Origin of the sequence: Lactobacillus sp. wkB8 (genome assembly GCF_000761135.1) — a bacterium.
GTDB lineage: Bacteria > Bacillota > Bacilli > Lactobacillales > Lactobacillaceae > Lactobacillus > Lactobacillus helsingborgensis.
Window position 1 is genome coordinate 833,529 of record NZ_CP009531.1, and the last position, 461,373, is coordinate 1,294,901.

Here is a 461,373-nt window from a genome sequence, read left to right on the forward strand (position 1 = left end):
TGCCAAAGTAAACAGCATTAAAGATAGCGCAATTAGTGCCATTAAGGCTGTTAAAAACACGGCAAATGCAGTAGATCAAGCAATTGTTGAAGAAGCTCGCAAAGACAGCTCTGCAAATATTAATGAAGCAGCTGAAACAGCTAAGAAGAGAGTTGAAGTAGCATATAGTAAGCTGACGGGAACTGAACAAGCAGTTGCCAAACAGGCTCATGATGACGCTCTTAGCGCAATTGCAAGTGCGCAAAAAGCTGCTAACGATGCAATTTCTTCATTAAATTCAAAAGCAGAAATTACTCAGGCAGCAAATGAGGGTATTAATAAGATTGATGCAGCAGCAAACGAAGCAGAAGTAGCTTTCGCCAAGGTAGCAGCTAAGGATGCAGTTCATGAAAAAGCCAAATCTGTCATAGATCAGTTAAATAAATCTGATGATAAGAAAAAAGTGCAGGAAATTTCTGATCAAGCAGATAAAGATATTGACGCAACTGGAGCAGATACTGTAGATAAGGTAAACAGCATTAGAGATAAAGCGATCAATGATATAAGTAATATAAAAGCAACTGCGGATGACAATGAACAGAAAGAACTGGAGCAAACTAAGGAAAATAATAAGGCTAGTGTTGATGATTTAGTTAAAGCTGCTAAAAAACGTGTTCAAGATGCTTATGACAAACTCGGAAAAGACGAAAAAGTTTTAGCTGCAAGTGATTATAATAAAGCCATGGCTGACATCACTCAAGCACAAACTACAGCTGATGATGCGATTAGTGCCGCTACAAATGCTGATGCGATTGTTAAAGCGGTCGGTACAGCATCTACTGCCTTTGATACGGCAGCTACAATAGCTGAAGTGGCATTTGCTAGAGTGACAGCTAAGACTGCAATCCAAGCTGAAGCTGATAAAGTCAAAAAAGGCTTGAAACAGGAAGTTGACCAAGCTAAAGTCGATAATATAGTGTTACGGGCTGAAAATGATCTTGCTGCAGCCGTAAGCGTAGATAATGTAAATACTATTGCAGCTCAAGCTATTAAAGACATTGATGCCGTTAAAGATACTGCTGAGGAAAATGAGCAGAAGGATTTAGCTAAAGTTAAGGATGATTCTAAGCAGAGTATCGATCAAGCTGCCACAGCCGCAAAGCAAAGAATTAAGGATGCATATAATACTCTTAGTGCAGATGAACAGGCTGCAACTAAGACAGATTATGACAAGGCAATCCAAGCCATTACCGATGCTCAAACAGCAGCTCAAGTTGCTATAGAAAAAGCAACGGACAAGGATGCCGTAAGTAAAGCTGTCGGAGACGCCGATCAGGCTTTCACCCAAGCAGAAACGGAAGCTAAATTAGCATTTGCTAAAGTAGCAGCTAAAGATACTGTTCATAAAGTGGCAGATACTGTTAAAGGTAATTTGAGTAAGGATGCTGATAAGAAACAAGTAGATGTAATTTCAACTCAAGCTGATACTGCTATTGATAAAGCTACCGATATCACAACTGTCAATCAATTAAGAGATAAGGCAATCAGCGACATCAATGCTGTTAAAGCAACCGCCGATGCAGTCGACAAAGCTACCTTGGAGCAAGCTAAGGAAAATGGTAATACCAATGTTAGTGGTGCTGCTGCTGATGCTAAAAAACGGGTAGAGAATGCTTATAATAATCTTAATTCTGACCAAAAGAATGATAATTATCAAGCATACCAAAATGCTCTTACTGCAATTGACAATGCCGCCGATACAGCAAATATCAAAATTGGTCAAGCCCAAACTGCTGACGAAATTAAAGGGGCAGTTGATGATGCTAAGACTAAGTTTAATGATATTGCAACCAAAGCTGAAGTAGCCTTTGCTAAAGTTATAGCTAAAGCTGCTGTTCAAAAGGAAGCAACAAAGGTTAAGAATGACCTGAAGTCTCAAGCTGATAAAAACAAGGTTGATAGTATTGTTAACCAAGCTAATATCCAGTTTAACGACAGCGCTACAGACACAGTGCAAGAGGTAAACAGTATTAGGGATAAAGCAATTGATGATATCGATGCTGTTAAAGACGCAGCTAATGGCAATGAACAAGCAAGCTTAGAAGAAACTAAGAATAATCAAAGGGGTAATGTGAACAGTGCAGCAGACGCAGCTAAGGCCCGAGTAGAAAAAGCTTATAATGATCTGGAAAAAGATCAACAACAAAAAACTAAGCAGGTTCATGATAATGCAATTACTGCAATTGAAAATGCACTTCAAAAAGCAAATGCCGATATTCAAAATGCTGAAACTAAAGATGCTGTGGTAGCCATAGCAGCAACAGCAGAGCAAAAATTTGATCAGGAAGCAACAAAAGCAGAGGTAGACTTCGCAAAAGTGGCAGCTAAAGATGCAGTTCACAAGGAAGCCGCTAACGCTCAAAGTCAGTTAAAGAACGCTGCTGATAAGCAAAAGGTTCAAAACATTTCTGATCAAGCAGATACCGATTTTGATGATGTTGCAACAGATACGGTAGACAAAGTAAACAGCATCAAAGAAAATGCTATTAGTGCAATTAATGCTGTTAAAAATACTGCATCAGCAGTAGATGAGGCTTTGCTAGAGCAGGCTCGTAAAGACAGCACTCAGAACATCACTAATGCCGCAGAAGCTGCTAAGAAACAAGTTGAAGATGCTTATGAAAAACTAAGTTCAAGTCAAAAGGCAGCAACAAAACTTGACCATGATAATGCGCTTACCGCAATTGAAAATGCCCAAACAGCAGCCATTGATGCAGTCAATGCAGCGACAAGCAAAGATGCTATCACTTCAGCAGCTAATGATGGAGTTAACAAGATTAACGCAGCAGCAACTACCGCAGAGGTAGCTTTTGCAAAAACAGCTGCTAAAGATGCGGTTCAAGCTGAAGCTGCAAATGTGATTAAGAATCTGAAAGACAAAAAAGATCAGGAAACAGTTCAGAATATCGCTGACACTGCAGTGGCAAATATTGACAGTGCTTCAACTGATACAGTGCAAAAGGTTAATGACTTCAGAGATCAAGCCATCAATGATATTGATAAGGTGAAGAATACTGTAGATACCGCTGAACAAGCTAAGTTAGAAGAAGCTAAAGACAACAGTCAGGCAAGTGTTGATGCAGCTGCTGCAGCCGCTACAAAACGCGTTGAAGATGCATATAATAAGCTTAGTTCGCAGCAACAAACCAAGACTAAAGCAGATCATGATGCAGCTATTGCTGCAATTAAAAATGCACAAAAAGCAGCAAATGATGCTATTGCGCAAGCAAAAGATAAGGGTGCAGTGGCTGAAGCTGTTTCAACTGCAAATACAGCCTTTGATCAAGCAGCCACTCAGGCTGAAGTAGCTTTTGCAAGGGCAGTTGCTAAAGAAGATATTAGAAATGAAGCAGATAAGATCGAAAATGGCTTGAGCCTTGAAAGTGATAAGGCTAAAGTTGAAGGGATTGTCAACGAAGCTAATACACAATTAAATACAGCTGATACAGTGCAAAAGATCAATGATATTAGAAATCAAGCCATCAGTGATATTGATACTGTCAAGACAAACGCAGATCAAACTGCTGCTACTAAGCTTGATAATGACAAGAAAGATGCAATTACTGCTTTAACTAACAAACAAACTGAAGTTAAAAATGGCATCGATTCCCTGAAAAATGTCAGTGCTGAAAACAAGACCGCTCTAAAAGATAAAGTAGATCGTTACTACGAAGATGCAGTTAACAAGATTAAAGATGCAGGTACAACTACTTCTGACCAAGTTAATAGTGCTAAACAAGAAGGCATCGATAACATGGGCAAAGTTCTTGAGGATGCAAAAGCTTTAGATACAGCTATTGCAAATGACCAAAAGAAATTAGATGATCATGCTTCTGCAGCAATTGACAAGATTAATAAGTCTGATTTATCTGACGCTGATAAAGGAAAGGCTATTGAATCAATCAATAAAGCTCGTGATGATGCTAAAGAGACTGTTGGTTCACAGCCAACTGTCGAAAAGGCAGACGCAGCTGAAAAAGCCGGAGAAAGTGCAATTGATACAGCTGAAAAAACTGCTACAGATACAGATTTAGGAAATTCTAAACTTACCGAAAAGACCAAAGTCGAGGCTGCGGCAGACAATGCTAAGAAACAACTTGATGATGATTATAATAAGCTGACTCTTGACCAGCAAAAGGAAGTTAAAGATAAGTATGACAAAGCTAAAGCAGATATTGATCAGGCTAAAGCTGATGCTGAAAAAGCAATAGATTCAGCTACTTCCAAGCAAGATGTCAATAATGCTTCTGATAAAGCTAAGACTGACATTGACAAAGCTAAAAATGACGCTGAATTAGCCTTTGCTCAAGCTGCAGCTAAAGACGCAGTTAAAGCAGTTGCTGAAGATATCAAGAGTGGCTTAAATAAACAAGAGGATAAGAACAAGGTCGACGATCTTGTTACCCAAGCTAATAAAGACATTGACGCTGCAACTACAATTGATTCTGTAAATAGCATTCGTGACAAAGTGATTACTGCAATTAAGGGTATTAAGAATTCTGCAGATCAATCAGATAAAGATGACTTAGCTGCTATCAAGTCAAATAATAAAACAAATGTTGACCAGGCAGCAACTAAAGCTAAAAACCGTGTTGATGAAGCTTATAACAAGCTTAATGACACTCAAAAAGCAACTACTAAAGCTGATTATGACAATGCTTTAGCCGCTATTGAGGATGCTAAGAAAGCAGCCGAAACTAAGATAGACAGTGCTACTAATGCAGACGCGGTTGCAGCAGCAGTTGACAATGCTTCTAGACAATTTGATTCTGCGGCAGCAACAGCTGAACTAGCCTTCAGTAAAGTAGCTGCCAAAGATGAAGTCAATAAAGCAGCTTCTACAGCTAAGCCAAGCTTGAGTAAAGATAATCAGGATCGGGTAGATGAAATAGCAAAACAGGCAAGTGTTGATATTGATTCAGCTGAAACTGTTGCCAATGTTGCTAGAATTAAGCAAAACGCTATTGATAAAATTAATGCCTTAAAAGGTAATGATGAAAAAGACTTAGCTCAAGCTATCTCAAATGCCAAAGCAGAATTGAGCAAAAAGCATGATGATGCGGTAGCAAGACTGAAAGATAAGTTTGGTAGTGATGCAGATACCACTGAAGTAGATAAAGCATTCAACTCGAATAAGGACATCACTGGAGCATCGGTTGATGAAGTTAAAGAGCACGAATTAGCAGCCGAAAGGGAATTGGCTAAAGGCGAAGTTCAAGATACTGGCACAAATGCTAAGAAGAAAGTTGATGAATTAAAGCACAAAGATGGTACTGACTATACCCAAGCTGAAAAAGATGCTATCAAGAACCAAATTGACAAAGATGTTCATAACGCTATTGATAAGAATGGTACTATTGATCAAGCAAGCGATTCAGCTGGTGTGGATAAAGCTCGTAAGGATGCAATTGACAAGATAATTGGTGAAACAATTCCTGACAGTCAGGAAGTTAACAACATCATAAATCAAGATAAGGAAGTTCTCAGTCAAAGACTTGCTAAGATTCGTGAAGCTGCTACTACATATTTGAAGCAGAAGTTTGGTCCTGATACTGATGATAGTGCCATTCAGCAAAGTTATGAAGACGCGCTAGCAAAACTCAAAGACAAGCCTACAGACTTAGCAACCGAACTTGAAGGTGAAAAGCTGATTGCCAAGGGTGCTTTAGCAGATGCCCAAAAGGCTGCTAATAAGCGGGTTGATAGCGATAATAATTATGATTCTTCTGCTAAGACTCAGATTAAGCAAACTATTCAAAAAGATTACAACGATCTTCTAAATAGTATCGAAGCTAGTTCGGCAGTTAGTGAAATAATTACGGCAAAACGTAATCTCGGAATTGATCAACTATATCGTGATGCTACTGAAGCTAATGTTCATGTCACTAACATTGTAGAAAATGGCGGTGGTGCTCAAACTCCTGGAATATTACCAAATCAACCAAATAAGACTGATGATAAAGATAAGGATACTGATAAGAAGAATGAAGACTCTGAAAGAGTTGTCTTGATGCACAATGCTTACCTTTACGATAGCAATGGCAAACGTGCAAACGGCATTACTTTAGGAGCTGGTTCAATCCTTGATACATACGGTATTGAAGCAATTAACGGTGACCAATATTATGTCTTAATTGATAAAGGTGATAATGATAAGAAATACTATGTAGCAGTTGGCAACATTAAGAGCACAACCCAAAAGCTGAAGCACAATGCTTACATTTATGACCAATATGGCAAGCGAGTTAAGAAATCTGGTAAACTGAAGACCGGTAAAGCTATTGCTACTTATGGCAGCAGCGTCAAAATTCGCGGCAAGAAGTACTTCACTATTGCTAAGAATCGTTATATCAAAGCTGCTAATATTGCTAGTCAAGATGTATTGCTTAAGAGTGCAACAGCAAAACAAGGAGCTGCAGTTGCCAGCGGAGATCAATCACACATCCTGGTTAATAAGAAAGTTATGCATAACGCATACCTATATGATCAAAAAGGTATTCGTGCCAATGGCTTAATCATTAACGCAGGTTCAACGGTTGATGTGGTGACTCAAAAAGTTGTTAATAAGAAGATCTATTATGTTCTTGAAGATGGTTTGTATATTGCCGCAGGTAATATCGACTCTAAGAAACTTAAACTAAAGCGCAACGCATACATTTACAATCAGTATGGCAGTCGTGTTGGTAAGAAAGTGCTGAAGAAACATAAGTCCGTTAAGACGTATGGTAATCCAGTTAAGATTAAGGGTAAGAAATATTACACCGTAGCAAAGAACAAATTTGTTAAGAAAGCTAATATCAAAGGATAATCAATTTCTTAACTAAAATAAAAGTGTCACAATTGTTAGAAATAACAGTTGTGGCACTTTTTGAATTCGTTTATTTTTTCTTTAAACCATTTTTTTGTAATTCATGCAAGGTTTCGTACTGCTTTTTTAAGCCCTTTTCAATTTTAGAATTGCCCTTAGGCTGGAAATACTGTTTACCCACTAATTTATCTGGTAAATATTGTTGGGCTACCCAATCATTTGCAAAAGAGTGGGGGTAAATATAGCCCTTGCCATGACCTAAATTTTTGGCTCCGGAATAATGGGCATCCTTTAAGGTTGCTGGTATGCTGCCATAATCCTTATTTTTGACATCCTGCAAGGCAGCATCAATCGCACTAATTGCACTATTACTCTTAGGAGATATTGCTAACTCAATGACTGCGTTAGCTAGAGGTATTCTGGCTTCAGGAAATCCGAGATTCTTAGCAGCTTGAATAGCAACTTGAGTATGCTGAACAGCGGCTGGATTAGCCAGCCCAATATCTTCATAAGCTATCACGCTTAGACGTCGGCAAATTGCTACTAGATCACCTGATTCAATTAATCTCGCCAAATAATGCAAGGCTGCATCAGTATCAGAACCGCGAATTGACTTTTGAAAAGCAGATACTAAATCATAGTGGCCGTCACCTTTGGCATCAAAGTTTTGGCTACGCATCTGAATCGAATTTGCCATTTCGTCTTGGTTAATAGTCAGGCTTGCGGTTTCAGTTTTACCAGCTGCAATCAGCTCTTGCTTTGTTGAGCGCACAGCTAATTCAAGTCCGTTTAGAGTTGCACGTAAATCACCATTGCCTTTTTGCACTAAAAGATTTCTAGCATCATGTGTTAATTTTACTTGATATTTTCCCAGACCATTTTTATCATCGGTTAAAGCTCGGTCAATTGCTTTACTAATGTCTTCTGCAGCAAGAGGCTTAAGTTCGAAAATTTGGCACCGGGAACGAATAGCAGGAGAAATAGCAATATACGGATTTTCAGTTGTTGCACCAATTAAAATAATTTGTCCAGATTCTAGCAATGGTAAGAGAAAATCCTGTTTAGTTTTGTCTAAACGGTGAATTTCATCTAATAATAATATAACTGTGCCACTGAGTTTTCCTTCTGCTGCTACCTGTTCTAACTGCTTTTTACTATCTGTTGCCGCATTCAGCTGGCGAAAAGCATATTTGGTTGAACCGGCAATTGCACTGGCAATGCTGGTTTTGCCGATACCAGGGGGACCATAGAGTATCATAGATGACAGCATCCTGGCTTCAACCATTCGCCGAATAATTTTACCCGGACCAATTAAATGTTGTTGACCAACAACTTCGTCTAAATTTTGTGGTCTCATTCTGTAAGCTAATGGCTTCATTTAATTGTCTCCGTGAAAAAGCCGGTGCCAAAAGCCAGCCTTTTTTTGATTAGTATTGCTAAGCTGGGTTTTAGGCATTTCCGGCGGATATACCTGATCAATTTCAATCCGCATCTTGTTAATTGCGGTTGGTGCCACTACTAAAATGGCTGAGTCGTCTGGACCGGTTTTAGCAGTTTCGTTGTTAACAATAGTAAAAGCAATCTCGTATTTACTACAATAAGTTTCTACTTGATCCACAAAATTATCATGCAAATTGCCATTTATTAGTATGTTGTACCCTGTATAATCTTTAAAGTGTAATAAGAATAGTTTAGTTAATTTGGGATCTTGTACTTCTTTATTAGTCATTCTAACTAAAACTCGTTCGCGAAGGGAACCTAAAAATCTTCTTCGTTCATCAGGTCTTGTTTGCGGGGTAATCCCTTGAGCAGCGTTCGATACTCTGGTATTTAAATCTTCAGTCATCAGTAGCTCTCCTTTCGGGTAGCAAAAACCCCTCTCCAAGCAGGAAAGGGGTTTTGTAAAATGTGGAAATTAAAGTAACTTGTTGTAGTATTCAACAACTAAAGCTTCGTTAATTTCTGGTTCCATTTCATCACGTTCTGGGAGACGAACAAGTGAACCTTCCATTTTGTTATCATCAAATGAAACAAAAGATGGGCGGGATACAACTGCTTCAAGTGCATCCTTAACTTGTTGCAAGTTCTTTGACTTTTCCTTGAGGCTAATAGCTTGACCAACCTTAACTTCGTAAGATGGAATATCAACACGCTTGCCGTCAACAGTAATGTGACCGTGATTAACTAATTGTCTAGCTTGTTCTCTAGTAGTAGCAAAACCTAAACGGTAAACAAGACTGTCTAAGCGGCATTCAAGTAAAGCCATGAAGTTAGTACCGTGTTCACCTTCACGGATCTTGCCGGCACGTGTAAACAAAGTTCTAAATTGACGTTCGTTTAAACCGTACATCCAACGTAGCTTCTGCTTTTCGTGCAATTGCTCGCCGTATTCTGATAAACGACCACGTGAATTGGGACCATGTTGACCAGGAGCATAGTTACGACGACTAATTTCCTTGCCTGTACCTGAAAGTGAAATTCCTAATCTTCTAGAACGTTTCCAACTTGGACCTGTATATCTTGACATAAAATCCTCCAATAAAATCTGATAACAGTTTTTGGAGTAAAATAGTTACGTATAAGTTTAACATTCGTGCATCTTAATTTTCATTTTCGCCTATTGCAGCGTCGGTTACTCGTTCACTAAAACGTATTAAGATGTTGACGTTCTTGCCACTTATAGCTGCAAATATTTTACACGCTCTATATTATAGTTGTCTCAGTGTATTAAAGCAAGGAAAACATTGTTTACTTTATTTAATAGGAAGAAAAAAGAAAAACCAGTTTTAGTTAGCTCTCATACTAAACAATTTCCCTTTAAAACTAGAGTGTATTTATTAATAGTAACTAAATTTTCTCGGCAGAATTGGATTATTTTTGCCAGTAAAGAAAACTCATACCCACAATAATACAGAAATTTGTTATAATTGGGTTAGTTTTGGAGGAAAATTATGTCACCAGCTCAATCCATAGTTGTAATCATAGCAAGTTTAATCATTATTATAATTGTAGTACTTATGATAGTAGTCAATCGTCGTCAATTGCGGGAAATTTTGGAATTGGACGACCAGATCTCAGAAATAGAAAAAATGCATTTGGAAACAGATATCATTAATCTGGATAAAATGGATTTAGCAGGTGAGAGTCTGACTACTTTGACTACATGGCGCAAGAATTATAAGCAGGCAGCAACTGAAAAAATACCTGCAGCGCAGACTTTTCTCGAACAAGCAGCCGACCAAAATGCGCATTATCATTTATTTAAAGCGCACAAAAACATCAAACAAGCGCAGGAAATTATGACGCAAACTTATGATGATGCGAAAAATACTAAGGAAGTTTTCACTGAACTGCTCGAATCAAATAGAGAAAACCAAAAGCAATATGATGACTTATTTAATCAGTATAAAGACCTGCGCAAAAATGTACTTGCTGATTCTTTTGAGTATGGTTCTGCCCTTGATCAAATTGAAAACGAACTGACAACAATGGAAAATGACTTTTCCGAAGCTAAGAGTTTAACTGCTCAAGGCGATCAGGTAGAAGCAAAACGTATTCTTTCAAAAATTAAAGCTGCTTTGGCAAATGTAGGCTGTCTTTTACCCCAAGTCAGAGAGGCAAGGCATCAACTTGATCAGGTATTTCAAGATCAATTAGATGAATTATCTGATACATATAAAAAGATGATGTCTTCCAAGTTTTATATTACTGAGCTTGACGTTTTAGCCGAAATTAAAAAAGTCCGTGGTCAAGTTGCCGATGCTGGTAAGCTATTAACCGAATTAAAAATTTCTGCTTTAAATAAAGAAATTGCTAAAATCAAACAAGAAATATCGGCCCTGTACGACGTTTTGATTAAAGAATACAAGTCACGTCCATTTGTAGAGGAAAACCAGGAGAAAATCCAACGCTTATTGGCTCATGAACAAGTAGAGTCCAAGAATTTGGTCGCTAAATTACGCCATATTGATGAAAGTTATGAATTAACACATAATGAATTAGCTACCAGTAGGCAATTAGAACAAGAAGTTAATGATATGGAGCGGCAATATACGGTTGATACGCAGAATGTGGCTGATGGTAAAGGAGTATATTCTGCAATTAAATCGTCGTGGTTAAGTATGCTGGATCGTTTACGCGAAATTAGTGCGCAACAGAAAAAAATGGCGCAAGATGTTGACGGGTTATATGATTCTGAAAATGTGGCTAATGATTCAATCAACCGCTTCAAGCAGGAAGTTTCTCTGGTTTATCGGCGTTTGGAGCGTAAGAAGCTGCCGGGGAACCCCGATGCGTTTGTCCAGATGTATACGCTAGTCGTCAATGAAATTGGGCATGTGGCTAAAGAGTTAAGTCAAGTGCGATTAAATATGGAAAAAATTTCACAGGAATTAATTCAAATTTCTGATGACGTTGAAAGGTTAAAACGAGAGTCAGACGATATTATCAATTCTGCGGACTTGGTTCAGCTCACCTTACAATATTCAAATAAATATTCAAATAATGGGTCAATTAAAGCTGCTCAGAAAAAGGCAATGCAACTTTATGAAGAAGAATTCAATTATAAAGATGCTCTTGATACGATTGCGACAGCTATTGAAAAAGTCGAACCAGGTTCATATCAGCGTTTAGAAAACTTGTATTATTCAGATAAGAAAAACAATTGATTATATTTTAGTTACCAATTATAATTATCAAGCTTTAAGATTAGCAAATGATTTTAAAGCTTTTTTAGTGCAGCTGCATTAATAATTGAAGCTTTAGTTAATTTAAGTTACAATTTATAAGTTAATAGCTAATCATGTAGTGCTTTGGGGGAGAGAAACTTTTGATATACTTTGACAATAGTGCCACGACCAAGATTGACCCTTCTGTTTTAGCAACCTATGATCAAGTTGCGCAAACTATTTGGGGCAATCCCTCCAGTTTACATAAATTGGGTGACCGTGCTTTTCAACTTTTAGAAAGTTCACGTAAGCAAATTGCTGCACTTTTAAAGGTTAAACAGGTTGAAATATTTTTTACATCAGGTGGTACCGAAGCGAACAATTGGGCAATAAAAGGGACTGCTTTTCAAAAACGTGAATTTGGTAAACACCTCATTACTTCAAGTGTTGAACATGCCTCTGTCGCTAATGCTTTTAATGCTTTAGAATATCTGGGTTTTCGGGTAACTCACCTGCCAGTTGACAAAGAAGGGCGCGTTAACGTTAATGATTTGCGTAATGCACTGGATTCTGACACTACTTTGGTATCAATTATGGGTGTTAATAACGAGATCGGAACTATTCAGCCTATTGAAGAAATTAGTGATTTGTTAACTAATTATCCGACAGTCAGTTTTCATGTTGATAACGTCCAAGCTTTAGGTAAAAATATTTGGCAGCGTGTTTTTACTCCCCGCGTGGATTTTTCCAGTTTGTCTGCTCATAAATTTCATGCTCCAAGAGGTACGGGTATTCTTTACAAAAAAGAAGGAAAAATGCTCGCACCACTTCATGATGGCGGTGGTCAGGAAAAAGGGCTGCGGTCGGGTACCGAAAATTTGCCGGCAATTGCAGGAATGGCTAAAGCTATCCGCCTTCTGTTAGAAAATGAAGCGGCTAAAGCTCAAAAAGAGGCTGCTATTAAAGGCAAAATTGTAGCATACTTACAAGATAAACCGGGGATAACTATTTTTTCACCTGTTTCTGCTGACTTTGCACCGCATATTTTATGTTTTGCACTTGAAGGGATCAGAGGAGAAACACTGGTACATACACTGGAAGAACATGATATTTATACTTCAACGACTTCTGCCTGTGCCTCGACTAAAGTTGATGAGGCTAGCACATTAGTGGCGATGCATGTTGATAATAAAGTAGCAACCAGCGCTATTCGCCTTAGCTTTGATGAAACTAACACTCTTGCAGAAGCTGATGAATTTATTAAAGTCTTTGATCAGATTTACCGGCACTTTGCCACAATTAATCATTTAGGAGAATAAAATTAGATGAAATATACTGAGATAATGGTTCGTTACGGTGAACTTTCAACGAAAGGGAAAAACCGCAAAGATTTTATCGGTCGCTTAGCCGGTAATGTCACTAAAGTGTTGCGCGATTTTCCACAAGTTGAAATTCATCCGCGTCATGATCGGATGCACATAGTTTTAAACGATGCTCCTTTTAAGGAAGTAGATCAACGGCTGAAAAAGGTTTTCGGCATTCAGACTTATTCACCTACTATTAAAGTTGAAAAGACATTAGAAGCAATTGAAAAGACATCGCTTTCTTTAATGAACGAAACTTTCAAAAAGGGAATGACTTTTAAAGTTAATACCAGACGCAGCGACCACCAATTTTTATACGATACCAATGAATTAAATAAAATGATAGGTGACTACCTTTTTGCCAACATGAGTGATTTGAAGGTAGAAATGAAATATCCTGATCTGGTCCTCAGAATTGAGGTGCGTAAGGATGCCGTTTATATTTCTAATCAATTACTACATGGGGCTGGCGGTATGCCTGTTGGTACAGGCGGGCGCGCTGTCATGATGCTCTCAGGTGGTATTGACTCACCGGTTGCTTCATACTTAGCTTTAAAACGTGGCGTTGACATTGATATGGTTCACTTTTATAGTCCACCGTATACTACAGAAAAAGCGCTAAATAAGGCTAAAGAATTAACCGGTATCTTGGCTAATTATGCAGGGAAAATCAATTTCATTGCAGTACCTTTTGCGGAAATTCAAGAAACTATTAAAGAAAAAATCCCTGAAGGCTACTTAATGACTGTTCAAAGGAGGTTTATGCTGCAATTAGCTGATAAAATCAGAGCCAAAAGAAAAGGACTGGCTATTTTTAACGGTGAGTCCGTCGGACAAGTAGCTTCACAAACTTTAGAATCAATGGCCGCAATTAATGATGTCACAACAACGCCTGTTGTTAGGCCAGTTGCTACAATGGACAAGACAGAGATTATCCGTTTAGCTGAAAAAATTGGTACTTTTGGCCTGTCAATTCAGCCATTTGAAGATTGCTGCACTATCTTTGCGCCACCACGCCCAAAAACTAAACCTAGAATTGATAAGGCCCGTGAATTTGAAAATCGTTTGGATGTAGAAGGGTTAATAGAAAGAGCTTTAGCAGGTATTCAAGTTACAGCAATTTATCCTAATGACAAGTTTTTAGCAGATAAAGCGGCAGAAGATGCTGCACTGCTATAAAAAAAGTGTTATAATACCTGCAAAGCAATAATTGAGAGGTATTAACCTTATAGATAGAGAAAGGCTCATGGTTGGTGAAAAGCCGAATGAAGGTTAATTTGTAGCTTGATTGGACTGGTTGGCTGAACTTAAAGTAAGCTGGCCCGGTAAATATGCCGTTATCATTTTTAAGAGAAGCAGAAGTAGTTCTGCTTAATCTTAGGTGGTACCGCGGTTAATCATATCGTCCTAGACATTATGTCTAGGACTTTTTTATTGGGAGGAGAATTATGACAGATTTAGCGCCAAAATATGACCCACGTGAGGTCGAACAGGGTAGATATCAAAAATGGCTTGATCAAGATTTGTTTAAACCGTCTGGAGATAAAAAGGCACATCCATATTCAATTGTTATTCCACCACCAAACGTTACTGGTAAGCTTCATTTAGGACACGCTTGGGACACAGCGATTCAAGACACTTTAATCAGGTTTAAAAGAATGCAGGGCTATGACACTTTGTATTTACCAGGGATGGATCATGCCGGGATTGCAACTCAAGCTAAAGTTGAAGCAAAGTTGCGTAAACAAGGTAAAGATCGTCATGAAATGGGTCGTGAAGCCTTTGTTAAACAGGTTTGGGATTGGAAAGATGAATACGCCGCTATTATTAAAAGCCAGTGGGCTAAACTAGGGTTATCATTAGACTATTCGCGTGAACGTTTTACTTTAGACAAAGGATTATCTAAAGCTGTTCGGCGTGTTTTCGTCCAATTATATAATGAAGGTTTAATTTATCGCGGGGAATACATTATTAATTGGGACCCTGAATTGCAGACTGCTTTAAGTGATATTGAAGTTATTCACCAAGACGATAAGGGCGCCTTTTACCACATTAAATATCCGTTTGCGGATGGTTCGGGATTTGTCGAAATCGCAACTACTCGTCCTGAAACTATGTTCGGTGATACCGCGGTTGCTGTGGCACCTGGTGATGAGCGCTATAAAGACCTTGTCGGTAAAGAATTAATTTTGCCAATAGTTGGTCGTCATATCCCAATTATTGAAGATCAACATGTTGATCCAGAATTTGGTACCGGATTAGTTAAAATCACTCCTGCTCATGATCCTAACGACTTTTTGGTTGGCAATCGTCATCACTTAAAACGAATTAACGTCATGAATGACGACGGCACAATGAACGAAAATGCCGGTAAGTATGAGGGCATGGATCGTTTTGCATGTCGCAAAGCATTAGTTAAAGACCTGAAAGAACAGGGTTATTTGCTCAAAGTTAAGCCGATTGTGCACTCGGTTGGACATTCAGAGCGTTCTGGTGTTCAAGTTGAACCGCGTTTGTCAACACAATGGTTCGTTAAGATGAAACCACTTGCTGACAAAGTTTTAGAAAATCAGAAAACTGCTGGCAAGGTTAATTTTGTACCAAAAAGATTTGAACAAACCTTAGATCACTGGATGGAAGATGTCCATGACTGGGTAATTTCACGCCAGTTATGGTGGGGCCACAGAATTCCTGCTTGGTACAATAAAAAGACTGGTGAAATGTATGTTGGCGAAGATGCTCCCAAGGACATTGAAAACTGGAAACAAGATCCAGATGTTTTAGATACATGGTTCTCCAGTGCTTTGTGGCCATTCTCAACTTTAGGCTGGCCCGATGAAAATTCTGCTGATTTTAAGCGTTACTTTCCAACTAATGCCTTGGTTACCGGTTATGATATTATCTTTTTCTGGGTTTCACGAATGATTTTCCAGAGCTTGCATTTTACACATGAAAGACCATTTAATGACGTGGTTCTTCATGGTCTGATTCGTGATGAACAGGGACGTAAAATGAGTAAATCTCTGGGTAATGGAGTAGACCCAATGGATGTTATTGACCAGTACGGTGCTGATGCTTTACGCTGGTTCTTACTCAATGGTACAGCCCCAGGACAAGATACTCGCTATAATCCTAAGCAACTAGCATCTGCTTGGAACTTCATCAACAAGATTTGGAATGCCGCTAGATTTGTGATTATGAATTTACCAGAAGATGCACAAGCTGCTCACATGCCTGATACTAGTGAGTTTGATTTGTCTGACAGCTGGATATTCGATCGTTTAAATCACACTGTTAGCGAAGTAACTCGTTTATTTGATGATTATCAATTTGGTGAAGCTGGTCGAGAATTATACAACTTTATTTGGAATGACTTCTGTGACTGGTACATTGAAATGGCTAAAGTTGCTTTAAATGGTGATAATCAAGAATTAAAAACCAGAAAACAAGATAATTTGATTTGGATTCTTGATCAGATCTTACGCTTGCTTCATCCGATTATGCCATTCGTGACAGAAAAATTATGGTTGTCCATGCCACACGATGGTGAATCAATTATGGTTGCGAAATACCCTGAACCGCATGCTGAGTTTAAAAATGAACCAGCTCGTCGTGACATGGCTTTCTTAATCGAAATCATTAAAGCAGTACGTAATATTCGTATGGAAGTAAATGCTCCGTTGTCTTCTTCAATTGACATTATGATTCAATTAGAAGACGCAAAGAATGAAAGAATTTTAACTGACAATGAAGATTACGTTAAGAACTTCTTGCATCCAAAAGAATTAACCATTTCAACTCAAATTGCTGCACCAAAACTTGCTAAGACTGCCGTGATTTCAGGTGCACAGATCTTTGTTCCGTTAGCTGATTTAGTCAATATTGAAGACGAGATTAAGCGCATGACCAAAGAAGAAAAAGATCTGCAAGCTGAAGTTGAACGTTCAACTAAGAAACTAAGTAATCAAGGCTTTGTCGCACATGCTCCTGAAGCTGTGATAAATAAAGAAAAAGCGAAAAAAGCTGATTACGAAAATCAACTTCAAAGCGTTCAGGAAAGAATTCAAGAATTAAAGAAGAGTGAATAACGTGACTTTTACTAAAGCTCAAGATGTGATTAATTATTTATACTCACTTCCTAAACTGCACGATAAGGCAGATTTATCTTATATTAAAAGGGTTCTCGCCTTTTTGGGCAATCCGCAAGACCAAATAAAAACTATTCACGTTACGGGCACAAATGGTAAAGGCTCAACTTCTTATTATTTAAGTAGTCTACTGCAAAAGGCCGGTCAAAAGACTGGTCTTTTTGTTTCTCCGTACGTGTTTGAATTTAATGAACGTATTCAACTAAATGGTCAAAACATTAGTGATAACAAATTAGTGGAAGTCGCTAATACTGTAGAGGCAGCTTTAACAGCAATCCGCCAAATAGATAGTCAATTTTCTTTAGTTACTTTTGAATATGAAGTGGTAATGGCCTTTCTTTATTTTTCATTGGAAAAATGTGATTATGCGGTGATTGAAGTGGGAATTGGGGGAGAACATGATAAGACTAATGTAATTACACCTGAAATCAGTGTCATTACTACTGTCGGATTAGATCACGAAAAAATAATTGGTCCGACAATTGAAGATATTGCCCGTGAAAAGAGCGGGGTGATTAAGAAAAATCGTCCCGTTATTTTAGGTAATATTCCTCAAAAAGTGCTGCCTATCATAGAGCAGAAAGCTAAATCAGAACATGCAACTGTTAAATTGCTGGGACGAGATTTCACGGTTTCAGACGAAAAACAATTGCTTTATAAAGATCATTCTCAAAAAATATCATTTTTACCTAAACCGCTAGTTGAAGGTTATGATATCGGCGTTGCGGTTCAAGCATTTAGTTTGCTAGATCTAACTTTGTCTGCAAGTGACATTCAAGATGCTATTAATCACACTGTTGTTCCCGGGCGCTACCAAGTCCTGCAAAATAATCCGTTAATAATTTTGGATGGTGCTCATAATATTCAGGCTGTCCACAATTTGCTGGATTTTGCTCATCATGAACAAGAAAAAAGACACGGTCAAATTAGGATTTTGATCATGATGATGAAAGATAAAGATATTGCACAGGTTTTTGATTTATTTAAGTCGACGGATCAGGTCTATTTGACTACTATCAACTATCCACGAGCAGCCAAGCAAGATGATTTTCCCGCCTGGATTCAAGAAAGATACCCTTACTTTTCTGATTGGCAAACTTCCTATCTAAATCTAAAGCAAGCAAGTCAAACAAATGATATACTGCTAGTAACTGGTTCTTTTTATTTAGTGGGGGAAGTTTTGCAAAGGGAGAAACATAATGCGCGTTCACGGAATTGAAGAAGATATTAAAGGCATTCTTTTTGATATGGATGGCTTATTGGTAAACTCGGAAAATTTATATTGGCAGGCAAATATTCAGGCGGCAAAAGAGGCACATATAGGTACACCTGATGATATCTACCTTAAGCTTGTAGGTTCTACTAATACAGATATGAATGACTTTTACTTACAATATTTTGCGAATACCGAGCAGCGCGACCAATTCATTAAACGCACAGACGAACTGGTGTGGCAATGGACAGATGAGGGTAAGTTAAAATTAAGACCCGGCGTACAAAAAGCCCTTGATCTATTTCAACAAGCTGGCTTACCAATGGCAGTTGTAACTAGTAACACTGAAGATGTGGTTGAGCATAATTTGTGGGCAACTGGGGCACGCAATTATTTTCAATTTCACTTAAATTATGACGATGTGCAGAAAAACAAGGTCAAACCCAAACCAGCACCTGATATTTATCTTTTAGCTGCAAAAAGACTCAATGTGGCAAAAGAAAATATTTTGGCTTTTGAAGATTCAGCGCCAGGCTTATTGGCTGCTGTTAATGCCGGTATAAAGTGTGTAATGGTTCCCGACTTAATTCCTGCGTCTGCCAAAGATAAGCAAAAAGCGACCTTTGTTTGTCAGGATTTTTACGAGTTTTTGAAAAAAATTTACTAGATTTAAGCGTACTTAAATAGTGAAAGGATGGTTTTATGGAATTAATAAAATCTAAACACTATTTGGTGAAAACTGACTGGGAAATTTTAAATGATTTTGTCAATGAATTAAAAGAACTGGGAATAACAAAGTTTGATCAACTTGCTGTGAAGCTTAAAGAACTTAATATCAAAAACTTTGATGAATTGCTAAAATATATCTCTGGCAGCAAATGTAATGATGACTTAGCTATTTTAGCTGAAGGATTACTGGAACGGATACGAGCTGCAGTTCCTGACCGTGATTTGATCATGACTTCAAGTAACGAAGTGGGAACATACTTGACTGATAAATTAGCTGGACACAAACAAGAAGAACTGTGGGCACTATATATAGATAATAGTAATCATATTATTGCTGAAAAAAGATTATTTCAGGGAACTTTGGATAAGTCAATAGCTCATCCGCGGGATATATTCCGTTGGGCTGTGATATATGCGTGTGCAGGGATATTTATTGTTCATAATCATCCTAGTGGTAATTTGATTCCATCCAGTAGTGATATTGAATTAACTAAAATGCTGCAGGCAGCAGCAGACTTGTTTCATATTGATTTTTTGGACCATTTCATTGTAGGTAAGGGACAGTATTTAAGTCTGCGTGAGCGACAATTATTTTAAATTCATCTTAAAGTTACATTCCATTTTCTTTTTTAAGTTGCACTTTATGCTATAATTATTCAAGATTTAGAGACTGCAATAATAAGGAGAGATATTCGTGTTTGGATTAGGAGCAAAAAATATTGGCATTGATTTAGGGACTGCCAATACTCTTGTTTACATGGAAGGCAAAGGTATTGTCCTAAGAGAGCCTTCTGTAGTGGCAAAGAACACCCATACTGGGAAAGTAATCGCGGTTGGTTCAGAAGCAAGGGAAATGATTGGTAGAACGCCTGAAAGTATCGTAGCAATTAGACCAATGAAAGATGGTGTAATTGCTGATTATGATACCACAGCGTCAATGTTAAAATATTTCATCGAAAAGACAGTAGGTAATTCCAAACCATCAGCTATGATTTGTGTACCTTCAGGCGTCACAGAAGTTGAAAAAAGAGCAGTTATTGATGCTGCACGGGTTGCTGGCGCACGTGAGGCTTATGTGATTGAAGAACCATTTGCTGCAGCAATCGGTGCTGGTCTACCAGTAATGGATCCCACCGGCTCAATGGTAGTTGATATTGGTGGCGGTACTACTGATGTTGCAACTATTTCACTAGGTGGTATTGTTTCCTCTACTTCAATTCGTCAGGCTGGCGACAAATTCAATAATGCTATTGTAAATTATGTTCATTCTAACTTTAACCTTCTAATCGGTGAAAGAACTGCTGAAGATATTAAAATCCAGATTGGTTCGGCTTCAGTTGAAAAAGCTGAGGGTATTGAATCAGTTAATATTCGTGGCCGTGATTTAGTAACGGGCTTGCCAAAATCAGTTGATGTTAAAGCTGTTGATGTTTCCAAAGCTATTCAAGATGTTGTGCAAGATATTATTGTAGCAATCAGAGAAACTCTAGAGCAAACTTCTCCCGAAATTGCAGCTGATGTTATTGATCATGGTATTGTGCTAACTGGTGGTGGTGCTTTACTTAAGAATTTGCCTGATGTTATTTCAGAAGCTACTAAAGTTCCAGTTTTCATAGCACAAGATCCATTAGATTGTGTCGCAGTTGGTACCGGTGAGTCTCTGAAAAATATCGAAGTAATGCGTAAAAGTCGCAGATAAATAAACTAGTCGGCTATTAGTGCCGACTTTTCTTTAGGGACTGTTTCCATATGAAGAAATTTTTACAAAATAAGAAATTATTATCAGCATGTATAATAGTGGTCTTGATTTTTGCTATTCTAGGTGGCAGTGTTTCTATGCGTAACAAGCGAAATACTCCCATGATTATTCAAAGTTTTGGTAACGATGTAGTTGCTGTTGGTGCAAGGATAATTGATTTTCCTCTTAGTTTTGTTTCTGGCAGTTTAAATAATGTTCACGATCTTATGAATACTCAGAATGAAAACAACTATTTAAAGAGTAAAGTTACTGATTTGGAACAAACAAAAACTCGGAATGCCACCCTTGAAGCTGAGAATAAGCAACTTAAATCAGCCCTTAAATTAAAAGAAAGTTTGACAGATTATGAGAAAATTCAAGCTTCAGTTATTTCTCGTTCGCCAGACAGTTGGTCAGATCTTTTAATCATTAATAAAGGGACAACAGCAGGATTACGTAAAAATATGGCAGTAATGTCTGGAGGAGGCGTTATTGGTCGTGTTGTAGAGGTGAATGCTGCTTCGGCTAAAGTTGAATTAATTACTACCAGTGATAAATCAGCTAACCGTTTTGCAGTTGAAGCTCAAGCTGTAAATGGTAAAAAAGTGCATGGCATCATCACTGTAATTGGTAATAATACTTTAGCTTTTACGCAAGCAGCTGACGGTAAAAAGTTAAAGCGTGGCACAAAGATATACACCAGCGGTATGGGAGGTAATTCTCCTAAAGGTTTGCTAGTGGGTACCATTGCAACGACAACACATGATACATTTGGTCTATCTGACTTAGTTAAGATTACACCATCTGGGGAGTTAAATGACCCTTCTGTTGTTACAATTATCAAAAGAAAGGTGGATGACTAATGAGGTCCTTGCAAAAATTTAGTCTTGCTTTTGCCTTGTTTGTTACTCTAGCAGTAAATGGCAGTTTGTCATTTTATCTCCACCAGTTCTTTTCATTTGGTAATGCGTCAAATTTGTTGTTACCTGTAAGTATGATGCTAATTGCACTTTTTGATGATACGAATGCAAAAGAAATTTGGCTTGCTTTGGGTGCTGGCGTTGTTAGTGATATATATTCCTTTGGCATCATTGGTATTTATGCAGTTTGTTTGCCACTACTTTGCTGGCTTTTACAAAAGGTCGCACGTTTTTTACCCGAAGTTTTTTGGGCTCGGATTTTAGCAGTTTTAGTTGCAGCAATTTTAGTTGACTCTTTTACTTGGCTCGTTCTCAATGTAACCGGTCTGTCTAATATTGCTTTTACAAGCCTTTTACAAAGTATTTTTCCTACTTTAATTTGGTCTTTTATTTTTGCAGCAGCTACATATAGATTATGGTGGAATTTAGCACGCGACCATCCATTTATGATTAATTTAGAAAATTATCGCTAATAAAAAAACGTGAGAAATTATTCTCACGTTTTTTTATTGGAAAAAGCCAAGGGCGCCTACAGCTTGCATTACAACTGCTGCTAAAGTAATAATCGCCATTAACCAAGCCATTGCGATCGTCAGTTTTTCAAATTTAGATCTTTTTTTCTTATGTCTTCGCGTCATTGATAGACCTCCCTATTTGAACAATATTTTATGCTACTTAATTGTTTTTTTCAAACGACTAGTAGGATAAAATAGAAATTAATAAACGAGGTTATAATAAAAATGTTTTCAATTTTGATAATTCCATTAATAGGACTTGCATTGGCTTTTATTGTAAATAAAATTTTCCCAAAAGCTCAGTTTAGGGGCTATGACTTATTGCCCATATTTTTCATATATGGTTGTCATTTGATAACTAAACAGCAGCAAAAACCCGAATTTTTACCCTATGGCTTTTTTGTTTTTTTCTTTTTGGTAATCTTGCTTGCCGTTTCCGAAGCTGTTAAAAACAAAAACCTTTCCTTAGGCAAAACAATGCGTAAAATCTGGAACTATTTAACAGTGAATACAATTGTTTGGTATTTAGGCCTGTTATTTATGATGATATAGTCAAACTTAAAATAAAAAAATTAGCAAAAATACTAGTCGCAAACCCGAACAGGTTTGCGACTTTTGCTTTTTGTGTCATTAAAAAATAAATATTTAGCTTTTTTTGACTAAAAAGTGGTAGGAAGTGGTGAATTGTGGTAAATTATTCAGTGGAAGGGGGCTAAGCCATGTTCATGGGTGAATTTCATCACAATCTCGACAGCAAAGGACGTTTAATTATACCTGCCCGTTTGCGTAGTCAAATTGGTGACAAGATGATCTTTACCCGCGGAATGGAAGGCTGTATTTTTGGCTATACTACTGAAGCATGGCAAAAAATTGAAGCTAAATTAGCGCAACTTCCATTAACTAAGAGAAACGCTCGTAGTTTTACGCGTTTGTTTTACTCTGGTGCGATGGAATGTGAATTTGATAAACAAGGTCGTGTAAATCTGACCACAACGTTGAAGAAACACGCAGCCTTGGTTAAAGAATGTGTCATTGTAGGAGTTTCTGACCGAATAGAGATTTGGTCGAAAGAACGTTGGGAAAACTTCAGTGATGAAGCAAACGAAAACTATGATGATATCGCAGAAAATTTGGATGATATTGAACTATAACTATGGAATTCAAACACACCAGTGTACTCTTACACCAAACAATAGAAAATTTAAAACCAAAAAATGGTGGTCTTTATGTAGACGCGACATTTGGTGGTGGCGGACATGCAAAATATTTACTAGATCAACTTGCAAATGGCACTTTAATCGGCTTTGATCAAGATGAATATGCAATAAATTCGGCCAAGTTAAACTTTGCTGATTTACTCAAATCTGATGCAAAACCTAAATTACAACTAGTACACGACAATTTTAGTCATTTAAAAATTAACTTGGTTAAGCTGGGTTACCAGAATGGCATTGACGGTATTTATTATGATTTAGGCGTATCTTCACCTCAATTCGACCAAGCACAAAGAGGCTTTTCTTACCGCTTTGATGCTAGGCTGGACATGAGGATGGATCAAACTCAAAGTCTTGATGCATATCAACTTGTCAATAATGCAAGCCAAAAAGAGTTAGCTGATATTTTGTATCAATTTGGCGGTGAAAAATTTTCTCGTCAAATCGCCCATAAAATTGTTCTTAAAAGACAAAAACAGCCAATTGAAACAACCTTTGAACTAGTTGAGGTTATTAAGGAAGCAATTCCAGCGTATGCACGTCGAACTGGTGGACATCCCGCAAAGAAGACTTTTCAAGCTTTACGTGTCGCTGTAAATCACGAGCTTGAAGTTTTAAATAAATCGCTTGAGGAGGCTATTGCGCTCCTTAGGCCCGGTGGTCGGATTTGCGTGATTACATTTCAGTCTGATGAAGACAAGATCGTGAAAAATATTTTTAAGAAATATTCTGAGGTTGAAGTTCCAAGAGGGATGCCTGTGATACCAGATGATATGAAACCAACACTTCGTTTGGTTAACCGCAAACCAATTGTAGCTTCTGCTGCAGAGCTTAAAAATAATAACCGCTCACACAGTGCAAAGTTGCGGGTTGCAGAAAAATTATAAAGAGGAAAAGGCAATGGCTGATAATTTAGCAAGAAAAGTAGAGTTTAATCCTAGTGAACAAAAAGTTCTACAACAAAGACAACGTCAGGTTCTTAATCATCACAATGTGGCCTGGACTGGCTTTGAGAAGTTCTTGCTTGCAGTAGGAATGATGATTACAATTGGCTTAATGACAATGCTTGTTTCTTCCAGTATTTCTGCTACTTCAGCTCAACATGAACTTACAAATGTGCAACGTTCTGTTGCTAAGAGTCAGAGTCAAGTTGGAGATTTGCATCAAGAACTAGGAGAACTAACTTCGAGCTCGCGCATGAATAAGATTGCTCGCAGCAAGGGGTTGGCTTTGAATGAAAAAAATATTAGGACTTTACGCTAATGAAAAAACGCGTTAGTAATTCGAATACTGAACAATCCAAAGCTCACGGATACCGTTTTACAGTCGGGAGATTTCTCGAGGTAGCTGTTGCTTTGGTTTTTCTTGTATTTATAGGTAGATTTTTATATATTGGTATTTCAAATAAAGTTAATGGGCAGAATTTAACAGCCAAGACTGAGCAGTTATATATGCGTAACCAAGTGCTAAAGGCTAATCGCGGCACTATTTATGATCGTAATGGTTTGGCAGTGGCTCAAGATTCTCACTTGTACACTATTTATGCAATTCTTGACAAGTCTTCTATCAATTATAAAAATAAGCCGGAGTATGTAGTAGATAAAAATAAAACTGCCCAAAAATTGTCTCAGGTCTTACCCCTTAAAGCAGACAAAATTTTAAATTATCTTAACCCATCACATTCTGTTTTTCAGGTACAATTTGGTACTGCAGGTTCTAATTTGACCAAAAAGCAAAAGGTTCAAATTGAAAAAATGAAACTGCCTGGAATTAAATTTTTTGAAACCCAGTCGCGTTTATACCCCAATGGTAACTTTGCCTCTCATATAATTGGCATGGCTACACCCAAGTTTGATGAAAAGACCAGACAACAAAATTTAGAGGGGACAATGGGGCTGGAGGCATGGTATGATGATGTGCTTACTGGCAAAAACGGTTACCAGCTATCAGCTGTCGATGCTTCGAACTTTCAAACACCTAACAGTGCCCATACTTATAAGGCACCTGTAAATGGTAACAATATTTATTTGACTATTGACTCACAGCTGCAAGCATATCTTGAAAGTAGATTGTCGTATGTGCAAAATACTTTTAACCCTGTTTCTATGACTGCTGTTGTAGAAGATATTAAAACAGGTAAAATTTTAGCTGCTTCTCAAAGGCCAACTTTTAACCCGCAAACAAAAAAGGGCTTGAAAAAGTCCTACCGTAATATTTTGGTACAAGATACGTATGAACCAGGCTCTGTTTTTAAAGTATTAACACTTTCATCATCTGTTAATAGCGGAAATTACCATCCTAACCAATATTATAATTCTGGTTCTGTTACAGTTAATGGTTCCGTAATTCATGATTGGCAACCACGTGGGTGGGGCAGCATACCTTTTTCACAAGCTTTCCCCCGCTCAAGTAATACTGGTTTTGTTCATATTGAGCAGCAGATGGGAGCGAAAACGTGGAAGAAATACCTCAAAAGATTTCATATTGGTCAAAAAACGGGAGTTACACTACCTGGCGAACAGGCGGGAACCATCGCCTTTAATTCTCCAATTGATCAAGCTGTTACCAGTTTTGGTCAGGGCGTTGACGTAAATGTCATGCAAATGATGCAAGCTTTTAGCAGTTTAGCAAATAATGGTCAAATGGTGAAGCCGCAATTTGTTGAAAAGATTACTGATGCCAATAATCATACTATTACCGGCTATCAAATTAAAAATGTGGGTCAGCCAGTTTATACTAAGGAAACAGCGGAAGTTGTGCTTAAAAACATGCGCCGGGTTTTAAATAAACGAATTGGTACCGGTGCAGCTTATCAAATGAAAAATCAAAGTATTGCTGTTAAAACAGGTACTGCGCAAATAGCTAACCTTAAAGGTGGGGGCTATTTGAAAGGTAATAATAATTATATCTTTTCTGTTGTTGGGGTGACACCGGCGAAACACCCGCGCTATTGCATTTACATTACTGTTAAACAACCTCGCAGGATGAGTAAACCTGCAGAAGTCATTCTCTCATCAATTTTTAAACCAATGATGAACAGAGTGATCATGATGTCAAAAAATGACCTGAATAGCTCAACGGTAGTTAAAGTGCCGGATATGAAGGGTCTAAGCTATGAAGAAGCTGAAAAGGTCACACAGCGTGTCGGTTTGAAACTGTTAAAAATTGGGACAGGCACGAAAATAACAGAGCAGTCTTATCCTAAGGGACAAAAGCAGCAAGCTGGAAAAACTATTTTGGTGCGGACGAATGGCAAACTTATTTGTCCGAACATGAAGGGCTGGAATCTTGATGAATTACATCAATTTGCTGACTTAACAGGTGTCAAATTAAGCATCAAAGGCTCAGGCGTGGTTCATAAGCAGAGTATTTCTGCTCAAAAGCCTCTAAAAACAGGAACCAAAATCAAAATACAATTAAAGGAGTAGCATTTTATGCTGATTATTAGCATTATTGCATTAGTAAGTTCGTTGGCATTCACAGGAATTGTTTTACCTTGGATGATTATTTTTATGAGGTCACATCATGAAGGACAGGAAATTCGTGATGAAGGACCAAAATGGCATGAAAAAAAATCCGGTACACCAACTATGGGCGGAGTGGTTTTTGTTTTAGCAGCAACCATTTCTACTATTTGGGTTTCTGCATGGCAACATGAAGTATCTAAGATGATGTGGATATTGCTAATAAGCATGCTGGGTTACGGTATTATTGGCTTTTTAGATGATGGCATCAAGCTCTTTTACAAACGTAATTTAGGTTTACGTGCGTGGCAGAAATTTTCCTTGCAAATTTTAGTTGCTCTTATCATCGTGATGATAGCAACAACTGATCATTTTAAATTTAATCTTTATCTGCCGTTTTTAGGTATGGTCAGCAGTGTTGTCATTTTTACCTTATTCGTCGTTTTCTGGTTGGTAGGTTTTTCTAATGCTGTTAACTTGTCAGACGGTTTAGATGGCTTGGCTACCGGTCTATCACTTATTGCTTATGCTACTTATGCCTATATTGCATTCAAGCAAAAAAACTTTGCGGTATTAATTTTCTGCATGAGTATTATTGGCGGCTTAATATCATTTTTTATTTTTAATCATAAACCTGCTAAAATTTTCATGGGTGATGCCGGATCATTAGCCTTAGGAGGCGGACTGGCAGCTGTCAGTATCTTTTTGCATAGACCGTGGTCGCTCTTATTAATCGGGATTGTTTTCGTTTGTGAAACTGCGAGCGTGATTTTACAAGTAATTTCATTTCAAACAACGGGTAAACGTATTTTTAAGATGACACCGATCCATCATCATTTTGAAATGCTGGGTTACTCCGAGTGGAAAGTTGATATTATTTTTTGGTTAGTTGGCTTAATAGGTAGTATTTTATATTTAGTAATATGGGGTTAAAAAATAATCAATGAGGCAAGTTAAAACATATCAGGATAAAAAAATTTTAGTTTTAGGCCTCGGTAAAAGCGGTTTTGCAGTAAGTAAATTACTGCTTAAACTTGGTGCAAAGCTGACTTTGAACGATAAGGCTGATTTAAGTAAAAATCAAAATGCGCAAATACTTGAGAAAATGGGTGTGCGCGTTATTGGCGGTAAGCATCCAGTTGAATTATTGAGTCAGGAACATTTTGACTATCTTGTTAAAAATCCTGGAATACCGTATGAAAATCCAATGGTGCAAGAGGCACAAAAATTAAATCTGCCACTAATTACTGAACCAGAAATAGCTCTGAGTGTCAGTGAAGCACCATATATTTGTGTCACTGGTTCTAACGGTAAAACTACCACTGTTATGTTGACACAGCAGATACTCGACCGCTATTTAAGCCGAAAAGGTCACCATGCTTATGCTGTAGGCAATATTGGCGTTCCTATTTCTTCTGTCGTAGAAAAAGCTACCAAAGATGATATTTTAGTTTGTGAAACCTCAAGCTTTCAGCTTCTTGGTGTAACCGATATTGATCCTGTTATTGCAGTAATTATTGATATTTATAATAACGTGCATTTAGATTATCATAAAACGTTCACCAATTACGTTAATGCCAAACTAAATGTTACTAGAACGCAATCAAGTGGACATTATTTCTTAGCCAACTTTGATCAAAAGGATATTTTACAAAAGGAAAAGCAAGCGACGAATGCTCAGGTTTTAACTTTTTCTGAAAATGATCGCACGGCAGATTATTTTATTGCCGATGGTTATTTACAAAATCAGCACGGAAAAATCATGAAAACTGCGGCTATGAAGCTGCCTGGTATACATAATCAGCAGAATGCTCTGGTTGCAAGTGCAATTGCACAATTAATGGGTGCTGCTGATGAAGACATTAGGGCAGTTTTAGCTAGTTTTACTGGTGCGAAGCACCGTTTACAGTATGTCATGACCCTTAACGGTCGGAAAATTTATAACGACTCAAAGTCTACCAATATTGAAGCGGCCTCAGTAGCGATTCCCGCCTTTTCTGAACCTGAGGTTTGGATTGCAGGAGGACTAGATCGCGGCTTTACCTTTGATTCATTAGTGCCCCTTTTAAAAAAACACGTGAAGGCTGTAGTTTTATATGGCGAAACCCGTTATTTGCTTGCAGATGCAGCACGTAAAGCAGGTATTACTAAAATTGTAATTGAAAATACTTTGCAGGAAGCAGTGCCTAAGGCGTATGATTTAACAACTGCGGGTGATGTTTTACTGTTCTCACCGGCATGTGCGTCATGGGATCAATTTAGGACATTTGAAGAACGCGGCGATTATTTTGTTAACTTTGTGAAGGAATTAAAGACGAAATAAAATGAGAATAATATTTACTGGTGGGGGAACTGGTGGACATATATACCCCATTATGGCACTGATTGAACGATTAAAAGAACGTAATTTAGCAACTAATGATGAAATTTTATTTGTTGGAACTAAAACCGGTCTAGAAGCAAAAATTGTTCCGGCAGCAGGGGTCAATTTTAAAACTATTGAAATGCGTGGTTTTTCTCGTAAACATATATTGAGTAATTTTGCTACAATTAACCTATTCTTAAAAGCTACAAAAAAAGCAGAGAAAATCATTACTGATTTTAAGCCTGATCTGGTTATGGGAACCGGTGGCTATGTTAGCGGGGCAATGGTCTATCAAGCAGCAAAAATGAAAATTCCTACGATGATCCACGAATCAAATTCCGTTGTCGGAGTTGCTAATAAGTTTTTAGGTCATTATGTAGATAAAATTTGCTACACATTTGATGATGCGGCTAAGCAGTTTAGAGAAAAAAAGAAACTGGTCAAAACAGGCAACCCGCGTTCACAGCAGGTGCTCAATTTATCTGCAACCAAGGTTGATATGCAAGAAGAATGGGGTCTAAATCCGCAAATACCGACTGTTCTGGTATTTGGTGGTTCTCGGGGTGCTTTAGCTATCAATAGGATAATGCTGAAATCATTGACTCGACTTGAAAAGAAACCTTATCAAGTTATCTGGGTAACAGGAACATATTATTATAAGGAAATTGAGCAAAAATTGGCTGGTGTCGATTATGGCAACAGTATAAAGGTTTTGCAATACGTAAAAGATATGCCGGCTCTATTACCAAAAATGATTTGTGTAGTTTCTCGGTCGGGAGCTACCAGTATTGCTGAGTTTACTGCCTTGGGTGTTCCCGCAATTCTAATACCTAGTCCCAATGTAACTCATAATCATCAAATGAAAAATGCACTTGATCTTGAAAAAGCAGGAGCTGCAACGGTGATTGCGGAAGATGATCTTAATATTAATAACTTCATTTCTTCAATAGATCATATTGTGCTTGATCGCAAATACTATAATGAGATGAGTCAGGCATCCAAAAAACTGGGTGTTCCAGATGCTTCAGATCAAGTAATTAAAGTAATGCAAGAAATTTCCCAATAAAAAGGAGGTGGGGCAGTTGACTAAAAAGCGCGTAACCAAGATAGATCCAAAGGAAAAGTTGTCACCTTATTTGGACCATCAATCTAATCGACAAAAGAAAAAGACCAAAGCTAAAACAAAGATCTCTGCCTCGCTTTCCCAACTACGTAATGAAAGAAAGTCAGCGTTATTAAAGCGTTTAGGTCTCCTTGTTGGTATATCACTTTTTGCGATTTTAGTTTTAGGTTATTATATTTCTCCTCTTGCCAATGTTAAAAGTGTTCAAATAGAAGGAGAAACCGACCTGCCAGTAAAAGATGTAGTTACTGCTACCGGAATAAAAGCCAGTGATAAGGTCGTTGACTATCTTTTTAATAAGCAAGTTGTAAATAACAAATTATCCCAGAAATACTCTGAAATTAAAAATGTCAATTTTCGGGTGAAACATTTTAATAATTTAGTAATTAAAATTGATGAATATCACACTAAAGGATATATCAAAACAAATAAGGGTTATCGCAAGATACTTTCGCATGGCAAATTAGGTAGCCAATATATTCCTTGGTCAAAAGTTAGCTCAGATAAACCGGTTTTTGTCGGATACAATCACGAAATTTCCTTAAAGGAAACTTTAAATTTGTTCAACAGCTTACCGAGTGATTTTCAAGATCAAATCAAATTATTAAGTGGCAATACTCGCAGAAAATCCCAAGTAATATTTTTAATGAAAGATGGAAATGTAGTTATTGGCAACGTTTCTACCCTCAAAAGCAAATTAAAGTATTATAATAAAATAAAAACTAAAGTGGGAAAAAATACTTTGATTGATTTGGAAGTAGGTGCGTTTAGCAGGCCACTTACACCAAACGAAAAGCGAGCTTATGGTTTAACTTAGGCTGATTTTGAGCTCCTTTTATGGTAAAATTTTTTTAAAAGCAGCAACAGGGGGTAAATTTTGGACAATTCAAATTTATTAGTGGGCTTAGACATTGGTACCACAAGTGTGAAAGCGGTTGTAGCCGATTCAGGCAAGGTAATTGGAGCAGTTGCGGTTCCTAATCAAGGGATGCGGCATGGTAATATAGTTGATATTGATGAAACAGCATCTGCTATTAGTAAAGCATTAAAAGAAATAGCTAAAAAAACAAATGCTAATATTTATCGAGTTGTAACTGGTATACCTGTAGGAATGTTGCAGCTTGAAACTGCAAGCGATTTGGTTAATGTAGGCGATAATGGTCAAGAGGTTGGCAATCAGGATGTAATGCGTGTTGTACGTGCTGCAGTCAGATCTGCCGTTAAAAATGAACGAGAACCTATTGCCTTTTTGCCAAGCCGTTTTTTAATTGATGGCAGAACTGAAGTTGATGATCCCCGCAAAATGATTGCTCATTCGCTTTCCGTACAGGGTATCATGCTGACTGCCCCGGCTAGTCCTTTGCATAATATTAAAAAAGCTATTGAACGTGCTGGCTATCGTAACAACTTTTTTATTCCCACCCCACTTGCAATTGCCAGCGTAGCCTTAACTGAAAGTGAACGTCATTTTGGCTCAATTATCCTTGATTTAGGCGGGGGTGTTACTACTGCTACTGTAATTCACAATAATCAGATTAAATATGCCAATATCGATTTTGAAGGTGGCAGCGATATTAGTAGTGACATCTCAGTTGTTCTCAGCACCTCAAAAAGAGACGCTGAACAAATTAAATTAGATTATGGTTATGCCGATCCTAATTTAGCCTCAAGTAAAAATAAATTTGCAGTAAATAGCGTCGGTTCCAACGGCCAACAAATGATTGATGAGGAATATTTAAGTGAAATAATCAACGCTCGGGTTATGCAAACCATTGATAGAATTGAAAAAGGTTTAATTAAGCATGATGCCTTGAAATTACCGGGCGGCATTGTGATTACAGGTGGAAGCAGCCTTCTACAAGGTTTTGATAGCATAATTGCTAACACTTTAAACGTCAAAGCCAGAATTTATCAACCAGATCAGATTGGAATGCGCAACCCAATTTACTCAGCTGCTTTCGGTGTTGTGAACTATGCATATAAAATGTCGGATATTGATTTTTTAGTAATTAATGCTATATACGGTAGTAACTCGTTAGGACAAGAAGAAAATTCAGCTCCAAAAAGTACAAAAACTTCTAAAAGAGCGGCTGCTGTTAATGAAACAAAAAGAAAAGAAGAATATAATAGACATGAGTTACTAAAGCGAGAAAAAAGTTCGCAAAGTAAACCAAAAAATAATACGCAAAATAAAGATAAAAGCTTTAAGAGCTTTTTTAAAAAGTTCTTTGATTAAAGGTGGTTAATTAGATGGATTTCACGTTCGATTCAGACGACAATAAAAATGCTGTCATCAAAGTTATTGGTGTCGGTGGTGCTGGTGGTAATGCTGTTAATCGGATGATCGATGATGGTGTGCAAGGAGTATCTTTCGTTGCTGCTAACACTGATGTACAAGCATTAAATAGTAATAAGGCTGAAAATAAAATTCAACTTGGGCCTAAATTGACAAGAGGATTAGGTGCAGGTTCTCACCCAGAAGTTGGTCAAAAAGCTGCAGAAGAAAGTGAGCAGACTATTGAGGATGCATTAAAGGGTGCGGACATGATCTTCATCACTGCCGGTATGGGTGGCGGCACTGGTACTGGTGCTGCACCTATTGTAGCTAAAATTGCGCGGGAGACAGGCGCCTTGACTGTCGGTGTTGTCACTCGTCCTTTTACTTTTGAGGGTCCTAAGCGTTCGAAAAATGCTGCTGAGGGAATTGCGCAACTGAAACAGTATGTTGATACACTAGTTATTATTGCCAATAACCGTTTGCTGGAAATGGTTGATAAGAAAACTCCAATGATGGATGCCTTTAAGGAAGCCGATAATGTTTTAAAGCAAGGTGTACAAGGTATTTCTGATTTGATTACTTCCACTGATTACGTAAACCTTGATTTTGCGGATGTTAAAACAGTGATGGCTAACCAAGGAGCGGCTTTAATGGGAATTGGTCGTGCGAGTGGTGAAAACAGAACGGTAGAAGCTACTAAGTTGGCTATTTCGTCTCCCTTACTTGAAGTATCAATTGATGGGGCTAAACAAGTTTTGCTTAACATAACTGGTGGTCCTGATTTAACTTTATTTGAAGCTCAAGATGCGTCTGAGATAGTTTCTAAGGCTGCTGGAGATGACGTCAATATTATTTTTGGTACTTCCATTAATCCTAATTTAGGAGATGAAGTTGTGGTAACTGTGATTGCGACTGGGATAAATTCACAAGCAGAAGAAGAAGCTTCTAAGCAGTTACCAGGACACAGCCACCAGATTAAATCTCACCCTGAAAGTGTTAGTTCAAATAGTACTGCTGAAACAGCTAACAGAACAGTTTCTGAGCCAAAATCAGGCTTAAGCAGCGATTCCGGTTCAGCACAGCAAGCTCCTAAGCATAAACCTATGGTTGATCCGACAAGTGTCTGGGGCTTAGACAATGATAATGAAGGGAATCGTCGTACAAATCCAAGTGAGATAAGTTCGCAAGAAGAAACTTCAAGTTCATTTGATGATGATGATCAGAGCCGAATTTCACAAATCGAAACTAACGCTTTTGATGACGATGATACTGATGACATTCCATTTTTCAGGCATCGTGGTGAAAACTAATAGGAGGCAAAAGTAATGGCTTTTAGTAAAATAGGCAAGTTCTTCGGTGTTGCCAGCGATGATGACGAAATGTTGGAAGATGAATACGGTGAAGAACAGCAGATAGCTGATGAGGACAATCTTAATAACGGTGCAATTGATCGTGACAAGGTAGTTTCTATCAAGTCGGGTATCAGCGCGAATAAGAGTAAGATAGTTCTTTATGAGCCACGTGTATACTCAGATGCAAAAGATGTTGCCCAAAATTTGCTTAGTAATAAAGCAGTAATCATTAATTTTAGCCGAATGGAAGATGCTTCTGCTAGGAGAATTGTCGATTTTATCACGGGTACTGTTTACGCTTTAAATGGCGAAATTCAACGTATTGGGGATAAAATATTTTTGGCTACACCACCAAAGTTTGTTACTAATGGTAAAATTAGTGATTTAGTTGATAAGAAAGATACTTTGAGTTAATGGCAATCAGAATAATATACTACGGAATTTACATACTAAACTATGCCATTTGGATATATAGTATTGTTATGGTGATTGATGCGATTTTAAGTTGGGTTCCTTCAATGCGTGATTCAGCTGTTGGCAGAATAATTAATCGTATTATTGATCCCTACTTAAATCTCTTTCGTAAAGGTCCAATTGAACGGTTATCACAAACTAGCGGAATTGATATTTCTTTTTTAATCGGTTTATTATTGCTTTACTTTGTGCAGGATTATGCCATTAAATGGCTTGCGAATATTCTTTTCCGGATATTTGCTTAATTACAATTTAAAAATGAATAAAATAGCTGATAAAACTCGTTAAACAAAACTTAGCTTTATCAGTTATTTATTTACAAATTTACTTACCTGCCTTTACAAGTTTGTTCATGCTATAATTAATCAAAAAAGAAGTTTCATTCTCAGGTATTTGAGTGTTTTTAGGAGGAATTTTGTGAAAATAGAAAACGTTTATAAGCGTAGCCAATATGCTAAAAACGTTTTATTTAAAAATGATGTTGCTGCAGAAAAAACAGTAGATAAAATGACTGGTTTTATCAACGACGTTCTTTATAAGCACAACGTGGTATTGACAGATTTTTTAAATCCTGGAGAAAGGGATATTCTCAAAAGTGTAGCTGGTGACGATGTTAGCTTGTTTGAATTTGGCGGCTATAATTCTGCCGAAAAAAAGCGGGTGTTGTTAGATAATAGTAATTTAGAGTTCTCACCAGCAGCATTTCAAATCACTGTTTTTGACATTGAATATTCTCGAAAATTTGCCACCTTGACTCATAGTGCAATCTTGGGTTCTTTAGCTAATTCTGGTGTTGAAACATCAACTTTTGGCGATATTATTACCGATGGTGCTGGTCACTGGCAATTTTTTGCTAAAAGTGAATTGAGCGATTTTTTTACCAGTGAAATAAATTATATCGGTCACACGAAGGTGAGATTAAGACCTACCACTAAGCAAAAAGTTCTTATTGTAGAAGATGATAGCGCACAAGCGACTGCCATTGCTTCTTCTTTAAGACTAGATGCGTTAGTAGCTGCTATAACGAAAAAAAGCAGACAACAAACCAAAAATGATATAGCAAATAATTTGGTTAAATTGAATTGGCATAGTGCAACCAATTTTAATATAATGATTAAAGAAGATGATGTCCTAAGCATAAGACACTTTGGCAGAATAAAGATTTTAGACGTTAAAACAACTAGGAAAGGTAATTTTAAGGTGGTGTATAAACTGTGGCAGACGAAAAGGAAAAAGAGCAAAGACTAACTCCGATGGAAATTCACAATAAAGAATTTAAAAAGCGGGGCTTCAGTGGATACGATAGACGTGAAGTTGATAGTTTTTTAGATCAAATTATTAACGATTATGGCGATGCTCTCGATCAAACTGTTGATTTAAAAAATAAGGTTGTCAATTTACAAAATCAAGTTTCTGAATTACAGAAACAAGTTGACCAGTATCAACAAAACGAAAATGCAACTAAAGAGGCAGTTGGTAACGCTAAGATTAAAGCGGAAAGAATCATCAACGATGCAACTGTTCAAGCAAATAATGAGGCTGAACAGGCCAAGCTTGATACTGATTATCAGCGTCAACAGCTTGAATCAGTTAAATCAGATTATGATCGTGTTAAAAAAGAGGTTGCTGGTTACCGTAGTTACATTCAAGAGCTTTTACAAAAAGCTATTGAAAATCTTAATGATGAAAAATGGCAAAAAGCTCTTGATAAATACTTCGGTACAGAGCGTTTTTATCCTCCAGATGGTGCAGAACCAATCATGTTAACCGATGAAGAAGAAGAAGTTGACGTAGACGATGATGATGACGATGATGGCATCGAGGTTGACAACGATAGTGCCGATGAAGTAAACTTTGAACAAGACATTGACGAAGATAATGATAGTCCTCAGCCAATGACGGGTGATAGTCCCAGCATTGAAACTGTCAATAATCAAAGCAGTTCTTCCAATACCAATAGTTCAGGTCCTACTGTTATCTTTCCGAATGACTATAAAAATCATAAATAACAAACTGGCAGTAAAACCTAAGAGCAATTCAGCGAATTAGCGCCGGTGTGAGGCTAGTATCAGAGCTCAAAGGTTGATCAGCTGTTAATAATGGTTTGTTACGTAAGTTGTACGATACACAATCAATAAGTGGAGCTTAAAAGCTCAATTTAGGTGGTACCACGATAATTAACCTCGCCCTAATTTTAGGACGAGGCTTTTTTTACAGAAAGGAATAAAAATGCGAGTGAAAGATACTCTTAATTTGGGTAAGACCAAATTCAAAATGAGAGGAAATTTGCCTGTAAGAGAAGCGCAATGGCAAAAAGAATGGGAAGAAAACAAATTATATGAACAGAGATTAAAGTTAAACAAGGGTAAACCTCGTTTTGATTTGCATGACGGTCCTCCATTTGCTAATGGCAATATCCATATCGGTCACGCTATGAACAAGATCTCTAAAGATATTATTGTTCGTTTTAAAAATATGAACGGCTACTATGCTCCTTATGTGCCTGGCTGGGATACTCACGGCTTACCAATTGAACAGCAACTGACTAAGCAGGGTGTTGACCGCAAGAAGATGAATCTGGCAGATTATCGTCAGCTTTGTCAAGATTTTGCTCAAGAAGAAGTCAAAAAGCAAATGGCTGACTTCAAGCGCTTAGGTGTTATGGGTGATTGGGATCATCCGTACATTACTTTTCAGCCTGAATACGAAGCAGAGGAAATTCGCGTTTTCGGTAAAATGTTCGAAAAGGGCTATATCTATAAAGGTAAAAAACCTGTATATTGGTCACCTTCAAGTGAGTCAACTCTAGCTGAAGCCGAAGTTGAATACCATGATATCAAGTCACCATCAATTTATGTTTCTTTCCCTGTTAAAGATGGCAAAGGTCTTTTAGACCCACAAAACACTTATTTCTTGATTTGGACAACTACACCATGGACTATTCCTACTAACCAAGGAATTACTGTAAATCCGGGCTTTGATTATTCAGTAGTTCAAGTTGACGATAAGCGATACGTTGTTGGTACTGATCGATTAGAAGCAGTTGCTGAAGAATTGGGCTGGAATGACTATAAAGTTACCCAACACCTAAAGGGTAAAGATATGGATCGTATGGTAGCTAAACACCCACTATATGATCGTGATTCTTTAGTAATGAATGCTTTGCATGTCACTGCCAGTGATGGTACAGGTCTAGTTCATACAGCTTCCGGTTTTGGTGAAGATGACTATAATGTAGCGCAAAAATATGGCATTCCCGTTTATAGTCCAATGGACAATAAGGGTTGCTTTACGGAAGAAATTGAAGATCCTGATTTAGTAGGATTATTTTATAATGATGCAAACAAAGTTGTCAGCGAAAAATTAAAGAAGTCAGGCAATTTACTGAAACTAAGTTTCTTTACCCACTCATATCCACATGATTGGCGTACGAATAAGCCTGTGATTTATCGTGCTACTACCCAATGGTTTGCATCAATTGATAAGTGTCGCCAGCAAATTCTTGACCAAATTGATCAAGTTAATTTCACTCCTTCTTGGGGCAAGTTACGCTTGCATAACATGATTAAAGATCGTGGCGATTGGGTAATTTCAAGACAGCGGGCATGGGGCGTTCCTTTGCCAATCTTTTATGCAGAAGATGGCACTCCAATTGTTACGCCAGAAACTATCGAGCATATTGCACAGATTTTTGCTAAAGAGGGCTCTAATGCTTGGTATAAGAAGACTGCTAAGGAATTATTGCCTGAAGGCTTTACTTCTGAGCATTCTCCAAATGGTAAATTTACTAAAGAAACCGATATTTTGGACGTATGGTTTGATTCAGGGTCTTCCCATCAAGCTGTATTAGCCAAAAGACCTGATTTGCGCTTTCCATGTGATCTTTACCTTGAAGGCAGTGACCAATATCGGGGTTGGTTTAACTCCAGTTTGATTACTTCTGTAGCAGCAAAAGGAATTGCTCCATATCGTGGCATTTTATCTCAAGGATTTGTTCTGGATGAAAAAGGACATAAAATGTCCAAATCTTTAGGTAATGTAATTTCACCAAATGATGTCATCAAGCAAATGGGTGCAGAAATTATTCGTTTGTGGGTCGCATCTGTTGATACTACTTCTGATGTTGCAGTTTCACAAGATATATTGCGTCAGACTTCAGAGAGTTACCGTAAGATTAGAAATACATTCCGCTATATGTTGGCCAATACTTCAGATTTTGACCCACAAGTCAATCGTGTAGAATATCAAGATCTCAACTCAATTGACCAATACATGGAAGTACGTCTTAATGACTTAGTTAAAACTTGTCTTGACAGTTATGAACGTTATGACTTTAATAATGTTTATAAAAAAGTATTCGCATTTATTTCAAATGATCTGTCTGCCTTTTATTTAGACTTTGCTAAAGACGTGCTTTACATTGAAAGTCAAGACAGTCATGCAAGAAGATCAATGCAAACCGTTATCTATGATGCTGCCGTTAAATTGGCCAAAATTTTGACACCAATTTTGCCACACACAATGGAAGAAGTTTGGTCTTTCCTTAAAGAAAAGGAAGATTACGTTCAACTTGCAGAAATGCCTCAGGTTGAAACTTATTCAAACCATGATGAATTGACTGAAAATTGGCATAAATTCATGAACTTACGTGATGATGTCCTAAAAGTTCTTGAAGAAGCTCGTGATCAAAAATTAATTGGTAAATCATTTGAAGCTGCGGTTACAATTTATCCAACAGCTGAAATGCAAACAGTTTTAACTAAACTGAACGCAAACTTTAGACAAATTTTAATTGTTTCTAAATTAACTATTGCTTCAGGTGCAGCACCTGAAAATGCGCAAAAATTGCCAAATGGTGCTTTTATAGTTGAACATGCTGAAGGTGAAGTTTGTCCACGTTGCCGCATGATCAGAACAGACATTGGTGCAGATAATAAAATACCTATGCTATGCGGAAGATGTGCTAAGATAGTTGAAGAAGATTATCCCGAAGCAGTTCAAGAAGGCTTGGAAGAATAATGCGTTACGGTAAAGTAAAACAGTTTGACCGAAACAGCAGTTTTGGTTTTATCACTGATGATGAAAATCAGAAATCATATTTTGTTTTTTATACAGCTATTAAAGAAGAAGGTTATCGCCGCTTGCAAGTTGGTCAAAAAGTTAAATACCAACTCGCTCAAGGTAAAAATGGCTTACAATGTGTCAACGTATATTTAGCTGATTAACAGGAAAGTGAATAATGGATTTAACAGAAACTGAAATCTCTTCAAAACAAATTTTTACGGGTCGTATTGTCGATCTTTCTGTAAGAACGATTAAATTGCCCAATGGTGAAACTGCCTCGCGGGAAGTGGTAAAACATCAACCTGCTTCAGCTGCTATCGCAGTAAATGACAAGCAGGAAATGTTGCTGGTTGAACAATGGCGCGAACCGATTAAAGAACTGACTTTAGAAATTCCTGCTGGTTTAATTGATGATACTGATGCTAGTCCACTGGATGCGATGAAACGAGAGCTGAATGAAGAAGGCGGCTATCATGCAGATTACTGGGAGAAAATTACTGAATTTTATTCTTCACCAGGTTTTACTGACGAAAAGCTCTATTTATTTTATTGCGATACATTAACAAAACTGACTGATAAAAAGGCACTTGACCCAGACGAGTTTCTTACTAGTCATTGGTTTAATTTAGAAGAGTTGAAGCGTCTTTCAGCAGAAGGTAAAATTGTTGATGCCAAAACGTTGTATGCAATGAGTGTATGGGAAAATATGCTGCTGACGGGTGCTGATACTAAGGAGCAAAATGACTGAAAAACGATCTGATTACCGTAAAAAATTAAAACGGCAAAGGGGTAAGAAGGTTCTAAACTCCATCAAGTCTGCTTTTGATGATAGTGATGAAGAAGTTGATGTTAATCCTGAATTTACCCGTGATGCAGATGAAGTTGTGCACACAAACGAGCAGTTTAATGCAGAAACTGGCGAAAAGAAACGAAACTCTCCCAATAGAGAAGCTAAGTCACAGTCACCTACAAGTCAGGAAAAAGCTTTAAAATTAAAAGGCAAGCTCAACCGTGCTATTTTAATTGTGGCTGTTTTAATAATTTTGGTATTATTTGCGTTATTTCACTTATAAAATTGAACGAGGGTAAAAATGAAGATAGCAATTATTGTCCCAATGGAAATTGAGGCTGAATATTATCGTAAGTATTTTCACTCTGGTCACAAAGAAATGTTCGGATCTACTACATTCGAGCATTTTTGCGTTAATCAGAATGATGTGTATATAGGTTTGAGCGGAATAGGCAAAGTGCAAGCAGCTATGAATTTAGCTAGTTTACTAAGTCTGGTTGATATTGATTTAATTTTTATGACTGGTACTGCTGGGTCTTTACAAGATAGTGTTCATAAAGAAGATTTAATTTTGGCAAGTGCTTTTGCGTATCATGATGCCCATAACACTTTGGCTGGTGATTATGTTGAAGGACAAATACCGGGCGAACCGGCAGTATTCAACTTAGATTCAACTGCTAGAAGTAATTTTGCCCAATTTTTACAGAAAGAAAAGACTGGTTATCAAGAAGGATTAATTGTTACAGGCGATTCTTTTATTGGTTCTCAAGTGCAAAAAGATAAAATCAAGCAGAATTTTTCTACTGCTTTAGGAGTGGAGATGGAAGGAGCTGCTTTTGCTCAAGTAGCTTATCATTTTGAAAAGCCCTTGATTGGCTTACGTGCCATTTCAGATAATGGTAACCAAGATGCTAACGGCGATTTTGACCATTTTGCTCAAAAAGTTGGTGCAAAAGCCGCTAAAATAATTTGTTCATACATAGAGAAGATGGCTTAAACTAATGACAGAAGTTTATTTAGATAATGCTGCTACAACACCAATGTCAGATAATGTAATTAATGTTATTACGGCTGAAATGAAAAATGACTTTGGTAATGCTTCAAGTACATATGAACTAGGACGAAAGGCTCGTCATGTTGTCGACTTAGCCAGACAAAAAGCGGCACACGCGATAAATGCTTCAGAAAGTGAAATTATTTTTACCTCCGGAGGCTCAGAAAGCAATAATACTGCAATTTTTGGTACAGCACATAGTCGTCAAAATATCGGCAAGCGTATCATCACAACGAAAATTGAGCATCCGTCCGTTTTAAAACCAATGCAGCAGTTGCAACGAGAAGGCTATGATGTCGTTTATCTGGATGTTGATGAAAACGGGCGTATTTCTTTAGCAGATTTAAAAGAGGCACTTACTCCTCAAACTATTTTGGTTTCAATTATGGCTGTCAATAATGAAATGGGTACAATCAACCCTTTGGCGGAAATTGGAGCTATTGTAAAGCCAAGCAATGCTTATTTTCATGTTGACGCAGTCCAAGGCTTAGGTAACATTAACTTAGACGTAGAGAAAATGAATATTGACTTATTGTCAACTTCTGCTCATAAAATAAACGGACCCAAGTTTTTAGGCTTTTTATATGAAAGAAATGCAATTAACTTGCCGCCTTTAGTTTATGGTGGTGAACAAGAAACCAAACGCAGAGCTGGCACTGAGAATGTTCCCGGAATTGCCGGCTTTGGTGAGGCTATCAGTGAAATTGCTGCTATAGATAAGGAACAACTGCAAAAGAAATATCAAAAGCTGCAAGGTATAATTTTAAATCAACTTGAAGAAGCTCAATTAGACTTTCAAGTAAATGGCGGCATTAAAGAATATGATTCACATCATATCTTAAATTTATTTTTTAATGATGTTTCCACCACCCTTTTACAGACAAATTTGGATTTAGCAGGTTTTGCGGTTTCCGGTGGCTCTGCCTGCACTGCAGGATCAATTGAGCCTTCACATGTACTAGTTGCTTGTTTTGGTAAAAAATCGCCAAGAATTAATGAATCTATTCGGATCTCTTTTGGACGCTTCACTACGGAGAAAGAGGTGCGCGCTTTTGCAAACCAGTTGGTTAAAGTTGTGAGCAAGCTCCAAAACAAATAAAATAATTGCTTTTTAAAACAAATATGCTTATTATTAGTAAGTGAGGTAAAATTATGGCAAATACAGTTATTATTAATGGTGATACACGCAAGTTTACTCTTAGCCCAGATTTAAAACTCTATGCGTTAATCGATGCGGGCTTTGTTAAAACCGTTAAAGGTAATTTTAGTTATGAACATCCGCTTTATAATGAATCGCCATACGATGCCCCAACTAAGTTAAAAATGACCATTAATAAAGAAATGTCTCATTTAACAATGGTTGTGACTGATAAAAATGGTCTGCAAAAGGTTAATATTTTTAAGAATAAGCAATTAGCTCCTACAGTTGAACTTTTAGACTACATTTTGAAAGATTTAGAGGAGCGAAATATTATTGTTGCAGTGAAGGATTGATTAATTTGGCAAAAAGCAAAACAAGAGTTGTTGTTGGTATGAGTGGAGGAGTTGACTCCTCGGTTTCTGCCCTTCTTTTAAAAGAGCAGGGCTATGATGTTATCGGCGTCTTCATGAAAAATTGGGATGACACCGATGATTCAGGTGTTTGCACTGCGACTGACGATTATGAAGATGTTAAAAGGGTGGCCGATCAGATTGGCATTCCTTATTATTCTATCAACTTTGAAAAAGAATATTGGCACCGCGTTTTCGAATATTTTTTAAATGAATATAAAAAAGGGCGCACACCGAACCCTGATGTTATGTGTAATAGCCAAATTAAATTTAAATCATTCTTGGAATTCGCACTCAATCTTGACGCTGATTATATTGCAATGGGTCATTATGCCAAAACCTTTAAGGACAAGAACGGCGTTACCCATATGATGCGTCCTAAAGATGGTAATAAAGACCAAACTTACTTTTTAAGTCAGCTGAGCCAAGATCAAATTAGTCGTGTGATATTTCCATTAGCTAACCTGACTAAGCCGCAGGTGCGTGAGATTGCACTTAAAAGTGGTTTAGCCACTGCTAAGAAGAAAGACTCAACTGGAATTTGCTTTATTGGTGAAAGAAACTTCCGTAAGTTTTTGAGTGAGTTTTTACCTGCCCAAGCTGGAGATATGATCACCCCTGATGGCAACGTTGTTGGTCACCATGCCGGCTTAATGTACTATACTATTGGTCAAAGATCAGGTTTGGGACTTGGTTCAACTAAAGAATCAACAGCACCTTGGTTTGTAGTTGGTAAAGACTTGCAAAAGAATCAACTGATTGTTCATCAGGGCTATGACAGTAAATTGCTCTATGCGACGGAGCTAGAAGCTAGTGATATGTCATTCTTTACTGGCCAACCCGAGCATGATTTTGAGATCCATTGCACTGCTAAGTTCCGTTACCGTCAGCCTGATGTTGGTGTGACTGTATCGTATGATGCAGCCAATAACAAAGCAAAAGTCTACTTTGATGAGCCTGCTCGTGCTGTTACTCCAGGACAGGCATTGGTTCTTTATCAAGGCGAAGAATGCTTGGGTGGCGGCAATATTGATTGTGCTTACCAGAATGAGCAGCAATTACAATTAGTTTAATTTTAGCTATCAAAGGGAATGTCTTCGGCATTCCTTTTTTGCTTACTCCTACTCTTTTTCTTTTAAACAAATTAAATGATAAACTAGAAACTAATAGCAACAGAAAAGGATAATTATTTAATGCAGATTTATTTTGTGAGACATGGTAAAACAGAATGGAATTTACAAAAACGTTTTCAGGGGGCACACGGTGATTCACCACTTTTAACTCAAAGTCTAATTGATATCGGCAAACTGGCTGATTATTTACGAGGAACAAATTTTGCCGGCATTTATACTAGTCCCTTAAAAAGAGCGAAAACTACGGCAGAAAATTTTGCTGAAATTTCTGGTTATAAAGCCCAAATAAATGTAGATGAGCGTTTGCGCGAGTTTGATCTGGGAGCGATGGAAGGGCTCACTTTTTCTGAAGCAGAAAGTAAATATCCCAAACAAGTTGATGATATCTGGAATAAACCCGCAAAATATGATGGTCACAGTATTGGTGGAGAAAATTATCCTGAAGTAATTGCTCGGGGATTAAGTTTTGGCCAAGAAGTAGCTCACAAGTACCAAAATGATGATAAAGTGTTAGCAGTAAGCCATGGAGCAGCTCTAGGAGCAATTATGGGTGGTTTATTAGGTTATCCGCTAGCAGATATTAGGAAAAATGGCGGTTTAAGCAACACAAGCCTTACTATATTGGAAACAAAAGATAAAGGGCAGACCTTCAAAGTTTTGACTTGGAATAAAACAGACTTTTTAGATAGAAAAATGGTGGATTCTGATTCGTTATGACAACAGACAAAAAAGCTGCAGGAGACTCAACTCCTGTTAAAAAGAGAGTACATGAGTTAATCAAGAAAATTGATGCTCACCCGCATGATAGTGAAAACTACTTAAAACTTGCTACCTATTTAATTGAACAGGGTAGTAGCGATCAAGCAGCTGAATTGCTTGAAAAAGCTAAGAACTTAGTTGCTCATCCCCAGGATTTAGATTACGATCTGGCAGTATGTTATTATATGCAGGGTAAATTTGACCAAGCACTCAGTTTATTCAAGCAAATTCCTAATGATGATTTAGTCTTATATCAAAAAGCATTGGTGTTTTTTAAAATTGGGCAGAACCAAAAAGCTCTGGCCTATGCACTGACTATTAAAAATGTTGATGCTAAAGTCTTAGAGTTAATCGGCGATATTTGGTTAAGCTTAGGAAATTTGAAAGAAGCAGAAATGAGTTATAGCAAAATTCCTACCATAAAAAGAACAGCCAAAAGCAATTTTATGTTGGGCATCACCATTTTAACTAGAAGTCGCAAAGAAGCTGAAAAATACTTTGCTAGGTCAAAAGAGCAAGACCCCAAACTTTTTAGTAAAGAGCAAAAGCAGTATGCTTCAATCTTAAAATTAGTAAATGAAGCGAGAAAGAAAAATGACTGAATTTACTGGCAAAATTAATCGAATTGTTTTCGAAAACGACCAAGATCTTTATAAAATTCTTGACGTTTCGATTATAGGTCAATTGGAAAATTACGACCGGGATGACATTAAAGTCACCGGTAATTTTGGCGATGTTCAAATAGGAGCGACTTATAGTTTTACTGGTAAGTTGACAGTACATAATAAATTCGGTTTACAATTTCACTGCGAAAATTATAAATTGGCTTTGCCACATGAAAAAGGCAGTTTAATTAATTATTTAAGTTCAAATAAGTTTCCCGGAATAGGCAAAAAAGCAGCTGACACCATCGTATCTGATTTAGGGATGGATGCACTGAATGTATTAAAAGAAAAGCCGGGGAAAATTGCTACTCTTTCTCTAACTAAAAAGCAAAAGGACAGTTTGCTCAGCGGAATTAACTCAATGGATTCTTATTCGGAAACAGTTTTGCAACTAGCTCAATTTGGCTTAAATAAAAAAGTGGCGGGAAGACTTTATCAACTTTATCATGGCGAAACTTTAACTAAACTGGAAGAAGATCCATACGCCTCAATTGCCGAAGTGACAGGTTATGCTTTCAAAAGTGCCGACCGTATTGGTCAAAAGTTAGGAATTGCTGCTGCGGATCCCAAAAGAGTTAACGGTGCAATTTTTCAAATTTTACTTGATGAAGTAGGAAAAGAAGGCAATACTTACGTTAAGTTGGAAAAGCTTCTGACCGATGCTAAAAAACTATTACAGATTAACCAATTTAATGTCATTGTTGACTGCGTCAATAACTTGCAGCATCAGGGTAAAGTAGTTGTGTTGGGCAATCATGCAGCTCTGCAAGAAATATTTGAAACTGAAACAGATATTGCCAATACAATGAAAAACTTGGTTGAAAAGAGTCAAGAGACTGCAAAATATAGTGACAAGGAACTTAATCAGGCGATAACTAAGGCCGAAACCAAATTAAAAATTAAATATGATGCAACACAAAAAGCTGCTATTAAAAACGCTCTGACCCATCCTATTTCAATATTAACAGGTGGACCCGGAACTGGGAAAACAACTATTATCAATGGCATTCTATTAGCATTGCGTGATTTGGCTGAAATACCATCATCAGCTTTATATAGCTCGGACCCACCGTTTTTACTAGCTGCGCCCACTGGTCGTGCCGCAAAAAGAATGGAAGAAATAACTGGTATTACAGCTAAAACTATTCACCGGTTATTGGGTTTAGGAATTGGTGAAAATGATGCCACCGATTTGAACGAACTCAATGGGGAAATTTTAATTATTGATGAAATGTCAATGGTAGATATGTTTTTATTTAAACAGCTTGTTGCCAGTATTAATGAGACCAAACATATTGTTTTTGTTGGCGATAAAGACCAGTTGCCCTCTGTGGGAGCGGGAAATGTCTTTAGTGATTTAATTAAGTCGCATGCTTTTCCGACTACTGTTCTCAAACAAATTCATCGGCAAGGAGACGATTCAAGCATTATTACGCTTGCCCATGATATAAATCTTGGACAGAATAGTGCGGCCTTGTTTAAGAAAACCAAAAACTATTCTTTTATTTCCTGCCCGCCTCATGAAGTTTCTCATGTTGTCAGTCAAATAGTTGAGCGCGCCCTAGCAAAAGGGTTTAATCCGGATGATATTCAAGTTTTAGGAGCAATGTACCAAGGCGATGGCGGAGTAACTAATCTAAATAATGTAATTCAGGAAATAATTAATCCTGCAAAACCTACTAGCAAAATACTTGAAATTCATGATGAAAAGTTTCGCATTGGCGACCGCATTTTACAATTACAAAATAATCCTGAAAAAGATATATATAATGGTCAAATAGGTAAAATTTTAGCAATTGATAATGATAATGCCCAAAAGTGTATGGTTGCTGATTTTGATGGTAGAGAAATTACTTTTAGCAAAAAAGATCTTTTTGATGTAACTAGAGCTTATGCAATTACAATACATAAGGCACAAGGCTCGGAATTTCCGTTAGTAATTCTGAGCTTGACTATGCAAAATTACGTCATGCTTAAACGTAATTTGTTATATACCGCGGTAACTCGTGCTGAAAAAAATCTGGTTTTAATTGGTGATCCGCGTGCTTATGAGATGGCCTTGAATAACTCAGGTAATGACCGCCAAACCGGTTTAACTGCTAAATTGCAAACAGCGCTAAATGTGAAAGAGGACTCTCGCGCAGAGGAAAAGTCCGATAAAAATAGAGATAAGCAAGATATAGCTGAAACTAACACACTTGCAACTCCAAAACAAGATTATATTTTAACCCCAGAATTGATATATTCAGGTCAAATAGACCCGATGATTGGGATGCAAAATATTAAGTTAGAAACTAAAACGAGATAGGAATTTAAAAAATGGTGCATGAAAACGCTGATTATTCTAGTTTGAGCCTGCAAAAAGATATTACTAAATGGATAGCACAACATACTAAAGTTTTAGAATTTGGGCCAGATACTCTTGAAATCGAAACGATTTTAAAAGATTCTTTTGGTGAGACTGTCTACTGCTTTGTCGAAAAGAGTCAAAACGGTAGTTTCGATATTAATGATGACGGACGTGCATTATTTAAGTTGGATCCAAGTGCAAGTGATACCGAACTAATAGATGCAGCGGCAGATTTGGTCTTTAATGCAGGATTTTCTTTTAACGCTGAAAATGGTGTAATCAGTTGTGAAAGTGACCCGGAAAACTTAGTAAAAAATATCATGCAGTTAGCCCAAATAGAAGTAAATGTATCATATTTAAATTAAGAAAATGAATTTAAATAGTATTTTTTATTGCTATTTTAAAAAAATAATGATTAAATTATTGTTATATTTTTAATTATAGCCTAATAATTAAGGAGTAAAAATATGGCAATAATTTTCGAGCGGGTGAAGAAAAACTACGGCAAAAAGCCTGTCTTTTATGATCTTAACTTTAAAATTCCCTTGGAGCCCACAGTGATTGGTCTGGTAGGACCTAATGGGGTGGGAAAGTCAACCATGTTAAGGTTACTAGCCGGAGTATTGGAACCAACGGAAGGTATTATTAAAAATGATCAAACCGAGGAATCCTATGTTAAATGGGCTAGGTTGCATACTACTTTTGTGGCTTCCGGTGAAAGAGGCCTCATGTACAGACTGAATACTCTTGAAAATGGACTGTATTTTTCGTCACTTAAAGGAATTAGTGTCAAAAGAACCGAAAAAAATATTCGCGAAATGGCACAAGTCTTTAATTTTTCAAAGGAGCTTAATACTTTTTTTCAGGATTTGTCTACCGGCTTGAAGAAAAAGGCTGCTATTTTAGTGGGAGCCGCTTTGGAAACAGAAGTTTTGCTTTTGGATGAGCCTTCAAATGGTCTGGATATAGCCGCTCAGGAAGACTTAGCTGCCTTTATTCTTGATTTAAAAAATAAGTACGGCAATATTATTTTTATTTCGTCTCATGATACGCAAATGCTTTCAGGAGTTGTTGATCATTACTTGTTTTTAAGGGATGGTCAGATTGAAAAAAACATTGAACATAAAATGCAAGAAAATGACCTGATTACTGAATATGGTGAGATTTACAGGCGAAAGTAGGAAGCAAAATGAAAAAAATTAAAGAGCTATTCAATATTTTTTGCGTACAAGTCTATCTGCAGTTAAAACTGCAAACTCGCTATATTAATTCGGCTATTAGTTCACTGGTTTTATATGCTGGTGCATTTTTAATAGTTATTCTGTTCACCCAACCTGCACAATTGGGCCAGGCGTATGGTACAAAACAAGGAGTTTTGTTTACTATAGTTGGCTTTTTGTTTTGGAGTATTGGCATTTCTTCAATGGGTGAATGTAGCAATGGAGTAGAGGCTGATGAGCAAGCTGGTTTGCTTGAAAGTGAAAGTCAATCTGTCTTTCCCTTATGGGTCTTATACTTTATCCAAACTTTGGCAGGAAATTTGTTTGTATGGATCTATCTTTTTATTATAGGTTTTATTGCCTCGTTCTTTTCCATCTTTTCAGTACTTGAATTATTAAAGGCTTTACTGTTAACGTTTGTCTTCTCCTTAATTTCCAACTTAGGAATGTTTGGCATCGGGATGATTTTCGCCTCAGGCTCAATTAGATTTAAAAGAATGGGGCAGTGGGCTACTATTTTACAGGCGTTATTACTCATGTTGTCCAACGTCTACTTACCAGTCTATAATGTCTTTCAAGAAATCATTCCCTATGTAGGTGGTGTTGAAATAGTTCGGCAAATATTTCTTGGTCATGGAATTTCGATTTCAAAATTAATATTATTTATAGTGGTAAATTTAGTTTGGTTTCTGGTTGGTATTTTAGTTTTCAATTTTAGTATTAGAAAAGAACGTAAAAACGGATCATTTGACACTTTTTAAAGTTTAATCTTTCATAGTACATAAAACTATTGTTAATTGCTACTAGCTCAAATCAAAATGATGAAAAACTGTAGGCAAAACAAAAAAGCAGACACATTTTAATAAATGTCTGCTTTTTTAAATATATTAAATTAGCGCAATAAATTAAAACTAGATACGGAAAATTCAACATTAAAAGTATTGCGTTTAATTTCCTCACCATCTACTTGAGCATATTCTTTTTGCCTAGTTTTAACGGTAATTTTTTTAGCTTCAAAATAATGGAATTGGGGATCATAAACATGGGAACCATCTTTAAGCAGATTAATAAATAATTTGACTAATTTTCTCAAACCAAATTTTTCTACTACTACAGTGTCAATTTTGTGGCTGTCAATTTTTGCGCTAGGTAAAAGAGGCAAGCCACCACCTAAATAAGGATGGTTGGTTGTTGTAACCAAAAAGGCGTCATCAAAATGGACCTTACGCTTATTAGTTTCAATATCGACACTAAAAGTATCCTGTCTAGTAACACTTGCTAAAACGTTATAGCCGTAAATCAGTTTTCCTTCATTAAATCTGTTCAGTAATTTTTTTAATTTAGAGATATTGCTATTGTGGTTAACAAAAGCATCAAAACCAACACCGAAACTATTGGCAAAGTAGTATTTTTTATCTTTATTAATATCAGGAAAAATAAATGAACCACAATCAATTTGATCGGGCTTAACTCCGCCTTTTAAGCGATCAAGTAAAATTTTAGGATCAGCAGTTAAACTGGCTGCACGCCCGAAATCGTTTCCTGTACCAGCGGGCAAATAAGCGATAGGTGTGGCAGGATTACTTGAACGCTTAATGCCATTAAGCACTTCATTGAGTGAACCATCTCCACCGATTACTAATAAAATTTCATTTGAAGAATGTGGTCGATTACTATAGTCTTGAGCGATGCGAATTGCCTCACCAGCGTAATCGCTTTTTCTAGTATCAAAATTAATATTATCATTTATGAGTAATGCAGTAGTTTGCTCAAATACAGACTTAGCGTGACCATTGCCTGCAGTTTCATTTACTAAAAGGTGTATCTTTATTTTATTGTTCATATAATTTCATTCATTATACAAAAAAGCCCGTACAAAACAGGCTTTTTTTATTTTTTCTCAACTAACATAGGTAAGATCATTGGCCGTCTTTTTGTTTTAGAATACAGAAAGTCTGATAGGTTAGCGATTATCGCATTGCGAATTATGCTGTCTTTTGGGTGTTCCATTTTGTCCATCTCAGATTTTAGCACATGATAAATATGCTTCTGTGCTTGATTAATTAATTCTGTAGATTCTCTCATGTAGACAAAACCGCGACTTAAAACGTCGGGACCAGCCAGTACACGTTTATGCTTATAATCAACAGTTGCTACCACAACCACCAAACCATCTTCTGATAATACTTGTCTGTCATGGACAACAACATTGCCCACATCAGCAGTACCTGAAGTGTCAACATAAACATCGCCCGCAGGAATATGACCGGCTATTCTTGATCCTTCAGGACCAAAACAAACTACTTCGCCGTTTTCAAGGACAAAAGTATTTTCTGCTGGAACACCGGCTGCCTGTGCTAATTCAGTATGAATGACTTGCATCCGGTATTCGCCGTGAACAGGAATCATGTACTTGGGTTTGGTCAAACGAACCATCATTTTAAGTTCTTCCTGACCACCATGTCCAGATGTATGGACGTTATTTATTCTGCCATGAACGACATTGGCGCCGCCCTCCATTAATTTATTAATCAAATGATTGACGCTTAAGGTATTTCCAGGAATCGGGTTAGAGGAGAAAATTACTGTATCTCCTGGTTGCAGACTTATTTGCCTGTGAGTGCCGTTAGCTATTCGAGATAAAGCCGCCAGCGGTTCACCTTGGGAACCAGTACATAAAATCATGACTTCTTCTGCCGGGGTATGGTTAATTTCGTTAGCATCAACGATCAAACCATCAGGAACATTTAAGTAACCTAAGTCAATCCCATTTTGTACGCCATTTTCCATGCTCCGTCCAAAAATGGCAACTTTACGTCCAGTATCTTTGGCCGCCTGAATAGCGGTTGAAACACGGTAAAGATTAGAGGCAAAGGTGGCGAATATTATTCGACCATGAATTCCTGTAATAATGTCATGTAGCGATTTGGCTACAAAACGTTCGGACTTGGTAAATTGCGTTACTTCAGCGTTAGTCGAATCAGATAATAAAGCTAGAACACCTTCGTTACCTAATTTAGCCATTTTTTGAAAATCAGGGGCAGGTTGATTCATGACAGGTGTTAAATCAAATTTGAAATCACCAGTAAACACGACTGCACCCAGCGGAGTATGAACGGCTATACCCAGAGTATCAGGAATAGAGTGGGTAGTTCTAAAGAAAGTCACTGTTAATTTTTTGAATTTAAGGACAGTGTCTTCATGCTCCTCGTGCAATTCTGTTGTCCGCAGAATGCCGTGTTCTTCGAGTTTTCCTTTAATAAGTGCCAAAGCAAAAGGAGTGGCGTAAACCGGAATTTCTGGAATTTTTTCCAGTAAAAACGGAATACCGCCAATATGGTCTTCATGACCGTGACTCACAACAAGTGCTTTAATTTTTTTCCGGTTTTTAATTAAATACGAATAATCAGAAATTACATAATTAATGCCAAGAAGATCATCTTCAGGAAACTTAATACCACAATCCATGATAATAATCTCATCTTGGTATTGAACACAATACATATTTTTGCCTATTTCGTGCAACCCCCCGATTGCAACGACGGCAACTTCATTATTTTTAATGCGCACGAAAACTACTTCTTACTCTCAAAAGAGGTCAATTTAAAGTCGGCATGTTCTTTTTCGTAAGTTAGCGAATTTCCGGCCAATTCTTGGATGAGTTCAATATTATAGGGGGTATTCTCCTCAACCATAGTCCTTGCTGCCACCATATTATCGGCTTCAAGGTAAAGAGTCTGAGTTGTCTCCCGTCTAGGGTTGACAACCTTGTCTTTTTGATACAAAACTTTGTAGATCATATTTGTATTCTCCTTATTCAGTTTATAAAACGTTCATATTTTGGATAACAAAAAATACCCAATAGCTAATAAAATTCTACCATACATAAGAAATCAAGTATAGAATCAAGTTCTAATAGCTTTATTAAAAAAACCGTCAAATCAAAAAAGACGGCTTAAATATTTTTAAAACAATTAATAAATTATAACAGTATCATCATCCAGTTTGAATGGATCTTCCTTATTAATGCGATCATAAAACAGATGTCCCCGTAGATGCTCGATTTCATGGGATGCTACAATTGCAGGGTAATCTTTTAAGCGTACGGTTTTTTCTTCTCCGGAGACAGTGTAGTAATGGACCTTTAGCTTGTCCGGTCTAGGGACATACCCGTCAATTACCTTGTCAACGCTTAAGCAGCCTTCACCTTCACTGAGACATGCTTGCCTAACAGATTCAGACAATATTTCGGGATTAACAAAAGTTTCCTTAAAAATTATATCGCCCTTATCGTTAGGAACTAATAGTGAAGCCATTTGGACACTTTCACCTACCTGCGGAGCTGCTAAGCCTACACCTGCTCTTAGTTGGTGTTTTGCGGCAATTTTAGGATCTTGAGAATTAACAAGATACTCCATCATTTCTTTAGCTAAGTTTTGGTAGTGTTCACTTAAAGGAAAAGTTAATGGTTTAGCGACTTTACGTAACACAGGATTACCATCACGGGTAATATCTTTCATTAATATCAATTAAATTCACTCTTTCATAAAAGTTTATAGTTATATTTGTAACATAAAGTAAACTAATTTGTCTGCTTTTTATTCTATACTAAATTTTTAATTTGAAAAAGAGGGATAAACGTTGACCAGTATATAGTTAGGTGGTAAAATCAATGAGCGTAAATATACAGATATGAAACACTTCGATTAGCATGTTTTTGACGTGCCGCCGAAACTGTGACATGGTCACAGTTTTTTTATTGAGGAGTGGAGGAGGAATTACTTTTGTCAGAAAAAAGAAGAAACGATATTAGGAATATAGCTATCATAGCTCACGTTGACCATGGTAAAACTACTTTGGTTAACCAATTATTGAAGCAATCCGACACTCTCCCTGAACATATGGCTCTGGAAGATCGGGCAATGGACTCAAACGATATTGAGCGTGAACGTGGTATTACTATTTTATCTAAAAACACTGCGGTTAAGTATGGCGATACTACAATCAATATCTTGGATACTCCGGGACATGCCGATTTTGGTGGCGAAGTTGAACGTATTATGCATATGGTAGATGGTGCCTTACTTTTAGTAGATGCTTATGAAGGAACTATGCCGCAAACTCGTTTCGTACTTAAAAAGGCATTAGAAGCTGGAGTTAAGCCCATTGTAGTTATTAATAAAATTGACCGTCCAGGTGCTCGTCCAAAAGAAGTTCTCGATGAAGTTTTGGAATTATTCATTGAATTAGGGGCAAACGATGAACAATTAGATTTCCCAGTTGTTTATGCTTCTGCATTAAATGGTACGTCCTCATACGATCCAGATCCAGCTAAGCAGAAAGAGACTATGAACCCTATATTTGATACGATTATCAAATCTATTCCTGCACCAATTGATAATTCTGATGAGCCTCTGCAATTCCAAATTACAATGCTTGACTGGGACGATTATGTTGGCCGAATTGGTGTTGGTCGTGTATACCGTGGTCGGGTCAAAGTTGGTGACAATATCACAGTTATGAAACGTGACGGTTCTACTCAAAACTTTAGAGTTACCAAATTATTTGGTTTCTTCGGCTTGAAGCGTAATGAAATCACTGAGGCAAAAGCTGGCGATATAATTGCTATCAGCGGTATTAACGATATTTTTGTTGGTGAAACTATTGCATCAGCAGAGAATCCTGAGGCATTGCCAATTCTGAAAATTGATCCGCCAACCTTGCAAATGGATTTTGTTGCCAATGATTCTCCTTTCTCAGGACGTGAAGGTGACAAGGTTACTCCTAAGAAATTGGAAGACCGTTTAATCAAGCAAACTCGGACTGATGTCTCATTAAGAGTTGAGCCTACTGATCAATTAAATGCCTGGACTGTTTCTGGTCGTGGTGAACTGCACCTTTCGATTTTAGTCGAAGAAATGCGTCGTGAAGGTTTTGAATTGCAACTGTCAAGACCAAAGGTTATTTACCGTGAAATTGACGGCAAAATGTGCGAACCATTTGAAGCAGTGCAAGTTGATACACCTGATGAGTATGTTGGTTCCGTAATTGATTCACTTTCTCAAAGAAAAGGTGAAATGAAAAATATGGCTTCAACGGGTAATAATCAAACTCGCTTAGACTTTTTGGTTCCTTCCCGTGGCTTAATTGGTTATAACAATGAATTTATGTCCCAAACAGGTGGTTACGGCATTATGAACCACAGTTTTGATTCATATAAACCAGTTGTGAAAAACTGGGAGCCGGGCCGTCAAAACGGTGCACTTGTGTCAATTAGCCAAGGCAAATCAACTACTTACTCTTTACAGACAGTTGAACAACGTGGAGAACTATTCATTGGTGCCGGTGTCGAAGTATATGAGGGAATGATTGTCGGCCAATCATCACGTGATCGTGATATTGCTGTTAATGTCATTAAGGGTAAAAATTTGACTAATACTCGTGCTGCCGGTAAGGACCATGCCGCTGCGATTAGAACTCCTAAGACTTTAACTCTGGAAGAAGCCATCGAATTTTTAAATGATGATGAATACTGTGAAGTAACACCAGATTCCATCAGATTAAGAAAGAAAATCCTGAACACTTCTGAGCGGCAAAAAGCTGATAAGAAACGCAATAAAAATAAATAAATTATTTAAGAAGGGCACTCACTGATGAAGTGGTGCCCTTTTTGTTTTATAATGCTTTATAATGAACGTGTATTAATCACAGGGAAGAGGTCAACTTGTGCGACAAAAACTTCACCATTTAAATTATAATATTTTGGTGCCTTATATATTATTGGTTGTTTTTGGCATAGTAATGGTTTATTCGGCCAGTTCTGATATTTTATTGGTAAATGGCTTCAATCCAGCTATCTACGGTATTCGACAAGCAATATACGCGTTTTGCGCAATTTTTTTGGTTGGTGCTCTGTGCTTTTTTTTAAAATTAGACATTTTCAAAAGTCGCAGATTTGTTGCCGGCTTTTTAGCTATATGTCTTTTAATGTTGTTTTATCTAATCTGTTTAAAACTTTTTAAGGGGTCTGCAGCTGCTGTTAACGGCTCGGTTGGCTGGATAGATTTGAAAATTATCAAAATACAACCTCTTGAAATAGCCAAGCTGTCCCTAGTAATCTATTTAGCATATTTTTTAGACCGCCACGATGGGTCCTTTAAGAAGGGGCACATTATTCAAAACCTCTCTAGACCGGCTATCTTAGCAGCATTTATGATGTTTCTGGTTATTCTTGAACCTGACTTTGGAGGTACTGCAGTACTGGCAATGATTGTGATTGTGATGTTTTCTGTTTCAGGTGTCCCTGCTAAAAACGCGGTGCTTTGTCTGATTGGAATCGGCATTAGTGTCTTTTTGTTAATATTTCTGATAATCAAGTGGAATCCAGAATTCTTGCAGGAAAGTTACCAGTATCGGCGTTTTCTTTCCTTTCTCCATCCTTTTGAATTAGAACAAAAGGGCGGAGCACAATTAGTTAATTCATATTATGCTATTCATAATGGTGGTCTCCTTGGCGTTGGATTAGGAAATAGTATGCAAAAAAGGGGCTACCTTCCTGAACCATATACTGATTTTATTCTGGCTATTATTGCCGAAGAAATTGGGGTAATAGGAGCTTTACTGGTTTTGGGACTGATATTTTACCTGATATTTAGCATAATGGAAATTGGCAACAAGGCATCTTCTCAATTCAATGCGCTGGTTTGTTTTGGCATTGCCACTATTATTTTTACCCAAACATTTTTTAACGTAGGGGCTGTTTTAGGCTTATTGCCCATCACGGGTGTTACTCTACCTTTTATTTCTTATGGTGGCTCATCTTTGCTCGTCCTTTCAGCTGCAATTGGTATTGTGTTAAATATTTCTGCTAATGAACGAATTAAAAAAGAGAAAGAAGAACTTAAATGAGTATTGAAAAAGATTTGGAACATAAAAATATTAATCAAAGACAGAGTTTGATTGTTTATTTAAAGTCTGTTAACAATCAATACAAATTACGACGTTATGGGGATATAGTTTATTTCTCCAAAAAATGTGCTTACTGCATTTTATATGTTAATCAAAAGGATGCTGATGAAATTAGGGAAGAACTAAACGCGCTTGATTTTGTCGACCAAGTTACGAAATCAAGTTGGGATCAGATTGATCTTTCAAGTGATCATATTGAAAAACAAATAAGTGATTTGGCTGTCCAAGCTGAAAAGAAGTTACAAGAAACACAGGAAGATATGGAACAATTGTTATGAGAATTATTTCTGGTAAATACGCCAAGCGCAATTTATACACTCTTAAGAGTCAAAAAACCAGACCAACAAGTGATAAAGTTAAAGAATCACTTTTTAACGCACTAGGTCAGTTTTTTTCAGGGGGCAACGTCTTAGACCTTTACGGTGGAAGCGGAGCCTTAGGAATTGAAGCAGTTTCAAGGGGATGTCACCATGCTGTAATAGTTGATATTAATTATCAAGCCGTAGAAATAATTCGTAAAAATGTTGCTCTTACTAAAGAACCTGATCGCTTTTCTATCTATAAAATGCCAAGTAATGTTGCTCTAAAGAAGCTGGCCAGTGACGGGCAAAAATTCGATTTGGTTTTTTTAGATCCGCCTTATGCCAAGCAACACATTGTGTCTGACATGAAAAAAATGCTTAAATTAGCTTTATTAGGCCAAGATGCAATTGTGGTGGCTGAAACTGATGATGAAACTGAATTAGGTCAGGTTGAAGGCTTTAAGTTAATGCAGGAAAAACATTTAGGTAAGACAATTGTGCGCTTTTATCGAAAGGAAAATTAATGAGTACCGCTATTTTTCCAGGAAGTTTTGATCCATTGACAAATGGTCATGTTGATATTATTCAGCAAGCTGCCAAGATTTTTGATCAAATTTATGTTGTAATAATGACTAATACGGCCAAGAAATATCTTTTTACTGAAAAAGAGAGACAATCCTTGGCACAGGATGCTGTCAAAGAAGAAAAAAATGTGACGGTTCTGTTAAGGCCAAATAGTTTAACGGTTGATGTTGCTCATGATCTTCAAGCTAATGTTATTATTCGGGGCGTCAGAAACAACGCTGATTTTTTATATGAACAACAAATTGCGGAAATGAATAAAGAAATAGCACCGGACGTAACTACTGTTCTATTTTTTACCAAACCAGAGAATAGTTTTGTTGCGTCCAGCATTGTGAAAGAAATTGCTAATTTTAATGGTGATACCAATCCATTTTTACCTGCTAAAGCAGCTGCAGCAATTAGGAAAAAAATAGGCAAAGAAAAAGATGAATGAACCAAAAAAATCGACCAAAAAAAGGAGCAGACTAAATAAGTTCCTCCTGTTAATTCTAACAGTCGCTGTAATATTTATTGGCTTAAATTGGCCAACCAATTATTATATTGAAATGCCCGGTAGCGCAGTGTCTACAGGACAATTTATGCGTAGCAACTCAAAGGCACCTAATAACTTTTATTTGGTTACCGTAAGTGAAACTAGTCAGCCAGCTTCAGTATGGCAATACCTTTTTAGTTTTACCCAAAAACATGTTAGCCAGGTTCCCAAAGAAGAACTGTTAGGCAGCGCCACAAATAGCCAGTATCAAGAACTGCAAAATTGGTATATGGAAACCAGTCAGCAAAATGCTATTTATTGTGCTGCTAAGAAAGCTGGACTTAAACCTAAGTTGCATTATCAAGGCGTTTATGTAATGCAAGTACAAAAAGGTTCGAGTTTTAGAAAAAAATTGCAAATTGGTGATACTGTTTTGGGCGCTAACGGTCATAGATTCCGTTCTACTGCAGAAATGATCAATTACCTGCAAAAGAGAAAAATCGGCTCAAAAGTACAGATAACAGTTCTCAGAGAGCAGAAAAAAATTGCTTTTACCGGTAAAATCGTTAAAGTCAAGGGAACAGGTAAGCCAGGTATTGGTATTCAATTAGTTGAGCATACTAAAGTTGAAACCAAGCCCAAGTTAACTATCAATGCAGGTGATATTGGTGGACCGTCTGCGGGTTTGATGTTTACGCTGACTAGTTATGAAATCTTCTCGGGTGAACATTTAGCAAAAGGGCATAAAATTGCTGGCACAGGCACTATTACTCCTTCTGGAAAAGTCGGCATCATTGGTGGAGTAGATAAAAAAGTGGTTGCTGCAGATAAGGCAGGTGCTGAAGTATTCTTTGCCCCTACTGATACTGGTGGATTGAAAAAGAGCGCCAATAATTATGTCGTCGCCAAAAAGACAGCTAAACAGATCGGAACAAAAATGAAAATTGTTCCTGTTCGTACTTTTGATGATGCTCTCAATTATTTACGTAAAAATTTCAAATAAAGTATAAAAAGCTCAAAATTTTTTGAGCTTTTTTCGTACTTAAAATTGGGAGTTGAAAACAATGGATTGGGAAAAAGTTAAAAATTTTATTGCACAATACAAACTCTATTTTATCGTGGGACTTGTTTTGCTAGTTTTAACTATTGTCATTTGGACAAGAAAAGAGACGCAAAAAGATGAATTGATCGATTTTAATGAGGATAAAAGTGCTGCCTGTGCCAATAAAGAAAGCCTTGATAATGACGAGAATGATAAAGAACAGGTAGAAGCCGCCGCAAAAAAACAAGTAATTGATAAACCGCAAAATGTTACGTGTGATATTTCCGGTGCAGTCAAAAATCAAGGTGTTTATACGTTAAAAAAAGGAGCTCGCTTAAATGAGCTAATCACTGCTGCAGGCGGATTAAAAACCAATGCCCAAATCAAAAATGTTAATCGGGCACTAATTTTGAATGATCAGGATAAAATTCGTATTCCCTATAAAGGTGAAAAGATCACTAAAAAGGCGATTGTTGAAACCTATTCTTCGGACAGTGCTGAAACAAATTCAGCTGAAGTGGCGAGCGAAACAAGTGTAGCTAAAAATAATAAAGTCAATATTAACACAGCGGACGCAGCTCAATTACAAAAACTGAATGGCATAGGTGAAAAAAAGGCTCAGCAAATTATTAGTTACCGGCAAGAAAATGGCCAGTTTAAAGCAATTGACGAACTTAAACAAGTTTCTGGAATAGGGGACAAAACTTTTGCAGGACTTAAGGATCAACTGGAAATTTAGCATTCTCAGACCAGGCTTTTTCTTGTTATTAGGACTTTTATTAATTGGTTTAAGTTTTATTATTTTTCTAAAACAAACTGTAACGCAAAAATTGGTCTGTTATGCTTTGATTAGCTTTTTAACATTATTATTATTTTATAAATTTAGCAACTTAAAATGGTTTATTTTACTGTCAGTATTTTTGTTGGCAATTATTTTCCATGTCGATAACAAAGAAACGAAATTTATGCTGACGCCTCATGCCACTGTCGACGTTTATCCTGATCAGGTTAAAATTTCGGATGATTGGTTTTCCGCTGAGGCAAAAGCACCGGGCGGCAGAATTTTAATTTCGGGAAAATTAACTCCTAATCAGCTTAGAAAAATTGCTCAGGGTTATCAAATTACTTTTTCTCATTTGGCTGGTGAGGTAAGTCAAATTGAGCCTGCTTCTAATTACGGGCAATTTGATTTACGCTCTTTTTATCGCAGCAAGAACATTATTCAACAAGTCAAATTGACTAGTTGCAATCTTACAGTAGAAAAAAGAGGGTTTTGGAATTATTTACATTATTTACGCTATCGTTTAAAGACTTACTTGCATAAAATGCCACCTATACTTTCTTTCTTCAGTTATGAACTGCTCTTAGGGGAAAACCCCAGTCAAGATTTTCAACCGATCTTAAATAATTATCGCGATCTTGGTGTCATTCATATTTTGAGTATTTCAGGCTTACATGTTGGTATTTATACCCTCGTAATTAGTACGATTTGTTATTTTTTCAAGTTGACTGAAAATGAAGCCTTTTGCTTTTGTTTACTCATTTTGCTGGTAGGGATATTTCTTTGTAATGGTCAAGCAGGTTTTGTGAGAGCAAGTTTGACTTATATTATTGGCAAGATTTTAACTTTAAATAAACTGCAAATAAATAAACCAGATTTGTTAGGGCTGACGGCGATAATTCATTTGCTTATCAATCCGCGTTTAATGCTCGGTACTGGTGCATTATTAAGTTACATCTTGGCACTAGGATTAGAATTAACAAATAAAATGACGAACTTTAAGCAATCTGTTGCTTTAAACATGCTCCTTTTACCTTTATTATTGTTTTATTTCTTCCAGTTTAATTTTCTAACGGTTATCTTTAATCTGATTATTGTGCCTTATTTTAATTGGGTAGTGATGCCGATGACATTTTTAAATTTAGTGGTATTTAAAATAACGCCGCATTTGAGTTGGCTGTTAGAAGGAATATTAGGAAAGGGTGAGCAATTAATTGCGCAGTTTTCTAAAACTCAGATCGGATTATTTACTTTTGGTAAAATCAATTGGTGGCAGTGCTTATTTTTGCTCTTACTAACTTCTGCATTATTAGTGGCTATTAATGAACAAACTTTTAGCATTAAATTTAAAAAATATCTTTTGAAAGGCACCTTGTTCTTTTATTTAATAGTCTTTTTCAGCATCCATTTTCCGTTGCAAGGACAGGTAACATTTATTGATGTTGGTCAAGGTGACAGCATATTAATATCTACTCCCTTATTTAGACGCGTTTTTCTGATTGATGTTGGTGGGAAATTAAACTTTAACGGTAAAAAAGTAACTCCGCAAGTTAATAAAATTACAATTCCATTTTTAAAAGCACAGGGAATAAGCAAGATTGATGGTATATTTTTAAGTCATCAAGATGCAGATCATGTGGGAGACTTGGGACCATTGCTGGATCAAGTTAAGGTAAAAAAATTATACATGGCTCAAGGACTTCTAGACAATCCTTCCTTTCGTAAACGGATTGCCTCGCGCATTGGTAAAAAGCAGGTTGTGCAATTATTAGCTGGGCAAAATGTTAAATATCCAGATATTTCTTTTGCAATTGTTTACCCGTTTAAGCCGGGTATTGGCAAAAATGAAGATTCTTTGTCATTAACATTTAAGTTAGACCGTAAGCAGTGGTTGTTTACTGGCGATCTCGGTCAAGCAGGGGAAGCAGAAATCATGGCTAAGTACCATTTACACGCAGATTACTTTAAGTTAGGTCATCATGGCAGTCGGACAGCCTCCAATCCGGATTTTTTAAAAGCTTTACAGCCGGAAAGAGTTTTTGTATCTGCCGGACGTCATAATAGGTTTGGCCACCCACATGAAGAAACTATTGGAACGCTGCAAAACCAACATATCTCATGGGCTTCCACTCAGGACTGTGGTATGATAACTTGGAACTATGGTGGATTAATGAAACCAAAATTTAAACAATTTTTACCGGTGGCAAAAAAATGACGTTACTTTCTTTATTTAAGAATTCCCAGCAAAACATTCTAAATACGCTCATTAGTGGGTCTGATTTTTTTTTAAACGACTATCTTGCTAAATCCTATCTGCAGGAAGAACGATTTTCAGACTATGAAAGGGTAATGGTTGATTGTGAAACAGATGGATTAGATAATTTAATTGCAGCTCTCACTGAATCAAGCCTTTTTAGTCAAAAAAAAGTGGTGACTGTTAAGAACCCTTTTTTTCTGACCGCTAAAGTACCACAAAAATATCATAAACAAGTTGAGCAATTACAAAATATTTTTGAAATTAGTTCCCAACTGGATGATGTGATAATAATGGTAGCGTCATATGAAAAACTGGATCGGCGCAAGAAAATAACTAAAATTATTACACAGAATTTTAACGTCGTTGAAGCCCAAGTAAAGCCCTATGAACTGAAAAAAGTAGTCAGAGGACTGATTACAAGTGAAAAATACCAAATAACAGACGATGCCCTTAAATTGCTTTTGGAGCGTAGCGATCAAGTGCTGGATACGGTTTTGAGTAACTACAATAAACTGAAAATGGCGGCAATCGATCAGAAAATCACAACAGCATTAGTTGAAAAGAACACTGATTTGTCATTAGCACAAAATATATTCGCTATTTTAGAAGTTGCTTTAAGGAAAAATTATCAAGAAGCACTAACACGTTTAGATAATCAACTACATAATGGTAACAGTCCAGTGCAGCTTTTAGCTGTTTTTGAAAACCAAATAGAGTTTATTTTGGTGGTAAAGGTGTTGCAATCCAGAGGGAGAAGTGAGGCGGAAATTGTGCGTGAGTTAGGTGTACACCCATTTCGAGTTAAGGTGGCTCTCAGGAATAACATAGGTTTACAAAAATTAGAAAAATTATTACAAGAAGCCATTAAACTTGATTTTAATTATAAAAACGGACAATATCACAGTGAGAATTTTTTAAGACTTTTTATCCTGAGTGTTTGATATTTACAGCAAAAAAAGACAGAAATGATATTCATTTCTGTCTTTTTTGATTATCAATAATCAAGATCATTATTTTGCAAGTTTTGCTAAACGACTCTTATCACGGTTAGCTTTGTTTTTGTGAATAAGACCTTTGGAAGCGGCCTTATCTAATGCACGAGCTGCTTCTACATGTAATTCGGAGGCGTTCTCAGCACCAGCTGCTTGAGCAGTCTTGAACTTCTTAATAGCAGTTCTTAATTTGTTCATTTGAGCGGCATTGCGCTTTCTAGTAGCATCTTGAGTCTTAACACGCTTAATAGCTGATTTAATTTGTGGCATAAAAATTCACCTCCATCAATCGTAATTCTACTTTATAGATTATACTGAAAGATAAATGCAGATGCAAGATAAATTATACTTGCTTTTTAAAAAAATTGTCTGTATTATACTATTGTTGTGAACCGTTAACGCTGTTTGCGCGCTCACACCTGACGGTTAACGTTGTTAACGGCAATTATTCTAGTGAAAGGTGAAAAATAATGGCAATTTCAAAAGCAGAAAAAGATGAAATAATTAAAAATTTTGCGACTCACGAAGGTGACACTGGTTCAACTGAAGTTCAAGTTGCAATCTTGACTACAGATATTAACAATCTGACTGAGCACATGAGAAATCACTCACATGATCACCACTCTTATGTTGGTTTGTTAAAGAAAATTGGTCACCGTCGTAACTTGCTTCGTTATTTACAGAATAAGGATATTAATCGTTATCGTGAATTAATTAAGAAATTAGGTTTACGTCGTTAATTTCATTTGAAATGTCAAAAAGCTGGTTCAAAGTTTTGAACTGGCTTTTTTATTTTTGTCAAACTGCTATTTTATGCTAGAATAAAAAAAGATACTTTTTACGTTGTGATCACACGATCCCTAAATAACAACTGAATAGAAAATTAAAGAAAAGGAAATATAATGACTGATCAAGTTAAAATTATGATTCTGAGCGGTGTTCGTGAACAAGGAAAAGACATGTTCGCCGTTCAAGTTAATGATGAAATTTTTGTTCTTGATGCCGGTCTTAAATACCCTGATAGTACGTTGTTTGGAATTGATTTGGTTATTCCAGATCTGGACTTTTTTGAACAATACGGCGATCAGGTTGTCGGCATCTTTTTAACACACGGACATGCTGATTCTATCGGCGCTTTGCCTTATATCTTACGTCAGTACGACATACCCGTTTTTGGCTCACAACTAACAATTGAACTAGCCAAGATTACTGTTAAACGCGAAAATAAACGTTGCAAAAATAGTCTTTTTCATGTGATTGATGCAGATACTGAGATTGAATTTAAGAATGCTAATATCTCATTTTTCCCTACAACACACTCTATTCCTGACTCTTTGGGAATTGATGTGCATACCCCTGCAGGTGAAGTTGTTTACACGGGAGATTTCAAATTTGATCCTTCAGCAGCACCCAAATACCGCACGGATCTGGATCGTTTAGCGGAAATAGCACATAAAAAGGTATTGGCACTGTTAAGTGATTCTTCCAATGCTGAAGCATCACTTCCTAACGTTGCAGAACAAGATATTGGGGATTATGTAACGAATGTTTTTCGTAATGCCAAGGGCAGAGTAATTGTAGCGGCTAAAGCCTCCAATTTAATCAGAATTCAAGAAGTATTAAATGCCGCCCATAAAACTGGTAGACGTGTTCTATTGACTGGCAGAGACTTAGCTAAAATAGTGCGAACAGCTATGAGCTTGGGTTATCTAACAGTTCCTAAAGGTCTGTTAATGCGGGTTAAAAATTTAAAAGAAACTCCTGATGAAAAAACCGTCATTCTTGAAACGGGTCAAATGGGAGAACCTTTAAATTCCTTGCAAAAAATGGCTAAAAAGCGCCATAGCATGATCACAATTCATAAAGGTGATTTGGTTTTTATTGCTACAACACCGTCGCATTCTGTTGAAACTATTGTGGCGCAAACCAGCGATCTGGTTTATCGTGCTGGAGGCACTGTTATCCAGCTAGGTAAAGCTAAACACACTAGTGGTCACGCTACCGGCAGAGATCTCCAACTTCTAATTGGTATCTTAAAGCCCCAGTTTTTAATTCCTGTAATTGGTGAATACAGACTGCTTGAGGTTCATAAAGATTTAGCTATCAGAGCCGGAATAAAAAGAGAAAATATTTTTATCACGAAAAATGGTGATTGCTTAAGCTACGATTTTAACCAAGAACGACTTTACCTGACTGATCCGGTTCCAGGAGAAGATACAATGATTGACGGCTCCGGCATTGGCGATGTTGGTAACATCGTACTGCGCGATCGTGAAGTATTGTCAGATGATGGTATTTTTATTGCTGTAGTTACGATTGACCGGCGTAAGAAAAAAATTATAGCTCAACCACAGGTAACAAGCCGGGGATTTGTTTATATTAAAGCCAACCAGCAGTTAATGCGTGACAGCATTGAATTGATTAGAAAAACTATTAAAAACAATTTTGAACATAAAAAATTTGATTGGACTGAAATTAAACAAGATGTTCGTAACGATTTGGAAAAGTTTTTATATCGTAAAACAAATCGCAGACCAGTGGTTTTACCAGTAGTAATGGAAGTTAATCAGAATCGCCACCGTGCTATGCAAAAAAGAAATAACAAAAATGAGCAGGCGAAGGAAGAAACCCATCATCCAGTTGATGTTAATAAGACTGGCCAAAGGATTGTCAAGAAAGATAAATAATGACGTCGTTGAGTCAAAAAAATTTGCTTAATTTGGCAAATAAAGTTGCAGCAAATGGTGACTTTCCCCAAGCAGTTCAATATTTGGAAGAAGCTTTAAGAGATGGCTACAGTGATACAATTGTTCTCAATCTTTGTCAGATGTACATTAAGAATGGGCAGAATTATTCAGCCTATGAACTAATTAAAGAAGAAAAAGATTTATTTACTGATGCCCAAGTTTTCTCTGTTTATAGTAAAGTTTTACAGGCGAATAACTTTTTGATTGAAGCACTTGAAGTGAAAAATATTACCGGTTATGATTTGCCGGATAAAATCCAGCCTGTTCCTTTAAAAGAGCAGCAGCAAATAATGCTCAATTTTAAAGGAAAAAGCAAACCGACAAAATTTGACTATGAGCAACTTTTTAAACTTGATTTAATTAACTTCCAAAATTATGCTCAAAGCTTACTAATTGATCCTAGCTTGAATTTTGCTAGCCGCATAGTTTTATGTGAGGATTTATTTCGCTTAGGCATTAAGGAAAAGTTCAAGGTATTAGTGTTAGGGCAGACTGAGGAGTTTATCCCGCAAAAAATTAACTTGCTTGAAAAAGAGCCGATTTATCGTGAAGTTGTTTCTGGTATTGGATCGAGATATTATCATAAACCGAGCCAACTTCCAGCCGTTTTAGGCGAAGTAAATTTGATTTTAGGCAGTCTTTATCCTAAACTAAGTAAGTATGTTGATGATCCGGATAGTTTTGCCAGTGATATTGCTTCATATATTGAAAACCAGGATGGTAGGAGCAATCAAAAACTGTTTGAGAGAATCGATCATAATATATCCGAATAAAATTGGATAAATACCTTTACTTTTTCAAAGTATTTAGTATAATAGCAAAGGACGTTTTCATTAGGCATGGCTCTATGCATTAAAATACTAGGCATTTGCCAATGAAAGTAGTACAATATTCAACAGAGAACTATCCGTTACTTACTCAACGGACTTCTTGCAAATTTACAGGAGGGTCATTTTAATGGCAGAAAAAGAACATTACGTTAGAACAAAGCCACACGTAAACATTGGTACTATCGGTCACGTTGACCATGGTAAAACCACTTTAACAGCGGCTATTACTAAAGTTTTATCAGAAAAGGGCTTGGCTAAGGCTGAAGATTACTCAGAAATCGATGCTGCGCCAGAAGAAAAAGAACGTGGTATTACTATTAATACCGCTCACGTAGAGTACGAAACTGAAAATCGTCACTACGCCCACATGGATGCCCCAGGTCACGCTGACTACATCAAGAACATGATTACTGGTGCTGCTCAAATGGATGGAGCTATCTTAGTTGTTGCGGCAACTGATGGTCCTATGCCTCAAACTCGTGAACACATTTTGCTTGCTCGTCAAGTTGGTGTTAACTACATCGTTGTTTTCTTAAACAAGACTGACTTAGTTGACGACCCAGAATTGATCGACTTAGTTGAAATGGAAGTTCGTGACTTATTAACTGAATACGATTACCCTGGTGATGATATTCCAGTTATCCGTGGCTCAGCTTTGAAGGCATTACAAGGCGACAAGGAACAAGAAGAAGTTATTTTGAAGTTGATGGATACAGTTGATGAATATATCCCAACTCCAGAACGTCAAACTGACAAGCCTTTCTTAATGCCAGTTGAAGATGTCTTCACTATTACTGGTCGTGGTACTGTTGCTTCTGGTCGTATTGACCGTGGTACAGTTAAGATCGGTGATGAAGTTGAAATTGTTGGTTTAGTTGATAAAGTTCTTAAATCAGTTGTTACTGGTTTGGAAATGTTCCACAAGACTTTGGACTTAGGTGAAGCCGGAGATAATGTCGGTGTATTGCTTCGTGGTATTGACCGTGACCAAGTTGTTCGTGGACAAGTTCTAGCTGCACCTGGCTCAATTCAAACTCACCACGAGTTTAAGGGTCAAGTTTACGTACTGAAGAAGGAAGAAGGAGGACGTCATACTCCATTCTTCTCAGACTACCGTCCACAATTCTATTTCCACACTACTGATATTACAGGTGAAATTGAATTACCAGAAGGTACTGAAATGGTTATGCCTGGTGATAACACAGAGTTTACTGTTAACTTAATTAAACCAGCAGCCATTGAAAAGGGTACTAAGTTCACTATCCGTGAAGGTGGTCGTACTGTTGGTGCTGGTCAAGTTACTGAAATTCTTGACTAGTTCGTTAAAAGACAGTTTAAAAAGATGTACTTCTTCATAGAAGTACATCTTTTTTTGTCTAAATTTGTTTTTTACGAGCGTTTAATGTAAGATAATTTAGTATGTAACGATGCAATTTAACTTGACATTGGAGGTATTTAATTAATGTCTGTAAAATGGAATAAAACCGATAAAACTACCGGTGAACTTACTTTTGATATTCCCCAAGCTGAAGTGAAGCGTGGGCTAGATCAAGCATTTAAGAGAGTGAAAAATAGTCTGCGTGTCCCGGGCTTTAGAAAAGGACACGTTTCCCGTGTTATTTTTGATCAATATTACGGTGAAGAATCATTATATGAAGACGCATTAAACATCGTTTTACCAGCAGCATATTCTGCTGCTATCAAAGAAGCTGATGTTGCTGCTGTTGGTCAACCTCAAATTTTGCCTGTTTCAATGGAAAAGGGCAAGGATTGGCAAATGAAAGCCACAGTTACTGTTGAACCAGAAGTTAAATTAGGTGAATACAAGGGAATTGAAGTTCCTAAGCAAAATACTCGCGTTTATGCCAAAGATATCGATGCCAAGCTGAAGGAAGAACGCGAAAAGAATGCTGAATTAGTCTTGAAAAAGAGCGCTGCAGCTAAGGGCGATACCGTAACTATTGACTATAAAGGTACAATTGACGGCAAAGCTTTTGATGGTGGCTCTGCAGACGATTACTCACTTGAACTAGGTTCTAACACATTTATCCCTGGCTTTGAAGACCAATTGATTGGTCATAAAGCTGGAGATGATGTTGATGTTGTTGTAACTTTCCCTGAAGATTATGGTGCAAAAGATTTAGCTGGAAAAGAAGCTCACTTTGCAACTAAGATTCATGAAGTAAAATCAAAGCAATTACCTAAATTAGATGATGAATTTGCTAAAGATGTAGATGACTCGGTAGATACTCTTGATGACCTCAAAGAAAAGATCAAGAAGGACTTGAAAGCTCAAAAAGAAGATTCTGCAAAAGAAGAAATTGAGCAAGCAGCTATCGAAGGTGCAGTTAATAACGCTACCATTGATAAAATTCCAGATGCAATGATTCAAGAAGATATTAATACCCAAATGAATCAATATCTAGGAAATATGCAACGCCAAGGTATTAGTCCAGAAACTTACTACAAGATAACTAATACTACTGAAGCACAATTACGCTCACAATTTGCCAAGGATGCTGAAGAAAGAGTAAAAACTAACTTGGTTCTTGAAGCTATTGTCAAAAAAGAAGAAATTAAAGCTTCAAAAGAAGAAATTGACAAGGAAATTAAGAACTTAGCCAGTGAATACAACATGGACGAAAAGACTGTCCGTAATACTCTGACTGATGATATGCTTTCTCATGACATTAATGTGCGTAAAGCAATTGACATTGTTGCTGACAGCGCAAAGCAAGTTGCAAAATCCAAAATAAAAGAAGACGAAAAAAAGTCTGATAAAAAATAGGATTTATCTCTGAAATACTGAGGCAGTGTCATACTGCCTTTTTATTTTATCTCCGAGCAAAAAATTCATGTATAGCCTCTATTTTATGCTAACCTTAGAGTTGAAGATATGAGGAGGAATATGATGGCATCACAATTTACTGATCAACAAGAGGAAATTAAATGTTCCTTTTGTGATAAAACACAAGATCAAGTTAAAAAGATGATTGCTGGTAATGGTGTTTATATTTGTAATGAGTGTGTGGATTTATCAAAAAGAATTATTGATGATGAATTAAAATCTGACTCATTAAAAAAGGCACGTGATTTACCTAAGCCAATGGAAATAAAAAAGCAGCTTGATCAATATGTTATTGGGCAAGAACGTGCTAAAAAAATTCTTTCGGTTGCTGTATATAATCACTATAAACGTGTTACCCAAATGGACGTAGATTCTTCAACCGAATTACAAAAATCTAATATTGCTTTGATCGGACCAACTGGGTCAGGAAAAACTTATTTAGCCCAAACATTGGCTAAAATATTGGATGTGCCTTTTGCTATTGCAGATGCAACTACTTTAACTGAAGCTGGTTATGTCGGCGAAGACGTTGAAAACATTTTGCTTAAGTTATTGCAAAATGCCGATTATGATATTGAGCGTGCAGAACGCGGCATTGTTTATATAGATGAAATCGATAAAATTTCTAAAAAGTCTGAAAATGTCTCAATTACGCGTGACGTTTCTGGCGAAGGTGTACAACAATCTTTACTGAAAATTTTGGAAGGTACAATTGCTTCTGTGCCACCTCAAGGTGGTCGTAAGCATCCACAGCAAGAATTAATTCAGATTGACACTACGAATATCTTATTTATTGTCGGTGGTGCTTTTGACGGTATTGAGCAGATCGTTAAAAGTCGTCTGGGCAAAAAAATAATAGGTTTTAGTGCCGAAAATGAATTGAATAAAGTTCAGGATGATTCCTGGACAGAACATCTGACGACAGGTGACTTGGTTAAATTTGGCTTAATTCCGGAATTTATCGGAAGAATACCTATAATTGCTACTTTGGATAAACTTGACAGTGCTGATTTAGTAAGAATTTTGACTGAGCCAAAGAATGCTTTAGTCAAACAATATAAGAAACTATTGTCACTTGATCAAGTCAACTTAGAGTTCACTGAGGAAGCCTTAAATGCGATAGCTGATTTGGCAATCGAACGTAATATGGGCGCTCGTGGTTTACGTACTATAATAGAAAATGCGATGATGGGTATCATGTATAAAACGCCAAGTGAACCAGACATTGAAAAAGTAAAAGTTACTAAAGATGTAATTGAGAGTAACGCTGAGCCTGAAGTAACTCGCCGTGAAGATGATAATCCAGAAGATAATTTGGAAATAAAGGCTGCTAATGATCATTAAAAATAGTTCATACGCTATTAGTGCAGTCCGAGAGGAACAATATCCAACTGATAATTTACCGGAAATTGCGCTTTCAGGACGCTCAAATGTGGGTAAATCAAGCTTAATTAACACATTGTTAGGCCGTAAAAATTTAGCGCGGACGTCGGGTCAACCGGGTAAGACGCAAACACTAAATTTTTATCTAGTTAATGATGATTTTTACTTAGTTGATGTTCCTGGATATGGTTATGCCAGAGTTTCGCAAAAGAAAAGACAGCAGTTCGGCGAAATGATTCAAGATTATCTGGAAACCAGAGCAAACTTGCAAGGTTTAATCATTTTAATCGATGGTCGCCACGATCCTACAAAAGATGATATAGCCATGTATAATTATGCGCTTTATTTAAATCTACCGATTTTGGTGGTTTGCACAAAAATTGACAAGATTAAGAAAAATCAGCGAAATCAGGTCATCAGTGCATTAAGTCATAAGCTTGATCTAAAGCACGATAACGTGGAAGTCCTTACTTTTAGTTCAGTTCAAAAATTACATGTCAAAGAAGTGTGGCAATGGATTGAACAAAATCTGTAAATTTGTAAGAAAAAATGGTTCTCTTAGGAGAACCATTTTTATTTATCCTTTTGTTTGTCTTTTTCGTCTTTGTCTTTGGTGAACTTTTTCTTTTTATCTTTTGGCACTGTCGCAAATTTATCGAATAGTTTTTCTAGTTCATCTTGTTTTTTGAATGTTAAACCCATAATTAAATTCCTTCCTGATTTCATTATAATAAAAATAATATTAAGTAGCTAGCTAGATTTTTGATCTAAGTTTAAATAATATTATTTATGTAAAGTAAACAGATAATGATTATAATAATTTAAGTAATAGCATAAAGTGTTTAATGAGCAAAAGCAAATTTCAAACGGTAAATTATATGTTAAAATAATATAGCTGATTTTGGAGGGAGTGATTTTTTGGCATCGCAATTAATTGAAAATAAATTAAAACTATTACCGGCTAAACCAGGCTGTTACTTGATGAAGGATGTTAACGGTAAAGTAATTTATGTCGGCAAGTCAAAAAATCTGAAAAGTCGTGTACGTTCTTATTTTAAAAGTACTCAGGTTGGAAGACGTGCTGAATTAGTTGAAAATATTAGTGACTACGATATCATCACGGTTTCGACAGATAAGGAAGCATTTTTACTTGAAGTAACATTAATTAAGAAGTATCAGCCATACTATAATGTACAATTAAAGCAAGGTACAGGTTATCCTTATATTGAGATTACTAACGAGCGAGATCCTCAAACAAAATTAACTAGTATTATTAGAAAAGATGGGGGCTATTATTTTGGTCCTTACCCGAATGTTTACGCTGCTCAGGCTACACTCAAATTCATCCAGAAAGTTTTTCCGTTAAGGCGTTGTCATGGTAAACAAGGTAGACCTTGTTTATATTATCATATGGGTCAATGCCTGGGCGCCTGCTTTAAAAATGTACCCAAATCAGTTTATGCCGCTCAAATCAAAAAGATCAAAAGTTTTCTGAACGGTGATATTGGTTGGGTCAAAAAAGACCTTAATCAAAGGATGGAAACTGCATCTCAAAACCTGGAATTTGAGCGCGCAGCTGAAATTCGCGATCAACTTAATTACATTGAAGAAACCGTTGAAAAGCAAAAAATAATTTCTAATGACAATACACAACGTGACATTTTTAACTTTTACGTTGATAAATCTTGGATTGCCATTCAAATTTTCTTTTTAAGACAAGCTAAGCTGCTCAGAAGCGAAACTAGGATGTATCCGTTAACTGATACTAATGATCCTGAAGACACATTTTCCTCGTTTATTGTGCAATTTTACGGGCAAAGAAATAGAATACTGCCTAAAGAAGTTCTTGTACCTGCCAAAATTGATAACGAAGCTCTAAGCGAGGTTTTACACGTACCGGTGAGAACGCCAAAAAGAGGGCAAAAGCGTTCCTTATTAAATATGGCAAAAGACAATGCCAAACTCAAACTGGACGAAAAATTTCGCTTGCTGGAATTAGGCAATAGAAAAACTAAGGGAGCACAGAAAGAAATTTTTGATTCCTTGGGGTTGCCTTATGGTCATGTCATTGAGAGTTTCGACCATTCACATATTCAAGGAGCTGACCCAGTTTCGGCTTTGGTAGTTTTTAGAGACGGCGAACCGGACAAAAATTCATACCGGAAATATAAATTAAAGGGCGAAGTCGAGCATCAAAATGGTGGTGATGAAGTGCGCAATACCCGTGAGGTTGTCCGCAGGCGATACAGCAGATTACTTAAAGAGCATAAACCAATGCCGGATTTAATTTTAATGGACGGTGGTCAAATTCAGGTTGATGCGTGTGAAGATATTTTAAGAAATGAGCTAGACCTTAACATTCCAGTAGCTGGCATGGTTAAAGATAATAAGCACCGCACAAATCATCTTTTGTATGGAGATCCTATTAATGGTGTACCCTTAAAGTTAATTCCGTTAGATCCTAAATCACAGGGCTTTTATTTGATGACTAGAATTCAGGATGAAGTACACCGCTTTGCAATTACCTTTCATAGAAAAACACATGCCAAAAATGCACTGTCAAGTAAACTTGATTCTATTAAAGGGATTGGTCCTAAAAGCAGGAATAAGCTATTAAGACATTTTGGCTCCTTGAGAAAAATCAAGGAAGCTTCAATTGATGAATTGCGCTCTGTCGGTTTGACGTTACCGCAGGCTCAAACTGTTAAATTAACGTTGTAATTATTGATTTAAACCCAAATTCCACTAAGCTTTTGTGGTATAGTAATAAGGTTAAGAAAGACGGAAGGAGAATCTTTATGCCAACATTTGTCGACCAAACTAAGATAGAAGTCCAAGCCGGAAAAGGTGGCGACGGTATGGTTGCTTTCCGCCATGAAAAATATGTCCCTAATGGCGGACCAGCTGGCGGCGACGGAGGTCGTGGCGGCAGCATTATTTTTGTTGCTGACAGCGGTTTAAGAACATTAATGGACTTTCGTTATCGCCGTAAATTTAAAGCTGAAAATGGCGAAAACGGTCGCATTAAATCACAATATGGTCGAGGAGCAAGCGACTTATATTTAAAAGTACCTGTTGGTACTACTGTTTATGATTTTGAGACTAACGAAGAAATTGGTGACCTTACTAAAAATAAACAAGAATTGGTAGTTGCACGCGGTGGCCGCGGAGGTCGCGGCAATATTCATTTTGCCACCAGTGTTAATACCGCTCCTGAAATTGCTGAAAATGGGGAACCAGGAGAAGACCGGGTTTTACGTTTAGAACTAAAGGTTTTGGCAGATGTTGGTCTTGTGGGCTTTCCTTCTGTAGGTAAATCAACTTTATTATCTGTTGTAACTAAAGCTAAACCTAAAATTGCCGCTTATTCTTTTACGACTTTGACTCCTAATTTAGGCATGGTAATTTTACCTGATGGACGTGATTTCTCTATGGCAGACTTGCCCGGCTTAATTGAGGGGGCAAGTAATGGTGTAGGATTGGGAATCCAGTTTTTACGTCATATTGAAAGAACTAAAGTAATTTTGCACTTAGTAGCAATGGATCCTGCTAATGGGCGTGAAGCAATCAAAGATTATCAGACTATTCGTCATGAACTGCTGCAATATGATCAGAGCCTTGAAAATAGACGTGAAATTATTGTTGCAACTCAAATGGATATCCCGGGTGCAGAGGAAAAATTAAGTCAATTTAAAAAGGACTTAAAGTCTCAGCAAATTAACAAACCAGTTTATGCTATTTCTAGTGTCACTCACATGGGTATTGACCAATTGATGCAGGATACGGCTAGTTTGATAGAACAAGCTGAAAAAGAACAAGTTGCAAAGACCACTGAAAACGTTCAAAATGTTAAAGAATACAAATATGAACAAAAGCAAAAACAAGAATTCGAAATTATTAGATTAGAAGAACATGTTTTTGAAATCAAAGGTGAAGGTATTGAGAGGTTGGTTGAACGGACTAATCTTGACTACCATGACGGAGTTATGAGACTCGCACGCAAGCTGAAAAACTTAGGTGTTGATGATGCATTACGTAAAAAAGGAGCCGTTGACGGCGATGATGTAATCATTGGTTCATTCAATTTTGAATTTGTCCAATAAAATAATAGAAAAGTTTTGAAAGATATGACAAAAAATCGGTTTATTACAGGATATTCTGGACTTAGAGCTTTGGCGGTAATCGGAGTGATTTTATATCACTTTGACCCTAATACTTTTGTGGGCGGGTATCTTGGTGTACCGATTTTCTTTGTTTTGTCTGGATATCTTGTTACGTGTCAGATACTAAAGTCTTATGAAGAAAAAGGCTTTTATGATAGTAAAAAGTTTTATTTAAGCAGGCTGAAAAAAATTTATCCGCCACTGATTGCGGTACTATGGTTTTCAGCTGCTTATATAATTTTATTTCAACGCAATTTACTGGCTAAACTAAGTCAGATTGTGGTGGCTAATCTGCTTAACGTTTATAATTTCTGGCAAATTCTCAACGGGCAAAGCTACTTTGAGCGCTTTGCAGTCAATGAATCGCCATTTGTCCACCTATGGACTATGTCAATTAACGGTCAATTTTACCTGTTGTGGCCAGTAGTTATTTTCTTACTGGTAAAGTATGGTAAAAAAAGAAAATATATTTTTAGTATTATTTGCACTTTGTCCATTCTTTCAGCTTGTGAAATGGCACTAATGTATAAATCGGGTGTTGATATTAACCGAATATATTATGGCACAGATACCAGGTTCTTTGCACTGGGCTTGGGAGCAGCTTTAGCGGTAATTTGGCCACTAAACAAACTAAAAAGCAACATTAAAACTAGTGATACTATTACTTTAGACCTGATAGGCTTAACTAGTCTCATTGGTATTTTAATTTTGTTTTTCAATCCAGCCATGAATCCGGAAAGTGCTTTTCCTTATTACGGCGGTATGCTGTTATTTACCATATTTGTTACTCTGCTTGTCGGTGTCACAGCTCATCCTGGCTGCCACTGGGATAGCTGGTTGACTAATCCCATATTCAATTGGCTTGGCTCACGCAGCTATGAAATTTATCTCTACCAATTTCCAGTGATGATTTTCTTTGAAGATAAAGTTTCTAACATGGCAGATCATGTTCAACTTTATCATTTGCTAGAGTTAATTTTAATTCTTATTTTCAGTGAATTATCATACAGGTTGGTAGAAAAACCTCTGGGCAAAATTTCTTGGCTGAAACTGAAACAATTTTGGCGGCAGGTTTTTGCTAAAAATACCCGTAATTATCTGCTTCGGGCCCAAGCTATTTTGGCAAGCTTAATTTTTCTAATTGGAAGTATCGCAATTCTTGTTTCCCCAACAGTTAAAGCCCAAAATTTCAATCAGACGCAACTTGCGCGGAGAATTAGAGCTAATTGCAAAGAGCAAGAGAAAAATAATAAGGCACTAATTGCTAAGCGCCAAAATGTTAGCCCCAAAGAACAAAAAAAGGCTAAACTATTGAAGGAAGCTGAACTTGCTGCTAAAAAGCATCCTGTTAATAAATCATTCATGAAATATGGTATCTCACAAACTGAGTTGCAATTGGCGCGTAAAGTTGAACTCACAGCAATTGGTGATTCAGTTATGGCGGGGTCCAGCGATGATTTAAACCGTTTAATGCCTAAGGCCGTGATAGATGCGGCAATTTCGCGGCAGCTAAGTGTTTCTTTTAGCTTGCTTAAGCATTATAGAAGTAAAAATGCACTGGGTAAAAATATTTTGATTGGTTTAGGCACTAACGGTCCGTTTAAAATGGCAGATCTAAATGAGCTCATGAATCAAATAGGAAAAAAGAAACAAGTATTTTGGATTAATACTTATGTACCAAATAAACCGTGGCAGAATGAAGTTAATAGTTTATTAAATGAAGCAGCAAAAAAATACCCTAATTTTACTGTTATTGACTGGTATTCAAATGCCAGTCAGCATCCAAATTGGTTCTATGAAGATAAAACGCACCCAACGCCACTGGGATCAAAGCACTATAGTGCTCTAATTGTTAAACAAATCGTTGAAAAAGCTAAGTATTAGAATGGGAAGAGTATGGAGTTACAATTTTTAGGAACTGGAGCAGGACAACCATCTAAAAAACGCAACGTATCAAGTATTGCGTTAAAAATGCTCGATGAAATTAATGAGATTTGGTTATTTGATGTTGGTGAAGCTACCCAACATCAAATTTTGCGTACGAATATCAGACTACGCAAAGTAACCAAAATATTTATTTCTCATAATCATGGTGATCATATTTTCGGATTGCCGGGATTACTTGCGACCAGGTCTTTTCAAGGGGATGTAGGTCCAATCACAATTTACGGTCCAGCCGGATTAGAAGAATTTGTCAGAACAGCCTTAAAAGTTTCACGCACTAAAATTAGTTATCCGATCAAATTTGTGGTTTTAGAAGAAGGAGGGCTCATTTTTCAAGGCAATGGTTTTAGGGTATATGCGGAAAAGTTAGCTCATCGTGTTCCTAGTTTTGGTTATCGAGTTGTCGAAGATAATCGACCGGGTGAACTTTTAATGGATAAATTAGCGCAATATAATGTACCTAACGGACCATTACTTGGTAAACTAAAGAATGGTGAAAAAATTACCCTAGATAATGGTACTATATTAGATGGTAAGGACTTTTTAGGACCTAATAAGGCGGGTAGAGTAGTGACAATTATTTATGATACCCGTGCTACACCGGCAATTGCCCAGTTGGCGCAAAATGCTGATGTGCTGGTTCACGAATCAACTTTCGCTGGCAATGAAGCAAATTTAGCTCATTCATATTATCACTCCACTGCTGTTGAAGCAGCAAAAATTGCGCGTGATAATGGGGTTAAACGTTTGTTTTTAAACCACATCTCTGCCAGATATTTAGGTGCTAAAGCCAAAAAATTAGAAAACCAAGCCCAGAAGATTTTTCCAAACACTAGGTTGGCTAATGATTTTGATCGAATTGTAATTCCGATGAAAGGTGAGAAAAATGAGTGATTCTCTGAGAAATAAGGTAGTTGTAATAACCGGTGCATCTAGTGGAATAGGACACTCTATTGCTTTAGAAAGTGCTGGTAGAGGAGCTACAGTGATTTTAATTGCCAGAAATGAGGCAAAATTAGAAAAGGTAGCTTCAGAAACACACGAATTGTCTGGCGCTCCAGCTTATACAATTGTTGCTGATATGAATCATAGTGATCAAATTGATGCTGCGTTTAAACAAATAGTAAAGTTAACCAAACACGTTGACTATTTAGTTAATTGTGCTGGCTTTGGCAAATTTGAAAATTTTTTAGAATCAAATCGTCACGAAGTGACGGCAATGTTTCAAGTCAATGTTTTGGGTTTAATGTATTTTACCCGTCTAATTGGTCGTTTAATGATAGATCAAAAAGCTGGTCAAATTGTTAATATTGGTTCGATTGCCGGCAAGGTTCCTACAGTAAAATCAGCAGCATACAGCGCGTCCAAAGCGGCTGTCATTCAATTTTCTAATGTACTCCGGTTAGAACTAAAACCTTTTGGAGTCAAAGTGATGACTGTGAACCCGGGTCCTGTTTATACTAATTTCTTTAATATTGCTGATAAGAGTGGACATTATGCTGAAAACGTTCAAAGATTTATGCTTGACCCGGATGATGTTGCTTGGCAAGTAGTTCATTTCTTTGGCAGTAACAAGCGTGAACTTAACTTACCGGTAAGTTTGGGAGTATTAGCCAAATTATATAATCTATTTCCCACCACTGGTGATAAATTATCACTTAAGTTTGCTTCAAGAAAGTAGTGCAAAATATGAAAAACACAGGCAGGCAGATCAAACTAATTTTTACTTTAATTTTGACATTATTAGCAGTAATATTTGTGGTTTTAAATACCGATAATGTTGCTATCAATTTTGGCTTGTTCAAATTCAAGCTGCCCTTAATCATTATTTTAGTATTAATGCTTATTATTGGAGTTCTAATTGGTTATTTTTGGGGATCTTATGGACATAATCAAAACAAGAATAACTAATATAGCTTGATTTATTCGGGATACAATAGTATCATTAACAAACGTGAAGTATTTTGGGTACTTTTTAAGTAACTAAAATCGTAATTCTACAAAAAAGGAGATCAATTTAAATGGCTGTTCCTAAAAGACATACTTCTAAGCAAAAGAAACGTTCACGTCGTGGTCATATTAAGTTAACTGTGCCAGCAATGCATTATGATGCAACTACTGGAGAATATCGTTTGAGCCACCGCGTTTCACCTAAAGGATATTACAAAGGTCGCCAAGTAGTTAACCAAACTAACTCAAGCGACAACCAATAATTAAAAGACACCAAAAATTAGGTGTCTTTTTTTATTTAGAAAGATGAACATGCTGAAATGAAACTGGTTTTCTTGCACACAAGTGATATTCATGGCAACATTATGCCTACTGATTATCAGAATAAAAATGACTATTCTGCTGCTTTTGGTCTTAGCCTAGTAAGCAGTCTAATTGAAAAAGAACGTCAAAAATATGGTCCAGACAATGTGATTGTGACCGATGCCGGAGATTTTCTTCAAGGCTCACCGCTTGCTGCTTATGTTCATGAAGCTAATAACAGCTCTGTGTTAAAAAAATTTGCAGATTTTTATAATGAGATTGGTTATGATGCAAGGTGTCTCGGCAATCATGACTTTAATTTTGGTCAAGATTATTTAAAAAGCTATCTGGAGTATAGTCAGTCACCTTTTTTAAACAGCAATATTTTATCTCGTAAAACGGGTCGGTCAGCTTTTGGTCAGAGTTATGTTATTCTGCATAAAAATGGCTTAAAAATTGGTCTTATCGGTATTACGACCCAGAGAATACCATTTTGGGAGCCTGCAGACCATATTACAGGCTTACAGTTTGAATCTGCCTTTACTCAGGTTCAAAAAATAGCCAGAATTTTACGTCCGCAAGTTGATGTATTAGGCGTTTTGTACCACGGCGGGTTTGAGGCTGATCTAAAAACTGGTAAGAGAACCGAACCAAAAACAGGTGAAAATGAGGGCTACCGTATCTTACTGAATATTCCAGAAATTGATGTAATGCTAACAGGTCACCAGCACCGCAAGCTAAAGCTCATTTCAAATAATACTGCTATTGTTCAACCGGGCTACAAGGGAGAATGTGTTGCCAAAGTAGTAATGGATATTGCTGATAAGAGTAACAAAATTCAACACATGTCTGTGGAATTATTGGATAGCAAAAATCATGTTCCAGACAATAAAATTATTAATTTAGGCTCTAGTCTAGATAAAAAAACACAATTGTGGCTGGATCAGCCAATTGCTCACTTAGAAAAACCAGCCTTAATAATGAACGCTGAACAGGCCAGAATTAATGGGTCTGACTTCATCAATTTAATTCAAAATATGCAACTTTATTTTACCAAAGCTGATATTTCTGCAACGGCACTAATGAGTGAAACGGCTCAGGGATTTAACAAAGATGTAACTATGCGTGATATTTTACTAAATTATCCGTTTGCCAATCAATTGTGCAAAGTTAGACTGACAGGCAAAGAATTACGTAATATTGTTGAATACTCCTTAAAATTTCTGACAAAAGATCAGACTGGAAAAGTAGTTTTCAAGCCTAAGTATAAAAACCTGCTTTTTAATTTTGATGTGTTTTATCCGTTGACTTATGAAGCAGATATTTCTAAGAGTCAGGGCAGTCGCCTAACTAAGTTGGAATTAAACGGAGTACCAATTGTAGCTGAAAAAATATATCATCTTGCCGTAAATAATTATCGGGCGAAGGGCGGTGGTTTTTATCCTGAATATTCACCAGATAAAATTGAAACTATTTTGGATAAAGATTATGTAGAGATGTTTCAGGAATATTTACAAAAGAAAAATATTAAGCTGGATTCAACGCGAAATTATTATTTTAAGTAAACAAAAAAGCCATTAGTCTAAAACTAATGACTTTTTTATTTGAGTTTAGAATATTTACTTTTATCTTTATGAGAGTGAGCTGTGATTGTAGGAATGATTGCCGCAAAAAGCAATCCGAAAATCAAACCAACAATGGCAGCTTCTTTTAAATTAAAAACATTTTGCGTTAATGGAGCAGCGATGAAGCCTACAATTAGCATGTAAACCACGCTCCAGCAAATAGTCACGATATAACGACCCATAGTGGTTCCTTCTTTCATACACATGAATTTTAACAAAAATTATGCACGTTTTCAATCCAGAAGATAGCTTTTTGGTATACTAATTTATAGGGAAGGTGGCTGCAAAAATGAAATATGCTGCTCTGCAAAATCTTAGTGCTTTCACGCTTTTAGAAAGTCCTATAAAGATCAAAAATTTATTGAATACCGCTAAAAATTTGGGCTATGATGCCGTAGGGCTAACGGATATTAATGTCACATACGGTCTAGTTAACTTTTACGAAGTAGCACAAGAGGTCGGTATTAAGCCACTTTTAGGGATGCAGTTGAGACTTAATGGACTAATTGATAGTGCGCATAAATATAATTTAATAGCATTTGCTAAAACAGATGAAGGATACCGCAATATTTTACGATTATCAAGTAGGATCAATCTGCTAACTGAAAATGGTACTAATGACAAAATCCTGACTCTAGAAAACTTAACTAAAGATTTAAATGAACTGATTTTTATCACACCTGCAAATACACATAGTGAGTTACTTAATTTGCAGCTGCAGAATGAAAACTTGGGCACTGATTTCATCCGGCATTTAATTAGTTTGGTGCCAAAAACCAGTTCACTATATTTAGGCGTTTACGGCGGCAATTCACAAGAAAATTATATTCAATACGTCACGCAGATTGCTAAGCAGTTTGACTTGCCCCTTGTTAGTGTTGAAGACACATGCTACTTGAAACCGCAGGATCAATTTTTACGCAAGACTTTACAAGCTATTAAAAAAGGCGCTGTAATGCAGGATATTTCTGAGTTGGCAAAACAAAAAGGCTCACATTACTTGCCTTCAGTTCAGGAAATAAGTGACCGTTATCATGAGCTTAATTTGGATGATGCTCTAAATAATACGGGCAAGATCGCTGATGCTTGTGCTGCCAAAGTTGTTTTTCAAACACCTGTTTTGCCTAAATACAAACAGGATCAGTTTGCTAACTCAAAGGATTATCTTAATTCTTTAGCTCAACAAGGTCTACAGGACCGTTTTCATGGGCATAAAATACCGCTAAACTATCAAAAGCAGCTGGACTACGAGCTGCAGGTTATTGACCAAATGGGCTTTAACGATTACTTTTTGATAGTTTGGGATGTGGTAAATTATTGTCACCGCTCTGATATAGTCATGGGGCCGGGACGCGGCTCTGCCTGTGGCTCCTTAGTTTCGTATTCACTGCGCATCACGGAAGTTGACCCTATACAATATAAATTACTGTTTGAACGGTTTTTAAATCCGGCAAGACACGAAATGCCAGATATTGATTTAGACATACCTGATAATCGCAGAGACGATGTCATCAAATACATGTTCACTAAATACGGCATGGACCATGCGGCACAAATTCTTACCTTCGGTACTCTGTCCGCTAAACAAGTTTTGCGGGATACGGGACGCGTTTTTGGCTTGCAAGAAATGCAAATGAGCAAATGGTCAAACAGCGTACCTTTTTCTAAAGGTAAAATCACTTTGCAAGAAGCATATCAGGGCTCAAAGAAAATGCAAATGCTAGTGAATGCCAGTGCGCAAAATAAGCTGCTCTTTGAAACGGCAAATGGTTTGGAAGGATTACCGCGGCACTATTCTATTCATGCAGCCGGTCTAGTCCTTAGTGATAATTCTATTGCCGCGATTGCTGGTTTACAATCTGGTCAGTTGGGCATACCTATCACTCAGCAAACAAAGAAATATGTCGAATCTCTAGGATTATTAAAAATAGATTTTTTAGGTCTCAGAAATCTTACAATTTTAGGGGATACGGAAAAATTAATACGAACACAAGGTAAAAAAATCGATTTTAATAAAATACCTTTAAATGATCCTCAAACTTTAGCAATTTTCCAAAAAGGGGAAACCGAGCTGGTTTTTCAGTTTGAATCAAGCGGGATCAGAAATGTATTGCGTGAATTACATCCCGACAACTTTGAAGATTTAGTTGCTGTTAACGCTCTTTACAGGCCAGGCCCAATGCAAAATATCAAGACTTTTATAGCTAGAAAAAAAGGCAAGCAGAAAGTAGCGTATCCAGATCCAAGTTTAAAACCAATTTTGGCTTCAACCTATGGCGTTTTAGTGTACCAGGAGCAAGTAATGCAAACGGCTCAAGTTTTAGCAGGTTTCTCTTTGGGTGAAGCCGATATCTTGAGACGAGCAATGTCAAAAAAGGACCAGAGCGTTATTGAGAAAGAAAAATCGCGCTTTATTTCCGGTGCTGTCAAAAAAGGCAAAACTAAACAAGTAGCGGCCAAGGTTTATAACTATATTGAACAATTTGCAAATTATGGTTTTAACCGCTCCCATGCTGTGGCCTACACAATGATCGCTTTTTGGTTAGCATATTTGCAAGTTCATTATCCTGCTGAATTTTATGCGGCTATGCTTAATTCAAATACTGGTAACCAAAATAAGCTAATTGAATATGTAATGAAGGCACAAGGTGACGGGGTAAAAATCCTGTCCCCTGATATTAACAAGAGCACCTTAAATTATCAGGTGATTGACGGTAAAATTTTAGTCAGCTTGCGGGCAATTAAGGGTATTAGGATTGACTTTCTGAAAGAAATAGTCAAAAAAAGACAGAATGGTAAATTTAAGTCTTTGAGTGATTTTTTGCGAAAAATTGATCCCAAGTTCATTCAAACCAAAGTAATACAATCAATGATTAAAGCTGGCTGTTTTGATCAACTTAACTCTAATAGAAATGAGTTGTTACAAAATAGTACGGAAATAGTTGAAAACGTCAAGTTAACGCAGGGAAATCTCGCACTTGCTGAGAGTTTAGGCGGAGCACCTATTGAGCCGGCTAAAGCACCATCTAAACAGGAAAAGGCCCGCATGGAAGAAGAAGCCCTGGGTTTTTCCACTTTAACTTCGCCATTATTAGCGGTACAAAAATATGCGCAAAAATTTAATGCCAGACCTTTAAGTGATTTTGAAATCCACGAGTCAGGCATAACAGTGGGGAAGCTGTTAAATTTAAAATTAATTAGAACCAAAAATGGGCAAACCATGGCGTTTGGTAGCTTTGCGGATTCAAGCAGCAAGCAGGATATTGTTATTTTTCCTAATGTTTATGATAAAATTCAATCGAATTTAAAGGAAGGTGGAATTTACTTATTAGGTATTAAAATACAGAATGACCGTATTGATTCCAGTAAAAAACAGTATGTATTGACAAATTTAAAGGTTGTCAACTTCAAAGAGTGATTTTTGCGTAAACTTGAGCAAGTAGCTGTTGTTAACGCTAACATCTAAAAAGACTGTTAAATCAAGAATTTAAATCATTTTTTGTGAGATTTTTTCCTGAAAGAATGTTAAAATTTAGGTGATGTGAGAAATTACACAATAATCTTGATGAGGTGAATTCATGAAACGAATTGGAATTTTAACGAGCGGTGGCGACGCTCCAGGTATGAATGCAGCCGTAAGGGCTGTTACAAAAACCGCTATTCATCACGGGCTTGGTGTTGTTGGTATTCGTTATGGTTTTGCCGGCCTTGTAGCAGGTGACTTTGTTACATTAACTGCTGAAAACATTGACCATATGATTAATTCTGGTGGTACTTTTCTTTACAGTGCCCGCTATCCTGAATTTGCACAAGAAGAAGTGCAAAAGAAGGGTGTTGAACAATTAAAAAAGCATGATATTGATACTATTATTGTAATCGGTGGTGACGGATCATATCACGGTGCTTTGGCATTAACACGTTTGGGTATTAATTCAATTGGGTTACCGGGTACTATTGATAATGATATTCCGTATACTGAATATACAATTGGTCTTGATACTGCATGCAATACTGCAATGGAAGCTATTGACAAAATCAGAGACACTGCCAGCAGCCATCACCGCGTTTTCGTAGTTAACGTTATGGGACGCGATTGCGGCGATATTGCTATGCGTGTAGGTCTTGCTACCGGTGCTGATGCAATTGTTGTTCCGGAAAGAGAATACGATATTAAGGCAATTGCCGAAAGGTTAAAGCGCGGCTTTAAAGATGGCAAAGATAATGGTATTATCGTGTTAGCTGAAGGTGTCATGAATGCTGCTGATTTTAGAACAGAGCTTTTAAAATACGGTGACTTTGATTGTAGAGCAAATATTTTAGGTCACATGCAACGCGGTGGTTCACCAACCCTTTTGGACAGAATTAATGCCACAAAAATGGGTAACTATGCGGTTAAATTACTTCTCGATGGTAAAGGCGGTTTAGCTGTCGGCATGGAGAATGGTCAGTTAGAAACCCACGATATTCTGGACCTGTTTGATGAACAGCACGCCAGTGAACAGTCTTTACTTGACATTAATGAAGAAATGACTAAATAATAGTCGATTTTGGGGAGATTTTTAAATAATGAAGAAAACTAAAATTGTTAGTACCTTAGGGCCAGCTTCAAATGATATTGAAACTATTACAGCTTTGGCTAAGTCAGGCGTAAATGTATTTCGTTTCAACTTTTCACATGGTGACCATGCTGAACATCTTTCACGGATGAAAATGGTTCGTCAAGTTGAAAAAGAAACTGGTTTAGTACTTGGTATTGCTTTAGATACCAAAGGCGCTGAGATTAGAACCACTGATCAAGAAGGTGGCAAGTTTACCATTAATACTGGAGACCAAATTCGTGTATCAATGGACGATTCTAAACCTGGTAACAAGGACATGATTCATGTTACTTACGAAGGTCTATATGGTGATACCCACGTTGGTGGTCACGTTTTAATTGACGATGGTTTAGTTGACTTATTAATTAAAGAAAAAGACGAAGAAAAGAAAGAATTAGTTTGTGAAGCTCAAAACACTGGTGTTATAGGCTCTAAGAAGGGTGTTAATGCACCTGGCGTTGAAATTCGCCTCCCAGGAATTACTGAAAAAGATGCTGATGACATTAAGTTTGGTTTAGCTCATGGCATTAACTTTATCTTTGCTTCTTTTGCACGTAAGGCGCAAGATATCCTTGATATTCGTAAGTTGTGTGAAGATGCTGGTTGTGATTATGTTAAGATTTATCCTAAGATTGAATCACAAGAAGGTATTGATAACGCAGACGAAATCTTGCAAGTTTCAGATGGTTTAATGGTTGCTCGTGGTGACATGGGTGTGGAAATTCCATTTATTGATGTCCCATTTGTTCAAAAAGATTTAATCAAGAGAGCAAACGCACTTGGTAAGCCTGTTATTACTGCAACCCAAATGCTTGACTCAATGCAGGAAAATCCTCGTCCGACTCGTGCTGAAGTTTCAGACGTTGCCAATGCAGTTCTTGATGGTACTGATGCTACTATGCTTTCTGGTGAATCAGCAAATGGTTTGTACCCAGTTAAAGCTGTTTCAGCAATGGCTGAAATTGATGAAAGAACTGAACAAGAACTTCTTAAGCGTAACACTTTGGCTCTGCAAAGATTTGAAGAATATAAGGGTTCAAACGTTACTGAAGCTATTGGTGAATCAGTTGTGCGGACTGCCCAAGAATTAGGTGTTAAAACCATTATTACTGCAACTAATTCTGGTTATACTGCAAGAATGATTTCCAAGTACCGTCCAAATGCTAACATTTTAGCTTTAACTTTTGACGAGAAGATCCAACACTCACTTGGCATTTCTTGGGGCGTTCAACCTTTGCTTACTGAAAAACCTGCTTCTACTGATGACATGTTCGAAGTAGCAGCTAAAGTTGCTAAAGAACAAGGTTACGTTCAAGATGGTGATTTAGTAATCATCGTTGCTGGTGTTCCTGTTGGTGACTCAGGTACAACCAACTTGATGAAACTCCAAATTATTGGTAGCAAATTAGCTCAAGGATTAGGAGTAGGCAACGGTTCAGTTGTTGGTAAAACAGTTGTAGTTAACAGTGCCGAAGAAGCAATTAGCAAGACTAGAGAAGGAGACATCCTTGTTGCCAAGACCACTGACCCTGATTACATGCCAGCGATCAAGAAGGCTTCCGGTTTAGTCGTTGAAGCTTCCGGCTTGACCTCACATGCTGCTGTAGTTGGTTTATCATTAGGTATTCCAGTTGTTGTTGGTGTTAGTGATGCAACTGAAAAGATTGGTAGTGGAATTACTATTACTGTTGATGCTCGTCGTGGTGCTATTTACCAAGGTGAAGTTTCAAATCTTTAATTAAGTTCATTTGTCAAAATAGCCAGTGGTTGTCACTGGCTATTTTGTTTTGAGTTAAATACACTAGGCAATGATACAATAGATATTACTAGTAAAGTCAAATGACTATTAGAGCTAAATACTTCGAAAATGATATACTTGTTTAAAGATCCCAATTTTAGATTTAGGAGAGAAAGTTATGTTAGGCACCATCGCAGCTGGTAAAATTATTGATCAAAATGAAAATTCTTTTTTCGTGCAAATTGATGGCATTACTTATGAATTAAAAAGAAAAGAAATCACGCAGGAAGAAAAGCCTAAACTGGGGGATGAAATCAAGGGCTTTTTATACGACGATAAACAACATAATCGTGAAATGACCCAATTCCTGCCGTTTGCTCAAAAAGACCAATATGGTTGGAGTAAGGTCACAGCAGTTAAATATGACCTCGGAGTTTTCGTGGATATTGGTTTGCCGGATAAAGATGTTGTAATATCTCTTGATGATTTACCTTTTAATAAAGATCGGTGGCCTCGCCCAGATGACCAGCTTTTAGTTCATTTAGAAACAGATGAAAAGGATCGTATTTGGGCAAAGCTGGCTGATGAAAATATCTTTGAACAGCTTGCTGCTCATTTTCCAGATGACATGAAAAACAAAGATGTTTTTGGAACGGTCTATTCTGCACGTGAAGTAGGAGCTTTTGTGATTACAAAAGAATATTATCTTGGTTTTGTTCATCCTTCACAAATGGCGCGTCCCCTGCGCTTAGGTGAACAGTTCAAAGGCCGGGTAGTTGGTATCAGTCAGTATGGCAGGTTAAACTTAAGCAGTTTACCTCGTGCTTTTGAAGAAATTGATGATGATGCCCAAATGGTTTTAATGAGTTTGCGGCGTAAAAGCGACAAAATGTTGCCTTTTTACGATAAATCAGATGCTCAAGATATTAAAAATTATTTTGGCATTTCCAAATCTGCTTTTAAGCGTGCATTGGGACATTTGCTCAAAAATAATTATATTGTAGAAGACAAGGACGCAGGTACAATTACTTTAATTAATGATCCTGAAGATGTAGCAAAATGAACAATTTAGCAGAACAAGTTGAAGATTATTTAAGATACAGCCAAATTGAGCGCGGTTTAAGCGCGAATACCATTACATCTTACAGGCAAGACTTAACTGCTTTTATCAATTTTTTAAAAAAGGAGCATTTAAAGACTTGGCCAACTAAAGCTCTTGATATTGATGCCTTTTTGGCTCAACAGCGTGATTTAAATAAAGCCACCAGTTCAATTAGTCGGTTAATTTCTAGTCTGCGCAAATTTTATCAGTGGCTGGTAAGACAAAACATCCAAAAAATTAATCCCATGCTAGAAATAGATTCTCCCAAAAAGCGGCGTTCTTTACCTGTAGCCCTCACTGTGGATGAAATCAATCATTTGCTTGAGCAACCTAATACCAATAAGAAACTGGGTTTGCGCGATCGGGCGTTACTTGAAACTTTATATGCAACTGGAATTAGGGTGAGTGAATTAATCAACCTCAAGTTTAACGATCTACATGAAGAACTAAAGTTGATCAAAGTTTTCGGTAAGGGATCAAAGGAACGGTTAATTCCAATAAGCGAAGTAGCTTTGTCCTGGATAGATAGTTATAAGGAAAAAGTACGGGATCCGTTAATATTAAAAGTAGGCAAAAACTGTGACTTTATTTTTCTTAATAGTCGCGGTACCGCTTTAACAAGGCAGGCAGTCTGGCAAATTATTAAAAAATATTGTAATATGGCTGGTATTCAAAAAAATGTTACTCCTCATACTTTAAGGCATACTTTTGCTACGCATTTGCTGGAAAATGGTGCGGACTTGCGTGTAGTTCAAGAAATTTTAGGTCATTCAGATATTAGTACCACCCAAATTTACACCAATTTGTCGCAGAAGCATATTTTACAGGTGTACGCAAAAACTCATCCGCGGACATAGGTGATTAAATGTTAATTGAATGTAAAAATGATAAAGAAAAAGTAGCAATGGGCTTGTTGTCATATTTACCTGATTTTAAAAACCTTGCTAACCTTAAAGATGAAATTCATTTAAACAAGAATAGCAATGAATTTCATCTATACCTTTATCGTGCTCAGGATCCAAATTTTGTGGGCGTAATCGGAACCCAAGCGAATAAGCAATTTGTAGTTATTCGCTATCTTTCGTTTGCTCCTGATTATCGTAAGGAAAAGTATGTGGCACAGGCAGTCAATGAATTGGCCCAGGCTAATCCGCAAAAAATTATTACTGCTGTTCCTGAATATATTAAACTGATTAAATATCTTAAAAAGGACACGAGATAATGAGTGAAAATCTTACTTTGGAATTACCTAATTTTGAAGGTCCTTTGGACTTATTGCTGCACCTAATCAAAGTCCAAAAAATTGATATTTATGATATTCCGATTGCTCAAATTACCAGTCAGTATTTGGCCTATTTGCAAGAAATGCAACAATTAAATCTCAAAATAGCAGGAGAATACTTTGTGATGTCTTCAATGCTTTTGCGCATTAAATCTCAATCATTATTACCGCATAATGATTTTGCAGATGAAAACGAAGAACAGGAAGATCCGCGGGATGAATTAGTGCAGCAACTAGTAACCTACTCAGTATTTAAAAAGGTTTCAGCTTATTTTAGAAAAAGAAACGAAGAAGTTCCAATTACTGCTGCTAAGGAAGAAAGTGTTCCCCAAAATAAAAAGATTCAGCCTTTACCAAAAGGGCAGATCACAGCTACGGAATTAACCAATACTTTTATAGTAATTTTGCAACGAATGAAAATTAGGCAGCCTGATATCGTTTCGGTTAATGTAAACGAAACCTCTGTAGCAGAAATGGCTCATTTTTTACAAAAAAAGTTAGCTAAACAGCAGACTGTCAGTTTTTTTTCGTGTTGTAAAGAAATGAGAACTTTATCCGATGTGATTGGCTTATTTTTAGCATTACTTGAACTATGTAAAAAACAACAAGTAAAAGTGCTACAAAAAAGGACTTTTGGCGATCTTTGTTTAGAAAGAATTGATTGTGATGACAAGTAAAATAGCGCAGTTAGAAGCACTATTATATGTAGCTGGTGATGCTGGTATTACAGATGTAAATTTGTGTGAACTCTTGCAAATTACCAAGCCTGCTTTGCGTGAACTGACCAAAGAATTACAAAAAAAGCTGCTGGAAAATGCTGATTCAGGTCTTCAAGTACAGCATATTAATGACAACTATAAATTAACTACTCGTCCCGAAATGAGTGCGATCATTGAGCACTTTTTTCAAAAAGATTTAACAAAAAGCTTGAGTCAATCTGCACTTGAAATATTGTCGATTATTGCTTACAAGCAGCCTATAACCAGAATAGAAATTGATGAAATTAGAGGCGTTAATTCCTCTGGTGCACTGCAAACATTAATCTGGCGCGGATTAGTTAAAATAGATGGTAAAAAAGAAGCTCCCGGCCACCCAAACTTATATGTGACCAGTGACTACTTTTTACAATATTTTGGTTATCACAGTCTGGCCGACTTGCCCTTAATTGAGGACTTTGAGGATGAAAGTGTAAACGCTGAAGGCGAAATAGATTTATTTGCTGCCAAGGGACAAGCTGATAAAAATATTGCAAAAACTCAAAAAGGAGAAAAATAATGGTTTTAGAACGGTTGCAAAAAGTAATTGCGGAAGCTGGGATTGCTTCACGCCGCAAGGCCGAAAAGATGATTGTAGAAGGACGAGTGACTGTTGACGGGAAAGTCGTTACTCAGCTAGGAACTAAAGTTAACACTTTTAGCAACGTTACTGTTGATGGTGAGCCGATTGAGCGTGAAAGTCTACATACTTATTTGTTTTATAAACCACGCGGCGTAGTTTCTACTGCCAGTGACGATAAAGGTAGGAAAACAGTAGTTGATTATTTTAAAAACTTACCGTACCGGCTATATCCAATCGGAAGACTTGACTATGACACTTCAGGGTTGCTGCTGATGACTAATGATGGAGAATTAGCTAACTTGTTAATGCACCCACGCAATAACGTGGCCAAGGTTTATGTGGCAAAAATAACGGGTCAGCTTACGCCTGAAGAAATCGGTCAACTGAAAAATGGTGTCAAAATTGATCGGCGTAGATGTGCACCTGCCAAAGTAAAAATCATTAAGACCGATCGCAAAAAGAATAACCAAATTGTGCAGTTAACAATTCATGAAGGACAATATCATCAAGTCAAAAGAATGTTTAAGTCTGTAAACCATCAAGTTAAAAAATTAGCGCGTGAAAAATATGCTTTTCTAACTCTTGCTTCTTTAGTTTCTGGTAAATATAGAGAATTAACTCATGAAGAAGTTGACAGATTAAAGGACGTAGATTAACATATATGTGGAAATTAAAAATAAGTTTGTTGTCTTCATGGCAGGGTGAAAATCCCGACCGGTGGTGCAAGTCCACGACCCACGATAGTGGTGGAATCTAATGAGATACCGATAGTTAAAGTCTAGATGAAAGAAGACAGACTAAACTAAAAGCCAAGATCTATAGCTTACTTTTACATGGTCTGTTGCTAGGAGCAACAGACCATGTATTTTTTTGGAGGTAAGAATCTTGCATAAAAAGAAATCTAGTAATTTAGCTAACATAGTCGCCTATACTTTAATTGGAACGATTGCATATATATTAATGCTGCTTGAATTTCCGCTACTGACTAGTTTTTTAAAATTTGATTTTTCAGACGTGGTCATTACAATTGGTACATTTTTGTTTGGACCTGGACCCGGAGCATTCATTGCATTTGTGCGGATGTTAATCAATTTAATTTATAAGGGCTTTGCTTTACCAAGTATAGTTGGACAAACTGCAGCTTTTCTTGCTTCGCTTTCTTTTGCTTTGCCATTTTATTATCTAACTAAAAATATTAGTAAAGATGAAAAGAGTTTCTCGAAAAAATTTTTACAGCCAATACTAGGGATTGTTCTGGGGATTGTGGCGATGACTATAGTTTTATCCGTACTCAATGCTCTAGTGTTAACACCTTTTTATGCGGTAACTACAGTTCCTAACTTACCGGCAATCCATGGCTATACTGGTTTGCTTGCCTTTACGGAAAAGGTTTATTTAGGTCAATTGTTACATATTCCTTCTATGAGTGCTTATATTTTTGGCATTATTGTGCCATTTAATCTGTTAAAAGGAACAATTAATGGTGTAGTTGTTTACTTATTATTTGAAACAGTTTTACGAACATTTAAGCCTTTTGTACGGAGAAACTTCAATTTAAAAAATTAATATAGTGAAAAACCAAAATCAGTCTATTAAATGACTGATTTTTTTGTCCACTTAAATGGCAAATATGCTAAAATTAAGCAGGTTAGGTAAGGAGGTTTTCACGATGAATTATAATCAAGAGGGTCCATATCATCATTATGAACGTCCTCAGGAATCAAGGGTCAGGACATATAAGTCCGTGTCAAAAGGCTGGATTGCCCTGATAGTTTTGTTGGTTGTTGTTTTAGTAGCTCTCGTTCCTGTAGTTCATCATTTGGCTGGAAATAATAATTCTGCCAGCAAAGTTGTTGAAGTACGCAAAACAAGTAAAAAAACAATTAAGCATACCAAAGCTAAAAACTTGCCTGCTAAAAATAAAAAAGTTATAAATAAAAGCAAAACCAAGGCTAAAACTGAGATAAAGTCAAAGAAAAAATCTCAGACTAAGCCTAAAAAGAAACGTGCAGTTGTGACACAGTACGTTGTAAAAAGTGGAGACTCGTTAACAAGTATAGCCCACCACTTTAATATGTCTGTAAGCTATTTGGCACAGTTAAATCAACTTGATCCCTATAGTCAAGTTGATATTGGTCAAACATTAAAGATTAGACAATAATAATATAGAAAGGAATAGGGACTAATAGTTAATAGTCCCTTTTTTATTGGAATGCAAGTAGCAATTGATGGTCCAGCATCTGCTGGTAAAAGTACAGTAGCAAAAATTATCGCTCAAAAGTTAAACTTCACTTATATTGATACGGGAGCAATGTATCGTGCCTCTACGTGGTTAGCACGTGAACACAAACTTAGTTATGGTGATGAAAAGGGCATATTGGCTGCTATTGATCAGGAAAATATCGAACTGAAGTCTGTTGCCGGTCAACAAAAGGTTTTTGTGGGTACAAAAGATATTTCACAAGAAATTCGCACGCCAGATATTTCAGCTCATGTTTCTCAAGTATCAGCTCTTGCTGGAGTGAGGGAAAAGATGGTCAAACTACAAAGACAGATGGCTGGTAAAATGAATGTGGTGATGGACGGTCGTGATATTGGTACTACTGTTTTACCAAATGCTGCTGTAAAAATCTTTTTGATTGCTTCTGCTCATTCCCGTGCGGAAAGAAGAATGAAGGACTTTAAAGAGAGAGGCATTAAAGTAGATCAATCACTTGAAGAAATTGAACATGACATTGCGGAAAGGGATTATAAAGATTCTCACCGTAAAATCTCACCATTAAAAAAAGCACAGGACGCTATCGAAATTGACACGACTGCAATGACGATTGAGCAAGTTGTTAATGCAATTTTATTTGAAATTAAAAAAAGTCAAAAAAAACTATAAAAAAGGGGATAAAACAGTAGAAAAATCTCTAACTTTCATTTAAAATTAGAGTATGATATTGGGAGGTAAATAATGTCAGAAAACAGTAATCAATTTTTAGATGCATTAAAGCAAATGCAAGGAGTTGAGGTCGGAGATATCGTAGATGTTGAAGTATTAGACGTTGAAGAAGGTCAAATTGATGTTGGTGTTGTAAATGCCGGCGTTGAAGGTGTGATTCCTCGTCGTGAATACACTTCAGATCGCAATGTTGACCTACGTGAAGCCGTTAAGCCAGGCGACAAGTTCAAAGCTTTGGTTTTGAGAAAAGCTGGCGGTGACAAAGAAAACGGAGAATTCTTCTTCTCAGTTACCCGCTTAAAGGAAAGAGAAGCTTACGATGAATTACAAAAGGACTTCGAAGAAGGTAAGACTATCGAAGGTACTGTAACTTCATCTGTACGTGGTGGTTTGTTAGTTGATGTTGGTACAAGAGGTTTCTTGCCAGCTTCACTGATTTCTAACCGTTACGTTTCAGATCTTAAGCCTTTCATTGGTAAGACCATGAAACTTAAGATTACCGAAATTGATCCAAGTAAGAATCGCTTAATTCTTTCTCACAAGGACTTAATTGAAGAAGAACGTGAAGAAGCTTTTGATAAGGTAGCATCTCAATTAGTTGTTGGTGATGTTGTTGAAGGTAAAGTTTCTCGTTTAACTAACTTCGGAGCTTTTGTTGATGTTGGTGGTGTTGACGGTTTAGTCCACATATCCGAGATTTCATACAAGCATGTTGATAAGCCAAGCGATGTTTTGAAGGCTGGTCAAGATGTTAAAGTTAAAGTAATTGGTATTGATGATGATAGACATCGCATCTCCCTTTCGATTAAGCAAACTGAACCTTCTCCATTCGAACAAGCCACAGCTGACTTACACGAAGGAGATGTGTTTGAAGGCGAAGTAAAATCTTTAACTAACTTCGGTGCCTTTGTTGAAGTAGCTGATGGCATTCAAGGTTTGGTACATGTTTCAGAAATTTCTTATAAGCATGTTGATAAGCCAAGTGATGTGTTAAAGGTTGGTCAAACAGTTAAAGTCAAAGTTTTAAACATTGACCCTAATGAACGTCGTATTTCACTTTCAATGAAGGCTGCTGAGCCTAAGAGTTCTGAAAATGAAGGCAACCAATCACACGGTTCATACAATCGCAATTCGGTTAACAAGAAATACATGAACAATGATGATAACGGCTTTGCTTTAGGTGATATCATAGGTGACCAATTAAAAGATCGTCGTTAATTTTTAATGAAAAGACCGACTTTTTAAGTCGGTTTTTTTATTTATGAAGGAGGCTGAAAAATGGTTTTACCCGTTGTTGCAATAGTTGGACAGCCAAATGTTGGTAAATCAACGCTTTTCAACCGGATTATTAATCAACGTTTAGCAATAGTCGAAGATAAGCCTGGTGTAACTAGAGATCGCAATTATGCTCAAGCAGAATGGTTGGGTCATAAATTTGATTTAATTGATACTGGTGGTATAACTTGGTCAGGCAGTAATATTGAAGAAGAAATTAGGGCTCAAGCAGAAATAGCGATTGAAGAAGCTGATGTAATTGTCATCTTAACCAGTGTGACCAACCACCTAACTAGTCTTGATGAACGAATTGCGCAAATGCTCTATCAAACTAAGAAGCCGGTAATCTTAGCTGTCAATAAGGCTGATAATCCTGAACAGCGCATGGATATATATGATTTTTACAGCTTAGGATTTGGTGAACCTATCCCAATTTCAAGTATTCATGGAACTGGTATTGGTGATTTGCTGGATCGCATTGTTGCTAGCTTGCCGCAGGATTTAGATCAAAACGAAAACAAACAAATATCTTTTAGTGTTATTGGTCGACCAAATGTCGGAAAATCTTCCATTGTAAATCAACTTGTGGGAGAGAAACGGGTCATCGTTAATAACGAAGAGGGTACCACCCGTGATGCAGTAGACACTCCATTTGAAACGGCTGATGGTACTAAATTTAGAATCGTAGACACAGCCGGTATCAGAAAAAGGGGTAAAGTTTACGAAAAAACTGAAAAGTATTCTGTTATGAGAGCGATGGGCGCTATTGAACATTCCGATATAGTTTGTTTGGTACTGGATGCCGATACCGGTATCAGAGAGCAAGATAAGCACGTTGCGGGTTATGCCCATGAAGCAGGACGCGGCATCATTATCGTGGTCAATAAATGGGATCTACCAAAAAAGAATAGCAATAGTGCCAAAGAGTTTGAGCAAACTATTCGAACAGAATTCCAATATTTAGATTATGCTCCAATTTTATTTGTTTCAGCTAAAACCGGACAGAATTTGGCAAAAATTCCAGAAATGGTTAAGCAAGTTTATCGCAATCAGCAGCAAAGAATTAAGTCAAGTGTCTTGAATGACTTGCTTTTAGAAGCAAGTAAGTTAGTTCCTACACCTATGATTAAGGGTAAGAGACTGCGTGTTTATTACATGACTCAAGTTGCTACCAATCCGCCCACTTTTGTTGTTTTTGTGAATGACCCTGAATTAATGCACTTTTCTTATGAGCGATTTTTAACTAATCAGTTAAGAGCCAACTTTGACTTTTCTGGAACACCAATTAAGATTATTCCACGTAAGAGAAAATAGTTTGTATCTAGCAAATGCATAAAAAACACATTTTTAGATTAAATTGCTTGTTGTAGCAGGGCTTTTGTGCTATTTTGAATTCAAGGAAATAGTGATCTAGATAATCATTTATTCCTTGTTCCTTTGTTGAGGAACTAGTTAGGAATCTTTTTAGAGATTCATGTTTCAGGAGGTGAATTCCCAATGGCAAATAAAGCAGAATTAGTTAGTGAAGTTGCATCAAAGACAAAGTTAACAAAAAAAGACGCAGCTACAGCTGTTGATGCAATTTTTAGCTCAATCCAAGAAGATCTTTCTAAAGGTAAGAAAGTACAATTGATTGGCTTTGGAACTTTTGAAGTGCGTAAGCGTGCAGCCCGTAAAGGACGTAATCCACAAACTGGCGCTGAAATTAAAATTCCAGCAAGTGTTGTACCAGCATTCAGACCTGGTAAGGCTCTTAAAGAAGCTGTTAAATAGCTTAATAGTTTTTACTTAAAAGATGGTGGCTAATTCGCCATCATCTTTTTTGTTTGTTATTATTTTAAATGTAGATTAATCATGGAGGAATTAAAATGAGCTATTCAGAACAACTTCTTGATGCCATTGAACGGCAAGATTTTTCCCAGGAAAAAATTTTATTAAAAAAAGCCTTAGACAGTGATGAACCTGAAATTTTAGCATCATTGGCAGAAAACCTTGTAGGATTAGGTTTTACTGACTTAGCTAAGGAAGTATACCGCAGTCTGATTGCTCGTTTTCCCAAAGAGGACCTATTCAAAATCTATTTAGCTGAAATTTTATTAAATGACGGCAAAGACGAAGATGCCTTGACTTTACTTTACGGTGTTAAACCAGACTCTGCGGCATACCTTGACAGCTTATTAGTGCAGGCAGATTATTATCAAAGTAATGGTTTGCTCGAAACAGCCTATAAAAAGCTCTTAGAGGCTGCAAAAATTTCACCTGATGAAGATGTCGTCAAGTTTGGTTTAGCCGAACTGGATTATCTCAGCGGGCGTTACGAGCAGGCACTGTCTAGATACCAAGATCTATTAAAGCGCCATAAAACATTTAGCGAAGTAAATTTGAATGATCGGTTATTTCAAACTTTAGCCAAATTAGGCCGCTACGAAGAAGCTAGCAGAGTTATTTCCCAAAACGGCAACGAAATATTGGATATTGACAGTAAATACCAAGCTGCCTTAGTAATGCTTGCTGTTCATAAAGATGAGCAGGCTATTAAATACTTGAATGAAGTAATTGATCAAAGTCCTGATTACGTAAACGCATACCGTCTGTTAGTTGACGCATACGAGCAGCAGCATAATAATGAGCAGGAACTGCGGTCAGCTCAAGCTGGAATAGCCTATAATGAGCTTGACCCAGTTTTGTATAAAAAAGGCGCCCAAGCTGCTCTAAGAATTAATGACTTTAAAACTGCAGAAGAATTATTGCAAAAGGGAATAAAATTTTTACCTGAAAATATCGCATTGCGCATACAATTATCTAATCTTTATGTAAAAGAAAATAAAGATGAAGAAAATATTGCCCTGTTTAAGCAATTGGATGATGAAGATCTTGAACCACAAGTGCACTGGAACCTGGCAATTTCCTATCAAAATTTAGATCAAAGTGCAAAGGCCAAAAGTGAATTTTTATTAGCCTATCCTGAATTTAAAGATAATAGTGCATTTTTAAAACAAATGATCCGCTTTTTCAATACAGAGCCTAATGCCAAAGAAATTGTCAAAGAACTTTTCGAAAAGTACCTGAAACTTGAACCTGAAGATACAGAAATGCAGGAAATGTATGACAACTTGAATTTTAAATAAAAAAGTATCGTAATAAAAAAGCCCATTTAAGGGCTTTTTATGTGCTTAAATTTAAACCAGTTAAAACTATTTTCTAATTAGTAAATGGTGCCTTTTTTGCTTGTAAGTAAAGCCTTCACCTAAAACCTCGTGTACTTCAATTACACTGACAAAAGCTTGCGGATCCTCAGCGGCTATCAGTTCTTTAACCACAGGAATTTCTCTGGGAGAAACTACCAGATAAATCACTGGTCTCTTTGTTTTTTTATAGCCACCACGAGCTTCAAAATAAGTAAAACCGCGATCTAATTTCAGGTCAATCATTTGGGCGATTTCTTGGTAATGATCCGAAATAATTAATAGTCCGCGAGCAGAATAGGCACCTTGTTGCACAGCATCCATTACTCTGGAAAGAATAAAGGCGGCTACCAGCGTATACATAATATGCTTAATGTCTAAATATGATAAAGATGACAGCAAAATGATGGTGTCGCAGAAAAGAAGCACTTTTCCAGAAGAAAAGCCAAACTTAATTTGCATAATTCTTGCGATAATATCTGTTCCGCCCGAAGTACCGTTGTAGCGAAAAACTAGTCCTAAACCAATACCGGAAAGCGTTCCTGCTAAAATTGCCGACAAGAAGAGGTCGTGTTCTAAGTTTAATTGATATATAATAGGGATTAAGCGCCAAAACCACAGGAAAAATGATAACCATAGAGTTCCCCAAATGGTATAGGCTAGTGGCCTTTTACCCATGAAACGATAACCCAAAATTATTAAGGGGATGTTAAGTAAAAGGGATGATAACCCCATATTTATTCCCCAAAAATGTCTCAGCAGCAATGTGATACCGCTAATTCCGCCGTCTGTAAGTTTGTTCGGAACAGAGATCATATCCAGACTAAGCGCGTAAATCGCACAACCAATTGCTATCATAATCAGATCTATGACATTTTTCTTGTTGATTTTCTGCATAATATATAATCTTTCTTTAAAAAATATTATCTTTAAACTAACATAAATTAAATTAAAAAAACACTGATAAATGAGTTGACTAAAAAATGAAGAAAATAAACAATTTACCACCTATTTTTACTGCTGCATTTCCCGTGCTTGATAAATTAAATGAGGCTGGATATGAAGCATATTTTGTAGGCGGTTCTATTCGTGATTTGCTTTTAAAGCGACCTATCCATGATATTGATATTGCCACCAGCGCATATCCTGCCGAAGTGAAAACCCTTTTCCCTAAATCCATCGATACGGGCATTAAACACGGTACAGTGACGGTCTTAAATGATGGTGCCAGTTACGAAATTACTACTTTTAGAACCGAATCGGGGTACCAAGACTTCCGCAGACCTGATCACGTCACGTTTGTGCAAAACCTCGCGGAAGATTTAAAAAGGCGTGACTTTACGATTAACGCTTTAGCAATGAATACAAGAGGAGAGATAATTGACCTCTTTAACGGTTTAAGTGACTTAAAAAAGCGTCTAATAAAAGCCGTTGGCGATCCGGCAACCAGATTTCATGAAGACGCCTTAAGAATGATGAGAGCCGTGCGCTTTATGAGCCAGCTAGACTTTAAGCTTGAAAGTAAGACTAAAAAAGCGGTCAGGGAATTTCATGATTTGTTGCCGAAAATTTCAGTTGAACGCATCCGTGATGAGTTTGTCAAAATGGGAACAGGGGCTAATTCACGGGCAGCCTTTCAGGTCTTTTTAGATACTGAGTTAAGTGAAGGAGTCCCAGATTTTGCCGGCAAAAAAGATTTGTTGGCAATTTATCCCCAGCTAAAGTTCAATCCCAGTATGGAAACCAGCTTGTGGGCAGTGATCATTATTCTTTTAAAAATACCTAATAACGAAATTGGACACTTCATGCGTGACTGGAAGAATTCCAATGCGATGACTGAAAAGGTAAAAAAGATAGTAGCTTTATTTGATCTGCTCTCCGAAAAATCACCATCTGATTTTGAATTGTTTACTGCAGGGAAAAATATTTTGCTTAACACAATTGATGTCGCTCACATATTAGGTCAACCAGTTAATTCCGAAGCTTTGGTTGACCGCTACACTGCTTTACCAATCAAAGCGGATGCAGAATTAGCCGTTGATGGTCAGTTTTTAATTGCTAATGGGATTAAACCGGGACCAAAATTAGGTCAGATTCTCTTATTAATTAAACAAAAAGTGATTGCGGGTGAAGTAGAAAATACTCAAGAGGCAATTCAGGACTATCTCAACCAGATAGAATAACTTAAACATAAAATAAGACAGAGAAATACATTAAAGCTGAACCTAATATCACAAACAAGTGCCAGATTACATGAATGAAAGGAATTCTTTTCATTGTGTATAAAAAAGCACCTACTGTGTAAGCCACGCCACCACCAACAAGGAGCCAGAAACCGACGGGACTGAGCCTAACGTATAGATAGTTGCCAGCTAAGATTACGAGCCAGCCCATCGCGACGTATAAAACCGTATCTAATATGACGTGTTTTCCTCTATTGAAAATGTAGTAAACAATGCCAAAAATAGCAATTAGCCAGACTGAGCTGAATAATAAAATACCCCACTTACCACCAATTGCTACCAAAGAGTAGGGAGTGTAAGAGCCAGCAATCAGGAGGTAAATTGATGAGTGGTCAAAAATTTGGAATACATTGCGCGCTCTAGTAAAAATCAGACTGTGAAAAAGCGTAGAAAAGAGATACAAAAGAAGTAGACATGAACCATAAATGGTAAAGGTAACTATTCTAAGTGGACTATGTGTAGCAGCAGCTTTTATAATCAGCAGTACCAAGCCGGCTACAGCCAGACAAAAGCCAATCCCGTGGGTAACTGCACTGAGTGTATTGTCTAAAATATAGTAGCTTTTCGGTCTTTGCTCAGGTTCTTGCCAAATTTTTTGCATTTTCATTATGAAACAGATTGTTCGCTTTCTTTTTTTTACTAGTTTTTTTGCTATAATGATTATAATTAATACAGTTCACATTCTATCATAAATGAGAACAGCAAAGCAGAATTGAGGGCGAGAACGTTGTCAGAAATTAAAATTTTGACAGATTCTTCCGCGCAATTAACGCCGGAAGAAATTGAAAAATATCATATTACCGTTGTGCCTTTGTCGGTTACAATTGATGGAGAGACATACTTAGATGGTGTGGAAATTACCAGGCAACAATTTGTACAAAAAATGAGCGAATCGGAACAATTGCCGAAAACCAGCCAACCACCTATTGGCACTATGGTTGATACGATTAATGAGCTCACAAAAGATGGCAGCGAAGTTATTGGAATTTTCTTGGCAAAAGTATTAAGCGGCACGATTGATGCTGCTCGGCAAGCGGTCAAACTAACTGGTAAAGCGGATCAAGTACATATTGTAGATTCAGAATTAACAGATAGATCTGAGGGCTTTCAAGTTTTGGCAGCTGCACGAGATATTGCTGCTGGCAAAACTATTCCCGAAATTTTAAGTCATATTGAAAAAATCAAAAAAACGCAGCGTTTGCATCTTCTAATCGTTAATTTGGAAAATGTTATTAAGGGTGGTCGTTTAGGACCTTTGGCAGGAAAAATCGCTAATATGCTTAATATTAGAATTGAATTGCAAATGCCAAATGGTCAGCTGAAAATTGCTAAAAAAGGTCGAGGCAAGAAATTTTCTTTGGCCTTTGACAAACGTGTTTTAGATGATATTGAAGCAAATAAGGAAAAGATCAAAGAAGTGGGCATTTCTTATGTTGCCACTGGTGAGACACCTCAAAAACTGCTTGACTTTGCTCAAAAAATCAAAGATATTAATTCTAAAATAGACGTTTTGGTTCGCGAAACCAGTCCTATTATTGCGACACATGCCGGAATGGGTGCGTATGCAATACTTTATTATACGGAGTAAAAATTGGCATACAGAGAGAGCTTTTACCGTTTTTTAATGACCCAACGCGATGCGGATTCAAAAGATGAGGTGGCTCAGTTCGCAAATAACGCACAAAATGATCAGACTTTTCCTAAGCAAGAACAAAGTTATGAAAAATTATCTGATTATCTCGAACTTAATGCTGGTTATTTACCCAGCATGAGCATTTTTGATAGGGCATATCAAATGTATCGCGATAAAATGTCGTATTAAATTGAGCTCCAATTTGGGAGCTTTTTTAGTGTTTGAAAGGCAAATTATGGTTAACATTCAGTGGTACCCCGGACATATGAACAAGGCACGCAATCAACTGGAAGATAAAATGGGATTGATTGACGTGATTGTTGAAGTTTTGGATGCACGTATTCCGCAATCGTCACGCAATCCAATGATTGAAGAATTAGTGGGCGATAAACCGCACTTAATTATTTTAAATAAAGCTGATTTGGCTGATCCAATTATGACCAAAAGGTGGCAGAAAGAATTTACCAGTCAGGGTAAATTTGTCATGGCATTAGATTCACTGCACAATACTAACATGCAGGTGCTGGTGCGCATGATTAAAAAAGCCGCGGCTGCTAAAATTAAAAAATTAACAGCTAAAGGTGCAAGTCAGCCAGTTATTAGAATTGCTTTGGCCGGTATCCCTAACTGTGGTAAATCAACTATCATCAATCGTTTGGTTGGGCGCAATGTAGCTCAAGTAGGTAATAAACCGGGAGTTACGAAAGGGCAAAATTGGCTTAAAACGACTGATAACATTCAGATTTTAGACACGCCGGGTATCTTATGGCCTAAGTTTGAAGATCAAACGGTTGGGTTGAAACTAGCGGCTTTAGGTGCAATTAAGGACAGCGTGTTTAGTGCTGATGATGTTGCCTTATTTGTGCTGGCAAAATTGCGCATGCACTATCTTAAAGACTTAAGCAAATTTGCTCGGACTACTAAAGAAGAAATTACCAAAATTAATGATACCGATTTATTGCTGGCGTTGACAGAAGAATATGGTATGAGAGATGATTATGATCGTTTTGCTACATACATGCTGCAACGACTACGTAAAGGAAAAATAGGAAGGATTACCCTTGACCGATTATGACCATAGGCGAAATTAAAAAATTACTGCAAAATGGCACGGTAAGCGCTGAAGACCTTGCTCTTTTGGAAAATGATTCTCGGGTTGGCGTTCAAAAACTTGTGCTTAGTTATCGTAACCGCCAGCAAAAATTAGCAAAGAAAAAAGCTGCATTTTTAAAACGTTTTGCCTATGAAAAAGCCTTTTGGGCTAAAAAGCAAGTGGTAGCTGGTGTAGACGAAGTAGGCAGAGGCCCCTTGGCCGGCCCGGTAGTTACAGCTGCAGTAGTCATAGATGACAGCTTTGATTTAATTGATGTCAATGATTCTAAAAAATTAAGTGCCAGGCGGCGTTTAGAATTATATCCGTTAATTTTACAAAAAGCGGTCAGTGTGGCGGTGGGCGTGAAAAGCGCGCAAATCATTGATCAGATCAATATTTATGAAGCTGACCGGTTAGCGATGGCTGAAGCAGTGAGAAATTTAGACGTTAAACCTGATGCTTTATTGGTTGACGCCATGCAGGTGCCGGTCAACCTGCCGCAAGTGCGGTTAATTAAAGGGGATGCAAAATCGAATTCAATTGCCGCTGCCTCAATTGTTGCTAAGGTATTCAGGGATCAATTAATGGCGGATTATGGTTTAATTTATCCAGAATATCACTTTGCTGAAAATGCCGGATACGGCACTAAAGAACATCTTGCGGCAATTAAGAAATATGGCGCTACCCCGATTCACCGTAAAACTTTTGCGCCGATTAACTCTTTAACTAAATAAAAATTTTACCTCCTTTTTACGTACATGTATTTAGGAGGTTTTTTATGAAACTTACGGACTTTCTTTTGCATCTTAAATTACAAAAAGGAATGGGATATGTTAAGATATTACGAGTTGCAAGTCAATTAAATGCTGCAGATGTGACAATTCAGACTATTAAAGACTTAGATCTGCCAACTAATTTAATCAATTTGTGTATTAATGCTTATAATGATAGTAAGAGCAGTAAAATGATTGAACGGATAAAAAAACAGTGTCACGTTATTAGTTTTTTTGATCCCGAATATCCTGAAAAATTGCGTCAGATTTATCAACCACCCTTGATTTTATTTTTTCAGGGTAATACTGCTTTGTTGGGGCGTAAAATCGCGACGATTGTTGGTTCCAGACAGGCAACTAATTATAGCCAATTAGTAATCAATCAACTCGTACCCAATTTAATTAGAAAAGACTATGTTATTGCCAGCGGTCTGGCGCAGGGTGTCGATGTCATGTCGCATAAAGCAGCTTTAAGATATGCTGGACAAACGATTGCTGTGATAGGTAATGGTTTAAATCATTTTTACCCTCTGACAAATTGTCATGTTCAAGAACAAATAGCACAAAATGGCTTACTAATTAGCGAATATTTACCGGATACGCCGCCGCGACCATTTCGCTTTCCGCAGAGAAATAGAATTCTGGCTGGCATTGCTGAATGTGTGATTGTTACTGAAGCTAAACAAAAGTCTGGTTCTTTGATCACTGCCAACTTGGCTTTACAGGAAAATCGCGATGTTTTTGCTATTCCGGGTCCAATTACCAGTGCTCTTTCCAAAGGACCAAATAAACTGATTGAGGCTGGTGCCTATCCCATCACTGATTTTGATTTGCAACTTGAAAGATTTGACAATTAGCAGTTAAATATTCTATTCTCAATTGAGTATTTAAAAAAGAATTAAATGAGGAGGCTTTTGATGCCTACTAAATCAAAGCCAAAGAAACGTAAGAAAACATTAGTAATAGTTGAGTCTCCGGCAAAGGCTAAAACTATTGAAAAGTATTTAGGGCGTAATTACCGTGTAATCGCATCTAAAGGCCATATTCGTGACTTACCTAAATCACAAATGGGGATTGATTTTGACAATAATTACAAGCCAAAATACATTTCGATTCGCGGTAAAGGCGACACCATTAAAGAATTGAAGGCGGAAGCAAAAAAAGCAAAAGATGTTTATTTAGCATCCGACCCTGATCGTGAAGGTGAAGCTATTGCCTGGCATGTTGCCCATGTGCTGAATTTAGACCAAAATGATAAAAATAGAGTGACATTTAACGAAGTCACTAAAGATGCTGTCAAAAACAGTTTTAAAAATCCTAGAACCATTGACATGGATACTGTTAATGCCCAACAAGCTCGGAGAATTTTGGATAGAATTGTCGGTTATTCTCTTTCGCCAATTTTATGGGATAAAGTCAAAAAAGGTTTGAGTGCTGGTCGAGTTCAATCGGTCGCCTTAAAGCTGGTGATTGATCGCGAAAAGGAAATTAAAAACTTCAAACCACAGGAATACTGGACAATTGATGCCGAATTTAAGAAATCCCGTCAGACTTTTAAAGGTCAATTTTGGGGCGTAGATGGCAAAAAAGTCGATTTGCCGAATAATGATGCGGTTCAAAACATTTTGGCTAAAATTGATAAGAAGAAAGACTTTCAGGTAGAAAATGTTCTTAAACGTGAGCGCAGACGGCAACCGGCGGCTCCTTTTACAACTTCAACTATGCAGCAGGAAGCAAATAAACGTTTAAATTATCGCACCCGCAGAACGATGAGTATTGCGCAGCAATTGTATGAAGGGATTAGTTTAGGCAAACAGGGTACTGTTGGTTTAATTACTTATATGAGAACTGATTCCAAACGGACATCACCAGTTGCTCAAGCTGAGGCTTCAAAATTTTTAAATGAAAACTACGGTAAAGAATACGCTGCTAAGGGAGCACGTCACTTTAAGAACCAAGAAGATGCTCAAGATGCGCATGAAGCTATACGTCCTACCAGTGTTTATCGCACGCCAGAATCACTCAAGTCAGTTTTAACGACCGAACAGTACCGTCTTTACCAATTAATCTGGTCAAGATTTTTGGCTAGTGAAATGACACCCGCCGTTTATGACACGGTCAGAGCAGATATCACGCAAAATGGGGTAGTATTTAGAACTACAGGTTCTAAAATGAAATTTGCTGGCTTTACCAAGGTTTATGATAACCAGCAGGAAAAAAATGTTGAGCTGCCTGAATTAAATGATGGCGATAAAGTTAAATTGGCCAAGTCTGATAATAAACAGCACTTTACCATGCCACCCGCAAGATATACCGAAGCAAGTCTAGTGCATTCTTTAGAAGAAAACGGCGTGGGTCGACCTTCTACTTATGCACCTACTATTGATACAATTCAACGGCGTTATTATGTTAAGTTAGATGGTAAATCTATTGTGCCGACAGAATTAGGTGAAATAGTTGATAATCTGATTGAAAAATTCTTCCCTGATATCGTTAATATTGACTTTACCGCCCAATTGGAAAATGACTTAGACGGAATTGAAGAAGGTAAGAAAAACTGGGTAAAGGTAATTGATGATTATTATCATCCCTTTAAAAAGGAATTAGACAAGGCAGATGCCGGCATTAAAAAGGTGCAGATTAAGGATGAGCCTGCTGGCTTTAACTGTGATATTTGTGGTGCTCCCATGGTGATTAAAATGGGACGCTACGGCAAGTTTTATGCCTGCTCACGCTTTCCTGATTGTCGCAATACCAAGGCAATTGTTAAGAAAGTTGGTGTTACTTGCCCTAAGTGCGGTAAGGGTGACGTAGTTGAGAAGAAGTCTAAGCGTAACCGGAAGTTTTACGGTTGTTCTCGTTATCCTGATTGTGACTTTGTTTCTTGGGATAAGCCGATTAACCGCAACTGCCCTAATTGTGGTCATTTCTTGGTGGAAAAGAGAAATAAAAAGGGACCTGTAATTCTTTGTCCTAATGGGGATTACAAAGAAGAACAAAACTCTGAAAAAGAAGCTGCAGAAAGTTAAATTTATATTAATATCATCAGATCACTTTTGGTTTGATGATATTCTTATATATAAACAAATATTTTTAGTAGAGGAATATGATAATATGCCTGAAAAAGTTACTGTAATTGGCGGGGGATTAGCCGGAAGCGAAGCTGCTTGGCAGCTGGCTAAACGGGGAATTACCGTTGATTTATATGAAATGCGCCCGCAAAAAATGACCCCGGCGCATAAAACTGACCAGTTTGCTGAATTAGTTTGTACAAATTCTATGCGTTCCAACCAATTATCTAATGCAGTGGGGTTGTTAAAAGAAGAAATGCGTCAGCTTGATTCACTGATCATGCAAGCTGCTGATCATTCTCAGGTGCCAGCTGGTGGGGCGTTGGCAGTTGACAGGGATGAATTTAGCGGTTATGTCACAGATAAGCTGCATTCAATGCCGAATATCAATTTTCATACAGAAGAAATTACTGCTATTCCCACTGATGGTATCACGATAATAGCAACCGGTCCTTTGACTAGTGACAAGTTAGCGGCAGAGATACAACAGTTTTCGGGTAAGGAAAGCCTGCATTTCTTTGACGCTGCGGCTCCAATTATTGCTGCATCTTCAATTGATATGGATATTGTTTATAAAAAATCGCGCTATGATAAAGGTGAAGCTGCTTATTTAAATTGCCCCATGACTAAAGAGCAATATGAGAATTTTACTCACGAACTAGTCAATGCGGAAACAGCAGAGGTTCATAGCTTTGAAAACAGTGACGCTTTTGAAGGGTGCATGCCAATTGAAGTAATGGCACAAAGAGGCATTAAAACTATGCTGTTTGGCCCGCTGAAACCTGTAGGGTTAGAAAACCCGGCAACAGGCAAGACACCGTATGCTGTGGTTCAGCTGAGACAAGATAATGCTGTTGCCTCAATGTACAATATTGTCGGCTTTCAAACACACCTGAAATATGGTGAACAAAAACGGGTTTTCTCAATGATTCCGGGACTTGAAAACGCCCGCTTTATTAGATATGGTAAAATGCACCGCAATACCTATATGGCTTCTCCTGGAGTTTTGTCAGCTACATACGAGGCAAAAAAACAAGCCGGCTTATTTTTTGCCGGTCAAGTCACTGGCGTTGAAGGTTATGTTGAAAGTGCGGGCAGCGGCTTGGTAGCAGGAATTAATGCATCCCGCAGAGCTTTAGGTCTTGAACCGGCAGCTTTTCCCAAGTTAACAGCATTGGGTTCAATGGCTAACTACGTCACTACTGCAGATATCAAACACTTTCAACCAATGAATGCCAGTTTTGCATTAATTCCCGGGCTTGAAGGTCCTAAAGTGCGTAATAAAAAAGAGCGTCATCTTAAAATTAGTCAGCGCGGTTTGGATTGTTTAAAAGAATTTCAAGAGAAAGTGCTAAATTAAATGACTCCCAATCAAGACGATTTATTAAAGCTTTTTATTTCTTATTTACAAAATGAGAGGCATTACAGTCCAAAAACAATACTGTCTTATCAAACAGACCTAACCGAAGCAAAAAAATTTTGGCAAGAAAATGGCGGCTTTAATGGGTGGAATAACATAGACAGAAGGGATGTAGAAATTTACCTTCAAAATCTGTCAGACCGTAACCTGGCGCGTACCAGTCAATCTCGCAAAATGTCCAGTTTGAGATCTTTTTATCACTTTTTAACTAAAAGAAATATTGTTAAAATAGATCCAACGCAGACGATAGTTCTGCGGGCAAGGGAACGTAAACTGCCGCAATTTTTTTACGCACCTGAAATTAAGCAGGTTTTTGATTCATTAACCGGAAATGACCCTTTGACCTTGCGTAACTTAGCTTTATTTGAATTGTTTTATACCACCGGCATGAGGGTGAGTGAGGTAAGAAACCTCAAAATTAAGCAAATTGATTTAGATTTAAAAATAATTCTGGTTCATGGCAAGGGCAACAAAGATCGTTATGTTGCTTTTGATGAGCAAACAAAATCTGCTTTAACGCGTTATTTTGATAATAGTCGTCAAAAACTCTTGGGCAATCAAGAGGATTTAAACTATGTTTTTCTCAATAATGCGGGTAAACAGTTATCTGACCGCGGTATCGAATATATCATGCAAAAAGTTTTTAATGGTGCTGGTATTAATGGTAAGGTACATCCACATGAGTTGCGGCATTCCTTTGCGACTGCAATGTTAAATAATGGTGCTGATTTACGTAGTGTACAGGAATTATTAGGACACGATAATTTATCCACTACTCAAATTTATACTCACGTGACAATGAGTCATTTACAGGCAAACTACGAAAAATATTTTACCCGTAATGACAAGAAAGACGAGGCAAAAAAATGACAACAATTTGTTCAGTAAAATTCAATGGTAAAACAGCAATAGCTGGTGATGGTCAAGTTACTCTTGGTGAAAAAGTAATTGCCAAAGCCACTGCTAAGAAAATTAGACGCATTTACCACGACAAAGTAGTTATTGGCTTTGCTGGTGGCGTAGCTGACGCTGTCAGTTTGCAGGACATGCTTGAAGGTAAATTAGAAGCTTTTGGCGGCGACTTGCGCAGAGCTGCTGTTGAAATGGCACAAGCTTGGAGAAAAGATGCTACTTTGCAAAAGCTTGAAGCAATGCTCATTGCTTTTAATGAAAAAGACTTGCTACTTATTTCAGGTAATGGTGAAGTGCTCGAGCCTGACGAAAATGTTGTAGCAATTGGTTCTGGTGGGAATTTTGCTCAGGCGGCAGCGATCGCGTTGACTAGACATTCAGCCAACATGAGTGCTAGTGAAATTGCCCATGAAGCTGTGGAAATTGCATCTGGAATTGATATCTTTACTGATGACCAGATAATTACAGATGAATTGTAAAAACGGGGCGGAAAGAAATGGAAACAAAAACACCGAAACAAATAGTTAGCTTACTTAATGAATACATTATTGGGCAGGATGAAGCCAAAAAAGCCGTTGCTGTGGCTTTGTATAACCGCTACCGAAGAATGCAGCTGCCTAAAAAAATGCAAGAAGATATCACACCTAAGAACCTCTTAATGGCTGGTCCTACTGGTGTCGGTAAAACTGAAATTGCGAGAAGGCTGGCAGCAATTGTTAATGCTCCGTTTGTTAAAGTAGAGGCGACTAAATTTACCGAGGTTGGTTACGTTGGTCGTGATGTAGAATCAATGGTGCGGGATCTGGTGAATGAAGCTGTCCGCATGGAAGAAAAAGACCAATTTGACCGCGTTCGCGTCCAAGCGACAAAAGAAGCCAATAAAATTTTGGTTCGTTTGCTGGTCCCTGGTGTTAAGCGTGATCGCAGGAAAAATCAAATGCAGGAATGGCAGGACATGATGTCAATGTTAATGGCTGGAGGCCAGGGAGATAACCAGTCTGCAGATTCTGATCAAGAAGAGATCACTGATGATGTCCGCAATGAACGATTGAGTGTAGCCGAACAATTGGGTAAAGGTTTGCTTGAAAATCGTGAAGTCACAATCGAAGTTGAACAAGCGCCGAAAGTTAATCCTATGGGTGATATGATGGGACAAATGGGGATTGATATGAGCTCCATGCTTAACGGTTTAGTACCTAAGAAAAAAATCAAGCGTACATTGCCGGTAAAAGATGCCCGAGAAATTTTGATACAGCAAGAATCGCGCAAAATGGTCGACTATGATTCCCTTTATCAAAAGGCAATTGAACGTACAGCCAATAACGGCATCATTTTTATCGACGAAATTGATAAAATTACTGCGGGCAATAAAAATACTTCCGGTGAAGTCTCGCGTGAAGGTGTGCAAAGAGATATTCTGCCAATCGTTGAAGGTTCTACCGTTCAAACTAAATACGGACCCGTAGCAACAGATCATATTCTCTTTATTGCTGCTGGTGCCTTTTCTGAATCTAAGCCGAGTGACCTGATTCCTGAACTGCAAGGACGTTTTCCGATTAGGGTAGAGCTTAATGCACTGACTAAAGATGACTTTGTCAAAATTTTGAAGGATCCTGAAGATTCGCTTTTAGAGCAATATGTTGCTTTGATGAAAGCCGATGGGATCAAGTTAATTTTTACACAAGAAGCTGTCGATCGCATAGCTCAAATTGCTTATGATGTGAACCAAGGCACAGACAATATTGGTGCCAGACGTTTATCAACTATTTTGGAAAAACTGCTTGAAGATGTCCTGTATGAGGGGCCTGATATGACAATGGGCGAAATTACAGTGACTGAAGCATACGTTAATGAAAAACTTAGTGATATAATTACAAATAAGGATTTAACTAAGTTCATTCTTTAACAAAGGTGATGATCAAACATGGACTACATTATCAAAAACAGCTTTTTACAGGTTAAAATTGCCAGTAAAGGTGCTGAGGTCCAAAGTGTTAAAAGTTTACATAGCGGGTATGAATACATTTGGCAGGCTGATCCAAAGATATGGCAAAGGCATGCACCTATTCTCTTTCCCATTGTGGGTAGACTGAAAAATGATGAATATACTTATCAAGGTAAAACCTATCATTTAACTCAGCATGGTTTTGCCCGAGACTTGGAATTTTCCGTTGAGCAGCAAACTGCTGAAAGTATCACTTTTTTGCTGACAGATAATGAGCAAACCAGAAAGGTGTATCCGTTTAGTTTTGAATTACGGGTAAATTACAACATGCTTAATAACTTACTGGAAGAAAATTTTAGCGTACATAACAAGTCTGACGGAGAAATGATTTTTGGTATTGGGGGGCATCCAGGTTTTAATATTCCTACGAGCTTTGATTTAACTAAGGAAGATTTTTACTTCAGTACCAAACCTTCAAGAGCTCGCGTGCGGATACCCCTTAACGGTCAGTTTTTAGATTGGGCTAATAGGTCGCTAGCTTCAACCAATAGTTTGATTACTCTGAGTGATCATCTGTTTAAAGATGACGCATTGATTTTTCAAATGCGCGGCCATGATAACCGTATCTCATTAAAAACAGATGCGAATAATTTTCACGTCAATGTGTGGCTGAGGGATGCTCCGTTTGTGGGAGTCTGGTCACAATATCCTCAAACAGCTGACTTCGTGTGTATTGAGCCTTGGTGGGGGATTGCCGATCGCACTGACACCAATCAAAAGCTCGAAGAAAAATACGGCATGAATCATCTTGAAGCTGGAGCTACTTTTACCGCTGGGTTCAGTATGGCATTCCATGATCGAGATGAGTGAAAAATTCTATATGATAAAAGAGAAAGCATGAGCTTTCTTTTTTTATGACAAAAATCTGATGTTGCGAACTAACGTTCTAACAATTATAATAAAATAGCTAGCAGTTGAGCTAGCTAAAAATATTAATAAATAGGGGTTATAACTTATTGTGCTTTTTCTTGTACCAATACCATAGACCAAAGGGAATGATATTTTCTTGATGGTGCAGCAAGCGAACGATATTAGTTCTATGGCGGGTAAATAAGATGACCATGATGCAGCCGACGATGATTTCAAGAAAAACATCATGAAAAAAGAAAGTAACAATAAATATTAATACTACCGCAATTAAACTGGATAAACTGACATAAGATGTTATGAAAACCAGTGGCAAAAATATTAGCGCGCAAACACCAAAGAATTTTAAATTATAGCCCAAGAAAAGGCCGGCACTGGTAGCTACTGCCTTACCACCTTTAAATTTAAGAAAAATAGAAAAAGTGTGCCCTAAGATAGCCAGCCCACCGGAAATTAATAGTAAGTATTTAGGACCATTAATATGAAATAGCCGCGGCAGGTTAGTTGCTAATGTACCCTTGAGAACATCAATCACTAAAACTACGCTTCCTGCAACGGGACCAAAAACACGAAAAGAATTAGTAGTGCCGATATTGCCGGAACCATAATTTCTAATGTCCTCAGAAAAAAATATCTTGCCTACGATAACCCCAGTAGGAAACGATCCTATTAAATATGCTAGAATAAATATCAGAATTAAATTTAGATTTATCATTTATATCCTACTCTCTTAACATCTAAGGCTATTTTATCAGAGATTACTAAGTATGAGGATGAAAATAAATAAATGATTTTAAACTGGAGGAGTCTATTTGACTAAAACAAGTAAAAAAACGAATTCTTATGATGATTCAGCGATTCAGATTCTTCACGGTTTGGAAGCTGTGCGGAAAAGGCCGGGGATGTATATCGGCTCAACCGATGTACACGGACTGAATCAGTTAGTCTACGAAATCGTAGACAATTCAGTTGATGAAGCAATGGCCGGATTCGGTAAAGAAATTGACGTTACAATTCATCAAGATAATAGCGTCACCGTACGCGATTTTGGCCGCGGTATGCCAACTGGGATGCATAAATCAGGTAAACCGACAATTGAAGTTATTTTAACTGTTTTGCATGCCGGGGGTAAATTTACCGAACAAAATTATAAAACATCCGGTGGTCTACACGGTGTGGGCTCTTCCGTTGTTAATGCTCTTTCCAGTTACATGGATGTGAAAGTCGTGCGTGATGGTATAGAGTATGAAGAAGAATTTAAAGATGGCGGTCATCCCATTGGGACTTTAAAACGTTTAGGAAAGACTAAAGAAAAAACAGGTACGACCATCACATTCAAGCCAGATGAAAAGATATTTTCAACCATTAAATATAAATATGAAACTATTCAAGAACGTATTCGTGAATCGGCTTTTTTGCTTAAAGGTGTCAGGTTCGTTTTAACCGATGAACGTGAGCCGGAGCATCACGATGACTTCAAGTATGACGATGGCATTAAAGCCTTCGTCTCCTACCTTAATGAAGGTAAAGATACTCTGAATGATGTTTTTTATTTTGCCGGCAAACAAGATGAAATTGAAGTTGAATTTAGTGGTCAATACAGTGACAGTTATTCTGAAAATTTGGTTTCTTTTGTAAATAATGTTCGTACAGCAGATGGCGGTACCCATGAGGTGGGTGCAAGAAGCGGTTTTACCCGCGCTTTTAACGATTATGCCAAAAAACAAGGCTTACTCAGTAAAAAAGATAAAAATATTGACGGTTCTGATTACCGGGAAGGTTTAAGTGCTGTCTTATCAGTTAAAATTCCAGAAGAATTATTGGAATTTGAGGGGCAGACTAAGGGTAAGCTGGGTACTCCTCAGGCTAGGTCGGTAGTTGATGCTATTGTCTATGAAAAAATGTCTTATTACTTAATGGAAAAAGGCGAACTGGCGCAGGAACTGGTTAAAAAAGCCCAAAGAGCCAGGGATGCCCGTGAAGCTGCCAAAAAAGCCCGCAACGAAAGTAGAAACGGTAAAAAAAGGCGTAAAAAAGAGGTTCTTTCCGGTAAATTAACACCAGCACAATCACGCAACCCTAAGAAAAATGAATTATTCTTAGTTGAGGGTGACTCTGCCGGTGGCTCAGCAAAACAGGGCCGTGACCGTAGATTTCAAGCTATTTTGCCTTTACGGGGTAAAGTTTTAAATACCCAAAAGGCTAAATTACAAGACATTTTTAAAAACGAAGAAATTAATACTATGATCTACACAATTGGTGCGGGTGTTGGGACTGAGTTTAAAGTGGCAGATTCAAATTACGATAAAGTAATTATTATGACGGACGCTGATGACGATGGTGCCCATATTCAGATACTTCTGCTTACTTTTTTCTATCGTTACATGAGACCAATGATTGAACACGGTAAGGTTTATATTGCACTGCCGCCCCTTTACCGCTTGCAAAAAGGGCGAGGCAAAAAAGCGCAGGTCAAATATTCCTGGACCGATGAAGAATTAGCAGCTGACGAAAAGAAAATGGGTCGGGGATATACCCTGCAAAGGTTTAAAGGACTTGGTGAAATGAATGCCGAACAGTTATGGCAAACGACCATGGATCCTGAAACCAGATTACTGATCCGCGTTAAGATTGATGATGCCGCTTTAGCAGAACGCCGTGTGACTACATTAATGGGTGACAAGGCGGGAGCGCGTAGAAAATGGATTGAAGAAAACGTTAAATTCAGAATGGGCGAAAATGCTTCAATTTTAGAGGAAGAAAATGAATAGGGGTTTGATTAATGGCAACTAAAGAGCGAATTCGTGAAATGCCGCTTGAACAAGTTATGGGTGAGCGCTTTGGCAGATATTCTAAATATATAATTCAAGAACGTGCCTTACCGGATATTCGTGATGGCTTAAAACCTGTGCAGCGCAGAATTTTATATGCTATGTATCAGGACAATAACACTTATGATAAACCGTTTAAAAAGGCAGCTAAGGCTGTGGGTAATATCATGGGTAATTTTCATCCTCATGGTGACAGTTCAATTTATGGTGCTTTAGTTCACCTTTCTCAAGATTGGAAAATGCGTGAGCCGTTAATAGAAATGCACGGTAATAACGGTTCTATGGACGGGGATGGTCCTGCAGCTATGCGTTATACCGAGTCGCGCTTAAGCAAGATTTCAAACATGTTGCTGCAAGATATTGATAAAGACACCGTCAACATGGTACTTAATTTTGATGATACCGAGTACGAGCCTACAGTATTACCAGTTCGTTTTCCTAATTTGTTAGTTAATGGTTCTACCGGTATTTCAGCAGGATATGCTACCGAAATTCCACCTCACAATATCTCTGAAGTTATCGACGCTACTATTTATTTGCTGAAAAATCCGGCTGCGACTTTAGATGACCTGATGAAATTTGTCAAAGGTCCTGACTTTCCGACAGGGGCTATTGTCTTAGGAGAAAAAGGATTACGTGAAGCTTATGAAACTGGTCGCGGCCGCATTCAGGTACGCGCAAAGTCGACTATTCAAGAAATAAGGGGTCACCGCGAAGAAATAGTAATTACGGAAATTCCTTTTGCCGTTAACAAAGCTCTTTTGGTTAAAAAAATGGATGAAATCCGCTTAAACAAAGAGATTGACGGCATTGCAGAAGTGCGTGATGAAACTGATAGACATGGATTATCTATTGTAGTCGAACTTAAAAAGGGTGCTGATGCACAAAATATCTTAAATTATCTCTTTAAAAATACTGAACTGCAGGTATCATACAATTTCAATATGGTTGCTATTGATCACATGACACCAATGCAGGTTGGTCTGAAACACATCTTGTCTTCATACTTAGAACATGAAAAAGATATTGTAACTAAGAGGACAAAGTATGATCTAAATAAAGCTGAGGAACGGCTTGAAATAATTCAAGGCTTAATTCACGCAATGGATATTTTGGATCAGGTTATCAAGGTAATTAGGGCTTCTAAAAATAAAGCAGAAGCTAAGACCAATTTGTCTGAAAAATTTAATTTTTCTGCTAGACAGGCGGAAGCAATTGTATCTCTCCAGTTATATCGATTAACTAATACAGACGTTGATGCGTTAGTCAAAGAACAGACAGAATTAAACGAGAAGATTGCGCGTTTTAAGGAGTTACTCTCTAACCAGAAGACACTGGAAAAAGAAATAGTTAAAGAATTATCTGTCGTGAAAAGAGAATTTGGCAATCCTCGCCGGACAGAAATTTCTTCAGAAAACGCCAAAATTCAAATTGACGAAAAAGCACTGGTTGCTGATGAACAAGTGCGGGTGTTAATAAGTAGGGATGGCTATTTAAAGAGGTCTTCTCTGCGTTCATGGCAGTCAAGCGATGATGAAGATAATGGTTTGCCGGGTGGGGATGATGTAGTGTTTGAAAAAACGCTCTCTACTTTGACTAATTTATATCTTTTTACTAGTCGTGGAAATGTGATTTATCGTCCAGTAAGTGAATTGGTTGAAGCTAAGTGGAAAGAAACAGGGCAGCATCTTTCTCAAGAAATAGGGTTGGATGATGATGAAAACATCATTCGCGTATTTGATTTTGCTGAGCTGGACCAAAATATTAATTTCTTGCTGGCTACTAATGACGGCTATATTAAGCAGCTGAGTTTAAGTAACCTTCAACCTACAAGAACTTACCGTTCACGAGCTATCACAGCTATGAAAATGAAAAAAGCCGATAGTAAAGTTATTCGTGTTGATTTAGTTAAACCTGATAGTGCAGCAGAAATCATTTTATTTACCCATAATGCTTATGCGATTCGTTTTGATATTAGTGAAGTACCTGAATCTGGTGCTAAATCTTTTGGAGTTAAATCAGTCAATCTTAAAACTGAAGACTTTGTAGTTTCCTATGTTTTAGTAAATCCAGAATTTATTGATTTGCTGCGTATTGGTTTAATTACACAAAGAGGTGCCTTTAAGCAGTTTAAAGCTGATCTGATCAATAAGGTAACACGGGCTAAACGGGGTGTTTTAGTACTAAGAGAATTAAAGACCAAACCACATCGTATTGCGGCAGTTACAGCTTATGGTCAGGATCATACCTTATTTGTTACTACTACAAGCAAGAGAAAAATTAAAGTGTTAACTAATGAGTATCCGGTTAGTGATAGATATTCAAATGGTTCATTTGTAATTGATATAACGAGTGATGGGGTACCAGTCAATATACGATTGGGAAAGCCGTTAAGTGCAGAATAAATTTTAATTTATTTAATGATATAAATAAATTATGAAAGCACTTTGATAAAATTTAATATTACTTTGACACAAAGGGGTTTTTGATTAATAATAGCATATAAATAGAGCTATATAATTGTTAAGATAGAAGGAATAATTTTATGCCTAAAACAGAAACAATACTATCAACCAAGTCCTTACATTATTTCTTGCAATTAATCGATACCATGAATTATACTCAAGCTGCTCAAATACTTGGTATTACTCAACCTGCATTAACTCAACAAATAAAAAAGATAGAGCATGCAATCGGAACTCCTTTGTTTGGTCAAATGGGCAAAAAACTTTATCTTACTGAAGCTGGGAAACAATTACAAACCGGTGCAATCAAGCTTCTTGGAACTGTAAATTCTGTTGTTAGCGATATTCAAGAATTTACCCAAGAAGATAAAGGGCATATTGCTATTGGAGTTTTGGAAAGTGTTAATTCTGACATTCTGCGACATTTTTTGGTTAAATTTAACCAAAAATTTCCAGATATTACTATTAATGTTTCCTACTATAATCGTAAAGACCTTTGGTATAATCTCGACAATAATTTAATTGATTTAGCTTTGTTGTATGTGCCTGAAACAACTAAGAAAAGCCAAGCAAACATTCAGAATCAGTACGAACAAATGAAAATTGTTCAGGATAAATTGACAATCTTAACCCATGATAATCAAGCGGAAGTAGGGAAGGCCTATCCTGTTTCTAAATTTTTAGGCAAAAAGTGGGTTCTTTATCCTGACGACTTTTATTTAACTCAATTATTAAAAGGAAAGTTGGGTAGTAAATTAAATACCAGAAATGGTTTAAAAGTACCCCTAACTTTTACTTCCACTCAGCAGTTAGTGGCGACTGCACAAGAAACTAAATATGATACAGTTGTGAGCGATTCATATTTTCAATTACACAAAAATGAAATTACTCTGACCCCAGTCTTTTTAAAGGGTGTTCAAAAGTTTTCAATTTCGTTTATTTACCGTAAGGGTAAAAAAGACGTTCCCAGAATCAAGAACTTTTTAGTCGAATTGAAGAACTTTTTAAGCTAATATTTAATATAGAGTATAATTTTTAAATAAATTTAACCGTGTAAAAATACTCTTGGTTACTTAAGCATTATTGGGTAAACTATGATATAAGTATATTTTTATAAAAGAAGAAATAGAGGAGAATAAATGGAAAAAGAATTAGTCTTTGGTCATCAAAATCCAGACACAGATGCAATTGGTACAGCGATAGCTTACTCTTATTTACAAAATAAATTAGGGTATAACACAGAAGCTGTTGCTTTAGGTGAAGCTAATGACGAAACTGCTTTTGCTTTAAATAAGTTTGGCTTTGAGGCACCTAGAGTGATAAAAACAGCAGCAAATGAAGTTAAGAAAGTAATGCTTGTTGACCATAATGAACCTCAACAAAGTGTTGCGGATATTGATCAAGTTACTGTTACTCATGTGGTTGATCACCATAGAATTATGAATTTTGATACCAGTATGCCGTTATTCTATTTGGCTGAACCAGTAGGTTGCACAAGTACAATTATGCTGGGACTATACAAGCACTTTGGTGTTGAAATTCCCCAAAATATAGCTGGAATTATGTTATCTGCGATAATTTCAGATACTTTGCTATTGAAATCTCCTACTACAACTGAAAAGGATAGGGAAGCAGTAAAAGAACTAGCCAAGATTGCTGACGTTGACTATGAAAAATATGGTCTGGAAGAACTTAAAGCTGGTACTAATATTGCAAGTAAATCAGAAGAAGAACTAATTGATTTGGACGCCAAGTCTTTTGACCTTAACGGTAAAAACGTTCGCGTTGCTCAGATAAATGTAGTTGATTTACCAGAAGCCTTAGAACGTAAAGATGCGTTCTTGAAAGCCATGAGCGATTCAGCAAATTCTGCTGGTTACGATTTATTTATGCTGCTTATAACTAATGTACTCGACTCAGATTCAACTGCATTAGTTATAGGTTCAGATGATGCACTAGCTTCATTTGAAAAAGCATTTGGTTCTGTCAAAGATTCAGAAATCAGTTTGCCAGGAGTAGTTTCAAGAAAGAAACAAGTAGTACCGCCATTGACAGACGCATTCAAGTAATTTAAAAAAGCACGAAATAGAATTTCTATTTCGTGCTTTTTTTTAGTCTTTATTGATTTCTTTAGCCAAAATAATGAATGATTTACATACTCTTTCGGCCTTGTCAGGTGACATTTTTCTAAGTTCATTAAGAACCTTCTTAATAAATACAGGAGTATTATCTTGATGGTTTTCAACTTTAACTTCCTTAAAGCGGTAAGCATTCATGATAATATCTGGTGTAGTAGTATTTAAGGCTCTGGCAATTGAGTCAAGCTTTTGAATACTAATATTTTGGTTTTTTGTACGTTCAAGACGTGAAATAAAGTTGACTGATAAATCACTTAATTCAGCGAGATCCTCCTGAGTCAACTTTTGTTCACGCCGCCTACGGCATATTTCTTTTCCTAAATTTATACTCATGGAATAAATTCAACCCTTTCAAAAAAATAATTCCATATTCTATAATAACAGATTAATTATAGAAGTGAACAATAAAACAAAAATAATAATGAATAAAACACTTGCTTTTGACAAATTTCTACTCAAACTAAATGTTTTAAACTATACCCCACATAGTATTGTAAGCTATTTTTTGGTAAATTAAAATAAAAAAGCACCAATTAATTAAAACTAAAATGGAAAAGGAAATAACGTTAAATATTCTATCAAAGCGTGTATTTGCTTGTCGTAGTTGCATATACGAGATTACTTAAAAAGTGATCTAAAAAAATCTGTGGTTCATATAGTTAGTTATTATAGAAAGCGCTTTTATTTATATTTTTACATTTTTTGAGGGTTATTTTAAATAAGTAAATAAAAGAGCAACCCTTAAAAGACTATAATTTAACAGCAAGATTTTATTTTTTAAGCACAACAGTTCAATTATATTTTGAATACAATCTTTGTCAAAGAATTAAATTTATGCTTTATTCTGGTAAAAATAGTTTGATTACCAAAGAAATATAAATTTTTATTTTTGTATTTCTTTGGTAAAAGTAATCGAAGAATAATACAAGCAGGGGCAGCAAATCTGATAAACTCAAAGGTGCGATGTAACTTCGTATAATATATATTATGTAAAGTAATATCAAACTTTAAGATAGACTTCAAATAGAGGTACTTATTTTAAGTTGTTGAAGATAAAGTTTTAAACGACTTTAAATTAGTTTTACGTATGATTAATCACGTAATGAACTTAAAATCTTCATCTCGTGTTTTTAAATTACCAGTGTCTATTTTGATGTGCTTGGAACCTAAATTAAATTTTTTATTTTTTAGGTTAATGCGACTAAAAAATTTAGAGTTTGATAAACAATACTGTGTAAAACAGATCATGATAATGATGTGGCTGAGCTTGTTGTTTTGACTAAATAGTTCTTAAAGGCGATAATATATGAAAGCTGAATAAATTTAATTGCTGAAAAGCCTTTTAGATAGCTGTTTTTAAAGAATGCTTTCATTAAAACTATAATTTTAATGAAAGGTAATTAGATTTATATTTTGAATACCAAAAATGCACCTCAACTTAACAAGGTGCATTTCAATTAAAAATATTCTTTAATTTTATTGTTGATTAATAAATTTTGCTACCGCTGATTTAATCGCCCCCTCTGCATAGTCATCCATTGCTGTCCCCACTGTCACCACATTTACTCCGGTATTTTTAAAGGCTTTCACATTGACTTCATTGATCCCCCCTTCAGCGAATGTAGGAACTGAAACAGTCTCAATCAATGCTTGTAAACGGTCTTTAATTTCCTGTGGTATCTCTCCTGCAGCGACGCCTTCATAACTCATTCCTGTCATCATACCAATAAAGTCGGCGCCAATTTCTTGCATTGCTAAGGCAACTTTTTTCACTTCTGTAATATCTTCGGCACCAATACCAAATTGGTGCAGATCTGATTTTTTACCGATATAAGAATCGACTAGTAAACCGTTCTCATGTGCTAAGGTAACAACATCTTTTAAATCGGCTAAACTAGATTTGTGGCAATGAACACCATCTGCACCTGCTAAAGCCAATTGACGAAAATCTTCACTTGTCAGTGGAATGGGCTCTCTTTCTGTAAAACTTCCAGGAAAACCAACGGTTAAATAAATATCCGGTCCGACAACTGCGCGCACTCCCCTCACACATTCAAGCATACTTTTTAATGGCAGTTCGTGCCGCACATATTCGGCGTCTCCCATAGTTGAAACACCCTCGAGGCCTCTTGCTAAAGTAACTGCGGGATGGTTTGCTTCTAAAATTTTTGCTCCCCCTGCAACCGCTGCTTTAGCTAGTCGTGCGTCATCACCAGTCATACCAGTACTCATTAATGTGGTACCATTGTCTTTTTCGATGGCCTTTTCAACCTTTTGCCGTGCTATTGCCATTTTGTTTTTCATGTCCTGTTTTATCATAAGTTCCTCCTAAATATTTGCAAATTTGAATAATAAACACCATGCGATTTTGAGTTCAATCTTTTTGGCTACGAGAGTTTGCCTTTTTCAAGTTTGTTAATTAACAAAACCATTATGAATGCAGATACAATACCCGTTAGCATTGCAAGTAAAAAGCCCAACCAGTTATTCGACATTGCGGGTCCTAAAAACGATGGCACATAAGCGGTACCACTCACGTTAAATAGGCCTACGACGCATCCTGCAAGAGTTGAACAAATTAACGTGCCAATCATTTCCAATTTATTTGAAAGAATAAAAGGATAAACTGATTCGGCATACGTTCCAAAAAGTAGATTTATAAATAAACCTGGGACTGCTAAAGCTCTATCACTTGGTTTTTGGGGATAGAGTACATTTGCCAGATTTATTCCTGTAGCAACCATTATTAAAGAGCACATGTCAATCGCACCCAAGAAACTGTTTCCATATTTAGACATTTGCAACATAATTAAAGGTAGAAAAATCGCGTGATAGCAGCCTGTCAATATGGCTGGAAAAATGATGAAACCCGCAACCGCACCTGCTAAAATAGGATTAATAGCGATCGCAGTATTTAAAATAAATTGTAAAAAATCGCCCAATTTTGCCGATAACTGAGCAATTAAATAGTAACCTGTTAAACCAGAAATTAATCCGGCAAATGATCCTGCACAAATATTTGCTGTTGTTCCCGGAAAATGCCATTGTAAACATTTTTTAAAAATGACACTGACCAAAATTCCGGCCATAATACCACAAATTATTCCGCCAATTAGACCACCTTTTGTTGAAAAGAGTCCAGCGATCACGCCGGCGCAGATAGCAATATCGTTCAAACCAGATATTTGTTTGGCGGCAACTGCTGATATTATTACTGGTAAACCGTTCAGCATGATGTCAAAAAGCGCATTGGTAGACTTGGGAATACCGGGTATCTTCGATATTAAAAGTGTAATTGCCATAGTAATAAAAGCTGGCAAACATGCCATTAAAATTCCGCGTAAGCTAATATTTTGCCAAATATTTTGACTAGCTCCATTATTGTCCTTATCAGTTCCACCAATTAAAGGAGAATATTTAATTTGCCATTTTTTGGTTAAAGCAAACATTGCACTTACTGCCCTAGTTTCATTAGTAGTACCTGTAGTTCCAGATACGGCAACTACATCCAACCCCATTTTTTGCGCATTGGACATAGATGTGCCGCCAGTTCCAGCAGCAATAATATGATGTTTAATTGCCGCAGTGATCGCCTTTTTATTCGTTCCTGCGGGATCAGCGCTCATTAATATTAGGCCATCAACCTGATTAGAATCTATTAAATCTGCCATTTTTTGATCATGCTCTTGGGCAACTTTATCAATTTCTTTTAAAGTGCCCTCAGCAATAATTACTGGTTCTTGTCCATTCCATGACCATAAATGTGCTGCAGTGGTCGGTTTAGCGAAATCTAATGAAGCATCTACAGCAACGAATTGTATTGCTGCTATTTCCGTTTCTGTGGTTGATTGCACCTGTCTAACTACGGCTTCTAAAAGACTTTTTGGATCTTTTCCTCCAAGATTGTATAAATTGCCCCCACTGCTTCCTAAAATCAAAATTCTTTTCATAACATACCCTTCCTGTTTGTTAATTAAAAACTTTAACTTGGTAACCTTATTTTTTTGAGCTCAAAACCTATGAAATCAATCAAATATATTATTTTTATTGATTTCATTTTTATCTTAATACGAATTTTGAAAGCGATTGCTTTTCTGTTAAAAGTGCAACCTTTTTATTTTTCTCCTTGACCCAATGTGTAAAATTACACATAATTGAATTAAGATTTATAAAGTTTCTTGAGAAAGGAGTTGTAAAAATGCTAAGTTTTAAAGAAGTTTATCAAGCTCATGAAGATGAATTAACAGATTCAGAGGAATATATTTGCGACTATATTCTTGCGCATAGTAGTCAGGTTAAGAACATGTCCATAACCTGTTTGGCATCTAATACTTCAGTAGTGCCTAATACTATTACTAGGTTGTGTAAAAAGCTTAATTATAAAGGATATACCGAACTGAAATATAATTTAGATACATTCTCTGAAGACAGTCAGGCTTTTTCTCAAAGAATTCTCTTTGAAAATACGGTTAAGCTAATTAACAAGAAAAAAGAAGTACAGATAGTCAACTTATTCAGTAAAGCTAAAAAAGTTGTTTTCTGTGCTTCTGGTGAAACCGGCAATGTTGGACGTTATTTTACTTATGCGTTTAACGCTGTATACAACAACTCGGTTTTTTGCAGTTATACAGAAGAAATTTGGGATATTCTTAACCACTATTCCAATTTAATAGTTTGTATGCTTAGTTTTTCCGGCGATTCAGAGCAAACTTTAAAAATTGCTAAGTTAGTTAAAGAAAAAAACATCAAACTAATAACTGTCAGTGATGTCAGCCATTTCTCCCCTTTAGCAAAAATGGCTGATATACCCTTATTTTGTTATTCACCTAACATTTTTTATAAAGGTTATAACTTAACTAACAAAATGCCAATGTTTGTTGTGCTTAATTCCTTATTGGAACAAGCTATTAACTACCAAAAATGATTTATTTATAGGAGAAGAATTTATTACGTGGAAACCAAAAAATATTTAAACTTAATTGATGATGAATTAAATAAGATGCCAGATTTTGTGAAGGAATATAACTTTGGCACTACCCATTCCTTAGCCACTTCTTACCAGTATTTAACAGAAATTAGACGTTTTTTTAATTGGCTTCGCCAAGAAGGAATTTCAGATGCTAAGGATAACCAGCATGTGACAACAGAAACCCTGGCAAATCTTCACCGAAATGATATTATGCTTTACATTAATTACCTTGGTCACGTCAAAAACAAGCAGGGCAATTTAAGCTCCCCCACCACTATTAATCGTTCAATTAATGCACTTAGATCTCTTTTTAAATTTTTAACTATAACTGCAGATAATATCAACGGCCAGCCTTACTTTGAGCGCAATGTGATGCTTAAGATTGATTCACTCAATAATACAGAAACTTTAAATTATCGTGCACACGTGCTTGAATCACATATGTATACCGGAAAGTTAAAATACCAATTTTTAGATTTTATTGAAAACGACTATCAGAATATCTGTAACAAACATGCTTTACCAAGCTTCAAAATTAATAAAGAACGAGACATGGCAGTCATTGCTTTAATACTTGGTACTGGAATAAGGGTTTCTGAATGTGCTGGTGTAGACCTATCAGATATTAATTTCAAGAAGGCTACACTTGATGTCACCCGCAAAGGCGGTCAAAAAGACAGTGTGCCAATTGCTGAGTGGACTTTAAGTTATATTACAGCATATAAAAAAATTCGTAGACAGAGCTATTCTGCTACGAAAAATACGAATGCTTTCTTTCTCACTCGTTGGCATAATAAAACGAGACGGATTACGGCAAGTGCAATTGAGAAAATGGTTAGTAAATATTCGGCTGCTTTTGGGCACCCGCTTACGCCCCATAAGTTACGTCACACCCTGGCCTCTGAACTATATGGTGTGACCAAAGATCAGGTTTTAGTAGCCCAACAATTAGGGCAAAAAGGTACTACTGCAACAGACTTATACACGCATGTCGATCAAAAAAAACAACGTGCAGCCTTAAATAAAATAGCAAATGCAGACCAAAATGGGGCTACTAACGAAAAGGATACTAAAAATAAAATTCAGCCTTAAAATTTTTATTCAAATTTAGTCTGCCATTGTGGATCATTGTTTGCTGCAAAACACATTTTAACTTCTTCTAGGGTATTACGTGGTAAAGATAAGTCTGGTAGATTGGTTAATGAAAAGTACTTGCATTCTTTTGTTTCAGTGTTTTGAGCAAATTTACCTCCAAGATCATGACAAAGAAAGATTACGTTGCAAACATTGATCACTCGTTCTACTTGTTCTTTATTATGAATATTAGTTGAGTGATTATTAACTGCAATGATGCGTTCTACAGTAATTTGATGACCAGCTTCTTCTTTTGTTTCTTTAATACAATTTTCTTTGACTGTTAAATTTGGTTCACACCAGCCACCTGGCATTGACCATAAGTTATCTGTACTTTCTTTTACCAGCATTATTTTTTGATCTTGAAAAATTGCTGCTCTGGTGGATACCTTGGGCGTTTGATAACCATCCTCGCTGCTAAACAGACCCTTAACTACCTTAAGCGGCAAATCCGTTTTAGCAGCCATTATTTTAGTGGCAATCACTCTTATTTGCTCATACCTTTCTCTGTCAAAGCGGTCATGACCATATTCCAAACCATTTTGGGCTATACTTTGCAATTCTACTGCCCATTTTGTAAGTTGATCTAATTTTTTCATTAGTAACCTCATAATTTCATAGCAAAAAAGCAGCTCTTAGCAGCTGCTTTTATTTCGTTAAGTCAATTTTGTCAATATCAATCATCCAACCGATTGCAAAAGATTTTTCACCTAGGTGTGTAGCAATTACCGGGCTAAATTTAGTGACTGAAATACTTTGCTCAGGAAATTTCTCCTTTAAGAAAGTTTTCGCTTCAGCGACTTGACTACTGTCATTGGAATCAATGATAAATAGCTTGATTTTATCCCTATACGGTAGTTGATCAATCTTTTTCACAGTTAACTTCTTGATTTTAAGAAATGCTCGCTTCATTGAGCGTATCTTATCAAAGGCAACTATGTTGCCATCTTTAAACGTAAGTAGCGGCTTAATGTTAAGCATTGAGCCGATAAAAGCACCAGCATTGCTTAGCCGTCCTCCACGACTTAAATTATTCAGATCGTTGACAACAAATATTTCATCAATCGTTGACCGAATTTCATCAAGATGAGTGAGAATACTCTCCAATTCAACACCGTTTTTGATCATCTTTGCCGCTGCTAAAACTAGGTTTCCTTGCAAACGCACAGTCATTCGGGTATCTATAGGATGTAAATTATATTTAGGATTATTATCTGCGATATTGCATAGTGTCTGATAAAAGCCTGAGATACCACTTGAAAGTGTAATAGCGATGATTGCTTCATAACCTTGGTCAAGCAAGTGGTCAAAAAGGCGAATTAAACTTCCTGTACTTGGTTGAGAGGTTTTGGGGAAGTCTGCCCCTTCACGTTGCATTTTAAAAAGCTGGTCAGAGGTAATGTCAACATTTTCCAAATATTCTTTTTTACCTATGATAATGGGAATTGAAACAACAATAATATTGTTTTCTTCTGCCTCTTGTTTTGTTATGGCGCTAGTACTATCAGTTACTAATGCAATTTTCATCTAACTTACCTTCCGCTTTTGTCTGTACAATATAAAAGAATTATAGCATAAAAAAGTAGGTGTTTCGACTATCAACTATATAGAAGTTGATTTTTCAGTTTTCTGAACTAACTTAGTGAAAATCTGATTTAAAAGTTTAATTTCGTCGTCTGATAGTCCCTGTAATAAAGACTCCTCAATTTCTTTTAAAGTCTTCCTTAATTCTTCAATTTTTGCCAGGCCATGTTGATTTAACCAAACAGTTTTACTTGAATCAGTTTCAGAACGTTTAATAGTCACTAGACTCATAGTTTTTTTCTGCTGTAATTGCCTACTTAAAGTTGATAACGAAATTTGTAGTTTGTTAGCCAAATCCCCCATTTTTAAAGCTGTGTTGTTATTTCGGTAAAAATACAGTAATATTCTTGTTTGTGACAGATTCAACCCACATTTTCTGCTGATCTCATTTTTGATATTGCCCGCAATTGTACTAAATGATAAAACGTCCATTTAACTACCTTTTCTGATTAAAATAAATCATAAAAAAATTTTATAAACTAAATTAAAGCAATATTATGCTTGCTAAGCAGATATTAGAATAGCAGTTAAAAATTGTGAAACAATTGTGCTTAACTTTTATAGTAATATTTGTAACTATTAATTTTAGCTTATAAACATTCGCTGTGATAACTTTAAATCTATATTACCAGTATATCAAGTTTTTGCAATGTTTTCTTTTTTGATGCGTTATAAATTAATATATTAATAGCAGTACTCTATTTTAAGTTTAAGGCAATTTTGTAGTTTACAAAATGTAATTTGTCCCTTATACATATCAGCAAATAATTGGTATAATAGAAAACGTGTTTTGAGGTGATAATTATGGCTTATGATGGCTTATTCATACATAGTCTGTTAAATAGTGTTAGACCTTTAGTTGTAAACGGCAGGCTTTCAAAAATATACCAGCCATTTGCACAGGATTTAATATTAACTTTTAGAAAAGAACGCAAAAACATTCAACTCCTGCTTTCTGCTAATGCGCAATATCCACGTTTTTATGTGACGAAGCAGGCTATAGTTAATCCGGACAAGGCCCCTACTTTCGTAATGGTCTTACGCAAATACTTAGAGGGCTCTGTCTTACAATCGATTGATCAGGTTGGCGTTGACCGTATCGTCAATTTTAATTTTAGTAATCGTAACGAACTTGGTGATCAAGTTCAACTGGTTTTATCTCTAGAGCTAATGGGGCGTCACAGCAATGTTATTTTGTATGACCAAAAAAGTGGACAGATAATAGATCTGCTAAAACGGGTTAATCCTGATGAAAATCGGGTTCGCTTATTGCTGCCTAAAGCAAAATATGAATTACCTCCCCTTATCCCTGGAATTAATGGTTTTAAGATTACCGAGGCAGAATTTAATTTAAAAGCGACTGGTACAGATCCTGCAGCATTAGCCAAGCAATTTGGTGGCCTTGATCGTGATGATCGCCAAGAGCTTGAGGGCTATTTGGAAGACGATTTATCATTTTCATCTTTTAAAACTTTTATGGACCAGTTCGATAAAAAAGGTGCTTTTATATTAAAAACGCCGAAAAATAAACGAAAAATTTTCCCTTATTTGCCGTATCATTTGGACTTAACAAAAGAAGCTTCCGATCCTGATTTCAACCACGCGCTAGACGAGTTTTATCAGTATCAGTCAAATCAGGACTGGGTCAAACAAAAATCTAGTCAAATTGAACGTGTCATTAAAAATGAGCATAATAAACTGACCAAAAAAATTGTTAAGCTGAAAAAACAGTTGGATCAAGCAGAAAATTCCGAAGGCTATAGGATTCGTGGTGAGATTCTTAATGCGAATTTAGCTCAAGTAAAACCAGGAATGAGTCAAATAGAATTACCTAATTATTACGACAATAACAAACCAATTAAAATTAAACTTGATACTGCACTCTCTCCTGCTCGTAATGGTCAAAAGTACTTTACTAGGTATAAAAAGCTACGTGATTCAATCAAGCATGTTAAGGAGCAAATCAGCATTGCCCAAACTAATTTAAACTATTTTGATACAATTCAAACAGCTATTGACAACGCGGAACCCCAAGATATTGACCAAATTACTGATGAATTAACGAGTCAAGGTTATTTGAAAAAGCCACAAAAACCGAAGCGCAAAAAGAAAATTACGGAAAAAAATCTTAATAAATTCCGCATTTCATCGGGCAAGACCGTTTTGGTCGGTAAAAATAATTTACAAAATGATTGGTTAACTTTGAAGAAAGCCAATAAAACTGATATTTGGTTCCATGTCAAAAATATTCCAGGGTCACATGTCATATTACAATCTAGTGAAGCAACTGATGAAGACATTAAAGAAACTGCAGAGATTGCGGCCTATTTCTCTAAAGCTAAGAATTCAGCCCACGTTCAAGTAGATTATGTGGTTGACAAGCGAGTTAAAAAACCTAATGGCGCAAAGCCGGGTTTTGTAATTTATACTGGGCAAAATTCAATCGAAGTTACTCCAGAAAAAGAACGTGTTTTAAGTAAAAGAATTAAATAAAAACGAGGATGAACAAATCATCCTCGTTTCTTTTTCTGTTAAATCGGTTGCGTTGTTAAAGACAGTGATTCTAAAACAGATAAAATGAGTTCGGAAGTCTCAATACTGGAAAATACAGGGATATTTTGATTGAGAGCTTCATCTCTTATTCTAATCGCATCATCACTGGCAGAATCTGATAAATTAGTAATGTTAATAACCATGTCAATTTTATGCTGTCTTATTTTACTTAATAGACTACTTGAGCCACAGTTAATTTTTGAAGCAATTCCCGTTGTTATACCAGCTTCAGCTAAGCAATTAGCCGTCCCCTCCGTCGCAATTATTTTAAAACCTAAACGGTAAAATCGTTGGGCCAATTCTGTTACTTTTTTCTTATCCTCATCTCGTACTGAAATAAAGATCGTGCCAAAACTGGGAATACGTAAACCACTTGCTTCATAGCCTTTATACAAAGCTTTTGCTAGCTCTGTGTCTCTACCCATAACTGATCCTGAAGACTTCATCTTTGAGTCGAAAGTATTTTCACTTTGGTAATCAATATATGAGAAAACGGGCATTTTGACAAAAATAAAATTATTTGAATGCCACAGGCTATTCTTAAATCCTAATTCGGGCAAATTACTACCAATAAGCACCTCTGTGGCACACTCAGTTATGTCTTGACCGAGTGCTTTAGAGAGAAAAGCGATGTTATGCCCCGCATAGGGCTTGATTTGAAGTAAATAAATTTTCTTGTCTACAATCAAAAAATGGAGTGTAAAAATGCCCCGCATTTTCAAACGTTTAATCAGTGCAATGGTAAAGTCGGTTAAGTGCTTTTTACCAGTTTTTGCTAGATTTTGTGGTTTAAAAACTGCAATGGAATCAGATGCATGAGATCCAGTTTGTTCTAAATGCTCAATAATACCGGGAATAGTTACATTCTGACCATCGGATATAGCAGTAATCTCATATTTATTGCCTTCAATAAAATGAGATAAGCTAACTTTCGAAAGCTGATTTTCGTGCAAATACTTTTTAAGAGCAGGTAAATCATAAACTACGGCAGACTTTTGTTTAACTCCCATATTGTTAAAACCGCCAATTAAGATTGGAAAACCATGCTCATTAATAAATTTTTTAGCCTCAGACTTATCTACTGTTGTTAAAAGCTTATTTTGGTTTAAGTTCTTTAACGGCTTATTAAGTATCTGTTCAATTCGATCTTTAGGATTAATGTCACCGCTGCCTAGGATATTCAATCCATTTTCAATCAATTTTTTACATAAAGCGTTAATTTCTTTTCCCGAAAATTGTATTAACACATCCTTGATATGCTCTTTTTCAGCGATATGGAGAATACTTTCAACTGTAATTGGTTCAAAATAGACCTTGTCTGTCCTTTTATAACTAATAGCAACAGATTCGTCGTTATTTGATAGCAAAACAGTGTCATAATTATTTTTATGTAAAGTATCTAAAGCATGACTAATCATGTAGTCAAATTCACTCGTAACTGAAACTTGTGAAGGTAGCATACCGACCACTAGCACCTTCTTGCGTGCTGTGAGTGGAATGCTTTCGTCTTGAACGCCAAAAGCACCGTAATATGCGTTTACCAAAGGCTTAATGGTTCCTGCTGTCCCATCTATTTGTTGGTAGGCTGGTTTTAAATGCAGCTTTTCCAGACGTTTTTTAATGGCACTAACACTGATATGAGCCACTTGAGAAATTAAGACGTTGCGAAAACCCCTTTTTTTCGCTTCAAGCAATAAATTATCCGTCAATGCCTCATCGGCCAGTTTCTGAGCAATTTTAACTATATTTTCAAGCTTCTGAAAATATACTGGATGAATATGGATAATGTCCTGCAATTCATTGTAATTAAAGCCTTTAGCTATTGCGGCTAACAACTTAATTAAATGTAATTCATCGGGATGCCTTAAATCATCTATGATTTCTGACTTGTCTTTAGTTTTTTCACTGCGAAAGACGTTAATTGACATCTTGACGTTAACAGTTGAAGCTAAGCCTTTTAAAAAAGCTGATTCAAAGTTAGTACCTATTCCAATTGCTTCACCGCTGGCCTGCAACTTTGTTCCTAAAAGATAGTGATTACTACCTGATTGTGTTAGTGACCAGAAAGGCATTCTAATAGCTACTTTATCTAAAGTAGGTTCTACTGCAGCATTTAGTCCTGATAATGGATCTGTAATTTCATCTAACCGATAACCTAATGCGATTTTACAGACAATGTAGCCTAAACTATATAGTCCTACTCTTTTGGCCCAAATTGCACTGCGCGTTAATCTGGGTTTGATTGACAAAATTTTGACCGCAAACTTTGTACCCTGATGTTTAACAGCAAAATGAATATTCAAAATTCCCACGATTTGAAGTTTGTTAGCAATTTTTTTAGCAATTGTGCGGATTTGTTGTACTTGATCATTGTTGAGTGTCAAAGCCGGCATTACTGTTGCCGAGTCACCAGCATTAATGCCTACAGATTCAATAGTATCTGCTAAATTAGTAAAAAGAACATTTCCAGAACTGTCACGAATGACATTGGCAATGACTTCGCCCCAAGTGGAAAGGTCTTCAGATAAATGATAATTGCTATATGAAAAATGCTCTTTTTGTTGTTCTTTCTTCAGGTAATTCAGCAAGTCAGCCAGATTTTCAAAAACAATTTGCTCATTATGAGATGACTGATTTTCTTTGATTAGCATAAGCGGGAATTGAACTTGTTCAGAAATTTGTTTTTCTAAGTTATCAACTCTAAAGTCAGTTAAATTCCAATATTTGTTAACTTCAATATTATTAGCTGTTAAAAAAGCATTCATTTTCTGATGGTTGTCCATCATCAGAGTTTGGTTATTGAGAGTTAGCAACTTAACTCCCATTTGTTGTAATATACCGTCTTTAACCAATTCACGTGTTATTTTTAAACCGGTTGTAGAACCGTATGCTGAAATTATAGCATTAGGTTCTTCCATACGGATTATGCGCTTAAGAAATTCCAACGTCATTGGTTCAAGATAAACGGTTAATCCAGACTTTTTGTCAGTAGAAACAGTTGCCGGATTAGGATTAACTAAAACAATCTGAATGTCTTCTTCAAAAAGTGCTTTGATTGCGTCATTAACTAACAAGTCAGTTTCGGAAACCTTGCCAACTAAGGTTGGACCAGATCCAATAATTAACACTTTATCTAAATCATTTGCTAAAGGCATAATTACACCATCATCTTTACGAAGTTATCAAATATTGGCAGAGCATCAAGACTGCCTGGAGCTCCTTCCGCATTAAAAGCAGTTCCAATTACCTTATTTGCCTTATTGCTAAAACCTGCCAGCAGTTCACTGTGGAGATCATAAAATTCGTTTTCCATTGCGAATTGAACACTACTAGGTAAAACTAACTGGTCAATATTCATAGCAACCTGCCAAATTTGATTTGAATTTTGCTCTATCACGGGAAAGTTGATACCGTTATATACTTGCGGTAAATCAACTAATTCGAATTTCAAGAAATCACTTAATGCCAAGAAACCTAAGCCAATTCCCCATATAGGGATTTGACCATAAAAAGCATTCAAGATCGGTTCAAGATCTTCTCTAAGCTCGTCTACTCTGCCGGGTCCACCAGAAATGATTATACCCTGCGGACGTAAATTTTTAATGTCAGGAACTGACACATTATAAGGCAAGACGGTGGCGTTAACTTTACGCAAAGACAGCTCTCTAAGCATTGAATGTTTTAAACCCAAATCAATAATGGCCACGGTTTTGCCCACATTAGGAACAGCATAAGCATTTTTAGTAGAAACACTAGCTGATTTATTTTTCGGTAAAACCAATGCTCTTATTTGATCAAAGGCATGTTCATCATTGGTATCCATAATTGAGGCTTTGATAGTTTTCTCTTTATTTAAAAGATGAACTAAAGCCCTCGTATCCACGTTATAAATAGCAGGGATATTTTTTTCTTTTAAAAATGAGTCCAAATCTTGAAAATTTTCGCTATCAGAAATATTTTGAGCAACATCATTAGCAATGATACCTTTCACGGTCGGATTAATGCTTTCATAATCAATTGCATTAATGCCGTTTCCCCCAATCATTGGAGCAGTGTACACTAAAATCTTACCGGTATTGGTTGGATCTGTTAAAGCTTCCTGATAGCCAAAATTACCTGTTTGAATGGCTAGTTCGCCGGTCGAAATAATCGAAGCTCCTAACCCTTCTCCAGGGAAATAATTGCCATCTTCAAGAATTAAATATCTTTTCATTTAATCACTTTTTTCTTAATTCCGTCAGTCTTTCTAAAAAGATTTGCGGAGGCTCAACCTTAAATTCGAGCCATTTACCTGAATGTGGTTGCTTAAAACCTAAAATTTGAGCATGCAAAAATTGACCGTGGCCTTTTAAACTATGCTGGGGACCATATAATGGATCACCAGCAACTGGATGACCAATATATGAAAGATGTACCCTGATTTGATGAGTACGGCCAGTTTCAAGGCGACACTCAATTAGACTATAATTGTGAAATTGTTCGAGTACAGTAAAGTGTGTGACAGCCTCTTTACCATTTTCAACCACTGCCATCTTTTTACGGTTAAAGTGATCGCGTCCAATAGGAGCGTTTATTACCCCCGATTTTTCAGAAAAATTACCGTGAACAATTGCCAAATATAACCTTTTATTAGTTTTATGTGCTAATTGATTTTCTAAGCTCTCACGTGCAAAACTGTTTTTGGCTACCATTAATAAACCCGAAGTATCTTTGTCAATGCGATGAACAATTCCAGGACGAAAGCCCTCAGGACTTTGTGCTAAATTTTTGGTATGAAATAGCAGTGCATTAACAAGTGTATGATCTGGATGTCCGGCCGCTGGATGGACCACCATTCCCTGAGGTTTGTTAACCACAAGGACATCTTGATCTTCATATATAATATCGAGCGGTATATCCTCTGGTATCATAGCTAGTGGTTTTAGTTGCGGAATAGTAACAACAATTAAGTCGTTTTTTTGTACTTTATAAGAAGGTTTAACAACCTTATCATTTACCAAAATATTTTTATCACGCAATAATTCCTGGATTCTTGTCCGCGATAAGTTTGGAATTTTACTTGCAAGTAAACTGTCTAATCTACCCTGTTCGTCTTTGATTATGAATTGGTATTTATCAGGCATTATTTTTTTCACTTTCATCCAAAAATAAGAGATAAATAAACACCATAATTATTCCAATCGTGATGGCAGAGTCAGCCATATTAAAAATATTAAAATGAATAAATTCGACTTGGATCATATCAATAACATACTTTAAGTGTATACGGTCAATTAGATTCCCGATAATACCACCTAAAACTAAGGCTACCCCAGAGCTGAAAATCTTGCTATTAAAATTTTTTCTTAGCAGATAATATAAACAAACCACAATGGCAATTGCACTAATCAGGTAAAAAAGTCCCATTTGACCGGGTAAAATATTCCAGGCTGCCCCCTCATTTTGAATATATGTCAATGAAAAAACATGCGGAATAACCTGATGAGTTTCTCCCAGTTGATAGTTATTGACTATAAAAAACTTTAAAGCTTGATCTGAAGCAACGATTAGTAATGAAATTAATAAATAAAAAAATTGCATTGATAAAATTAAAATAAACCGCTGATTTTACCATTATTGTCTACATCAATTTCTAAAGCAGCTGGGTGTTTTGGTAAACCTGGCATGTCTAAAACATGCCCTGTCGTTATAACTATAAAACCAGCACCATTTTTCAAACTGGCTCCTTTGACATGCAAAGTAAAATCAGTTGGTGCACCCAACAATTTTTGGTTGTCAGTGAATGAATATTGTGTTTTAGCAATAATTACGGGTAATTTATCCTTTCCCATTTTTTCAAGCTCGTGAATATCTTTTTCAGCCTTTTCACTGTACTCAACTTTTGAGGCATGATAGATTTTTTGAGCTATTTTTTCAATTTTAGTTTTTACATCATCATCTTTTTGATATGTAGGTTTCAGTTTCCCAACGCCAGAATTTGCCAGTTTAACTACAGCTTTTGCTGCCTCTACTCCACCTTTTGAACCTTGTTCGTGGTAATCAACAACAACAGAATCAATTCCTTCATCTTTAATCAATTGCTGTAAGAGTGAAATTTCATTTTCAGTATCTGTTGCAAAATGGTTAATTAGAACAATAACGGGAATGCCGTAATTTCGCATATTATTCATATGTCTCTTAAGATTTGCAAAACCGCTACGTAAAGCAGACAGATTTTCAGTACTTAAGTTATCTGTAGTACCTTCAGCTTGGTATTTTAAGGCACGTACGGTGGCAACCACTACACTGGCATCGGGCTTTTTATCCAAATGACCCGAAACAAAGTCCATGAACTTTTGACCGCCCAAGTCGCTGCCAAATCCTGCCTCGGTCAATACATAATCACTTAAGTGCAAAGCCAAGTTAGTGGCAATGACAGTATTAGCGCCATGAGCAATATTAGCAAAAGGACCGCCGTGAACCAAAGCCGGTGTGTGTTCGATAGTTTGCACAAGATTAGGTTTAAGGGCATTGGCAAGTAAAGCCGCAATCGCACCTTCAAACCCAAGGTCACTAACGTAAACTGGTTTATCTTCCTTGGTATAACCAACTAACATCAAACCAATTCTTTTTTTCAAATCGTCAATATCGGTGGCCAAACATAAAATAGCCATTAACTCGTTAGCAACAGTAATTGCAAAACTTGATTTGTGCTCCACGCCGTTAAATTTGGAACCTTGACCGACAGTGATGTTTCTTAAACTACGGTCATTAACGTCAATTCCGCGCTTTAATAAGATTCTATCAGGATCAAGACCGATTGCATTTCCTTGATAAATGTAGTTATCAACTAAAGCAGCCAATGTGTCAATAGCAGCTGTCAAAGCATGCATATCACCCGTAAAGTGAAGGTTAATATCTTCCATAGGAATTACTTGCGCTTGTCCGCCGCCAGTTGCTCCGCCTTTTAAGCCGAAAACTGGTCCCATGGATGGTTCTCTTAAAGCAATCATGGTCTTTTCATGTAACTGGTTGTTGATGGCATCTGCCAGACCAATTGTCATAGTCGACTTACCTTCTCCTGCAGGAGTAGGTGAAATTGAAGTAACCAAAACAAGTTTACCCAAGTGCTTAGTTGCTAACGTCTTTTTAATCGCCTGCCAATTAATCTTAGCCTTGTCATTGCCGTATGGCTCAATATCTGTGCTATTTAAACCAACTTTAGCAGCAATTTCGCTAATGGGTAATGCGTGTGCTTCTTGTGCAATTTGAATATCTGTTTTCATTGCGCATGCCTCTTTCTGTATATTTAAATTTTAAAATTATTTTTCCATTTTAAGTAATACTCTTTTCATATTAGAATTTAGGTCCCACCTTTTAATTAATCATTTCAATTATAACAAATATTGCATGATTTTTATTCATTACTAGCCATAAATTAAGAATAACGCTAACTTTCCTCTTAGAAAGTAAAAAAGTGGGCTAAAAACCCACTTTTTATTTTTCACATCTTAGTAAAAAATATTGCCCTACTTCTGCAACTTTTATTTTATAAATTTTAAAACAATGCCATTGCAGCACAATCTGTGGTGCTGCCACCTTCTTTATCCGTGTGCGAAATGGTAATTTCAAAATGTTCTCATTCCAATAAGAATAAAAATATGTATAAAAAAGCAGCATAACAAAGACTAAGGCACAAATTAGTGCTGGCCAATTAAAGACTTTAGTGCTTTCATATAACAAGATTAGGCTTAAAAGCAACACAATAAAAACCCAACTGAAATAAATCAAGCCGCACCGTCCCAAAATGACAAAATGTTTCTTTTTCATACGATCTTCTTTCCTCAATATTTAATTTTAGCTTTTAAGTTACTATGATCAGTGGTATCAAATAATGTCTTCATATACTTACTAAATCTTGGTCTTTGACTGACTAAAAGTTTAAACTCAGGAGAATTGTAAAGCTTTTTAAGCTGCTTTTTTTCAATATGATTATGTCCAGTAAAGTACTGGTAGTTCATTTCAATAAAAAGATGGTTAACTTTTTGTAATAACTGAGATTCTTCAACGTTTAAATGATCTTTTTTATTCGTGTTACCTACTAAATTCCTAATTTGAATTTCTTTTAAATACGAATGAAAATGGGTTAACTCTTTATTTTGCCTCTCCTCTGCGGTCAAATAAGGACTCATATCAAACGTTTTGCGCTCATAGCTAACACAATTGGGACTGACTTTTACATTGCCATAAGCCTGATCATAAGAACAAAAACTTGAAGTTACTATTTCGGTCGCTGGAACTTTTTCCTTAGGACCAACAATGTTTTGCGCGTGAATATGCCCGGAAAAGACAATCTTAACATCATAATCTTGACACAAACGTCCTAATAATTGGGCATTGTTTAAAACAAATCCGCGATTAACCGCTGGATTATGAACGTAAAGATTATGGTGCAAAAATAGCAGTGGCCGCAAGCCCTCTTTTTTTGCCTGCTCTAATTGTCTTTGTAACCATAAAATCTGTTCTTCCCCTAATTGTCCTTCTGTAGTTGGGGCACCACTTGCTTCGTGGGTACCATAAATATTGGAATCGAGTAAAAGCAAAAGATATTGACTATTTAGCTTAACGCTGTAGGCTAATGAATTGGGGTCTTTACTATGTGCGCAATCATACGATTTTTTGAAAATATTCCGCCAATCTTCTGGGCTTATTTGATGAGCATATAATTGATTAGTCCCACGAAAAGATCTGGCCCAACCATCATAAATATCATGGTTACCGGGTAGCACCAGTAATTTTGTCTCTTTTAGCCTATCAAATATTTCGGCAAACTTTTGCGCAGAAATAAGTTCACCATTGAATGTGACATCACCTGTGACTATGATAGCAGCAGGCTTTTTTTCGTTGGTATAATCAGAAAAAGCCCGCAAGGCAGTTTCTTGGTAATTTAAATCCTTACCTTGGCTGGTACCTTGGATAAGCTGAAATGCTTTACCATCGTCATGTAAACTGTCAGCAATCAGATGCGTATCGGTAATGACCCAGAATTCCGTATTTGCTTTATTTGTGATCATTTTTCTTAGTCCAGTATTGGTAAAAGTCAACTCTTAAATTACCATTGAATAATTTCCGTTTTTTCGTTGCCTTTTTACCGAAAAATTCTTCAAACTTTGGATCTCCAACTAAATAATATTGACTGAAACTATCGTATTTTAAAAGCGTTTCTCCCATTTGTTGGTAAAGATCTTCTGCTGATTTGCGGTCCTTTAGTCTTTTTCCATAAGGTGGGTTAGCAATTAGGATGCCATTTTCCAAATCTGTAGCAAAATCTTTCACAGCAACTTGCTTAAAATAAATATCCTGTAAAACACCGGCATTATTGGCATTTAGTTTTGCTATTTCTAAAATAGATTGGTCAATATCACAAGCCCAAATTGGCTGCTCAAGAGGCTTGATTTGGCTTTTAGCTTCATTCACCATGTCTTGGTGCAGCGAATGATTAAACCAGTCAAAGCCATCAAATGCAAACTGACGCCATATTCCAGGTGCGATATTCTTGCCAATTAAAGCCGCTTCAATTGCTAAAGTCCCAGAACCTGTCATAGGATCAATCAATGGATGAGTACCGTCATAAGGAGTAAGTTTGAGCAAACCAGCTGCGAAGTTTTCTTTAAGCGGGGCACCGCCATGTTCTATTCTATAGCCTCTTTTAAATAAGCTTGAGCCGGTCGTATCAAGTGAAATTCTGGCAGTATCCTTATATATATGTATGTCAAGAAGATACTCATTGCCACTTTCAGGCAAAAAACCCCGCCGATGATATTGGTCAGACATTTTATTGACAATTGCTTTTTTTACAATTGACTGTATTCCGGGCTCAGAATGCAATTTTGACCTAACGGAACGACCACTAACTGGGAACTTAGCGTCAACTGGTAGCAATTCAGCCCAATCAATATCATAGACCTGGTTATAAAGCGTATCAAAGTCAGTGGCAGAAAATTCTTTAAGCAGAATTTTAACGCGGTCTGCTGCTCTCAACCACAAATTTGTCTTAACGATATCACTTTGATCACCATTAAAGAAAACACGACCGTTTTCAGTTCGCGTTTTATATCCCAGTGCTTGCAGTTCTTTAGCAACAACGCTCTCGAATCCAACACCCATTGTTGTATAAAGTTGATATTTTCCCATCTTCGACTCTTTCTTTTTAAAAAAAGCGTTGAGCCCTTTGAAAAGCTCAACGCTGCCAATGCAAATTTCTATAAGCCACGTTCTGTTCAGGTATTTGCGGCATAAATACCTTTAGCAGCCATCTATCTTTGTTAAATAATAACAATCCAATCTTTAGTTCAATTTCTTAGATTGAAACGCCCCCACCAAGTTTGGGTTGCACGCTCGCAGGGTTTACCTCGTTCCACCAAAAATGTTTTCATCTTTGCTTCGTCACTGTGGCACTTTTCAGAATATTCATGCATATCCTTAGTAGGACTTAGCATTTTTTTCGCCGTAATCTAAATTTTTTAAGCTGTTAAATTTGTTATTTCTGCTCAAAATTGTAGATTCTTTAGCTTATTGGGCTAAATACGATCACTACAAGCATCGCAGCTTGTGCGTGCGTGGACTTTCCTCAGTTTGATCATTTACATGTCAAACCGCGACTGCTCAAAATTTGCACCATTAAAAATTATAACAAAGCTTATTCTTTTTGTAACCCATAAACTCGTTGTTCAAGGTTATAAACTTTGCGCTCAAGTGTAGAAATTCTCTGAATAATAGCCATGTTAGTGGAATTTTCAGCTTGAGAATTTTCTTCATTCATTGAACCAAAGTTTTGACTTGCTCGCTGCTGACTAGGTGTATATGTACGTATATTTTCAGAAGTGGAAGAAAGACTTTCTGTTCTTGTTCTTTGATTCTGAAGGGAGTTTTCTTTATGTTGGTCTTCCATCAGTTCACCCTGAAGTTTACCAATTTGGCCATAAAGATCTTCAATTATTTGTTCAAAGGTATCATAATCAGCGATCACTTTATCTAAAAAAGCGTCTACTTCATCTGGGTCTAAACCTTTAACTTTAGTTCTAAATTGTTTTTTTAATATATCCTTCGTGGATAGTTGAATATCATTTAAATCTGCCATGATAATATACAACTCCTTTTCCAATCCCCCTTATTCTAGCAAAAACTAATCTAGCTTAAAACTAAAATGTTAACTTTTAAACAAAGTTATTATTTTATTCATCGAATTTATCTTCTTGATTTGCTTGATATTCTTCAGCTTCATCTTGTAGATCATAAAAATCAATTAATTCGAGCGGATAATCTGTCGTTTTTTGATAATCTCTGATTAAATTATAATCAAACTTAGGTTTACCAGGATTTTCCGTATCATATATCATTAGGGCACCGTCTGTGTGCATTAACATGAAGTTTTGATAATTTCGCAGTTGCACTGGACTATGATACGGTTCTTTGGAAGTTGAGGCAAAGAAATCAACTTGACTTTTTAAGGTCAAAAACTTTTCTTGATTGCTTTCATTCCATCTGCTGGCAAATTCTTCATAGGGAATAATGATAGAAACACGCACAGGAAATTTATCACGTAATTCAATAGCAACTTCACTTGCCCATTGCTCAACTCCTAAATTTGCCCCAGTAATTATCCAATCAAGCTGACCATTTTCCAGCAAGTTAGTCATATGCTTTTTTAAAACTAATTTAATGATTTTAATTTTAGGATCTTTATCACTATATGTATTTAATTCGTAATTGCGGTATCCAGTAATCCATAGTCTTTGCATAATGAAACAAATGGCTCCTTGTTCAAAAACTTTTTCTTTATTGCTATAATGCTAGCAGGAGTGAGATTGATGGTCAAATATCCAACCGGCAGCTCAGCTGCTTTTCGCAAAACAGATTATAAGTCTCAAAGTAAACGTCAAAAAAGAAAACATAAGAATATTAATTTTTCTGATCGAGGAATGAACCTTGAGCAAATGATTAATGAATCTAATAAGTATTACCGTGTTAAAGAAATAGCTGTAGTACACAAAAAGCCGACACCAGTTCAAATTGTGAAAGTTGATTATCCTAAAAGGTCACGGGCAGTGATCAAAGAAGCTTACTTTCGTCAAGAATCAACGACTGATTATAATGGTGTTTATAATGGCTACTATCTAGATTTTGAGGCTAAAGAAACTAAGAATAAGACCAATTTCCCTTTAAAAAACTTTCATGAACATCAAATAGTCCATTTAGCAGAATGCTTGAAGCAAAAAGGAATTTGCTTTACAATAATTGGATTTACGAGCTTAAATCGCTATTTTGTTACTCCGGCAAGTGCAATTATCAAAGCCTGGTGGACAAAAGATAAGAGCTCATTAACATTAAAAGAAGTTGAGGAATGGTCAATAGAGATTAAGAGCGGCTTTCAACCAACCCTTCCCTATTTGCAAGCTGTAGATCACTTTATCTCGGATAGGAAAATGAAAGATGACGAATAAAAACTTTAACTCAAATAATGGTCGTGAATCACGGAAGAATTATCGCCAGAATTTACCTAAACCATTATGGCGCAGAATACTCAAATGGGCTTTTTTAGGAATTTTTCTCCTATTAATTGCTGGTGTCGGGCTCTTTGCTTTTTATGCAAAAGATGCTCCTAATATCAGTAGAGCTGATTTAGAAAGCGGTGGTTCATCAGGTATTTATAATACTAATGGCAAATTCATCATGTCGCTTGGGACTGAAAAAAGGCTTTATGTTAAAGACAGCAAAGACTTACAGTTGTTAAAAGATGCTATTGTTTCAGTTGAAGACAAGCGCTTTTATAGGGATAACTTGGGTATCGACCCTATCCGTATAGTCGGATCGATGCTTACTAATGCTAAAAGTAAAAGTATTTCGGCTGGTGGTTCGACTATTACGCAGCAACTCGTTAAGCTGACCAAATTTTCAACTTCCGCATCACAACGTACCCTGCGGCGCAAGGCACAGGAAGCTTGGCTGGCTATGAGGGTACAACGTGAATACAGTCATGATGAAATCTTAGAGTTTTATATTAATAAGGTTTATATGAATTACGGCAATACTGGTATTGGTACGGCTGCTAATTTCTATTATGGTAAAAAAATTGGCGATTTAGACTTGGCGCAAACAGCAATGTTAGCGGGAATGCCTAATAGACCAACCGTTTATAATCCTTATACTTATCCGCAATATGCCAAGTATCGTCGGAACATAGTCTTAAAGGCAATGTTAAACAACAAAAAGATTACTCAGGAGCAATATGATCAGGCAGTTAAAGAAAGCGTAAAAAAGGGGTTAAAACCTCATAACAAACGTAAACAATCGAATTTACGTAAAATCAATGATCCTTATGTCAAGGAAGCAATTGCTGAAGTCAGAGCTAAAGGTTTTGATCCGTTTCGTGATAATTTGAAAATTACCATTAATATGGATCAAAAGGCGCAGAAAAAACTTTACGAATTGGCTAACAATGGTACTATTCCATTTACTAATGATAAAATGCAAATTGGTGCCTCAGTAGTTGACCCAAGCAATGGTCACGTAATTGCGATCTTAGGTGGTAGACACTTACCTTCTTCAGTTCAGTTAGGTTTGGATCGTGCCGTACAAACTTCGCGCTCAACGGGATCGTCAATCAAGCCTGTGCTAGATTATGGCCCGGCAATTGAATATCTTAATTGGTCGACTGCTAAAATGTTGGACGACAGCAAATATGTCTATCCGGGCACTAATATTCAGTTATATGACTGGGACAATAAATATGATGGCGTCATGACTATGAGACACGCCTTGGAACAATCACGAAATGTTCCGGCTGTTAAAACTTTGAAGGATGTCGGCATTAAGCGCGCAGCTAAATTTGCCGGTAAAATGGATATTAATATTCCTAAAGACTCTGGTCTTTCTGTTGCCATCGGTGCTAATGCTTCCAGTCTACAAATGGCAGGTGCATTCAGTGCTTTCTCTACAATGGGCGTCTACCATAAGCCGCAATTTGTTTCGAAAATTGAAACGCCAGATGGTTTAACAAGAAATTACGATTCCGAAGGAATTCGAGTAATGAGTAAAGCCACAGCCTATATGATTACAGATATGCTTAAAGGTGTCATAAAGAACGGTTCTGGAAAGAATGCGCAAATTAAAGGATTGCACCAAGCTGGTAAAACCGGTTCTGTTAAATATTCTGAAGAAGAATTAGCCCGTTACCCTAATTACAGGTCAACTCCGAAAGATTCATGGTTTGTTGGTTACACTCAAAGCTATTCAATAGGCGTTTGGACTGGTTATGATAACTTAAAGGACGGTACAATTTCTGGTATCGGTCAACAATCTGCTCAATTGTTTTATAAGAATATGATGTCTTATTTAATGAGAAATAAAGAAAATGTTGACTGGCAAAAACCTGATTCTGTCATCAGAGCTAGAATTGCTCGCAATTCAAATCCGCCTGAAGTATCATCAACTGGCGACTGGCAATTGTTCGTGCGGGGTCACTCTCCTATTGGTATTGTTGATGACAGTAGTGATTATGATGAAGATGATGAAAAAGCCGATAATAATAATTCTTCATCGACTACAAATACCCAAGAAAATAATTCAACTCGAAATGAGCAAAATGGTACCGCTAGACAATCAAATAAAAACCAAAGAAAATCTAAAAGTAAGAAGGAAAATCAACAGTCTACTAACGGAAATGAAAATAACTCCGAGGATTCTGGTCAGAATAATAATCAAAATGATTCTAATTCTGGCAATTCCACCGAAAATGAGCAAAAGCCTAATAAACCAGGTGGTGACAATTCAAATTCATCTAATGGCGAAGGTAGCCATCATCACTGAGTAAAAAAGAAACGTCGAAAAATTCCGACGTTTCTTTTTTATTTTCTTACTATCAAATAAACTAATAGTTCTACTAAAAGAATAAATATAAAGAAGACAATTAAAACAGCTAAGGAAACTAATTTAACATTCATGGTATTAACAGCGCCAGTTCCGTCATAAGGACGTAGCCAGAGAAATATTGCTGTGATTATGAAAAGGATTGTTAGAACTACGTTAGTTATGTGCCACTTATTCATCAAGTTTACCTCTCAAGCAAATTATATTTGCTTAAAATAATATTATATTTTTCATAAAATTATACCATTATTTTCTAACAATTAATATTATTTACACTTTAAATATGAATAAGGATCGTTTTTATCGCGGGCTGTCATAGAATAACGTCCAAATAAAATCATCGCATGATGAGTATGAATCCATTCATCGCGAGGAAGAATTTCCTCCAGTCTTTTTTCAACCTGCAGCGGCTTAGCATCCTGCGGTACAATATGAAAACGTTTGGAAATACGAGACACATGAGTATCAACTGCAATAGCTGGAATGCCAAAGCCTTCAGCTAAAACAACGTTAGCCGTTTTCTCTCCTACTCCTGGCAAAGAAATTAATTCATCTTTATCTTGAGGGATTTGGCTATGATATTTTGTTACTAAAATTTCGGCAGTAGCTTTTAAATGCTTTGCTTTCGAATGGTACAACCCGATCTGTGAAATATGCTTTTCAATTGCACCAATAGTCGCTTGAGCTAAATCTTTAGGTTCAGGGTAGTCAGCCATAAATTTGGGCATTACTTTATTAACCATTTTATCAGTAGTTTGCGCGCTCATTAACACGGCACACAGCAAGTGAAAATTATTATCCCAAACTAACTCACCCTTGGCATCCGGATACATGTGGTTAATACATTCCAAAACTTTTCGTGCTTCTTTTGTAGTTAAAATTTTTTCTTGCGTCATTAGTGATTCCTTCTTAAAAATTTTTGCACTTCACTACTTGTTTTTAAATTATGTCTTTGCCAATTAAGCAAAACGCGATCAACGTATTTTAAGCTATATGCTTGTGCTAGAACTGCTTCTCTCAAAGCCATTTTGATAAGTACCGGATCATAATGATCAACGTTTAGCCAAGAGGCAATTTCTTCACGTTCAATTGGACTTAAATAACGTCCAAACTCAATTTCAAATTGACGCACTAATTGTGTTAGTGGACTATTATCAACACTGGAAGTAGAGCTATTATTGCCGGCTTTTTTATTACCTGATTTAATTTTATCTTCCAGCAATAAGTCTAATTGGTTATACAATTGGTCTAAATTATACTTATTGCCAATCTTGCCACTTTTGTCGGAAATTTGGTCAATACTAAGAAAATTCTGTTCAATTAGCTTCTGAATTAGGGCCGTAATTTCGGAAACTGATAAATTAGTATTTGCTGCCAGTTGCTCATCTGTTGGGAAAAAATTCCCTTTTTGAGCAAACATTTCCAGCTGAATAATGACTATCATCTCAGCATCATCAATTTTAAGTTGCGGATAATATGCAAGAAGACCATTTAAAAAAGTAGTTGTACCTAAAACGCGGTAATCATTGTACTGCATGATAAATTCTCCTTTAAAAAAGTTGAACTAAATTAACTTTAGTTCAACTTTTAACTGTTTTATTAACTTTGAATTAAGGTTGCAAGCGATTAATCATTCTTGGAAATGGAATAGCTTCGCGGACGTGGTCTAATTTACAGATCCAGGCAATTACCCGTTCAAAGCCCATGCCGAAACCAGAATGAGGAACACTGCCATATTTACGCAAGTCTAGATACCAACCGTAATCTTCTTTGTTTAAACCTGCTTCTTCTATCTGTTTAAGTATGGTATCGTAGTCACTTTCTCTTTCAGAACCGCCCATAATTTCGCCGTATCCTTCTGGAGCTAAAACATCTGCACAGAGATATTCTTTTGGATTATCAGGGTTTTTCTTCATGTAAAATGGCTTAATTGCAGTTGGATAGTTGACAATGAAGAAAGGACGGTCAAATTTTTCAGAGATAAAGGCTTCATCAGGTGCGCCAAAGTCGTCGCCCCACTTGAAATCACGTCCGTCATCCTGCAACATTTTTACTGCATCGTCATAAGACAAACGGGTATAGTTTCCTTGAGCGGCAGGTTCTAATTTCTTAGGATCACGTCCTAATATTTCTAATTCATATTGGCAATTTTGTAAAACCTGACCAGTAACGTAGGATAAAAACCGCTCTTGCAGATCAAGAGATTCATCTTGATGCATCCAAGCCATTTCAGGTTCCATCATCCAAAATTCAGTCAAATGACGTCTTGTTTTAGATTCTTCAGCTCTGAAAGTTGGACCAAAGGTAAAAATTTTACCGAATGCAGCGGCCCCTACTTCACCATAAAGTTGTCCAGATTGTGAGAGGTAGGCGTCACCACCAAAATACTCTGTATGGAATAATTCTGTGGTTCCCTCTGGAGCAGAATGCATGAAGATAGGGGCATCAAACTTTATAAAGCCTTCTTTTTCAAAAAAGTCAACAGTCGCCTTAAAAATTGTGTTTCTAATACGCATAATTGCAAAAGGACGTTTGCTTCTTAACCATAAATGACGGTGGTCAAGTAAAAAGTCAATTCCGTGTTCTTTGTTGCCAATTGGGTAGCCTTCATTATTGGTAATAAGCTTTAGATCTGAGATCTGAATTTCATAGCCAAAATGGGAACGTTCATCTTGGTGAACAGTACCGGTTATGTAAAAACTGGCTTCCTGATGTAACGATTTTGCAATTTCAAAAACTTCAGCAGAAACTGCATTTTTACGCACTACACCCTGAAAAAATGCAGTACCATCACGTAATTGCAAGAACACAATTTTACCACTTGAACGCTTGTCAGTAAGCCAAACATGCATTTGGACTTCTTCGTCAACGTGTTTGCGGCAATCTTCAATTGAAATTAATTCTGTCATAAACTTTTATTCCACTTTCCTTATCATATCAAATTAATAATACCAAAGTTTTATCGATTTATCGACTTAACCCACTAATTTTCCATTTTTAAATTCATATAGTTGGTAGTGATATTCACCTACTAAGTTTTTAGAACTGACTTCCCAAACAGCTTTTCCTTGATACCAGCCTAAGTTAACTTCGGTAATTTTCTCATCTGGTCTTTTAGATTCGTATTTATGACGAATCACTTCTTCGTTCACACCTTTATTTGCCGGATACAAGTAAGCTTTTTTGGAGCCTGGAAGATAAATAAAATAGAAAGTTTTACGCTTTTTATCTAGACCTTTAAGTGCGTAGCTGTTTATACCGCGGTCTAAGTGGTAATTTTTTTCCGTATACTTAATTGGCGTTTTTTGTAAAGCAATTCTATTAAGTTCACGTGTTTGTGTTCTTTCGGGATTTCCAGCTTTATAAAAAATTATAATGAAAGCAAAGTATAAAAATACTATCAATATTAAAATGTAGGTTAAAAACTTAACTGTTTGTTTTGTATCATCATTTATCATAGTTATCTAACTTTTCTTCCAATTCGTTTAAATTTATCTTTTTGACTTTAACAGGGATAGCAGCTAAAAAGACTTGCCCATAATCTTTAGTCCATAGCCGTGAATCTAAGATTAAAAACTGCCCCCTATCCTGTTCACCGCGAATTAATCTGCCCATTCCCTGCTTGAAGCGAATAATTGCTCGCGGCATAGTATCAGAATGGAAAACATCAACGCCGCTATCAACAAGTTGCTTTTGGCGCAATTTAACCTCTGGTAAATCTGGTGATTCAAACGGCAATTTAGTTGCTATTACGAGATCAACACCACATTCATGGAAGTCAATCCCTTCCCAAAAGCTGTCTGCTCCAAGGATAATAGCTCTTTTTGCTATTGCAAATCTTTTGATAATACGGTTATTTGAGCCGGAGACGCCTTGAGCTAAAATTTCAAAATCTCGTAAGTGCGGTGAGTTAATGATTGCACTGTAAACATTCTTTATTAACTCCAAATTAGTCATTAAAACTAAAACATGATTTTTGGTTTGCAAGTCATGCTCTAGAATTTGAATTAAAATTTTTGCAAAAGTCGGTTCGTTGACATCAGGTAAATCATTAACGGATAAAACTTCCAGATGATCAGCGAGTTTAAAGGTGCTGGTGCCGACATATTCTTGTGGTGTCAGGTCTGTCAAACCAAGTTGCTTAACAATAAAATCAAACCCATTTTCACTAGTCAGAGTTGCACTAACAAACAGAATATGATCGAAACGATCATATATTTTACGTAATTCTGGAGTAGCATCGAGCATTAACCAGCTTAAGTTGGCACTCAATGGATCTTGGGGGTTGGTTAAAGAAACTATAAATCCTTCGAGATCAAGATAAGTTCTTTTCCGCAATAAATCTGATAATTGATAGCTTTTAGTAATGTAGTAGTCTAACTGATCTATTTGGGCAGAAATATCACTCAAAATAGCATCCCGATCAATATTAGAACTATCAGTTTCATTATAAAGTTTAAATAAGATCTGGTTAGTTTGCTGCCTGACATTTTCTAATTTGCGCTGTAACTCAGCTAGTTTTACTAAAAATTGATTATTTTTCGGAAATAAATCTGTGCCTTTAAAGCTGAGAAGTAAGTTGCCATTAGCCAAAACACTTTGGCTGACGGCTTTTTTCTTTTTAGAGCATAACAAATGTTGCAAATGATTGATTACTTTAATTAAATCTAATATTTGGGGATCTAATTTTTCCAGTAAAAAATTAAATTGGACATCATTGCCATATTGGTTAAACACACTGTCATCAGCGTAGAAAAGCAAATTACGCAAATGAGTTAGGGCTCCCCATAGGGATTCAAATTGAAAAGAATCATTGCGCGAACTAATAACATTGTCTACAAAGCGATGTGCTTCGTCAATCACCAAATAGGGATTTTGTCCCCAAATAGTGTCATTATAATGGTTAGCTAAAAATGCGTGATTGGTTACTAGAATATCAGCTTGTTCTTGACGTTGTCTTGCCAGATTCCAAAAGTCCACTTTCGCAAAACTGCTCCCGACACGAGCATCCCCCGGATGAGCTATTTGTGCAAACAAGGGTGCTCGATAATTCGTTAACTGCAATTCATCCAAATCACCCGTATTCGTTTCAGTTAACCAAACCAAAATTCGCATCTGCAAAACCAGAGTTAATTTATTTGGTGTATCTTGGTATAAACTTTGATAAAAACCATCTAGATCAAGATAATGATTGCTGGCCTTAACTTCTTCTGCTTTTAAATCCAAGTTCGTCACATTTAATAACTGAGGTATCTCTTTATTAATAATTTGTCTTTGCAAAACTTTAGTCGGCGTGGCAATTACTAATTTTCTACTGGTATAAAGCTGATAAGAATATGCGAATAAATATGAAAATGTCTTTCCGGTACCGTTTGGTGCTTCAACCAGCAAAGCTTTTTGGTCAGAAATATTAATGAATTGCTCAATCTGGTTAATCAGATCAACTTGAGGCTGCCTATAATTTATTTTCTTTTTAAAAAGCTTTCTTTTTGCCTGATCACTTTGAGGAAAAGTAGCTGAATGCTCTTGCTCATTATTAGCTACGCTTTTTTGTTTTCTTAAAATTATTTGACGTACCTGCTGATATTTGGCAGGTAAAGGACGCTTTTCTTTGCGAGCGTCATCAGCGATCGTGGTAAAAATCCATGACGTATCACGAATTAACCCATGTGCTAATGAACTAAGTGTGTTAAGAGTTGCTTGCGGTAATTTTTCCAAGCGGCGAATAATTTTTATTAGCAGCACAGCAGTTCCGTAAGCATCGGAATCAGCCTTGTGCGGATTTAAATGTTCAATCTGTAATTGAGCAGTCAAATCACTCAACTTATAGGATGGTTCGGTTGGGAAAGCTATTTTAGCTAGCTCCACCGTATCAATTGCCCGGTTAGTAAGAGGCTCGTAGCCATGCTCTACCAATTCATAATTTAAGAAAGGCAAATCAAAGTTGACGTTATGAGCTACAAAAACTGTATCTTTGAGAATCTTAATAATCTGAGGAGCATAATATGAAAAGTCCTTCTGGTGAGCAACATCTTTATCATGTATGTGCGTTAAGTTTTGAACAGCTATAGGAATTTCACGGTGAGGATTAATCAAAAAAGAATACGTTTTTACAACTTTTAGATTTTTTATTATGGCACAACCAAACTGAATAATATGATTGTTGTCTTCACGCTGTGTCCCGGTAGTTTCCAAATCTACTACAGCAAAAACAGTATTGGCAAATGACTTCATTTTTTAACTTGACCCTCCTTTCATCTATTTCACTTCTACAACTTTTTGAGCATCTAATAAAATCAAATATTTGCTTTTAACTTTGACATCAGCAAAGGAATTCAATGCCCTTTCATAAAGGCGCAACTGCCCCCGGTATTTCTGCTTAATATTATTGATTGCCAGATCTAAATGTGTAGGATCAATGTGGTCAGTTTTATAATCGAATAATATTATGCCATCTTTTTCAATAAAGTAACCATCAATTGTTCCGTGAATTAAAATTTTAGCATTTGGATCGTCAAAATGCTCAAAAAGAATACTAGCAGGCAATAAACTGGAAAATTCAATTTCACGTTTTAAATTTTGTGGTTGTTGCCAAAACTTGGCAGCAAAATCACTGTGAACAAACCAATTAATTTGGTTCAGGTCAAGACTTGAAACTAGATTACTGTTCAATTTGTTTTGCTTAACTAGTTGTTGAACTTCTTCTTCAACTTGCTGCGGCTTTCCCTGACCATGATAGTCATAATATTGCAAAATTAGGTGCATTGCCGTACCAATTTCAGCACCAGTAAACTTAGTTTTGAATAAAAAATTAGGCTTGGTATCAATCGGTTGCAAATACCTATTTGTTGATGAGAGTAAGTGGGCATTTTCAAGTTCATTGTCAAGCGGATCATTAAAAGCCTTTTTTATTTCAGAAACTGATTGGTAGGCTGTTGTTTTACTTGCATCCTTAAAAGGATAATCAAGCCCATACAAATCTTTAATTCTTGATAGTAAATAAGAGTTTTCTGTATCTGCTTGTTCTTGAACCTGAGTTTCCGTCACATTTATTGTTTCACCTTGATAGTCAATGTATAACAAATCCTGACCAGTTTCAGAGGCAAAATTAATATCAGAAACTTTTTGTGCGATCAATTCGTCAAATTTAATAGATGGTCCAATTAGATCCATTGGGTTTGTGGAATTTAGCTTACTATTAAGAGAAAGTGGGTTTTGCCATTTTTGAAATGTTTTCTGCAAATCATTGATATCTGCTACCAATATTAGTTTTTGCTTTGCGCGGGTCATTCCTACATACAAAATCCGCGCTTCTTCTTCTAGGAGCTGCCTTCTTTTGGCGACGTTATCAAATGCTTTAATTAAAGTATCGGCACGATAATGCTTACATCTAATAGTTAAACCAACTGAATCAGAGCTGATAATATAATTATTGCTTAGGTCACGCAGCTGAAACCGGTGTTCTAGTCCAAGATAAAAAACTATTGGAAATTCTAACCCTTTAGAGCCGTGAACTGTCATAAGACGGACGGAATTACCAGCTTCTTTAGTTAATAAGGGCTGGGCTAAATCTTTTTGGCTGCGTCTCATGCGCTCAATGAAATTGATAAATTGATATAAGCCTTTAAAGCCGGCGCTCTCATAAGAAGACGCTCTTTCATACAAAGCTTCGAGATTAATTCTGCGTTGCTTGCCATTTGGCAAAGACGTCATAATTTCCAAAAGGCTGGTTTTTTCATAAATACTCCACACCAATTCAGAAATTCTATGTGTTGTCGCAAATTGGCGCAATTCTTCCAGTTGATTTAAAAAGTCCTTTATTCTTTGACTTAGTTGATCACCGACTGCAACGTAAGCTGCCAACGCACTATAAAAACTGGCATTTGGCGTATGAATTCTAATTCGGCTTAAATCAGGTTCTTTAAAGTTAAAAAGAGGCGACCTTAAAACAGCTACCAACGGTATATCTTGATCAGGATTATCAATAATCCGCAGGTAATTTAAAATAATAGTTAATTCCAATGTTTGAAAATAATTTTTAGCGTCTGTGACCATGATGGGAATATTATTTTTAGCAAACTCCTGCATAATTTCAAGATTATTGCTCCGGCTCCTGGTTAAGATCACAATATCGCTATATTTAAAAGGACGGAGTTTGTTTGGTTCTTGAGAATGTTGGTCATAAACTAGCAAGTTTTCTTTTTTAAATTGTTTAATGCGGTTAATGACCATTGCGATTTCTGCTGAATCAATGTCTTTCTCATTCTCATTTTGAGTATTATCAGTCTCTTTACTTTTATCATGAAGAAGTATTTCAGTGGCGTCCGCCAAATTTTCGGGCTGGTTCTTGGAACCATACTTTAATTGCCCTTCTTTAGCATAGTCAATACCACCAAAATCAGGGGTCAAAATGTTGGCAAAAACCTTATTAACAAAATTAATAACGGGTTTAGTCGAGCGGAAATTATCGGATAAAAGAATTCGTTCCTCTTTTGCAGCATTTTCTTGACGGGCAGCTTCTTGATATTTATGTAAAAACAAGCTTGGTTCAGCCTGCCTGAAGCCATAAATCGATTGTTTAACATCCCCCACCATAAACATGTTGTTGTGACCGTCTTTTTTAATTAATTGCAGTATCTTTTCTTGTAAGGGATTAATATCTTGATATTCATCAACTAAAATCTCGCTAAATTTATCTTGATAAAATTTGCGGGCCATTGCCGAAGCAGAAGTATCTTGACTCAATATGCGATACGCTAACTGTTCCATATCACTAAAATCAAGTAAATTCTGTGCTCTTTTTAGTTCTTCAAAACGGTCTATTAAAGCCAATTCAGCTTTTGTAATTGCCGCCATTATCTGAGAGCCCTTTTGCAAGAGATTAATTTGTTCTTTTTCTTCACTAGCATAGAATGAAGTAAATGTCGTAAAAATTTGATCTCCTGCTTCATTTTTTAAATTAATGCATTCTTCATAAAAAGCAACGAGATCCTCATCCCATTTACTGGACCTACGTATATTTTTTCTAAAAATACAAGCACGCAATTTTGCTCTCTGATCATCATAAGCAAAGTCATGTTTGAGGCTATCTAAATAACCGGCTAAGCACTCATTAAACAAAGTAAAGGCTTCTTTTACTTTGCCAAATTCTTTAGTATTCATGATTGCGCTTTGCAATAATTGGTCTATCTTATCTTTTAAATCATCAAATAGCGTAATCAAATACGGCTTGATTTCTTTTTGCCAAATAGCTGATGTCACTACGCTTTGGTCAATTTGATATTTTTGAGGCAATTGCTTTAGCCACTCACGGTAATCGGGCTTGGCCATGGCGTAATTATATAAATCTAATAATAGATTTTGAGGTGTTTGGGCATCCCTGTCGCCAGCGAAATTGTCATAAAAAGCAATAAAACCAGTATCTTTTTCTGTTAAAAACTCACTTTCGATTTCTTTTAATGCCCGCTCTCGCATTAATTCCGCCTGAGTGTCATCTGTTAAAACGCTGAAACTGGGATCAATGCCGACAACGTAATAGAACCGATGAATCACGTCTAAACAGAATGCGTCAACAGTAGAAATGTTGGCCGAATCAATTAGATTTAGTTGCTGGCGGAAATTAACCTTGGTGTTGCCATTGCGGTATTCTACTAAAAGCAAGTCTTTAATGCGCTTTTTCATTTCTGCGGCGGCTGCCTTGGTGAAAGTAACAACCAAAAGCTGGTCAATATTGGTGCCGTTCAATATTGCTCTTAACAAGCGGTATACTAAAACAGTAGTTTTACCACTGCCGGCAGACGCAGACACTAAAATATCTCGGTTGTCATCTTCAATAGCTTTTCTTTGAATATCAGTAAATGGGGGCTCAGTAGTATTTTTTGCCATGTTTAGTCGTCCTCCTGTAACCGTTCTGTGATTTTTTTGATTAATTCTGGTTTATCCATACTGCCAATTTGGTGGTACCTATTTTCTTTCAACATGGCATCGAAAAAGAAGATATCACGAAAATCGGAATATGTGAGTGCGCTAATGCCATTACCGTACTTGTAGGGATTGAGCTTGATTTGACCCGACAAGATTTGGCTAGATGCATCTTTAATTAGTTCTTCGTCATATTTGAGCAGCAGTTTCAGTTCATCATCCTTAAAAGCACTTCCGCTGAAAGAAAGCGAACCGTCCTTCTTTCTGCTTTTAACTCCTGAATAAAGGCTGGAACTAGTACCAGGTTTCTTTAATTCCGGTTCAGCCTCAAGCAACAATAGTTGGTCGTCATTGATTAATCCGGTGTATTTAAGGCGGTATTGGCCGTCAAGATAAGCCTTGTTAAGCTCTAATTTTTTATTATATATTTTCGTGCCATTAATTCGTTCCATTTGCCTAGTGACAGTTTGATAAAAAGCACCTAAAAGTGATAACGGCATTTCTGATTGAGTGAAAAATTTTTGATTGCGGGCCAGTACGTCCAAATACGAAACCATTTGTAGCGAAATGCCATGGTAAAAAAGCCCCAGATTAAATTTCTTGGCGGAAGACTTATAGTCGACTACCTGTGCCATAATTTCATTTTGATCAGGAATTTGGGCTAAATCAACACGGTCCATTTTCCCTCTCAAATTAACATAATGATCCCCTGAAATATTAGGTACTTTTAGTTGCAGGCCTTGGACTTTTTCTGTATTGCCAAAACTTAATTCTGAATATTTAGCTTTTAGCGGCGTTTTTTGAACTGCCTTGTGCCAGTTATGAGCCACATTACTAGTAGTATGATCAAGGCACTTAAAAAGAAACTCATTGAAAGGATCATTCAATAATTGCTGGTACTTTGGTTCGCTTTTCATTTCACTGCGGGCCAGGTCAAGCAATTGCTGCAATTTTACTTCATCAATGTCTTTTAAATTAAGGCTTTGCTGGTTTAATTCTTTGACTAGCCGGTCAAAGGTCTCATGAAAATAATTTCCAGCTTGAATTACATCCAATTCATTTTCGAATCGTTTATGAAGTCGCAATCCGTAGGTAAGAAAATATTCGTAGGAATTTTCATAAAAAGTTTCAAGCTGCGAAACAGAAGAATCTAAGTTTTCCCCATACAATTGTTGCGCTAATTTAGGACCAATATCTTCCGGTTCGTTAATAAACTGACTGGCAGCTATTACCTTATCTGTTCTTTGGGGCAGGTATTTCTTAGTTAATTTTAAAATATTGTCAACATCATTCTCTTTATTAGTCCTATTAAGATAGCTCAAGTAACCCAAGCTTGCTTGCGGGTTGGTAATAAAACTCAGTAATTCTCCCAAATTTTCCGGTAAATTATGTTGGCTATATTCAGGAGCACCAGCGTTTTTTAAGCGTTCATAGTAAATTGAAGGTTGCGCTGTTGCTGCTTCATCATTGGCAATGGAATAGCTCAAATAAAATTTGTCGTGTGCTAGTGCCATGCAGTTGCCAAACTGATAATTTTGGTCCAAATTACTTAGTTGTTGCCGATCTTCAATATATGAATCTTCACCAAAATCATTTTTCAGTTCAGTCAGATTTTCTGTGCTCAGAAAACCCGGAGTATTTTGAATTTGGGGTAGTCCATTGACTGTAGCACCCATAACGAAAACCTGTTTATAGCCACTAACTTGCACAATTCCCATTTCTGACAAATTGACAGCATCCAAAGTGGCAGGAATTTGGGAAAAAGTAGCTTCTTTAAAGCCGTTGATTAGGACGTTAAAAAAACTTCCCGTTTCAAAATCAGTCGGATTAATTAAAAGATAATCATGCAATAAGTTGATTAGTAAATCCCAAACTTGTTCGGATTGACGGGCTTCTTGCAAATTACCTTTATTCTGTGCAGTAGTGCGCCACTTTTCCAGAACAGTATTAACACCATTTTTTAGTAAAAAATTAAAAAAGATAGTAATAGCTTTTTGAGTATCCTTTTCAGCCTTTAAATTTGTAAAAAGATGAGAAATTTGTTTAACAAAGTAATCCTTGAGCCTGTTTATTTTACCTACTTCATCTGGAATTTTATCTAAGCCGATAACTTCAGCAGCCATATATTTAGTAAAGTCTTTGCGCCAAAGATTATGGTTTATGCCATGTGCAAGCACAAAATTTTCCAGCTGGTCGACATCATAAAGGTAAGAGGCATCATCATGATACCACTTGGGAATGATAAGACGGGTTTTCATAATTGCCAACATATTATTTGTCTGCAATGGTCTGGTCAAAAGCTGGGCGATATTTTCTATTAATACAACTATTGGATGGTACTTCATTTCCTGTTGCAAGTCGTTAAAAAACGGAATCTCATTTTGGCGCAAAATAGGAGTTAAATAAGTTTCATATTCGTGCAGATTTGGAGCTAACACCAAAAAGTCGCTATAACGATAATGCCCTAAAGTTACCTGCTGGTATATCGTATGGGCAACATAATAAGCTTCTGCATAGCGGTTATCAGCGCGGACAAGTTGGACTTGATCGCTGTTTTCCAGTCTGTCAATTTCTCCTGTCCAAAATTCGTTAAGCAGTTCTCTTTTTGAAGGTTTATGATCAGCATTTGTTGAGCTGACTTGATATTCTAAATTTTTGCTTTTAATATAGCATATTAGCTTGTTAATGGTATTTTGAATAACATAATCATAATCACCAGGTTGCGCTTTTGGCTCAATTTCACCTAGTTCAGTCTTAAACGCCAGTGTCACGCTGTGCGCTTTTGTCATTAATAATTTTACTGTGAGACATTCCTGTAAAGAAAAATGAGAAAAGTCGCTAAAATAAAAGTCAGTTTGACTTAGGTCAACTTCTGAATTTAAATACTCATTTAACTCCAGCTGAACTTCGTTAGTGGTAGAAAACTTACCGGCAATTGCGGCAATGAAATCAGCATAGATAATCTTGAGATCAGCGATTTTGTTTTTAGTTTCCAGCGTTAGGGATTCGGTATTAATCTCATTTAGGTCTAAATTGCCCTCCCGAATTTGTAAAATTGTGTCATATAGCTGTTTAATTAAGCCAGGATTCAAGTTTGTGGTTTGAAAAAGGTGCAGCTGTTCTTTTTTTTGCGCAATAATTTTGGCAAGCAGCATTGAAGCTGCAGCTTCATCAAGCTCGGTTGGCAAGCCCTTTTCGGCATCCTTCAAAAAAAACCAGGCTAAGCGGGAAAAAGATAAAACTTGCAAATTTTTAACAGATTGTTCAGAATGCCCCTGACTAATGGCAAGCTTATTTATTGCTCTAACTTCTGTGGTAAACTTAATGTGGTTAGGGACGATGACAAAAGTTTCGTGTTCTGGATAATTTTGATAATTTTTCACAGCTTCTGTTAAGACTTTATCCTGCATCGGATCGGTTTGTCGACCCAGTAATATTTTGATCATCGTTTCTCTTCTCCTTTGTCATTATTTTATCATAGGAGCAAAATTTTTTTATATACATTAAGGATCTTAAGTAAAATGAAAACAAGCTTTTTAGCACATGGAAAAGTAATTTTAATTGGAGAGCACTCGGTAGTGTATGGCTATAATGCATTGGCAATGCCAATTATGTCTTTGCATATTAAAACCACGGTTGAACCTGCAGCAAAAATGTGGATGGATACAGCTCATTATCAAGGCCCTTTTTTTATGGCTCCATCTGAATATGACGGCTTGAAATATGTTGTCAAAACTATGCTGGAAAAAGCAAATAGCACCGAAAAGCTTAAAATTACGTATACCGGAGAAATACCTATAGAACGCGGGCTTGGTTCCAGTGCTACAGTTGCTTTGGCTACTACGCGGGCTATGAATGACTACTTTAAACTCAATCTGAGTGAAAATGAGATTATTGCTATTACCAATCATGCCGAAATGATTAATCATGGCAAGGCTTCTGGCTTAGATGCTGCCACTGTTAATTCGAATTATCTAGTTTTCTTTAATAAAAAAGCAGGCCCTACAGCGCTCAAGGCCAAATTAAACTCTACTTTACTGATCATGGATACAGGAGAATTAGGCAGCACTAAAAAAGCTGTCAGCTTGGTTCATGAACAAGTTGAAAATGATCCAAAAGCTGCAGCCAAAATCGCTAAGCTGGGTAAATTAGCTGATGAAGCCAAAAGTGCCTGGTTAAAAAAAAATCAGGCACAAATTGGCACTATCTTTAATCAGGCTCAGGCTATTTTGCATTCTTTTAGCCTTTCAACCTCTAAAATCGACCAATTACAAAAAATTGCTCTGGCAAATGGTGCCCTAGGTTTTAAATTGTCTGGTAGTGGCTTGGGCGGAATAGTGATTGCGCTTTGCCATAACTCTGAAAATGCACAAAAGATAGCTGCTAAGTGTCAAAACATCATAGCTAACAGTTGGATTGAGGAAATATAGTTATATGGTTAAAACAATTCGTGCTCATACAAATATTGCATTAATTAAATATTGGGGCAAAGCCGATTCGCATTTGCGCTTACCTCTTATGTCTAGTTTGTCAATGACTCTTGACCAGTTTTATACCGATACTAAGATTTCTGCTAGTGACGAAGATTGTTTTGTTTTAAATGGTATCAGGCAAAAAGACGTGAGCGCTCAAAGAGTCTTTTCCTTTTTAAAAGTTTTACAGCAGAGGTTTGGCGTAACTGGTCACCTCTTAGTTGAGTCAACCAATAATGTTCCTACTGCTGCCGGTCTAGCTTCATCCAGTTCAGCTTTTGCGGCTTTAGCTGGTGCTTTTTGTGCTCATTATAATATTCAACTAACTCCAATTGAACTTTCTCGTTTAGCACGTTTAGGTTCTGGGTCAGCCTGCAGATCAATTTATGGCGGCTTTTCTGTATGGCAAAAAGGCACAGATGATAAGTCTTCGTATGCCTATGCCTTGGATGAAAATCCCCAAATAGATTTACAGCTGCTGGCCGTCGAATTAAATACCAAGCAAAAAAGGATATCATCAACTGCTGGGATGAAAATGGCACAAAGCTCGCCTTTTTTTCAACCCTGGCTGCTGCGTAATCAGCAGGAATTAGAGCAAATGATTTCTGCTGTTAAAGCTCAGGATTTCACGGCAATTGGCAGTCTAGCTGAATTAAATGCGACTGAGATGCACGCCGTTAACTTAACCGCACGACCTTCTTTTACCTACTTTGAGCCAGCAACTATCAAGGCAATCAAAATGGTATCAGAATTACGTCAAAACGGTATAGAATGCTATTTTACAATTGATGCTGGACCTAATATAAAAATCTTAAGTCAATTAAAAAATGTAAAAGATATTACTAATAAGTTTGTAACAGAATTCGAGAATGTTAAGATAATAAATGCAAGTTTCGGTCCAGGTATCTCATACCTGAACTAATTAATGTAAATTAATTGATTAGGAGATTTATTTCTTTTGATAACAGAACAAGCACCCGGAAAATTATATATTGCCGGCGAATATGCGGTTTTAGAACAAGATTGCCCCGCTATCTTAGTCGCAGTTAACCAATTTATCCGTGTTTCAATTATTAAGTCAAAATCTACCACCGGTTTAATTCATTCAAAACAATATTCCCAAAGTTCTATACATTGGGTTAGGCGGGGAGCTAAAATGGTTATTGATAACCGGGATAATCCATTTGAATACATCCTTTCTGCGATTTCCTACACAGAACATTTTTGCTTGGAACAAAAAGTAAAAATGCAAGTTTACGATTTATACATCAATTCCGATCTCGATTCTTCTGACGGCAAAAAGTATGGTCTTGGTTCAAGTGCTGCGGTAACCGTAGCCACAGTTAAAGCCATTCTACGCTTTTACAATGTTCCGTTTAGTAACGAGTTAGTTTATAAGCTTTCAGCTATTTCGCACTATTCTGTTCAAGGTAATGGATCAGCAGGCGACATTGCTGCCAGCGTCTATGGCGGCTGGATTGCATATCAAACTTTTGACAAAAATTGGTTGAGCAACGAATTAGCCCAAAAATCTCTATCAGAGGTCGTCAATGAAGCTTGGCCCGGATTAAAGATTCAACTTTTGACGCCGCCTGCCGAATTAAAACTGATGATCGGCTGGAGCCAAAAGCCAGCTTCTACTTCTCGACTAGTAGACGAAACTAATGCTAATAAGGCTGCTTTAAACGGCGAGTATCAAGAGTTTCTCAAGCTTTCCCGCCTATGTGTTTTGAAAATGATTGCCGGCTTTGAACGCCACGATATTCGTTTAATTAAAAAGCAGATTCGAGTTAACCGTAAACTACTGCAGCATTTTGCTCAAATTAATCAAATTGCAATTGAAATTCCCCGATTATCCAAATTAATTAACATCGCCGAATCGTTTGGTGGCGCAGCTAAAACTTCCGGTGCTGGTAATGGTGACTGCGGTATTGTGATTGCCGATGAACATACTGATACTGATTTTCTGGAAGAAAAATGGCGGCAAAACGGCATTATGCCCCTCGACTTCCACGTACACCAAATTAGATTAGCAAAATAAAATAAAGGAAAAATTATGACAATCCGATCTAAGCGTAAAGAAGAACATTTGCAGCTGGCACAAAAGTTTTATCAAAAAGAAAAAATGAATAGCTTTGACCAAGTCCATGTCATTAGACCAGCCTTACCTGAAACTGAAGTCGATTTAGCTACAATTAAAACGACGATGTTCGGCAAAAAAGTTACTGCCCCCTTCTTCATCAACGCAATGACTGGTGGCTCTGCTAAATCTTATATTGTTAACAAAGCTTTGGGTCAAGTTGCCCGCAGAACCAATATTGCCCTAGCACTAGGCTCTGCAAGTATCTTAAATAAAGAACCTGAGCAGCTAGACAGTTTTCTAATTGCTCGTGAAGAAAACCCCGATGGCGTTTTAATTGCTAATATTAATGGCAAAACATTGCCAGAACAGGCACAAAAGATTATTACCGAATTAAATGCAGATGCTTTACAAGTTCACCTTAACGCAGTGCAAGAAATTGCTATGCCAGAGGGAGAACGCAATTTTTATTGGCTGGATAATTTAAAAGATTTGCGCCAGAAAATAACGGTTCCCATTATTATCAAAGAAGTGGGCTTCGGCTTAGATCCCAAAACTATTTGCATGTTAAAAAAGGCAGGCTTTAAGCTCTTTGATGTTGCTGGTAGTGGTGGTACAAATTTTGCTCAAATCGAAAATGCCCGCAATCCTAAAGATTTGTCATATCTAAATGACATCGGCTTGCCCACTGTTGTTTCAGCTCTAGCGGCAGCAAAACAGCAAGTTGAGTTTATAGTTTCTGGTGGTGTACGCAATCCACTTGATGTTTTTAAAGGACTCTGTTTAGGCGGCAAGTATGTGGGTATTTCCAACCAATTTTTGCAAACGCTGCTTAATCACGATGAGGAATATTTGCAAAAAACAATTGCAAATTGGCAACAAGAACTGGCTGGTTTACTGGCGATGTACGGACAACACAGTTTAAGCGGTTTAAGCAATATTCCTAAATATTATGATTTAGAGCTAAAAAATATTATTGAACAAATATAAAAAATAATCCCAAAAGTGTAATAACTTTTGGGATTATTTTTATTTAAACTATTAATTTAACATGTGCCAGATTTCTTTTTGGACAGCGCTGTCGTTACTTGAACCAATAACATGGTTGGCTGCCCTCTTGGCAATTGGCAGAGCCGTGCCTGTCGCATAACTGTTGCCAACGTATTTTAACATGCCCACGTCATTACCACTATCGCCAAAAGCAACCATTTCTCGCGGATTAATTTTATATTTACTACCGAGATACTTTAGTCCTTCAGCCTTATTCATTCCTTTAGTTGACATATCAATTGAAGTAGCAGAACCAGAAACAAAACCGATTTGAGGGTATTTTCGCTTCAATTCGTCAAGCAGGTGCGGCATTTTCTCCGCAGAAACATCGAAAGTTACTTTGAAAATCTGATCATTTAAATTATCAAAATCATCAACCACTAATAATTTTTCATAGTACTTCTTTAATTCTCGCGCAAAGTCTGGTCCGTTTTTTCTTAAAGTATAAGCACTGGCTAAACCAGAAACAGTTGCTTTTTCATCGTATTGCTGCGTAATTTGTAAAATTGTCTGGAGATCTGAATGAGAAAGTGAATTAACGTGAATGACTTGTCTGCCTTTAGCAACCAAAGCGCCATTATCGGCAATATAATATATCTTATTTGCTACGTGAGGAAAACGTAAATACAAGTTTTCAAATTGATTGCCACTTGCAACCACAAACTTGATATTTTTTTCTGTCATGATCTTAAATTCACGCAAGAATAATTCTTCATCGTATGTTTTTTGGTCGTTTAACCAAGTACCATCCATATCTGTCGCAATTAATTTAATCATTATAAATAATAGTCTTTCCTTTAAAATCTTAATCCTTTAGGATAATAGTTTTTTAAAACTTGATTAGCAACCTTACCAAAACCCAATATAAAGTTATGGTAGCTGACTAACACAAACCCTTTTAGATCGGTGTTCACTTTGATTGCTTCTCCATGTAAATAGCTATTGTAGGAATTGGCAGTAAGATTGATTACTCTAGTTTGTTTCTGCGCTGCTAAAACCATGGCTAACTGGTGCCCTGGTTCAAACCGATTCTTTTTAAGCAAGCCCAATTCTGTCCCATTAGCGAGAATTCTTACATGTAAGCCTGTAGTATCTTGCGCCGGTATAAAAACGTGATTGTTTCTGATTAGGCAATCAGACCGCCAATTTAATAATGCGGGAGGTAAATTAAATTGATCCAAAATAGCGGCAATTAATTTAATTTCTGCTTTACTGGGCGCAATATTAGCTAAACGTCTTTTTCTTTTCTTGTTCTCCTTTCTTGAACCAGTCATGCTCATCTCTGGCTTTGCTGGTAATTTTAGTTTTGCGACAAATTGTCCTTCACCTATCGCAGCAGTTAGCCAAAATCTCAGTGTGTTAGCTAATTCCTTGTTGTGGTCAGCCCAATTAGGTTGCCCTTTAGCTACTTGATTAGTACCGAGTTCAATTGGTAAAATTTCAAGCTCAAACTTTTGACTTAGCCATGATATTATTTCTTCATTTTCTTCTGGTGAAAAGGTACAAGTTGAATAAACCAATGTTCCTTCCGGCTTTAACATCTTAACTGCCGCTGTTAAAATCTTTTTTTGCCTTTCTTGACATTTCATGACATAGTCTTGCGACCAGTACTCTATCGCCTGCTGGTCTTTACGGAACATTCCTTCGCCACTACAAGGAGCATCAACTAAAATTTTATCAAAAAAACGGGGAAATTGACTGGTTAAATTTTCGGGTTTGTCATTGGTAATTAAAGCGTTGGTGACACCCCAGCGTTCAAGGTTTTCACGCAATACTTTAGCTCGACTAGGTGAAATTTCATTTGCTACTAGCAGCCCTCTACTTTGCAGTTGCTCGGCAATTGCAGTACTTTTCCCACCAGGAGCTGCGCAAAGATCAAGCACTCGTTCGCCCGGTTTGGCGTTAATAATGTAACTTGGAAACATTGCTGAGGGATCTTGCGAATATACTGTGCCACTAATCCATTCGGGATCATGACCGCTAATTTCGCCGTAAAAAGCGTTGGGAATTACTGGAATATGAGATTGGGTATTATAAGATACTTGTTTATTTTCTTTAAGTGAATTAATACGATAGCCTTTTTTGGGAGGCTGAGATTTTATTGCAGTAAAGAGTTTGTTTGCTTCATCCTTTCCTAATAGTTTTTGATATTTTCTGACAAAGTCGTCAGGCAGCTTGATCATTTTTTTGATCCTTTCTTAATTGGTGTATGACGCAGAAACTATATGCTGCAGCAATGATAAGCCAGCTTAATGCAAGAAGCCAAATTAAATGTTGCTTGTTTGAAATAAATATCCGCCAACTTAAAAAGAAATACGCACCAAAAGTAACTGCAAGTTCAATCAATAGTATTCTAATGCCATGATTTATCAGCCAGTTGCGCAGCAGAGCGCCGTTTAAATGGGTTTGCTTAACAGTTTGCCAATCCATATAGGCTAAAAGTAAATTACTTAAAAAAGCGATAATTAAAAAGACAGCTATCAGCGCTATTTCACGTAAAAATGAAAATTGATGAATTTGATGATTTTTTACAAATAGTGGTGTCTTCACTTTAGCATGATAATGCTTCGCTATTTGACGTATGGTTTTACTTGAACTGTCGACTATTATGATGTAATTTTTTAGTTTGAATTTTCCAGTTGGCTGCTTAGGACCGGTGGTTAAATAATAACCATTCTGCTTCATTTGCCGGTAATGCTTTAAGATACCGATAACAGAATAATAAGTTTGATTAAGGTGAACATATTGATTATCCTGAACTTTCAAGGTTGGCACCTTAGCATTTAAACCCAAAACAGCAAATGAGACTCTACCTTTAAAATCATCGGCCGTAAAATATCTGCCAGATTCAGTGGGTAAAGTTACTACTTCATGGTTAGACCACACTAAAGTTTGATTATCCTTAGATTTACTTGCCAAATGAACCTGAATTTTATTTTTAGGGTAATTTTTTTGTAAATACGTGATAAATGAGCCAACATTTTGGTTGTTTTTTACATTGATATAACGGGTATTATTACTAAGTCCATAAGCCTCAAGAAGTTGATCAGCCTCTCTTGATTGAACATTGGACAGCATGCTGCCAATACCTAAAAGTGATAAAAATATAACGATTACTAAAATAATTTTCTTAATTTTCATGTGCTATCTCAAAAATGTGCTCTTCAATAAAATCAAAACTAGCAAAAGATCTGTTAATCTGCATCATTTCTTTTGAATGAACAAAATGTTCATTTCGCCAAAAAATTGGAGAATTCGTGGCGCCATTTTTTTCGCCAACAAAAAGTAGATGGTTGGTAAAATTGTTGTTACGCCAATTTAAAACTAGTTTTTCATCATGTTGACCAAAGTTCGGTGCCCAAGAACAAATAATTAAATCGACATTGTTTATTACGCTTAGAGCTTCTTCCGCATTCAAATTTTGTACTCTAATAAAAGAATTTGTGCCAGTTTTAGAGGTCTTCGACCATTCAAAATTATCGGTTGCGGTCATTTCAACACCAACTTCTGCTAATGCTTTGCTCCAATAGGCATTACCTGCCATAATCTCTAAACCGGTTTTAACGTTTAACTTGTTTTTGATCAATTCCGCAGTAGTTAAGTTAGGCACTGACCAAATACCAAATTCTCTTGCTAGAAATTCTCTTAAATTATTAATAAGCTGGTTAACGGTCTGAAACTGCTTAATTTTCCTGGCGGGAAGATTAATACATATTTCTTCAGCAAAGTCAGGCAAAAAGCCCAGCTTTTCAGGAGCTCTTTGCAAAATCTTTTTTTGCTTTATACAAGAAACTATTTCGTTTACTTCCCTTACTTGCTGATGAACAGGTTCTAGCCTTAGTTCATCATCTAATTGGTTAATTTTACTTAAAAAATCTGTCATTATCAAATACCTATAATGATTTTAACATTCAAAAGACAAGATTTCAGTTATAATAAAAGGTAACATGATAAAGGAGAATATTTTATGGCAAAAAAAGTTATGAAAAAACAGGATGAAGAAGAAAGTTTAGGTAAATTTCTCCTGGATGTAGTCATAATGATGGCAGTAATTCTGGGTGTGTTCTATGTTTTATTTCACTTTGTTCTTTCGAATGATAGAGTTTCGGGACCGTCAATGCAGCCCACGTTTGAAGACAATGATCGCTTGATAGCTGTGCGCAATTTCACTCCTAAGCGTAATGACGTGGTAGTGCTTCTTGCTCCAAAAGCCGCAAATGATACCCCTGGTGCTTATTACATTAAGCGCATTATTGGCTTACCAGGAGATAAACTGGTTTCTAAAAACGACAAAATGTATGTTAATGGTAAGCTCTTACCTGAACCTTATCTTGAGAATCACTTTAAAAAGGCTAGTAACGCTCAGGGCCAACCATATACCAATAATTTCACCTATAAGGTACCTAAAGGTTATTACTGGGTAATGGGTGATCATCGGGATATCTCCAAAGATTCACATATTTTTGGCCCCGTTAAGCGGCAAAATTTAATTGGGAAAGTTAAATTCAGGTATTGGCCATTTAATAAAATTCAAGGTTTTTAACTTTAATTTCCTTTGAATTTTAGTATTTTTCCGTTAAAATAAATTGTAAAGGAGAATTTAATATGAATCACCAGTTAGAAGAATTATCCGATGCAATTATTGACTTTCAGGTCAAACATCATGTTACTGATACTGATTTAGCTTTTGCCAGTCATTTGTCAGTTGAAAAAATTCATGCAATGAAGACTGGCGAAGGTGAATTTACTCCTGAAGAAATTAATCAGCTGTACGATTACCTTGCTGCAAATCATTAAAAAGTTAATTATAAAGTTTAGCCTGCAATGACTTTTATTTCATTGCAGGTTTTTATTTTACGTGATTTTAGAAAAATATTAATCATAGGATTAATTATAGGAATTGTCTTGCTTTTGAGCAGTTTAATAGCGTTTATTATTTCAAGGCAAACCCAAAGTCTAACAGCAAAGAACATTGCTATTTTGACTTTTATTGCCTTTTGCCTTTTGTCTTTTATTTGGATTGGCATTTTTAATGTTTGTCTCATGGGTCTTTTTTGGCTGTTAAAAAGACGCTAAAAATTTTTTAGCGTCTTTTAGTATGTTTAGTATGCGAATTTTTATTTTCCTTCTCTAGCCTCAAAGAATTTACTGAAAAGAATTGTATCTAAAAACCAAAAAAGTAAATTGATTGCAAGCATTAAAATGAGAGCGAGAGCCAAATCGTCATTTGTTCCTGTGGTTTCCCCCAACATAAATCTAAACGGAAACGAAATTATTTGTAGACCAATATCACTTGCTTTGATTGCAAGCCAGGCTACTAAAATAATCACAAAAACTGCTATTACCCGAAAGTAAGCTTTGCTGAGCGCTTCCGGAAGAAAATCCAAAAGAGCACGACTGGAGTAATTTAAAAAGCTAATAATGAAGTAACCAAAAAATGCGCAGAGAATAGTCATCATAATTGCTCCAAAAAAGTTAAACATAATTTCCAAATCAACTTGTTGTAAATGTCTGCCAATATCGGCAAACATTTCGATTATGGTGGTATGAAACTGACTGTCGAAGGTAAATGTCACTATGCCTAAAACAAGAGTACAAATTATTTCCAGTAGGACAAAGAATAGCAATGCGCCAAACGAACTCAAGATGTTATCAAAATAAAACTTTTTGTCATCAATTGGTACTAAGCGCCAAGTCTGGTTACCACTAACGTGTTCATTTTGATAACAAGTAGATAAATAAAATATTCCGGTGAAAAGCCATGCAAATACCATAAAAATAGCCAACCATAAAGTAAAGAAATTGGAAAAAATATTCCTATTAAGGTATAAATGACCATTATGAAAATTGAAAAAAGTTATTGCAAATGTTGCTACTGTCTGAATAATTAACAGAAGAGAAATCCATTTAGTTTTTAACCTAAAGAGTACGGTAAAATAACGATTAAAAATTGCCATTATTCCTCCTCCTCTCTCTGGTAAAAGCTTTCATAAAAATCTTCTACTGTTTGGTTATCCGCTCTAATTTCTTCAGTAGACTTTTGCATACAGACAGTTTTATTTTTAATAATTACCACTTCATCTAATACTGCAGCGATTTCATTGACAAAATGATCAGAAATTAAAATAGTAGACTTTTCCTGCTTCCATAAGATGATCGATTTGATAATCTTTTTACGAGCCATAGCATCAATGCCGGAAAAAGGTTCATCCAGAAGATATAAATCGGTTTTTCTAGAAAAAGTTAGAGCAATTATCAGCTTTTCTTTCATTCCTTTGGACATTTCAGATAAGCGCAGATCAGAAGCTAAATTCATGAATTTTCTTAACTGCTCAAATTGCTTTAGACTAAAATCATGGTATAGAATTTGGTAAAACTTGACGATTTCATTAACTTTGACGGAGTTGGAAAATCCAGTTAAGCCATCAGTAAAAGAAAGATGCTCTTTTCTGTCAGCCTCTTTAGTAAAACCAGCAACTTTTACCGTGCCTTGGTAATTTTTGGCAACTCCGCTGATAATTCTCATCAATGTGGTTTTACCTGCACCGTTTTCGCCCAAAAGAGCGACAATTTTTCCCGGTTTGAGTGTTAAATTTAAATCAGTAATAATTTTTTTCTGGTTCTTTTTGTAAACCAAATCGGTTATTTCTAAAGGGTTTGCCATTATTCACGCTCCTCTTTAAGATATTCAGATAAAGATTTGAGAATTTGTTCGTCAGATACTCCTAAAGAATTCATACTATGTACAAACTTATCTAGTTCCGCATTAATTAGTTCCCTTTTTGTTTTATCAAGTAAAGTAGTATCTTCAGTGACAAAATTACCTTCTCCCCTCTTGGTGTACAAAATACCTTCAAAATTCATCTGTTGTAAAGCACGTTGCACCGTGTTGACATTAACAGTGAGTTGCACTGCCAGTTCACGTACAGAAGGGATTTTTTTACCTGGCTTCAATTTGCCGGTAATTATTTGTCGATATAGGTATTGCTTAATTTGTAAGTAAATGGGAATGTTATCTTTAAATTCCACAAGTCCACCATCCTTTGGCCGTAATACACCTATAATACACTATCATAAACTAGATTGATTTTTTCCGCAAACCTTTTAACATTTGTAGTTAAACTACTTTTTGTAAATAGTTGGTAAGTTTCTACTTTTTATTAGTAACCCTACTTATGTTCAGTTGCTTCATAAAAATGATTAATTAGGAAAATATTGCTGCCTAATAAAGTAAGATCGCTAATTGCGTTTGCCAAAATTGCAAAAGGTAAACTACTAGAAAGATTAAGTCCATAATTAGTCGGATGAATCACTGATAGAAGAACTTGGTAAACAAAGATATTTTGGATTTTAAAGAAGAACCAGATTAATCCGAAGATTATGACTATGTGTAATACTTTCACAACTGCTCCATTAATGTTTGCAGGGACAAAATCTAGTATTGCTCGGCTGGCAAAATTAAAGAAACTGATAACAAAATATAAAAAGAAACAACTTAAAATAGCTAAAACGATCGTACCAAGTATTATCCAGAATACATTAATGTCAAGATTGCGTAGAATGCTTTTTAATAAATCGCGGAAAAAGTATACAACAGGCTTGTCGGTCAGATACGATGAAAACAGTAATATCATTACTGTGACGAATTCGAGTACAATAAAGTAAATAAAAGATACGAACGTGCTTAATACATTAACAAGATAAAATTGCCCATCGCTTATTGCAGCTAAGCGCCAAGTTTGACTGCGATTAAATTTCTCGCTTTGTAACGGCGTAATAAAATAAACAAAAAAGATAACAAAAAAGGCCAAGAAGACAAAATATAATGCCCATTCCGGTAAAATTCCGACATTGTTTTGGGGATTTTTGCGGATATGCCAATTGATTACTTCATAATATGTAAAAAAGGCACATGCAAGAGCTGCAATTATCTGGAAAAAAAGTAATATGTGTAATTTTTTAATTTTAATTTTAAATAGTCTATTAAATAATCTGCTAAATTCTGTCATTTGGGACCCCTTATTTTTTATTTTTGCTCGATGACAAATTGTCATTGATATAAATTTGTACTATGCCTCTACTTTATTTACTCTGCTTCAAAGAAATACTTAAATAAACAGATATTAATAACGTACATTATTAAATTAACAACTACAACAATTAAATTAAGATAGGGTAAAGTGTTGTTGTAAGCCGGATTTAAGTTTAAAAAATGCAAAAGGCTGCCTAAAAATTGGTCGACAAAAATTTTTTCTACTTTGGTAAAAAGCCAGGCTATTAGGATAACAATAAAAATATGTAATAGTTTGACAATTAACCCACTTGAAGCTATAGGAAGATAATCCATGATGGCTTTACTGGAAAAATTTAAAAAGCTGATCAATAACGAAATGAAAAAGCAACATAAAAGTAAGAGTAACATGATATCAAAAATTAAACGAATTGTATTCAGTTCAAAATTTGGTCTAAATTGCTTAAACATTCTTTCGCATGAATTACGAAAAGCCTTATCCGTAAAAAATGAAACAATTAGTAAGATGCCTGCAACAATAATGTTAAGAAAAATGAAATAGATAAAAGTTATAAACGAACTTAAACTATTAGCAATATAAAATTTTTCATCAGTGATTGCAGTTAAACGCCAAGTTTGACTGCGATTAATCTGCTCATTTTTGACAGCCATATAAATAAAAAAGAATATGATAAAAAAGACACTCAATAGACAAAAGTACATTAGCCAATCAGGTAAAAGCTCGGAGTAAAGATTTAAAAATTCACCAAAATCACCTGTACCAATCAGCAGCCCAAAAACAGAAAATGCTAAGGCACCAACTAATTGTATAATTAAAAATGAATAAACTTTCTTGGCTTTTTCTACAAAGAATCTGCCAAATAAATTTTTAAAAGAGGTCATGCTTTTCCCTTCTCCTCTGAAAACAATGAAACAGTATTAGGTTTTACTTCTCTCCTGCTTCAAAAAAGTGATTGATTAAGAAGACGTTAATGCCAAGTATTATTAAATCAATAATAAACATCATTAATACCACTGATTCCAATCCCGCAAGACCTGTAGATCTTAGTAAAAATATATTGATAATATAGTTTGCAAAGACACTATAGAGCCTAACTAGTAATCCTACCAAGACGATAATTATAAATATGCGCACAAAAGAAATTAGAATATGACTTGATGCATGTGGTAAAAAGTCTAAGATTGCTTGACTGGAAAAGTTAAGAAAACTAACCAAAAAGTAAAGAAAAAGACAAGTAAGAATTAGTAGTAACATAATGCCAATAAAATCAAAAATTGCAGTACTGTTTAAATCAACCTCAAAATGTAAATTTTTGCCAAATTTAGAATTAGTAAATATTGATAAAAATAAAAAACAAATTGCAATTAACACATCTAAGAGCACAAAATAAATCAACGAAACAAATGAACTTAAAATATTCGCAACATAAAACTTGCCATCACTGATTGGTGCTAAACGCCATGTTTGATTTCTATTTAACCGTTCATTTTCAACTACAGTTAAAATGAACAAAATTGGTCCGAACAAGAAAGTTAATGATGCAAACAGTGCCATCCATCCTGGTAAAAACTCGAGATTATCGTGCGAATTAAAGTGAAATCTGCCAGAATAAAAACTAAAATAAGTAAAGAATGCTGAAGCTAGAGAACTAATGAATTGCAGAATAACTAAAAGATAAACATTTTTGGCTTTTTTCTGCAGTAACTTTTCAAACAAATGATTGAAAACGTTCATTATTCCTCCTCCGCATCGTATAAACTTTCATAATAATCTTCAACACTTTTATGATGCTCGCGGATCTCCTCAGTAGATTTGTGCGTGTAAATGGTTTTGTCTTTAATAATGACGATTTCATCAAGCATACTGGCTATTTCGTTGACAAAATGATCTGAAACAAGAATCGTTGAATTTTCCGGTTTCCATAAAATGATCGAATTAATTATTTTTTTGCGCGCCATGGCATCTATCCCCGAAAAGGGCTCATCTAATAAATAAAGGTCAACTTTGCGCGAAAATGCCAGGGCAATGATTAACTTTTCTTTCATTCCTTTGGACATTTCAGATAAGCGCATCTCTGAATCTAATTTCATAAACTGACGCAACTGTTCAAATTGATTTTGATCAAAGTCTTGATAGATGATCTCATAAAATTTGACAATTTCTTTGATTTTCGTTGAATTAGCAAAACCAGATAATCCATCAGTAAATGAGAGATGTGCCTTTCTTTCTGCAACATTGCTCTCACCTGAAATAGTAACTGTCCCGTGGTAATTTTTGGCCATGCCGCTGATGATGCGCATTAAAGTTGTCTTCCCAGCACCATTCTCACCTAGAAGGGCTACAATTTTTCCCGGTTGTAAATTTAAATTGATGTTATCCAAAATTGTTTTTAAATTTTTTTTGTAAGTTAAATCTCTTATTTCCAATAGATTTTCCATTTTCTACTCCTACTTTAAGTGTTTAGTTAAAATCAAATTAAGCTGTCCCGCTGAAACTCCTAAGGCTTTCATATTATGCACAAATTTACTTTGTTCAGATCTGATAATGTCTTTTTTAATTTTTTCCAGTAATTTTTTATCATTAGTAACAAAATTACCCTCTCCTCTTTTAGTAATTAAAAGCCCCGATATGATCATTTGCCTGAGCGCCTTTTGAATAGTATTCACGTTGACCATTAGATGGGTTGCCAAATTACGGACAGAGGGAATTTTCTGACTGGGTGTAAGTTTTCCGGTAATTATTTGGCGACATAAATTTTCTTGGATTTGAACATATATCGGCCTATCATCTTTAAACTTCATATTTTCCCTCTAACTGTATTACATTTATAATACACTATAATATTACAATAAACTTAAAAGTTATGCAATTACTTACTTAAAATCTTTTTCTGCGAAAGATTAAATAGCCGGTAATCACAAAAATAAGAATATAGACTAGACTACCCATAAAAAGCTCTTGGTTATTCAGGTGGGTAGTTAAAACATACATGCCATAATTACCATATTGCCTGGTTAAGTCTACCATGTTAAACGGGTTCCATTTCATAATGTTCACCAGTTTGTCTCCGTTCATTAGATCTGAAGAAATACTTTGACCCATGAATGTAATTAGAAGGCTTGCTGTGATTACAATTGCACTACTATTAATTAGACACGAGAGTAAAAAAACTATGGCAATAATTAACATTGTAGTAACTAAATCTATTAGAGAAGCAGTTACCATGTTTAGCCATACTGGCTGATGATATAGATATGAAGTCGACCAGTTAACCTGATAATTAAATATGGTATATTGCAAACAAATTGTATAAAAAAGAGCTAGCAGATGCAGAAAAACATTGTATAAGAATAAAACAATATACTTTGATAAGTAAACATATATTTTATTTGAGGATTTATATAAAAGTGTCAAAATCGTATTGTTTTGAAATTCCATTGAAAAACACGTGGCACCTATTATCACTAGGATAAACATTATAAAATCAGAAGAATCAAAAGTTAATGTTAAAATTAGCTTTTTACTTTCATCTGCTAAAACGAAACCGGTAATAAGCATTAGAAAAAATAATATGATAGCTGAAATCCAAGTAATTTTGCGGTGCACTAATTTATATAATTCTTGCTTAATACTATAAATCATTTTAGTAATCTCCTCTCTTTATACTTGTCGATGTTTGAATAGATAATATCCCAAGACCATAAAAACTATGCCGTAAACGATATTGGCTATAATTAGTTCAAGACTTGATAAATTCGATTTTAAGCTAAGGCTTGGATTTGATAATTGCTGGGAAATAAAAATCATATTTAAAAAGTTCCATTTAATAGTACTTATAAAATGGGGAAAGGTTTGCATTAATCCTTTGGAAAAGCTGGCACCAAAAAATGCTAGTACAATTCCAAAACAAACTACTACAGCATTATTTTTAACCAGCATAATGAGCATAAAAGATAAGCCAATGCTAAAAAAGGAATAAATTAGTGCTCCTGCCAGGTTAGTTACCAGATCATTTAAAAGATTATTATCATTTTTATTAACTAACCAATCATATCTGACATTATTAAAGAACATGCCTAAAATCAAGGTAAATAAACATGCAATCACTGTTAAGAGAAAACTATAGGCCAAGACAACCAAAAACTTGGAAAAGTAAATTTGAAACTTGCTTGAACTCTTATACTCCAACATGATAATCGTGTTATTCTTGTATTCCATTGAAAAAATTGCAGATGCTACGGTAATAACTATTAAAGGAATCCACTCAATTGCACCGAATCCGTAGCTAAGGGATTGGCGCATAATAGGATTAGTAAAAAAATTGTAAATCATTGTTACAATGAGAACAATCAGACCATACAAAGCGATGTTTTCATGCCTGAATTTATAAATTTCCTGTTTAAAGCTTATAAGCATTCTGTCTAGCCCCTTTTCTTTTCCAAGACATCAACTACAATTCGTTCAAGGTTGGCTTCAAGCGGCAACATTTCTTTTAAATGAACACCTTTGTTAAAAAGCAGATCTTCTATTTTGTATATGTCGTTTTGACTTACTATCAAATAATTTTCATTTTCTGTAAATGTGATTTGATAAGCAGCAAAAATCTTTTTTGCAAGTTTATTATTTTCAGTAGTCAAATGGTATTTTTGGTGACTAATTTTTTCAAATTCTGCGACCTCTTTATTCAATATAATTTGCCCTCCAGAGATTAAGACGACTCTCGTCATTACTTTTTGTAATTCACTTAGAATATGACTTGAAATTAAAAAAGCTGTTCCTTGATTAGAATATCTTTTAATTAATTTTCTCACTCGAATCGTTGATTCAATATCCAGTCCGTTCATTGGTTCATCAAGAATTACAATTTGAGGCTGATTTAGTAATGCGATTGCTATGCCTAGCTTTTGCTTCATGCCAAGAGAATAGCCGTTTGCCTTGTTATTAATAAACGAATCCATTTGTAATTCATAAATTAGATTGTTCATGTCTGCTTGCTTTTGAGCATAAAGGGTCAAATTCTGCTTACCAGTTAAGAAGGGATAAATTGCGGGATGTTCAATTAATGCTCCAACCGTTGTTAACGCATGATGGTCATTTTCAGACACATTCTTGCCATTGACCTCTATTTTTCCTTTAAATTTCATTAAGCCTAAAATGGTTTTCATAATAGTTGTTTTTCCGGCTCCATTTGGGCCTATTAGACCTATTATTTCACCAGCTTTAACATCAAAAGTGGCATTATTAACTAACACTGTCTTCCCCACATAAGTGCTAACTTTATCAACTCTTAGTGCGATAGCATTTTGCATGATCACTCATCCTTTCTTCTTTTATTATAATAGTGAACTACTTAAGTAATACACTAATATAATAAAATAAGTAAATGATAATGGCAAGTGCATCTTTACAAAAAATCTTAGAATTATTTAAGTGTTCCACAATACGTCCAAAAAATCTTAAAAAAACAAAAAAAGCGCATAAAACCATTTTTGACAATGATTTTATACGCTTTTTCTTGTCTTTGTATTAGTTGTGCATAATTTTACTAACTTTTTGATAGCTTATTTATCTTTATTACAGCAGCTTTTAGCCCTTTATTTATTTTTAATTATGGGAGTTATAAATAGTCAGTTTTGTTTCACTACTTGTTATCAGCAGCATTCATTTGCACCATTTTTATCATGACATCTACAGCTTTTGCCATGGATTCCAGTACTGTGTACTCGAAGCGTCCGTGCATGTTTTCTTGACCAGAGAACAGATCCGGACAAGGTAAACCTCTATATGTCAGAAGTGAACCATCTGTCCCTCCCCTTACGGGGTCTTCATTGATGGTTAAACCTTCAGCTTGATATGCTTTTCTCGCTAAATTAACAATTTCCATGTGATCTTTAAGAATATCAGCCATATTGTAATATTGATCTCTCATGTTAAGCTTAATTCTTTCTGTGCCGAATTCCTTATTCATTTGATTGACAATAGCTCTGACTCTATTTTTACGATCTTCAAGACCATCTCTCTCAAAGTCGCGCACGATGTATTCCATTTGGGCGTTGTCTACTGTACCAGTAAAGTTGGTCAGATGATAAAAGCCTTCTCTTCCAGCCGTCTTTTCAGGAACTTCGTTTTGCGGAAGTTGATTTTGGAAGTTAATACCAACCTGGATAGCATTGATCATCTGATCTTTAGCCACTGAAGGATGCACATTTACTCCTTGAATATCAAGCGTAAAAGTAGCAGCAGAAAAAGTGCCCCAATCTAACTTACCTGGAGCCCCGCCATCGACTGTGAAAGCAAAATCAGCACCAAATTCTTTGATATCAAAATGCTGAGCACCCATACCGATTTCTTCATCAGGAGTAAAACCAAAGCGAATCTTGCCGTGTTTGATTTCTGGGTGGTTTAACAAATATTCTGCCACAGTAACTAATTCTGCTACGCCACATTTGTCATCCCCGCCCAGCAAAGTGTCACCAGATGCTGTAATGATAGTCTGTCCCGCATATTTCTTTAAGTTGGGAAACTCGGCCGGATCCAAATAAAAATTAGAGTCGCCTAATTGAATTTTAGATTTACCGTCATAATTTTCATGAACTTGCGGCTTAACATTTTCGGCATTAAAGTCTGCGGTATCACAGTGTGCTAAAAGTCCCATTACAGGAACATCATAATCTACATTAGCTGGAATTTCGGCAATAACACAGCCTGATTTCTGATTATAATGCACATCAGATAAGCCTAATTTTTCTAGGTCAGGTAGAATAACTTCTTTTTGAAAGACTTCTTGGCGTTCAGTTGAAGGGAAACGATCTGAATGTTCATCTGAGCGTGAATTGACTTTGACATATTTTAAAAATCTTGGCAATAAATTTGGATATTTCATTTTTTCTCCTTACCTAAAATAAATCTTGAAATGGATTGGTTGAAACTTTTGATTCTGCGACTTGGACATCCCATGAATTTTCTTCATTCCACCGCACTAATTTCTGGTAAATTTTTTCTTTAAAAATCTTTTCAGTATAGTGTCCCGGATCAACGACTGTTAAACCCGCTGAAATCATATCATGGCCTGTATGATAATAAACATCGGCAGTAATAAAAGCATCAATTTTTTCTGCTACAGCTTCAGGCCAGTATTTACCGCCATCACCGCAAATAAAACAAACAGATGAAATAGTTTGCTTATTATCAGCAGTAATTAATCTTACCATTTTTACCTGCATCTTGTCTTTAACATAATAGGCAAAGTCTTGAGCAGACAGTGGTTGCGGCAATCTGCCTTTGCGTCCAATTGCAATGCCATCTTCATCAGGACAAAAAGGTTCAATGTCTTTTAAGCCTAATTCTTCGGCCTGCCAATCACTAGAGCCATCATCTGCTTTATCTGAGTTAGTGTGGATAGAATAGACTGTTATTCCATGAGCAATAATTTTGCCATACATGGCATATTGCGGATTTGCAAAATTCAGATTTGGCGCCGGTCGGAACATTAGCGGATGATGACTGATAATTAAATCAACTCCATTTTGCACTGCTTCGTCAACTACTTGTGGTCTAACATCTAACGTTGTCAATATTTTAGTGACATTCTGCTCAAGAGAACCTATTTGGATACCAACTGGATCACCCTTGCTGGCAATTTCTTCGGGAAAATGCTGCTTTAAAACAGCTACTACTTCTTTAACTTTAGTCATTTAACTCCCCTTCAATCATTTTTATTTCATCTTCAATTTGCCTGATATGTGCCCTATCTTTTTCTTGTGCTTTATTTAAATTAGACAGCAGCCTCTGATGATAGGCTAATTGATCCTGCCATTTTTGATAAAAAACCTGATTTTTTTCTTTTAGTATTTCTGGGCCAAAAAATATTTGCCGGTCAGTTAACCTAATAGTACTTTCCACCTCTTGTGCCTTAATCAGCTCATATATATGCCCGGCTTCAGCGATAATTTTTTCATCAATAATTTGATACTTATGTGTTGAAAGCCATTCACGCACACCAGGTTCGCCTACATTAGGTTCCAAAATTAAAGTCGTAAAATGAAAATTTTCTGACCAAGCTTCATCTAAAATATTGGTCATTAATTTACCACCCATACCAGCAATTACTACTGTATCAATTCTGTCTTGGGCGCTAACTGTTTCAAGACCGGATCCCAGACGGGTTTCAATTTTGTCTTTTAAGCCGGCCGCAACGATATCTTTTTCCGCATTTTGTAAGGGACCGTCTGCTACGTCACTGGCAATAGCATAATCAACTTTACCCTCTTTTACTAATTGGATTGGTAAATAAGCGTGATCTGTTCCGATGTCAGCAATTCGGGCTCCTTGATCAACCATTTGTGCTAAAGTACTTAATCGTAAATTCATCTTTATCCTACTTTCTTTATAATAGAATTTTAGCATAATGCTTTTTATAAGATAAAAATAAAATAACGAATTTAGTTACTCTTATTATTAGTTTCTAAATCAATCTGGCGGTCAAACATGCTTACCTCGTCTTTAGCTATGTGATGAGCAACTTCAATCACTGTTCCGGGAAATTCTTTTAAGAAAGCGGCGTGGATTTTTTGAGACAATTTTGTGTCCAATGAGGAAGTAGCTTCGTCTGCTAACAAAATTTGTCTTTGCTTAAGCAGTGCGCGAGCAATTTCTATGCGCTGATTTTGCCCTCCTGACAAATTTTCACCTCCAAGACCAACTTGATACTGATACCCTTTTTTTCTGACCAGTTCTTCTAGGCCAGCTTTAAAAACCGCCTTATTCAGTTCTTGTTTGGTAACCTTTTGCCCTAAAGTAATATTGTATTCAATCGTATCATTTAATATAAACGGTTGTTGATTGATTAAAGCAAAGAGTTCATGGTCTTTATTCCAATTGCCATTAGCTTTTTCTCCATTTATCAGATAGGTGCCTGAATCCAGCTTATATTTTCCTAGCAAGACTTTGAGCAAGGTTGATTTTCCCCAACCCGAAGGAGCTTGTAATAATATTTTTTCGCCCTGTTTGATTACCAAATTTACATTTTGAAAAATAGTTTGCTTATCAAAATGGATTGTGGCATTAGTTAAACTCAAATTATTGAAAACTGGAATTGAACTATTATCGCTTGTTTGTTTTGGTCTTTTATACTTTTGTATTTTTATAAATTTAGCCCAAATGGGAGTAGTCGTTTTAATATCATTAGCACACATAAAAATATTAACTAGCGGGTTTACGAAATTATTCGATAGCTGCACAATCATCATAAAAGTACTCAAGGTAATATTTCCTATAGTTATAAAATAAACTCCGACGCTAAATGGGATAATCATGCCAAAACAGTATGCAGCAAAAGATTTTAACTCATTGGCTATGCCCTTAGCTAAATTCGTTGATTGTAACGCGTTCTCCATTTTGCGAGCGCTTGTTATTAAGCGCTGAGCAATAGAATTTTCTGAATTATATAAAGAAAAAATAGTTGAGCCGTTAATTGTTTCAGTAACGGTAGCGGTATAATTACTATTTGCTTTTTCCCATTTTTTAGAATTAGCAGAAATTTTTTTACCGGCAAAATTTTGCACTAACGCCGGAATTATTGCTGCAACAAAAAAGATCAGGGAGATAAACCAAGATGCAATCACTGCAGTGATAATAGCAGTCAAAAATTTTAGGATGTAATTAACAATTTTTAATTCGGCTACAACTTTGCTGGTCTCAATTTGTTTAAGGTCGTTAGTCATAAATGACGTATCAAGATTAGCTTGATCATTAATATCAACGATCTGATCGGTTGCTATCTCTTTAATTTTGATGTTGATATCATGGATCAAATTTAAAAAGGAATATTGAAATAGTATTCCAATTATACAGAAAATAATTAATCCGCTAATAGCGAATATAGTTAATCCGGGCAAGTTTCCCGTAGGCTTTTCAGCAAAGGAGATGAATACTTTTAAAAGATAAGCTAAAAATACTGATTGAAATGAATCAAGAATTGAAATAAATAGAAAAAGAAAAAGTTTCCATTTCTTTGCATATTTGAGAGCCATGTTATCCTCCTAAAACTTAAAATAGTATTACAAGTATAATGGAACGAATTAATAAAAGCCACAAAATTTCTGGTCTAATTTAAATTTGCTGGCAAAAAAGTGAGAAAATTTTTCTTTTTCTTTCTAAATCGCTATTTTATAATTGATAATAAGATTTAAAAGAAAGAGATTTTTTACTTAATGGATAGAACTGAACCAGTTACTTTAACGAATATGTGTATGATTAAAAAAGACAATAATATCTTAGTTTTGGATCGCAATGACCCCTATTGGCCAGGACTTACTTTTCCAGGAGGCCATGTTGAAGATCATGAATCTTTTCATGACTCAGTGGTGCGAGAAGTTAAGGAAGAAACAAATTTAGATATTAAGAACCCGCGTCTATGTGGTATTAAGCAATTCTATGATGAAAACGATCACCGTTATCTCGTTCTTTTTTACATAGCGACTGAATTTACCGGTACAGTCAAAGCATCAAGGGAAGGTGAATTGACGTGGATGACTGAGGAAGAACTTTTGCAACATAGGTTAGCTTATAATTTTGACCGCGACTTACTGGTGTTTTTTAATGAAGAAATTGGTGAACATATATTAGACGGTCAGCGGGATGAATTATTCTAAGGAGAATTTGAAATGCTTTCTGAACAAGCAATAAAGCGTTGGCATCTAGGACAAATAATAGTCCAAGAAATTCTGATCATTGTGGCACTTGTGCTATTTTTAAAAATCAAACCTCTGGCCAAAAGTAAAATTGGGGCAATGGTAGTTCTGCCAGTTTTGTTTATACTAATACTTCTACAACTAACACTCCTACACGAAAAACATCCTGCACGAAAATTAGTCCAATTTAATCATTATTTTCAAGCTGCTAACATCCAAATATGTTTTTTAGTACTTCTCACAATCGGAGCAAGTTTTATCAAAGTTTTAAATACTAAGAACCTTATCTGGTTATTAATTCCACTTACTTTGTACGAACTAGTTATGTTAGTTCCTATGGCAGAACTGGCCTGGGGAAAGATAAGTAGTGTGATTGGGCAAATCATAACTTTATTATTATTCTCAAGTCTGATAGTTGCTATTTTAGAAATGTTGACTATGTATTGCTACCCTTCTTGGCTACAAATGCTAAATAAAACTGAAATTACCGGTGCAATTTGTTTTGTCATCACTTCAGTAGTCGCCATGAATAAATGGGGCTATCAAACTCCCGGCTTGAGATTGAGTTCAAGAGCTAAATATGCAGTTCTGGGTTTTATCGCTTTATTTATTATTATTGACTGCTTGTTTAATGCTTTTAATGTGGCAGATAACTGGGGACAACTGCTTACGAGCTGGGATTTTCAGATCACTACGAAGCATATAATAAAGTTCATTTGCGAAGGCATAGCAGCTGGTATAGCTGAAGAATGGTTGATGCGTTTTTGTGTTTTAAACATCTTACTTAAAACTTTTAAAAATGCGCAACATCAAATCTTATGGTCGGTTGTATTAGACGGTTTAATCTTTGGAGCACTTCATATTGTTAACCTGATAGAGCAGCCAATACCGGCCACAATTTTACAAATGATTAATGCAAGTGTAGCTGGTATTACTTTTGCAGCAATTTATCTTTATACTGGGTCTTTTTTCATAAATATGGGCTATCATGCAGTTTTTGATATTCTAGCTTTCTTGGCTTCCGGTACCACGACCATGACTAATCCCACTGTTTTTGAATGGCAGTATTTGATCTTAACAACCCTAGCTTATCTGGCTTTTTCATTTTTCTTATTGTCAGGTAAACGCAAAAATGTTGTTGAATACAACATGGAGCAACGGGGATTAGCTGATAATTATGGAGTTTACGGCTTAAACTTTAAATAATAAAAAAGACAAGATTTTTTGAAATCTTGTCTTTTTGTTTAGCTATTTAATCTAAGAAATCACGTAGTTGATTTGATCTACTTGGATGACGTAATTTACGCAAAGCCTTTGCTTCAATCTGACGGATCCGCTCTCTTGTAACTCCAAATACTTTTCCAACTTCTTCTAGAGTTCTAGTGCGACCGTCATCTAAGCCAAAGCGTAACCTCAAAACATTCTCCTCGCGATCAGTTAAAGTATCAAGAACTTCTTCTAATTGTTCTTTGAGCATTTCATAAGAAGCATGTTGTTCAGGACTAGTTGCATCTTTATCCTTGATAAAGTCACCTAAGTGAGAGTCATCTTCTTCTCCAATAGGAGTTTCCAAAGATACCGGTTCTTGAGCGATTTTCAAAATGTCGCGAACTTTAGCAGTAGGCATATCCATTTCGGCTCCAATTTCTTCTGGAGTTGGTTCGCGTCCTAAATCCTGCAATAGTTGTCTTTGAATCCTAATTAACTTATTGATAGTTTCAACCATGTGAACTGGAATTCTAATAGTTCTGGCTTGGTCGGCAATAGCACGTGTAATTGCTTGCCTAATCCACCAAGTGGCATAGGTTGAAAATTTGAAACCTAAACTGTAATCAAACTTATCTACGGCTTTCATCAGTCCCATGTTGCCTTCTTGGATCAGATCTAAAAATGACATGCCACGACCAACATAACGCTTTGCAATCGAAACTACCAAACGCAAGTTAGCTTCAGCTAATTCTTGTTTAGCTTCTTCGTCACCTTTTTCAATCCTTTTTGCCAAAGAAATTTCCTGATCAGCATTTAGTAATGGTACCCTACCAATTTCTTTAAGATACATTCTGACAGGATCATTCATTCTAACGCTCGAAGGCGCAGACATATCCTTTAATTCAGCTTTTTCAACATCTTTTTGTTTCTTCAAAGCTAAACTAGAAGGATTGCCCTTTTCATCAACGATACTAATCCCGTTATCTTCGAATTCCTGAACGAGTTGGTCGACTGCCTTTCCTTGGAGTTTATAAGGCTTAATCAATCGATCAACAAATTCATCTTCGGTAATTGATTTATCTTTTTTAACTTCTTTAACAACTTTTTTGACCATCTTATCTAAAGATAATTGCTCGTTGTTCTCAGTCTTTTTATTCTCTGCCACAATAAGCCCCCCTTTAACCCTGAATTCTCTTTAACTGCAAAATTTTACGAGTAATACTTATTATTTCATCATTATCTGCTTTACGTTTCGCGTCTTGTAAATCACCCATCAGTTGTTGGAGCTGCACTTTAATTTTTCGCATGTTTAAAGCATTAATTTGCTCATCAATTTCGCGGTCTGAAAAATCCTGAGGCATGTCCGTCATTTCAGCATTTATTATTATACCTTGAAGTTCGTTAGGAATAAAATCTAAAAAACTATTAACTGCCGGATTTTCTTGATTTTCACTAAAATTTAACCATAATTCCGCTAATTTTTGATAATTTGGATCAGGAAATAAAAATTGATGTGCTAAAAGATATTCTCGTGCATGATCAGAATGAATGAATAAGTATAATAAGCGCGTTTGAACCGGGTCATTTATTGTACTAGTTTGTTCATCTTCAATTGGAGCATCAGGATAATCATTAATTGGTTCAGGTTCCAGCGGAACAGGATTACCCTGATGTCTCTTTGCCGTATTTTGCTGCCTACGATACTTTGTCAAATTAACCTTAAGCGAATCTATTGAAACACTTTGTTCTTTAGCTATTTTGTTTAAGTACAAATCTTGTTCAACTGGATTTGATAATTGTGCAATTTCTTTGGTTGCTTCATCAAGATATGCTAATTTTTCGCGATCGTTAGCTAAATTATATTTTTGTGCTAGTCTTTTAAGGAAGAAGTCCGTTGGGGTTAGTGCACCCTTAATTTCATCTTGGTATTTCTCGATACCATATTTTTTAACATACTCGTCCGGGTCCAGTTTTTCAGGTAAAACCACAATCCCTAAATTAAAGCCGCCAACTTGATTAAACATCTTAGCAGCACGTTCTTCGGCATGGATGCCAGGATCATCCCCGTCATAATTAATAATTATATTATTGGTAATCCTGCGTAACATATATATTTGCTGATCAGTCAGGCTGGTTCCCATTGAGGCAATACCTGATTTAATACCGGCTTTATAAGCCGCAATGACATCCATATAACCTTCATATAAAATCAAATGCTTTTCACTGCGAGCCGCTTTTTTAGCTTCTGCAAAATGGAAAAGTGTCTCAGACTTAGTAAATATCTTTGTTTCTGGACTGTTGATATATTTAGCTTCAGTTTTATCTGTTGAAAGACGTCTTCCCGAAAAACCAACAACATAGTCCCCTTCATTACAGAGAGGAAACATCAGCCTGTCTCTAAAGCGATCGAATAATTCTCCAGCTTGCGACTGTACAAACAACCCGGAATTAAGCAAATCTTCGTCTTGATAATCATGTCCCCGTAGATATGTTAATAACAAGTTATCTTGCTTAGGCGCATAGCCAATCCTAAAGTGATTGATAATTTCGTTATTCAAATCGCGGCTTTGCGCATATTCCAGACCGCGCTTTCCCGCATTAGTCGAAACTAGTACCCGATGATAAAAATCAGCAGCTTCTTCATTTATTTTGATCAAAATATTGGAAAACCGTGGTCTCTTTTGAGTGTATTCTCCAATATCAATATGAGCAAAGTCGGCAACCTTTTGGACACTTTCCGGGAACGTTAAATTTTCCTTGTACATGAGGAAGGAAAACACATTTCCCCCTTTGCCACAACCAAAACACTTAAAGAACTGTTTACCTTCATTCACTGTAAAAGAAGGAGTTTTTTCTTGATGAAATGGACAAAGTCCAACATAATCTTTACCCTTCTTTTCGAGTGAAACATATTGGCTTATAACATTAACTATATTGACGTTATTACGTACTTTGGCAATTGTTTCCTCGGGAATCAGACCAGCCATATTGCCACCTACTTTTATTTAATAACTAGCTTGCTTAAATCACCAAGACGATTGGCTAATTGTGCCACGCTATTCAACTGTGCCAAACGATTATTTTTAACTGCTTCGTCCTTAGCCATAATCATATTAGTATCAAAATATAAGTCAATTACGGGTTGCAATTTAACAAAACCATCATAAAGAGCTGCAAGGTCATTGACTTTGCTTAGTTTCTCAACCCCATTAGCCAGTTCAGTTTCTGTTTCGTTATCAAACAAGTCACTTTTGACCTCATTTTGACCTTTGTATTTGGCTTTCTTTAAAATATTATTGATTCTAGTCAAGCTTTCAACTACTGGTTTGAATTTATCATCATCATGATGCAATTGCAAAACTTTTGCTGCAGCGAGGATTTGAATAGGATCTTGCTGGCTTGAAGCCAAAACGGCATCAATAATATCATATTTATAATTATTTTTCTGTAAATATTGGTTAATTCGATCTCGAATAAATGATGAAATTTGTTCTTCTTGTTCGGCTGTCTTAGGCAATTTGGCAGGAGTTTTCTTTTCCAAAGCGGATACGATTTCCGGTAAGACTTCGTTAAACGGCAATGACCATTTTTGCTCTAATAAAATTCGGACAATACCATAAGCATAGCGCCGCAGTGCATAAGGATCATTTGAGGAACTCGGAATCATTCCTGCTGCAAAGAAGGTAATGATTGTATCTAATTTATCGGCGACTGATAATAATGAGCCAACGGTAGTGGCTGGTAATTTTCCTTCTGAAGTCGTAGGCATATAGTGTTCTTCTATTGCCTCAGCCACATCATCTTTTTCACCGGCAAGCTTAGCATAATGCTTACCCATCACACCTTGAAGTTCAGCAAATTCACCCACCATTTGGGTGACAAGGTCAAATTTATACAGCTGGCTAGCACGGTCAAAATCCTTAATCGTTTGTGCATCTAAGTTCCACTTATTTGCCAAATAATCACCAATAATTTGTACTCGCTTCATTTTCTCAGACATGGAGCCGATTTTATCGTGGAATGAAACGTTATCTAACTTTTGTACAAAATGACTGAGTGGGTATTTACGATCCTCATCATAAAAGAATTGGGCATCATCTAGGCGAGCAACTAAAACTTTCTCATTGCCCGAAACCACATTTTCCAAATAGTCTTTGTTACCGTTGCGGACAGAGATAAAGTGATTAATCAGTTCACCATTTTGATCATAAACTTCAAAGTAACGTTGGTTGTCTTTCATAGAAGTAATCAGAACTTCTTGCGGCATTTGCAAATAACTTTTAGCAAACGATCCTGCAAAGACAGTCGGGTATTCGACTAAATTCGTCACTTCTTCAAGTAAGCTCTTGTCTGGTTTAATTTGCCAGTTGTTCTTTTTAACGAGCTTATTCATTTGGTCTATGATCATATTACGACGTTTAGTAGCGTCTACAATTACAAATTGATCTTTTAAAGCATCTTCATAATCGGAACTGTTAGCTAGAACAACACTATCTCCGAGAAAGCGGTGACCCTCAGTTTTACGACCAGCAGTAATATCAAGAATTTTTACAGGCACTACTTCGTTGCCAAATAATGACACAAGCCAGTGAATAGGACGCACAAATTCAAAGTCGTTTGAATCCCAGCGCATTTTTGTAGGAAAAGTCATTGCTTTAACAATTTCGCTCATCCCCAAAAGAATAGAACTGGTTTTTTTACCTTCTTTCTGCACATGAACATAAGCATATTCGGTACCTTTTAATTCTTCAAAGTAAATATCATCTGTTGTCATTCCTTGACCACGGGCAAAGCCTTGTGCAGCCTTAGTCCAGTTTTTATCTTGATCAAGAGCTATTTTTTTAGCGGGGCCTTTTTTAATTTCATCAATATCATCTTGTTTTTCAGCTAATTCTTCCACTAAGATGGTCAATCTGCGGGGCGTCGAAAAAGTCTTAACACATTTAAATTTTAAGCCATTTTCTTTAAGAAACTTCTGTGTTCTGTCCGCTAGTTGCTTAACACTACGTTCAACAACGTGTGCCGGCATTTCCTCTGTGCCAATTTCAAATAAATAATCTTTAGCCATTTTCTAATCCCGCCTTCTTATCTTCTGCGTTCTTCAACAACGGAAATCCCCTTTTTTCACGTTCTTCTACAAAGCACACTGCTACTTCATGAGCCAAATTTCTAATTCTGGCTAAATAGCCAGCCCGTTCGGTAACAGAAACTGCACCTCTGGCATCAAGTAAGTTAAAAGTATGAGAACATTTCAGGATATAATCATACGCTGGCTGAACTAAATTTAATTTAATTAATTCTTTTGCAGTTCTTTCGTAAACATCAAAAAACTGCAATAAATCTTTTTGATTAGATTCTTCAAAAGCATATTTCGAATTCTCATATTCTGCTTCTTTAAAAATATCGCGATATAAGACTCCGTCTCCCCACTCCAAGTCAAAGACAGAATTAACGTCTTGAATGTATGAAGCAAGCCGTTCTACACCATAGGTAATTTCACTCATTGTTGGTTTAACATCAAGTTCACCTACGACTTGGAAATAAGTAAATTGACTGACTTCCATGCCATCAAGCCAAACTTCCCAACCAACACCGGCACAGCCCATAGAAGGATTTTCCCAATTATCTTCCACAAAGCGAATATCGTGTTCAAGCGGATTAATTCCTAGCTCTTTTAAGCTATCAAGGTAATATTGTTGAATGTCTTCAGGAGCAGGTTTGATGACTACTTGAAATTGATGGTGTTGGAATAATCTATTAGGGTTGTCGCCATACCTACCATCAGCAGGCCGACGTGAAGGCTCAACATAACAAGCAGCCCAGGGTTCTGGTCCAACAGCACGTAAAAAGGTATAGGGACTCATAGTACCAGCGCCTTTTTCAACATCATAAGAAGGCATTACCATACAGCCCTTTGAGGACCAAAACTTTTCCAACTTAAAAATCATATCTTGAATAGTTAATTTTTTATTTGCCATTTGTATTTCCTTCCTGCATTAGACCATAAAAAAAGCCTATGCAAAACATGCATAGGGACGAGATTCAGTCGCGGTTCCACCCTAATTCAGGAAATAATTCCTGCTCTTAATTCATTTAGCTAGAGGTGCCTTTTCCTAGGTGCTCTTACACTATACAGCACTCGCTTATCTAGTACTTTTTTTATCCTCATCATTGCCAAAATACATTATTATTTTATCATAAAAAGCATGCAACCTAAAGGCTTAGTCCATTAATTTCAATTCATCTAAAAATTTTTTAGTTTTAAGATTAATGTCAATTGTATCTTGATAGATACGGTCAATTGCTTTTCGTGTCGCCTTTTTGGTAGAGTTATTAATTTTAATGCTGCCTAAGTGTTCAAACGGAAGCAAAAATATTGTCCTTAAAACAGCAACTTCTTTCGGCTTTAAGTGCATGCGACCTGGATCAGTATAAAAATGTTTTTTACACAAAATACCGCCATTTTTAATTGAGTAATCAAACTCTCCTTGATCTTGACCGCAAATAACACAATGCCGCAATTCAGGTTCAACTCCAAATGCTGCTAAAAGCTGCATCTGGACTATTTGGGTAATCATTTCAGGATCGGTACCACTTGCAATTTTTTGCAATGCGAATTTGGTCAAATCATAATACTTACCCAAATTTTGATATTCCATAAAAGCGTGGTCAACCAAATCTAAAATAAAAGAAGCATAAGCATTTTTAATCAGATCATCGTATAGCCCGTCAAACTGCTTAACATTTTTATAAGTTCTTAAAGTACTTAATCCATGCCCAGAAAAATATACAACATAAGTTCCATAAGAAAAATTTAGTAATGCAGCTCCTAATTTAGACTTCGGCTTAAGTGCACCATGTGCAAGCATAGTAAATATACCATTTTTTTCTGTTATGATTTTTGCTAACAGGTCTGCATCATGATATTTTTGTCTCTTAAAAATTATGCCTTCTACTTCCTTTAGCTCACGCACCATTTACGTAAAATCCTTTGGATTGTAGCCAATTCGCCTTAAAAATTGCGGGTCTGAACGCCAATTACGTTGGACTTTAACCCATAAATGCAGATTGACCTTCTCACCCAATAAATCTTCAATTTGACGTCGTGAATTAATACCGATCTGCTTGAGCATTTTGCCGCCTTTGCCGATAATAATCCCCTTTTGACCACTTTTTTCGACATAAATAGTAGCCTCAATTTGAAGTTTATTATTCTCGTGCTTATTCATTTGCTCAACCCAAACCGCTGCTGCGTGTGGTACTTCTTCTGCAGTTAATTTTAAAATTTGTTCGCGAATTAACTCAGCAACCATGAAATATTCTGGACGATCTGTTATTTGATCGGAACCAAAGTACTTTGGTCCTTCTGGCAAATATTGATGCAATACTTGCATTAAGTCGCTAATGCCGACACCCTGAGTTGCCGAAACAGGGAGAAATTCTTTAAAAATATTCAAATTGCGGTATTGATCAATAATTGGTAATAGTTCATTAGGATTTACTTGGTCTACTTTATTAATAAGAAGTATAACTGGTACTTTAACATCCTTGAGCATACTTGCTATATAAGCGTCACCTTTACCCATTTCTTCAGGTTCTACCATGAACAAAATGAAGTCAACATCTTTTAAGCTAGACAAGCTGGCTTTATCCATGTATTCATCTAAATTTAGGTGGGGCTTAAAAATTCCTGGAGTATCGACAAATATTGCTTGCATATCGTCAGTAGTCAAAATTCCTGAAATTTTATTACGTGTAGTTTGTGGTTTATTAGAAGTTATAGCAACTTTTTGACCAACCAAATAATTCATTAAAGTGGATTTACCAACATTAGGTCGACCTAATAATGCCACAAAACCAGATTTATTGTTATTATTTTCAACCATTATTTTCCTCTACCTTCATCAAGCTGGTTCGAATATAAGGGCAAGCCATATTCTTCTAATACCTGACCCTGAATTTTAAACATTTCTTTTGCTTCATTAGGTTCAATATGGTCAAAACCATTGAGGTGCAAAAAGCCATGTACTAAGGTATAGCCAAATTCACGATCCCAACCGGTGCCATATTCTTTGCTATGACGCTCAATTACGTCTGGACACATGAACAAATCTCCTATATCTTCATAAAAATCAGGGTCGGATTCAAAGGAACTAAAATCAATTAGTTCCTCACCATCTTCAATTGCAAAAGAAATAACATCAGTAGGTCTATCTTTACCGCGATATTTTTTATTAATTTCATTACTATGCTTTTCATCAACGAAATTAATGCTCAATTCCAGATTATTTTTCTTATTAATCTTATCTTTAGCAAGTAATAACAGCTGAAAGATCCAGTCTTTCCAATCACGCTCCTGGTTTGTTAAAAAACCAACTTCATCATTATAGGTAATATCAATTGGGGCCATTAATTCTGCTTTTCTTCCTTTTCATACGCATTAATAATTTTGGCAACTACAGGGTGACGCACAACATCATTTGCTGAGAACCAAATAAACTTAATCTGCTCAATCTTTTTCAAAATACGTTCGGCATCAATTAGGCCGCTACGCTGTCTTCCTGGCAGGTCAACTTGCGTCATATCGCCATTAACAATCATTTTGGAATTAAAACCAAGTCTGGTCAAAAACATTTTCATCTGAGCATCAGTGGTATTTTGCGCTTCATCTAAGATAACAAAAGCATCATCTAAAGTACGCCCCCGCATATAAGCTAAAGGAGCAACTTCAATTACACCACGTTCCATTAGATGGTCAGTAGTGTTAGTTCCCAGTATGGCATAGAGCGAATCATAAATAGGCCTTAAATAAGGATCAACTTTCTCTTTTAAATCACCGGGTAAAAAGCCCAAGGATTCCCCGGCTTCAACAGCAGGGCGAGTTAAAATTATTCTTGAAACTTCACCTTTTTTAAAAGCAGCAACTGCGCAGACTACCGCTATGAATGTTTTACCGGTACCAGCAGGACCAATACCAAATACCACATCATTTTTTTCAATTGCTTCAACATATCTTTTCTGTCCCATGTTTTTAACTCTAATCGGTTTGCCTTTAGCATCCCGAATTAAAATCTTTTTGTACAAGTCAGGAAAATATTCTGTTGTTCCCTTATCTGCCATTTTCATTGCACTTACAACATCGGCAGGACCGATATTAATATTTGCATTAACGACATTATCAAGAGCTTTTAAAACAGCTGAAATTTTTTTAATGTTGCCGTCTTCACCTTGAATAGCAATACTATTACCGGTGTCAACAACACTGGCATTATAGCCGGTTGACAAAAGATTTAAATTGTTATCATTAATACCAACTAATTTTTGGATATTCTCAGGATTTGTAGGTATAAAATTGGTTTGGGCCAAATAACTCTGCTCCTTTTCTTGCGCTTAACTTAGCTGATCACGCACTGCGGCCGAAGCTGCTTTTCCATCAGCTTTGCCCTTAATTTTAGGCATTAAAACTTTCATTACTTTGCCAAAATCTGACTTATCATGAGCGTTAACTTCAGCAATCGCTGAAGCCGCTGCTTCATTAAGTTCTTCCTTTGAAAGCTGCTTAGGTAAATAATCCTCAACAATTGCAAGCTCTTGCTTAGTTTCAGCAACTAGATCGTTTCTGTTTGCCTTGGCAAATTCTTTAATCGATTCTTCTCGTTGCTTCTTTTCACGGCTTAAAACTGTTAGTTCTTCTTCAGGAGTCAGATCATGACCTGCTTTAATTTTTTCATTCATTAATGCAGATTTAATCATGCGCACGGTGTTCAATTTGACTTTGTCACGTGCTTTCATTGCTTCTTTCATATCTGACATTATTTGTTCAGACAGACTCAAAAAAATTCCTTCTTTCTCAACAAAATCTAGCTAAATTATATCAAATTTGAGAGTGAGTTTAAATTAAATAAAACATTAAAATCAATTAATTGGACTAAATAAAAACGACTCCTATCTCAACGATAAAAGTCGCTTATAAATTAATAATGTCTACGTTTGCGAGCTGCTTCGGATTTTAGTTTCCTACGAACGCTAGGTTTTTCATAAAACTCGCGCTTGCGGTATTCCTGTAAAGTACCACTTCTAGAAACGGAACGTTTAAAACGACGAAGAGCATCATCAATAGACTCGTTTTCGTGAACGACTGTCTTGGCCATATGTGATCCCTCCTTCCATTTCTTGACGTTACCGTCATACATTTAACTAAATTATATCAAACATCAACAATCGGTCAATACAAACGTACAATATTTTTTAAAAAATCATTCAGGAAAAAGTTAATCTGTAAATGATTTTGGTTAAATTGTATAATTAAAGAAAAAAAGGAGCATACTATGGCTGAAGAAACACCAAAAAAAGAAGTTAACATTATTATAATTTCAGATTCTGCTGGAGATACCGCCTTTAACAATGCTGTAGCCGCCGCTGCTCAATTTCCCGATGCGCAAATTAATTATCGCAGATATCCTTTTATAATTAATAAAGAAAAATTAGAAGAAACATTTGCGGAAATTATAAAATACCCTAATCTATTAATTATTTACAGCTTGGTCAAGGATGAAATGCAGATTCCGGTTATTCGTTTTGTAAGAGAACACCAAGTTAAAAGTGTGGATATTCTATCACCAGCAATTGAATCCATCCAGGAATTGACCGGTCTTAAGCCGCAACAAAGAATTGGTGCCCAGCATAAAATGAACCAAAAATACTTTGATCGCATTTCTGCAATGGAGTTTGCGGTCATGTATGATGACGGTAAAGACCCTAAGGGCTTTTTAGAGGCCGATGTGGTACTTTTAGGAGTTTCAAGAACTTCCAAAACTCCCTTATCGCTTTTTTTAGCAAACAAAAATTTAAAAGTGGCTAATTTACCTTTGGTACCAGACACCCATATTCCTAAAGAAATTTATCAAATTGACCCTAAAAAAATTATTGGTTTGACAAATGACATTTCAGTATTAAATGAAATCAGGCGTGAAAGAATGATTTCTTATGGTCTAAATCCCGATACTTCCTATTCCAATGTTGATGCGATTATAAAAGAATTGGATTCGGCCCAAAAGCTTTATGATCAACTTGGCTGTTTTGTAATAAACGTTGCTCACCGCTCGATTGAGGAAACTGCAGCAATTATTATGAATCATTTAGGTGTTCAAAGTTAATTCTTTCTTGATATGTATTGTTTTCATTATTTAACTTCCATATAATTAATTTAATATTAAAAAATTAAATAGGTGCAATCGGTTGAGGACAAATAATGACAAACAAACAGGAAATTCAACAAGAAAATAAATCAATCAAAAAAATGGTTGCGTTTAGGCTGATCTTAATCGCTATTTTTGGCGGGATCACCGCCTTAGATGGCATTATTAGCCCAATCCTAATTGGTAAATTAATGGACAATATCAGTAAAAAAGAATTCTCCACTTCTTTTATCTTATTAGTGGTGTTTTTACTGTGCTTTGTTTTAGTTAATACTTCTTTTTGGATTTGGCGCTTATTGAGTTTGAATATCAGGGAAATTATTAACAAATGGTTGCGCAGCCAGGCAGTAGCCAGCTACAATAATCATCCGCAACTACAGTCAAGTAAAATTTTAAATTTTATCAATGTCACGATCAAACAATTTGAGAACCAGATTATTGATTCGGTAATAATGTTGATCTACTGCATCGAGCAAGCAGTAATCACTTTATTCTTTGTAATTAAGATTAATCCTATATTAGGTCTAACCTATTTAATATTAGGATTTATACCAGCAGTAGTTCCCTTTGTTTTTAAAAAATGGCTGAGCAAATCAACTGACCGGTGGAACAAGTCATACCAGCGCTACTCACTGCACACCACTGAATATTTTAACGGCTTCTATACCATCAAAAGATTTGAAAGCTTGTTAATCTTCAAGGATAAGCTGAACAATCTCTTAAATGACTCGGAAAATAAATATTATCAAATGGATGCGGACAAGGAGCATTCACGGTTTGTTTCTAACTTGCTCTATTCATTATCTACCATTCTTTCTTTGGGTTTGGGCGTTTACTTTGTCAGCATTGGTCAATTGACCGCTGGTGCGTTAATGTCTTTATATTTAGCAGCAGACAGGGTTACAAGTCCCATAATTAGTTCTATTCAATTCACTAACCAGTTACTTTCAAGTCGCCCATTAATTGAATCATGCCAAAAAATTATTTCTACCAAAGAAAAACCAATTAACAATATCGAGCCCCAAAAATTTACAGATAAGACGGTACTTAAAATTGATGATGGCTCATTTGGTTATGATCAAGCTATTATCCATAATCTATCTTTTAGTGCCAGTAGTGGTGAAAAAATTTTAATTTCTGGTAGATCCGGCATCGGTAAAACAACGATTGTAAAAACAATGTTGAACGAGCTCAAATTATTGGGTGGAACAATTAAATACAGCAAAGAGTTATATGCTAAACCAATTTATGACAATATCGGTGTCTTAGCCCAAGAAACTACCATTTTTACCGGTACCCTGCTTTTTAACTTGTGTCTTGGTCAAAATTATCCGACTGCTTCAATTTTACAAGTTTTACATGAAGTCGGATTAACCAAATTTGCTAATGAGAATGCATTGAATATGAGGCTTGGTGAAGGTGCCAATGCCTTATCTGGAGGAGAAAAGAGAAAGTTAGAATTGGCCAGATTGCTACTGCGCAATAAAAAGTTATTACTGGTTGATGAAGCATTATCGGGTTTAGATAAAGAAAGCTACGGTCAAGTCTTTGACTTGATTCTCAATTTCCCGGGCACAGTGATTGATATTGAACACAATGTGCAACCTGCATTTGCTAAAAAATATGATAAAGTAATAGAACTTGATCAGTATGCTTTATGATAAAGAAACAGATTTAAGTTAATTATTTACTAAGTTTAATAATTTTAAGCTCATCAATTGCAGTAAACTACTAGGCAAAATAAAATGGAGTAAAACAGTAATCTGATCTAGCAATAGAAAGCGTGTAGAGATTATGTATGAAAATAAAGAAAAATTAGATACAGCTATTTTCGCTGGTGGTTGCTTTTGGTGTATGGTTAAACCGTTTGACTCTTTACCGGGAATTAAAAAGGTGATTTCCGGTTACACTGGTGGTACTGTTCCTAATCCAACCTATGAACAGGTCTGTACAGGAATGACGGGACATACTGAAGCAGTAGAAATCACTTACAATCCTGAAGTTATGCCTTATGAAAAGTTGCTTGACTATTATTGGCAAGTAACTGATCCGACTGACGCATCTGGGCAATTTCAAGATCGTGGTGATAATTATCGTCCTGTAATTTTTTATAATTCAGATGCGCAAAAAGAAGCAGCAGAAAAGTCCAGAGCAGCTTTGCAAAATAGTGGCAGATTTAATGAGCCAATAGTTACTAAAATTGAACCAGCGAAGCCATTTTACCCTGCAGAAGATTATCACCAAGATTTTTACAAGAAAAATCCAAGACGCTACGCTCTTGAAGAATCAGGTGGCAGAGAGGAATTTATTAAAAAGCACTGGCAAAATTAAAACAATTTTCAAGAAATTTAGCTTAAAAATCGTGCTGATTGTGTTAGTATATTTTAAATTGAATATTATCCCTGTCAGATTTCACGATTAATAAGTTGCCTAAAAGTCTAATAATTTAATTAAGCAATCTGTCTTCGACTGATTGCTTTTGTTTGCAGAAAATTACTTATTTCTCATTTATTTATTGGACACAGCAGATTAATTTGTTAGACTGACATCTAGATTAAATAAATTGATAAAAGGATAAAAATAAATGGATCAGCTTGATGCCTTTAACCGACGTTATAATCTACTTTCAAAAATTTCAGCTTCATTTTTCTACTCGTTGGCTGTAGCCGTTGCCCTAAACTTCTTTTGGACGCCGGGACACATGTATTCTTCAGGAATCACTGGATTTGCGCAGTTAATTAATACCATGAGTGAACGATTTTTACCTGTTGAACTGCCAACTTCTGTTTTATATTTGGTATTAAATTTGCCCCTATTATTGCTTGCTTGGCTAAAAATAGGTCATAAATTTACGTTTTTTACCATTATTACGGTTATATTGGGTTCAATTATGATGCGGGTAATCCAACCTGTCAATATGCATATTGATCCTTTAGTCTGTGCTATTTTTGGTGGAATGATTAATGGACTCGGGACTGGTTTTGCTTTAAAAAATGGCATTTCTACCGGTGGACTTGACATTATTGGCATTGTGATCCAGAGAAAAACGGGTACAAGTTACGGCAAAATCAGCATTCTGATCAACCTATTAATTATTGCGGCTGCCGGTTTAGCTTTTGGATGGACACGAGCTTTATATTCGGCTTTAACTATCTTTATTAATGGCCGAGTAATTGATGCTGTTTACACCCAGCACCAAAAGCTACAAGTGACGATTGTAACTGAACAACCCCACGCTATTATAGATGGCATTCAAGAGAAAATGCACCGCGGCATTACCATTTTTCATGATGTTGAGGGCGCATACAGTCATAACGAGAAAAAAGTCTTAATCACCGTGATCGATCGTTACGATATGTACGATATAGTCCACATTGTTAAAAAAAGCGATCCCTACGCCTTTATGAGCGTTACTGAAGTTGAGCGTGTTTACGGCAGCTTTAAAGAACAAGAAATTGTCTAAATCAGAACACAAAAAAACATGATCCTCTTGGGTCATGTTTTTTACATAATTTTTATTATTTAAAAAGTTTTTTATATTCACCGTAGCCTCTTTTATCTAAGTCTGCATACGGGATAAAATCTAAAGACGAAGAATTAATACAATATCTCAATCCACCCTGGTCAGCTGGTCCATCGTCAAATACGTGCCCTAAATGCGAATCTGCATCTGGGCTCTTGACCTCAGTTCTTTCCATATTATGTGATTGATCACGATGATAAACCAATTTCTTAATCGGTCGGGTAAAGCTAGGCCAACCACAACCCGCATCATATTTATCTTCACTAGAAAATAAAGGTTCACCGGAAACTATATCTACATAAAGTCCTTTTTGGTAAAAGTCATCGTATTTTCCTTTAAATGGATAATCAGTTGCCGCCTGTTGCGTTACTTGATATTGATCAGGTGTCAGCTCTTTTAATCTTTGCTCTTTTTTGTTTTGGTCCATTTTGCATCACCCTCCTTTCTTAACTATAACAAAATTTGCATTAGCATACTAAAATAAAACTTAATAAAATAATGCTATTCTTATTTTCAAACAGATTAATACTGGGTTATAATATGGTTTCAATCAAAATAGGAAGGTTCTTTTTATGCCAAAATTAGCAAAAAGCTTAAATGCAAAAATAAATACTAAAATCAAAAATTTGCCTAGTTCTGCGATTCGCTCTTTTAACCAAAGAATTTCTACGATCCCAGGAATAATTAAATTAACTATCGGAGAGCCAGACTTAAATACACCTGAACATATTAAACAAGCGGCAATTAATGATATTACTAATGATGATTCTCATTATGCCCCAGAAGCTGGTAAAAAGAAGTACCTTAAAGCAGTGAGCAAGTATCTAAACCAAAGTTTAGGCGTAAATTATGATCCTGCAACCGAATTGTGTGCGACTGTTGGAGTTTCCGAAGGCCTGAACATTGCCGCCATGGCCCTTTTAAATCCAGGAGAGAAGATCATAGTTCCTACTCCGGTTTGGGGAGTTTACTTTGGCATTATCGAGATGGCTGGTGGCATTCCAATTCAGGTAGATACTTCTGCCGATAATTTTTTATTAACGCCAGCCAAATTAAAGGAAACACTAGAAAATGAAGGCAAAGGAGCGAAGGCAGTTGTCATTACTGACCCTTCAAATCCTACTGGACGCGTCTACTCTAAAGAAAACTTAGCGGAATTAGCCCAAGTCATTACTGACTACGACATGTTTGCGGTGAGTGACGAAATTTATGCAGAGTTGATATATGGTGATAAGAAACATTATTCATTGACCCAAATTATTCCTGAAAGAACAGTTTTACTTTCGGGATTATCCAAAAGTTTTGCTATGACTGGTTGGCGAATCGGTTATATTGCCGGACCAGCTGAATTAATGAAGTCAATGATCAAAATTAACTCATTTTTAATTTCTTCTGTAACTGATAATGTCCAAATTGGTGCGGCTGAAGCTTTGGAAAACGGCGAACAAGACTATATTGCAGCGCGTGCTAAATACCAGCGGCGCTTGCAAATTTTACAAGAGGGTCTGGAGAAAAACGGTTATACGTTAGCTACACCTGAAGGTGCTTTTTACATTTTTGCCAAAATTCCAGCTAAGTTCGGCTGTGACGATGTGGCTTTTGCTAATGATCTAGCTGAAAAAGCCAAAGTGGGCGCAACACCGGGCAGCTATTTTGGAGCCGGTGGCCAAGGGTATGTCCGCTTTTCCTATGCTTCTTCTGAAGAAAATATTAAAGAAGCTATCAGACGTATTACTTCATACACTGAAAATAAATAAAAAGCTAATTTCTTGGGCTTGTACACAATTGTAGTTTAAACTGGATTGTGGAAAGATTTTTATTTATAAAAGAAAGGGTTAAATTATGCAAGTAACAATGAAAAACGAACCACTGTCAACTAACGGAGAGCCACCTAAAATTGGTGAACAATTGCCTAACTTTAAGGTAAAACAGGCTGACGGTTCATTTGCAACAGTAGACGAACTGATTGATAAGCCAACTTTAATTAGTGTTGTGCCAAATATTAATACCAGTGTTTGCAGTATTTCTACTAAACACTTTAACGGCGAAGTTGACAAATTCGCAGATATTAACTTCTATACTATTTCTACCAATACACCTGAAGAACAAAAAAATTGGTGTGCTGCTGAAGATGTTACTAAAATGAAGCTTTTATCTGATGAAGAATTTGATTTTGGTAAAAATATGGGCTTATTTATTGCAGACACCAAATTTGACTCCAGAAGCATTTGGATTGTTGATGCAAACAAGAAAGTTTTATACCGAGAATTAATTTCTGAATTAACTAATGAGCCTAACTACGCAGAGGCATTAGCATTTTTACACGATTTAAAGTAGTTTAACGAAAAAGCGATTAAGTAAAAACTTAGTCGCTTTTTTATGTTAAAAAACTGGTTTATCTAAAACCTGCCACGTTTTAAAAGTTTGATCGGTTAAATCAAAAGAAGCTGGTTCTAATAAAAATTCTTTTGCTTTTAGTACTAAAGGTGAAGAATTTGCAATAGTCAATTTGTTTAATGGAACTGAAAGTGCTCCTAAAGAATCTTGACCAGTAAACTGCTCTACTTCAGTTTTTATGTTACTTTTAACCTCATTGATGCGATAAAAAACACAAATATGTTGGTTGAAATGCCATTGTCGATAATCCCAGGGATATTCAAATGAGGTTAAGCCAATTTGAGCGCAATCTTCTACGACTAACCCCGTTTCTTCGTTTACTTCTCTTTTCACAGCGTCCAGCAGTTTTTCACCGTCTTCTAAACTGCCTCCAGGCAGATCGTAGCGATTAATATAGGGACCACCATTCTTTTTAATTACAACTAAACTGTTTGAATTGCCAATAATACCATAACAACCAAACGCGCGATGAAATTTTTCTGTCATCCGTTACTCCTTTATATACAAATATTGACCAATAATTAAATAGTAGAATGGAAAAAAAGAAGCATGAAGTACTTACACTTCGTGCTTCTTTTTTTAATTTGTATTTTTAATCCCAAGTAGTATTTCTTGCTGCATCTTTTTCAGCTTGAATCTTCAAATTGTTTTCAATCTTGGCAACGCTATCCTGATATTGTTCTTCAACTTCAATACCCAAGTCTGAAAGTTGTTGGTCAGACACTGGTGCTGGAGCATGCATCATCGGCTCTGAGGCGTTGGCATTTTTCGGAAAGGCTAAAACATCGCGAATATTATCTTTTTCAGCCAAAAGCATTGCAAACCGATCAAGACCAATAGCAAGACCAGCATGTGGTGGAAAGCCCATGTCTAGAGCGTCAAGCAAGTAGCCAAATTGTTCATAAGCACGTTTTTTCGAAAAGCCCAGTGCTTTAAGCATTTTTTCTTGAATGGAGCGCTTATGAATACGAATAGAGCCACCGCCAAGCTCATCCCCGTTCATAACTATATCATAACTACGGGCGTGAGCCTTATGCGGATCAGTATCTAGTAATTTAATCCCTTCATCATCAGGCATTGTAAACGGATGGTGCGCCGCAATCCATCTGCCAAAGCCCTCATCATATTCAAATAATGGCCAATCAACTACCCATACAAAGTCAAATTCATGTTGAGGAATAATGGCGGTTTCTTTTGCAAATTCCCGTCTTAAATGATCAAGAGAATCACAGCAGACTTTCCATTTGTCGGCAATAAATACTAGTAATTCTCCACCCTGCAAACCAAATTCAGCGATTAAAGCAGATTTGTTTTCAGCAGTTAAAAAGCGGGAAACAGGCCCAGAAAACTCACCATCTTCATACTTGACCCAGGCCAAGCCCTTTGCATGGTAGCGTTTGATATAGTCTTGTTTTTGCTCAATTTGCTTACGGGAATACTTGTTTGCCCCATCTTTGACTGCGATACCTTTAACAAAGCCGCCATCTGCGATTGCTCCAGAGAAGACTTTGAAGTCACTGTCTTTAAAAATACTGCTTAAATCATGAATAAGCATTCCAAACCGGGTATCAGGCTTGTCAGTACCATATTTATTCATAGCGTCAGTCCAAGATATACGAGCAATTGGTGTTTTCAAATCAATATTCATGACATCTTTCATGATTTTCTTCAGCAAGCCCTCGGTATAATCTTGTACTTGTTGTTCATCAGTAAAAGAAGTTTCCATATCAATTTGAGTAAATTCCGGTTGTCTGTCACCACGCAAATCTTCATCACGGAAGCATCTTGCTAATTGATAATATTTATCAAAGCCAGCACCCATCAATAGTTGCTTAAAGAGCTGCGGTGATTGTGGCAAAGCATAAAAGCTGCCTGGATAAATTCTTGAAGGTACTAAATAGTCACGGGCACCTTCTGGGGAGGACTTACCTAAAATAGGAGTCTCGATGTCAATAAAACCATTTTGATCAAAAAATTCATGTGTTGCGCGTAATATTTTTGAACGTAAAATAATTGCTTTTTGTAATGCAGGCCTGCGTAAATCTAAGTAACGGTATTTTAGCCTGGTCTGTTCAGCTATTTCAACATTATCTTTTATTTCAAAAGGAGGGTTTTCCGATTTATTTAGAATTATGATTTCTTTAGCATCAACTTCGACTTCGCCCGTTTTCATGTCGGGATTAATGCTAGAACGCTTAACCACCTTACCCTTAACTTGGATAACATATTCGTTTCCCAGAGAATCAGCCATTGCCATTAAGCTTTGACCAGAGTCATGATTTACTACTACCTGAACAATACCTTCACGATCGCGCAAATCGATAAATACTAGGTTACCCAAATTACGTACACGTTGAACCCAACCATAGAGATTTACTTCTTGATTAAGGTAAGCGGTCGTGATGTTGCCACAGTAATCAGTTCTTTTTTCCATTTGTTCCATTTTATTATTCCTTCAATTTTTTCATGACAGCAGTCATATTTTCAAGATCAGTTAATTCTAACTTAAATGTTTTTGCATCAGCAAGCCTTTTGACATTCAGTATTCCTGCCGCCATTTCTTTGGCACCCAATGTGATCACGTATTTTGCTTCAGCTCTATCAGCTTTTTTAAATTGTGCTTTCAATTTCTTTTGGTCAACATCGTATTGCACTTTCAAGCCCTGACTGCGAAGTAAACGAGCAATTTCAACTGCTTTTATTGCTGCTTCTTCACCAATATTTGTGATAAAGAAGTCGATTCCTTGATCTTCAAAAAGTGCAGGATTTTGCTTGTGCAAGACAAGCATTAAGCGTTCTTCTCCTATACCGAAACCAACGGCTGGAGTTTTTGGTCCGTCAAATTCTTCAACCAAATTATCATAGCGTCCGCCACCTAAAATGGTTGATGCTGATTCCCAAATACTTTTATCTTCGACCATAAATTCAAAAATTACACCCGTATAATAATCAAGGCCGCGAACGAGATCATTATCAATCACATATTTAATATCCAGTTGATCAAGCATCATCAATATCTGATCAAAGTTTCCCTTTGATTCTTCATCCAGATAATCAACTATCTTAGGTGCATTTGGCAAGAACTTCTTATCTTGTTCATCTTTAGAATCCAAAATACGCAAAGGATTTTTCTCTAAACGTCTCTTAGAGTCATCTGAAAGTTGATCTCTAACGGGCATAAAATAATTTACCAATGCATCATGATAATCTTGGCGCACCTGAGCATTACCCAAAGTGTTAATGTGCAACTCGTAGTTCTTAACACCCAGTTGAGCTAAAAGATCATGAGCTAAAACTATTGTTTCTACATCTGCTAACGGATTAGCTGAGCCGAAACTTTCAATGCCAATTTGGTGAAATTCCCGTTGACGTCCAGCTTGAGGTCTTTCATAACGAAATGTTGATTCTATGTAATAAACATTTAACGGCTTGGCTACCTCTGGTGCATAGAGCTTATCTTCAACATAAGCACGAACGACACCGGCAGTCCCTTCAGGACGTAAAGCGATGTGTCTGCCGCCTTTATCGTTAAAATCATACATTTCTTTTTCGACTACATCAGACGTTTCACCGCTTGAACGTGAAAAAACATTATAGTTTTCAAAACTTGGTGTCCGAATTTCCCGGTAATTTGCCTGCTTAAAAAAATCACGCAGAATCTGCTCTACTTTTTCCCATGAACCAGATTCATCTGGCAAAATGTCAACTGTTCCTTTGGGTCTTTGCACTCTCATTTAATCATCCTTTTAATTAAAAAACGTCCTTGAATAAATCAAGGGCGCTCTGAATTAGCACGGTACCACCTTTTACCTGCTGCGAATAACGCTCGCGAAGCGAATATTATCTGGTAAAGGGGTCACAGTTAGCTTTTTCCGCCTTTTCAGCGTAATTAGCGGTCTCTGTATAAAAAATACTAAACTTCAGTCTTTGTCATTGATAATTCTTTTTTTAGCTTATAGTTTTCAAGACAAAAAGTCAACCTATACTAGCATTGCGGCTTATTTTTTACAAATCAAGTACTATCGTGAATGGTCCATCATTTTGTAAATCTACTTTCATATCAGCCCCAAATTCACCAGTTTCAACTGTTAAGCCTAGTTTGACGAGTTCTTGATTAAAATCTTGCCATAATTCCTGGGACTTTGGCGGTTTCATAGCTTTAATGAAACTTGGTCTATTGCCTTTTTTAGTATCAGCTAACAAGGTAAATTGGCTCACGCTTAATATTTGTCCGCCAACATCTTTAATTGCCAAATTGGTTTTGCCATCTTCATCTTCAAAAATGCGCATTTTGGCTATTTTTGCAGCCGCCTTTTTGACCACATTAGAATCGTCTCCGTCTTTTAAACCGACTAAAAGCAGGAGTCCCTTGTTAATTTCTCCTACTACCTTGCCAGCAATATTGACGCTGGCATGATTTACTCTTTGAATGACAATCCGCATTAATTATCTGCTCTCCTTGTTTGATATATATCCGGAATATCGCGTAACTTAGTTAAAATACCATCTAATTGCGCCGAATTATTAACAGCTACTGTGGCGTATATGTGAGCAATATTATCCTCATTAACCTTACCAGAAATATTATTAATATTAGGAGTTAATGTGTTTAATTTGGTAATGACATCAGTCAGCAGTTTTCCTCTGTTATAGCCAAAAACTTCAATGTTAGCGTTAAAAGCTTGGGCACTATTTTCTTCAACGTTTTCCCACTGAACTTCGATCAACCTGCCCTTGCTTTCGTCATTATTGACTATATTGCGACAATCTGCACGATGAATTGTAACGCCGCGTCCTTTAGTCACATAGCCCACAATTTCGTCGCCCGGAACAGGGTTACAACATTTAGCCAAATGAAGCATCAAGTCACTAATTCCTTGAATCATAACCCCATTTTTGTGCTTAATCTTCATTGCCTTAGAATCTTTTTTATGGGGTTGAGGCTCCGAAACAGATTTCTGACCCGAATTTAATATTTCTTCTTCAAGCTGCTTTTGCTTTTTTCTTTCATCTTCACGCCGCAAGTCTGCTGTTAATCTGTTAACCACGCCAATAGCTGAAAGATCACCGAAACCAATTGAGGCATACATTTCATCGGCGTTGTGGTAATTTAACTGGTCTAAAAGCGGCTCGATATGCTCTTTTGACATAAACTCTTTAGGCGCAAGACCTTGATCGCGGAGCTTCTCCGCAACCATTTGTTCACCTTGCTCAATGCTGTGGTCACGATCCTGGTTTCTAAAGTAACGGCGAATTTTATTGCGGGCGCGTGAAGTTTTGACCATGTCCACCCAATCACGAGAAGGACTGGCATTAGATTGGGTCATGATTTCAATTACGTCGCCATTTTTAAGTTTATAATCCAATGGTACCAATTTACCATTTACCTTGGCTCCAACCGAATGGCTACCGACTTGAGTATGAATTTCATAGGCAAAATCGAGAGTCACTGAGCCTTTGGGCAATTCGTAAACTTCACCCTTAGGTGTAAAAACATAAACCCGATCTGAAAAGATTTCACTCTTAACGCTTTTCATAAATTCATCGGCATCTTGAGTTTCGTCCTTAAGCTCTAAAATTTCACGGACCATGTCCAATTTTTCATTAGAGCTAGTCTGCTCTACGCCCTTTAAATTACCTCTTTTATAAGCCCAGTGGGCAGCCACACCGTATTCAGCCACTTCATGCATTTGTTCAGTTCTAATCTGAATTTCCAGCGGTCGACCCCCGGGGCCAATAATTGTAGTGTGGAGTGACTGGTAACCATTTACTTTAGGTACAGCAATATAATCTTTAAAACGACCTGGCATTGGTTTCCATTTAGTATGAACAGCACCTAAAACCGCATAGCAATCTTTCACTGTTTTGACTATCACGCGTACGGCTAACAAGTCATAAATTTCATTAAAGTCTTTATGCTTATTAACCATTTTTTTGTAAATGGAATAAATATGCTTTGGCCGACCATAGATCTCGTATTTAATACCTAAGCTATCTAAACTGTCTTTAAGTGTCTTAATTGCATCTTGGATATATTTTTCTCTTTGACTACGTTTAAGACTCATTAAATTAACAATGCGATAATATGCTTTAGGGTTCAAATAATGAAAACTCATGTCTTCAAGTTCCCATTTGATCGTACCAATACCTAACCGATCCGCCAAAGGCGCATAAATATCCATCGTTTCAGATGCAATTCGGCGCTGCTTATCAGGACGCAAATGTTCTAAAGTATGCATATTGTGCAGTCTATCAGCCAACTTGACCATAATCACACGGATATCTTTAGCCATTGCGATCAACATTTTCCTGTGATTTTCAGCTAAAAATTCTTGGTGTGACTTATACTGATATTTATTTAGTTTTGTTACCCCATCAACAATAAAAGCTACATCTTTACCAAACTTTTCTTTGATATCATCATTAGTTACTGGTGTATCTTCAACAGTATCATGTAAAAAACCTGCCGCTATAGTATCAGGGTCAAGACTTAATTTGGCAAGAGTTCCAGCAACTTGAGTGGGATGAACAATATAAGGCTGTCCGGAAGCTCTCTTTTGCTCACTGTGCGCATTTTTAGCAAATTCGTAAGCTTCTTCAACAAAAGCAATTTGCTTATCGTTCATATACTTCTTGCAGGTATCTATCACCTGCTTGTGCGTCATCTCAATGTACTTAGACATATAAACCGACCCTTCTAATATTACCCGTATATTTGGTTATCCATTACACCAAAAATCTCTAAAATAAGATAAATTAGTCCAAATAAAAAGTTATAATTAGCATATTTGAATAAAACAATTAGGCAAAAACAGCCTGGCATAAATAGCAGCCAGTAGTGTTTAAGATTAATTGTTTTAATCAACTTACCAATATGATAGCTGATTATACTGTTAAAGAGTATAAAAAGTAATCCTACCCGCCAAATAGTCCCTATTCTTAATAGACTGAAAATAAGGGGTAAGATAACAACTAAAATGCTCCACCATATTACTGGCATTACCTTATAACTATTTAATTTGTTAATTAAAGGTATGTTTTTTAGTTTATCAAGCAACTTACTAATTCCTTACTAATTTAATTATCTATTATAACTCTTTTTAGTTATCTTTTCTTTCTATAATTAATCCAACCCAGCGCCCATGCTCGATTGTCAAATCAATTTTAAAATTATGCTTTGTCAAAGCGGCTTTGATTTTATCCAGCTGAGTATAATCTATTCCCGAAAAAATCACTTTACCACCTGTATTTAAGTGTTCATTTAATTCAGGAATTAGCTCAAGCAGAATTTCCGCCAAAATATTAGCAATAATAATGTCATATTTTCCTTCTACACCATTAAGCAAACTAGCCTTTTCCACCTTGATATTTGCCAAATGATTAAGAGCGATATTCTCTTTTGCCGCTGTGACAGCTTCATCCGAGATATCGGTAGCCACAACAGAACTGGCTCCCAATAAAGAAGAAGCAATGGCCAAAATACCAGAACCTGTCCCCACGTCACAGACAGTCTTTGGCTCAGTTAGTGCTTGTTCTAGTCCCATTAATGCTATTTGCGTTGTCTTATGTGTGCCAGTGCCAAATGCCAAACCAGGATCAAGTTTGATTAACTGCTGATCTTTAAAAGCTGGTTGATAATCTTCCCATTCTGGCAAAATTGCCAGATGCCGCGAAAAGTTTATGACATGATAAAATTTTTGCCAAACTGTGTTCCAGTCTTCGTCTTTAATATAAGAAGTGGTTATTTTTGCTTTGCCAATTTGCAAGCCATAACTTTTTAACTCAGCTAATTTCTTCTGGTACTTTTCAACCAGTTCAGCTTTATCTTGTTCAATATCAAAATATGCTAAAAATTGTAAATCTTGTGGTAAGTCGTTTATCTCACTGAGGTTAACAATCGTGGAGTCTGATTCCCAGCCAGCCTGCTCAAAATCAGAGCGTTTGCGTGATTCAGTCCCTAAACAGTGCAATACATCTTGACTGTAGATATTTAAAGCATCTTCAACTTCATGGCTGGTTTCAATTTTAATAATTAATAATTTCATTATTTTTTTAACTCCCTTTTTATTTTCCTTTTTATCAATGCTATCATTAAAAAGGTGATATTAATGTCAAAAAAGAAAAATAAGATTGAAAAAACACTAGTAGAAAAAATATTGGATAGAGATAAGATTCCATACCGACAAGCAGAATTTGCTACACATGAAGATTCAGGTGGTGTAGCCCAAATGGATACTTCCATTTTAAACGAGAATGAACATTTGGTCTATAAAACACTCGTGTGTTCTGGCAATAAAATCCCAACTGTTGTTGGTGTAATCCCCGTGACTGAACATTTAAGCTTGAAAAAACTGGCTAAAATTTCAGGAAATAAAAAGTGTGAAATGCTTCCTTTAAAAGATTTAGAAAAAACAACTGGCTATGTTCATGGTGCAAATACTCCGATTGGGATTTACTTTAAACACCACATTCCTATTTTTCTTGATAAAAGTATGCTGCAAGAACAAGAAATTGCAGTTTCGAGTGGTAAAGTTGGTCGGAGCGTTTTTTTAAAACCGCAGGATTTGCAAAAAGTAACTAATGCCAAATTTAGTGATTTGCTAGAATAAAAGAATATTTAGACAATAACACTCCCTTTGAGAATTATTATCTTTTAAAATATTGTTTTGGTCATAGTAATAAAGCGCTTTTTCTAATATAATTAAAACAAATACCAAGTAGACAGAATAGGAATAAATAAATGACATTATTAACAGATGAACAGCTTGCAAATATTGCACATGACTACTTCTTGAGCAAACTGAATATTGCTGAAATCTCAAAGAAGTATAACCTTTCCCGTTATCTGATAGCCAAGGCAATTGATGAAGCTGAAAATAAAGGGATTGTTAAGATTAGCATTTATCAAAGCCCCAAACGAGCACAAAATTTGGAACGAAAATTCCAAAGCCTTTTTGATCTGAAAGAAGTTTATATCTTAGAAGATAAAGAAACTAAAAACCAAGACAATGAAATGATTGTCAATTTTGCGGCAAAACAAATTCAAAATTATATTACGTCTGCCAATGTTGTTGGTCTTACTTGGGGAACACTTTTAAGGGATATTATTGATGATTTTTCAACAGAAACTCGCCCTGACCTGACAGTTGTTCAACTATTGGGTCAGGTGGTTAATGCTAGCAAACGCAAGCAGCCACTTATTCAACATGCTGCTGACAAATTTAATGCAAAAAGTCTAACTTTTCCCGCTCCTCTTTATGCCATTGATCCGGGACTAGTCAAAAAAATTCAGCAAGAGCCCTATTATCAATATATTGAAAAGTATTTTTCAAAACTTGACCTGGTGTTTGCAAGCATCGGTACCATGCAATCGCTGGAATCTGGACAATTTTTTATGGATTATTACGCTGACAAGCTATTTACAGGGATTAAAAAAAATCAGTTAGCAGGGATTATTTTTGGCAGACCGTATGATATTAAAGGTCGCTTTTACAGTCCGATTGAACCCCACATATCTGGCATCAGTCTTTCAGACATTTTAGCAGTTCCTGATCGATTTGTAATTGTTAAAAACCGGTTTAAGGAAGATGCGCTTTTGGGGGCTCTCAGATCTGGCGTAATAACCCATTTAATAACCACTTCAGGTATAGCTGAAAGAGTTCTACGCAAAAACGAGGCACTTTAATTGGCGGATTTTTTACAGAACTTTTCATTATATAAGCTAGTAATATAATTTTGCAGATCTGCAACTGAATGTGTTCTTGAACGAGCGCATTCTTTAGCAGGTTTTGAACATAAAAAGCATTTGCGAACAGGCAAGCCTAGATCTTTGCGGGATATTGCCTGTTTTTGTTTTCTAATTAATACATCGGCATCAAATAACCGATTAATTTTTTGCTTATTCTCAAATTCAACTGCCTTTTGTTTAACGGAACGATAATTAGCATCAACAAGATAAAAATTCTCTGAACCTGTAGCTCTCTGCCAATGTTTATACAAAGTAAAAGGTAACTGGCTATTGTGCAAAATTTCTTCCAAATTCAGAATACCTGAAGTAAAAATTTCTTTTAAATAGTGATTGTTTTTGATAGGGCCAGGAATGTTTAATTTAACATCCAGTAGCGTACATTCAGGAAACTTTTGAAATGTTGTTTGTTGCAACTCTGCTCTTTCATCTTTATTTGCTAATACCTCTGTAATACTCTGTGGTTCTCCTTCAGCAAATATTGTTTTTACCATTTTATCATCTTCTTTCTATTTTTATATTATAACTAAAAAGTGTGAGAACAAGTCTTAGCCTCATTCTCACACTTTATTAAAATAATTAGTTAATCTTTTACTTGCTTAATTGTATCAATAATAGTGCCATCCCGATATTGAATTAAAGCAACAACACGATCAGTATATTCTAGAGGCTTGGGAATTCCAACCTGTTTTTGCACCATTTCTTGAAGTTCTTTGATGTCAACAATATTGAGCTCAGGAACTTTAGCAAAAGCAGCTATTAAGTCTTTACGGCGGGGATTAATCGCAATTCCTCTTTCGGTCACTAAAACATCAATTGAATCCCCTGGTGTAACAACTGTTTCCACTTCTGGTACTACTGTACCATTGCGTCCACGTACTAGCGGAGCAGTGATAATAGTCATTTTTGCTGCAGCCGCATCCTGGTGACCACCTATGGCACCACGAATAACACCATCGGAGCCTGTCATTACGTTAACGTTAAAATTGGTATCAATTTGCAAAGCTGAAAGAATAGCCACATCTAAGTTATTTACTACAGCTCCTTTATTATGAGGATCAGCGTACCAGGAAGCATCAATTTCCTGTTGGTTTTTATTTTGGGCCATTGAAGCTGCAGCACCCTTGTCAAAGTCCTGAACATCCATGATTTTCTTGACCAGGCCTTCCTCAAGAAGATCAGTCGTAGGCTTAGTGATACCGCCTAGCGCGAATGATGCCTTAATCCCATCCTTTAGCATAGATTCTCTTAGGTATCTGGTCACTGCCAACGCAGCTCCTCCAGACCCGGTTTGGAAAGAAAATCCTTGTTTATAATATGGTGAATTTGTAATTACCTGATTAACAGTTTGTGCAATTTTCAGTTCTTTAGGATCTTTGGTGAAACGAGTTGCCCCTGAACCAATCTTATCAGCATCACCAATTTGATCAACCTGCACAACATAATCGACTTGAGTTTGTTTAATTGAGGCAGGCGTATTCGGATAATCAACAATATTGTCAGTCAACAAAACTACTTTATCCGCATATTGTGCATCAATCAAAGCATAGCCCAAGGATCCAAAAACTGCATCCCCTTCTTGACCATTAGCATTACCAGCTGGGTCAGCATTTGGGACTCCTAAAAATGCCACGTCAATTTTGATTTCCCCTTCTTCAATAGAACGGGCCCTATTGCCATGAGAACGGAAAATTACTGGGTTTTCCAGACCACCATGGGAAACAAAATCACCTAAACTACCTCTCATTCCAGAGGATGTGATATTGGTAATGACACCCTTTTTTATTGCTTCAATTACAGTGTCATTCATAACACCAGTTAAGGAAGATGGGGCTAAAGTTAAGTTTTGATAACCCATTTTAATAATTAAATTCATTACTTTATTAAAAGCAAAATCACCATTTCTAAAATGATGGTGGAACGAAATGGTCATACCGTCTTTTAGAGTTTTCTTAATAACATCTTCTAAAGAATCCACCACTTTTGATTCGCCCCTAGTAACTTGTACTTTAGGAGCCACTCTTTTTACTTCAGGATTACCTATTTCCACAGATTCGAATGGTTTAAGATTCATTTTTGTCATCAAATCATCAGGCAAATTGCGTTTTACTTTATTCTCCAATGTAATTACCCTCCTCATCAATTAAATTCGATGCTTTAGCTGTTTCAATAACACGGTTAGCCTTCTCAACAACTGGTTTGTCGACCATTTTACCGTTCATTGAAATAACGCCTGAGCCTTTTGCCTTTGCTTCTTGAATAGCATTTTGGACAGAAAGAGCGTTTTCAATTTCTTCTCTAGTAGGGTTAAATACCTTGTTAACCATAGGTATTTGTCTTGGATTAACTAAAGACTTGCCATCATAACCAAGTTCATAAATATATTTTGTTTCGCGGTAGAATCCTTCAGTATCATTCATATTTGAAAATACAGTATCGAAGGCATAAACATCGGCTGCTCTAGCGGCTTGCAAGACCATGTTGCGGGCAAATTCAAGTTCACGCCCATCTGGATAACGGTGTGTGTGCATATCGGCAGTATAGTCTTCACCGGAAACAGCTAAGCCCATCATTAATGGGGTTGCAGTTGCAATTTCTGGAGCATTGAGAACACCTTTTGCACTCTCAATCGCTGCCATAACACCAATAGAGCCTTTTTGAATACCGTATTCTTCTTCCGCTTTTTCCATATCCGCCACTAATTTTTTAATCATGGCGGCCGATTCAGTTTTAGGAAGACGAATAACATCTACTCCAGCGCGAACCATAGCTTTGACATCTTGGTCATAAAAGGGAGTGTCTTGACCATTAATTCTAACGACAATTTCAGCGCCGCCAAAGTCAACTGTTTTAATAGCCTTAAATACTAACATTCTGGCTGCGTCTTTTTCAGTTAATGAAACTGCATCTTCTAAATCCAGCATAATAGAGTCCGCTCCATAAATGCCAGCGTCTTTAACCATTGCAGGATTATTACCTGGTACAAACATCATTGTTCGACGCAAACGATTTTTAACATAAGTCATTTATTGCAATACCTCCAATCTTGGTGCATCAGTAGTTTCAGTTGCTCTTTGAGCAGCTGCTAATGTTCTTGCAGCAATCACGCAGTCAAGCGCTCCTTTGTCAGTAGCCTTAACTTTTGCGTTAGTAATACCAAATTTATTAAGTGTTTCAGTTATCACCTTTTTAATTTGATCACCGTATGATTTAGCTACCTCTGAATCCAGATCAACTTCAATCCCATTTTGACCAGTAGAGATCATTATCTGAATATCTGAAGATTCTAATGTTCCTGCTACTCCAACAGTTTTAATTTCCATCAATGTTCATTCCTTTCTTGATTCTTTCTTGTAAAATTTGATAATTTTCATTTATAAAATTCATTGTAGTTGGTGGAACTAGAGCGTAAATATCTTTTAAATCACTATTTTTGATCAAATGGCGCACACTAGTTGCCGTAATTATTTTTTCGTTATCACGAAAGCGGTGCACGATTTTAACAGCAATAGTGGGACTAAGTATTTTTTGTAAACTTTGATTATAGAAATTAGTCGTCCTTGAAAATGGCTCAGTACCCAGATAACGTTTCTTAATAGTTAATTTTGGTGCAATAATATTTTTAAAAATTAAAGCGTCAATCTCCGTTTGCGTTGTAATTAGTTCATCAGGTGACTTTAAAAAATAAGCTGGAAATGTCGAGCGTGAAACTAGGTAATCTCCACCACTGACTACCACCACGTTTTTAAAGTTGGCAGTTCCTTTTTTTACCAAATCTATTCTTTCTGATGTTTTAAATAAAGAAGCATCTGTAGCCACTACAAAAACATAGACCAAATCATTTTGACTACTTGCCAGTTGTACTAACTTTTGGTGGCCCAAAGTAAAAGGATTAGCATTCATAACAATTGTTGCAACTTCTTTTTGCTTTTGGTTTTCAATTCTAGGTATTTTTGCTAAAAAGTCTTGAATACTTGGCGTTCCACTTTCTAAAAAAGCCGCAGTATCAGTATGAGCCAATTCATTAAAACCTAAATGAGCGAAACTAGAAGAATATTTTGCCTTGGTAAATACGAATGAATGATAAATTTTCTGACTAAAAAGGTATTCTTGCAGAGCCGAAACTATTTGATTAAAACGTGCCCCGTGAACAGAATTATCATTTGATACAGCTATATATTTAAGAACTTTGCCTGCAATACTACCAGTCCCAACCAAATAGCCATCTTCATCTATTAAGCCAACAGTATGATCGAGGACGTCAACTTCACGGGAGCTGAAATCTGTAATACCTCGATTAATTAAGAAGTTCTCCCATCTGGCCTTCGTGTCCGGAAAAGTTAAATTAAGATCTATAGTCTTATCCATTTATTTGGTTCTCACTTTAGCTAAAATTCTTGCAAAAATTTCATAATTTCTTTATACATTTTCAGAGGCTGTTCCGCCTGAATTAAGTGACCACAGTTTGCTATTATTCCTGTGTAAATTTTAGGATTCAATTCTCTCATAGCGTAGGCAAAATGATAATCAAAAAAGGGTGAATTTTGTCCTGCTAAAACGAGCATAGGAACTTTTAAGCTAATTAAAACGTCCCGCCAATCCTGCTCAGCATGATCTATTCGACAAAGATAATTTTCTTCATCATTATACGGATATTTTTGGGCTTCAATCTTGGCCTTTTTAAACATCTGATCATTGATATGAGCAAAAATACCATTGCCCAAATCTGCCTCTAAATAATCCGGATAATTTTCCAAGTTAAATCTTTAAACCCATAGTGCCAGGTGCTGTCTTGAATCATTTTGGGAGGTTGATCTAAGTCAACAATTGCCTGCAATCTTTGAAAGCCAAATAGTGAAACATAAGCCCAAATGTTTGCGGCTCCCATGGAATTACCAACAGCAATAATATTTTTTAAATCTAATCTGCTAATGAGCTCGGCTAAATCAGCTGCATGGCGACTAATACGTTGCCCCTTAAACGTTCTTTGAGAACGTCCCTGATTTCGAGGATCAATTATTATAAAGCGGTAATCTTCTGTGAAAAGCTTTACAGCCTCTTGCCATAATGTTGCAGAACTGCCTATGCCAGGAACAGCTAAAATAGGCTGACCACTTTTTAATGTATCGTAATAAGTTATTCGAATACCATCATTAGTTATAAAATTGTTTGCCTTAAGCATTTACCAAATTCCAATAACTTTCATCCATAAAGTGCCTATTACGCCGAAAATCAGTAAATAGAGAATTCCTAAAATAAAGTTATATTTCCACCATTCACTCTGCTTAATGTAACCAGTTGTAGCTAATATAGAGGCCGGTCCGTTAGCGTAATGAGTGGTTGAAGCATTAATTGCCCCGGTAAACGCCAAGAGCATAGCTGATAATCCTAATGGAGCTCCTGTAGCAACAGCAACAGATAAAAATGGCAGGTATAATGCTGTCATATGTGCAGTACCACTGGCAAAAAAGTAGTGGGTGTAAAACATCAATATCACTAAAACAGCTAATACTATTTGCCAGCTTATTCCGTGAAGACTAGTCTGAATAGTCTTGGAGAACCAGTCAATAAAGCCAAAGGAAATAAGTTTACTGGCCATAAATATTAAAATTGACAGCCAAATTAGAATATTCCAAGCTCCAGTTTGGTTTAAAGCATCTTTCATAGTTAAGACACCAGTTAATAGCAATAAGCCGACAGCTAAAAAGGCTACAAAAGTAGAATCTAACTGAGGAATTTTGAAGATTCCGGATAAAACCCATAAAATTATAGCCAACAAAAATACTATTGACATAATCATTTCAGGCTTTGTCACTGGTCCCATTTTTGCTAAACGGTCACTGGCCCATTTTTTAGCATTGGGAGTTTCTTTAATTTCTGGAGGAAAAATTTTATAAATCACAACCGGAATAATAATAGTTGCAACTAGAACAGGAACTATTGCTGCTGTAAACCAGCTGATCCAGGTCATATTATAATTTTTCTGTGCCGCCATTTGAGAAGCAACCATATTAGGAGCAGCACCTGTAATAAACAGAGCAGTTGACAGAATGTTGGCATGGAAGGCAGTAAAACTAAGATAAGCTCCGATTTTCTTTCTTGAAGGATCGTTAGGATGAGAATCATAATCTTTAGAGATTGATTCAGTCACCGGCCAAACTACACCACCTGTACGTGCACTGTTTGATGGTATTAAAGCTCCTAAAACTAATTCCAAACCGGTAATTGCATAGCCGATACCGATGGACTTCTTACCAAATTTTTTAATCATCCAATACGCTATCCGATTACCTAAACCAGTTTTGCTAATACCATATGCCATGATAAAAGCCATAGCAATTAGCCAAGAAGCAGAATTACTAAAGGCGCTGAGAATACCAGTGGTTACTTTACCAGTTTTTGGATCTACAACATCTTTGATTGGAGCCAAACCAACTAAAACTGTCACTATCAGTCCAATCAAAGTAGTACCGCCTATGGGCAAAGGCTTTGTAATACAGCCAACAATAGTTGCTACAAAAACGGCAAACATCTCCCATGCGGGAGCAGACAAGCCAGCCGGACGCAAAGGCGTGATGCACCATAGGATAACGCCAATCACTAAAGGTAAAATAAAGCCTTTATAATTAACTTTTTCAAGTGTTTTCATAGTAATTACCTATAATTTTAATTTTCTGGGCGATAAAAATCGTCGATAATTTCATAATTCTTATTCTTTAATTCATCATCAAGCCAATCTATATTTCCTGAACCATCATGAAAACTAGCCGCTTTTGCTTCATCCTTTTCATGAAAATCCTGAACAATCGGCAACAATTCAGATGCTTCTTCTAAAGCGATTTTGATAACACCGTCAGCATCGCCTAAAATAACATCACCGGGGTTAACACTGACGTTACCACAAGAAACCGGTACATTTATTTCTCCTGGACCTTCCTTGTAGGGACCGTCTGGAGTGGTGCTTACCGCATAAATAGGCAAATCCCAGTTGCTTAAACTATCAATATCTCGTATTGGTCCGTCAACAACTACACCAGCTACATGTCTTTGATCGCGCAGCCATGTCATCATTACTTCACCAATAACCGCCCTAGTATTGTCATTTTCATTATCAATGACAACCACGTCGCCTTCGTGGCAATACTTTAAAGCCGCATAAATAGTTAAGTTATCACCAGGACGATTATGAACTGTAAACGCTGGACCACACATTTCTTCATGTGGGTGCGACATCAGTCTAATTCTGGGCGCCATTGCTCCTGTCCTATTCATACAGTCAGCTACATTTGATGAGGGCAGCTTTTTATATGCAGCAATTAATTCCTTTTGAGGAAGATTCCTTTGTAAAAAAATTCTTTTTCCAACCTGCATTATTTATGCCTTCTTTTTAATTAATCTAAAGTGATATTATCTAGTACTTCCTGCATTTCGGCAGCAGAGTTCACCATCTTAGTCTTTTCAGGTTCTGAAAGTTCGGTTTCAATAACCTGGCTGATTCCAGATCCGTCGATTACTGCAGGAGTTCCTAAATAAAGTTCGCTTTTAATGCCATACTCACCATTAATCGGTGCAGATAAAGGCAAAGCAATTGAACGATTAGTCAATATTGCAGTAACAATTTGCGTTAACATCATCGCAATGCCGTAAAATGTTGCACCCTTATTTTCGATTATATTTCCACCTTTTTGACGAATATTCAGTTCCACTTGATTCAAAATATTATCATCAATATTAGCAAATTCTTTTAGTGATTTACCGCTAACAGTTGATTCATCAAAATTTTCAAAAGATGTATCACCGTGTTCGCCTAATACCATAGAATTAATTTCAGCTACAGGAACATTTAATCTTTTAGCCAAATCTACTTTTAAACGAGCAGTGTCAAGCGAAGTTCCCGTGCCTATTACTTTATTTTTAGGAAAGCCGGATAGTTTTTGGGTTAAAGTTGTCAATATATCAACTGGATTAGCAGAAACTAGGAAAATACCATTAAAGCCTGATTCGACTACTGGTTGAATGATACTTTTCAAGATGCTAACATTTTTATTCACAAGATCAAGCCGACTTTCTCCTGGCTTACGAGGAACGCCTGCTGTAATCACAACCACAGCAGCATCTTTTGCATCGGAGTATTCACCAGAATGAATATTACACTCGCCTGTAAAAGGCAGTATATCTTCCAAATCCATTGAATCTCCCACCGGACGTTTCTTGAGCACATCACAGATTACTAACTCGTCAACACTAGTATGTTGCAGCAAATCATTTGCAAAAGTTGAACCTACAGCTCCGTCTCCAACCAATAATACTTTTTTATTCATTAAGTCATTTCCTTTCGAATTTTTTAAAAATGTAATCACTTACATAAATATTATAAATTTTATCTCTGCTATTTGCAATATTTAAAATAAATAATTTATTTTTTCAATTTTTAAAAATAAAAACAGTCTTCCATATTTAAAATTCGGTTTGTCAATAAGGTAAAAATTAGTATTTTCGACATAGCGTTTATTTAGGAACCTAAAATAATAAAAAAAGCCCTTCGCCGCTGCTAAACGACAAAGAACTTAAAATTTATTAAATATAATCTTATTTATATCAAGCTATCATTTTAATAGACACATCAGTTGCAAAATCATAGCTCACAAAACGTGGAATCTGACAAAAAACCTAACAATATTGCCAATGGTTGACAATTTTTTCAAATGCTAATTTGGTTACTTTATAGTTATTGATTTTTGACAAACTTGCTCATTTGTATTCCTGCCTGCCTACCAAAAATGACTGTTTCAGCAATTGAGTTGCCACCAATTCGGTTATTTCCGTGTAATCCACCTGAAACTTCTCCCGCAGCATAGAGGCCTTTAATTATGTTGCCATCTGTATCATAAACTTCGGTTTGGGGACTTATATGGATACCACCCATAGTATAGTGGATGGCCGGGTTAATATGAATTGCAAAGAATGGTCCTTGTGCAATTTTATGCTCCATTCCCGTTGATCTGCCAAATTCTTTATCTGTTTTATTTGTGACAGACTCATTCCAATTAGTAATAGTTTCGTTCAAGTTCGAAGCTGTGACACCAATATTTTGAGCTAGATCAGAAATTGATTCTCCATGACTAACCAATCCTACGTGATCATAAAATTCAACGGCAGTAAAGTTATTTCTAATACCTTGATCGAAAACCAAAAAAGCGCCGTTTTCATTTAAGTTGCTAATTGCGTCAGAAACAATTTTACGTGTACTTAACTCGTTGACGAATCTTTTACCAGATTTGTTAACTAGGATAGCTCCTTCTCCTCTTAAGCCTTCTCCTATCAAGTAGACGTGGTCAGTATCAGTTTGTGCAGTTGGATGTACTTGAATAAAGTCCATTTGCTCCAGCTGTGCATCAATTTGACTAGCCAACTTTAAACCATCGCCGGTAGCACCAGGCTGATTCGTAGTCTTATAATTTACAAGGTCAGGACGATATTTTTTAATTAATTCTTTAGATGAGCCAAAACCTCCTGAAGCCAAAAGCACAGCTTTTGCACTCACTTTTACTTGTCCATTCAGAGTATCAACCTGAACACCAGTTACTTGCTGTTTGTTATCTTGTAAAAGCTTAGTTACTTTTGCATTATTAAAAACTGGTATTTTATCTTCTTGTATTTGCTTTAAAGCTCCAGTTACTAAATAATTACCTACCGGTGCCATTGAAGCAGGACGGTGAGCTCTCTTTTTGCTCATCCCACCAGTAATAGTTAAATTAGTTAGCTCTATACCGTGATCCATTAACCAATCTATTGCAAGAGCAGAATGATCGACAAAATAGCGTAGAAGTTCACGGTCATTCATCATTCCTCCGCCTTTGAGAGTTTCACGGTAAAAATCTTCTTTATCATCTATAATTCCCTGTTTTATTTGAACAAGACTTTCAGAAGCATTCATTCCAGAAGAAGCCCTGTTTGTGTTCCCACCTAAATCAGAATTCTTTTCAAAGACAGCAACATTCAGTCCTAATTCATGGGCCTGAATAGCTGCAGTTAAGCCGGCACCACCAGCACCGATTATAATTGCGTCGTAACTGTCTTGTATTTCAGAAGCCTTATTAGGCGTAAAAACAAATTTACCCATTGATTTCTCCTCTACAGAAATTTAAAAGATTTATTTTTCAGGATCAGTCTGAGATATATTAGTCATCTCCATATAATCCATCCATTCATCATATTCCTTTTCAGTTAATTTGCCACTTTTGAGGGCTGCTTCTTTAAGCGTTGTTCCTTCTTTATCAGCAGTCTGTGCAATCTTAGCAGCTGCGTGATAGCCAATATGAGGTGACAAGGCAGTCACTGTCATCAAAGAACTCTCAAGCAGATCGTCCATTTTTGCAGCATTTACGGTTAAGCCGGCAATCATTTTATCAGCAAAGCCTGTAATAGTTCCAGTTAAAATATCACATGAATCTAAAAACGCGGTGATCATAACGGTTTTGTAGACATTCATTTCAAAATTTCCTTGTGAACAGGCAAAAGTAATTGTAGTATCATTGCCAAAGACTTTCGCAGCGGCCATTGTTACCGCCTCAGCCTGTGTAGGATTAACTTTGCCAGGCATAATCGAAGAACCTGGTTCATTAGCGGGGATATTAAGTTCGTGATAGCCTGCTCTTGGGCCAGATGCCAAGAATCTTATATCTTGAGCTATCTTAAACATGTCAGCAGCCAAGGTTTTTAAAGCACCATGGACAACATCTATGCCAGAATGGTGGGCTAACCCCCAAAACTTATTGGTATTAACTTTAAAATCATGGCCGTAGACTTGAGACAGTTTGTCAGCAATTTTGACAGTCATTCCCGGTGCAGCATTGAGGCCTGTCCCAACAGCAGTACCACCAATTGCTAGTTCATATAATGTCGGCTTAAGTTCTTTGATATAAGATAAATCATGTTTTAAAGCTGAAATATAGCCAGAAACCTCTTGACCGAAAGTTATCGGAGTAGCATCTTGTAAATGAGTACGGCCAACTTTGACGGTTTTCCAATACTTGTCCTGCTTAATTTTTAGTTCGTCAATTAAGTGTTGCACGGCAGGTTCAAGCTTATCTAAAGCTTCAACTGCAACAATATTCATTGCTGTGGGATATGTATCGTTTGAAGATTGTCCTCTGTTAACGTCATCATTGGGTAAAATATCCAAATTTGGATGCATCTTGTTAGCTAGGTTAGCTACTACTTCGTTAACGTTCATATTGCTCTGAGTACCAGAACCGGTTTGTAATACGTGTAAAGGAAAATCTTGACGCAATTCATGATCATCTAATTTTAATAGTTGATCAATCGCTTCCTCAATAGCTTGCCCTTTTTCTACTGGTTCATCGCCGACTTCTACATTCGATTCAGCTGCAGCTTTTTTTAAATGTAAAAAAGCACGAATAATTGCAAGTGGCATTAATTCACCACTGGGAAAATTGTTACGACTTCTTTCAGTTTGAGGACCCCACAGTGCATCTTTAGGAATTTTAACAGGGCCAATTGTATCACTTTCAACACGGTATTCTTCTTTACTCATACTAAATCTCCTTTTCAAATGTTAGTATTTTAGCTATTAAAAGCAGTAATATTCTCTTGCACTCATAATACAGATTTTTAGTTTTATTTTCAATATTTCAAAATAAAAGGGCTATCATTTTAAAATTTTAAAATTTATTTTATTTTAGCAAAAAAGCACTCTTATTGAGTGCCTTAATCAAATTTTTATATTTTTAGTGTTTCAGCATTAATAGCTACTATTACAGTTGAGAGCGACATTAAGATCGCACCGACTGCTGGGGAAAGTAAAATCCCCCATGGAGCTAAGATACCAGCAGCAAGTGGCAATGCCACAATGTTGTAGCCAGCACCCCACCATAAGTTTTGGACTGTTTTTCTTTGGGTATGCTGCGCTAACTTCAAAAAACTTATGATATCTAGTGGTTCACTATTAACTAAGACCACGTCAGCTGAATCCACCGCAACATCAGTACCTGCACCAATGGCTACACCAATATCAGCTTTAGCCAAACTAGGAGCATCATTGATACCGTCACCGACCATCATTACCTTTTGACCTTTATCTTGCAATTCAGCTACAATTTTTTGCTTGTCTTGCGGCATTAAACCTGAATAAACTTCTGTAATTCCTAATTTGTGGGCAATGCTTTGGGCAACATTTTCATTATCTCCAGTTAGCATCACAGGCGTGATATTTAAAGCTTTAATTTGTTTAATTAGTTCAGCAGCGTTAGTCTTAATCTCATCTCCCACGGCAACGTAGCCTAAAAGCTCACTGCCTGCAATCAAGTAACTTGACGTATAGTTTAAAGCATCAACTTGCGGGAAACTATTGACAATACTTCTAGCTGTTTTTTCATTTACTAACTGGTAATCTTTATTGTTTAAAGTTCCAGCAACGCCTTTGCCGTCAAGTGTTTTACTATTTGACAATGGATAGAGCTCAATATTTTTTTCCTTAGCAAACTGTAAAATGCTTTGCGCAATCGGGTGATTAGAATCTTGCTCAAGTGAAGCAATCAGTTTGATTACTTCATCTGCACTGTACGACTTATTCAAACTGTCACATTTGCGCACCTGAAACTTGCCTTCCGTCAGAGTGCCAGTTTTATCTAAAAGCAAATAATTAATTTTAGAGCTGACGCTGATCACGTTACGATTTCTAATCAATAACCCATTTTTAGCACCAATTGAGGTACTTTTAGCATTTACCAGCGGAATTGCCAACCCTAAAGCATGCGGACAAGCAATTACTAAAACGGTAACCATCCGTTCTAGCCCACCTGCTATTCCCCGCAAACTAGTCCAGACAATTAGAGCAATAATACCGAAAATTAACGCGGCGTAAAACAGCCAGCTTGAAACTCGATCAGCCAAATTTTGTAATTTTGACTTATTCATTTGTGAAGACTCGACAAGTTTATTGACGTTTGCTAAAAAGCCGGAGTTAGCTGAATTGGTGACCTTAACAGTTAGTGTGCCAGAACCATTAATAGAGCCGCCAATTACTTTATCACCTTTTTTACGGGTAATTTCACGAGATTCGCCAGTCACTAATGATTCATTAACTTGACTTGAACCGGTGATGATGACACCGTCTAATGGAATACTTTCACCGGCTTTTACCAATATAACTGCATCTTTTTGTACATCATTGATTGCTGTATCTTTCACTTGATCACCTGATTGTACATGGACTTTATCAGGTAGAAGTTTTGCTAAATCATGAACAGAACTATTGGCATTCATGACAGATGTCATCTCTATCCAATGTCCTAAAAGCATAATTAAAATTAACGTTGCCAGCTCCCAGAAAAAGTCCATTACATGAACTTTACTGTTTAGCAAATCATTTTTTACAAAAGCATACAGACTATAAATATAAGCCGTAGTTATACCCAAGGAAATAAGGGTCATCATTTCGGGCTTTTTATCTTTTATTTCATAGTACGCTCCAGATAAGAATGGTTCTCCCCCGTAGAAATACAGCACAGTTGCGAAGATAACCACTATCCATTCAGAACCTGGAAAAGAGAACTGAAAAGGCAAATGGACTCCCATCGCTGGCGATAAAAATATAATCGGTAAAGATAAAATCACAGAAACCCAGAACTTTTTCTTCAAATTGCCCATATGCATCATGTGCCCGCCATGCATCATCATATCATGGCCACCCATTTGCATGGATGAATCATTGTTATTCATTGAATGATTCATATTATGATTGTCGTTCATATCCATATTGTTCAAATTGCTCAGTCCCATCTATTTAAACCAAATTTTGCTCTTTAGTTTAATCTACTTTTATAAACAGATGGTGTCAAAAAATTAGCTTTAATAATATGAACTATATGTTGAGCTATTTGTTCTTAGCTGCGTGATAAAAATGGATGGCAAAACCTATTGCCAAGCCCACGATAGCTGGAAATACCCAATCCATCCCGATATCTGCAAAGGGTAAAAAACGCATTTGAAATGATCTTAATTGCAGTGCCCATGGCTGCTTGCTAATAACAGGGGGAAAAGAGGCAATCATATCCAAGATAGCTGGAATAAAGGTTAAAGCAATCCCCCAGAAATAGACAATTGGATCACGGTCAAAAAGAGAGCCGGAAATAGATAAAATAATCAAGACCATTGCTATAGGATATAAAAACATCAGCATTGGTGTTGACCACGAAATAATAGTATCTAGACCAAAATTAGCAGTAATAAATGAAACGAACGTCATTATTGTCAACCAACCATGATAGCTGATTTTATTAAAACTACGGTGAAAATCTTGGGCAAACGCTGCAATCAAGCCAACTGCGGTTGTTAGACAGGTCAAGGTAACCAATGTAGCAAGCAAAGCATGACCAAAGTTACCTAAATAATAAGTCACGATTTGATTAAAAACAGTGCCGCCTTCTGCTGAAACTTTAAGATGGTTTAAAGTAGTTGCTCCTAGCCAAATTAAGCCCACATAAATTACTCCGATAGCGCTGGTCGCAATGACCCCTGCTCTAGCTGTAACTTCAGCATTACTTTTAGCCGAGGTTTTTCCCAGCTGTCTGACAGCAGAAACGATTGTATAACCGAAAGCTAAGCCCGCTAGTGCATCCATCGTGTTATAGCCTTCTAAAAAGCCATTAAAAAATGGAGCAGTTTGGTAAGCAGCAGTTACGTTTTGCTGCTTTGCCGCACCCATAGGTGAAAAAGCTGCTAATAAAAAGACGGAAAACAGCAACAACAAAAATAATGGGTTTAGAATACGACCTATACTATCCAAAATGGTGGATTGCTTGTAGGAAATTATAAATGCCAATATAAAAAAGATTGCAGAAAACACCAGTAATGCCGGTTTCGCTACAGATTTGGGCAAGACCGGTTGCAAGCCCACTGAAAATGAAATACTTGCAGTACGCGGCGTTGCAAATAATGGTCCTAAAGTTAAGTGGATCAAAACCATAAAAGCCAGGGCAAAAATTTTACCTAACGGTTTACCAATGTCATAAACACCTTTGGCATGACTGGCACTGATTGCGAGCACAGCTAACAGTGGTAATAAAACTGCAGTCACTAAGAAGCCAAAAGTAGCCATTCCCCAATTAGCTCCTGCAAGCTGCCCCAAATGAATAGGAAAAATCAAGTTACCAGCACCAAAAAATAATCCAAATAACAAAGAAGCAACAACTAAATATTGTTTCCAAGTTAAGGGTTTGGTATTTACATCTTGTTCAATTTCTTCCATCATGATTCCTCCTAAACAGAAAATCAAACTCAAATTAATATGATAAAAAACTTTGATAAATAATAGGGCAATAAAAAAGCACCCTTGATTAAATCAAGGGTGCTGTCAGCACGGTACCACCTATATTACTGTAAATATTTTTTCTGCTAAAAATCTCACAGTCACTTCACGTACGGTAAAAATTACGATACGCTAACACGCTAATGGGTGTCACCAATATAAGCTACTAATCATTCACCATATAGCTCAAAGTTACTTTCAGTTTGCCATCACGATCCATTTTCAGCTACAGGACTCTCTAAAACGCTACATGCAAACTTACTTATCTTTTCATCGCTTTATCAATATTAATGATATTTTAATCAATGCCTTTTTTCATGTCAACTATAATTTTAAAAACACCGTTAAAATTTAGATGATACATTACTAATTTTGTAAAGATTTGACTTTTCTAGTTGCAACATAATGACATGCTAAACCAATTGTTAATCCTAGTAAGGCTGGAATAATCCAATCCATTCCAATTGCCGCAAAAGGCAGGAATTTCATTTGCACACCTTTTAAGGCCAGTGCCCACGAACTTTGGCTTACTACAGGTGGAAAAGCAGCAATCATATCTAAAAATGCAGGAACAAGTGTGAACAGCACAGTCCAGAAATATACCACTCTATCTTTATTAAACAAATTCGCAGTAATTGAAAGCAGAATTAAAACCATTGCAAAAGGATAGAGAAACATCAACATTGGTGTTGACCAAGCAATAATAGTGTCCAGACCAAAATTAGCGGTCAAAAATGAAGCTAATGTCATTAAAAATAACCAGGTATGATAACTAACTTTAGGAAAACTTCTGTGAAAATCTTGAGCAAAAGCAGCGATTAAACCGACCGCAGTAGTTAAGCACGTCACTGTAATCAGGCTGGCTAGAAGCGCATGCCCCACATTGCCCAAATAATAAGTCACTATTTGATTGAAAGTAGTACCACCATCGGCAGCAATTCGATAATGTTGTAAGGTGGTTGCACCCAGCCAGATCAAAGCCACATAGATGACACCAATAGTTAAAGTTGCCAGTATACCCGCTTTGGCAGTGACTTTAGCATTACTTTTGGCAGTGGTTTTGCCCATTTGTCTGACAGCAGTAACAACGGTCACCCCAAATGCCAATCCAGCCAGCGCATCCATCGTATTATAGCCCTGCAGAAAACCGTTAAAAAAGGGAGCCTGTTGGTATGCCAAAGTTACTTTTTGATCTGCAGCTCTACCCATTGGCGAAAAGAATCCCAATAAAAACACGATAAATAGCAGTAACAAGAATAATGGATTTAGCACTTTGCCAATGCTGGTCAAAATATTTGATTCTTTATAAGCAATCACAAACGCGCATACAAAAAATATAGTTGAAAAAATTAACAGACCAATTTGAGCCATGTTCTGCGGCAACATGGGTTCAACCCCTACCTTAAAAGAGATACTGGCCGTACGGGGTGTACCAAAAAGAGGTCCAATAGTAAGATGAATTAAGATCATAAAAACTAAGGCAAATGTCGAACCCAGAGGCAATCCAATGTCATATACGCCTTTGGCATGAGTTACACTAATAGCCAAAACCGATAATAAAGGCAATAGAACAGCAGTTACCAAAAAACCTAAAGTAGCAATTAACCAATTTGCTCCCGCCATTTGTCCCAAGTGAATGGGAAAAATGAGGTTCCCCGCTCCAAAAAATAATCCAAATAATAAAGATGCTACAACTAAATATTGTTTCCAAGTTAGTGGTTGCTGGTTAACATCTTGCTCAAGTTCGTTCATACATAAACCTCCATTTATAATAAAAATTGTTATTGCTCATTTTTTGCCATTTTAAACAAAAAAAGCACCCTGAATTTATTAAATTCAGGGTGCTTTAATTGGCACGGTACCACCTTTTTTACTGGCAAATTATCTCAAATTAATTTAACCAATCACTTCACGTACGGCAATATGCGATACGCTAACACAATAATGGGTGTTACCAATAATGGTTACTTTAATTCACCATATAGCTCCAAGTGATTTTCAGTTTGCTTTTGCGGCCCTATTTCAGTCTCCAGAGCTCTCTGTACGTTACCAGTAAACTTACTTTTCTCTTCATCGCTTTTAAGATATTAAAGGTATTTTAGTTTTTAATTAAAACATTGTCAAGTTTTTTCAAAATTCAACCCACTATTTTTGTGCCATGAACTTGTTGTACGTTTAATTTTTCAGCAATAAAATCACAATTTGTGCTTGTAATACCACCACCGGGTAAAATCTCTATCTGTCCTTTTGCCCAAGAAATAATTTCCTTAAGGTGGGAAATATTAGCCAAGATAGGTTTGCTCAGCTTACCGCCATGCGTCAAAATTCTTTTAACACCCTGTTCAGCCAACCAGCTTAGCTCTGCCTTTTGGATTCTTTGGGGAATTTCGTCAAAAGCCATGTGCATGACTACTTCAATGTTCAAAGAATGAGCCAAACTAAGCAGCTGTTTCATTTGTAACTTATTTAAATGGTTTTGGGAATTTAAGCAGCCAAATGCTACTCCCTGTGCTCCTAATTTGGCTGCTATTGTTAGATCACTAGCCATAATCTCAATTTCACTTGCACTATAAACAAAATTGCCACCACGCGGTCTAATCATTACCACTACTGGAATATTGCAGCTTTTAGTATAAGCGAGAGTTTTTTTCATTACACCGTATGTGGGAGTTGTCCCCCCTAACGCCAAGTCATTATTTAATTCAATTCTTTGAGCGCCATTTTTTATTACACGGGCAATATCTGTAAAATTTTCTACACAGGCTTCTTTTAGCATTTAAATTCCTTTCTCAAGAGTTAGTAAAAATAGCACAAGGAGACAATTTTATCATTATTCAGTTAAAAGCTGAAATTTGGGTTTTATTATTTGGTGCAGGGTTAGCCGTAAATATCCGGGCTTCGTGTTTATTATCCGCAACACAAAATGTAAATTCAACATTAGTTGCGACACCCCATTCCCCCTTATTGTTCAGGGCAATCAATGAAATCTCACCAACTTGGCCATAGCGCTGTTTTAGTTTTTTACAAAAAGAATAAACAGCAGAGTCACATGCTTCTTGCGGGCTTTTACCTGCAGACATTTGCCGCACAATTTCATAAGATAAACAACCTTTCATAATATCTTCACCAAGACCAGTAGCAGCCGCTGCCCCTATATCACTGTCAGCATAAAAACCTGAACCTGATAAAGGAGAATCACCAATCCGACCATTTTTCTTCATAAATAAACCAGATGTTGAAGTTGCTACCGTAACGGCACCTTTTTGATCTAAAGTGATTGCGCCAACAGTGTCGTGACCAGCATAGGGGTGAACATCATGCTCATGTGTCTCTTTAACTTTTTGCCGCCATGTTTTCTTGGCATTAGCAGTAAGCATGTTAGTCATTTCAAAACCATTTTTCATCGCGTAATTGGTAGCACCTTCACCTACTAAAAAACTATTGGTTTTGTTTGAACTCAATTTGCGTGCCACAGAAACCGCATGCTTGACATTTTCAATAGCGGCTACAGAACCTTGTGCGAGTGTATTACCATCCATAAAGGCAGCATCCATTTGCACGATGCCGTTTTCGTTGGGCAATCCGCCATAACCGACAGAAGTATACTCGGTATTAGATTCAACCTGATTAATTAGTTTTTCAACTGCGTCTTTGGCATCTGTACCCTTTTTTAACAAGTCTGCTGAGGTTTTTAGGCCCTCATAAGACATATTCCACGTTGAAATTACCGCCCAATTATTCATTTTTAATCTTCCTTTTAAATTAGTATAGTAATAATACTAAACTAGAGCCGAAGAAGTAACAAGTGCCATTATAAAAATCTTTGGCGGACAAAATAAAAAAGCTTTGAATACTACTATTCAAAGCTTTTTTGATTACCACATGCCGATAACTTTAGTCCAAACCAGACCGCCGCCTAACCAGATGATGTTAAGTACAACACCAATTATGGCGCTTAGTTTCCACCAATCTTTGTTAGAAACATAGCCTGTTGAAGAAAGCAAGGCGGCAGGACCTGCCGAATAGCTTGAAGTTGACAAGTATAAAGAACCGTCTAAAGCTAGCATTAACGCTGCCATCATAGGTGGCACTCCGGCACCAATCGCAATTGAGAGAAATCCTGCATATAGAGCAGAAATTTGCGTAGAAACACTTGGGAATAAATAGTGGAGGTAGAAGTAAACCAAGAATAAGATTACCAGTACCAAAACCCAATTCATACCATGAAGTGCACTACCTAGAGTCTTTGAGAACCAAGGGAAAAAGCCCAAAGTCATTAATTTTTGTGACATCAACATGATAATTGAAAGCCAAGTTAAGATGTTCCAAGCAAAACTTTGACCTAAAATATCCTTAACGTTAATGACGCCAAATACCAATAGTAATGCAACTGCAATAAAGCTGACTAAAGTAGCGTCAATGCCAAACTTAGAGCCTACTAACCATAATACAACTGACAGGACAAAAACCACACCCATAATTTTTTCTGCAGCTGTCATTTTGCCTAATTCTTGTAATTTTTTGTCTGCCCAAGCATGAGCATTAGGTGTTTCTTTGATCTTAGGCGGGTAAATTTTATATAGAATAAAAGGTACTAATATTAAGGAAATTATGCCTGGTACGATTGCAGCTACAAACCATTGCATCCAGGAAATAGTAACGTTTTGGGTCTTCGCTATTCCTAATGCCACCATGTTACCGGCTAAACCAGTTAGAAACATTGTGGATGTAACGATGTTGACTTCGTATTCTGTAAAGACCAGGAATGAACCCATGTCACGCTCAGTTCCCTTTTTAGGATCTGAACCCATTTCTCTTGATAAGTTATCAATAATTGGGTACATAATACCGTTAACACGAGCATTGTTACTTGGGATACCAACTGCCAGAACAGTTTCCACTAAGGATAAGGCATAAGCCAAACCTAAAGTTCTCTTGCCAAAAGTTTTGACAAAGAAGTAGGCAATTCTTTTACCAAGACCTGATTTAATAAAGCCGGCCGCCATAAACATACACATAGCGACCATCCATGCGGTGGAATTACCAAAACCGGCAGTAACTTCTTCCATCTTGAAAATACCGGTTAATGTGGCAATCACCACCGCTATTATTGTAGTTGCCATCATTGGTAATGGTTTAGTCACACAAGCAATTATAGTTGCAATAAATATGGCGAAAAGGTGCCAAGCTTGAACATTAATTGCCGCTGGTTTTAATGGAGTTAACAGCCATAAGACAATGCCGATAGCTAGTGGCAAAATCCACTTTTTCCATTGAATTTTATCTAACATTTCTTTATTCTCCTTTAGAACTATTTTGTGCTTTCTTAATTGCCGCATTTACGGCTTCCTTTAAAGCATTAGTTGTGGTAGAAGCTCCTGAAACTGCATCAACGTCGGTAGAATTATTGCTTACCATTTCTTGGGGTATACGGTCAATGGCCACAGCTCCAATTCCTTCCGTTTCATGATTTTCTAGTACTTCAATTTTTTTGATTTCATTATCAAAATAGGTCCCGCGAACCAAAATCCTACCGCCAATACCTGCTTCAGAAGATCCAAGAAACTGGTTTTGTCCCAGCTCAATTTGATCGTCCTTTTCACCATCCAAAAGATCATTAATTCGCGGCAGCTTTCCCGTTAAATTAATCGAATCTTCAATTGGCTCTAACTTGGCAGCATTTTCTCCAGCAATTTTGCCAAAAATCAAGCATTCAGCTAAGTTGCCACCGCCCTGATAACGATTGACGCACATTCCGCCAAGCTCACCAGCTGTATAGAGACGTTTGATTGGTTGATTGTTGACATCAAGTACACGGGCTAACTCATCATGTTCTGGTCCACCTTGGGTATTAAGCACTGCGGGAGCCAATTTAACTGCATGGACATCTTCTTTTAAATCGAAACTGGTCATTGACTCAGGTGCACGACCAAATTCCAGATCCTTGCCTTTAGTAGCAAACTCGTTGAATTGCGAAACAGTATTTTCCAGATTTGCGGTCGGTACATTCATTTTTTGAGCTAATTCAGCCAGTGAACCGGCACTAACAACCTTGTCAAAGAACTTACCGTATTTGAGCTTTCCTTGTTTTTGTTCTAAGACAAACTTTTGATATTGCTGATTATCAAAGACCAACCAAGCATTGTCGTAAGCGTGAGGCAATAGATAGTCTCCATGTTCAGCTATGTGACCATGTCTGAATTTGGCATCTTCACGCATAAAGCGAGTGCCGTCGTCTGCCACCGCAAAAATCGCACCTGATTTGACATTTTGCCAGCCGCTAACTTGCCGACCACGCTCATTTTCACCTTCAGCAATTACATAGCTGGGGACGATGCCTAATGACTCATAATTGCTCATGTGCCACATTTTTGCTCCAACTTCTGCAGTCATTTTAATCCCGTCACCCTTATTATAGAGAGTGCCCAGCGGGGTTAATTTTGTGACGTGCAGGTAATCCTGCTGCATCTGCTTATTATTTTCAAAGCCACCTGTAGCAACAATTACTCCTTTGCGAGCATGAATATAATATTGTTTCTTGTTACGATTAATAATTACTCCAGCTATTTCACCAGTTGCTTCGTCCTGCAATAAATGCTCTGCTCTGGAATTAAGCCAGACATCAATGTTGGCAGCATTTTTGACTACTTGAGCACGAATTACTTTCCATAGTTCAGCATCAAAGTCTTGATTATGAACCAGGGCAAAATCAAAGGTTTCAGAGCCGCGATATTCAGGATACTCACATAAATTCTTTTTCTTTGCTAAATGGTCACCCGGTTGATTATCACGTGACCAGATAAAAGGATCAATACCAAAATACTTTTTAAAGTATTGCGGCATATTAATAAAGCCATCAAGATAAGCAGCCATTGTTTTCTGATTAAAATTATATGGCGCTGCCAGCTGCTCATAATATTCAGCAATCTTTTTTCTATCATGTGCCATAGCAACATGCTGTGCTGAATAACGGGTGTTACCACCCTCATGACCATAAGGAGCAGCGTCAACTAATAAGACTTGAGCACCATTTTCTGCCGCAAAACGAGCTGCCGTGCCTCCGGCTCCTCCGAAACCTAAAACGACTACATCATACACACCATTCCACTTAGTTTTTTCGTTGATTTTCATTTTTGCACTTCTTTACTGCTTTTCAGCGTTCTCAATTGCTTGGTTGACAGCTTCTTTAAAAGCAGCACTAGTTGTACTTGCGCCACTGACCGCATCAACCTCTGTAGTTTGCTTTTCAATCATTTCATTAGTTAGAACGGGAATTGCTTTACCTCCCAAATAAGGAGTTTCTTTTTCTTGCAGTGTTTCAATTTGAGAAATCTTATCACCTGACATCGTGACGCGTACCACAATTGGGACATCATTAATGCCATTTTCACTTATTCCAATCCCCTGATTAGGTCCAGCTTCAAAATCGGTTGAAGAAGCATGAGCATCAGATTTTAGATCAGGGTTTTGTGAAGCACCTGTAACTACATCAACTTCAGCCATTTTTCTTTTTGGCCACGCAGCATTTTCTCCTGCAATTTTGCCAGAAATTAACAAATCAGCAATACTGTTTGCACCAATATATTTGGTAGCAAAAATATCTCCTAATTCTCCAGCTTCATATAAATGAGGAATAACATTATTCTCCATGTCTAAAACTTCGCAATTTTCATTACGACGAGCGCCACCATGTGTATGCAGAATGTTGTGGCGAATTGGGATAGCATAATATGGGCCTGCCCCAAAAGCACGCATTGTTTCAATTTTACGATTTAAAAACATATCGCGCTTTTTTTCATTGACTAAAAAGTCAAAATCACTGACAGCTTCGGCCAATTTTGGTGCGGCAATCTTGTCAGCTAATTCGGCAATAGTTTCAGCTTTTATTGCATAGGTAATCAGGCTCTTAATTTGTTCAGCCTTATCTGAATCATCATGAGCTAGTTGCTCAAATTGCCTTTGATCCATAATGATATGTGGATGATTTTGGTTAGGCTGCATAATCCAGTTGCCGTGGTTATATTTGTAACCATGACGGTCTTCTTCGTCTTCACGGTAATACCGCGTGCCGTCATCGCCAGCAACGAAAATACTGCCATTAAATAGGCTTTTCCAGTTGATCATATAGGCAAATTTTTCTCTTGGCGCGCCTTCTCTTAAAGAAAAGCCATGTGAATCATAGTTAGACATATGCCATAGTCTAGCGCCAGCTTCAACTGCCAAATCAATCCCCTTACCTTGATTATACAAAGTACCAATTGGAGCTAAAGAACCTTGACCTAAAAATGTTTGAACCATATCTTGGTTATTTTCAAAGCCACCACATGAAAGAACTACACCATTTCTGGCAGCCACATTTCTATTTATACCTTGATGTTTAATTTGCACACCTAAAATGGTTTTAGTGTTGGGATCCTGAATTAAATGTTGTGCGGGACTTTCAAACCAAACATCAATTTTATCTAAGCGCTCGTAAACTTTTTTACGTAATAATTTCCAGAATCCGCCATTATACATACCAGCAGTCATGCTTTGTGAGCGCATTGTTTCTGCATGCTTGTATTCCGGATATTCTCCTTGAGGTCTTCTACCGGTATATTGTGCTTCAATGCCAAAATATTTTTGAGAGTACTCCTTCATCTTCAAAACATTATTGACAAAAGCGTCTAAATCTTTTGGGTCATACTTAAAGGGATAATAAGTTTGCTTATAATATTCACGGAGATCATCAAAATTATCGCTCCAAGCAAAAGCACCACCAGCATACCTGGTATTGCCACCTTCATGACCTTCGGGAGCTGAGTCAATGAGCAGAACGTGCGCATTGTTATCTGCCGCAAATCTTGCTGCACCGGCACCAGCTCCGCCGAATCCGACGACAATTACGTCGTAAACGGCGTCCCATTTGAGAGTTGAATCGTAGATCAAATTTTTCACCATCACTTTCTTATAAACTATTCTTAACCTAAATATATCCTCACCAACTTTTTAAGTCTAATTAAATTTTTTGAAAAAATATTTTAGTTTCATAATGCAAAATACTATTACAGCAACTTGTTATTGTACATTAAAGTTAAATTTAATATAATTTAATCAGATATATTTATAAATTTTATTTATTTAGGAAGTACTCATGAATGAAAAAGACTTATTATATTTTTGTAAATTAGTTGAAACTGGTAACTATACCGCTACAGCTGCATTTTTTGATGTTACCCAGCCCACAATTTCCATGGCAGTGAAGCGGTTGGCGGATAAGTTCGATGATCCACTAATATTGCAAAAAAATCGTAAAAGTAAAATAACTTTGACCGATGCAGGCGACTTACTTTATAAAAGAGCAAAAATACTATTGCAAGATATCGCCAGCATTAATTATGATGTGATGCATGCCAGTGACAAAAAAATTCGGCTCGCCTTTTCTGGAGAAGCCGGTAGCCTTTACATTGCCGATATTATACAAAAATTTTATCAAGCAAATATTGCCAATTTAATTGAATCTAGAATCGAAAGATCGGCTAACGCATTCTCTGATTTAACCGATGGCACTGTAGATGTGGCAATATATTCGTGGATGGTTCCTATTAATGATCCCGAATATTTTATTCATAACCTGCAAAGAACTGAACTAGTCATTATTACCAGTACGAGCGACAAGTGGCGGGATGTCCACCAAATTAATGCATCCGACTTACGCAACCGCAAGTTTGTGGCTCGTAAAAGAGGCTATTTAACTAGAGAATGCCTGGAACAGGAAGCAAAATTAGGCGATTTTACGCCACAGATTTCATACACAGCTACTACAATGAAAATGATGATTGAATTAGTTAAACGCAATGTAGGGATTGCTATTGCTATGGAAAGCAGTTTAAAAGAGGTTTCTGATATTCACGTCATTCGGTTAAAACCAGGTCAAAAATTGTGGGCATACATGCAGATAGCAATGAGAAAGAGTTTCATACCAAACAAGTATCAGCGCAAAGGGATTGAAATTCTGCGACATTTTAAACCAGATGAATATCAATAATTTGGGCATAAAAAACTCATGACTAAAATGTCATGAGTTTTTGATATTACAGTTAAACTTTATGATAAAAGATTAAACAATAACGCAGCTAATACACCACCAAGAAGTGGGCCAAAGATTGGAACCCAACTATAAGCCCAATCAGAGTCTCCTTTGTTTGCTATTGGCATAAATTGATGTGCCAGTCTTGGTCCAAGGTCACGAGCTGGGTTAATAGCGATTCCAGTAGGTCCTCCCAAGGAAAGACAAATTGCTGTAATCAAAAATCCGGCCAAAAGTGGATTCAAACCTGGAGCTAACTTAATGTTTGATAATCCAAGCAAACCGTAAACTAGGACAAATGTTGCAATCATTTCAGTAAAGAAATTCCAACCATAGCTTCTAATTGCCGGTTCCGTAGCGAAAGAACCTAAAATTCCTCCTTTGTCAGTTGTTTCTGCCCAATGCGGGTAGTATGTCAACCAAACTAAGATACCACCAATAAAGCCACCGGCTATCTGAGCCACAAAATATGGCAAAACTGAAGACCAAGGTAATTTATTTGCAATTGCCATACCTAATGACACTGCTGGGTTAAAATGCCCTGGACAAAGCCAACTGACACAGAACACGCCAAATGTTACGGCAAAGCCCCAGCCAAAAGAAATTACGACCCAGCCGCTGCCTTCAGCTTTTGACTTTTTCAGATTAACACCGGCACAAACGCCATCTCCTAGCAATACTAAGATGATAGTTCCGAAAAACTCACCCATTAATTGCATTGTTAAGTTACTATTCATTTTTATCTCCTACTATGATTATTGAGCTCTTTAAGTCTCAAAATAATTATTAGTAGTAAACTGTTCCCACCTAGAATATATTACTTTATTAGTTTAATGTAAACCCTTTCTACAATAAAAAATAATATTGCGAGTTCATTTTTTAATTTTTAATGGTTCTAGTTGCTGTTCAATCTCAGACAGGTTAACTCCAGCTTCTACTAAAGCTGCTGCCGTATATGCTCCTTCAATAAAAGAGACATCATACACATGTATTGTTTTAGAAGTCATTTCTTGCGCCAGTTCCAAATTCATTTTGGCACTACCTAAATCATAAAAGGCCAGAATTTCGTTTGCTTGATTATCACTAAATGCTTGCAAAATTTTATCCATACTGGTACCAATGTCTTGATCATTTGTACCACCAGCAATCGTAATAGGAACATTTTTAGCTACTTGCTTTAAAAGCTTGTTCAAACCTTTTGTAATTTCTGGGACGTGTGAAACTAGTGTAATTCCTAAATTCATAGAATACCCTCAGTTTCTAATAATGCCTCAAAAAGATAGCCGCTTGATTGAGAACCGGGGTCAATATGACCCTTCGATCTTTCTCCTAAATATGATGCCCGACCTTTTTTAGCCACCAGTTCTTTGGTGTGAGCCACTGCTTCATCGATTTTAGCAGCTGTTAAAGAATGGTCTTTTACTGCAGGAACTAATTCTGTCCAAACATCAACCATAGTTTTATCACCAGGAACAGCTCCACCACGCTTTTTTATTCCAGTTAATGCTGCATCTAATAGCTCACCGATATCACTGGTGGAGCTACTTTTTTTAGCCATCTCTAAAAAAGCAGTACCGTAAAGTGGTCCCGAAGCACCACCAACAGTAGAAATTAAAGTCATAGCAATTTGCTTAAAAGCATCTGTAATAGAATCTGGCATCGTACTTAATTTTTGACTAACAGCGCTCATACCACGGCTCATATTAAAGCCGTGATCACCGTCACCAATTGCAGTGTCAAGATCACTTAAATATTGTTTATTTTGTTCAATTTTAGTGGCAAAACTATTCATCCATTCAACTAAGTTATTAACTGTTAACCCCATATTACCAACTCCTTTGTGATTACCAAGCTATTGTTTCAACCGGCTTATTCAAATATTCCAGCCATTTCTCATCTGCTAATTCAAAAATAGTAAGAGAAATACCAGCCATATCTAAAGAAGTCATATAATTACCGACTTTCATAAATGCCGGCTTGACGTTAAACTCATTTAGTTTATCAAGTAAATCATTACTAAAGATGTACTGTTCCATTAAAGGAGTCGCACCCATGCCATTAACTAAAACCGCATATTTTTTGTGCCCATCTAAGTGCATCTCATCGTTCAATTTTCCAACTAATTCTGTGACTAAATCTTTTGCCGGTCTAATTTTTTCACGACGATAACCCGGTTCAGAGTGAATACCGACGCCATATTCAATTTCATCATCTTTTAAAACAAAACCTGGTTTGCCAGTTTCCGGATTGGTTGCTGCTGAAAGGGCAACAGCAATAGTCTTAATATTCGGCAAGACCTTTTTAGCAGTGGCATCAATTTCGTCTAAACTAGCACCTTCTTGAGCTAATGCTCCTAAAATTTTATGCATGAAAATTGTCCCTGCAACACCGCGTCTTCCTTGAGTAAAAGTACTATTTTCTACAGCAATATCATCATCAACGACAATTGATTTAACTTTGATATTATCCATATCAGCCATATCTTTTGCCATATCAAAGTTCATGACATCTCCGGAATAGTTCTTAATAACTAAGAAAACTCCTTTACCTTGATCAACAGCTTTAATTGCTTCATAAATTTGATCTGGGGTTGGCGATGTAAAGACTTGTCCGCAAACTGCTGCACTTAGCATACCTTTACCAACAAAACCTGCGTGAGTAGGCTCATGACCTGAACCGCCTCCGCTGACAATGCCGACTTTGCCGCTCATTGAATCTTTATCTGCTCTTACAACTGCTGCAGTATCTTTTATTTTTTCAAGATATTGCGGGTAGGATCTCACCATACCTTCAACCATTTCTGGTACAACATTGGCAGGATCATTAATAATTTTCTTCATGACTTATACTCCTTAAACAAACTGAAAAAACAATTTAATTGTAACGCTTACATTATTTATTATACCAAGTACAGATTGCATAAACCATTGAGTCTGCAAAAATTATATATTTTGATAGCAAAAAAGCTTTAGTTTTCTTGTAAAAAGATTAACTAAAGCTTTTTAAAAATTTTGTTTTTAAAATACCTGTTATTTTCTGATAACCTGATACCGATTGGCACGATTATTATCTGGCTGTTCAGCAGCATGTCCACAAGCTACTATCACACATGTCTGAAAATCAGCAGGAATACCCAAATCTTTTTGCAAATCACTCGCAGAATTAAGAACTAAAGCCGCATTCATCAAATAAACTGAACCTAAGTTTAGCTCTGCAGCTTCAATCATTAAATTCTCTGCCGCTACTGAGGCATCCCTTTCGCCAAAACTACTATCTTTTTTGACGTTAATGACAAACAATACTGGAGCATTATAGCAAGCATTATTTGTTACCTGCTCTATCTTAGACAATAAGGTTTCATCTTCGACAACCGTCATTTGCATTACATCGGCTTCATGCATGCCGCATGGAGCAGCCTGAAAAGCAGCAATCAATTTATTGATGTCTTCTGGAGCAACCTTTTCACTGGTATATTTTCTAACAGCTACTCTTTTTAAAACTGGATCAGTCATTTGTATGCCTCCTAGAAAAACAAAAACCAAATTATTTAATAACCGCTTTACCGGTCTTGTGAACTAAATCAGACCATTTTAAGAATTCTGTATCAGAAATTCCTACAAACTTTTTACCTTTGACCTTCTTGACGCTAAATACAAAAACTGTTTTACCTTTTTTAACGTAAGAATATTTATTGCCTTTTACCAGAAGCTTGCCTTTGCTATTGTAGACTTTAGCATTCCGTTTGACTTTATAGCTGGCAACTTTAAAAAGTTTTACATTACCGGGCTTGATGTATTCATCCTTCTTACTTTTCTTACCATTGACTGATATTTGCAAGTAACTCTTATTTTTAACCGTATTAAGACCAATAATTGAAAGAATTGTTCCCTTTTTCAGCTTTTTGTTTTTAATTCTTTTACCTTTATTATCATAAACATAGGCATTTTTCTTTAACTTAACAGTTTTACCAACATACTTAAACGCGTTATTGTTATTAGTAGTATTCTTGTTAGGTTCCTTATTAGTATCTGACGGGGACGAAGTATTATTCTTATCTCCTGTTGTATTCGTCTGATTTTGATCAGTATTAGTGCTGGTATTGGTATTTCCTTCAGCTGTATTGGTGCTTGAAGCAGTAGTCTGATTTTGACTTGAAGAAGCTGCAGCTGTATCTGCGGCCAAAACCGGTCTGCTCGTACTCAAACCAATAGTCAGAGAAGCAACTCCAACTATACTTAACAATAGTCTTTTCTTCATATTGACACCTCATTATTAAAAAACTTATTTATATACATTCTACTACTTTGAATAAATAATTTCTTGTCTGCCAGTGAAAACAGGCTGTACATAAACTAATTTAACCAATGATTAACACTTTTACCACTTATATTATAAGGTAATAATTTCTTTTTTGCTTTATACTAGTAAAGAATGAAATTGAAACTTACGCTTCAAAGGAAGGACTCCATGGAAAAGCAGCAAAAAGAACCAATCGAAATTTTGGTCACTATTGACCAGAATTATATCAAACCACTTGAAGTAATGATGTACTCACTTAAACTCAACAACTTGAATGAAAACTTTCGGGTCTGGCTGATTTACGACAATATCAATCGGCACTCTTTGACTAAATTAAAAAAATTTGGGGCAAAGATAGGCATTGACGTGATGACGCTAACAATGAATAAAAATATTAGATTCCCCGATTCCCTGCTTAACTTGCATGACTATCCTAAAGAAATGTATTTCAGATTACTATCAAGCAAGATTTTGCCAGCTGATTTGCACCGCATTATTTACCTAGATCCCGATATATTAGTAATTAATTCCATCGTCCCTTTGTGGCAATTGGACTTAGAGGGTAAAATGTTTGCGGCCTCAGTACATGAAGGTTTAACCGACATTATGAGTTCAATTAATAACATTAGGCTTGGCACGTCAACAGGCTATTTTAATTCAGGAATAATGCTAATGGACTTAGACCAGATGCGTGTAAAAATAAATATAGAGGATATTACCCAGGCAATTGAAGAACACCACGACACTTTAATTTTGCCAGACCAAGATATATTAAATTACTTGTACGGTGAAGACATTTTAAAAATACCCGAAACAAGATGGAACTATGATGCCAGGGCATTCTCAGTTTACTTGACAAGAAGTACGGGTGAAATTAATACTGAATGGGTTATGAAAAACACTTCGATTTTGCATTTTTGTGGTAAGCCAAAACCTTGGCAAAAAGAAAAACATTCCCGTTTCAAACCCTTATATTTGAATTACCAACAAATGGTCAATCGCCTGTTAAAACAAGAAAAATAAATATAACATTTAGCGTTTTACTGTTGAAGGTAGCTGTATCTGTGCTAAAATAATAAAAGTTGCCGAATATCAAGCGACACAATGCTTTACGTGGTTTATGTATAGAAAAATACCCGACTATTTTTAGCATTGAATGTGTAATATTTTTTATAGAAAAGAGAAGAATTATGGCTTCAATTAACAAATCTGAACTTACTAAAGAAGTTGCAGCAAAAACTGACCTTAAGCAAAAGGATGCTGAAAAAGTTATCGACGCTTTAATTGAATCAATTAAAGATAACTTGGCAAAAGGCGAAAAGGTACAAATTATTGGTTTTGGTTCTTTTGAAGTACGTGATCGTGCTGCTAGAAAAGGTAGAAACCCACAAACTGGTAAGACTTTGACCATTCCTGCAACCAAAGTACCAGCATTCAAGCCTGGTAAAGCATTGAAGGATGCAGTTAAATAATTTCTATTAATAAACAAGAAAAAACAACGAGTTTAAAGCTCGTTGTTTTTTTGTATTTAATGATTTTGATGATTTAACTTGGTAGCGAAGAAGTCACCAATCACCTGAATAATAAATATTAGAATAATGACTAAAGCTGTCGCAACAAACGTCACGTCATTATTAAACCTATTGTAACCGTATGAAATAGCTGTATTACCTAATCCTCCTGCTCCAATAGCACCAGCCATTGCTGTCAGTCCAATTAAACTGATAATTGTAACTGTAGAAACACGTGCAAGCTCAGATCTTGCTTCATTAATATAGACATTAAAAATAATGTCCCAAATTGTAGCTCCCAAACTTTGAGCAGCTTCAATTTTACCGTGATCAACACTTTCAAGTGCGACTTGTACTTGACGGGCGTAAAAAGGGAAAACTCCCAAAGTTAGAGGTACAAGTGCAGCCTTGACGCCAATCTGAGTGCCCACTATTTTTTGAGTTACTGGTGCGATAAATGCCAGCAAGATAATAAATGGGATTGCCCTGAAAATCGAAACTATTTTGTCACAAATATTAAACCAGAATTTGTTTGGTCTAATACCATCACTTTTAGTTAAAACTAGAATAACTCCGAAGATTAATCCTAATATGCCACCAAAAATACCAGACCAAAATGTCATAAATAATGTTTGAATAATGCTGGTACCCCAGCCGGTATCACCTAACCAGCCTAATTGCACCACATTAGGAAAAACACTGTTAAACCAACTACTCATATAGATCCCCCTTTTCGTTTAGTCGAGTAACTGCCACTTTTTCTTTTCTTAAGAAGTCTACTGTTGCTTGTTGTTTGTCTTTGTCGCCTTTAACTTGAACTAGCAATGTACCAATTGGTTCGTCATCTAATAATTCCACGTTACCATATAACATACTTGCTTCAACGCCAATTTGACGGTACAAATCAATGATGATGGTTTTGGTCACATTTGCCATACTATAGACTAATTGGTAAATTGCTTCGTTATCATTAAGTTCGTCCAAATTAAGTGACTTAAGCGTATTAATGACTTCAAGGGAGCCACCAACAAAACTTTTAGTGAGATCATTTTGAGGATGAAGCACCACATCACGCAAGTTGCCTTTTTCAATTATTTGACCAGATTGCATCAAAGCAACTTTATTGCAAATTTTCTTAACAGCACCCATTTCGTGTGTGATTAAAATGATTGTCAGGTTAAGGTCTTTTTGTAATTTCTTTAGTAAAGATAAAATTTGTGCAGTATTTTGAGGGTCAAGAGCACTAGTAGCCTCATCAGAGATTAGAATATCAGGTTCATTTGCAAGTGCGCGGGCAATCGCAACCCTTTGCTGCTGCCCACCTGAAAGCTGAGCTGGGTAAAAGTTGGCCTTCTCTTTTAAATCGACCAGATCCAATAAATTTAGTGATTTTTCCTTTATTTCTTTTTCTTTCAGACCAGAATGCTTTAGGGCAAAGGACACGTTGTCAACTACACTAATTTCATTTAGCAAGTTAAAGTTTTGAAAAATCATGCCGATCTTTCTACGCGCTAATTGTAAATTTTTATTAGCTATCACTTGCTTGCCGTCTTTAACAAAATCAGTATCATTGACTCTAATATTCCCAGCAGTTGGTTTCTGCAACAAGTTAACAGTTCTTACTAAAGTAGACTTACCTGCTCCAGAAAAACCCACGATGCCATAGATATCACCCTTTTCTACCGTTAAATTAACGTCGTGAACGGCATGTACAACCTTTCCTTTTTTGTCAGCGAAATCAACATTAACATGTTCTAATTCAACAATCCCCATTACATTCTTCTCCGATCATTAAAACTTAACGTCCCAAGCTGGTTTACTCATATCACCATAAAACTTCTTGTCTAAGCGCTTAGTTTCAGCTGTTTGATATGACTTTACTACAGCTAAGTAGTCTTTATTCTTTTCCTGACCTTTCTTTGCACAAATGATATTTACCCATTGTAGAGAATCTTTATTAACTGGTTCAATGAAGATAGTTTGCTTTTTACCTAAGCCCGCAGGACCGGCAAAGTCATTGTTAACTACAGCGGCATCAACAGAATTAATTACCCGACCACATTGATCAGCACTAACTTCTTTAACTTTGATGTTCTTAGAGGTTTTAATTACGTCTGCTGCAGAAACTAAAATTTTACCTTTGCGTAACTTAATTAAGCCAGCATTTTTAAGAACAAATAATGCACGTGATTCATTACTTGCGTCATTTGGAACAGCAATCGTAGCACCCTTCGGTATCTCACTTAATTTATGGTACTTCTTGGAGTATAACCTAATTGGATTAATTTCAGTCCGACCAATTGCAACTACACCGCCTTTATTTGCCTTGTTCCAAGCTTTAAGAAAGGCATAGTGTTGAAAAGCGTTGAGGTCAATATCACCACTCTTAACAGCCTTATTAGGTTGGTTATAATCAGTAAAGTTTTTAATCTTAATTGTTACCCCGTACTTTTTCTTTGCCAAAGCAGCAGCATGTTGCCAAATAATTTGCTTGGGCTTGGTTTCACTAACAATACCCACAGTGACAACGTGATTGCTCTTTTGATTATCACCTTTTTTACCAAAACTAAACCAAGCAATAGCTACTACAACTATAGCTACCACAACTCCAATAATTATATTGCGACTCTTCTTTGTCATTTGAAAAACCTCCCAATTTTTCAATAAAAAAAGCACTCATCCTAACATAAGGACGAGTGCTTCGTGTTACCACCTTTATTTTATTTATTACTCACGTAATAAATCTCACTAGCTATCTACCAATAGCTTGCAATTCTAACGGATGCAACTCCGCCACTAGCTAAATATCACCAGCAGTCATCATTTCGAGCCCATGTTCACTACACTTCGTTAACTAACTCTCACCAAACGTTAGCTCTCTTTATTAACTTGAGTAATAGTTACTCTGCTTTTCAAGATGTATTAATTATTTAATTGTTTATTAATTTAGCATTTAAAAATTATTCTGTCAACCATAAAATTAAAATTATTTGCCATTTTCATGGTATGACTTTACTTGGTGAAAATAAAAACGTCCGACTGCAAAAGTAACTATTCCCATACCGATTACTTGCCACCAATAATTATGATTCAGGTTCTCCGCTAAAATAAAACTGCTTATCAATGTTAGGATACAGATGATTAAAATTAGACTAGATGTTAATATTCGTCTCATTAGATTGCTCCTTTCTCTTATATGTTAAAAAGTCAAATGAATATTTATTCTGCTCATCAGGGTAATGACTTTCTTTTTTAACCAAACTAAATTCATCATATTTGATTGGAATCATTGTAGTGTCAGCAGTGAAAGTTGCTTTTATTGCCGTTTTTTCCAAGTAGTCTGCTTGCTTAATTAAAGCTTTAAAAACCGAATTGCCCCCTATCACACATAAATTTTGGTTTTTATGTTTTTCAACCCATTCTTGTAATTCATTCTTTGACTGCACAATTACGACATTTTTGTTATTTTGATATTTTCTTTTTAATTCTTTACTAGTTGTTAGAACCACATGTTTTCTGCCCGGCAAGATTTTAGGCAGGCTCATAAAAGTTTTACGCCCCATTATTATTGGGTGACCATAAGTTATTTCTTTAAAGTGATGTAAATCCAAGGGCAATTTCCACGGTAAATGCCCCTCTATACCAATTTGATGTTGTTGATCTTCAGCCCATACAAAAGTAATCATTTATTCTCCTTTAACTTAATTATACCGTTTTTGAGTGCACTTTGGGAAATACTCGCATATCTGCCTTTTATTTTTAAACGACAAATCAATTTACACATGATTTTCACTTTTAATATTGCTATAGTTATTTAAGTAGATAAAATGATGGAGGAAAAAATGACTAAAGCGGATCAATTTACAGATGAAAACTACAACCAAATGAAACAGACAGAAGCAGATTTAATAAGGGATTTGCAAGCTGTAGTTAAAGAACCTGAAAAAGAAGCAGAGCTTAGCGTTGAAATTTTTAAAAAGCATCAGAAATGGCTACAAATCATTATGCCTAATTACTCACCTGAAATACATTTGGGAATTGTTAGTGCCTATGACACTGATACCCGTTATCAGTCATATTATGATGATAAGGCGGGAAAAGGTGCAACCAAAATTTTAAGCAGAATTGTCAAAAAACATTTAGCAAAATAAAAAGTTCTTCCTAACAGAAGAACTTTTTTAATGGAACCAATGTGTATGCCTATCCGTAAAAGCTAATAAATCATTGCTTAAATACAAAATGTAGGTCAAAAATAATGTCAGATTTGCATCCCCTTGAAAAGCAGTTACTCCCCAAAGTATTATTGCTAAAATCCCCTGAATAGTCCAAAAATAATATTGCTCTCTAAAATGCAACATACAAAGCATCGAACCAGTAATACCGACTGCACCTGCGGTGGCATCAATCCAGGGTCTGGGACTGATAAAAATTCGGGTATCCATTAAATAAAGCAGGCTTAAAACAACAAAGAAAAATAATAAACTGAAAACCCAATTTTTAAAATTCAAACCACGAATATGTTTTTCAGCATTTTTCGTCCAAGACGGCAAGAGCAAAACTGGTAAGTCTAAAAGAAAAATATAGATGGCTTGCAAAATAATGTTGGCATAATTTTGCGCAGCAACAGAAACGATAATATAAATAATACTTGAAATTAAACCCAATATGCCGTTAATCGGTCTGGCATTCGTGATAGCAAGAGTACAAGTAAATCCCAATATGGCTGCTACCATGGTAATCAGTGAAATAAAGTTCAATGACGATGAAAAAGTGGTGCCGATAATAACGCCTATTCCCAACATCAATAACATATAAGTCTTAAAACTCCAACCACGCATTTGGTCGATATACCATTGCAATTTAAAAATTCCAGTATTCAGCTGCATTTTCATTTTTTAAATCTATCCCTCCATCAAAATTGAATGAAAACATGTTTTTAATCATACCATACTTGAAGTGTGGGAAAAGAAATCGAACTTTTATCTGAATAAAAATACGTGCCACCTAAAATTGGATTATTTACTATGGCTAATTGCCCATTTTAACAAAAAAGGTGATAAAACAGTGGTCATAATAATAGCTCCAATCACAGTAGAATAAGCTGTCGGCGCCAGTAAATGATTAGACAGACCTATTTGTGCCACCACCAGAGCCATTTCTCCGCGAGAAACCATTCCCGTTCCGACCAAAAAAGCGTTTGAATTGGTAAAACCAGCTATTTTTGCCCCTAAGCCAGCTCCAATTAATTTTGAAAGTATGCTCCCTACCGTTAAAAGCAAAAACAGTAAGAAATCGTTGGCAATGCTTTTAATGCTCATTTCTAGGCCAATGCTGACAAAAAAGACTGGAATAAAGCTGCTGTAACCAATAGCAGTAAAATTTTGTTTTAAGGCTTTTTGAGCTGGAGTTTTGCTTAAAGCCAATCCAGTAAAAAATGCCCCAATGACATTGCTCAGACCAACCATTTCTGCTCCCCAAGCACTCAAAATGATCACTATCATAGCTATAAGAGTCTCCGAAGCTGGTAAGGTAATTTTTTGACTTAACTTAAATAGTCGCGGTATTATCTTGACGCTGATAAAAGCCAGCAAAAATAAGTAAAGAATTTGCAGGAATATCGCCAATATTAGTTTTAAACCGGCACTATTTTTTGCGGTTGCAGCCCCGATCATGCTTGTAGCAACGCTTAATAATAAAATCGAAAGTAAGTCATCAACCACTGCTGCTCCTAAAATAGTCAGCCCTTCTTTGCTGTTTAATCGACCCATTTCCTGCAAAACAGCTACCGAAATTGAAACAGAAGTTGCCGCAAAAGTTAATCCTAAAAAGATGCTTTCTAATTGTGAAAAATGAAAAAAGATGCCAGTGGCATAAGCCACTATGATTGGTATTATCATACCGCAAACAGCTACCAAAAAACTGGGACGTAATAATTTGACTAATATCTTTAGATCACTTTCTAAACCAGCTAAAAACATTAATAGAATCACTCCTAAATCAGAAAAGACTTTTATTATGTCATTTGTTTGCACAATGTTTAATACTGCCGGGCCTACTATAATCCCGGCAAGAAGTTCACCTATGACCGCTGGTAAATTTAATCTGCTGCTTAACTGGCCGCCAATTAGTGTTGCTAGCAAAATGATAAATAAAGTTTCTAAGAATTGCATTTTAAATCTACTTTCCACATAAAAAAGACCTTCAAAAATCAGACAGGCAACCCAAACCTGAAACTAATTCTTGAAAGTCTATGACTCCAACCTAATATTTATTAGTATTGATATTATAACAAACTTACCTAATAGCTGCTAAATTAAGCGGATAACAGCCAAAGAAACCATCCCCACTAACACAATAACCAACAATGATTTACTAATAATCGCGGCGGCAAAAGTTGGAATTGATGCTAAAACATACTCCACATTAAATTGGGGTAAGTGTCCCGGTTTTGCGATCAATAAATTACTGAACCAAAGCGCAGACATAATCACAATTGGCACAAATGAAAGAAAATCAACCAATTTTTCTGGTAAAGAAAATTTTTTTAACAAAATGAAGGGAATTACCCTTGATAACCAGGTCGCAAGACCGCAGCCTAAAATCGTTAACAACGTATAATTAGAAGAAGACATATTTAAGCACCATTCCTAAACTACAACCAATCAGGGTCACCACTATCACAACCATATTTGCTGGTAGAACAATTGTCAGTAAATACGTCAAAACAAAAGTGATTGTTATGACAATAACCTGCAAAAGTTTCTGCAGCTTTTTATCACCAACAACTTGCAAATATAATAAGCCAATAAACATGGCTACAATAGCAAAATCAAGTCCAAATTTTTCTGGACTAGTAACAAAACTGCCTAAAAGTGAACCAATCAGAGTAGCAATTAACCAAGTTATGTAAGACACGATATTTGCGGTATTAAACCAATCGAAGGTCATTTTGCCGGAAGTATAATTAACCTTATTCATGCTCAAGGCAAAACTCTCATCTGTCAGAAAAGTACCGATCAGAATGCCCTTACCCAACTTATCTTTTTTAAAATACCTTGCTACCGTGGTGCTCATTAAAATCATACGGGAATTGACTAAAAAAGTAGCCAAAATGATTGAAGCAATAGGACTGCCCGCAGCCAACATGCTCACAGTAGTGAATTGGGCAGAGCCAGCGTATATAATTACAGACATCAAAAAGACATTTAAAGTAGAAAAACCACTTGCTTTGCCAATAATGCCAAAAGCCATGCCAATACCAACGTAGCCAAAGACTGTTGGAATTGCGTCTATCACTGCAGCACGTTTAGTTAATGAGCTATCCATCTTGCACCTCTTTATCTTGAAACATTAATATAAAATTAAATTGAAGTTAGCTTACATTAGACGATTAAAAAAGTCAAACTCCTTTCAGTCATAAAATATTTCGCCAACTAAAAACTAGCTCACTAAAAAGTAGCAGCTAGTTTCAGGAATGAGCTTATTCATTTTTATTTGTTTTTGTAAAATCTATTCCGCGGTCTTTAAACACTTCTTTAGCGACAGTAATCGCATTCAGTACTTTGGGAAAGCCGACATAAGGAATGGTTTGAATAAAAGTTTCGATTATTTCTTCCGGCGTTAAACCAACATTCAAGGCACCATTGATATGAACATTCAGTTGCGGTTCAGTATCGCCCTGTGTTAACAAAGTTGTGATGGTGATCATTTCTCTTTGCTTTAGATCTAAAACACCGCGATCGTATATATCACCAAACGCAAACTCAATAATGTAACGTCCAACGTCTTCAGATAAGCCAGCCAGTGATTTAATAACTGATTTACCACCTTCGCGGTCAACTTTTTCTAAATTTGCTAAACCCTTTTGATAGCGTTCATCATTTTTCATAGTTTCTCTCCTTTTTATTCTGCAAACTTGTTTCAACAGTTATTAGAATAGTTGCTGGAGTGCAGTCCATGTCAACTACTATTTTAAAAATATTACGACATGGTAAAATATAATCATATACTGTTAAGGAAGGAAATTAGATGAAATATTCAATTGGTCAATTTGCCGAACTTAGTGGCTTTTCAATTGACACACTGCGTTATTATGAAAAGCAAAAACTGCTTTTTCCCAGTCGTGATAAAAACAACCGCAGATTTTATACCGAAAAAGATGTGGCTTGGATTAGTTTTATTTCGCGCTTAAAAAAGACCGGTATGAGTATCAAGGAAATGCAAAAATATGCAAAATTGCGCTATGCAGGTGACCAAACTATTCCTGAACGGCTGGTTTTGTTGTTCAATCAACTGGATAATTTACATGAAGAAGAAAAGAAAATTAATGATAATATTGCATTTGTAGAACAGAAAATCAAAACTTATCTCAAAACAATCGGAGATTTAAAGGAATAATGGTATTTCTTCAATTTTGATTGCCTTTATCAATGGTATTGTTTAGATGTGCGCAGATAATTAGGCAAGCCCAACCTAGACCAAGTCTACAAAAGTAGAGCAAGTGTTCTTTTTACCGATTTTATGATAAATGGCAAGTTGAAAAAATTTTCAGATACGGTATAATGTTATTCGTTATGGAGAGTTGGCAGAGTGGTAATGCACCGGACTCGAAATCCGGCGAACCAAGTTTTCCTTGGCGCGCAGGTTCAAATCCTGTACTCTCCTTAAATTAAATTTAAAAGCTTGTAATATCAACTATTACAAGCTTTTATTATGCTCTTGCGCGGCATTCGCACCGCATAAAAATGATAAAAAACAGTTTTTATAACTGCTCTTTTATTTATGATCTACCATTATTTAAATTGAAAGGTTATTGTATTTGAATATTGTTAATGTTACTTGTGACCGAACCAATTTTAACCGAGCAAAACATTATAGGATATCTAGATTAAACCTTTGATCATGAACCTTCTGGAAAATCATTTAAATTAAAATGCCAAAGAACAGAGATTATGACCCTATTATTCTTAGTAAAAAAGCCACGGAAAATACTCGGAAAAGTTGTCCGTGTAGAATATGATGTTCAATGGCACTGAAAAACATATACCAATTTATTCTTTTAAGACATTTATAAAAATGGTAAATTATAAATGTATAGTTACAAGTATAATGGGAGAAGGCAAATGAAATTATTATGGATAATTGCACTAATAATCTTTGTTATTTACATAATTATTAGTGAAAGAAAATTAAAAAATAACAAAGATTATAAAGAACCATCAACACCAAGTAAAAATTCATCAAAGGAGCTATTAGTGAAACGTTGGTGGGTATGGGGATTAATACTAGTTTTAATTTGTGGTTTCTTTGTCTCAAATTCAAAAGATTCCGAGAGTCATAATGAAACATACAAGACTACCACACATCATTTTAAAAAGCCATCACCTATAAAAAAGAGAAAAAAGCTTTCTGCTTATACTACCAAAAAGGTTTCCAAATTTATACCAGTGAAGAACACTGCTAAAGCAGTTACTTTAGGTGCTGGTAAGTATAAAGTCGGCAGAGATATCAAGCCAGGCAGATACGTTATTAAAGCTGTCAAGGGCAGTGGTAATTTATCTAACAGCGATTTCACTATTAACGTTGTTTTAGGAAACGATGCTGATGGCGATCGGTTAACTTCTTTTACTACCAACTTAGTAAAAAACGACAAAATCAAGATAGATTGGATAGAGTCTACAAGCTTCACGCCAACACCAAATAAATATACTTATAAAACAAAAATAAGTGCCGGTATATGGCTAGTAGGACTTGATATTAAACCCGGAAGATATGTCATACGACCAATAAAAGGCAGAGGTAACTTAATATCAGAAGATGGGTCTGATGATAATTTAAACGAAATATTAGGCAAAAATGCTGAAAAAGGTCAAGTCAGCAAAGTAACGGCTGATTTAACTGCTGGAGAAGTTATATTGTCTACTATAGAATTAATTGGCTTAAGTAAAAAATAAGATTTAAATATTTTGAAAATAAAAAACTTCTAAGAATTCATTGCTCGAATTTAGATTTCTTAGAAGTAACACAAATACAACAGGGTTATGCCCTTTTGTATACGCTATTATAGCAGCAAAAGAATTGACTTATATGCCATTTCAAAACGTTTAGGACACTCAAACATGACAATTACTGCAAAAATTATGCGTATATGCTTGATGAGTATGAAGTACAACAAGATGATACTATCGAAAAAGTTCTCGATGGTATATAAACATGTTTGCTAACTTTAAAATTAATTATTAATTACTATCAATAATAAAAATAGACTGTACTCTCCTTAAATTAGGTTAAAAAACTTGTAATATCATTTCGAGTACTTTTTATGATTATATATTAGATTTCTTTGAAAATTGAAGTTGTTTACAAGTATCCAGCACGCCGAATCTCTTTTACCTGCTTAAGCAAATTATATAGTATTGTTTACAGGACAATCAAAGAATAGGTTGTTCTCCAAATCTAAAGGGAGATCACATACCGTGAAAAAAGTTCAGAATATGTATAACCTTGTTAAAAAACTAACCGAAGTTAAGTAATTGAGTCGACAATTAGCAGTACTAGAAACGCAAATAGCCAACCGGAAACTGGATAATCTGCACCTAAAAAGTAGCTGCCTGAAACAAACTCGAGATATTTCTTATATAGACCAAAGCTTTCAATACCGTCATTTCGACTATCGAGCCAAGGCAGATTAAGATAAAGCAAAACATGTTGCTCAAGGATAATCCAACGAGAAAAGCTTAAAAGTATTAAAAATAGATCATTAGCAGAAATAGAGTAGTACTACATCTTTGCGTTTACAGTTTCAATCACATTAGAATATCAAACAAACTAAAAATACACGACTTCAATTAAATATGGGAACGGTACATTTTGCATAACATAATAATAAAATTTCTAACTTTTAGTTCACTTCATTTCTTAGAATTTCATATTATACTTTACAACAAATGTACAATTCAAAGAAAACAAAAGTCTGATTCAAATTAATTAAACCACAAAATATACCATTTTCACATTTTATCAATACATATTTTACCATTATGATTGGAAAACTTAGCTCAAACAGGTAAACTGCTTATCAAACAAAAAATGTTGAATTTTAATTTAATAATTTATATAGAAAATTAAGCAACAAGAATACTACATGTTTTGTAATTTTTATTTAAATCCATATAAAAATTAATTTAATCCTATCAAGATATAATTTTAGGGCTTTTCTCCATTTGCTTTTGACAATTTTTAATTATATCGGCTGATAAATATTCGCAACAAGTTAAAAAATATCTAGATTCATAATAATTAATGTTTTTCAATAAATTTTCTAAGCAAATATTTTTTATTTGAAGTTCTTTAAGATCCTCCTTAGATCCTTGATAATCACTTTTGCTCATTTTTTCAATATTTTTTAAGAGTTGTATATTCGATTCAATAGAATAAAATAAATCCATTCCACGACCTTTTATTATTTCAAGATTATAATTTTTGCTCTGCTTACTTCTATTAATAATTTTCTTATATTGAAAGGCAGAATAAATAATTTTTTCAAGATACTCAAATTTTTTGTTTGACAACCAACTATTATTATCATGATCATTATTAATAATGATTGTCAACAATGTAAATATGAAAGTAAATAGTGCTATTTCAACTTCAACTATAGATTTAGACATCGAACCAAATACTATAAAAATAATTTCAAGTATAATAAAAATTAATAAAAATATCCAATACCTTTTACAAATCCTTATGAGATCTTTCACTTTATTGCTTCCTTATATTTTTACTTTTTAATTATATGAGAAACCATTATCTTTTCAATAACTTAACAAAATTAAAATTTACATATCACTGTAACATATCGAGAAATAACTTTATTTCTAAGCAAGTTGTGCTGTCTTTATTAAATGGACTAAATAAATTGTTTAAAATAAATTATGTACTACTCTTTATTAATTTTTTAAGACTATTTGTAATCATGAATTATTTGATATAGTCGAATTTAATCGAACAAGAAAAACAAATTCAATACCAAAAATAATTGATGTAGAGGTGATCAGTCTAAAATATTGTAACTTTGTCGTAAAACTTTTTTATTTCATAGTTTTTAAATTTTTGTCAATTCTTTTATAGAATAAATGAAAATACTCTTCTACTTCATTTCTACTATTATTCCAGCATTTATGTGTGACAAAAAATTTGATCTAGAACAAAATACCAATTGCACTATTTAGTACACAATTAATATTTATATTGCAATCTTTATTGAATTTTATTTCAAATAAGCATAATTAATACTGGATTAATAATTACAATTTCTCAGATACTTTGATTTACAATAATTGCACGCTTTATTAACATAATAATTTGAGAAAGGACAATGCATTTCTTTAGAAAATACTAGTAAATAAAAAATACAGTATAACCATGATTAAGATTTTCGCCGTAGCCATTCCTATCACGTATTTATGCAGTTTTTTAAAAATATTCTATCATAATTAAAAAAAAACAGATAGCCAGAAAAAATACTAACTTTAAAATACATTAAATTTTTCCGTATAACAATCATTTTATTATATTGCGCAATTTGATGTTTATTCAAACTAATTATTTAAAATATTTCGAAAATACAAATTTTATTGAGCTGTTTTATTCAAACAAAAGCCAGTAAAAGAAAGTTCTTTTATTGGCTTTTCTTTAGCTGTATATCTTTAAAAGTCTCCAGCTTTTTCTAAATATCTATATTGCAATCCTGTAGCAACTACAGCAATAAATAAGCCTATCAAATTCACAGCAAGCCAATTAATAGCATTCTCCGAGAACAAGCATGTAGCAATCCATGGTGCAGCAATAATCAGATAGCCTCGAATTGCAGTCATAATTAAAGAGCCCCATTTAAAGCTTTTACTGATATCCTTTGCAGCAACCTTATTTTGTAAAAACTTTTGAAATATGATTGTTCCCAATATTACTAAAAGAGTGATTAAGACAAATTGCCAAGCTTCAAATTTAACTAGGATAAATTCCTTATAAGCAATATTGTTTGAGCAAACCACAAAAGCACAAACAATATCAAACAAATAGCCACGGCTAATATAATTTTTTCTGCAACTATTAATAATGAACTTAGTAGCATTTTTAAAAGTCTGCTTAGGCGATTGCTCTTGTCTGTCAATTACTTGGCGATTAATTAGATAATGATATTGCCAAGACATCCCAATTATAGCCACAACTAGACCAACTATAATGGAAATAAAGACATTGAACTGCCCCTTAGTATAGAGGCTATAGGCAAACAAAGGTGCATTAACTACTACAAATGCACGAACTCCTGTTGAAATCAAACTAGTATTGACAAAAAACGGAGTCATTTTTTTGCAAGCAATTTTATGTCTTAAAAAATTCTGGTAACGAACTAAACTAATTAGGGCCACTAGAGCTAGAAGTACAAAAATCCACTCAAATCTAAGTACATAGGGTTGTAAAATTGCCAAAAGATAAAGTGTGCCATAAACAGCTAGGTCACCAATATGGTTAGTAGAATTATCAGCTAAAGCAAAAGCATGTTCATGATGAGCTATATCACGTAAAGCTTCACCGACAGTTTCCTGTTTAGTGGTTTTATTATCAGCCATTTTTCTCACCTCGTAATCCAGCATATTATTGATATCATCAATTTTAAGTTGTTTTTCATCAAAGTCAAGCTTTAATTTTAAGTTATATTTTACCTTTATCATCATTAATTAAAACTATTACTTATATCGAAAAAGTCTACTAATATTGCAATTCTTAAATTTTATTCAAGAGTAAGTTTTTATTTTTATACCAAACAAAGTTGCTGTTAAAATACAAACGAGTAATAGTTATAGGTAGGGATTTAACTTTGAATATTAACTTCTGGATTGCAATTTTATCTGCAGCCATATTGTTGCTACTTATTTTCAATGTCAGAAATTCTCGTCGGTTCAACTTATTCGATCATTGGCTTCACCATAAACTACTGATTAGAAAGCACGATGGAATTGGCTGGCAGATTATAGCCTTTATAAATGATCCTAAACTACTAGTGGTCTTAGACGTATTTCTTGCTAGTTTCTTAATTAGTAAAAATAAAAATTTACTTGCTTTTTGGGTGCTATTTACTTTAGGCTTTACAGATTTAATAGGAATATTTTTAAAAAAATGGATGCGCAGAAAACGTCCGATTTTGCACTCAGACTTAGAAGAAGGCTATAGCTTTCCGAGCGGTCATGTTTTAGGCAGTACGGTAATGGCATTAATAATCTGGCAAATTTTTGCCAATCAATTAGGAAATCGGCTGTTATTAATTTTAGCTATCATTTGGCTGATGGTTGTGATATCGCGAATTAGTCTTAAAGCTCACTTTCCTTCAGACATTTTGGGAGCTACTTCTCTAGCAGTTTTATGCTTTAGTATTGCACAGCAGCTACTTTTCTTAATTATTTAATCAAAAAACACCCCTGATTTTTATGAATTCAGAGATGTTTTTAAGTATGAGAAATTTGACTTACAGATTAATCAATATTATAAGTAACTTAACATTTTACCGGCAACAAACACGATAATACACAATATTGCAGTGTACCATGCACAATGAGGCAGAGCTTTCTTAAGAATAACCCCCTCTTTACCTTCAAGTCCAGTTGCACCAGTCGCGATTGCGATATTTTGTGGTGAAAGCATCTTACCAGCGGTAGCACCAACCATGTTAGCTGCTGCCAGCCAATATGGACTTACTTTCAGTGCATGGGCAGCTTGTACTTGCAATTCACCAAAGAGTACGTTAGCTGAGGTATCACTACCAGTAATAAAGATTCCTAGTACACCGATGATTGGTGAAATTACTGGGTAAAATGCACCAGTTAAAGTTACAAGACTAACCGCAATAACGTCAATCATTCCGCTGTAGCCCATGACTTTGGACAAAGCCACAATAGAACAAACAGTGATAATTGTTTTAACCAATTGTTTGATTGTGCTCGTTAATACGGAAAACATTTCCTTAAATGATAAGCCTTGAATAGCACCACCAATGATACTTGAAAGCAGTATTAAAGTACCTGGGGATGATAACCAGTCAATGTCAACCGGTTTGGCATTTGCACCATTGTAGAAGTGGAAACTAGTTTTGACACTTGCCAGTGCATTATGTATTGCAGGAAACATTGATGAAGTGAAGATAATAAAGCAAAAGACCAAAATGAATGGTACCCAAGCTTTGATTTTTTCAGCAGTAGAAATTTGCGCTTTTTCTTCCTTTTCATCACTAGAGGATCCTGCTTCATCTTTCTTGCTGTAACCTCTAATAATAATCACCAAAAATAGCAAACAAACTAATGAACCAACAATTGAAGGTAGTTCAGGGCCTAAGTACTTAGTAATGAAAATTTCTGGTACTGCAAAAGTTAAACCAGCTACCAAAGTGCAAACCAATACACCTTTGCCTTTGAATGACTTAAGGCCTTTACCCTCAGTCATCATTACCAAAACGAATGGCACCAGCATCATTAAAACAAACAATTGTATAGCAATTAAATAACCTAATTGAGTTACTCCCAGTCCTGTTACTTTAGCAAGAGTTGTTACTGGTAGACCAACAGCACCAAAGGCTGTAGGAGCAGTATTTGCGACCAAGCACACTACAGCGGCTTTAATTGGGTTCATACCCAGCATTATTAAAATACTTGCAGGAATCGCTACCGCAGTACCGAAACCGGCAATGGCTTCCAAGAATCCGCCTAATCCCCATGCTAAGATTAATACTAAGAATCTCATATCCTTGGTAATTGAAGTTAACATAGACATTATTGTATCCATTCCGCCTGATTTTCTACTGATGTTGTAGATAAACAGAGCCGAGATGATGACATAAATTATCGGCCACAAAGCCATGATTATACCATCAATTCCCGCCGTGATACTGTTTGAAAACGAAAAGTGGAAACCGACAATGCTCAGAATTAATGATAATGCAAAGCCGATTAAACACGCCAAGTCACCCCGAATGTGAAAAACACCCAGGGAAAGTATCAGCCACACGATTGGAATGATCGCAAGGACTGTTTTAACTAAATCCATTATTATTCCTCCAACGAAACTTATTAATATGATTAAACTAAAACCTCTCATTAACTAAAAGATAGATTTTAAATAAAGATAAACTTGATAGCGCAGTTTGGTTTGTGATGAAAGCGCTATCTAATTTCATTATAGCACTATGTTCTGCACTTTAGAAGATGAATTTCATTTCACAATCTATGTAACAAAAGCGCTTTCTTTTTCTTACAAAAATAAGTCCTAACTTTATATTGTTAGGACTTAGGCTACATTTTTCTAATCTGTTATCTATAGAACAAATAAAATCTGGGTTAAAAAACTTTAGAGGTCATCAAAACCGATCATTAGACTGCCTTCTTCGGCATAAAAGGTACATAATCCCCTCATTGGACGAATAGTTATCGCAGCTTTAGGATAAAGCTCTAAAATTTTTGCTTTTAAAGTTTCAGCATCTTTCATGTTTTTGCATTGGTCAATGATAACGTGTCCACCCTGATACTTCATTTCACCCATTAATTTGATGATTTCTTTAAGCGCCCGCTTAATGCCGCGCACCTTTGCCAGTGGCTCTAATTTTCCTTCATCACTGGCAGTCCCTACTACATCAATATTTAAGACCTTGGCCACTTTGGCTACAGCCATATTGACACGTCCATTAAGTGCTAAATTGTGTAAAGATTTCAATACAACGAGCAAATGCGTATGGGTTTTGTAATCTGAAATTTTTTGCTCTAGATCAACAAAACGGGCATTACTATTAACCAACTTTTGAATTTCTTGCAAAATAACCGAAATCTCGGGTCCAGCTGTTCTGGAATCAACCACAATTACGTGGCTGTCGGGATGATCTTTTTCATATATTTGTTTTGCTTGAAACGCGGAAGAAAAGCTGCCACTTAAACCACTGGTTATGGTCATAATGATAGCTCGCTTACTTCCAGATAAAGCTTCAAGCCATTCGTTGATACTGGGACAAGAAGTTTTACCTTCTTCCGTATTCTTCTCCATACTGGCAATAAATCCCTCAATATTAAGATTCTCATTATCGACAAAATCCTTGCCAGAAATAGTCATTGTCAAAGGAACGACAGTCAAATTGCTATTTGCCTGGTCATTTGAACCGGAATCTATAATTAACCTTACTTTTGTCATATTAATATTCCTTTTTGAAATAAACCAATCTTTTTAAAAATTGTATAGCATAATAATAAATCAAACCTGTCAAAAAAGCGACAAAATTATTTTTAATATTTTTTAACATTAGAAATCGGTTACAAATGTTTACATAATCACAAACTTAGGCTAAAATTTGACATGTAGATATGGAGCCTATGCTCCACTAATGTATGTACTTACACAAAATAGTACAGCATTTATTATTTAGGAGGTTTTTAGATGTTAAAATCAGTCATTGAAAATGTTCATGCACTGGAAATCTATGATTCACGTGGTAACCCAACAGTTGAGGCTTTTGTAACCTTATCAAACGGTGTTGTTGGTAAAGCTGAAGTTCCATCAGGTGCTTCAACTGGTGAAAACGAAGCCGTTGAATTACGTGATGGTGGCAGCCGTGTTGGCGGCAAGGGCGTATCCAAAGCCGTTGAAAACGTAAACACTGAAATTGCCAAAGCATTAAAAGGTTTGGATCCACACGATCAGGCAAACATTGACCGCGTAATGATTGAATTAGATGGTACCCCTAACAAGGCTAAGCTTGGTGCTAACGCTATCTTGGGTGTATCAATGGCTACTGCAGCTGCTGCAGCAAAAGATAGTCACCAACCTTTATACAGATACCTTGGTGGTACTGATCTTGAAATGCCTCAAACTTTCCACAACGTTATTAACGGTGGTGAGCATGCTGACAACGGTATTGACGTTCAAGAATTCATGATCACTCCAGTTAAAAAGACTTCATTCCGTGATGGTTTTGAAAAGATCGTTAACACTTACCACACTTTGAAGAAGGTTCTTGAAGACATGGGTTACGAAACTGGCCTTGGTGATGAAGGTGGTTTCGCTCCTAACATGAAGAACTCTGAAGAAGCTTTACAAGCTTTACACGACGCTATCGTTAAGGCTGGTTACAAGCCTGGTGAAGATATTGCCATTGCGTGTGACTGTGCTGCTTCTTACTTCTACAACAAAGAAGACGGCAAGTACCACTTCGAAGGTAAAGTATTTAACGATGAAGAATTAGCTCAATACTACGACAAGTTACTTGACGAGTTCCCAGAATTAATTTCAATTGAAGACCCATACGATGAAAATGATGTTGACGGCATGATTAAATTTACTCAAAGCCACAAAGACAGAATTCAAATTGTTTTGGATGACTTCATTTGTACCAACCCTAAGCTTTTGACTAAAGCTATTAAGGAAGGTGCCGGTAACGCTTCATTAATCAAGTTAAACCAAATTGGTACTGTTACTGAAACTTTGGAAACTATCCGTCTTTCACGTAAGAACGGATACAACACCATGATTTCTCACCGTTCAGGTGAAACTGGTGACACATTTATCGCTGACTTTGCCGTTGCTGTTAACGGTGGTCAATTGAAGACTGGTGCCCCAGCTCGTTCAGAACGTGTTGAAAAGTACAACCGTTTGCTTGAAATCGAAGAAGAACTTGGCGAAGGCGAGCGTTTAGCTACATTCCCAGACAGTGTTGACAAAGACTAATTTGTTAATAAAAAAGCCTGCAATATTGCGGGCTTTTTTAGTGTCCAAATTTTTAAAAATGTGTTTTTAGCATAAATCCAAGATTTAAACTTCTATGCTATAATTTGAGTAAACATTTAATTTCTAAAACTGCATTATCAGGACTAGATTAGCTACCTTTTTCCTGATATTGCTGCAAAAACTGGTCGTGTTTCTAATATTATTTGGTTTAATTCAACCATATTATTAAAATTTGATGATAAAACATCGGTTTTAGATGGTTGTTAAATTGATGATGATTAGAACCCCTTTTTTAAACGAGCGACACTGTTGACTGTTTTAGATGGTTGTTAAATTGATGATGATTAGAACGGACTTAATCAGGTTAAGGATCAGAGAACCGTTTTAGATGGTTGTTAAATTGATGATGATTAGAACTTGCTTAATTCTTCAACCATTTTGGTTCCCGTTTTAGATGGTTGTTAAATTGATGATGATTAGAACTTTTGGCAAAGCTCGCGCGAATTGTTGAAGGTTTTAGATGGTTGTTAAGCAAAACCAAAAATTATCATAAGCTCACAATAAAAGGCTTGCTTTTAAAGCAGCCTTTTTGTTTCGCCTATTTAACCAGCCAATTAGAAAATACAATTAATACTAGTCTTTTACAATATCTGTTCATTAAGTTCTTCATGCTAAATAACCAATAATTTTTAAAATATGATACAGACAATGTGGCAAGATCTGCAAATTTATTAAAACTAATTATTATTTACTTTCTTGTTGAATTCTCTCTTTGAAACATACTGAATTTTCTTAACATACTGACCTCTATGATCAATTTTGATATATTGCTTAGAAGGGTCGTAACCACCTACTCTTGTGATTCTATATGGAAGTTTCTTACCAGTCTTGGCATCATAAGCTTGAACGTTAAAATACTTTTGGGTATTCTTTTCTACTTTAGCATAACTTTTAGTTTCGAGAATTGTAAGATTGAAACGATCGAAAATTTCATTGTGAATAAAAAAGGGAAAACAAAAGAAAAATGCAATTGCTAACACAAAGACAAAAAATATTTTTCTAAAATTCATGATTACTCCTTATCCAATTTGGTTTTATAGATTTAGCAGATTAGCTAAAATAACTGCTTAATTTAAATTCTAAGTGTATTAATACACTAGTATACCTTTATTATACACTTTTCATAATTTTTTACGAGTATAGCAACAATATCTATTTTATTTGCTAGCAAAAGTCAATTATTTATGCTACTTTAAGTGCAGTATTTAAAACTAAGGAAGTAGTAATATGTCTGAAAAATTTAAGGGTTTAAGCCAAGCCGAAGCAGATAAACTTCTTCAAAAAAATGGTTTAAATGAAGTTCCTGAACCTCAATTTAACTTTTTCAAAGAATTTTTATCTAAGTTATGGAATTTATCGGCCTGGATTTTAGAAGCTGCCCTCCTTTTGGAATGTATCTTAGGTAAGTGGATTCAATCATTGTTTGTGCTTTTAATGTTGCTTTTTGCCGCATGGAACGGTGCTTCTAAGAAAAAGCAGTCACGCAAAGTATTAAACAATATTTCTCATAAGCTGACACCTTCTATTTCTGTCCAAAGAGACGACAAGTGGCAAAATATTGATTCCAAATATTTAGTCCCAGGTGATTTAATCAGCATGCAGGCTGGTGATGTCCTAGCAGCAGATGTGCAATTACTTGAAGGTCAGATCTCTACTGACGAAAGTTCGATTACTGGCGAGGCCAAGACAGTTCGTAAAAATCCGCAGGATACAGCTTATGCAGGTACAACTGTGACTGAAGGAAACGGACTTGCTCAAGTCACAGCTACAGGAGCAAATTCGCGTTCTGGTAAGACAATTAACCTGATTAATAATTCAGCTGCTCCGGGACACCTACAACAATTATTAACCAAAATCATTTATTATCTATGTATTTTAGATGGTATTTTGACACTAGTAATCGTTGTGGCATCCTTTTTCAAAGGTGGCGACCTCAACAATTTAATTAATATGTTGCCATTTTTAGCTATGATGTTCATAGCTTCCATCCCTGTTGCTATGCCCTCAACTTTTGCACTCTCAAATTCCTTTGAGGCTACCCGTCTAAGTAAGGAAGGCGTCTTAACATCAGATCTGACCGGTATTCAGGACGCAGCTAATCTTAATCTGATTTTGCTAGATAAAACCGGAACAATCACACAAAATAAAACAGCTGTTGGTCAATGGACAAATTTTAGTTCATTAGATAATAACCAAGCCCTAGAATTTGCGACTGCTGCCACAGACCAAAGAAATAAAAAAATTATTGATACGGCGATTGATGACTATGTAACTGGTTTAGGACTTGAAGTGAAGACAGGTACTGACTTTACGCCATTTACTTCTAGCACCGGTTATTCAATGGCTAATTATAACGGGCACAATATCAAGCTGGGATCTTTTAAGCAGCTCTCGCTCATTGATCAGAATGCTAATGAAAAAGCTAAAGATGTTGATTTTAGTGCGGGACGCTCAGTTGCTGTACTGATTGACGATAAATTAGCCGGAGTCTTTATTTTGCAGGATATGGTGCGTCCTGATTCTAAAAAATCTCTTGGTGAGCTTAAAAAGCGTGGCGTCAAACCAATTATGCTCACAGGTGACAACCAAAAGACTGCTGAAGCTGTAGCTAAGCAAGTCGATTTACAAGGCGATGTCATATCAATTCATGATTTTAATGATGAAACTGATACCAATAAATTAGCGGGTATTGCGGATGTTTTACCCGAAGATAAGTTAAAGATGGTTAAGTTTTTCCAGAAAAAAGGCTATATCGTCGGAATGACAGGTGACGGTGTTAACGATTCCCCCGCTTTGAAACAAGCTGAAGTCGGAATTGCTGTTTCCAACGCGGCTGATGTTGCCAAACGTTCAGGCAAGATGGTTCTTCTAAATGATGGTTTATCTTCAATTGTTAAAATTCTTGACGCTGGCCACAGGGTCTATCAAAGAATGACAACCTGGTCGTTAACTAAATTGGCGAGAACTGCGCAATTAACTATGCTTTTGACCTTCGGTTATCTTTTCTTTAACTATATCCCAATGGCGTTAAATGCAATGGTTATTTATACAATTATGAATAATATGGTCACAATGATGATTGGTACGGATAGGACTCACATTACCTATAAGCCTGAAAATTGGAATATGGCCCGCTTAGCCAAAATTGCTTTTTCACTTGCTTTCGGATGGACGGCCATCGGCATCTTTGCTATTGCATATCTTAATACTCACGGTTATAGTCACGGTACAGTGTCAACCATGGTCTACGTCTACCTTGTCTTAAGTGCTATGTTTATTATCTTAATCACCAGAACTAAGCGCTACTTTTGGCAGGATTACCCGTCAAAGGCTGTTGGTTTAACTCAGTTAGGTGATGTAATTTTAACAGTAATATTAGCTTTATTTGGCATAGCAATGACTAAAATTACATGGACGAATCTATTACTAACGTTCGCTGCTGCTTTGATTGCCGCTATCATTATTGACCTCTTTTATCAGCCGATAATGAAAAATCGCTAGTTTATTAATTTAATAAAGCAAAAGAAAAACCTGATCTTGGAATTTCTCCAAAATCAGGTTTTTTAAGGTATACCGATGAGTTCCTGAATTTTCCATCACATCGGTAAAAAGGTTTTGTATATGCTATTTGGTATAATAATTTAGAATAGGAAAAAATAGTTAAATTAATCAGGAAAATTAATTTTGGTAAGATGCGAGTCAACAGCAAAAATAAATTTTACTTTACCAATGACCCTCATATCCCCCCTTTCGCTGGTTGTACGTTTATAACAAATGCTGCATAAACATGTAGCAAGGGCTACATTATTTATGCTTTAAATTACATTCGTTATCTTTATCTTAATACATAAAATAACTAATGTAAACTATTTAGTTTTATTTTTTTACTATGAAATCAGTAAAATTTACTGATTTTAAATGTGTTAAATAACGAAATTATTTCTTTAATTCATACACGTATGAAGTTTCATCTGGACGATAAACCCCGTGTAACAAACCCACTTTAGTAAATCCCATTTTTGCAATCAGATGTTGCATTGCTTGGTTATCTTCATGAGTATCAATTCTAATCGAATCTATATCAGCACGATTGTCTTTAATATCATTAATAACAGCCCGCAATAACTTAGTAGCGTAGCCTTTACCAGAATGCTGTGAGTGAATTGCCACACGATGGATAACTACATATTTATCAGTGTCGCATAGCCATTCACCATCTAAATGATCATAAATATGATCCGGTCCGTCAACAATTGCAATTGCTCCAACAGTTTCTTGATCTTCAGATACGGCTAAAAATGCCCAGCCATTTTCGATATCTTCTTTAATTTGTCCTTTTGACGGATATTCACCTTGCCACTGGTTAACACCGTGCTCAGCTAATTGATTAGCACCGTCTTTCAAAATAGCGATAATTTGGTCAAAATCGGCCATAGTTGCTTTTCTTAATTGCAAATTACTCTATTCTCCTTTTTTTGAAATACTGTACCATTATATATACTTGACCCCAGCTTGTAAAAAATTTGCACTTTAAAAAAGAAAAAAATTTCATTTTTCAGTAAACGCTATCAAAAGAGTGTATAGACAGATTAACCTTATTTCAACTAATTTTTACTCAATAAAAAAAGCCTTGCTCTCACAAGACTTTAAACTTAAAACTAGAAATAGATCTTCGTTAGGCTTTTAAAAATCACTAAACAATTGATCAATTTCTTGATATTCACTTGGTGACAATTTAACTGACATGGCTTTTGCATTGCTTCTGACCTGGTCAGCATTGCGCGCACCCGGAATCACTACACTAATTGCTGGATTAGCCATATACCATGCCAAAACAGTCTGGGTAACTGTTGCCTCATGCTTAGTTGCTATCTCACGGATACCCGCAATACCCTTGATTGCTCTGTCATACCGGTCTTCGTTAAAATCACCCAGCAGTTTTCCGCCGTCAGTACTGTTAAACTTGTCCCAATCACCAGCTCCGTATTTACCAGTTAACAGACCTGAAGCTAAAGGGAAAAATGGTACAAATGAAATATTTTGCTCGTGTAAATATTCCAGTTCTTCCTTAACGGGAGCCCGGCGCACCAAACTATAATGATCCTCAACGATATCAACTTTCCCATTTTTATTTGCTTCTTTAATTTGGCTCAGAGAAAAGTTAGAAACACCAATAGCCCGAATTTTACCAGCTTTGCGAATTTCATCTAAAGTTTCAATTGCTTCATCTTTTGGTGTATTCTCATCTGGGTAGTGCAAGTAAAAAATATCAATATAGTCTGTTTTCAACCGTAAAAGTGCCTCATCAACGGCTTTTTTAATGAAGGCAGCACTATTATTAGGTGCCATATTTTGTGACTTATCTTGGGCAGCCTTGGTAGCAATAATTACTTTTGAGCGATCATAATTTTGCAAGACATCCCCAATGATCTCCTCGGATCTGCCGAGTCCGTATACATAAGCAGTATCAAAAAAGTTGATGCCCTGCTTGAGAGCCTCGCGCAGTAAATCATATCCGTCTTCTTCATTTAAATTTTTAAATAAGTTATGTCCCCCAACTTTATTTGTTCCTAAACCCAACTTAGTTGTGTAAACATCACTTTTGCCAATTCTTATTTTATCCATATCTATTCACTCCCAAAAAGCTATCGTAGCTGACAACTTATAAATTAGCGTTGTTTTTCTAAACTAGTAATGCACTATAGTGCAAGGTAACAAACTTATTATTAATGTTTTTTCAGTAAATAAATTATTTAGGTTAAGCTAATTTATATTTTCACTTAGCCACTACCTTTAAACTACAGAGTATGGTAATTTTTTAGCAAAAATTACTAGATTTAGAAAGCGCTTACAACAATGACAAAATTTTACTTTAATTAAGTTTTCTGTCCACCTCTTAAAAACTCTTTTATTACTATCCGTATTTGTATTTTAACGATTATTAAAGCCAACAGTCAAGTAAGTATTCTTTTCTTATTAAAAATAGCGATTTTGTTACTTGGACTGAGGCTAATAAAAAATTGTCAATTTAGCTACCAAAAAAGTTCCCCAGAGATTGACCCTCAGGGAACTTTTTAATTGCATGTTATTCACTTAAGCACCGTGGTACTTAACTAATGAGTAAACATCAAGTCCCGGTAATTTTTCTTTTCCTTTTAGATCAGGTAATTCAATATAAAAAGCAGACCCAACTAATTCTCCACCTAAATTTTCAATTAGTTGCTTACATGCTCTCAGAGTTCCTGCTGTAGCAAGTAAATCATCACAAACTACCACACGCTGACCTGGTTTGATTGCATCTTTATGTATTTCCAAACTATTAGAACCATATTCCAAATCATAAGAAGCACGTTCCACTTCTCTAGGTAACTTATGTGGTTTCCTAGCAGGTACAAACCCAATACCCAATTCAGTAGCTACGGGACAGCCAACTATAAAACCACGGGCCTCGGGACCTACAATGACATCAGCATTTTTGCTTTTAACATATTCTGCTAATTCATGAGTAGCTGCTTGAAACAATTTGCCATCCTGTAAAATAGGAGTGATGTCACGAAAAATGATCCCCTTATTAGGGAAATCCTTAACACTTGCAATATGTTTCTCAAAATCGTTTGCCATAAGAAGAAAAAACCTCCAAAACTTAACTTTCTTGCTAAAGCTTATCCGACCTTAATATTCTAACAGATTTCAAGATTAAAAGCACTAATAATGTGAAAAATTAATGTTGCTTTGATTGCTCATTCACGTACATTAGCAATTTTTTACTAGGCATATTTCTTAATTCACGAATGAAGGCAATTTGTGACCTAGTAGCAAGATAATACCGTGAAGCCGTTAACTTACTTTTAGCAGGGTGTTTAACAGCATAGATTTTATTATCTGTTATTTTAATAAAGTGCAGCTCAGAAAATACACGTAAAATAAATAGAATATGATCATAACTCTGCTGTAGAAAAGGTCCAACCAAGCGATAATCCTCAATCGTTAAACCAGGATGTGTATATACGTAGCGCAATACATTTTCAAAATCTGACTTCACAGGCATTTGCGTCACCGGTAATCGATCCAAAATAAACCGTAAGTAAAGCTGAGCATAATTATTAGTTAAAGCTGCATCTAATTCACTTTGATTATGGGGAACGTCAAGAAAGACAGCTACCTCGGCCTCACTATCGTAATCATTAATCAACGTAATTTTTGCAGGATCAATATCATATTTTGTAGAAGCAGAAATCTTATTTTTTTCGTCAAATAAAAGATACCTATCCGCAAAACCCATAACATATTTTTCGGATCGTAAATCAATAACTGGTGCAGGAACAGCTAATTTAGGGGCCGCAAAAACAATACCTTTAATTATACCTTGCACTTTAGTTTGATTACGAAAACAATTTTCTTGTAAGCCAATAAAAAGCTGATCAATGTATGGTAAAAGGACCCTGGTTAAGTATTTTTTATTGAAACCTACCACATCCAATTTCTTATTGCTTTTACTGACAGTCAGTTTGATATGATTCTTATCTGCACCCATGTAAAAGCAGCCAGTAATATCAGGATGCTTAATGCTAAACACCGGCTCCACATTATCTGTGCCAAAAGGACCCGCCAATTTAATTTCCGCAATAGTCTTTAGATCAAGATTAGCAAACGGTAATTCAAAATCGTAATCTCTGATATTCTGGTTGTATGAACCATTAAAATTATTCTCAAAGGCTTTTCTTAAGGAAGGAATTTTTTCTTCAGTCATTGATAATCCGCAAGCAAAATCATGCCCACCGAATTTCAAAAATAGTTTGTCCTTTAAGGGATTTAGCGCATTAAAAATATTATAACCGGCAACAGATCTTCCAGACCCCTTGATAATTCCAGCTTCATTTTTGGTTAAAACTATGGTAGGTTTATGAGTTTTCTCAACCAACTTATTTGCTACTAAGCCCAAAACACCTTCATGAAAATCTGGTTGATAAATTACCAGAGTTTGACTTCTTTCCCAGCCATTATTTTTAACTTGCTCAAGACATTCTTGAAAAACAGTTGCAGTCAGTTTTTTGCGTTCATCGTTTAATTTTTCAACTTTAGCAGCTATCTCCTCGGCTTTTTCATCAGTATCACATAATAGTAATTCCACTGCCAGAGAAGCATTGGCAAGTCTGCCCACAGCATTTAATCTTGGTGCAATATTAAAGCCAACATCAGTTTCGTCAATATGTCCTAATTGTAAACCAGCTTTTTTTATTAAAGCTCTTAGTCCCGGCCGCTCAGTCTCATTAAGCATTTTAAGGCCACGTTTTACTATTACATGACCTTCTCCTGATACCTTGACCATATCACCAATTGTGCCAATCATTGCTAATTCTAATAATTCAGGCATTGGCTCCTGCATTAACGCCCGACAAATAGTGTAGGCAACACCCGCCCCACAATAATCATCAAACGGATATTTTTGTCCAGGATAATTGCAGTGCACCAAAGCGTAACAGTCAGGAACTTGCTCTTGAAATTTATGGTGATCTGTAATTATTGTATCTACATCTTTACTTTTGGCAAAAGCAACCTCGTCAACCCCAGTAATACCGTTATCTACAGTAATAATCAGTTTAGTCCTATCTGCTACAATTTTTTTGTAGGATTCAAGATTTGGTCCATAGCCATCTTTAAAACGATCGGGAATGAAAAAATGTACGTCGGCACCTAAAATGCCCAGTGTTTCCACCATAATAGTGGTGGCAGTAATACCATCAGCATCGTAATCACCATAGACCGTTATTTTTTCTCCTGCATCAATTGCTTGATTAATTCTGTTAACTGCCTTTTTCATGTCATGCATTAAAAAGGGATCAGCCAAATCAGCTTCAGTGGCATTAAACCAATAATCTATTTTTTCCGCAGTATTTATTCCGCGCAAAGAAAGCATCTTAGCCGTTATTGGGCTAAGCTGATACTTCTCAATTATAGCAGGAGCTAATTCTTCACCTTTACGTTTGCGCCATTCAATCATTAATTTAATTCAGCCTTTTGTCGTTACTTATCTTTATTTTAATTTAAATCGTCATCATTCATTTTTAAGACAGCCATAAAAGCATCTTGGGGAATTTCTACATGACCCACTGCTTTCATCCGTTTTTTACCCCGCTTTTGCTTTTCAAGCAGCTTTGCCCTTCTATCAGGATCTCCCGTATGAATTTTCCAAGTAACATCCTTGCGATATGGCTTAACAGTAGCACGAGAAATAATTTTTGCTCCAATTGCTCCTTGAATATCAACTTCAAAGTTCTGTCTAGGAATTAACTTCTTAAGCATTGAGGTCATTTGTCGCGCTCTATTTTGAGCTTCATCACGGTGAGCAATGAAACTAAGAGCGTCGACCACTTGTTTATTCAACAGAATATCAATTTTAACTAAATCAGTTGCCCGATAACCCGTAATTTCATAATCAAGTGAGGCATAACCTTTAGTGGAAGATTTTAAATCATCAAAAAAATCATAAATAATTTCGGCTAGAGGCATATTGTAAATTACGTTAACCCGATATTTGTCTAAATAGTCCATTGTCACAAACTCGCCCCGTTTGCGTTGACATAATTCCATCACAGGACCGACAAAATCATTCGGAACCATTACTTCTGCTTTAACAAAAGGTTCCTGCACTTCCTTATATTCACCTGCAGACGGTAAATCAGAAGGATTATCAATTACTTTGGTTGTGCCGTCATTCATAATCGCATGATAATCAACAGAAGGGGCAGTCATAATCAAGTCTAGGTCAAATTCCTGTTCAAGTCTTTCCTGCACCACATCCATGTGGAGTAAACCTAAAAAGCCGCACCTAAAACCAAAGCCTAAAGCAGTTGAAGTTTCAGGTTCAAATTCTAAAGCTGCATCATTGAGCTGCAATTTTTGTAAAGCTTCCTTAAGGTCATCATATTTTGCATTGTCTACGGGATACATACCTGAATAAACCATTGGCGGTATCTGACGATAACCGGGAAGTGGTTCCGCGGTCGGATGTTCTGCGGCGGTGATAGTATCACCAACACGAGTTTCACGAACGGACTTGATGTTTGCCGTTAAGTAACCAACATCCCCAGCAATCAAAATATCCTTTTTAACCGGATGTGGACTGGAAACTCCAACTTCAGTAACTTCATATTCCTTACCAGTATTCATGATTTTTATTTTATCGCCGGGTTTAACCGTACCTTCTTCAATCCGCACAGATAAAACAACACCGCGATAGTCATCATATTTTGAATCAAAAATCAACGCTTTTAACGGTGCTTGGAGATCTCCATTAGGAGCTGGTATATCTTTAACTATGCGTTCAAGTAACTCCTTAATTCCCTGCCCGGTTTTACCGGAAACTTCAACAGCATCGGAAGCATCTAACCCCAACATTTCTGTGATTTCCTCTTTAGCCTGTTCCGGATTAGCTGAAGGCAGATCAATTTTATTTATAACAGGCAAAATTTCTAAGTCATCATCAATTGCTAAGTATGTATTTGCCAAAGTTTGGGCTTGCACACCTTGCGAAGCATCTACAACTAACAATGCACCTTCACAAGCTGCTAAGGAACGGGAAACCTCATAAGAAAAATCCACGTGTCCTGGTGTATCAATTAGATGAAAAATGTAGTCTTCGCCATCTTGCGCATGATATTTAATTTCTACTGAGTTCATCTTGATGGTGATGCCGCGTTGGCGTTCCAGCGGCATATCGTCTAACATCTGATTTTTTAATTGGCGTTCAGAGACCGTATCGGTCAACTCTAAAATTCGATCGGCAATCGTAGACTTACCATGATCAATATGAGCTACAATGGAAAAATTGCGAATACGCTTCTGATAGTCTTGTAATTTTGTTATGTCCATAAATAATTTGCACCCTTTACTCTATCTTTATTATTATAACAAAGTAACTGAAACAGTTAAAAGCAATTAAGTAAAAAGTAAGGGTAGTCTAAACTATTTGATTAATTAGATTTGGTTTTTTTATTTAAGAAAAAATTTGGGGATTTCTTTCCTGTTTTTATCCTTGATAAAAAATTGGGCCTTTTATAAGTAAATCCTTCCCCTACTACTTCATTTACATGAAAAGAGACAATAAAGGCTGCGGGATCAAGAGACAAAACAATCTTTTTTAATTCATTTAATTCTCTAGCTGAAACTACGACAAAAAGAACACGACTTGACTTATGTGAATATCCTCCTTCAGCTTCAAAAATAGTTGATCCTCTGTTCATTTTCTTCATCACTAAATTAACAATTTTAGAATTTTGGTTACTGATAATAAAACTACCACTGGCTTCGTAAGGACCTTCTGTAATCAGGTTGACAACTTTACTTAATGTAAAAGAATAAATTAAGGTGTAAGCCATGTGTCTACTATCAATATAAACTAAAGAAAAAGTTAATATAATAAGATCCAAACAAAACAGTGTATGCCCAATAGGGATTCCTTTAAAGTGGTGAATCATTTTAGCAATGATATCTGTACCACCTGTGGTTCCACCAAAGCGATAGACAATTCCTTGACCCAAACCACCTGTCAGACCAGCACTTATTGCTGCCAGCAATAGGTCATGGTTGTAATCAATACTTAATTTAACTTGTTGCCAAACCCATAACCAAACTGACAGCATAAGCGTCCCATAAATTGTATAGATTAGGGCTTTCTTGCCCAAATAGCGATAACCAATTAAAATTAGTGGACCGTTAAGTAAAAGTGTCGTATAAGCTGGATTTAATTTAAAAACTGCTTTTAATATTAAAGTAATTCCGCTAATACCACCATCTGCGAGTTTGTTTTTTATGTTAAACAAAACCAGAGAAAAGGCAAAAATCATGCAACCTATTGCTATCATAATCAGATCTAGGAATTTAATTTGTTCGACATCACTTCTAGTCATTAATATTTCCTTTTTTAAGATAGTATTTCCTCAATTTGTTTAAAAACCTTATCAGCTCTCATTAACCCAAAATCTTGTGAGTTAATTGTAAATACAGGAATGTTTGAAGCCATCTTCTTAACATCTTTTTCTGCAAACTTAACTTGAGGTCCAAGCAGTATACAGTCTGTATTATTTAGATATTCTTCTATTTCTGATATGGGTATTGCCAAAATTTGGGCTTTAATATTTTTTTTCTTAGCTTCTTCCTCCAATTTGACTTGCATAATTCCGGTACTCATACCCGCGTTGCAAACAAGTAAAACTTTTATTTCCTTATGCAACATTTTCTCCGCCTCTTTCTTCTTCTAGTTTTTGCCTATCCCAAACTTTCAAGAATGGGTAATAAATTAGCCCGTCTATGATTATCATCACTAAAGTTAAAAATATTGATCTAAGATCCATATTTGATAAAAATTGCGCTATCGGGGCGGGAATATTCCAACCTGGATAAATAAACGTTTTATTTACAATTCCTATTGCCATACAAATATATGCGATTAATCCATTTATAGTAGGGGCAAGAAGCCAAGGAATAAAGAACAACGGATTTAAAACTATTGGCAGTCCAAAAATTAGCGGTTCATTTATATTAAATAGTGCAGGAATGATTGCTACTTTTCCAACAGTTTTTAATTGTACAGATTTACATCTCAAAACCATGACTGCCAGAGCTAATGTGGCGCCAGAACCACCAATTACCATCCAGTTCCACCATAATGGTTCAGTCCAAATATGTGGCAAGTTAGCTGCCGCTATACCTTTAGCGTATGCTGCGGCATTAGCACTATAGTTGCTGTACATTAAAGGCTCTAATAAAGAAGTTACAGCTGTATCATGAATTCCAAACCACCAGCAAATTTGTGACAGAATAGAAGATAGCGATAGACCGAAAGCATTATCAACAGTGACAACTAACGGATGAAATAGATTTAAAATTGCCTGCGGAAAAGTGATACGTAAAATTGAATTACAAAGCATAGCGATTACTGTACATATCACAGTGACAAAGATGATAGGAAAAATAGAAGCAAAGGAACTTTTTAAAGCAGGTGGAACCATATCCGGCATTTTAATTGTGCCAATCTTCTTAGTAGTAAACAGTCGGTAAAGCTCAGTAACAGCTATCCCAATGATGATACCTGCAAACAAGCCTTCACCACCCCAAAAATCATTACTTAAACCACCGTCTTTAGTAACCGACGTACACAAAATGAAAAACATTAATAAAGAAACAACAGAGGTAATAATAGTATTCATTTTGTAGTGTTTAGCTAAGAAATAAGCTATAGCTAATGATGTCCATAGACTGATACTTGACAACGTAACTGATCTAAGAATAACAAGCGGCATACCATAGTTATTAACAAATAGTTGCCAGCCTTTGTAAAAATTATACATGCTGTCAGTTGTTGCCATTTTGGTATAATCGACAAAAGGTGTGGTTATAATTGTGATTATTCCTCCAATTAGCATAATTGGCATTAGTGTCATAAAAGCTGATTGAATTGCTTGCAGATATTTATTTCTTTGTATTTTATTTGCAATTGGTAAAATTGATTTTTCAATCCACTTGAGCAAAAAATTGTCTTTTTGATTTTCCATGTTAGCCCTCCTCTGTATTTTGTAATATTAAATTTTTATACCAAAAGTAACTTTTTTTTGGTATTCTTTTTAGGTCATGATCAAAATCTACCCTAATTAGCCCATATCTTTTTTCATAGCCGTTTACCCAGCTATAAAGATCCATAGTTGACCACGCATAATAGCCTTGAACATTCACGCCCTCCTTCTTGGCTTTAAGCATATAGCAGATATATCTTTTCATTATTTCAATACGTTCGTCATCCACCACATAGCCTGTTTTGTCTGCAGTTTCGTATTCCCCGATACCGTTCTCTGTGATATAGATTAAAATGTTACCGTAATTCTTTTTTATATCCATAAGCTCATCGTACATGCACTTAGGGTATAATTCACTACCCCATTTTGTTCTGGGTATATCTGGATCGTAGTCTGTTTCAAACCAGTCTTTTATTTTAATTCCCTCTTTAACTTTGGAATTTTTACCCTTATTATTCATAAAGACTTCAGTTTTACCTTCTGTATAAGGCTTAATGAAGGCCCGTGAATAAATATTCAGCCCTAAAAAATCAACAATGCCGGACATAAAAATTGGTTTATCTGCTTTTTTCACAAATGACAAGTCTATCCCACTATCTTTTGTTAAAGTGAACAATTGCTGCGGAAAATATCCTTTACATACAGTGTCTGTTACCCATTTGTTGTAGAATAAATCGGCCTTTCGGGCTGCTTCCATACTTAGATCATCTGATCTTTTGGTTTGAACATTGCTAGTGTCAATTACTATTCCAATTCTCCCTGGAAGATTTAACTTTTTATATTCTCTTACTACTCTTGCACTAGCCAATAAAAGATGATAACCGGATTTACAGAAAGCATTGAAATCCAATTTTTTATTAGGAGGATAATTACCCACAATATAGCTACAATAAGAATAATAATTAGGTTCGTTAATAGTGGACCAAAGTGGTACTCTATCTCCGAAATATTTAAAACAAATTTGAGCGTATCTCACAAAATAGGTAATTGTTTTTCTATTTTCCCAGCCACCAATATCATAAATTGGTTTCGGTAAATCATAATGAAAAAGCGTTACGTTAGGAACTAAGTGATATTTAAGACAAGTATCAATTACTTTATTATAAAATTCTATACCTGCCGGATTTATCTCTCCTACACCATCGGGAATAATCCTTGACCAAGCTATAGAAAATCTAAATGTGTTTTGGCCACCATCAGCCAAAAGCTTGATATCTTCTTCATATTTATGATAAAAATCCGAAGCTACATCACCATTTACGTGATTAATATTCAATGCACTATGATGTGAGAAATTATCCCATTGCGTCTCTCCTCGGTTACCTTCATTCCAACCTCCCTCACATTGATAAGACGCTGTCGCACTTCCCCACAAAAATTTATTCATTTTCATGTATCTCCTTCCATAAATTTATGAACAACTTAGACATCCTCCCAAAAAAGATTGCCATAGTTAAGTGATCCTGAGCATGCACCATTAAAATACTATATGGGATATCTTCTTTATTAGTTTCAGATACCAATAATCCTGTTTGTGATTTATGTGCTTTGTTTAAGGATTCATTTCCCTTCTTTTGTAATATCTCTGCTTCTTTAAAATTTGCATTTTGTGCTTTTTCAACACTCTGATAGAAGTAATCAAACGCATCTCCAGAATTAGAAATTATTTCAAATGCCATTAACTGTATTTTTTGTTCTTTACTTTGGTTTTCCAAATCCATTTTTTCACCTTCTTTTTACTCAATAATTTAAAAGAACAAGAATGCGCTTGCAACTTTTGTTTTGCGGTATGCGCCGCATTAAAAAGATTGCGAAATATTTCAATCTATCCTATTTTTTAATTAAAGTCTTTAATGAGGAAAAAATATGCAGTTAAATAATCGCCAGAAAAAAATTCTCTTAGTTTTGCTTGAAAAAACAGACAGGATCACCGGTAAGGAATTGGCAAACTTTTTAAATGTTTCGCTAAGAACAGTCCAAACTGAAATTCATGATATTAATAATTTCTTACCTAGAACTATTTCTTCTTCAAATAGAGGGTATAAACTAATAGATAAAGATAAATTAGCGGGTAATATTAACCTATCGCTAAATGAAAAATCTTCTGAACAAAAAATGCTTCAAGAAAAAATATTTTTTGCGGAAGCGGCATTAGATATAGACGAATTGGCGGATCAATTTTATTTGAGTACGTCTCTTTTGAATAAATACTTAAATAATATTAAGCATGATTTTAAAAAATATAATTTAAAGTTAAATCGCAAAAAGAATAAATTAAGTATTTCAGGAAGTGAATATGACAAGCGCCTGTTTATCAGAAATATTATTGTCTCCGAGCTTGTAAATGAAAATAAAAGCTGGGAAATGACGTCATTAAAAATTTCTGCTAGTGATTACACTCATGTTAAGAGCATAGTATTAACTACAATTGAAGAGTTTAATTACTATATTGACAAGCCATATTTAACCAATCTAGTTATTAATGTTCTGATCACTTTATATAGAGATAGACAAGCACATTTTATTGAAAAAATTAAATACAATGTCTTTAAAGAATCAATTGAATTTCAAATTGCTCAAAGAATATGCGGCAGATTAACAGATCACTGGCCTATCATAATACCTAAAAATGATATCGCGTATATAGCTTTATCAATCAGCGGACAAATTGAACCAAAACAGTCTTTAGACTCTATGACAAATAATTACCAAATCTCAAAAACGATCAAATCGATTATCAAAGAGGTGTTTAATTATTATCTGTTAACTCTGGATTATGATGATATTCTGCCCCACTTTATTACTCATATTAGGTCTCTACTAAAACGAGCAAAAAGCAAACAATTTATTACTAATACCTCAATAATTAATTCAGTGAAAGAAACCTCTCCTTTTACTTATGATGTAGCAATACACCTAACTAAACTGTTAGAAGACAAATTTTTGGTCAAAATTCCGCCTACAGAAATAGATTTATTGAGTATTTATATTGGATATGTCATTGAACAAACAAGTCAAAAAGACGATAGGATTAAAGTCGGAATCTGTTGTCCAGATTACAGACATATCTCGAAAATTTTATCTAAACAGCTAAAAGAGAGTTTTGCCAGCAAGATACAAATAGTTTTTGTGGATAAGCGTGTACCTACTCAACACGAAATTAATCAAGTCGAATTAATAATTTCGACCATTAAATTTAATTCAATGGGCAAACCCTTTGTTCTAATTAGTCCCTTTTTCTCAGAAAATGAAAAACTAAAGATTGAAAAGAAAATAATCTTAGTTAAACAAATGAAGGATGAGATAGCACAAAAAAACAGTTTGGCCACTTATTTCAATAAAAGGCTCTTTTTTAAAAACAAAAATTTAACCTCAAAAAGTGACGTCATTTACTTCTTAGGGAAAGCTATAGTAGAAGAAGGTATAGTACAAGAGAATTTTATTCAATCTGTATATCAAAGAGAGACAATATCTTCTACCTGTTTTTTTAATTTATTTGCCGTTCCGCACGCCATTGAACTTAATGCGAAAAAAACACAAATCGCTGTTTTGTTAGAAGAAAATGGCATAGAATGGGATAAAGGTCATAAAATCAATTGTGTTTTCATGATTGCTGTCAGTCATAGCGATCGCAAAGAATTTATGAAGTTATATAACAGTTTCATACAAGTGCTTTGTAATCCCAAATCAATTCAAAAGATTATTTTATCAGAATCTTTTGAACAGTTTATTGCCAATTTTTTACGATAAAAATAAAAAGCAGTACTAAAAATTTTAGTACTGCTTTCTTATTACTGTAATTTTTCTTTTAATCTTTCAAAAAAGCCTTTTTCCTGAGGGGTAATTGAGCCTCCTCCAGCTTTAACAAATTCAACTAAAGCCTGCTTTTGTTTTTCGTTAATTGATTTTGGTATTTGTACCTGAACAGTAGTAATTTGATCGCCATTACCACTGCCGCGCAAATAAGGAACACCTTCGCCATGCAAAGTAAATTCTTTATTCGGCTGAGTACCAGCAGGAATTTTTAACTTTTTATCTCCATGGACAGTTTTGACATTTATTTCATCGCCTAATGTTGCCTGTGCAAATGAAATTGGCACTGTGGTATAAATTGTCGTTCCTTTACGTTCGAATTCTTTTGAAGGTTTAATGCAGTAACTGATATAAAGGTCACCATAAGGCCCGCCATTTTTACCAGCTTCGCCTTGGCCATCATAACGTAATTGCTGACCGTTATCAATTCCAGCTGGAATATTAACTTCAATGGTATTTTTACCATCAATTACTCCATTACCATGACAGGTTTGACAAGGATGTTCAATAATTACACCTCGACCATGACACTTATCACATACAGTTTGGCGCCGAATTACACCTAGCATCGACTTCTGCGTAACAGTCATATAGCCACTACCATTACACTTATCGCAAGTTATTGGGTGTGTGCCTTTTTCTGCCCCATTCCCTTTGCAAGTTGGGCAAGTTTCACTGCGAGTGTATGAAACCTGCGTCTTTTTGCCGGTAATAGCATCCATGAAATCAATTGTCAGAGTATAGTCTAAATCTTCACCACGTGTTGGTGCTGTTGGATTAGCACGACGCTGGTTAGCTCCTGTTGCGCCACCGAAGAAATCATTAAAAATATCACCAAAGTCGCCGAAGCCGCCAAAATCACTATATCCTTGGCCCGCACCACCAAAGCCGCCTTGACCATTGACTCCTGCAGAACCAAATTGATCATATTGGGCTTTCTTTTGTTTATCGTGTAAGACTTCGTAGGCTTCATTAACCTCTTTATATTTTTCTTCCGCACCCGGTTCGTGATTTAAGTCGGGGTGATATTTTTTGGCAAGTTTACGATAAGCAGAGGTAATTTCTTTATCACTGGCATTACGATCAACACCAAGCACGCTATAGTAATCTTCTTGTGCCATCTATAAGCTCCTTAACTTTACAAAAGAAAAGAACTACTTTTCCTGGCAGTTCTTTTCTAATTTATTCAATTATAAACCCTTTACTTATCTGGGTCTACCTTATGAAACTCGCCTTCGCCTGCGGAACCGCTACCTGAATTGCCATCTTGTGAACCAGGATTTTGGGGACCTGCTTGCGGACCGGCTTGACCTTGTGCACCTTGAGCCCCACCATTAGCTTGGTACAATTTGACTGCTAGGTCTTGAGCAACTTTGGATAATTCATCTTTCTTAGACTTCATTTCATCCAAATTGTTGTCTTTTTGTGCCTTCTTCAAAGCATCAAGTGCATCCTGTACTTTCTTAGTGTCATCATCAGATACTTTACCTTTAACATCTTTGAGAGTCTTTTCAGTGGAGAAGATTAATTGATCAACTTCGTTACGTAAGTCAACTTCTTCTTTCTTCTTCTTATCCTCTTCAGCATGTTCTTCAGCTTCTTTTTGCATCTTCTTAATTTCTTCATCGGATAAACCGGATGAACTCTTGATAGTAATCTTTTGTTCTTTACCGGTTCCCATATCCTTAGCAGAAACATTAACGATACCGTTCTTGTCAATATCAAAAGTAACTTGAATTTGTGGCACACCACGAGGAGCTGCTGGAATATCAGTTAATTCGAAACGACCTAAAGTCTTGTCATCAGCAGCCATTGGACGCTCACCCTGCAATACGTGCACGTCAACAGCTGGTTGATTATCAGCAGCAGTAGAGAAGATTTGACTCTTGGAGGTTGGGATTGTCGTGTTCTTCTCAATTAACTTGGTAAATACACCACCCATAGTTTCAATACCAAGTGAAAGAGGAGTTACATCAAGTAAAACAACATCCTTAACGTCACCAGAAATGACGCCACCTTGAATAGCAGCACCCAAAGCAACAGCTTCGTCTGGGTTAATTGAGTGATCAGGTTCTTTACCAGCCCACTTCTTAACGGCATCTTGCACAGCTGGAATACGAGTGGAACCACCGTTTAAAATAACCTTGTCAATATCATTAACTGTTAATTCAGCATCTTTTAACGCATTATCAAACGGAATCTTAGTCTTTTCAACTAAGTCAGAAGTTAATTCATCAAATTTTGCCCTAGTTAAGTCAGCTTCAAGGTGTAATGGACCAGATTCACCAGCAGAAATGAATGGTAATGAAATATGAGTTGAAGATACACCAGAAAGATCTTTCTTAGCCTTTTCAGCAGCATCCTTTAACCTTTGTAAAGCCATTTTATCTTTAGAAAGGTCAACACCGTTTTCATCTTTAAAGTTCTTAATCAACCAATCAATAATCTTGTTATCGAAGTCGTCACCACCAAGGTGAGTATCACCATTAGTTGAAAGAACTTGGAACACACCGTCACCTAATTGCAAAACGGAAACATCAAAAGTCCCACCACCAAGGTCGTAAACTAAAACTTTTTCATCTTCAGCATCTTTGTCAAGACCGTAAGCAAGTGAAGATGCAGTAGGTTCGTTAATGATTCTCTTAACATCAAGGCCGGCAATTTTACCAGCATCCTTAGTAGCTTGACGTTGAGCGTCATTGAAGTATGCAGGAACTGTAATCACAGCTTCTGTTACTTTTTCACCTAAATAATCCTCAGAGAATTTCTTGATATACTGCAAGATCATTGCTGAAATTTCTTGCGGAGTGTACGCTTTATCTCCAATCTTCACCTTATAATCAGCTTCACCCATGTGGCGCTTAATTGAAGAAATAGTATTAGGATTGGTAATTGCTTGTCTCTTAGCAACTTCACCGACTTGGATTTCTCCATCCTTGAAAGCTACTACTGAAGGAGTTGTCCGATTTCCTTCTGGGTTAGTAATAATTTTTGGTTCCTTACCCTCAAGAACAGCAACCGCTGAGTTGGTAGTTCCGAGGTCAATTCCGATAACTTTTGACATTGATATGCTTCCTTTCAATTATTGTGCTACAACAACCATTGCTGGTCTTAAAGTACGATCTTTGTATAAATAACCTTTTTGCAAAACTCGCACAACATGATCTTTTTGATCGTCATTTTCAGCCACAACTGTTTGAACAGCTTGGTGTAAATTAGGATCAAATTTTACACCTTCAGCTGTAATTTCACTAATTCCGTGATCTTTCATCGCTTTAACCAGTGAATCAAGGGTCATTTGTACACCCTTTTTAAGTTGCTTTGATGCTTCGTCATCAACTTTGGTAGCTAAAGCTCTTTCTAAATTGTCCATTGCTGGCAGAACATCTTTGGCTAAAGACTGTGATTCATATTTAATAAGTTGTGCTCTCTCGTTATTATAACGATTTTGCATATTTTGCATTTCTGCTTGACTGCGCAAGAACTTATCTTCAAGATCATCTTTTTCCGCCTGTAACTTAGTCAATTTTTCTTTAATTTTTGTTTCTGAAGTTTCAGGCTTCGTTTTCTTGTTAGCCTCAGATTTTGAATCTGTTTTTGGTGACTGGGTTTTCTCAGAATGACGTTGATTTTCATCTACGTCTTTTTTGGTTTTTTCTTCCTTACTCAAGGCTAACCTCCTTTATTTAAATCTACCATAATATTCAAGCAACTTTTTTGCTAACTCGTTTCTAAAGTATTCAAGGAGTCCTATTACTTGTGAATATGGCATGTTATCAGGTCCAAGTAAAGCTATTATGCCTTTGCCATGTGAGCCGACACTGTACTCAGCTGTAAGCAGACTGTAATCTTTTAACAAGTCATTTGATAGTTCAGAGCCTAAACTTACTTTTACTGGATACCTATCACTTTTTAAACTTGCTTCATTATTCAAAATACTTGAAATCAAATCATTGTGCTCAATCAACTCATATAATGAACGTAAATTAGAAACATCGCTTAAAGAAATATTATTGAGCAAATTAATCTGACCATCAACGTACATTTGCTCACTAGCAGCATCGCTAATAACATCTTTTACCAATTCAATTAATTCGGCAACATGACTAACTTTAAGTTTTTTACCTAAAGTCTGTTCCAGAAATTCAGGTGTCACTTCACTTAAAGTTTTACCTGCTAATTCATCGTTAATCATTCGAACGGCACGTTCAATCTCATCACCATGAACATTATATGGTAACGTATAGACTTGATTATGAACATCACCGTCACTAGTTGCTAGAATGGCCATTATTTGTCTACTAAAAAGCGGGACTATTCTAAATCCTGAAATAGTTAAATCACTATTTTCGGGACCTTCCGCAAAAGCAGTGTAATTAGTCAAATCAGACAAAATTTTGGCAGCTTCCTGCACAATGTCATTTACCTGATGAAATGGCTGATCTAGCTGATTAATGATTCTCTTATAAACAGAAGAAGATATTTGTAAGGGCTCTACCAAGTTATCAAGGTAGTACCTGTACCCTTCAGTAGAAGGAACACGACCACTTGACAAATGGGTTTTTTCGATTAAGCCCTTTTCTTCTAAAACGGCCATTTCATTGCGAATTGTTGCGCTCGAAACTTTAATTGGCAATTGATTCATGACTGTTTTTGAACCAACAGGATCATGTGTCTGCGTGAAATCATTGATAATTGTTTTTAAAATTAATTCTTGACGTTCGGTCAACATAAATATCGCCCTCACTTTTAGCACTCAATCTTCTCAGGTGCTAACAATTATTATGATACTAGCTTTTAGCAGAATGTCAAGCTGAGTGCTAACTTTTTTATTAAAAACCGTTATCTTTTAAGTCTGATAATATAATTACTTATGATTTGCAAAATAATTTGTAATTTCTGACTCGTCCCGACTCATCTGCTCTTTTAATTCCTTCAAACTATCAAACTTAATTTCGCCACGGGTATACTTATACCATTTAATTAGCATTTCCTCATCATAAGCTTCTTGATCAAAACCAAATAAATTTGATTCAATATATAGTTTTTGACCATCATTGATAGTGACATTATAACCAACACTTGTCATAGAGTCATACCATTTCCCTCTAATTTTAGTTTTGGTGGCATAAACTCCTACTTTAGGGACTACTTTTTTGGGCTCCCAAATTAAATTAGCCGTTGGATAACCTAATTTATGACCATTGCGCAGTCCATGTCCAATATAGCCAGACATTAGATAAGGAAAACCTAATAATTTAGCTGCTAATTCCATTTCTCCAGCACTGATCGCCTTTTTTATTTCTGTTGAACCAATTTTTTCTCCGTCATAAGACTGTTTCGGAACATCAACTATAGCAAATCTGCCTTGAGCAAATTCAGGGAAGTTTTTCATATTGGCTATATTTTTGGGCCCATAGGTATAGTCAAAGCCGGCAACGACAGTATCAGTGCGCAATTTAACAATGATTTCGTCCACAAATTCTTGTGGCGTCAGCTGGCAAAATGCGTTATTAAAGTGCATTACTAATAAATAATCGACATCAAGCTTTTGCATTTTATATGCCTTTTCCGACAAGGTATCAATGTAGGTAACGTTTTTATTTTGATAAATTTCTTTGGGGTGGCGATCAAACGTCATCACAACAAGAGGTAAATGTTTTGCTTGTGCCTTTTTTTTAGCAGCTTTTATTATTTCTTGGTGTCCCCGATGAACGCCGTCGAAAAAACCCAAAGCAAGAACTATTTTCTGGGGGAAGATATTTTTCTTAATGGGATATGTTAAATGGATTATTTCCATAATAAGACCTTCATTCACTTATTCATTTTGTAAAAGCATTAAATAAGGGCGATACATGGTACCATCTTTCTGATAAATTGCCTTAACGCTATTATTGTACCGTAATGCCACCTTTTTTGCATTCGTTTTCAAGTAAATAGCAGCGCCATTTTTGACCTTAGTCCAATCCGTTTCACTGAGATCAGAGTGACTATAGTCCTTGAAAAAAGCATCTAATGGCTGAATAAATTCAGTGACGTGTTCAGGATGCTCAATTATTGTAGACAATTTAACTGCCTGCTCCAAAGCAAAACCCGAACTTGCTGTACGTCTTAAAGTCTTCATCACTGCTGGTACACCCAGCTTAGTTCCCAGATCATTAACTAATGACCTTACATACGTCCCCTTACTACATTCTATTTGAAAACTAAAAGTTTCTTGTCCTTTTTCGTCATCAAAAAATGGTTCCCGTTCAAGTTCATAATTAGTGATATGCACTTTTCTCTTAGGTCGCTCAACACTTATGCCGGCTCTGGCATATTCATAGAGATGTTTCCCATTCACTCTCACCGCAGAGTAGATTGGTGGCACTTGCTCGATTTCTCCGATAAATTCCTGCATTGCTTTTTTAATTTCCGTTGCCGCAATTTTTTGATTGAGTTTCTGAGAGCTTAATATTTTCCCACTAGTGTCGCAACTATCTGTAGAAAATCCTAAAATTCCTTGCCCAACATATTTTTTATTTTGTTGATGCATTAGTTCAATCAATTTTGTAGCCTGACCAATTGCAATAGGCAATACACCTGTGACATCTGGATCAAGAGTCCCAGCATGACCAATTTTTTTAATGTGCAACACCTTGCGTAAATGATAGACAACATCTGCACTCGTCATTCCCTGATCTTTATCTATCACTAAAATACCGTTTATCATTATATTTACCTTAACCATGAAAAAAGCGCCCAACAGCGCTTTTCTTACTTATTACGATTTGCATCCTGCTTTTTTACTTCAGCGATCAATTGATCAATTTTACTACCGTATTTAACCGAATTATCTCTTTTAAAAATCAGCTCTGGAACTTTGTAAACAGTTAGGACTTGACCTAAAAGGTGTCTCATCATTCCTTTAGCCTTATTCAATCCGGCAGCAGCTTCTTCTTCTTTTTTAGAATCTTCTGTAAGAATGCTGTAGTAGACAGTAGCGTAGGACAGATCATTAGTACATTCAACCGCTGTGATTGTAACATCATTAACTCGTGGATCACGAATATTTTTGCGCAAAATTTTCGTTAATTCACGGAGGATTTCTCCTTCAACACGACCAATTCTGTGTTTCATGTTTTTCCTCCTAGTTAATCTTACTCAGGTTTAACTTCCTGCTTTTCAACCGCTTCTAATTCATCACCAATTTTAATATCATTATAGTTCTCAATGGTTAGACCACAGTCAAAACCTTGTTTGACAATTTTGGCGTCATCTTTAAACCGTTTTAGAGAAGCTACTTTACCAGTATAGATAACTACACCGTCACGAATTAGGTTTACAGTAGAATCCTTAGAAACATAGCCTGAGTCCACAAAAGCACCGGCAATTGTTCCTACTTTAGAAACCTTCCAAGTTTCGCGTACTGTCAGATTACCGACAACCTTATCTTCATAAGTTGGCTCAAGCATACCCTTCATGGCAGCCTTGACATCATCAATAGCTTTATAAATTATACTGTAAAGGCGAATATCAACGCCATCGGCTTCTGCTTGTGACTTGGCAGTAGCTGTAGGTCTGACGTTAAAGCCGATGATGAACGCATTCGAGGCACCTGCTAAAGTAACATCTGATTCGTTAACCGCACCAACGCCGGCATGAATAATATTAACGCGGACGCCTTCAACTTCGATCTTTTCAAGTGACTGTTGTAGTGCTTCAGCTGAACCCTGTACGTCAGCCTTTAAGACAACGTCAACTTCCTTCATGTTTTCTTTCTTCATGGTGTCAAACAAGTTATCAAGGGTAACATGCTGCACATTTTCACGGGATTGTTGTAATGCCTGCTGTGCCCTTTGTTCACCGACACTTCTTGCAGTCTTTTCATCGTCAAACACTACAATTTTATCAGCTGATTCAGGCACATCGTTCAAACCAGTAATTTCCACTGGCATTGAAGGGGTAGCTTTTTCAACTTGGCGTCCGCGATCATTAGTCATCACTCTGACACGACCAAAGCGATTACCGACAACAATAGGATCACCTACTTTTAGAGTTCCTTGTTGAACCAAAAGGTCAGCAACAGGTCCCCGACCACGAGAAAGTCGTGCTTCAATAACTGTTCCGATTGCTTTTTGTTTAGGATCGGCTTGCAATTCCATAACGTCTGCTTGCAATAAGATCATTTGCAGCAATTCATCAACATTTTCACCTGTTTTAGCAGAGATATTGACAAAAATAGTGTCTCCACCATAACTTTCAGGAATTAAATTGTATTTCATCAACTGTTCAGTGACATGCTCTGGATTAGCGCCAGGAACATCCATCTTGTTGATTGCAACAATAATTGGTACCTTGGCACTTTTAGCGTGATCAATTGCTTCAATAGTTTGTGGCATTACACCGTCATCAGCTGCAACAACCAATACCACAATATCAGTTATTTCAGCACCACGTTCACGCATGTTTGAGAATGCAGCATGTCCTGGAGTATCTAAAAATGTAATAGGTTGGTTATCAACTCTTACTTGATAAGCACCAATTTTTTGAGTGATACCACCTGCTTCATGTGCAGAAACGTGCGTATGACGCAAACGATCAAGTAAAGTAGTCTTACCATGGTCAACGTGGCCCATAATCGTAACTACAGGTGGACGTTTGGTCTGGTGTTTAGATTCCTTAGAAGCAGCCATTCTCTTATCATAAAGAGTATCAATATCTGAAATATCTTCATGAACTTTTTCTTTTGCATTAATATTGTATTCAGCTGCTACTAATTCAATCGCATCTTTATCAAGTGATTGATTTTGATTTGTCATCACTCCCAACATAAATAGTTTTTTAACTATTTCAGCTGGCTCCCGGTGCAATATCTTTCCTAGATCTTGGGCATTCATCCCTACTTCATAAACTAGCGTTTCTGGTAAAGGACGTTCTTTTCTTTGCGTAGGCTGCTTTTTAGGAACTTGTTCAAACTGCTTTTTCTTATTCTTACGCTTATGTTTCTCTTGGTGCTTAGTATAGTTGTTTGCACCATAAGCTTGATTTCTACCCTTTCTGCCAGGTTTACCAGAATTGCGACCATGACCATTACCACGACGCTTTTCTTCTTTTGCTGGTTCAGGAGCTGCATTAGTATCTAACACTTTTTCTTTATGAACAGTATTATTATCTTGCTGCTTCTTCATTCTTGCTGGAGAAGGTTTGATAATTTTAGGACCTGTCACTTTAGGAGTGGTAGTTTCTGATTTGACAACTTTATTTTCTTTTTCGGGCTTTGAAACAGTTTTTCTGCCTTCATTGCTGGTCTTTTTATTCTGCTCATTACTATAAGATTTTTGAGCTTTTTCAGTTTGACGGTTTAACGTATTTTCTTCAACTCGCTGTTTTTGTTTTAGTTGTTTAAGCAGGTCTTGTGCGACCGGCTTAGAGGCTTTTTGGCTAGGGTTTGATCGTTGTTTATTGCGGTCTTGCCCCTGCCTTGTCCGGTTATTTGCTCTATGCTGATTATTTCTTCTATTATTTCTGTTGCCATTATTTTCTTCATGCTTTTTTTCATTTTTGCGTATTGAGGTAACAGAAATTTTAATCTTACTACTCTTTTTTGCAGGTTTTTCTTGCTTTTTCGCGGGAGCGGAGCTACGGAAACTACCCTTTATTTGATTTACCTGTGAATCTTCAAGTGATGACATATGATTTTTAACATCGAAACCAAGTTGTTTAGCTTTATTAACGACAGTTTTATTATCGATGCCTAATTCTTTTGCCAATTCATAAATTCTTGTTTTAGTCATCAAATCACACTCCTTCATTAATTTTTTGTAATAATGCTTTGCAGAAACCGATGTCAGTTATTCCTAAAACCTTACGTTTTTTACCAATTGCTTGTGAAATTTCCGTACTATTAAATTCTGTAATAACAGAAACTTCATATTTTTGAGCCAAATTAGTAATTTTCTTGCTTGTGTCAGTTTGAATGTCTTGAGCGAGAATAACCAGTTTAACTTTTGCGGCTTTAACACCCATTGAAACAACTTCAAAGCCGGAAACTAATTTACCAGCTTTTTGACTTAATCCCAGCAAATTTAATGCTTTTTGTCTATTTTGCAAATTTAATTATCACCAAACAATTCTTTCCTAGCTTTTTGATGATCAACGTATGAATATAGCTCATCATAAAATTCTGCTGGAATCTTAGTTCCTAAACTACGTTCAATAAGTCCTTTTTCTTGAGCATTTTTTATTTGATCAGGATCTAGAGAAACATAAGCTCCACGACCCGGTTTCTTACCAGTTGGATCAACCGAGACATTTTTCTCTTTGTCAACTACGATGCGTACCAATTCTTTTTTTGGTTGCATAGTATCTGTTAACAGATCTTTTCTCATCGGAATTTTTCTCTTTTTCAAAAAGCTCACCTCTTATGCTAATCTTCAGTAGAATCTACTGTTTCCTCATCTGTGGCTTCTTCATGTTCATCCGGAACTTCTGCTTCTTCAGATGTCAATTCTTCATTAGTATTTTCATCATCTACAGCATCATCTTGTACTTCAGGTGAAACAGTATCATCAGTGGTAGAATTCTCAGCTTCCTTGTTCTCCTCTTCTGCTTGGGCACTGCTTTCATCAACAAATTCCACTTCAGACTCAGGTCTGATATCAATTTTATAACCAGTTAATCTAGCTGCCAAACGAACGTTTTGACCTTTTTTGCCAATTGCCAGCGATAATTGATAATCCGGAACAATGACTAAAGCACTCTTTTCATCATCTTCATCTCCAAATTGCACAGCAATTACTTCCGCAGGATTAAGTGCATTGGCAATATAGTCAGACGGATCTTCTTCATATTTGACTACATCAATATTTTCACCGTCAAGTTCGTTTACAACATTTTGTACCCGCGCTCCTCTTTGACCAACACAGGTACCGACAGGATCAATATTAGGGTCATTAGATTTTACCGCAATTTTAGTTCTGTCTCCAGCTTCACGAGCAATCGAAACTATTTCAACCGTGCCATCATATATTTCAGGCACTTCTTGTTCAAACAGTCTCTTGACCATATCCGGTGCAGTCCGTGAAACCGTAATTTGCGCACCCTTAGAATCAGAACCAACGTGGGTTACCAATACACGAATTTGATCTTGAGGATTATAAATTTCACCGGGCATTTGATCATTTCGAGGCATTACTGCTTCAACATTACCAATTTTAACATAAACGAAACGATTATCACGTCTTTCAACAGTACCTGTAATTAATTCGTCTTCATATTGAGAATATTCATCAATGATATGATTTCTTTCAGCTTCTCGCAAATGTTGCATGATAACTTGTTTAGCAGTCTGTGCAGCTATCCGGCCAAAGTTTTTAGGTGCGACTTCGAATCTAATTTTATCACCAAGTTCATAAGCCCTATTGATGGTTAAAGCATCCTTTAAACTAATCTCCAATCGTTCGTCATGAACTTCTTCAACGACAGTTTTTTCGGTCATTAACTTAAAGTCGCCTCTGCGCTCATCAAACTCAACTATCACATTAGTAGCTTGATTATAATTTTTCTTATATGCCGCTACCAGCGCTGCTTTGATGGCCTCAACAATCACATCCTGTTTGATACCTTTTGTCTTTTCTAAAGTAGCAAACGCCTCAAGCATTTCTTTAGACATAAATTTTAATCAACCTTTCTAAAACTCAATTGCAAATCTAATATTCGCAATTAATTTACGGGGAAGCGATAAAACTTTTTTCCTAGTTTTAACTTTAACAACAAGTTCGATTTCGCTGTCAGTGAATGACTTTAAAGTTCCCTCATATTCTTTTTGTTTTTCAACTTTCTGGTAAAGATTGACATGAACATATTGATTTAGAGCCTTTTGCCAATCGGCTGCAGTTTTTATTGGTCTTTCAATACCAGGAGATGATAATTCCAATACGTATGGATCTGGAAAAGGATCTGGTTGCAGCTGGTCGAGTTTAGCTGAAATTAATTCACTTAAGGCTGCAATTTCATCCATATCAATGCCATTCTCACGGTCAACGTAAATTCTTAAATAGTTTTGACCTTTTTCATTAACGTATTCAGTATCCACAAGTTCATCATTGCGCTGTGCAATAATTGGTCTTATTTCATCAAGAACAAAATCTTTAACTTTCGCCAAGTACTTTCCTCCGTAATAAAAAGAGTGAGCAAAACTGCTCACTCCGAATTATCTATTCGAACTTCTTTATCAAAGTATATCACATTTATATTATTACTGCAAAACTTAAAAGAGTGAAAGCTGATTTTGTTCCGGCATTCCTGCCAATACTTCATTTTCTTCCAAATAATCCATAATTGTTTGAGACACTTTACCCCGGTTTGCCAGGTCTTCTTTTGACAAGAACTTTTGCTCAGTTCTGGCAGCGACTATTTGTTTTGCAGCATTATTGCCTAGTCCAGGGACGGCATTGAACGGTGCCAAAATTGTATGCTGATCAATTATTTTAAAATTAGTGGCTTCAGACTGATTAATATCAACCATTTTAATTTTAATTCCGCGCTCTAGGCATTCGTTAGCAATCTCAAGGACTGTGAGTAAACTTTTATCTTTTGCTGAGGCATCATTACCCTGATTTTGAATATCAGCCATTGCCTTTTTAACAGTATTTTTACCATGACTCATAGCCACCAAGTCGAACAAGTCAGCCCGAACTGAAAAATAAGCTGTGTAATAAATTTCAGGATAATAAACTTTAAACCAAGCAATTCTTAAAGCCATTAAAATGTAGGCAGTAGCGTGTGCCTTAGGAAACATATATTTAATTTTCAGACATGATGGAATATACCAATCAGGTATTTTATCATTTTGCTTCAAAATAGCCATGTCATCGTCACTAATTCCGCGACCATGACGTACCGATTCCATTGTGGAAAAAGCTACTTCGGGTTTAACACCCCAGTGAATTAAGTCCATCATGATATTGTCCCTACAACCAATAACATCCTTCAGTTTGCAAGTACCATTATTGACTAATTCTTCAGCGTTTCCCAGCCAAACATCAGTACCATGTGATAGTCCAGAAATCTGCAGTAATTCTGAAAAAGTAGTCGGCTTAGTTTCTTCCAGCATGCCCCGGACAAATCTAGTACCAAATTCCGGCACACCTAATGTTCCAGTTTCTGACTGAATTTGTTCTGGCGTTACGCCGAGAATTTTAGGACTAGAAAAGAGTGACATCACTCCCGGATCATCAGGTGGGATAGTTAACGGATCAACTCCAGAAAGATCTTGCAACATTCTAATCATAGTAGGATCATCATGACCTAAAATATCAAATTTTAGAATGTTATCATGGATTGAATGAAAGTCAAAGTGTGTTGTCAGCCATGCAGCATTTACATCATCTGCAGGATACTGAACAGGCGTAAAATCATAGATATCCATATCATCTGGAACTACAACAATACCAGCCGGGTGTTGTCCAGTTGTGCGTTTGACACCGCTGACACCAGCTGCAAGTCGGTCTAATTCAGCTCCACGCAAATTTAATTCTTTCTCATCATCATAATGCTTAGCATAACCATAGGCAGTTTTATCGGCTACTGTAGCTATTGTGCCGGCACGATACGAGTTTGCCGGACCAAACATTACGCGAATAAAGTTATGAGCTACCGGTTGATAGTCACCAGAGAAATTCAAATCAATATCAGGAACCTTATCACCATGAAAGCCTAAAAATGTAGCAAAAGGAATATCTTGTCCGTCTTTAACCAACTTTGCGCCACAGTCAGGACATTTTTTATCAGGTAAGTCATAACCTGAACCATATTCACCATTTTCAAAAAATTGGGAATACTGACATTGCGGACAACGATAATGTGGTGGTAATGGATTGACCTCAGTAATACCAGACATTGTCGCAACCAAACTGGAACCGACAGAACCCCGTGAACCAACCAAGTAACCATCTTTATTTGATTTAGCTACCAACCGCTGTGAAATTAAATAAATGACAGCGTAGCCATTGGAAATAATGGAATTAAGTTCCATATCAAGCCGATCTTGCACGATTTTAGGCAAAGGATCACCATATAGTTCATGTGCTTTATCGTATGTCAAATGCTTCATTTCTTCATCAGCATTATCAATATGCGGTGGGTAAAGTCCATCTTTTATCGGTGAAATTTCTTCAATAGACGCCGCAATTTTATTAGGATTAGTGATGACAATTTCTTTTGCCGCTTCTTCACCTAAAAAACTAAACGCGTCAAGCATTTCCTGAGTGGTATAGAAATGCATATCAGGCTGCTTTTTATTACGATCTGGATTACTGCGTTGAGCCGAAATTAAGATTGTCCGGTAAATAGCATCGTGTTCTTCAACATAGTGTGCATCCCCAGTGGCAACAACAGGTTTATTCAGTTCTTTTCCGAGTTTATAGATATTGGTTAAAATTTCTTCCAGCTCTTTTTCATCGGCAATTAAATGATCTTCAATCATAATAGAATAATTAGCTGGTGGCTGTATTTCTAAATAATCGTAAAAACGGGCTTTTTTCCGAGCTTCATCATAACCTTTCTGCATCATTGCCACGAAAACATCGCCTTCTGAGCAACCAGAACCATAGAGCAGACCATCGTGGTTTTTTACCAACTCAGATTTAGGTGTGCGCGGAATGCGGTAAAAATCTTTGGTACTGGCAATTGAAACCAAACGGTACATATTCTTTAAACCAGCCTGATTTTTAGCCAGAATGGTCATATGCTGTGGACGTGCCCTCTTAAACACTTGACCATGAGCAGCATAATCATTCATTTTGCCTAAATCATCTTCATGGTATTTTTTGTTAAAAGCATCTAAAAGCTTAAACATTAAATATCCTGTTGCTTCCGCATCTTGATTAGCTCTATGGTGATGCTCAAGGACAACATTATACTTTTTAGCAAGGGAATCTAATGTATGTCTTGTCTGTTCCGGATGAAGCAAACGTGATACTTCCAATGTATCAACCACAGGCTGGGTAATTTCTGCTAGGTGAGATCGTCTCAAGGCTGCGTTAACAAAGCCCACGTCAAACTGGACATTATGCCCGCAAAGAGGACGATCGCCATAGAAATCCTGAAATTGCTTAATTACTACAGCTTCATCATCAGCTGCTCCTACCATTTCATCAGTAATTGAAGTCAAATTAATAGTTTGTTCGCTTAACGGGTGATGCGGATTGATAAACTTATCAAACCTTTCTAACACTTCTCCGTTTTTCATTTTTACGGCGCCGATTTCAATAATTGTATCGTAAACAGATGAAAGCCCAGTAGTCTCAACGTCAAAAATAACAAATTCACGATCTTTGTATGTCATCGAAGCTGGATTAATAACCAACAAAGCGTGATCATCAATCATATTTGCTTCTAGGCCGTAAATTATTTTTATGCCATTTTTTTTGCCTGCATTATATGCTTCTGGAAAAGCTTGCACGTCCGCATGATCAGTTATAGCTATTGCTTTTTGACCAAACTTTTTAGCCGCTAAGACAAAATCCGTGGCAGTATTCGTAGCATCGAGTTGGCTCATATTTGTATGTAAGTGCAACTCAACTCTTTTTTCATCACCCTGAAATTTTTCAGTCCTACCAATATGCTTTACCACTTCAAATGACGAAATGTTAAATACAATATCATGGCTATACTGGTCCTGTGACGCAGAACCCTGCATTTTGGCCCATGTTCCTGGCTTCACATCACGCATGCTTTGGATCTGCTCATCATCAGAAATAAATTTTTTAAATGAAATTGAGTCAGTATAATCTGTTATTTCTCCAGTAAAAAGTAGTGAGCCGGTTTTAAGTTCACGACTGGAAATGTTAAAAATATTGCCTTCAATAACTACATTTCTACTTCCGTCTGTAACTTCTTTTATTTGAGAAACAGGTATACTTTCATCTAGCTTACGATTACCGTAACGGGTCTTTTTGGTTGGAAAAGAAGTAGGAGCAGGTTTTTCCTGAGGGGGTGCAGCATCATATTTTTCCTGCATATTCTGTTCATGCTGCTGCTGCAATTTTTGCAAACTGGCTAAATTATTTTGTGAATTCTCTTCGTCTACTTTTGTCACAAATTTTAAGTTAAAAAAGCCAAAATTTCTCATTTCTTCAGCTAATTGGTCAAGCATTCCTTGTTCCAACAAGCCGTCAACAATTAGATTGTCAACAGGAATGACCCAGCGACCATTTTCTTTTTCTGGTTTATGACTTGAAATAAATTCACGCGCTACCTGCTGCAATGCGTTAGAGTTTTGTACAGCAAACTGCCAGTAATCAGTTAAGTAGTCATCTGACCCATCTTGAGAACGCACAAATAAACGAGTATTGACAAATGAGGAAAAATTGGCTGTTATTGCCTTATTTAAAGCATTATAAGTTTCAAATTTTAACGGTGTAGTAAAAAGAACATGGATATCCCACCTGTGTTCTTTAGCGTAAACATCCACGTTCTCAATTTCGCCTTTTTGCAGTAAATCATTATCTGCAAATTCTTGCGGAAACTTTATCTGCTGCAATAACCTTAAAAATAGTTTATTTTTATCAGTCACGAAAATTACCTTAACTCTTTATTAATAAAATCGTCCAATTCGGACAATGTCATTTCTGTAGCTTTATCTTCAGTAGGCTTTTTAACCTCGACTACTCCTTCACTGGCTTTTTTACCAACCGTTACTCTCACTGGAGCACCTAGTAAATCAGCATCAGCAAATTTGACGCCTGCTCGTTCATTGCGATCATCATATAATACATCATACTTAGCACTATATTTTTCTTCAAGTTTTTGAGCTAAAGAAGTTTGATCATCATCTTTCATTTTCATTTGCACAATATGCAAATCAAATGGAGCAATTTCTTTTGGCCAAGCAATACCATTTGGGGTCAAATGTTGTTCAATAACAGCAGACAAAACTCTGGTAACGCCTATCCCGTATGAACCCATAATAACTGGTTGCGATTTGCCATTTTGATCCAAAAAGTTAGCGCCCATAGCTTTAGTGTAATAGGTTCCCAGTTTAAAAATGTGTCCTACTTCAATAGTAGTTGTGAATTTTAATGGTAAATGATCAATTGGATCTGGTTCACCTTCATTAGCAACACGAATATCTCCGAATAGGTCTGGAGTAAAATCACGGTTTAAATTCACATTTTTAATTTGGTAACCAGATTTATTTGCGCCTACAACAACATTATATAGATTTTTAACAGTATTATCTGCTACTACTTTATCAGCCCAATCAGCTTTAATTGGACCAACGCTGCCTTTACCAACGCCAGTTATGTTTGCTAATTCTTCATCGGTAGCAATTCTTAGTGAATCAACATCAAGTAAATGCTTTAATTTTACTTCATTGACCTCTTTATCACCACGAATCAAGACTAGGATGTTTTCTTTTTCATTAGCAACATAAAGCACACTCTTAACAATTCTAGTTGCTGGAATATTTAAAAATTTAACCAAGTCTGCGATACTCTCTTGTCCAGGAGTTGCAACTTCTGCTAATTGACCCGGTTCCTCTTTTTCTTGCTTGAACGTGTCAATACTGCATGCCATTTCCAAATTGGCTGAATAGGTACCAGTCTCGTTGGTCGCAATAGTATCCTCACCAATTGCTGCGGGAGCCTGGAACTCAGTTGAGTTCTTGCCTCCCATAGTGCCGGAATCGGCTATTACAGGAGTAACCTTTAAGCCGCAACGCTCAAAAGCGGCCGTAAAAGCTTTTTTCTCATCATCAAATTGCTGATCAAGCTGTTCTTTAGTAGCAGCAAAGCTGTAAGCATCAAGCATGATAAATTCACGCGATCTTAATAAACCAAAACGCGGTCTATTTTCATCTCTAAATTTAGATTGAATTTGGAAAAGAGCAATAGGCATTTGCTTATAGCTTTTTAAATCTTTAGCAACAATATCAGTAAATGTTTCTTCATGGGTTGGCCCAAGCAGACTTTGACGACCATGTCTGTCCTTCAATTTAAACATTTCAGGACCATACTTTTGCCATCTGCCTGATTCTTCCCATAGGGTAGCGGGTAATAAATTTGGCATTGCCATTTCGGGCACATTAATCTTTGCCATTTCTTCCCGCATTATTTGCTCGGCTTTACTTAGTACTCTGTAGCCTAAAGGCAAATAAGCATAAACTCCAGCTGTAACCTGACGAACATAGCCGCCCCGGAGCATAAGTTTATGACTTTCAGCTACAGCATCTGCTGGTGCTTCTTTTAAAGTCGGCATAAATAATTTAGATTGTCGCATTAAATTTCTCTCCCAAATTAATATTTTTATTTAATAAAGTAGCGATAGATGTCGTTACCCGTAACTGCAATAATTAGAATAAGTAGTAAGCCGAAGCCAATTAATTCAACCATTGCTTCGTGATTTTCAGAAATTGGTTTACCTCTGAAAATTTCTATAATGTTCAGTAAAAACTTGCCGCCGTCAAGACCTGGTATTGGAATTAAATTGACAATACCCAAGTTAATTGAAATCATAGCTAAGAAAGCCAGAATATAGGTAAAACCCATTTGTGACACTTGCGAAGTCTGTGAATAAATTCCTACTGGTCCGGAGAGTTTATTTAAACTGAAATGTCTAAAAAGCCCTCCAACTGCCTGAAAAATCAGACCAGTAGTCGAAACCGCTGTATCCCAGCCACGCTTAAACTTTGCACTTATTCTTTCATCACCTTTGGCTCCAATACCAATTTGATAAACTTTTTGTCCTTGAACTTCAACAGGATTTGGCTTTAAGGATACCGTCTTTTTTTGTGCATCTTTAGTTAACGTAACGGTCACTTTTTTCCCTTTGCTGTTATTGATTGCTGTAGAAACTTGGGCAAAAGAATTTATTTTATGACCATTAACTGCTTTTATTTGTGAACCGGGTTCAATTTGGGCATTTGCAGCCGGTGAATTGGGCAAAACTTCCGCAATTGTAGTAGTTGCTGGACCCGGCACTGTAAAAGTCCAAATCAGAAAAACTACAAATCCCAAAATAATATTCATTAAGGGACCAGCAACATTGGTTGCCAGTTTTTGCCAAACATTTGCTTCTTGGAATTGCGTATCTCTGGGTGCAATAATCAATTCCGTTTTAGATTGGTCAATAATGGTGGCATCATGGTTGACATGATAAGTGACCAGCTTATCTTCTTCACCATTTTCATATCCGGAAATTAATAGTGCATCCATCAGATCAACTTTAGTAATTTGCAAAGGAATGCCAGCAATAGGTACATCTGATTCGGATGCATCAATTCTAACTACTTCTTTTTGCTGATTAAGTTGCAAAACTACTCTCATACCGGGAGCTAAAGTTGTGTCATCATCTTTACTTGCCAAACGCACATAACCTCCTAAAGGAAGCCAGCGGATGGTATATGTAGTAGGATTGCGTCGAACTTGAAAAAGTTTAGGACCCATGCCGATAGAAAATTCACGCACTAAAATACCGCATTTCTTTGCGACAATAAAATGCCCAAATTCATGTACAAAGACCAATATTCCAAATACAACTAAAAAGATAAGTATACCTTTCACAAGAACCCTCCTAGTGTATGATTCCTAGTAAAGCTGCAAATACGGGTAAAACAAATAGCATACTATCGAAGCGATCCAAAATACCACCGTGACCAGGCAAGATTTTGCCAGAGTCTTTAACACCATAATAGCGTTTATAGGCGGACTCAACTAAATCGCCCATTTGTCCTACAATTGACAAAACAAATGCAAAAATTATCATTTCAACTTGTGGATGGTGCAAGTCAACAAAGTAAACATAAATTGCGGCACAAATTACGGCACAAACTGTACCTCCGATTGATCCTTCCCAAGTTTTGTTGGGACTAATAACAGGCCATAGTTTATGTTTACCTATTTTACGTCCAATCATGTAAGCACCGGTATCAGTCAACCAAACAACTACAAAAACGTAGCAAAGTAGCGCAAGTCCATTATTGGCATTTCTAATGCCTGCCATGTAATGAAAACCCGTACCAACATATAGTGAGCCTAACGTATAAACAGCTACGTCATCAAATGAAGTATTATTCTTGGTTAAAACTGTCCAAGTCAGCATCAACATGATGAGAGCAAAATAGATGCCGTATTTAGTCCAATGAAATGGCAGTGAGTTAATAAAACTATCAGGTACTGCCCAGGTTATTGTCGCTAATAAAGCTAATAAAAAGTTTACTGAAACTAATATTTGCTTTTTCATTAAAAAGAATTCACTAATTCCTACGGCTGCAAAAGCAACAGTGAGCCAGTCCATCCAGAGCCCGCCCATAACGACAATAGGAATAAATAATATTAAAGCAATTACTGCTGTGATCACACGTTGTTTCATAAAATTACCTAACTATCTGATTCATCAACTTTACCAAAACGGCGATGACGGTTTTGAAAGTCCTCAACCAATTTTACCAAATCTTCCTTGGTAAAATCCGGCCAATTTTTCTCGCTAAAAGCTAACTCAGAATATGCCAATTGCCAAAGCATGAAATTGGAAATTCTTTGTTCACCCGAGGTTCTAATGAGCAAATCTGGATCACTATATTGCCCAAGACTTGCTGTCATTAATCTTTGAGAAATCATTTTTTCATCAATATCGGCAGCAGAAATTGAACCTGTCGCAACTAAAGTAGCTAGCTCTTTAACAGCCGTCGTAATTTCTCTTCTTGAGCCGTAATTAAACGCAAAGTTTAAAACAAGTCCGCTGTTATTAGCAGTTTCAGCCATCGCTCTTTGCACAACATCATAAGTTTTAGATGGCAATTCATTCAAATAACCCATAATGTTGACTTTGACATTTTCCTTCATCAATGTAGGCATAAATTTATCAAAAAAACGTACAGGTAAATTCATGAGATAAGCTACTTCTTCTTTTGGCCTGGCCCAATTTTCAGTGGAAAATGCGTATAAAGATAAAACCTTTATTCCCAGTTCATTAGCTGCCAAAGTAATTCTTTTAACATTATTCATGCCTTCATAATGACCTGCAATGCGTTTCTTGCCTTGCCTAGTAGCCCAGCGACCATTGCCATCCATAATGATAGCCAAATGGTTCAATTGATTCTTTTTTTCTGCCATCTAATCAGCCTTGAGTAATTTCCTTACGTTTTTCCTCTGCAAGCTTGTCAATCTTTTTGGTTGCATCATCAGTAACCTTTTGTACTTGCTTTTCCAGATTACGTTGCTCATCTTCAGTTATTTCATCGTCTTTTTGCTGTTTTTTCAAGCTCGTCATTGCATCACGACGAACATTTCTAATAGCTATCTTGCCTTCTTCAGCCAATTTATTTACTTCTTTAGCAATTTCTTGGCGTCTTTCACCAGTCAATTGCGGAATTACCAACCTAATAACTTTGCCATCATTTGCTGGTGTTAAACCTAGGTTAGATGCTAACAGAGCATGTTCAATATTATCAAGACTATTTTGATCATAGGGTGTAATTAGTAAAACCCTTGGTTCAGGAATAGTCACACTAGACATTTGAGTTAACGGTGTCGGTGCACCATAATAGTCAACTTTAACACCTTCAAGCAAGGCAGCATTAGCTACACCAGCTCTAATAGAGCTCAGGTTTTTCTCAAAGACGGTAATCGACTTTTTCATGTTTTCCTGAGCTTTTTTGATTGCATCATTATTCATTATTTTTTTCTCCTCCAATCATTGTGCCGATATTCTCACCCATGACAACCTTCTTAATATTGCCTTCAGTATTAACATTGAAAACAATCAGCGGTATGTTTGTATCCATTGAAAGTGAGCTGGCGGTTCTATCCATGACTTTTAAGTTTTTAGAGATAATATCTAATTGGGAAAGTTCACTGTACTTTTTAGCATTAGGGTCAATCTTTGGATCAGCAGAGTAAACTCCATCAACTCCATTCTTGGCCATTAAAATTACATCTGCCCCGATTTCAGCTGCTCTTAAAGCTGCTGTAGTATCAGTTGAGAAATAAGGGTTTCCGGTTCCTCCACCCATAATCACCACTCGTCCTTTTTCCAAGTGACGAATAGCTTTTCTTCTAATGTATGGCTCAGCAATCTGTCTCATTTCAATAGAAGTTTGTAATCTAGTAGGGACACCAATATGCTCAAGACCATCTTGAAGGGCTAAACCATTCATTATTGTGGCAAGCATACCCATATAATCTGCTTGTGAGCGTTCCATACCTAGTTTGGCACCAGTCTCTCCGCGCCACATGTTACCGCCTCCGCAAACGATACCGATGTCAACGCCTAAATCATGCACCGACTTGATTTCTTTTGCCAGATGCCCAATTACAGTAGGACTAATGCCAGTTCCTTCATCCCCAGCTAAAGCTTCACCAGAAATTTTCAAAACTACTCGCTTATATTTAACTTTAGTCATGACAACCTCCTCTATTAACTTTAGTTATTCTACCATATAAAGACTGCAAATGTGGACTTAGAAATAAAAGAGAGAGATTTCTTAAAAAAGACTTTTGCTAAATCATGAAAGAGCAGTAAAAAATCCTGAGGTGATTTAACTTCAGGATTAATTTTTAATAAAAGAGAAATATTAATATTTATTCTCTTTATTAATTTGTAGCAGTAAATTATAAAGAGAACCGTACAAATTCGATTCATTTCTAAAATGAGCAGAAACAATGCTTGGCTTAGTCAATGTACTGCCAATTATCGGATTATATTCGTTTACTAATTTGTCATACGCTTTATTGATACCATTGATTAAAAGCGGCTGAGCGCTAATTCCGCCACCAATAGCTACTTTATTAATATCAACCACAGTTTGCATATTAAGGATCAGAACGGCAATTTTAAAACAATAATCATGGAAAATTGCAACAGCTTCCGGAACGCCTTCTTTTATAACTTCAAAGGCATGTAATCCATCATTTTCATCTTGATAATTAACTTTTTGATTAACGGCTTTAACAAATTTGACTGCCGAGCCATTAACTCCAAGCGCTCCTTGCATATCTCTAGGAAGAGAAAGGTTGCTAATCATAAAACTCAATTCTCCAGCCTGATAATGCGTACCGCGCAAAAGATGTCCGTTAATTATTATACCGCCACCAACACCTGTTCCTAAAGTGATAGCGGCACAGTTAGTCTCATCTTTCAAACTTCCGAGCCAATTTTCAGCCAAAACGCTGGCTTTTCCATCATTAATCACCGCTACAGGAATGTGGAATTTCCTGCCATAGATTTCCGCAAAATCAATCCCATCTAAAAAAGGTAGTGAACCACCAAATCTAATCTTGGTATTTTCAATCTTGCCCGGGGAACAAAAAGCTATGCCTTTTACTTCATCTATATGGTTTTTTACAATTTGATCTACATCGCTTAAAAATTGTTCTTTGTTTTGCTTAGTTGGTATCTTACTCTTTTTTATAATATTACCAGCAGAGTTTAAGACAGCAAATTTGATTTCGGTACCACCAATATCAACAGTTAAATAATTTCTCATATATCCCTTGTAATTCCTTATCTAAAAAGCTCAATGCATTTTTGCAGCAGCAATAAAAATTATATTTTAAAAAAGTATAAATTCCAACCCCCTAATTTTGAAAATGAGATTATCAAAAAATAATTGAATAAGCTTCTTTACTTCTATCATATTTTTTAAAATAATAAATGCAAGACTTAGTATTAAATAAGGATCTGAGTAAATGAAAAAATACCCCTATCCAGCTTATAAAAAAGCTGATATTGGTGATTATCTCAAAGTATTTGCTTGCACAGCAGTCATGACTCAACCAATAATGTCCCTAATTATGGGTGAAGGGCAATCTTACTATACCCAGGACATTTTTGGCATAATGTATAACTTAGTTAAATATACAGCACCAGCATTTATTTTTGGCATACTTTATTCCACTATCCGCACTTGTGATCTAACTGGCAGTTTTTCTTATCAAAAATATCTGCGCTCAAATTGGTCAAATCTTTTTGTTCCAACTATATGGTGGACTTTAATTTACTTACTAGGAATGCCGTGGTTACAACAAGTAAATAAATTTACCAACTTCTGGTCTTTTTGTTGGCACTTTGTTAGCGGCAACGCCGCACCTCATTTATGGTACAACACCATGATGTTGCAATTTATCATTTTAATGCCTTTTTTCTGGGCACTTAGCCGCTTTATTGGTAAAGATGTCAAACGAGGCATCACGGTAGCAATCATAACTTTTATTCTCTATTTTGTTTGGCTTAGATTCTATGATTATTTTGTTTTTCATGGCCAGCAAGAAAGAAGTTGGTACCTTCTTGATCGTCTTTTTATATCATTTTTTATTTATGCGGTATATGGTGTACTGGCTTGGCAACTGCGAGATTATGTTAATGAGCTTTTGCAAAGATTTTGGTGGCTAATATTGATTGCCTTTAGCGGATGCTTTTTTTGGACTAACTTTGAATTACAAAATTTTGGTCACCCGGTACTTTTTGCTAATGCACCATATTATAAACCGTCAATGACTTTTTATTGCTTAGCAGTCATTGCCTTAATTTCGTCTTTTTGCTTGTATCAAGTCAGAAAAAATTCAAAAATTAGTCTACAGGTTTTTCACTTTTTAGCCGCTTACGCCTACCGAGCTTACTTATCAAATGTCTTTTGGGACCAAATTATTTGGTATGGCTTAAATATCAAACATTATGCCATTCTCCATCCTTTTTGCAGCTTTTGGGTGACTTGGTTATTAACGTGGCTATTATCTTTTGTATCCGCATATTTTTTACATGTTTTCTGGGCTAATACTAAAAACTATTTACAAAACAAAATAAAAAGGCACAGATTAGTGCCATAAATATTTTTTAAATGCTTTTATCTAATTAAGTAATTTCCATTACAAATGCTGCGCCTTGCGGAGTAGATAGAAAAATTGCCCCGGCAATTAAGATTAAACCAGTTAAAAAAAGCGTGACCTTAACTGATTGAGACGTGTTTTTGGCAAAACACAAATATATTAAAAATGCCCCGACTGCTGATGAAATTAGCATTACCCAAAATCCCATAAGTTTTCACCGTCCTTAAAATAATCTTAATTACAGAATAGATGATAGTTTTAATAATATAAAGGAAATTTGAAAAGCTTAATTCTAATTAAATCACTTTTACTTTAACTTAACATTAAAAAATCTTGACTTGAATCAATCTTTTCTTTTTACCTGAACATTAACCAGGTAATTAAGAGCTGTCATTTTAATGTCTTTTGCCTTAAAAGGATCTTCAATGAGAGAAATTACTGGCTGCTGTCCTACCGAAAAGAATACTTGGTAAATCCAATAATTTTTTAAGACCTTTGATTTTTCAAGTTCATTGTGAGAGATATAAAAACTAAAACTATTGCTCCTATTTCCTTTTGTTGTTTTTACTTCTATATATCTTGGAGTACCATCTAGCTCATAAGATAAAATATCATATCCCAATGAATCATCAACTTTAGATTCCCATTCCACATTTAGATTATTGAAATCTTTCAGCCTTTTAACCTCACTATTAAAAACAATTTCTTCTCCAATCATACCTAGCTTGATGTTTTTTTGCTCTTTAGTTACATAATCAATTTTTGCTTTATTATGCTCCTGATGTCTCTTTTTTTACTAGAGTCCAAAAAATGAGTAATACTTTCGGTGATTATTATTGGATTATTATATATTTCTTTATATGAATATTCTTTATCTTCAGGGATTTGTGGAGTTTCAATATCATAAGATTGGTGTTTTAGCCTATTAGGATAATCAGAACTATTTAATTTCTTAGCATTGGGAAAAAGAAAATAAAGATAATTACCATATTCAATATTAGACCAGTTTTTAAGCGCTTTATTCTTTCTTTTCATATCAATTAACATTTTTTGCAACTCATAAATTGACATATTTTTTAAATCTTTTGTCTGATAAAACTGTGATAAAAAGTATGTCAGTGGTTCCTTTGCAAAAATATTTAAGTATTTATAAGGATAATAAACAGATAATATTTTATACTTAAATATATCTGAAAGTGGAATAGCATCAATTTCTTTACTCGTATTATCTTTTTTGCCTAAGTCAATAATTTTGACAATTGCGGCTTTCAAATCAGTAAAAGACTGATTTACATTATTTCTTTGCCAGGCTTTTGTAACAACGTAATCTTGTTTTTGTTGGCTATAATAAATGCCAAATTTTTTTGAATTTGAGCCCTTCATACTTCCTAGTTTGTCCAATTCAAATTCAAGCCTATAACAAAAACTGTTTTTATTTTTCTTACCAACAACAAAATTATCGATTTTCATATTATTTTTGATATATTCTATCGTGAAAGTTTTTGTAAAAGGTAATCTTAATTGTTCTAATTTATCTTCTTCATTAATATATGAAGATAGCATATAATCAAAATCAGTTAATTTTCTCATAGTAATCCTCAAATTTTACTTTAACTATATCTTATTCCTGCTGACACATTCCTACCACTAGGTTAACACTGTTTCAATTTAATTTGGTGTAAATCTCATAAACGACAAAAAACCTTATCCTAATGGATAAGGTTTTTTATAAAGAATTATCAAATATTATTTCATTTGTTCTTTTACTTCAGCAGCAAAGTCTTCTTGCTTCTTTTCGATACCTTCGCCAACTTCGTAACGCTTGTAGCCAACAACTTCGCAACCTTCAGACTTAGCGTATTCAGCAACAGTCATGTCACCATCTTTAACGTATGGTTGATCAACCAAGCATATTTCGCTAAGGTACTTGTTTACTCTACCTTCAACAATCTTAGGAATAATATTTGCTGGCTTACCTTCATTTTCTGTTTCTTTAGTGAAAACAGCCTTTTGACGGTCAAAATCAGCCTTTGGCACAGAGTCCTTATCAAGATATTCCGGATTGATTGCTGCAACGTGCATAGCAATGTTCTTGGCAGCTTCTTCACTGTTACCTTTTAAAGTAACAACAGCAACAATTGCACCGCCGTTGTGCTTATAAGCACCGAAAACTTCATCATTGTTTTTGGTGATCAAATCAAATCTTCTTAAAGTGATTTTTTCACCAATAACGGCAGTAAGATTGGTAATTTCTTCACCAATTGTGGAATTGCCCATTGGAGATTTTAATGCTTCCTCAACGTTAGCTGGTTTAGCTGCTAAAATCGCCTTAGTCACATCATCAACTAATTTGATAAATTTATCATTTGAAGAAACAAAATCAGTTTCAGAATTGATTTCGACTACAACAGCATTATTTCCTTCAAAAGCATATTCAGCTAGACCTTCAGCGGCGATACGACCACTCTTCTTAGCAGCTTTAGCAACACCATTTTCTCTTAAAATGTCAATTGCTTTTTCAATATCGCCGTCAGCTTTAACCAAAGCCTTTTTGGAATCCATCATTCCGGCACCGGTACGGTCACGCAATTCTTTTACTTGTTTAGCAGTAATATTTGCCATTATTTATCCTTCCAAATAAAAACTTATTATTAACTAAGACTAGTCTTCATCTGATTCAGAAGTTTCTTCAGCTTCAACTGCTTTTTCAGCATCATTTTCAGCTTCAGCATTTTTATCTTCTGCACCTTTAGCCATCTCTGCTTCAGCACTGTCATCATCTTGACCTTGCTTACCTTCGATCACAGCATCAGCCATAGCACCTGAAATTAAACGAATAGCACGAATAGCATCGTCATTTGCAGGAATAACTACGTCAACTGGATCTGGATCAGTATTAGTATCAACCATAGCTACTACAGGAATTCCAAGAATGTTGGCCTCGTGAACAGCAATCTTTTCCTTCTTTGGATCAACTACGAATAAAACATCAGGAATTCTAGGCATATCTTCAATACCGCCTAAAAATCTTTCTAATTTATCCTTTTCTTTAGTCAAAAGAGAAGCTTCCTTCTTTGGCAATACATCAAATGTGCCGTCTTCTGACATCTTCTTTAAATCTTTTAATCTTTGTACTCGGCTCTGGATAGTCTTCCAGTTAGTCAATGTACCACCTAACCAGCGTTGGTTCACGTAGTATTGACCAGCACGAGTAGCTTCTTCAGCAATTGAATCTTGAGCTTGCTTCTTAGTACCAACAAATAGGATAACGCCACCATTTTGAGCAACAGCTCTAACAAATGAATAAGCATCATCTAACATTTTAATGGTTTTTTGCAAATCAATGATATAAATTCCATTTCTTTGCGTGAAAATATAAGGAGCCATCTTAGGATCCCATCTTCTAGTTTGATGTCCAAAATGAACACCAGCTTCAAGTAATTGCTTCATAGAAACTACTGACATATTAACTTCCTCCTACGGTTTTATTCTTCTCAAGCGGTCATCTCAGTATTTCACCATTGTGTGGCACCAAAATACTGATTGCTCTTGATGTTTTTTACATATATGCAACATGGCATACGATAAAATAATACTAGATTATGGCTAAAGATGCAAGACTAAAAGTCAACTTTATGCTCTCTTAAAAATTGCTCTTTCCACTGTCGCGAATGATGTTTAAACCAATATTCTCTTTTAAGAGCCAATTTCTTGTCCTGAAATTCTTCGTGGTAAATCATTTTTACTGGTCTTCTTGATTTAGTATATTTTGCTCCTTTGCCGGTATTATGAGCTTTAAGCCTTTTGGCCAAATCATCGGTAAAGCCCCCATAAAAGCTGCCATCATGACAGAGCAGTACATAAAAATAATAAGTTTTATCTTTTCCCCGTTCTGCTTTATCGCTATCTGTTTCGCGGATGATATGTTGAATTGCTGGAAGATAATTTCCTTGCTTGTCGTGAACCTCAATTGCATCTTTAAGCACCAAGCCATCACTACCGGTATGCTTAACGGCCTCAATAATAATCAGATTGCTGTCCTCGCCGCGATGAGAAACATAGGGCTGTACGACTTTAATACTCAAATCATGCTTAAGACAAAAATAAGCAATTTCATTTAAGCGCTCAGGTCGATGCACCATAAACATTTTGCCTTTCATTTTGAGCAGTCCGCTCGCCACCGAGATTATTTCTTCTAAATTTATTAGCAATTCATGACGAGCAATAGCTTTAGCTGGATCAGGATTAACCTTGTGATTTTGTGCTACTTTAAAATAAGGCGGATTAACAACGATCACATCATAAGAATCTTTACGCAAAAAGTCTGGAGCATCTTTAACGTTTTTTTGGAAAACCTGAATTCTGTTCTCCATTTGATTTAGGGCTATGGAACGCCGAGCTTGTGAAACAACCTCTTTTTGGATTTCAACAGCATCATAATGAGCACGATTAAAGTATGCCATGTACATTGTCGCGGCACAATTGCCAGCACATAAATCAGCAACTTTAGAATTATCTTTAATAGCGTCTTTAGCAGCAGCAGCTAAAAGCAAGGTATCTAAAGAAAAACTAAAAGAAGTCTTATTCTGAATAATTCTCAGGTTATCGCTATACATATAATCAATTCGTTCATTTTTCAATAATTTTTCCATAAAGATTTATCCTCTCTCGCAGCTTTGCTATAATATTTTACATCAATTGGAGGAAATTATGTTTTATCATTTCATTCGTCCGGTAGCAAGATTCATAGTTTGGCTATTAAACGGACATTTACATGTTAATCACAAAGAGAGAATTCCTGACGGCAATTATATTTTGGCTGCCCCACACCGCACATGGTGGGAACCAATTCTCTTTGCCTTAGCAGCCAGCCCGAAAGAGTTTATGTTCATGGCAAAAATAGAATTGTTCAAAAATCCAATATTAAGATTTATTTTAAAGCATGCCCATGCTTTTCCGGTTGACCGTGACCATCCCGGTCCATCAGCTCTCAAAACGCCTATTAAAGGCTTAAGAAACGGCAATTATTCATTAATCATTTTCCCCTCTGGCACCAGGCATTCTTCTGAAATGAAAGGCGGAACAATTGCAATTGCTAAGCTGTCAAATAAGCCGATTGTACCCGTAGTTTATCAAGGTCCTCTAACATTTACCGGTTTATTAAAGCGGCAGCCTTTAGAAGTATGTTTTGGTGAGCCATTTATGGTTGATCGTAAAATAAAACTAACTCATGAAAATGAAGCAATACTTGATAATAAGTTGAAAAAAGCCTGGGATAAAATTGATCACGAACAAGATCCCAATTTTCACTATCTACCCAGATAAAAATTATAGTACACAATCTCCAAGTCTTTTTTTCAAAACGAGTGTTAGAATATTATTGTAGAAAATCTAGACGGAGGAATTTAAAATTGTTGGAAAAAGCTTTTTACAGGACTATGTTAAGCAAATCTTTTCCCTTTCCTGTCAAGGTGACATACTGGGATGGTAAAAGTGAAGTTTACGGAAATGGTACTCCAGATATAGAGATTATTTTCAATGAAAAGATACCGACTAGTGCTATTTCTAAAAATGCTTCCCTTGCTTTAGGAGAAGCATACATGGATAAAAAAATTGAGATTAAAGGCAGTCTGCAAAAATTAATTTGTGGTGCTTATGAAAGTGCCGGTAGTTTTATGCGCTCAAGTAAATTCCGCAAGTTCCTACCAAAAGAAAAACACACTGAGGAACAAAGTGAAAAGGATGTTCAAAGCCATTATGATATTGGTAATGATTTTTACAAATTATGGCTTGATCCTACTTTAACTTATTCATGTGCTTATTTTGAAGATGGAAACGAAGATTTAGAAGCTGCGCAGTTGGCAAAAATTCATCATATCTTGAATAAACTACATCCTGAAAAAGGAAAAACTTTACTTGATATAGGCTGTGGCTGGGGCACTTTAATGCTAATTGCCGCTAAAGAATATGGTTTAAAAGTAACTGGTGTCACACTCAGTGAAGAACAGTATAAACTAGTCCAGAAGAAAATTTACGATCAAAATTTGCAAGATGTTGCAGAAGTAAAACTGGAAGATTACCGTGAACTGGGAAATCAGCATTGGGACTACATTACCTCTGTAGGAATGTTTGAACATGTTGGTAAAGAAAATTTAGGAAAATATTTTGCTGATGTAGCCAAGTACCTCAAGAAGGACGGAATTGCTCTTATTCATGGCATTACTCGTCAACAAGGTGGAGCCAAAAATGCTTGGATCAATAAGTATATATTCCCGGGTGGTTATGTGCCCGGTTTGACCGAAAATGTTAACCATATAGTTGAAAATGGCATGCAGATAGATGATCTGGAAATGCTTAGAAGACATTATCAGAAAACCTTGGAAATTTGGGACAGTAATTTTAACAGCAAACGAGACGAAATTCAGAAAAATATGGGTGAGCGTTTTACCCGTATGTGGGATTTGTACTTGCAAGCTTGCGCCGCTTCTTTTGAATCAGGCAATATTGATGTAGTACAGTATTTGCTAACTAAGGGTCCTTCTGGTAAAAACTTACCGATGACTCGAAAATATATGCTGGCTAAATAATAAAAAAGCTGATAAATATTTATCAGCTTTTTATTTTGCATTATATTTCAGTTTCTATTTTTAAAACTTAAGGTTTAAAAATCTTACCTGGGTTAACGATGTAGTTTGGATCAAATAACCTCTTAACCTTACGCAGTAAGTCAGTATAATCCTTACCGTAAAAGTCTTCATAGTAGTTTGCTCTAGCATAACCAATTCCGTGTTCACCAGACATATTACCATCAAGAGATTTAGCAGTTTTATAAAGTTCAGAAATAACTTTGTCACTGGTTTTAGCATATTCTTCATCTGTCATATCATCTGAGCAGAGGTAAATGTGCAAGTTGCCGTCTCCAGCATGACCAAAGTTTGGAATACGGATATTTAGTTGCTTTTCTAATTCTTCAATACGGTCCAAGACTACTGGAATATGATTAATTGGAACACAAACATCAATTTCATCCATCTTAGGTGTTGAATTTTGAATAGCAAGTAGCAACTCTTCACGGCATTTCCAAATCTTCTTAGCTTCTTCTGAGTCAGCACTTAAAACAATTGCTTTTTCTGCTTTAAATGGTTTGACAGCTTCCAAAGTTTCATTCAATTCTTCACGCCATTCATTTTCTGTGAAGGAATCTAAGCCGATAATGATAAAACCATCACCATGCTTAATTGGAAATTCATCTTTTGCGTAAGTTTCCCATAATTTAACAACTTTACGTCCCATAAATTCAACTGTAGTTGGTACCACACCTGACTTCAAAATTGCTGGTACAGATCTAATTGCATCATTTAAAGTTGGAAATGGAATGATAGCATTAATTGACTTGTGCGGTCTCGGGTAAAGACGAATTGTTACCTCTGTGACAACGCCTAAAGTACCCTCTGAACCAATAATTAGGTCACGTAACGAATAGCCAGATGAAGATTTAACTGCTTTAGAGCCAAATTTATACAATTTACCGTTAGTCAAAACTACTTTGATTTCACGGATATGTTCTCTTGTAACTCCATACTTGATAGCTTTAAGTCCACCAGCATTGGTTGAAACATTGCCGCCAATAGTAGCCCAGTGCATAGCAGGTGCCGGCATGTACATAAACGGTTTATCTGCAAGGTATTCATCAAGGTCCTTTAAGCGTAAACCTGCTTGCACAGTCATGGTCAAGCTTTCTGGATCATATTCCAAAACCTTGTTCATTTTAATCATGTCAAGTGAAATTCCGCCATCGACTGCTAAGTTAGCACCCATTAAACCAGTTGAATTACCTCTTGGAACTAAAGGTATTTTATTGTCATTGGCATATTTAACTACATGCATAACTTCTTCGTTAGTTACTGGTTGAATAACTAAATCAGGCATGGCCTTTACAGTCCCAAATTGATCGTGATCCCAGTGTGTAGTTGGTTTGGTAATAAATCTCTCTGGGTCAGAAATGAATTTTCTTAAGTTATCAAGATCAGTTTGATTAATTTTATGATATTCCATTGTAATTCCCTTCTTATAAAAAATCATAATTTAGCTACTGCTAACATGATAAATTTACTCTATAATGTAAACGCTGTCAATAGCAATTACAAAAAAGCACAAGTTTTTATCCTTGTGCTTTTTTTCACTTTTGGCTATTTTGCAACGTGTATAAATTATAATAATATCCTTTTTGTGAAAGAAGTTTTTCGTGATTACCTCTTTCAACAATTTTACCATCATTTAAAACAATAATCTGGTCTGCGTCAACAATCGTTGAAAGCCTGTGTGCAATAGCTAAAGTGGTACGACCCTTACGCAGGCGTTTCAGTCCTTGTTGAATTAATGTCTCCGTTTCGGTATCAACATTTGCAGTAGCCTCATCCAAAACTAAAATTCTAGGATCAGTTACTAAAGTCCTGGCAAATGAAATTAATTGTCTTTGACCCTGACTGAATTCACTACCACCTTCACCAACTTTAGCATGATATTTACCTGGGAGGTTTTCGATAAAAGTATCAGCTTGAACTGTTTCGGCCGCTGCTTTGATCTGCTCATCAGTGATATTTTTGTTGTACAAGCGAATATTCGAATTAATATCACCATAAAACATAAAAGGTTCCTGTAAAACTAAGCCTAATTTTTTACGTAATTCCTCTTTAGGATATTTCTTAATGTCAACTCCGTCTATCAAGACCTCGCCTTTATAAAATTCATAAAAGCGCATCATCACGTTGATAATAGAACTTTTTCCGGAACCGGTGTGTCCCACAATTCCCAACGTTTCGCCTGGATTAACAGTGAATGAGATATCATGTAGTATTTCGTTCTTGCCATCATAAGAAAAACTTACATGTTTGAACTCAATCTTACCCTGGTTAATTGTCAAACCCGCTTCAGCATTCTGTTGGGGTTCATAATCAGTATTGTCCAAAATACGAAAAATTCTTTTACCGGCAACAATTCCGTCTTGGAAGAAAGTCATTTGATCCATCATATTTGCAATTGGATTAAAGAACTGCGAAATATATTGTGAAAAGGCATAAACCACACCTGCTGGTACAAACGTTTCTCTCAAAGGAAAACCAAAGTACATTAGGGTCAGGGCTAAAGCAAGGGAATAAAGCAAACTAGTTAACGGTGAAAGCAAGAGCGAATTAAGGTTGATCATATCAAACCTGGTTTTCATCAAAGCATGGTTTTCATCTTCAAAATTATTAGTCATGCGATCTTCCTGCTTAAACTGCTGAATTAAGGAGACTCCTTCAATAGATTCGTTTAAGTTAGTGTTGATACGACTCAGTCTTTCACGATAACTACGATAAAGTTTTGAACTTCTTTTTGAATATTGCCAGATAATCACTAAGAGCAGTGGTAAAAATGCCAACACTATAAAACCGGCCGTCACATTTGTTGAAAACATTGCCACCATGGCGGAAATGATAGAGAAGAATGACATGACAACACTTGACAAAACAGTCAGGAAATTACTCAAAGTCATGGTATCATTTGTCACTCTTGAAACAATTGAACCTGCTGGAGTTTGGTCAAAATAGCGCATCCCTAGTGTGTGCAACTTTTTGTATAATTCAGCACGCAAGCCTTCAAGTGATTTTTCAGAACCTAAAGCAAAAAAATATTCATAAGTAAATTGCAGAATGCCTTTAATTACTGAACCGAAGGCGTAAAGAAAACCTGCAAATAAAATGACCTGTGTTGTTACATCAGTTTTAACCAGGAAGTTATCAAGAAAATACTGTAAACCGTAAGGCAATAGCACATTAATAATACTTACAAGGAGAGCACCAATGCCCGCGATTATCATTTCATTTTTAAAATGCAAGACAAAACGCAGAAGTCGTCTAAATATGCTAAGTTGTTCTTTTACCGGAATTTCCTGAGACCAAACAGACTGGAAAGATTTTTCATCATCCATATTTATTCACCCACCTTGTCTTCTAATTCCTGTCTTTGCCACATATCAGCGTACCATCCGTTCAATTTCAATAAATCATCGTGTGTGCCGCGTTCAACAATTTGACCATCTTTGAGAACCAAGATTAAATCCGCATTCATTACAGAAGTCAACCTATGCGTTGCAATCAATGTCGTCTTACCTTGGCGCTCTTTTCTTAAAGATTTTAATATTGCCATTTCAGTTCTGGCATCAACCGCTGATAAAGCGTCATCCAAAACCAGAATTTGACTTTGCTTAAGAAGCGCGCGAGCAATTGACATCCGTTGCTTTTGTCCTCCAGATAATGAAACACCGTTTTCACCAACTAAAGTATTGTAGCCACCTGGCATTTGTAAAATATCATTGTGCAAATCACTTTTCTTAGCTGCAGATACAATGGCACTCTCATCGCTGTCAGCTTTAGAAAAGGCGATGTTTTTTTGGATACTAGTCGAAAAGAGGTAATTATCCTGCGGTACATAAGAAATTTGACGCAATAATACATTAAGAGGAATTTCTCTGATGTCATGACCATTTAAAGTAATTTCACCGTCATATTTGTCAAATTCACGCAGTAGTAATTGAATAATGGTAGTTTTTCCAGCACCAACTTTTCCTACCAGTCCTAAAGTCTGTCCTGTATGCAAAGTAAAATTAACGTTTTTTAATACTGGTACTGTTGGTTCATCAGGATAGGCAAAAGATTTAACGTGATATTCCAAATTGCCCGCAATATCTTTTGCTGAGAGGCTCTGGTCTGCGTATTTATCCGTAATTTCTGATTTTTCATTTAGCAATTTTTCAACTCTGTCATAACTGGCGCTCCCGCGTTCCAAGATATTAAAAAGGTAGCCAATTGCAAACATTGGCCAAACCATGTTGCCGATATATGCGATAAATGAAACCAGTTGCCCGATTGTCAATACTTTATTTAAAACTAGCAAGCCACCATAAATAATAGTTATTGTGTATGTTAGTCCAATAAGTAAAGTTCCCAGAGGGTCAAACAGTGAATCCCATTTAAATACTTTTTTATTAATATTAATGGTTTCATCAATCATCTGGTCAAAGGCTTCCGTGTCTTCCTTGCCTTGCCCAAAAGTTTTAAGTACCTTGATGCCAGAAACAGATTCTTGCGTTTTGTTATTCAGCTTGGAGAAAGCAGCTTGAGATTTATCAAAAGCATCGTGCAGACGATCACCTAATTTCCAAGCACCCCAAGCTAAGAATGGTAAAGGCAGTAAAGCCACAATGGTTAAGCGCCAGTCAACAAAAGCAATCATGGCAACCATGGTGGAAACACTCATAATAAGCGAGTCAACTAGCGTTAAAACGCCCTCTCCTGCAACTTCCTGAATTGCGGAAACATCGTTAGTGGCATGAGCCATTAAGTCGCCAGTCCGGTGACGCTGATAAAACGTGCGATCCATTGCCATAAAATGACTAAACAATTTAGACCGCATTTGCAGCTCCAACTCAGCAGCACCGCCCCAAATTTGCTTACGCCAAAAATAGCGGAAGCCATAAAGTAAAAGTGCGGCAAAAATAATTGCCAAAATAAGCAGTCCGTATTGCTCCCAACTAATATGACCACGGTCTAATTGATCCGCCATCAAACCCAAAATCCGAGGTGGCACTAAATTTACAATAGAAGTAAGTGCCAAAAATGTGACACCAATAAGGTAACGCTTTTTTTCCTTTTTAAAAAACCAACCTAATTTAAAAAATATTCCCATGTTTCACCTGAACATTAACAATAAAAAAACGGAGACATACGCTCCGCCTTTATTTCAATTTAGCAAATTTTTATTTTTGGTGCTTCATCATGTTCATCACTTGGTTAACCTTCTTGGCTGAAGGTTTTTGTCCCATTTGTGACATCATAGCAACAATCATATCTTCACTAATTGGCGGATTATCCTTAAAGTATTTTTTCATATATGCTCTTGCACCATAAAAACCACCGACTAGGCCTAATAAAAGTGCTATAACAATTAAAAAAATAGCTAAACCCAATTTCATAAAAAATCACCTCAATTTGTCCAATAGGTATATCTTACCTAAAAATTAAGTAAAATTAAAGGTCAAAGTTAATCTTTTCTTAAACCTTTCTGACGTTGTGCTTTTTTGGCTTTTTCAGATGTTATTTCCTTGCCATTTTTATCAATAATGACCAAATTCTCAACATCTTGTTTAAAACCAGCTCTGAAATTTTTAATAAATTCCTGATGTAATTTTTTTCTTTCGTTTTCCTCTGCAGCAGTCAAACCACTGCTTTTTTTCTTATGATAAAGTTCATTAATACGATTAATTAATTTTTGTTCATTATCTTCTGTCATTTTCGCACCTCTCAATTATGAAAGTCTACCTTATTTTTGGTAATAAAAAAAGTTTAAGATTTTTCAGAACATTTGTTTGTAGTATCAAAATAAATCTGCTAAAATAAATAGTATCAAGAAAACGTTTAAAATACTGGAGATTACAATGACGACGAAACAAAATACCAAGCAGTTACAAATTTTACGTTATATTTATGAAACCGTGGCAGATCGCGGCTTTCCACCAACTGTTCGTGAAATTTGCCATGCAGTTGACCTATCGTCAACTTCTACCGTTCACGGACATTTATCTCGTTTAGAGCGTAAAGGATATTTAATTAAAGATGCAACGAAGCCCCGAGCTCTTGAAATAACTGAAGAAGGCAAAAAAGCTATTGGCATCAAGCCTAATGAAATTCCTGTTATTGGTGATGTGGCAGCTGGTCAACCGATTTTGGCAGTTGAAGATATCGAAGATTATTTTCCTCTGCCGCCTGATTTAGCTAATGATGCTGGTGACCTCTTCATGTTGAGAGTTCACGGTGAAAGTATGATTAATGCTGGTATTTTAAATGGTGATAATGTCATTGTCCGCAAGCAAAGTACGGCAATTAACGGTGAGATAGTAGTAGCAATGACTGATGAAAATGAAGCTACTGTCAAGCGCTTTTATAAGGAAAAAGGTCATTATCGCCTACAACCTGAAAATGATACGATGGATCCAATTATCTTATCCAGTGTACATATCCTGGGTAAAGTTGTTGGTCTTTATCGGAGTTCAATAGTTTAAGTTAAAAATTTGCACTATTTTTCTCTTGATTCAATAGTGCTTTTTTTTCTGTAAAATTTCTCCTACTTCTCCCAGTACCTTTTTCTGCATTTTTAATTTGTTAATTTTGGCAGATATAGTAGTGATTTTTTCTGCAATCAATTTTAAGTTTTGCTTACGCTGCTTTTCAGTACTACACGATTCATCGTGTAGTTTTTTTATTTCCTTAATTTCTTGCAGTGAAAAACCCAAGTCTTGAAACTCTTTTACTGCTTCAAAAATATCACATTCGTTTTCAGTAAACCAATAGTTTCTTCCCTTACGAGCAGGAGTTAATAAGTTTAAGTAGATATAATGTCTAACTGTATCACGTGTAGTATTTTCCTTTTGGATAAATTCTTTCAAATACATAATTATCCCCTTGATGTAGGGTCGACCCCAGATGATTAAATTTTAGCAGGAGGTATTAAAATGTCATATCTAACAATCTCTTTAACTATTATCTATGGTGCTCTTATGATTAGCGCCAGCTTTCTGCTAATCACTAGTCTACCAATTTGGTTGATCATGATTAACGTTTTGTTTGCAATAGGCGTTATTTCTGGATGTATTCTAAAGATACCACTTTTAACTACTATATTTCTAGTAGCACTTTTACTTACCGCTTTAGCAAATGGTTTTTCTCTCCATCACCAAATTACTTGGATTCACTGGTTCATAAGACTCATTTTAACCGTAGCCTTAATCTGGCTAAATTTAAGGTTTCTCTAAGCTAGCAAGTATCTTTTAGTCATTTTTATGACTATCTTAAAACGGCTTAAAATACTCTTACAAAAGGAAAAAATTAACTTTCCACAAGCAATGCTATATTTGCTTTCACAAATTTTTATAAGTAAAAACGTTGATTATTAGGCATGTATTTAGATACCTTGTGAATTATGTGGCTGTTTCACCTTGGTTCCACAGTAGTATTTTTTCACAAACTTGGTCAAATTTCACTAATGATATTAGCAGCTAAACTAATTGCTGCTTCATGAGCATCCCTGCCCCAGCCTCTTTCTTCATGCTTTTTTACATCTTTAAGAGAATCTGCTGTAAATAATATTTGTGCAAAGTCGACCCCTCTAAATTGTGCACAAGCAGCGAGCGCTGCACATTCCATTTCAACACATGAGGCGCCCAGTGCTTTAGCCTGTTTTACTTTCTTGGCAGTTTCTCTAAAAAAACCATCAGTAGTCCACGTAGTTACTTCTTTAACCGTAAAACCATTTCCGTTCATTAGCTTTTTTGTTTTGTCTAAAAATGCAGATTCTAATGCGACAAATGTTCCTGGTTTTAAATAATGAAATGACGTACCTTCGTCTCTTATGGCTTTTATAGGCACGAGAAAATAATTTTCTGGTAAATCAACCAAACAACCTGCTGAGCCAGTTGCTAAAATCTGTTTAACACCGTAACCTATTAACCAATCTAACAGTTGCACAGCGGCCGCGGCCCCCATTTTAGCCTGACAAAGGGTAAACTTTGCTCCATCTAAATCAACTTCATAAATGGGAGTTTTTCCTTCAAAACATTCAAAAAATCCCACTTGTTTATGAGGGTGACAAGCTAAAAATTGATTGATTGCAGCTGTAGTTAAAAATGCAAACAGCAATTTAGGTTGAAAATGAAAGTGATTAATTTCTTTTTCGTGCTCTGGTTCTAAAACTGCATTTGGACTAGTATCAAAATTTAATAAAAATGGTTCATTCATAATTCTACCCTCCATAAAAAATATTTTGCTGAAGATTTTAACATAAACAAAAAAGAGAATCATCCCTTTATGGAATGATTCTCTTTTACTTAAGCGTTAATTTAACGACGCTTTTCTGCAATTCTAGCAGACTTGCCGTGACGATCACGTAAGTAGTAAAGTTTAGCACGACGTACACGACCGTGACGCAATACTTCAACCTTGGCAACACGTGGATCGTTTACTGGAAAAGTACGCTCAACACCAACACCAGATGCGATCTTACGTACAGTGTAGCTGGCACCAATACCAGTTCCCTTACGCTTGATAACTACGCCTTCAAACATCTGAATACGTTCATGTGAGCCTTCAACAACACGAACATGAACACGAACTGTGTCCCCTGCACGAAAGTCAGGAATATCGTCACGTAATTGTTCTTTGGTTAATTCTTGAATTAATGGATCCATTTTTATTTTCTCCTTCTGCGGCATTCATTCACGTCATTTACGTCAGCGGAATACCCCTAACTAGTAGTGCAAAATAAATTCACACTTCAGTTATACTAGCAAAATTAACAGCTAAAATCAAGTTTGATCTTCTTCCTGCTTTATTTGTGCCAGCATTTTTTCTTCTTCTTTACTCAAAGTATAGTTTTTAAGCAAATCTGGGCGATACAAATAAGTTGCCCGCAAAGCTTCCTTATGCCGCCACTGAGCAATTTTTTGGTGATTGCCAGACGTTAAAACAGCAGGGACTTTCATACCTTCAAAATCATCAGGTCTAGTATATTGGGGATATTCCAGCAAACCGTGAGCAAAGCTTTCTTCCACCGGTGAGGCATTATTGCCTAAAATTCCCGGTATCAATCTAACTGTTGCATCAATCATACTCATTGTCGGTAATTCCCCACCCGTTAGGACATAATCTCCGATTGAAACAATTTCATCAGCTAAATCATAAATGCGCTGGTCGAAACCTTCATAGTGACCACAAATAAATGTGAGATTTTCTGCTTGAGACCACTTTTGGGCCATTTTTTGATTAAAAGTTTTACCCTGCGGCGCGGTAATGATTACTTTGCCTTTATTCCTAACTGAGTCGAGTGCCTTTTTGATCGGCATAATTTGCAAGACCATGCCTGCTCCGCCACCATAAGGACTATCATCAACGTGATGGTGAACATCAGTGGTAAAATCACGAAAATTGACTAAGTTGAGCTGCCATTTACCATCCTCAAGACCACGCCCGAGCATTGAAGTCGTCAGCGGAGTAAACATATCCGGAAAAAGCGTCAATACGTTAATCTTCATTGCGTAATCCTTCCAAGAGTTCTACAAAAACTTTTTTATGTTCAACATCTATTTTTTTAACAACTTGATCTATATAGGGAACTAAATATTCATTACCGTTTTCTTCGGTAATTTCCCAGACATCGTTCGCACCAGGAGTTTCAATACCAGTTATTTGACCCAAATTACCCCCCGATTGATTATCTATCACATCACAGCCCAATATATCGCGATAATAATAAGATCCTGCAGGCAGTTCATGTTGATTTTGTTCGCTGACAACCAAAATTTTACCAATTAACTTTTCAGCACTATTAATATCGGTAATTTCATTAAATTGTATCAGCCAAAATTGCTTAAAGGGTCTGCTTTTTCTGACTGTTAAAACCGTTTCGGGATCATTTTTGATAGCTAACTTTTTATTCAAGTCAAACCGTTCTTCAGGAAAATCGGTTATTAACGCAACTTTTACTTCCCCTTTAAGTCCGTGAGTAGACAATATCCGTGCAACATCATAAAATTGCATAATTTCTCCTAGTCAAAGAAAAAAGTTTGAAGTAGTCAACTTCAAACTTTTAACAAACGATTCACTATTTATTGAATTTGGAATCATGCAGTTTCTTCATTAAGCCTGCACCTGAAAGAAGTGAACGTACAGTATCTGAAGGTTGTGCACCTTTCTTCAACCATTCAAAAATCTTGTCTTCGTCTAATTTCAATTCCTTAGGAACAGAAACTGGGTTATAGTAACCAACTTCTTCAATAAAACGACCATCACGTGGCATTCTTGAATCAGCGACAACGATTCTATAAAATGGCTTTCTCTTAGCACCCATGCGGCGCATACGAATTTTTACTGACATAAATTTATTCCTCCTAAAAGTTACGTTAAATAATATAGCACTTATTTTTTTAGGTGTAAAGTGTTTTTACTTAACAGGTAATTTTTTATGAGTGATACCTCTTGACCTTCATCCGTTTTTTCTTATTTTTCTTAAATTTCTTCCCCATGTGACGCATAGCCATTCGTCCCATAGGAGAATTCATCCCCGGTAGATTGTCCATTCCTTTAAAATTACCCTTGGTAATTTTGCTCATCATATCGCGTGCCTGTTTAAATTGCTTAATCATTCTGTTGACTTCAACTACCGGTCGTCCAGAACCCGCTGCAATTCTTCTTCTACGGCTGGGATTAAGTAATTCAGGGTTTTCACGTTCTTCTTTTGTCATAGAAGAAATAATGGCTTTAACATAAACAATCTGTTTTTTATCAAAATTGGCATTTTTAAGTTGCGGATTGTTCGCCATTCCAGGAATCATCTTCATTAATTGATCAAGAGGGCCCATTTTTTCAACTTGTTCCAGTTGATCGACAAAGTCGTTGAAATCGAAAGTATTTTCCTTCATCTTTTCAGCAACTTCTTCAGCCTTTTTGGCATCATAATCTTGTTGAGCTTTTTCGATCAAAGTCAGCATGTCACCCATGCCCAAGATTCTTGATGCCATGCGGTCAGGGTAGAACTGTTCTAAATCTGTTAGTTTTTCACCCTGCCCAGTATAAATAATCGGTTTACCAGTCACTGCCCTAATTGATAAAGCAGCACCACCACGGGTATCACCATCAAGTTTAGTTAAAATGACACCAGTAATATCTAAACGGCTATCAAATCCTTGGGCAACATCTGTTGCAGCTTGACCAGTCATGGCATCTACTACCAATAAAATGTTATCTGGCTGCGCCACCTTTTTAACTTGCTCAAGTTCCGCCATTAGCGGTTCATCGATTTCCAGACGACCGGCCGTATCGATAATGACATAATCATTTTTGTTTGTTTCAGCTTGCCGCAAACCATTTTGAACAATTTGAGCCACATCTTTTTGGTCCTTTTCGCTATAAACCGGAACTTTTAATTGGTCGCCAATTTGCTGCAACTGGTCAATAGCAGCAGGACGGTATATATCTCCTGCGATTAATAAAGGGCGGGCTTTTTCTTTTTGCATTAATAGGTTGGCTAGCTTACCGACAGTAGTTGTTTTACCAGTACCTTGAAGTCCCACCATCATAATTACGGTTGGAATGTGCTTAGACTTATTTAAAGTTACGGCACTATCACCCATCATCTTAGTCAATTCATCATTGACAATTTTAATAACCTGCTGACCGGGATTAAGACTTTCTTGGACTTCTTTTCCTAGTGCTTCCTGCTTAATTTTCTTAATAAAGTCTTTCACAACTTTAAAATTGACGTCGGCTTCAAGCAATGCAAGTCTTATTTCACGACTGGCACTGTTGATATCGTCTTCTGATATTTTTCCTTTACCGGTTAAATTTTTTAAGGCCTTTTGAATCCTCTCACTTAAATTTTCAAATGCCATATATTTATTCTCCCCTTAGTTGTTTTAATAGATTAGTGGACAGCTCCAAAGCCTCATTTGGATTGTCTTTTTTTATTGCGGATATAACATGGTCTAAATTAAGCTCTATTTTATTGTAATCACGCTTCATATGTAAATTATCTTCGTAATTTTTTAAAAGTTTACGGCAGCGACGTAAATTATCGTAGACTGCCTGTCGAGAAACATGATGGTTGGCAGCTATTTCTCCTAAAGATAAATCATTATAATAATAATCCTCAAAATAATTTTGTTGGCTTCTGGTTAAAAGACGACCATAGTATGCGTATAGGTCACCTAAAATTTCATTTTTTTCGAGTTCGTTCATTACTCTCACCTTGAACCAGTATAGCAAAAATGTTGGTAATTGACGATCTTGAAAACCGGATTTTAAGTATGCAAAAGACACAAGTCCTTGCTTTTCACTATAAAAATTTGTATCATGGTTTTTAATGAATTTTTTGGATATTTATATAGCGATTATAAATTGAGTTATTCTTAAAATTTATCAAAAAGTTGGTACGAAAATTATTAATTTAAGTACCACTTTTTTTATTGAAATTGTTAATTTGCAAAAAATGTTAGTTCTGATCTTTTAATTTATATTAAAAAAGTTCACACCCTAGTCACTTACTGTGTGAACTTTTTGCTGGTTCGCTGATAAATTAATTTGTAAATTAAACACTAAACTTTAAGGAGCATAAACAGTGAATTTATGGGAAAAAATGAACCGTAAAGAAGATCCTGGCATTTATCAGGAAAAAGACGGTCATTTAGTTAGAACACTTAAAGTGCGTGATTTTTTGGCGCTTGGTGTAGGGACTATAGTTTCAACTTCAATTTTTACTTTACCAGGTGAAGTTGCAGCTTTACATACTGGACCTGCGGTGGCTATTTCATGTGTCATAGCATCAATTGTAGCTGGTTTAGTTGCATTTGCTTATGCCGAAATGGCTGCGGCGATGCCTTTTGCTGGTTCCGTATATTCTTGGATTAACGTGATTTTTGGAGAATTTTGGGGTTGGTTTTCCGGCTGGGCCCTATTAGCTGAATATTTAATTGGAATGGCCTTTATTAGTTCAGGCTTGTCAGCTAATCTGCGTGCATTAATTGCACCGCTTGGTTGGAAATTACCAGCTGCCTTAGCTAATCCATTAGGTGTCAATGGTGGTTTAGTTGATTTAGTGGCATTAATAGCAATTTTACTGGCCGCATTTTTAGTCAGTTTTGGTGTTTCAAAAGCCTCTCGCGTAGAAAATGTGTTAGTAGTAGTCAAAGTTTTAGCAATATTGCTTTTTGTTATTGTGGGCTTGACAGTTGTTAAAAAAGCTAATTTTATTCCATTTATTCCTCATTACCGCGCAACCGCAAACGGACCGTTTGGTGGCTGGCAAGGTATTTACGCTGGGGTTTCCATGATTTATATTTCATTTTTAGGATTTGATACCATAGCGTCTAACTCAGCAGAAGCTGTTAATCCTCAAAAAACACTGCCAAAAGGAATTATTGGCTCATTGTTCATTGCTGTGGCTTTATTTGTGGCAGTAAGCTTAGTTCTGGTTGGCATGGTACCTTATCAACAATACCTAAACTCGGCTGAGCCAGTTGGTTATGCTTTGAGAAAAACCGGTTTTACTCACATTGCTACTATTGTGCAATCAATCGCAATTTTAGGTATGTTTACGGCCTTAATTGGGCTTTGTATGGCAAGCTCACGTTTAGTTTACTCACTTGGACGTGATGGCATGTTACCTAAACAACTGGGTAAGTTAAATCGTGAACATCGCCCAGCCAATTCGTTATGGACCATCGCCATTGTTTCAATCATTATCTCGTCTTTTATACCATTTACATTCCTAACACAATTAGTTTCTGCCGGAACTTTAATTGCCTTTATGTTCGTGTCAATTGGGATTTACCGTTTAAGACCGCGAGAAGGAAAAGACATCGTTGATCCAGCATTCAAAATGCCTTGGTACCCTGTTTTACCGCTTTTAGCATTTTTAGGTTCATTAGCTGTATTTTGGGGCCTAGACCTTCAAGCTAAGAAATACATGCTAATTTGGTCAATTATTGGCATTATTATTTATTTGGTTTATGGCATGCGCCATTCAACTATGAACAATAAAATTGAGAAATAAGAAAAGCCTGGGGCCTCCCAGGCTTTTTATTTAAGTAAAAATTGTCCTATTCAAAAAACTTTTTGGGTATCTGTCGATCATAAGATAATAAATCTTTGTACCAATAAAAAGAATCCTTTTTATATCGCTGATACGTTCCCTTGCCGTCATCATCGAGATCAACGTAAACTAGACCATAACGTTTAGACATTTGAGTAGTTGAAGCTGAAACCATATCAGTTGTACCCCACATTAAATAACCCATTAATTCAATGCCATCATTATTAACTGATTCAAGCATTTGTGCAATATGTTTTTTCAAGTAATCTATGCGATACTCATCGTGAACCCTTTGGTCTTCAGTCAATGTATCTTTAGCACCTAGCCCATTTTCAACTATAAACAAGGGCTTTTGGTATCTATCATATAAATTAATCAATGTTAATCTTAAACCGATTGGGTCAATTTGCCAGCCCCATTCACTTACAGGGAGATATTTGTTAAACACTCCTGCAGTCCTATTAGCCTTAGTGACTTTGAGTCCGTCAGTATTATAAGCAGTACAAACAGAAGAATAGTATGAAAAAGCAACAAAATCTGCTGTGCCCTTGGCAATGGTCTCTAAATCCTGCTTCGTCATTTTTACATCAAGTTGTAAATTCTTTATTTTCTGCAATAAAACAGGAGGATATTGACCTCGTATCTGCACGTCGCTAAAATTCAAACTTTCCCGCATCACAGCTGTAGCCTGCAACATATTTTGCGGATCACTATTATAAGGGTAAACCATCGTACTAGTGATCATACTGCCAACCATCAGGTCAGAATAATTTTCATGAATGTAACTTGTAATCGCTGCAGAAGCAGTAATTTGATTATGCAGAGCCTGATAAATTACCTCTTGAAAATTTTTATGAGGAAACCTGTCTTCAACTAAGCCCCCAGAAGAATATGGGTGGCGCAAAATACTATCTATTTCGTTGATGGGTATCCAGTATTTTATCAACCCATGATAGCGATCAATGACTAATTTAGCGAATTTAACGAAATAATCAGCAACTTTTTTATCGTACCAAGCATTATATTTTAATACTAATTGCAGTGGCATTTCATAATGGGACAAAGTGATTATAGGTTGAATTTTTAAAGCCTGCATCTTAGCAAATAAATGGTCGTAAAATTTTAAGCCATCTAAATTGGGTTCTTTTTCGTCACCTTGAGGAAAAATTCTACTCCAGGCAATTGAAGTTCTCAAAGCACTGATTCCTGTTTGTTTTAAAAGGGTGAGGTCGCTGTCATAACGATGATAAAAATCTACCCCATGTCTTTTACCGTAAGCAGCCGTGTTTTTATCTGCCATTGCTGTTTGAATATCACTAGTCGTTATTTGGTTTACTTTTTGATAATCATTTGGGTCTTTAGCTGAATCGTACTTTTCAACATCTGCAATTGAAAAACCTTTTCCACCCTCATTCCAGGCTCCTTCAACTTGATTTGCTGAAGTTGCCAAGCCCCAAATAAAATTTGGGGGAACATTATAATAATCCATATTCTCTCCTAAACTAGTAACATGACGTTGTCGTTATCCGATACATTTTTCTTTGCTGCGTCTTTATCTATTATTGGTAATACTTGCAAAAAGTCTTTAGTATTGGTTACAACCATTAAAACCGTGGGATCATAACCCGCTTTTTTTATTTCAGCAATATTAAATCTAATCAGCTCTTGTCCTTCTTTAACCTCGTCTCCCTTTTTGACAAATTGCTCAAAGCCGCGACCTTTTAATTCAACCGTATCTATGCCAATGTGAATTAGAACATCTGCGTTATTTTTTAAATGCAATCCAATCGCGTGTTGACTTTCAAAAACAGCGCTAACTACTCCATCAGCAGGTGCAACAATGCGACCTTCTTCTGGTATTATAGCAATGCCTTTTCCCATCACGTTGCTCGAAAATGTCGGATCGCTAACTTGTGTAATGTCTTCTAGTTTTCCTTTAACAGGTGCTTTTAAGTTAAAACTTGGATGACGTTGAGAATTAACCTTATCTTGTTTACTTTCTACCTGCTCTGTCTGAACCGGGTCATCAAAACCGATTAGCCAGGTAGCTATGAAAGTGACAATACTGGCAACTATCATAATAATGATTGCCTGTATGACAAAGTTTTCAGTCTTAGAAACCCACATTGGTAAACTTAAAATAGCGGGAGTAACATAAATAAATGCTTTTAACTTCAAGAAACTAGCTACTAAGCCGGCAATTGCTCCTCCAATCATTGCGCCATACATTGGCTTTTTTAGCTTAAGGTTAACACCAAATAATGCCGGTTCTGTTATACCACCTAAAAAGGCTGTCGCACTTGACGAAAGGGCAAGAGATTTTAACTTTTTATCTTTGCTTTTTAAGCCAACTGCAAGTGAAGCTGCCGCTTGTGAGATATTAGAACAAAGCGCAACGACACGAATAATCGGATCAAAACCCTGTTCAGCCACTAATTGAATACTAATAGGCGATAAAGCTTTATGAATACCAACTGAAACCAACCATGGATATGCGGCAGCTAAAATAGGAATTGCTATGAAGCCGGCATTACGGAATAACCACATTGAAATAAACGCAATACCTTGAGAAATCCAGTTTGAAAGTGGACCAATAAATAAAAATACTAAGGGAGCAGTAAGTAACATCGTCAGCATTGGTTCCATGAAAACTTTAACCATACCTGGTGTGATTTTCCTAACAAACCTATAAATGTACGACATTATCCATACAGACAGAATTGCAGTGATTAAAGTCGAAGAATATTGAATTAGTGGCACTTGCAACCCTAAAAACTTAAATGGCTTATTTGCTGTTACGATGCCCACCCAATTAGGATTGACGGTAACTAAACCGATGAATGCACCTAGCATACTATCCGTTTTAAATATTTTTGCGGCAGAAAAGCCAACATAAGCTGGGATAAAATAATATCCCGTATCAAAAATCAAATTTAAAAGTTGGTATGTTTGACTTTTATCAGACATTACATGAGTAATTGTCAAAATCAAGAGTAAGACCTTACCCATACCAGCCCCCGCTAATAAAGGTATAGCAGGGGCAATCGAACCAGTAATCGCACTGATAATTGCATCAAAGATACTTACTTTTTTCTTCTCACCACTTGGATTTTCAGCATTGGATTGAGAGTCTTCCAGCTTAATATCACTTGCAAGTTGGTCGTATACTTCTCCCACATTATTTCCTATTACAAATTGGAATTGTCCTCCTTTTTGTATTACTTGCAGGACACCGTCAATCTTTTCGGCTTGTTCGGGATTCGCTTTTTGATCATTTTTCAAAACAAACCGCAGTCTAGTTGAACAGTGGACCACAGATTGAATATTATCTGCACCTCCAATTGCAGCTAAAATTTCTTTAATCATCTCTTCGTATTTCATTCTTTTTCTCCGTTTCTGAAGTTATTTTGTTTATGTGAATGGCTAAATACATTACTTCTTCGTTGCTAAGATCATAATTGTATGTCTTAGTGATATATTCTTTGATCTTCAAAGCACATTTATAAGCGGCAACATCACTGTTTTTTATGACCTCAAGAATTTCACTACTCAAGTCACCAAAAGATTTTTTATCCTTTTGATAGACCATATATTTCCAAAAAAATTTTAAATGTATTACGAACCGGTTATAACTTAAAGATTGATAATCAATATTTATCTTAAAGTAATAACGAACTATTTTGGTAATTTCCTTAATAAAATCAACTGATTTCTTGAAATCACTAATATCGTTACCTAACTCTCCACTAATAATATGAACGGCGATAAAACCGGCTTCATCTTCTGGAAAATTTAACTTAAACTGCTTATTTAATAACTTTAAAGCCCAAATTCCATATCTATACTCTTTCGGATAATAATTCTGAATTTCCCACAGAAAACTATTGCTTAAATAAAGTCCCTTCTTTCCCCTTTCTACGCTGGTTGCCAAATGATCAGTCAAAGTAATATAAACACTGTCTGCGAGCTCTATCCCTTCTTCCCTTTTTAACCTATCAACAATTTTTTGTGCAATTTGAAAAAAGATGGGATCTGTTTCGTGAATCGTTTGCAATAAAACTTTTCTTTGTTCGTCACTTACCGGAGAAAAAATTTTATAAACTTTGTCTTTAGGAATGGTATCTCCTACTTTTTTGCCAAAAGCAATCCCTTTTCCCAAGACAACAATTTCTGCCCCATTTTTATTAGTGGTCACTACTCCGCCGTTATTCAGTATTTTTTTAATAATCATTTTCATTCCCTTTTGACAAAAAAAGACTCACTCATCCTCAGATTAAGGATAAGTGAGTCTTGCGCCACATTGTAGCTAACAAATCCACTCTTATTCACTTGCCATATTAATAATATCGCTTTCATGAATTATGTTCAAGTTTTTTTAGAGATTTTCATCCATATTAAAGGTTAATTTAGACATATTGATTGAGTCAATCATCATTTGTGCCCACAATTTTTCTGACCGTTTGCGAGTATAAGTCACTGTTTCTTGATTAGCCTTAGTCAAATATGAAGTCAATTCATCACCAGTTTTGCCTTGAGCTTGAGCAATCACATCTTCTACACGCCTGCGATAGTATTGGTTAAGTTCATTTAAATAGTCAGTATCTAATTGCACAAATTGTGGGTAATGACTTTCTACTAAAACAGCCAAAGATTTATAATACCACCAAGCATCATCAAGATTATATTCCATAGAAGTATTGTTGTATGAAGGATCAGTGTCATTCATATTGGCAAAAAATGGCACAAAAGGTGTGAATGTAGGTCCGCCGATACATAACCACATGATTGCAGCCTTATCACTTTCAACATCGTTTCTTATCTGTAAAATATGTGAATTTTGCGTTCTATTCAATCCTATAGGACGGAAACGATGTTTTTCTTCTTCTGTTCCTTTGCCAAAGGGATCATAAGGTGTGTTTTGGTAATGGCTACCAAGCACAAATTCAATGTCTTCTCTGGTAATTTTCTTAGCTGCTCGACGAATAAATGGCAAATCTCCGTCAGTAGGATCTTGCTCAATTTCAGGATTAAAATATTTTTGACCGTACCACACGCGGTTAGTATTATAAAATCGATCTTGCTGACTATAGGTACCAAAAATATGGCGGAAATTCCAACCCTGGTGATCAACGTTTAAATGATGTTGCGCCACAAACTCTTGAATGCCTTCACTCCACATAAAGTTGTCTGAATCATCAAAGTCCACTTGTTCAATTGATACACGGTTAGCAGCTATGGCATAAGCATCATCTGGAATACGCTGTGCCACCCAATGATGACCGGTAACGATTTCCATGTACCAAATTTCATCCTTATCACCAAAAAGGACTGAATTACCTGCTGGTGAGCCATATTTGGCAATTAGTTTACCTAAATATTCAACACCATTTCTGGCGGAGTGAATATAAGGTAAAACAACAGACTGCATACAATCCTCATCAAGACCGTCTTTTACTAGTGGATCAAAAGCAAGCGCACGTTCATTACCGTATGTTGATTCAGTACATGACATTGCCACGTTTTCTTTATTAATACCACTTTCATCGTAATATCCACGGTTTTTGTAATCAACATTTGGTACAGCCGGAACAGCTTGAGCATTTTCAGGCAAGTCTAGTTCAAACTTATTCAACCAAGACTTAATTTTACGACCTGACTCATTTTTAGCAGCAGGTCTGATGATAAATTTTTGCGGTGTAATGGGACGAAAAGTATCATCATTACGAGCAATCATGGTCGAACCATCAATCGAAGCTTTTTTGCCAACTAAAATAGTAGTACACGCACTGTATTCTTTCATTAATATCTCCCCTTGAAATTGTTTTATATTAAATTAAATCATGAAATAGACCCACTGCATAGTTTGCAGCATCAAAATCGGCTAGATCGCTAGGTTTTTCGCCTAAACCAACTAATTTAACCGGTAGTTTCATTTCGTTTCTGATCGCTAAAACCACTCCCCCTTTAGACGAGCCGTCCAACTTGGTTAAGACCAATCCAGTAAGTTTAGTCGTTTTATCAAAATCTTTAGCTTGTAAAAGCGCATTTTGACCAGTTGAGCCATCCAAAACTAATAAGGTTTCTGTCGGTTCAGCAGGTGCCTGCTTCTTAATAGTACGCTCGATTTTTTCAAGCTCACTCATTAAATTCTTTTTATTTTGCAGGCGTCCTGCAGTATCCACCAACAAATAATCATAATTTTCTTTTAGGGCTTTATCGGTTGCGTCGTAAACTACTGAAGCGGGATCAGCCTGCTGCTGTCCCGTAACAACCGGCACACCAACTTTTTCGCCCCATTGTTCGAGTTGCTCAACAGCTCCTGCTCTAAAAGTATCAGCTGCTGCTAAGAGAACAGATTTGCCTTGGTCTTTGAAACGTTTCGCCAATTTGCCAATCGTGGTGGTTTTACCAGCACCGTTGACACCTACAAAAAGATAGATGTTAGGTTTGCCATCATTATGTACTTTAAGCTTTTCGTTTTCAGAATTACCATTTTCGTCATAAAGATTAACTAATTTTTCTACTATGACTTTCTTCAAATCATCACGAGATTTTGCTTTTTGTAATTTTGCCTCATCTCGCAACTCATCAGTTAATTCTTCAGCTGTTTCATAACCGACATCGGATTCTATCAGTAACTCTTCCAGATCATCAAAAAAATCTTCATCAACTGTACGAAATTGAGCAAAAAACCGATTTAGCCTTGCGCCAAAGCCTTGGTTTGTTTTTTCTAAACCCTTTTCGTATAATTCAGTTTCATTCGTGACCTCTTTTGCATCTGACTCACTCTCACCCCGCGATTCACTAGATGAAGACTCACTCTCACTGTCTTCGCTTTTTGTGGTAGCAGTTGCATCCTTTTCTTCTTGTGCTGAATCATCACTTAATTCTGAACCATTTTTTGTCTCTTTGTCTAGTGGAGTTTGATCTCTATCCTGCCCTTCTTTTGAGGCCTCTTTTTCAGTCTGCTTTTTTTCTTCTGCAGTATTCTTTTCTTCATCTTCGCCAAATAAAGACTTTTTAATTTTATCAAATAATCCCAATTTTATTTCACCTCATTTTTTAATTCTTTTAAAGAAACAGACAATACTTGTGATACACCCGATTCTTGCATCACCACGCCGTATAACTGATCTGCTCTTTCCATTGTTCCCCGTCTATGTGTTATCACAATGAATTGCGTGTGCATATCATATCTTTCCAAAAATTGGGCAAAACGAGTAACGTTGGCATCGTCTAGTGCTGCTTCGACTTCATCAAGTACGCAAAATGGTACTGGTTTAACTTTAAGCATAGCAAACAATAACGTGATGGCAGTTAAAGCTCTTTCTCCACCCGAAAGCAAGCTCAACTTTTGCAGCTTCTTTCCTGGTGGTTGGGCAATAATTTCAATTCCGGTTGCAAGTAAATCTTCAGGTGCGGTTAACACCAGTTTGGCATTGCCACCACCAAATACTACCGGAAATAAATCTGAAAAACTCTCTGCCACAGCATTAAATGTTTTGCTAAAACGATTGCAGACTTCTTGGTCCAACTCTGACATTGATTTTTCCAAATTATCCCGACCTTTTAACAAGTCGTTTTGTTGTCCATTGAGAAAATCATAGCGTTTTTTAACATTCTCATATTCTTCAATAGATTTCAAATTAACTGGACCAATATCTTCTAAGGACATACGATGTAATTTGACATCCCGCTCCAGTTGCGTCCTATTTTCTTTGTTATTGGTAGTTTTTGCCTGCTCAAGTGCAGCTTCATATGTTAACGAGTAGTCCTCACTTAGTCTAGTGAGTCGCTGGTCAATTTTACTGTTAAATTGTGCAATTGCCACAGAAAATCTTTCTTGTTCAGCAGCAGCATCTTTACGTAAGTCATAGTTACGGCTTGCTACCTGATCAAGCTGATTGATCTTGGCATCAAATCGACCCAATTTTGAGCTTAATGTATTCAGTTGCTTTTGTAAATCTTGCCTTTGTGTTTCACTCTTAGTTTTTTCAGTTTCATACTTGGTCTTGTTTTCATGATCAAGATTACTGTTTTGCTCAAGACCGCGTAATTTTTCTGTTAAGACGGTAACTTGCTTTTGCTGCCGCCCTAGTTCACGTTTTTTCTCGGCTTCCTGATTAGCGAAGTTTTCCAGTTTATTGGCATAAACGGCGATTTGGGGGTCAAGTTGACCTAATTTATCTTGCACTTGCTCATTTAATGTGGAGAAGTTCTTGATTTTATTTTGCAGATCAGCAATCAAACCTTTTTGAGTGATTATTTCCTTTTCAAAAGTTGCTTTTTTGGCAGTAGCTGATTCTAATGCCTCTTTGGTGGAGGCAATTTCTTTATTTCTTTCTTGTTCCTGATGCTCAAATAATTTGTTTGCTTCTTTCAGTCTGTTAACTTCTTTTTCTTGATTTTGATAAGAAAGAACGGCTTCTCCCAAGTCACGACTTAGTTGCTGTTTTTCTTCCTGTTTCTGTGCTATTTCTTTTAACAGGTTATTTTCTTGAGCGTCTATTTTGTTAAATTGTTCTTCTTCACCAGCAATTTTGCTGCATATTTCTTTAATAGCTGCCTGCAACTTGTTAATTTCAGCAACTGTCTGCAGAGGCGAATTGCTTTTTTGATTGCGAGTACCGCCAGTCATGGATCCACCTGGTGAAATAACATCACCATCAAGTGTGACTATGCGGTAGCGGGCAACGCGCTGCCTAATTGTCATAGCACTTTCAATTGTATCAACGACTATAGTACTACCTAGCAAATAATTAATGGCAGAGTTGATATCTACTCCTGGAATACTGGCAACTAATTCACTCGCTATACCTTGGTAACCCTCAAAAGCTGATATAATTTTGACAGTTGAAGGCGGTATCGTATATTCTCTAAGGCCATCTAATGGTAAAAAAGTTGCTCGTCCTGCCCCCCGTTTTTTGAGCTTATTAATTGCATCCCGGGCGTCAGTTTTTGTTTTGGTAACTAGGTCTTGCACTCCGCTACCTAATGCAGTTGCCATAGCTGCTTCAAACTTAGCCGGAAAAGAAATTAATTCACCTACGGCACCAATTACCCCGGGATAATCTGCCAAATTATTGAGAACGTTCTTAACACCATAATAGTAGCCTTCATGACGTTTGCGAATATTTTCTAAAGCATCATTACGCGCTTTTAACTGGTTGTATTGCTGCTTGTGACTTTCTAAAGCTTGTTTAACAGCAAATAGGCTTTTTTGCTTTTCTGTTCGCTTTTTAGTGAGACCTTCTAAATCAGTTTTTTCAGACTGATATTTTTCCTTCAGTCTCTTGCCTTCATCTCTTAAACGTTTTAGTTCATCAGTCTCATTTGCAAGTTGTTGGGCGACATCGGTGGTCTGATACTGGCTACCATCCGTAATTTTCTTCAACTCAGACTTAAGATAAACTATTTCATTATTATTTGAAGTTTGATCTTGCAACAGCTGAATGTAATTAGTTCTCATTTTTTCAAGACGGGCATTTAATTCATCTGGATTATCTTTTAGCTGTTGCGCAAGTTCAGCTCGCTTTTCTTGCAGGCTTTTTTGCTTTTCAAGCAAATAGTCTTCTTGTTCTCTTAAAGATAAGCAATCTGTTTTTAAAGTGGTAATTTGTTTTTCTAGTTCTTCTAGTTCAGACTGATACTCTTTTTTGGTTGCTTCACTGTATTGCTTGCTCTGCTCAACAACTTGCAGATTGGTATTGATATCAGAAAGTTTCTTTGTCAAAGCCAGCAAATTTTGTTGAATTTGCTCTCGTTGAGTATTTAATTTTTTATACTCTTCCCTTTTAGAGGCAACAGCATTTTGAGACTCTTTTACTTCACGGTCAAGTTTTGACAAAAGAACTTGGTTTTGATCAGCCTTTTCCTGTTCTGCATGTTTTTGCTTATCTAGGTCCTGTATCTCAAAAGCTAGCAAAGCTTTTAGTTTCTCATCTAAACCTTTTTTCTGAAATTGGTATTCCTTAGCTAAAGAACTTTGTTCATGAAGTGGTTCAATTCGTTGCGCCAATTCCTTAACTAAATCGTTTATCCTAATTAAATTTTCAGTCGTTTGCTTAAGTTGAACTGCTGCTTCTTCTTTTTGTTTTTTAAAATGCAAAACTCCTGCTGCTTCTTCAAATAATGACCGGCGCTCTTCCGGTCTGGAATTGAGGATTTGGTCCACTCGACCTTGAGATATAATAGCAAGACTGTCTTGAGAAATACCAGAATCTAAAAACAACGCGCGAACATCTTTTTGTCTGACGTTTCTCTTGTTGATTAAGTATTCGTTATCTCCCGAGCGCAAAATTCGGCGGGTCACGACTACTTTATCATCTTTAAAGTTCAGCTCACGCTTTTTATTGTCAAAAATCAGGGAAACTTCTGCATGATTAGCGGGTTTGCGAAATTCACTGCCGGCAAATATCACGTCTTTCATATTTGAGCCCCGTAATGATTTAGCGCTGGATTCACCCATAACCCAGCGAATTGCCTCAGTGATATTACTTTTGCCACTACCGTTAGGACCAACTATACCAGTAATACCGGTATCAAATTGTATCTTTGTTTTTTCTGCAAAAGATTTGAACCCGTCAATTATCAACTCTGTAAGTGGCACACACTCATCTCCTTAATTGAGTTTAGACAAGGCAACCTTGGCAGCTTCCTGTTCGGCAGCCTTCTTATTATGCCCTTGTCCTTGAGACATTATCTTACCATTAACTACCAATTGAACCGTAAAGTTTGACGGCATTTGTTCTTCTTTTAAAACCTCATACTCAATTTTAACAGGACCATCTTGTTGTAAGAACTCCTGCAAATCGGTCTTGTAATCGCGTGAAGCATCAAATTTGCCCGCATCAATTAACGGATAGACAGTCAAATTCAAAAAATGTTCGACAGCTTCCATGCCTTGATCAAGAAAAAGCGCACCGTTAAATGCTTCAAAAACATCTTCTAAAAGCGTCTTACGTGAGCGCGCACCTGCTTTTTCCTCACCATGACCCAGATTAATTTCCGCTGGAAAACCAAATTTTTGGGCAAACTCTGCAAAGCCTTCTGTATCTACAATATTAGAACGCATTCTGGTTAACTCACCCTCATTTAAACTAGTGAAGTTGCGGTAAAGGTAATCAGAAATTGCTAACTCAAGAACAGCGTCTCCCAAAAACTCTAGTTTTTCGTAATCACGAATTCCTTCTTCTGGATGTTCGTTAGCATAAGACGAATGGGTAAAAGCTTCCTCTAATAACTTCGGATTATTAAATTTAATTTTATATTTATCATATAGACGATTAATAAATTTAGTACTTACCATTTTGTCATCCCCTTAATACAATGATTATACCAGTTTTTACTAGTAAAAAAGAAAACTATTGTCTCTAATAACAATAGTTTTCTCAACATTAGTTTTTAAGCCTTAGTTTATTTCCCATAGGCAACTTTATACCATAATGGGTGGCCATTGTTTAATTGTGAAGCTTTTTGTGAATAACCTGTAAGTTTACTATTTACTGCATCAATTTGATATGCGTTATAAAGTGGAACCACGTAAGCCTCATCAAACATATATTGTTGCCACTCATGGAATTTTTCTACACGATACTTATGGTTAAACGATTTTTGAGAATCCATTTCTTTAATAAGTCTCGTATTTTCTGGGGTTACAAATCGAGAATAATTAGACATTGTCCCTTCACTATACATTTGCTCTTGAGACGGTTCAGTTGAAAGCCCCCAAGCTGCCATGAACATGTCAACATCAGGTGAATCATGCTGAACTTTATCATAAAAGGAGTTAAATTCTGTTAAACGTCCTCCAACTAATTTAACGTTTAAGCCAATTTTATGCCACTGCTGAATAAAATTCTGCATAATGGGTTGTTGGATTGAATTACCAGACATTGCCATGAAATGAATTGTTAATGGCTTACCATTAGGCTGCACACGCCATTTACCTTTTTTCTTATAGCCTGCCTTATCAAGAATTTTATTAGCCTTTTTGAGGTCATAATTATAACCCTTTACACTTTTATCAAAATAATCACCAAATTGAGCCGGTATTAAAGTAGGTATCTGAAAACTTAAACCATCAGTATAGTGCTTATATACTGCATCAGTATTCATTGCATAGGCTATTGCTTGTCGCAATGACTTATTATTCATTTTAGCCTTAGGATTCATCAAATTCTTTGAATTTTTACTATCCCATTTTCCGACCTTGAAAGACAAATAACTGTAGTATAAAGGGATTTTTGCAACAAATGTAACATCTTTAGTATCCTTTACTTGTTTCCATTGGCTATTAGTTACTCTGATAATATCAAATTTATGGTTTTTAATAGCTTGAGAAGCAGAATTCGGTGATACGACTTGATAAATAATTTTATCGAGTTTAGGTTGTCCACGCCAGTAATACTTATTATGTATCCAAGTTACAGATTGACCACGAACAATGTTTTTAACCTTGTAAGGGCCAAAGAATAAAGGATCCTTTCTCAAGCGATCAGATGATTCTAATTTATCAAAGGGAATATTTTTCAGATAATGATAAGGAGCTGCATTTTCCCAAATATAACCATTTCCACTATAATACATTCCAGGCTTTAATTCTTTACAATGTAATATTACTTTTCTACCTTGAGGTCCATCTGGCATTTCTATACCAGAAATAGTCTTAGCCTTGCCTTCATGATATTCTTTCATACCATTTATGATATTGAACTGAGAAGCATACCTTTGCGACTTCGTAGCTTTATTAGCAATAATTTCATAAGCAAATTCAACATCTTTTGCAGTCACTTGTTTACCATCTGACCACTTAACTCCTTTTTTAAGAGTAATAGTCACGGTTTTAGCTTTTCGATCTAACCGTAAAGTCGCAGCCCCTTTATCATTAATTTTATATTGATCATCAGTATCAAATAATGATTCCTGCCCTGGACTTGAAACATCAGCATCTGGCTGATTCATTTGCAGTTCTTCATTAAAAATTCCAGTAAAAGGCGTGTCAACTACCTCAGCAACTTTAATTGTTCCACCTTTTTTAGCGGTTTTTATAGGAGTTTGAACGGGAAACTTACTAACCGTTTTTGTTTCCTCATTGCTCATTGTACTTTTATTGCCACAGGCAGCTAATGATAATGCTGCAGCTGATACAACACCTAATGAACCCAAAACTTTAATTTTTTCCATTATGCATGTCTCCTTTATAATAAATAATTAATATTATTTTTTGGAAGCAAGTTAACAGATCAATGTTAGCACTAAAAATTCAATTTGCAATACTCATATATTTTAAATATTGGTAAACAAAAATACCATACAACTAATTTAGCTATAAAAAAGTCTAACCCTTTTCGAGTTAGACTTTTTTATAAAATAAAATTACTATATCTAATTACTTAGCATAACCAACTTTAAACCAAACTTGGTTTCCGTGGGATGGTTTTAGTGAATAGCCAGTTAACTTACTATTCACAGCTGTGATAGAGTATGCATTATTAACTGGAACTGTATAGGCTTGATCAAGCATGTACTCTTGCCACTTATGGAATTGTTCTACACGGTATTTGTGATCAAATGCTTTTTGTGAATCAATTGCTTTTAGAAGTTTACTATTTTCGGGAGTTACAAATCTGCCTAAGTTAAATGGAGCCCCTTCTGAGTATAGGTCATTAGGTGACGGCTCACTTGACAATTGCCAAGCTCCCATAAACATGTCAACGCCTGGTGCATCGTTTTGAACTTTATCTACATAAGAGTTGAATTCAATTAAACGACCATTATATAAGCTAACATTCAAACCAAGCTTATGCCATTGCTGAATATAATTTTGAACAATTGGCTCTTGTACAGCACTACCTGCTTGACTAAGAAACTTAATTTTCAAAGGTTTACCATTTGGTTGTACACGCCATTTACCCTTCTTCTTGTAGCCTGCCTTATCAAGTATTTGGTTTGCTTTTTTCAAGTTGAAGTCGTAACCCTTAGCACTTTTATCAAAGTAATCACCAAACTGAGCTGGAATTAAAGTAGGAATATGGAATGAAAGACTATTAGAATATTTTTTGTCTACCTGAGATATATTCATTCCATAGGCAATAGCTTGCCGTAATGCTTTATTATTCATCTTAGCATTGGGATCCATAACGTTTTTACCCTTTTTGGCATCCCATTTACCCACTTTAAACGAAAGATAACTGTAATAAAGTGGAATTTTAGCAATAAAAGTTGTATTTTTGGAATCTTTAACTGACTTCCATTGAGAATTAATGACATCAGCTATATCAAATTTTTGACTCTTAATTGCTTGTGAAGCAGAATTGGTTGATACAACCGAGCCAACAATTTTATCCAATTTTGGTTTACCACGCCAATAATATTTATTTGGAACCCAAGTTGCCGATTGACCGCGAACCAATTTTTCAAGCTTATACGGACCAAAGAACATTGGATTCTTTCTGATTTTATCGGAAGATTGAAGCTTGCTAAAAGGTACATCCTTTAAATAGTGGTAAGGTTCAGCACCTTCCCAGAAATAACCATTACCACTGTTATACATACCTGGCTTTAATTCACTATAATGAATTATCATTGTACGTCCGTTTTCACCATCTGGCATTTCTAGTCCAGAAATAGTCTTAGCCTTGCCTTCATGATATTCTTTCAATCCCTTGATTGAAGCAAGGGAATCAGTATATCTTTGACATTTAGTTTCTTTATTAGCAATAATCTCATACGGATATTCTAGATCCTTTGCCACAACTTGCTTGCCATCTGACCATTTTACACCCTTTTTGACGGTAATAGTAATAGTCTTAGCATTTTTATCAAGTTTAAATGTAGCGGGTCCCTTGTTATTAATTTTATAATCATCTTCTACATCAAATAAGGACTCTTGACCTGGAGCAGCTACATCAGAATCTGTTGTTGTAGTAGAAAGTTCACTGGCAAATATACCTGTAAAAGGTGAATCACTCTCGATCGCATATTTAACAGTCCCACCTTGCTTAACAGCCTTTTTCGGCATTTCTTGCGGGAACTTACTTGCTTTTTTAGACTCGTCAGTATTATTACTATTGCTTTTACCACATGCTACAAGTGTTAAAGCGACAGATGACAATATCCCCACAGAACTAAGAAATTTTCCTTTTTTCATAAACTCTCATCACTTTCTTAAATTTTTAAATTTAAATTGGAACAAGTCAATAATCTAATATTAACACCATAAATTAAATTTGCAATAGTATTGTTAATTTTTATTTAATAAGTTTAATTCTTATGTACACTAAATTTTATTATTTTTCAAATATTTTTTATCTTAATACAGCGTGGAAAACATTATATCTTATATCCTCAAAGCTCATTTTATAACTATCAAATCATAGTCAAAAAATTCATTACAAACTTTTAAAAAATCTCGTTCATATAATTATGAAAAAGAAAAACCAGTTCATTTTCTGAACTGATTAAATTGAGATAAAATTATAGCACTTATTTTACATAAGCCACCTGATACCACAAACCGTTTCCTTGCGACGGTCTCTTGGAGTATCCAGTTAAGGCACTATTAACCGCAGTAATTTCATAAGAGTTACTCAAAGGAATAACATAAGCTTCATCAAACATATATTGTTGCCATTTATGGAATTGTTCCACACGATATTTATGATTAAAAGCTTTTTGAGAATCTAATGAATTCATCAGTTTGGTATTATCTGGTGTAGCAAATCTGGTGTAGTTGGATGGTGCCCCAACATCATATAATGCAGCTGGAGAAGGCTCACTTGATAAGTTCCAGCCCGCAATAAACATGTCAACTTCAGGGGCATCATGTTGCACTTTATCATAAAAAGCATTAAATTCTGTCATCCTATTTCCGACTAATTCAACATTTAAGCCAATTTTATGCCATTGTTGAATATAATTCTGGATGATAGGTTCATCTGTGGGGTTACGGCTTTTTGCCAGAAGATTGATTTTAAGTGGTTTACCATCAGGTTGAACACGCCACTTACCTTTTTTCTTATAGCCGGCTTTATTCAAAATTTGACTAGACTTTTTCAGATCAAAATTATAGCCCTTAATATCTTTATCATAGTAATCACCAAATTGTGCGGGAATTAGTGTAGGAACATGAAAAGTTAATCCACTAGTATAATGTTTTGAAACTTGTGCAACATTCATTGCATAACCAATTGCTTGTCTAAGAGACTTGTTTGCCATTTTAGAATTCTTATTCATAACATTCTTATTAGTTTTAGCATCCCATTTGCCTACTTTAAAACCTAAGTAGTCATATGCCAGCGGAATTTTAGCTGCAAAATTAACATTTTTTGTATTTTTTATTTGCTTCCATTGGTCATTGATCACGTCTATCACATCAAATTTATGGCTCTTTATTGCCTGTGTGGCTGACTTGGTAGATACAACCTGACAGATAATTTTATCTAATTTAGGTTTTCCTCTCCAATAATATTTATTGGGAGTCCAAGTTGCTGATTGACCACGAACTAACTTAGATAACTTGTAAGGACCAAAATAAAGCGGCTTTTTTCTAATTTTGTCAGATGATTGTAATTTACTGAACGGAACATCTTTCAAATAATGATAGGGTGCAGCTGCCTCCCAAAAGTAGCCATTACCACTGTTAGTCATACCCGGCTTGAGTTCCGAATAATGCAAAACCATCTTTCTACCAGACTCACCATCCGGCATTTCTATTCCAGAAATTGTTTTGGCCTTACCTTCATGAAAAGCTTTCATCCCTTTGATAAACTCAAATTGACTAGTATATCTTTCCGTCTTAGTCGCTTTTGTTGCCATGATTTCATATGAGTATTCCATATCTTTGGCAGTGACTTGCTTGCCATCAGACCACTTTACGCCCTTTTTGACCGTAATCGTAACCGTTTTATCTTTTTGATTAATTCTCAAAGTAGCGGGACCTTTGTCATTAATTCTATAATTATCGTCTGTGTCAAAAAGAGATTCATCTGCTGGTCGAGCAACATTAGCGTCAATTTGTGTCATGGAAATTTCATCACTAAAAATCCCGGTAAAAGGTGAATCAGTTTCAATCGCAATTTTTACAGTTCCACCTTGCCTTGATTCTTTTTTTGGGACCGTTTGAGAAAACTTGTTGGCTGTCTTTGCGTCATTATTATTGTCTTTATTACTGCTTTTGCCACAAGCAACTAAAGTCAATGCTGCAGCACTTATTAAGCTTACGGAATTAAATATTATAGTTTTTCTCATTTTCGTAACTCCTTTTTTCATATTTTAAGTCAATAAATAAATTTATTAATAGATAATAGCATAAATTATTAAAAAATCAATATATATCTTATTATTATATTATCTTTTTTTATTACTTTACTTATTTTAAAATGCGAGATTAGATATTTTAAAGTCCTTACTTTTACTTAAAGAAATTGCGATGCAGAGATATAACTTACATATTAATAATTAACTAAAAGCAAAAATATAAAATCCAGTATTGTGAGAGCAATACTGGGTTTTATAAATTATTTATTAAACTAAAATTACGTCTTCAGGAACATGTCCGCCATGCAGCTTTCTTTTACTGTACTGATTTGTATTTGTAAAGCTTGTATTGAAAGCTGCTTGTACAGTAGAAAACCCAAGTCCAGCAATAACTGAAACGCTTAAAATGATTTTTATAAGTTTTTTCATTTTAAATCAACTCTTTTATATTTATATTATTAAATTATAATTCTTTTATTAAGAAGTTCAATATTATTTTAATGATATATAAAAAAGCAGTCTTGCAAAAAACAAAACTGCTTTTACTTTTAAATAGTTTTTAATTAATTTTCTCTCTGACGAGCATCTCCAGCCCGTGACAAAGCACGTCCAACATAGTTAATGCTTAATGAAATTGCAAGCAATAATATTGTAGCTGGTAACCATAACCAAGGTCGACTAACCACATTGACTGGATCATTGGCAAAGCCAATCAAAGTACCCAGTGAAGGAACTGTGGAAGGCAATCCATAACCAATAAATGAAAGTGTTGCCTCAATACCAATATTACCAGCAACGGTCAACACAACATCAATAATCACCATTGAAGTAATGTTAGGCAAAACTTCTCTAAACATGATCTTAAAATCAGAAGAACCAGAAGTTTTTGAAGCCAAGACGTAATCCCTTTCTCTTTGTGAAAGAACAAATGCCCGGAAATATCTCGCAGTCCCAGTCCAGCCAAACATTGATATGATCCAAACCAAAGTTATTGCACTGTAATGAGGTATCACAGTTACCAAAACAATTTCAATTGGCATTTGCGGTAATACCTGTACAAAGTCCACAATTCTCATAATTATGGCATCAATATAGCCACCATAATAGCCAGAAATTAGACCAATTACTAACCCTACAGTTTCACACACAGCTGTTACGCCTAAACCAATTAAAATTGAATTGCGTCCACCCATAATTAAAAGGTTAAGGATGTCACGGCCGCCATCGTCGGTACCCAATAGGTGTCCATTTATACCCCAGCTAGTATATGCATCAATAATGTTTGCTTCAGTCACTTTATCTGGGTTTAGAAATAGTGATCCGCCAAAAGTAAGTAATAAAACTAAAACAATCACTATGAAGGCTGTTAATGCTTTTTTATCCTTAACAACTTCCCTAACAATGACTTTAAAGCTTGAAGCAGGAGGAGTGGCTTGTTCTTTTTTAACTTCTTGTGTTGAAGTGGCTTTTTTATTATTAAACATTGATCTTCTCCTCCTTTACTTAATTCTAATCCTCGGATCAACTATACTCATGATAATATCAGAAAGTAAGTTACCAAGAAGGGTTAGTATCCCAAAAATCAAAATTAAAGCAGTTAATGTAGTGTAATCACGTTGAGAAATTGAATCAAGAAATAATTTACCCATACCAGGATAACTAAAAACTGATTCAATAATCATGGATCCACCTAGTAAACCGGTGATAACAGTCCCGAATGAAGAGGCAATAGGTAAAAGTGAATTGCGCAGAATATGTTTATTAAATACGACATTTTCTGGAACACCCTTACTATGCGCCGTACGGACATAATCTTCAACCTTATTATCAACAATTCCTGTTCTCAAGTACTGAACGATTCCAGTAGTTGTTATTAACGCACTCAGTACAGCTGGCAAAATCATATGATAAAGTTGACTGCCGAGTGTGCCCCAAAAACCAGACGCGTTTGGAGAAACAGATCCAGAAATGGGGAACCAGCCTAATGTAAAACCAAACAGCCAAATTCCCAAAATGTAGAAAACAAAACCTGGAACAGCAAAAGTGACATAATTAAAAATTTGTACTGCTTGATCCTGCCATTCATCTTGATGGCGACCAGCAGTAATTCCAAGAGGAATAGAAATAGAATAACTAATAATTGTCGTTAATAAAGATAGCCAAAATGTGTTTACAGCCCGATCCGCAATTAAAGAGGTTACTGGTACTTGTTGAATATAACTAGTTCCTAAATCTCCTTTAAACAAATTACCTACCCAGCGACCATATTGTACAGGAGCTGGATCATATAACCCCGCAGCTCTCTTTAATGCTTCTAACTGTTTAGGGTCAGTATTTGGGTTTATTTGTCCACTAAATGGGTCACCTGGCATCATTTTTGCCAAGAAGAAGACCAAAATACTCAAAATGATCAATTGCGGAATCATAATCAAAATTCTTCTTAAAACCGTTTTCCACATGGTTAGTCTTCCTCCTTCTCATTTATTCGTTCTTGTTTTACCTCTTCTTTGGGAAGAGCTACCCAATGTTTACCTGAAACATGTTGCAAAGGAAATACCCGGCCGTCTTTGTCGTACCACTTGCTTTGATCATTTTGAAATTCTTGTTCAACTTTTTCACGGTGCTTTTTATGCTCTTCACGATGTTCGACGTCAACTTGAGGAATAGCTGAGAGCAATCTTTTAGTATAAATATGCATTGGGTGTCTATAAATATCTTCTCTTGAACCCATTTCAACTAAACGACCTCTATGCATGATAGCCAAGTTTTCAGACATGTGTTTTACAACACCCAAGTCATGGGAAATAAAAAGATAAGCAATATTATATTGTTGTTGAATATGTTTCATGAAATTTAGTACCTGTGCTTGAACTGATAGGTCCAAAGCACTGGTAGGTTCATCGGCAACGACTAAACGGGGATTGGTGGCAACAGCACGAGCTACACCAATTCTTTGTCTTTGTCCCCCAGAAAATTCGTGCGGATATTTATAAATTGAATCACTTGGCATCCCAACAATATCCAATAATTCTTGTACCCGATCCCTTTCTTGATCTGTCGTTAGATTTTCAAAATTACGGATTGGTTCAGCGATAATATCTTCAATGCGTTTTCTCGGATTAAGACTTGACAAAGAATCTTGAAAAATCATCTGCACATCTTTGTTATAGTTTAATTTGCGCCGATTTCTTGATTTAGTAATGTCAACGCCCTTATAAAAAATGTGCCCACCAGTAACTTTTTCAACACCGACTATTGCTTTACCAGTCGTGGACTTTCCTGAACCGGATTCTCCAATCAGACCATATGTTTCACCTTCGTTGATGGTAATACTGACATCATCAACTGCGCGCACATAATCAGTAATTCTGTTCCAAAAGCCTGATCTGATAGGATAATGAACCTTTAAGTTTTTTACCTGAATAATCTCTTTAGCCATATTTATTCCCCACTTACTTCATCTTGAAAGTGGAATGTCTTCCAACAAGTACATCTTACCCAGTGACCAGGTTCAACTTCGTGCATTACCGGATTCTTTTCATGAGCACTAGCTGGAATCCATGGGATTCTAGCTGCAAACCTGTCTCCTTCTCTAGGCATATTTTGCAATGATGGAACTGTTCCCTGAATAACGTGCAAATCTTCTTCTTCATCCTCAGACTGAGGCATGGAATTAAGAAGAGAGCGTGTATATGGATGCAGAGGATGTTCAAAAATTGTCTTAACATCAGCTTTTTCAACAATTTGTCCACCATACATAACAGCAACTTGATCAGCTGTTTCAGCCACTACTCCTAAATCGTGGGTAATTAAAATAATACCAGATTGAGATTCTTTTTGAATATCTTCAAGTAAATCAAGAATTTGAGCTTGAATAGTAACATCTAAGGCAGTGGTCGGCTCGTCCGCAATAATGATCTCCGGTTTACATGCAACTGCCATAGCGATCACAACACGCTGTCTTAATCCCCCAGAAAGTTCAAAGGGATACATTGCATAAGTTTCTTGCGGCTTGGGCATTCCAACTTGATTGAAAAGTTCGATTACACGATCATGCCGTTCCCTTTCCTTCATATTAGTATGATAATATAGAGTTTCTGCGACCTGATCACCGACACGCATCAACGGGTTCAAACTAGCTAAAGGATCCTGAAAAATCATGCCAATCTTATTACCACGTATTTTATCAAAGAGTGATTCATTTAAGCCTACTAAATTCAATTCATTATAAAGAATATCACCAGTGACTTTCGTGTTTTTGTGGTCATACAAGCCAATAATACTAGATGCAATTGTACTCTTACCACATCCAGATTCGCCTACAATAGATAGAATTTCATTTCGCTTCAATGTTAAATTGATATCATCCGCAGCATCATAAAACTTTCCATTTAAACGATATGCAGTATGCAAATGCTGGATATCCAGTAAGAGATCACTTTGTTTTTCCAAAGGTCATTTCCCCTCTCAAATTTTCAAACAATTTATTAAAGATATTTAATAAATTTATTTAATTTCTAATTATAACCATGAAACTTGTCGTATGCAAATTTATAATTAAATTTTTTGTTTATTTTTTATGTGCAACAATGTAATTAACAGCATCTCCAACTGTTTTTATTTTTTCTGCATCTTCATCAGAAATCTCGGCGCCGAATTCATCTTCTAATTGCAGAATGAATTCTACCAAGTCAATGGAATCAGCGTCCAAATCACTTGTAAAGTTTGTATCCTTGGTAATTTTATCCTTATCTACTTCAAAGTTATCTGCCAACATATCACGTATTTTTGTAAAAATCTCTTCTTCAGTCATTTTAGTACTCCTTGTTAATATTATTCTTTATTTGCAAATTCAGCTTTAAACTCATCAATAATTTTTTCTTGTAGTATTTTATCAACTTGTTTAAGAGTGAAATAAACAGCACGTTCACCTGAGCGTCCATGCGTTTTTACCACTGGTGCATTAACACCAAGCAGAACCGCTCCACCGTATTTATCAACATCAAATTTTGACACTAGTCCTTTTAATGCCCTTTTGATCATTAATGCTCCTAATTTAACAAAAAGACCATTATTTAGCAAACTGTTTTTTAAGAGGTGGATTAAAACTCCCGAAGTTCCCTCAATATTTTTTAAGACAGCGTTGCCAGTAAAACCATCAGTTGCAATAACATCAGCTTTACCATCAAGGAGTTCATTTCCTTCAATATTGCCAATAAAGTTTAATTTACTGTCGAGCAGTAGCTGATAAGCTTTTTGATGAACATCATCGCCTTTATCATTTTCTGCTCCATTATTGAGTAAACCAACGCGGGGATTGTTTATGCCCCTCACCTTTTCGGCATAGTATGAAGCCATTTTGGCCCAATCAAGCAGATATTCCGGCTTGCTCTTAGCATTTGCTCCAACATCTATCATATTAAAACCATCATCAGAATTTTTAACAGGTAAAGTCGGCATCAAACCAGGACGAGCTACACCCTTAATACGGCCAATGATAAATATTCCGGAAGCTAAAATAGCACCAGTGTTGCCCATTGAAAAAAGTGCATCAGCCTTGCCCTGCTTCACAAATTGCGCTGCAACGACAAGTGAGGAATCCTTTTTTTGGCGAATGGCTTTTACGGGTTCGTCCTCATCCTTAATAACTTCAGTAGTATTCACAATTTCTATTTGACTTATATCATTACCTAATAAACTTTTTATTTTAGTTTGATCGCCAAATAAGATGAATTGAGTATGGGCCAATTCTTTCTTGACTCGTAATACTGCTTTTATAACAGCTTCAGGTGCTTTTTCTCCACCCATTGCATCAATTGCAATAGTTTTCATAGTTACCACAATCTTTTCTAAGTTCTTTTTTGTTGTAATTGTTTATATTCTAACACTTGCTTTAAATTTTCATTTGCTGGATTCTTTAATGAAGGATCAGTTCTAATTAATTTTTTAGCTTCTTTTTGCGCAACGACCATCGTTTCGTAATTATTGACTACACTGCCAACTTGAAATTCCGGTAAGCCAGACTGCGCTTTGCCAAATAAGTCCCCTTCACCACGCATCTTTAAATCTTCTTCAGCTAATTTAAAACCATCTGTAGTTGATGCCACGATTTTCATTCGCTTTTTACCGGCTTGAGTATTGGGATCGGCCAAAAAAATACAATAACTTTGAGTTTTTCCTCTACCTATTCGCCCCCTTAATTGGTGCAATTGACTAATGCCAAAACGATCAGCATTAAAAATTACCATCATATTCGCATTAGCCACATCAACTCCAACTTCAATCACACTGGTAGTCACTAAGATGTTGATTTTGCCCTCCGCAAAATCATTCATAATTTCATCTTTTTTATTTCCAGGCATTTGTCCATGCAACAATTCAACTTGTTCTTGCGGAAAATCATGTCTTAATTTAGTAAAAAGCTGTTCAGCATTTTTTAAATCAAGAACTTCAGATTCTGAAATTAACGGTGTGACGGCATAGATTTGAAAGCCCTGCTTTAACTGCTCTCGCATCAATTGATACACTTGATCCATTTGTGTACTTGTTTTCCACGAAGAAATTATTTTTTTACGACCAGCTGGTAAATGATGTATTTCTGAAATGGTCATATTACCATAGACAGTTAAAGCAAGTGTTCTCGGAATTGGCGTCGCAGTCATAGCCAAAATGTCTGGGAGATTGCCTTTATTAATTAAAGCTTGTCTTTGATTGACACCAAAACGATGCTGTTCATCAATAATCACCAATCCTAATTTTTTAAAAATCACATTTGGCTGTATTAAAGCATGGGTACCAATTACTACATTAATTATGCCCTCAGTTAACTCATGATAGATTTCTCTTCGTTCCAAAGTTTTTGTAGTACCCGTTAATAATGCGCAGCGCACACCTAAAGGCTTTAGTAATTCATCAATTTTTTTAAAATGCTGCACGGCTAGGATTTCGGTAGGCACCATAAGCGCCACTTGATAACCAGCCGTAATTGCGGCAAAAATTGCATAGACAGCCACAATTGTTTTACCGGAACCCACATCCCCTTGCAACAGCCGCTGCATTTGAATTGGAGAAAAAAGATCAGCAAATATTTCATTAATCACTTTTTTTTGATCTGGCGATAATTCAAAGGGCAATGCTTTGGTAAGCTTGGCAATTTCTTTTAAATCGTACTTTTTGGCATATCCCTGATTACGCGGGTTAAGTTCTGTTAATTCTGCCAGTTCGGTTTGAAAAATAAAAAACTCTCGAAAAATGGCACTTCTTTTAGCTAATTTGGCTTCTGTCAAATTTTGCGGATGATGCATCTGCTGCACAATTTTTTGCTCAGGTAACAGCCGATACCTTTGCCTAATTGATAACGGAACAATGTCCGCCACATTGTCAGAAAATTCGGTTAAAGCAATATTTATTATGTCGACTAATTTTTTCTGCTTAATGTGGCGATTTACCGAATAAATTGGTGCCATACCATTGTCATTTTCTTTAGCAGCTATAAATTTAAACGCTGCCAGACTTTGGCGCGCCACGTTATATTTGCCGTAAATTGCTACTTCTTTACCAACAATGACCTTTTCTTTTAACCACGGTTGATTAAAAAAATTGACCATGACAACATCATGGTCAATTCGTAACTTAAAGCTTAATTTGCTTTTTTTATATCCAAAGCGGCTCACAAAAGCTTCAGTCGCTACAATTCCTTTCAACATTACCTTTTGACCATCCATGATCTGGTCAAGTGGAATTGTCTGCAGTTCATCATAGCGAAATGGAAAATAATATAACAAATCATAAATACTATAAATTCCTAGACTACCAAGTGCGGCGGCAGTTTTAGTACCGACACCCTTCAAGTCAGTCACAGGAGCAAATAGTTCTTTTGCAATCATAATTATTCAACAGAAATTAAAAAGTTGTATACGGGTTGACCACCGTCATGAATTTCAAATTCAAGGTCGTCGTGCTTTTTCTTAACAGCATCTACAAGTTGTTGAGCTTCTTTTTTATTAGAATCGCGCCCGTACATTACAGTAATAATTTCCGCATCTTCATCAAGCATTTTCTCAATCATTGTTGAGGTAGCAGTGATTAAATCTGTATTTGCAACTTTAATATCACCGTCTACGATGCCCAAGAAGTCATTTTGATGAATTTCAATATCATTAATAGTAGTGTCACGGTTAGCTTTGGTAACTTCTCCTGAAACAACTGTATCAAGTGCATCAGTCATGTTTGCTACGTTATCATCTAGAGAATCATCAGGATCAAATGATAGCATTGCCGTCAAACCTTGTGAAATAGTTTTTGTAGGAACTATGCCAACTGGTATATCGCTAACTTCTGCTGCTTGTTTGGCTGCCATGATAATATTACCGTTATTAGGCATTACAATAGCCTTCTTAGCACCTGATTTTTTGATGGAGTCAATAATGTCTTGAGTTGAAGGGTTCATTGTTTGACCACCAGAGATAATGCGGTTTACTCCTTCACTCTCAAATAATTTTCTAATACCATTTCCGGAAGCAACAGCAATTACTGCAAAATCAACGCTTTCTTGATTTTCTTCACTATTATTAACTATTGTTTCATGCTGGATCCGCATATTATCAATTTTGATTTTTCCCAGCTGTCCGAATTGACTTCCATAAGCAAAAATGGCAGCAGGATGCTCAGTATGAATATGAACCTTAGCTACTTCGTCATCAGAAACAGCTAAAAGCGAATCTCCTAGTTTAGATAAGTGATCTCGAAATTCATCTAAATTGAATGTCTTTTTATTAGGAACATCGGCAGTTAAGTCAACCATAATTTCAGTACAGTAGCCATTAGCAATATCTTGAGTTGAAAGTTGAGATTGAACTGACTGGTGGTGCATTGCATTAATCATTTCATCCATTTCACCTTCATCAGGCTGGTAGCGATCAGCAAATTCCTCACCAAGAAGACCTTCTAGAAAGCCTTCATAAATAAAGAGCAGTCCTTGACCACCTGAATCAACTACGCCAACTTGCTTTAAAACTGGCAATAAGTCTGGTGTAGTCTTCAGCGCCTTTTTTGCACCTTCAACGATTGCTTTCATAACTTCTTCAACATCATCGGTTTCATTGGCCTTATTGGCGCCTTCTTGCGCACCAACTCTAGCAACGGTCAAAATAGTACCTTCAACTGGTTTCATCACGGCTTTATAAGCTGTTGCAACACCATTAGAAAAAGCATTTGCCAACTCCTGTGCATTAAGAGTTTTCATACCCTGAGTTGCTTTGTAAACGCCTCTGAAAAGTTGGGAAGAAATAACCCCACTATTGCCGCGTGCTCCCATCAACATCCCTTTAGCAAGGCTTTCAGTTAAATCACCGACACTATTACTTGTGTTTTGAGCAACCGCTTTAGCACCACTTTCAATAGTTAAGTTCATATTAGTTCCTGTGTCTCCATCAGGAACTGGGAAAACGTTCAAAGAGTTAATAAACTCTGCGTTGCGACCAAGTCTATGTGTAGCAACGCGAACCATATCTCTAAATTTCTTACTATCTATTTCCTTTAAAACCAATATTTCTAACCTCCGCTTGAGTTATTCGTCAAGCACTTTGACACTTTGAACGATGACATTGACAGCTTTAGTTTCAATCCCAAGTTGATTTTTCAAATTAAACTTTACACTATCTTGAACGTTGCGGCTGACCTCGGAAATTTTAAGACCATAGCCGACAATTATATAAACATCAACCGTAATCTTATTATCCTCAGATTTAACAACAACTCCGCGTTTATAATTTGCACGATTTAATATTCCATCGAAACCATCACGGATAGCATTTTTTGAAGCCATGCCGACAACGCCATAATTGGATGTAGCTGCGCTACCAACAACAGTTGCAATCACTCCGTTTGAAATATCAATCAAACCATTTTTTGTTTTGATTTTTACAGCCATGTTTACCTCCGTATCATTGTTCTCAATATTATGTATCTATTTTATCATAGTAATCAAGTTTAAATACAAAAATCCCTTCTTAAAAAATACTTTTGCAGTTGCAATGATCTTAAAGTTATGCTATCTTAACTTAGTATGAAAACACAACAAAGGAGGTTTAGCAAATGGCAAAAGATTATATTACTGGCAAAAAGACAACTTTTGGTAATACACGTTCACACTCACTGAATTCATCACGTCGTGCGTGGAAGCCAAACCTTCAAAAAGTTCGTATTCTTGTTGATGGCAAGCCTAAGCGAGTATGGGTTTCAACTAAGACATTAAAATCTGGTAAAGTTACCCGTGCATAATAAATTTAAAAAAACTAGCAGAATCAATTCTGCTAGTTTTTTGTTTCTTAAATATTTTGAAAACGATCAATATCTTTTGATTGAATAACAGCAACAGTGCCTTTTTTTAAAGATAGTTCAAGCGGCTTTTTTTCTGATAGAAATTCATTTGAACTGAAAGAAATCGGATAATCCCCGTTAAAGTCAGCTAGAGAGTATTTGGCACCGGCAATATTTAAGTGCTGTACTGCAGTTAAAGTGACAACGCCAAAATAATTGTTTTCAGGTTCTTGGTATATCGTGTGCTTGCCAGCATTATAAAATTTAATTGAGTTTTGCTGGTCAATAAGTTCTATTTTTTCAGCAAAAGGATTAAATCCAGGTTTTAATACCATCAGCAAGTTAGACATAAAATGATCTAATCTGCCCCCTGTTGCTCCAAAAATAGCTAAATGTGATACATTATAATCACAAAATGCACACCGCATAATGAGCTCGCTATCCGTTAAGTCTTTTTCTGGAAGTGAATACCTAATATCATTAACCTTACTCTCAATTTGCTCTAACTCATCTTTTTGTAGAGAATCAAAATCTCCTACAGCTAAATCAGCAGTTAACCCCAGTTCTTCTAACAGAATTGCGCCCCGATCGACGCCAATAATTAAATCTTTACTTTTCTTAGCTGCTAAAAGTTTTGCCTTAATATTGCTAGGCCATTGCTTCTTAGGTGCACCTAAAAGAGCCCATGCTTTCATTTTAAAATCTCCGCCAGCTCATCAACTTGCTTATTAATATCTCCCTCACAGAAAAGATAAGAACCTGCCACAAAAATATTAGCGCCAGCCATTTTTGCCTGTTTTGCAGTTTGGGCGTTAATACCACCGTCGACTTCAAGCGGAAAATCAGCTTTAACTAATTCTTTAACCTGACTAATCCTTTTGACAGATTCAGGAATAAATTTTTGTCCACCAAATCCCGGGTAAACTGTCATCAGTAATATTTGATCAAGTTTAGGGATAAACTTAGTTAGGACAGAAATCGGGGTATCAGGGTTAAGAACAACACCAGCCTTAACGTGATTTTGCTTGAGATAGTCCAACCAGTAATTTAGCTTTGCTTCATTCATTGCCTCATAATGCAGCAGCATTATTTGTGCACCGGCTTTAACAAAAGCAGGCACTAACACGTCTGGATTATTGCTCATCAAATGAATTTCGGCCTCTAAATGAGGAAAATCTTTTTTAAAATCTGAAACAAGCTGAGGTCCAAAGGACAAATTCGGTACAAAATGTCCGTCCATAATATCAATATGAAAACGTGTTATACCAGCCTTAGCTGCTATTTTAATATCATCTTTAAGATCAAGATTATTAATATTTAAGATTGATGGTGCAATCAATTTTTTCCTCCTTATTTTAAATATTCAGGTAATCTGCCATTTTCGATTTCTTTGCGCATTAATAAGTAATTTTCATACCGGGATTTTTTTATTTGTCCTTCTGCAACTAACTGCTTTACTTCACACTTAGGTTCATTTATGTGCTGGCATCCCCTAAACTTACAGTTTTGACTGGCCTTTTTGAACTCAATAAAATAATCACATAATTGGTTTAATTTTATCGGAGTTAGATCAATAGCAGAAAATCCCGGCGTATCAGCTAGGTAGCCGTTACCTAATTTAAAAAGTTGTACCGTCCTGGTAGTGTGTTTACCACGATTTAAACTTGTAGAGATAGCAGCAGTTTTTTGCGCTAAATCTTCCTTGAGAGAATTGATCAAAGTCGATTTACCGGCACCAGATTGACCAGCTAAAGTCCAAATTTGCTCAAAACCGATATTAACCGGTAGTGCTTTATTTACTGCTTCTTGGCTTAAGTAAATTTCATAACCGATTTTTTGGTAATATGCAAGATTTTCGTTAATATCTTTAAGTTCTTCTGACTTGGTTAAGTCGCTTTTAGATAAATAGATGCTTACTGCCACATTTTGCCATGAAAAGAAAGTTAAAAACCTGTCTAAAAGTGGCAATGAGAAATCTGGTTCGACTGCTGAAATTACCAGCAGGACATGGTCAACATTCGCTAATGCAGGGCGACCAATCAAGTTTTTACGTGGCAAAACTTTCACTAAATAACTGGTACCTTGGTCATCTATTTGTATTTCAACGTGGTCTCCTACAGTAGGTTTAAATTTATTTTTGCGAAAAACTCCTCTAGCCCTAGTTCTCACAACCCGGCTTTTAGTCTGCACATCATAAAAACCGGCGATTAGGCCAATAATAATTCCTTGAGTATTTTTAGCCATTTTTGACCTTCTCACTTAAAATAGTTTGACCGTCGCGAACAACCTTAAGTGCGCCAGGCCCATCTTTAAGCTGGAACGGGATTGAAAAGTTCATATCTCGTTTAATGTATAAATCGCGATATATGTCGTCAATTGAATGATTGTCATCTGCAATGTAAATTTGGATATGATTGCCACGATTGTTATCGGAATCATCTTCATCATTATTTTCATAGCTGACTGTGAAGTTTTTAATTGCAGTAAGATTGCGCTCCTTTTTCTGCCCTTCGGAAACACTGATAGAAATTGTACTTCCACGTGGTACTTCTGTTCCTGCAGCTGGACTCATTGAAATTATCATACCCTTTTTTACCTTAGACGAGTATGCTGAACTTACCTGCAAAGTAAGTCCATGCTTGTGGGCATATTCTTGGGCATCTTTTAAGGAATAGTCTTTTAAGTCCGGCAATTTAATCATATGATGCTTGGCACGATCGTTTTTACCTTTTGAAACGGTTAAAGTAATAGTAGTTTGTGTAGGTTTGACTTCAACATCTGCTGCAATACTCTGCCCAATAACATGATTAGGTGGCACGCTAGCAGAAAACTGATTTTCGCGAATTACTTCAAAACCCATCTTTTCTAGTTTTTCAACTGCAATTTCATATTCATCCCCAGTCACATCCGGTACTTTAACCATGCCGGCACCGTCAGAAACATAAAGATCGATAAATCTGCCCCGCTTTATTTGTGAACCTGCTGGAGGCGTAGTCTTAATGACTTTACCCTGATCAATACTATCAGAACTTTTATGCTTTATTCGACCAACTTTTAAGCCTACATTTTCAAGCTCATTCCGGGCTTTTTTTTCGCTTAAATTTGTTACATCAGGTATGCGCACATCCTTACGACTATTATTGGTCAGAACAAAAATCATTAACCCAGCAATTAAAACGGCAGCAAAACCGATAAACAGCCACCACCATTTATGCTTGCGCATTGCCTGCGTAAAACTGGCTTTTTTGGGGTGAGAATTTTCTGTCATGTTCTCAGTGTTGGTCTGGTCCTCTTTTATTTCTTCTTTTTGCTTAGAATTAGGCTTAAAATTAGGTAAAATAATTGTTTCATCATTATTATTACCATGTGTCGGATTAAAAAGCGGTTCGTTAGCGCGGCTGGGATTAAGGCTAGTATCTAAATCATCTTGCATTTGTTTAGCAGAATGATAGCGATCTCTTGGATCTTTGGCAGTTGCTTTTAAAACAACATTTTCCAGCGCTTGAGGGACCTCAGGATCCTGCTTTCTAATTGAAGGAATTGGCTCCTGAGCGTGTTTTAAAGCTATAGAAACGGCTGAATCGCCATTAAATGGTACATGTCCAGTAATTAATTCATATAAAATTATTCCTAAAGAATAAATATCTGACTGCTTGGTAACCAGCCCACCGCGTGTTTGTTCAGGAGACATGTAGTGCACTGAACCAATAGCAGAGTTAGTTTGAGTAACTGAATTTTGGTTTAAGGCAACTGCAATACCAAAATCAGCAATTTTAATATTGCCATGCTTATCCATTAAAATGTTTTGCGGCTTAAGATCGCGGTGAATAACATTATGTTTATGCGCTAAAGACATTGCACTTAAAATTTGATCCATAATTTTAATTACAAGTCTTAAATTTAAAGGTGAATTAGCCCTAATATAGTCCTTTAGATCTGGACCATCGACGTATTCCATGACCATGTAAGGCAGGCCGTGATCTGCTCCAACATCAAGCACCATAACAATATTCGGATGACTTAATTCACTTGTCGCTAAAGCTTCTCTTTGAAAACGTGCTAATGTTTGCGGTTCTTTTTGTAAATCTAAGCGTAATATTTTTACCGCAACTTTGCGTTGCAGGATAATATCTTCAGCGAGATAAACATTAGCCATCCCACCTTCGCCCAACGTATCAATAATCCGGTAACGATCTCCCAGTAGATAGCCTTTATTAATCACTGCTCATCACCGCCTTCATTCAAAATTAGGCAAGCAGTGATATTATCCTCACCGCCAACGCGGTTGGCTTCATCAATTAATTTTTGGCAGCGTTCTTTTAATGATAGGTCTTTTGTAGCTAAAATTTGCTGAATTTGAGGGTCACTTAAAGAGTTGGTTAGGCCGTCTGTACATAGCAAAATAATATCATTTTCACCTAGCGCTACTTGTCTATATTCGGGATCAATCGTACTTGAAACTCCTAGAGATTGAGTAATGATATTTTTTTGAGGGTGGTTTCTGGCCTGCTGCTTAGATATTTGGTGCAACTTTACCAGCTCATTAACAAGAGAGTGATCTTCCATTAATTGGGTAAATTCACCAGCTGAATAGCCGTAAGCACGTGAATCGCCTAAATGTGCAATCAAAGCTTCATTTGCAAAAACGATTGCCAAAACAATAGTAGTTCCCATGCCATTGAGATCTGGAAAACGGTCAGCAGTTTTCAAAATAGTTTCATTTTCACTACTTAGCTGCACGTTAAGCCATTTTTGTGCTCTATCACAGTCATAAAAATCGGTATCAACAAAATTATGACCTAAATGGCTGACAGCCATTGTAGAAGCAACATCGCCACCCTGGTGACCTCCCATACCATCACAAACTATTGCCATTAAAGCATTGTTTTTATTCTTAAAAACCTGTACGGAATCTTGGTTACTTTTGCGTATTCGTCCAATACTAGAAGCAAATGCTGTTTTAATCAAAACTTTAACCTCGCACTATAAACTTTGCAATAAAAAAGCCATCACTATCATAACTATCAGGTAAAATCTTTAACATGCCGCTAGGAGCCGATAATTTACCTGCTGTAAAAGGTTGCAGCTCAAACTGAGAATGTGTTTCTAAAAAAGATTTTACTACATCTTCGTCTTCTTCTTTTGTAATTGTACATGTTGAATAGACTAATTCACCACCAGCAGATATTAAGGAACTAATATGATCCAAAATTTCAAGTTGTATTCTTTGTAAATTAATAAGATCAGACTTTGTTTTAGTATAACGTATTTCAGGCTTGCGCCTGATAAGACCTAGACCAGAACATGGTGCATCAACTAAAATTTTAGCAAATTCACCTTTGTCAAAAACTGTATCAGCCTTTCTGGCATCAAGTGGCTTAACCAGCACCTTAGAAGCGACATTCATGCGCCTGCTGTTTGCCAATACTAAATTTAGTTTTTTCTCATGGATATCTAAAGCAGTAACTTGCCCCTGAGGTAAGTTTTCAGCGATTTGTACCGTCTTTCCGCCGGGAGCACTGCAAGCATCAAGTACCTTTTCATTTCCAGAAAAATTGAAAGCACTTACTGCCAAACTAGCAGCTTCATCTTGAATTGTCAATTTTCCTTCATGAAATAATTGCGTCTTAAAAACTCCACCATGGGCTAAAATCAATTCATCATTAGCTATTTCAGAATCTACAGGGGCAAAACCTAAATTAGTTAAATTTTCCTTAACTAATTTTTGCTCTGCTAAATGAGAAACTCTCACAGTATTTTTAGCGCTTTTATTGATGCTGGCTAAAATTTTAGCAGCTCTTTGTTCACCCCAGTGACTAATCAAATAACTTACCAACCATTTCGGAGTACTTTCTTTTACACTAAGATAATCAATTTTATCTTTTACACTTGGTAGAACTGAGCCCTGTCTGATTAAAGAATGCAAAATACCATTCACAATTTTATAGCCCACAGAATGTTTCTTGCCGAATTCTTTGGCTAATTTGTTGGCTTCATTCAAAACCGCCCTGTTAGGAACACTATCCATGAAAAAAATCTGGTATGCAGACAGCAAAAGCAAGGGATAAAGGTAATTTTCCTTTAGCTTAGTTTTGATTAAACGCCGCAATTGATACTCTAAATATATTTTCTCTTGAATAGTACCGTAAACTATTCTAGCGGCAAAATTCTGGTCAGCCTGTGAAAGGTTACTTTTTATTAAGTTATTATTCAAACTGATATTGGAATAGGAATTATCATCTAAGACACGGATAAGCGTCTGCAAAGCCACCGCTCGGGCACTTTTAAGAGTCGACAATTTTTTCACCTATCTTAAACTTTTGGCCCTGACCATTTAAAAAGCTTTTAATCGCCATTTTATTCTTACCAGCAGGTTGAACTTCAATTAAATTTAAAACAGTGTTGTCCGCAAAACTGATAGCAAAGCGGTCTTTATTAGCCACTACGCAGCCTGCTGGCAAAGCAGTTTTATCTTGGGCAACTTGAGCTTGCCATATTTTAAACCTTTTGTTATCAACTAGTAGATATGCACCTGGATCAGGATTTAGTCCTCTAATTAAATTATTGGCAGCAGCTGCTGTCATATTTAAAGTGATCTGCTCCTGCTTTTTGCTAATATTAGGAGAAAAAACTACTTTACTAGTATCTTGTGCCTTTTTATTTTCCGGATTAGCAATTATTTGAGGCAATGTTTTCAGTAATAAGTCACGCCCCAGTAATGACAGTTTTTCAAATAACGTACCGGCAGTATCATTCTCATCAATAGCAATAGCCTCTTGTGCATAAATATCCCCGGCATCCATTTGCTTAACCATTTCCATAATAGTTACGCCGGTTTTTTGGTCACCGTTAATAAGAGCATATTGAATTGGTGCTCCTCCACGATATTTAGGCAAAAGTGAACCATGAACATTAACAGCAGCAATTTTAGCTGATTGCAAAAGCTTAGTGGGTAAAAATTGTCCATAAGCAGCGGTAATTACCAAATCAGCATGCATCTCAACTAATTGATTAAGTTCGTCTGATTTACTTAATTTTGCAGGTTGAAAAACAGGCAAATTTAACTTTTCAGCCAGTTCTTTTACTGGAGACTGCGTTAGTTTTTGTTTTCTGCCCACTTTTTTGTCAGGTTGAGTTACTACGGCTTTAATTTCGTAATTACTGTCGGAAAGTGCCTTTAAAATAGGAACAGCAAAATTCGGCGTTCCCAGAAAAATTATTGATGTCATTAAACATATCCCCTTTACATAATGCGCTCCGGTTCATTGTCAATATAAACAGATAAACCATACTTTTTAACCTTTTGCGCAGAATCTTGAATTTGGTGTAATAATTGGTTGAGTTGATCCTCTTTTTTATATTTTACCAGTATTTGATAATAATATTGATTTTTTAAGCGAGAAATTGCGCTGGGAGTTGGTCCTAATACAATCGTTTGACGGTTTAATTGTGGCTGCAACCAATTCTTTATTTTATATGCTTCGCGAGCAGCATTTTGTTCTTTTTTAGCAGCAACTGAAATTAAAACCGTGTAAAAATAAGGTGGATAATTGCCTGCGTGGCGCACACGCATTTCATATTGATAGAACCGTTCATAATCCTGCGTTTGCGCCAGTTTGATGGCATAGTGATCAGGATTAAAAGTTTGTATGATAACTTCACCCTTTTTTTCGGCTCGGCCTGCTCTACCTGCTACTTGAGTCAAAAGCTCAAATGTTCTCTCAGAGGCATTGTAATCAGGCACCCACAGACCAGTATCAGCATTAATCACTCCTACAAGAGTAACGTTAGGAAAGTCTAACCCTTTGGCAATCATTTGTGTACCCAGTAAAATATCTGCTTCATGATCACCAAAAGCATCCAATATTTTTTTAAAAGAACCTTTTCGTCTGGTGGTATCAACGTCCATACGTAAAATACGCGCCTCCGGTATTAACTTATTGAGTTCTGCCATGACCTTTTGCGTACCGGTACCCAAAAAACGAATATTTTTACTATGACAATTAGGACACTCTCTTGGAATAGCAGCAGTATAGCCACAATAATGGCACTGCATTTTTTGTGTATCTTTATGCATTGTTAACGAAAGATCACAATTAGGACATTTCATTACGTAGCCGCATTCTCTACAGAGCATAAAGTTGGCAAAACCACGTCGATTTAGCATTAGAATAACTTGTTCTTTATTTGCCATTCTATTTTTTATTGCCGTGACGAGTTCAACAGACAAGTCAAATTGACCATCAGTAAAGTTGGCTTTTTTTAAGTCAATTAAGTTTACTTCAGGCAAACTTTGTTTATTTGCACGTTGTGGCAGCCGCAGTAATTGATAGACTCCCCTTTGTGCACGGGCTCTGCTCCCAAGTGCCGGCGTTGCACTACCTAATAGTAAAGGGCATGAGTTGTATTTGCTGCGCCAAATGGCAACATCGCGCGCATGATAACGGGGATTATCTTCCTGTTTATAGGAAGATTCGTGTTCTTCATCAATTACGATTAACCCGATATTTGTTAATGGTGCAAATACAGCACTACGGGCTCCCACAACAACACGTACTTCACCCCGTCTTATTCGGCGCCATTCGTCATATAATTCTCCTTCAGACAAGCCACTATGCAAAACAGCAACTTGTTCACCGAAATGACTTTTGACTTGTTCTACCATTTGTGGTGTTAAAGAAATCTCCGGTACCAGCATGAGTGCATTTTTACCGATTTTTAAAGTTGCACTAATAGCATTTAAGTATACTTCGGTTTTGCCACTACCGGTCACACCTTCCAGCAGAAAAGTCTGCGCTTGTTTTTCATTAATAATCGGTATAATTTTTCTTAATGCGTTTTTCTGATCAGGATTCAAAATAATCTTTTTATTTTGATTTTCGTCTTCATCATAGTCATCTAGCGGATTACGATATATTTCCACCTGTTTTTTATTAAGCCAACCTTTTTTGACAGCATTAGTTAACGAAACAGTATTAATTTTGGCATCTTGCTCAATCTCGTTTTGTAAAAGAGGAAACTTGGCATAATTTTCAATTAAAAACATGACCAGCTTTTTCTGTTTGGTGGCGTTTGAGCGTATCGCTTCATATATATTTATGTAATCTTCTTTTGTTTTTGTTAATAAATATTGGCTTTCAGTTTTAACTTTAGCGCGATTTTCCACCAGGTATTCGACTTTAGCATCATTTGAGCGTAAAAGATGGCGAATTTCAGCAATTTGCTTGTTGTTAGTCACTCTATTTAAATCAAGTGGTTCCCCTTGAAACAGACGTAATTTTTTGGCTTTAGCAGACACTGGAACCAGAATTTTGCGATAATTTGCCCGCATAACTCTAGGCAGCATAGTTTTTAAAATTGAAATGCGATATGAATAAACGTGATTGGCTAAAGCTTGGGAAAGCGTAATTAATTCTTTGGTTAAAGGCGGCATCTCATCCACCACCAAAAGTAGGTCTTTTAATTCACCTTGATATTTACTTTTTGTACTTAGACCAATTACAAATCCTTGTACTTTCCGCGGGCCAAAAGGCACAAAAACGCGCGAACCAACCTCTACTTCGCCCAGTTCATCAGGGATATGATACTCAAAAACTCGATCTGTTTGCTTAGCAGCAACATCAACAATAACTTGCGCAATCATTAAATCACCTTGAAAAAATGACCTCCATCTCTTTTAGGATGGAGGTCATAAAATTTTATTAATTACTGATTAACCTCGCGATGATTGGGATCAACGGTAACTTTGCCAGCTTCTATTTCTTCTAAAGCTTTGCCAACAGGCTTTTGCGATTTATAATTTTTTAAAGCCTCAGGCTCACCGTCTTCCAACTCATGCGCCCTCTTAGCAGCTAAAACTGATAATGAATATCTTGAATCAACTTGAGCCAACAATTTATCTATAGATGGATATGTAACTCTCAATTTAATCCTCCCTAACCATTTTACGATATGTATCAATTACGCGTTTAACACTTACATGTTCCGCATCGACGATAGCTTTAATGTGATCAACAGCATTAGCCACGGTATCATTTACCACAGCATAATCATAATCCTGCATAACTAGAATCTCATGCCGAGCCTGCTTAATTCTGCCCATGATCACATCTTCGGATTCAGTGCCCCGATTTTCCAACCGCAAATGTAATGTATGCAAGTCAGGCGGTGTCAAAAATATAAAAACACCATCAGGCATCTTCTCACGCACTTTTTGCGCACCGTTGACGTCAATTTCTAGTAAAACATCTTTACCTTCATTAAGCATCTTCTTTACAGGTGCCAATGGAGTACCGTAAAAATTATTTACATATTGATTATACTCCAAAAGTTCACCTTGGTTGATAGCCTGCTCAAATCGCTCTTGAGTGACAAAATAATAATCTTTGCCGTTAACTTCACCAGGTCGAGGCTTTCTAGTGGTCATTGACACTGAATACTCAAACGGAAAGACTTTATTTTCCACAATTGCACTTTTAACGGTACCTTTTCCAACTCCCGAAGGTCCCGAAAGGACAAGTAACAAACCTTTTTCTGCCATGCCATACTCCCCTATCAAAAGCTATTACGTCTAGTTTGCACTAAAATGAAAATATTTTCAAGTTTTGACAATTTTATGTAATTAACTAGCAAGCAGTATATTGGATTTTACCAAAAATATTTGATTTAATACTTGTGTTTTTGAACAAATGTTCTTATAATATTGATAGTCAAACGAATGTTCGGTCTAAATTGAGGCATTTATAATGAAAAATTCACTAAGAAAAATATATCATTATTTTTTTGATTATGATGAAGATAGATTAAGCATATACAGTCAGTACAATTATGAAGTTTTGGCTGCCCTCAACAAAGCATTAATGCAACACTCTTTTGTCTTGATTTCTTATCAAGATGGTCTAAGTGAGATTGGTCAAATTACAGGACGAGTTTCTGCGGGAAGGTATGTTTTGCGCTCAGCCAATAAAAAAATAATCAAAATAATTGATCTTGATTCAATCTTTCGCATTGACTTTGCCTAAAACAACTGGATTTAATAAAAAATTTAGTCAAGGATCTTTATGATTCTTGGCTTTTTAAATACAATGTTTCGCTTAATATTTTAAAACCAGCTTTTTCATAAATATGAATAGCCGCTTTATTGGTGACGTCAGCATTTAAAGCAAAAACTCTGCTACCTTCTTTTTGCAAAATTGCAATCATTTTTTTGATAAAAAAAGTACCAAACCCTTGTCCCCGAAATGGCTTATCAATAAACAATCCGAAAAAGTAATCTTCATTATCACCATGATCAACGGCACAATAGCCAGCAATTTCATTATCTTTTAATAAAATAAAACTTTTAGTATCTTTATCCAACAAGGAATTTTTGATGTATTTAGTAGAAGTGGCAATGGCATCTCCAAAAGCGTTACTGTGTGCCGTGGCAACTTGAGCAACGTAGTTCGTTGTTAAAGGCTTAACTGCTAAAACCTGATTTAATTTGTCAGTCTTTTCAATTGATACTGGCTCTGAGGTTTGCATGTAATAATCAGAATCTTCTTTGACCACTGTTAAGTTACAATTTGCTAAAAAGTTTGGATTTTTTGCTAAAAAAACTATTTCTGACACAAATTCCCATTTATGATAACCATATTGCAACATAATTTGTTTGGCATGCGCCCACATCTTTGTAGCAACATGGTGCCTGCGAAATTCAGGATCAACTACCAAGTGAACTTCTACTTCTTCATTTGGACCGTCATCAGCATATAGCATTGTTAAACCGATTAACTTTTGTTCCTCATAAGCTAAAACAAATGTTGGCATATCACTAAAATAGTTGTACTTGTTGCTTAAACAAATATTTGAATAGGTGTTATCAGCTTTATTTATTTTTTTATTTAAACCAATAGCCTGTTTGGTCTCCTCGTTATTTAAAGTAATTCTTTCAATAACTTTCATTCTTTTGCCTTTCAATATTGTTATTTCTTTTTTCTTTTAAAGCTCCTCATCAGATCCTTAGCATTTTGTTTAGCTGCCTGCGTCACGTCACTACCAGCCATCATTTCTGCAATTGCAGTTATTGTTTCTTCCTGAGTTAAAGGCCCAATTTGAGTATAAGTAGCACCATCTTTGACTTTCTTGGCTACCAAATATTTCTGATCTCCCGCAGCTGCTACTTGGGGTGAATGTGTAATCGCAATTACTTGTTTATTTTCACCAATTGAATGCAATTTTTGACCAATTGCCGCGGAAACGCGACCGGAGACGCCAGTATCAATTTCATCAAAAATCATTGTCCCCACTGGTTCAACTTTACTAAAAATTGCCTTCAAAGCCAGAATTAACCGTGATTGCTCTCCGCCAGAGACGATCTTGACCAGCGGCATTAATTCTTCACCGGGATTTGGCGCTATTAAGAAGACAATATCATCGGTGCCCTTCTTGGTAAAAGTCTTAGTTTTGGAAAAATCAATACTAAAACGGGCCTTAGCCATATAAAGATCTGCCAATTCCTGTTTTATTTTCTTTTCCAAAGTGGAAGCGACATTTTTCCTAATTTCATGCAAATTCTGTGCTTCAACTTTTAATTTATTTTCTAGTTCTCCCAGCTGTTTTTGCAATTTTTCTTCGTCAAGTCCGCCAGTTTCATATTGTCCCAGTTTCTTTTGTACTTTGGCATAAAATGCAAATACATCCTCTAATGAAGGACCGTATTTTTTCTTTAAACCGTTAAGCAGATCCAGCCTATTTGAAACATACTGAAATCTTTCTTCATCAAAATCCATATCATCTAAGACATTTGACAGTTCACTACGGGCATCGCTGATAGCGAAAACTCCGTCATCAATTGTCTTAGCTATATCTTTAAACTTAGACCCGTACTCAGCCAATTCATTTGCAGCATTTTGCGCTTTTCCAAGTAAAGTTTCAATGCCGTGATCTTCATCATCGTACATTTGCATTAAATAGTTGGCTGTATCAACAATTTTCTGATAATTATTTAACTCATCATATTCGTCTTCAAGCTCATCATCTTCATGAGGATCCTTTAAATCAGCTTTAGTTAATTCCTCATTTTGAAAAGATAAAATATCCTGCTTTTGTGCCAATTCCTGTGCGTCTTGATGTAAATGATTAATTTGAGCAGTTAATTTTTGCCAATTACTAAAATCGGTTTGGTATTGGGCAAGCTCCTGCTTAAATTTGGAAGAGGCGTAATTATCCACCAGATCAATTTGTCTATCCTGATCCATTAAAATTTGTTGATCATTTTGACCATGAATATCAACTAAATAATTACCCAGTTCGCGTAAAACATTAATCGTAGTCAGTTGACCGTTGATGCGCACGACATTTCTTCCTTTAGCAGCTAATTCACGGCTAATAATCAATTGCTCTTCCGAATCTGGTATACCATATTGTTCACAAAGTTCAGTAATCTTTTTAGTTTCATGGTCCAGTTCAAACAGACCAGTGACCACAGCCTTTTTTTCACCACTACGGATCATTTCCTTTTGGCCACGACCGCCCATCAATAGTGAAACTGCATCAATAATAATTGATTTACCAGCACCAGTTTCACCAATTAATACAGTCATATTTTCTTGAAAGCGAACCTTCAATGCTTTAATAATGGCAAAATTTTTAATATCCAGTTCAACTAACATATTCCTCTCCTAAAGATTGGCAACGGCCTGTGCAACAATATCTTCTGGTCTCTTAGCCCAGAGCAATTTGCCGCCATCTTTTTCGTCTTTTTGTAAATGAATTAAAAATTCAATATTACCTTTACCACCTTTTATCGGCGAATAATCAAGATCAAGAACGTTAAAACCAATTTCGCGTGCTTTTTTTATGGTATGCTCAATTACGCTGCAATGGACGGCATGATCATGAACTATACCATGTTTGCCTACTTGATCAGGACCCGCTTCAAATTGGGGCTTAATTAGGCAAACAGCATCACACTGGTCTTTTAAGATCTGATACATCGGCGGCATAATTAAATCAAGTGAAATAAATGAAACATCTGTCATGGCAAAATCAGGCAAACCATGGGTAAAGTCAGAAGGCTTGCTATAGCGAAAATTTTGCTTTTCCATCACTATCACACGCGGATCATCACGCAATTGCCATGCTAGTTGGTTATAACCAACATCTAACGCATAGACCATTTTGGCATTATTTTGTAAGGCAACATCTGTAAAACCACCAGTAGATGCACCAATGTCTAGACAAATTTTGTTTGTTAAATCAATTTGAAAAGATTTTAAAGCTTTCGCAAGCTTAAACCCACCACGAGAAACATACTTTTTACCTGATTGTTTGACAAAAAAAGTTTCATCTATTGGAAAATTAGTACCACTTTTATCAATTCTTTGATGATTATGATCAGAAACTAATCCTGCCATAATAGCTCGCTGAGCCTGAGTTCGAGAATTAAATATTCCCTGCTTAACTAATAAAACGTCTGCTCTTTGTTTTGTCATTACAGTACCTTTTTATATAAATCAAGAAAGCCGGTCAAAATGTCTGAATTAATGTCTTTTAAGCAGTTTTGAGCATGTGCTATTAATTTATTCAATTCTACTCGGCTTTTGGTAATTCCAAGCAAGGTCAACGTGTTATTTTTACCGCTTTCCAAATCTTTATGTGTCTTTTTACCCGCTTCTGCACTGGTTTCGACTACATCGACTAAATCATCATAAATTTGATAAGAGCGGCCAAAATCTTGAGCAAACTGCAGTAGCAACTCTTTTTGAGAAGGACTGGCATTGCCATGTTCAACAGCCATTTCAACGCAGGCCTTAATTAAACAGCCTGTTTTTAACCATTCCATCTTGTTAATAAAATCAGAGTTATCAGCCACACTTTTGTTATTGGTAGAATCAATATCTAAATATTGACCACCAACCATACCGTTGGGACCAACTGCTTCAGTGATTATTGCTACTAATTTAGCTGAATTGCTTCCTTGTGCTATCCATTTTATGCCCATTGGCAGCAAGGCATCCCCAGCAAGAATCGCTTCGGCTTCACCCCATTTTTTATGGCTAGTTAATTTACCTCTGCGGTAATCATCATTATCCATAGCGGGCAAGTCATCATGAATTAATGAATAAGTATGAATAAGTTCAATTCCGCAAGCGATTCTAATTTCTTCATCGTTTATTTGAGAATTAATGGCATCTAAAGTTGCCAAAAACAGTAAAGGACGAAGCCTTTTTCCTCCAGCCATTACGGAATAAGACATAATCTGACTAATCTTAGTATCATTAACTTCACTTTTTAAATGATCTGCTAAATAGCTGTCAATAATTGGTGTCCAAGTTGCTTTAAATTCTTTAAAAGTCATAATGATTCTCTTCTATTTTTCTGGTGCTGCAGCGTCATTTGGATCAAGTTTATGTTCCGTACCATCACTGTCAATTAATTTAGCCACAGTTTCTTCAGCTGCAGTTAACTTTTTATTTAAATCACGACTTAGTTTTACACCGGCTTGAAACTGCTCAAGGGCATCTTCAAGCGGCACATCACCTTTTTCCAAATTATTAACAATTGTTTGCAATTCTGCTAATTCCTCTTCAAAATTATTTTTCTTCGTTGTCATTTTTATTTCTCCTAGTTGAACTAATTATAGCTTTGGCTTGTCCGTCTTTGAAATGGATATTGACTTCATCTTTAACTTTGGTCTGGCTAATTGAACTGATCGTTTTATCTGCTCTATCAGTGACATAGGTGTAGCCCCTATTTAAAGTCTTAAGCGGACTATAATCATCTAGTTGCTGAGCAGTTTGTCCCAAAATATTGCTTTTTGCTTGTAAAAAATGTTTGATACTCGTTATTAGCTTTTGCTGACAAAAATCAATCTGCTGCAGTAAAGAAGTTACTTTTTTATTAGGACTAACTGCTATTAACTTTTGGTTTGTCAGCTGAAAATCGTGGCGCCCATTTTCCAACTGGTGCACCATATTATTGTGAAGCCTGTCACGCAGGATATCGAGAGTTTGGGCCTGTTCATCATAAAGTCTGGCAGGTTCGCGCATAATGACAGAATTAGTGATACGAGTTAAAGTGTCGCGGCGCACCCTAATAATATTTTGTATACTGGAAACAAGAGCGTTCTGCAATTGCCTAATACTTATTAATTCATCAGGTAAATTTGGTGTAGCATATTCGGCAGCCGCAGTTGGAGTAGCTGCACGCACATCAGCCACTAAATCGCATAGGGTCGTATCCGTTTCATGACCAACAGAGGAAATGACTGGCATCTTCATGTCAAAAACCTGACGAACGACTCGTTCTTCATTAAAGGGCCACAGATCTTCAAGAGAACCGCCACCTCGACCAATAATCATGACATCGTACTTATCTTTGAATTGAGCTATTTGTTTCATAGCAGCCACTAATGAATCCGCGGCAGTATCTCCTTGAACTTGAGCCGGAAATAAATCAACTTCAGCATGAGGAAATCTTCTATTCACTGTCACCAGAATATCATGAATAACTGCTCCCGCGGCACTGGTTACAACAGCGATATAATCGGGATAATGCGGCAAAGGCTTTTTATATTGCTTATCAAATAAGCCTTCTTTTGCTAATTTCTGTTGCAACTGCTGTAACTGCTCGTATAATGCACCCAGTCCTGCCGGTTCCATCGATTCTGCATAAAATTGATAAGAACCTTGCGGACTATAAACGTTTACATATCCTGTCACATAAACTTTCATACCTTCTTCTGGTTTAAATTTCACTTTATCAAAATAGGAGCGAAACATTACCACATTAATCTTAGATTTTTCATCTTTCAGTGAAAAATACTGGTGTGAATTGCGGCGAAAGCGAAAGTTTGATAATTCTCCTTGAAGAAAAACTTTATGTAAATACGGGTCATTTTTAAACTTCTGTGTGATATAGTAATTTAAATCTGAAACCGTAAGATACTTACTATTTTCCATGTTTTCTCCTTGTCAACTGAACTACCTGCTCCATTAAAGATTCAACTGTCAATGGACCTACTCCACCTGGAACAGGGGTGATATAGCTAGCGACATTGGTTACATGAGCATAATCAACATCCCCTACTATTTTGCCGTTAAAGCGATTTATTCCTACATCTATTATAACAGCACCTTTTTTTACCATATCTGCTTTTACCAGATTAGGCTGTCCTGCAGCAGCAACCAACACATCTGCTCTCTTAGTATACTCGGATAATTTTTTAGTTTTTAAGTGCAGAATTGATACAGTTGCATCCCGCTCAAGCATCAGTGCCGCGAGGGGCTTGCCCACTATACTACTGCGACCAATAATAACCACATTCTTACCCTTCAACTCAATATGATAATAATCTAATAGTGTTAAAATGCCATGCGCAGTTGCAGGTTCAACAAAATGGTCACCGCGCCACAAGCGGCCAACATTTGCGGGAGTTAAGCAATCAACATCTTTTTCAGGGTCAATCGCAGCCAGAGCTTCATTTAAGTCAATCTGCTCGGGTACAGGCAATTGAATCATGATACCATTGACTTTTTCTTCTTCATTCAGACAATTTATCAAACTTAGCAGCTCTTTTTGTGTCACAGAAGACGATAATTGAAACAATTTTTGTTTGATGCCGATCTCTTTTGCTCGTCTTTTTTTAGTTCTTAAATAAATTTTACTACTGGGATCATTACCAATATTAATTACGCAGAATAAGGGTTGTATGCCCTCACTTTTTAAATGGGTTACCTTTTGCTTAAGTTTAGTAGCTCGTAAGTCAGCTAAGTGCTTGCCGTCCAAAAGTTGTGCCATTAAGTCTATTCCTTTTCTAAAAAAATAGCCGGCTTAAAGCCGACTATTAGTTATTTTTGAATAAAATTTGCCAACATACCATTAATAAATGGTTTACTTTTAGGATCAGCAAATTCATCACACAAGTTTAAAGCTTCATTTACTGCAGCTTTGGGCTCAATTTCTTTACTGTACTTTATTTCATATAAAGCAACTTCCAAAATTGCTAACGAGATCTGATTAATCCGATTGATACGCCAGTTTTTTTTCAAAAAACTAGCCAACTCACCTTTTAATTCATCCCGCTTTTCAATTACGCCTTCAATTATTTCTTTGGCATAAGCAGAAAGTTCTTTCAAATCAAGCATTGCAACAGTTTTAGCTTCAACTTCAGCAGCTGAATACTTAACATCCTGATTAGCCAAATACACAGCCTGCATTGCAACTCTACGACTTTGGTGTTGATTCATTTTTACTCTTTTCATCTATGTCAGAAAATAGCTGAGAAGTTCCGCTGCCATCTTCATCGTCATCGTCTGGAAATTCTAAGCCGGTAACATGAACATTAATTTCATTAAGAGTTAAGTCTGTCATCTGCAATACTTGTTGCTTTAAAGATTTTTGCAGATCCATTGCAATCTTAGGTACATTTCTACCCGCCTCAATAGAGACGTAAACATCAGCAACCAAATTGTGTTCATCGTCAATATTTACGGATACACCTTTACCGCGGTCTTCTCTTCCTAAAACGCGATTGATCCCAGACTTGACATTGCCGTGCATTCCAGCAACTCCGTCAACTTTTTCGGCAGCAATGCCCATAATAACTTCAAGAACACTTGGATCTATTTCAATTTCTTCACCGTTATTTTTATCATCTAAGACAATTTTTGAACTATCTGCCATTTTTGTTTACCTCGATTAATTATTTGTTCGCACGAGATACATAAGTACCATCGACTGTATTAATTACTAAAACATCGCCTTCATTAATAAAGAAAGGTACGTTAACGACTAAACCAGTTTCCATAGTTGCAGGCTTACCACCACCAGAAGACGTGTCACCTTTAATATTAGGCTCTGTTTTGGCAACCGTCAATTCAACAGTATTAGGCAACTGAATTCCTAAAGTCTGGCCTTCATGCATAATAACGCTAATTTCCATGTTTTCCTTTAAAAACTTAGCTTCATCTTTTATTTGTTCATTCGGAATTGCTAGCTGGTCATAAGTTTTATTATCCATAAAGACATAACTTGAACCATCATTATATAGATACTGCATAGTTTTTGTTTCAATTTCAGCAGTCTCAACCTTAGCGGTAGAACGGAAAGTATATTCCTGCACAGCACCTGTATTCAAGCTCTTCAGCTTTGAACGCACAAATGCACTACCCTTACCAGGCTTAACATGTTGAAATTCAACTATACGCCATAAGTCATTATTATACTTAATGGTCAAGCCATTCTTAAATTCGTTAACTGATATCATTGTCATATTGAGTACCTCATCTCCATAATATTATCTTACCAATTAGTAAGCGATTTTACTATAATTATTATTTAACTTTTACAAAGAAATTAAGTTGTCTTTAGGCAAGGTTGACAGTGTTTCAGGAGTTTGATCATGAACCAAAATATCGTCCTCAATCCTTACGCCACCCTTATTAGGCAAATATATGCCTGGTTCAACTGTATGCACCATATTGTTAAGCAATTCTTGTTTGCCAAATGGTAGAGCTGGTTGGCATAATTCGTGAATTTCTAAGCCGATACCATGACCGATACCGTGACCAAAATATTGCCCGTATCCTTGTTCAGTGATATAACTTCTAGCAGCCTGGTCAACATCACTACCATGATTACCTTTAACCGCAGCGGCAATGCCACGACGCTGAGCTTCGTGCACAATCTGATATATTTTATGCATTTCCTGATCGACTTTGCCAACGGCCACTGTTCTGGTAATATCAGCAGCATAACCATGGTAGAAGGCACCAAAGTCAATCACTACCATATCACCATCTTCAATCACTTTGTCACTTGCAACTCCGTGAGCCCAAGCAGATCTAACTCCTGAAGCAATAATGGTGTCAAAACTAGGTCCATCTCCACCGTTAATCTTAAAATAGTAATCTAATTTAGCTCCGATTTTCCGTTCTACCACTCCCGGTTTGATTAGTGGCAATATTTCGTTAAAGCTATCCATTGAAATATCAATTGCTTTGCGTAAAGTTTCTAACTCAAGTGAATCTTTAACGTTGCGTACTTTTTCGACTAATTCTTCACAAATCTCAAAGTCAACCTGAGGATTCAACTTTTGCAACTTGTTAAATTCAACTGCTGAAACAAATTCACCTTCAACCAAGACCTTTTTGAGATTTGCTTTCTGCAGCTGCTTTGCAATTTCAACGTCTTGGTCTTCTTTTTTCATTATTACACTAATTTCGCCCGGAGCCTGCGCCTTAATCTGATCATCAAAGCGTGAGTCAGAAAGAAGAATACGATCTCCTTGAGTGGTTAAAATTAACTGAGCTTCTTCACCAGTAAAGTTCGTAAGATAACGGTAATTAGCCTGATTAAAAATTAGTAAGCCATCAGCATTTTGCTCTTTTATCAAATCAATTACTTTGCTTATTCGCCTATTAATTAAAGTTAATAATTCATCTTCTTCAGCCATAATTATATTCTCCTGTTAATCTCTCGTATTTCGGTTTTATCTAAATTTTAACCCTAAAGATATTCAGATTACTATCCATTCTTTTGTAAAATAAAGCAGAAAAAAGACGAGAAGCATATGCTTTTCGTCTTCTTATTTAAGAACTAAATTACTTAGCTTCTTCTTCAACGGGAATAACAGAAACTTGCTTTCTGTATTTATCCTTCCGTTCAAACTTAACTACACCGTTAACCAATGCAAATAAAGTATCGTCTCCACCTTGGCCAACATTTTTACCTGGGTGAATCTTAGTACCACGTTGACGATAGATAATTGAGCCGGCGTGAATAGTTTGACCATCTGCAGCTTTGGCGCCTAAGCGACGACCAGCTGAATTACGGCCGTTAGCAGTAGAACCTCCACCTTTGTGGTGGGCAAATAATTTAAGATTTAAAATATTCATCATTATTTCACCTCTAGTTTAATTCAATTTTTTCAACTGTAACCTTAGTATAAGGTTGACGGTGACCATATTTTGAATGTGAGTGCTTCTTTGGCTTGTACTTAAAAGTAACTACTTTCTTTTCCTTGCCCTGCTTTTCAACTTTAGCTACAACTTTAGCACCTTTAACTAACGGTGTACCAACTTTAACGTCTTTGCCATCAGAAGTAAGAACTACTTCGTCAAAAGTTACTTCATTACCTTCAGCAGCTTCTAGCTTTTCAACAAAAACACTATCGCCTTCAGCAACTTTATATTGCTTACCACCGGTTTTAATAATTGCGTACATTTACTACCCTCCAAAAATTACTTAGACTCGCCAATCGAGGTGCTTAAAAAGACTTATTGCCCCGAAATGTGCGGTTGCAGATGTGGAGGAAACCACAAATACAACTACTTTATAATACTACTCTGACTAATTGTTGGCAATAAAAAATACCTTCATTGTTAAATAAAATTACAATTATATTTGCCATTTACCGCCATGCACTTTAGCAATATTTTCCGTAACAATAAATGCTTCACTATCAATCGCTCGTGCTTTAGCCACCAGTTGACCATATTCATTAGTGTCAACCACAATAACCAATTGCTGTTTATCCTGGTCGCTATAGCCGCCAACCACATTATATACGGTCAGTCCATCATAATCGTGCTGCAACATTTGGCGAATTTCTTCCAACTTACTATTACTCATAATGCGCACTTGATATTTTTTATCAAAACCAGTTTCAGTGTAGCGCATAGTAATAGTCGTAATTATTTGAGAAAAGGCTGCCAATAGAAAAGCTTCAACACCATCTACGAAAATATTCAAGAAAATGACTGACATATCAATAACCATTAAGGACAGTGCGGGATCAACAAAGAAATATTTTTTGATGATTAACGGTGGAATTGTTGTCCCTCCCGATGAGGCATTAATCCGGTAAAGCATTGAAACACCAACGCCCATTAAAACGCCACCATAAATTACAGCCAACATATTATTTGAAGTTAATTTAAAACTAGGTGTAATCGCCATTAAAATCGGAATCAAAAAGCTTCCTAATGCTACCTTCTTTAAAGTTTCCTTACCTAAAAACACAGCAGCAAGTATCAGCATTATTGAGTTAACAACAAAAACCGAAACGGAACGGTTAATTCCCCAAACAGCTTCAATTAAGATTGAAATACCTGTAGAACCACCTGCAGCAACATTAATTGGCGCATAAAAAAAGTTAACTGATATCGTAATTATTTCTAATCCAGCTAGAAAGAATAACCAGTATTGCCACGTGTGTGCCTGTTTTTTAGCTTTCATCTCATCTTCCTTCCATAAAATTGTTATTTAATATTGTACAGGAAAAACGCCAAATTATGCAAGAAATGTGGGCTTTTTGATTGGTTAAGGCTATACTTGTTATCTGTCAAAAACATAATAGTTAAAACATTTTCTTAAATTATTAAGAAATTATAAAGAAAATTTTTTTCTACTTATCTGCTAAGCGATAATTAATTGTCTGGTTACCTTCATAAGCGGGAAGACCATTTTCAGCTCGATATAACGCACGTTCAAATGCTTGGTAACCTTTACTTGAACTAACTGCAAACTTAATATGATATTTATTGGCAAATTCACTGATATTCCAGGTACTGTCATGTGCCGCAAAAGCAGTTACCAATATGACAATATCTAAATCTTTTATTTGGTTTTCAATTACTTTTTTCTTACCCTGAAAAGCATCAATTGGAATTGGTATACCATGATAGCGATTAACTACACTTTCAAGTATGGCCTCGTTTTGATTATCACCAACAGCAATTCCAACACGTTGATAGTGAAGGTCTATTTCTAGTCGCGGTATTTTAGTATCTTTTGCTTCTTTCTTAGTTTTTTTCTTTCTAATTTGCGGATCTTTGGGCTGTTCAAGTTGATACACCCAGCGTATCTGAATTGCTTCTGCAGGATTTTTCTTCAAGCGCACATCACCATCATACCAAGCTAAATCTACGATAGAGCCATCAGTTAGGCGAATATTTTCGTCCCAATACTTACTTGAATCAACGGGTAAAAGAATTTGCTTACCGTGAACCCGCAATTTTTTACCTTGTGCATTGCGAGTAATTGCCAAATGTCCAGACCTTCCCTGCACCACAGCGTATTTAAAAGTAGAAATGGCATCGACTTCCATACTGGGTAGATCACGAAACCCAACAACTCGTAAAATAGTCGCATCATAGTGCGAATTTTTATCTTCTGGAATCGCTTCGACAATGTCGCCGCTTTTTAAATTCAAGGAATGTATTTGTGATTCTTTTAAAGTAAAAACCGTACGATTACTATCATTAATTAAGTCACAACCCGTTAGTAAACGAATTACTGTATATCTATTGCCTTTACGGTAGTCCCTTTGAGGCTTTTTTATGGGCGCTAGTGCTTGCTCAAAAACTTTTTTATCAATCAGGTCTTTCGTAGCCGGGACTGAGTTGAGAGCTTTTTTTAAATCAACTAAATTTTGTCTATACTCTTTATTAATGCTGGGAGCAAGAGTTAGTTGCTGAATAGCGGAAAGGGCTGAATTTTTGGCAGAAAGATCTGCAGTATTGCTGATAAAACGCGTCAGACTTTTTAACAGCAAATTAAGTTGTTGGAAATCGACCTCCACGTTGTTTTCAGCACTTTCTGGGCTATTATTTGTATCTGTGTCAGCGGTCATACCCAAGATTAGTTTAATTGCGGCCAGTCCGTTTTTTAAGCTTTTCTCATCTCCAGCCGTCTGATTAAGAATTCTTTTTAAATTATTACGATAATCGAACATGTTTATACCTATCTCTTTTGTGATTTACTTTAGTATAGCAAATGCAAAAAAGCCCAGCGTAGTGCTAGGCTTAAAGTCAAAAATTTTTACTAGAAAGCTCCACCACCGGAACCTCCACCGAAGCCACCGGACGAACCACTGGAAAAGCTGCTTGACCCGGTAGATATACTATCGTTAAAGCAAGAATCAAAGTTAGCAGAAAAGCTATCTTTGCCGGTATTAGAAATAAAACCATAGTAAAAGTAATCACTACGTGCCAGTTCTTCTTGAGTGAATTCTATTTTCAGTTCTTTCATTACTTTATTGGCTAAGCCAAAAGCAACGGCATAAGGCATGATATCCTCCCACAAAATGAGATCACCAACATCCCTCATCTTAAACTTACCGATATCTTTTAGCATCTTTTTGAAACCACGTATCTTTTCAGTTTCAATTTTTCCTTTTTCTGAATAAATACCAGTCTGCCTGATAATGAAAATCAGCGCCAGCAAACTCAAAATCAGAATCAAAGCCTCGCCAAAAACTATCACTAAGATAAATTTAAGTGAGCTCATGAGAGCCACTACCGAAGCAGCGAAACTGATGACCATCATTAAAATTATGATAGCTATATTTTTATTTTTACGATTTATTAATGAATCGGGCAAATATATTTGCTTTTCTTTACTATCAAAATAATCTCCTGCCCAAAAGTCAAAATCATTGCCTAATCTCTTACCATGATATTTTTTCAAGGCTTGAGTGGTAAAACTAGTTCCATCCCCAATCTTGTTAAAGAGTGTTTTCATTAACCTGCTTTCTTCGACAATACTTTCGTCTATCGCGGTTATCCGATAATAAGTTTTAAGATGGGCTTTATAATCTTCAATCCTAATTTTTTTCTGTGCTGCCAGTTCCATCAAATAAGCGGTAAACGCGCGATTATCCGGCTGTTTTGCAGTATCCAAAATTTGCGCTAATATGGGATTCACATCAGGTATTTCATAGTTATGGGCTAATTCGCGAATTTTGCGGGGCATAAAACCAATCTTTTTGGTCCTAAAACCCTTAATGATACCTAAAAGTCCTGCAATTAGACTCACAGCAATTAGCCAGAGACTTCTTCTTACCCCTTTTTTTTGCTTTAATTCCGTATTTCGCGCTAACTCTTTCTCCTGCTTTATCACTGCCTGCCGGTGATTCTTATCTTTGACATTTTTATTGTTGGCAGTAATTTTAGGAGGGAAAATAGTATGAACTTCAATACCCATGTCACCAGCGAGATTTTCAGCTGTCATGACAATTTTTCCTTTTTGAGGATTAACTTGCAGATGACCATCGAGTGGTCCGTGGGCCCATGCTTTTAGACCCTTTACAGGCCCTGGAAAAATAACACTGGCTCTGACATAGTCCAAATCCCTATCCCAGCCATTGCCGATAATCTTAAAGTTAAGTTCGGCAATATCACGATAATTAGTAATAGCGTTAGTGATGCGATAAAAATAAGTAACGGTGAAAAGGCGGTTACTTTTTATTTTATGAAATACCTTAAAACGGTATCCCTTTTTACTATTTATCAGGTCATAATTATCAGTTTTGTGTGCCTTCTTTTGACCGTCCTTGACTATCACTTTGATATCGTCAATCTTCTGATTTGATTGCAGATTCTGACGATAATAAACACCATTGGCAGAGCTGTTAAATTTATAGGTGATTGCCCTTTTCATCGACAATGAACCATCAGAATTCACTTTAGCAGTAGTAATGTTTTTAGCAATATCATAATCAACATCTGCTTTTGCTTCTTGTCCAGAAACAAAACAAAATAAAAGAATTCCTATAAGAGATATCAGTTTTAGAATTTTATGTTTCATGCTTTTTCCTATCTTTCTCTCTTCACTTTTCTTTATTATACAGATTATAAATCACAATTAACAAATCAATTTTCCTCCTTTCTTTTTTATCATCAATATTAGCTTTAAAAATAAGTTGAACAAAAAAGAAATTTCCGGTTGCAATTGCAAAAACTTTTCTCTATAATAGTTAATGTTCTTGCGCGGGAATACGCAAAACTAACGGTCTGGTAGCTCAGCTGGATAGAGCAACGGTCTTCTAAACCGTGGGTCGTGAGTTCGAATCTCACCCGGATCACTTTGATAATAAAAAGAACTATAACAAAGTTTGTTATAGTTCTTTTTTGTTTTGTAATAATACTAGTCCTTCTTAATTTTTGAAATCAAATTTTTTTGCCGCTTGGGGTTTAAACGGTAATAGCCGGAGAATATTCCTAAAAATGTTAAAACAATCGTACCAATAACCAAAAGCAAGATGCTGTCTTCATGAAGTTCGCCGATGAATTCATATAAAGATGAAACCATCTTTAACCAACCACCTAAAGAAACAAAGTACCAAGCTGTAGCCTTGTCGATAAAGCTCATAGCAGTGCGTAAATCAGATTCATTTTTGATAATACTACCAAGAATTCTGACAGCCCGTCTTTTTTCAAGATAAATTTTGACAATAGGTATAATCCAATACAAAGGAGAAATCTTTGGCTGAGCTTTACTTGATTGATTGAACTCTTTTAAAAACCATTCGTAATCATAAAGTTCCATTAGTCCTTGGTATAGAGGAAATGCGAATAATAACCAGTCTCCCAAAAAACTGATACAGTTGATAAATAGTGAGATAATAAACACTTCTTTCTTTGATATAAGCCAATCTTTTTACTTTAAGATATTCTAGTCGTTACAAAATAATTATTCAAAAAGTTTATTTTTTATTTTGATACAAATTATCTTGTAAGCATAATATTAAATTTTAAAAAATAAAATTTAATATTTTTAATAATTAATTTCATTAGCTATTGTAGCGAGAAAGCTTAAGATGCTTATTATCTTCGGCGCTGCCATCAGAAAATAATTTTATTAATAATTAGTCTTGCTTTTATTTCATCAATACTGTATGATATTGCTTAAATATTTATGAGAGGTAGAGATTATGACGACAATTAACAAAATTAATCAACCGCAAGTTAAATATTATTACTGGTACTTCAGTTATTTGATCTGAGTGCCTAGTTTTGTCATTGCCTTAGACACACAGTTCAACCTTCATGACAATTGTGTGTAAAGACTTAAGTACTTTCTTCTCTATGAATTCACACAGTTGTCGTCATCTGTGTGAATTTTTTATTGGGAGAAAATAATGAATACTATTAAAAAGATTACTTTAGACACCTTAAATGGTTTATCCACTGGTATCGTAGTGGCTTTAATACCAGGAGCATTAATTAACCAGCTAGTACAAGCCCTTTTACCTAGCATGCCACAACTAAGTTTTATTTTAGCATTAACTGCTTTTGCCTCATCCTTGCTACCCGCCATCAGTGCTGTATGCGTAGGCATGACGGCTAAATTAACGCCAATTCAGACTTCCTCATTAGCTTTAGCAGCTACTGCCGGAGCAGGTAATTTTGTGATGAACAAGGGCAAAATTGCAGTTATGGGCAGCGGCGACGTTATCAATACTGCCATTACCATTATGATTGCTTACGGATTAGTCTTATTTTTTGGTAAAAAACTTAAGGCGTACACAATTCTGTTAGTACCACTATTAGTGCTTTTAATTGCTGGGGGAATTGGTTGTCTCACACGTATTCCCGTTGGTCAGCTAACTAGTTTGATCGGAATGGGAGTCGAAAAATTAACCGCATTGCAACCAATTGTAATGGGTATTCTCATGGGAATAGTATTCGGCTTACTTATTGTTTCCCCTATTTCTTCTGTTGGTATCGCTACAGCAATCAGCATTTCTGGAATTGCTTCAGGTTCAGCTAATCTGGGCATCACAGCAGTCTCTTTTGCACTGGCTGTTTTTGGCTGGAAAGCAAACAGTTTTGGTACTTCAATCGCGCATTTCCTTGGTTCTCCTAAAATGCAAATGGCTAATTTAATGACCAATCCTAAACTGCTGATTCCTCTTTTAATTAATGCTGGTATCATGGGCGGCTTAGGTGCCGTATTCCAAATTCAAGGGACGCCAATGAGCGCTGGCTTTGGCTTTTCCGGCTTAATTGGGCCCGTCGCAGCGATGGCTAATCGCCCAGCAAACGCAATTAATATTATTCTGATTGCATTTTTGTTCTTTATCCTTCCAATCGCTCTGGGATTATTGATGAATTACTTGTTTAATAATAAAGTTCATCTTTTTACGAGCAAAGATTTCGAATTAGATTTTAGCTAAATAAAAAAGCTTTTGTTTCTATTTTTCAGACATTTTTTTAGACACTGCTATAATTGAGACAAAGGAGCGTATGAAAATGATAAAATTCTATGGCTATAAACGTTGTTCAACTTCAAGAGCGGCTCAAAAATGGTTGGAGGATCATAGTGTAAAGTTTGATTTCCAAGATTTAGTGGAACTACCGCCTAAAAAATCTGATTTGGTTAAATGGCTGACACAGTATCAAGACCGTGGCCTAAAATATTTTTTTAATACTCATGGCCAAGATTATCGTAAATTGCATCTCAAAGATCAGCTGCCCCAAATGACAATAGAAAAAGCAGCCGAAATGATGTCAAAAAATGGTAAGCTGATAAAAAGACCCCTTGTTGTTGATGATCAAAACCTAACTTGCGGTTTCAATGAAAAAACATATCAAGAAGTTTGGCTTTAAATTAAAAAATAAATTCAGTAAAGAAAGTTTTGTCAAGAAACTTTCTTTTTTATTTTCATAATTAACTTCATAATATTTTAAAGAACAGGTAAAATAAAAACCAAAAAGGAGAATTTCATGAAATACAACCAATATGCTTATGTGAAAACAGATTACCAAACACAAGTTGAAGAATTATTACAAATTAAATTTTTACCATCCGCTTATCAAAAATTATCTTTTGGTGCTCTTTTAGCTGAACTAACCGCCAATGCAGTTGCAGTTATTGCACCTGACGCAAAAAGCGCACGAAATGCAAAATTAGCCGAGTTTGCTGTATCAGATAGTGAAAGGCTCAACGACTTTTTAGACACAGCACCAGAAAAAATTGATTGTAGTCAATTTTATAATGTAGCATTACAATTACTCGGCTACCACGTTGGCTACGATTATCAGTTAAGTGAGCCACTAAAATTTATGCAAAAACAAGGCTTGCCTTATGTTAAAAATATTGGTGACAAAGAACATTTAATTCAGGCGTTTTACCGTTTACTTAATACCCGCGCCAAAAATGGCCAACTTTTAATTGATGTTATGGCTGGTGAAGGTTACTTTTATAACCGTCGAAATCAATTTGCTAAGAATAAATTTCTCTTTTTTAACGGCAAAAGTATGCCTATTTTTGATACCAGTAAGGTAATTAGAGAAGTAGTTTATGTTGAAAGCGATTTGGATACTGACGGAGATGGCAAGAGCGACTTACTGCAGACAACAATTTTTCGTCCAATTGAAAGTGAAAATTTGCCGGTCCCTGCTCTTTATACTGCCAGCCCCTATTTTGGTGGCATGATTGATAACGAGCAACGCAACCATAATGTCGATGAAAATTTAAGCGATGCAACTGAGTGGACCAATCCGCAATACCAAGCTGCCCCTGTGGTAAAAGCTAAAAAGCCGCTGGCAGATAGTAAGGAATCGTATAAGCCGGTGGAACAGGCTGTTGGGAAGTCTTCTTATGGTTTAAATGAATATATGTTAGCACGAGGTTTTGCCAGTGTCTCTGCTGGTGCAATTGGTACACGCGGCAGTGATGGTCTCAGAATTACCGGTGCTCCAGAAGAAACTGAAAGTGCAAAAGAAATAATTGAATGGCTACACGGCGATCGTATTGCCTATACCGATAGATCACGCCAGAATGAAACTAAAGCTACTTGGTGTAATAAAAAAATTGGTATGACTGGCAGGTCATATTTGGGAACTTTACAAATAGCAATCGCAACTACCGGTGTAGCTGGCCTAAAAACGGTCATTTCCGAAGCTGCCATTTCTTCTTGGTATGATTATTACCGCGAACACGGCCTGGTAATCGCACCAGAAGATTGTCAAGGCGAAGATTTAGATATGCTGGCAGAAACTTGCCAGTCAAACTTGTGGGATGCCGGTGATTATCTAAAAATTAAGCCTAAATTTGACGAAATGCAGAAAGTATTACTTAAAAAAGCTGACCGTAAAACTGGACAATATTCTGACTTCTGGGAAAAACGCAACTACCGCCATCATACTGAAAATATTAAGTGTTCCTGGATTAGTGTTCATGGCTTAAATGACTGGAACGTCAAGCCTAAGAATGTCTATAAAATTTGGCAAAAGGTTAAAAACCTTCCTATTCAACAGCACCTTTTTCTGCACCAAGGGCCACACTATAACATGAACAATTTGGTTTCAATTGACTTTACCGACTTAATGAATTTATGGCTGGTTCATGAACTCCTAGGTATCGAAAATAATGCCTATGAACAGTGGCCGACTGTATTAGTTCAAGACAATCTCAAAGCTGACAAGTGGCATGATGAAGATGATTGGAGTAATAGCATCGGCACTGGAACCGTCTACTTCCCAACAGATAACAATGAGTTGACAAAAGATGCAAACGGTATGCAAAAAGTATCTTTTACCGACATGGGAGGAACGGAGTTTAAGAAAGCTAAAATTTCAGAAAATGATTGGCAATACCAATTTATTTGTGGCAATCCCAAATGGGCTAAAGCCAGTTTGCGTTATACCACTGATGAATTTATTCATCCCGTAACCATAGTTGGTCGACCGGAAATAAGAATGCGCGTGTCATCCAGCCTTAACAAAGGACAAATTTCAGTTGCTTTAGTTGAAATGGGCGATCGCAAGCGTCTGACAGCTACTCCTAAAATTTTAATGCCTGGAGAACAAGAGCTAGGTTTCCATTTTAAGGTTGATTCTTTACAGGAATTTATGCCAGATAGGCTTACTCACGCCAAATTAATCACTAAAGCACACATGAATTTGCAAAATTACCAAGATATGAAGAAACCTGCCAAAATTAAAGCTGGCGACTTTTATGACTTACAGTTTGAATTGCAGCCAACTTACTATACGATGCCGGTAGGCAGCAAACTTTGTCTAATTATCTATTCAACCGATCAGGGAATGACAAAAAGGCCGCTAGAAAAGACGGTCTATACAGTAGATCTGGCCAAGACCGCAATTAAGTTTAGCCTTAAATAAAATCGTCCTGCTATTCTCTATCACTATATTTTGTAACAAAAAGACAACTGGATCAAAAACCCAGTTGTCTTTTTTACTTAATAAATTCTTATTTGATGTCTATTGTTGAAAACGACCGATTTTCAAGCGCAGTTAATAGTGCCCGCGCGGTGTCTAAACTCGTAATTAGCGGAATGTTTTGCTGAATAGCTGTTTGGCGAATGATAAAGCCGTCAGAAGTTTTAGCTAAATCATGTCCCATCGTATTAATTACTAAATCAATTCTACCGTTTTTAAATTCAGTTAGAATATTTGTGGCACTTTGGTCATGAATTTTGTCAACATGAGTAATATGCAGGTGGTGCTGCTCTAAAAATGCAGCTGTTCCACTTGTCGCAAAAATCCGGTAACCAATTTGCGCAAACCTTTTGGCAATTGGTAATATTTCCTCTTTATCGCGGTCTTCAATCGTCAATAAAATGTTGCCACTATCGGGTATCTGCATATTAGCACCTGAAAATGCTTTATAAAGCGCCTTAGGAAAACTGAAATCACTGCCCATGACTTCGCCAGTTGATTTCATCTCTGGCCCTAAATAACTATCAACATCCGAAAGTTTACTAAATGAAAATACAGGTGCCTTGACGCTAATCATTTCTGGTTCTGGCGCTAAGCCGGAGGAGAAGCCTTGTTCTTTCAAACTCTCTCCCATAATGACCCGCGTAGCGACTTGCGCCATTTCAATACTGGTGATTTTGCTTAAAAACGGGACCGTTCGACTGGCACGGGGATTTACTTCAATAATATAGATTTCTCCCCCGCGCTCAATTAATTGTAAGTTCATAATTCCGTGACAATTGAGCTTTAAAGCTAATTTTTTGGTAATGTCAGCTATTTTTTGCTTAATTGCAGGTGAAAATGTTTGAGCAGGATAAACAGCCATAGAATCGCCTGAGTGAACCCCGGCATGTTCGATATGTTCCATTATTCCGGGAATCAGCACTTCTTCCCCGTCACAAATGGCATCAACATCACACTCACGCCCATCAAGGTAGTCATCGACCAAAATAGGATGACTGCTGGCAATATCAACATGATTATGCAGGTAATCTTCAAGTTCGGCTTGATTATAAACTATTTCCATAGCTTTACCGCCCAAAACATAACTTGGTCTGACCAGAACTGGATAGCCAAGTTTCTGCGCCGCCTTAATTACACCATCATGCGTAGTTGTGGTAATTCCTTGCGGCTGCTTTAAACCTAGTTCTTTAACTACTTGATCGAACAATTCGCGGTCTTCAGCTCGGTTGAGGTCTGCTACACTGGTGCCCAAAATCTTGATCCCATGTTTCTCTAACCCAGCGGCCAAATTGATTGAGGTTTGGCCACCAAACTGAATAATTACGCCTTCAGGCTGCTCAAGATCACAGACATTTAATACGTCTTCCAAAGTCAAAGGTTCAAAATATAATTTGTCAGATACAGAAAAATCAGTGGAAACAGTTTCGGGATTAGAGTTAATAACAATAGCCTCATAACCCATTTTTTGCAATGCTTTAACACAGTGAACGGTAGCATAATCAAATTCCACACCCTGACCTATACGAATCGGACCCGAACCAACTACTAAAACTGATTTCTTTTTCGTCTTTTGGCTCTCATTTTCAGCGTCATAAGTAGAATAAAAGTATGGTGTTTCAGAAACAAATTCTCCTGCACAAGTATCTACCATTTTATAAACTGGCACTAATTCATGGTCTTTCCGAAAGTTTCGTACTTCATCTTCTTTTTTGTGCCACAGATTGGCAATAGTATGGTCACTAAAACCATATTTTTTAGCATTTTTAAGGACAGTTAAATCATCAGGATTGGCTGCAATAGTTTTTTCTAAATCGACAATATGCTTTACGATATCTAAAAAATAAAAATTAATTTTGGTTAATTCATGCAAATCAGACATTGAATAGCCGCGCCGGAAAGCTTCAGCGAGGTAAAAAAGCCGATCATCTTGGGCTTTAACCAATTTATTTTCCAAATCCTCATCACTGGCCTTGTGCGCCTCAAGAGAATAAAAGTCTTTTTGGTCAATTTCAAGTGAGCGCACAGCTTTTTGAAAAGCTTCTTCTGCAGTTCTCCCAATTGCCATGACTTCCCCAGTTGCTTTCATCTGTGTACCAAGTTCACGATTTGCTTTAGCAAATTTATCAAAGGGCCAACGAGGTATCTTGCAGACCACATAATCCAAAGCAGGTTCAAATTCGGCAAAGGTGGTGCCGGTGACTGGATTTTTGATTTCATCTAAAGTTAGACCCACAGCGATTTTAGCCGCCATTTTAGCAATCGGATAGCCGGTAGCCTTAGAGGCCAGAGCAGAAGAACGGGAAACCCGGGGATTAACCTCAATGACATCATAATTGAAACTATTGGGATCAAGAGCCAGCTGCACATTGCAACCTCCTTCAATTTTTAGTGCCCGAATAAGTTTCAAGGAGCAGTCCCGCAGCATTTGATATTCTTTATCAGATAAAGTTTGTGATGGTGAAAAAACAATTGAATCACCGGTATGAATACCAACCGGATCAAAATTTTCCATACAGCAAACAATCATGGCATTATCGTCATGATCTCTCATTACTTCAAATTCAATTTCTTTATAACCCGCTATTGAACGTTCAATTAAGCATTCGGTAACTGGTGATAGTTCCAATCCGTTTTTAGCTATTTTAGCTAATTCTTCACGGTCATTGCAGATGCCGCCACCGGTACCTCCCATAGTAAAAGCAGGACGAACAATAATCGGATAGCCAATTTTATCTCCAAAATCTAGTGCTTCCTGCACCGTTTTCACACTCGTTGAAGGTGGGACTGGTTCACCCAGTTCTTGACAAAGTTCTTTGAACTTTTCCCTGTCTTCTGCTTGTTCAATTGAATCAAGCTTTGTACCTAGGAGTTCAATATTTAGTTCATCTAGAATGCCACTTTTAGCTAAAGACAATGCCATATTCAATCCCACTTGTCCGCCTAACGTAGGTAAGATTGCATCAGGAAATTCTTTACGAATAATGCGGGAAACTGATTCCAAAGTTAAGGGTTCAATATAAACCTTATCGGCAATAGTCGTATCAGTCATGATGGTAGCAGGGTTAGAATTGACCAACACTACTTCATAGCCTTCTTCACGTAAAGCTAAACAAGCCTGTGTTCCGGAATAATCAAATTCTGCTGCTTGACCTATAATAATTGGACCTGAACCAATTACCATGATTTTTTTAATATCAGTTCTTTTAGGCATCGTTCTCATTTTCCTTTCTTTGGTCAATCATTTGCATAAAGTAATCAAATATCCCTTCTTCGTCATGTGGCCCCGGTGTACTGTCTGGATGAAATTGCACCGAAAAAGCTGGATATTTTTTATGCCGCAAACCTTCAACAGTGCCATCATTAACTTCAACGTGTGTAACCATTAAATTTTCTGGATCAATTGAATCGCGGCTAACAGCATACCCATGATTTTGAGAAGTAAATCCAATATTGCCAGTAGCAATTTCACGTACGGGGTGATTAAATCCCCGATGGCCGAATTTCATTTTATAAGTCTTAGCACCGTTTGCCAGAGCAAAAACTTGATGCCCCATGCAGATACCCATGAGTGGTATATGCTGCTCAACTTCTTGCACCATCTTAATTGCCTTTCCCATTTCCAATGGATCTCCTGGGCCATTGGATAATAAAACACCATCTGGTTGCAATGACAAAATCTTGGCAGCAGAAGTAGTATAAGGAAGAACTATGCAATTGCAGCCCCTTTGGCTTAGTTCACGTAAAATACTGTTTTTTATACCAAAGTCAACCACCACAACATTACGCTTTGTACCAGGTACAGGATAGGATTTTGCAGTGGAAACTCTATCCACTGCACCCCTGGTTATTTGACTGGACTGCAACTCTTTGGCAATTTCTGCCGCGTTCTCCTGAGAATCACAAATTTGACCGCGCATAGTTCCATGACTACGCAGCTTTTTTACTAATTGTCTAGTGTCTACACCCTGAATACCTGGAACATTGATACTTTCTAAAAACTCGGGTAAAGTGGTTTGCATACGCCAATTATCTGGGTGACGCGCCACTTGATGACAAATTACCCCTTTTATACCCGGTTCAAGTGATTCATAATCAGCTAGTGTAATACCATAGTTGCCAATTAAGGGATTGGTAAAAACTAAAATCTGATCAGCATAGGATTGATCAGTAATCGCTTCTTGATAGCCAGTCATACCGGTAGTAAAAACCACTTCTCCCCTAGTTGTTTGATTAGCGCCGAAACCTGAGCCCGCAAATATACTGCCATCTTCTAAAATTAAATATCTCATTTATTTTCCTCTATTTGAAAGACAACTTTGCCATCAACCATTGTTAATACAGTTTGACCGTAAACCGTGTCACCCTTAAATGGGGTGTTTCTTCCCTTAGATTTAAAATCAGCAGTATTAATGGTTATTTTTTTACCAAGATTAAAAATTGCTATATCAGCTGGTTGACCGATCGCAATTTTTCCTGCCTTTTTCAGTCCAAAAGACTTAGCAGGTGCTATTGTTAACCAAGCTAATAACTGACTCAAAGTGAAAATACCAGTTTTAACAAACTTGGTATACAGTTCACTAAAAACTGTTTCACTACCAACTAGCCCAAAAGCCGCTTTAGCAAAACCGCCTTGCTTATCAGCAGCGGTATGAGGCGCATGGTCAGTAGCTATCATGTCAATCGTACCGTCAAGTAATCCTGCAATTAAAGCTGCTTGGTCTCTTTTCGTTCTTAATGGGGGATTCATTTTAAACTTAGCGTCATCGCCAGTAATATTTTCTTCTTCTAGCAGAAGGTGGTGAGGAGCAACTTCACAAGTAACATTGATACCCTTGGATTTAGCAATTCTAATTAGTTCAACACTCGTAGCAGTTGACACGTGACAAACATGATAGTGAACACTAGTTTTTTGCGCCAATAAAAGATCACGTGCAATTTGTGTGGTCTCAGCTAATTCAGTAATAGGAGCTAAATGTAATTTTTTTGCTTTTTGACCTTCATTAATCACACCATGATTAAATAGTGCATCATCTTGTGCATGTTCAGCAATGATTAAATTATTCTCTTGTGCTTTTTGCATTGCCAAATACATGGTCCGAGCGTTCTGCACCCCTTTGCCATCATTACTTAGCGCCACACATCCGGCTTTTTTAAGTTGAGCATAATCGGGAATTTCATCAGTATCTTCATCAAGAGTTATGGGGCCATATTGCAAAATATGCACTAGACCATTTTGGTCATTATTGCGCACCATTTTGGTCATTAATTCCGGTGTGTTAGGGACAGGTAGCACATTAGGCATTGCACAAACCGTAGTAAAACCACCATGTGCCGCTGCCAGCGAGCCAGTCTGAATATTTTCTTTTTCAGTTTGACCAGGATCTCTATAGTGGACATGAACATCAACTAGACCTGGACTTACCAGCTTGTCTTCCGCGTTAATTACGCTGTCGCCGGTTAAGCCGGTCCCAATTGCTGCTATCAAGCCATCTTTAACTAAAAGATCAGCCTGCATAATCTGACCACCAACAAAAAGATAGCCATTTTTAATCACAGTTGTCATTAAGACAGACCTCCTAATTTACGTCCGCGCATGACCGCTTCAATCATCGCCATGCGCATAAAGACCCCATTCTCCATTTGCCTTACGAAACGACATTTTGGAGCTTCAACTAAATCACCGCTTAGTTCAACATCATGGTTAATTGGACCTGGATGCATGATAATGGCATCATCTTTCAGTTGGTCATACCTTTTTTGATTAATCCCATATTTTGCATGATATTTTTGAGCATCAAATTGGGCTTCATTTGGATCACCAGCATGTCTTTCATGCTGCACTCTCAAAAGCATCATTACATCCATTTGACTAACCAGATCATCAATCGGCTTATACTTGCCAAATTTGTCAAACTGTCTATCATACCAATAGTCAGGACCTGAGAAATAAACTTTTGCACCCAGCCTTGTTAGAAGATCCATGTTACTTTTGGCAACTCGTGAATTGGTGATATCTCCGACGATAGCTACTTTAAGATTTTTAAAATGACCAAATTGTTCGTGAATTGTCATCATGTCCAATAAACACTGTGACGGATGCTGACCACTACCATCCCCAGCATTGATTACCCCAATGTTAAGGTGCGGGTTTTGCTTAGGATGGATCAATTGGTTGTAGTATTCGTTTTCTGAATGTCTGATTACTTCAAGATCAATGCCCAGAGCTGCCATAATAAGTGATGTGTCATAAAGGGTTTCACCTTTTTTAGTTGAACTATGTGCTGGATCAAAAGGAATAACCTTTAAGCCTAGTTTTCGTTCAGCCATTTCAAAACTGGTATGAGTTCTGCTGGAATTTTCAAAAAACATATTAGTAACATAGACCGGACAAGTTAAATGCGGGCGGGCACCACCATTTTTAAAATATTCTGCTCGTTCAATCAGTGCCATTACTTCCTCAGCTGTTAGGTTTTCGACGCTAACAAATGATTTTAAAGTGACAAAATTTGTATTTTTCATTTTTACTCTTTTCTAAAAAAATAAACCTGCAGCTTTTCAGCTCCAGGTTTAGCAAAAGGGTTTTTAGTTTAGTCCAAGACTTAACAAAAAGAACTCATACCCTTCTGACCCTCTCTGGAGCCAATTAAACGGTTGAATTGATTCTATTATTGCAGCAATGGCTTTAATTCCACACTATCTTTATTATCAATTTCTTCAACATGAACTGCTATTTCTTCATGCGAAGATGTTGGGATATTTTTACCAACGAAATCTGCGCGAATCGGTAATTCACGGTGGCCACGGTCAACTAGCACTGCAACAGCAATTGAGCTAGGTCTGCCTTTATCCATTAAAGCATCCATTGCTGCTCTAACTGTCCGACCAGTAAAAAGTACATCATCGACCAAAACAACGTGCTTATTGCCGATTTCAACACCTATTTCCTTAGAATTAACAACAGGGTCTTGCTTTAACGATGCATCATGACGGTCATCGCGGTACAAAGTAATATCAAGTTGACCCAGTGGCACATCGACCCCTTCAAGTTTTTGAATGCGGTCATGGATTCGCTGAGCTAAATAAACGCCGCGAGTTTTAATCCCTACGAGTACCAAATCTTCAGTACCTTTGTTGCGTTCAATGATCTCATAAGTAATTCTGGTTAGCGCTCTCTTCATTGCTGAAGAGTCCCAAATTTCTTTTGTCATCTTTTTCTCCTATTGCTACTTTACCCATGAAAAAACACTTAATCTATTGAGACTAAGTGCTGTGTAAAAGTCAATACTTAATTGAGCTTTCCTTGCTAGCCTCACGGGACTAATTTTAAAGGACATCTATTTCAATATAATGGTTAAACGTGCAGTTGTCAACACTAAAGTTATGTATCGGGCAACTATTATTTCTAGCAAAAATTTTTAAGTTTTAAAAAAATATTTGCTAGTTATATAAACCATGTCTAATTTTTATTTTAAAGCCACCACACATAAGAAACAAACTAATTCAGTTCAATCTGACCAACAAGATCATTGATATCAGCAACACCCATTTTTGCTAAAATTGCGGGCAATTCATCTGCTATGTGGGGACATATTAATGGATCCTTAAAATGAGCACTTCCCACTTCGACCGCATTGGCTCCGGCTAACATAAATTCAATTACATCTTCAGCTGACTCAATACCGCCCATACCAATTATGGGTAATTTGGTTGCTTTTCTCACCTGATTAATCTGATAAATGGCAATAGGTTTAACTCCCGCACCTGAATAACCACCAAAATTATTGCCTAACAGTGGTTTACGTGTCTTGATATTGATGCGCATTCCCATTACCGTATTTATTAGTGACAGACCATCTGCACCACCAGCTTCTGCTGCTCGGGCAATTTCATCGATGGCAGTTACATTAGGTGTTAACTTAATGAAAATCGGAATTGTGACTGCCGCTTTAATTGCAGCAGTTAGTTTTTCAACTAATTCTGGATGAACACCAAAACTCATTCCACCTTGAGCAACATTGGGACAAGAAAAATTTATTTCCAGGGCATTAACCATCTTAGAAGCAGCTAATTTTTGGGCCACTTCGACATAACCAGCACTACTTTCACCACCCACACTGGCAATAATGGGCAAAGCAGGATATTTCTTTTTAATGTCAGGTAACTTGGCACTAACTACTTGATCAACTCCCGGATTAGTTAAGCCGACAGAATTTAATACTCCATTTTCTAAAACTGCAATTTGGGGTTGAGGATTACCAGTCCGCGGTTTAGGTGTAGTAGTTTTTATAACCAGCGCCCCCAATTCATTTAAATCAAATTTCTCAGCCGCAGATACATCACCAAATCCGAAAGTACCACTTGCTGGCATTAACGGATTTTTTAAGCTTAGACCCGGTAATTTTACTTTGATGTTAATCATATTATCCTCCAAAAATTGCTGTTCTTTTGCTCATAAATATTTTTGGGTATATTTTACACGTTTTTGACCATTTTAAAAGTAAAATTTTTAGTTGTATTTTATTAGCAAAAATGTTAATCTCAATGTTAATGAACTTTAAACGGTACAGAGAGACCGCAAGTTGAACATGGCTTAATTTTTTTAAAAGTCTATTTTGATGCACTCTCGTACCAAAATAGGCTTTTTTGTATTTGGAGGCGTTAATGAAAAAAGCTGTATTTGTAGCATTGGACTATGACAATCAGAAGGATGTTGAGAATCTGCTTCAGAAATTAGGTGATCCCCAAGAAACCTACTTAAAAATTGGCATGGAACTATATTATCATTATGGTCCGAACTTGGTAAAAACTTTAGTTAAACAAGGATACCATATTTTTCTAGATCTCAAATTACATGATATTCCTAATACAGTTTACCAAGCTGCCAGACAGATAGGAAAATTAGGAGTTTTTTGTACCACCGTTCACGCACTTGGTGGTAGTGCAATGATTGCAGCAGCTAAGAAAGGGCTGGTTGATAGTACCCCTAAAGGTAGCGAAGTCCCTAAACTCTTAGCTGTGACGGAACTGACCTCCATTTCAGCTGCAACTTTGGCAAATGAGCAGAATTGTTCATTGTCAATGGCTGAAGAAGTGGTTAGTCTAGCTCAGACTGCTAAAAGTGCCGGTGCTGACGGTGTAATATGTTCACCGCTTGAAGTACAAAATTTGCGGGAAATAGTTGGCCAAGATTTCTTATACGTTACACCGGGAATTAGATTGTCAGCAAAAGCGAATGATGATCAAAAGCGCACTGCCACTCCTTCAAAAGCAAAAGAATTTGGCTCAAGTGCAATTGTAGTCGGTCGACCCATTACCAAAGCTGAAAGTCCCGCTCAGGTTTATCAAGAAATTAAAAAGGAGTTTGAATAAATGTATCAGGAACAAATTATCAATAAACTAATCGCCGAAAAAATAATTACATTTTCTCCGCAAGAACCATATCAATATGCCAGCGGAATGCTATCACCCATTTATACAGACTTACGCTTAACTGTTTCTTATCCAGACTTGCGCGACTGGATTGCGACAGACTTGGCAGCGTTAATTAAAAGCAGATATCCTGCTGTAACTGTAATAGGCGGTGTGGCAACTGCTGGTATACCACATGCAGCATGGGTTGCTGCTAAGCTTAACCTACCCTTGATTTATGTGCGGCCAAAGCCTAAGGATCACGGCAAAGGCAAGCAGATTGAAGGCCGCTTTATTAAAGAAGACAATATCGTGTTAATTGATGATTTAATAACCACAGGTGGCTCTGTAATCAATGCCGTTGATGCCACAAAAAAAGAAGGTGGTAATGTAATTGGCGTTAGCTCAATCTTTACATACTATTTAAAAGATACGAAAAATAATTTTGCTCAAGCTGGCGTCGATTTTAGTCCTCTACTTTCCTATCCTGAGTTATTGCAAAAAGAAAAAGAGTTGAACTACATCAGCTCTGAGGAATATGAGGCTTTAAAGACCTGGCACGAAAATCCGTGGAAATGGGGCAAAAAGTTTCAGTAAATAAGAACTGACAAAGATTGCTACACAGCAAAAATTTGTCAGTTTTTTTATATTTAAAAGAAGCAGCAGCTAATTTCTGACAATTACTCTCAAAAACTAGACAGGAATAATTATTACTCCAGTTACCAGACCAGCAAAAAGTTATTTGCGCCTAAACTTTTAGTCTAGTTCTTTATTAGGAAGTCCCAAGAGGTGCGCAAAATATAAAAATGTGGCAACCATTACTAATATTATATCCTTACTGTAAATCCATTGTTCTTCATTCTTAGCCCTCACTTACACTAATTTATTTGAGCAATAAAAGTTTACTCAAAATCTCGCCAACACATCAAAAAAGACTGATTTTTCAAACCAGCCCTTTTTGATGTGTATATACGATTTAATTATAGATATCATTAGAAAATTGTTTAATTATTATCTACTTCTTTTTTACTATCAACAAAATTGAGAAAACAGTTGCTAATATCAAATTTATTTGAATATTGCCTGATCAATTTTTTTGACATGTAAAAGAATTTAATCACTCTAAACTTTTTCTGTGGTATTATTAATCATAGTAGTGAGAATAAAATTATTTTTATTCTCACTACTACTTTTAAATGTTAAGCAAAAGTCCGAACTTTAGCATAATTCAAAAACCATTGGATTTTTCTTAACATTATTCGACACAACTTCAATGTATGCCAACATCGGAGTTGTGTTTTTTTAATTGACATTAACTATCCTCTCTTTTGCTAATTTTTCGGTAAATACTAGTTTTCCTATATTTATTTTTATTATTTCCAGAAAAGCATTACCCCTTTCATTCATAGCACCTAATTTAAACTATGTGAATTATATAATAATCGTAATCAAATTTTTAAAAATTGTCAATAAACTATTGAATATTTTTTAGTTACTGTATTAAATTATATCTGCTTTTACATTTTGTTATCTAGATTTATAAATAACAATGGAAAAAGCTATGATTTAAAGGTCTAAGAAATAGGTTCTTTTTCATCTAATTTAAATAACAATTAAAAATACTATTTTGGTTTATATTTTTCGCTATTCAAAATTATTTAAATAACTAAAACATTATAAAGTTGATTGTTTTCTTTCAAAATTACGATTCTTTTCTTTTATTTTAGACTATAATATAACAGTTTTACTTACTGGCACTTTGGAAAGATTTGCTTCAAATCTTTGTTTAACTATTAATATATTAAAATAAAAAATAGAATGATTAAAATATATAAAAATATTACATTAAGTATTATATATTTTGTTTTCCCAATAAATAAGACCAATAAAAAAAGTAGCATAAATTTTTTATACTACTTTTTTTATTTTTATAACTAGATTGTTTAATAACCCATATAACGATTTCTTTCCCAATCAGATACTGTTTGAGTATATTGAGACCATTCTAATTCTTTAGAATCAATAAAGCTTTGAGTTAAATGTTCACCTAAAGCATCTTGAATTAATTGATCCTTCTTAAAGGCTTTTAATGCGTTATGCAAGGTTGAAGGAAGTGGTTTAATTCCCATTTCATTACGTTGCTTCTCACTTAAATCAAATAAGTTGCAAGTTACTGGTTCCATTGGCATTTTTTCTTCCTTAATACCAGCTAGACCGGCACTTAAACATGCAGCTAGGAGCAAATACGGATTAGCAGTAGGGTCAGCAGAACGCATTTCTAAACGGGTATTCAGTTCTCCTGCAGATGGTACTCGAACCATTGGTGAACGGTTCTTTGAAGCCCAAGAAATATAAACTGGGGCTTCAAATCCTGGAATTAAACGCTTATAGGAATTGACAGTCGGATTACCAACAGCTGTGATTGCACGGGCATGTTCCAAAATACCATTTAAAAAGTACAGAGCTGTTTTTGACAAATGGTACTTATTATTCTTATCATAAAAGGCATTTTTGCTACCTTTAAACAAGGACATGTTAGTGTGCATTCCATTTCCTGCTTGACCTTGCAAAGGTTTAGCCATAAATGTGGCAAACAAACCATGCTGCTTAGCTATTTCACGCACAATCATTTTAAATGTTTGCACACGATCAGCCGTTGTTAAAGCGTCATCAAATCTAAAGTCAATTTCCTGCTGTCCGTCACCTACTTCATGGTGAGCAGCTTCTACTTCAAATCCAATGCTCTCTAAAGTTTCAACTATATCTCTCCTACAACTGGCACTTTCGTCATTTGAGGTTAAATCAAAATATGAGGCATGGTCTGGGACCTGTGTGGTCCAATTGCCATTTTCGTCAAGTTTTAACAAATGAAATTCGGCTTCAAAACCAATATCAAAGGCTGTAAAACCCATATCCTTCATTTGTTCAATTATCCTTTTAAGATTATTGCGTGGATCCCCTGCAAAAGGTTTGCCATCAGTTGTATGAACTGAACAAGTCAGACAGCCAATTTTGCCGCCTGTAGTATCGCTCCAAGGTAAAACGGACCAAGTCGAAAAGTCGGGGTAAAGTACCATATCACTTTCTTCCAAACGAACAAAGCCGTCAATTGAAGAACCATCAAAGCGTACGTCATTACTTAATACTGTTTCCAATTGACTATTTGGAACTTCAACTGCTTTAAGAGTTCCATTAATATCTGTAAAAGCTAGTCTAATAAATTTGACATTGTCTTCTTTTACGCTTTTTCTAATGTCATCTGCTGAAATTTTCTTTGTCATGATTCTCCACCTAAAAATCTTAAAATAATTGGTATGGTTTAAACTAGAAATACCTTCTTGTCTAAACTAGATTAAAGATTAGCAAATCCTTAAATAAATGTAAAGTGGTCTAACAAAAAAAGTAATAATTTTACCAAAGTTTTACCTTACTTTTATAAATAGTATTACCTATTTAAAGAATAATTCATTGACAGCATTAGTAATCGCAATTTTAACGTGGGCATAAGTCAGACCGCCTTGCATATACAACGCATAAGGTGGTCTAATTGGTCCATCCCCGGAAAATTCAATACTAGCACCTTCAATAAACGAGCCGTCTGCCATAATCACTTGATCTTCATATCCTGTATCGTTACTTGGTATCGGATCCACAAATGAATTAATTGGTGAGTTTTCTTGTAAAGCTTTGGCAAATCTAATCATTTTATCTTTATCATGGAAAATTACCGTCTGAATTAAATCGGTTCTATCTTCATTCCATTTGGGAGAAACTTCTAATCCCATTCTTGCTAAAAGTGCAGAGGAATAAATCGCGCCTTTAATTGCATTACCGGTAACACTTGGCGAAATAAATAAACCTTCGAAATAATCAAGATTGTTATTTAAGCTTGCGCCTTCTTCACGACCTATTCCTCCAGCAGTGAGTCGTGTAGCCGTATTTTCAATTAGCTCATGCTTACCAACAACATAGCCACCGATTTTAGCTAAACCTCCGCCAGCGTTTTTAATTAACGAACCAGCCATAAGATCTGCTCCAAATTCAGTAGGCTCATGTTGTTCTGAAAATTCACCATAACAATTATCAACAAAAACTATACTTTCAGGGGAAACTTCCCTAATCAGCGCAATCATCGGTTTAATCTTGGCGACAGTAAAACTTGCTCTGGTATTATAGCCACGTGAGCGCTGAATAACTACCATTTTCGGTTGATGTTCTCTTAATAATTTTCGTGCCGCTTCAAAATCAACACTGCCATCAGACAATAGCTCTACATAAGAAAATTTAACGCCGTATTGCTTCAAACTGCCTCGACCATCACCGGCAATACCAATAACCTGTTGTAAAGTGTCATAAGGCATCCCTGTAAGATACATCAGTTCGTCACCCGGAAGTAAATTACCAGCCATAGCTGTAGCAAGAGTATGAGTGCCAGAGACAAACTGCGAGCGTACTAGAGCATCTTCTGTGTGAAAAATTTGGGCATAAATACGGTCAAGTTTATCGCGACCACTGTCATCTGAGCCGTACCCCGTACTGCCAATCAAGTCTGATTCAGCTACAGCCTTATCTTTAAACGCTTGTAAAACCTTATTTTGATTAAAAAGAATATTTTGATCAATTTTTGCCAGTTGTGGTGCAATTTCCTGATCAATTTCTGCTACAATTTGTTGTAATTTTTCTGGCCAATTATTCATTTAACCATTCCCCGACTTTCATTAAAATTTTTTTCATACATTCTGGATCCCTTAGGGGATCAAACCAGTAAACAGGTAATTGATGATGAAAATATGTTAATTGCCTTTTGGCATATCTTCTAGAAGCTGTTTTTAAATTCTTAACGCAACTCGCTAGGCTATCTTCTTTAGCAAAATAAGGGAAAAATTCCTTATAGCCAATGGCTTGCAAGATCGTATATTCTTGCGCCCTATTCTGATATACGTATTTTGCTTCATGAAGAAGCCCTTGATCAAGCATCTGATCAACACGTTGATCAATTCTACGATAAATTTCTGCACGGTCAGAATTTAACCCGATAATCAAATAATCATACCGGGGTTTTATTTCCTTTTGTTGCTCAGAAAATTTTTGCCCAGTACGCGTAATTACAGTTAATGCGCGTAAAACCCGACGTGAATTATTTGGGGGGATTTTCTGAGCCGCCACTGGGTCACGGTTATTTAACTCAGCCCATAACTTTTTTTTACCATTTTCAGCTAAGTAATGTTCCCATTCAGGGGCAACTGCCTTTTGCTTTCTTTTTGGTTCACCCAGTTTCATTTCATTTAGCAATGCATTGACGTAAAAGCCAGTGCCTCCAACTAGCATGGGAATCTTTTTCTTAGCAGTAATTTCAGCAACTGCTTTTTCAGCCTGAGTGACAAAGTCGGCAACAGAATATGGTTTAAAAATAGATTGAGTATCAACTAAATAATGAGTAACTAATTCTTGCTCCGCTTTCGTTGCCTTGGCAGTTCCAATGGCTACTTCCTTATAAACTTGCATTGAATCACCCGAAATTATTTCGGCATTAATTTTTGTGGCAAGCTCAATAGCCAGTGTAGTTTTACCAATTGCTGTTGGTCCGACTATTGCTAGCACCTTTTGCATTTTTGTGTCCTTTTTCTGTATTTAATATAGAAAAAACACGTTTGAATGGCTTAACAAACATGTTTTCAATTTAATATTTAGATTTCTTCGTCCGTCCATCCCAGTCCTCAAAACCAGTTTTCAACCATTTGATTGATGAAAAATTCTTCTTTTGTAAGAATCTGGCAGCGCGCAACGTTACTGATAAAGAATCGGAGTACAAATAAACGGGTAAGTCTGTTCTTAACTCCGTATATTGATATTTGAGCATTGTATAGGGCAAATTCCTGGCACCATCAATATGCTTTCTTTTAAATGGTGCTTTTTCACGTAAGTCAACCACTTGCGCCTTCCGCATTCCCTGATTAAATTGCTCATTAGTTAGATCTCCGCCACCTAAAAGTTTTGTTTGTATCTTATGCCATAGCCATACTGCAATAAAGGCTAGAATAACTATAATTAAAATTGCGTCTATAATAACTAAAAAAGATGACATAAATTTTCTTCTCTCCCATTATTAGTTTTTAAACCAAAATAATTCTAAATCGCTCTAAGAGCCGTGTTTGTCCTTATTTTGACGTTCTTCATATTCGTACTCACGTCGCAATATTAGCTTTGCTACTAAATAATCGTGCTGGTCTATTAAATGCGAGTGATTGATGTTATCGAGTTCAAGCGCCATGAGCTCAATATCCCATATTCTTTTACCTACATGAACAAATATACCATACTTTTCTAATAGCTGTTGCACATCGTATAGAGTTTTCATTATAGCTTAATTACCATGCCCATTCTAACAGTTGCTACACAATAAATAATTAAAATGCAGGTAGCAACCACACGTTTTTTAAAAGAATATTTTCTATAAGTTCTATCTCCAATTATCACAGCAATTAAAAAACCAGTCACTAAGCCGCCAATATGCCCTTGAATATCAATATTAGGTGCAAATAGATCTAATGCTATGTTTATTAAAGCTAACCAAAAGGATTGTTTTCCCAAATAGACTAAGACAGGATTATTCCTATTTTGTAATGCTGTCGCTGTCATTGCTCCAAACAAGCCAAATAAAGCAGTAGATGCGCCAGCACTAATAGCACTATCACTACCCCAAGCTAGGCTCAATAAATTTCCTCCAACACCTGAAAGTAAATAAACTACTAGAAAGCGCCAATGACCCAATATTGGTTCCATATAAATACCAAGATAATAGATCATTACGGCATTAGAAATCAGATGCATAATTCCAATATGTAAGAATTGCGCAGTAAATAAACGCCACCATTGGTTGCCAGCTACAATGGCATAGTTATTCATTGCACCCATTTTGATTAATACATAGGTATTTTGTGAACCACCAATGAAAGTTTCTATTAAAAATACCACGAAAAGAATGACTAAAATACATATTGTTATATAGCTATTTCTATATCTTTGTCGCTGATCCATTATAACCTCATTTATTTGCTAAAACCGCATTAGGAGTGATAATCGTTTGAATTGCAATATCAGTAGGTTCAACCTGCCACGAAGCTGTTTCAAAAATCATTTTCGAATTAACTAAAGCAACGGTTTTTGATTGTGGATGCTTAGCTAAAAAGCGATCATAATAACCGCCACCAAACCCAAGGCGTTGATGAGAGTCTAAAGCAAAAGCCAGTCCCGGAACGATAATCAAATCTAAGTCGTTGTTAATTTGTGCATCTGGTTCACTAACTTCTGCAACCCCGAATTTTGACTTAGTCAGCTTGGTCATGTAGCTATAGTAAATAAAATCCTGTGACCGCTCGGCATTATCATTAGCCCGGGCAAGATATACATCTTTACCCATATCCCATAATTGAGCTATCAATCCCGATGTATCAACTTCATAAGTCAAAGAGGATGTGATTCCTACAGTTTGACATTCATTGAGCCACTGCAAGTTCATTATTTTTTTTAACAAAATTTGATCTTCAGCATCTTTTTCTGGTGTTTCAGCAAAATTGCTCAACTTTTCTATTTGTTGTTGTCTAATTTCTTTCTTTGTCATAATTCTTCCATATAAAAAATAGCAGGAGCATAGGCTCCTGCTATATTGGTTTATTACTTAGTTTCACGATGAAGAGTAGTATGCCTTTCAACTGGGCAATACTTCTTCAAACTTAAACGTTCCGGATGCTTACGCTTGTTTTTCTTAGATAAGTAACTTCTATCGCCACATTCGGTGCATTCCAAAATGATGTTGTCTGCCATTTCTTTCACCACCTACGCTTTTATTCTGACTGTATTATCTTAGCATTTTTCTAATATTATTGCCAGCAATATTGTCACTTTTCTATTTTTTATGTAATTTAAAATAGTTTTGTACCATTGCTTTGGTCATCTGCAAAGTATACGAACCTTCTAGTTCGGGATCAAGTCCTGGAAAAATTACAGCAGTAGCTATCTCAGGATTTTTTGAAGGGGCATAACCGACAAAAGTAGCGTTTACTAACTCAGGCGGATCTTTTTGGTTAGGATTATCCGGATCATAGTAAAATGTCTGCGCAGTGCCTGATTTACCTGATATAGAAGGTTTGACGTTTTTCAACTTATGAGCTGTACCCCAAGAGTTAGTGCCGTGAACAACACGCCAAAACCCTTGTCTGACAATATTGAGTTCAGCTTGAGTCCACGGAATTCGAAGCTGAACGTTAGGCTTTCTATTATAATCAATATAGATTTTTTTACCATTATTTGAGGTTCTGCCAATCGATTGCACCACATAAGGCTGCATCCGGTAACCACCGTTAGCAATAGTAGAAACATACTGTACCATTTGAATTAAAGTGTATGCATCATAGTTGCCATAAGACAAGTCTAATACCGAACCGGGCAATACTAATCCTTGCTCATTAAACGATCTACCTTGAATACCCGATATCTCTCCCGGTAAATCAATACCCGTCTTTTGACCTAATCCAAACATATTGAAATTCTTACGTATTGGTTCAAAGGCAGTTTGCGGCATGTGAATTGATTTTTTAGGAACATAAGATGCCTTCACCCATTTCATTGCCAAGTGCATCATATAGATATTACTGGAAACCTCGAGTGCAGTTTCTGCATCTAATGCGCCAAAAGTACCGATTGGATAAACAGATTTCTTAACAGGTGTACTTGGTAAATATACCGGTGTATCAGGCATCACGTTGTTTGTGGGACTAATAACTTTGTTAATTAAACCACCACTTACCATAGCTCCCTTAACGGCAGACCCCATAACAAAAGACTGGTTAATAACGCCTAATGCGTTATTAGTAGTTTTATTTTTTTTAGGATCACGGCTAATCCCTGCCATAGCCAAAATTGCACCCGTTTTAGGGTTCATAGCAACAGCATAAGCACCGTTTGAATAATGGGCAGCCCCTGAACTAATGGCCGCAGAATAGATTTTTTCTAAAGAATTTTGGACTTCTTTTTGATACTGGGCATCCAGAGTCAAGACTAAACTGGAGCCAGCCTGACCTGAATAAACGGATTTTGACTGTTCAATATCTCCTGAATTTTTAGTCCAAACTTTGCTGGTTGCTTTAGTCCCCTTTAATAATGGTTCATATTTTTCTTCTAAATATGAAGTGCCAACCCGGTCATTTCTGGAATAGCCGTTAGTTAAATAATATTGTAGGTTATCGCTAGGTAAACCTGCTTTTTCGGTAGAAACCGAACCGATAATACTCTGAATTGACGAACCATTTGGGTACGACCTTTGCCAATCAGTACCAATGCCAACGCCAGGCAGATCTGAAAGATGTTCACCAACGCTAGCGATTTCCTTGTCAGTTAAATGATTATTTTTGATATAGATTGTAGAAAGCGTGTACGCTCCAGAAATCTTGTTATAAATTAAAGCCGCAGTTCTTTCCCGTTTATTTAGCTTAATATGCTCAGCACTCACTTGCTGTTGAATTCTCTTATTGATTAATTCATCATCTTGAGTTTGCCGGACGGATTTTGGTACCTTGGCGGACTCTTTGGCACTATTTTTTTTATTAGCTAAATAATAATCAATTACTTGCTGCTCAGTCGGTTTTTCATCGTTAATTGTAATATAGCGACTAAGAGCATTAGAAATGGCATAAATATCCTCTGTGGTAGTTGAGACACTTTTGGTATAAGTAATAGCATTTTTAGCCCTGTTACCAACTAAAACGCGACCTTTAGTATCATACATTACTCCTCGAGGAACCTGACTGGAAACCACAGCGGAATTAGATTTTTGGACTTCAGCTTTAAAGCGGGAGCCATAGCCAATTTGTAAATACGCTAGTTGTCCAATTAGAGTAGCAAAAAGCACAAAAATAATTCCTAAAATTATTTTCATCCTGACCGGAGTAGAAGCCTGTTTTTTTGAATTATCATTCTTTGTTTTCAATTTTTTCTTAAAAAAATTCACGTAGCCTCAACCTCACTAAACTAGTGTAATTTTATCAGAAACCAACATACAATTCTATTGATTAAAAGGGCCTTTGACAAAATTTTAACAGTTATAAAATAAGTAAAGCAAATAAAGTGTTCGTAAGCACTTTAATAAAAATCTTCTGTATTTTGCTAAAGTGTAATAAAATAATGTTAGTTGATTAAATAGAAAGAAGAAAGGTTATGACACTTAAATATCAGATTGGCGTTGATGCCGGAGGAACGCATACTACTGCTATTGCCTATGATCTTAACGGTGAAGAAATAGAGCGTTCTCAAGCCGGCCCTGGTCAAGTAAATACAAATTACACCAGCGCAATTTCAAATATTACTGAAGCGATTAATAAATTAATAGACCAAATTGATGGTGATTGCCAAAGAATACTTTGTGGTATGGCTGGCTTATCGGTCATTGGACATGCAGCTGAAGTAGCTGCTGAAATTTCTGCTAAAGCCGAAAATTTACCTACTAGAGCAATTACAGATTCACTTCTGGCATTATATAATGGTCTTGAAGGAGAAGACGGGGGTCTTGTTATTGCCGGCACGGGTTCTGTCTTTAATGGCTTGCAAAAAGGCAGGATAATCACGACTGGCGGTTATGGCTCCATATTAGGAGATGAAGGTTCGGGTTATGCAATCGCACTTTCCGCATTAAAATCTGCTTTACTCAGTTGGGATAAACGAGAAGATAACGAGTTGATTTCCCTTTTTAACCAACTTTTTAAAGTAGACAATTTGACTGACGCAACTGCTAAATTTTATAAAACCAACAATGCCGATTTTGCCTCAATGGCAGTAGATGTGGCAAAATTGGCAGACAAAGGCAATAATTTTGCCATTGCAGTGATCAAGGAGCAAGCTGAATTACTTGCAAGAGATATTATTATCGGCATGGACAGATATGATGAACCTAAGCCAATGAAAATTGCACTGACCGGTTCCGTCTTAGCTAACAATGGCATGTTACGTGATTTCTTGGAGAATAAAGTTCACGAGAAATATCCACAAGCACAATTTTCGATTTCCAACGGTGAAAATGCCCGCGGAGTAGTTTTTGATAGAAGCAAAGATTACCGCTATTTCACTAGTCATTAATTTTTAAGAATAAATAAAGACCAGAATTTTGCTTTTTAACAAAATTCTGGTCTTTTATTTGCCACTTAACTAAAGCAAACCTGCTTATCTGACTAGATTATTCTTCAACTTTATTAATAACTACGTCAAATTTACCACCAGGTGTCGAAATGGTTACTGTCTCGCCCTTTTTTTTGCCCAAAATTGCTTGAGCAATTGGCGAATCATTAGAAATCTTGCCATTCATCGGATCAGATTCATCACTACCAACAATAGTGTAGGTTTCCGGCTCATCTTCACCCACTTCAGTATAAGTAACTGTCTTACCTACAGCTACTTCATCTGGATCACTAGCATTAGCATCAACGACATGAGCATACTTAAGCATTTCTTCAACAACGCTAATACGATCCTCTAAATGACTTTGTTCATCCTTAGCTGCATCGTATTCGGAGTTTTCAGACAAGTCACCATAAGAGCGGGCAACCTTAATTCTTTCAATTACTTCTGGTCTTTTTACTACTTTTAAATTCTTTAATTCTGCCTCAAGCTTTTCTTTACCTTCAGCAGTCATTGGATATGATTTTTCAGGCATAAAATTTTCTGCTCCTTAAAGTTAAAATTCCTTTTGCACTGGTATATGATATTAACTTAATTGTTTAAAGTCAACTATTAACGTATTTCTACTTTGAGCTGCTTTTCAAGATTGGTTTCAACAGAATCCATTGCCTTGTTAACGATTTCATCGGTTAAAGTGTCGTTTTCATTAAGGAAAGTTAAACGATATGCAAAACTTTTCTTGTCTTCGGCAATATGAGAACCACGATAGACATCTATAATACGCAAATTATTGAGATATTTACCACCATTTGCTTTGATAACATCTTCAACAGCTTGATTAGTCACATCTTGATCTACCAAGATTGAAAGGTCGCGCTCAACTGCAGGGAATTTTGGAGCACTTTGAGCAATAGTATGTGGATGTAAAATTAAAGGAATAATGTCATCGAGATTTAATTCATAACCATAAATCTCGCTATCCTTCATCGCTTTATTAGATTGAGTCACAGGACGATCCAACATGCCGATCATACCAACATATTTGTTTTTAATGTAGATGCCAGCTGTTCTGGTAGGATGCATGTACATAATTACTTCGGCCCTGTATTCAACATCGTTTGGATCAATTCCGATTGCAGAGAACAAGTTAGTGAGTTGCCCTTTAACGTAAAAGAAATCAATCTTTTCATTGTCGTTTTGCCAGTTTTCAAAATAAACATTGCCACTATATAATGCAGCTAAATGTTCATGCTCATTATAAGTATTATTTTCAAAATCATAGACACGACCCTGCTCAAAAATTGCTAATTGATTTTGCTTGCGTGCCATATTGTAGCTTGCAGCATCAACTAAGCCTGTCATAAGGTTTTGTCTTAAAGTCGAACGGTTTGAATTCAATGGCATTTGAACTTCAACAGGTTTCTTAGGCTCTTTTGAAAAGCCAATTGCTTTTTCAAGTGAAGTTAACGAATAAGAAATAGCTTCTATTAAGCCTTGACCTTGGACGACATTTTTAATACGTCTAATAGCTTCTTCTTTTTTAGAGTAGCCACCGTGTGTTTCAGCTAAGACAGGCTGCGTCGACTCAATATTATCATAACCATATAGGCGTCCTACTTCTTCAACGAGATCAGCAGGAATAGCCACATCCCACCGTCTTGCAGGAACATCAACTACTAAATCATCATCGTTAATTTCAGCTTTGAAATTTAAACGGCCAAAAATAGCAGCAATTTCCGCCGGGGAGATTTTTGTACCCAATACTTTGTTGATATAAGAGATTGTGGTTTTAATTTCAGTTGGTTGGCGCTTTTCAGAGCTACCGGTAATAACACCTTCATTAATGGTACCGGAAGCATCATTACGTAAAAGAAGCGCAGCCATATCTAATGCTCTTTTGGTTGCATCCCAGTTAACGCCTTTTTCATAACGACTAGAAGCCTCTGTTCTGTTAGCATGACGCAAAGCTGCTTTCCTAATTAAAGTAGGATCAAAAATAGCAGACTCTAACAAAACATCAGTAGTATCATCTTCAATTTCTGAATTAAGCCCACCCATTACTCCGGCCATCATCACTACATCTTCACCGTTGGTGATTACAATATCGTTAGGGTCAAGATCAACTTCTTTGTTATTTAACAAAGTCAGCTTTTCATCTTTAGCAGCTTTTCTAACAACCAGTTTGTTTGTTTTAAAGGAGCGCGCATCATAACTGTGCATTGGCTGACCGGTTAAAAGCATAATGTAATTAGTAACATCAACTACATTATTAATAGGTCTAATTCCCGCATTCCAAAGTCGTCTTTGAAGCCAGAGAGGACTATCGCCTATTTTCACATTACTAATTTTGCGCAAGTAAAATTTGGGTGCAAGCTGAGGGTCAACTTCAGTAGTAAAGTCGCTGGTCCAGTCTGGACCGTCTTCTTTAACAACTACGTCATCGACTTTGACTGGTGTATCAACAATAGCTCCAACTTCATAAGCTGAACCTTCCATAGATAAAGTGTCAGCACGGTTAGGGGTAATGTCAAAATCAAAGATGTAATCATCCATCCCTAATAGTTTAAATGCGGATTGTCCCAGTTTGATATCGGCATCTTGAGGAAAAACATAGATACCATTGGCATATTTTTCAGGCACTACCTTATCCGGAAAACCTATTTCTTGGAGGCCACAAATCATACCGTTTGATTCATTGCCGCGCAATTTGGTTTTTTTGATTTTAACATTGTCGGCAATTCTGGCGCCTGGCAAAGCCACCACTACGTTTTCTCCAGCAGCTACATTAGGAGCACCGCAAACTATTTGATAAGGTTCATCTTCACCGACATCAACATGAGTTAAATTCAAGTGCGTACCAGAAATGGGTTCGCAGTCAATAATATGGCCCACTACCAACTTCTTCATCCCGTCTTCAGGATGTTTAACTTCTGCTACTTCAACACCTGTCCGAGTTATTTTTTCAGCTAAATCATTAGGATTCTGGTCCAACTTAATAAAATCCTGCAACCAATTGTATGAAACTAGCATTATCTTTCCTCCCTACTGAACTGTTCTAAGAAGCGGACATCATTTGTATAAAAATCACGAATGTCATCAATGCCGTATTTAAGAATAGCGAAACGGTCTAATCCCACGCCAAAGGCAAAGCCACCGTATACATTGGAATCAATCCCGGCATTTTCTATCACATTAGGATGGACCATGCCAGCACCCAAAACTTCAATCCAACCCGTATATTTACAAATAGAGCAGCCCTCGCCATTGCAGTTAAAGCAAGAAACGTCCATTTCCACAGATGGCTCAGTAAAAGGAAAGTAACTAGGACGAAGGCGAGTTTCTCGATCTTGACCAAAAATGTGCTTGGCCATTAGTTCTAAAGTCCCCTTTAAATCGCCCATCGTAATGTTCTTGTCCACTACGAGACCTTCCATTTGCATAAATTGGTGTGAGTGAGTTGCATCATCATCATCGCGCCGATAAACTTTTCCGGGTCCAACCATTTTAAGAGGTCCTTTAGTGAAATCGTGTTTTTCCAAAACGCGTGCTTGATCACCTGAAGTTTGAGAACGCAACAAATTTTCAGGATCAATATAAAAAGTCTCTTGCATATCCCTTGCTGGGTGGTCTTTTGGCAAATTCATCATTTCGAAACAATAGTGGTCCGTTTCAATTTCTGGTCCTTGCACCACTCTATAACCCATCCCGATAAAGTATTTTTCGAGATCATCCAAAATAATATTGATCGGATGCTTTGTTCCAAGATGTAATTCACGTCCGGGTAAAGTAACATCAATTTTTTCTTTGTTTAACTGTTCTTCAACCAAAGCTTCAACTATCTCTGTTTTGGCATCATCCAGCTTACTGTTAAAAAGATCGCGTAATTTATTAACGCGTTGTCCCACTTCGCGCCTATCACTGGGATCAATATCTTTCATCGAATGGAGGATCTCGGTTAGTTCGCTTTTACGACCAGTTAATTTAACCCTAACGTCATTTAATGTTTCTTCGTTTTTAGCCTTATCAATCTCAACCAGACCTTTTTCACGCAATTGTTTCAGCCTGTCAAACAAGTCCATAAAAATTTTCCTTTCAAATCAAACAAAAAAGCTTCATCCCAAAAGGGACGAAGCTTCGCGGTACCACCCTAGTTTGTACATAAAATGTCCACACTTTAAATTTCGCTAACGGTGAATACCGGAATGGATTAGATTCTACTAATAAGATGAAATTCACAGTTCTGTTTAAACTTTTCTCTCAGCTCAATAAAAAAGTTTCTCTGATTAAATGATTGCTGCTACTAGTCTTACTCTTTGTAATTAGTTACTAGAATATATCATTTCTCAAAAACTTGCAAGTGCATACGAAATTTATACCCATTTATCTGCCCAGGTATGAATTTGATCAAAAACAGGCTTTAATTCCTCTCCCTTTTTGGTCAAACCATAAGAAATAATTTTGGTTTTATCATCAACTGAGCGCTCTACAATATCTTCCTTTTCAAGTTCTTTCAGTCTTTCAACCAAAACACGATCTGAGCAAGCCATAACACAACGAGCTAAGTCCTTAAAGCGCATATAATCTCCGGCACAAAGCGAACTAATAATTAGTCCATTCCATTTTTTACCGATAATTTTAAACGCGTTAATGAAATGTTTGCAAGATTCATAATCAGGAGCACCGCAATCCGCACAGCGTTTTTCCTTAATACCTTGAGTCATGATACCGTCCTCCCACAACAAAGTGTTTATTTCGTCTTTTATTATATTAAATATACTTACTAAAAACAAGTATAATCGTCTAGGAGAAGTAATAAATGATTATCCCTGCTGCGACTGCCGCATTTAATGACTCGGCTTGGCCCTTGATAGGAATATATAACTTTTCATCACTTAGTTTTGCTATTTCTGTAGTAACACCATGAGCTTCGTTGCCAATAACAATGCCTACTTGCGGTACTTTTTCAAACTCGGGTAACTGTTTGGCATTTTGATCTAATAAACTAGCATACACAGGAATTGCATTGTCTTGCATTTCTTTTATAACAGTTGGTAAATTTTCCATGATTAAATTAATATGGAATTGACTGCCCTGCATTGCTCGTTGAGTTTTAGGATTATAAATATCAACGCTTTCCGGTGCAAGCACAACGCCATCAAAGCCTGCCGCATCAGCTGTTCTGACAATAGTGCCCACATTACCGGGGTCAGCCAGATGATCCAGTAGAACCCATTTACCGAAATTAAAATGATAATTTTGTGGTTGTGAAATCTTGAGGATCATAAAAATATCCTGCGAATTTTTTGTACTTGTAAGATGACTGGCAACGAGAGTATTAATTTCAAGCACATTTTTACTTTCCAGATTAATAGAAAATTTTTTTGCCAAGTGCAGTAAGGCTTCTTCAGCACCCAAAAGATAGATAAATTTTTCCCCAGCTTTTAATGCTTCTTCAACAAGATGGAAGCCTTCAATCATATATAAACCAGTTTTTTCACGGTATTTTTTTTGCTTTAATTTAGCTAAATTCTTAATAACATTATTATTGACAGAACTTATTTTTTTTGACATCAAATCAGCTTCTTTCATATTAATTAATATATTGTTTTAATTTCAACCAAATAAAATGTTAAAATCAAGAAAGCAATGTAAGAAAGGACTATTATGGGATTTTTTAAGCGACACAAACAGGAAAACAAAAATACTTCTCAAAAAAATTCCGCAGAGACTTGGCAGCTAACTGTATCGGGCATTGTTCAAGGTGTTGGCTTTCGCTGGAGTGTATTAAATTTGGCCCAGCAAATGAAGATTGCAGGCAATGTCCGTAATAATAGCGATGAAACGGTCACAATTACTTTGCAAGCGGGCTTAAACCAAGTCAATCAGTTTTGCTCTGAACTGCCCCAAAACATTTCACCGTTTGCTAGAATATCAAACATCAAAAAAGAAAAGCTGTCAAATGTAGCCAAAATGAGTGGTTTTCATGTATTATATTAGTTATTGGCAAAAAATAATAATTGGGTGAATTGAATGAAAAAATTTCGTAAATATATTGGATTAATTGTAGTTTGTTTGGCGGTAATGTTAGTTGTTACTGCATGTGCTCAAAATGGCAGAAAGCCGCCTACAGATTTTCTTTATGGCACAATTTATAAGTTTATCGGTAAGCCTTTACAAAACATTATGCTCTTTTTTTCTCACGTTATAGGTGGGGAAAATGGTGCAGGTTGGGCTATTATCCTGATGACCTTCGTAGTCAGAATGGTACTTTTACCGCTAATGCTTAACCAGCAAAGAAAAGCCACAACACAACAAGAAAAGATGGCAAGACTGCAACCGCAGATGAAGTTGATCCAGGAGACGATGAAACGCAAAGACTTGACTCAGGAGCAACAAATGACCGTGGCAGGGTGGCAACGTCAGCTTTATTCCCAAAACAACATTTCTTTAACCGGTGGAATGGGTTGCCTACCGTTAATTATCCAATTCCCAATCATGCTGGGAATTTATGATGCTGTAATGTATTCCAACACATTAGCCAGTTCAAGCTTTTTTGGAATTTCATTGAGTAACAGATCGGTTTTAGTAACGATTTTTGCAACAATCTTTGCTTTCTTGCAAGGCTATATTTCCTTAGTGGGCATCCCTAAAGAACAGAAAAAGCAAATGCAGTCAATGATTTTAATGAATCCCATTATGACTCTCTTTATTTGCCTATCTGTTTCAGGCTCGGTTACCTTATACTGGGCAGCCGGAAACTTCTTTTCCGTTATTCAGCAATTGATTGTAACATTTATTATCATGCCCAAAGTTAAAAAAGAGGTTGATGAAGAATTAAAACGGGAACCTATGACCCAAGTCGTTACTAAAGAGAAAGTCGCTGAATTAATTAATAATCAAGCTGCTAATCCGGCTCAATCTGAACAGACTAAAGTATTACATGAAAATCTCCGCAATCGTAATAAAGGCAAACAGCAAAAACGTCCATAATTATGAGCGCTAATCAAAAGACCTTTAAGTCGTGATCATCGACTTAAAGGTCTTTTTGTTATTCTTTTTGCTCTTTTGAGCCTTGTTCATTTTCTTCGCGCTGGCGTAGTTTTTTTGCCTGGGACTCAGACAGTGCAGGAAAGACCATGATAAATTGGCTTCCCTGACCTTCAACAGAGTCGACACTTATGTTACCGTGATAACTGGTTACAAGCTTTTGAGCTATTGATAGACCTAAACCATTACCGCCTTTTTCACGAGTGCGTGCTTTGTCAACCCGATAAAAGCGATTAAAGATTTTGCCTTGTTCTTCTTTTGAAATGCCTTCACCAAAGTCTTGGACTATAATATGGACCTCATCTTGGGATAATCCGGCTGAAACATTCATTTCTTTACGATCGGTAGAGTATTTAACGCCGTTATCTATTAAAATTACCAGCAGCTGCTCTAAATGTCCCTGGTAAATCTGAATTTCTGTCTCAGCTGGCAAATCGTCCATGTCTAATCTGATTGTAAAATCTTTGTGAACTAGTGACATATCACCAACAACACGTTTCAGGACTTCAGAAACTTTAGTAACTGCATAAGGATACTGCACATTAATTTGTTCTGCACGCGTTAAATCCAACATTTCTTGAATTAAGTGCTGCATTCTCTTTGCTTCCTGCAGTGAGGCATCGATTGACTCATCTAAAATTTGCGGGTCATCTTTTCCCCAGCGCTTTAGCATACTTAAGTGCCCCTCAATTACAGCTACTGGGGTGCGAAGTTCGTGAGAAACATCACCGACAAATTCTTTTTGCTGGTCAATATAACGCTGCATGCGATCAAGCATTTGATTAAAGGAAACAGCTAATTCTTGTAATTCATCGTGCCGGTGAAAATCTCTAATTCTGATACTACTATTAGGATCGTCATTTACTTCCAAAGCAACGTGCGACATTTCTTTTATTGGTTTCACAATGTCACGGACAATTATAAACGCCACTAAAGTGAAAAAGATTATTGCAGCAACAGAAATTCGCGCCATCCATTTAAGCAGATTCTTCATCAACCCGTTATAGTAAGTCATTTTGTTTGCCACAACTATATAGCCAGTGACTTTGCCTGAACGGGCCGACCGAACTTTTTGATATGTAATCAATTCTTCACGGCGATGTTTAAAAACATGAACTACCTGATGATCACCTTTAATTTTTTTAAAAGGCGGAATTGCACTGCCATTATCAAAAACATCTTCTTTACGCAGATTATAAACTACCACGTTTAGATCACGATTAGTTAAAGACGACAAAAGATCGTCATTAAAAGCACTCCTATTGGGCTGATCTGAACTAATTGGCGGATTGCCCTTTAAAACTTCTCTAGTAGAGGGAGTTAATGCGGGTACAACATTAGAGATTTCTAATTGAGTTGGTATTCTATTCAAAGTACTATTGAGTTTAGAAACAATTTCATTTGAAGTCTCTTTTTGTTGTCCCATTGATTGTTGACCAATGAATGAATAAATTATGAATGAAAAAACAATAAAAGAGACCATGATCGTCAATGCAACGACGCTTACCCACCGTACAACAAGTGACGAATGTTTGGTCTCTTTTTTGCTTTTCTTTTTATTTCTTTTCATCATCCTCATCTCTTACCATATACCCAGTTCCACGAACCGTCTTGATATAAGATTGTTTACCTGGAACATCAATCTTGTTTCTTAGATAACGAACATACACTTCTACCACGTTTGTTTCGATATTTGAACCTGGGCCCCAAATCTTTGATAATAACTGGTCACGGCTGACAACATTATTCTTATTCTTAATTAATGTCATTAGCAAATTGTACTCACGTTTAGTTAAGTCAACGGCTTTACCATCACCGCGACGGACAATTCTGTTTGCAGTTTCAATAGTAAGGTCTTTAAATTTAACTACTTTCTTCTCAACTGAATCATCGGAAGCATCTTTTTCAATCTTGACACGACGCAAAACTGCACGCAAACGAGCTAGCAGTTCTTCAATGGCAAAAGGCTTGACAATATAATCATCGGCACCATGATCAAGGCCAGAAACTCGATCAATGACTGAATCCCGAGCCGTCATCATAATGATTGGTGTACTTTTAACTTGGCGCACTCTCCGGGCAATTTCTAACCCATTCAGATCAGGCAGCATCAAGTCCAATAAAATTGCATCAAAATCTTCTTTTAAAGCTAGATCAAGTGCCTTGCGGCCATTACTTTCGACAACTGTGTCATATTTTTCATGCTTTAATTCCAATTCAACGAAGCGAGCCAAATTCTTTTCATCTTCAACAATTAATATTCTTGCCATTTTTGTTCATCCTTTTTTAAAATTTAATTTCGGTTTATTTAATTCATATCTTAATCAACAATTAAAGCATACTTTAAAAATGCTTTTAAAACAAGATTAAAAACCAGCATTTCAACAATACTGATCTCATAACTTATTTAATTATTTTTATTTTCATTATTCAAGTTTTTATTATTTTCCGTAAACAAATCTTTTAATTTAGCAAAAGCGGGATTAACTTGTTCTTTTTGCTCTTTAACGAAATCATCTTCAGAAATTACCGACCAGCCTTTTCCTCGAGGATAAAGATTCTCCTGCTCCTCTTTTTTGGTTAAAATCGTTGTCGGAATGTGTAATAAAATATTATCTTCAATCGCCTTTTGCAAATCAATAATTTCATTTTCTACCTTGACAATGGGAATCTCGCTTTCAGCACTCTCCTCTTTTGCCACATCAGTATCAGTATAATTCTCGCTAAAGTGAAAGTCTTCTTGGAAATCAACCGGTTCTAGACTGCGACTGGAAGGGACAACTAGCTGGGCTACAACGTGGAAATTCCCTGTAACATAGGGCTGATTATAAAAGACAGCGCCAGATAGCTTAATATTTTTTACCTGATAAACTAAATTCTGGCTACGCTTTAGAAATTCTTTTTCTGGTTGCACCTCACACTCAATATGAGTCAATGGCTCTTTACTATTTTTAATCTGGGCAAAATTAAGTGTTAACATTTTAAACCTCCAGCGGTTTACGACCAAAGTTTTGATCAACTTGCATCAGTTGTTCAAAGAAACGATCAACACGTATTTGCAAATTCAGCGATCCACTTTTAGTGTTTTTTTGATCAACTTTAGAAATCACGTCCGCAGTCGTATCTTTTCTAATTTTCTTAAGATACTTTCGTCCTAGTTTGCTATAACCTAAAAGGAGCAGCGATTCATGGTTAAAGCTGTTAATCATATCATCTTGAGTCACATTTAATAGCGTATACAGACTAAGCCGGCGCAGACGAGAATAAGTATATCTTTTAGACTTGATCATACGTAAAAATTCGGTAAACGATTGTGCGTTATGAATTTCATGTTTCATTTTATACTCAAGTCCTTCGCTCATTTGGTAAACTTGGTGCAAATCTTCTAAAGAAGAAGATTCAAGCCGATATTTAAGAAATGGAAACAATAGATTCCAATTAGGATAAGCTTTTTGCTTAAAAAGCAGCTGTACCTCTTTTTTCGGCAGCCATTGTTCTAACGTACAATTATTTTCATTATGCAGAATTAAATTACGAATTGCACTGGCACTTTGAACAACCTTGTTATTTTGCAAAACATCATCATGTCCTGCCCCAATACGATTAATTGGGTGTAAAACTAGCGGTGTACCCAAATTATGATTAGCTACAGCATACGCCAGTGCCAAAATAGCATTAGGTTCATTTACTTCATGTCCAACCTCACGAGCCACCATTTGATTATACTGAGTTGAGTATGTTTGACTGTAATCATTAAAATCCATGTGACTTTGAGGTATTTCAGCAATTTTACTCCCCAAATAAGCAAAGTTTTGCGTAGCATCTTCAACACCAAAGATTAGATCGGTAACCCCGACTTTAGCTAGTTGATCAATGCTGCCAAGAGCAAACAAGTCAGCTGGCTCAACGGAAGTTGAAAACGGCAATTCGAATACTAGGTCAGCGCCGCTTTCAAGAGCAGCCTGCGCCCGAGTCCATTTATCCATGATTGCCATTTCGCCTCGTTGGACATAGTTACCGGACATGATCACAACTATTGGGTCTTTATTTCCAGCTATATAGCGCGCCTGATTCATCAAAAATTCATGCCCGCTATGGAAGGGATTATATTCCGCGATGATCCCTACAACACTCATGGTCAGTTAATCTTCCTCTAATTCCAATTTTTTACCGTTGGCCCACAGTTTTTCTACATTATAAAAATCTCTGGCTTCTTCGGTAAAAACATTCACTACTACATCACCTAAATCAAGTAAAAGCCAATTTGATTCGCTCGTACCCTCAACGCGGTAGTCATAATAATCCGCTTTATGAGCTTCATCTATGATCGCATTAGCTATAGCATGTAACTGTCTATTTGATCCGGCACTGGTGACAACATAATAATCAGCTAAAATACTATGCCCTTGCATATCAAAAGCAGCTGTATTTTCGCCGTGACGATCACTAATTGCTTTTAAGGTAAAACTTAATATTTCTTTACTAGTCATTTTTCTCCTTATTTTTTTATACTCCAAACATTGTAAGCATTTAAAGTTCGTGGATAAATCTTATTCCTTTTTTCAATTAAAAATTCAAGGGTATGTGCTAATTGGTAACCGACACCTTCATTAAGATTAGCATAAGTTATCTTACGCGCTTCTTCAACTCCGGGAAATGATCTGCCGGGTTCAATAAAATCTGCCATATACACAATTTTGTCCAAAGTTGTCATCTCAACGTCAGCGGTAGTATGTCTGCTTACAGCCGTTAAGATTTCCTCATCATTAATTTTTAAATCACGTTGAATAAAATAAACACCAACAATTCCATGCCAAATGCTCCGGTTCCAATTTAATAAATCTTGATCAAAACCTTGAGTTTTAATTACTTCACGGTATTCAGAAACAGGAACCTGCTTGGCATAATCGTGAACAAAACCCGCCAAAGCCGCTTTATCCTGATCATAATGATTAAGTTCAGCCAATCTAACTGCTGTTTGACTGACACCAACGCAATGCTCAAAGCGGTCAGCTGTCATGTTGTTTTGCTCTCTAGCAATTATTTCAGCACTGCTTAGAGGAGAATAGGTTTTTTCAAAAAATAAATCACTCATGATATAGACCTTTTTTCTGAATATAATTTCTGACTGTATCAGGTACTAAATACCTAATTGAACCACCAATTGTAATTGTCTGCCTAATTAGTGTAGAACTAACTTCAATTTCAGGAATATCAACCCAAATCATTGGCAGTTTTGCTTTTTGAGGATATCCTGCTCTTTGAACTCCCACCAGTGTAGCTAATTGTGCTAGCTTGGTTGGTTCCTTCCATTCATTTAAATTATTAACCTGATCACTGCCCATAATTAAATAATAATGATTTTCGGGTTGAGTTTCATGCAAATATCTCAAAGTGTCAATCGTATAGGAAACGCCCCCACGGTATAATTCGAATAATTTCACTTGAAACCGAGGGTTGTCTTGAGTTCCTAATTCAAGCATATTTGCACGATCTTGCGCAGACGCAATTGGCTCATCTTTTAAAGGTGGCAAATTAGTAGGAATAAACCAAATTTCATCCAAATGCAATTTGGTTAGTACTTGTTCAGCCACTATTAAATGACCAATATGAATTGGGTTAAAAGTCCCACCAAAAATACCAATTTGACGACCTTTCTGGGGTGCTAATTTTTCTTCAGCTACAGCCACTGTAGGTGTTTTTTGATAATTTTTTGCAATAGCGATCATTATATCCTCTATATTAACGCACGTCTAATTCCCAAGCCAATCTGACCAGGTGTATAAATTTTAACTAAACAATTTGCAGGAACTGTGATAAAACCGATTCCGCCAAAAAGCAAGTCACTTTTATTACTAGTATGATATTCCTGCCCCTTTAATGATGGCAAATTATCTTCTTTAGTCGGTGGACTCAATAATTCACCAATGTGCTTGGTATAAAAAGCATCAGCATTTGCCGTCTTGGTTCTGTGAATGTATAGACCCCGAGCCGCATAAACTGTGAAACTAGCTTTTTCACCTTTTAAGAAGTCTACTCGCCCTAAACCTGCTAGAAAGAGACTATTACCGGGGCTTAACTGAAACGTTACCGGCTTGAGCTGCTTTTGCGGTGATACCACTGCTAATTCCTTGGTATTCAAATGTGTAACCAATTGATTTTGGGTCAATATGCCGGGAGTATCTATTAAAAAATGACCATTTGCCAAAGGAATTTCAATTTTAGCTAAAGTTGTTCCCGGAAAACGTGAGGTCGTGATTAGATTTTTAACATCCCCCATTTGGTCAATAATCGCATTCAAAAGAGTTGATTTTCCTACATTGGTCATTCCCACAAAATAAACATCTTGCTCACGTGATTTCTGATCTAAATACGTTATCAACTCAGTTAGATTTTTCTTGTTTTTAGCGCTGACTAAAAATATTTTTTTGGGAAACAGTCCTGCCCTATTAGCTTCTTGTCTCATCCAATCCTTGATTTTGCTTTGTAGGGAATTGTCGGGAAACAGGTCAAATTTATTACCCACCAGTATAAAATCATTTTCACCAATAAAACGTTTAAGTGACGACAATAAAGAATTAGTAAAATCAAATAAATCAACCACATTGACGACCAAAGCCTTCTTTGTAGCCAAAGAATTCAAGAGCTTTAAAAAGTCATCATTATCGGCATTGACAGGCATAATTTCATTATAATGACGCAGCCGAAAGCAACGCTGACAGTAAATATCGTTGCCTTCATCTCCACTTTCTATTGCCTGTTGCAATCGTGAAATTGGCAGATAACCAGCTTCTTGCGGGTTATCTGATTGAAGAACAGCACCACAACCAATACAAACAATTTGATCATCCATTTTTTAACGTCTCCTTAAATGTAACTGGGTGCGAAAAGTTGAGAAAAAAGAAAATAATTTTTTCAAAAAAACGATTAATACGGGTATTCCATTTGTCAGTTTGAATAAGAGGCTCAACCAAGACAGATTTGACACCAGCTAAATTGCCAGCTTGAATATCGGTAATTAACTGATCTCCCACCATCATTACCTGTCCTTTCTCTAAGCCCATTGATTTTCTTTTTTTACTAATCGCAAATGGTAACGGCTTTTTAGATTTAGCAACAAAATCAATGTGATAGGGATTTAAAACTTTCCCTACCCTTTCAGCATTATTATTGGAAATTACCACCAACTTAATTTGCGCTTGTGCTAATTTTTTATTAAAGCTATCCATTTTTTGAGCAGTTTCAAATTCATTCCAAGCTAAAAGAGTATTATCTAAGTCAGAAAATACAGCTTTAATATTCATTTGCTGCAGCATATCTGGATCTAAATGATAAATCGTATCAATAGTATAGCGTGGCCTGAATAACATCCAATTTACCTTTCATCTATTATTGCACTAGTTTAATATATCAAATTATTAGCTGCAAGTGCTAAATTTTGACATAAAAAAACGGCGCCATAAGCGCCATTTCAAATTAATTTAAAGCCTTTTTAGCAGTTTCTGCTAATTTCGCAAAGGTCTTTGAATCGTTATAAGCAATATCAGCTAACATCTTACGGTTAATGTCAACACCAGCTAATTTCAAGCCGTGCATTAACTTAGAATATGAAATATCATTTTGTCTTGCTGCAGCATTAATTCTGGCAATCCATAACTTTCTGAAGTCGCTCTTACGTCTTCTTCTGTCACGGAACGCATATCTGTAAGATACAAATAATTGAGTACTTGCAGCCTTAAATTGCATATGCTTTGCGCCACGGTAACCCTTGGCAAGCTTCATAATCTTCTTACGACGTTTACGTGTAACTGTTCCACCCTTAACTCTTGGCATCTAAAATTCCTCCTAAATATCGTTTTATTTGTTTAATTAACGCATTTGAGAGAGCATCTGTTTGATGCGCTTCAAGTCGCTGCGTGAAACCATTGCAGCCTTTCTCAAATGACGACGTTGTTTCTTAGTCTTGCCGTGGAAACGGTGGCCGGTAAAAGCGTGATGACGCTTTAATTGACCAGAAGCAGTTCTCTTAAAACGCTTTGCAGAAGCGCGGTGGGTTTTCATTTTTGGCATTTTCTAATTCCTCCAAATTAACTATTTATTTTTGTCACTCTTCGGAGCGAGCATTAAGAACATTGAACGGCCTTCCATCTTAGGCTTGCTAGTAACAGTAGCAATATCAGATGTGGCTTCAGCCATTTTTTCCAACACTTCACGACCCAGTTCCTTGTGAGTGATTGCTCGACCTCTGAACCTGATCGAAACGCGTACTTTGGCACCTTCTTTAGTGATAAACTTACGCGCGTGCTTTAATTTAGTGTTAAAATCGTTACCCTCAATCGTTGGGCTCAAACGAATTTCTTTAACACTGACCGTTTTAGACTTTTTCCGAGATTCTTTAACCTTCTTTTGTTGCTGGAAACGGTACTTACCATAGTCCATGATACGAGCAACAGGTGGCTTGGCATTAGGCGAAATTAGAACTAAATCTAAATTTGCAACACTTGCTTGGCGCAAAGCCTCAGTCTTGGTTACAACACCAACTTGTTCACCATCTTCATTAATTAAACGAACTTCGCGTGCGCGAATTTGGTCGTTTAATATCAAATTCCTTGGAATAATCATTCACCTCCATGTTAATCTGAGGACAAGAAAAAGACGGGTATAGTTCTACCCGCCCATAATCAACAGAAAATATCGATCAGCCCAGAGGTTTACTTAACTTAGGCGAGAAGCGGGAAGCTTCTTCTTGTTCTCAACTAAAACGATTATACTCGCATTTACTATTTGTGTCAACGAGATATATTTTAAATCTCATTGCAAAATTATGCTAACTTTTTGTTCAGTTTATTACCAATTAAAGATAAAGTAAAGCAAACAATAAAATAAAGCAATGTTAAAGCGGCAAACATCGGCACAATATAATTAGCATTTTGACCGTATATTACCTGTGCGTGTTGCATCAGTTCTGGAACAACAATAATAGTTGCTAGGGAAGTGTCTTTAATTAAAGAGACAAACTGACCAATAATAGTAGGTATCATGTGCCGGTACGCCTGCGGCAAGACCACATGCCATAATGCTTGAACAAAAGACATGCCTGTCGATCTTGCCCCTTCAATTTGACCAATAGCTACTGACTGAATGCCAGACCGCACAATTTCAGCAATCATGCTGGATTCAAAAATTGTCATCGCGATAATTGCTGACAAAATTGCACCGGGTCTTAAACCAATATTGGGCAAGCCAAAATAGGTAAAAAAGATAATTAATAGCAAAGGTAAATTTCTAACGATGTCAATAATAAAGCCAACAATTGCTGAAATGAATTTAAGTTTAGCATAGCGAATAATTCCGAGAATTGACCCTAAAATGAAACTTAAAACAATTGCAAAAACTGAAATAAATAATGTGACTGCTAAGCCTTTTAACAGAAAACCGAAGTTTAACCAAGATAAGGCATTAATCCATGTTTGCATTTTAGTTCGCCTCCTATGCCAATTTCTTTTCCAAATGCCGCATGTAGTAGCTCAGTGGCATTGTAATCAACAAGTACAAAACACCTATTACCAAATAACTGTTAATCGTATCAAAAGTAACAGAAGCAATGGCGTTTGCTTGATACATTAAATCAAAACCCGCAACAAAAGCTAAAATTGACGAGTCTTTAATCAAATTGACAAATTGATTGCCTAGTGGTGGAATAACTATTTTAAAAGCTTGCGGCAACACTATATAGCGCATTGCCTGCTTATAAGTCATACCTGTTGACCGTGCACCTTCCATTTGACCGGAAGACACCGATTGTATACCAGAGCGAATAATTTCAGCAATAAACGCAGAAGTGTAGAGAAATAAACCAATTGTACCAGCAGTAAAACCATCAATTTGTACAAAATATTTCGGTACTATTAAGTAAAAAAACATTACGATGATTAGTAAGGGAATATTGCGGAAGATTTCAACGTAAATTCGACCAATTTTATTGGCAAGTTTATTGGGAATAACCTCCAATAAGGCTAATAAAATACCGAAAATAAGACTAAATATTAAAGTTAACAAGCTTGATAAGATAGTCCAGCCAAATCCTGAAAATAATTGACTACTAAAATTATTGAAGATATGAATCATTTAATATACATCTCCTTATAGTTAAATCCAGGAACCTGACCGAACCATTTTTTAATTAAGAGATTGTATTCTCCGCTTTTTTGAATCTTATGAATTGCTTGATTTATGGCTTTATGAAAAGGTCCTTGATTTTTATTTACTGCAATACCATAAGGCTCTTTAGTATAGGTTCCTCCGGTTACTTCAAGGCTTCCAGAACTTTGTGCTGCTAAACCATATAAAATGCCGTTATCACTAGTCAAAGCATCACCTTGATGCGACTTTAAAGCAGAGACTGCTTGACCATAGTCTTGCATAGCAACAACTTTGGCTTTGGGAGCCACTTTTTTTATTGCCTCAACAGAATTATCGCCGACAATACCGATCACAGTTTTGCCGTTCAGGTCGCTTGGCTTTTTAATTTTTGATCCTTTAGGTACAAGAAACGATTTACCAGCCTGAAAGTACGGCTTAGAAAAGCTAATAACTTTTGCCCGTTCCGGTGTAATTGTCAAAGTTGCGATAACTGCATCCACATTGCCGTTTTTCAACAAGGGTATTCTTGATTGGGAGGTGGCAAGAGTAAAATGAGCTTGACCTTTTGGACCTAAAATTTCTCTGGTAATGGCTTTGGCCATATCGATATCAAAGCCTTTTTCTCTATCATCTCTAATATCTATTAAACTAAATAGTTTTTTGTCACCTTCAACTGCCCAAGTAATGGTATTAGTCGAATGTACATTTTTCAAAGCAGATTGGTCAGTGACTTTATTGCCACAACCAGACAAAAGAAAAATTCCTAAAAACAACGAGATTGAGCAAACAAGTTTTTTCATGATATTTGCCCCTTCCTTAATGTGTAATTATTTTACTTAAGAATTGCTGGGCACGGTCAGTTTTTGGCCGCTCAAAGAAAGACTTGCTGTCGTCATCTTCAACAATCTGACCTTGATCCATGAAGATAACGCGGTTAGCTACTTCTTTGGCAAAACCCATCTCGTGAGTCACAATCAGGGAGGTCATATCACTTGCCGAAGTTATTTTTTTGATTACTTGTAAAACTTCATCAATCATTTCAGGATCAAGTGCTGAAGTTGGTTCATCAAAAAGTAATAATTTGGGATGCATTGCTAAAGACCGTGCAATTGCCACACGCTGCTTTTGACCACCAGATATTTGTGCTGGCATATTATGTGCTTTATCAGCCACTCCTACCATATCAAGTAAATGCAGTGCCTGCTTTTTATTTTCTTCTTCAGGTATATGACTGACAATTCGAGGAGCAAGCATTACGTTTTCTAAAACATTTTTATTTTTGTAAAGATTAAAATGCTGAAAAACCATGCCCACGTCTTGACGCAATCTATTTGAATCTGTTTTGGGATTCGACAAATCCTGGTTATTAACAATTAATTTTCCGCCTTGGATTGACTCTAAACGATTAATAGTTCTAATTAGAGTACTTTTGCCTGAGCCGGAAGGCCCGATTAAGACAACTGTTTCACCCTGATCAATTTGCAAATTGATATTATGCAACGCGTGAAATTTGCCATAAAATTTCTGCACGCCACGAAATTCTACCATTGACATATATATGCTCCTTTTTAGCAGTTTTAATTTAACTATCTAAACCAAGCTTTTTTAACAATTGATTAATTAATCAAAAGTGCATCCCGTCAACACTACATTTTGTTACTCGACGTGCAAATTTTAGCGGTTTCTACATTTAAGGTTTAGCCATTAAATTATTTTGCCTTTTCTATAAATAACAATTTTTATCCTTTACGTGAATATGATTTAACATCTTGATCGATTTCGTTAATGAATTCGTTAAAGTCCTTAGCCACTTCTTCTTCTGTACCATAGCGACGAACGTTGACACTATTGTCCTTGAGCTCTTTATCACCTAAAACAAGAGTGTATGGTACTTTTTGAGTTTGCGATTCACGTATTTTGTAACCTAATTTTTCGTTACGTAAATCTGCTTCTGCTCTGAAGCCGCGCTTATTCAATTCATCGCGAACTTTCTTAGCATAGTCAGAATGGGCATCAAGGTTAACTGGGATCACTTCTACTTGAACTGGCGCCAGCCAAGTTGGAAAGGCACCCTTGTAAATTTCAATCAGGTAAGCAATGAAACGCTCCATAGTACCGACAATACCGCGGTGAATCATAACTGGACGATGTTCTTCACCATCTTGACCTACATAACTTAAGTTAAAGCGTTCTGGAAGCATAAAGTCCAACTGGATTGTGGACATAGTTTCATCAGCACCTAACGCCGTCTTAGTCTGAATATCAAGTTTAGGGCCGTAAAAGGCAGCTTCACCTTCAGCTTCGACATAGTCAAGACCCATGTCGTCCATTGCCTTCTTCAGCATTGCCTGACTTCTTTCCCACATCTCGTCATTAGCAAAATACTTTTTAGTATTCTTTGGATCACGGTATGAAAGTCTGAAGTAGTAATCCGTGATATCAAAGTCTTTGTAAACGTCTAAAATCAAAGTCAAAATCTTAGAAAATTCACTCTGTACTTGGTCCAACGTGACAAAGGTATGACCATCATTTAAAGTCATTTCCCGTACACGTTGCAAACCTGATAACGCACCCGATTTTTCATATCTGTGCATCATACCCAGCTCTGCAATTCTAATTGGCAGTTCACGGTATGAACGGATATGGTGCTTGTAAATTTGAATATGTGACGGACAATTCATTGGGCGCAGTTCAAGCATTTCTCCATCACCCATATCCATTGGTGGAAACATATCGTCACGATAATGTGCCCAGTGTCCAGATGTCTTGTATGCGTCAACATTCATTAAAACTGGAGTATATACATGTTGGTAACCATCAGCCACTTCTTTGTCGATAATATAGCGTTCAACTACTCGGCGAATTGTGGCTCCTTTTGGCATCCAATAAGGTAAACCAGCTCCAACCTTAGGATCAACAAAGAATAAATCAAGGTCGCGTCCGATAGTTCGGTGATCACGTTCCTTAATTTCTTCACGACGCTTAATATCGGCATCTAAATCAGCTTTTTTAAAGAACGCTGTTCCGGAAATTCTTTGAAGCATTGGGTTTGATGATTGACCTTGCCAATAAGCACCGGCAACCGATAATAACTTAAATTGTTTAATTTTGCCCGTATTTGGCAATAGGGCTTCAAAGCCAAAATCAACAAAATCACCTAATTTAAAGACATGCACTTGATCGTCTTTTTCATCTTTTAGCAACGCACTCTTATACGGGTCATTCTTAAAAATTTCGGCAAGCTCAGCTTTTGGCAGAAAAGAAGATTCAATCTTATCTCCTGCTTTGATTACTTTTTTGATTGCTTTTTCAAGTTCCGGCAGTTCACTAACTTTGATTTGATTTTCTTTGTCAGTGTCAACATAAAAACCATCATCATCTGCTGCGTGCTCACCAAAGTGAATCTCTGGATATGCTTTCTGCGCAACTGCTTCAAAAACAAAGGCTACTGTTGCTCTTAAAATATCTAGACCAGCTTCATCCCTATCAGTAATAATAGCAACACTGGCATCTTGGTCTAATTTGTAATCTAAACCAACAATTTGACCATTTACTTTTGCTCCAAGAGCTACTTTACCTAGAGATGTAGCAATACCATGTGCTAGTTCTGAAACTGTGACTGCCTCAGTAAAATCTTTTTTTGAGCCATCAGGCAATGTAATTGAAAAACTCATTTTTTCCTCCGAAAATTTAAGAAATAAAAAAAGTCCCAGTGCAATTAAGCACTGGGACGTTAATTAACGTGGTTCCACCCAAAATTTAGTCCAAAAATCTGGACTATCTCGTTGTAGATTGTTAACGGATCTAACCCATTTTAAAATTTTAGGTACGAATGAGTGGGTTGCAAACGCTAATGGGAGCTTCCAGAATATTGCCCTCTCTCTGTGGTGCGTAGCAACATGTTCATTCATTGCAGTTAATTATAGCCCAATAATTTTTTAATGCAAGTTTATTTTCATAGATTTACAGCAAAATATTTTTATTGGTGTCTTCTATTTGGTCCAGAAATTACTACTTCAGTCGCCAAAGACTTGATTCTTTCCATTAATCTCGCTGCTTTTACAGGATCAATAGAATTTTTGGTTTCTTTGAAATGATCTGCCAGATCGCTCATTGCAAAATTCGATGAGAAAAATGTTGGCAGCACATTATCCATTCTGGCCTGCAGAATTACCGCCAAGACCTCGTCACGCGACCATTGACTCAAACTTTCAGCTCCAATATCATCTAGTATTAAAAAATCAGCGTTAGCAATTTTTTGTACTTCATCCTGAACACTATTATCACTAAAATGACTGGATAAACCTGCAATAAATGTCGGAACATGCAAGAAAACAACATACTTGTCCATGGCAGCAACTTGATTAGCAAGTCCCGCCAATATATATGTTTTGCCGATACCAAAATTGCCCGATAAATAAAGTCCCTTCTGATGAACATCTTTAGCATATCTTGATAAGAATTGCTGAATGCGGGTCATCACTTCGGCTCTTTCCGGGGTCAGTTCAATCTGACTTAGGCGAACATCATGCAACCCATCAGGTAAATTAATCAGGCGCAAATGTCTTTTGATATATATTTCTCTATCATGAATAAGCTTGCTGTCTTCGGGCACAAATTTCAAACTGATGGCATTTTTATTCATTATCAAGTCAGGATAATAGCCCCTGGTGACAGGATCTTTTTTATGCTGGCTCAGATAATAGCCGTAAAGAGTGGGCAGACTTTTATTAATAATGCTGTCATTTAATTGATCTTGATGCTGCGCGATAAAGTTTTGCACCTTAGGTTCAGCCAGTACCCTTTGTTTAATAGCTTCAGGGCTTTGCTCCTCAGCATTACCTGATTGTCCTTTAACAATATATTTTTTAATGGGTCGCATATATTTCACCTACTTCATGCCATTCTTATTTTCAAAATTCTCAAAAAACTTTTTTAGTTCTTCACTAGAAACTTCGGAATTTATTTTTGGTTTATTTTCAGTCCAATCCGTGCCCTTTTCAATTGACTTGCGCGAACTATAACTGCCATATTGCTTTCTTTTCTGCTCTTGGGCCTTTTTCCTATTGTCCATATATTCCAAAGCTTGACCACCGGTTTTTACTCCGTGCTGCAGCCAATCATGTAAAATTTTATTTGCCAAACGAAAAGACACATTAGGACCACTTTTCAAGCAGGCATAAGTCAAGATATTGAGTAGTTCTGCTGAAATACCTTTTTCATTATATAAACTATCAAGTACGCGATATTCACTAGCATCCACAAAATCATTCCGGCTGGTCTTAAGCTGATACAAAAATTGTGCCGGTGAGTTCGCTTTTGCGCTTTGTAATAATTCTTGTTCACTATTACTTAAGTGCTCGTTTTTTACTTCAGAATTGTCCTTTGCACGTGTCTTTTTTTGTAACTGACTCCGAGTAGTTGCTGCATGAATGTTATTAGCAATAGCTTGTTTAATCCGGTTCATATTTAGATGATAATCACCATGCAAACAGGGCAGTGTTTCATCTACAAATTCCTGTTCGGACAAACCATAAGTTCTCATAATTGCACGAATTGCTTCTCTGTTTTGGTCAATTTCGCTGCCTGCAATCTGGTAAATTTCAAATTGCTGTTTCATAAAATCCCAGTCAATCTGGCCCTTTTCATTGATAGTGGCAGTATTACGGGTAACAATATTATTTTCTTGGGCAGCCTCTTTAACCTCAATTGAAGGGTCTATTGCTTCTTGGTCTGGTAAGTGAAAGACATCCATAAACGAGGCGGAAATATTTGGTGCTGTTTTCACACCATTAACAAAGTTTTGATTTTGTTTAGTTTCCCGGGCAAAATCATGGCTTAATTTATGAAAAGCGGTAATACCCACTTTTTCTTTTAATAAGCTTGCTAATAACGCAGTCCCAAAAAATTCACTGCTGGACGGGATACTTTTAAGTTCAAAACATAGAATTTTGCCCATTATTTGATTGTCAAGTAGTCGGGTCTCGATTAACCCCACCGCCTCAATCTTGTGCAGAGCCGCAAATAATTTTTTAATATCACAGTCAACTTGTTCTTGCAAACGGTAAATCCCCTGTGAATCTGACAGCATAGCTTGGGCAGAATAATCCTCATTCAGACTTAAATAAAGTGCCACCGCCAAAGAACCAACTAAAGGCTGATATAGCTTAATTAAAACACGCAAATCTGTTGGGTAGAGCTCTACTCTGTTTGTAATATAAAAAGGCTGTTTGGGATTGTTAGTCTCAAACATAATTAATTTCCTTTCTCTCTTCTGGCAATCATATCTTCCATAGTTTTCATGAAACTAGACATATCTTTAAACTCACGGTAAATTGACGCAAATCGAATATAGGCCACATCATCTATTTTAGCCAATTCATCCATTACCAATTGACCAATTTTTTTGGAAGAAATTTCACTAACTCCTTCCTGCCTGATTTTGTTTTCTACGTGATCAACTAATTCTTCAAATTGCGAACTTGAGATTGGTCTTTTTTGACCAGCTGCCATCACTCCACGCAAAATCTTTTTTCTGTTAAATGGCTCACGTGTGCCGTCATTTTTGATTACTAATAAAGGCGTGGTTTCAACACGTTCAAATGTAGTAAAACGAAAGCCACAGTTTTCACATTCGCGCCTACGTCTGATAGCACGATTTTCATCACTCGGACGCGAATCAATTACTTTTGATGCATTTTTATGACAATTAGGACATTCCATTTTAGTCCTCCCCTTTGATTTCAAGTAACAACTCTTCTAATTTAGTCTCAAGGTCTTTTTTTGAACCAGTATTAGTAATCACGTAGTCAGCCAATTTTTCCTTTTGCTTAAGTGGCATTTGACTATTGATGCGCTTTAAAGCTGCATCCTGACTAAGGTGATCTCTTTGCATTAGTCTTTCTAGCTGCAATTTTTCTGGTATAGCAATCAGTAAAGTCCGATCACAATATTTTTGACCATTTGACTCAAACAGAACAGGAGCATCAACAACTATTATGGGGCTTTTCTTAGCCTTGTTTAGCGCAATTTTAGCTTGTATTTCTGTAAAAATCAATGGATGAGTAATTTCATTCAAAATTTCAAGTTGTTTTTCATCATTAAAAACTATTTGACCCAACTTTGAACGATTAAGTGAACTATCCGCATTTAAGACTTCACTGCCAAATTGTTTGATAACCTTTTCGTATCCCTGATTACCGGTCTTTAAAATGTCATGGGCTATTTGATCGCAATCAATTACTGGAACTTGCATTTTTTCAAAAAAAGCATCTGCGGTGCTTTTACCGCTTGCAATTCCACCAGTCAAGCCTAATATCATTGTCATTTATAAATCACCTGACATTTAGGACAAAAAGTAGTTCCTCGTCCATTGACTTTAATCTTTTCAAGTGGTGTACTACAACGCACACATGGTTCACCTTTATGACCATAAACCTGCAACATTTTTTGAAAACCTCCTGTTTTACCGTTTGCATCCAGATAGGTATGAATTGTAGTACCTCGTTCAGCAATTGCCAATTCTATTAACGAATTAATATTATCGTGCAATTGTGCTACTTTTTCTGCGGGAATGGTATTGGCTTGACTTAATGGGTGAATTTTTGTCTCCCACAAAACCTCGTCAACATAGATATTGCCCAAACCTGCAACAACAGATTGGTCAAGGAGTGTGTTTTTAATATTTTTCTTTTTACGTGCTAAACCATTTTGTAAATAAGAAACGGTAAAAGCTGCTGAGTTGGGTTCTGCACCTAATTTGCTAATACCCGTCTTTTCTTTTTCAGTTCCCGTTTTAATTAACTGCATGCGCCCAAACTTACGCACATCGTTATAACGCAATGCCGAATTATCACTAAAAACAATTTGCACGTGGTCGTGTTTATCCTTTTTAGTATTTATTTTAACTAAACGATACTTACCCTCCATGCGCAAATGTGACACTACTGTTAAATTGCCGCTAAGCCGAATTAACAAATATTTAGCATAACGATCAATTGTGGTGATTTTTTTACCAACTAACTGCTGCTTAAATTCTTTTGCATCACCAGTTATAATCTTTGGATACCAGACTGTTACTTCTTTGATTGTCTTTCCTTTGATAAGAGGAAGAAGTGTCCGTCTCACAGTCTCAACTTCTGGCATTTCCGGCATTACAAGTTACTCCTTACTTAGCATCAAACCAATTATGACCATATCCGGAATCAGCTACAAGAGGTATGTCTAGTCTTACAGCCGACTGCATAACTTCCGGTACGATCTTTTTAATTGTTTCCAATTCATCCTTTGGCACATCAAAAATCAGCTCATCATGAACCTGGACTACCATCTTGGTCTTAAGATGCATGTCATCTAATTTTTTCTGCATGTTAATCATCGCTATCTTGATAATATCTGCGGCAGAACCTTGAATTGGCGAATTAATTGCTGTTCTCTCTGCAAATGAACGCACATTAAAGTTTTTAGCATGAATATCTGGCAAGTAACGTCTTCTGTGCATAATTGTCTCGGCATATCCTTTTTCACGGGCTACCTGGACTGCTTTATTCATGTAATCTTTAATTTGAGGATATTGCTCAAAATAATTATCTATGAATTGCTTGGCCTGCTTGCGGCTGATATTAAGGTTTTTAGATAAACCGTAATCAGAAATGCCGTAAACAATACCGAAATTCACAGCTTTGGCCCTGCGACGCATTAAAGGAGTGACATCGGCTGTTGATTTTAAGTGAAAAATTTTCATTGCGGTATGAGCGTGAATGTCGTAACCGGTTCTAAAAGCTTCCTGCATTTGTTCATCGCCAGAAACTTGTGCCAAAACACGCAATTCAATTTGTGAATAATCACAGGAGAAAATGTAGCCATCAGGTTCACTAGGAACAAACGCTTTTCTAATTTGCTTACCTTCCTCGGTTCTGGTTGGGATATTTTGTAAATTAGGATCAACTGAGGACAAACGACCGGTAGCAGTAAGAGTTTGCAAGTATCTGGTATGAACCCGACCGTCTTTTTGAATGACATCCAGTAAACCATTAACATAAGTTGACTGGATTTTAGCAATTTGCCGGTAAGTGAGAATTTGTCCAATAATGGGACTTTCATCCTTTAGCTGATTTAAGACATCAACTGATGTGGAATAACCGGTTTTGGTCTTTTTAATTGGCTTTAAGCCCATTTTTTCAAACAAAATATGACCTAATTGCTTAGGAGAATTAATATTAAATTCTTCACCAGCTTCATCATAAATTTGCTTTTCCATTTTCTTGAGCTCAACTGCAAACTCATCTTGAAGCCGCGTTAAAGTCTCAGCTTGGACTTTGATACCATTGATTTCCATCACAGACAGAACTCTGGCAACAGGGATTTCAATATTGGCAAAAAGATCATCTTGCTCGTGTTCTTTTAGTTTAGCTAACAATGTCTCTTTTAAGTTCTCGATTGCTTCTATCTTGCCAGCCAAATGGTTAAATAACACCTGATCGTCTTCTGGAATGTGGGCACTTTTACCTTTACCATAAACGTCGTAATCACTTTTAACCGAATTATCACCGTACATCCGGCATATCTCGCCCATATCATCCGAATTATTTTCATTATTAATCAAATACGAAGCAAGAAGCATGTCATAGTCAATGCCATGAGCATGAATACCTAAACGATTTAAGCCAACTGTTGTCCGCTTTAAGTCAAAAACATTTTTAGTAATTTGCTTATTTTCCAGAATATTCTTAAGTTGCGGCTCTTTTAACAGGTCAACATTGCGACTTACGTATATTTGCTTATCAATCTTAATAGCAAAACCAACAAAATCAGCTAAGTGGTAGTTAGCACCCAGCATCCCTAAATAAAAAGTAGTAGCTTGACCATCTTTAACCGCAAAGTTGCTAATGTCATTTTCTTTAAGCTCTGTAAAAGCAACTACTTTATTATCTTTTACTGGTTGGTCTTTTTGCCCAGCAGCACTTTCAGGGTCTAGCTGGCTTAAAAACTTGCGAAAGTTCATTTTTTCATAGAATCTGCGCAATTTTTGATAGTCCACATCGCGCCACTTAATATCATCAATCCCAATAGTCAAAGGAGTGTGGCGATCAATTGTTGCCAATTTTTTGCCTAAAAGAGCCTTATCTTTGTCATTGATGAGGTTCTCTTTCATTTTTGAAGGTTTCATATCATCTATATGATCATAAAGGTTTTCTACAGAACCATATTCTTGGATAAGTTGTGAAGCCTTTTTGGGACCAATCTTAGTCACACCGGGATAATTGTCAGAATTATCACCCATTAAGGCTTTCATATCAATAAATTCAGTTGGTGTAACGCCATTAACTTCCTTCATGTGTTCAGGCGTATAAGCTTCCAAGTTCAATACGCCGGATTTAGTGACCATTACTGTTGTTTGAGGTGAAGCTAGTTGCGTTAAATCCTTGTCGCCCGTAACAATAGTCACTTTGAAACCCTCTTTTTCACCAATTGTAGCAAAAGTACCGATAATATCATCGGCTTCATAATTGTCGAGTTCATAGGTGGATATGCCCAGATCATGTAAAAGTTCTTGAATGTATGGTAATTGTTCAGACAATTCAGACGGTGTTTTCTGTCTACCGCCTTTATAATCGGCATACATATTATTCCTAAAAGTAGTTTTACCCGCATCAAATGCGACTAAAACATGGTCAGGCTTGACATCATTTAAGACGACATCAAGCATGTTTTTAAACGTATAAATGGCATTGGTATGCAATCCTTCAGGATTTCTAAAATTTTCAAGTTGACGGAACAATGCATAAAAAGCACGAAAGGCAACTGAATTACCATCAATCAAAAGTAATTTTTTATCAGCCATTAGTTCTCCTCATAATTAAACCAAGTTTCTTAATTCAACTACCATTTTAACAGTTTTTGCTCACATCTTGCACAATACTGATTTATTTGCATTCTGTGGTAATTGGTTCGTGCTTTTTTTAAGTAAAAAGACCAAGTTTAAAAACTTGATCTTTAGCTAAAAATTGCAATTATTTTAATAACTTTTCCAAAGCATCTTCATACTTGGTAATATCACCGGCACCCATGAAGACGATCACACTATCTTTGTTTTGAGCCAAATCGGCAATATTATCAAGGTCAATTACCTCTGCTCCAGGGATTTTGGCTACTAAGTCGTCACTAGTAATATCACCGCTCTTTTCTCTAGCAGAGGCATAGATTGGAGTAATATAAGCCTTATCAACTCCGCGCAAAATTTCTTCAAAATCACTGGCATATTTTTTAGTTCTGGAAAAAGTATGTGGTTGAAATACTACTACCAAGCGTTTATCAGGGAATTTTTGTCTTGCTGCTTGAATTGTTGCCCGCATTTCTGTCGGATGATGGGCATAGTCATCAATAATATTAATATCTTTAAAATCTTTTTCTGAAAACCGTCTTTTGGCTCCTTGATATGTCAATAAACCTTGTTGAATATCTGCTAACGGAATTTTTTCAGTATAAGCAACAGCTATCACTGCAGTAGCATTCAAAATATTATGATCACCAAAAAGATGAATTGTAAAGTGACCGATATTTTGTCCGTGATTTAACACAGTAAAACTGGACCCTTGAGTTGATCTTGTGATTGCTACGGCTTGAAAATCATCGTCACTGTCAAAACCATAAGTATATTTGGGGCAATCTGCTTTAAGCTGCTTTAAACGGCTGTTTCCGCCCCAGACAAAAAGTCCTTTTTGCGTTTGCTGAGCAGCTGTTTGAAAAGCGGAAGTATAATCTGATTGATCTTTAAAATAATCTGGATGATCAAAATCAATATTGGTCATAATTTGGTAGTCAGGATGATACGCCAAAAAATGACGACGATATTCGTCAGCTTCATAAACAAAGAAGCGGGAATGCTTAACACCCTTGCCCTCACCATCTCCTATTAAGTAAGATGTTGGTGCAGCTTCTCCTAACACGTGAGCTAAAAGACCTGTAGTAGAAGTTTTCCCATGAGTCCCAGAAACACCAATGCTAGTGTGCATCTTAATTATTTCTTCTACAGTATCAGGATAACTTTGCCAAGCAACATTTTTACTTTCACAAGCCTGCACTTCAACATTATCAGCTTTAAAAGCGTTGCCCTTAACAATTACCTGACCATTATCCTTAATGTTATCGGCCGCAAATGAAGATATTTTTATACCCGCTTTAATCAGCGGTTCTTGCGTGAAAGTATACTTTGCGATATCACTGCCGGCAACATCAAAGCCCAGGTCTTTTAAAACTAGAGCAAGAGCAGACATTCCAGTTCCTTTAATTCCGATAAACCAAATCTGTTTATTTTTGTTTAACATTTTCTGAACTCCAAAATCTTTTATCATTGCTATTTATTTTACCATTACTATCACAAAATGAGCAGGACCATTACAAAACCATGATGAAATTTAAAAATTCAATTTTATGCGAAAAAAAAGACTTTACCTTTTTGTTGGTAAAGTCTGCTACTTTTATAAAGTGATTTGTCCTTCGGCTAAAAGCTGATCGCACTTTTCCGGATCAAATTCATCGCCAGCATTAAAATCAGCCGGAACTACCAAAATACCCCTTTTTTGCGGAGCATGTTCAAGACCCAATTCACGAGCTGAACAAATCATACCATAAGAATCAACATGGCGTAGTTGACCGGGCCAAATCATTTGACCATTAGGCATCAAAGTACCAGGCAAGGCAACTACGACTTTTTGTCCCTGTGCAATGTTAGGTGCACCACAAACAATTTGGTGTTCTTCGCCGTTACCTACATCAACAGTAGTGACATGAAGGTGGTCAGAGTCAGGGTGTTTTTCACAAGTTTTGACATAGCCGTAAACTAAAGTTGGTTTGCCGTATGCCAGTTTATCCGTAAAACCAGCTTCTGCTAATTTTTTATTTAAAGAGGCTAAATCTTCTTCATTTAGTTTAACCTGACCATTAGGCAAACTATCATAATCAATTACTTCGTTGACATTGAAAAAATTATAACCTGTGACATTCCCTTTTTCATCAGTGATACGAGTAATGTCATCTTTTTCCTCATACTCACTTTTACCCTTATCTTGGCCCAAAATCACAATCAGGGTATTAGGATAACTTTCTTTATTAATACTTGTAATCATGAATCACAATCCTCTTTCACTTAGTCAAGCGACCGCAAAAAACTTTCAACCTCATCCTTAGTTTTACGATCCTTATTAACTAGTCTACCAATTTCTGCGCCATCTTGGTAGACCACAAATGAAGGAATGCCCATGATATTCATTTCTTTTGCTATATCCACAGAGCCATCACGGTCTATTTGATAAAATTTACTGTCAGCAAAATCTTTTTCAATTTCAGGCATAAACGGATCCAAAAAACGGCAATCTGGACACCAACCAGCAGAAAATTCTAAAACAACACGACCATTTTTGGTAATATCTGCTAATTTAGCTTTGTTTAATTCTTTTATTTGTTCCATTTTTGAAAAAACCTCTCTTTTCTCTATCTATAAATTATTTTACTCCAAAATCAGCATGCAAAGCATAAATCGGGTTGCCCTGAGCAGCAAATTTATGTTCATATTCAGTTTCAATATTAGCTGCTAGAACTTCTTCCTTCTCATTATGAAGGTCCACGGAAACAAAATCAAAATTCATCCCAAAATTATTCATACTTTGAAGAGAATAGGCAAAAAGTCCTGCATTATCAGTTTTAAACTCTACTTGACCGTTTGCACGCAAGACCGTTTGGTATTTTTGCAAAAAAGTTTTATAAGTTAGCCGTCTTTTCTCATGTCTGGTCTTAGGCCAAGGATCGCTGAAATTTAAATAAATTTTGCTAGCAATGTGGGCACTAAAAAATGCGTCAATATTGGCAGCATCCGCACAGAGAATTTGTAAATTAGACAATTCTTTTGCTAGTTTCGTCCGCAAAATCATGCCTGCAGCAGTCATTTGCAACTCAAGAGCAACAAAATTTTTCTCAGGATACTTCTCAGCCATTGTGGTAATAAATTTTCCTTTTCCAGGACCTACTTCAATTTCCAGTGGTCTTGAAATATCAGCAAACCGCTTTGACCAATCAATTTTCAGACTTGGATCAGGTCGATCAATCACACTTTCTGGATGCTCATGGACAAGCTTTACAGCCCACGGTTTGTTTCGTAATCTCATCTATTCTACGACTTCCTTTTCTTTACTTTTGCTGGTAAGTATAACCTTAATACGACCCAGCTGAAAACAACTAGGCACCCCATTGCTTCAAACAAGTGCAAATTGACTGGCAAGGTAAGCAGCCAGGAAATACTGATAATCAACCACTGCATTAACATCATCCCTGCTAAAGCCGAGACCATGTCCAAGCCACGGTTGGTGTGCTCAATCGGATAGACTCGATACATAATATTGTCATCAAATTCATCAACCATAGGTACTAATTGGTAAATTGTTAAAAATACTACTAAGCACGATAAACCTAACGCCCAGAGCCAATTTTGCACTAACCAAGAAACCAATACAGCAAATGCAGTCATTCGCACTATTAAATTGATATTTTCAGGATTCCTAAGAACTGAACGGCGATATAAAAACTTATTGGGATTTTCCAATGCCATCTTTCTGGGTAATAAAAAGTCTAAATATTTTCTCCTTTTAACATTGGTTTGTCTTTCTTTGACATCAGTAAACATACTAAAAGCGTTAAAAACAACATTTTTGCGCTTTTGTTCTTGATCGACTGCATATTGCCAGTCAAACAAAGCTGCATGCTGCGGCTTTAAAACAAAAGTTATTAGGCAGATAACTAATAAACCTGCAATTATCAGTAGACTTTTGGGCTTAAACATTCCCAAACCAAACAAAAAAAGGAAAAAGATATTTACTAGCGAGATGGAAATCTTACGGTTAAAAAACAAATTATGTTCCATAATTTTAAGCTGCAGCAGCTTAGCTAAAAAAACAGCCAAAACAGCAAAAATATAATCTATTGGTTCAATCCTTGCCTTAATCGTAGCAAAAGGAAATAAAATTCCTGCCGTTAACACCAAACAAATTGTAGGTACAATCAAGCTGTAATTTAGCATTGGTTTCAAATATAATTTTATATCTTCATCTTCAGGCAGTAAAAATTGTAAATCAGCTGGTTTTAGCAAAGTTACCAGTTTGCCTATTAAAAGTGGCAGCCATAGCAAAATACCAACTAGTGGACGGTAGTACCACAGATTTTCAGGCATGGTTTTCATTGTCTGCGCGTACCAGAACATGAGTGTTCCAAAAAGAAAAATCAGAGCTAAGATAAAGAAATCATTAAAAACCAATACTAAATATTTTAAAGATTGGCGTAAATTTTCCTGCAGCCTTCTTTTAGCCAAATCACGCATTTTGTTGCTCCTGACTTAAAATTTGGTAAATTTGGTCAAATGAATCTGTTTCCTTTAAACCATAGTGCATTCGAATTTCGGCTAAAGTGCCGGCAGCCGTAATTTTGCCATTATTTAAGACCGCATAACGTGAAACGGCCTGAACACTGTTAGCTAAAATATGTGTTGACATTAACACCATTTTACCTTGACCAGCAGCGCTTTTGATTAACTGTACTAAATTAGCTACTGCTAAAGGATCTAGTCCAGTAAACGGCTCGTCAATTACAAGTAGTTTCGTATTTGCTAAAAAGGCGGTTACAATCATCACCTTTTGCTTCATACCCTTAGAAAAGTGAATTGGCAGCCAATCAAGCTTGTCATCCAACCTAAACATCTGCAGCAACTCATGAGCTTTTGCCCAAGCCTGTTTTTCATCTAACTGATAGCTAAGAATAGTTAATTGCAGATGTTCCTTCAAAGTCAGTTCTGAATACAAAACTGGCGTTTCGGGAATATATGCAACTTGTCTTTTAAATTTAGTTGGTTGAGCAGCTAAATCAATGTCATTCAGAGTAATTTTCCCTTTTTGGGGTCTTAATAAGCCCAGAATGTGTTTAATAGTAGTAGATTTACCAGCACCATTTAGCCCAATAACCCCTAAAACTTCCCCTGGTTTAATTTCCAAGTTAATATCTTTAATGACCGGCACACCAGTATAGCCACCTGTCAAATGTTCAATTTTTAAAGTCATATTTCCTATCTTTCTTTTAATGAATTTACTCATTTATTATGATAGCATGATATTAAAAGAAACTAAATTTTTGAAGTGAAGAGGTTTTAAAATGGAAGATTTAGATAAAGACTGCTTATTCTGCAAAATTATCAGAGGCGAGGCCAGCAGTTACACAATTTTTGAAAACGATGATGTCAAAGCATTCTTGGACTTATCTCAAGTTAATCCCGGCCATACTTTGATGGTCCCGAAAAAACATATTACAAACTTTTTCGATTATACAGCTGCTGATGCTCAGCGCTATTTACAATACATTCCAGCAATTGCAAATGCAATTAAAAAATTCGATCCCAGAATCACCGGTATGAATATTAGTAGCAATAACGGCGCCAGTGCCAGTCAAGTCGTTATGCACTCACATATTCATTTCATTCCCCGCTTTGACGGAGACGGTTTAAAAATTGCCACCCGTAATAATGCGGAAAAATATACTGACGAAGATTATCAAAAAGTGGCTGCCGCAATTAGAGCACAATTTTAAGGTGATAAGATGAAACATTTTAGTATTGGTTTAGCAGTTGGAGCTGGTTTTGGCGTAGTACTTTCATTATTTAAAGACAAAAATGGTAAGCGTTTATTCCCAGAAGTGCAAAAAGGAGTTAACACTTTTAAAGCTGATATTCAGGATCTTTCTGCTTCTCAAGCCAAGCTGAAAACAGCTCAGCAAGACCTAAAGAATTTTTTGCCACAAGCTAAGAAAGCAATTTCTGAATTACAAAATGAATTAGAATATTACCAGATCAGCGTGAACCGAATCATTCACAAGTTAAAAGCAAAAACTGCAACTTTCCAGCATAATGACGATGAAGAAATGAATAGTTCTAAAAATTAGTAAAGAAACTAAGAATTTTTGGCAAAAAACGAAAAAATAAAAACTAGATTTGCCAGTTTATGTTATATTAGTTGACGGTGACTTAATTTATTAAGGATGTGGAGAATTTATTTTATGAAGAAATATATTAAAAAAGCTGCTGCGGTAATTGCTGTCGCAGGAATCGCGTTGTCAACAGCCGCTTGTTCTAGTGGTAATAAAACTGTTGCTTCTTATAAAGGCGGTAAGATTACTCAGCAAGAATACTATGATGAGATGAAAAAATCCCAGTCTGGTAAAACTGCCTTGGCTAACATGCTTATTAATCATATTCTTGAGCAACAATATGGCGACAAGGTATCGAAAAAGCAAGTCGATAAACAATATAATAATTACAAGAAACAATATGGCAATCAGTTTGAAGCAGTTCTGCAACAAAATGGTATGACTGTATCAAGTTTTAAGCAAAACCTGAAAACCAACCTGCTTTCTGAAGCAGCTCTAAAAGACATTAAAAAGATCTCAAAGAGCCAAGAAGAAAAGGCTTGGAAAGCCTACCAACCAAAAGTAACAGTTCAACACATTTTAGTTTCTAAGAAATCAAAGGCTGAACAAATTACTGCTGAACTCAAAAATGGTAAGAGTTTCAAGAGTCTGGTCAAGAAATATTCTTTAGATACTGGAACTAAAAATAATGCTGGTAAGTTGCCTGCTTTTGACTCAACTGACACTAGTTTAGATCCGTCTTTCAAAGCAGCTGCATTTAAACTGAAGACTGGTGAAACCACTAAGAGTCCAATTAAATCTCAGTCAGGTTATCACATAATCAGAATGATTAAGCACCCAGCTAAGGGAACATTTGCTTCACACAAGAAGGAAATTGATAATCAAATTTACCAAACAATGTCACAAGATCAACAAACGATGCATGAAGTCATTTCTAAGGTAATCAAAAAAGCTGGAGTTGATATTAAAGATAAAGACTTGAAGGATGTCTTAGCTTCCTATGTTTCAACTCCATCAACTAAAAAATAATTAAGCATTATTTTAAAGTGAATAAAAATAACAAAAAAGCACAAGCCATTAATAGCTTGTGCTTTTTATATGTATTAGTTTTGAAATAAAAAGAATTTAACTAATATTATGATATTACTCTAACTTGCGCGCTTTACCCAAAGACTCATCGGTCTTAGGACGATAAAACTTACGCCCTCCTTGACTCATGATATTATCGGTAAAATTACCTGGACGAGTATGTTGTAAGGCGTTAGTGATCGCATAAATTGACGCATCTAAATCATCAATACGATGTAATAATTCCGCTTCAAGCAGCGCTGGTAATTTAGGCGAACCATATTCAAACTTGCCGTGATGAGATAAAACCATGTGCCGTAAAAGCAGCAAATCTTCAGATTCAAGATCAATCTTAAGTTGTTGCGCTGCCAACATAATTTGCTCGTCAATTAAAACCAAGTGCCCAATTAAATTGCCCTCAGTCGTATACTGAGTTGCAGCAGGTCCAGTTAGTTCCAACACTTTGCCCATATCATGTAGAATGCAACCAGCATAAAGCAAGGAACGATTAATTTGCGGGTAATTAGTGGCTAAGCCCTTGGCATCACGCAACATAGATACCGTATGGTATGCCAAACCGCCACGTACGGCATGATGATTACTTTTGCCAGCAGGGAATTCAAAGAAACGTTTCTCCCATTTTTTTAACAAAAACCGCACAATCCTATTCCACGTCGGATTTAATATCTCAAAAACGTATTGATTTATTTCTTCTTTCATATCCGCGATTTTTTCAGGAGCAGACTTTATAAATTGGCGCAGGTCGTAGCCTTCTTCTGGTCCCACGACACGGAGACTGTAGATTTTAATTTGCGGTTGGCCTTGATATTCTTCACGCTTACCATTCAACTCAACAATTGTACCGGCATTGAAAGTAGCAGCATCTTGATCATTAGCATCCCAAAAATTGCCGCGAATTTCACCCGACGAGTCACCAAAGGACATTGCTAAATATAGTTTGCCTTTCTTGGTATGTCTTAATTGCGAATTTTTGATTAACACCACTAGTTCCAATTCCTCGCCGTCATTGTAATCCAGCAAACGTTTATACATTTTTGGTTCCTTTCGTTAAAGTCAATGGTTGCAACTGCAATTTATCAACCAGACTCGTTTGTGCGGTAAAAATCATAACTTGATTATTTTGGGCAATTTTATGAAGCAATTTATTTATTTCATCCACCCTGGTATCATCAAAGTTAACGAACGAATCATCAATTAAAATTGGTAAATTGATCTGGTCTTTAATTTGTTGGACAAACGCTAACTTTAAGGCAAAATACAATTGTTCTGATGTTCCTCGAGAAAGATACTGCACTTTAATTTTTTTACCGTCAAAACGGGTAACTGTTAATTTTTTATCAATATCAATATCATTATACCGATTATTTGTTAATAGTCGCAAATATTCTTTTGCTGTAATTAGCATTTTAGGGAAACGTTCATTTGAGGCAAGATCAAGAGCTCGTGCAATCCACTTTGAAACGACGAGATCAGACAAATAGTCTGCACTTAAATTTTTCAATGAAGTTCTTAAATTGGCAAGTTTTTGTTTTTCTGCAAATACAACGGTCGAATTGGCCAAATCAGTCATTTTTACCTTGATTTCTGCAATTGCTGATTGTGTCTGCTGAATATCTTTTTTAATTAAAGAGAGTTCCTCTGTTAACTTGCTTAGTTTTTGAGTGCTCTTTTCTTTATCTTTAGTAAAATCTTCAAGTTGATTTAGATCATCCTGTAAATTAGACTTCAGAACTGCAATTTGCCTTGCGATTTCTTTCTGTTCCTCACTTTGGTGCTTAATTTGCTGGTATTCATTAAAGTCGGCCACATGAGCACGCGCAAAAATCATTTTTAATTTGATGTTGCTATCATGCAGTTCCTCTTTACTTTCAGCCAAATTATTTTCCAAACTAATCTGTTCTTCACGCCGTGAGCGAGTAACTTCCAGCTTCTTACTCAGCTGTTCGAGTGCAGTTAACACACTGGTAAAATCAACAGCCACATTCTGTCCAATAATTTGACTAATTTGTGCTGCCAAATCTGCCAACTCATTATGCAGTTCTTTTTTGCGCACTAAAGTACTCTCCAGTTTTTGCTGCTGCACCTGATACTGCCGCCAGTCATTAATTAAACTATTTATATCAAAGTGAGCCAAACTAACATGGTAATAATTTTCAAAAGCTTGGCGCTTTTGCCTAACTTTTTGTATTCTTTGCGCCTGATCACTGTTTTTTTGCTGCTTTTGCTGGAAATATCCTGATAGAAGTAAAAAGGCGCCTAAAGCTAAAGCAAGCAACCCAAACGCACGGGCAATAAATAATAAAACAATACCCAATACAACAGCAGCAATACCAATAAGCATGACGGAGTTGGGCTTACTATTGTCAGCTGCTTCATTTTTTGTTTTGTCATCAGGTAAATTGCGATAATCATCATGCAACTTGAGAATTTGTTCTTGTGAAAATCCTGCAATCTGCTTTAAATTGGGATCTAATGTCAACAGCTGTTGCTCATCATTTTTTATTTGGGCTTCTTTTTGAATGCAATTATGATATTCCGTTTGCCATTGCAAAACTTCGGGCTTTTTTTGAATTAAATCCTTTTCATTAGAATCATCATTTTGATTTTGCCTAAACTCACTTAACTTAGCCGCTATTTTTTCCTGCTTTTTACGTAAATTTTCTATTTGCATAGTTAAAGTTTGTGCAGACTGATATTGTTCTGAGTCAAAAGCAATTGGTTTAGCCTGCTGCTTTAAATGTTGCAGTTTTTCATAACTAGGAATGAGCTTTTGGGTCTTTTCCAAGTCATTATACTTGGTTTGGAGTTCAAGTTGTTTTTGTTCTTGCTTATTTAGGGCTTCTTCCTGCTCTTGATAATCTTTACTTAAATCTTGATAAAGCGCAAATTCGTTTTCAGAGGCACGAACATGATTTTCTTGATCTTGTACCTGCTTTAGCAGTTGGTTAACAGGTGGATTTTTACCTGCTTTTTTAAAAAGACTACCAGCATTTTTAGCAAAATAATCACGTAAATCAAGCAGTTTATCACTATTAGCAGCTCCGAGATAATAAATACGTTCTAACAAATCAGATTGCTGAATTTGTCCAACCTTTGATAACATATCTTGATTAAAAATAAAACTATCTGCGTAAAAACCACCATTAATATTTTTTATTTGATCAAAAAAAATATTCTCTGGAACTACCTGATTATTGCGCTTAACAGTCAAGGTGCCAAGTTTTGAGCCTTTGCCACTAGCATATAGCCTTTCTAATTCATAAAGCTCATGATCATCATTTTTAAAAAAAAGCAACCCACCCATTGGGCTAACTCTTGCTAGTGGTTTATAGTCTTCAAAAAAAGCAGAGCTATGTTTAGCTAAATGAAAGCCAAACATGACTTGCTTAATGAAAGCAACAATAGTACTCTTTCCTGCTTCATTAGCACCGTAAAAAACATCAATATCTGAATTAGGCAAATCAATAGTAAAATTTGAAAATTGACCAAAATTAACTATTTTGATTTTAATTAATTTCATCGTTAACACCTTTCAATTTACTATTCAGTTTCACTTCAGCTAATTGTTTTACTTCTTCCACAAAGTCATCACTTTGAGCTAAATCATCGGTGTATTTGTCTTTTAAAGCCCAATCCTTGCTAATTCGTGCAAACTCATCTGTAGCAAAAATTTCTTTTTCCGCTTGCATAAAATACTTCCGGTCATTTTCAGCAACTTCCAAATTGCTATCAGTAATAAAACGCACATCCACCAACTGAGAATCAAGTTCAAGCTTAGCCGAAATCATTTGCCAAAAATCGTTATCTTGAACCAATTCTCTTTCCTTTTCGTTAAGCAAGTCCGCACCTTTAATCCGCAAACAAAAATAAGTAGTTGAGGTAGCCGCAAGCTGCGCAACAATTTTATGTTCTAGTTCAGTTTTTGATAGAGGCTCAGTTAATTCAATTTGTTTTTGCATCCAAGTAATCGGATTAGTTTGCACAAATTTTATTTCCGTTTGCTTAGTCTGCTCATCGATAATGCCTAAATAACATCCCTTTGGTCCGGTTTCATTAATATGGCGGCCTTGGATATTACCCGGATAAACAATTAAAGGGGATTTGGCTAATACCTGCCGCAAATGAATATGACCCAAAGCGAAGTAATCATAATTAAGGTTTTGCAGTTCACTCAACTTGAACGGTGCATATACATTTTGACTATTTTGACTGGTCTTTTCTTGAGCATGCATTATCCCAAAGGTGTAGCAATTTCTTTTAACGGGAAATTTCGCAATTAAGTCACTGGTAATGTGGTTGGCAAAATAAGAAAAGCCGGTTACGTCATACTCAAAACCAGTTTTCGTTGTGAAAGAACAAGTTTCTATTTTTTCGCGGTTACCTAATAGCTTAAAAAACGGACTTTTAGGTACCAATAAGTCCTCTTTTACCATATGATCATGATTGCCAAAAATCATAATTACCTGGATTTGGGCCTGGATTAAACGCTCAATTTCATGAGCAAAGAAAATTTGTGAGCTGGGATTTGGTTGATAACTGTCAAACGTATCTCCAGCAATTAGAACTAAATCGACCTGCTCTTGCAATGCTAAATTTACTATATTGGTTAAAGACTTAAGTGGGGCTCTTTGAATTTGCGCAAAACTATCAGATGGCAAAAAAGATAGCCCGAGAAAAGGACTATCTAAATGTGCATCAGCAAAATGGATGAATTTCATTGTTACTTATTATTTCTAAGACCATCATAGAGGTCATTAATCGGCTTAGTTATTGCTTTTTGAACGTCATCAACAGTTTTATACAGAGCTTGTTCAGCTTGCAAAAGCTTTAGTATCTGTTGGTCTTTTTGGACCTTTTCGTTCAATTTTTGATAATCATCTTGCAAATCTTTGGGAAAATCTCTGCCTTCAGTTTGAGAATTGATAATTTTAGTTTGCATTTCGTCCATCTGTTTAAACAGAGCAGTACTTTCTTGGTTATTTTTAACTGCCGCAATCGCCTCTTGCAATGCTTTAAATTCGTCCAGTTTTTGCAAATCAGCTGCTACTTGATTTGCTGAATCATAAATATTAATCATGTATTATATCCTCCTTATTAATGACCCAAAAGTCCTTTAAGGTCATTATACCATTCATTGATTTTTTGACCTGCAGAACCCAGACCTTTTTCAATTTTATCTCCAATTCCTTTAGTCCAGTCTGTGCCGGCACCGTTATTTTGAATAATTTGTCTTGGAGCTTGTTCTTTAAACTGATTTTGAGCTGTATAAGGCAAAATACTTTCCATTTCAGCTTTATAAAGTCTGGTAATTTCAGTTTCAGAAACACCGTGCATAAAGTGCTGCCGGTTAGTGCGGTCAAAGCCGACCCAGGTAGCAACTACAATGTCAGGTGTATAACCAACAATCCACTGGTCTTTTGTGCCAAAGCCATAAGAATTCGGCACTTCAGTTGAGCCTGTTTTTCCTGCCACACGGTAGCCGGCTGGTTGCGCAGAAGTTCCAGTTCCTCCGGCAAAGACTCCTAACAACATTGTAGTCATTTCTTTAGCAGTATTTTCGGAAATAATGCGGTGAACTCCAGTATCATGATTTTCAGCTATGACATTGCCACTAGCGTCAGTAATTTTTTTAATGAAATACGAATTGTTAGGTAAGTTGCCCTTATTAGCAAAAGCAGAATACGCCCGCGCCATTTGCACAGGTGATACCCCTGTTGAAAGCCCCCCTAGAGCCAGTGCCAAGTTTTGATCCTCTTTTGGCACCTTAAGACCAAAATTATTGGCAGATTGAACGCCCTTCGCAACGCCTATATGGTCTAAAAGCCACACGGCAGGAACATTTTTACTTTGTGCTAATGCCATATACATTGGTATTTTATCTGAATAACCATTATCAACGTTATGCGGTTGGTAGCCATTTTTACCAAAACGCTGCAATTGATTTGAAAGTTGGGAATCATAATGATATCCCTGCTGCAGCGCAGGCGCGTAAGAAACTATCGGCTTAATGGATGAACCTGGCTGCCTCTTCATCTGTGTTGCCCTATTATAGCCGCGAAAAACATGTTTACCACGACCGCCAACTACGGCGCGAACTGCTCCTGTAGTTGGATCCATGACTACTGTTGCACCCTGCGTTCTTGTGCCATCAGCCGCATTTTGCGGGAATAAATAATCTTGCTCAAAACGTTGCTGTAATTGCCGTTGGTAGTTTTGATTAAGGGTAGTATAAATCTTAAGCCCCTTGTTCATCACGTCTTCTTCTTTTAAGCCATAGCGATTGATTGCTTCATCAACCACAGCATCAAAGAAGTATGGGTAACGATAACCATTTTGATTATGATATGTATCACGCAGAGTTAACCCGATCCTTTGCTCACTTTTGGCACGTGCTTTTGTTAGTTTCTTATTATCCACCATCAAATTCAATATTAAATTACGTCTGGATAAAGCATAGGACATGTGATCAATAGGATTGTATCTACTAGGATTACGGAGAATTCCCGCTAATGTGGCACCTTCACCTACAGTCAGCTCACTGGCATTTTTGCCAAAATATTTCTTGCTGGCATCCTGAACTCCCCAAACGCCATTGCCAAAATAGGAATTGTTAAGATACATAGTCAAGATATCTTTTTTGGAATAAACATGATTAATTTCAACTGCAAAGAAAAGTTCTTCAATCTTGCGGGAAAATGTTTGCTTTTGAGTCAACAAAGCATTTTTGGCTAACTGCTGGGTAATTGTTGATCCACCACCAGCAATTTGCCCGTGATTAAGCACTATACCAAGAGCGGCACGACCCATGCCCTTGATGCTAAAGCCGGGATTTTTCCAAAATGTTCTGTCCTCAGTCGAAATGACAGCATTTTTGACGTTAGGAGAAATCTTGTTGTATTCCACAAATGTGCCCTTTTGCGAATACAGCGAGCCTGAATTTTGGTTTTTATCATCGTAAATGCCGGTCGTTGCGGCTAATGATGCTTTTAAATTTGATATATTCGAAGTTTTAACTTTAACGGTATAATAAGTACAAACCAAGAGAGTTACGGTAAGCAAAATCAAAATGATCCAGCGACCGATAAAAAAACGGTTATCAAAACGGTGCCATAAAGCACTCAGCCCGTTTTTCCGTGGTTCATTGTTTTCCATTTGTATCTGCTCCTTTACAAACAAAAATTGTACCATATTAGAAAGAATCGCTTTTATTTTCAAAAAGATTTAATAAATATTTATGAGCTATTATTTTACACTAAATTATCCGCAAAAACTTAAACCGTGTTCTGTGAGCGATTTACTGCGTCTTTTATTAATCCCGCGTAAATGGCGGCATTTTTTACGTACCGAACGCAAAGTATTGATTAACGGTAAATATCACTCATTTAATCAACTGATCTACCCTAAAGACAAAATTGAGCTCTGGCTGGATCACGTTGAAACAAAACAGAATACATATCCTGCAAGCGGCAATTTACCAGATGTTATATTTGAGAACCAAAATATTTTAATCATTAATAAGCCAGCCGGTCAGAAAACGCATCCCAATTTAGCTGAAACAGATACCGCTTTAAATGATTGCGCCACTTATTTGGGTTATTCACCCTTCATTGTACACCGCTTAGACATGTTAACGAGTGGTCTGCTTCTTGTTGCCAAAAATCCTGCTGTTGTCCCAATTTTAAATCGTGAATTAGTCAGTAAAACTTTTCACCGTGAATACTTAGCAGTAATAGATTTTTTAAAACCTCTCCCCCAAAAGGGAACGATTAGTTTACCAATTGGGCAAGACCCACTTGACCAACGCAAACGGATAGTAACTGCATCTGGTCTTAAATCCGTATCTCATTATCAGGTACTAAAAATTCTTTCAAGACAGACTGCTTTAGTCCAAATAGCACTAGAAACAGGTCGGACCCATCAAATTCGTGTTCATTTGGCTGCAATGGGTTGTCCAATAGTAGGAGACCCGTTATATAACGCTAATTTTAAGAATGAAGGGTTCTTACATTTAACTGCATATCAAATTTCCTTAATTTCTCCTTTCACATTTAAGCGCATTAATGTCAAGTTGTCTAAAGATAAAATCCCGTTATTTACAGACATAACATAGTTTCAAAAAAGCAAAAAGACCGTTAGTCATTTTAGACTGACGATCTCTTTTTTGTTAATTCGGAGATATTATATCTAACAATTTAAAATTTAGTATATGCCATGATTGCTTGTTTAGTAGTTTCTAAAATCAGTCCAAGCAGTATCATAAAACACAATTTTCACCTGAATAACCAACACCTAAAACCATTAAAAATCGCAAGGCTTACTATTTGCACTAAATTTTAGCAATTTAATCACCCACGAAAGTACCAGCTTCTACTTCACGGATAAAATCTGCTACGTGCTTATAGTAAACTTCAGGATTATCGACCATGTGATGATGTCCAGCATTCGGTGTGGTAACTAAGCGTGAATTAGGAATTTCACGTTGCATAATCTTTGCGGTTTCCAAAGGCATAGTATCTTCTTCGCCAAAAGTCAAAAGGGTCGGCATTTTTATTTGCTTTAAGTACTTTCTAAAATGCCAATCTTTTAATTTACCTGTTACTACAAATTCATTATCACCTTGAAAGGCATGGTAAACAGGCAAACCACCGATACGTTTAATATGATATAGCTTACATGGCTGTCGTCGATCAAGAAAATTAATGTTTAATATTTGAACATCCTCTTGGTAACGTTTATTGTCATAGTCGTTGCTTTCTTCACATTCACGCATAAAGTCTATTTCTGATTGGGGAAAAATTTCTTGTCTACGGCGGTTAATTGACTCAATATAGTCATCAGTATCATCAACCATTGAAGAAATAATCGTGCCTTTTAAGTGCTGACCATATTTAACAGCATATTCTTGTGCAAGTAAGCCACCCCAGCTTTGTCCAATTAAGTAGCAATTATCAAGACCAAGTTTGGCACGAACTTCATCAACTTCATCAAGGAAGTATTCATAAGTTAAGTATTTGGCTGCAATTTTAGGATCATCATAATCCGGTTGATCTGAATAAAGTGAGCCTAATTGATCATACATAGTAACTTGAACATGTAGTCCCTGCTTTGCTAATTGGTCAGCGGCGTCTTCCCAATATTCATGATTTCCTCCTGGACCTCCGTGAAGCGCTAATAAATGAATATCACCTTCACCTTGAGTACTTGTCCACAAATGATAGCCATTATCTAAAGTTATAATTTTTGTTCCAGGCCTCATTAAAAATTTACAGCTTCTTTCTATTTAATAAAACCTACTTCATTCCATAAAGGATGACTATTGTTTTGTTTTGACGGCTTAAGCGAATAGCCAGAAATCTTGTCATTAACAGCAAAAATCTGATAAGAATTATCAACTGGGATAACATAAGCCTTCTCATTCATATACCTTTGCCATTCATGAAATTTTTTAACCCGATAATCATGATTAAAAGCCTTTTGAGAATTTATTTCATTCAAAAGCTTGTTGTTTTTTGCAGTTACAAACCTGGTCATGTTAAACGGTGCTGATTCACTATAATATGGGTGGGGCGAGGGCTCAGTAGGTGTTGACCAACCAGCGAGATACATGTCGATATCTTTATTATCATGTTGTAATTTATCGTAGAAAGAATTGTGTTCAATTAAGCGACCTGTGGCTAATTGGACATTAAGTCCAACTTTATGCCATTGCTGTAAATAGTTTTGAACTATTGGCTCTTGCGTAGTATCTCCACTCATGGCAGCAAAGCGAATTACGAGAGGCTTTCCGTTAGGCTGAACGCGCCACTTTCCTTTCTTTTTATAACCCGCTTTATCTAGAATCTGATTTGCCTTTTTTAAATCGTAATTATATCCTTTTTCAGTTTTATCAAAGTAATCACCAAACTTTTCTGGGACTAAAGTTTTGACTCTAAACGTTAAGCCATACGTATAACGCTTATTAACCGCATCAACATTCATAGCATAACCTATTGCCTGCCTTAAGGCCTTATTATTCATCTTAGCATTAGAATTCATGACATTCTTGCTCTTATTAGCATCCCATTTTCCTACTTTAAAACCCAAATAATGATAAGCAATTGGAATTTGAGCAATGAAGTTCACGTTTTTGGTAGTTTTAATTTGTGGCCACTGGGTGTTAATTACAGGAATAATATCAAATTTATGACTTTTAATTGCTTGAGAGGCAGAATTAGAAGATACTACTGAAATAACAACTTTATCTAATTTTGGTTTCCCTCTCCAGTAGTATTTGTTCGGTACCCACGTTACAGATTGTCCTCTAACTAGTTTTTCCATCTTAAACGGTCCGAAAAATAACGGATTTTTTCTGATCCTGTCAGAAGATTTTAATTTTGCGAAAGGAATATCTTTCAAATAATGATAGGGTTCAACTGCTTCCCAAAGCGAACGACTTCCGGCATTTGACATACTTGGATTTAAAGCTGAGCAGTGTAAAACAACTTTACGGCCATTTTCTCCATCAGGCATTTCAATTCCGGAAATAGTTTTAGCTTTACCTTCATGGTATTCTTTTAGTCCCTTTAATACTTCAAACTGACTGCTATAACGCGGACAAGCTGTATCTTTGTTAGCCAAAATCTCATACGCATATTCGAAATCTTTGGCTACTACTTGTTTGCCGTCAGACCATTTAACGCCCTTTTTAATATTGATTGTGATCGTCTTATGTTTAGGATCTAATTTACGTGTAGCTGGACCTTTATTAGTGACACCATATTGATCATCACTATCGAATAAAGTTTCTTGACCGGGAGCTGCAACCATTGAGTCTACATCTTCAGAGGAAAGTTCTTGTGAAAAAATACCTGAAAATGGAGTATCTGTGACAACTGCAACCCTTACAGTTCCACCATTTTTAATACTTTTCTTAGGTGTTTCAACAGTAAATTTTTTTACTGTTTTGGTATCATCACTATTGCTAGCATTTTTAGAACAAGCTGCCAGTGTTAAGGCAGCAAGGCACAAAATGCCAGCAGAAGCAAATTTACTTCTTTTTTTCATAAAAATCACTCATTTCATTATTTTTTACTTATATTATTAATAAATTTATCATTAATGTCAAATTCTATCATCATATATTTTAAAGGACTATTTAAAAGAATTTTTATTTAGTGTAAAATAGCAAATGCTTCTGTATAATTTTATTATGGAAAAAATAAATATAGAAAGAGTTAGATAGTGAATATGAATAAGCAAAAAATTGCTGATTTAGCTCAAAAAGTGAGCGACACATTTAGATTACCCAGTTTAGGAATTGGCGTGTATCACAATGGTGAAAGTTTTAGCCATGTTTATGGTGAAGCAGAACAGGACAGTTTGTATCCTTTAGCTTCAATTTCAAAGACCTTTTTTGCCACTGCTGTTTGTCAATTAGCTGATTCTGGTCAAATTAGTTTAGATGATCCACTTAAGAAATACTGGCCTGACTTTAAACTGGTCGACCAATACGCTCAAGACCATTTAACATGGCGTGATGCATTAAGTCATCAAAGCGGCTTGCCAGCGCATGATCTGATGCGGTTCACCAATATGAATAAACATGATTTAACTTTAAAAGAAAAAGCAGAACACATTGGTCATTTAGAGCCGAATCATGAATTGCGGTATAAAATGCAATACAGTAATTTAATTTATGCCGTTGCTACCTACGCCTTTGAGCAAGCCATTGGTCAAGATTACGGCAAATACGAACGCAGTCATTTGTTAGAACCATTAAATTTAAATCATACCTACATTAATCATCACGAAGCACCAAGGGAAAAGATAGTTAAACCTTATATTGGCGACAATAACATCACCAAGGAAGTTCCTTTTATAGCACCAGGAAAAGTTGGTGGTGCCAGCAGCATGCTTTCAACAATTTCTGATCTGCTTTCATGGGCGAAATACCAGTTAAAATTGCAAAAAGAAAGTAAAAATAATGCTATGGCTGAACACTTCTTGCCACAATCAATCATGTCGCCAAGCCGTGAATACGGTGGCGCTAATTTTGGAGCCTACGGTTTAGGCATGATGATGGAAGATTACCGCGGTCATAAATACTTTTATCACAGTGGTTCATATATTGGCTATTGTTCTTTTATGGGCTTTGTTCCCGACCTCGATTTGGCTTTTGTTTCAACCACTAATATGGATTCAACGGATGCTATCTTCGCACTGGCATATCAAACCATTGACAATGCTCTAGGAATAAATGAAACGGATTGGACAGCAAAAGTCAAAAAGGCTGTGGACCAAAAAATAACAAAGCGTGAACAAAAGATTGGCAACCTTATAGGAGACACACCACAAAAGGTTAAAGCTAACAAAGACCAACTAGGCGACTATCACAATCCGGGTTATGGTTTAATAACTTTGAGTGAAAAAGATGGTAACTTAATGGTTACTATCGGTAAAAAGAAATACCCGGTAATTATTAACGAAGATGGTAAGATGTTTGTTGAAGTAAGATTGTATCAACATCAACTTTTACCAATTGCATTCCAGCAAGACCAGATTTTACTCTTAACAGAGCCAGCACTAAATAAGCCAACTGAATTCAATAAAGTAAAATAAAAAAGCTTAACTGCGAAGCTAAGCTTTAGAATTACTATTAACCAGCTTTAATCAAAGCTGGTTTTTTATTTGATATGTGCGCTAATCCACGGGACAATTTTACCAATAACTTCATTTAATTTCGTAAAATCACCTGTTTCAACGTTAAAAGTGTGATTAGCACCTGAAACGGTAAAAGAATCAACATTAGCCATGTGACACGTTTTAATAAAATTCAGGCTAATATTAGGATCTAAAGTAGGATCATCTGTACAAACTTCAACCAAGATCGGATTTTTAAAGTTTTTGATGTTATCGTTCACTGTGTCTTTCATATCATCTAGGAATTTTTGATATAAAAGTTCAACGCCGCCACAACTTGTATGAACAATGCTGTAGCCTAAGTTAGCCATTTCAAATTTATCATAGCCAACATTTATGGGCTCAAAGGTATTAATGGCACCATTTAAAGAAACAATAATTTTAGCTGGCAAAGTTGAACAGGTAAACGCCAGTCGCCCGCCAAGGCTATGACCTAATAAGCCAACATTTTCTTTTTTAACATACGGTAAATTTTGTAAGTACTTAAAGCTTGCTTTTACTTCTCGTATCATTACTTTCATACCATAGTTTTCCCGCGAATAAAGATTTTCACCCATACTGCATAAATCAATTCTTGCAGCCACAATACCAGCTGCTACAATTTTTTGGCTGATTCTTGCCAGCATATAATTGTCATTATTTCGTGATGACATAAAGCCGTGAATCAACAGAACTGCTGGGAATTCATTTCCTTCATCGGGTATATCTATTTGGATAGGTACATCATGGTCAATGCATTTTAAAAATCTTAATTCTTCGCGCATTTTGAACAACTCCTTAAATTCATAATTGCTTGTTGTACCACATACATTATACTGTCAGAAAATTGATTATACACACAATAATGCCAAACTTTTATTAACATTTTTTCCTTTTAAATAAACAAAAAAGACTATGTATCAGCTACTTGCAAAAGCCGCATTGATAGTCTTCTTATTATTTTATTTAAACGTTACTAAAACTACTTCTCTCTCTTGCCACCAAATACTGGAAAATGACTGGATGAACCGTAGTCAAATGATTTGACAGCCTCCAGAGTTTTCATGTCCTCATCATTAATCACAAAGTTTAATTCTGAGTTTTCTTTCATGTGAACTGGATTAGTTGATTTAGGTAAGACAACGGTATTTAATTGCCAATCATAACGGATACACAATTGAGCAACCGACACCTGATACTTAGCAGCCATCTTTTTAATGACTTCATTATTGAGAGCTTCACCGTGAGCAACAGGCGAAAATGACTCAACTACAATACCATTTTGCTGACAAAAATCAATTAAGGGCTTTGGCGTTGCACCAATATGGCACAAAATTTGATTAACCATTGGTTTAACGTCACTATTAGCAATTAAATTGTTCAAGTCTTCTGGTTGAAAGCTGGAAACGCCAATTGCACGTAGTTTGCCGGCCTTCATTGCTTCTTCTAGAGCACGCCATGCTTCCAGATTACCCTCAAAGTGGCGGTCATCAGACTGGTTAACTTCTATCCAGGGCTGTGGATTATGAATGATCATCATGTCCAAATAGTCTAGTTTCATGCGTAAAAGAGTTTCATCAATTGATTTTTTAGCATTAGCATAATCCTTAATTTCTGCTTCAACTTTCGAATTCACAAAAATTTGCTCGCGCTTAACTCCAGATTTTCTTATTCCGTCTCCAACTCCACCTTCATTATGGTAAGCCTGAGCAGTGTCAATATGACGATAGCCAATTGCTAACGCGTTTTCGACAGCGGCAGAAACTTCATTGTCTGGAATTTTCCATGTGCCAAAAGCTAATTGGGGAATTGCTACGCCATTAGATAGATTTAATACTTTATCAAAAATCATAATTTGCCTCCATTCATCTTTTTCTTGAGTATAACGCTTAAATTCAACTTTAAGTCAAACTATTTTTATTTTTTTAATTTTTTTAGTGGTACTGTGCAAGTAATTAATAGTAGCTTTTAAGATTTCTGAAAAGTTGCCAACAAAAAAAGAGCAATCTTTATACGATTGCTCCAATGCTAATATTATTTACTAATTATTCTAAGTTCAATGAACTCTTGTCAAAACCAGCTGACTTAATCTTGTCATCAATTGATGGAGTACCAAGCCAAGTGATCATTTCCTTCATTGAGGCTGTAATTGCTTCAGTACCAGGAAGAAGAAGCTTACGAGGGTCATAACCCTTGTTGTCCTTGTCTTCATCCTTGTGAGCTTCAAAGTACTTACGAGTAGCAGCTTGGAAAGCTAATTGGAATTCAGTGTTAATGTTAACTTTAGAAATTCCAAGAGAAATAGCCTTCTTAACTTGGTCCTCAGGAATACCTGAACCACCGTGTAAAACTAGTGGTACAGAAACTGCGTCAGCAATTTCCTTTAAGCGGTCAAAGTTTAGTCCTTTCCAATCAGCAGGGTAAACACCATGGATGTTACCAATACCACAAGCAAGCTTGTCAACACCAGCAGCAGCAAAAGCTTTTGCATCTTCAACAGAAGCAAGTTCGCCACCTTCAGCGCCTTGGTTTTCACCAATTTTACCAATTTCAGCTTCAACTGAGATGCCACGTTCATGGGCTAACTTAACAATTTCCTTAGTCTTAGCCAAGTTTTCTTCGGTAGATAAAGCGTGACCATCAAACATAACTGATGAATAGCCAAGTGCAATACATTCCTTAGCAGCTTCAAAATCACCGTGATCTAAGTTCAATACAACTGGAACTGAAATATCCATTGCATCAATTTCATCTTCAACTAAATCCTTAGCAACCTTATAGCCACCCATGTATTTAGCTGCACCCATTGATACTTGGATTAAAACTGGGGTTCTTGTTTCCTCAGCAGCCTGCAAAATTGCACGAGTCCATTCCAAGTTATTAGTGTTATAAGCACCTACTGCATAATGGTTTTTACGAGCATCTTTAAAGATTTGGTTACCATTATCTAAATATGCCATTAAAAATACCTCCTATTAAACTTACAGTCATATTGTATCGTATTAATTAAACATTGAACAATCTTTTATTTGATGAAAACGCTATTATTTAATATTTTTTACATTTCCTTAGGAGCATTGACTCCTAATAGACGTAAAGCCTCAGTTAAAACAATTGACGTGGCTTGTACCAGAGCTAATCGTGCACCGATTTGAGCATCATCAACTAAAACTTTGACATTAGCATAGTACTTATTGAACTTTTTAGCTAAATCAAGAGCATACTTTGCAATAACAGATGGTTCGAATTTAGCACTACTGCGTGCAATAATCCGTGGGAAATCTGCTAAAGACTTGGCAACGCCAAAGGACCAATCATCATCAATATTTATATCTGAGAGTTGTGGTTCATGACCTTGCGTCAAAGCTTTACGTAAGACGCTTTGTGCACGTGCATTGGTATATTGGACATAAGGACCAGTATCACCTTCAAAGCGCACAACTTCGTCCAGATCAAAGTCAAAGTTTTCGGTTCTTTCATTTTTTAAATCATGAAAAATAACTGCACCAACGCCAACGTCATGAGCAACCTGATTTTTATTAGCTAAATCGGGATTTTTTTGCTCAATTTGCTTTTGAGCAAGTTTAACGGCGTCTTGTAACACTTGATCAAGAAAGACCACATTGCCTTTTCTCGTAGACAATTTTTTGCCGTTTTGGGTAATTAAGCCGAAAGGAACGTGATGGATTTCATCAGCCCAATCATAACCCATTTTTTTCAAAACAGTCTTTAATTCCACAAAATGCTGTGACTGCTCATTACCAACCACATAAAGCATTTTGACGAAGTGGTAAGTTTTCATCCGGTAAATCGCTGCTGCTAAATCCCGGGTTAAATAAATACTACTGCCGTCAGACTTAACAATTATGGCAGGATTTTCATCCTCACCCATATCAACAACTTGTGCGCCGCGTGATTCATGCAAAAGACCCTTTTCCTTTAGCTCATCAATCACAGGCTGCATTTTATCGTTAAAGAAGGCTTCACCCTTATAAGAATCAAATGTTACTCCCAGTTCCTTGTAAATACGTTTAAAATCAGCTAAAGAAACATTACGGAACCATTGCCATAGTTTTACCGCTTCTGGATCGCCGTCTTCCAGTTTTTTAAACCAAGCACGGCCTTCGTCATCAAGTTCTGGATGTTTTTCAGCTTCTTCATGAAATTTTACGTAGTATTTAAATAAATTCATGATGGGGTCTTTTTTAACATCTTCTTCAACGCCCCAGTGCTTATACGCAGCAATTAATTTGCCAAATTGCGTGCCATAATCACCCAAATAGTTGATTTTTATTGGTGAATAACCAACTTTTTCCAATGTTTTCGCAATGGAATTGCCGATTACTGTAGAACGCAAGTGTCCCATTGACATTGGTTTGGCAATATTCGGACTGGACATATCAATTGGAACATTGCCTTGGCCTAATTTTTGATCACCATAATGCTCTTTTTCTGATAAAATTTCTGCAAGTGTTTGGGAAATCAACTTACTATGATTAATAGAAAAGTTAACATAAGGGCCAACAGCCTTAATCTCGGCAAAGTCAGGACTCGCAATATTATTTGCTATATCTTGAGCAATAGCAGCAGGGTTTTGGTGCATCACTTTTGCTAAAGCGAATGCAGGGAAGGCATAGTCTCCCATTTTTTCGTTTTTTGGTCGTTCAATTAATGAACTAATTTTATTTTTAGGTAAATCGACCTGTGCTGCTATCAAGTCAACTACTTTATCTTTAAAATCCATTTCAGCCTCCTAATGCCAAAAAAAGTCCCTTCCTTAGGATAAAGGAAGAGACGAGTTTTTACCCGCGGTACCACTCTTGTTGATACAAAGTATCCGCTTTGTTTAATTTATTAATTAATCAGTTAGACACGCCTTCAACCATCTTTTTGACCCGACTCACATCAACTCGGGTTCGCTTGTTCAAAAAAATGTCTACTACTTCTAACCACTTTCAAAAAATGATTATAACAGGAAATATCGTTTGCGCCAACTATTTCAGTTATTTTTGACAATTACTTTTGTACCGGCGGGAATTTTTTCTACCAGCCAGCGCGAGTCAGGAACACTCAACCTGACGCAACCGTGAGAAGCAGGCTTTACTCCCAGTTTTTCTGCTTCTTTAACATTATATTTGCCATTATTCTTTGTTGGTACCGAGTGAAATAAATAAACATTCTGTTTGTCCCAACTAGTCCAATTATTGGCACCTTCATTTAAATCGGGGTTGTAAAAGGAATCGCCACGATCATTTTTGATTTTGAAAGTTCCAACTGGAGTTAAAGATTTGCCTTTTTTAAAGAGACCAGCACTCGCAATCATGGTATATATCCTTTTACCATTGCGCAGAATATAAACGCGATTACCTTTAAGAGAGACTCGGATAGTCAAATCATTTTCAAGATGCTTAATTTTGGGATATGGTTTAGTTTCGCTGGGCTTTTTCCAGTTAAAAGGAGCACGCAGGTCTTTAGGATCTTGATACGGACGAAAAGAAGCTGCAGTTTTTATGACAGCAGTTTTCTTATCTGTTGTTTTATGTTCCTCTGTTATCTGAGAAGGCATAGATATTCGTGCCAAGCTGATCGCACAGATTAAAAGAACACAAAAAGCTGTCAATGTTTTTAATAAACTGTTTTTCATGTTAAATTTTTCTCCTCAACCATAATAATTGCAAAATAAGCACTAATTGGCATAATGCCTCATCAATTTGGGCAATAATGCACTAATTTCTGTAGGACGAACAACATAATTATTTTTCGCCAATTGGTCACCAGCTAAAGAATGGATATAAACTGCAGCTAAAACAGAGTTGAGATTACCACCAAACTGTGCTGTAAATCCGCCTATGATACCAGCCAAGGTATCGCCCATACCACCTGTTGCCATACCTGGATTACCAATAGGATTAACGAAAGCCGGCTCAGACTTGGAATAAACGTGGGTATGATTGGATTTTAAAACCAAAATTGCATTTTGCGTAGGAAAAATCCTTTTTAGCGCATCCACATTGGCACTGTCAGTTTGATACGGTATTCTAATTTGACTTAAGCGTTGCCATTCCATCTGATGTGGCGTTATAACGATTAAGCCAGCAGTTTGCGGAATTAATTCTGGCTCTTGTCCAATAAAGGTCAAAGCATTTGCATCTAAAATTAAAGTTTGCTTTGCAGAAATACTTTGATTGAGAATGGTCATAATTGTATGAGCAACAGAACCAACGCCTAAACCCGGACCACAAACAATCACATCCATTTGCGGGATCAATTTTACTAAATTTCGGTCACGCCAGTCAACAAACATAATTTCTGGATCGCGAGCGTGAAGTGCATCGAGGTTCACAGCATGAGTGGCCACAGAAATCAGTCCTGCCCCACTGTTAAGTGCACCTTCAGCCGCCATAATAATTGCACCGCCATAGTTTTCGCTTCCACCTATTAAAAGGATTCTGCCATAATTACCTTTATGAGAATCACTTGGTCTTTTTTTAATGACTTTTGGCAAAATGCTTTCTATAATTGTGCTCATTTTTAACCCCCAAATAACCAGCGCCAGAAACGGACAAAGATATTTACTTTATTAGTTGATTGTAAGGCTTGAGCCGGCAAAAGTAATCCTGCAGGATTAAGTAATGAGATTATTTTCTGGTTTCCTTTTTTAAAAACATATGAATTAACTTTTTGGCCCGACTTAATTGGCGCTTCAATCTGTTTCGCAGCCAATTCAATCGTAAATTTCTGACCATTTTGCGGTACCCAAATCAAGCTGTCATTTTTCATACCAATATTGATTTGCCTTGCTTGACCATTATGAACAGCCATATTGGTTTTGCCAATAATGACTTCATTACGCTTAAATTTTAATGGTTGATAATTTTGATAAACATAGTCTAATAATTTGGCAGTTTGAATAAAACGGGCCGGATCTGTATTAGTTTCGTGTTTAGCCCCCATCACTACTGTGATTATTCGACCACCTTTATGTTTAGCAGTTGCGATAAAACACGCACCTGCTGCGTCAGTAGTTCCTGTTTTTAAACCGTCTATTTCTAATCTTTTACGATACTGCGGCATTCCTTTCAACATCCAATTAAAATTACTCATGGGTGTTGCGAAATCCTGATCCACAAAGTTCAACTTAGCTATTTTAGTAGTGTTAATTACATTAGGGTAGTCTTGCAGCAAATGAAGACCAACTAAAGCCATATCTTTAGCCGACAACATATTTTCGTCATTTTTATCTGCACCAGGGTAGGCGTCACTTCCGACACTTTTATTAGGTAAGCCGCAGGTAGTATAAATACGACCATCTTTAATATCCCATTTTTGCAATTGGCGACGCATTTGTCTTACAAAAGCCGTCTGTGAGCCACTTATTGCCTGTGCCAGCATCATTGCCGCCCCATTAGCTGATTCGATCAATGTAGCTTGATATAGCTGTCTAATCGTATAAGTGTGCTTCATGCGCAGTGGAACGTTAGAATATTCTCTGTTGCTGGCAACAGCAAAAATCTGCCTTGTGGGTGTGACCCTGGTATCCCAATTGATTTTGTTCTCATCTATTGCTTTAAGTGTCAGATAAGCAGTAATAAGCTTAGTCATTGAAGCTATAGGTAAAGGCTGATTAATATTTTTGCCATATAAAACCTGTCCGGTCTTACTATCTATAGCAATTGCGGCTTTAGCATCGATTTCTAGCTTGTCTTGATCGTAATTATCAGGGGCCTTTTTGGCTGCAACAACAGTATTTACCGGTGCCATTAGCAAAAATAAGCTAATTAATGTAAGTATGAGTGCTTTAACTTTATGCTTCAAGTAATGAAACTCCCTTTCCAGAATTTTTTTGAATATTTTTCTATTTATGCTTACATTTTACCAAATTTTTGGTATGATTATTACTGTGTTAAAAATGACATGCCCCGATGGCGGAATTGGCAGACGCGCAGCGTTCAGGTCGCTGTTTAGGTAACTAAGTGAAAGTTCGAATCTTTTTCGGGGCATAATTTTATAAGCTAATCCAGCAGGATTAGCTTTTTTTGCATTTAGAGTAGGTTAAAATCGAAAAATTATTTAGCTCAATCCTGATTTCTAATATTGTGTAGCCAGATAAAATCATTTTGATTTATCACAACTGAAGTGGATATTGAATTAATGTCATTAGCTGGCGTAAAATACAGCATCATTAATTTGCTTTTTTAAAAAATAAGTTTATTCTGAACATATCAAATTACTTCTCGAAAGTTACAATAATCTTTTTTATCTAGCAATAACTAAATCTTACTATGGGCAATATGTATTGTGCTTTAAAAGCAAAGGAGGAATTATCGTGCAAAAGCGGTTAACAAAATCAGATGATAGAGTTTTATTTGGCGTTTTAGGCGGAGTTGCTGAGTATTTCGGCTGGGATAAAGCTTGGACCAGAATTGGCGGAGCATTTTTAATATTGTTCACAAATATTGCGGGTTTACTTTTATATCTAGTTGCTGCAATTGTAATGCCTGACAAAAATCGTCATGATGATACTCCCGCGGGTGAATTTCACCACCGTTAACATTGAGATTTGAAAATTTATCTAGTACAATATAGTTCCTTGGCAAGGGCGCGCAGAAATGTTTTATAACCATTTTTGCAAACAAAGAGCGTTATTATCAAATATGATAATAACGCCCTTTTTTATGCGTGAATATGCAATTTTTCTAAAAGAGGTACAATCTTTTCTCCTAAAATTTTTTGTGCAAGTTCAGATTTTATTGCAGCAAAGGCGTAGAATAAACACCCGGCAATTACTGAAAGCAAGACAATTACTAACGATTGCAAACTACTCTTTGGACTTAAGAAGAGTTCTAATGCCCTTTCCAAACCTAAGACTAATATGAACATCATTACTGAAAAGGCAGTAATGCCAATAAAACGCCTTCTAGTCCGATTTTGATTAAAATTATAGCCGATTTTAAGATGCTTCAGTGCCATAAAGATAATTACCAACATGCCCAAGTTAGTTGCCAGCAGTGGTCCATAAACTTTAAAGAGATAAATCATTGGATATTGCATCAGAATTTTGATAATTAGCCCTAAAACCAAATATTTTATTGCCAACGTATTTTCTGATAAGCCCTGTAAAATAGCCATCAATACAGTAAATAACCCCAAAGAAATAGCAGTAAAAGAAGAAAGGTACAATACATTTGAACCTAATTGGTCGTAACCATAAAAAATGGTGTAAATCGGGGTAGAAATTGCTGCCATCCCAAAAGCAGCCGGTATCATGACAAATAAGAACAAATCTAATGTATTACCTATTTGATCCGAAATTGCGTGAAAATCATGTTTCGTATGGGCTGCTGATAGTAGCGGTATTGCAGTTACTGCCATCGCACTAGCTAAAGACACAATAATCATGATCAACTTATTAGCATTAAGCGCAAACAAAGCATACCAAGTTTCAATAGTATTATTGCTTGCAGTAATTAAATTAGCAATCATTGGATGGAAAGTATATTGATCTACGAGATAGAAAAGCTGAATGCCAGCATCAATAATAATAAATGGAATAGCTTGGGCGATGATTTCAACAAATAAGGCCGAAGTTGAAACCTGAATTTCATTGTCGGAATTTTCTACCAATTCGTCAAGCATGGTTTTTCTGGAAAACAAAAACCACGCTAAAATAGCAATGCCAAAAATCGCCCCAATTGCAGCTGCAAAGTTGGACTGCACTACAGCATCCACAAAATTGCCGTGCTGCACCTGCATAATCACGTATGCAGTCAGCAGCATCCAAATAACACGGGCTAGCTGCTCGACAAACTGGGAAATTGCAGACGGCATCATATCTTCATAGCCCTGAAAATAACCCCTCATGATGCTCAATACAGGAATAATTAAAATGGCATACGATAAGCTACGCATTACTTTTACCTGTCTAGGATCAACTTGGGCACCGTTAGAGGCTAAAAAAGGCGAAGCAAAATACATGATCCCTGCTGAAATAATTCCTAAAATCACCATAAGAATTAGGCCACGATGAAACAGTTTACGACCAACGCCATATTCATTAAGTGCATTATATTTTGCTACCTGCTTGGCAACAGCACCAGGAATTCCCGCAGTAGAAATTAAGATAAAAATACTGTAGATGTTGTAACTTCTTGCAGTCAGAGCGTTAGCAATATTACCGTAAGGTGACATCCAATAAAACCACGGAATTATATAGAGGGCACCTAAAATACGTGAAGTAATAGACCCAAAAGTCATCCACGCACTGCCTTTAATAAAAGTGTTTTGCGTATTTTGTTCTGATGAATTATTTTCTCTCATTAATATTCCCTAAATCTTATTTACTAACTATATTATTGTGAATGAAAAAAGGCAATTAACAACAAATATACTTTGCACTTTAGGAAAAATTAACTTTATTTGGCTACAATATTGACTATTTTATTAGGTACAACAATGACTTTTTTAATTTCTTTGCCGCTTAAGAATTTTTGAACGTGAGGTAAGGACAAAGCTTGCTTCTTAACTTCTTCTTGAGCCATATCCTTTGCAGCTTTAAAGTTTCCTCGTAACTTACCATTGACTTGAACCATTATTTCAACAGTAGTTTCTACCAACTTAGCTGGATCATAGGATGGCCATTTGGCAAATGTAACTGATTCTTCGTGACCAAAGATTTGCCAAATTTCTTCCATCATGTGAGGAGCAATCGGAGCTAAAAGCGTAATAAAGCCTTCGGCATATTCTTTAGGAATTGTTTTAGCCTTTTGAGCAGCATTAATAAAGACCATCAATTGTGAAATTGCCGTATTAAAGTGCAGATCATCAAAATCTTCGGTAACTTTTTTAACAGTTTCGTTATAAATTTTATCTAAAGTACCATCATTTTCGTCAACGATATTTTCTTGAGGTATTGACTTTAAGTCCAAATCGTTAACAAATAAGCGCCAAACTCTGTCTAAAAATTTCTTTGTAGAAGCCGGACCGTTATCATCCCAATCAATCGAGGCATCAAGCGGTCCCATAAACATTTCATACATTCTAAGGCTATCTGCACCATATTCGTCAATCACATCATCCGGGTTAACAACATTGCCCTTTGATTTAGACATTTTGTCATGATCCTTGAGAATAAGCCCTTGATTGTAAAGTCTTTGGAAAGGTTCCTCATTTGGCACAACACCCAAGTCATAAAGGACCATATTCCAAAATCTAGCGTAAAGCAGGTGTCTAACGGCATGTTCAGCACCACCAATGTAAAGGTCAACCGGCATCCATTTCTGCAGTAATTCATAATCAGCCAGTTTATTATCATTGTGCGGGTCAACAAAGCGTAAGAAGTACCAAGAAGACCCAGCCCAATTTGGCATAGTATTCGTTTCACGTTTACCTTTGCGGCCATTCTTGTCAACTACATTTACCCAATCCTTCAAGTTAACCAATGGACTTTCAGGAGTACCGGATGGTTTGATATCAGTGGCATGAGGCAAAACAAGTGGCAGTTCATCTTCGGGAACTAAAGTTGTTTCTCCATCTTCCCAGTGAATTACAGGAATTGGTTCACCCCAGTAGCGCTGACGACTGAACTCCCAGTCCCGCAATTTGTAATTAACCTTTTGTTCTCCAGCGTGATGTTCTTCTAGCCAAGCCACAATTTTTTTCTTGGCATCTTCAATATTAAGACCATTTAAGAAATCGGAATTAATGTGAGGACCTTCTCCGGTATATGCTTCTTGAGCAATGTCTCCACCCTTAATTACAGCCTTAATAGGCAAATTGAATTTCCGAGCGAACTCATAATCACGCGTATCATGGGCCGGTACAGCCATTACCGCACCCGTACCATAGCTGGCAAGAACATAGTCAGCAATCCAAATTGGAATTTCTTCGTTATTTACTGGATTAAT

423 protein-coding genes, 3 tRNA genes, 1 other RNA gene, 1 pseudogene, 1 CRISPR repeat array, 1 riboswitch and 6 other annotated features (2 of these 436 running past the window's edge) are annotated in these 461,373 nt (G+C 36.4%); of the genes and pseudogenes, 152 read left to right on the plus strand and 276 right to left on the minus strand.

From position 1 onward, the window contains the following. Positions 1-6,847, plus strand: the 3' end of a protein-coding gene (locus LACWKB8_RS03930) for an SLAP domain-containing protein (protein ID WP_038522273.1). The gene continues 7,127 nt to the left of window position 1, outside the view; the window shows 6,847 of its 13,974 coding nt (coding positions 7,128-13,974); its start codon lies off the left edge, out of view; it ends in the stop codon at positions 6,845-6,847. Positions 6,848-6,917: 70 nt separating this feature from the next. On the opposite strand, the gene LACWKB8_RS03935 is transcribed toward LACWKB8_RS03930, so the two are convergent. The 3 genes from LACWKB8_RS03935 to rpsD all read right to left on the minus strand — a co-directional run bounded on the left by LACWKB8_RS03935 (position 6,918) and on the right by rpsD (position 9,374). Further along, entirely contained in the window at positions 6,918-8,225 is a 1,308-nt protein-coding gene (locus LACWKB8_RS03935; protein WP_038522275.1) for a replication-associated recombination protein A, read from the minus strand. Next, complete coding sequence (locus LACWKB8_RS03940) at positions 8,226-8,693, minus strand: YueI family protein (protein WP_038522278.1); 468 nt, start codon at positions 8,691-8,693, stop codon at positions 8,226-8,228. It abuts the gene before it with no gap. 69 nt (positions 8,694-8,762) lie between these two features. After that, complete coding sequence (gene rpsD / locus LACWKB8_RS03945) at positions 8,763-9,374, minus strand: 30S ribosomal protein S4 (protein WP_038522281.1); 612 nt, start codon at positions 9,372-9,374, stop codon at positions 8,763-8,765. A gap of 424 nt (positions 9,375-9,798) precedes the next feature. Here rpsD and ezrA point away from each other — a divergent pair, with 424 nt between their 5' ends. The 10 genes from ezrA to mreD all read left to right on the plus strand — a co-directional run bounded on the left by ezrA (position 9,799) and on the right by mreD (position 22,099). Further along, positions 9,799-11,514 carry a septation ring formation regulator EzrA gene (gene ezrA, locus LACWKB8_RS03950; protein WP_038522284.1) on the plus strand — a complete coding sequence of 572 codons (1,716 nt, stop codon included), beginning with the start codon at positions 9,799-9,801 and terminating at the stop codon, positions 11,512-11,514. Positions 11,515-11,675: 161 nt separating this feature from the next. Beyond that, the gene (locus tag LACWKB8_RS03955) at positions 11,676-12,833 is read left to right on the plus strand and encodes a cysteine desulfurase family protein (protein ID WP_038522287.1); all 1,158 of its coding nucleotides are present in this window, start codon (positions 11,676-11,678) and stop codon (positions 12,831-12,833) included. Positions 12,834-12,839: 6 nt separating this feature from the next. After that, on the plus strand, positions 12,840-14,057 hold the full coding sequence (gene thiI / locus LACWKB8_RS03960) for a tRNA uracil 4-sulfurtransferase ThiI (RefSeq protein ID WP_038522290.1): 1,218 nt from the start codon (positions 12,840-12,842) through the stop codon (positions 14,055-14,057). 269 nt (positions 14,058-14,326) lie between these two features. Next, a complete protein-coding gene (locus LACWKB8_RS03965) occupies positions 14,327-16,966 on the plus strand; it encodes a valine--tRNA ligase (protein WP_038522293.1) in 2,640 nt (879 codons plus the stop codon). Between the two features lies 1 nt (position 16,967). Continuing rightward, positions 16,968-18,245: a folylpolyglutamate synthase/dihydrofolate synthase family protein gene (locus LACWKB8_RS03970; RefSeq protein WP_038522296.1), complete on the plus strand. Its 1,278-nt coding sequence runs from the start codon at positions 16,968-16,970 to the stop codon at positions 18,243-18,245. Further along, the gene (locus LACWKB8_RS03975) at positions 18,226-18,906 is read left to right on the plus strand and encodes an HAD family phosphatase (protein WP_038522299.1); all 681 of its coding nucleotides are present in this window, start codon (positions 18,226-18,228) and stop codon (positions 18,904-18,906) included. Before LACWKB8_RS03970 ends, LACWKB8_RS03975 begins: the two co-directional genes overlap by 20 nt. A 35-nt stretch (positions 18,907-18,941) precedes the next feature. Then, positions 18,942-19,565 carry a RadC family protein gene (locus tag LACWKB8_RS03980; RefSeq protein WP_038522301.1) on the plus strand — a complete coding sequence of 208 codons (624 nt, stop codon included), beginning with the start codon at positions 18,942-18,944 and terminating at the stop codon, positions 19,563-19,565. Positions 19,566-19,662: 97 nt separating this feature from the next. Continuing rightward, positions 19,663-20,667 carry a rod shape-determining protein gene (locus tag LACWKB8_RS03985; protein ID WP_038522305.1) on the plus strand — a complete coding sequence of 335 codons (1,005 nt, stop codon included), beginning with the start codon at positions 19,663-19,665 and terminating at the stop codon, positions 20,665-20,667. A gap of 50 nt (positions 20,668-20,717) precedes the next feature. Next, entirely contained in the window at positions 20,718-21,569 is an 852-nt protein-coding gene (gene mreC, locus LACWKB8_RS03990) for a rod shape-determining protein MreC (protein WP_038522307.1), read from the plus strand. Beyond that, positions 21,569-22,099: a rod shape-determining protein MreD gene (gene mreD, locus LACWKB8_RS03995; protein WP_038522310.1), complete on the plus strand. Its 531-nt coding sequence runs from the start codon at positions 21,569-21,571 to the stop codon at positions 22,097-22,099. Before mreC ends, mreD begins: the two co-directional genes overlap by 1 nt. A gap of 33 nt (positions 22,100-22,132) precedes the next feature. On the opposite strand, the gene LACWKB8_RS09130 is transcribed toward mreD, so the two are convergent. Then, positions 22,133-22,264: a DUF4044 domain-containing protein gene (locus tag LACWKB8_RS09130; RefSeq protein ID WP_082229340.1), complete on the minus strand. Its 132-nt coding sequence runs from the start codon at positions 22,262-22,264 to the stop codon at positions 22,133-22,135. 102 nt (positions 22,265-22,366) lie between these two features. Between LACWKB8_RS09130 and LACWKB8_RS04000 the strand changes: the two genes are divergently transcribed. The 29 genes from LACWKB8_RS04000 (at position 22,367) to LACWKB8_RS04140 (ending at position 49,758) form a co-directional block, all read left to right on the plus strand. Further along, the gene (locus LACWKB8_RS04000; RefSeq protein WP_038522313.1) at positions 22,367-22,693 is read left to right on the plus strand and encodes a DUF3397 domain-containing protein; all 327 of its coding nucleotides are present in this window, start codon (positions 22,367-22,369) and stop codon (positions 22,691-22,693) included. Between the two features lie 167 nt (positions 22,694-22,860). Continuing rightward, complete coding sequence (gene mraZ / locus LACWKB8_RS04005) at positions 22,861-23,292, plus strand: division/cell wall cluster transcriptional repressor MraZ (protein ID WP_038522316.1); 432 nt, start codon at positions 22,861-22,863, stop codon at positions 23,290-23,292. Between the two features lie 2 nt (positions 23,293-23,294). Then, positions 23,295-24,242, plus strand: coding sequence for a 16S rRNA (cytosine(1402)-N(4))-methyltransferase RsmH (rsmH, locus tag LACWKB8_RS04010; RefSeq protein ID WP_038522318.1), 948 nt, complete (start codon positions 23,295-23,297; stop codon positions 24,240-24,242). Positions 24,243-24,255: 13 nt separating this feature from the next. Next, positions 24,256-24,618: a cell division protein FtsL gene (ftsL, locus tag LACWKB8_RS04015; protein ID WP_038522321.1), complete on the plus strand. Its 363-nt coding sequence runs from the start codon at positions 24,256-24,258 to the stop codon at positions 24,616-24,618. Next, a complete protein-coding gene (locus LACWKB8_RS04020) occupies positions 24,618-26,783 on the plus strand; it encodes a penicillin-binding transpeptidase domain-containing protein (RefSeq protein WP_038522323.1) in 2,166 nt (721 codons plus the stop codon). The genes ftsL and LACWKB8_RS04020 overlap by 1 nt, the downstream gene beginning before the upstream one ends. 6 nt (positions 26,784-26,789) lie before the next feature. Beyond that, positions 26,790-27,752 carry a phospho-N-acetylmuramoyl-pentapeptide-transferase gene (gene mraY, locus LACWKB8_RS04025; RefSeq protein WP_038522326.1) on the plus strand — a complete coding sequence of 321 codons (963 nt, stop codon included), beginning with the start codon at positions 26,790-26,792 and terminating at the stop codon, positions 27,750-27,752. Between the two features lie 10 nt (positions 27,753-27,762). Next, positions 27,763-29,142 (plus strand): UDP-N-acetylmuramoyl-L-alanine--D-glutamate ligase, encoded by a 1,380-nt coding sequence (gene murD / locus LACWKB8_RS04030; protein WP_038522329.1) that lies wholly within the window; start codon positions 27,763-27,765, stop codon positions 29,140-29,142. Between the two features lies 1 nt (position 29,143). Continuing rightward, positions 29,144-30,250: an undecaprenyldiphospho-muramoylpentapeptide beta-N-acetylglucosaminyltransferase gene (gene murG, locus LACWKB8_RS04035; RefSeq protein WP_038522332.1), complete on the plus strand. Its 1,107-nt coding sequence runs from the start codon at positions 29,144-29,146 to the stop codon at positions 30,248-30,250. A 16-nt stretch (positions 30,251-30,266) separates the two neighbouring features. After that, the gene (locus LACWKB8_RS04040) at positions 30,267-31,124 is read left to right on the plus strand and encodes a cell division protein FtsQ/DivIB (protein ID WP_038522334.1); all 858 of its coding nucleotides are present in this window, start codon (positions 30,267-30,269) and stop codon (positions 31,122-31,124) included. A gap of 60 nt (positions 31,125-31,184) precedes the next feature. Continuing rightward, a complete protein-coding gene (gene ftsA / locus LACWKB8_RS04045) occupies positions 31,185-32,543 on the plus strand; it encodes a cell division protein FtsA (RefSeq protein WP_038522337.1) in 1,359 nt (452 codons plus the stop codon). 14 nt (positions 32,544-32,557) lie between these two features. Continuing rightward, positions 32,558-33,895 carry a cell division protein FtsZ gene (ftsZ, locus tag LACWKB8_RS04050; protein WP_038522340.1) on the plus strand — a complete coding sequence of 446 codons (1,338 nt, stop codon included), beginning with the start codon at positions 32,558-32,560 and terminating at the stop codon, positions 33,893-33,895. Positions 33,896-33,910: 15 nt separating this feature from the next. Then, positions 33,911-34,351, plus strand: coding sequence for a cell division protein SepF (locus tag LACWKB8_RS04055; protein WP_038522343.1), 441 nt, complete (start codon positions 33,911-33,913; stop codon positions 34,349-34,351). Next, positions 34,351-34,656 (plus strand): YggT family protein, encoded by a 306-nt coding sequence (locus LACWKB8_RS04060; protein ID WP_038522346.1) that lies wholly within the window; start codon positions 34,351-34,353, stop codon positions 34,654-34,656. The genes LACWKB8_RS04055 and LACWKB8_RS04060 overlap by 1 nt, the downstream gene beginning before the upstream one ends. Before the next feature lie 172 nt (positions 34,657-34,828). Beyond that, the gene (locus tag LACWKB8_RS04065; protein WP_242491940.1) at positions 34,829-35,659 is read left to right on the plus strand and encodes an RNA-binding protein; all 831 of its coding nucleotides are present in this window, start codon (positions 34,829-34,831) and stop codon (positions 35,657-35,659) included. Positions 35,660-35,664: 5 nt separating this feature from the next. After that, positions 35,665-36,420 (plus strand): DivIVA domain-containing protein, encoded by a 756-nt coding sequence (locus LACWKB8_RS04070; protein ID WP_038524980.1) that lies wholly within the window; start codon positions 35,665-35,667, stop codon positions 36,418-36,420. Between the two features lie 220 nt (positions 36,421-36,640). Further along, entirely contained in the window at positions 36,641-39,430 is a 2,790-nt protein-coding gene (gene ileS / locus LACWKB8_RS04075) for an isoleucine--tRNA ligase (protein WP_038522350.1), read from the plus strand. After that, positions 39,430-39,636, plus strand: coding sequence for a cold-shock protein (locus LACWKB8_RS04080; protein WP_038522352.1), 207 nt, complete (start codon positions 39,430-39,432; stop codon positions 39,634-39,636). Before ileS ends, LACWKB8_RS04080 begins: the two co-directional genes overlap by 1 nt. Positions 39,637-39,650: 14 nt before the next feature. Then, positions 39,651-40,223, plus strand: a complete 573-nt coding sequence (locus tag LACWKB8_RS04085; protein ID WP_038522355.1) for an NUDIX hydrolase — start codon at positions 39,651-39,653, stop codon at positions 40,221-40,223. Beyond that, a complete protein-coding gene (locus LACWKB8_RS04090; RefSeq protein WP_038522358.1) occupies positions 40,216-40,548 on the plus strand; it encodes a hypothetical protein in 333 nt (110 codons plus the stop codon). The genes LACWKB8_RS04085 and LACWKB8_RS04090 overlap by 8 nt, the downstream gene beginning before the upstream one ends. An 18-nt stretch (positions 40,549-40,566) precedes the next feature. Continuing rightward, positions 40,567-41,262, plus strand: a complete 696-nt coding sequence (locus LACWKB8_RS04095) for a 5'-methylthioadenosine/adenosylhomocysteine nucleosidase (protein ID WP_038522361.1) — start codon at positions 40,567-40,569, stop codon at positions 41,260-41,262. 4 nt (positions 41,263-41,266) lie between these two features. After that, on the plus strand, positions 41,267-42,418 hold the full coding sequence (locus LACWKB8_RS04100) for a cysteine desulfurase family protein (RefSeq protein WP_038522364.1): 1,152 nt from the start codon (positions 41,267-41,269) through the stop codon (positions 42,416-42,418). 53 nt (positions 42,419-42,471) lie between these two features. Then, on the plus strand, positions 42,472-42,813 hold the full coding sequence (locus tag LACWKB8_RS04105) for a DUF1831 domain-containing protein (protein ID WP_038522367.1): 342 nt from the start codon (positions 42,472-42,474) through the stop codon (positions 42,811-42,813). A 5-nt stretch (positions 42,814-42,818) separates the two neighbouring features. Next, positions 42,819-43,943, plus strand: coding sequence for a tRNA 2-thiouridine(34) synthase MnmA (gene mnmA, locus LACWKB8_RS04110; RefSeq protein ID WP_038524982.1), 1,125 nt, complete (start codon positions 42,819-42,821; stop codon positions 43,941-43,943). Positions 43,944-44,063: 120 nt separating this feature from the next. After that, positions 44,064-44,720 carry a histidine phosphatase family protein gene (locus tag LACWKB8_RS04115; RefSeq protein ID WP_038522370.1) on the plus strand — a complete coding sequence of 219 codons (657 nt, stop codon included), beginning with the start codon at positions 44,064-44,066 and terminating at the stop codon, positions 44,718-44,720. Next, on the plus strand, positions 44,717-45,364 hold the full coding sequence (locus tag LACWKB8_RS04120) for a tetratricopeptide repeat protein (protein WP_038522373.1): 648 nt from the start codon (positions 44,717-44,719) through the stop codon (positions 45,362-45,364). Before LACWKB8_RS04115 ends, LACWKB8_RS04120 begins: the two co-directional genes overlap by 4 nt. Continuing rightward, positions 45,357-47,735 (plus strand): ATP-dependent RecD-like DNA helicase, encoded by a 2,379-nt coding sequence (locus tag LACWKB8_RS04125; RefSeq protein ID WP_038522376.1) that lies wholly within the window; start codon positions 45,357-45,359, stop codon positions 47,733-47,735. The genes LACWKB8_RS04120 and LACWKB8_RS04125 overlap by 8 nt, the downstream gene beginning before the upstream one ends. A gap of 11 nt (positions 47,736-47,746) precedes the next feature. Then, complete coding sequence (locus LACWKB8_RS04130) at positions 47,747-48,142, plus strand: DUF1828 domain-containing protein (protein WP_052059654.1); 396 nt, start codon at positions 47,747-47,749, stop codon at positions 48,140-48,142. Positions 48,143-48,244: 102 nt separating this feature from the next. Continuing rightward, positions 48,245-48,958 carry an ABC transporter ATP-binding protein gene (locus LACWKB8_RS04135; protein ID WP_038522380.1) on the plus strand — a complete coding sequence of 238 codons (714 nt, stop codon included), beginning with the start codon at positions 48,245-48,247 and terminating at the stop codon, positions 48,956-48,958. 8 nt (positions 48,959-48,966) lie between these two features. Further along, positions 48,967-49,758 carry a hypothetical protein gene (locus LACWKB8_RS04140; protein WP_038522383.1) on the plus strand — a complete coding sequence of 264 codons (792 nt, stop codon included), beginning with the start codon at positions 48,967-48,969 and terminating at the stop codon, positions 49,756-49,758. Positions 49,759-49,889: 131 nt separating this feature from the next. On the opposite strand, the gene LACWKB8_RS04145 is transcribed toward LACWKB8_RS04140, so the two are convergent. The 4 genes from LACWKB8_RS04145 to def all read right to left on the minus strand — a co-directional run bounded on the left by LACWKB8_RS04145 (position 49,890) and on the right by def (position 53,526). Then, entirely contained in the window at positions 49,890-50,840 is a 951-nt protein-coding gene (locus LACWKB8_RS04145; protein ID WP_038522386.1) for a diacylglycerol kinase family protein, read from the minus strand. A gap of 47 nt (positions 50,841-50,887) precedes the next feature. After that, on the minus strand, positions 50,888-52,567 hold the full coding sequence (gene rnjA, locus LACWKB8_RS04150; RefSeq protein ID WP_038522389.1) for a ribonuclease J1: 1,680 nt from the start codon (positions 52,565-52,567) through the stop codon (positions 50,888-50,890). A 5-nt stretch (positions 52,568-52,572) separates the two neighbouring features. Further along, positions 52,573-52,797 (minus strand): DNA-dependent RNA polymerase subunit epsilon, encoded by a 225-nt coding sequence (locus LACWKB8_RS04155; protein WP_038522392.1) that lies wholly within the window; start codon positions 52,795-52,797, stop codon positions 52,573-52,575. Positions 52,798-52,971: 174 nt separating this feature from the next. Further along, the gene (gene def / locus LACWKB8_RS04160; protein WP_038522395.1) at positions 52,972-53,526 is read right to left on the minus strand and encodes a peptide deformylase; all 555 of its coding nucleotides are present in this window, start codon (positions 53,524-53,526) and stop codon (positions 52,972-52,974) included. Between the two features lie 255 nt (positions 53,527-53,781). Between def and typA the strand changes: the two genes are divergently transcribed. The 9 genes from typA to holA all read left to right on the plus strand — a co-directional run bounded on the left by typA (position 53,782) and on the right by holA (position 63,345). Continuing rightward, entirely contained in the window at positions 53,782-55,626 is a 1,845-nt protein-coding gene (gene typA, locus LACWKB8_RS04165) for a translational GTPase TypA (RefSeq protein WP_038522398.1), read from the plus strand. A 97-nt stretch (positions 55,627-55,723) separates the two neighbouring features. Next, positions 55,724-56,905 carry an FtsW/RodA/SpoVE family cell cycle protein gene (locus LACWKB8_RS04170; RefSeq protein ID WP_038522401.1) on the plus strand — a complete coding sequence of 394 codons (1,182 nt, stop codon included), beginning with the start codon at positions 55,724-55,726 and terminating at the stop codon, positions 56,903-56,905. Then, positions 56,902-57,243, plus strand: coding sequence for a YlbG family protein (locus LACWKB8_RS04175; protein WP_038522403.1), 342 nt, complete (start codon positions 56,902-56,904; stop codon positions 57,241-57,243). The genes LACWKB8_RS04170 and LACWKB8_RS04175 overlap by 4 nt, the downstream gene beginning before the upstream one ends. Further along, on the plus strand, positions 57,240-57,791 hold the full coding sequence (gene rsmD, locus LACWKB8_RS04180; RefSeq protein WP_038522406.1) for a 16S rRNA (guanine(966)-N(2))-methyltransferase RsmD: 552 nt from the start codon (positions 57,240-57,242) through the stop codon (positions 57,789-57,791). Before LACWKB8_RS04175 ends, rsmD begins: the two co-directional genes overlap by 4 nt. Continuing rightward, positions 57,791-58,285: a pantetheine-phosphate adenylyltransferase gene (gene coaD, locus LACWKB8_RS04185; RefSeq protein ID WP_038522408.1), complete on the plus strand. Its 495-nt coding sequence runs from the start codon at positions 57,791-57,793 to the stop codon at positions 58,283-58,285. Before rsmD ends, coaD begins: the two co-directional genes overlap by 1 nt. Then, entirely contained in the window at positions 58,278-59,327 is a 1,050-nt protein-coding gene (locus LACWKB8_RS04190; protein ID WP_038522411.1) for a SepM family pheromone-processing serine protease, read from the plus strand. The genes coaD and LACWKB8_RS04190 overlap by 8 nt, the downstream gene beginning before the upstream one ends. Before the next feature lie 61 nt (positions 59,328-59,388). After that, entirely contained in the window at positions 59,389-60,105 is a 717-nt protein-coding gene (locus LACWKB8_RS04195; protein ID WP_038522414.1) for a helix-hairpin-helix domain-containing protein, read from the plus strand. Beyond that, on the plus strand, positions 60,074-62,362 hold the full coding sequence (locus LACWKB8_RS04200; RefSeq protein WP_038522417.1) for a DNA internalization-related competence protein ComEC/Rec2: 2,289 nt from the start codon (positions 60,074-60,076) through the stop codon (positions 62,360-62,362). Before LACWKB8_RS04195 ends, LACWKB8_RS04200 begins: the two co-directional genes overlap by 32 nt. Then, on the plus strand, positions 62,359-63,345 hold the full coding sequence (holA, locus tag LACWKB8_RS04205; protein ID WP_038522419.1) for a DNA polymerase III subunit delta: 987 nt from the start codon (positions 62,359-62,361) through the stop codon (positions 63,343-63,345). Before LACWKB8_RS04200 ends, holA begins: the two co-directional genes overlap by 4 nt. A gap of 69 nt (positions 63,346-63,414) precedes the next feature. On the opposite strand, the gene rpsT is transcribed toward holA, so the two are convergent. Then, positions 63,415-63,666, minus strand: coding sequence for a 30S ribosomal protein S20 (gene rpsT, locus LACWKB8_RS04210; RefSeq protein ID WP_038522422.1), 252 nt, complete (start codon positions 63,664-63,666; stop codon positions 63,415-63,417). Between the two features lie 200 nt (positions 63,667-63,866). Between rpsT and rpsO the strand changes: the two genes are divergently transcribed. The 7 genes from rpsO to yihA all read left to right on the plus strand — a co-directional run bounded on the left by rpsO (position 63,867) and on the right by yihA (position 71,739). After that, positions 63,867-64,136, plus strand: a complete 270-nt coding sequence (gene rpsO / locus LACWKB8_RS04215) for a 30S ribosomal protein S15 (protein ID WP_038522425.1) — start codon at positions 63,867-63,869, stop codon at positions 64,134-64,136. Between the two features lie 162 nt (positions 64,137-64,298). Continuing rightward, the gene (locus tag LACWKB8_RS04220; RefSeq protein ID WP_038522428.1) at positions 64,299-66,083 is read left to right on the plus strand and encodes a ribonuclease J; all 1,785 of its coding nucleotides are present in this window, start codon (positions 64,299-64,301) and stop codon (positions 66,081-66,083) included. After that, positions 66,083-66,916, plus strand: coding sequence for a hypothetical protein (locus LACWKB8_RS04225; protein WP_038522431.1), 834 nt, complete (start codon positions 66,083-66,085; stop codon positions 66,914-66,916). Before LACWKB8_RS04220 ends, LACWKB8_RS04225 begins: the two co-directional genes overlap by 1 nt. Positions 66,917-67,100: 184 nt before the next feature. Next, positions 67,101-68,291: an elongation factor Tu gene (tuf, locus tag LACWKB8_RS04230; RefSeq protein WP_038522433.1), complete on the plus strand. Its 1,191-nt coding sequence runs from the start codon at positions 67,101-67,103 to the stop codon at positions 68,289-68,291. 144 nt (positions 68,292-68,435) lie between these two features. After that, positions 68,436-69,761: a trigger factor gene (tig, locus tag LACWKB8_RS04235; protein ID WP_038522436.1), complete on the plus strand. Its 1,326-nt coding sequence runs from the start codon at positions 68,436-68,438 to the stop codon at positions 69,759-69,761. A gap of 123 nt (positions 69,762-69,884) precedes the next feature. Further along, on the plus strand, positions 69,885-71,165 hold the full coding sequence (clpX, locus tag LACWKB8_RS04240; RefSeq protein WP_038522439.1) for an ATP-dependent Clp protease ATP-binding subunit ClpX: 1,281 nt from the start codon (positions 69,885-69,887) through the stop codon (positions 71,163-71,165). Beyond that, positions 71,155-71,739: a ribosome biogenesis GTP-binding protein YihA/YsxC gene (gene yihA / locus LACWKB8_RS04245; RefSeq protein ID WP_038522442.1), complete on the plus strand. Its 585-nt coding sequence runs from the start codon at positions 71,155-71,157 to the stop codon at positions 71,737-71,739. Before clpX ends, yihA begins: the two co-directional genes overlap by 11 nt. Positions 71,740-71,777: 38 nt before the next feature. Here yihA and LACWKB8_RS09325 read toward each other — a convergent pair whose 3' ends face one another. Beyond that, positions 71,778-71,906 (minus strand): SPJ_0845 family protein, encoded by a 129-nt coding sequence (locus LACWKB8_RS09325; RefSeq protein ID WP_255409528.1) that lies wholly within the window; start codon positions 71,904-71,906, stop codon positions 71,778-71,780. Positions 71,907-72,122: 216 nt separating this feature from the next. Here LACWKB8_RS09325 and uvrC point away from each other — a divergent pair, with 216 nt between their 5' ends. The 8 genes from uvrC (at position 72,123) to LACWKB8_RS04285 (ending at position 81,129) form a co-directional block, all read left to right on the plus strand. After that, a complete protein-coding gene (gene uvrC / locus LACWKB8_RS04250; RefSeq protein ID WP_038522445.1) occupies positions 72,123-73,925 on the plus strand; it encodes an excinuclease ABC subunit UvrC in 1,803 nt (600 codons plus the stop codon). Between the two features lie 77 nt (positions 73,926-74,002). After that, positions 74,003-75,307, plus strand: a complete 1,305-nt coding sequence (gene obgE / locus LACWKB8_RS04255; protein ID WP_038522448.1) for a GTPase ObgE — start codon at positions 74,003-74,005, stop codon at positions 75,305-75,307. A gap of 24 nt (positions 75,308-75,331) precedes the next feature. Beyond that, positions 75,332-77,251 carry an acyltransferase family protein gene (locus LACWKB8_RS04260; protein ID WP_038522450.1) on the plus strand — a complete coding sequence of 640 codons (1,920 nt, stop codon included), beginning with the start codon at positions 75,332-75,334 and terminating at the stop codon, positions 77,249-77,251. A 12-nt stretch (positions 77,252-77,263) separates the two neighbouring features. Beyond that, entirely contained in the window at positions 77,264-78,205 is a 942-nt protein-coding gene (rnz, locus tag LACWKB8_RS04265; RefSeq protein WP_038522453.1) for a ribonuclease Z, read from the plus strand. Further along, positions 78,198-78,992, plus strand: a complete 795-nt coding sequence (locus LACWKB8_RS04270; protein ID WP_038522456.1) for an SDR family oxidoreductase — start codon at positions 78,198-78,200, stop codon at positions 78,990-78,992. The genes rnz and LACWKB8_RS04270 overlap by 8 nt, the downstream gene beginning before the upstream one ends. 8 nt (positions 78,993-79,000) lie before the next feature. Then, positions 79,001-79,222 (plus strand): lipopolysaccharide assembly protein LapA domain-containing protein, encoded by a 222-nt coding sequence (locus LACWKB8_RS04275; protein WP_038522459.1) that lies wholly within the window; start codon positions 79,001-79,003, stop codon positions 79,220-79,222. Positions 79,223-79,332: 110 nt separating this feature from the next. After that, the gene (gene rpmF, locus LACWKB8_RS04280; RefSeq protein WP_038522462.1) at positions 79,333-79,524 is read left to right on the plus strand and encodes a 50S ribosomal protein L32; all 192 of its coding nucleotides are present in this window, start codon (positions 79,333-79,335) and stop codon (positions 79,522-79,524) included. Between the two features lie 57 nt (positions 79,525-79,581). Further along, positions 79,582-81,129: a bifunctional UDP-sugar hydrolase/5'-nucleotidase gene (locus LACWKB8_RS04285; RefSeq protein ID WP_038522465.1), complete on the plus strand. Its 1,548-nt coding sequence runs from the start codon at positions 79,582-79,584 to the stop codon at positions 81,127-81,129. Positions 81,130-81,164: 35 nt separating this feature from the next. Here LACWKB8_RS04285 and LACWKB8_RS04290 read toward each other — a convergent pair whose 3' ends face one another. After that, positions 81,165-81,371, minus strand: a complete 207-nt coding sequence (locus LACWKB8_RS04290) for a YjzD family protein (protein ID WP_038522468.1) — start codon at positions 81,369-81,371, stop codon at positions 81,165-81,167. A gap of 107 nt (positions 81,372-81,478) precedes the next feature. On the opposite strand from LACWKB8_RS04290, the gene LACWKB8_RS04295 reads away from it, so the two are divergent. From LACWKB8_RS04295 to LACWKB8_RS04370, 16 genes are all read left to right on the plus strand, one after another. Further along, the gene (locus LACWKB8_RS04295) at positions 81,479-84,607 is read left to right on the plus strand and encodes a DNA polymerase III subunit alpha (protein WP_038522470.1); all 3,129 of its coding nucleotides are present in this window, start codon (positions 81,479-81,481) and stop codon (positions 84,605-84,607) included. Between the two features lie 160 nt (positions 84,608-84,767). Further along, positions 84,768-85,727 carry a 6-phosphofructokinase gene (pfkA, locus tag LACWKB8_RS04300; RefSeq protein WP_038522473.1) on the plus strand — a complete coding sequence of 320 codons (960 nt, stop codon included), beginning with the start codon at positions 84,768-84,770 and terminating at the stop codon, positions 85,725-85,727. A gap of 28 nt (positions 85,728-85,755) precedes the next feature. After that, on the plus strand, positions 85,756-87,525 hold the full coding sequence (gene pyk / locus LACWKB8_RS04305; protein WP_038522476.1) for a pyruvate kinase: 1,770 nt from the start codon (positions 85,756-85,758) through the stop codon (positions 87,523-87,525). Between the two features lie 178 nt (positions 87,526-87,703). Beyond that, positions 87,704-88,588: a S1 RNA-binding domain-containing protein gene (locus LACWKB8_RS04310; RefSeq protein WP_038522479.1), complete on the plus strand. Its 885-nt coding sequence runs from the start codon at positions 87,704-87,706 to the stop codon at positions 88,586-88,588. Beyond that, the gene (gene xerD / locus LACWKB8_RS04315; RefSeq protein WP_038522482.1) at positions 88,585-89,484 is read left to right on the plus strand and encodes a site-specific tyrosine recombinase XerD; all 900 of its coding nucleotides are present in this window, start codon (positions 88,585-88,587) and stop codon (positions 89,482-89,484) included. Before LACWKB8_RS04310 ends, xerD begins: the two co-directional genes overlap by 4 nt. A gap of 8 nt (positions 89,485-89,492) precedes the next feature. Next, a complete protein-coding gene (locus tag LACWKB8_RS04320) occupies positions 89,493-89,849 on the plus strand; it encodes a hypothetical protein (protein WP_038522484.1) in 357 nt (118 codons plus the stop codon). Next, positions 89,846-90,586, plus strand: coding sequence for a segregation/condensation protein A (locus LACWKB8_RS04325; protein ID WP_166484963.1), 741 nt, complete (start codon positions 89,846-89,848; stop codon positions 90,584-90,586). The genes LACWKB8_RS04320 and LACWKB8_RS04325 overlap by 4 nt, the downstream gene beginning before the upstream one ends. Then, the gene (gene scpB / locus LACWKB8_RS04330; protein ID WP_038522490.1) at positions 90,576-91,184 is read left to right on the plus strand and encodes an SMC-Scp complex subunit ScpB; all 609 of its coding nucleotides are present in this window, start codon (positions 90,576-90,578) and stop codon (positions 91,182-91,184) included. Before LACWKB8_RS04325 ends, scpB begins: the two co-directional genes overlap by 11 nt. Next, positions 91,184-91,903 carry a pseudouridine synthase gene (locus LACWKB8_RS04335; RefSeq protein WP_038522493.1) on the plus strand — a complete coding sequence of 240 codons (720 nt, stop codon included), beginning with the start codon at positions 91,184-91,186 and terminating at the stop codon, positions 91,901-91,903. The genes scpB and LACWKB8_RS04335 overlap by 1 nt, the downstream gene beginning before the upstream one ends. A gap of 27 nt (positions 91,904-91,930) precedes the next feature. Beyond that, a riboswitch (FMN riboswitch) is annotated at positions 91,931-92,045 on the plus strand. Between the two features lie 87 nt (positions 92,046-92,132). Beyond that, positions 92,133-92,813, plus strand: a complete 681-nt coding sequence (locus LACWKB8_RS04340; RefSeq protein WP_038522496.1) for an ECF transporter S component — start codon at positions 92,133-92,135, stop codon at positions 92,811-92,813. A 103-nt stretch (positions 92,814-92,916) separates the two neighbouring features. Continuing rightward, the gene (locus LACWKB8_RS04345) at positions 92,917-93,408 is read left to right on the plus strand and encodes a LysM domain-containing protein (RefSeq protein WP_038522499.1); all 492 of its coding nucleotides are present in this window, start codon (positions 92,917-92,919) and stop codon (positions 93,406-93,408) included. 51 nt (positions 93,409-93,459) lie between these two features. Continuing rightward, the gene (gene cmk, locus LACWKB8_RS04350; protein ID WP_038522502.1) at positions 93,460-94,134 is read left to right on the plus strand and encodes a (d)CMP kinase; all 675 of its coding nucleotides are present in this window, start codon (positions 93,460-93,462) and stop codon (positions 94,132-94,134) included. A gap of 72 nt (positions 94,135-94,206) precedes the next feature. Beyond that, positions 94,207-95,412, plus strand: coding sequence for a 30S ribosomal protein S1 (rpsA, locus tag LACWKB8_RS04355; protein ID WP_038522505.1), 1,206 nt, complete (start codon positions 94,207-94,209; stop codon positions 95,410-95,412). A gap of 60 nt (positions 95,413-95,472) precedes the next feature. Next, entirely contained in the window at positions 95,473-96,783 is a 1,311-nt protein-coding gene (gene der / locus LACWKB8_RS04360) for a ribosome biogenesis GTPase Der (protein WP_038522508.1), read from the plus strand. Between the two features lie 183 nt (positions 96,784-96,966). Continuing rightward, on the plus strand, positions 96,967-97,242 hold the full coding sequence (locus LACWKB8_RS04365; protein ID WP_038522511.1) for an HU family DNA-binding protein: 276 nt from the start codon (positions 96,967-96,969) through the stop codon (positions 97,240-97,242). Positions 97,243-97,337: 95 nt separating this feature from the next. Then, positions 97,338-98,597 (plus strand): tetratricopeptide repeat protein, encoded by a 1,260-nt coding sequence (locus LACWKB8_RS04370; RefSeq protein WP_038522514.1) that lies wholly within the window; start codon positions 97,338-97,340, stop codon positions 98,595-98,597. Positions 98,598-98,663: 66 nt separating this feature from the next. Here LACWKB8_RS04370 and LACWKB8_RS04375 read toward each other — a convergent pair whose 3' ends face one another. Beyond that, complete coding sequence (locus tag LACWKB8_RS04375; protein WP_038522516.1) at positions 98,664-99,551, minus strand: YitT family protein; 888 nt, start codon at positions 99,549-99,551, stop codon at positions 98,664-98,666. 86 nt (positions 99,552-99,637) lie between these two features. Between LACWKB8_RS04375 and LACWKB8_RS04380 the strand changes: the two genes are divergently transcribed. Beyond that, positions 99,638-100,837 carry a CCA tRNA nucleotidyltransferase gene (locus LACWKB8_RS04380; protein WP_038522519.1) on the plus strand — a complete coding sequence of 400 codons (1,200 nt, stop codon included), beginning with the start codon at positions 99,638-99,640 and terminating at the stop codon, positions 100,835-100,837. Between the two features lies 1 nt (position 100,838). On the opposite strand, the gene LACWKB8_RS04385 is transcribed toward LACWKB8_RS04380, so the two are convergent. Further along, on the minus strand, positions 100,839-101,504 hold the full coding sequence (locus LACWKB8_RS04385; RefSeq protein WP_038522521.1) for a hemolysin III family protein: 666 nt from the start codon (positions 101,502-101,504) through the stop codon (positions 100,839-100,841). A 120-nt stretch (positions 101,505-101,624) separates the two neighbouring features. Here LACWKB8_RS04385 and LACWKB8_RS04390 point away from each other — a divergent pair, with 120 nt between their 5' ends. The 11 genes from LACWKB8_RS04390 to LACWKB8_RS04440 all read left to right on the plus strand — a co-directional run bounded on the left by LACWKB8_RS04390 (position 101,625) and on the right by LACWKB8_RS04440 (position 112,614). Then, entirely contained in the window at positions 101,625-102,485 is an 861-nt protein-coding gene (locus LACWKB8_RS04390) for a DegV family protein (RefSeq protein WP_038522524.1), read from the plus strand. A 3-nt stretch (positions 102,486-102,488) separates the two neighbouring features. Beyond that, positions 102,489-102,719: a YozE family protein gene (locus LACWKB8_RS04395; protein WP_038522527.1), complete on the plus strand. Its 231-nt coding sequence runs from the start codon at positions 102,489-102,491 to the stop codon at positions 102,717-102,719. A gap of 46 nt (positions 102,720-102,765) precedes the next feature. Continuing rightward, complete coding sequence (gene ylqF, locus LACWKB8_RS04400) at positions 102,766-103,605, plus strand: ribosome biogenesis GTPase YlqF (protein ID WP_038524986.1); 840 nt, start codon at positions 102,766-102,768, stop codon at positions 103,603-103,605. Continuing rightward, complete coding sequence (locus tag LACWKB8_RS04405; protein WP_038522530.1) at positions 103,602-104,357, plus strand: ribonuclease HII; 756 nt, start codon at positions 103,602-103,604, stop codon at positions 104,355-104,357. The genes ylqF and LACWKB8_RS04405 overlap by 4 nt, the downstream gene beginning before the upstream one ends. 44 nt (positions 104,358-104,401) lie before the next feature. Beyond that, a complete protein-coding gene (dprA, locus tag LACWKB8_RS04410) occupies positions 104,402-105,253 on the plus strand; it encodes a DNA-processing protein DprA (protein WP_038522533.1) in 852 nt (283 codons plus the stop codon). 60 nt (positions 105,254-105,313) lie between these two features. Then, a complete protein-coding gene (gene topA, locus LACWKB8_RS04415; protein ID WP_038522534.1) occupies positions 105,314-107,425 on the plus strand; it encodes a type I DNA topoisomerase in 2,112 nt (703 codons plus the stop codon). An 85-nt stretch (positions 107,426-107,510) separates the two neighbouring features. Further along, a complete protein-coding gene (trmFO, locus tag LACWKB8_RS04420) occupies positions 107,511-108,827 on the plus strand; it encodes a methylenetetrahydrofolate--tRNA-(uracil(54)-C(5))-methyltransferase (FADH(2)-oxidizing) TrmFO (RefSeq protein WP_038524988.1) in 1,317 nt (438 codons plus the stop codon). Next, on the plus strand, positions 108,828-109,757 hold the full coding sequence (xerC, locus tag LACWKB8_RS04425) for a tyrosine recombinase XerC (RefSeq protein ID WP_038522537.1): 930 nt from the start codon (positions 108,828-108,830) through the stop codon (positions 109,755-109,757). After that, positions 109,754-110,278, plus strand: a complete 525-nt coding sequence (gene hslV, locus LACWKB8_RS04430) for an HslVU peptidase proteolytic subunit (protein WP_038522540.1) — start codon at positions 109,754-109,756, stop codon at positions 110,276-110,278. The genes xerC and hslV overlap by 4 nt, the downstream gene beginning before the upstream one ends. Before the next feature lie 17 nt (positions 110,279-110,295). Then, a complete protein-coding gene (hslU, locus tag LACWKB8_RS04435) occupies positions 110,296-111,705 on the plus strand; it encodes an ATP-dependent protease ATPase subunit HslU (RefSeq protein ID WP_038522543.1) in 1,410 nt (469 codons plus the stop codon). Between the two features lie 18 nt (positions 111,706-111,723). Beyond that, positions 111,724-112,614 (plus strand): aldose 1-epimerase family protein, encoded by an 891-nt coding sequence (locus LACWKB8_RS04440; RefSeq protein ID WP_038522546.1) that lies wholly within the window; start codon positions 111,724-111,726, stop codon positions 112,612-112,614. Between the two features lie 136 nt (positions 112,615-112,750). On the opposite strand, the gene plsY is transcribed toward LACWKB8_RS04440, so the two are convergent. After that, positions 112,751-113,386, minus strand: coding sequence for a glycerol-3-phosphate 1-O-acyltransferase PlsY (gene plsY / locus LACWKB8_RS04445; RefSeq protein ID WP_038522549.1), 636 nt, complete (start codon positions 113,384-113,386; stop codon positions 112,751-112,753). A gap of 97 nt (positions 113,387-113,483) precedes the next feature. Between plsY and parE the strand changes: the two genes are divergently transcribed. From parE to LACWKB8_RS04465, 4 genes are all read left to right on the plus strand, one after another. Beyond that, entirely contained in the window at positions 113,484-115,442 is a 1,959-nt protein-coding gene (gene parE / locus LACWKB8_RS04450) for a DNA topoisomerase IV subunit B (RefSeq protein ID WP_038522552.1), read from the plus strand. Positions 115,443-115,453: 11 nt separating this feature from the next. Beyond that, positions 115,454-117,907 carry a DNA topoisomerase IV subunit A gene (parC, locus tag LACWKB8_RS04455; protein WP_038522555.1) on the plus strand — a complete coding sequence of 818 codons (2,454 nt, stop codon included), beginning with the start codon at positions 115,454-115,456 and terminating at the stop codon, positions 117,905-117,907. Positions 117,908-118,047: 140 nt separating this feature from the next. After that, positions 118,048-118,980, plus strand: coding sequence for a LysR family transcriptional regulator (locus LACWKB8_RS04460; protein WP_038522558.1), 933 nt, complete (start codon positions 118,048-118,050; stop codon positions 118,978-118,980). A 126-nt stretch (positions 118,981-119,106) separates the two neighbouring features. Continuing rightward, positions 119,107-120,036 (plus strand): manganese-dependent inorganic pyrophosphatase, encoded by a 930-nt coding sequence (locus LACWKB8_RS04465; RefSeq protein WP_038522561.1) that lies wholly within the window; start codon positions 119,107-119,109, stop codon positions 120,034-120,036. Between the two features lie 42 nt (positions 120,037-120,078). Here the strand turns inward: LACWKB8_RS04465 and LACWKB8_RS04470 are convergent, their stop codons facing one another. From LACWKB8_RS04470 to LACWKB8_RS04480, 3 genes are all read right to left on the minus strand, one after another. Beyond that, positions 120,079-120,438: a helix-turn-helix domain-containing protein gene (locus tag LACWKB8_RS04470; protein WP_034979176.1), complete on the minus strand. Its 360-nt coding sequence runs from the start codon at positions 120,436-120,438 to the stop codon at positions 120,079-120,081. A gap of 1,143 nt (positions 120,439-121,581) precedes the next feature. Further along, entirely contained in the window at positions 121,582-122,424 is an 843-nt protein-coding gene (locus tag LACWKB8_RS04475) for a histidine biosynthesis protein (protein ID WP_038522567.1), read from the minus strand. Between the two features lie 68 nt (positions 122,425-122,492). Then, positions 122,493-124,055, minus strand: a complete 1,563-nt coding sequence (locus LACWKB8_RS04480) for a PTS sugar transporter (RefSeq protein WP_038522570.1) — start codon at positions 124,053-124,055, stop codon at positions 122,493-122,495. A 248-nt stretch (positions 124,056-124,303) separates the two neighbouring features. Here LACWKB8_RS04480 and LACWKB8_RS04485 point away from each other — a divergent pair, with 248 nt between their 5' ends. Both LACWKB8_RS04485 and xerS read left to right on the plus strand, forming a co-directional pair. Beyond that, entirely contained in the window at positions 124,304-125,029 is a 726-nt protein-coding gene (locus LACWKB8_RS04485) for a MurR/RpiR family transcriptional regulator (protein ID WP_038522573.1), read from the plus strand. A gap of 27 nt (positions 125,030-125,056) precedes the next feature. Beyond that, positions 125,057-126,166, plus strand: coding sequence for a tyrosine recombinase XerS (gene xerS, locus LACWKB8_RS04490; protein ID WP_038522576.1), 1,110 nt, complete (start codon positions 125,057-125,059; stop codon positions 126,164-126,166). Positions 126,167-126,171: 5 nt separating this feature from the next. Here the strand turns inward: xerS and LACWKB8_RS04495 are convergent, their stop codons facing one another. The 3 genes from LACWKB8_RS04495 to LACWKB8_RS04505 form a co-directional block, all read right to left on the minus strand. Next, positions 126,172-126,807: an NUDIX hydrolase N-terminal domain-containing protein gene (locus tag LACWKB8_RS04495; protein WP_038522579.1), complete on the minus strand. Its 636-nt coding sequence runs from the start codon at positions 126,805-126,807 to the stop codon at positions 126,172-126,174. 49 nt (positions 126,808-126,856) lie between these two features. Next, on the minus strand, positions 126,857-127,735 hold the full coding sequence (locus tag LACWKB8_RS04500; RefSeq protein WP_038522582.1) for a DegV family protein: 879 nt from the start codon (positions 127,733-127,735) through the stop codon (positions 126,857-126,859). A gap of 75 nt (positions 127,736-127,810) precedes the next feature. Further along, positions 127,811-128,224 (minus strand): MarR family winged helix-turn-helix transcriptional regulator, encoded by a 414-nt coding sequence (locus tag LACWKB8_RS04505; protein WP_038522585.1) that lies wholly within the window; start codon positions 128,222-128,224, stop codon positions 127,811-127,813. Between the two features lie 372 nt (positions 128,225-128,596). Here LACWKB8_RS04505 and LACWKB8_RS04510 point away from each other — a divergent pair, with 372 nt between their 5' ends. Further along, positions 128,597-130,285 (plus strand): NFACT family protein, encoded by a 1,689-nt coding sequence (locus LACWKB8_RS04510; protein ID WP_038522587.1) that lies wholly within the window; start codon positions 128,597-128,599, stop codon positions 130,283-130,285. Positions 130,286-130,323: 38 nt separating this feature from the next. Here LACWKB8_RS04510 and LACWKB8_RS04515 read toward each other — a convergent pair whose 3' ends face one another. From LACWKB8_RS04515 to LACWKB8_RS04560, 10 genes are all read right to left on the minus strand, one after another. Then, positions 130,324-133,500, minus strand: a complete 3,177-nt coding sequence (locus tag LACWKB8_RS04515; RefSeq protein WP_038522590.1) for a carbamoyl phosphate synthase large subunit — start codon at positions 133,498-133,500, stop codon at positions 130,324-130,326. A 2-nt stretch (positions 133,501-133,502) separates the two neighbouring features. After that, positions 133,503-134,558: a carbamoyl phosphate synthase small subunit gene (locus LACWKB8_RS04520; protein ID WP_038522593.1), complete on the minus strand. Its 1,056-nt coding sequence runs from the start codon at positions 134,556-134,558 to the stop codon at positions 133,503-133,505. A 4-nt stretch (positions 134,559-134,562) separates the two neighbouring features. After that, positions 134,563-135,468, minus strand: coding sequence for an RluA family pseudouridine synthase (locus LACWKB8_RS04525; protein WP_038522596.1), 906 nt, complete (start codon positions 135,466-135,468; stop codon positions 134,563-134,565). Next, on the minus strand, positions 135,461-135,925 hold the full coding sequence (lspA, locus tag LACWKB8_RS04530) for a signal peptidase II (protein WP_038522599.1): 465 nt from the start codon (positions 135,923-135,925) through the stop codon (positions 135,461-135,463). Before lspA ends, LACWKB8_RS04525 begins: the two co-directional genes overlap by 8 nt. An 8-nt stretch (positions 135,926-135,933) precedes the next feature. Beyond that, positions 135,934-137,610, minus strand: coding sequence for a formate--tetrahydrofolate ligase (locus tag LACWKB8_RS04535; protein ID WP_038522601.1), 1,677 nt, complete (start codon positions 137,608-137,610; stop codon positions 135,934-135,936). A gap of 558 nt (positions 137,611-138,168) precedes the next feature. Continuing rightward, positions 138,169-139,398 carry a metallophosphoesterase gene (locus tag LACWKB8_RS04545; protein ID WP_038522607.1) on the minus strand — a complete coding sequence of 410 codons (1,230 nt, stop codon included), beginning with the start codon at positions 139,396-139,398 and terminating at the stop codon, positions 138,169-138,171. Continuing rightward, complete coding sequence (locus LACWKB8_RS04550; protein ID WP_038522610.1) at positions 139,385-140,518, minus strand: class I SAM-dependent RNA methyltransferase; 1,134 nt, start codon at positions 140,516-140,518, stop codon at positions 139,385-139,387. Before LACWKB8_RS04550 ends, LACWKB8_RS04545 begins: the two co-directional genes overlap by 14 nt. 66 nt (positions 140,519-140,584) lie before the next feature. Further along, an RNA gene (gene rnpB / locus LACWKB8_RS09135) (RNase P RNA component class B) lies at positions 140,585-140,997 on the minus strand. 26 nt (positions 140,998-141,023) lie between these two features. Continuing rightward, complete coding sequence (locus LACWKB8_RS04555) at positions 141,024-141,464, minus strand: cell division regulator GpsB (protein ID WP_038522613.1); 441 nt, start codon at positions 141,462-141,464, stop codon at positions 141,024-141,026. 94 nt (positions 141,465-141,558) lie between these two features. Next, a complete protein-coding gene (locus LACWKB8_RS04560) occupies positions 141,559-142,125 on the minus strand; it encodes a DUF1273 domain-containing protein (protein WP_038522616.1) in 567 nt (188 codons plus the stop codon). A 69-nt stretch (positions 142,126-142,194) separates the two neighbouring features. Here LACWKB8_RS04560 and recU point away from each other — a divergent pair, with 69 nt between their 5' ends. Further along, a complete protein-coding gene (recU, locus tag LACWKB8_RS04565; protein ID WP_038522619.1) occupies positions 142,195-142,827 on the plus strand; it encodes a Holliday junction resolvase RecU in 633 nt (210 codons plus the stop codon). Next, entirely contained in the window at positions 142,817-145,192 is a 2,376-nt protein-coding gene (locus LACWKB8_RS04570; RefSeq protein WP_082229342.1) for a transglycosylase domain-containing protein, read from the plus strand. The genes recU and LACWKB8_RS04570 overlap by 11 nt, the downstream gene beginning before the upstream one ends. Before the next feature lie 38 nt (positions 145,193-145,230). On the opposite strand, the gene LACWKB8_RS04575 is transcribed toward LACWKB8_RS04570, so the two are convergent. The 8 genes from LACWKB8_RS04575 to LACWKB8_RS04610 all read right to left on the minus strand — a co-directional run bounded on the left by LACWKB8_RS04575 (position 145,231) and on the right by LACWKB8_RS04610 (position 158,619). Then, entirely contained in the window at positions 145,231-145,431 is a 201-nt protein-coding gene (locus tag LACWKB8_RS04575; RefSeq protein WP_038522621.1) for a DUF3923 family protein, read from the minus strand. A gap of 87 nt (positions 145,432-145,518) precedes the next feature. Then, complete coding sequence (nth, locus tag LACWKB8_RS04580; protein WP_038522625.1) at positions 145,519-146,148, minus strand: endonuclease III; 630 nt, start codon at positions 146,146-146,148, stop codon at positions 145,519-145,521. Then, positions 146,148-146,789: a DnaD domain protein gene (locus tag LACWKB8_RS04585; RefSeq protein WP_038522628.1), complete on the minus strand. Its 642-nt coding sequence runs from the start codon at positions 146,787-146,789 to the stop codon at positions 146,148-146,150. Before LACWKB8_RS04585 ends, nth begins: the two co-directional genes overlap by 1 nt. 73 nt (positions 146,790-146,862) lie before the next feature. Further along, positions 146,863-148,161, minus strand: coding sequence for an asparagine--tRNA ligase (gene asnS / locus LACWKB8_RS04590; protein WP_038522631.1), 1,299 nt, complete (start codon positions 148,159-148,161; stop codon positions 146,863-146,865). Positions 148,162-148,227: 66 nt separating this feature from the next. Further along, the gene (locus LACWKB8_RS04595) at positions 148,228-148,710 is read right to left on the minus strand and encodes a hypothetical protein (protein ID WP_038522634.1); all 483 of its coding nucleotides are present in this window, start codon (positions 148,708-148,710) and stop codon (positions 148,228-148,230) included. Further along, positions 148,700-151,486, minus strand: coding sequence for a helicase C-terminal domain-containing protein (locus tag LACWKB8_RS04600; protein ID WP_038522637.1), 2,787 nt, complete (start codon positions 151,484-151,486; stop codon positions 148,700-148,702). Before LACWKB8_RS04600 ends, LACWKB8_RS04595 begins: the two co-directional genes overlap by 11 nt. A 24-nt stretch (positions 151,487-151,510) precedes the next feature. Beyond that, positions 151,511-155,137, minus strand: a complete 3,627-nt coding sequence (addA, locus tag LACWKB8_RS04605) for a helicase-exonuclease AddAB subunit AddA (protein WP_038522640.1) — start codon at positions 155,135-155,137, stop codon at positions 151,511-151,513. 2 nt (positions 155,138-155,139) lie between these two features. Next, complete coding sequence (locus LACWKB8_RS04610) at positions 155,140-158,619, minus strand: PD-(D/E)XK nuclease family protein (RefSeq protein ID WP_038522643.1); 3,480 nt, start codon at positions 158,617-158,619, stop codon at positions 155,140-155,142. Positions 158,620-158,694: 75 nt separating this feature from the next. Here LACWKB8_RS04610 and mvk point away from each other — a divergent pair, with 75 nt between their 5' ends. Genes mvk through fni form a run of 4 tightly spaced genes read left to right on the plus strand, consistent with a single transcriptional unit; the run spans position 158,695 to position 162,715 of the window. Continuing rightward, positions 158,695-159,603, plus strand: a complete 909-nt coding sequence (mvk, locus tag LACWKB8_RS04615) for a mevalonate kinase (RefSeq protein WP_038522646.1) — start codon at positions 158,695-158,697, stop codon at positions 159,601-159,603. A 4-nt stretch (positions 159,604-159,607) separates the two neighbouring features. Further along, positions 159,608-160,567 (plus strand): diphosphomevalonate decarboxylase, encoded by a 960-nt coding sequence (gene mvaD / locus LACWKB8_RS04620; RefSeq protein ID WP_038522649.1) that lies wholly within the window; start codon positions 159,608-159,610, stop codon positions 160,565-160,567. A 36-nt stretch (positions 160,568-160,603) separates the two neighbouring features. After that, positions 160,604-161,686 carry a phosphomevalonate kinase gene (locus LACWKB8_RS04625; protein ID WP_038522652.1) on the plus strand — a complete coding sequence of 361 codons (1,083 nt, stop codon included), beginning with the start codon at positions 160,604-160,606 and terminating at the stop codon, positions 161,684-161,686. A 15-nt stretch (positions 161,687-161,701) separates the two neighbouring features. Continuing rightward, positions 161,702-162,715, plus strand: a complete 1,014-nt coding sequence (fni, locus tag LACWKB8_RS04630; protein WP_038522655.1) for a type 2 isopentenyl-diphosphate Delta-isomerase — start codon at positions 161,702-161,704, stop codon at positions 162,713-162,715. Positions 162,716-162,766: 51 nt separating this feature from the next. Here fni and LACWKB8_RS04635 read toward each other — a convergent pair whose 3' ends face one another. From LACWKB8_RS04635 to LACWKB8_RS04650, 4 genes are read right to left on the minus strand one after another with little or no spacing between them, the layout of a single operon-like run. Continuing rightward, positions 162,767-163,552 (minus strand): Cof-type HAD-IIB family hydrolase, encoded by a 786-nt coding sequence (locus tag LACWKB8_RS04635; RefSeq protein ID WP_038522658.1) that lies wholly within the window; start codon positions 163,550-163,552, stop codon positions 162,767-162,769. Positions 163,553-163,572: 20 nt separating this feature from the next. Further along, complete coding sequence (locus LACWKB8_RS04640; RefSeq protein WP_038522662.1) at positions 163,573-164,958, minus strand: RsmB/NOP family class I SAM-dependent RNA methyltransferase; 1,386 nt, start codon at positions 164,956-164,958, stop codon at positions 163,573-163,575. Continuing rightward, positions 164,942-165,916, minus strand: a complete 975-nt coding sequence (locus tag LACWKB8_RS04645; RefSeq protein ID WP_038522665.1) for a hypothetical protein — start codon at positions 165,914-165,916, stop codon at positions 164,942-164,944. Before LACWKB8_RS04645 ends, LACWKB8_RS04640 begins: the two co-directional genes overlap by 17 nt. Beyond that, a complete protein-coding gene (locus LACWKB8_RS04650; protein ID WP_038522668.1) occupies positions 165,906-166,658 on the minus strand; it encodes a hypothetical protein in 753 nt (250 codons plus the stop codon). Before LACWKB8_RS04650 ends, LACWKB8_RS04645 begins: the two co-directional genes overlap by 11 nt. A gap of 84 nt (positions 166,659-166,742) precedes the next feature. Between LACWKB8_RS04650 and lepB the strand changes: the two genes are divergently transcribed. Then, positions 166,743-167,318 carry a signal peptidase I gene (gene lepB, locus LACWKB8_RS04655; protein WP_038522671.1) on the plus strand — a complete coding sequence of 192 codons (576 nt, stop codon included), beginning with the start codon at positions 166,743-166,745 and terminating at the stop codon, positions 167,316-167,318. A 62-nt stretch (positions 167,319-167,380) separates the two neighbouring features. Continuing rightward, a complete protein-coding gene (locus LACWKB8_RS04660) occupies positions 167,381-167,572 on the plus strand; it encodes an LBP_cg2779 family protein (protein ID WP_038522674.1) in 192 nt (63 codons plus the stop codon). A gap of 320 nt (positions 167,573-167,892) precedes the next feature. Here LACWKB8_RS04660 and LACWKB8_RS04670 read toward each other — a convergent pair whose 3' ends face one another. The 15 genes from LACWKB8_RS04670 to LACWKB8_RS04740 form a co-directional block, all read right to left on the minus strand. After that, the gene (locus tag LACWKB8_RS04670; RefSeq protein ID WP_038522682.1) at positions 167,893-168,732 is read right to left on the minus strand and encodes a hypothetical protein; all 840 of its coding nucleotides are present in this window, start codon (positions 168,730-168,732) and stop codon (positions 167,893-167,895) included. After that, positions 168,732-169,439, minus strand: a complete 708-nt coding sequence (locus tag LACWKB8_RS04675; RefSeq protein ID WP_038522685.1) for an ATP-binding cassette domain-containing protein — start codon at positions 169,437-169,439, stop codon at positions 168,732-168,734. The genes LACWKB8_RS04670 and LACWKB8_RS04675 overlap by 1 nt, the downstream gene beginning before the upstream one ends. Then, the gene (locus LACWKB8_RS04680) at positions 169,439-169,804 is read right to left on the minus strand and encodes a GntR family transcriptional regulator (RefSeq protein ID WP_038522688.1); all 366 of its coding nucleotides are present in this window, start codon (positions 169,802-169,804) and stop codon (positions 169,439-169,441) included. Before LACWKB8_RS04680 ends, LACWKB8_RS04675 begins: the two co-directional genes overlap by 1 nt. Before the next feature lie 140 nt (positions 169,805-169,944). Then, entirely contained in the window at positions 169,945-170,784 is an 840-nt protein-coding gene (locus tag LACWKB8_RS04685) for a hypothetical protein (protein WP_038522691.1), read from the minus strand. A 77-nt stretch (positions 170,785-170,861) separates the two neighbouring features. Then, on the minus strand, positions 170,862-171,689 hold the full coding sequence (locus LACWKB8_RS04690) for a hypothetical protein (RefSeq protein WP_038522694.1): 828 nt from the start codon (positions 171,687-171,689) through the stop codon (positions 170,862-170,864). A 43-nt stretch (positions 171,690-171,732) separates the two neighbouring features. Further along, on the minus strand, positions 171,733-172,542 hold the full coding sequence (locus tag LACWKB8_RS04695) for a hypothetical protein (RefSeq protein ID WP_038522695.1): 810 nt from the start codon (positions 172,540-172,542) through the stop codon (positions 171,733-171,735). Continuing rightward, positions 172,542-173,246 carry an ATP-binding cassette domain-containing protein gene (locus tag LACWKB8_RS04700; RefSeq protein WP_038522698.1) on the minus strand — a complete coding sequence of 235 codons (705 nt, stop codon included), beginning with the start codon at positions 173,244-173,246 and terminating at the stop codon, positions 172,542-172,544. Before LACWKB8_RS04700 ends, LACWKB8_RS04695 begins: the two co-directional genes overlap by 1 nt. Positions 173,247-173,255: 9 nt before the next feature. After that, positions 173,256-173,609, minus strand: coding sequence for a GntR family transcriptional regulator (locus LACWKB8_RS04705; protein ID WP_038522701.1), 354 nt, complete (start codon positions 173,607-173,609; stop codon positions 173,256-173,258). A 76-nt stretch (positions 173,610-173,685) separates the two neighbouring features. Continuing rightward, positions 173,686-174,450 (minus strand): ABC transporter permease, encoded by a 765-nt coding sequence (locus LACWKB8_RS04710; protein WP_038522704.1) that lies wholly within the window; start codon positions 174,448-174,450, stop codon positions 173,686-173,688. A gap of 18 nt (positions 174,451-174,468) precedes the next feature. Continuing rightward, entirely contained in the window at positions 174,469-175,224 is a 756-nt protein-coding gene (locus LACWKB8_RS04715) for an ABC transporter permease (RefSeq protein WP_038522707.1), read from the minus strand. Positions 175,225-175,229: 5 nt separating this feature from the next. After that, the gene (locus tag LACWKB8_RS04720; protein ID WP_038522710.1) at positions 175,230-176,117 is read right to left on the minus strand and encodes an ABC transporter ATP-binding protein; all 888 of its coding nucleotides are present in this window, start codon (positions 176,115-176,117) and stop codon (positions 175,230-175,232) included. A gap of 332 nt (positions 176,118-176,449) precedes the next feature. Next, positions 176,450-177,691, minus strand: coding sequence for a peptidase T (gene pepT, locus LACWKB8_RS04725; protein ID WP_038522713.1), 1,242 nt, complete (start codon positions 177,689-177,691; stop codon positions 176,450-176,452). A gap of 13 nt (positions 177,692-177,704) precedes the next feature. Then, positions 177,705-178,502 (minus strand): Nif3-like dinuclear metal center hexameric protein, encoded by a 798-nt coding sequence (locus LACWKB8_RS04730; protein WP_038522716.1) that lies wholly within the window; start codon positions 178,500-178,502, stop codon positions 177,705-177,707. Further along, complete coding sequence (locus tag LACWKB8_RS04735) at positions 178,495-179,178, minus strand: class I SAM-dependent methyltransferase (RefSeq protein ID WP_038522718.1); 684 nt, start codon at positions 179,176-179,178, stop codon at positions 178,495-178,497. Before LACWKB8_RS04735 ends, LACWKB8_RS04730 begins: the two co-directional genes overlap by 8 nt. A 71-nt stretch (positions 179,179-179,249) precedes the next feature. Then, complete coding sequence (locus LACWKB8_RS04740) at positions 179,250-180,839, minus strand: ABC transporter ATP-binding protein (RefSeq protein ID WP_038522720.1); 1,590 nt, start codon at positions 180,837-180,839, stop codon at positions 179,250-179,252. Between the two features lie 180 nt (positions 180,840-181,019). Between LACWKB8_RS04740 and LACWKB8_RS04745 the strand changes: the two genes are divergently transcribed. Continuing rightward, a complete protein-coding gene (locus LACWKB8_RS04745; protein ID WP_038522723.1) occupies positions 181,020-181,460 on the plus strand; it encodes an 8-oxo-dGTP diphosphatase in 441 nt (146 codons plus the stop codon). A 12-nt stretch (positions 181,461-181,472) separates the two neighbouring features. Continuing rightward, on the plus strand, positions 181,473-182,705 hold the full coding sequence (locus LACWKB8_RS04750) for a CPBP family intramembrane glutamic endopeptidase (protein ID WP_038522726.1): 1,233 nt from the start codon (positions 181,473-181,475) through the stop codon (positions 182,703-182,705). Between the two features lie 46 nt (positions 182,706-182,751). Here the strand turns inward: LACWKB8_RS04750 and rpoD are convergent, their stop codons facing one another. The 10 genes from rpoD to rpsU all read right to left on the minus strand — a co-directional run bounded on the left by rpoD (position 182,752) and on the right by rpsU (position 192,859). Further along, positions 182,752-183,873, minus strand: coding sequence for an RNA polymerase sigma factor RpoD (rpoD, locus tag LACWKB8_RS04755; RefSeq protein WP_038522729.1), 1,122 nt, complete (start codon positions 183,871-183,873; stop codon positions 182,752-182,754). 13 nt (positions 183,874-183,886) lie between these two features. Then, the gene (gene dnaG / locus LACWKB8_RS04760; protein ID WP_038522732.1) at positions 183,887-185,695 is read right to left on the minus strand and encodes a DNA primase; all 1,809 of its coding nucleotides are present in this window, start codon (positions 185,693-185,695) and stop codon (positions 183,887-183,889) included. A 14-nt stretch (positions 185,696-185,709) separates the two neighbouring features. Further along, entirely contained in the window at positions 185,710-187,776 is a 2,067-nt protein-coding gene (gene glyS, locus LACWKB8_RS04765) for a glycine--tRNA ligase subunit beta (RefSeq protein WP_038522734.1), read from the minus strand. Continuing rightward, positions 187,769-188,686 carry a glycine--tRNA ligase subunit alpha gene (gene glyQ, locus LACWKB8_RS04770; protein WP_038522737.1) on the minus strand — a complete coding sequence of 306 codons (918 nt, stop codon included), beginning with the start codon at positions 188,684-188,686 and terminating at the stop codon, positions 187,769-187,771. The genes glyS and glyQ overlap by 8 nt, the downstream gene beginning before the upstream one ends. Positions 188,687-188,929: 243 nt before the next feature. After that, positions 188,930-189,685 carry a DNA repair protein RecO gene (recO, locus tag LACWKB8_RS04775; protein ID WP_038522740.1) on the minus strand — a complete coding sequence of 252 codons (756 nt, stop codon included), beginning with the start codon at positions 189,683-189,685 and terminating at the stop codon, positions 188,930-188,932. After that, complete coding sequence (gene era / locus LACWKB8_RS04780; protein WP_038522743.1) at positions 189,686-190,594, minus strand: GTPase Era; 909 nt, start codon at positions 190,592-190,594, stop codon at positions 189,686-189,688. Further along, the gene (gene ybeY / locus LACWKB8_RS04785; RefSeq protein ID WP_038522746.1) at positions 190,594-191,118 is read right to left on the minus strand and encodes an rRNA maturation RNase YbeY; all 525 of its coding nucleotides are present in this window, start codon (positions 191,116-191,118) and stop codon (positions 190,594-190,596) included. Before ybeY ends, era begins: the two co-directional genes overlap by 1 nt. Then, positions 191,118-192,074 carry a PhoH family protein gene (locus tag LACWKB8_RS04790; RefSeq protein ID WP_038522748.1) on the minus strand — a complete coding sequence of 319 codons (957 nt, stop codon included), beginning with the start codon at positions 192,072-192,074 and terminating at the stop codon, positions 191,118-191,120. The genes ybeY and LACWKB8_RS04790 overlap by 1 nt, the downstream gene beginning before the upstream one ends. A 24-nt stretch (positions 192,075-192,098) precedes the next feature. Next, positions 192,099-192,542, minus strand: a complete 444-nt coding sequence (locus LACWKB8_RS04795; RefSeq protein WP_038522751.1) for a GatB/YqeY domain-containing protein — start codon at positions 192,540-192,542, stop codon at positions 192,099-192,101. A 140-nt stretch (positions 192,543-192,682) separates the two neighbouring features. Further along, positions 192,683-192,859 carry a 30S ribosomal protein S21 gene (gene rpsU, locus LACWKB8_RS04800; RefSeq protein ID WP_009560161.1) on the minus strand — a complete coding sequence of 59 codons (177 nt, stop codon included), beginning with the start codon at positions 192,857-192,859 and terminating at the stop codon, positions 192,683-192,685. Positions 192,860-193,036: 177 nt separating this feature from the next. On the opposite strand from rpsU, the gene LACWKB8_RS04805 reads away from it, so the two are divergent. From LACWKB8_RS04805 to LACWKB8_RS04820, 4 genes are all read left to right on the plus strand, one after another. Beyond that, the gene (locus tag LACWKB8_RS04805) at positions 193,037-193,864 is read left to right on the plus strand and encodes a pyruvate, water dikinase regulatory protein (protein ID WP_038522756.1); all 828 of its coding nucleotides are present in this window, start codon (positions 193,037-193,039) and stop codon (positions 193,862-193,864) included. 95 nt (positions 193,865-193,959) lie between these two features. Then, positions 193,960-195,567 (plus strand): ABC transporter ATP-binding protein, encoded by a 1,608-nt coding sequence (locus tag LACWKB8_RS04810; protein ID WP_052059655.1) that lies wholly within the window; start codon positions 193,960-193,962, stop codon positions 195,565-195,567. A gap of 133 nt (positions 195,568-195,700) precedes the next feature. Then, the gene (gene msrA / locus LACWKB8_RS04815) at positions 195,701-196,237 is read left to right on the plus strand and encodes a peptide-methionine (S)-S-oxide reductase MsrA (protein WP_038522758.1); all 537 of its coding nucleotides are present in this window, start codon (positions 195,701-195,703) and stop codon (positions 196,235-196,237) included. Positions 196,238-196,490: 253 nt separating this feature from the next. Continuing rightward, entirely contained in the window at positions 196,491-197,369 is an 879-nt protein-coding gene (locus LACWKB8_RS04820; RefSeq protein ID WP_038522761.1) for a YitT family protein, read from the plus strand. 55 nt (positions 197,370-197,424) lie between these two features. On the opposite strand, the gene msrB is transcribed toward LACWKB8_RS04820, so the two are convergent. After that, on the minus strand, positions 197,425-197,856 hold the full coding sequence (msrB, locus tag LACWKB8_RS04825) for a peptide-methionine (R)-S-oxide reductase MsrB (RefSeq protein ID WP_038522764.1): 432 nt from the start codon (positions 197,854-197,856) through the stop codon (positions 197,425-197,427). Between the two features lie 145 nt (positions 197,857-198,001). Between msrB and LACWKB8_RS04830 the strand changes: the two genes are divergently transcribed. Next, positions 198,002-199,186, plus strand: coding sequence for a pyridoxal phosphate-dependent aminotransferase (locus LACWKB8_RS04830; protein ID WP_038522767.1), 1,185 nt, complete (start codon positions 198,002-198,004; stop codon positions 199,184-199,186). Positions 199,187-199,271: 85 nt separating this feature from the next. Continuing rightward, positions 199,272-199,766 (plus strand): thiol peroxidase, encoded by a 495-nt coding sequence (gene tpx / locus LACWKB8_RS04835; protein WP_038522770.1) that lies wholly within the window; start codon positions 199,272-199,274, stop codon positions 199,764-199,766. Positions 199,767-199,811: 45 nt separating this feature from the next. Here tpx and LACWKB8_RS04840 read toward each other — a convergent pair whose 3' ends face one another. The 6 genes from LACWKB8_RS04840 to prmA form a co-directional block, all read right to left on the minus strand. After that, positions 199,812-200,312 (minus strand): NUDIX hydrolase, encoded by a 501-nt coding sequence (locus tag LACWKB8_RS04840; RefSeq protein WP_038522773.1) that lies wholly within the window; start codon positions 200,310-200,312, stop codon positions 199,812-199,814. Positions 200,313-200,418: 106 nt separating this feature from the next. Continuing rightward, entirely contained in the window at positions 200,419-202,269 is a 1,851-nt protein-coding gene (gene aspS, locus LACWKB8_RS04845) for an aspartate--tRNA ligase (RefSeq protein WP_038522776.1), read from the minus strand. Positions 202,270-202,273: 4 nt separating this feature from the next. After that, entirely contained in the window at positions 202,274-203,560 is a 1,287-nt protein-coding gene (hisS, locus tag LACWKB8_RS04850; protein ID WP_038522779.1) for a histidine--tRNA ligase, read from the minus strand. 271 nt (positions 203,561-203,831) lie between these two features. Beyond that, positions 203,832-204,269 carry a D-aminoacyl-tRNA deacylase gene (dtd, locus tag LACWKB8_RS04855; protein ID WP_038522782.1) on the minus strand — a complete coding sequence of 146 codons (438 nt, stop codon included), beginning with the start codon at positions 204,267-204,269 and terminating at the stop codon, positions 203,832-203,834. Beyond that, the gene (locus tag LACWKB8_RS04860; protein ID WP_038522784.1) at positions 204,269-206,509 is read right to left on the minus strand and encodes a bifunctional (p)ppGpp synthetase/guanosine-3',5'-bis(diphosphate) 3'-pyrophosphohydrolase; all 2,241 of its coding nucleotides are present in this window, start codon (positions 206,507-206,509) and stop codon (positions 204,269-204,271) included. The genes dtd and LACWKB8_RS04860 overlap by 1 nt, the downstream gene beginning before the upstream one ends. A gap of 417 nt (positions 206,510-206,926) precedes the next feature. Beyond that, on the minus strand, positions 206,927-207,871 hold the full coding sequence (prmA, locus tag LACWKB8_RS04870; protein WP_038522790.1) for a 50S ribosomal protein L11 methyltransferase: 945 nt from the start codon (positions 207,869-207,871) through the stop codon (positions 206,927-206,929). A 63-nt stretch (positions 207,872-207,934) separates the two neighbouring features. Between prmA and ybaK the strand changes: the two genes are divergently transcribed. After that, positions 207,935-208,435 (plus strand): Cys-tRNA(Pro) deacylase, encoded by a 501-nt coding sequence (ybaK, locus tag LACWKB8_RS04875; protein ID WP_038522792.1) that lies wholly within the window; start codon positions 207,935-207,937, stop codon positions 208,433-208,435. A 131-nt stretch (positions 208,436-208,566) separates the two neighbouring features. Continuing rightward, positions 208,567-209,511: a sugar-binding transcriptional regulator gene (locus LACWKB8_RS04880; protein ID WP_038522795.1), complete on the plus strand. Its 945-nt coding sequence runs from the start codon at positions 208,567-208,569 to the stop codon at positions 209,509-209,511. Here the strand turns inward: LACWKB8_RS04880 and citX are convergent. The 19 genes and pseudogenes from citX to LACWKB8_RS04975 form a co-directional block, all read right to left on the minus strand. Further along, positions 209,508-210,065 (minus strand): citrate lyase holo-[acyl-carrier protein] synthase, encoded by a 558-nt coding sequence (citX, locus tag LACWKB8_RS04885; protein ID WP_038522798.1) that lies wholly within the window; start codon positions 210,063-210,065, stop codon positions 209,508-209,510. The genes LACWKB8_RS04880 and citX overlap by 4 nt on opposite strands. An 89-nt stretch (positions 210,066-210,154) precedes the next feature. Beyond that, positions 210,155-211,693, minus strand: a complete 1,539-nt coding sequence (citF, locus tag LACWKB8_RS04890; protein ID WP_305809504.1) for a citrate lyase subunit alpha — start codon at positions 211,691-211,693, stop codon at positions 210,155-210,157. Beyond that, a complete protein-coding gene (locus LACWKB8_RS04895; protein ID WP_038522803.1) occupies positions 211,683-212,597 on the minus strand; it encodes an aldolase/citrate lyase family protein in 915 nt (304 codons plus the stop codon). The genes citF and LACWKB8_RS04895 overlap by 11 nt, the downstream gene beginning before the upstream one ends. After that, positions 212,598-212,894: a citrate lyase acyl carrier protein gene (citD, locus tag LACWKB8_RS04900; protein ID WP_038522806.1), complete on the minus strand. Its 297-nt coding sequence runs from the start codon at positions 212,892-212,894 to the stop codon at positions 212,598-212,600. After that, a complete protein-coding gene (gene citC, locus LACWKB8_RS04905; RefSeq protein ID WP_038522808.1) occupies positions 212,884-213,939 on the minus strand; it encodes a [citrate (pro-3S)-lyase] ligase in 1,056 nt (351 codons plus the stop codon). Before citC ends, citD begins: the two co-directional genes overlap by 11 nt. A gap of 20 nt (positions 213,940-213,959) precedes the next feature. Then, a pseudogene (locus LACWKB8_RS04910) lies at positions 213,960-214,753 on the minus strand (alpha/beta fold hydrolase). Beyond that, positions 214,754-216,220 (minus strand): DASS family sodium-coupled anion symporter, encoded by a 1,467-nt coding sequence (locus tag LACWKB8_RS04915; RefSeq protein WP_038522811.1) that lies wholly within the window; start codon positions 216,218-216,220, stop codon positions 214,754-214,756. It lies immediately after the preceding pseudogene. 17 nt (positions 216,221-216,237) lie between these two features. Next, positions 216,238-216,942: a dimethylmenaquinone methyltransferase gene (locus LACWKB8_RS04920; protein WP_038522814.1), complete on the minus strand. Its 705-nt coding sequence runs from the start codon at positions 216,940-216,942 to the stop codon at positions 216,238-216,240. Positions 216,943-216,962: 20 nt separating this feature from the next. Next, positions 216,963-217,892, minus strand: coding sequence for an L-lactate dehydrogenase (locus LACWKB8_RS04925; protein ID WP_038522816.1), 930 nt, complete (start codon positions 217,890-217,892; stop codon positions 216,963-216,965). 407 nt (positions 217,893-218,299) lie between these two features. After that, positions 218,300-219,694: a flavocytochrome c gene (locus tag LACWKB8_RS04930; protein ID WP_038522818.1), complete on the minus strand. Its 1,395-nt coding sequence runs from the start codon at positions 219,692-219,694 to the stop codon at positions 218,300-218,302. A 30-nt stretch (positions 219,695-219,724) separates the two neighbouring features. Continuing rightward, a complete protein-coding gene (locus LACWKB8_RS04935) occupies positions 219,725-221,128 on the minus strand; it encodes a class II fumarate hydratase (RefSeq protein WP_038522819.1) in 1,404 nt (467 codons plus the stop codon). A 185-nt stretch (positions 221,129-221,313) separates the two neighbouring features. Beyond that, positions 221,314-223,350 carry a copper-translocating P-type ATPase gene (locus LACWKB8_RS04940; RefSeq protein WP_038524994.1) on the minus strand — a complete coding sequence of 679 codons (2,037 nt, stop codon included), beginning with the start codon at positions 223,348-223,350 and terminating at the stop codon, positions 221,314-221,316. Positions 223,351-223,468: 118 nt separating this feature from the next. Beyond that, on the minus strand, positions 223,469-224,842 hold the full coding sequence (brnQ, locus tag LACWKB8_RS04945) for a branched-chain amino acid transport system II carrier protein (RefSeq protein ID WP_038522821.1): 1,374 nt from the start codon (positions 224,840-224,842) through the stop codon (positions 223,469-223,471). 92 nt (positions 224,843-224,934) lie between these two features. Then, positions 224,935-225,185 (minus strand) — a binding site (T-box leader). An 83-nt stretch (positions 225,186-225,268) separates the two neighbouring features. Further along, positions 225,269-226,654 (minus strand): branched-chain amino acid transport system II carrier protein, encoded by a 1,386-nt coding sequence (brnQ, locus tag LACWKB8_RS04950; RefSeq protein ID WP_038522824.1) that lies wholly within the window; start codon positions 226,652-226,654, stop codon positions 225,269-225,271. 82 nt (positions 226,655-226,736) lie between these two features. After that, positions 226,737-226,985: a binding site (T-box leader), on the minus strand. 54 nt (positions 226,986-227,039) lie between these two features. Continuing rightward, complete coding sequence (locus tag LACWKB8_RS04955; RefSeq protein ID WP_038522825.1) at positions 227,040-227,678, minus strand: copper homeostasis protein CutC; 639 nt, start codon at positions 227,676-227,678, stop codon at positions 227,040-227,042. A 58-nt stretch (positions 227,679-227,736) separates the two neighbouring features. Continuing rightward, complete coding sequence (locus tag LACWKB8_RS04960; RefSeq protein WP_052059656.1) at positions 227,737-228,645, minus strand: N(4)-(beta-N-acetylglucosaminyl)-L-asparaginase; 909 nt, start codon at positions 228,643-228,645, stop codon at positions 227,737-227,739. 132 nt (positions 228,646-228,777) lie between these two features. Beyond that, the gene (locus tag LACWKB8_RS04965; RefSeq protein WP_038524998.1) at positions 228,778-230,193 is read right to left on the minus strand and encodes a DASS family sodium-coupled anion symporter; all 1,416 of its coding nucleotides are present in this window, start codon (positions 230,191-230,193) and stop codon (positions 228,778-228,780) included. Positions 230,194-230,197: 4 nt separating this feature from the next. Continuing rightward, on the minus strand, positions 230,198-232,033 hold the full coding sequence (locus LACWKB8_RS04970) for an FAD-binding protein (RefSeq protein ID WP_038522828.1): 1,836 nt from the start codon (positions 232,031-232,033) through the stop codon (positions 230,198-230,200). 12 nt (positions 232,034-232,045) lie between these two features. Further along, positions 232,046-233,830 (minus strand): FAD-binding protein, encoded by a 1,785-nt coding sequence (locus tag LACWKB8_RS04975; RefSeq protein ID WP_038525000.1) that lies wholly within the window; start codon positions 233,828-233,830, stop codon positions 232,046-232,048. A gap of 205 nt (positions 233,831-234,035) precedes the next feature. On the opposite strand from LACWKB8_RS04975, the gene LACWKB8_RS04980 reads away from it, so the two are divergent. Further along, a complete protein-coding gene (locus tag LACWKB8_RS04980) occupies positions 234,036-234,929 on the plus strand; it encodes a LysR family transcriptional regulator (RefSeq protein WP_038522830.1) in 894 nt (297 codons plus the stop codon). A 59-nt stretch (positions 234,930-234,988) separates the two neighbouring features. Here LACWKB8_RS04980 and LACWKB8_RS04985 read toward each other — a convergent pair whose 3' ends face one another. The 6 genes from LACWKB8_RS04985 to LACWKB8_RS05010 form a co-directional block, all read right to left on the minus strand. Next, the gene (locus LACWKB8_RS04985) at positions 234,989-235,708 is read right to left on the minus strand and encodes an MIP/aquaporin family protein (RefSeq protein ID WP_038522832.1); all 720 of its coding nucleotides are present in this window, start codon (positions 235,706-235,708) and stop codon (positions 234,989-234,991) included. A gap of 135 nt (positions 235,709-235,843) precedes the next feature. Beyond that, on the minus strand, positions 235,844-236,215 hold the full coding sequence (gene dhaM / locus LACWKB8_RS04990; RefSeq protein ID WP_038522834.1) for a dihydroxyacetone kinase phosphoryl donor subunit DhaM: 372 nt from the start codon (positions 236,213-236,215) through the stop codon (positions 235,844-235,846). Continuing rightward, on the minus strand, positions 236,212-236,796 hold the full coding sequence (gene dhaL / locus LACWKB8_RS04995; RefSeq protein ID WP_038522837.1) for a dihydroxyacetone kinase subunit DhaL: 585 nt from the start codon (positions 236,794-236,796) through the stop codon (positions 236,212-236,214). The genes dhaM and dhaL overlap by 4 nt, the downstream gene beginning before the upstream one ends. Before the next feature lie 19 nt (positions 236,797-236,815). Continuing rightward, positions 236,816-237,811 (minus strand): dihydroxyacetone kinase subunit DhaK, encoded by a 996-nt coding sequence (gene dhaK / locus LACWKB8_RS05000; RefSeq protein WP_038522840.1) that lies wholly within the window; start codon positions 237,809-237,811, stop codon positions 236,816-236,818. A gap of 189 nt (positions 237,812-238,000) precedes the next feature. Beyond that, positions 238,001-238,483, minus strand: a complete 483-nt coding sequence (locus LACWKB8_RS05005) for a nitroreductase family protein (RefSeq protein ID WP_038522843.1) — start codon at positions 238,481-238,483, stop codon at positions 238,001-238,003. A gap of 31 nt (positions 238,484-238,514) precedes the next feature. Continuing rightward, on the minus strand, positions 238,515-239,228 hold the full coding sequence (locus LACWKB8_RS05010; protein ID WP_038522846.1) for an SLAP domain-containing protein: 714 nt from the start codon (positions 239,226-239,228) through the stop codon (positions 238,515-238,517). 174 nt (positions 239,229-239,402) lie between these two features. On the opposite strand from LACWKB8_RS05010, the gene LACWKB8_RS05015 reads away from it, so the two are divergent. Together LACWKB8_RS05015 and LACWKB8_RS05020 are read left to right on the plus strand one after the other, a co-directional pair. Continuing rightward, entirely contained in the window at positions 239,403-240,293 is an 891-nt protein-coding gene (locus LACWKB8_RS05015; protein ID WP_242491921.1) for a glycosyltransferase family 8 protein, read from the plus strand. 167 nt (positions 240,294-240,460) lie between these two features. After that, a complete protein-coding gene (locus LACWKB8_RS05020) occupies positions 240,461-240,742 on the plus strand; it encodes an HU family DNA-binding protein (RefSeq protein ID WP_038522851.1) in 282 nt (93 codons plus the stop codon). 56 nt (positions 240,743-240,798) lie between these two features. Here the strand turns inward: LACWKB8_RS05020 and LACWKB8_RS05025 are convergent, their stop codons facing one another. From LACWKB8_RS05025 to LACWKB8_RS05040, 5 genes are all read right to left on the minus strand, one after another. Further along, a complete protein-coding gene (locus LACWKB8_RS05025) occupies positions 240,799-241,500 on the minus strand; it encodes a methionine ABC transporter permease (protein ID WP_038522854.1) in 702 nt (233 codons plus the stop codon). Next, a complete protein-coding gene (locus LACWKB8_RS05030; protein ID WP_038522857.1) occupies positions 241,493-242,554 on the minus strand; it encodes a methionine ABC transporter ATP-binding protein in 1,062 nt (353 codons plus the stop codon). The genes LACWKB8_RS05025 and LACWKB8_RS05030 overlap by 8 nt, the downstream gene beginning before the upstream one ends. A gap of 18 nt (positions 242,555-242,572) precedes the next feature. Continuing rightward, positions 242,573-243,421, minus strand: a complete 849-nt coding sequence (locus LACWKB8_RS05035) for a MetQ/NlpA family ABC transporter substrate-binding protein (RefSeq protein WP_038522860.1) — start codon at positions 243,419-243,421, stop codon at positions 242,573-242,575. 45 nt (positions 243,422-243,466) lie between these two features. After that, positions 243,467-243,706 (minus strand) — a binding site (T-box leader). A 61-nt stretch (positions 243,707-243,767) separates the two neighbouring features. Continuing rightward, on the minus strand, positions 243,768-243,956 hold the full coding sequence (locus LACWKB8_RS09245; protein WP_166484943.1) for a hypothetical protein: 189 nt from the start codon (positions 243,954-243,956) through the stop codon (positions 243,768-243,770). Beyond that, positions 243,934-244,467, minus strand: coding sequence for a dihydrofolate reductase (locus tag LACWKB8_RS05040; RefSeq protein WP_038522864.1), 534 nt, complete (start codon positions 244,465-244,467; stop codon positions 243,934-243,936). Before LACWKB8_RS05040 ends, LACWKB8_RS09245 begins: the two co-directional genes overlap by 23 nt. Positions 244,468-244,623: 156 nt before the next feature. Between LACWKB8_RS05040 and LACWKB8_RS05045 the strand changes: the two genes are divergently transcribed. Next, positions 244,624-244,932, plus strand: a complete 309-nt coding sequence (locus tag LACWKB8_RS05045; protein ID WP_052059657.1) for a TipAS antibiotic-recognition domain-containing protein — start codon at positions 244,624-244,626, stop codon at positions 244,930-244,932. 27 nt (positions 244,933-244,959) lie between these two features. On the opposite strand, the gene pnuC is transcribed toward LACWKB8_RS05045, so the two are convergent. The 5 genes from pnuC to LACWKB8_RS05070 form a co-directional block, all read right to left on the minus strand. Then, positions 244,960-245,673, minus strand: coding sequence for a nicotinamide riboside transporter PnuC (gene pnuC / locus LACWKB8_RS05050; RefSeq protein ID WP_038522867.1), 714 nt, complete (start codon positions 245,671-245,673; stop codon positions 244,960-244,962). A gap of 123 nt (positions 245,674-245,796) precedes the next feature. Next, on the minus strand, positions 245,797-246,951 hold the full coding sequence (locus tag LACWKB8_RS05055) for a cation:proton antiporter (RefSeq protein ID WP_038522870.1): 1,155 nt from the start codon (positions 246,949-246,951) through the stop codon (positions 245,797-245,799). 138 nt (positions 246,952-247,089) lie between these two features. Beyond that, positions 247,090-247,413 (minus strand): AzlD domain-containing protein, encoded by a 324-nt coding sequence (locus LACWKB8_RS05060; protein WP_038522873.1) that lies wholly within the window; start codon positions 247,411-247,413, stop codon positions 247,090-247,092. Continuing rightward, positions 247,400-248,107: an AzlC family ABC transporter permease gene (locus tag LACWKB8_RS05065; RefSeq protein WP_038522876.1), complete on the minus strand. Its 708-nt coding sequence runs from the start codon at positions 248,105-248,107 to the stop codon at positions 247,400-247,402. The genes LACWKB8_RS05060 and LACWKB8_RS05065 overlap by 14 nt, the downstream gene beginning before the upstream one ends. A gap of 154 nt (positions 248,108-248,261) precedes the next feature. Next, positions 248,262-248,669 carry a carboxymuconolactone decarboxylase family protein gene (locus LACWKB8_RS05070; RefSeq protein ID WP_038522879.1) on the minus strand — a complete coding sequence of 136 codons (408 nt, stop codon included), beginning with the start codon at positions 248,667-248,669 and terminating at the stop codon, positions 248,262-248,264. Positions 248,670-248,809: 140 nt separating this feature from the next. On the opposite strand from LACWKB8_RS05070, the gene LACWKB8_RS05075 reads away from it, so the two are divergent. From LACWKB8_RS05075 to LACWKB8_RS05085, 3 genes are all read left to right on the plus strand, one after another. After that, positions 248,810-249,178: a MerR family transcriptional regulator gene (locus LACWKB8_RS05075; RefSeq protein WP_038522881.1), complete on the plus strand. Its 369-nt coding sequence runs from the start codon at positions 248,810-248,812 to the stop codon at positions 249,176-249,178. A gap of 178 nt (positions 249,179-249,356) precedes the next feature. Then, positions 249,357-249,445 (plus strand) — tRNA-Ser (locus LACWKB8_RS05080). Positions 249,446-249,903: 458 nt separating this feature from the next. After that, positions 249,904-250,734, plus strand: a complete 831-nt coding sequence (locus LACWKB8_RS05085; protein WP_038522885.1) for a hypothetical protein — start codon at positions 249,904-249,906, stop codon at positions 250,732-250,734. Between the two features lie 571 nt (positions 250,735-251,305). On the opposite strand, the gene LACWKB8_RS09250 is transcribed toward LACWKB8_RS05085, so the two are convergent. The 3 genes from LACWKB8_RS09250 to LACWKB8_RS05095 all read right to left on the minus strand — a co-directional run bounded on the left by LACWKB8_RS09250 (position 251,306) and on the right by LACWKB8_RS05095 (position 254,517). Beyond that, a complete protein-coding gene (locus LACWKB8_RS09250) occupies positions 251,306-251,482 on the minus strand; it encodes a hypothetical protein (protein ID WP_166484944.1) in 177 nt (58 codons plus the stop codon). A 491-nt stretch (positions 251,483-251,973) separates the two neighbouring features. Further along, positions 251,974-252,540 carry a hypothetical protein gene (locus LACWKB8_RS05090; RefSeq protein WP_038522887.1) on the minus strand — a complete coding sequence of 189 codons (567 nt, stop codon included), beginning with the start codon at positions 252,538-252,540 and terminating at the stop codon, positions 251,974-251,976. A gap of 948 nt (positions 252,541-253,488) precedes the next feature. After that, positions 253,489-254,517 (minus strand): hypothetical protein, encoded by a 1,029-nt coding sequence (locus LACWKB8_RS05095; RefSeq protein ID WP_038522890.1) that lies wholly within the window; start codon positions 254,515-254,517, stop codon positions 253,489-253,491. Between the two features lie 149 nt (positions 254,518-254,666). Between LACWKB8_RS05095 and LACWKB8_RS05100 the strand changes: the two genes are divergently transcribed. Beyond that, positions 254,667-255,245, plus strand: a complete 579-nt coding sequence (locus LACWKB8_RS05100) for a phosphatase PAP2 family protein (protein WP_370448315.1) — start codon at positions 254,667-254,669, stop codon at positions 255,243-255,245. A gap of 77 nt (positions 255,246-255,322) precedes the next feature. Here the strand turns inward: LACWKB8_RS05100 and LACWKB8_RS05105 are convergent, their stop codons facing one another. After that, positions 255,323-256,876 (minus strand): L-lactate permease, encoded by a 1,554-nt coding sequence (locus LACWKB8_RS05105; protein ID WP_038522895.1) that lies wholly within the window; start codon positions 256,874-256,876, stop codon positions 255,323-255,325. A gap of 300 nt (positions 256,877-257,176) precedes the next feature. Then, positions 257,177-258,007: a DegV family protein gene (locus tag LACWKB8_RS05110; protein ID WP_038522898.1), complete on the minus strand. Its 831-nt coding sequence runs from the start codon at positions 258,005-258,007 to the stop codon at positions 257,177-257,179. A gap of 243 nt (positions 258,008-258,250) precedes the next feature. Here LACWKB8_RS05110 and eno point away from each other — a divergent pair, with 243 nt between their 5' ends. Continuing rightward, complete coding sequence (eno, locus tag LACWKB8_RS05115; RefSeq protein ID WP_038522901.1) at positions 258,251-259,537, plus strand: phosphopyruvate hydratase; 1,287 nt, start codon at positions 258,251-258,253, stop codon at positions 259,535-259,537. Between the two features lie 249 nt (positions 259,538-259,786). After that, positions 259,787-260,086: a CRISPR direct-repeat array (repeat unit 36 nt; unit sequence GTTTTAGATGGTTGTTAAATTGATGATGATTAGAAC). 188 nt (positions 260,087-260,274) lie between these two features. Here eno and LACWKB8_RS05120 read toward each other — a convergent pair. Then, on the minus strand, positions 260,275-260,607 hold the full coding sequence (locus LACWKB8_RS05120; RefSeq protein ID WP_038522904.1) for a YxeA family protein: 333 nt from the start codon (positions 260,605-260,607) through the stop codon (positions 260,275-260,277). A gap of 217 nt (positions 260,608-260,824) precedes the next feature. On the opposite strand from LACWKB8_RS05120, the gene LACWKB8_RS05125 reads away from it, so the two are divergent. After that, the gene (locus tag LACWKB8_RS05125; protein WP_038522907.1) at positions 260,825-263,098 is read left to right on the plus strand and encodes an HAD-IC family P-type ATPase; all 2,274 of its coding nucleotides are present in this window, start codon (positions 260,825-260,827) and stop codon (positions 263,096-263,098) included. 435 nt (positions 263,099-263,533) lie between these two features. Here the strand turns inward: LACWKB8_RS05125 and LACWKB8_RS05130 are convergent, their stop codons facing one another. From LACWKB8_RS05130 to LACWKB8_RS05175, 10 genes are all read right to left on the minus strand, one after another. After that, on the minus strand, positions 263,534-264,052 hold the full coding sequence (locus LACWKB8_RS05130; RefSeq protein ID WP_038522909.1) for a GNAT family N-acetyltransferase: 519 nt from the start codon (positions 264,050-264,052) through the stop codon (positions 263,534-263,536). Between the two features lie 228 nt (positions 264,053-264,280). After that, entirely contained in the window at positions 264,281-265,222 is a 942-nt protein-coding gene (locus LACWKB8_RS05135; RefSeq protein WP_038522912.1) for an aldo/keto reductase, read from the minus strand. A gap of 468 nt (positions 265,223-265,690) precedes the next feature. Further along, positions 265,691-266,218, minus strand: coding sequence for an adenine phosphoribosyltransferase (locus LACWKB8_RS05140; RefSeq protein ID WP_038522915.1), 528 nt, complete (start codon positions 266,216-266,218; stop codon positions 265,691-265,693). A gap of 100 nt (positions 266,219-266,318) precedes the next feature. Beyond that, complete coding sequence (gene recJ / locus LACWKB8_RS05145) at positions 266,319-268,595, minus strand: single-stranded-DNA-specific exonuclease RecJ (protein ID WP_038525004.1); 2,277 nt, start codon at positions 268,593-268,595, stop codon at positions 266,319-266,321. A 41-nt stretch (positions 268,596-268,636) separates the two neighbouring features. Continuing rightward, positions 268,637-270,469 (minus strand): translation elongation factor 4, encoded by a 1,833-nt coding sequence (lepA, locus tag LACWKB8_RS05150; RefSeq protein WP_038522918.1) that lies wholly within the window; start codon positions 270,467-270,469, stop codon positions 268,637-268,639. A gap of 101 nt (positions 270,470-270,570) precedes the next feature. Continuing rightward, the gene (locus tag LACWKB8_RS05155) at positions 270,571-271,506 is read right to left on the minus strand and encodes a YitT family protein (RefSeq protein WP_052059658.1); all 936 of its coding nucleotides are present in this window, start codon (positions 271,504-271,506) and stop codon (positions 270,571-270,573) included. A gap of 14 nt (positions 271,507-271,520) precedes the next feature. After that, positions 271,521-271,832 (minus strand): PTS sugar transporter subunit IIB, encoded by a 312-nt coding sequence (locus LACWKB8_RS05160; RefSeq protein WP_207204680.1) that lies wholly within the window; start codon positions 271,830-271,832, stop codon positions 271,521-271,523. Further along, the gene (locus LACWKB8_RS05165) at positions 271,822-273,150 is read right to left on the minus strand and encodes a PTS sugar transporter subunit IIC (protein WP_038522921.1); all 1,329 of its coding nucleotides are present in this window, start codon (positions 273,148-273,150) and stop codon (positions 271,822-271,824) included. Before LACWKB8_RS05165 ends, LACWKB8_RS05160 begins: the two co-directional genes overlap by 11 nt. Before the next feature lies 1 nt (position 273,151). Next, on the minus strand, positions 273,152-274,555 hold the full coding sequence (locus tag LACWKB8_RS05170; protein WP_242491922.1) for a glycoside hydrolase family 1 protein: 1,404 nt from the start codon (positions 274,553-274,555) through the stop codon (positions 273,152-273,154). Next, the gene (locus LACWKB8_RS05175) at positions 274,548-274,889 is read right to left on the minus strand and encodes a PTS lactose/cellobiose transporter subunit IIA (RefSeq protein WP_038522926.1); all 342 of its coding nucleotides are present in this window, start codon (positions 274,887-274,889) and stop codon (positions 274,548-274,550) included. The genes LACWKB8_RS05170 and LACWKB8_RS05175 overlap by 8 nt, the downstream gene beginning before the upstream one ends. A gap of 145 nt (positions 274,890-275,034) precedes the next feature. On the opposite strand from LACWKB8_RS05175, the gene LACWKB8_RS05180 reads away from it, so the two are divergent. Further along, the gene (locus LACWKB8_RS05180; protein ID WP_038522929.1) at positions 275,035-276,918 is read left to right on the plus strand and encodes a transcription antiterminator; all 1,884 of its coding nucleotides are present in this window, start codon (positions 275,035-275,037) and stop codon (positions 276,916-276,918) included. A 41-nt stretch (positions 276,919-276,959) separates the two neighbouring features. Here the strand turns inward: LACWKB8_RS05180 and dnaJ are convergent, their stop codons facing one another. The 20 genes from dnaJ to LACWKB8_RS05280 form a co-directional block, all read right to left on the minus strand. Further along, positions 276,960-278,102 (minus strand): molecular chaperone DnaJ, encoded by a 1,143-nt coding sequence (dnaJ, locus tag LACWKB8_RS05185; RefSeq protein ID WP_038522932.1) that lies wholly within the window; start codon positions 278,100-278,102, stop codon positions 276,960-276,962. 80 nt (positions 278,103-278,182) lie between these two features. Then, on the minus strand, positions 278,183-280,045 hold the full coding sequence (gene dnaK, locus LACWKB8_RS05190; protein WP_038522935.1) for a molecular chaperone DnaK: 1,863 nt from the start codon (positions 280,043-280,045) through the stop codon (positions 278,183-278,185). Between the two features lie 18 nt (positions 280,046-280,063). Then, complete coding sequence (gene grpE, locus LACWKB8_RS05195) at positions 280,064-280,651, minus strand: nucleotide exchange factor GrpE (RefSeq protein ID WP_038522939.1); 588 nt, start codon at positions 280,649-280,651, stop codon at positions 280,064-280,066. A 12-nt stretch (positions 280,652-280,663) separates the two neighbouring features. Beyond that, on the minus strand, positions 280,664-281,713 hold the full coding sequence (hrcA, locus tag LACWKB8_RS05200) for a heat-inducible transcriptional repressor HrcA (protein ID WP_038522942.1): 1,050 nt from the start codon (positions 281,711-281,713) through the stop codon (positions 280,664-280,666). 135 nt (positions 281,714-281,848) lie between these two features. Beyond that, complete coding sequence (gene ribF / locus LACWKB8_RS05205; protein WP_038522944.1) at positions 281,849-282,781, minus strand: riboflavin biosynthesis protein RibF; 933 nt, start codon at positions 282,779-282,781, stop codon at positions 281,849-281,851. Between the two features lie 18 nt (positions 282,782-282,799). Then, positions 282,800-283,693 carry a tRNA pseudouridine(55) synthase TruB gene (gene truB / locus LACWKB8_RS05210; RefSeq protein WP_038525010.1) on the minus strand — a complete coding sequence of 298 codons (894 nt, stop codon included), beginning with the start codon at positions 283,691-283,693 and terminating at the stop codon, positions 282,800-282,802. A gap of 44 nt (positions 283,694-283,737) precedes the next feature. Further along, entirely contained in the window at positions 283,738-284,100 is a 363-nt protein-coding gene (locus LACWKB8_RS05215) for a ribosome-binding factor A (protein ID WP_038522947.1), read from the minus strand. A 20-nt stretch (positions 284,101-284,120) separates the two neighbouring features. Further along, positions 284,121-286,757: a translation initiation factor IF-2 gene (gene infB / locus LACWKB8_RS05220; RefSeq protein WP_038522950.1), complete on the minus strand. Its 2,637-nt coding sequence runs from the start codon at positions 286,755-286,757 to the stop codon at positions 284,121-284,123. Positions 286,758-286,761: 4 nt separating this feature from the next. Beyond that, on the minus strand, positions 286,762-287,073 hold the full coding sequence (locus LACWKB8_RS05225) for a ribosomal L7Ae/L30e/S12e/Gadd45 family protein (RefSeq protein ID WP_038522953.1): 312 nt from the start codon (positions 287,071-287,073) through the stop codon (positions 286,762-286,764). A gap of 2 nt (positions 287,074-287,075) precedes the next feature. Beyond that, positions 287,076-287,372 carry an RNase P modulator RnpM gene (gene rnpM, locus LACWKB8_RS05230; protein WP_109918474.1) on the minus strand — a complete coding sequence of 99 codons (297 nt, stop codon included), beginning with the start codon at positions 287,370-287,372 and terminating at the stop codon, positions 287,076-287,078. A 17-nt stretch (positions 287,373-287,389) separates the two neighbouring features. Further along, positions 287,390-288,634: a transcription termination factor NusA gene (gene nusA / locus LACWKB8_RS05235; RefSeq protein ID WP_052059659.1), complete on the minus strand. Its 1,245-nt coding sequence runs from the start codon at positions 288,632-288,634 to the stop codon at positions 287,390-287,392. 18 nt (positions 288,635-288,652) lie between these two features. After that, positions 288,653-289,126 (minus strand): ribosome maturation factor RimP, encoded by a 474-nt coding sequence (gene rimP, locus LACWKB8_RS05240; protein ID WP_038522956.1) that lies wholly within the window; start codon positions 289,124-289,126, stop codon positions 288,653-288,655. A gap of 105 nt (positions 289,127-289,231) precedes the next feature. Then, positions 289,232-293,539 carry a PolC-type DNA polymerase III gene (locus LACWKB8_RS05245; RefSeq protein WP_038522959.1) on the minus strand — a complete coding sequence of 1,436 codons (4,308 nt, stop codon included), beginning with the start codon at positions 293,537-293,539 and terminating at the stop codon, positions 289,232-289,234. A 5-nt stretch (positions 293,540-293,544) separates the two neighbouring features. Continuing rightward, a complete protein-coding gene (locus LACWKB8_RS05250) occupies positions 293,545-295,245 on the minus strand; it encodes a proline--tRNA ligase (protein ID WP_038522961.1) in 1,701 nt (566 codons plus the stop codon). 26 nt (positions 295,246-295,271) lie between these two features. Continuing rightward, positions 295,272-296,528 (minus strand): RIP metalloprotease RseP, encoded by a 1,257-nt coding sequence (gene rseP, locus LACWKB8_RS05255; protein WP_038522964.1) that lies wholly within the window; start codon positions 296,526-296,528, stop codon positions 295,272-295,274. A gap of 10 nt (positions 296,529-296,538) precedes the next feature. After that, entirely contained in the window at positions 296,539-297,336 is a 798-nt protein-coding gene (locus tag LACWKB8_RS05260; protein WP_038522967.1) for a phosphatidate cytidylyltransferase, read from the minus strand. Between the two features lie 8 nt (positions 297,337-297,344). Continuing rightward, positions 297,345-298,079 (minus strand): isoprenyl transferase, encoded by a 735-nt coding sequence (locus LACWKB8_RS05265; RefSeq protein WP_038522970.1) that lies wholly within the window; start codon positions 298,077-298,079, stop codon positions 297,345-297,347. A gap of 4 nt (positions 298,080-298,083) precedes the next feature. Beyond that, positions 298,084-298,641 carry a ribosome recycling factor gene (gene frr, locus LACWKB8_RS05270; RefSeq protein ID WP_038522972.1) on the minus strand — a complete coding sequence of 186 codons (558 nt, stop codon included), beginning with the start codon at positions 298,639-298,641 and terminating at the stop codon, positions 298,084-298,086. Beyond that, entirely contained in the window at positions 298,634-299,368 is a 735-nt protein-coding gene (gene pyrH / locus LACWKB8_RS05275) for a UMP kinase (protein WP_038522975.1), read from the minus strand. Before pyrH ends, frr begins: the two co-directional genes overlap by 8 nt. A 171-nt stretch (positions 299,369-299,539) precedes the next feature. Continuing rightward, complete coding sequence (locus LACWKB8_RS05280; RefSeq protein WP_038522978.1) at positions 299,540-300,451, minus strand: ROK family protein; 912 nt, start codon at positions 300,449-300,451, stop codon at positions 299,540-299,542. Positions 300,452-300,653: 202 nt separating this feature from the next. Here LACWKB8_RS05280 and LACWKB8_RS05285 point away from each other — a divergent pair, with 202 nt between their 5' ends. Then, a complete protein-coding gene (locus LACWKB8_RS05285; protein WP_038522981.1) occupies positions 300,654-301,790 on the plus strand; it encodes an acyltransferase family protein in 1,137 nt (378 codons plus the stop codon). A 25-nt stretch (positions 301,791-301,815) separates the two neighbouring features. On the opposite strand, the gene LACWKB8_RS05290 is transcribed toward LACWKB8_RS05285, so the two are convergent. The 6 genes from LACWKB8_RS05290 to LACWKB8_RS05310 all read right to left on the minus strand — a co-directional run bounded on the left by LACWKB8_RS05290 (position 301,816) and on the right by LACWKB8_RS05310 (position 306,442). Continuing rightward, positions 301,816-301,983: a hypothetical protein gene (locus tag LACWKB8_RS05290; RefSeq protein WP_166484945.1), complete on the minus strand. Its 168-nt coding sequence runs from the start codon at positions 301,981-301,983 to the stop codon at positions 301,816-301,818. A gap of 150 nt (positions 301,984-302,133) precedes the next feature. Beyond that, positions 302,134-302,508 (minus strand): DUF3883 domain-containing protein, encoded by a 375-nt coding sequence (locus LACWKB8_RS09005; protein ID WP_052059660.1) that lies wholly within the window; start codon positions 302,506-302,508, stop codon positions 302,134-302,136. Positions 302,509-302,537: 29 nt separating this feature from the next. Next, positions 302,538-303,380 carry a hypothetical protein gene (locus tag LACWKB8_RS05295; protein ID WP_052059661.1) on the minus strand — a complete coding sequence of 281 codons (843 nt, stop codon included), beginning with the start codon at positions 303,378-303,380 and terminating at the stop codon, positions 302,538-302,540. Positions 303,381-303,536: 156 nt separating this feature from the next. Next, entirely contained in the window at positions 303,537-304,412 is an 876-nt protein-coding gene (gene tsf, locus LACWKB8_RS05300; protein ID WP_038522988.1) for a translation elongation factor Ts, read from the minus strand. 39 nt (positions 304,413-304,451) lie between these two features. Further along, positions 304,452-305,255 carry a 30S ribosomal protein S2 gene (gene rpsB, locus LACWKB8_RS05305; RefSeq protein WP_038522991.1) on the minus strand — a complete coding sequence of 268 codons (804 nt, stop codon included), beginning with the start codon at positions 305,253-305,255 and terminating at the stop codon, positions 304,452-304,454. Positions 305,256-305,410: 155 nt separating this feature from the next. Next, positions 305,411-306,442 (minus strand): GIY-YIG nuclease family protein, encoded by a 1,032-nt coding sequence (locus tag LACWKB8_RS05310; protein ID WP_038522994.1) that lies wholly within the window; start codon positions 306,440-306,442, stop codon positions 305,411-305,413. Positions 306,443-306,500: 58 nt separating this feature from the next. Here LACWKB8_RS05310 and LACWKB8_RS05315 point away from each other — a divergent pair, with 58 nt between their 5' ends. Continuing rightward, positions 306,501-307,115 (plus strand): 1-acyl-sn-glycerol-3-phosphate acyltransferase, encoded by a 615-nt coding sequence (locus tag LACWKB8_RS05315; RefSeq protein WP_038522997.1) that lies wholly within the window; start codon positions 306,501-306,503, stop codon positions 307,113-307,115. Positions 307,116-307,201: 86 nt separating this feature from the next. Further along, the gene (locus tag LACWKB8_RS05320) at positions 307,202-308,377 is read left to right on the plus strand and encodes a cyclopropane-fatty-acyl-phospholipid synthase family protein (protein WP_038523000.1); all 1,176 of its coding nucleotides are present in this window, start codon (positions 307,202-307,204) and stop codon (positions 308,375-308,377) included. A gap of 67 nt (positions 308,378-308,444) precedes the next feature. Here the strand turns inward: LACWKB8_RS05320 and LACWKB8_RS05325 are convergent, their stop codons facing one another. The 5 genes from LACWKB8_RS05325 to LACWKB8_RS05345 form a co-directional block, all read right to left on the minus strand. Then, entirely contained in the window at positions 308,445-309,845 is a 1,401-nt protein-coding gene (locus tag LACWKB8_RS05325) for an FAD-binding oxidoreductase (protein ID WP_038523003.1), read from the minus strand. A gap of 124 nt (positions 309,846-309,969) precedes the next feature. Then, on the minus strand, positions 309,970-311,760 hold the full coding sequence (locus LACWKB8_RS05330; protein WP_038523006.1) for an ABC transporter ATP-binding protein: 1,791 nt from the start codon (positions 311,758-311,760) through the stop codon (positions 309,970-309,972). 2 nt (positions 311,761-311,762) lie between these two features. Beyond that, entirely contained in the window at positions 311,763-313,517 is a 1,755-nt protein-coding gene (locus LACWKB8_RS05335) for an ABC transporter ATP-binding protein (protein ID WP_038523009.1), read from the minus strand. A 70-nt stretch (positions 313,518-313,587) separates the two neighbouring features. Beyond that, positions 313,588-313,803 carry a YneF family protein gene (locus LACWKB8_RS05340; RefSeq protein ID WP_038523011.1) on the minus strand — a complete coding sequence of 72 codons (216 nt, stop codon included), beginning with the start codon at positions 313,801-313,803 and terminating at the stop codon, positions 313,588-313,590. 68 nt (positions 313,804-313,871) lie between these two features. Continuing rightward, positions 313,872-314,120, minus strand: coding sequence for a DUF896 domain-containing protein (locus LACWKB8_RS05345; protein WP_038523014.1), 249 nt, complete (start codon positions 314,118-314,120; stop codon positions 313,872-313,874). A 145-nt stretch (positions 314,121-314,265) separates the two neighbouring features. Between LACWKB8_RS05345 and lexA the strand changes: the two genes are divergently transcribed. Then, positions 314,266-314,889, plus strand: coding sequence for a transcriptional repressor LexA (lexA, locus tag LACWKB8_RS05350; RefSeq protein WP_038523018.1), 624 nt, complete (start codon positions 314,266-314,268; stop codon positions 314,887-314,889). A 30-nt stretch (positions 314,890-314,919) separates the two neighbouring features. Here the strand turns inward: lexA and LACWKB8_RS05355 are convergent, their stop codons facing one another. Beyond that, complete coding sequence (locus tag LACWKB8_RS05355; protein WP_038523021.1) at positions 314,920-315,279, minus strand: MerR family transcriptional regulator; 360 nt, start codon at positions 315,277-315,279, stop codon at positions 314,920-314,922. 60 nt (positions 315,280-315,339) lie between these two features. Here LACWKB8_RS05355 and LACWKB8_RS05360 point away from each other — a divergent pair, with 60 nt between their 5' ends. Next, positions 315,340-315,639: a hypothetical protein gene (locus tag LACWKB8_RS05360; RefSeq protein ID WP_038523024.1), complete on the plus strand. Its 300-nt coding sequence runs from the start codon at positions 315,340-315,342 to the stop codon at positions 315,637-315,639. A gap of 217 nt (positions 315,640-315,856) precedes the next feature. Here LACWKB8_RS05360 and LACWKB8_RS05365 read toward each other — a convergent pair whose 3' ends face one another. The 7 genes from LACWKB8_RS05365 to ylxM form a co-directional block, all read right to left on the minus strand. Continuing rightward, positions 315,857-316,621: a nucleoside phosphorylase gene (locus LACWKB8_RS05365; RefSeq protein WP_038523027.1), complete on the minus strand. Its 765-nt coding sequence runs from the start codon at positions 316,619-316,621 to the stop codon at positions 315,857-315,859. Positions 316,622-316,722: 101 nt separating this feature from the next. Then, complete coding sequence (rplS, locus tag LACWKB8_RS05370) at positions 316,723-317,070, minus strand: 50S ribosomal protein L19 (protein WP_038523030.1); 348 nt, start codon at positions 317,068-317,070, stop codon at positions 316,723-316,725. A 117-nt stretch (positions 317,071-317,187) separates the two neighbouring features. Then, a complete protein-coding gene (trmD, locus tag LACWKB8_RS05375; RefSeq protein ID WP_038523033.1) occupies positions 317,188-317,913 on the minus strand; it encodes a tRNA (guanosine(37)-N1)-methyltransferase TrmD in 726 nt (241 codons plus the stop codon). Then, positions 317,903-318,418 (minus strand): ribosome maturation factor RimM, encoded by a 516-nt coding sequence (gene rimM / locus LACWKB8_RS05380; protein WP_038523036.1) that lies wholly within the window; start codon positions 318,416-318,418, stop codon positions 317,903-317,905. Before rimM ends, trmD begins: the two co-directional genes overlap by 11 nt. Positions 318,419-318,482: 64 nt before the next feature. Then, the gene (rpsP, locus tag LACWKB8_RS05385; protein WP_038523039.1) at positions 318,483-318,755 is read right to left on the minus strand and encodes a 30S ribosomal protein S16; all 273 of its coding nucleotides are present in this window, start codon (positions 318,753-318,755) and stop codon (positions 318,483-318,485) included. 85 nt (positions 318,756-318,840) lie between these two features. Further along, positions 318,841-320,268, minus strand: a complete 1,428-nt coding sequence (gene ffh, locus LACWKB8_RS05390; RefSeq protein WP_038523041.1) for a signal recognition particle protein — start codon at positions 320,266-320,268, stop codon at positions 318,841-318,843. 4 nt (positions 320,269-320,272) lie between these two features. Continuing rightward, positions 320,273-320,614, minus strand: coding sequence for a YlxM family DNA-binding protein (gene ylxM, locus LACWKB8_RS05395; RefSeq protein WP_038523044.1), 342 nt, complete (start codon positions 320,612-320,614; stop codon positions 320,273-320,275). 379 nt (positions 320,615-320,993) lie between these two features. On the opposite strand from ylxM, the gene LACWKB8_RS05400 reads away from it, so the two are divergent. Next, positions 320,994-322,427, plus strand: a complete 1,434-nt coding sequence (locus LACWKB8_RS05400) for an APC family permease (protein WP_038523046.1) — start codon at positions 320,994-320,996, stop codon at positions 322,425-322,427. Between the two features lie 46 nt (positions 322,428-322,473). On the opposite strand, the gene LACWKB8_RS05405 is transcribed toward LACWKB8_RS05400, so the two are convergent. The 20 genes from LACWKB8_RS05405 to LACWKB8_RS05495 form a co-directional block, all read right to left on the minus strand. After that, the gene (locus LACWKB8_RS05405; protein ID WP_038523049.1) at positions 322,474-323,955 is read right to left on the minus strand and encodes a glycoside hydrolase family 1 protein; all 1,482 of its coding nucleotides are present in this window, start codon (positions 323,953-323,955) and stop codon (positions 322,474-322,476) included. 8 nt (positions 323,956-323,963) lie between these two features. Beyond that, entirely contained in the window at positions 323,964-325,847 is a 1,884-nt protein-coding gene (locus LACWKB8_RS05410; protein WP_038523052.1) for a beta-glucoside-specific PTS transporter subunit IIABC, read from the minus strand. Continuing rightward, on the minus strand, positions 325,825-326,697 hold the full coding sequence (locus LACWKB8_RS05415) for a PRD domain-containing protein (RefSeq protein ID WP_038523055.1): 873 nt from the start codon (positions 326,695-326,697) through the stop codon (positions 325,825-325,827). The genes LACWKB8_RS05410 and LACWKB8_RS05415 overlap by 23 nt, the downstream gene beginning before the upstream one ends. 144 nt (positions 326,698-326,841) lie before the next feature. Further along, positions 326,842-328,266 (minus strand): C69 family dipeptidase, encoded by a 1,425-nt coding sequence (locus tag LACWKB8_RS05420; protein ID WP_038523058.1) that lies wholly within the window; start codon positions 328,264-328,266, stop codon positions 326,842-326,844. A gap of 28 nt (positions 328,267-328,294) precedes the next feature. After that, complete coding sequence (gene ftsY, locus LACWKB8_RS05425; RefSeq protein ID WP_038523060.1) at positions 328,295-329,509, minus strand: signal recognition particle-docking protein FtsY; 1,215 nt, start codon at positions 329,507-329,509, stop codon at positions 328,295-328,297. A 2-nt stretch (positions 329,510-329,511) separates the two neighbouring features. After that, positions 329,512-333,075 (minus strand): chromosome segregation protein SMC, encoded by a 3,564-nt coding sequence (gene smc / locus LACWKB8_RS05430; protein WP_038523062.1) that lies wholly within the window; start codon positions 333,073-333,075, stop codon positions 329,512-329,514. A gap of 12 nt (positions 333,076-333,087) precedes the next feature. Next, positions 333,088-333,774, minus strand: a complete 687-nt coding sequence (gene rnc / locus LACWKB8_RS05435; RefSeq protein ID WP_038523066.1) for a ribonuclease III — start codon at positions 333,772-333,774, stop codon at positions 333,088-333,090. Between the two features lie 107 nt (positions 333,775-333,881). Then, positions 333,882-335,651, minus strand: a complete 1,770-nt coding sequence (locus tag LACWKB8_RS05440) for an oligopeptide ABC transporter substrate-binding protein (protein ID WP_038523069.1) — start codon at positions 335,649-335,651, stop codon at positions 333,882-333,884. 205 nt (positions 335,652-335,856) lie between these two features. Next, positions 335,857-337,617 carry an oligopeptide ABC transporter substrate-binding protein gene (locus LACWKB8_RS05445; protein WP_038523073.1) on the minus strand — a complete coding sequence of 587 codons (1,761 nt, stop codon included), beginning with the start codon at positions 337,615-337,617 and terminating at the stop codon, positions 335,857-335,859. Between the two features lie 335 nt (positions 337,618-337,952). Continuing rightward, positions 337,953-339,716, minus strand: coding sequence for an oligopeptide ABC transporter substrate-binding protein (locus LACWKB8_RS05450; protein WP_038523075.1), 1,764 nt, complete (start codon positions 339,714-339,716; stop codon positions 337,953-337,955). 276 nt (positions 339,717-339,992) lie between these two features. Continuing rightward, positions 339,993-340,154, minus strand: a complete 162-nt coding sequence (locus LACWKB8_RS09255; protein WP_166484946.1) for a hypothetical protein — start codon at positions 340,152-340,154, stop codon at positions 339,993-339,995. A gap of 134 nt (positions 340,155-340,288) precedes the next feature. Continuing rightward, positions 340,289-341,209 carry an ABC transporter permease gene (locus LACWKB8_RS05455; protein WP_038523079.1) on the minus strand — a complete coding sequence of 307 codons (921 nt, stop codon included), beginning with the start codon at positions 341,207-341,209 and terminating at the stop codon, positions 340,289-340,291. Between the two features lie 15 nt (positions 341,210-341,224). Next, positions 341,225-342,184, minus strand: a complete 960-nt coding sequence (opp4B, locus tag LACWKB8_RS05460) for an oligopeptide ABC transporter permease (protein ID WP_038523082.1) — start codon at positions 342,182-342,184, stop codon at positions 341,225-341,227. A 2-nt stretch (positions 342,185-342,186) separates the two neighbouring features. Next, positions 342,187-343,164 carry an ATP-binding cassette domain-containing protein gene (locus LACWKB8_RS05465; RefSeq protein ID WP_038523086.1) on the minus strand — a complete coding sequence of 326 codons (978 nt, stop codon included), beginning with the start codon at positions 343,162-343,164 and terminating at the stop codon, positions 342,187-342,189. A gap of 2 nt (positions 343,165-343,166) precedes the next feature. Further along, entirely contained in the window at positions 343,167-344,177 is a 1,011-nt protein-coding gene (locus LACWKB8_RS05470; RefSeq protein ID WP_038523088.1) for an ABC transporter ATP-binding protein, read from the minus strand. Between the two features lie 118 nt (positions 344,178-344,295). Beyond that, on the minus strand, positions 344,296-344,538 hold the full coding sequence (acpP, locus tag LACWKB8_RS05475; RefSeq protein ID WP_038523089.1) for an acyl carrier protein: 243 nt from the start codon (positions 344,536-344,538) through the stop codon (positions 344,296-344,298). 20 nt (positions 344,539-344,558) lie between these two features. Then, positions 344,559-345,557, minus strand: coding sequence for a phosphate acyltransferase PlsX (gene plsX, locus LACWKB8_RS05480; RefSeq protein WP_038523090.1), 999 nt, complete (start codon positions 345,555-345,557; stop codon positions 344,559-344,561). 17 nt (positions 345,558-345,574) lie between these two features. Further along, positions 345,575-347,611, minus strand: a complete 2,037-nt coding sequence (recG, locus tag LACWKB8_RS05485) for an ATP-dependent DNA helicase RecG (protein WP_038523092.1) — start codon at positions 347,609-347,611, stop codon at positions 345,575-345,577. 2 nt (positions 347,612-347,613) lie between these two features. Further along, positions 347,614-349,272, minus strand: coding sequence for a DAK2 domain-containing protein (locus LACWKB8_RS05490; protein ID WP_038523101.1), 1,659 nt, complete (start codon positions 349,270-349,272; stop codon positions 347,614-347,616). A 21-nt stretch (positions 349,273-349,293) separates the two neighbouring features. Further along, positions 349,294-349,656, minus strand: coding sequence for an Asp23/Gls24 family envelope stress response protein (locus LACWKB8_RS05495; protein ID WP_034981534.1), 363 nt, complete (start codon positions 349,654-349,656; stop codon positions 349,294-349,296). Positions 349,657-349,820: 164 nt separating this feature from the next. Here LACWKB8_RS05495 and rpmB point away from each other — a divergent pair, with 164 nt between their 5' ends. After that, positions 349,821-350,006, plus strand: a complete 186-nt coding sequence (rpmB, locus tag LACWKB8_RS05500; protein WP_038523104.1) for a 50S ribosomal protein L28 — start codon at positions 349,821-349,823, stop codon at positions 350,004-350,006. Positions 350,007-350,053: 47 nt separating this feature from the next. On the opposite strand, the gene LACWKB8_RS05505 is transcribed toward rpmB, so the two are convergent. The 10 genes from LACWKB8_RS05505 to gmk all read right to left on the minus strand — a co-directional run bounded on the left by LACWKB8_RS05505 (position 350,054) and on the right by gmk (position 360,585). Then, positions 350,054-350,740 carry a thiamine diphosphokinase gene (locus tag LACWKB8_RS05505; RefSeq protein WP_038523107.1) on the minus strand — a complete coding sequence of 229 codons (687 nt, stop codon included), beginning with the start codon at positions 350,738-350,740 and terminating at the stop codon, positions 350,054-350,056. After that, positions 350,737-351,384: a ribulose-phosphate 3-epimerase gene (gene rpe, locus LACWKB8_RS05510; protein ID WP_038523110.1), complete on the minus strand. Its 648-nt coding sequence runs from the start codon at positions 351,382-351,384 to the stop codon at positions 350,737-350,739. Before rpe ends, LACWKB8_RS05505 begins: the two co-directional genes overlap by 4 nt. 11 nt (positions 351,385-351,395) lie before the next feature. Continuing rightward, positions 351,396-352,289 carry a ribosome small subunit-dependent GTPase A gene (gene rsgA, locus LACWKB8_RS05515; RefSeq protein WP_038523113.1) on the minus strand — a complete coding sequence of 298 codons (894 nt, stop codon included), beginning with the start codon at positions 352,287-352,289 and terminating at the stop codon, positions 351,396-351,398. Further along, positions 352,282-354,267, minus strand: coding sequence for a Stk1 family PASTA domain-containing Ser/Thr kinase (pknB, locus tag LACWKB8_RS05520; RefSeq protein ID WP_038523116.1), 1,986 nt, complete (start codon positions 354,265-354,267; stop codon positions 352,282-352,284). The genes rsgA and pknB overlap by 8 nt, the downstream gene beginning before the upstream one ends. Next, entirely contained in the window at positions 354,264-355,013 is a 750-nt protein-coding gene (locus tag LACWKB8_RS05525; protein ID WP_038523118.1) for a Stp1/IreP family PP2C-type Ser/Thr phosphatase, read from the minus strand. The genes pknB and LACWKB8_RS05525 overlap by 4 nt, the downstream gene beginning before the upstream one ends. A gap of 4 nt (positions 355,014-355,017) precedes the next feature. Further along, on the minus strand, positions 355,018-356,343 hold the full coding sequence (gene rsmB, locus LACWKB8_RS05530) for a 16S rRNA (cytosine(967)-C(5))-methyltransferase RsmB (protein WP_038523121.1): 1,326 nt from the start codon (positions 356,341-356,343) through the stop codon (positions 355,018-355,020). Continuing rightward, positions 356,330-357,274 carry a methionyl-tRNA formyltransferase gene (fmt, locus tag LACWKB8_RS05535; RefSeq protein WP_038523124.1) on the minus strand — a complete coding sequence of 315 codons (945 nt, stop codon included), beginning with the start codon at positions 357,272-357,274 and terminating at the stop codon, positions 356,330-356,332. The genes rsmB and fmt overlap by 14 nt, the downstream gene beginning before the upstream one ends. A gap of 14 nt (positions 357,275-357,288) precedes the next feature. Next, entirely contained in the window at positions 357,289-359,688 is a 2,400-nt protein-coding gene (priA, locus tag LACWKB8_RS05540; protein ID WP_038523127.1) for a primosomal protein N', read from the minus strand. 62 nt (positions 359,689-359,750) lie between these two features. Next, positions 359,751-359,969, minus strand: a complete 219-nt coding sequence (gene rpoZ, locus LACWKB8_RS05545; protein WP_038523130.1) for a DNA-directed RNA polymerase subunit omega — start codon at positions 359,967-359,969, stop codon at positions 359,751-359,753. A 1-nt stretch (position 359,970) separates the two neighbouring features. After that, positions 359,971-360,585 carry a guanylate kinase gene (gene gmk / locus LACWKB8_RS05550; protein WP_038523133.1) on the minus strand — a complete coding sequence of 205 codons (615 nt, stop codon included), beginning with the start codon at positions 360,583-360,585 and terminating at the stop codon, positions 359,971-359,973. Between the two features lie 205 nt (positions 360,586-360,790). Here gmk and LACWKB8_RS05555 point away from each other — a divergent pair, with 205 nt between their 5' ends. Further along, complete coding sequence (locus LACWKB8_RS05555) at positions 360,791-361,066, plus strand: hypothetical protein (protein WP_038523135.1); 276 nt, start codon at positions 360,791-360,793, stop codon at positions 361,064-361,066. Between the two features lie 37 nt (positions 361,067-361,103). Here LACWKB8_RS05555 and LACWKB8_RS05560 read toward each other — a convergent pair whose 3' ends face one another. The 16 genes from LACWKB8_RS05560 to LACWKB8_RS05635 form a co-directional block, all read right to left on the minus strand. Then, a complete protein-coding gene (locus tag LACWKB8_RS05560) occupies positions 361,104-361,988 on the minus strand; it encodes a GNAT family N-acetyltransferase (protein WP_166484947.1) in 885 nt (294 codons plus the stop codon). 20 nt (positions 361,989-362,008) lie between these two features. After that, a complete protein-coding gene (gene recN / locus LACWKB8_RS05565) occupies positions 362,009-363,697 on the minus strand; it encodes a DNA repair protein RecN (protein ID WP_038523141.1) in 1,689 nt (562 codons plus the stop codon). Positions 363,698-363,706: 9 nt separating this feature from the next. After that, positions 363,707-364,519 (minus strand): TlyA family RNA methyltransferase, encoded by an 813-nt coding sequence (locus LACWKB8_RS05570; RefSeq protein ID WP_038523144.1) that lies wholly within the window; start codon positions 364,517-364,519, stop codon positions 363,707-363,709. Next, positions 364,519-365,385: a polyprenyl synthetase family protein gene (locus LACWKB8_RS05575; protein ID WP_038523147.1), complete on the minus strand. Its 867-nt coding sequence runs from the start codon at positions 365,383-365,385 to the stop codon at positions 364,519-364,521. The genes LACWKB8_RS05570 and LACWKB8_RS05575 overlap by 1 nt, the downstream gene beginning before the upstream one ends. A gap of 12 nt (positions 365,386-365,397) precedes the next feature. Then, positions 365,398-365,640, minus strand: coding sequence for an exodeoxyribonuclease VII small subunit (locus tag LACWKB8_RS05580; protein WP_038523150.1), 243 nt, complete (start codon positions 365,638-365,640; stop codon positions 365,398-365,400). Next, positions 365,621-366,988, minus strand: a complete 1,368-nt coding sequence (xseA, locus tag LACWKB8_RS05585; protein WP_038523153.1) for an exodeoxyribonuclease VII large subunit — start codon at positions 366,986-366,988, stop codon at positions 365,621-365,623. The genes LACWKB8_RS05580 and xseA overlap by 20 nt, the downstream gene beginning before the upstream one ends. After that, positions 366,978-367,826, minus strand: coding sequence for a tetrahydrofolate dehydrogenase/cyclohydrolase catalytic domain-containing protein (locus LACWKB8_RS05590; RefSeq protein WP_038523156.1), 849 nt, complete (start codon positions 367,824-367,826; stop codon positions 366,978-366,980). The genes xseA and LACWKB8_RS05590 overlap by 11 nt, the downstream gene beginning before the upstream one ends. A 50-nt stretch (positions 367,827-367,876) precedes the next feature. Continuing rightward, positions 367,877-368,275, minus strand: coding sequence for a transcription antitermination factor NusB (gene nusB / locus LACWKB8_RS05595; RefSeq protein WP_038523160.1), 399 nt, complete (start codon positions 368,273-368,275; stop codon positions 367,877-367,879). Continuing rightward, positions 368,253-368,711: an Asp23/Gls24 family envelope stress response protein gene (locus tag LACWKB8_RS05600; protein ID WP_038523163.1), complete on the minus strand. Its 459-nt coding sequence runs from the start codon at positions 368,709-368,711 to the stop codon at positions 368,253-368,255. The genes nusB and LACWKB8_RS05600 overlap by 23 nt, the downstream gene beginning before the upstream one ends. A gap of 19 nt (positions 368,712-368,730) precedes the next feature. After that, positions 368,731-369,300: an elongation factor P gene (efp, locus tag LACWKB8_RS05605; protein ID WP_038523166.1), complete on the minus strand. Its 570-nt coding sequence runs from the start codon at positions 369,298-369,300 to the stop codon at positions 368,731-368,733. Between the two features lie 72 nt (positions 369,301-369,372). Then, positions 369,373-370,482 (minus strand): Xaa-Pro peptidase family protein, encoded by a 1,110-nt coding sequence (locus LACWKB8_RS05610; RefSeq protein ID WP_038523169.1) that lies wholly within the window; start codon positions 370,480-370,482, stop codon positions 369,373-369,375. Positions 370,483-370,630: 148 nt separating this feature from the next. Next, complete coding sequence (gene rpmA / locus LACWKB8_RS05615; protein ID WP_276308982.1) at positions 370,631-370,930, minus strand: 50S ribosomal protein L27; 300 nt, start codon at positions 370,928-370,930, stop codon at positions 370,631-370,633. A gap of 7 nt (positions 370,931-370,937) precedes the next feature. Then, entirely contained in the window at positions 370,938-371,252 is a 315-nt protein-coding gene (gene rplU, locus LACWKB8_RS05620) for a 50S ribosomal protein L21 (protein ID WP_038523174.1), read from the minus strand. Between the two features lie 13 nt (positions 371,253-371,265). Continuing rightward, positions 371,266-371,338 (minus strand) — a sequence feature (ribosomal protein L21 leader region). A gap of 88 nt (positions 371,339-371,426) precedes the next feature. Next, entirely contained in the window at positions 371,427-372,266 is an 840-nt protein-coding gene (locus LACWKB8_RS05625; protein WP_038523177.1) for a YitT family protein, read from the minus strand. A gap of 169 nt (positions 372,267-372,435) precedes the next feature. After that, positions 372,436-373,764, minus strand: a complete 1,329-nt coding sequence (locus LACWKB8_RS05630) for a DUF2325 domain-containing protein (protein ID WP_038523179.1) — start codon at positions 373,762-373,764, stop codon at positions 372,436-372,438. 89 nt (positions 373,765-373,853) lie between these two features. Continuing rightward, positions 373,854-375,617 carry a DUF2207 domain-containing protein gene (locus tag LACWKB8_RS05635; RefSeq protein WP_038523182.1) on the minus strand — a complete coding sequence of 588 codons (1,764 nt, stop codon included), beginning with the start codon at positions 375,615-375,617 and terminating at the stop codon, positions 373,854-373,856. Between the two features lie 203 nt (positions 375,618-375,820). On the opposite strand from LACWKB8_RS05635, the gene LACWKB8_RS05640 reads away from it, so the two are divergent. Then, positions 375,821-375,894, plus strand: a tRNA-Arg gene (locus LACWKB8_RS05640). A 62-nt stretch (positions 375,895-375,956) separates the two neighbouring features. Here the strand turns inward: LACWKB8_RS05640 and LACWKB8_RS05645 are convergent. Beyond that, a complete protein-coding gene (locus LACWKB8_RS05645; protein ID WP_052059662.1) occupies positions 375,957-376,358 on the minus strand; it encodes a hypothetical protein in 402 nt (133 codons plus the stop codon). 589 nt (positions 376,359-376,947) lie between these two features. Here LACWKB8_RS05645 and LACWKB8_RS05650 point away from each other — a divergent pair. The 3 genes from LACWKB8_RS05650 to LACWKB8_RS05660 all read left to right on the plus strand — a co-directional run bounded on the left by LACWKB8_RS05650 (position 376,948) and on the right by LACWKB8_RS05660 (position 380,941). Further along, positions 376,948-377,988 carry a PTS sugar transporter subunit IIC gene (locus tag LACWKB8_RS05650; protein WP_371211457.1) on the plus strand — a complete coding sequence of 347 codons (1,041 nt, stop codon included), beginning with the start codon at positions 376,948-376,950 and terminating at the stop codon, positions 377,986-377,988. Positions 377,989-378,064: 76 nt separating this feature from the next. Continuing rightward, entirely contained in the window at positions 378,065-378,421 is a 357-nt protein-coding gene (locus tag LACWKB8_RS05655) for an arsenate reductase family protein (RefSeq protein WP_038523190.1), read from the plus strand. Positions 378,422-378,538: 117 nt separating this feature from the next. Continuing rightward, positions 378,539-380,941, plus strand: coding sequence for a Xaa-Pro dipeptidyl-peptidase (locus LACWKB8_RS05660; protein ID WP_038523193.1), 2,403 nt, complete (start codon positions 378,539-378,541; stop codon positions 380,939-380,941). Positions 380,942-381,029: 88 nt separating this feature from the next. Here the strand turns inward: LACWKB8_RS05660 and carB are convergent, their stop codons facing one another. The 6 genes from carB to LACWKB8_RS05690 form a co-directional block, all read right to left on the minus strand. Continuing rightward, a complete protein-coding gene (gene carB / locus LACWKB8_RS05665) occupies positions 381,030-384,212 on the minus strand; it encodes a carbamoyl-phosphate synthase large subunit (protein WP_038523195.1) in 3,183 nt (1,060 codons plus the stop codon). Next, complete coding sequence (locus LACWKB8_RS05670; protein ID WP_038523198.1) at positions 384,205-385,290, minus strand: carbamoyl phosphate synthase small subunit; 1,086 nt, start codon at positions 385,288-385,290, stop codon at positions 384,205-384,207. The genes carB and LACWKB8_RS05670 overlap by 8 nt, the downstream gene beginning before the upstream one ends. Then, entirely contained in the window at positions 385,287-386,564 is a 1,278-nt protein-coding gene (locus LACWKB8_RS05675; RefSeq protein WP_038523201.1) for a dihydroorotase, read from the minus strand. Before LACWKB8_RS05675 ends, LACWKB8_RS05670 begins: the two co-directional genes overlap by 4 nt. Continuing rightward, a complete protein-coding gene (locus LACWKB8_RS05680; protein WP_038523204.1) occupies positions 386,564-387,520 on the minus strand; it encodes an aspartate carbamoyltransferase catalytic subunit in 957 nt (318 codons plus the stop codon). The genes LACWKB8_RS05675 and LACWKB8_RS05680 overlap by 1 nt, the downstream gene beginning before the upstream one ends. Before the next feature lie 146 nt (positions 387,521-387,666). Further along, on the minus strand, positions 387,667-388,209 hold the full coding sequence (pyrR, locus tag LACWKB8_RS05685) for a bifunctional pyr operon transcriptional regulator/uracil phosphoribosyltransferase PyrR (RefSeq protein WP_038523207.1): 543 nt from the start codon (positions 388,207-388,209) through the stop codon (positions 387,667-387,669). 287 nt (positions 388,210-388,496) lie between these two features. Beyond that, positions 388,497-389,420 (minus strand): dihydroorotate dehydrogenase, encoded by a 924-nt coding sequence (locus LACWKB8_RS05690; RefSeq protein ID WP_038523210.1) that lies wholly within the window; start codon positions 389,418-389,420, stop codon positions 388,497-388,499. A gap of 242 nt (positions 389,421-389,662) precedes the next feature. Between LACWKB8_RS05690 and pyrF the strand changes: the two genes are divergently transcribed. Together pyrF and pyrE are read left to right on the plus strand one after the other, a co-directional pair. Next, positions 389,663-390,370 carry an orotidine-5'-phosphate decarboxylase gene (pyrF, locus tag LACWKB8_RS05695; RefSeq protein ID WP_038523212.1) on the plus strand — a complete coding sequence of 236 codons (708 nt, stop codon included), beginning with the start codon at positions 389,663-389,665 and terminating at the stop codon, positions 390,368-390,370. Then, complete coding sequence (pyrE, locus tag LACWKB8_RS05700; RefSeq protein WP_038523215.1) at positions 390,371-391,006, plus strand: orotate phosphoribosyltransferase; 636 nt, start codon at positions 390,371-390,373, stop codon at positions 391,004-391,006. It begins immediately after the preceding gene. 1,346 nt (positions 391,007-392,352) lie between these two features. Here the strand turns inward: pyrE and glnA are convergent. The 9 genes from glnA to LACWKB8_RS05740 form a co-directional block, all read right to left on the minus strand. Beyond that, positions 392,353-393,690 (minus strand): type I glutamate--ammonia ligase, encoded by a 1,338-nt coding sequence (gene glnA / locus LACWKB8_RS05705; RefSeq protein WP_038523218.1) that lies wholly within the window; start codon positions 393,688-393,690, stop codon positions 392,353-392,355. A 168-nt stretch (positions 393,691-393,858) separates the two neighbouring features. Then, entirely contained in the window at positions 393,859-395,106 is a 1,248-nt protein-coding gene (locus tag LACWKB8_RS05710) for a methionine gamma-lyase family protein (RefSeq protein ID WP_038523221.1), read from the minus strand. After that, a complete protein-coding gene (gene miaA, locus LACWKB8_RS05715; RefSeq protein WP_038523223.1) occupies positions 395,099-396,019 on the minus strand; it encodes a tRNA (adenosine(37)-N6)-dimethylallyltransferase MiaA in 921 nt (306 codons plus the stop codon). Before miaA ends, LACWKB8_RS05710 begins: the two co-directional genes overlap by 8 nt. Before the next feature lie 70 nt (positions 396,020-396,089). Further along, positions 396,090-396,494 (minus strand): rhodanese-like domain-containing protein, encoded by a 405-nt coding sequence (locus tag LACWKB8_RS05720; RefSeq protein WP_038523226.1) that lies wholly within the window; start codon positions 396,492-396,494, stop codon positions 396,090-396,092. 54 nt (positions 396,495-396,548) lie between these two features. Beyond that, the gene (locus LACWKB8_RS05725; RefSeq protein WP_038523229.1) at positions 396,549-396,767 is read right to left on the minus strand and encodes a YqgQ family protein; all 219 of its coding nucleotides are present in this window, start codon (positions 396,765-396,767) and stop codon (positions 396,549-396,551) included. Continuing rightward, a complete protein-coding gene (locus LACWKB8_RS05730) occupies positions 396,767-397,447 on the minus strand; it encodes a rhomboid family intramembrane serine protease (RefSeq protein ID WP_038523231.1) in 681 nt (226 codons plus the stop codon). The genes LACWKB8_RS05725 and LACWKB8_RS05730 overlap by 1 nt, the downstream gene beginning before the upstream one ends. Before the next feature lie 7 nt (positions 397,448-397,454). After that, positions 397,455-398,030, minus strand: a complete 576-nt coding sequence (locus LACWKB8_RS05735; protein ID WP_038523234.1) for a 5-formyltetrahydrofolate cyclo-ligase — start codon at positions 398,028-398,030, stop codon at positions 397,455-397,457. Between the two features lie 53 nt (positions 398,031-398,083). Further along, positions 398,084-398,233 (minus strand): 50S ribosomal protein L33, encoded by a 150-nt coding sequence (rpmG, locus tag LACWKB8_RS09140; protein ID WP_081945351.1) that lies wholly within the window; start codon positions 398,231-398,233, stop codon positions 398,084-398,086. Between the two features lie 82 nt (positions 398,234-398,315). After that, positions 398,316-400,343, minus strand: a complete 2,028-nt coding sequence (locus LACWKB8_RS05740; RefSeq protein ID WP_371211458.1) for a peptidoglycan D,D-transpeptidase FtsI family protein — start codon at positions 400,341-400,343, stop codon at positions 398,316-398,318. 278 nt (positions 400,344-400,621) lie between these two features. On the opposite strand from LACWKB8_RS05740, the gene LACWKB8_RS05745 reads away from it, so the two are divergent. After that, on the plus strand, positions 400,622-401,536 hold the full coding sequence (locus LACWKB8_RS05745; protein WP_038523240.1) for an N-acetylglucosamine kinase: 915 nt from the start codon (positions 400,622-400,624) through the stop codon (positions 401,534-401,536). 97 nt (positions 401,537-401,633) lie between these two features. On the opposite strand, the gene greA is transcribed toward LACWKB8_RS05745, so the two are convergent. The 5 genes from greA to LACWKB8_RS05770 all read right to left on the minus strand — a co-directional run bounded on the left by greA (position 401,634) and on the right by LACWKB8_RS05770 (position 407,164). Beyond that, complete coding sequence (greA, locus tag LACWKB8_RS05750) at positions 401,634-402,110, minus strand: transcription elongation factor GreA (RefSeq protein ID WP_038523243.1); 477 nt, start codon at positions 402,108-402,110, stop codon at positions 401,634-401,636. Between the two features lie 77 nt (positions 402,111-402,187). After that, complete coding sequence (pheT, locus tag LACWKB8_RS05755; RefSeq protein ID WP_038523246.1) at positions 402,188-404,605, minus strand: phenylalanine--tRNA ligase subunit beta; 2,418 nt, start codon at positions 404,603-404,605, stop codon at positions 402,188-402,190. After that, positions 404,605-405,654 (minus strand): phenylalanine--tRNA ligase subunit alpha, encoded by a 1,050-nt coding sequence (pheS, locus tag LACWKB8_RS05760; RefSeq protein ID WP_038523250.1) that lies wholly within the window; start codon positions 405,652-405,654, stop codon positions 404,605-404,607. The genes pheT and pheS overlap by 1 nt, the downstream gene beginning before the upstream one ends. Positions 405,655-405,694: 40 nt before the next feature. Beyond that, positions 405,695-405,898: a binding site (T-box leader), on the minus strand. A gap of 47 nt (positions 405,899-405,945) precedes the next feature. After that, the gene (locus LACWKB8_RS05765; RefSeq protein ID WP_038523253.1) at positions 405,946-406,296 is read right to left on the minus strand and encodes a helix-turn-helix domain-containing protein; all 351 of its coding nucleotides are present in this window, start codon (positions 406,294-406,296) and stop codon (positions 405,946-405,948) included. 79 nt (positions 406,297-406,375) lie between these two features. Continuing rightward, on the minus strand, positions 406,376-407,164 hold the full coding sequence (locus LACWKB8_RS05770; RefSeq protein WP_242491924.1) for an RNA methyltransferase: 789 nt from the start codon (positions 407,162-407,164) through the stop codon (positions 406,376-406,378). A gap of 75 nt (positions 407,165-407,239) precedes the next feature. Here LACWKB8_RS05770 and LACWKB8_RS05775 point away from each other — a divergent pair, with 75 nt between their 5' ends. Both LACWKB8_RS05775 and yidC read left to right on the plus strand, forming a co-directional pair. Beyond that, a complete protein-coding gene (locus LACWKB8_RS05775; RefSeq protein ID WP_052059663.1) occupies positions 407,240-407,572 on the plus strand; it encodes an acylphosphatase in 333 nt (110 codons plus the stop codon). A gap of 33 nt (positions 407,573-407,605) precedes the next feature. Next, a complete protein-coding gene (yidC, locus tag LACWKB8_RS05780; RefSeq protein ID WP_038523259.1) occupies positions 407,606-408,565 on the plus strand; it encodes a membrane protein insertase YidC in 960 nt (319 codons plus the stop codon). 58 nt (positions 408,566-408,623) lie between these two features. Here the strand turns inward: yidC and LACWKB8_RS05785 are convergent, their stop codons facing one another. The 29 genes from LACWKB8_RS05785 to LACWKB8_RS05925 form a co-directional block, all read right to left on the minus strand. Continuing rightward, positions 408,624-410,201: a HAMP domain-containing histidine kinase gene (locus LACWKB8_RS05785; RefSeq protein ID WP_207204681.1), complete on the minus strand. Its 1,578-nt coding sequence runs from the start codon at positions 410,199-410,201 to the stop codon at positions 408,624-408,626. Further along, positions 410,179-410,892, minus strand: a complete 714-nt coding sequence (locus tag LACWKB8_RS05790; RefSeq protein ID WP_038523265.1) for a response regulator transcription factor — start codon at positions 410,890-410,892, stop codon at positions 410,179-410,181. Before LACWKB8_RS05790 ends, LACWKB8_RS05785 begins: the two co-directional genes overlap by 23 nt. A 137-nt stretch (positions 410,893-411,029) precedes the next feature. Next, complete coding sequence (locus tag LACWKB8_RS05795; RefSeq protein ID WP_038523268.1) at positions 411,030-411,602, minus strand: DUF177 domain-containing protein; 573 nt, start codon at positions 411,600-411,602, stop codon at positions 411,030-411,032. 1 nt (position 411,603) lies between these two features. Further along, complete coding sequence (locus tag LACWKB8_RS05800; RefSeq protein WP_038523271.1) at positions 411,604-412,758, minus strand: nucleotidyltransferase; 1,155 nt, start codon at positions 412,756-412,758, stop codon at positions 411,604-411,606. A 6-nt stretch (positions 412,759-412,764) separates the two neighbouring features. Continuing rightward, positions 412,765-413,112: a ribosome silencing factor gene (gene rsfS / locus LACWKB8_RS05805; RefSeq protein ID WP_038523274.1), complete on the minus strand. Its 348-nt coding sequence runs from the start codon at positions 413,110-413,112 to the stop codon at positions 412,765-412,767. Positions 413,113-413,120: 8 nt separating this feature from the next. Continuing rightward, positions 413,121-413,717 carry a bis(5'-nucleosyl)-tetraphosphatase (symmetrical) YqeK gene (yqeK, locus tag LACWKB8_RS05810; protein ID WP_038523277.1) on the minus strand — a complete coding sequence of 199 codons (597 nt, stop codon included), beginning with the start codon at positions 413,715-413,717 and terminating at the stop codon, positions 413,121-413,123. Continuing rightward, entirely contained in the window at positions 413,710-414,351 is a 642-nt protein-coding gene (locus LACWKB8_RS05815) for a nicotinate-nucleotide adenylyltransferase (protein WP_038523280.1), read from the minus strand. The genes yqeK and LACWKB8_RS05815 overlap by 8 nt, the downstream gene beginning before the upstream one ends. 8 nt (positions 414,352-414,359) lie before the next feature. Next, positions 414,360-415,475, minus strand: a complete 1,116-nt coding sequence (gene yqeH / locus LACWKB8_RS05820; protein ID WP_038523283.1) for a ribosome biogenesis GTPase YqeH — start codon at positions 415,473-415,475, stop codon at positions 414,360-414,362. Continuing rightward, positions 415,468-415,992, minus strand: a complete 525-nt coding sequence (locus tag LACWKB8_RS05825) for a YqeG family HAD IIIA-type phosphatase (RefSeq protein ID WP_038523286.1) — start codon at positions 415,990-415,992, stop codon at positions 415,468-415,470. The genes yqeH and LACWKB8_RS05825 overlap by 8 nt, the downstream gene beginning before the upstream one ends. A 106-nt stretch (positions 415,993-416,098) precedes the next feature. After that, positions 416,099-416,455, minus strand: a complete 357-nt coding sequence (gene rplT / locus LACWKB8_RS05830) for a 50S ribosomal protein L20 (RefSeq protein ID WP_034980161.1) — start codon at positions 416,453-416,455, stop codon at positions 416,099-416,101. A 36-nt stretch (positions 416,456-416,491) separates the two neighbouring features. Beyond that, a complete protein-coding gene (gene rpmI, locus LACWKB8_RS05835; RefSeq protein WP_034980158.1) occupies positions 416,492-416,692 on the minus strand; it encodes a 50S ribosomal protein L35 in 201 nt (66 codons plus the stop codon). Between the two features lie 21 nt (positions 416,693-416,713). Continuing rightward, positions 416,714-417,244: a translation initiation factor IF-3 gene (gene infC / locus LACWKB8_RS05840; protein ID WP_082229344.1), complete on the minus strand. Its 531-nt coding sequence runs from the start codon at positions 417,242-417,244 to the stop codon at positions 416,714-416,716. Positions 417,245-417,263: 19 nt separating this feature from the next. Continuing rightward, positions 417,264-417,376: a sequence feature (ribosomal protein L20 leader region), on the minus strand. A 68-nt stretch (positions 417,377-417,444) separates the two neighbouring features. Continuing rightward, positions 417,445-418,098: an amino acid ABC transporter permease gene (locus LACWKB8_RS05845; protein WP_038523292.1), complete on the minus strand. Its 654-nt coding sequence runs from the start codon at positions 418,096-418,098 to the stop codon at positions 417,445-417,447. Between the two features lie 13 nt (positions 418,099-418,111). Beyond that, a complete protein-coding gene (locus LACWKB8_RS05850) occupies positions 418,112-418,750 on the minus strand; it encodes an amino acid ABC transporter permease (RefSeq protein WP_038523294.1) in 639 nt (212 codons plus the stop codon). Beyond that, positions 418,747-419,565 carry a transporter substrate-binding domain-containing protein gene (locus LACWKB8_RS05855; protein WP_038523297.1) on the minus strand — a complete coding sequence of 273 codons (819 nt, stop codon included), beginning with the start codon at positions 419,563-419,565 and terminating at the stop codon, positions 418,747-418,749. Before LACWKB8_RS05855 ends, LACWKB8_RS05850 begins: the two co-directional genes overlap by 4 nt. A gap of 16 nt (positions 419,566-419,581) precedes the next feature. Beyond that, entirely contained in the window at positions 419,582-420,319 is a 738-nt protein-coding gene (locus LACWKB8_RS05860; protein ID WP_038523300.1) for an amino acid ABC transporter ATP-binding protein, read from the minus strand. A gap of 185 nt (positions 420,320-420,504) precedes the next feature. Then, the gene (gene thrS, locus LACWKB8_RS05865; RefSeq protein ID WP_038523303.1) at positions 420,505-422,439 is read right to left on the minus strand and encodes a threonine--tRNA ligase; all 1,935 of its coding nucleotides are present in this window, start codon (positions 422,437-422,439) and stop codon (positions 420,505-420,507) included. Positions 422,440-422,744: 305 nt separating this feature from the next. Continuing rightward, positions 422,745-423,647 (minus strand): primosomal protein DnaI, encoded by a 903-nt coding sequence (dnaI, locus tag LACWKB8_RS09260; protein ID WP_038523305.1) that lies wholly within the window; start codon positions 423,645-423,647, stop codon positions 422,745-422,747. Between the two features lie 9 nt (positions 423,648-423,656). Continuing rightward, positions 423,657-425,018 carry a DnaD domain protein gene (locus LACWKB8_RS09265; RefSeq protein ID WP_038523308.1) on the minus strand — a complete coding sequence of 454 codons (1,362 nt, stop codon included), beginning with the start codon at positions 425,016-425,018 and terminating at the stop codon, positions 423,657-423,659. A gap of 2 nt (positions 425,019-425,020) precedes the next feature. Continuing rightward, positions 425,021-425,488: a transcriptional regulator NrdR gene (nrdR, locus tag LACWKB8_RS05880; protein WP_038523311.1), complete on the minus strand. Its 468-nt coding sequence runs from the start codon at positions 425,486-425,488 to the stop codon at positions 425,021-425,023. A gap of 1 nt (position 425,489) precedes the next feature. After that, on the minus strand, positions 425,490-426,092 hold the full coding sequence (gene coaE / locus LACWKB8_RS05885) for a dephospho-CoA kinase (RefSeq protein ID WP_038523314.1): 603 nt from the start codon (positions 426,090-426,092) through the stop codon (positions 425,490-425,492). After that, entirely contained in the window at positions 426,089-426,919 is an 831-nt protein-coding gene (gene mutM, locus LACWKB8_RS05890; protein WP_038523318.1) for a bifunctional DNA-formamidopyrimidine glycosylase/DNA-(apurinic or apyrimidinic site) lyase, read from the minus strand. The genes coaE and mutM overlap by 4 nt, the downstream gene beginning before the upstream one ends. Positions 426,920-426,932: 13 nt before the next feature. After that, a complete protein-coding gene (gene polA / locus LACWKB8_RS05895; RefSeq protein ID WP_038523321.1) occupies positions 426,933-429,608 on the minus strand; it encodes a DNA polymerase I in 2,676 nt (891 codons plus the stop codon). A gap of 169 nt (positions 429,609-429,777) precedes the next feature. Beyond that, positions 429,778-431,091, minus strand: coding sequence for a UDP-N-acetylmuramate--L-alanine ligase (gene murC / locus LACWKB8_RS05900; protein WP_038523324.1), 1,314 nt, complete (start codon positions 431,089-431,091; stop codon positions 429,778-429,780). 153 nt (positions 431,092-431,244) lie between these two features. Beyond that, positions 431,245-431,892 carry a YtpR family tRNA-binding protein gene (ytpR, locus tag LACWKB8_RS05905; RefSeq protein WP_038523327.1) on the minus strand — a complete coding sequence of 216 codons (648 nt, stop codon included), beginning with the start codon at positions 431,890-431,892 and terminating at the stop codon, positions 431,245-431,247. A gap of 20 nt (positions 431,893-431,912) precedes the next feature. After that, positions 431,913-432,233 carry a thioredoxin family protein gene (locus LACWKB8_RS05910; RefSeq protein WP_038523330.1) on the minus strand — a complete coding sequence of 107 codons (321 nt, stop codon included), beginning with the start codon at positions 432,231-432,233 and terminating at the stop codon, positions 431,913-431,915. Positions 432,234-432,267: 34 nt separating this feature from the next. Then, a complete protein-coding gene (gene trmB / locus LACWKB8_RS05915) occupies positions 432,268-432,927 on the minus strand; it encodes a tRNA (guanosine(46)-N7)-methyltransferase TrmB (RefSeq protein WP_038523333.1) in 660 nt (219 codons plus the stop codon). A 5-nt stretch (positions 432,928-432,932) separates the two neighbouring features. Then, the gene (locus LACWKB8_RS05920) at positions 432,933-434,132 is read right to left on the minus strand and encodes an ABC transporter permease (RefSeq protein WP_038523336.1); all 1,200 of its coding nucleotides are present in this window, start codon (positions 434,130-434,132) and stop codon (positions 432,933-432,935) included. Next, complete coding sequence (locus LACWKB8_RS05925; protein WP_038523339.1) at positions 434,125-434,865, minus strand: ABC transporter ATP-binding protein; 741 nt, start codon at positions 434,863-434,865, stop codon at positions 434,125-434,127. Before LACWKB8_RS05925 ends, LACWKB8_RS05920 begins: the two co-directional genes overlap by 8 nt. Before the next feature lie 91 nt (positions 434,866-434,956). Between LACWKB8_RS05925 and LACWKB8_RS05930 the strand changes: the two genes are divergently transcribed. The 3 genes from LACWKB8_RS05930 to LACWKB8_RS05940 all read left to right on the plus strand — a co-directional run bounded on the left by LACWKB8_RS05930 (position 434,957) and on the right by LACWKB8_RS05940 (position 436,753). Next, positions 434,957-435,388: an HIT family protein gene (locus tag LACWKB8_RS05930; protein ID WP_038523342.1), complete on the plus strand. Its 432-nt coding sequence runs from the start codon at positions 434,957-434,959 to the stop codon at positions 435,386-435,388. 9 nt (positions 435,389-435,397) lie between these two features. Further along, positions 435,398-435,739 (plus strand): hypothetical protein, encoded by a 342-nt coding sequence (locus tag LACWKB8_RS05935; protein WP_038523345.1) that lies wholly within the window; start codon positions 435,398-435,400, stop codon positions 435,737-435,739. Positions 435,740-435,853: 114 nt separating this feature from the next. Next, complete coding sequence (locus tag LACWKB8_RS05940) at positions 435,854-436,753, plus strand: peptidylprolyl isomerase PrsA (RefSeq protein WP_038523349.1); 900 nt, start codon at positions 435,854-435,856, stop codon at positions 436,751-436,753. Positions 436,754-436,867: 114 nt separating this feature from the next. On the opposite strand, the gene LACWKB8_RS05945 is transcribed toward LACWKB8_RS05940, so the two are convergent. Genes LACWKB8_RS05945 through LACWKB8_RS05965 form a run of 5 tightly spaced genes read right to left on the minus strand, consistent with a single transcriptional unit; the run spans position 436,868 to position 443,965 of the window. Continuing rightward, on the minus strand, positions 436,868-437,845 hold the full coding sequence (locus LACWKB8_RS05945; protein ID WP_038523352.1) for a 3'-5' exoribonuclease YhaM family protein: 978 nt from the start codon (positions 437,843-437,845) through the stop codon (positions 436,868-436,870). Next, complete coding sequence (locus tag LACWKB8_RS05950) at positions 437,838-440,333, minus strand: AAA family ATPase (RefSeq protein WP_038523355.1); 2,496 nt, start codon at positions 440,331-440,333, stop codon at positions 437,838-437,840. Before LACWKB8_RS05950 ends, LACWKB8_RS05945 begins: the two co-directional genes overlap by 8 nt. Next, positions 440,320-441,531, minus strand: a complete 1,212-nt coding sequence (locus tag LACWKB8_RS05955) for a DNA repair exonuclease (protein ID WP_038523358.1) — start codon at positions 441,529-441,531, stop codon at positions 440,320-440,322. Before LACWKB8_RS05955 ends, LACWKB8_RS05950 begins: the two co-directional genes overlap by 14 nt. A gap of 2 nt (positions 441,532-441,533) precedes the next feature. Further along, positions 441,534-441,890: a YlbF family regulator gene (locus tag LACWKB8_RS05960; RefSeq protein WP_038523361.1), complete on the minus strand. Its 357-nt coding sequence runs from the start codon at positions 441,888-441,890 to the stop codon at positions 441,534-441,536. A 17-nt stretch (positions 441,891-441,907) separates the two neighbouring features. Further along, entirely contained in the window at positions 441,908-443,965 is a 2,058-nt protein-coding gene (locus tag LACWKB8_RS05965; protein WP_038523363.1) for a PBP1A family penicillin-binding protein, read from the minus strand. Between the two features lie 82 nt (positions 443,966-444,047). Between LACWKB8_RS05965 and LACWKB8_RS05970 the strand changes: the two genes are divergently transcribed. Then, positions 444,048-444,923 (plus strand): RluA family pseudouridine synthase, encoded by an 876-nt coding sequence (locus LACWKB8_RS05970; RefSeq protein WP_038523366.1) that lies wholly within the window; start codon positions 444,048-444,050, stop codon positions 444,921-444,923. Positions 444,924-445,154: 231 nt separating this feature from the next. Here the strand turns inward: LACWKB8_RS05970 and LACWKB8_RS05975 are convergent, their stop codons facing one another. After that, positions 445,155-446,069: a proline-specific peptidase family protein gene (locus tag LACWKB8_RS05975; RefSeq protein ID WP_038523369.1), complete on the minus strand. Its 915-nt coding sequence runs from the start codon at positions 446,067-446,069 to the stop codon at positions 445,155-445,157. Between the two features lie 20 nt (positions 446,070-446,089). Continuing rightward, positions 446,090-447,856, minus strand: coding sequence for an oligopeptide ABC transporter substrate-binding protein (locus tag LACWKB8_RS05980; protein ID WP_038523372.1), 1,767 nt, complete (start codon positions 447,854-447,856; stop codon positions 446,090-446,092). A gap of 183 nt (positions 447,857-448,039) precedes the next feature. On the opposite strand from LACWKB8_RS05980, the gene LACWKB8_RS05985 reads away from it, so the two are divergent. Beyond that, positions 448,040-449,410, plus strand: coding sequence for a serine hydrolase (locus tag LACWKB8_RS05985; RefSeq protein WP_038523375.1), 1,371 nt, complete (start codon positions 448,040-448,042; stop codon positions 449,408-449,410). A 65-nt stretch (positions 449,411-449,475) separates the two neighbouring features. On the opposite strand, the gene LACWKB8_RS05990 is transcribed toward LACWKB8_RS05985, so the two are convergent. From LACWKB8_RS05990 to LACWKB8_RS06020, 7 genes are all read right to left on the minus strand, one after another. Continuing rightward, positions 449,476-450,255, minus strand: coding sequence for a S9 family peptidase (locus tag LACWKB8_RS05990; RefSeq protein WP_038523378.1), 780 nt, complete (start codon positions 450,253-450,255; stop codon positions 449,476-449,478). A gap of 197 nt (positions 450,256-450,452) precedes the next feature. Beyond that, positions 450,453-451,322: an aldo/keto reductase gene (locus tag LACWKB8_RS05995; protein WP_207204682.1), complete on the minus strand. Its 870-nt coding sequence runs from the start codon at positions 451,320-451,322 to the stop codon at positions 450,453-450,455. A gap of 193 nt (positions 451,323-451,515) precedes the next feature. Then, on the minus strand, positions 451,516-452,430 hold the full coding sequence (fba, locus tag LACWKB8_RS06000; RefSeq protein ID WP_038523383.1) for a class II fructose-1,6-bisphosphate aldolase: 915 nt from the start codon (positions 452,428-452,430) through the stop codon (positions 451,516-451,518). Positions 452,431-452,528: 98 nt separating this feature from the next. Further along, positions 452,529-454,214, minus strand: a complete 1,686-nt coding sequence (argS, locus tag LACWKB8_RS06005) for an arginine--tRNA ligase (RefSeq protein WP_038523386.1) — start codon at positions 454,212-454,214, stop codon at positions 452,529-452,531. A gap of 255 nt (positions 454,215-454,469) precedes the next feature. Then, positions 454,470-455,114 carry a L,D-transpeptidase gene (locus LACWKB8_RS06010; RefSeq protein ID WP_038523389.1) on the minus strand — a complete coding sequence of 215 codons (645 nt, stop codon included), beginning with the start codon at positions 455,112-455,114 and terminating at the stop codon, positions 454,470-454,472. Positions 455,115-455,156: 42 nt separating this feature from the next. Beyond that, positions 455,157-455,999 (minus strand): NAD(P)H-hydrate dehydratase, encoded by an 843-nt coding sequence (locus tag LACWKB8_RS06015; protein ID WP_038523392.1) that lies wholly within the window; start codon positions 455,997-455,999, stop codon positions 455,157-455,159. A gap of 2 nt (positions 456,000-456,001) precedes the next feature. Next, on the minus strand, positions 456,002-457,231 hold the full coding sequence (locus LACWKB8_RS06020; protein WP_052059710.1) for a serine hydrolase: 1,230 nt from the start codon (positions 457,229-457,231) through the stop codon (positions 456,002-456,004). Positions 457,232-457,386: 155 nt separating this feature from the next. Between LACWKB8_RS06020 and LACWKB8_RS06025 the strand changes: the two genes are divergently transcribed. Both LACWKB8_RS06025 and LACWKB8_RS06030 read left to right on the plus strand, forming a co-directional pair. Beyond that, positions 457,387-457,470 (plus strand) — tRNA-Leu (locus LACWKB8_RS06025). A 326-nt stretch (positions 457,471-457,796) separates the two neighbouring features. After that, positions 457,797-458,021 (plus strand): PspC domain-containing protein, encoded by a 225-nt coding sequence (locus tag LACWKB8_RS06030; RefSeq protein WP_038523398.1) that lies wholly within the window; start codon positions 457,797-457,799, stop codon positions 458,019-458,021. 122 nt (positions 458,022-458,143) lie between these two features. Here the strand turns inward: LACWKB8_RS06030 and LACWKB8_RS06035 are convergent, their stop codons facing one another. Beyond that, a complete protein-coding gene (locus tag LACWKB8_RS06035) occupies positions 458,144-459,787 on the minus strand; it encodes a polysaccharide biosynthesis protein (RefSeq protein ID WP_038523401.1) in 1,644 nt (547 codons plus the stop codon). A 95-nt stretch (positions 459,788-459,882) separates the two neighbouring features. Beyond that, a protein-coding gene (gene leuS, locus LACWKB8_RS06040) for a leucine--tRNA ligase (RefSeq protein WP_038523403.1) crosses the window boundary here: on the minus strand, positions 459,883-461,373 show its 3' portion. It continues 924 nt past the right edge of the window; the window shows 1,491 of its 2,415 coding nt (coding positions 925-2,415); its start codon lies off the right edge, out of view — the gene reads right to left on this strand; its stop codon occupies positions 459,883-459,885.

Coding starts and splice junctions, on each gene's coding strand:
- LACWKB8_RS03935 (WP_038522275.1), bottom strand. CDS start 8,225: ATGAAGCCATTAGCTTACAGAATGAGACCACAAAATTTAGACGAAGTT.
- LACWKB8_RS03940 (WP_038522278.1), bottom strand. CDS start 8,693: ATGACTGAAGATTTAAATACCAGAGTATCGAACGCTGCTCAAGGGATT.
- rpsD (WP_038522281.1), bottom strand. CDS start 9,374: ATGTCAAGATATACAGGTCCAAGTTGGAAACGTTCTAGAAGATTAGGA.
- ezrA (WP_038522284.1), top strand. CDS start 9,799: ATGTCACCAGCTCAATCCATAGTTGTAATCATAGCAAGTTTAATCATT.
- thiI (WP_038522290.1), top strand. CDS start 12,840: ATGAAATATACTGAGATAATGGTTCGTTACGGTGAACTTTCAACGAAA.
- LACWKB8_RS03965 (WP_038522293.1), top strand. CDS start 14,327: ATGACAGATTTAGCGCCAAAATATGACCCACGTGAGGTCGAACAGGGT.
- LACWKB8_RS03975 (WP_038522299.1), top strand. CDS start 18,226: ATGCGCGTTCACGGAATTGAAGAAGATATTAAAGGCATTCTTTTTGAT.
- LACWKB8_RS03980 (WP_038522301.1), top strand. CDS start 18,942: ATGGAATTAATAAAATCTAAACACTATTTGGTGAAAACTGACTGGGAA.
- mreC (WP_038522307.1), top strand. CDS start 20,718: ATGAAGAAATTTTTACAAAATAAGAAATTATTATCAGCATGTATAATA.
- mreD (WP_038522310.1), top strand. CDS start 21,569: ATGAGGTCCTTGCAAAAATTTAGTCTTGCTTTTGCCTTGTTTGTTACT.
- LACWKB8_RS09130 (WP_082229340.1), bottom strand. CDS start 22,264: ATGACGCGAAGACATAAGAAAAAAAGATCTAAATTTGAAAAACTGACG.
- LACWKB8_RS04000 (WP_038522313.1), top strand. CDS start 22,367: ATGTTTTCAATTTTGATAATTCCATTAATAGGACTTGCATTGGCTTTT.
- mraZ (WP_038522316.1), top strand. CDS start 22,861: ATGTTCATGGGTGAATTTCATCACAATCTCGACAGCAAAGGACGTTTA.
- rsmH (WP_038522318.1), top strand. CDS start 23,295: ATGGAATTCAAACACACCAGTGTACTCTTACACCAAACAATAGAAAAT.
- ftsL (WP_038522321.1), top strand. CDS start 24,256: ATGGCTGATAATTTAGCAAGAAAAGTAGAGTTTAATCCTAGTGAACAA.
- LACWKB8_RS04020 (WP_038522323.1), top strand. CDS start 24,618: ATGAAAAAACGCGTTAGTAATTCGAATACTGAACAATCCAAAGCTCAC.
- mraY (WP_038522326.1), top strand. CDS start 26,790: ATGCTGATTATTAGCATTATTGCATTAGTAAGTTCGTTGGCATTCACA.
- murD (WP_038522329.1), top strand. CDS start 27,763: ATGAGGCAAGTTAAAACATATCAGGATAAAAAAATTTTAGTTTTAGGC.
- murG (WP_038522332.1), top strand. CDS start 29,144: ATGAGAATAATATTTACTGGTGGGGGAACTGGTGGACATATATACCCC.
- ftsZ (WP_038522340.1), top strand. CDS start 32,558: ATGGATTTCACGTTCGATTCAGACGACAATAAAAATGCTGTCATCAAA.
- LACWKB8_RS04055 (WP_038522343.1), top strand. CDS start 33,911: ATGGCTTTTAGTAAAATAGGCAAGTTCTTCGGTGTTGCCAGCGATGAT.
- LACWKB8_RS04060 (WP_038522346.1), top strand. CDS start 34,351: ATGGCAATCAGAATAATATACTACGGAATTTACATACTAAACTATGCC.
- LACWKB8_RS04070 (WP_038524980.1), top strand. CDS start 35,665: ATGGAAATTCACAATAAAGAATTTAAAAAGCGGGGCTTCAGTGGATAC.
- ileS (WP_038522350.1), top strand. CDS start 36,641: ATGCGAGTGAAAGATACTCTTAATTTGGGTAAGACCAAATTCAAAATG.
- LACWKB8_RS04080 (WP_038522352.1), top strand. CDS start 39,430: ATGCGTTACGGTAAAGTAAAACAGTTTGACCGAAACAGCAGTTTTGGT.
- LACWKB8_RS04085 (WP_038522355.1), top strand. CDS start 39,651: ATGGATTTAACAGAAACTGAAATCTCTTCAAAACAAATTTTTACGGGT.
- LACWKB8_RS04090 (WP_038522358.1), top strand. CDS start 40,216: ATGACTGAAAAACGATCTGATTACCGTAAAAAATTAAAACGGCAAAGG.
- LACWKB8_RS04095 (WP_038522361.1), top strand. CDS start 40,567: ATGAAGATAGCAATTATTGTCCCAATGGAAATTGAGGCTGAATATTAT.
- LACWKB8_RS04100 (WP_038522364.1), top strand. CDS start 41,267: ATGACAGAAGTTTATTTAGATAATGCTGCTACAACACCAATGTCAGAT.
- LACWKB8_RS04105 (WP_038522367.1), top strand. CDS start 42,472: ATGGCAAATACAGTTATTATTAATGGTGATACACGCAAGTTTACTCTT.
- LACWKB8_RS04115 (WP_038522370.1), top strand. CDS start 44,064: ATGCAGATTTATTTTGTGAGACATGGTAAAACAGAATGGAATTTACAA.
- LACWKB8_RS04120 (WP_038522373.1), top strand. CDS start 44,717: ATGACAACAGACAAAAAAGCTGCAGGAGACTCAACTCCTGTTAAAAAG.
- LACWKB8_RS04125 (WP_038522376.1), top strand. CDS start 45,357: ATGACTGAATTTACTGGCAAAATTAATCGAATTGTTTTCGAAAACGAC.
- LACWKB8_RS04130 (WP_052059654.1), top strand. CDS start 47,747: ATGGTGCATGAAAACGCTGATTATTCTAGTTTGAGCCTGCAAAAAGAT.
- LACWKB8_RS04135 (WP_038522380.1), top strand. CDS start 48,245: ATGGCAATAATTTTCGAGCGGGTGAAGAAAAACTACGGCAAAAAGCCT.
- LACWKB8_RS04140 (WP_038522383.1), top strand. CDS start 48,967: ATGAAAAAAATTAAAGAGCTATTCAATATTTTTTGCGTACAAGTCTAT.
- LACWKB8_RS04145 (WP_038522386.1), bottom strand. CDS start 50,840: ATGAACAATAAAATAAAGATACACCTTTTAGTAAATGAAACTGCAGGC.
- LACWKB8_RS04155 (WP_038522392.1), bottom strand. CDS start 52,797: ATGATCTACAAAGTTTTGTATCAAAAAGACAAGGTTGTCAACCCTAGA.
- LACWKB8_RS04175 (WP_038522403.1), top strand. CDS start 56,902: ATGAGTATTGAAAAAGATTTGGAACATAAAAATATTAATCAAAGACAG.
- rsmD (WP_038522406.1), top strand. CDS start 57,240: ATGAGAATTATTTCTGGTAAATACGCCAAGCGCAATTTATACACTCTT.
- coaD (WP_038522408.1), top strand. CDS start 57,791: ATGAGTACCGCTATTTTTCCAGGAAGTTTTGATCCATTGACAAATGGT.
- LACWKB8_RS04190 (WP_038522411.1), top strand. CDS start 58,278: ATGAATGAACCAAAAAAATCGACCAAAAAAAGGAGCAGACTAAATAAG.
- LACWKB8_RS04195 (WP_038522414.1), top strand. CDS start 59,389: ATGGATTGGGAAAAAGTTAAAAATTTTATTGCACAATACAAACTCTAT.
- holA (WP_038522419.1), top strand. CDS start 62,359: ATGACGTTACTTTCTTTATTTAAGAATTCCCAGCAAAACATTCTAAAT.
- rpsT (WP_038522422.1), bottom strand. CDS start 63,666: ATGCCACAAATTAAATCAGCTATTAAGCGTGTTAAGACTCAAGATGCT.
- rpsO (WP_038522425.1), top strand. CDS start 63,867: ATGGCAATTTCAAAAGCAGAAAAAGATGAAATAATTAAAAATTTTGCG.
- LACWKB8_RS04220 (WP_038522428.1), top strand. CDS start 64,299: ATGACTGATCAAGTTAAAATTATGATTCTGAGCGGTGTTCGTGAACAA.
- LACWKB8_RS04225 (WP_038522431.1), top strand. CDS start 66,083: ATGACGTCGTTGAGTCAAAAAAATTTGCTTAATTTGGCAAATAAAGTT.
- tuf (WP_038522433.1), top strand. CDS start 67,101: ATGGCAGAAAAAGAACATTACGTTAGAACAAAGCCACACGTAAACATT.
- tig (WP_038522436.1), top strand. CDS start 68,436: ATGTCTGTAAAATGGAATAAAACCGATAAAACTACCGGTGAACTTACT.
- clpX (WP_038522439.1), top strand. CDS start 69,885: ATGGCATCACAATTTACTGATCAACAAGAGGAAATTAAATGTTCCTTT.
- yihA (WP_038522442.1), top strand. CDS start 71,155: ATGATCATTAAAAATAGTTCATACGCTATTAGTGCAGTCCGAGAGGAA.
- LACWKB8_RS09325 (WP_255409528.1), bottom strand. CDS start 71,906: ATGGGTTTAACATTCAAAAAACAAGATGAACTAGAAAAACTATTCGAT.
- obgE (WP_038522448.1), top strand. CDS start 74,003: ATGCCAACATTTGTCGACCAAACTAAGATAGAAGTCCAAGCCGGAAAA.
- LACWKB8_RS04260 (WP_038522450.1), top strand. CDS start 75,332: ATGACAAAAAATCGGTTTATTACAGGATATTCTGGACTTAGAGCTTTG.
- rnz (WP_038522453.1), top strand. CDS start 77,264: ATGGAGTTACAATTTTTAGGAACTGGAGCAGGACAACCATCTAAAAAA.
- LACWKB8_RS04270 (WP_038522456.1), top strand. CDS start 78,198: ATGAGTGATTCTCTGAGAAATAAGGTAGTTGTAATAACCGGTGCATCT.
- LACWKB8_RS04275 (WP_038522459.1), top strand. CDS start 79,001: ATGAAAAACACAGGCAGGCAGATCAAACTAATTTTTACTTTAATTTTG.
- rpmF (WP_038522462.1), top strand. CDS start 79,333: ATGGCTGTTCCTAAAAGACATACTTCTAAGCAAAAGAAACGTTCACGT.
- LACWKB8_RS04285 (WP_038522465.1), top strand. CDS start 79,582: ATGAAACTGGTTTTCTTGCACACAAGTGATATTCATGGCAACATTATG.
- LACWKB8_RS04290 (WP_038522468.1), bottom strand. CDS start 81,371: ATGGGTCGTTATATCGTGACTATTTGCTGGAGCGTGGTTTACATGCTA.
- LACWKB8_RS04295 (WP_038522470.1), top strand. CDS start 81,479: ATGAAATATGCTGCTCTGCAAAATCTTAGTGCTTTCACGCTTTTAGAA.
- pfkA (WP_038522473.1), top strand. CDS start 84,768: ATGAAACGAATTGGAATTTTAACGAGCGGTGGCGACGCTCCAGGTATG.
- pyk (WP_038522476.1), top strand. CDS start 85,756: ATGAAGAAAACTAAAATTGTTAGTACCTTAGGGCCAGCTTCAAATGAT.
- LACWKB8_RS04310 (WP_038522479.1), top strand. CDS start 87,704: ATGTTAGGCACCATCGCAGCTGGTAAAATTATTGATCAAAATGAAAAT.
- xerD (WP_038522482.1), top strand. CDS start 88,585: ATGAACAATTTAGCAGAACAAGTTGAAGATTATTTAAGATACAGCCAA.
- LACWKB8_RS04320 (WP_038522484.1), top strand. CDS start 89,493: ATGTTAATTGAATGTAAAAATGATAAAGAAAAAGTAGCAATGGGCTTG.
- scpB (WP_038522490.1), top strand. CDS start 90,576: ATGACAAGTAAAATAGCGCAGTTAGAAGCACTATTATATGTAGCTGGT.
- LACWKB8_RS04335 (WP_038522493.1), top strand. CDS start 91,184: ATGGTTTTAGAACGGTTGCAAAAAGTAATTGCGGAAGCTGGGATTGCT.
- LACWKB8_RS04345 (WP_038522499.1), top strand. CDS start 92,917: ATGAATTATAATCAAGAGGGTCCATATCATCATTATGAACGTCCTCAG.
- cmk (WP_038522502.1), top strand. CDS start 93,460: ATGCAAGTAGCAATTGATGGTCCAGCATCTGCTGGTAAAAGTACAGTA.
- rpsA (WP_038522505.1), top strand. CDS start 94,207: ATGTCAGAAAACAGTAATCAATTTTTAGATGCATTAAAGCAAATGCAA.
- der (WP_038522508.1), top strand. CDS start 95,473: ATGGTTTTACCCGTTGTTGCAATAGTTGGACAGCCAAATGTTGGTAAA.
- LACWKB8_RS04365 (WP_038522511.1), top strand. CDS start 96,967: ATGGCAAATAAAGCAGAATTAGTTAGTGAAGTTGCATCAAAGACAAAG.
- LACWKB8_RS04370 (WP_038522514.1), top strand. CDS start 97,338: ATGAGCTATTCAGAACAACTTCTTGATGCCATTGAACGGCAAGATTTT.
- LACWKB8_RS04375 (WP_038522516.1), bottom strand. CDS start 99,551: ATGCAGAAAATCAACAAGAAAAATGTCATAGATCTGATTATGATAGCA.
- LACWKB8_RS04380 (WP_038522519.1), top strand. CDS start 99,638: ATGAAGAAAATAAACAATTTACCACCTATTTTTACTGCTGCATTTCCC.
- LACWKB8_RS04385 (WP_038522521.1), bottom strand. CDS start 101,504: ATGAAAATGCAAAAAATTTGGCAAGAACCTGAGCAAAGACCGAAAAGC.
- ylqF (WP_038524986.1), top strand. CDS start 102,766: ATGGTTAACATTCAGTGGTACCCCGGACATATGAACAAGGCACGCAAT.
- LACWKB8_RS04405 (WP_038522530.1), top strand. CDS start 103,602: ATGACCATAGGCGAAATTAAAAAATTACTGCAAAATGGCACGGTAAGC.
- dprA (WP_038522533.1), top strand. CDS start 104,402: ATGAAACTTACGGACTTTCTTTTGCATCTTAAATTACAAAAAGGAATG.
- topA (WP_038522534.1), top strand. CDS start 105,314: ATGCCTACTAAATCAAAGCCAAAGAAACGTAAGAAAACATTAGTAATA.
- trmFO (WP_038524988.1), top strand. CDS start 107,511: ATGCCTGAAAAAGTTACTGTAATTGGCGGGGGATTAGCCGGAAGCGAA.
- xerC (WP_038522537.1), top strand. CDS start 108,828: ATGACTCCCAATCAAGACGATTTATTAAAGCTTTTTATTTCTTATTTA.
- hslV (WP_038522540.1), top strand. CDS start 109,754: ATGACAACAATTTGTTCAGTAAAATTCAATGGTAAAACAGCAATAGCT.
- hslU (WP_038522543.1), top strand. CDS start 110,296: ATGGAAACAAAAACACCGAAACAAATAGTTAGCTTACTTAATGAATAC.
- LACWKB8_RS04440 (WP_038522546.1), top strand. CDS start 111,724: ATGGACTACATTATCAAAAACAGCTTTTTACAGGTTAAAATTGCCAGT.
- plsY (WP_038522549.1), bottom strand. CDS start 113,386: ATGATAAATCTAAATTTAATTCTGATATTTATTCTAGCATATTTAATA.
- parC (WP_038522555.1), top strand. CDS start 115,454: ATGGCAACTAAAGAGCGAATTCGTGAAATGCCGCTTGAACAAGTTATG.
- LACWKB8_RS04460 (WP_038522558.1), top strand. CDS start 118,048: ATGCCTAAAACAGAAACAATACTATCAACCAAGTCCTTACATTATTTC.
- LACWKB8_RS04465 (WP_038522561.1), top strand. CDS start 119,107: ATGGAAAAAGAATTAGTCTTTGGTCATCAAAATCCAGACACAGATGCA.
- LACWKB8_RS04470 (WP_034979176.1), bottom strand. CDS start 120,438: ATGAGTATAAATTTAGGAAAAGAAATATGCCGTAGGCGGCGTGAACAA.
- LACWKB8_RS04475 (WP_038522567.1), bottom strand. CDS start 122,424: ATGATAAAACAGGACATGAAAAACAAAATGGCAATAGCACGGCAAAAG.
- LACWKB8_RS04480 (WP_038522570.1), bottom strand. CDS start 124,055: ATGAAAAGAATTTTGATTTTAGGAAGCAGTGGGGGCAATTTATACAAT.
- LACWKB8_RS04485 (WP_038522573.1), top strand. CDS start 124,304: ATGCTAAGTTTTAAAGAAGTTTATCAAGCTCATGAAGATGAATTAACA.
- LACWKB8_RS04495 (WP_038522579.1), bottom strand. CDS start 126,807: ATGAAAAAATTAGATCAACTTACAAAATGGGCAGTAGAATTGCAAAGT.
- LACWKB8_RS04500 (WP_038522582.1), bottom strand. CDS start 127,735: ATGAAAATTGCATTAGTAACTGATAGTACTAGCGCCATAACAAAACAA.
- LACWKB8_RS04505 (WP_038522585.1), bottom strand. CDS start 128,224: ATGGACGTTTTATCATTTAGTACAATTGCGGGCAATATCAAAAATGAG.
- LACWKB8_RS04510 (WP_038522587.1), top strand. CDS start 128,597: ATGGCTTATGATGGCTTATTCATACATAGTCTGTTAAATAGTGTTAGA.
- LACWKB8_RS04515 (WP_038522590.1), bottom strand. CDS start 133,500: ATGCCTTTAGCAAATGATTTAGATAAAGTGTTAATTATTGGATCTGGT.
- LACWKB8_RS04520 (WP_038522593.1), bottom strand. CDS start 134,558: ATGAAAAGATATTTAATTCTTGAAGATGGCAATTATTTCCCTGGAGAA.
- LACWKB8_RS04525 (WP_038522596.1), bottom strand. CDS start 135,468: ATGCCTGATAAATACCAATTCATAATCAAAGACGAACAGGGTAGATTA.
- lspA (WP_038522599.1), bottom strand. CDS start 135,925: ATGCAATTTTTTTATTTATTAATTTCATTACTAATCGTTGCTTCAGAT.
- LACWKB8_RS04535 (WP_038522601.1), bottom strand. CDS start 137,610: ATGAAAACAGATATTCAAATTGCACAAGAAGCACACGCATTACCCATT.
- LACWKB8_RS04545 (WP_038522607.1), bottom strand. CDS start 139,398: ATGATCACAAATAAAGCAAATACGGAATTCTGGGTCATTACCGATACG.
- LACWKB8_RS04550 (WP_038522610.1), bottom strand. CDS start 140,518: ATGGGAAAATATCAACTTTATACAACAATGGGTGTTGGATTCGAGAGC.
- LACWKB8_RS04555 (WP_038522613.1), bottom strand. CDS start 141,464: ATGGCAGATTTAAATGATATTCAACTATCCACGAAGGATATATTAAAA.
- LACWKB8_RS04560 (WP_038522616.1), bottom strand. CDS start 142,125: ATGCAAAGACTATGGATTACTGGATACCGCAATTACGAATTAAATACA.
- recU (WP_038522619.1), top strand. CDS start 142,195: ATGGTCAAATATCCAACCGGCAGCTCAGCTGCTTTTCGCAAAACAGAT.
- LACWKB8_RS04570 (WP_082229342.1), top strand. CDS start 142,817: ATGACGAATAAAAACTTTAACTCAAATAATGGTCGTGAATCACGGAAG.
- LACWKB8_RS04575 (WP_038522621.1), bottom strand. CDS start 145,431: ATGAATAAGTGGCACATAACTAACGTAGTTCTAACAATCCTTTTCATA.
- nth (WP_038522625.1), bottom strand. CDS start 146,148: ATGACGCAAGAAAAAATTTTAACTACAAAAGAAGCACGAAAAGTTTTG.
- LACWKB8_RS04585 (WP_038522628.1), bottom strand. CDS start 146,789: ATGCAGTACAATGATTACCGCGTTTTAGGTACAACTACTTTTTTAAAT.
- asnS (WP_038522631.1), bottom strand. CDS start 148,161: ATGACAGAATTAATTTCAATTGAAGATTGCCGCAAACACGTTGACGAA.
- LACWKB8_RS04595 (WP_038522634.1), bottom strand. CDS start 148,710: ATGATAAATGATGATACAAAACAAACAGTTAAGTTTTTAACCTACATT.
- LACWKB8_RS04600 (WP_038522637.1), bottom strand. CDS start 151,486: ATGAAGTCATTTGCCAATACTGTTTTTGCTGTAGTAGATTTGGAAACT.
- addA (WP_038522640.1), bottom strand. CDS start 155,137: ATGGCAAAAAATACTACTGAGCCCCCATTTACTGATATTCAAAGAAAA.
- LACWKB8_RS04610 (WP_038522643.1), bottom strand. CDS start 158,619: ATGATCAAAATATTACTGGGTCGACAAACCGATCCGATGCAGGATAAA.
- mvk (WP_038522646.1), top strand. CDS start 158,695: ATGAAAACAAGCTTTTTAGCACATGGAAAAGTAATTTTAATTGGAGAG.
- mvaD (WP_038522649.1), top strand. CDS start 159,608: ATGGTTAAAACAATTCGTGCTCATACAAATATTGCATTAATTAAATAT.
- fni (WP_038522655.1), top strand. CDS start 161,702: ATGACAATCCGATCTAAGCGTAAAGAAGAACATTTGCAGCTGGCACAA.
- LACWKB8_RS04635 (WP_038522658.1), bottom strand. CDS start 163,552: ATGATTAAATTAATTGCGACAGATATGGATGGTACTTGGTTAAACGAC.
- LACWKB8_RS04640 (WP_038522662.1), bottom strand. CDS start 164,958: ATGATCAAGCTGCCTGACGACTTTGTCAGAAAATATCAAAAACTATTA.
- LACWKB8_RS04645 (WP_038522665.1), bottom strand. CDS start 165,916: ATGAAAATTAAGAAAATTATTTTAGTAATCGTTATATTTTTATCACTT.
- LACWKB8_RS04650 (WP_038522668.1), bottom strand. CDS start 166,658: ATGACAGATTTTTTAAGTAAAATTAACCAATTAGATGATGAACTAAGG.
- lepB (WP_038522671.1), top strand. CDS start 166,743: ATGGCAAAAAAAGTTATGAAAAAACAGGATGAAGAAGAAAGTTTAGGT.
- LACWKB8_RS04660 (WP_038522674.1), top strand. CDS start 167,381: ATGAATCACCAGTTAGAAGAATTATCCGATGCAATTATTGACTTTCAG.
- LACWKB8_RS04670 (WP_038522682.1), bottom strand. CDS start 168,732: ATGGCAATTTTTAATCGTTATTTTACCGTACTCTTTAGGTTAAAAACT.
- LACWKB8_RS04675 (WP_038522685.1), bottom strand. CDS start 169,439: ATGGCAAACCCTTTAGAAATAACCGATTTGGTTTACAAAAAGAACCAG.
- LACWKB8_RS04685 (WP_038522691.1), bottom strand. CDS start 170,784: ATGACAGAATTTAGCAGATTATTTAATAGACTATTTAAAATTAAAATT.
- LACWKB8_RS04690 (WP_038522694.1), bottom strand. CDS start 171,689: ATGACCTCTTTTAAAAATTTATTTGGCAGATTCTTTGTAGAAAAAGCC.
- LACWKB8_RS04695 (WP_038522695.1), bottom strand. CDS start 172,542: ATGAACGTTTTCAATCATTTGTTTGAAAAGTTACTGCAGAAAAAAGCC.
- LACWKB8_RS04700 (WP_038522698.1), bottom strand. CDS start 173,246: ATGGAAAATCTATTGGAAATAAGAGATTTAACTTACAAAAAAAATTTA.
- LACWKB8_RS04705 (WP_038522701.1), bottom strand. CDS start 173,609: ATGAAGTTTAAAGATGATAGGCCGATATATGTTCAAATCCAAGAAAAT.
- LACWKB8_RS04710 (WP_038522704.1), bottom strand. CDS start 174,450: ATGATTTATAGTATTAAGCAAGAATTATATAAATTAGTGCACCGCAAA.
- LACWKB8_RS04715 (WP_038522707.1), bottom strand. CDS start 175,224: ATGCTTATAAGCTTTAAACAGGAAATTTATAAATTCAGGCATGAAAAC.
- LACWKB8_RS04720 (WP_038522710.1), bottom strand. CDS start 176,117: ATGCAAAATGCTATCGCACTAAGAGTTGATAAAGTTAGCACTTATGTG.
- pepT (WP_038522713.1), bottom strand. CDS start 177,691: ATGAAATATCCAAATTTATTGCCAAGATTTTTAAAATATGTCAAAGTC.
- LACWKB8_RS04730 (WP_038522716.1), bottom strand. CDS start 178,502: ATGACTAAAGTTAAAGAAGTAGTAGCTGTTTTAAAGCAGCATTTTCCC.
- LACWKB8_RS04735 (WP_038522718.1), bottom strand. CDS start 179,178: ATGAATTTACGATTAAGTACTTTAGCACAAATGGTTGATCAAGGAGCC.
- LACWKB8_RS04740 (WP_038522720.1), bottom strand. CDS start 180,839: ATGGCTCTCAAATATGCAAAGAAATGGAAACTTTTTCTTTTTCTATTT.
- LACWKB8_RS04745 (WP_038522723.1), top strand. CDS start 181,020: ATGGATAGAACTGAACCAGTTACTTTAACGAATATGTGTATGATTAAA.
- LACWKB8_RS04750 (WP_038522726.1), top strand. CDS start 181,473: ATGCTTTCTGAACAAGCAATAAAGCGTTGGCATCTAGGACAAATAATA.
- dnaG (WP_038522732.1), bottom strand. CDS start 185,695: ATGGCTGGTCTGATTCCCGAGGAAACAATTGCCAAAGTACGTAATAAC.
- glyS (WP_038522734.1), bottom strand. CDS start 187,776: ATGGCTAAAGATTATTTATTTGAAATTGGCACAGAGGAAATGCCGGCA.
- glyQ (WP_038522737.1), bottom strand. CDS start 188,686: ATGGCAAATAAAAAATTAACTATTCAAGATATGATTTTTAAGTTGGAA.
- recO (WP_038522740.1), bottom strand. CDS start 189,685: ATGGTGCGTGAGCTAAAGGAAGTAGAAGGCATAATTTTTAAGAGACAA.
- era (WP_038522743.1), bottom strand. CDS start 190,594: ATGGTTGAAAATAATAACAATAAATCTGGTTTTGTGGCATTATTAGGT.
- ybeY (WP_038522746.1), bottom strand. CDS start 191,118: ATGGCCCCAATTGATATTACCTATAATGATGAAGTTGGTTTTTTAACA.
- rpsU (WP_009560161.1), bottom strand. CDS start 192,859: ATGGCCAAGACAGTCGTTCACGAAAACGAGTCTATTGATGATGCTCTT.
- LACWKB8_RS04805 (WP_038522756.1), top strand. CDS start 193,037: ATGGCTGAAGAAACACCAAAAAAAGAAGTTAACATTATTATAATTTCA.
- LACWKB8_RS04810 (WP_052059655.1), top strand. CDS start 193,960: ATGACAAACAAACAGGAAATTCAACAAGAAAATAAATCAATCAAAAAA.
- msrA (WP_038522758.1), top strand. CDS start 195,701: ATGTATGAAAATAAAGAAAAATTAGATACAGCTATTTTCGCTGGTGGT.
- LACWKB8_RS04820 (WP_038522761.1), top strand. CDS start 196,491: ATGGATCAGCTTGATGCCTTTAACCGACGTTATAATCTACTTTCAAAA.
- msrB (WP_038522764.1), bottom strand. CDS start 197,856: ATGGACCAAAACAAAAAAGAGCAAAGATTAAAAGAGCTGACACCTGAT.
- LACWKB8_RS04830 (WP_038522767.1), top strand. CDS start 198,002: ATGCCAAAATTAGCAAAAAGCTTAAATGCAAAAATAAATACTAAAATC.
- tpx (WP_038522770.1), top strand. CDS start 199,272: ATGCAAGTAACAATGAAAAACGAACCACTGTCAACTAACGGAGAGCCA.
- LACWKB8_RS04840 (WP_038522773.1), bottom strand. CDS start 200,312: ATGACAGAAAAATTTCATCGCGCGTTTGGTTGTTATGGTATTATTGGC.
- aspS (WP_038522776.1), bottom strand. CDS start 202,269: ATGGAACAAATGGAAAAAAGAACTGATTACTGTGGCAACATCACGACC.
- hisS (WP_038522779.1), bottom strand. CDS start 203,560: ATGAGAGTGCAAAGACCCAAAGGAACAGTTGACATTTTGCCAGATGAA.
- dtd (WP_038522782.1), bottom strand. CDS start 204,269: ATGCGGATTGTCATTCAAAGAGTAAATCATGCCAGCGTCAATATTGCT.
- LACWKB8_RS04860 (WP_038522784.1), bottom strand. CDS start 206,509: ATGTCTAAGTACATTGAGATGACGCACAAGCAGGTGATAGATACCTGC.
- prmA (WP_038522790.1), bottom strand. CDS start 207,871: ATGAAATTATTAATTATTAAAATTGAAACCAGCCATGAAGTTGAAGAT.
- ybaK (WP_038522792.1), top strand. CDS start 207,935: ATGTCAAAAAAGAAAAATAAGATTGAAAAAACACTAGTAGAAAAAATA.
- LACWKB8_RS04880 (WP_038522795.1), top strand. CDS start 208,567: ATGACATTATTAACAGATGAACAGCTTGCAAATATTGCACATGACTAC.
- citX (WP_038522798.1), bottom strand. CDS start 210,065: ATGGTAAAAACAATATTTGCTGAAGGAGAACCACAGAGTATTACAGAG.
- LACWKB8_RS04895 (WP_038522803.1), bottom strand. CDS start 212,597: ATGACTTATGTTAAAAATCGTTTGCGTCGAACAATGATGTTTGTACCA.
- citD (WP_038522806.1), bottom strand. CDS start 212,894: ATGGAAATTAAAACTGTTGGAGTAGCAGGAACATTAGAATCTTCAGAT.
- citC (WP_038522808.1), bottom strand. CDS start 213,939: ATGGATAAGACTATAGATCTTAATTTAACTTTTCCGGACACGAAGGCC.
- LACWKB8_RS04915 (WP_038522811.1), bottom strand. CDS start 216,220: ATGAAAACACTTGAAAAAGTTAATTATAAAGGCTTTATTTTACCTTTA.
- LACWKB8_RS04920 (WP_038522814.1), bottom strand. CDS start 216,942: ATGCAGGTTGGAAAAAGAATTTTTTTACAAAGGAATCTTCCTCAAAAG.
- LACWKB8_RS04925 (WP_038522816.1), bottom strand. CDS start 217,892: ATGAATAAAAAAGTATTATTGGTTGGAGACGGAGCTGTAGGTTCAACT.
- LACWKB8_RS04930 (WP_038522818.1), bottom strand. CDS start 219,694: ATGGGTAAATTTGTTTTTACGCCTAATAAGGCTTCTGAAATACAAGAC.
- LACWKB8_RS04935 (WP_038522819.1), bottom strand. CDS start 221,128: ATGAGTAAAGAAGAATACCGTGTTGAAAGTGATACAATTGGCCCTGTT.
- LACWKB8_RS04940 (WP_038524994.1), bottom strand. CDS start 223,350: ATGGATATGAACGACAATCATAATATGAATCATTCAATGAATAACAAT.
- brnQ (WP_038522821.1), bottom strand. CDS start 224,842: ATGGAAGAAATTGAACAAGATGTAAATACCAAACCCTTAACTTGGAAA.
- brnQ (WP_038522824.1), bottom strand. CDS start 226,654: ATGAACGAACTTGAGCAAGATGTTAACCAGCAACCACTAACTTGGAAA.
- LACWKB8_RS04955 (WP_038522825.1), bottom strand. CDS start 227,678: ATGCTAAAAGAAGCCTGTGTAGAAAATTTTACAGATATTGCCCGTGTA.
- LACWKB8_RS04960 (WP_052059656.1), bottom strand. CDS start 228,645: ATGAATAATTGGGCGGTAATTTCAACGTGGAATATGTCTTATGAGGGC.
- LACWKB8_RS04965 (WP_038524998.1), bottom strand. CDS start 230,193: ATGTTAGATAAAATTCAATGGAAAAAGTGGATTTTGCCACTAGCTATC.
- LACWKB8_RS04970 (WP_038522828.1), bottom strand. CDS start 232,033: ATGAAAATCAACGAAAAAACTAAGTGGAATGGTGTGTATGATGTAGTC.
- LACWKB8_RS04980 (WP_038522830.1), top strand. CDS start 234,036: ATGAATGAAAAAGACTTATTATATTTTTGTAAATTAGTTGAAACTGGT.
- LACWKB8_RS04985 (WP_038522832.1), bottom strand. CDS start 235,708: ATGAATAGTAACTTAACAATGCAATTAATGGGTGAGTTTTTCGGAACT.
- dhaM (WP_038522834.1), bottom strand. CDS start 236,215: ATGAATTTAGGAATTACACTAGTTTCACACGTCCCAGAAATTACAAAA.
- dhaL (WP_038522837.1), bottom strand. CDS start 236,796: ATGGGGTTAACAGTTAATAACTTAGTTGAATGGATGAATAGTTTTGCC.
- dhaK (WP_038522840.1), bottom strand. CDS start 237,811: ATGAAGAAAATTATTAATGATCCTGCCAATGTTGTACCAGAAATGGTT.
- LACWKB8_RS05005 (WP_038522843.1), bottom strand. CDS start 238,483: ATGACTGATCCAGTTTTAAAAAGAGTAGCTGTTAGAAAATATACCAGT.
- LACWKB8_RS05010 (WP_038522846.1), bottom strand. CDS start 239,228: ATGAAGAAAAGACTATTGTTAAGTATAGTTGGAGTTGCTTCTCTGACT.
- LACWKB8_RS05015 (WP_242491921.1), top strand. CDS start 239,403: ATGAAATTGAAACTTACGCTTCAAAGGAAGGACTCCATGGAAAAGCAG.
- LACWKB8_RS05020 (WP_038522851.1), top strand. CDS start 240,461: ATGGCTTCAATTAACAAATCTGAACTTACTAAAGAAGTTGCAGCAAAA.
- LACWKB8_RS05025 (WP_038522854.1), bottom strand. CDS start 241,500: ATGAGTAGTTGGTTTAACAGTGTTTTTCCTAATGTGGTGCAATTAGGC.
- LACWKB8_RS05030 (WP_038522857.1), bottom strand. CDS start 242,554: ATGGGGATTGTTGAATTAGAACATGTTAATGTTGATTTCGCTGACAAA.
- LACWKB8_RS05035 (WP_038522860.1), bottom strand. CDS start 243,421: ATGACAAAGAAGAGTCGCAATATAATTATTGGAGTTGTGGTAGCTATA.
- LACWKB8_RS09245 (WP_166484943.1), bottom strand. CDS start 243,956: ATGAGACGAATATTAACATCTAGTCTAATTTTAATCATCTGTATCCTA.
- LACWKB8_RS05040 (WP_038522864.1), bottom strand. CDS start 244,467: ATGATTACTTTTGTATGGGCTGAAGATCAACAACATCAAATTGGTATA.
- LACWKB8_RS05045 (WP_052059657.1), top strand. CDS start 244,624: ATGACTAAAGCGGATCAATTTACAGATGAAAACTACAACCAAATGAAA.
- pnuC (WP_038522867.1), bottom strand. CDS start 245,673: ATGAAAATGCAGCTGAATACTGGAATTTTTAAATTGCAATGGTATATC.
- LACWKB8_RS05055 (WP_038522870.1), bottom strand. CDS start 246,951: ATGCAATTCTTAGAAACTTTATTTATCATTTTGCTAGCAACACTAATT.
- LACWKB8_RS05060 (WP_038522873.1), bottom strand. CDS start 247,413: ATGTCTTCTTCTAATTATACGTTGTTAACGATTTTAGGCTGCGGTCTT.
- LACWKB8_RS05065 (WP_038522876.1), bottom strand. CDS start 248,107: ATGGATAGCTCATTAACTAAACGTGCTGCAGTGATAGACGCAATTCCA.
- LACWKB8_RS05070 (WP_038522879.1), bottom strand. CDS start 248,669: ATGAAAAATGATGAACGCTATCAAAAGGGTTTAGCAAATTTAGAAAAA.
- LACWKB8_RS05075 (WP_038522881.1), top strand. CDS start 248,810: ATGAAATATTCAATTGGTCAATTTGCCGAACTTAGTGGCTTTTCAATT.
- LACWKB8_RS05085 (WP_038522885.1), top strand. CDS start 249,904: ATGAAATTATTATGGATAATTGCACTAATAATCTTTGTTATTTACATA.
- LACWKB8_RS05095 (WP_038522890.1), bottom strand. CDS start 254,517: ATGATGATAAAGGTAAAATATAACTTAAAATTAAAGCTTGACTTTGAT.
- LACWKB8_RS05105 (WP_038522895.1), bottom strand. CDS start 256,876: ATGGATTTAGTTAAAACAGTCCTTGCGATCATTCCAATCGTGTGGCTG.
- LACWKB8_RS05110 (WP_038522898.1), bottom strand. CDS start 258,007: ATGACAAAAGTAAGGTTAATTATAGATTCCGGTTCAAATGACCAGGCA.
- eno (WP_038522901.1), top strand. CDS start 258,251: ATGTTAAAATCAGTCATTGAAAATGTTCATGCACTGGAAATCTATGAT.
- LACWKB8_RS05120 (WP_038522904.1), bottom strand. CDS start 260,607: ATGAATTTTAGAAAAATATTTTTTGTCTTTGTGTTAGCAATTGCATTT.
- LACWKB8_RS05125 (WP_038522907.1), top strand. CDS start 260,825: ATGTCTGAAAAATTTAAGGGTTTAAGCCAAGCCGAAGCAGATAAACTT.
- LACWKB8_RS05135 (WP_038522912.1), bottom strand. CDS start 265,222: ATGGATAAAATAAGAATTGGCAAAAGTGATGTTTACACAACTAAGTTG.
- LACWKB8_RS05140 (WP_038522915.1), bottom strand. CDS start 266,218: ATGGCAAACGATTTTGAGAAACATATTGCAAGTGTTAAGGATTTCCCT.
- lepA (WP_038522918.1), bottom strand. CDS start 270,469: ATGGACATAACAAAATTACAAGACTATCAGAAGCGTATTCGCAATTTT.
- LACWKB8_RS05155 (WP_052059658.1), bottom strand. CDS start 271,506: ATGACTAGAAGTGATGTCGAACAAATTAAATTCCTAGATCTGATTATG.
- LACWKB8_RS05160 (WP_207204680.1), bottom strand. CDS start 271,832: ATGTTGCATAAGGAAATAAAAGTTTTACTTGTTTGCAACGCGGGTATG.
- LACWKB8_RS05165 (WP_038522921.1), bottom strand. CDS start 273,150: ATGGAAAATCAAAAAGACAATTTTTTGCTCAAGTGGATTGAAAAATCA.
- LACWKB8_RS05170 (WP_242491922.1), bottom strand. CDS start 274,555: ATGAATAAATTTTTGTGGGGAAGTGCGACAGCGTCTTATCAATGTGAG.
- LACWKB8_RS05175 (WP_038522926.1), bottom strand. CDS start 274,889: ATGGATTTGGAAAACCAAAGTAAAGAACAAAAAATACAGTTAATGGCA.
- LACWKB8_RS05180 (WP_038522929.1), top strand. CDS start 275,035: ATGCAGTTAAATAATCGCCAGAAAAAAATTCTCTTAGTTTTGCTTGAA.
- dnaJ (WP_038522932.1), bottom strand. CDS start 278,102: ATGGCACAAGAAGATTACTATAGCGTGCTTGGTGTTGATCGTAATGCC.
- dnaK (WP_038522935.1), bottom strand. CDS start 280,045: ATGTCAAAAGTTATCGGAATTGACCTCGGAACTACCAACTCAGCGGTT.
- hrcA (WP_038522942.1), bottom strand. CDS start 281,713: ATGTTGACCGAACGTCAAGAATTAATTTTAAAAACAATTATCAATGAT.
- ribF (WP_038522944.1), bottom strand. CDS start 282,781: ATGGAAATAATCCATTTAACATATCCCATTAAGAAAAATATCTTCCCC.
- truB (WP_038525010.1), bottom strand. CDS start 283,693: ATGATAAACGGTATTTTAGTGATAGATAAAGATCAGGGAATGACGAGT.
- LACWKB8_RS05215 (WP_038522947.1), bottom strand. CDS start 284,100: ATGAAACACAGAATTGGTCGTGTTGAAGGAGAAATCCTCCGTGAATTA.
- infB (WP_038522950.1), bottom strand. CDS start 286,757: ATGACTAAAACAAGAATTTATGAATTGGCAAAAGAATTAGGCATCGAT.
- nusA (WP_052059659.1), bottom strand. CDS start 288,634: ATGTCTAAAGAAATGCTTGAGGCGTTTGCTACTTTAGAAAAGACAAAA.
- LACWKB8_RS05250 (WP_038522961.1), bottom strand. CDS start 295,245: ATGCGACAATCTAAATTATTTATGCCGACTTTAAAAGAAGCACCAGCA.
- LACWKB8_RS05260 (WP_038522967.1), bottom strand. CDS start 297,336: ATGAAACAACGTGTGATCACAGCAGTAATTGCTTTAATATTATTTATT.
- LACWKB8_RS05265 (WP_038522970.1), bottom strand. CDS start 298,079: ATGGCAGAAAAAAAGAATCAATTGAACCATTTGGCTATCATTATGGAT.
- frr (WP_038522972.1), bottom strand. CDS start 298,641: ATGAATAATGATGCAATCAAAAAAGCTCAGGAAAACATGAAAAAGTCG.
- pyrH (WP_038522975.1), bottom strand. CDS start 299,368: ATGACTAAAGTTAAATATAAGCGAGTAGTTTTGAAAATTTCTGGTGAA.
- LACWKB8_RS05280 (WP_038522978.1), bottom strand. CDS start 300,451: ATGAGAAATTATTTAACTGTTGATATTGGTGGTACCGAAATCAAATTT.
- LACWKB8_RS05285 (WP_038522981.1), top strand. CDS start 300,654: ATGAAAAAATACCCCTATCCAGCTTATAAAAAAGCTGATATTGGTGAT.
- LACWKB8_RS05290 (WP_166484945.1), bottom strand. CDS start 301,983: ATGCTAATTTCATCAGCAGTCGGGGCATTTTTAATATATTTGTGTTTT.
- LACWKB8_RS09005 (WP_052059660.1), bottom strand. CDS start 302,508: ATGATTGGAGAAGAAATTGTTTTTAATAGTGAGGTTAAAAGGCTGAAA.
- LACWKB8_RS05295 (WP_052059661.1), bottom strand. CDS start 303,380: ATGAGAAAATTAACTGATTTTGATTATATGCTATCTTCATATATTAAT.
- tsf (WP_038522988.1), bottom strand. CDS start 304,412: ATGGCAAATATTACTGCTAAACAAGTAAAAGAATTGCGTGACCGTACC.
- rpsB (WP_038522991.1), bottom strand. CDS start 305,255: ATGTCAGTAGTTTCTATGAAGCAATTACTTGAAGCTGGTGTTCATTTT.
- LACWKB8_RS05310 (WP_038522994.1), bottom strand. CDS start 306,442: ATGGAAAAATTATTGAAAAATGAACGAATTGATTATATGTATAGCGAT.
- LACWKB8_RS05315 (WP_038522997.1), top strand. CDS start 306,501: ATGTTTTATCATTTCATTCGTCCGGTAGCAAGATTCATAGTTTGGCTA.
- LACWKB8_RS05325 (WP_038523003.1), bottom strand. CDS start 309,845: ATGGAATATCATAAAATTAATCAAACTGATCTTGATAACTTAAGAAAA.
- LACWKB8_RS05330 (WP_038523006.1), bottom strand. CDS start 311,760: ATGGATGATGAAAAATCTTTCCAGTCTGTTTGGTCTCAGGAAATTCCG.
- LACWKB8_RS05335 (WP_038523009.1), bottom strand. CDS start 313,517: ATGGGAATATTTTTTAAATTAGGTTGGTTTTTTAAAAAGGAAAAAAAG.
- LACWKB8_RS05340 (WP_038523011.1), bottom strand. CDS start 313,803: ATGAAATTGGGTTTAGCTATTTTTTTAATTGTTATAGCACTTTTATTA.
- LACWKB8_RS05345 (WP_038523014.1), bottom strand. CDS start 314,120: ATGACAGAAGATAATGAACAAAAATTAATTAATCGTATTAATGAACTT.
- lexA (WP_038523018.1), top strand. CDS start 314,266: ATGACGACGAAACAAAATACCAAGCAGTTACAAATTTTACGTTATATT.
- LACWKB8_RS05355 (WP_038523021.1), bottom strand. CDS start 315,279: ATGTATTTGAAAGAATTTATCCAAAAGGAAAATACTACACGTGATACA.
- LACWKB8_RS05360 (WP_038523024.1), top strand. CDS start 315,340: ATGTCATATCTAACAATCTCTTTAACTATTATCTATGGTGCTCTTATG.
- LACWKB8_RS05365 (WP_038523027.1), bottom strand. CDS start 316,621: ATGAATGAACCATTTTTATTAAATTTTGATACTAGTCCAAATGCAGTT.
- rplS (WP_038523030.1), bottom strand. CDS start 317,070: ATGGATCCATTAATTCAAGAATTAACCAAAGAACAATTACGTGACGAT.
- trmD (WP_038523033.1), bottom strand. CDS start 317,913: ATGAAGATTAACGTATTGACGCTTTTTCCGGATATGTTTACTCCGCTG.
- rimM (WP_038523036.1), bottom strand. CDS start 318,418: ATGCAATTTTATGATGTTGCACGGATATTGTCTACTCACGGACTTAAA.
- rpsP (WP_038523039.1), bottom strand. CDS start 318,755: ATGTCAGTAAAAATTCGTATGCGCCGCATGGGTGCTAAGAGAAAGCCA.
- ffh (WP_038523041.1), bottom strand. CDS start 320,268: ATGGCATTTGAAAATTTAAGTGAGAGGATTCAAAAGGCCTTAAAAAAT.
- ylxM (WP_038523044.1), bottom strand. CDS start 320,614: ATGAACGAACTCGAAAAAAATGAAATTTTAGGTGACCTATACGCATAC.
- LACWKB8_RS05405 (WP_038523049.1), bottom strand. CDS start 323,955: ATGGATTATTATAATGTTCCCCCAAATTTTATTTGGGGCTTGGCAACT.
- LACWKB8_RS05410 (WP_038523052.1), bottom strand. CDS start 325,847: ATGAAATACGAAGAGATGATTAAAGAAATTTTAGCTGCAATTGGAGGT.
- LACWKB8_RS05415 (WP_038523055.1), bottom strand. CDS start 326,697: ATGATTATTAAAAAAATACTGAATAACGGCGGAGTAGTGACCACTAAT.
- LACWKB8_RS05420 (WP_038523058.1), bottom strand. CDS start 328,266: ATGAAAGAATACAGTGCGTGTACTACTATTTTAGTTGGCAAAAAAGCT.
- rnc (WP_038523066.1), bottom strand. CDS start 333,774: ATGGTAAGTACTAAATTTATTAATCGTCTATATGATAAATATAAAATT.
- LACWKB8_RS05440 (WP_038523069.1), bottom strand. CDS start 335,651: ATGGAAAAAATTAAAGTTTTGGGTTCATTAGGTGTTGTATCAGCTGCA.
- LACWKB8_RS05445 (WP_038523073.1), bottom strand. CDS start 337,617: ATGAAAAAAGGAAAATTTCTTAGTTCTGTGGGGATATTGTCATCTGTC.
- LACWKB8_RS05450 (WP_038523075.1), bottom strand. CDS start 339,716: ATGAGAAAAACTATAATATTTAATTCCGTAAGCTTAATAAGTGCTGCA.
- LACWKB8_RS09255 (WP_166484946.1), bottom strand. CDS start 340,154: ATGAAAAAACTTATAAAAATCATTTTAAGCGTTTCAGTTATTGCTGGA.
- LACWKB8_RS05455 (WP_038523079.1), bottom strand. CDS start 341,209: ATGTTTAATAATAAAAAAGCCACTTCAACACAAGAAGTTAAAAAAGAA.
- opp4B (WP_038523082.1), bottom strand. CDS start 342,184: ATGTGGAAAACGGTTTTAAGAAGAATTTTGATTATGATTCCGCAATTG.
- LACWKB8_RS05465 (WP_038523086.1), bottom strand. CDS start 343,164: ATGGCTAAAGAGATTATTCAGGTAAAAAACTTAAAGGTTCATTATCCT.
- acpP (WP_038523089.1), bottom strand. CDS start 344,538: ATGACTGAAGAAGAGATTTTTACAAAAATACGTGATATGTTGGCAGAT.
- plsX (WP_038523090.1), bottom strand. CDS start 345,557: ATGAAAACTATTGCAATTGATGCAATGGGTGGAGAAAAAGCACCTGAA.
- recG (WP_038523092.1), bottom strand. CDS start 347,611: ATGATTGCAAAAGAACTATTTGCTCCTGTGACTGACTTGAAGGGTGTC.
- LACWKB8_RS05495 (WP_034981534.1), bottom strand. CDS start 349,656: ATGGCTGTAAAAATCAAAACAAAAAATGGTTTGATTGATATTTCAAAC.
- rpmB (WP_038523104.1), top strand. CDS start 349,821: ATGGCAAAAGATTATATTACTGGCAAAAAGACAACTTTTGGTAATACA.
- LACWKB8_RS05505 (WP_038523107.1), bottom strand. CDS start 350,740: ATGAAAGCATGGGCTCTTTTAGGTGCACCTAAGAAGCAATGGCCTAGC.
- rsgA (WP_038523113.1), bottom strand. CDS start 352,289: ATGGCTAAAAATACTCAAGGAATTATTATTGGCCTAATCGCCGGTTTT.
- fmt (WP_038523124.1), bottom strand. CDS start 357,274: ATGACATCAATAATTTTTCTGGGAACGCCGAATTTTGCTGTTCCTATT.
- priA (WP_038523127.1), bottom strand. CDS start 359,688: ATGATTGCGCAAGTTATTGTTGATGTTGCTGCTAAGCAAACAGATCGA.
- gmk (WP_038523133.1), bottom strand. CDS start 360,585: ATGGCAGAAAAAGGTTTGTTACTTGTCCTTTCGGGACCTTCGGGAGTT.
- LACWKB8_RS05555 (WP_038523135.1), top strand. CDS start 360,791: ATGAAAAATTCACTAAGAAAAATATATCATTATTTTTTTGATTATGAT.
- LACWKB8_RS05560 (WP_166484947.1), bottom strand. CDS start 361,988: ATGAAAGTTATTGAAAGAATTACTTTAAATAACGAGGAGACCAAACAG.
- recN (WP_038523141.1), bottom strand. CDS start 363,697: ATGTTAGTTGAACTGGATATTAAAAATTTTGCCATTATTAAAGCATTG.
- LACWKB8_RS05570 (WP_038523144.1), bottom strand. CDS start 364,519: ATGACAAAACAAAGAGCAGACGTTTTATTAGTTAAGCAGGGAATATTT.
- LACWKB8_RS05575 (WP_038523147.1), bottom strand. CDS start 365,385: ATGACTTTTAAAGAATTTAAAGCAACTTGGACACCAATTATTGACAGC.
- LACWKB8_RS05580 (WP_038523150.1), bottom strand. CDS start 365,640: ATGACAACGAAGAAAAATAATTTTGAAGAGGAATTAGCAGAATTGCAA.
- xseA (WP_038523153.1), bottom strand. CDS start 366,988: ATGGAAAATAGTAAGTATCTTACGGTTTCAGATTTAAATTACTATATC.
- LACWKB8_RS05590 (WP_038523156.1), bottom strand. CDS start 367,826: ATGGCACAACTTTTGGACGGCAAGCACTTAGCTGACTTACGAGCTACT.
- nusB (WP_038523160.1), bottom strand. CDS start 368,275: ATGAATCAACACCAAAGTCGTAGAGTTGCAATGCAGGCTGTGTATTTG.
- LACWKB8_RS05600 (WP_038523163.1), bottom strand. CDS start 368,711: ATGGCAGATAGTTCAAAAATTGTCTTAGATGATAAAAATAACGGTGAA.
- efp (WP_038523166.1), bottom strand. CDS start 369,300: ATGACAATGATATCAGTTAACGAATTTAAGAATGGCTTGACCATTAAG.
- LACWKB8_RS05610 (WP_038523169.1), bottom strand. CDS start 370,482: ATGGCTGAAGAAGATGAATTATTAACTTTAATTAATAGGCGAATAAGC.
- rplU (WP_038523174.1), bottom strand. CDS start 371,252: ATGTACGCAATTATTAAAACCGGTGGTAAGCAATATAAAGTTGCTGAA.
- LACWKB8_RS05625 (WP_038523177.1), bottom strand. CDS start 372,266: ATGAAAGCTAAAAAACAGGCACACACGTGGCAATACTGGTTATTCTTT.
- LACWKB8_RS05630 (WP_038523179.1), bottom strand. CDS start 373,764: ATGTTCGATTATCGTAATAATTTAAAAAGAATTCTTAATCAGACGGCT.
- LACWKB8_RS05635 (WP_038523182.1), bottom strand. CDS start 375,617: ATGAAACATAAAATTCTAAAACTGATATCTCTTATAGGAATTCTTTTA.
- LACWKB8_RS05645 (WP_052059662.1), bottom strand. CDS start 376,358: ATGGAACTTTATGATTACGAATGGTTTTTAAAAGAGTTCAATCAATCA.
- LACWKB8_RS05655 (WP_038523190.1), top strand. CDS start 378,065: ATGATAAAATTCTATGGCTATAAACGTTGTTCAACTTCAAGAGCGGCT.
- LACWKB8_RS05660 (WP_038523193.1), top strand. CDS start 378,539: ATGAAATACAACCAATATGCTTATGTGAAAACAGATTACCAAACACAA.
- carB (WP_038523195.1), bottom strand. CDS start 384,212: ATGCCTAAAAGAACTGATATTAAAAAAATCATGGTAATTGGTTCAGGT.
- LACWKB8_RS05670 (WP_038523198.1), bottom strand. CDS start 385,290: ATGAGATATTTAATTTTAGAAGATGGCAGTATATTTGCGGGCTCAGGT.
- LACWKB8_RS05675 (WP_038523201.1), bottom strand. CDS start 386,564: ATGACAACTGTGATTAAAAATGGCTATCTTTTTGTTGGTGGTCAGATT.
- LACWKB8_RS05680 (WP_038523204.1), bottom strand. CDS start 387,520: ATGAAAAATACAAATTTTGTCACTTTAAAATCATTTGTTAGCGTCGAA.
- pyrR (WP_038523207.1), bottom strand. CDS start 388,209: ATGACAAAAGAAATTTGGGACTCTTCAGCAATGAAGAGAGCGCTAACC.
- LACWKB8_RS05690 (WP_038523210.1), bottom strand. CDS start 389,420: ATGATTAACATCAAAGTAAAATTACCGGGTCTAAGCTTAAAAAATCCG.
- pyrF (WP_038523212.1), top strand. CDS start 389,663: ATGAAAAAAGCTGTATTTGTAGCATTGGACTATGACAATCAGAAGGAT.
- pyrE (WP_038523215.1), top strand. CDS start 390,371: ATGTATCAGGAACAAATTATCAATAAACTAATCGCCGAAAAAATAATT.
- glnA (WP_038523218.1), bottom strand. CDS start 393,690: ATGACAAAGAAAATTTCAGCAGATGACATTAGAAAAAGCGTAAAAGAA.
- LACWKB8_RS05710 (WP_038523221.1), bottom strand. CDS start 395,106: ATGAATAATTGGCCAGAAAAATTACAACAAATTGTAGCAGAAATTGAT.
- miaA (WP_038523223.1), bottom strand. CDS start 396,019: ATGCAAAAGGTGCTAGCAATAGTCGGACCAACAGCAATTGGTAAAACT.
- LACWKB8_RS05720 (WP_038523226.1), bottom strand. CDS start 396,494: ATGTCATCTTTTTTAGTTATTATAGACGCAATTTTAATTATAGTTATT.
- LACWKB8_RS05725 (WP_038523229.1), bottom strand. CDS start 396,767: ATGAAAACTCTATACGATGTGCAACAGCTATTAGAAAAGTATGGTATA.
- LACWKB8_RS05730 (WP_038523231.1), bottom strand. CDS start 397,447: ATGGATCAGCGACAAAGATATAGAAATAGCTATATAACAATATGTATT.
- LACWKB8_RS05735 (WP_038523234.1), bottom strand. CDS start 398,030: ATGACAAAGAAAGAAATTAGACAACAACAAATAGAAAAGTTGAGCAAT.
- rpmG (WP_081945351.1), bottom strand. CDS start 398,233: ATGGCAGACAACATCATTTTGGAATGCACCGAATGTGGCGATAGAAGT.
- LACWKB8_RS05740 (WP_371211458.1), bottom strand. CDS start 400,343: ATGAAAATAATTTTAGGAATTATTTTTGTGCTTTTTGCTACTCTAATT.
- LACWKB8_RS05745 (WP_038523240.1), top strand. CDS start 400,622: ATGACACTTAAATATCAGATTGGCGTTGATGCCGGAGGAACGCATACT.
- greA (WP_038523243.1), bottom strand. CDS start 402,110: ATGCCTGAAAAATCATATCCAATGACTGCTGAAGGTAAAGAAAAGCTT.
- pheT (WP_038523246.1), bottom strand. CDS start 404,605: ATGCTAGTTTCATACAATTGGTTGCAGGATTTTATTAAGTTGGACCAG.
- pheS (WP_038523250.1), bottom strand. CDS start 405,654: ATGGACTTGTTTGACAGGCTGAAACAATTGCGTGAAAAAGGTCTGGTT.
- LACWKB8_RS05765 (WP_038523253.1), bottom strand. CDS start 406,296: ATGACTCAAGGTATTAAGGAAAAACGCTGTGCGGATTGCGGTGCTCCT.
- LACWKB8_RS05770 (WP_242491924.1), bottom strand. CDS start 407,164: ATGAAAGAAGCTGATTTGATGTCAAAAAAAATAAGTTCTGTCAATAAT.
- LACWKB8_RS05775 (WP_052059663.1), top strand. CDS start 407,240: ATGGGATTTTTTAAGCGACACAAACAGGAAAACAAAAATACTTCTCAA.
- yidC (WP_038523259.1), top strand. CDS start 407,606: ATGAAAAAATTTCGTAAATATATTGGATTAATTGTAGTTTGTTTGGCG.
- LACWKB8_RS05785 (WP_207204681.1), bottom strand. CDS start 410,201: ATGAGGATGATGAAAAGAAATAAAAAGAAAAGCAAAAAAGAGACCAAA.
- LACWKB8_RS05790 (WP_038523265.1), bottom strand. CDS start 410,892: ATGGCAAGAATATTAATTGTTGAAGATGAAAAGAATTTGGCTCGCTTC.
- LACWKB8_RS05795 (WP_038523268.1), bottom strand. CDS start 411,602: ATGTTAACACTTAATTTTGCCCAGATTAAAAATAGTAAAGAGCCATTG.
- LACWKB8_RS05800 (WP_038523271.1), bottom strand. CDS start 412,758: ATGAGTGTTGTAGGGATCATCGCGGAATATAATCCCTTCCATAGCGGG.
- rsfS (WP_038523274.1), bottom strand. CDS start 413,112: ATGACTAGTAAAGAAATATTAAGTTTTACCTTAAAAGCAATTAGTGAT.
- yqeK (WP_038523277.1), bottom strand. CDS start 413,717: ATGAGTGATTTATTTTTTGAAAAAACCTATTCTCCTCTAAGCAGTGCT.
- LACWKB8_RS05815 (WP_038523280.1), bottom strand. CDS start 414,351: ATGATCGCTATTGCAAAAAATTATCAAAAAACACCTACAGTGGCTGTA.
- yqeH (WP_038523283.1), bottom strand. CDS start 415,475: ATGGATGATCAAATTGTTTGTATTGGTTGTGGTGCTGTTCTTCAATCA.
- LACWKB8_RS05825 (WP_038523286.1), bottom strand. CDS start 415,992: ATGTTATTCAGGCCACGCTATACTATTGATACGATTTATCATTTAGAT.
- rplT (WP_034980161.1), bottom strand. CDS start 416,455: ATGCCAAGAGTTAAGGGTGGAACAGTTACACGTAAACGTCGTAAGAAG.
- rpmI (WP_034980158.1), bottom strand. CDS start 416,692: ATGCCAAAAATGAAAACCCACCGCGCTTCTGCAAAGCGTTTTAAGAGA.
- infC (WP_082229344.1), bottom strand. CDS start 417,244: ATGATTATTCCAAGGAATTTGATATTAAACGACCAAATTCGCGCACGC.
- LACWKB8_RS05845 (WP_038523292.1), bottom strand. CDS start 418,098: ATGCAAACATGGATTAATGCCTTATCTTGGTTAAACTTCGGTTTTCTG.
- LACWKB8_RS05850 (WP_038523294.1), bottom strand. CDS start 418,750: ATGATTCATATCTTCAATAATTTTAGTAGTCAATTATTTTCAGGATTT.
- LACWKB8_RS05855 (WP_038523297.1), bottom strand. CDS start 419,565: ATGAAAAAACTTGTTTGCTCAATCTCGTTGTTTTTAGGAATTTTTCTT.
- LACWKB8_RS05860 (WP_038523300.1), bottom strand. CDS start 420,319: ATGTCAATGGTAGAATTTCGTGGCGTGCAGAAATTTTATGGCAAATTT.
- thrS (WP_038523303.1), bottom strand. CDS start 422,439: ATGAGTTTTTCAATTACATTGCCTGATGGCTCAAAAAAAGATTTTACT.
- dnaI (WP_038523305.1), bottom strand. CDS start 423,647: ATGCGACCCATTAAAAAATATATTGTTAAAGGACAATCAGGTAATGCT.
- LACWKB8_RS09265 (WP_038523308.1), bottom strand. CDS start 425,018: ATGTTTGAGACTAACAATCCCAAACAGCCTTTTTATATTACAAACAGA.
- nrdR (WP_038523311.1), bottom strand. CDS start 425,488: ATGGAATGTCCTAATTGTCATAAAAATGCATCAAAAGTAATTGATTCG.
- coaE (WP_038523314.1), bottom strand. CDS start 426,092: ATGACAATGATATTAGGCTTGACTGGTGGAATTGCAAGCGGTAAAAGC.
- mutM (WP_038523318.1), bottom strand. CDS start 426,919: ATGCCGGAAATGCCAGAAGTTGAGACTGTGAGACGGACACTTCTTCCT.
- polA (WP_038523321.1), bottom strand. CDS start 429,608: ATGGCTGATAAAAAATTACTTTTGATTGATGGTAATTCAGTTGCCTTT.
- murC (WP_038523324.1), bottom strand. CDS start 431,091: ATGTTAAACAAAAATAAACAGATTTGGTTTATCGGAATTAAAGGAACT.
- ytpR (WP_038523327.1), bottom strand. CDS start 431,892: ATGATTACAAGTATTAATAAAGAAAGTTATCCTAATACCCTGATTGTG.
- LACWKB8_RS05910 (WP_038523330.1), bottom strand. CDS start 432,233: ATGGAACAAATAAAAGAATTAAACAAAGCTAAATTAGCAGATATTACC.
- trmB (WP_038523333.1), bottom strand. CDS start 432,927: ATGAGATTACGAAACAAACCGTGGGCTGTAAAGCTTGTCCATGAGCAT.
- LACWKB8_RS05920 (WP_038523336.1), bottom strand. CDS start 434,132: ATGCGTGATTTGGCTAAAAGAAGGCTGCAGGAAAATTTACGCCAATCT.
- LACWKB8_RS05925 (WP_038523339.1), bottom strand. CDS start 434,865: ATGACTTTAAAAATTGAACATTTGACAGGTGGCTATACTGGTGTGCCG.
- LACWKB8_RS05930 (WP_038523342.1), top strand. CDS start 434,957: ATGGAAGATTTAGATAAAGACTGCTTATTCTGCAAAATTATCAGAGGC.
- LACWKB8_RS05935 (WP_038523345.1), top strand. CDS start 435,398: ATGAAACATTTTAGTATTGGTTTAGCAGTTGGAGCTGGTTTTGGCGTA.
- LACWKB8_RS05940 (WP_038523349.1), top strand. CDS start 435,854: ATGAAGAAATATATTAAAAAAGCTGCTGCGGTAATTGCTGTCGCAGGA.
- LACWKB8_RS05945 (WP_038523352.1), bottom strand. CDS start 437,845: ATGTATAAACGTTTGCTGGATTACAATGACGGCGAGGAATTGGAACTA.
- LACWKB8_RS05950 (WP_038523355.1), bottom strand. CDS start 440,333: ATGAAATTAATTAAAATCAAAATAGTTAATTTTGGTCAATTTTCAAAT.
- LACWKB8_RS05955 (WP_038523358.1), bottom strand. CDS start 441,531: ATGAAATTCATCCATTTTGCTGATGCACATTTAGATAGTCCTTTTCTC.
- LACWKB8_RS05960 (WP_038523361.1), bottom strand. CDS start 441,890: ATGATTAATATTTATGATTCAGCAAATCAAGTAGCAGCTGATTTGCAA.
- LACWKB8_RS05965 (WP_038523363.1), bottom strand. CDS start 443,965: ATGGAAAACAATGAACCACGGAAAAACGGGCTGAGTGCTTTATGGCAC.
- LACWKB8_RS05970 (WP_038523366.1), top strand. CDS start 444,048: ATGAGCTATTATTTTACACTAAATTATCCGCAAAAACTTAAACCGTGT.
- LACWKB8_RS05975 (WP_038523369.1), bottom strand. CDS start 446,069: ATGAGGCCTGGAACAAAAATTATAACTTTAGATAATGGCTATCATTTG.
- LACWKB8_RS05980 (WP_038523372.1), bottom strand. CDS start 447,856: ATGAAAAAAAGAAGTAAATTTGCTTCTGCTGGCATTTTGTGCCTTGCT.
- LACWKB8_RS05985 (WP_038523375.1), top strand. CDS start 448,040: ATGAATAAGCAAAAAATTGCTGATTTAGCTCAAAAAGTGAGCGACACA.
- LACWKB8_RS05990 (WP_038523378.1), bottom strand. CDS start 450,255: ATGCGCGAAGAATTAAGATTTTTAAAATGCATTGACCATGATGTACCT.
- LACWKB8_RS05995 (WP_207204682.1), bottom strand. CDS start 451,322: ATGATTTTTGATAAAGTATTAAATCTATCTAATGGCGTAGCAATTCCC.
- fba (WP_038523383.1), bottom strand. CDS start 452,430: ATGGCATATTTAGATAATGGTAACCAAATCTTTAAAGATGCTCGTAAA.
- argS (WP_038523386.1), bottom strand. CDS start 454,214: ATGGATTTTAAAGATAAAGTAGTTGACTTGATAGCAGCACAGGTCGAT.
- LACWKB8_RS06010 (WP_038523389.1), bottom strand. CDS start 455,114: ATGAAAAACAGTTTATTAAAAACATTGACAGCTTTTTGTGTTCTTTTA.
- LACWKB8_RS06015 (WP_038523392.1), bottom strand. CDS start 455,999: ATGAGCACAATTATAGAAAGCATTTTGCCAAAAGTCATTAAAAAAAGA.
- LACWKB8_RS06020 (WP_052059710.1), bottom strand. CDS start 457,231: ATGGCACCGGTAAATACTGTTGTTGCAGCCAAAAAGGCCCCTGATAAT.
- LACWKB8_RS06035 (WP_038523401.1), bottom strand. CDS start 459,787: ATGAGAGAAAATAATTCATCAGAACAAAATACGCAAAACACTTTTATT.